Source organism: Dactylosporangium thailandense, from assembly GCF_059739745.1.
The window spans coordinates 10117892-10574380 of the sequence record NZ_AP029195.1 but is presented as its reverse complement, the minus strand read 5'-3'; the positions used below and the strand labels follow the sequence as shown (position 1 = coordinate 10574380).

413 protein-coding genes, 9 tRNA genes, 1 other RNA gene, 8 pseudogenes and 1 riboswitch (2 of these 432 only partly in view) are annotated in these 456489 nt (G+C 71.3%); of the genes and pseudogenes, 190 read left to right on the top strand and 241 right to left on the bottom strand.

Annotation, left to right across the window (positions count from 1 at the left end; translation table 11 throughout):
• Positions 1-378 carry the beginning of a hypothetical protein gene (locus tag AC6JBM_RS47210; protein ID WP_497980163.1) on the bottom strand. It extends 1824 nt beyond the left edge of the window, so 378 of the gene's 2202 nt are visible here — the first part of the coding sequence; it begins with the start codon at positions 376-378; its stop codon lies beyond the left edge, outside the window.
• Between the two features lie 128 nt (positions 379-506).
• A tRNA-Phe gene (locus AC6JBM_RS47205) sits at positions 507-600 on the bottom strand.
• A 242-nt stretch (positions 601-842) separates the two neighbouring features.
• On the opposite strand from AC6JBM_RS47205, the gene AC6JBM_RS47200 reads away from it, so the two are divergent.
• The 4 genes from AC6JBM_RS47200 to AC6JBM_RS47185 all read left to right on the top strand — a co-directional run bounded on the left by AC6JBM_RS47200 (position 843) and on the right by AC6JBM_RS47185 (position 3694).
• Positions 843-1723 (top strand): IS5 family transposase gene (locus AC6JBM_RS47200; RefSeq protein ID WP_497980162.1). Its coding sequence is split into 2 segments (ribosomal slippage): positions 843-1217 and positions 1220-1723, totalling 879 coding nucleotides; the frame shifts between segments, so codons are not numbered across the junction.
• 334 nt (positions 1724-2057) lie between these two features.
• A complete protein-coding gene (locus AC6JBM_RS47195) occupies positions 2058-2573 on the top strand; it encodes a Uma2 family endonuclease (RefSeq protein WP_497980161.1) in 516 nt (171 codons plus the stop codon).
• 69 nt (positions 2574-2642) lie between these two features.
• A complete protein-coding gene (locus AC6JBM_RS47190; protein ID WP_497980160.1) occupies positions 2643-3365 on the top strand; it encodes a hypothetical protein in 723 nt (240 codons plus the stop codon).
• A complete protein-coding gene (locus tag AC6JBM_RS47185; protein WP_497980159.1) occupies positions 3362-3694 on the top strand; it encodes a winged helix-turn-helix domain-containing protein in 333 nt (110 codons plus the stop codon). The genes AC6JBM_RS47190 and AC6JBM_RS47185 overlap by 4 nt, the downstream gene beginning before the upstream one ends.
• Before the next feature lie 7 nt (positions 3695-3701).
• On the opposite strand, the gene AC6JBM_RS47180 is transcribed toward AC6JBM_RS47185, so the two are convergent.
• Complete coding sequence (locus tag AC6JBM_RS47180; RefSeq protein ID WP_497980158.1) at positions 3702-5129, bottom strand: gamma-glutamyltransferase; 1428 nt, start codon at positions 5127-5129, stop codon at positions 3702-3704.
• On the opposite strand from AC6JBM_RS47180, the gene AC6JBM_RS47175 reads away from it, so the two are divergent.
• Positions 5128-6474: an MFS transporter gene (locus AC6JBM_RS47175; RefSeq protein ID WP_497980157.1), complete on the top strand. Its 1347-nt coding sequence runs from the start codon at positions 5128-5130 to the stop codon at positions 6472-6474. The two genes, AC6JBM_RS47180 and AC6JBM_RS47175, sit on opposite strands and share 2 nt — an antisense overlap.
• Positions 6416-7876 carry a pyridoxal phosphate-dependent decarboxylase family protein gene (locus tag AC6JBM_RS47170; protein WP_497980156.1) on the top strand — a complete coding sequence of 487 codons (1461 nt, stop codon included), beginning with the start codon at positions 6416-6418 and terminating at the stop codon, positions 7874-7876. Before AC6JBM_RS47175 ends, AC6JBM_RS47170 begins: the two co-directional genes overlap by 59 nt.
• Here the strand turns inward: AC6JBM_RS47170 and AC6JBM_RS47165 are convergent.
• From AC6JBM_RS47165 to proB, 4 genes are read right to left on the bottom strand one after another with little or no spacing between them, the layout of a single operon-like run.
• Positions 7842-8813 (bottom strand): complex I subunit 1/NuoH family protein, encoded by a 972-nt coding sequence (locus AC6JBM_RS47165; protein WP_497980155.1) that lies wholly within the window; start codon positions 8811-8813, stop codon positions 7842-7844. The two genes, AC6JBM_RS47170 and AC6JBM_RS47165, sit on opposite strands and share 35 nt — an antisense overlap.
• Entirely contained in the window at positions 8813-9331 is a 519-nt protein-coding gene (locus AC6JBM_RS47160) for an NADH-quinone oxidoreductase subunit C (protein WP_497980154.1), read from the bottom strand. The genes AC6JBM_RS47165 and AC6JBM_RS47160 overlap by 1 nt, the downstream gene beginning before the upstream one ends.
• Positions 9328-9837, bottom strand: a complete 510-nt coding sequence (locus AC6JBM_RS47155; RefSeq protein WP_497980153.1) for an NADH-quinone oxidoreductase subunit B — start codon at positions 9835-9837, stop codon at positions 9328-9330. Before AC6JBM_RS47155 ends, AC6JBM_RS47160 begins: the two co-directional genes overlap by 4 nt.
• A 22-nt stretch (positions 9838-9859) precedes the next feature.
• Positions 9860-10960 (bottom strand): glutamate 5-kinase, encoded by a 1101-nt coding sequence (gene proB, locus AC6JBM_RS47150; protein ID WP_497980152.1) that lies wholly within the window; start codon positions 10958-10960, stop codon positions 9860-9862.
• Positions 10961-11012: 52 nt separating this feature from the next.
• On the opposite strand from proB, the gene AC6JBM_RS47145 reads away from it, so the two are divergent.
• On the top strand, positions 11013-11312 hold the full coding sequence (locus AC6JBM_RS47145; protein WP_350619828.1) for an MGMT family protein: 300 nt from the start codon (positions 11013-11015) through the stop codon (positions 11310-11312).
• Positions 11313-11324: 12 nt separating this feature from the next.
• On the opposite strand, the gene AC6JBM_RS47140 is transcribed toward AC6JBM_RS47145, so the two are convergent.
• The gene (locus tag AC6JBM_RS47140; protein ID WP_497980151.1) at positions 11325-12080 is read right to left on the bottom strand and encodes an SDR family NAD(P)-dependent oxidoreductase; all 756 of its coding nucleotides are present in this window, start codon (positions 12078-12080) and stop codon (positions 11325-11327) included.
• 84 nt (positions 12081-12164) lie between these two features.
• Between AC6JBM_RS47140 and AC6JBM_RS47135 the strand changes: the two genes are divergently transcribed.
• Entirely contained in the window at positions 12165-12782 is a 618-nt protein-coding gene (locus tag AC6JBM_RS47135) for a TetR/AcrR family transcriptional regulator (RefSeq protein WP_497980150.1), read from the top strand.
• Here the strand turns inward: AC6JBM_RS47135 and AC6JBM_RS47130 are convergent.
• The 6 genes from AC6JBM_RS47130 to AC6JBM_RS47105 form a co-directional block, all read right to left on the bottom strand.
• A tRNA-Cys gene (locus tag AC6JBM_RS47130) sits at positions 12773-12844 on the bottom strand. The genes AC6JBM_RS47135 and AC6JBM_RS47130 overlap by 10 nt on opposite strands.
• A complete protein-coding gene (locus tag AC6JBM_RS47125; RefSeq protein ID WP_497980149.1) occupies positions 12834-13631 on the bottom strand; it encodes a prenyltransferase/squalene oxidase repeat-containing protein in 798 nt (265 codons plus the stop codon). The genes AC6JBM_RS47130 and AC6JBM_RS47125 overlap by 11 nt, the downstream gene beginning before the upstream one ends.
• A gap of 72 nt (positions 13632-13703) precedes the next feature.
• Positions 13704-14882, bottom strand: coding sequence for an adenylyltransferase/sulfurtransferase MoeZ (moeZ, locus tag AC6JBM_RS47120; RefSeq protein WP_497980148.1), 1179 nt, complete (start codon positions 14880-14882; stop codon positions 13704-13706).
• Between the two features lie 41 nt (positions 14883-14923).
• Positions 14924-15787: a DUF3152 domain-containing protein gene (locus AC6JBM_RS47115; protein WP_497980147.1), complete on the bottom strand. Its 864-nt coding sequence runs from the start codon at positions 15785-15787 to the stop codon at positions 14924-14926.
• Between the two features lie 6 nt (positions 15788-15793).
• A complete protein-coding gene (locus AC6JBM_RS47110; RefSeq protein ID WP_497980146.1) occupies positions 15794-16822 on the bottom strand; it encodes an alpha/beta fold hydrolase in 1029 nt (342 codons plus the stop codon).
• Positions 16823-16849: 27 nt separating this feature from the next.
• On the bottom strand, positions 16850-18952 hold the full coding sequence (locus tag AC6JBM_RS47105) for a hypothetical protein (protein WP_497980145.1): 2103 nt from the start codon (positions 18950-18952) through the stop codon (positions 16850-16852).
• Positions 18953-19041: 89 nt separating this feature from the next.
• Here AC6JBM_RS47105 and AC6JBM_RS47100 point away from each other — a divergent pair, with 89 nt between their 5' ends.
• The gene (locus AC6JBM_RS47100; protein ID WP_497980144.1) at positions 19042-19680 is read left to right on the top strand and encodes a TetR/AcrR family transcriptional regulator; all 639 of its coding nucleotides are present in this window, start codon (positions 19042-19044) and stop codon (positions 19678-19680) included.
• Positions 19681-19749: 69 nt separating this feature from the next.
• Positions 19750-19983, top strand: coding sequence for a DUF3107 domain-containing protein (locus AC6JBM_RS47095; protein WP_350619790.1), 234 nt, complete (start codon positions 19750-19752; stop codon positions 19981-19983).
• Positions 19984-20123: 140 nt separating this feature from the next.
• On the opposite strand, the gene AC6JBM_RS47090 is transcribed toward AC6JBM_RS47095, so the two are convergent.
• Positions 20124-20801: a ferritin-like fold-containing protein gene (locus AC6JBM_RS47090; protein ID WP_497980143.1), complete on the bottom strand. Its 678-nt coding sequence runs from the start codon at positions 20799-20801 to the stop codon at positions 20124-20126.
• A 235-nt stretch (positions 20802-21036) separates the two neighbouring features.
• On the opposite strand from AC6JBM_RS47090, the gene AC6JBM_RS47085 reads away from it, so the two are divergent.
• Positions 21037-22656, top strand: a complete 1620-nt coding sequence (locus AC6JBM_RS47085; RefSeq protein WP_497980142.1) for a DEAD/DEAH box helicase — start codon at positions 21037-21039, stop codon at positions 22654-22656.
• An 856-nt stretch (positions 22657-23512) separates the two neighbouring features.
• On the opposite strand, the gene AC6JBM_RS47080 is transcribed toward AC6JBM_RS47085, so the two are convergent.
• Both AC6JBM_RS47080 and AC6JBM_RS47075 read right to left on the bottom strand, forming a co-directional pair.
• On the bottom strand, positions 23513-25606 hold the full coding sequence (locus AC6JBM_RS47080; protein ID WP_497980141.1) for a RecQ family ATP-dependent DNA helicase: 2094 nt from the start codon (positions 25604-25606) through the stop codon (positions 23513-23515).
• A 42-nt stretch (positions 25607-25648) separates the two neighbouring features.
• Positions 25649-26584, bottom strand: a complete 936-nt coding sequence (locus tag AC6JBM_RS47075) for a C40 family peptidase (RefSeq protein WP_350619782.1) — start codon at positions 26582-26584, stop codon at positions 25649-25651.
• An 82-nt stretch (positions 26585-26666) separates the two neighbouring features.
• Here AC6JBM_RS47075 and AC6JBM_RS47070 point away from each other — a divergent pair, with 82 nt between their 5' ends.
• Entirely contained in the window at positions 26667-27530 is an 864-nt protein-coding gene (locus AC6JBM_RS47070; RefSeq protein ID WP_497980140.1) for a DUF8832 domain-containing protein, read from the top strand.
• Between the two features lie 296 nt (positions 27531-27826).
• The gene (locus tag AC6JBM_RS47065) at positions 27827-29041 is read left to right on the top strand and encodes an IS110 family RNA-guided transposase (RefSeq protein ID WP_497979323.1); all 1215 of its coding nucleotides are present in this window, start codon (positions 27827-27829) and stop codon (positions 29039-29041) included.
• Between the two features lie 117 nt (positions 29042-29158).
• Here the strand turns inward: AC6JBM_RS47065 and AC6JBM_RS47060 are convergent, their stop codons facing one another.
• From AC6JBM_RS47060 to AC6JBM_RS47045, 4 genes are all read right to left on the bottom strand, one after another.
• Positions 29159-30547 (bottom strand): FHA domain-containing protein, encoded by a 1389-nt coding sequence (locus tag AC6JBM_RS47060; protein WP_497980139.1) that lies wholly within the window; start codon positions 30545-30547, stop codon positions 29159-29161.
• Positions 30548-30686: 139 nt separating this feature from the next.
• Positions 30687-32171, bottom strand: coding sequence for a serine/threonine-protein kinase (locus tag AC6JBM_RS47055; RefSeq protein ID WP_497980138.1), 1485 nt, complete (start codon positions 32169-32171; stop codon positions 30687-30689).
• Complete coding sequence (cphA, locus tag AC6JBM_RS47050) at positions 32153-34816, bottom strand: cyanophycin synthetase (RefSeq protein ID WP_497980137.1); 2664 nt, start codon at positions 34814-34816, stop codon at positions 32153-32155. The genes AC6JBM_RS47055 and cphA overlap by 19 nt, the downstream gene beginning before the upstream one ends.
• Positions 34806-35630, bottom strand: a complete 825-nt coding sequence (locus tag AC6JBM_RS47045; RefSeq protein ID WP_350619771.1) for a cyanophycinase — start codon at positions 35628-35630, stop codon at positions 34806-34808. Before AC6JBM_RS47045 ends, cphA begins: the two co-directional genes overlap by 11 nt.
• 260 nt (positions 35631-35890) lie before the next feature.
• Between AC6JBM_RS47045 and AC6JBM_RS47040 the strand changes: the two genes are divergently transcribed.
• Both AC6JBM_RS47040 and AC6JBM_RS47035 read left to right on the top strand, forming a co-directional pair.
• A complete protein-coding gene (locus AC6JBM_RS47040) occupies positions 35891-39565 on the top strand; it encodes a family 78 glycoside hydrolase catalytic domain (RefSeq protein ID WP_497980136.1) in 3675 nt (1224 codons plus the stop codon).
• 28 nt (positions 39566-39593) lie between these two features.
• On the top strand, positions 39594-40607 hold the full coding sequence (locus tag AC6JBM_RS47035; protein WP_497980135.1) for an SMP-30/gluconolactonase/LRE family protein: 1014 nt from the start codon (positions 39594-39596) through the stop codon (positions 40605-40607).
• 8 nt (positions 40608-40615) lie between these two features.
• Here AC6JBM_RS47035 and AC6JBM_RS47030 read toward each other — a convergent pair whose 3' ends face one another.
• On the bottom strand, positions 40616-44653 hold the full coding sequence (locus AC6JBM_RS47030) for a PDDEXK-like endonuclease domain-containing protein (protein ID WP_497980134.1): 4038 nt from the start codon (positions 44651-44653) through the stop codon (positions 40616-40618).
• 118 nt (positions 44654-44771) lie between these two features.
• On the opposite strand from AC6JBM_RS47030, the gene AC6JBM_RS47025 reads away from it, so the two are divergent.
• The gene (locus tag AC6JBM_RS47025; protein ID WP_497980133.1) at positions 44772-46328 is read left to right on the top strand and encodes a cellulose binding domain-containing protein; all 1557 of its coding nucleotides are present in this window, start codon (positions 44772-44774) and stop codon (positions 46326-46328) included.
• A 33-nt stretch (positions 46329-46361) separates the two neighbouring features.
• Here AC6JBM_RS47025 and AC6JBM_RS47020 read toward each other — a convergent pair whose 3' ends face one another.
• Positions 46362-47324 (bottom strand): LysR family transcriptional regulator, encoded by a 963-nt coding sequence (locus tag AC6JBM_RS47020; RefSeq protein ID WP_350619761.1) that lies wholly within the window; start codon positions 47322-47324, stop codon positions 46362-46364.
• Between the two features lie 104 nt (positions 47325-47428).
• Here AC6JBM_RS47020 and AC6JBM_RS47015 point away from each other — a divergent pair, with 104 nt between their 5' ends.
• The 3 genes from AC6JBM_RS47015 to AC6JBM_RS47005 are packed head-to-tail and all read left to right on the top strand — an operon-like array spanning position 47429 to position 49267.
• A complete protein-coding gene (locus tag AC6JBM_RS47015; protein WP_497980132.1) occupies positions 47429-47869 on the top strand; it encodes a DUF4396 domain-containing protein in 441 nt (146 codons plus the stop codon).
• A 10-nt stretch (positions 47870-47879) separates the two neighbouring features.
• A complete protein-coding gene (locus AC6JBM_RS47010; protein WP_497980131.1) occupies positions 47880-48467 on the top strand; it encodes a DUF998 domain-containing protein in 588 nt (195 codons plus the stop codon).
• On the top strand, positions 48464-49267 hold the full coding sequence (locus tag AC6JBM_RS47005) for an SDR family NAD(P)-dependent oxidoreductase (RefSeq protein ID WP_497980130.1): 804 nt from the start codon (positions 48464-48466) through the stop codon (positions 49265-49267). Before AC6JBM_RS47010 ends, AC6JBM_RS47005 begins: the two co-directional genes overlap by 4 nt.
• Here AC6JBM_RS47005 and AC6JBM_RS47000 read toward each other — a convergent pair.
• The 4 genes from AC6JBM_RS47000 to AC6JBM_RS46985 form a co-directional block, all read right to left on the bottom strand.
• Complete coding sequence (locus AC6JBM_RS47000) at positions 49256-49954, bottom strand: NRDE family protein (protein WP_497980129.1); 699 nt, start codon at positions 49952-49954, stop codon at positions 49256-49258. The genes AC6JBM_RS47005 and AC6JBM_RS47000 overlap by 12 nt on opposite strands.
• A 38-nt stretch (positions 49955-49992) precedes the next feature.
• Entirely contained in the window at positions 49993-52473 is a 2481-nt protein-coding gene (locus tag AC6JBM_RS46995; RefSeq protein WP_497980128.1) for a putative bifunctional diguanylate cyclase/phosphodiesterase, read from the bottom strand.
• Positions 52474-52500: 27 nt separating this feature from the next.
• Positions 52501-54306, bottom strand: a complete 1806-nt coding sequence (locus AC6JBM_RS46990) for a S8 family serine peptidase (protein ID WP_497980127.1) — start codon at positions 54304-54306, stop codon at positions 52501-52503.
• A 112-nt stretch (positions 54307-54418) separates the two neighbouring features.
• Entirely contained in the window at positions 54419-54904 is a 486-nt protein-coding gene (locus AC6JBM_RS46985) for a winged helix-turn-helix transcriptional regulator (RefSeq protein ID WP_497980126.1), read from the bottom strand.
• Positions 54905-54970: 66 nt separating this feature from the next.
• On the opposite strand from AC6JBM_RS46985, the gene AC6JBM_RS46980 reads away from it, so the two are divergent.
• Positions 54971-55477 (top strand): PaaI family thioesterase, encoded by a 507-nt coding sequence (locus AC6JBM_RS46980; protein WP_497980125.1) that lies wholly within the window; start codon positions 54971-54973, stop codon positions 55475-55477.
• A gap of 78 nt (positions 55478-55555) precedes the next feature.
• Here the strand turns inward: AC6JBM_RS46980 and AC6JBM_RS46975 are convergent, their stop codons facing one another.
• The 3 genes from AC6JBM_RS46975 to AC6JBM_RS46965 all read right to left on the bottom strand — a co-directional run bounded on the left by AC6JBM_RS46975 (position 55556) and on the right by AC6JBM_RS46965 (position 58698).
• Positions 55556-56605 carry an ABC-2 transporter permease gene (locus tag AC6JBM_RS46975; protein WP_497980124.1) on the bottom strand — a complete coding sequence of 350 codons (1050 nt, stop codon included), beginning with the start codon at positions 56603-56605 and terminating at the stop codon, positions 55556-55558.
• A 112-nt stretch (positions 56606-56717) separates the two neighbouring features.
• Entirely contained in the window at positions 56718-57932 is a 1215-nt protein-coding gene (locus tag AC6JBM_RS46970) for a bifunctional glycosyltransferase family 2/GtrA family protein (protein WP_497980123.1), read from the bottom strand.
• A 73-nt stretch (positions 57933-58005) separates the two neighbouring features.
• Positions 58006-58698, bottom strand: coding sequence for an RluA family pseudouridine synthase (locus AC6JBM_RS46965; protein WP_497980122.1), 693 nt, complete (start codon positions 58696-58698; stop codon positions 58006-58008).
• Between the two features lie 36 nt (positions 58699-58734).
• Here AC6JBM_RS46965 and AC6JBM_RS46960 point away from each other — a divergent pair, with 36 nt between their 5' ends.
• The 3 genes from AC6JBM_RS46960 (at position 58735) to AC6JBM_RS46950 (ending at position 60600) form a co-directional block, all read left to right on the top strand.
• Positions 58735-59709, top strand: a complete 975-nt coding sequence (locus AC6JBM_RS46960) for a sigma-70 family RNA polymerase sigma factor (protein WP_497980121.1) — start codon at positions 58735-58737, stop codon at positions 59707-59709.
• 71 nt (positions 59710-59780) lie between these two features.
• Positions 59781-60380, top strand: a complete 600-nt coding sequence (locus AC6JBM_RS46955) for a DedA family protein (protein ID WP_497980120.1) — start codon at positions 59781-59783, stop codon at positions 60378-60380.
• A 25-nt stretch (positions 60381-60405) separates the two neighbouring features.
• Complete coding sequence (locus tag AC6JBM_RS46950; RefSeq protein ID WP_497980119.1) at positions 60406-60600, top strand: CsbD family protein; 195 nt, start codon at positions 60406-60408, stop codon at positions 60598-60600.
• Positions 60601-60655: 55 nt separating this feature from the next.
• Here AC6JBM_RS46950 and AC6JBM_RS46945 read toward each other — a convergent pair whose 3' ends face one another.
• The 3 genes from AC6JBM_RS46945 to AC6JBM_RS46935 are packed head-to-tail and all read right to left on the bottom strand — an operon-like array spanning position 60656 to position 63980.
• Positions 60656-61075, bottom strand: a complete 420-nt coding sequence (locus AC6JBM_RS46945; RefSeq protein WP_497980118.1) for an SPW repeat domain-containing protein — start codon at positions 61073-61075, stop codon at positions 60656-60658.
• Between the two features lie 36 nt (positions 61076-61111).
• Positions 61112-62722, bottom strand: coding sequence for a glycoside hydrolase family 10-like protein (locus AC6JBM_RS46940; RefSeq protein ID WP_497980117.1), 1611 nt, complete (start codon positions 62720-62722; stop codon positions 61112-61114).
• A gap of 58 nt (positions 62723-62780) precedes the next feature.
• Positions 62781-63980, bottom strand: a complete 1200-nt coding sequence (locus tag AC6JBM_RS46935) for a DUF4407 domain-containing protein (protein WP_497980116.1) — start codon at positions 63978-63980, stop codon at positions 62781-62783.
• Between the two features lie 173 nt (positions 63981-64153).
• Between AC6JBM_RS46935 and urtA the strand changes: the two genes are divergently transcribed.
• Genes urtA through urtE form a run of 5 tightly spaced genes read left to right on the top strand, consistent with a single transcriptional unit; the run spans position 64154 to position 68712 of the window.
• Entirely contained in the window at positions 64154-65371 is a 1218-nt protein-coding gene (urtA, locus tag AC6JBM_RS46930; protein ID WP_497980115.1) for an urea ABC transporter substrate-binding protein, read from the top strand.
• Positions 65372-65386: 15 nt separating this feature from the next.
• Positions 65387-66259: an urea ABC transporter permease subunit UrtB gene (urtB, locus tag AC6JBM_RS46925; protein ID WP_497980114.1), complete on the top strand. Its 873-nt coding sequence runs from the start codon at positions 65387-65389 to the stop codon at positions 66257-66259.
• Entirely contained in the window at positions 66256-67275 is a 1020-nt protein-coding gene (urtC, locus tag AC6JBM_RS46920; RefSeq protein WP_497980113.1) for an urea ABC transporter permease subunit UrtC, read from the top strand. Before urtB ends, urtC begins: the two co-directional genes overlap by 4 nt.
• Positions 67272-68030 (top strand): urea ABC transporter ATP-binding protein UrtD, encoded by a 759-nt coding sequence (urtD, locus tag AC6JBM_RS46915; RefSeq protein ID WP_497980112.1) that lies wholly within the window; start codon positions 67272-67274, stop codon positions 68028-68030. The genes urtC and urtD overlap by 4 nt, the downstream gene beginning before the upstream one ends.
• The gene (gene urtE / locus AC6JBM_RS46910) at positions 68017-68712 is read left to right on the top strand and encodes an urea ABC transporter ATP-binding subunit UrtE (protein WP_497980111.1); all 696 of its coding nucleotides are present in this window, start codon (positions 68017-68019) and stop codon (positions 68710-68712) included. The genes urtD and urtE overlap by 14 nt, the downstream gene beginning before the upstream one ends.
• On the opposite strand, the gene AC6JBM_RS46905 is transcribed toward urtE, so the two are convergent.
• Genes AC6JBM_RS46905 through AC6JBM_RS46895 form a run of 3 tightly spaced genes read right to left on the bottom strand, consistent with a single transcriptional unit; the run spans position 68694 to position 71640 of the window.
• Positions 68694-69215 carry a GNAT family N-acetyltransferase gene (locus AC6JBM_RS46905; RefSeq protein WP_497980110.1) on the bottom strand — a complete coding sequence of 174 codons (522 nt, stop codon included), beginning with the start codon at positions 69213-69215 and terminating at the stop codon, positions 68694-68696. The two genes, urtE and AC6JBM_RS46905, sit on opposite strands and share 19 nt — an antisense overlap.
• A gap of 41 nt (positions 69216-69256) precedes the next feature.
• The gene (locus AC6JBM_RS46900) at positions 69257-70489 is read right to left on the bottom strand and encodes a hypothetical protein (protein WP_497980109.1); all 1233 of its coding nucleotides are present in this window, start codon (positions 70487-70489) and stop codon (positions 69257-69259) included.
• 5 nt (positions 70490-70494) lie between these two features.
• Entirely contained in the window at positions 70495-71640 is a 1146-nt protein-coding gene (locus AC6JBM_RS46895) for a helix-turn-helix domain-containing protein (protein ID WP_497980108.1), read from the bottom strand.
• Between the two features lie 428 nt (positions 71641-72068).
• Between AC6JBM_RS46895 and AC6JBM_RS46890 the strand changes: the two genes are divergently transcribed.
• Positions 72069-73208, top strand: a complete 1140-nt coding sequence (locus AC6JBM_RS46890; protein ID WP_497980107.1) for a helix-turn-helix domain-containing protein — start codon at positions 72069-72071, stop codon at positions 73206-73208.
• Here the strand turns inward: AC6JBM_RS46890 and AC6JBM_RS46885 are convergent.
• On the bottom strand, positions 73096-73701 hold the full coding sequence (locus tag AC6JBM_RS46885; RefSeq protein WP_497986695.1) for a GNAT family N-acetyltransferase: 606 nt from the start codon (positions 73699-73701) through the stop codon (positions 73096-73098). The genes AC6JBM_RS46890 and AC6JBM_RS46885 overlap by 113 nt on opposite strands.
• Before the next feature lie 470 nt (positions 73702-74171).
• Between AC6JBM_RS46885 and AC6JBM_RS46880 the strand changes: the two genes are divergently transcribed.
• From AC6JBM_RS46880 to AC6JBM_RS46865, 4 genes are all read left to right on the top strand, one after another.
• Positions 74172-74498, top strand: coding sequence for a hypothetical protein (locus tag AC6JBM_RS46880; protein WP_497980106.1), 327 nt, complete (start codon positions 74172-74174; stop codon positions 74496-74498).
• A 486-nt stretch (positions 74499-74984) separates the two neighbouring features.
• A complete protein-coding gene (locus AC6JBM_RS46875; RefSeq protein WP_497980105.1) occupies positions 74985-76454 on the top strand; it encodes a glutamate-cysteine ligase family protein in 1470 nt (489 codons plus the stop codon).
• Positions 76448-77167, top strand: coding sequence for an enoyl-CoA hydratase/isomerase family protein (locus AC6JBM_RS46870; RefSeq protein ID WP_497980104.1), 720 nt, complete (start codon positions 76448-76450; stop codon positions 77165-77167). Before AC6JBM_RS46875 ends, AC6JBM_RS46870 begins: the two co-directional genes overlap by 7 nt.
• 63 nt (positions 77168-77230) lie before the next feature.
• On the top strand, positions 77231-79171 hold the full coding sequence (locus tag AC6JBM_RS46865) for a glycosyltransferase family 39 protein (protein ID WP_497980103.1): 1941 nt from the start codon (positions 77231-77233) through the stop codon (positions 79169-79171).
• A 54-nt stretch (positions 79172-79225) separates the two neighbouring features.
• Here the strand turns inward: AC6JBM_RS46865 and AC6JBM_RS46860 are convergent, their stop codons facing one another.
• A complete protein-coding gene (locus tag AC6JBM_RS46860) occupies positions 79226-79963 on the bottom strand; it encodes a CPBP family intramembrane glutamic endopeptidase (RefSeq protein ID WP_497980102.1) in 738 nt (245 codons plus the stop codon).
• Positions 79964-80034: 71 nt separating this feature from the next.
• Positions 80035-80373 carry a winged helix-turn-helix transcriptional regulator gene (locus AC6JBM_RS46855; protein ID WP_433080962.1) on the bottom strand — a complete coding sequence of 113 codons (339 nt, stop codon included), beginning with the start codon at positions 80371-80373 and terminating at the stop codon, positions 80035-80037.
• 48 nt (positions 80374-80421) lie between these two features.
• Between AC6JBM_RS46855 and AC6JBM_RS46850 the strand changes: the two genes are divergently transcribed.
• A complete protein-coding gene (locus tag AC6JBM_RS46850) occupies positions 80422-81234 on the top strand; it encodes an SDR family NAD(P)-dependent oxidoreductase (RefSeq protein WP_497980101.1) in 813 nt (270 codons plus the stop codon).
• A gap of 60 nt (positions 81235-81294) precedes the next feature.
• Positions 81295-83892: a lamin tail domain-containing protein gene (locus tag AC6JBM_RS46845; RefSeq protein WP_497980100.1), complete on the top strand. Its 2598-nt coding sequence runs from the start codon at positions 81295-81297 to the stop codon at positions 83890-83892.
• 661 nt (positions 83893-84553) lie between these two features.
• On the opposite strand, the gene AC6JBM_RS46840 is transcribed toward AC6JBM_RS46845, so the two are convergent.
• Positions 84554-84626, bottom strand: a tRNA-Arg gene (locus AC6JBM_RS46840).
• 98 nt (positions 84627-84724) lie between these two features.
• Between AC6JBM_RS46840 and AC6JBM_RS46835 the strand changes: the two genes are divergently transcribed.
• A complete protein-coding gene (locus tag AC6JBM_RS46835; RefSeq protein WP_497980099.1) occupies positions 84725-85408 on the top strand; it encodes a sigma-70 family RNA polymerase sigma factor in 684 nt (227 codons plus the stop codon).
• Positions 85405-85710, top strand: coding sequence for a hypothetical protein (locus AC6JBM_RS46830; RefSeq protein ID WP_497980098.1), 306 nt, complete (start codon positions 85405-85407; stop codon positions 85708-85710). The genes AC6JBM_RS46835 and AC6JBM_RS46830 overlap by 4 nt, the downstream gene beginning before the upstream one ends.
• Here the strand turns inward: AC6JBM_RS46830 and nhaA are convergent.
• The gene (gene nhaA, locus AC6JBM_RS46825) at positions 85664-87571 is read right to left on the bottom strand and encodes a Na+/H+ antiporter NhaA (RefSeq protein ID WP_497980097.1); all 1908 of its coding nucleotides are present in this window, start codon (positions 87569-87571) and stop codon (positions 85664-85666) included. The two genes, AC6JBM_RS46830 and nhaA, sit on opposite strands and share 47 nt — an antisense overlap.
• 26 nt (positions 87572-87597) lie before the next feature.
• Here nhaA and AC6JBM_RS46820 point away from each other — a divergent pair, with 26 nt between their 5' ends.
• The 9 genes from AC6JBM_RS46820 (at position 87598) to AC6JBM_RS46780 (ending at position 98859) form a co-directional block, all read left to right on the top strand.
• A complete protein-coding gene (locus tag AC6JBM_RS46820; protein WP_350619699.1) occupies positions 87598-88227 on the top strand; it encodes a response regulator in 630 nt (209 codons plus the stop codon).
• Positions 88224-89270, top strand: a complete 1047-nt coding sequence (locus AC6JBM_RS46815) for a sensor histidine kinase (RefSeq protein WP_497980096.1) — start codon at positions 88224-88226, stop codon at positions 89268-89270. Before AC6JBM_RS46820 ends, AC6JBM_RS46815 begins: the two co-directional genes overlap by 4 nt.
• Positions 89271-89274: 4 nt before the next feature.
• Entirely contained in the window at positions 89275-90135 is an 861-nt protein-coding gene (locus AC6JBM_RS46810) for an ABC transporter ATP-binding protein (RefSeq protein ID WP_497980095.1), read from the top strand.
• Positions 90132-91568, top strand: a complete 1437-nt coding sequence (locus tag AC6JBM_RS46805) for an ABC transporter permease (RefSeq protein WP_497980094.1) — start codon at positions 90132-90134, stop codon at positions 91566-91568. Before AC6JBM_RS46810 ends, AC6JBM_RS46805 begins: the two co-directional genes overlap by 4 nt.
• Positions 91569-91629: 61 nt before the next feature.
• Positions 91630-92118: a SigE family RNA polymerase sigma factor gene (locus AC6JBM_RS46800; protein WP_433090392.1), complete on the top strand. Its 489-nt coding sequence runs from the start codon at positions 91630-91632 to the stop codon at positions 92116-92118.
• On the top strand, positions 92115-93155 hold the full coding sequence (locus AC6JBM_RS46795) for a hypothetical protein (protein WP_497980093.1): 1041 nt from the start codon (positions 92115-92117) through the stop codon (positions 93153-93155). The genes AC6JBM_RS46800 and AC6JBM_RS46795 overlap by 4 nt, the downstream gene beginning before the upstream one ends.
• A gap of 49 nt (positions 93156-93204) precedes the next feature.
• Positions 93205-96504 (top strand): ATP-binding protein, encoded by a 3300-nt coding sequence (locus AC6JBM_RS46790; RefSeq protein WP_497980092.1) that lies wholly within the window; start codon positions 93205-93207, stop codon positions 96502-96504.
• A gap of 27 nt (positions 96505-96531) precedes the next feature.
• Entirely contained in the window at positions 96532-97881 is a 1350-nt protein-coding gene (locus AC6JBM_RS46785; protein ID WP_497980091.1) for an FAD-binding oxidoreductase, read from the top strand.
• A gap of 60 nt (positions 97882-97941) precedes the next feature.
• The gene (locus AC6JBM_RS46780) at positions 97942-98859 is read left to right on the top strand and encodes a diguanylate cyclase domain-containing protein (protein ID WP_497980090.1); all 918 of its coding nucleotides are present in this window, start codon (positions 97942-97944) and stop codon (positions 98857-98859) included.
• Here the strand turns inward: AC6JBM_RS46780 and AC6JBM_RS46775 are convergent.
• The gene (locus tag AC6JBM_RS46775; RefSeq protein ID WP_497980089.1) at positions 98856-99425 is read right to left on the bottom strand and encodes a permease; all 570 of its coding nucleotides are present in this window, start codon (positions 99423-99425) and stop codon (positions 98856-98858) included. The genes AC6JBM_RS46780 and AC6JBM_RS46775 overlap by 4 nt on opposite strands.
• Before the next feature lie 170 nt (positions 99426-99595).
• Here AC6JBM_RS46775 and AC6JBM_RS46770 point away from each other — a divergent pair, with 170 nt between their 5' ends.
• Positions 99596-100189 (top strand): TetR/AcrR family transcriptional regulator, encoded by a 594-nt coding sequence (locus AC6JBM_RS46770; RefSeq protein ID WP_497980088.1) that lies wholly within the window; start codon positions 99596-99598, stop codon positions 100187-100189.
• On the opposite strand, the gene AC6JBM_RS46765 is transcribed toward AC6JBM_RS46770, so the two are convergent.
• Both AC6JBM_RS46765 and AC6JBM_RS46760 read right to left on the bottom strand, forming a co-directional pair.
• The gene (locus AC6JBM_RS46765; protein WP_497980087.1) at positions 100175-100837 is read right to left on the bottom strand and encodes a response regulator transcription factor; all 663 of its coding nucleotides are present in this window, start codon (positions 100835-100837) and stop codon (positions 100175-100177) included. The two genes, AC6JBM_RS46770 and AC6JBM_RS46765, sit on opposite strands and share 15 nt — an antisense overlap.
• Before the next feature lie 8 nt (positions 100838-100845).
• Positions 100846-101892, bottom strand: a complete 1047-nt coding sequence (locus tag AC6JBM_RS46760) for a sensor histidine kinase (RefSeq protein ID WP_497980086.1) — start codon at positions 101890-101892, stop codon at positions 100846-100848.
• 89 nt (positions 101893-101981) lie between these two features.
• On the opposite strand from AC6JBM_RS46760, the gene AC6JBM_RS46755 reads away from it, so the two are divergent.
• The 4 genes from AC6JBM_RS46755 to AC6JBM_RS46740 all read left to right on the top strand — a co-directional run bounded on the left by AC6JBM_RS46755 (position 101982) and on the right by AC6JBM_RS46740 (position 105489).
• Positions 101982-102677 carry an ABC transporter ATP-binding protein gene (locus tag AC6JBM_RS46755; protein ID WP_497980085.1) on the top strand — a complete coding sequence of 232 codons (696 nt, stop codon included), beginning with the start codon at positions 101982-101984 and terminating at the stop codon, positions 102675-102677.
• Positions 102674-103423: an ABC transporter permease gene (locus AC6JBM_RS46750; protein ID WP_497980084.1), complete on the top strand. Its 750-nt coding sequence runs from the start codon at positions 102674-102676 to the stop codon at positions 103421-103423. Before AC6JBM_RS46755 ends, AC6JBM_RS46750 begins: the two co-directional genes overlap by 4 nt.
• A 71-nt stretch (positions 103424-103494) precedes the next feature.
• Entirely contained in the window at positions 103495-104976 is a 1482-nt protein-coding gene (locus AC6JBM_RS46745; RefSeq protein WP_497980083.1) for a DUF1996 domain-containing protein, read from the top strand.
• A gap of 150 nt (positions 104977-105126) precedes the next feature.
• A complete protein-coding gene (locus AC6JBM_RS46740; RefSeq protein ID WP_497980082.1) occupies positions 105127-105489 on the top strand; it encodes a response regulator in 363 nt (120 codons plus the stop codon).
• On the opposite strand, the gene AC6JBM_RS46735 is transcribed toward AC6JBM_RS46740, so the two are convergent.
• Positions 105449-106120, bottom strand: coding sequence for a response regulator transcription factor (locus AC6JBM_RS46735; protein ID WP_350619667.1), 672 nt, complete (start codon positions 106118-106120; stop codon positions 105449-105451). The two genes, AC6JBM_RS46740 and AC6JBM_RS46735, sit on opposite strands and share 41 nt — an antisense overlap.
• A gap of 42 nt (positions 106121-106162) precedes the next feature.
• On the opposite strand from AC6JBM_RS46735, the gene AC6JBM_RS46730 reads away from it, so the two are divergent.
• Together AC6JBM_RS46730 and AC6JBM_RS46725 are read left to right on the top strand one after the other, a co-directional pair.
• Positions 106163-108061: a CHASE3 domain-containing protein gene (locus AC6JBM_RS46730; protein ID WP_497980081.1), complete on the top strand. Its 1899-nt coding sequence runs from the start codon at positions 106163-106165 to the stop codon at positions 108059-108061.
• Positions 108062-108199: 138 nt separating this feature from the next.
• Positions 108200-108448 carry a hypothetical protein gene (locus AC6JBM_RS46725; RefSeq protein ID WP_497980080.1) on the top strand — a complete coding sequence of 83 codons (249 nt, stop codon included), beginning with the start codon at positions 108200-108202 and terminating at the stop codon, positions 108446-108448.
• A gap of 108 nt (positions 108449-108556) precedes the next feature.
• Here the strand turns inward: AC6JBM_RS46725 and AC6JBM_RS46720 are convergent, their stop codons facing one another.
• The 9 genes and pseudogenes from AC6JBM_RS46720 to AC6JBM_RS46680 form a co-directional block, all read right to left on the bottom strand.
• On the bottom strand, positions 108557-108973 hold the full coding sequence (locus AC6JBM_RS46720) for a MarR family winged helix-turn-helix transcriptional regulator (RefSeq protein WP_497980079.1): 417 nt from the start codon (positions 108971-108973) through the stop codon (positions 108557-108559).
• Positions 108966-110354 (bottom strand): MFS transporter, encoded by a 1389-nt coding sequence (locus AC6JBM_RS46715; RefSeq protein WP_497980078.1) that lies wholly within the window; start codon positions 110352-110354, stop codon positions 108966-108968. Before AC6JBM_RS46715 ends, AC6JBM_RS46720 begins: the two co-directional genes overlap by 8 nt.
• Before the next feature lie 68 nt (positions 110355-110422).
• Positions 110423-111142 (bottom strand): hypothetical protein, encoded by a 720-nt coding sequence (locus tag AC6JBM_RS46710; RefSeq protein WP_497980077.1) that lies wholly within the window; start codon positions 111140-111142, stop codon positions 110423-110425.
• Between the two features lie 109 nt (positions 111143-111251).
• A complete protein-coding gene (locus AC6JBM_RS46705) occupies positions 111252-112226 on the bottom strand; it encodes a hypothetical protein (RefSeq protein WP_497980076.1) in 975 nt (324 codons plus the stop codon).
• 85 nt (positions 112227-112311) lie between these two features.
• Positions 112312-112647: a sensor histidine kinase gene (locus AC6JBM_RS46700; protein WP_497986694.1), complete on the bottom strand. Its 336-nt coding sequence runs from the start codon at positions 112645-112647 to the stop codon at positions 112312-112314.
• Positions 112648-112897: 250 nt separating this feature from the next.
• A pseudogene (locus AC6JBM_RS46695) lies at positions 112898-113236 on the bottom strand (ATP-binding protein); the annotation flags it as partial.
• 1124 nt (positions 113237-114360) lie between these two features.
• Positions 114361-114726 carry a response regulator transcription factor gene (locus AC6JBM_RS46690; protein WP_497980075.1) on the bottom strand — a complete coding sequence of 122 codons (366 nt, stop codon included), beginning with the start codon at positions 114724-114726 and terminating at the stop codon, positions 114361-114363.
• A gap of 108 nt (positions 114727-114834) precedes the next feature.
• The gene (locus AC6JBM_RS46685) at positions 114835-116238 is read right to left on the bottom strand and encodes a hypothetical protein (RefSeq protein ID WP_497980074.1); all 1404 of its coding nucleotides are present in this window, start codon (positions 116236-116238) and stop codon (positions 114835-114837) included.
• On the bottom strand, positions 116235-116462 hold the full coding sequence (locus AC6JBM_RS46680; RefSeq protein WP_350619107.1) for a hypothetical protein: 228 nt from the start codon (positions 116460-116462) through the stop codon (positions 116235-116237). The genes AC6JBM_RS46685 and AC6JBM_RS46680 overlap by 4 nt, the downstream gene beginning before the upstream one ends.
• Positions 116463-116660: 198 nt before the next feature.
• Between AC6JBM_RS46680 and AC6JBM_RS46675 the strand changes: the two genes are divergently transcribed.
• Positions 116661-117668 carry a coiled-coil domain-containing protein gene (locus tag AC6JBM_RS46675; protein WP_497980073.1) on the top strand — a complete coding sequence of 336 codons (1008 nt, stop codon included), beginning with the start codon at positions 116661-116663 and terminating at the stop codon, positions 117666-117668.
• 86 nt (positions 117669-117754) lie between these two features.
• Here AC6JBM_RS46675 and AC6JBM_RS46670 read toward each other — a convergent pair whose 3' ends face one another.
• From AC6JBM_RS46670 to AC6JBM_RS46655, 4 genes are all read right to left on the bottom strand, one after another.
• Positions 117755-118840 (bottom strand): branched-chain amino acid aminotransferase, encoded by a 1086-nt coding sequence (locus AC6JBM_RS46670; RefSeq protein WP_497980072.1) that lies wholly within the window; start codon positions 118838-118840, stop codon positions 117755-117757.
• 68 nt (positions 118841-118908) lie between these two features.
• Complete coding sequence (locus AC6JBM_RS46665) at positions 118909-119760, bottom strand: spermidine synthase (RefSeq protein WP_497980071.1); 852 nt, start codon at positions 119758-119760, stop codon at positions 118909-118911.
• Positions 119761-119832: 72 nt separating this feature from the next.
• Entirely contained in the window at positions 119833-122376 is a 2544-nt protein-coding gene (locus AC6JBM_RS46660; RefSeq protein ID WP_497980070.1) for a glycoside hydrolase family 9 protein, read from the bottom strand.
• 80 nt (positions 122377-122456) lie between these two features.
• Positions 122457-122927, bottom strand: a complete 471-nt coding sequence (locus tag AC6JBM_RS46655; RefSeq protein ID WP_497980069.1) for a DUF6328 family protein — start codon at positions 122925-122927, stop codon at positions 122457-122459.
• A 126-nt stretch (positions 122928-123053) separates the two neighbouring features.
• Between AC6JBM_RS46655 and AC6JBM_RS46650 the strand changes: the two genes are divergently transcribed.
• Entirely contained in the window at positions 123054-123374 is a 321-nt protein-coding gene (locus tag AC6JBM_RS46650) for a DUF6401 family natural product biosynthesis protein (RefSeq protein WP_350619099.1), read from the top strand.
• A 37-nt stretch (positions 123375-123411) separates the two neighbouring features.
• Here the strand turns inward: AC6JBM_RS46650 and AC6JBM_RS46645 are convergent, their stop codons facing one another.
• The 3 genes from AC6JBM_RS46645 to AC6JBM_RS46635 all read right to left on the bottom strand — a co-directional run bounded on the left by AC6JBM_RS46645 (position 123412) and on the right by AC6JBM_RS46635 (position 125980).
• A complete protein-coding gene (locus tag AC6JBM_RS46645; protein ID WP_497980068.1) occupies positions 123412-124602 on the bottom strand; it encodes an esterase-like activity of phytase family protein in 1191 nt (396 codons plus the stop codon).
• Between the two features lie 35 nt (positions 124603-124637).
• The gene (locus tag AC6JBM_RS46640; protein ID WP_497980067.1) at positions 124638-125156 is read right to left on the bottom strand and encodes a hypothetical protein; all 519 of its coding nucleotides are present in this window, start codon (positions 125154-125156) and stop codon (positions 124638-124640) included.
• A 128-nt stretch (positions 125157-125284) separates the two neighbouring features.
• Positions 125285-125980, bottom strand: a complete 696-nt coding sequence (locus AC6JBM_RS46635; protein WP_497980066.1) for a CAP domain-containing protein — start codon at positions 125978-125980, stop codon at positions 125285-125287.
• Between the two features lie 228 nt (positions 125981-126208).
• Between AC6JBM_RS46635 and AC6JBM_RS46630 the strand changes: the two genes are divergently transcribed.
• Both AC6JBM_RS46630 and AC6JBM_RS46625 read left to right on the top strand, forming a co-directional pair.
• Positions 126209-126409 carry a PspC domain-containing protein gene (locus AC6JBM_RS46630; protein ID WP_350619091.1) on the top strand — a complete coding sequence of 67 codons (201 nt, stop codon included), beginning with the start codon at positions 126209-126211 and terminating at the stop codon, positions 126407-126409.
• A 312-nt stretch (positions 126410-126721) separates the two neighbouring features.
• Positions 126722-127108 carry a DUF6401 family natural product biosynthesis protein gene (locus tag AC6JBM_RS46625; RefSeq protein WP_350619089.1) on the top strand — a complete coding sequence of 129 codons (387 nt, stop codon included), beginning with the start codon at positions 126722-126724 and terminating at the stop codon, positions 127106-127108.
• On the opposite strand, the gene AC6JBM_RS46620 is transcribed toward AC6JBM_RS46625, so the two are convergent.
• The 13 genes from AC6JBM_RS46620 to pdxH form a co-directional block, all read right to left on the bottom strand.
• Entirely contained in the window at positions 127105-128574 is a 1470-nt protein-coding gene (locus AC6JBM_RS46620; RefSeq protein ID WP_497980065.1) for an MFS transporter, read from the bottom strand. The genes AC6JBM_RS46625 and AC6JBM_RS46620 overlap by 4 nt on opposite strands.
• A gap of 638 nt (positions 128575-129212) precedes the next feature.
• Positions 129213-129944, bottom strand: a complete 732-nt coding sequence (locus AC6JBM_RS46615; RefSeq protein ID WP_497980064.1) for an LppX_LprAFG lipoprotein — start codon at positions 129942-129944, stop codon at positions 129213-129215.
• 187 nt (positions 129945-130131) lie between these two features.
• Positions 130132-131610 carry a glycoside hydrolase family 3 protein gene (locus AC6JBM_RS46610; protein ID WP_497980063.1) on the bottom strand — a complete coding sequence of 493 codons (1479 nt, stop codon included), beginning with the start codon at positions 131608-131610 and terminating at the stop codon, positions 130132-130134.
• A 97-nt stretch (positions 131611-131707) separates the two neighbouring features.
• Positions 131708-132172, bottom strand: a complete 465-nt coding sequence (locus AC6JBM_RS46605) for a DUF4442 domain-containing protein (RefSeq protein WP_350619081.1) — start codon at positions 132170-132172, stop codon at positions 131708-131710.
• A 34-nt stretch (positions 132173-132206) separates the two neighbouring features.
• The gene (locus tag AC6JBM_RS46600; RefSeq protein WP_497980062.1) at positions 132207-133175 is read right to left on the bottom strand and encodes a hypothetical protein; all 969 of its coding nucleotides are present in this window, start codon (positions 133173-133175) and stop codon (positions 132207-132209) included.
• Between the two features lie 27 nt (positions 133176-133202).
• A complete protein-coding gene (locus tag AC6JBM_RS46595) occupies positions 133203-134525 on the bottom strand; it encodes an ABC transporter ATP-binding protein (protein ID WP_433081048.1) in 1323 nt (440 codons plus the stop codon).
• A 160-nt stretch (positions 134526-134685) separates the two neighbouring features.
• On the bottom strand, positions 134686-135474 hold the full coding sequence (locus AC6JBM_RS46590; RefSeq protein WP_497980061.1) for a DUF4230 domain-containing protein: 789 nt from the start codon (positions 135472-135474) through the stop codon (positions 134686-134688).
• 75 nt (positions 135475-135549) lie between these two features.
• Entirely contained in the window at positions 135550-136725 is a 1176-nt protein-coding gene (locus AC6JBM_RS46585; protein WP_497980060.1) for an acyl-CoA dehydrogenase family protein, read from the bottom strand.
• Between the two features lie 16 nt (positions 136726-136741).
• The gene (locus AC6JBM_RS46580; RefSeq protein ID WP_350619071.1) at positions 136742-137032 is read right to left on the bottom strand and encodes a type II toxin-antitoxin system VapB family antitoxin; all 291 of its coding nucleotides are present in this window, start codon (positions 137030-137032) and stop codon (positions 136742-136744) included.
• 57 nt (positions 137033-137089) lie between these two features.
• A complete protein-coding gene (locus AC6JBM_RS46575; protein WP_497980059.1) occupies positions 137090-137707 on the bottom strand; it encodes a nitroreductase family protein in 618 nt (205 codons plus the stop codon).
• 9 nt (positions 137708-137716) lie between these two features.
• Positions 137717-138652: an aldose 1-epimerase family protein gene (locus tag AC6JBM_RS46570; RefSeq protein WP_497980058.1), complete on the bottom strand. Its 936-nt coding sequence runs from the start codon at positions 138650-138652 to the stop codon at positions 137717-137719.
• A gap of 16 nt (positions 138653-138668) precedes the next feature.
• Positions 138669-139982, bottom strand: a complete 1314-nt coding sequence (locus AC6JBM_RS46565) for an MFS transporter (protein ID WP_497980057.1) — start codon at positions 139980-139982, stop codon at positions 138669-138671.
• Complete coding sequence (gene pdxH / locus AC6JBM_RS46560) at positions 139979-140596, bottom strand: pyridoxamine 5'-phosphate oxidase (RefSeq protein ID WP_497980056.1); 618 nt, start codon at positions 140594-140596, stop codon at positions 139979-139981. Before pdxH ends, AC6JBM_RS46565 begins: the two co-directional genes overlap by 4 nt.
• A gap of 180 nt (positions 140597-140776) precedes the next feature.
• On the opposite strand from pdxH, the gene AC6JBM_RS46555 reads away from it, so the two are divergent.
• The 4 genes from AC6JBM_RS46555 to AC6JBM_RS46540 all read left to right on the top strand — a co-directional run bounded on the left by AC6JBM_RS46555 (position 140777) and on the right by AC6JBM_RS46540 (position 145377).
• A complete protein-coding gene (locus AC6JBM_RS46555) occupies positions 140777-141883 on the top strand; it encodes a citrate synthase 2 (RefSeq protein WP_350619061.1) in 1107 nt (368 codons plus the stop codon).
• A 168-nt stretch (positions 141884-142051) separates the two neighbouring features.
• Entirely contained in the window at positions 142052-143170 is a 1119-nt protein-coding gene (gene serC / locus AC6JBM_RS46550; RefSeq protein WP_497980055.1) for a phosphoserine transaminase, read from the top strand.
• 117 nt (positions 143171-143287) lie between these two features.
• The gene (sepH, locus tag AC6JBM_RS46545; RefSeq protein ID WP_350619057.1) at positions 143288-144376 is read left to right on the top strand and encodes a septation protein SepH; all 1089 of its coding nucleotides are present in this window, start codon (positions 143288-143290) and stop codon (positions 144374-144376) included.
• 14 nt (positions 144377-144390) lie between these two features.
• Positions 144391-145377, top strand: coding sequence for an aldo/keto reductase (locus AC6JBM_RS46540; RefSeq protein ID WP_350619055.1), 987 nt, complete (start codon positions 144391-144393; stop codon positions 145375-145377).
• 94 nt (positions 145378-145471) lie between these two features.
• Here AC6JBM_RS46540 and thpR read toward each other — a convergent pair whose 3' ends face one another.
• The 5 genes from thpR to AC6JBM_RS46515 form a co-directional block, all read right to left on the bottom strand.
• Entirely contained in the window at positions 145472-146029 is a 558-nt protein-coding gene (gene thpR / locus AC6JBM_RS46535) for an RNA 2',3'-cyclic phosphodiesterase (RefSeq protein WP_497980054.1), read from the bottom strand.
• A 34-nt stretch (positions 146030-146063) separates the two neighbouring features.
• Positions 146064-146648: a hypothetical protein gene (locus AC6JBM_RS46530; protein ID WP_497980053.1), complete on the bottom strand. Its 585-nt coding sequence runs from the start codon at positions 146646-146648 to the stop codon at positions 146064-146066.
• 908 nt (positions 146649-147556) lie between these two features.
• Positions 147557-148414, bottom strand: a complete 858-nt coding sequence (locus tag AC6JBM_RS46525) for a maleylpyruvate isomerase N-terminal domain-containing protein (protein ID WP_497980052.1) — start codon at positions 148412-148414, stop codon at positions 147557-147559.
• Positions 148415-148522: 108 nt separating this feature from the next.
• Positions 148523-149830, bottom strand: a complete 1308-nt coding sequence (locus AC6JBM_RS46520) for an MFS transporter (RefSeq protein WP_497980051.1) — start codon at positions 149828-149830, stop codon at positions 148523-148525.
• Entirely contained in the window at positions 149827-150258 is a 432-nt protein-coding gene (locus AC6JBM_RS46515) for a MarR family winged helix-turn-helix transcriptional regulator (protein ID WP_350619045.1), read from the bottom strand. The genes AC6JBM_RS46520 and AC6JBM_RS46515 overlap by 4 nt, the downstream gene beginning before the upstream one ends.
• A 140-nt stretch (positions 150259-150398) precedes the next feature.
• Between AC6JBM_RS46515 and AC6JBM_RS46510 the strand changes: the two genes are divergently transcribed.
• Positions 150399-150641 (top strand): DUF2530 domain-containing protein, encoded by a 243-nt coding sequence (locus AC6JBM_RS46510; RefSeq protein ID WP_350619118.1) that lies wholly within the window; start codon positions 150399-150401, stop codon positions 150639-150641.
• A 9-nt stretch (positions 150642-150650) separates the two neighbouring features.
• A complete protein-coding gene (locus tag AC6JBM_RS46505; protein WP_497980050.1) occupies positions 150651-151034 on the top strand; it encodes a VOC family protein in 384 nt (127 codons plus the stop codon).
• A gap of 77 nt (positions 151035-151111) precedes the next feature.
• On the opposite strand, the gene AC6JBM_RS46500 is transcribed toward AC6JBM_RS46505, so the two are convergent.
• A complete protein-coding gene (locus AC6JBM_RS46500) occupies positions 151112-151822 on the bottom strand; it encodes a helix-turn-helix transcriptional regulator (RefSeq protein ID WP_497980049.1) in 711 nt (236 codons plus the stop codon).
• Positions 151809-152660 carry a DUF3027 domain-containing protein gene (locus tag AC6JBM_RS46495; protein ID WP_497980048.1) on the bottom strand — a complete coding sequence of 284 codons (852 nt, stop codon included), beginning with the start codon at positions 152658-152660 and terminating at the stop codon, positions 151809-151811. Before AC6JBM_RS46495 ends, AC6JBM_RS46500 begins: the two co-directional genes overlap by 14 nt.
• Positions 152661-152731: 71 nt before the next feature.
• On the opposite strand from AC6JBM_RS46495, the gene AC6JBM_RS46490 reads away from it, so the two are divergent.
• From AC6JBM_RS46490 to AC6JBM_RS46480, 3 genes are all read left to right on the top strand, one after another.
• Positions 152732-154423, top strand: a complete 1692-nt coding sequence (locus AC6JBM_RS46490) for an MFS transporter (RefSeq protein ID WP_497980047.1) — start codon at positions 152732-152734, stop codon at positions 154421-154423.
• Positions 154420-155100, top strand: a complete 681-nt coding sequence (locus tag AC6JBM_RS46485; RefSeq protein ID WP_497980046.1) for a futalosine hydrolase — start codon at positions 154420-154422, stop codon at positions 155098-155100. Before AC6JBM_RS46490 ends, AC6JBM_RS46485 begins: the two co-directional genes overlap by 4 nt.
• A gap of 106 nt (positions 155101-155206) precedes the next feature.
• On the top strand, positions 155207-156025 hold the full coding sequence (locus AC6JBM_RS46480; RefSeq protein ID WP_497980045.1) for a 1,4-dihydroxy-6-naphtoate synthase: 819 nt from the start codon (positions 155207-155209) through the stop codon (positions 156023-156025).
• Positions 156026-156061: 36 nt separating this feature from the next.
• Here the strand turns inward: AC6JBM_RS46480 and AC6JBM_RS46475 are convergent, their stop codons facing one another.
• Both AC6JBM_RS46475 and AC6JBM_RS46470 read right to left on the bottom strand, forming a co-directional pair.
• Positions 156062-156460, bottom strand: coding sequence for a cold-shock protein (locus tag AC6JBM_RS46475; protein ID WP_350619031.1), 399 nt, complete (start codon positions 156458-156460; stop codon positions 156062-156064).
• Positions 156461-156536: 76 nt separating this feature from the next.
• On the bottom strand, positions 156537-157175 hold the full coding sequence (locus AC6JBM_RS46470; protein ID WP_497986693.1) for an HAD family hydrolase: 639 nt from the start codon (positions 157173-157175) through the stop codon (positions 156537-156539).
• Between the two features lie 135 nt (positions 157176-157310).
• On the opposite strand from AC6JBM_RS46470, the gene AC6JBM_RS46465 reads away from it, so the two are divergent.
• Together AC6JBM_RS46465 and AC6JBM_RS46460 are read left to right on the top strand one after the other, a co-directional pair.
• Entirely contained in the window at positions 157311-158951 is a 1641-nt protein-coding gene (locus AC6JBM_RS46465; protein ID WP_497980044.1) for a glycosyl hydrolase family 18 protein, read from the top strand.
• Positions 158952-159029: 78 nt separating this feature from the next.
• Positions 159030-161399 (top strand): helicase-associated domain-containing protein, encoded by a 2370-nt coding sequence (locus tag AC6JBM_RS46460; RefSeq protein WP_497980043.1) that lies wholly within the window; start codon positions 159030-159032, stop codon positions 161397-161399.
• On the opposite strand, the gene AC6JBM_RS46455 is transcribed toward AC6JBM_RS46460, so the two are convergent.
• Together AC6JBM_RS46455 and AC6JBM_RS46450 are read right to left on the bottom strand one after the other, a co-directional pair.
• A complete protein-coding gene (locus AC6JBM_RS46455; RefSeq protein WP_497980042.1) occupies positions 161396-161575 on the bottom strand; it encodes a hypothetical protein in 180 nt (59 codons plus the stop codon). The two genes, AC6JBM_RS46460 and AC6JBM_RS46455, sit on opposite strands and share 4 nt — an antisense overlap.
• Positions 161572-161769, bottom strand: coding sequence for a hypothetical protein (locus tag AC6JBM_RS46450; RefSeq protein WP_497980041.1), 198 nt, complete (start codon positions 161767-161769; stop codon positions 161572-161574). The genes AC6JBM_RS46455 and AC6JBM_RS46450 overlap by 4 nt, the downstream gene beginning before the upstream one ends.
• Positions 161770-162011: 242 nt before the next feature.
• Between AC6JBM_RS46450 and AC6JBM_RS46445 the strand changes: the two genes are divergently transcribed.
• Complete coding sequence (locus AC6JBM_RS46445; protein ID WP_350619021.1) at positions 162012-163652, top strand: DNA repair helicase XPB; 1641 nt, start codon at positions 162012-162014, stop codon at positions 163650-163652.
• Between the two features lie 20 nt (positions 163653-163672).
• Here AC6JBM_RS46445 and AC6JBM_RS46440 read toward each other — a convergent pair whose 3' ends face one another.
• The 4 genes from AC6JBM_RS46440 to AC6JBM_RS46425 form a co-directional block, all read right to left on the bottom strand.
• A complete protein-coding gene (locus AC6JBM_RS46440) occupies positions 163673-164257 on the bottom strand; it encodes an acyl-CoA-like ligand-binding transcription factor (RefSeq protein WP_497980040.1) in 585 nt (194 codons plus the stop codon).
• Positions 164235-165749, bottom strand: coding sequence for an MFS transporter (locus AC6JBM_RS46435; protein ID WP_497980039.1), 1515 nt, complete (start codon positions 165747-165749; stop codon positions 164235-164237). Before AC6JBM_RS46435 ends, AC6JBM_RS46440 begins: the two co-directional genes overlap by 23 nt.
• 139 nt (positions 165750-165888) lie before the next feature.
• Positions 165889-166947, bottom strand: coding sequence for an aspartate-semialdehyde dehydrogenase (locus AC6JBM_RS46430; RefSeq protein WP_497980038.1), 1059 nt, complete (start codon positions 166945-166947; stop codon positions 165889-165891).
• 11 nt (positions 166948-166958) lie between these two features.
• Positions 166959-168224: an aspartate kinase gene (locus AC6JBM_RS46425; protein ID WP_433611260.1), complete on the bottom strand. Its 1266-nt coding sequence runs from the start codon at positions 168222-168224 to the stop codon at positions 166959-166961.
• 164 nt (positions 168225-168388) lie between these two features.
• On the opposite strand from AC6JBM_RS46425, the gene AC6JBM_RS46420 reads away from it, so the two are divergent.
• From AC6JBM_RS46420 to AC6JBM_RS46405, 4 genes are all read left to right on the top strand, one after another.
• Complete coding sequence (locus tag AC6JBM_RS46420) at positions 168389-169156, top strand: hypothetical protein (protein ID WP_497980037.1); 768 nt, start codon at positions 168389-168391, stop codon at positions 169154-169156.
• 158 nt (positions 169157-169314) lie between these two features.
• Entirely contained in the window at positions 169315-171021 is a 1707-nt protein-coding gene (leuA, locus tag AC6JBM_RS46415) for a 2-isopropylmalate synthase (RefSeq protein ID WP_497980036.1), read from the top strand.
• A gap of 84 nt (positions 171022-171105) precedes the next feature.
• Positions 171106-171795 (top strand): HNH endonuclease family protein, encoded by a 690-nt coding sequence (locus tag AC6JBM_RS46410; RefSeq protein WP_497980035.1) that lies wholly within the window; start codon positions 171106-171108, stop codon positions 171793-171795.
• A 218-nt stretch (positions 171796-172013) separates the two neighbouring features.
• The gene (locus AC6JBM_RS46405; RefSeq protein ID WP_497980034.1) at positions 172014-172220 is read left to right on the top strand and encodes a hypothetical protein; all 207 of its coding nucleotides are present in this window, start codon (positions 172014-172016) and stop codon (positions 172218-172220) included.
• On the opposite strand, the gene recR is transcribed toward AC6JBM_RS46405, so the two are convergent.
• Together recR and AC6JBM_RS46395 are read right to left on the bottom strand one after the other, a co-directional pair.
• The gene (gene recR / locus AC6JBM_RS46400) at positions 172217-172810 is read right to left on the bottom strand and encodes a recombination mediator RecR (RefSeq protein ID WP_497980033.1); all 594 of its coding nucleotides are present in this window, start codon (positions 172808-172810) and stop codon (positions 172217-172219) included. The two genes, AC6JBM_RS46405 and recR, sit on opposite strands and share 4 nt — an antisense overlap.
• Before the next feature lie 12 nt (positions 172811-172822).
• Positions 172823-173143, bottom strand: a complete 321-nt coding sequence (locus AC6JBM_RS46395) for a YbaB/EbfC family nucleoid-associated protein (RefSeq protein ID WP_350619114.1) — start codon at positions 173141-173143, stop codon at positions 172823-172825.
• A 290-nt stretch (positions 173144-173433) separates the two neighbouring features.
• Here AC6JBM_RS46395 and AC6JBM_RS46390 point away from each other — a divergent pair, with 290 nt between their 5' ends.
• Together AC6JBM_RS46390 and AC6JBM_RS46385 are read left to right on the top strand one after the other, a co-directional pair.
• On the top strand, positions 173434-173907 hold the full coding sequence (locus tag AC6JBM_RS46390) for a DUF6232 family protein (protein ID WP_497980032.1): 474 nt from the start codon (positions 173434-173436) through the stop codon (positions 173905-173907).
• A 170-nt stretch (positions 173908-174077) separates the two neighbouring features.
• On the top strand, positions 174078-174269 hold the full coding sequence (locus AC6JBM_RS46385; protein ID WP_497980031.1) for a DUF397 domain-containing protein: 192 nt from the start codon (positions 174078-174080) through the stop codon (positions 174267-174269).
• Here AC6JBM_RS46385 and AC6JBM_RS46380 read toward each other — a convergent pair.
• From AC6JBM_RS46380 to AC6JBM_RS46360, 5 genes are all read right to left on the bottom strand, one after another.
• Positions 174266-174448, bottom strand: a complete 183-nt coding sequence (locus tag AC6JBM_RS46380; protein ID WP_497980030.1) for a DUF397 domain-containing protein — start codon at positions 174446-174448, stop codon at positions 174266-174268. The genes AC6JBM_RS46385 and AC6JBM_RS46380 overlap by 4 nt on opposite strands.
• A gap of 70 nt (positions 174449-174518) precedes the next feature.
• Positions 174519-175430 (bottom strand): helix-turn-helix domain-containing protein, encoded by a 912-nt coding sequence (locus AC6JBM_RS46375; RefSeq protein ID WP_497980029.1) that lies wholly within the window; start codon positions 175428-175430, stop codon positions 174519-174521.
• Positions 175431-175679: 249 nt separating this feature from the next.
• Entirely contained in the window at positions 175680-175955 is a 276-nt protein-coding gene (locus tag AC6JBM_RS46370) for a hypothetical protein (RefSeq protein WP_497980028.1), read from the bottom strand.
• A gap of 276 nt (positions 175956-176231) precedes the next feature.
• Positions 176232-176504 carry a hypothetical protein gene (locus AC6JBM_RS46365; protein WP_497980027.1) on the bottom strand — a complete coding sequence of 91 codons (273 nt, stop codon included), beginning with the start codon at positions 176502-176504 and terminating at the stop codon, positions 176232-176234.
• A gap of 262 nt (positions 176505-176766) precedes the next feature.
• Positions 176767-176851 (bottom strand) — tRNA-Ser (locus tag AC6JBM_RS46360).
• A 54-nt stretch (positions 176852-176905) separates the two neighbouring features.
• Between AC6JBM_RS46360 and ffs the strand changes: the two genes are divergently transcribed.
• Both ffs and AC6JBM_RS46350 read left to right on the top strand, forming a co-directional pair.
• Positions 176906-176999: signal recognition particle sRNA small type (gene ffs / locus AC6JBM_RS46355), an RNA gene on the top strand.
• An 89-nt stretch (positions 177000-177088) separates the two neighbouring features.
• Positions 177089-179692 (top strand): DNA polymerase III subunit gamma and tau, encoded by a 2604-nt coding sequence (locus AC6JBM_RS46350; protein ID WP_497980026.1) that lies wholly within the window; start codon positions 177089-177091, stop codon positions 179690-179692.
• A 334-nt stretch (positions 179693-180026) separates the two neighbouring features.
• Here AC6JBM_RS46350 and AC6JBM_RS46345 read toward each other — a convergent pair whose 3' ends face one another.
• Positions 180027-181775, bottom strand: a complete 1749-nt coding sequence (locus tag AC6JBM_RS46345; protein WP_497980025.1) for an ATP-binding protein — start codon at positions 181773-181775, stop codon at positions 180027-180029.
• A 253-nt stretch (positions 181776-182028) separates the two neighbouring features.
• A tRNA-Ser gene (locus AC6JBM_RS46340) sits at positions 182029-182115 on the bottom strand.
• A 68-nt stretch (positions 182116-182183) separates the two neighbouring features.
• Here AC6JBM_RS46340 and deoD point away from each other — a divergent pair.
• On the top strand, positions 182184-182891 hold the full coding sequence (gene deoD, locus AC6JBM_RS46335; protein WP_350618988.1) for a purine-nucleoside phosphorylase: 708 nt from the start codon (positions 182184-182186) through the stop codon (positions 182889-182891).
• A 150-nt stretch (positions 182892-183041) separates the two neighbouring features.
• On the opposite strand, the gene AC6JBM_RS46330 is transcribed toward deoD, so the two are convergent.
• From AC6JBM_RS46330 to AC6JBM_RS46315, 4 genes are read right to left on the bottom strand one after another with little or no spacing between them, the layout of a single operon-like run.
• Positions 183042-184205, bottom strand: coding sequence for an ABC transporter permease (locus AC6JBM_RS46330; RefSeq protein ID WP_350618986.1), 1164 nt, complete (start codon positions 184203-184205; stop codon positions 183042-183044).
• Positions 184202-184852, bottom strand: coding sequence for an ABC transporter ATP-binding protein (locus AC6JBM_RS46325; protein ID WP_497980024.1), 651 nt, complete (start codon positions 184850-184852; stop codon positions 184202-184204). Before AC6JBM_RS46325 ends, AC6JBM_RS46330 begins: the two co-directional genes overlap by 4 nt.
• Entirely contained in the window at positions 184849-185877 is a 1029-nt protein-coding gene (locus AC6JBM_RS46320) for an efflux RND transporter periplasmic adaptor subunit (protein ID WP_497980023.1), read from the bottom strand. The genes AC6JBM_RS46325 and AC6JBM_RS46320 overlap by 4 nt, the downstream gene beginning before the upstream one ends.
• Positions 185874-186365 carry a hypothetical protein gene (locus AC6JBM_RS46315; protein WP_350618980.1) on the bottom strand — a complete coding sequence of 164 codons (492 nt, stop codon included), beginning with the start codon at positions 186363-186365 and terminating at the stop codon, positions 185874-185876. The genes AC6JBM_RS46320 and AC6JBM_RS46315 overlap by 4 nt, the downstream gene beginning before the upstream one ends.
• 88 nt (positions 186366-186453) lie before the next feature.
• Here AC6JBM_RS46315 and AC6JBM_RS46310 point away from each other — a divergent pair, with 88 nt between their 5' ends.
• Genes AC6JBM_RS46310 through AC6JBM_RS46295 form a run of 4 tightly spaced genes read left to right on the top strand, consistent with a single transcriptional unit; the run spans position 186454 to position 189385 of the window.
• Positions 186454-187110: a response regulator transcription factor gene (locus AC6JBM_RS46310; protein ID WP_497980022.1), complete on the top strand. Its 657-nt coding sequence runs from the start codon at positions 186454-186456 to the stop codon at positions 187108-187110.
• Positions 187107-188255, top strand: a complete 1149-nt coding sequence (locus AC6JBM_RS46305; protein WP_497980021.1) for a sensor histidine kinase — start codon at positions 187107-187109, stop codon at positions 188253-188255. Before AC6JBM_RS46310 ends, AC6JBM_RS46305 begins: the two co-directional genes overlap by 4 nt.
• Before the next feature lie 42 nt (positions 188256-188297).
• The gene (locus tag AC6JBM_RS46300; RefSeq protein ID WP_497980020.1) at positions 188298-188924 is read left to right on the top strand and encodes a TetR/AcrR family transcriptional regulator; all 627 of its coding nucleotides are present in this window, start codon (positions 188298-188300) and stop codon (positions 188922-188924) included.
• Positions 188924-189385 carry an acyl-CoA thioesterase gene (locus tag AC6JBM_RS46295; protein ID WP_497980019.1) on the top strand — a complete coding sequence of 154 codons (462 nt, stop codon included), beginning with the start codon at positions 188924-188926 and terminating at the stop codon, positions 189383-189385. Before AC6JBM_RS46300 ends, AC6JBM_RS46295 begins: the two co-directional genes overlap by 1 nt.
• On the opposite strand, the gene AC6JBM_RS46290 is transcribed toward AC6JBM_RS46295, so the two are convergent.
• From AC6JBM_RS46290 to AC6JBM_RS46270, 5 genes are all read right to left on the bottom strand, one after another.
• Positions 189341-189769, bottom strand: coding sequence for a nucleoside deaminase (locus AC6JBM_RS46290; RefSeq protein ID WP_350619112.1), 429 nt, complete (start codon positions 189767-189769; stop codon positions 189341-189343). The two genes, AC6JBM_RS46295 and AC6JBM_RS46290, sit on opposite strands and share 45 nt — an antisense overlap.
• Before the next feature lie 20 nt (positions 189770-189789).
• A complete protein-coding gene (locus AC6JBM_RS46285; protein ID WP_497980018.1) occupies positions 189790-190311 on the bottom strand; it encodes a tRNA adenosine deaminase-associated protein in 522 nt (173 codons plus the stop codon).
• 175 nt (positions 190312-190486) lie between these two features.
• The gene (locus AC6JBM_RS46280) at positions 190487-190654 is read right to left on the bottom strand and encodes a hypothetical protein (RefSeq protein WP_497980017.1); all 168 of its coding nucleotides are present in this window, start codon (positions 190652-190654) and stop codon (positions 190487-190489) included.
• Positions 190655-190701: 47 nt separating this feature from the next.
• Entirely contained in the window at positions 190702-191211 is a 510-nt protein-coding gene (locus AC6JBM_RS46275) for a hypothetical protein (protein WP_497980016.1), read from the bottom strand.
• Between the two features lie 23 nt (positions 191212-191234).
• A complete protein-coding gene (locus tag AC6JBM_RS46270; RefSeq protein ID WP_497980015.1) occupies positions 191235-192368 on the bottom strand; it encodes an NHL repeat-containing protein in 1134 nt (377 codons plus the stop codon).
• Between the two features lie 114 nt (positions 192369-192482).
• Between AC6JBM_RS46270 and AC6JBM_RS46265 the strand changes: the two genes are divergently transcribed.
• Positions 192483-193487, top strand: a complete 1005-nt coding sequence (locus AC6JBM_RS46265; protein WP_497980014.1) for a prephenate dehydrogenase — start codon at positions 192483-192485, stop codon at positions 193485-193487.
• On the opposite strand, the gene mtnA is transcribed toward AC6JBM_RS46265, so the two are convergent.
• Complete coding sequence (mtnA, locus tag AC6JBM_RS46260; protein WP_350618960.1) at positions 193446-194435, bottom strand: S-methyl-5-thioribose-1-phosphate isomerase; 990 nt, start codon at positions 194433-194435, stop codon at positions 193446-193448. The two genes, AC6JBM_RS46265 and mtnA, sit on opposite strands and share 42 nt — an antisense overlap.
• Positions 194436-194542: 107 nt before the next feature.
• Between mtnA and AC6JBM_RS46255 the strand changes: the two genes are divergently transcribed.
• The 4 genes from AC6JBM_RS46255 (at position 194543) to AC6JBM_RS46240 (ending at position 197379) form a co-directional block, all read left to right on the top strand.
• Entirely contained in the window at positions 194543-194986 is a 444-nt protein-coding gene (locus AC6JBM_RS46255; RefSeq protein WP_497980013.1) for a hypothetical protein, read from the top strand.
• Between the two features lie 44 nt (positions 194987-195030).
• The gene (locus AC6JBM_RS46250; protein WP_497980012.1) at positions 195031-195690 is read left to right on the top strand and encodes a VanZ family protein; all 660 of its coding nucleotides are present in this window, start codon (positions 195031-195033) and stop codon (positions 195688-195690) included.
• Between the two features lie 106 nt (positions 195691-195796).
• Positions 195797-196303 (top strand): SigE family RNA polymerase sigma factor, encoded by a 507-nt coding sequence (locus AC6JBM_RS46245; protein ID WP_497980011.1) that lies wholly within the window; start codon positions 195797-195799, stop codon positions 196301-196303.
• Positions 196300-197379, top strand: a complete 1080-nt coding sequence (locus tag AC6JBM_RS46240; protein ID WP_497980010.1) for a hypothetical protein — start codon at positions 196300-196302, stop codon at positions 197377-197379. Before AC6JBM_RS46245 ends, AC6JBM_RS46240 begins: the two co-directional genes overlap by 4 nt.
• On the opposite strand, the gene AC6JBM_RS46235 is transcribed toward AC6JBM_RS46240, so the two are convergent.
• Positions 197376-199046: a DUF885 domain-containing protein gene (locus AC6JBM_RS46235; protein ID WP_350618950.1), complete on the bottom strand. Its 1671-nt coding sequence runs from the start codon at positions 199044-199046 to the stop codon at positions 197376-197378. The genes AC6JBM_RS46240 and AC6JBM_RS46235 overlap by 4 nt on opposite strands.
• 80 nt (positions 199047-199126) lie before the next feature.
• On the opposite strand from AC6JBM_RS46235, the pseudogene AC6JBM_RS46230 reads away from it, so the two are divergent.
• A pseudogene (locus AC6JBM_RS46230) lies at positions 199127-199942 on the top strand (DMT family transporter); the annotation flags it as partial.
• Positions 199943-200014: 72 nt separating this feature from the next.
• Here the strand turns inward: AC6JBM_RS46230 and AC6JBM_RS46225 are convergent.
• Positions 200015-201058: a PHP domain-containing protein gene (locus tag AC6JBM_RS46225; RefSeq protein WP_497980009.1), complete on the bottom strand. Its 1044-nt coding sequence runs from the start codon at positions 201056-201058 to the stop codon at positions 200015-200017.
• A gap of 91 nt (positions 201059-201149) precedes the next feature.
• On the opposite strand from AC6JBM_RS46225, the gene AC6JBM_RS46220 reads away from it, so the two are divergent.
• Positions 201150-201533, top strand: coding sequence for a hypothetical protein (locus AC6JBM_RS46220; RefSeq protein WP_497980008.1), 384 nt, complete (start codon positions 201150-201152; stop codon positions 201531-201533).
• 61 nt (positions 201534-201594) lie between these two features.
• Here AC6JBM_RS46220 and AC6JBM_RS46215 read toward each other — a convergent pair whose 3' ends face one another.
• Together AC6JBM_RS46215 and AC6JBM_RS46210 are read right to left on the bottom strand one after the other, a co-directional pair.
• Positions 201595-203037, bottom strand: a complete 1443-nt coding sequence (locus AC6JBM_RS46215; protein WP_497980007.1) for a DUF6114 domain-containing protein — start codon at positions 203035-203037, stop codon at positions 201595-201597.
• Positions 203038-203100: 63 nt separating this feature from the next.
• A complete protein-coding gene (locus tag AC6JBM_RS46210; protein ID WP_497980006.1) occupies positions 203101-203745 on the bottom strand; it encodes a DUF6230 family protein in 645 nt (214 codons plus the stop codon).
• A 542-nt stretch (positions 203746-204287) separates the two neighbouring features.
• Between AC6JBM_RS46210 and AC6JBM_RS46205 the strand changes: the two genes are divergently transcribed.
• The 6 genes from AC6JBM_RS46205 to AC6JBM_RS46180 all read left to right on the top strand — a co-directional run bounded on the left by AC6JBM_RS46205 (position 204288) and on the right by AC6JBM_RS46180 (position 214803).
• Positions 204288-207101 (top strand): PQQ-dependent sugar dehydrogenase, encoded by a 2814-nt coding sequence (locus AC6JBM_RS46205; RefSeq protein ID WP_497980005.1) that lies wholly within the window; start codon positions 204288-204290, stop codon positions 207099-207101.
• Between the two features lie 122 nt (positions 207102-207223).
• A complete protein-coding gene (locus AC6JBM_RS46200) occupies positions 207224-209539 on the top strand; it encodes an AbfB domain-containing protein (protein ID WP_497980004.1) in 2316 nt (771 codons plus the stop codon).
• A 208-nt stretch (positions 209540-209747) separates the two neighbouring features.
• Positions 209748-211655 (top strand): IPT/TIG domain-containing protein, encoded by a 1908-nt coding sequence (locus AC6JBM_RS46195; protein WP_497980003.1) that lies wholly within the window; start codon positions 209748-209750, stop codon positions 211653-211655.
• A gap of 159 nt (positions 211656-211814) precedes the next feature.
• Positions 211815-212750: an efflux RND transporter periplasmic adaptor subunit gene (locus tag AC6JBM_RS46190; RefSeq protein ID WP_497980002.1), complete on the top strand. Its 936-nt coding sequence runs from the start codon at positions 211815-211817 to the stop codon at positions 212748-212750.
• Complete coding sequence (locus AC6JBM_RS46185) at positions 212747-213424, top strand: ABC transporter ATP-binding protein (RefSeq protein WP_350618932.1); 678 nt, start codon at positions 212747-212749, stop codon at positions 213422-213424. The genes AC6JBM_RS46190 and AC6JBM_RS46185 overlap by 4 nt, the downstream gene beginning before the upstream one ends.
• The gene (locus AC6JBM_RS46180) at positions 213421-214803 is read left to right on the top strand and encodes an ABC transporter permease (protein ID WP_497980001.1); all 1383 of its coding nucleotides are present in this window, start codon (positions 213421-213423) and stop codon (positions 214801-214803) included. The genes AC6JBM_RS46185 and AC6JBM_RS46180 overlap by 4 nt, the downstream gene beginning before the upstream one ends.
• Here the strand turns inward: AC6JBM_RS46180 and AC6JBM_RS46175 are convergent.
• Positions 214800-215186, bottom strand: a complete 387-nt coding sequence (locus AC6JBM_RS46175; protein WP_497980000.1) for a winged helix-turn-helix transcriptional regulator — start codon at positions 215184-215186, stop codon at positions 214800-214802. The genes AC6JBM_RS46180 and AC6JBM_RS46175 overlap by 4 nt on opposite strands.
• A gap of 58 nt (positions 215187-215244) precedes the next feature.
• On the opposite strand from AC6JBM_RS46175, the gene AC6JBM_RS46170 reads away from it, so the two are divergent.
• Positions 215245-216066, top strand: a complete 822-nt coding sequence (locus AC6JBM_RS46170) for an SDR family oxidoreductase (protein WP_497979999.1) — start codon at positions 215245-215247, stop codon at positions 216064-216066.
• Positions 216067-216072: 6 nt separating this feature from the next.
• On the opposite strand, the gene AC6JBM_RS46165 is transcribed toward AC6JBM_RS46170, so the two are convergent.
• The 9 genes from AC6JBM_RS46165 to AC6JBM_RS46125 all read right to left on the bottom strand — a co-directional run bounded on the left by AC6JBM_RS46165 (position 216073) and on the right by AC6JBM_RS46125 (position 227811).
• Entirely contained in the window at positions 216073-216753 is a 681-nt protein-coding gene (locus tag AC6JBM_RS46165; RefSeq protein WP_497979998.1) for a hypothetical protein, read from the bottom strand.
• Between the two features lie 87 nt (positions 216754-216840).
• Positions 216841-219621, bottom strand: coding sequence for a DUF5682 family protein (locus AC6JBM_RS46160; protein WP_497979997.1), 2781 nt, complete (start codon positions 219619-219621; stop codon positions 216841-216843).
• The gene (locus AC6JBM_RS46155; RefSeq protein WP_497979996.1) at positions 219618-220730 is read right to left on the bottom strand and encodes an ATP-binding protein; all 1113 of its coding nucleotides are present in this window, start codon (positions 220728-220730) and stop codon (positions 219618-219620) included. The genes AC6JBM_RS46160 and AC6JBM_RS46155 overlap by 4 nt, the downstream gene beginning before the upstream one ends.
• Positions 220731-220739: 9 nt before the next feature.
• Positions 220740-222050, bottom strand: a complete 1311-nt coding sequence (locus AC6JBM_RS46150) for a vWA domain-containing protein (protein ID WP_497979995.1) — start codon at positions 222048-222050, stop codon at positions 220740-220742.
• Entirely contained in the window at positions 222047-223393 is a 1347-nt protein-coding gene (locus tag AC6JBM_RS46145) for a hypothetical protein (RefSeq protein WP_497979994.1), read from the bottom strand. Before AC6JBM_RS46145 ends, AC6JBM_RS46150 begins: the two co-directional genes overlap by 4 nt.
• A complete protein-coding gene (locus tag AC6JBM_RS46140) occupies positions 223393-223884 on the bottom strand; it encodes a hypothetical protein (protein ID WP_497979993.1) in 492 nt (163 codons plus the stop codon). The genes AC6JBM_RS46145 and AC6JBM_RS46140 overlap by 1 nt, the downstream gene beginning before the upstream one ends.
• A gap of 68 nt (positions 223885-223952) precedes the next feature.
• Positions 223953-225137, bottom strand: coding sequence for a phosphotransferase family protein (locus AC6JBM_RS46135; RefSeq protein WP_497979992.1), 1185 nt, complete (start codon positions 225135-225137; stop codon positions 223953-223955).
• A 13-nt stretch (positions 225138-225150) separates the two neighbouring features.
• Positions 225151-226998 carry a molecular chaperone HtpG gene (gene htpG / locus AC6JBM_RS46130; protein ID WP_497979991.1) on the bottom strand — a complete coding sequence of 616 codons (1848 nt, stop codon included), beginning with the start codon at positions 226996-226998 and terminating at the stop codon, positions 225151-225153.
• A gap of 183 nt (positions 226999-227181) precedes the next feature.
• On the bottom strand, positions 227182-227811 hold the full coding sequence (locus AC6JBM_RS46125; RefSeq protein WP_497979990.1) for a TetR/AcrR family transcriptional regulator C-terminal domain-containing protein: 630 nt from the start codon (positions 227809-227811) through the stop codon (positions 227182-227184).
• Positions 227812-227900: 89 nt separating this feature from the next.
• Between AC6JBM_RS46125 and AC6JBM_RS46120 the strand changes: the two genes are divergently transcribed.
• The gene (locus AC6JBM_RS46120; RefSeq protein ID WP_497979989.1) at positions 227901-228323 is read left to right on the top strand and encodes an ester cyclase; all 423 of its coding nucleotides are present in this window, start codon (positions 227901-227903) and stop codon (positions 228321-228323) included.
• Positions 228324-228326: 3 nt separating this feature from the next.
• Here AC6JBM_RS46120 and AC6JBM_RS46115 read toward each other — a convergent pair whose 3' ends face one another.
• From AC6JBM_RS46115 to AC6JBM_RS46095, 5 genes are all read right to left on the bottom strand, one after another.
• Positions 228327-228653, bottom strand: coding sequence for a DUF5808 domain-containing protein (locus tag AC6JBM_RS46115; RefSeq protein WP_497979988.1), 327 nt, complete (start codon positions 228651-228653; stop codon positions 228327-228329).
• A 47-nt stretch (positions 228654-228700) separates the two neighbouring features.
• A complete protein-coding gene (locus AC6JBM_RS46110; protein ID WP_497979987.1) occupies positions 228701-229915 on the bottom strand; it encodes an RNA polymerase sigma factor in 1215 nt (404 codons plus the stop codon).
• On the bottom strand, positions 229909-230253 hold the full coding sequence (locus tag AC6JBM_RS46105; protein ID WP_350618900.1) for a YciI family protein: 345 nt from the start codon (positions 230251-230253) through the stop codon (positions 229909-229911). The genes AC6JBM_RS46110 and AC6JBM_RS46105 overlap by 7 nt, the downstream gene beginning before the upstream one ends.
• A gap of 67 nt (positions 230254-230320) precedes the next feature.
• Positions 230321-231346, bottom strand: a complete 1026-nt coding sequence (mgrA, locus tag AC6JBM_RS46100) for an L-glyceraldehyde 3-phosphate reductase (protein ID WP_497979986.1) — start codon at positions 231344-231346, stop codon at positions 230321-230323.
• 185 nt (positions 231347-231531) lie between these two features.
• Positions 231532-232575: a suppressor of fused domain protein gene (locus AC6JBM_RS46095; RefSeq protein WP_497979985.1), complete on the bottom strand. Its 1044-nt coding sequence runs from the start codon at positions 232573-232575 to the stop codon at positions 231532-231534.
• A gap of 117 nt (positions 232576-232692) precedes the next feature.
• On the opposite strand from AC6JBM_RS46095, the gene AC6JBM_RS46090 reads away from it, so the two are divergent.
• Positions 232693-234264: a methyl-accepting chemotaxis protein gene (locus tag AC6JBM_RS46090; protein WP_497979984.1), complete on the top strand. Its 1572-nt coding sequence runs from the start codon at positions 232693-232695 to the stop codon at positions 234262-234264.
• Between the two features lie 293 nt (positions 234265-234557).
• Here the strand turns inward: AC6JBM_RS46090 and AC6JBM_RS46085 are convergent, their stop codons facing one another.
• The 3 genes from AC6JBM_RS46085 to argS all read right to left on the bottom strand — a co-directional run bounded on the left by AC6JBM_RS46085 (position 234558) and on the right by argS (position 239443).
• Entirely contained in the window at positions 234558-237116 is a 2559-nt protein-coding gene (locus tag AC6JBM_RS46085; protein ID WP_497979983.1) for a helix-turn-helix domain-containing protein, read from the bottom strand.
• 97 nt (positions 237117-237213) lie between these two features.
• The gene (locus AC6JBM_RS46080; protein WP_497979982.1) at positions 237214-237720 is read right to left on the bottom strand and encodes a hypothetical protein; all 507 of its coding nucleotides are present in this window, start codon (positions 237718-237720) and stop codon (positions 237214-237216) included.
• 118 nt (positions 237721-237838) lie between these two features.
• Positions 237839-239443: an arginine--tRNA ligase gene (gene argS, locus AC6JBM_RS46075; protein ID WP_497979981.1), complete on the bottom strand. Its 1605-nt coding sequence runs from the start codon at positions 239441-239443 to the stop codon at positions 237839-237841.
• Positions 239444-239462: 19 nt separating this feature from the next.
• On the opposite strand from argS, the gene AC6JBM_RS46070 reads away from it, so the two are divergent.
• Complete coding sequence (locus tag AC6JBM_RS46070) at positions 239463-240143, top strand: class I SAM-dependent methyltransferase (protein ID WP_497979980.1); 681 nt, start codon at positions 239463-239465, stop codon at positions 240141-240143.
• On the opposite strand, the gene AC6JBM_RS46065 is transcribed toward AC6JBM_RS46070, so the two are convergent.
• Both AC6JBM_RS46065 and AC6JBM_RS46060 read right to left on the bottom strand, forming a co-directional pair.
• Positions 240063-240446: a hypothetical protein gene (locus AC6JBM_RS46065; protein ID WP_497979979.1), complete on the bottom strand. Its 384-nt coding sequence runs from the start codon at positions 240444-240446 to the stop codon at positions 240063-240065. The two genes, AC6JBM_RS46070 and AC6JBM_RS46065, sit on opposite strands and share 81 nt — an antisense overlap.
• Positions 240447-240616: 170 nt before the next feature.
• Complete coding sequence (locus AC6JBM_RS46060) at positions 240617-241132, bottom strand: very short patch repair endonuclease (RefSeq protein ID WP_497979978.1); 516 nt, start codon at positions 241130-241132, stop codon at positions 240617-240619.
• 101 nt (positions 241133-241233) lie between these two features.
• Between AC6JBM_RS46060 and AC6JBM_RS46055 the strand changes: the two genes are divergently transcribed.
• The 3 genes from AC6JBM_RS46055 (at position 241234) to AC6JBM_RS46045 (ending at position 244715) form a co-directional block, all read left to right on the top strand.
• Entirely contained in the window at positions 241234-242472 is a 1239-nt protein-coding gene (locus AC6JBM_RS46055) for a DNA cytosine methyltransferase (RefSeq protein ID WP_497979977.1), read from the top strand.
• Between the two features lie 224 nt (positions 242473-242696).
• Positions 242697-243710 carry a NaeI family type II restriction endonuclease gene (locus AC6JBM_RS46050; RefSeq protein WP_497979976.1) on the top strand — a complete coding sequence of 338 codons (1014 nt, stop codon included), beginning with the start codon at positions 242697-242699 and terminating at the stop codon, positions 243708-243710.
• 66 nt (positions 243711-243776) lie between these two features.
• Positions 243777-244715, top strand: a complete 939-nt coding sequence (locus tag AC6JBM_RS46045) for an STM4015 family protein (protein ID WP_497979975.1) — start codon at positions 243777-243779, stop codon at positions 244713-244715.
• Between the two features lie 3 nt (positions 244716-244718).
• On the opposite strand, the gene AC6JBM_RS46040 is transcribed toward AC6JBM_RS46045, so the two are convergent.
• Positions 244719-245180 carry a carboxymuconolactone decarboxylase family protein gene (locus tag AC6JBM_RS46040; RefSeq protein ID WP_497979974.1) on the bottom strand — a complete coding sequence of 154 codons (462 nt, stop codon included), beginning with the start codon at positions 245178-245180 and terminating at the stop codon, positions 244719-244721.
• 102 nt (positions 245181-245282) lie between these two features.
• On the opposite strand from AC6JBM_RS46040, the gene AC6JBM_RS46035 reads away from it, so the two are divergent.
• Positions 245283-246125 carry a sigma-70 family RNA polymerase sigma factor gene (locus AC6JBM_RS46035; RefSeq protein ID WP_497979973.1) on the top strand — a complete coding sequence of 281 codons (843 nt, stop codon included), beginning with the start codon at positions 245283-245285 and terminating at the stop codon, positions 246123-246125.
• Between the two features lie 248 nt (positions 246126-246373).
• Positions 246374-246532 (top strand): annotated as a pseudogene (locus AC6JBM_RS46030) (AbfB domain-containing protein); the annotation flags it as partial.
• Here AC6JBM_RS46030 and AC6JBM_RS46025 read toward each other — a convergent pair.
• From AC6JBM_RS46025 to AC6JBM_RS45985, 9 genes are all read right to left on the bottom strand, one after another.
• On the bottom strand, positions 246529-247308 hold the full coding sequence (locus tag AC6JBM_RS46025; protein ID WP_497979972.1) for a class I SAM-dependent methyltransferase: 780 nt from the start codon (positions 247306-247308) through the stop codon (positions 246529-246531). The pseudogene AC6JBM_RS46030 and the gene AC6JBM_RS46025 sit on opposite strands and share 4 nt — an antisense overlap.
• Positions 247309-247330: 22 nt before the next feature.
• Entirely contained in the window at positions 247331-248872 is a 1542-nt protein-coding gene (locus tag AC6JBM_RS46020; RefSeq protein WP_497986692.1) for a methyl-accepting chemotaxis protein, read from the bottom strand.
• Between the two features lie 51 nt (positions 248873-248923).
• Entirely contained in the window at positions 248924-249685 is a 762-nt protein-coding gene (locus AC6JBM_RS46015) for an SDR family NAD(P)-dependent oxidoreductase (RefSeq protein WP_497979971.1), read from the bottom strand.
• 36 nt (positions 249686-249721) lie between these two features.
• A complete protein-coding gene (locus tag AC6JBM_RS46010; RefSeq protein ID WP_497979970.1) occupies positions 249722-250927 on the bottom strand; it encodes a hypothetical protein in 1206 nt (401 codons plus the stop codon).
• Complete coding sequence (locus AC6JBM_RS46005; protein ID WP_497979969.1) at positions 250920-251435, bottom strand: SigE family RNA polymerase sigma factor; 516 nt, start codon at positions 251433-251435, stop codon at positions 250920-250922. The genes AC6JBM_RS46010 and AC6JBM_RS46005 overlap by 8 nt, the downstream gene beginning before the upstream one ends.
• A gap of 173 nt (positions 251436-251608) precedes the next feature.
• Positions 251609-253009, bottom strand: a complete 1401-nt coding sequence (locus AC6JBM_RS46000; RefSeq protein ID WP_497986691.1) for a GH1 family beta-glucosidase — start codon at positions 253007-253009, stop codon at positions 251609-251611.
• A gap of 37 nt (positions 253010-253046) precedes the next feature.
• A complete protein-coding gene (locus AC6JBM_RS45995; protein ID WP_497979968.1) occupies positions 253047-253835 on the bottom strand; it encodes an ABC transporter permease in 789 nt (262 codons plus the stop codon).
• Between the two features lie 3 nt (positions 253836-253838).
• The gene (locus tag AC6JBM_RS45990) at positions 253839-254624 is read right to left on the bottom strand and encodes an ABC transporter permease (RefSeq protein ID WP_497979967.1); all 786 of its coding nucleotides are present in this window, start codon (positions 254622-254624) and stop codon (positions 253839-253841) included.
• The gene (locus AC6JBM_RS45985) at positions 254621-255640 is read right to left on the bottom strand and encodes an ABC transporter ATP-binding protein (protein WP_497979966.1); all 1020 of its coding nucleotides are present in this window, start codon (positions 255638-255640) and stop codon (positions 254621-254623) included. Before AC6JBM_RS45985 ends, AC6JBM_RS45990 begins: the two co-directional genes overlap by 4 nt.
• An 826-nt stretch (positions 255641-256466) precedes the next feature.
• Between AC6JBM_RS45985 and AC6JBM_RS45980 the strand changes: the two genes are divergently transcribed.
• The 16 genes from AC6JBM_RS45980 to AC6JBM_RS45905 all read left to right on the top strand — a co-directional run bounded on the left by AC6JBM_RS45980 (position 256467) and on the right by AC6JBM_RS45905 (position 270657).
• Positions 256467-257207 carry a hypothetical protein gene (locus AC6JBM_RS45980; protein ID WP_497979965.1) on the top strand — a complete coding sequence of 247 codons (741 nt, stop codon included), beginning with the start codon at positions 256467-256469 and terminating at the stop codon, positions 257205-257207.
• The gene (locus tag AC6JBM_RS45975) at positions 257200-257943 is read left to right on the top strand and encodes an alpha-1,2-fucosyltransferase (protein WP_497979964.1); all 744 of its coding nucleotides are present in this window, start codon (positions 257200-257202) and stop codon (positions 257941-257943) included. The genes AC6JBM_RS45980 and AC6JBM_RS45975 overlap by 8 nt, the downstream gene beginning before the upstream one ends.
• A 67-nt stretch (positions 257944-258010) precedes the next feature.
• Entirely contained in the window at positions 258011-259000 is a 990-nt protein-coding gene (gene gmd, locus AC6JBM_RS45970) for a GDP-mannose 4,6-dehydratase (RefSeq protein ID WP_497979963.1), read from the top strand.
• A gap of 52 nt (positions 259001-259052) precedes the next feature.
• Positions 259053-259304: a phosphopantetheine-binding protein gene (locus tag AC6JBM_RS45965; protein WP_497979962.1), complete on the top strand. Its 252-nt coding sequence runs from the start codon at positions 259053-259055 to the stop codon at positions 259302-259304.
• Positions 259305-259341: 37 nt separating this feature from the next.
• On the top strand, positions 259342-259578 hold the full coding sequence (locus tag AC6JBM_RS45960) for an acyl carrier protein (RefSeq protein WP_497979961.1): 237 nt from the start codon (positions 259342-259344) through the stop codon (positions 259576-259578).
• Entirely contained in the window at positions 259575-260462 is an 888-nt protein-coding gene (locus AC6JBM_RS45955) for a class-II aminoacyl-tRNA synthetase family protein (protein ID WP_497979960.1), read from the top strand. Before AC6JBM_RS45960 ends, AC6JBM_RS45955 begins: the two co-directional genes overlap by 4 nt.
• A gap of 31 nt (positions 260463-260493) precedes the next feature.
• Positions 260494-261492, top strand: a complete 999-nt coding sequence (locus AC6JBM_RS45950) for a hypothetical protein (protein WP_497979959.1) — start codon at positions 260494-260496, stop codon at positions 261490-261492.
• Complete coding sequence (locus tag AC6JBM_RS45945; RefSeq protein WP_497979958.1) at positions 261489-262280, top strand: LLM class flavin-dependent oxidoreductase; 792 nt, start codon at positions 261489-261491, stop codon at positions 262278-262280. The genes AC6JBM_RS45950 and AC6JBM_RS45945 overlap by 4 nt, the downstream gene beginning before the upstream one ends.
• A 76-nt stretch (positions 262281-262356) precedes the next feature.
• Complete coding sequence (locus AC6JBM_RS45940; RefSeq protein WP_497979957.1) at positions 262357-263208, top strand: hypothetical protein; 852 nt, start codon at positions 262357-262359, stop codon at positions 263206-263208.
• 10 nt (positions 263209-263218) lie between these two features.
• On the top strand, positions 263219-264064 hold the full coding sequence (locus AC6JBM_RS45935) for a hypothetical protein (protein WP_497979956.1): 846 nt from the start codon (positions 263219-263221) through the stop codon (positions 264062-264064).
• Positions 264061-265248, top strand: coding sequence for a beta-ketoacyl synthase N-terminal-like domain-containing protein (locus AC6JBM_RS45930; RefSeq protein ID WP_497979955.1), 1188 nt, complete (start codon positions 264061-264063; stop codon positions 265246-265248). The genes AC6JBM_RS45935 and AC6JBM_RS45930 overlap by 4 nt, the downstream gene beginning before the upstream one ends.
• Positions 265245-266087: an enoyl-CoA hydratase/isomerase family protein gene (locus tag AC6JBM_RS45925; protein WP_497979954.1), complete on the top strand. Its 843-nt coding sequence runs from the start codon at positions 265245-265247 to the stop codon at positions 266085-266087. The genes AC6JBM_RS45930 and AC6JBM_RS45925 overlap by 4 nt, the downstream gene beginning before the upstream one ends.
• A 56-nt stretch (positions 266088-266143) precedes the next feature.
• Positions 266144-267106: an LLM class flavin-dependent oxidoreductase gene (locus AC6JBM_RS45920; RefSeq protein ID WP_497979953.1), complete on the top strand. Its 963-nt coding sequence runs from the start codon at positions 266144-266146 to the stop codon at positions 267104-267106.
• A complete protein-coding gene (locus tag AC6JBM_RS45915) occupies positions 267103-268524 on the top strand; it encodes a condensation domain-containing protein (protein WP_497979952.1) in 1422 nt (473 codons plus the stop codon). The genes AC6JBM_RS45920 and AC6JBM_RS45915 overlap by 4 nt, the downstream gene beginning before the upstream one ends.
• Before the next feature lie 11 nt (positions 268525-268535).
• Entirely contained in the window at positions 268536-269546 is a 1011-nt protein-coding gene (locus tag AC6JBM_RS45910) for a GDP-L-fucose synthase family protein (protein WP_497979951.1), read from the top strand.
• A complete protein-coding gene (locus tag AC6JBM_RS45905) occupies positions 269536-270657 on the top strand; it encodes a DegT/DnrJ/EryC1/StrS family aminotransferase (protein ID WP_497979950.1) in 1122 nt (373 codons plus the stop codon). The genes AC6JBM_RS45910 and AC6JBM_RS45905 overlap by 11 nt, the downstream gene beginning before the upstream one ends.
• 53 nt (positions 270658-270710) lie before the next feature.
• Here the strand turns inward: AC6JBM_RS45905 and AC6JBM_RS45900 are convergent, their stop codons facing one another.
• Positions 270711-271541, bottom strand: a complete 831-nt coding sequence (locus AC6JBM_RS45900; protein ID WP_497979949.1) for a hypothetical protein — start codon at positions 271539-271541, stop codon at positions 270711-270713.
• Positions 271542-272012: 471 nt separating this feature from the next.
• On the opposite strand from AC6JBM_RS45900, the gene AC6JBM_RS45895 reads away from it, so the two are divergent.
• Complete coding sequence (locus AC6JBM_RS45895) at positions 272013-272165, top strand: hypothetical protein (RefSeq protein ID WP_497979948.1); 153 nt, start codon at positions 272013-272015, stop codon at positions 272163-272165.
• 406 nt (positions 272166-272571) lie between these two features.
• On the opposite strand, the gene AC6JBM_RS45890 is transcribed toward AC6JBM_RS45895, so the two are convergent.
• The 4 genes from AC6JBM_RS45890 to AC6JBM_RS45875 all read right to left on the bottom strand — a co-directional run bounded on the left by AC6JBM_RS45890 (position 272572) and on the right by AC6JBM_RS45875 (position 275914).
• A complete protein-coding gene (locus tag AC6JBM_RS45890; protein ID WP_497979947.1) occupies positions 272572-273216 on the bottom strand; it encodes a hypothetical protein in 645 nt (214 codons plus the stop codon).
• Between the two features lie 5 nt (positions 273217-273221).
• Positions 273222-273734 (bottom strand): SigE family RNA polymerase sigma factor, encoded by a 513-nt coding sequence (locus AC6JBM_RS45885; RefSeq protein WP_497979946.1) that lies wholly within the window; start codon positions 273732-273734, stop codon positions 273222-273224.
• Between the two features lie 623 nt (positions 273735-274357).
• Positions 274358-274609: a hypothetical protein gene (locus tag AC6JBM_RS45880; RefSeq protein WP_497979945.1), complete on the bottom strand. Its 252-nt coding sequence runs from the start codon at positions 274607-274609 to the stop codon at positions 274358-274360.
• A gap of 162 nt (positions 274610-274771) precedes the next feature.
• Positions 274772-275914: a DUF5925 domain-containing protein gene (locus AC6JBM_RS45875; protein WP_497979944.1), complete on the bottom strand. Its 1143-nt coding sequence runs from the start codon at positions 275912-275914 to the stop codon at positions 274772-274774.
• 319 nt (positions 275915-276233) lie between these two features.
• On the opposite strand from AC6JBM_RS45875, the gene AC6JBM_RS45870 reads away from it, so the two are divergent.
• Both AC6JBM_RS45870 and AC6JBM_RS45865 read left to right on the top strand, forming a co-directional pair.
• Entirely contained in the window at positions 276234-276749 is a 516-nt protein-coding gene (locus AC6JBM_RS45870; RefSeq protein WP_497979943.1) for a SigE family RNA polymerase sigma factor, read from the top strand.
• On the top strand, positions 276746-277978 hold the full coding sequence (locus AC6JBM_RS45865) for a hypothetical protein (RefSeq protein WP_497979942.1): 1233 nt from the start codon (positions 276746-276748) through the stop codon (positions 277976-277978). The genes AC6JBM_RS45870 and AC6JBM_RS45865 overlap by 4 nt, the downstream gene beginning before the upstream one ends.
• 629 nt (positions 277979-278607) lie before the next feature.
• On the opposite strand, the gene AC6JBM_RS45860 is transcribed toward AC6JBM_RS45865, so the two are convergent.
• Entirely contained in the window at positions 278608-280248 is a 1641-nt protein-coding gene (locus AC6JBM_RS45860) for a GH25 family lysozyme (RefSeq protein ID WP_497979941.1), read from the bottom strand.
• Between the two features lie 751 nt (positions 280249-280999).
• Here AC6JBM_RS45860 and AC6JBM_RS45855 point away from each other — a divergent pair.
• Positions 281000-283129, top strand: a complete 2130-nt coding sequence (locus tag AC6JBM_RS45855; protein WP_497979940.1) for a DUF8189 domain-containing protein — start codon at positions 281000-281002, stop codon at positions 283127-283129.
• Between the two features lie 551 nt (positions 283130-283680).
• Here the strand turns inward: AC6JBM_RS45855 and AC6JBM_RS45850 are convergent.
• From AC6JBM_RS45850 to AC6JBM_RS45830, 5 genes are all read right to left on the bottom strand, one after another.
• Complete coding sequence (locus AC6JBM_RS45850) at positions 283681-284439, bottom strand: SDR family NAD(P)-dependent oxidoreductase (protein ID WP_497979939.1); 759 nt, start codon at positions 284437-284439, stop codon at positions 283681-283683.
• Between the two features lie 12 nt (positions 284440-284451).
• Positions 284452-285060 carry a class I SAM-dependent methyltransferase gene (locus AC6JBM_RS45845; RefSeq protein WP_497979938.1) on the bottom strand — a complete coding sequence of 203 codons (609 nt, stop codon included), beginning with the start codon at positions 285058-285060 and terminating at the stop codon, positions 284452-284454.
• On the bottom strand, positions 285057-286013 hold the full coding sequence (locus AC6JBM_RS45840; RefSeq protein ID WP_497979937.1) for an alpha/beta hydrolase: 957 nt from the start codon (positions 286011-286013) through the stop codon (positions 285057-285059). The genes AC6JBM_RS45845 and AC6JBM_RS45840 overlap by 4 nt, the downstream gene beginning before the upstream one ends.
• Positions 286010-286333: a putative quinol monooxygenase gene (locus tag AC6JBM_RS45835; protein WP_497979936.1), complete on the bottom strand. Its 324-nt coding sequence runs from the start codon at positions 286331-286333 to the stop codon at positions 286010-286012. The genes AC6JBM_RS45840 and AC6JBM_RS45835 overlap by 4 nt, the downstream gene beginning before the upstream one ends.
• A gap of 122 nt (positions 286334-286455) precedes the next feature.
• Entirely contained in the window at positions 286456-289200 is a 2745-nt protein-coding gene (locus tag AC6JBM_RS45830; protein WP_497979935.1) for an ATP-binding protein, read from the bottom strand.
• 113 nt (positions 289201-289313) lie between these two features.
• Between AC6JBM_RS45830 and AC6JBM_RS45825 the strand changes: the two genes are divergently transcribed.
• A complete protein-coding gene (locus AC6JBM_RS45825) occupies positions 289314-290183 on the top strand; it encodes an AraC family transcriptional regulator (RefSeq protein ID WP_497979934.1) in 870 nt (289 codons plus the stop codon).
• Positions 290184-290354: 171 nt separating this feature from the next.
• On the opposite strand, the gene AC6JBM_RS45820 is transcribed toward AC6JBM_RS45825, so the two are convergent.
• Positions 290355-290939 carry a hypothetical protein gene (locus tag AC6JBM_RS45820; protein ID WP_497979933.1) on the bottom strand — a complete coding sequence of 195 codons (585 nt, stop codon included), beginning with the start codon at positions 290937-290939 and terminating at the stop codon, positions 290355-290357.
• 200 nt (positions 290940-291139) lie between these two features.
• Between AC6JBM_RS45820 and AC6JBM_RS45815 the strand changes: the two genes are divergently transcribed.
• From AC6JBM_RS45815 to AC6JBM_RS45805, 3 genes are all read left to right on the top strand, one after another.
• A complete protein-coding gene (locus AC6JBM_RS45815; protein ID WP_497986690.1) occupies positions 291140-293959 on the top strand; it encodes an AfsR/SARP family transcriptional regulator in 2820 nt (939 codons plus the stop codon).
• 129 nt (positions 293960-294088) lie between these two features.
• Complete coding sequence (locus AC6JBM_RS45810; RefSeq protein ID WP_497979932.1) at positions 294089-294925, top strand: hypothetical protein; 837 nt, start codon at positions 294089-294091, stop codon at positions 294923-294925.
• A gap of 725 nt (positions 294926-295650) precedes the next feature.
• Positions 295651-296271, top strand: a complete 621-nt coding sequence (locus AC6JBM_RS45805; protein WP_497979931.1) for a hypothetical protein — start codon at positions 295651-295653, stop codon at positions 296269-296271.
• A 181-nt stretch (positions 296272-296452) separates the two neighbouring features.
• Here the strand turns inward: AC6JBM_RS45805 and AC6JBM_RS45800 are convergent, their stop codons facing one another.
• Positions 296453-298420, bottom strand: coding sequence for an Hsp70 family protein (locus AC6JBM_RS45800; protein ID WP_497979930.1), 1968 nt, complete (start codon positions 298418-298420; stop codon positions 296453-296455).
• Between the two features lie 223 nt (positions 298421-298643).
• Between AC6JBM_RS45800 and AC6JBM_RS45795 the strand changes: the two genes are divergently transcribed.
• A complete protein-coding gene (locus AC6JBM_RS45795) occupies positions 298644-298820 on the top strand; it encodes a hypothetical protein (protein WP_497979929.1) in 177 nt (58 codons plus the stop codon).
• Positions 298821-299251: 431 nt separating this feature from the next.
• Here AC6JBM_RS45795 and AC6JBM_RS45790 read toward each other — a convergent pair whose 3' ends face one another.
• The 4 genes from AC6JBM_RS45790 to AC6JBM_RS45775 all read right to left on the bottom strand — a co-directional run bounded on the left by AC6JBM_RS45790 (position 299252) and on the right by AC6JBM_RS45775 (position 303430).
• Positions 299252-299719 carry an NADPH-dependent FMN reductase gene (locus AC6JBM_RS45790; RefSeq protein ID WP_497979928.1) on the bottom strand — a complete coding sequence of 156 codons (468 nt, stop codon included), beginning with the start codon at positions 299717-299719 and terminating at the stop codon, positions 299252-299254.
• A 136-nt stretch (positions 299720-299855) separates the two neighbouring features.
• Complete coding sequence (locus AC6JBM_RS45785) at positions 299856-301376, bottom strand: FAD-dependent monooxygenase (RefSeq protein WP_497979927.1); 1521 nt, start codon at positions 301374-301376, stop codon at positions 299856-299858.
• Between the two features lie 53 nt (positions 301377-301429).
• A complete protein-coding gene (locus AC6JBM_RS45780; RefSeq protein WP_497979926.1) occupies positions 301430-302632 on the bottom strand; it encodes an SGNH/GDSL hydrolase family protein in 1203 nt (400 codons plus the stop codon).
• Between the two features lie 33 nt (positions 302633-302665).
• Positions 302666-303430 (bottom strand): DUF998 domain-containing protein, encoded by a 765-nt coding sequence (locus AC6JBM_RS45775; protein ID WP_497979925.1) that lies wholly within the window; start codon positions 303428-303430, stop codon positions 302666-302668.
• A 210-nt stretch (positions 303431-303640) separates the two neighbouring features.
• Here AC6JBM_RS45775 and AC6JBM_RS45770 point away from each other — a divergent pair, with 210 nt between their 5' ends.
• From AC6JBM_RS45770 to AC6JBM_RS45740, 7 genes are all read left to right on the top strand, one after another.
• Complete coding sequence (locus AC6JBM_RS45770) at positions 303641-304228, top strand: TetR/AcrR family transcriptional regulator (protein ID WP_497979924.1); 588 nt, start codon at positions 303641-303643, stop codon at positions 304226-304228.
• Between the two features lie 296 nt (positions 304229-304524).
• Complete coding sequence (locus tag AC6JBM_RS45765; RefSeq protein ID WP_497979923.1) at positions 304525-304713, top strand: helix-turn-helix domain-containing protein; 189 nt, start codon at positions 304525-304527, stop codon at positions 304711-304713.
• 86 nt (positions 304714-304799) lie between these two features.
• Positions 304800-305696: an ABC transporter ATP-binding protein gene (locus tag AC6JBM_RS45760; RefSeq protein ID WP_497979922.1), complete on the top strand. Its 897-nt coding sequence runs from the start codon at positions 304800-304802 to the stop codon at positions 305694-305696.
• The gene (locus tag AC6JBM_RS45755) at positions 305693-306442 is read left to right on the top strand and encodes an ABC transporter permease (RefSeq protein ID WP_497979921.1); all 750 of its coding nucleotides are present in this window, start codon (positions 305693-305695) and stop codon (positions 306440-306442) included. Before AC6JBM_RS45760 ends, AC6JBM_RS45755 begins: the two co-directional genes overlap by 4 nt.
• Before the next feature lie 39 nt (positions 306443-306481).
• Positions 306482-307636, top strand: coding sequence for a sensor histidine kinase (locus AC6JBM_RS45750; protein WP_497979920.1), 1155 nt, complete (start codon positions 306482-306484; stop codon positions 307634-307636).
• Positions 307633-308289 (top strand): response regulator, encoded by a 657-nt coding sequence (locus AC6JBM_RS45745; protein WP_497979919.1) that lies wholly within the window; start codon positions 307633-307635, stop codon positions 308287-308289. The genes AC6JBM_RS45750 and AC6JBM_RS45745 overlap by 4 nt, the downstream gene beginning before the upstream one ends.
• A gap of 162 nt (positions 308290-308451) precedes the next feature.
• The gene (locus tag AC6JBM_RS45740) at positions 308452-309012 is read left to right on the top strand and encodes a hypothetical protein (RefSeq protein WP_497979918.1); all 561 of its coding nucleotides are present in this window, start codon (positions 308452-308454) and stop codon (positions 309010-309012) included.
• A gap of 313 nt (positions 309013-309325) precedes the next feature.
• Here the strand turns inward: AC6JBM_RS45740 and AC6JBM_RS45735 are convergent, their stop codons facing one another.
• Positions 309326-310177 (bottom strand): hypothetical protein, encoded by an 852-nt coding sequence (locus AC6JBM_RS45735; protein WP_497979917.1) that lies wholly within the window; start codon positions 310175-310177, stop codon positions 309326-309328.
• A gap of 1034 nt (positions 310178-311211) precedes the next feature.
• Here AC6JBM_RS45735 and AC6JBM_RS45730 point away from each other — a divergent pair.
• Entirely contained in the window at positions 311212-311601 is a 390-nt protein-coding gene (locus tag AC6JBM_RS45730) for a hypothetical protein (RefSeq protein ID WP_497979916.1), read from the top strand.
• Between the two features lie 311 nt (positions 311602-311912).
• Here AC6JBM_RS45730 and AC6JBM_RS45725 read toward each other — a convergent pair whose 3' ends face one another.
• From AC6JBM_RS45725 to AC6JBM_RS45715, 3 genes are all read right to left on the bottom strand, one after another.
• On the bottom strand, positions 311913-312335 hold the full coding sequence (locus tag AC6JBM_RS45725) for a hypothetical protein (RefSeq protein WP_497979915.1): 423 nt from the start codon (positions 312333-312335) through the stop codon (positions 311913-311915).
• A 73-nt stretch (positions 312336-312408) separates the two neighbouring features.
• Positions 312409-313056 (bottom strand): SMI1/KNR4 family protein, encoded by a 648-nt coding sequence (locus AC6JBM_RS45720; protein ID WP_497979914.1) that lies wholly within the window; start codon positions 313054-313056, stop codon positions 312409-312411.
• A 112-nt stretch (positions 313057-313168) separates the two neighbouring features.
• Positions 313169-313594 (bottom strand): hypothetical protein, encoded by a 426-nt coding sequence (locus AC6JBM_RS45715; RefSeq protein ID WP_497979913.1) that lies wholly within the window; start codon positions 313592-313594, stop codon positions 313169-313171.
• Between the two features lie 234 nt (positions 313595-313828).
• Here AC6JBM_RS45715 and AC6JBM_RS45710 point away from each other — a divergent pair, with 234 nt between their 5' ends.
• Complete coding sequence (locus AC6JBM_RS45710) at positions 313829-314347, top strand: RNA polymerase sigma factor (protein ID WP_497979912.1); 519 nt, start codon at positions 313829-313831, stop codon at positions 314345-314347.
• Positions 314344-314808 (top strand): hypothetical protein, encoded by a 465-nt coding sequence (locus AC6JBM_RS45705; RefSeq protein WP_497979911.1) that lies wholly within the window; start codon positions 314344-314346, stop codon positions 314806-314808. The genes AC6JBM_RS45710 and AC6JBM_RS45705 overlap by 4 nt, the downstream gene beginning before the upstream one ends.
• A gap of 364 nt (positions 314809-315172) precedes the next feature.
• Here the strand turns inward: AC6JBM_RS45705 and AC6JBM_RS45700 are convergent, their stop codons facing one another.
• From AC6JBM_RS45700 to AC6JBM_RS45675, 6 genes and pseudogenes are all read right to left on the bottom strand, one after another.
• Positions 315173-315538 (bottom strand): hypothetical protein, encoded by a 366-nt coding sequence (locus AC6JBM_RS45700; RefSeq protein WP_497979910.1) that lies wholly within the window; start codon positions 315536-315538, stop codon positions 315173-315175.
• A gap of 64 nt (positions 315539-315602) precedes the next feature.
• Positions 315603-316076 (bottom strand): annotated as a pseudogene (locus AC6JBM_RS45695) (cold-shock protein); the annotation flags it as partial.
• A gap of 60 nt (positions 316077-316136) precedes the next feature.
• Positions 316137-316328, bottom strand: a pseudogene (locus AC6JBM_RS45690) (cold-shock protein); the annotation flags it as partial.
• A gap of 36 nt (positions 316329-316364) precedes the next feature.
• Positions 316365-316562: pseudogene (locus AC6JBM_RS45685) on the bottom strand (cold-shock protein); the annotation flags it as partial.
• A gap of 381 nt (positions 316563-316943) precedes the next feature.
• A tRNA-Arg gene (locus AC6JBM_RS45680) sits at positions 316944-317016 on the bottom strand.
• A gap of 44 nt (positions 317017-317060) precedes the next feature.
• A tRNA-Ser gene (locus tag AC6JBM_RS45675) sits at positions 317061-317151 on the bottom strand.
• A 122-nt stretch (positions 317152-317273) separates the two neighbouring features.
• Here AC6JBM_RS45675 and AC6JBM_RS45670 point away from each other — a divergent pair.
• Positions 317274-318380 carry an EcsC family protein gene (locus tag AC6JBM_RS45670; RefSeq protein WP_497979909.1) on the top strand — a complete coding sequence of 369 codons (1107 nt, stop codon included), beginning with the start codon at positions 317274-317276 and terminating at the stop codon, positions 318378-318380.
• A 400-nt stretch (positions 318381-318780) separates the two neighbouring features.
• A complete protein-coding gene (locus AC6JBM_RS45665) occupies positions 318781-319923 on the top strand; it encodes a mannosyltransferase family protein (protein ID WP_497979908.1) in 1143 nt (380 codons plus the stop codon).
• A 10-nt stretch (positions 319924-319933) separates the two neighbouring features.
• Here the strand turns inward: AC6JBM_RS45665 and AC6JBM_RS45660 are convergent, their stop codons facing one another.
• The 3 genes from AC6JBM_RS45660 to AC6JBM_RS45650 all read right to left on the bottom strand — a co-directional run bounded on the left by AC6JBM_RS45660 (position 319934) and on the right by AC6JBM_RS45650 (position 324798).
• Complete coding sequence (locus AC6JBM_RS45660) at positions 319934-322831, bottom strand: S8 family serine peptidase (RefSeq protein ID WP_497979907.1); 2898 nt, start codon at positions 322829-322831, stop codon at positions 319934-319936.
• 28 nt (positions 322832-322859) lie between these two features.
• Positions 322860-323621, bottom strand: a complete 762-nt coding sequence (locus AC6JBM_RS45655) for a CPBP family intramembrane glutamic endopeptidase (RefSeq protein ID WP_350620635.1) — start codon at positions 323619-323621, stop codon at positions 322860-322862.
• A gap of 64 nt (positions 323622-323685) precedes the next feature.
• A complete protein-coding gene (locus AC6JBM_RS45650) occupies positions 323686-324798 on the bottom strand; it encodes a globin domain-containing protein (protein WP_497979906.1) in 1113 nt (370 codons plus the stop codon).
• A 35-nt stretch (positions 324799-324833) separates the two neighbouring features.
• On the opposite strand from AC6JBM_RS45650, the gene AC6JBM_RS45645 reads away from it, so the two are divergent.
• Together AC6JBM_RS45645 and AC6JBM_RS45640 are read left to right on the top strand one after the other, a co-directional pair.
• Entirely contained in the window at positions 324834-325496 is a 663-nt protein-coding gene (locus AC6JBM_RS45645; RefSeq protein ID WP_497979905.1) for a pyridoxamine 5'-phosphate oxidase family protein, read from the top strand.
• 258 nt (positions 325497-325754) lie between these two features.
• Entirely contained in the window at positions 325755-326408 is a 654-nt protein-coding gene (locus tag AC6JBM_RS45640; protein ID WP_497979904.1) for a peptide deformylase, read from the top strand.
• 22 nt (positions 326409-326430) lie between these two features.
• On the opposite strand, the gene AC6JBM_RS45635 is transcribed toward AC6JBM_RS45640, so the two are convergent.
• The 3 genes and pseudogenes from AC6JBM_RS45635 to AC6JBM_RS45625 form a co-directional block, all read right to left on the bottom strand.
• Positions 326431-327144 carry an HAD family hydrolase gene (locus tag AC6JBM_RS45635; RefSeq protein ID WP_497979903.1) on the bottom strand — a complete coding sequence of 238 codons (714 nt, stop codon included), beginning with the start codon at positions 327142-327144 and terminating at the stop codon, positions 326431-326433.
• Positions 327145-327279: 135 nt separating this feature from the next.
• Positions 327280-329553, bottom strand: coding sequence for a hypothetical protein (locus AC6JBM_RS45630; protein ID WP_497979902.1), 2274 nt, complete (start codon positions 329551-329553; stop codon positions 327280-327282).
• Positions 329554-329809: 256 nt separating this feature from the next.
• Positions 329810-330763: pseudogene (locus AC6JBM_RS45625) on the bottom strand (helix-turn-helix domain-containing protein); the annotation flags it as partial.
• Between the two features lie 464 nt (positions 330764-331227).
• Between AC6JBM_RS45625 and AC6JBM_RS45620 the strand changes: the two are divergent.
• The 5 genes from AC6JBM_RS45620 to AC6JBM_RS45600 all read left to right on the top strand — a co-directional run bounded on the left by AC6JBM_RS45620 (position 331228) and on the right by AC6JBM_RS45600 (position 334556).
• Positions 331228-331899 (top strand): hypothetical protein, encoded by a 672-nt coding sequence (locus tag AC6JBM_RS45620; protein ID WP_497979901.1) that lies wholly within the window; start codon positions 331228-331230, stop codon positions 331897-331899.
• Between the two features lie 106 nt (positions 331900-332005).
• Positions 332006-332878: an MEDS domain-containing protein gene (locus AC6JBM_RS45615; protein WP_497979900.1), complete on the top strand. Its 873-nt coding sequence runs from the start codon at positions 332006-332008 to the stop codon at positions 332876-332878.
• Entirely contained in the window at positions 332875-333798 is a 924-nt protein-coding gene (locus AC6JBM_RS45610; protein WP_497979899.1) for an anti-sigma factor RsbA family regulatory protein, read from the top strand. The genes AC6JBM_RS45615 and AC6JBM_RS45610 overlap by 4 nt, the downstream gene beginning before the upstream one ends.
• A gap of 401 nt (positions 333799-334199) precedes the next feature.
• The gene (locus AC6JBM_RS45605) at positions 334200-334373 is read left to right on the top strand and encodes a hypothetical protein (RefSeq protein WP_497979898.1); all 174 of its coding nucleotides are present in this window, start codon (positions 334200-334202) and stop codon (positions 334371-334373) included.
• Positions 334374-334391: 18 nt separating this feature from the next.
• On the top strand, positions 334392-334556 hold the full coding sequence (locus AC6JBM_RS45600; RefSeq protein ID WP_350620617.1) for a hypothetical protein: 165 nt from the start codon (positions 334392-334394) through the stop codon (positions 334554-334556).
• A 52-nt stretch (positions 334557-334608) separates the two neighbouring features.
• Here the strand turns inward: AC6JBM_RS45600 and AC6JBM_RS45595 are convergent, their stop codons facing one another.
• The gene (locus tag AC6JBM_RS45595) at positions 334609-336471 is read right to left on the bottom strand and encodes a carboxypeptidase-like regulatory domain-containing protein (protein ID WP_497979897.1); all 1863 of its coding nucleotides are present in this window, start codon (positions 336469-336471) and stop codon (positions 334609-334611) included.
• Positions 336472-337070: 599 nt separating this feature from the next.
• On the opposite strand from AC6JBM_RS45595, the gene AC6JBM_RS45590 reads away from it, so the two are divergent.
• From AC6JBM_RS45590 to amcA, 5 genes are all read left to right on the top strand, one after another.
• Positions 337071-337424, top strand: coding sequence for a sterol carrier family protein (locus AC6JBM_RS45590; RefSeq protein ID WP_497979896.1), 354 nt, complete (start codon positions 337071-337073; stop codon positions 337422-337424).
• Positions 337425-337650: 226 nt separating this feature from the next.
• Positions 337651-339213: an amidophosphoribosyltransferase gene (gene purF / locus AC6JBM_RS45585; protein ID WP_497979895.1), complete on the top strand. Its 1563-nt coding sequence runs from the start codon at positions 337651-337653 to the stop codon at positions 339211-339213.
• Positions 339214-339260: 47 nt separating this feature from the next.
• Positions 339261-340415, top strand: a complete 1155-nt coding sequence (purM, locus tag AC6JBM_RS45580; RefSeq protein WP_350620611.1) for a phosphoribosylformylglycinamidine cyclo-ligase — start codon at positions 339261-339263, stop codon at positions 340413-340415.
• 218 nt (positions 340416-340633) lie between these two features.
• Positions 340634-341689 carry a cyclophane-forming radical SAM peptide maturase AmcB gene (gene amcB / locus AC6JBM_RS45575; RefSeq protein ID WP_497979894.1) on the top strand — a complete coding sequence of 352 codons (1056 nt, stop codon included), beginning with the start codon at positions 340634-340636 and terminating at the stop codon, positions 341687-341689.
• Positions 341673-341882, top strand: a complete 210-nt coding sequence (amcA, locus tag AC6JBM_RS45570) for a multiple cyclophane-containing RiPP AmcA (protein WP_350620609.1) — start codon at positions 341673-341675, stop codon at positions 341880-341882. Before amcB ends, amcA begins: the two co-directional genes overlap by 17 nt.
• A 305-nt stretch (positions 341883-342187) precedes the next feature.
• Here amcA and AC6JBM_RS45565 read toward each other — a convergent pair whose 3' ends face one another.
• On the bottom strand, positions 342188-342412 hold the full coding sequence (locus AC6JBM_RS45565; protein WP_350620607.1) for a DUF3073 domain-containing protein: 225 nt from the start codon (positions 342410-342412) through the stop codon (positions 342188-342190).
• Between the two features lie 230 nt (positions 342413-342642).
• Positions 342643-343701, bottom strand: a complete 1059-nt coding sequence (locus AC6JBM_RS45560) for a Glu/Leu/Phe/Val dehydrogenase dimerization domain-containing protein (protein WP_497979893.1) — start codon at positions 343699-343701, stop codon at positions 342643-342645.
• 146 nt (positions 343702-343847) lie between these two features.
• Here AC6JBM_RS45560 and AC6JBM_RS45555 point away from each other — a divergent pair, with 146 nt between their 5' ends.
• Entirely contained in the window at positions 343848-344687 is an 840-nt protein-coding gene (locus AC6JBM_RS45555; RefSeq protein ID WP_497979892.1) for a DUF8083 family protein, read from the top strand.
• Positions 344688-345366: 679 nt separating this feature from the next.
• Positions 345367-345576 (top strand): BldC family transcriptional regulator, encoded by a 210-nt coding sequence (locus AC6JBM_RS45550; protein WP_223099768.1) that lies wholly within the window; start codon positions 345367-345369, stop codon positions 345574-345576.
• A 109-nt stretch (positions 345577-345685) separates the two neighbouring features.
• Here AC6JBM_RS45550 and AC6JBM_RS45545 read toward each other — a convergent pair whose 3' ends face one another.
• Complete coding sequence (locus AC6JBM_RS45545) at positions 345686-346063, bottom strand: PPOX class F420-dependent oxidoreductase (RefSeq protein WP_350620601.1); 378 nt, start codon at positions 346061-346063, stop codon at positions 345686-345688.
• Positions 346064-346165: 102 nt separating this feature from the next.
• On the opposite strand from AC6JBM_RS45545, the gene AC6JBM_RS45540 reads away from it, so the two are divergent.
• Entirely contained in the window at positions 346166-346873 is a 708-nt protein-coding gene (locus AC6JBM_RS45540) for a glycosyltransferase family 2 protein (protein ID WP_350620599.1), read from the top strand.
• Positions 346870-347295 carry a redox-sensitive transcriptional activator SoxR gene (gene soxR, locus AC6JBM_RS45535; RefSeq protein ID WP_350620667.1) on the top strand — a complete coding sequence of 142 codons (426 nt, stop codon included), beginning with the start codon at positions 346870-346872 and terminating at the stop codon, positions 347293-347295. The genes AC6JBM_RS45540 and soxR overlap by 4 nt, the downstream gene beginning before the upstream one ends.
• Here soxR and AC6JBM_RS45530 read toward each other — a convergent pair.
• Together AC6JBM_RS45530 and AC6JBM_RS45525 are read right to left on the bottom strand one after the other, a co-directional pair.
• Positions 347292-348245 carry an NAD(P)H-quinone oxidoreductase gene (locus AC6JBM_RS45530; protein ID WP_497979891.1) on the bottom strand — a complete coding sequence of 318 codons (954 nt, stop codon included), beginning with the start codon at positions 348243-348245 and terminating at the stop codon, positions 347292-347294. The two genes, soxR and AC6JBM_RS45530, sit on opposite strands and share 4 nt — an antisense overlap.
• Before the next feature lie 7 nt (positions 348246-348252).
• A complete protein-coding gene (locus tag AC6JBM_RS45525; RefSeq protein WP_497979890.1) occupies positions 348253-348828 on the bottom strand; it encodes a hypothetical protein in 576 nt (191 codons plus the stop codon).
• A gap of 181 nt (positions 348829-349009) precedes the next feature.
• On the opposite strand from AC6JBM_RS45525, the gene AC6JBM_RS45520 reads away from it, so the two are divergent.
• Both AC6JBM_RS45520 and AC6JBM_RS45515 read left to right on the top strand, forming a co-directional pair.
• A tRNA-Ser gene (locus AC6JBM_RS45520) sits at positions 349010-349100 on the top strand.
• 857 nt (positions 349101-349957) lie between these two features.
• Positions 349958-350692: a hypothetical protein gene (locus tag AC6JBM_RS45515; RefSeq protein WP_497979889.1), complete on the top strand. Its 735-nt coding sequence runs from the start codon at positions 349958-349960 to the stop codon at positions 350690-350692.
• Here AC6JBM_RS45515 and AC6JBM_RS45510 read toward each other — a convergent pair.
• The 5 genes from AC6JBM_RS45510 to AC6JBM_RS45490 are packed head-to-tail and all read right to left on the bottom strand — an operon-like array spanning position 350689 to position 356672.
• Positions 350689-351090, bottom strand: a complete 402-nt coding sequence (locus tag AC6JBM_RS45510) for a GtrA family protein (RefSeq protein WP_350620589.1) — start codon at positions 351088-351090, stop codon at positions 350689-350691. The two genes, AC6JBM_RS45515 and AC6JBM_RS45510, sit on opposite strands and share 4 nt — an antisense overlap.
• Positions 351087-352271 carry a dTDP-4-amino-4,6-dideoxygalactose transaminase gene (gene rffA, locus AC6JBM_RS45505; protein ID WP_497979888.1) on the bottom strand — a complete coding sequence of 395 codons (1185 nt, stop codon included), beginning with the start codon at positions 352269-352271 and terminating at the stop codon, positions 351087-351089. The genes AC6JBM_RS45510 and rffA overlap by 4 nt, the downstream gene beginning before the upstream one ends.
• 15 nt (positions 352272-352286) lie before the next feature.
• Positions 352287-354503 (bottom strand): hypothetical protein, encoded by a 2217-nt coding sequence (locus AC6JBM_RS45500; RefSeq protein WP_497979887.1) that lies wholly within the window; start codon positions 354501-354503, stop codon positions 352287-352289.
• A 4-nt stretch (positions 354504-354507) separates the two neighbouring features.
• On the bottom strand, positions 354508-355359 hold the full coding sequence (locus tag AC6JBM_RS45495) for a MaoC family dehydratase (protein WP_497979886.1): 852 nt from the start codon (positions 355357-355359) through the stop codon (positions 354508-354510).
• Entirely contained in the window at positions 355359-356672 is a 1314-nt protein-coding gene (locus AC6JBM_RS45490) for a 3-oxoacyl-ACP reductase (protein ID WP_497979885.1), read from the bottom strand. Before AC6JBM_RS45490 ends, AC6JBM_RS45495 begins: the two co-directional genes overlap by 1 nt.
• 91 nt (positions 356673-356763) lie before the next feature.
• Here AC6JBM_RS45490 and AC6JBM_RS45485 point away from each other — a divergent pair, with 91 nt between their 5' ends.
• From AC6JBM_RS45485 to AC6JBM_RS45445, 9 genes and pseudogenes are all read left to right on the top strand, one after another.
• Complete coding sequence (locus AC6JBM_RS45485) at positions 356764-358062, top strand: acetyl-CoA C-acetyltransferase (protein WP_497979884.1); 1299 nt, start codon at positions 356764-356766, stop codon at positions 358060-358062.
• A gap of 29 nt (positions 358063-358091) precedes the next feature.
• Positions 358092-359663, top strand: a complete 1572-nt coding sequence (locus tag AC6JBM_RS45480; RefSeq protein ID WP_497979883.1) for a hypothetical protein — start codon at positions 358092-358094, stop codon at positions 359661-359663.
• Between the two features lie 13 nt (positions 359664-359676).
• Entirely contained in the window at positions 359677-361107 is a 1431-nt protein-coding gene (purB, locus tag AC6JBM_RS45475; RefSeq protein ID WP_497979882.1) for an adenylosuccinate lyase, read from the top strand.
• Positions 361108-361284: 177 nt separating this feature from the next.
• Positions 361285-361551, top strand: a complete 267-nt coding sequence (gene purS / locus AC6JBM_RS45470; protein ID WP_350620573.1) for a phosphoribosylformylglycinamidine synthase subunit PurS — start codon at positions 361285-361287, stop codon at positions 361549-361551.
• A complete protein-coding gene (gene purQ, locus AC6JBM_RS45465) occupies positions 361548-362228 on the top strand; it encodes a phosphoribosylformylglycinamidine synthase subunit PurQ (RefSeq protein ID WP_497979881.1) in 681 nt (226 codons plus the stop codon). Before purS ends, purQ begins: the two co-directional genes overlap by 4 nt.
• 14 nt (positions 362229-362242) lie before the next feature.
• Positions 362243-364603: pseudogene (purL, locus tag AC6JBM_RS45460) on the top strand (phosphoribosylformylglycinamidine synthase subunit PurL); the annotation flags it as partial.
• A gap of 6 nt (positions 364604-364609) precedes the next feature.
• A complete protein-coding gene (locus AC6JBM_RS45455) occupies positions 364610-365371 on the top strand; it encodes a 2-phosphosulfolactate phosphatase (RefSeq protein ID WP_497979880.1) in 762 nt (253 codons plus the stop codon).
• 515 nt (positions 365372-365886) lie between these two features.
• Positions 365887-366039, top strand: coding sequence for a hypothetical protein (locus AC6JBM_RS45450; RefSeq protein WP_497979879.1), 153 nt, complete (start codon positions 365887-365889; stop codon positions 366037-366039).
• On the top strand, positions 366036-366332 hold the full coding sequence (locus AC6JBM_RS45445; RefSeq protein WP_497979878.1) for a ribbon-helix-helix protein, CopG family: 297 nt from the start codon (positions 366036-366038) through the stop codon (positions 366330-366332). The genes AC6JBM_RS45450 and AC6JBM_RS45445 overlap by 4 nt, the downstream gene beginning before the upstream one ends.
• A gap of 40 nt (positions 366333-366372) precedes the next feature.
• Here the strand turns inward: AC6JBM_RS45445 and AC6JBM_RS45440 are convergent, their stop codons facing one another.
• From AC6JBM_RS45440 to AC6JBM_RS45410, 7 genes are all read right to left on the bottom strand, one after another.
• A complete protein-coding gene (locus tag AC6JBM_RS45440) occupies positions 366373-366600 on the bottom strand; it encodes a hypothetical protein (protein WP_497979877.1) in 228 nt (75 codons plus the stop codon).
• A 79-nt stretch (positions 366601-366679) separates the two neighbouring features.
• Positions 366680-367609, bottom strand: coding sequence for a glycosyltransferase family 2 protein (locus AC6JBM_RS45435; protein ID WP_497979876.1), 930 nt, complete (start codon positions 367607-367609; stop codon positions 366680-366682).
• Positions 367610-367624: 15 nt separating this feature from the next.
• A complete protein-coding gene (locus AC6JBM_RS45430; protein WP_497979875.1) occupies positions 367625-368845 on the bottom strand; it encodes an acyl-CoA reductase in 1221 nt (406 codons plus the stop codon).
• A gap of 11 nt (positions 368846-368856) precedes the next feature.
• Positions 368857-369906, bottom strand: coding sequence for a LuxE/PaaK family acyltransferase (locus tag AC6JBM_RS45425; RefSeq protein ID WP_497979874.1), 1050 nt, complete (start codon positions 369904-369906; stop codon positions 368857-368859).
• A complete protein-coding gene (locus AC6JBM_RS45420) occupies positions 369903-371255 on the bottom strand; it encodes an AMP-binding protein (protein WP_497979873.1) in 1353 nt (450 codons plus the stop codon). The genes AC6JBM_RS45425 and AC6JBM_RS45420 overlap by 4 nt, the downstream gene beginning before the upstream one ends.
• The gene (locus AC6JBM_RS45415) at positions 371252-371992 is read right to left on the bottom strand and encodes an SDR family NAD(P)-dependent oxidoreductase (RefSeq protein WP_497979872.1); all 741 of its coding nucleotides are present in this window, start codon (positions 371990-371992) and stop codon (positions 371252-371254) included. The genes AC6JBM_RS45420 and AC6JBM_RS45415 overlap by 4 nt, the downstream gene beginning before the upstream one ends.
• Positions 371976-372221: an acyl carrier protein gene (locus AC6JBM_RS45410; RefSeq protein ID WP_350620558.1), complete on the bottom strand. Its 246-nt coding sequence runs from the start codon at positions 372219-372221 to the stop codon at positions 371976-371978. The genes AC6JBM_RS45415 and AC6JBM_RS45410 overlap by 17 nt, the downstream gene beginning before the upstream one ends.
• 90 nt (positions 372222-372311) lie before the next feature.
• On the opposite strand from AC6JBM_RS45410, the gene AC6JBM_RS45405 reads away from it, so the two are divergent.
• From AC6JBM_RS45405 to AC6JBM_RS45395, 3 genes are read left to right on the top strand one after another with little or no spacing between them, the layout of a single operon-like run.
• Positions 372312-372812, top strand: coding sequence for a GNAT family N-acetyltransferase (locus AC6JBM_RS45405; protein ID WP_497979871.1), 501 nt, complete (start codon positions 372312-372314; stop codon positions 372810-372812).
• A 49-nt stretch (positions 372813-372861) separates the two neighbouring features.
• Entirely contained in the window at positions 372862-373356 is a 495-nt protein-coding gene (locus AC6JBM_RS45400) for a SigE family RNA polymerase sigma factor (RefSeq protein ID WP_497979870.1), read from the top strand.
• A gap of 1 nt (position 373357) precedes the next feature.
• A complete protein-coding gene (locus tag AC6JBM_RS45395; RefSeq protein WP_497979869.1) occupies positions 373358-374635 on the top strand; it encodes a hypothetical protein in 1278 nt (425 codons plus the stop codon).
• Here the strand turns inward: AC6JBM_RS45395 and AC6JBM_RS45390 are convergent.
• On the bottom strand, positions 374632-375858 hold the full coding sequence (locus AC6JBM_RS45390; RefSeq protein WP_497979868.1) for an FAD-binding oxidoreductase: 1227 nt from the start codon (positions 375856-375858) through the stop codon (positions 374632-374634). The genes AC6JBM_RS45395 and AC6JBM_RS45390 overlap by 4 nt on opposite strands.
• A 191-nt stretch (positions 375859-376049) precedes the next feature.
• The gene (locus tag AC6JBM_RS45385; protein ID WP_497979867.1) at positions 376050-376856 is read right to left on the bottom strand and encodes an alpha/beta hydrolase family protein; all 807 of its coding nucleotides are present in this window, start codon (positions 376854-376856) and stop codon (positions 376050-376052) included.
• A gap of 335 nt (positions 376857-377191) precedes the next feature.
• Between AC6JBM_RS45385 and AC6JBM_RS45380 the strand changes: the two genes are divergently transcribed.
• The gene (locus AC6JBM_RS45380; protein ID WP_497979866.1) at positions 377192-379270 is read left to right on the top strand and encodes a S9 family peptidase; all 2079 of its coding nucleotides are present in this window, start codon (positions 377192-377194) and stop codon (positions 379268-379270) included.
• Between the two features lie 146 nt (positions 379271-379416).
• On the opposite strand, the gene AC6JBM_RS45375 is transcribed toward AC6JBM_RS45380, so the two are convergent.
• From AC6JBM_RS45375 to AC6JBM_RS45340, 8 genes are all read right to left on the bottom strand, one after another.
• Positions 379417-380373, bottom strand: coding sequence for a threonine ammonia-lyase (locus tag AC6JBM_RS45375; protein ID WP_350620544.1), 957 nt, complete (start codon positions 380371-380373; stop codon positions 379417-379419).
• A gap of 79 nt (positions 380374-380452) precedes the next feature.
• Positions 380453-381424 (bottom strand): TAXI family TRAP transporter solute-binding subunit, encoded by a 972-nt coding sequence (locus AC6JBM_RS45370; protein ID WP_497979865.1) that lies wholly within the window; start codon positions 381422-381424, stop codon positions 380453-380455.
• 60 nt (positions 381425-381484) lie between these two features.
• The gene (locus tag AC6JBM_RS45365; RefSeq protein WP_350620541.1) at positions 381485-381898 is read right to left on the bottom strand and encodes a roadblock/LC7 domain-containing protein; all 414 of its coding nucleotides are present in this window, start codon (positions 381896-381898) and stop codon (positions 381485-381487) included.
• The gene (locus AC6JBM_RS45360; protein WP_497979864.1) at positions 381895-384624 is read right to left on the bottom strand and encodes a sensor histidine kinase; all 2730 of its coding nucleotides are present in this window, start codon (positions 384622-384624) and stop codon (positions 381895-381897) included. The genes AC6JBM_RS45365 and AC6JBM_RS45360 overlap by 4 nt, the downstream gene beginning before the upstream one ends.
• Positions 384625-384782: 158 nt before the next feature.
• On the bottom strand, positions 384783-385184 hold the full coding sequence (locus AC6JBM_RS45355; RefSeq protein WP_497979863.1) for a hypothetical protein: 402 nt from the start codon (positions 385182-385184) through the stop codon (positions 384783-384785).
• A gap of 68 nt (positions 385185-385252) precedes the next feature.
• Positions 385253-385480 carry a hypothetical protein gene (locus AC6JBM_RS45350; RefSeq protein WP_497979862.1) on the bottom strand — a complete coding sequence of 76 codons (228 nt, stop codon included), beginning with the start codon at positions 385478-385480 and terminating at the stop codon, positions 385253-385255.
• 29 nt (positions 385481-385509) lie between these two features.
• Positions 385510-391248 (bottom strand): pullulanase-type alpha-1,6-glucosidase, encoded by a 5739-nt coding sequence (pulA, locus tag AC6JBM_RS45345; protein ID WP_497979861.1) that lies wholly within the window; start codon positions 391246-391248, stop codon positions 385510-385512.
• Positions 391249-391316: 68 nt separating this feature from the next.
• Positions 391317-391766, bottom strand: coding sequence for a MarR family winged helix-turn-helix transcriptional regulator (locus tag AC6JBM_RS45340; RefSeq protein WP_350620536.1), 450 nt, complete (start codon positions 391764-391766; stop codon positions 391317-391319).
• 104 nt (positions 391767-391870) lie between these two features.
• Here AC6JBM_RS45340 and AC6JBM_RS45335 point away from each other — a divergent pair, with 104 nt between their 5' ends.
• Complete coding sequence (locus tag AC6JBM_RS45335; RefSeq protein WP_497979860.1) at positions 391871-392257, top strand: HAAS signaling domain-containing protein; 387 nt, start codon at positions 391871-391873, stop codon at positions 392255-392257.
• A gap of 53 nt (positions 392258-392310) precedes the next feature.
• Here AC6JBM_RS45335 and ggt read toward each other — a convergent pair whose 3' ends face one another.
• Positions 392311-394092, bottom strand: coding sequence for a gamma-glutamyltransferase (gene ggt / locus AC6JBM_RS45330; RefSeq protein ID WP_497979859.1), 1782 nt, complete (start codon positions 394090-394092; stop codon positions 392311-392313).
• A 42-nt stretch (positions 394093-394134) separates the two neighbouring features.
• On the bottom strand, positions 394135-395121 hold the full coding sequence (locus AC6JBM_RS45325; RefSeq protein ID WP_497979858.1) for a GlxA family transcriptional regulator: 987 nt from the start codon (positions 395119-395121) through the stop codon (positions 394135-394137).
• Between the two features lie 19 nt (positions 395122-395140).
• On the opposite strand from AC6JBM_RS45325, the gene AC6JBM_RS45320 reads away from it, so the two are divergent.
• On the top strand, positions 395141-396466 hold the full coding sequence (locus tag AC6JBM_RS45320) for an MFS transporter (RefSeq protein WP_497986689.1): 1326 nt from the start codon (positions 395141-395143) through the stop codon (positions 396464-396466).
• Positions 396467-396523: 57 nt separating this feature from the next.
• Here the strand turns inward: AC6JBM_RS45320 and AC6JBM_RS45315 are convergent, their stop codons facing one another.
• The 8 genes from AC6JBM_RS45315 to AC6JBM_RS45280 all read right to left on the bottom strand — a co-directional run bounded on the left by AC6JBM_RS45315 (position 396524) and on the right by AC6JBM_RS45280 (position 407924).
• Positions 396524-398842 (bottom strand): fibronectin type III domain-containing protein, encoded by a 2319-nt coding sequence (locus AC6JBM_RS45315; RefSeq protein ID WP_497979857.1) that lies wholly within the window; start codon positions 398840-398842, stop codon positions 396524-396526.
• 80 nt (positions 398843-398922) lie between these two features.
• Positions 398923-400482, bottom strand: a complete 1560-nt coding sequence (locus tag AC6JBM_RS45310; RefSeq protein WP_497979856.1) for an aldehyde dehydrogenase family protein — start codon at positions 400480-400482, stop codon at positions 398923-398925.
• A 75-nt stretch (positions 400483-400557) separates the two neighbouring features.
• Positions 400558-400992, bottom strand: coding sequence for a T3SS (YopN, CesT) and YbjN peptide-binding chaperone 1 (locus AC6JBM_RS45305; RefSeq protein WP_497979855.1), 435 nt, complete (start codon positions 400990-400992; stop codon positions 400558-400560).
• Between the two features lie 47 nt (positions 400993-401039).
• Positions 401040-401588: a hypothetical protein gene (locus tag AC6JBM_RS45300; protein WP_497979854.1), complete on the bottom strand. Its 549-nt coding sequence runs from the start codon at positions 401586-401588 to the stop codon at positions 401040-401042.
• A gap of 605 nt (positions 401589-402193) precedes the next feature.
• Positions 402194-404221, bottom strand: a complete 2028-nt coding sequence (locus AC6JBM_RS45295) for a glycosyl hydrolase family 28-related protein (RefSeq protein ID WP_497979853.1) — start codon at positions 404219-404221, stop codon at positions 402194-402196.
• Between the two features lie 226 nt (positions 404222-404447).
• Positions 404448-405719, bottom strand: coding sequence for an adenosylmethionine--8-amino-7-oxononanoate transaminase (locus AC6JBM_RS45290; RefSeq protein ID WP_497979852.1), 1272 nt, complete (start codon positions 405717-405719; stop codon positions 404448-404450).
• Positions 405720-405733: 14 nt separating this feature from the next.
• Complete coding sequence (locus AC6JBM_RS45285; RefSeq protein ID WP_497979851.1) at positions 405734-406147, bottom strand: VOC family protein; 414 nt, start codon at positions 406145-406147, stop codon at positions 405734-405736.
• Between the two features lie 502 nt (positions 406148-406649).
• A complete protein-coding gene (locus AC6JBM_RS45280; protein WP_497979850.1) occupies positions 406650-407924 on the bottom strand; it encodes a winged helix-turn-helix domain-containing protein in 1275 nt (424 codons plus the stop codon).
• 66 nt (positions 407925-407990) lie between these two features.
• On the opposite strand from AC6JBM_RS45280, the gene AC6JBM_RS45275 reads away from it, so the two are divergent.
• The 3 genes from AC6JBM_RS45275 (at position 407991) to AC6JBM_RS45265 (ending at position 411817) form a co-directional block, all read left to right on the top strand.
• Positions 407991-409463: an MFS transporter gene (locus AC6JBM_RS45275; protein WP_497979849.1), complete on the top strand. Its 1473-nt coding sequence runs from the start codon at positions 407991-407993 to the stop codon at positions 409461-409463.
• Between the two features lie 484 nt (positions 409464-409947).
• Complete coding sequence (locus tag AC6JBM_RS45270) at positions 409948-410592, top strand: LysE family translocator (RefSeq protein WP_497979848.1); 645 nt, start codon at positions 409948-409950, stop codon at positions 410590-410592.
• A gap of 10 nt (positions 410593-410602) precedes the next feature.
• Positions 410603-411817 (top strand): RNA polymerase sigma factor, encoded by a 1215-nt coding sequence (locus tag AC6JBM_RS45265; RefSeq protein ID WP_497979847.1) that lies wholly within the window; start codon positions 410603-410605, stop codon positions 411815-411817.
• 105 nt (positions 411818-411922) lie between these two features.
• Here the strand turns inward: AC6JBM_RS45265 and AC6JBM_RS45260 are convergent, their stop codons facing one another.
• From AC6JBM_RS45260 to AC6JBM_RS45190, 15 genes are all read right to left on the bottom strand, one after another.
• A complete protein-coding gene (locus AC6JBM_RS45260) occupies positions 411923-412138 on the bottom strand; it encodes a hypothetical protein (protein ID WP_433081438.1) in 216 nt (71 codons plus the stop codon).
• A gap of 354 nt (positions 412139-412492) precedes the next feature.
• Complete coding sequence (locus AC6JBM_RS45255; RefSeq protein ID WP_497979846.1) at positions 412493-413095, bottom strand: hypothetical protein; 603 nt, start codon at positions 413093-413095, stop codon at positions 412493-412495.
• Between the two features lie 120 nt (positions 413096-413215).
• Entirely contained in the window at positions 413216-414127 is a 912-nt protein-coding gene (locus AC6JBM_RS45250) for a DUF4142 domain-containing protein (protein WP_497979845.1), read from the bottom strand.
• Complete coding sequence (locus AC6JBM_RS45245; RefSeq protein WP_350620502.1) at positions 414127-414768, bottom strand: COG4315 family predicted lipoprotein; 642 nt, start codon at positions 414766-414768, stop codon at positions 414127-414129. The genes AC6JBM_RS45250 and AC6JBM_RS45245 overlap by 1 nt, the downstream gene beginning before the upstream one ends.
• Positions 414769-414966: 198 nt before the next feature.
• Positions 414967-415557, bottom strand: a complete 591-nt coding sequence (locus tag AC6JBM_RS45240) for a sigma-70 family RNA polymerase sigma factor (RefSeq protein WP_497979844.1) — start codon at positions 415555-415557, stop codon at positions 414967-414969.
• A gap of 4 nt (positions 415558-415561) precedes the next feature.
• Complete coding sequence (locus tag AC6JBM_RS45235) at positions 415562-417070, bottom strand: NADH-ubiquinone oxidoreductase-F iron-sulfur binding region domain-containing protein (RefSeq protein WP_497979843.1); 1509 nt, start codon at positions 417068-417070, stop codon at positions 415562-415564.
• The gene (locus AC6JBM_RS45230; protein WP_497979842.1) at positions 417067-418266 is read right to left on the bottom strand and encodes a hypothetical protein; all 1200 of its coding nucleotides are present in this window, start codon (positions 418264-418266) and stop codon (positions 417067-417069) included. The genes AC6JBM_RS45235 and AC6JBM_RS45230 overlap by 4 nt, the downstream gene beginning before the upstream one ends.
• A gap of 521 nt (positions 418267-418787) precedes the next feature.
• Positions 418788-421088 (bottom strand): hypothetical protein, encoded by a 2301-nt coding sequence (locus AC6JBM_RS45225; RefSeq protein WP_497979841.1) that lies wholly within the window; start codon positions 421086-421088, stop codon positions 418788-418790.
• Positions 421089-421118: 30 nt separating this feature from the next.
• Complete coding sequence (locus AC6JBM_RS45220; protein ID WP_497979840.1) at positions 421119-421571, bottom strand: MarR family winged helix-turn-helix transcriptional regulator; 453 nt, start codon at positions 421569-421571, stop codon at positions 421119-421121.
• Between the two features lie 9 nt (positions 421572-421580).
• Positions 421581-422486 carry an expansin EXLX1 family cellulose-binding protein gene (locus tag AC6JBM_RS45215; RefSeq protein WP_497986688.1) on the bottom strand — a complete coding sequence of 302 codons (906 nt, stop codon included), beginning with the start codon at positions 422484-422486 and terminating at the stop codon, positions 421581-421583.
• A gap of 61 nt (positions 422487-422547) precedes the next feature.
• Positions 422548-423615, bottom strand: coding sequence for a calcium/proton exchanger (gene cax, locus AC6JBM_RS45210; RefSeq protein WP_497979839.1), 1068 nt, complete (start codon positions 423613-423615; stop codon positions 422548-422550).
• Between the two features lie 21 nt (positions 423616-423636).
• Positions 423637-424770 carry a reverse transcriptase family protein gene (locus AC6JBM_RS45205; protein ID WP_497979838.1) on the bottom strand — a complete coding sequence of 378 codons (1134 nt, stop codon included), beginning with the start codon at positions 424768-424770 and terminating at the stop codon, positions 423637-423639.
• Positions 424771-425033: 263 nt separating this feature from the next.
• Complete coding sequence (locus AC6JBM_RS45200) at positions 425034-426356, bottom strand: NAD(P)/FAD-dependent oxidoreductase (protein WP_350620487.1); 1323 nt, start codon at positions 426354-426356, stop codon at positions 425034-425036.
• A 93-nt stretch (positions 426357-426449) separates the two neighbouring features.
• The gene (locus AC6JBM_RS45195) at positions 426450-426959 is read right to left on the bottom strand and encodes a mycothiol transferase (protein WP_497979837.1); all 510 of its coding nucleotides are present in this window, start codon (positions 426957-426959) and stop codon (positions 426450-426452) included.
• 139 nt (positions 426960-427098) lie between these two features.
• Positions 427099-428460, bottom strand: coding sequence for a S53 family peptidase (locus AC6JBM_RS45190; protein ID WP_497979836.1), 1362 nt, complete (start codon positions 428458-428460; stop codon positions 427099-427101).
• A gap of 349 nt (positions 428461-428809) precedes the next feature.
• On the opposite strand from AC6JBM_RS45190, the gene AC6JBM_RS45185 reads away from it, so the two are divergent.
• From AC6JBM_RS45185 to AC6JBM_RS45175, 3 genes are all read left to right on the top strand, one after another.
• The gene (locus AC6JBM_RS45185; protein ID WP_497979835.1) at positions 428810-429037 is read left to right on the top strand and encodes a hypothetical protein; all 228 of its coding nucleotides are present in this window, start codon (positions 428810-428812) and stop codon (positions 429035-429037) included.
• Between the two features lie 61 nt (positions 429038-429098).
• The gene (locus tag AC6JBM_RS45180) at positions 429099-429647 is read left to right on the top strand and encodes an RNA polymerase sigma factor (RefSeq protein WP_497979834.1); all 549 of its coding nucleotides are present in this window, start codon (positions 429099-429101) and stop codon (positions 429645-429647) included.
• On the top strand, positions 429631-430149 hold the full coding sequence (locus tag AC6JBM_RS45175) for a hypothetical protein (RefSeq protein WP_497979833.1): 519 nt from the start codon (positions 429631-429633) through the stop codon (positions 430147-430149). The genes AC6JBM_RS45180 and AC6JBM_RS45175 overlap by 17 nt, the downstream gene beginning before the upstream one ends.
• Before the next feature lie 14 nt (positions 430150-430163).
• Here AC6JBM_RS45175 and AC6JBM_RS45170 read toward each other — a convergent pair whose 3' ends face one another.
• Positions 430164-431654 carry an AfsR/SARP family transcriptional regulator gene (locus AC6JBM_RS45170; RefSeq protein ID WP_497979832.1) on the bottom strand — a complete coding sequence of 497 codons (1491 nt, stop codon included), beginning with the start codon at positions 431652-431654 and terminating at the stop codon, positions 430164-430166.
• Positions 431655-431904: 250 nt separating this feature from the next.
• Here AC6JBM_RS45170 and AC6JBM_RS45165 point away from each other — a divergent pair, with 250 nt between their 5' ends.
• Positions 431905-432675, top strand: a complete 771-nt coding sequence (locus AC6JBM_RS45165) for a hypothetical protein (protein WP_497979831.1) — start codon at positions 431905-431907, stop codon at positions 432673-432675.
• Between the two features lie 890 nt (positions 432676-433565).
• Here AC6JBM_RS45165 and AC6JBM_RS45160 read toward each other — a convergent pair.
• Together AC6JBM_RS45160 and AC6JBM_RS45155 are read right to left on the bottom strand one after the other, a co-directional pair.
• Positions 433566-433745 carry a hypothetical protein gene (locus AC6JBM_RS45160; RefSeq protein ID WP_497979830.1) on the bottom strand — a complete coding sequence of 60 codons (180 nt, stop codon included), beginning with the start codon at positions 433743-433745 and terminating at the stop codon, positions 433566-433568.
• A 770-nt stretch (positions 433746-434515) separates the two neighbouring features.
• Positions 434516-434587, bottom strand: a tRNA-Lys gene (locus AC6JBM_RS45155).
• A 612-nt stretch (positions 434588-435199) separates the two neighbouring features.
• Between AC6JBM_RS45155 and AC6JBM_RS45150 the strand changes: the two genes are divergently transcribed.
• From AC6JBM_RS45150 to AC6JBM_RS45130, 5 genes are read left to right on the top strand one after another with little or no spacing between them, the layout of a single operon-like run.
• Complete coding sequence (locus AC6JBM_RS45150; RefSeq protein ID WP_497979829.1) at positions 435200-435547, top strand: hypothetical protein; 348 nt, start codon at positions 435200-435202, stop codon at positions 435545-435547.
• A gap of 7 nt (positions 435548-435554) precedes the next feature.
• On the top strand, positions 435555-436079 hold the full coding sequence (locus AC6JBM_RS45145) for a hypothetical protein (protein WP_497979828.1): 525 nt from the start codon (positions 435555-435557) through the stop codon (positions 436077-436079).
• A gap of 16 nt (positions 436080-436095) precedes the next feature.
• Positions 436096-437166: a peptidoglycan-binding domain-containing protein gene (locus AC6JBM_RS45140; protein ID WP_497979827.1), complete on the top strand. Its 1071-nt coding sequence runs from the start codon at positions 436096-436098 to the stop codon at positions 437164-437166.
• A 2-nt stretch (positions 437167-437168) separates the two neighbouring features.
• Positions 437169-437822, top strand: coding sequence for an ABC transporter ATP-binding protein (locus AC6JBM_RS45135; RefSeq protein WP_497979826.1), 654 nt, complete (start codon positions 437169-437171; stop codon positions 437820-437822).
• Positions 437819-438949: an FtsX-like permease family protein gene (locus AC6JBM_RS45130; protein WP_497979825.1), complete on the top strand. Its 1131-nt coding sequence runs from the start codon at positions 437819-437821 to the stop codon at positions 438947-438949. Before AC6JBM_RS45135 ends, AC6JBM_RS45130 begins: the two co-directional genes overlap by 4 nt.
• Before the next feature lie 304 nt (positions 438950-439253).
• Here AC6JBM_RS45130 and AC6JBM_RS45125 read toward each other — a convergent pair whose 3' ends face one another.
• From AC6JBM_RS45125 to AC6JBM_RS45105, 5 genes are all read right to left on the bottom strand, one after another.
• Positions 439254-439994 carry an ABC transporter ATP-binding protein gene (locus AC6JBM_RS45125; RefSeq protein WP_497979824.1) on the bottom strand — a complete coding sequence of 247 codons (741 nt, stop codon included), beginning with the start codon at positions 439992-439994 and terminating at the stop codon, positions 439254-439256.
• 3 nt (positions 439995-439997) lie between these two features.
• Entirely contained in the window at positions 439998-442841 is a 2844-nt protein-coding gene (locus AC6JBM_RS45120) for an ABC transporter permease (RefSeq protein WP_497979823.1), read from the bottom strand.
• Positions 442842-442868: 27 nt separating this feature from the next.
• On the bottom strand, positions 442869-443150 hold the full coding sequence (locus AC6JBM_RS45115; RefSeq protein ID WP_497979822.1) for a hypothetical protein: 282 nt from the start codon (positions 443148-443150) through the stop codon (positions 442869-442871).
• Positions 443151-443455: 305 nt separating this feature from the next.
• Positions 443456-443965, bottom strand: a complete 510-nt coding sequence (locus AC6JBM_RS45110; protein WP_497979821.1) for a hypothetical protein — start codon at positions 443963-443965, stop codon at positions 443456-443458.
• Positions 443966-444878: 913 nt separating this feature from the next.
• Positions 444879-446900: a cytochrome D1 domain-containing protein gene (locus tag AC6JBM_RS45105; RefSeq protein ID WP_497979820.1), complete on the bottom strand. Its 2022-nt coding sequence runs from the start codon at positions 446898-446900 to the stop codon at positions 444879-444881.
• A 607-nt stretch (positions 446901-447507) separates the two neighbouring features.
• Here AC6JBM_RS45105 and AC6JBM_RS45100 point away from each other — a divergent pair.
• Complete coding sequence (locus tag AC6JBM_RS45100) at positions 447508-448071, top strand: 8-oxoguanine DNA glycosylase OGG fold protein (protein ID WP_497979819.1); 564 nt, start codon at positions 447508-447510, stop codon at positions 448069-448071.
• A 484-nt stretch (positions 448072-448555) separates the two neighbouring features.
• On the top strand, positions 448556-449842 hold the full coding sequence (locus AC6JBM_RS45095) for a lectin (protein WP_497979818.1): 1287 nt from the start codon (positions 448556-448558) through the stop codon (positions 449840-449842).
• Between the two features lie 166 nt (positions 449843-450008).
• Here the strand turns inward: AC6JBM_RS45095 and AC6JBM_RS45090 are convergent, their stop codons facing one another.
• The 4 genes from AC6JBM_RS45090 to AC6JBM_RS45075 form a co-directional block, all read right to left on the bottom strand.
• Positions 450009-450473, bottom strand: a complete 465-nt coding sequence (locus AC6JBM_RS45090) for a DUF488 family protein, N3 subclade (protein WP_497979817.1) — start codon at positions 450471-450473, stop codon at positions 450009-450011.
• A gap of 11 nt (positions 450474-450484) precedes the next feature.
• Positions 450485-450994 carry a DUF6036 family nucleotidyltransferase gene (locus tag AC6JBM_RS45085; RefSeq protein ID WP_497979816.1) on the bottom strand — a complete coding sequence of 170 codons (510 nt, stop codon included), beginning with the start codon at positions 450992-450994 and terminating at the stop codon, positions 450485-450487.
• A gap of 19 nt (positions 450995-451013) precedes the next feature.
• Positions 451014-451520 (bottom strand): helix-turn-helix domain-containing protein, encoded by a 507-nt coding sequence (locus AC6JBM_RS45080; protein WP_497979815.1) that lies wholly within the window; start codon positions 451518-451520, stop codon positions 451014-451016.
• Between the two features lie 733 nt (positions 451521-452253).
• Positions 452254-453369: a glycoside hydrolase family 19 protein gene (locus tag AC6JBM_RS45075; protein WP_497979814.1), complete on the bottom strand. Its 1116-nt coding sequence runs from the start codon at positions 453367-453369 to the stop codon at positions 452254-452256.
• Between the two features lie 248 nt (positions 453370-453617).
• Positions 453618-453765, top strand: a riboswitch (cyclic di-AMP (ydaO/yuaA leader).
• Between the two features lie 9 nt (positions 453766-453774).
• Here AC6JBM_RS45075 and AC6JBM_RS45070 point away from each other — a divergent pair.
• Both AC6JBM_RS45070 and AC6JBM_RS45065 read left to right on the top strand, forming a co-directional pair.
• Entirely contained in the window at positions 453775-454797 is a 1023-nt protein-coding gene (locus tag AC6JBM_RS45070; RefSeq protein WP_497979813.1) for a coiled-coil domain-containing protein, read from the top strand.
• A 72-nt stretch (positions 454798-454869) separates the two neighbouring features.
• Positions 454870-455832, top strand: a complete 963-nt coding sequence (locus AC6JBM_RS45065) for an exopolyphosphatase (protein WP_497979812.1) — start codon at positions 454870-454872, stop codon at positions 455830-455832.
• Here AC6JBM_RS45065 and AC6JBM_RS45060 read toward each other — a convergent pair.
• A protein-coding gene (locus AC6JBM_RS45060; protein ID WP_350614034.1) for an App1 family protein phosphatidate phosphatase crosses the window boundary here: on the bottom strand, positions 455829-456489 show its 3' portion. It continues 401 nt past the right edge of the window; 661 of the gene's 1062 nt are visible here — the last part of the coding sequence; its start codon lies off the right edge, out of view; it ends in the stop codon at positions 455829-455831. The two genes, AC6JBM_RS45065 and AC6JBM_RS45060, sit on opposite strands and share 4 nt — an antisense overlap.

Below are 456489 nucleotides of genomic sequence, written 5' to 3'. Positions count from 1 at the left end.
ATCACTTAGCGCTTCGGGTGAAAAGAGACTACTCTCGCGCAGCTTCTCCACTGCGTAAGAGTACGGGGAACGCAAATGTCGATAGTCGCTTTCGGCTATCGTTGTAAGCTGCTTCTCGATGCCAGCCCATGCCCGAAGAAACTGAAGTTCGATCGAGTCGCTCGATCCGACAAGCTGTCCAATGCGTGGCGCACTGACGTCAAGTAGTCCAGCCAGGTCTTTGTAGCTGTAACCGCGCGCGTACATCGCAGTAACCGCACGAGCGCGGATTTCTGCTATCTGGTCAATGTTGTCCTGCTGCTCGGCGATTGCGGCCGTGGCACGCCTGAATAGTTCGAGAGGGTCCTCGATAGTGTAGAGATCCTTAGGCGTGGTCATTGGTTCTCCTTGCCTACCCCGCCACGAACTGACACACTTAGTGTCCCGGGTCCAACGGGATGCATCGAGCCTAGCGGTTCGTGCTCCTAGGGGGAGCGCTGCACGCGCTCCCCCTAGGCGTGTTGGCGCGGAGGCTGTGGGATTCGAACCCACGGGATCCCGGGTCCAACGGAATCCACCGACTTTTCAGGGCGGCCCCTTCGGCCACTCGGGCAAGCCCCCCTTGGCGGTGCCAACTAGCGCGACTTTAGGCCCATCTAGGGGGGCTAGTCAAGGCGACCCGCCAGCGGCGCGAAGGAGTCAGGCTCAGCCGCGCTGACCGCGACCCCTGACAGCCTTGGGGAAGGCTGCAGCCACCGTCGGCACCATCCCGTTACCAGTTGCCGACTGTTCCAGCCCGACCGCCGTCGGATCGACTAGGGTCTGTCCTGCCGATCATGAAGTAGTTCATCGATGATGTGTCGGTGGTTCGCCGTGGTGAGCTGACTGACGCAGCGTGGGTTGTGATCGCGCCGTTGTTGCCCGAGGCCGGGTCGCGGTCTGGGCTGTGGCGTGATCACCGGCAGGTGATCAACGGGATTCTGTGGAAGCTGCGTACGGGTGCGCCGTGGCGCGATGTTCCGGAGCGGTACGGGCCGTGGAAGACGTGTCATGAGCGGTTGCGACGGTGGACCGCGGACGGGACGTGGGAGCGGATTCTCGCTGCGGCGCAGGTGCATGACGATGGTCAGCCAGTGGAGTGGACGGTCAGTGTGGACTCCTCGATCGTGCGGGCGCACCAGCATGCGGCTGGGGCCCGCAAAAAGGGGGATCCACAGGCGTCGGGCGTGGCGCCGGGCCGGCGGTGGGTGCGCAGATCGGTGAGGCGATCGGCCGGTCCCGCGGTGGGCTGAGCACCAAGATTCACCTGGCCGTCGACGGCCGGGGCCGGCCGTTGTCGATCATGCTCACCCCGGGCCAGGCCGGTGACAACCCGCAACTGCTGGCCTGGCTGGACCACATCCGGATCAACCCGCCCGGGCCCGGCGCGCCGCGCAAGCGACCGGACATGCTCATCGCCGACAAGGGCTATGCCCATGACTCGACGCGCCGCGCGCTACGGCAACGACGCATCCGCCATACCATTCCGGAGCGGTCGGACCAGGTCGCACGCCGTGCTGCGAAGGGCAGCCACGGCGGGCGACCACCGGCCTTCGACAAGGTCCTCTACAAACGCCGCAACGTCGTGGAACGGTGCTTCAACCGCTTCAAGCAATGGCGCGACCTGGCCACCCGCTACGCCAAACGCGCCACGATCTACCAAGCCAGCCTGGTCCTCATTGCCGCGATCATGTGGCTTCCATGATCGGCAGGACAGACCCTAGGCGCGCCCAACGTCACGGCTGCCGAAGGTCGGGCAGCGACGCCCCTTCGTTGTCGGGCGACAATGCAACGCCGACCGAAGGCCTACAACGGACGTTCGCGCTGCTCAGGACATGAGCGTGGGGCGGACTGTAAATCCGTCGCGAAAGCCACAGAGGCTGGACGGGGGCCTTCTTCATGTGTCCGGCCCCCCGAATCCGGCCGGCCACGGCTGGTCATAAACAAATCGCGGTCAGGTCGGTCCGTCCGCGCTGCGTGGAGCTGCGGCTTCGGTCATGAGAAGCCTGAGCCAGGTGTCGGCCGGGAGGCGGACCGAGATGAGCGTCGCCGTGCTGGAGCACGTCGGTCCGTGGAATGAGACGGATTACCTCGCGCTCGGCGAAACGGTGGACCGGATCGAGCTGCTCGATGGGAGCCTGCTGGTGAGCCCCGCCCGGACGAAGCGCCATCGGCGTCTGTCCCGGCGGATCGCCAACGCTCTCGACGAGCCCGCTTCGGAGGCCGGCCTGGAGGTCTGGGAGGCGGTCAACGTCCGGCTGCATGCCGGCCGAATCGTCATCCCCGATCTGGTCGTAGCAGACACCGACGATGACGGCGCGACGACCGAGGCGTCCGAGGTCGTCCTGGTCGACGAGGTCGCCTCGCCGGGCAACGCGTCGGCGGATCGCCTGCTGAAGATGCAGCTGTACGCGGCCGCGCAGATCGCGTGGTACTTGCTGGTCGAGCAGGATTCGGATGCGGTGCTGTTGCGGCTGTACCGCCTGGAAGGCACGCACTACGTCGAGCACGCGTCAGCTACGAGCGGTGCCGTGCTTGCCTCGGACCGGCGCTGACCTGATGCAGCCCAGCCGGATCCGTGTGCTCTGTTGCGCAGACTGGATCTGTAATGCAAAGCTATCTTCATGGAAGATAAGCCGGAAAGTCCTCGCGAGCTGCTGGCCGCCATGCGCGCCCTGACGCGCCGGGTCCGTGTCGCCCAGCGCGGCACCTGGTTCCCGCTGCTGGTCTTCGCCATGGTCACGCTGGTCGCGATCCCCGTCTACCGGTACGTCCCCTACGTCGACGTCTTCGGCACCTGCCGATCCGGCCCGCAGGACAAGGTCTGCATGGCGCCCAACCCGGTCGAGCTCGGGTACTGGGTGGTCGCGCTGCTGCTCGCCTACGCGGCGATCGCGGCCTTCTACGTCAGGAAGTCCCGGCAGCGCGGCGTGGGCACCCCCATCCGCCCCTACGTCGTCGCCGGCGTCGCGTTGGCCATCGCGATGACGGCCGTGTCGATCTGGCTCACGTTCCACCCGATCCTTCCCCCGCCCGCCGACCCGTCCTCCACCGAGCCGGTGCGGATCGAGGCCGGGCCGGCCGTCTGGCTCGTGAACGGGCTGGCCAGTCCCCTGGCGGCGATCGGGCTGGCGCTGCTGGTGCTCGCCTGGGTCGAACGCTACTGGGCGCTGCTGGCGTACACCGTCGCCTACCTGGCGATCGGCATGGTGCAGGGCAACCAGGCCATCCGCTCGTCGTCGCCGTGGTTCTTCCTGCCATACCTGCTCGTCCCGGCGGTGGTACTGCTCCTGGGCGCTGCCGCCTTCGCCGTGTTCCGGCCGAGGCCCGAGGTTCGCGCGGGATGACCGACCATCCCGCCAACGGCCTCGACGACGTCGTCCACCAGCGCGTCCGGCTCGGCATCATGGCCATCGCCCACCAGGCCCGCCAGGTCGAGTTCGGCTTCCTCCGGACCACCCTGCAGCTGACCGCCGGCAACCTCGGGCAGCACCTGACCGTGCTGGAGAAGGCCGAGCTGATCCAGATCGAGAAGGGCTACGAGGGCAAGCGCCCGCGCACCTGGGTCACCCTCACCGCCGCCGGTCAGGCCGCCCTGCGCGACGAGATCGCCCACCTGAAGCAACTCATCCAGCAGGTCGAACAGGCGGAAACGCCGCCGACCGGCGACGGGTGAGCAGCCGCTAGAGGAGGCGGCCGATGCCGCCTCGTCTCGGGTCGCCGGCCGCGCCCGCGATCCCCACCGCGCTCACCCCGCCGAAGTAGTGGTCCAGCCCGTCCCACCGCTGGACCTTGTACCCCGCCTCCTGCAGCGCGTCGAGCTCGTCCTCGGGGTACCCGGGCTCGGCGTGCACCAGGTCGGAGACGACATGGAAGCGCGGCCGGCCGATGGCGGTCAGGGTGTCGTCGCCGTCCACCACGGTGTTGATCAGGGCGTGCAGCAGCGCCGTGCGGATGCGCGTGGCGCCGGCCGAGCCGATGGCCAGCAGCAGCGGCCCGCCGGGGGCGGTGACGACGGCCGGGCACATGCACGACGCCATGCGCTCGCCCGGCAGGGTGCCCGGCCGGATCAGCTCGCCCTCGCCGAGCATCGAGTTCAGGTGGATCCCGAGGCCGTCGAGCCACACGCCCGACCCGATCCCCAGCGTCAGCGTCACCACGCAGGCGTTGCCGTCGCCGTCGACGACCGAGATGTTGGTCGTGTCCCCGAGGCGCTGGGTGCCATAGGCGCGCAGCGCGTCGGCCATTGCCACGGCGCGCGGCGCGCGGGGCATGTCGACCAGGCCGGGCAGCGACCCCAGGGTCACGATGAAGTCGTTCAGGTCGGGGCGGGCCGAGACGGTCAGGCCGGCCAGCGGTGCCGACGCCACCGGCTGCGCCAGGACCCGGTACGCCGCCAGATCCGTCGGCGTCAGGATGCCGCCGCCCGCGGCGACCGTCGCGACCATCTGCCGGCCCACCTCGCCGGTGTAGAACGCCGCCGGGCCCGAGTCGGCCAGGATGGCCAGGGCGCGGTCCAGGCCCGGGTGATACAGGAGGTCCCCGCCCGACAGGAGGCGGCCGGTGGGGGCGTACACCTGGGCGCCGAGGCCCGGCAGCATCGCCGGGGCCAGGGCCGCCAGCGTCGAGGCGTGCGTCTGGGGCAGCAGCGTGCCCGAGCGGGCCAGGGACAGTGCGGGGGCCACGACCCGGGGCCAGGGCAGGCGGCCCCAGCGCGAGTGGATGGCGCCGGCGCCCGCCGGGACGCCGGGCACGCCCACGCTCGAGGCGCCGATCTCGTACCGCTGCGGAACCCCGCCGAACGCGATGGCGATCGGCTCCATCGGCGCCGCGGCGCGCGTCGCGTCCAGGCCCGGCACCGAGCAGAAGAAGTCGAGGCAGGTGATGGTCCCGGTCGCGGCGTCGTAGAACGTCGCGAAGCCGCCGCCCGCGATGCCGGTCAGCACGCTCTCGGCCACGCAGCCGGCCAGCATCGCGGCCACGGCGGCGTCGGCGGCCGAGCCGCCGTCCTCCAGCACCCGCAGGCCGACCTCGGTTGTCGCCGGATGTCCGGCCGCAACCCCTGCGGGGGATTTCCATGAGGAATTCTCGCGGTAGCATCCGTGGACCATGAACCACCCGTCGGAGTCACTGCCCGGTCGCGTGCGGGCGGGATACGCACTCGGCTCGCTCGTCACGGGTGCCTTCGGCACCGTGCCCGGTCTACTGCTTCTGCCCTATCTCACCGACACCCTCGGCGTCGCAGCCGGGGTGGCCGGGCTGCTCGTGCTGGCGCCGAAGGCATGGGACGTGCTGATCAACCCGGTTGCCGGGAGGATCTCCGATCGTACCCGCACGCGCTGGGGGGCCCGCCGGCCTTTTCTGCTCGGCGCCGGCCTCGCCGTGGCCGTTCTTTTCGCGGCGATCTTCGCGGCTCCGGTCAAGAGCGGCGTGTACGTCGCGCTGACGTTCCTCGCCACGGCCACCGCCTACGCGTTCTATCAGGTGCCGTACGTCGCGATGCCCGCCGAGATGACCGACGACTACACCGAGCGGACCCGCCTGATGACCTGGCGCGTCGCCCTGCTCGCGGTCGCCATCCTCGCATCGGGCGCGCTGGCCCCGGTGGTGACCAAGCAGTTCGGCGACGGGATCCCGGGCCATCGCGCCATGGGCGTCTTCGTGGCCGTCCTCATCGTCATCGGTACCCTGGGCAGCTTCTTCGGCACCCGCAAGGCGCCGACCGGCCGCATCCTGCAGAGCGAGGGCTCGCTGCGGGCCCAGCTCGCCACGGCCAGGAACAACAAGGCGTTCACCCGGCTGCTCATCTGCTTCATCGTCCAGGCCGCCGGGATCGCCACCATGCTCGCCGGGGTCAGCTACTTCGCCACGCAGATCCTCGAGGACCCGGACACGGGCTCCACCGTGCTCTTCGCCTGCTTCGTCGGCCCGGCCCTGCTCGTGATGCCCCTCTGGTCGCGGGTCGGGGCGAGGATCGGCAAGCTGCGCGCGTACGTCCTGTCGTCGGTGATCTTCGCGGCCGCCGCGGCCCTCATCGCGCTGGCGCCGGTGCTGCCCAACGCCGTGGTGTACGTGGTCACCGGGCTCGTCGGCTGCGGCTACGCCGGCCAGCAGGTCTTCGGCCTGGCCATGCTCCCGGACTGCATCGCGTTCGACGCCGCGCGCACGGGCCGGCGCCAGGCCGGCGTGTTCACGGGGCTGTGGACGGCCGGCGAGACGTTCGGGCTGGCGCTCGGGCCCGGGATCTTCGCGCTGATCCTGGCGGCGTTCGGGTACGTCTCCAGCGACTCCGGCACCGCCGCGGCCCAGACGGACACCGCGAGGCTCGGGGTGCTGCTGGGCTTCACGGTCGTGCCGGCCATCGTCGTCGCATTGGCGTTGTTCACTCTGCGAGGCTATGACCTCGACGAAGAGCGACTGTCGCGGGAGGGTGAGGAACTTGAACGCACTGCCTGAGCGGGGCATCCCGGCCCGGGACGTGCTCGCGGAGCTCAAGGAGCTGCGCGAGCACGACCTGCCTACGCATGGCGGACGGCTGTTCGCCTACGTATACGACCCGGGGCTGGCCGGGCTCGACGACCTCGCGGCGGCCGCGCACGCGCTGGCCTCGCACGTCAACGGGCTCGACCCGACCGCGTTCCCCTCGCTGCTGGCGATGGAGAACGACCTGGTCGGGGCGGCCGCGCAGGTGCTCGGCGGCGACGAGCACACCGTCGGCAGCGTCACGTCCGGCGGCACCGAATCCCTGATTCTGGCCGTGAAGGCGGCCCGGGACGGGCGGCCCGAGATCGCGCGCCCGCGGCTGGTCATGCCGGCCACGGCCCACGCCGCGCTCGCCAAGGCCGCGTCCTACCTGCGCGTCGAGCTCGACACCGTGCCCGTCGACCCGGTGTCGCTGCGCGTGGACCCGGCGGCGGTCGCGGCCGCCATCACCCCGGAGACGGTGCTCGTGGCCTGCTCGGCGCCGTCGTACGCGCACGGGCTGATCGACCCCGTCGAGCCGATCGCGGCCGCCGCGCGGGCCGCCGGGGTGCGCTGCCACGTGGACGCGTGCTTCGGCGGCTGGACCCTGCCGTACCTGCGCCGGCTGGGCGAGCCCGTCCCGCCGTTCGACCTGTCGGTGCCGGGCGTCACCAGCATCTCCGTCGACCTGCACAAGTACGCCTACGCGCCCAAGGGCGTATCCGTCCTGCTGCACCGCGACGAGTCCCTACGCATGCCGCAGTACTTCGGGTACGCCGACTGGCCCGGGTACACCATGGTCAACCCGGTCATCTCCTCGACGCGCTCCGGCGGCCCGATCGCCGCGGCCTGGGCCACCCTGCGGCACATCGGCGACGACGGGTACCTGGCCCTGGCGGCGAAGACGCGGGACGCCACCCGGTCGATCGCGGACGCCATCGCCAGGATCGAGGACTTCTCCGTCGTACCGCGCGAGTCGACGGTCGTCGCCTTCATGTCCTCGGGCGTCGACCTGTTCGTGCTCGCCGACGAGCTCGCCGCGCGCGGCTGGCACACCCAGCCGCAGTTCCGGCACGGGGAGATGCCGGCGTCGGTGCACCTGACCGTCACCGCCGCCGTCGCGCCGCGGCTGGGCGAGTTCGAGGCCGACCTGGCCGCCGCGGTCGCCGCCGCCCGCGCGCACGGGCCGGTCGAGCTGCCCGACGGCGTGCTGGACCTGCTCGAGTCCGCCCCCGTCGAGCAGCTGGCCGCGGCCCTGGGGCTGGGCGAGGGCGGGGGCCTGCCGGAGCGCATGGCGGCCGTGAACTCGCTGCTGAACGCGGCGGCACCGGCAGTACGAGAGAAGCTGCTCGTCGCTTTTCTCAGTCTCCTGCAGCGACCTTCACGGCGGCCGTGAGCACGAGCTGGGCCAGCGCGGCGGGGACCAGCCCGAGCCAGCACAGGCGCTGGAGCTGGTCCTCGCGCAGCCGCGGGTAGGACACCCGCACCCAGATCACCACGAACGACACCGCGAACACCTTGATCAGCGTCCAGAGCCAGCCGAGCTCGGCGTCGAGGCCGAACGGGCCCCTCCAGCCGCCGAGGAACAGCACCGTGGTGAGGGCGGCGATGACGACGATCCCGACGTACTCGGCGAGCAGGAAGAAGGCGAACCGCAGGCCGGTGTACTCCGTCATGTAGCCGAACACCAGCTCGGAGTCGGCGATCGGCATGTCGAACGGCGGGCGGCGGATCTCGGCGAGCCCGGCGGTGAAGAAGACGAGCATCGCCGGCAGCTGCCACAGCAACCACCAGGGCCGCCAGGCCTCGACGATGCCGGACAGCGACAGGGTGCCCGCGGCCATGGCGACCGACAGCGCGCTCAGGATGAACGGCAGCTCGTACCCGAGCAGCTGGGCCGCGGCCCGGAGCCCGCCCAGCAGCGCATACTTGTTCGCCGACGACCACGCCGCCATGAGCACGGCGACCACGCCGACGCCGACCACCGCGAGCACGAAGAAGAGCCCGATGTCGAGCTTCTGCGCGACCAGCCCGTTCGGGCCGAGCGGGATGACGAGCAGGACGGCGAGGTACGGCAGCAGCGCGATCACCGGCGCGAGGCGGAACACCGCCCGGTCGGCCGCCCGCGGGGTGATGTCCTCCTTCTGCACGAACTTCACGCCGTCGGCGACGAGCTGCGCCCAGCCGTGGAACGCGCCCGCGTACATGGGCCCGAGCCGGCCCTGCATGTGCGCCATGACCTTGTGCTCGGCCTGGCCGACGATGAGCGGCAGGGTGAGGAACGCGATGACGACCCCGACAACGCGGATCGCGACATCCAGCCAGATCGGCATTATTTCGGCCACTCTTTGGGATCCGGGACCCCGGGCGGCCGCATCGGGGCGCGCTTGCTCACCGTGTGTTCGCTCTCGCCGGGCTCCTTGGCGCCGGGCCAGGGCTTGGCGACCCGGGAGGCGAGCACGAACTCCTTGCGCAGCGGGTGGCCCTCGAACTCGTCGGGCAGCAGCAGCGGCTTGAGCTCGCCGTGCCCGGTGAACCCGATCCCGAACATCTCGTGCGTCTCCCGCTCGTGCCAGGCCGCGCCCGGGTAGATGCCGACGATGCTGTCGATGGCCGGCGCCGAGCGGGGGATCTCGGCCCGGATCAGGACGCCCTGCTTCTGCGTGGTCGACCAGAGGTGCACGACGATCGTGAACCCGCCGGGCAGCTCGTCGACGGCCGAGAGCCAGTCGAAGAAGTCGAAGCCCTCGTCCCTGGCCGTCGCGATCGCCTCGGCCCAGGTGCCGGCGGGGACGTCGTAGGTCGGGCGGGCGAACCGGCCGCCGCCGCTCTCGGAGAGCTCGCCCTTCACGGCTTCACCGGCGGGGCCATGAGCGCCTTGACGTCCGGCCGCGGGGTGCCGCCGAGCCCGGCCTGCTCACCCGCGATCTTCTCCTGCAGGCGCATGATCCCGTGCAGGAGCGCCTCGGGCCGCGGCGGGCATCCCGGCACGTACACGTCCACGGGGATGATCTGGTCGACGCCCTTCGTCACCGAATACGAGTCCCAGTAGGGCCCGCCGCAGTTGGAGCAGGCGCCGAAGCTGATGACGTACTTCGGCTCGGGCATCTGGTCGTAGAGCCGCTTGACCGCGGGCGCCATCTTGTCGGTGACGGTGCCCGAGACGACCATGAGGTCGGCCTGCCGCGGCCCGTGGGCGAACGGGATCACGCCCAGCCGCATGAAGTCGTGCCGCCCCATGGAGGTGGCGATGAACTCGATGGCGCAGCAGGCGAGCCCGAAGTTGAACACCCACAGGGAGTATCGCCGCCCCCAGTTGAGCACGAACTTGATCGGCTCACCCAGCACTCCGGACATGGCGACAGCCTACTCGCGGGGGCTACAGCAGCACGAGGTCGTCGCGGTGGACGACCTCGCGCTCGTACGCCGGTCCCAGCTCCGCCGCCAGGTCCCCCGTCGAGCGCCCCAGCAGCGGCGGCAGCTCGGTCGCGTCGTAGTTCACCAGCCCGCGAGCCACGGGAATCCCCCCGCCGTCCACGAGGTCGACCGGATCACCCGCGGCGAACCGCCCGTCCACGGCGGTGATCCCGGCCGGCAGCAGGGACGCGTGCCCGCCCACGACCGCGCGCACGGCCCCCGCGTCGAGATGCAGCCGCCCCCGGGGGCTGGTCGCGTGCGCGAGCCAGAACAGCCGGGCCTGCGGCCGCTCCCGCTGCCGGTGGAACAGCGTCCCGACGGCCTGCCCGGTGAGCACGGCGGAGGCCTGCGGCGCCGACGCCAGCACGACGGGGATGCCGCTCGTGGTGGCGATCCGCGCGGCCTCGACCTTGGTGACCATCCCGCCCGTGCCGACGCCGGCCTTGCCCGGCCGGCGGACGTCCACGCCGTCCAGGTCGGCGAACGTGCGCACGTCCGTGATGGCCGCGGACGTGGGCAGCCGTGGGTCACCCGTGTACAGGCCGTCCACGTCGGACAGTAGGACGAGCAGATCGGCGTGGACCAGCGCGGCGACGAGCGCCGCGAGCCGGTCGTTGTCGCCGAAGCGGATCTCCTGGGTCGCGACCGTGTCGTTCTCGTTCACGATCGGGATCGCCTTCAGGTCCAGCAGGCGCCGCAAGGTGCGGTAGGCATTGCGGTAGTGGGCCCGGCGCGTCACGTCGTCGACGGTCAGCAGGACCTGCCCGACCACGCGCCCGTGCCGGGCGAAGGCGTCGTTGTACGCCCGCATGAGCAGCCCCTGCCCCACGCTGGCCGCGGCCTGCTGGGTCGCCAGGTCGCGCGGTCGCCGGGGGAGCCCCAGCGGGGCCAGCCCGGCCGCGATGGCGCCCGACGAGACGAGCACGACCTCGGCCGGAGTCGTGGCCAGCGCCTCGACCAGCGCGTCGACCCGCGCCTCGTCGAGCCCTCCGGCCGCGGTGGTCAACGACGACGACCCGACCTTGACGACGATCCGCCGAGCCTCGGTGACCTGTTCACGCACGCCGCTAATCTTGCCGCGTGCGTCCCGCCACGGCGCGGTAGGTTCCCATATCGTGGCGGACGAGGAGTACACCGAGCTGGTCCTGTCGCTCGTGGAGCGCATCCCGCCGGGGCGCGTCATGTCGTACGGCGCGATCGCCGAATACCTCGGCCAGGGCGGACCGCGCCAGGTCGGGAGCGTGATGTCCCACTACGGCGGCCCGGTGCCCTGGCACCGCGTCGTGGCCGCGAACGGCCGGCTGGTGCCCGGCCACGAGCAGGAGGCGCTGCGCCGGCACCGCAGCGAGGGCACACCGCTGCGCGGGGACAAGGTGGACATGCGCCGTGCCCCGTGGTGGCCCGACTCCGGCTGAGCCGCTCAGCGCTCAGGCCGCGCGGGCGGCGCCGTGGGCCGTGACCGCGGTCAGGCCGCCGTCCACCGCCAGGGTGGCACCGTGGATGTGTGCGGCCTCGTCCGAGGCCAGGAACACCGCGGCCGACGCGATCTCCGCCGGGCTGGACAGCCGCCGGCTCGGGACGGTGGCGACGATGCGCTCGAGGTGCGGCCGAATCGGCGTGGACCACTCCACATCCGTGGGGCCGGGGGCGATGGTGTTCACCCGGATGCCGTGCGGGCCGAACTCCGCCGCCCACGCGGCCGTGAGGGCGTGCAGGGCCGCCTTGCTCGCGCTGTAGAGGGCGCTGCCGGGCATGCCCGTGAGCGCGTTGATCGAGCCGATGTTCACGATCGCGCCCGAGCCGCGGGCCCGCATCTTCGGCACGAGGGCGGCGGTGAGCAGGTAGGGCGCCTTGACGTTCGTGGCCAGGGCCGCGTCCACCACGTCCTCGGGCGTGTCGGTGGTCGAGCGGCCGCCGACCAGGTAGGCGGCGTTGTTCACCAGGATGTCCACGTCGCCGGCCCGGGCCGCGAACTCCTCGATCGCCTCCCGGCCGGCGGCGAGGTCGACGGGCAGGAAGCGCGCGCGGCCGCCGATCGCCGCGGCCACCTCGGCGCCGAGGTCGGCCCGGCGGCCGCTGACGATGACATCGGCGCCCTCGGCCGCGAAACGCTCGGCGATCGCGCGGCCGATGCCGCTCGTCGAGCCGGTGATGAGGGCGGTGCGGTGGGCGAGTCGGCTCATGGCGTACAACTCCTGAATGGACTAGACGGTCCAGCCAATCTAGCAGCGTCTGGACCGATCGGTCCACAAGGCTAGGATGTGCTTGTGAGCACGTCGCTGACGCGGAAGGGGGCCGCGACCCGGGAGCGCATCGTGGCCGGCGCGGCGGCGCTCCTGCGCGAGCGCGGGGTCGACGAGGTGTCGCTCGACGACGTCCGGGCCGCGACCGCCACGAGCAAGAGCCAGCTCTTCCACTACTTCCCGGACGGGCGCGCCGGACTCCTGCTGGCCGTCGCGCAGCATGAGGCTTCGGCGGTACTGCGCGACCAGGAGCCCCACCTCACCTCCCTCGGCCCTCCGGAGTCCTGGGCGGCCTGGCGGGACGCGGTGATCGAGCGCTACGAGGCGCAGGGCACGCGGTGCCCCTTGGCGGCCCTGACGCGCCAGCTGGCCCCGACGAACCCCGAGGTGCGGCCGATCGTGTCGGACCTGCTCGAAACCTGGCGAACGCGACTCACCGAGGGCGCCCGCCGGGCCGGCGTCCCCGACCCGGAGCGGTCGGGGCTGGTCATCCTAGCGGCGGTCCAGGGTGGTGTCGGCATCCTGCTGGCGACCGGGGACTCGACGGCGCTGCGAGTGGCCCTGGACGCGGCCCTGGCCGAGGTCAGCAACGCAAAAGGGCCCGTCGATGACGGGCCCTTCAGACTTGCCGGTGGCGGGTAGAGGATTCGAACCTCTGTAGCTTTCGCGACGGATTTGCAGTCCGCTCCCCCGTCAGCGGAGGGCGCGGATGGCCTGCAGCGTGGTGTGGACGTTGAACTGGTCCCCGTCGTCGCTGGTCCAGGCGCCGTCGCTGCGCTGGGTCTCCAGCAGCCGCTTGCGCGCCGCGCCCAGCAGCCAGTCCTCCGTCGACAGCCCGATGCGCCGCAGCGACGAGAACAACCAGGCCGTGTCCGCGGCCGTCATGGTCGGGACGCGGTCGGCCAGAGCGACCTGGATCTGCGCCGACTCGTAGAACCAGCCGAGGTGGTACAGCACCGCGCACCCCAGCCAGCCGGTGACGAGGAACGAGGGCCAGGAGCCGTCGGGGCGCAGCGAGGCGCGGAAGGCCTCCGCGGCGCGGGCGATCCGGGCGGCGTGCTCGTCCTCGTCGCCGGGGGCGGGGCCGCCGATGACCAGCCAGTACGCGGAGCTGCAGGTGAGGAACAGGCGGGCCTCGTCGTCGCCCGGCTGGGCCCACGGAGGAGCGACGCCGGCCAGGGACTCGTCCTCTTCCCACATGCCGTCCGGGCGCTGGCTGTGCGCCAGCCAGGACAGGGCACGGCGGGCCGCGGGGCGGTTGATCGCGCCGAGGTCGTCGAGCTCGGCCAGGCGGAAGCAGGTGGCGTCGATCGAGGCCACGTGGGCGCCGAAGTACGCGGGCCAGCCGCCCGTCGACGCCTGGCCGGTCTCGGCCCGGTCCAGGACGTCCGCCGTCGGGGGCTGGCCGGTGCGCAGCCAGGCGAGGCGGGCTCGGTCCACGGCGTCGCCGTGGGCGACTACGTAGCCGATCGCGGCGTCAAGGTCCACCATGGCCGTAGGCTACCGCCCGCCCGGCTCGCCTTACACGGGTGAGCCGGGCGGGGAACATCACGACCTGGAGAACTAGTAGATCGGTAGCGACGGGTCGACGGTCTTCACCCAGGAGACCACCCCACCCTGCACGTGGACGGCGTCCTTGAAGCCCGCGGCCTTCACCGCGGCCAGGGCCTCGGCGGAGCGGACGCCGCTCTTGCAGTACAGGACGATCTGCTTGTCCTGAGGGAGGTCGGACAGGGCGTTGCCGTTGAGGATCTCGCCCTTGGGGACGAGCCGGGCGCCGGGGACTCGGACGATCTCCCACTCGGCCGGCTCACGCACGTCGATGAGGTCCATCGGCTTGCCGGAGTCCTGCCACTCCTTGAGCTCCGTCGCGGTGATCGTGGAGCCGAGGGTCGCGGCCTGGGCCTCGTCCGACACGGCGCCGCAGAAGTCGTCGTAGTCGATGAGGCCGGTCACGGTCGGGTTCTCGCCGCAGATCGCGCAGTTCGGGTCCTTGCGCAGCTTGATCTTGCGGTACGACATCTCGAGGGCGTCGTAGACCATCAGGCGGCCCAGCAGCGTGTCGCCGACGCCGGTGAGGAGCTTGATGGCCTCGGTCACCTGGATCGCGCCGATCGAGGCGCACAGGACGCCGAGGACGCCGCCCTCGGCGCACGACGGGACCATCCCGGGCGGGGGCGGCTCCGGGTAGAGGCAGCGGTAGCAGGGGCCGTGCTCGGCCCAGAAGACCGACGCCTGGCCGTCGAAGCGGTAGATCGAGCCCCACACGTAGGGCTTGCCGAGCAGCACCGCGGCGTCGTTGACCATGTACCGCGTCGCGAAGTTGTCGGTGCCGTCGATGATGAGGTCGTACTGCGCGAAGATCTCCATCACGTTGTCGTTGCTGAGCGCCTCGTTGTGCAGCACGACGTTGACGTACGGATTGATCTCCAGCACCGAGTCCCGCGCCGACTCGGCCTTGGGGCGGCCGATGTCGGACTGGCCGTGGATGATCTGGCGCTGCAGGTTCGACTCGTCGACCGTGTCGAACTCGACGATGCCGAGCGTGCCGACCCCGGCCGCCGCGAGGTACATGAGCGCCGGCGAGCCCAGGCCGCCCGCGCCCACACAGAGCACCTTCGCGTTCTTGAGTCGTTTCTGCCCGGCCACCCCGACGTCGGGAATGATCAGATGGCGTGAGTAGCGGCGGACCTCGTCCACCGACAGGTCGGTGGCGGGCTCGACCAGAGGAGGCAGCGACATGGTTCTCATTCTGCCCCGCGAGACCGCCGAACCCGAGTGAGCTACGGCACTTCAGGCCCTGTGTACAGCTGACCGTCCACGAAGGGCCACGAGTTGGCGACGCAGCCCTTGAGGCCGTACGTCTGCTGCATCATGACCGGCGCGGGCCTCCCGGCGGCCGGGCACGCCTCGTGCCCGTGGCCGAGCTCGTGCCCGGTCTCGTGGTTGACGACGTAGGTCCGGTAGTCCTCGACCGGCGCGCCGTAGTCCGGGATGGCCGTGTTCCAGCGGGCCAGGTTGATGATGACCTTGCCGGTGATGCGGCAGGAGCTGTACCCGTCCGTGTGCAGCCCCGCCGTGCCGCACATCGCCTCGGACGTGACCGGCGTGGCGAGGAACACGGTGAAGTCGGCGGCGCCCTCGCCCTTGACGCGCTGCAGCCGCAGCTGGCCGGTCGCGGTCCAGCCGCGCGGGTCGGCAAAGGTCTTCTCGACGGCCGCGGCGAAGTCGTCGGCCTTCAGCTCGGCGCCGTTCTCGACGGCGACGCGGTACTTCTTCACCGCCCCGCCCGCCCCCACCACGGCCCCGTCGGTCGTCGCGTAGGAGAAGGTGCCGTCGCCCTTGGCCGCGCCGGCCTCGGGCGGCGGGCTGGCCGGCTGCGAGGGCGGCGCCATCATCGGCGCCTCGTGACGCGAGGCCGTCTTCGGCGCGGGCTCGGGATCGTCGGCGAAGAACAACTGCCGGGTCAGGCCGAGCGCGGCGAGCACGCCGGCCCCGGCCATCAGCCCGGCGATCAGGTACCGCCGCCGGCGGGCCTCCATCCGGCGGCGATGGCGATGGGCGCGCACGACCTCGCGGGCGGCCGTCGGGTCGCTCGGCAGGGGAACCGGCTCCCGCCGGCGGTCAGAGAACAGCCGGCTCACCATCGATGCTCAGCTTGCCATGCGCACCCGGGTCACGCGCGCGCGGACCGCCTCCTGCACCCGTTCCGCAACCGGGTTCGCGACCTCGTCGACGAGGCCGAAAACAGCCCGGGCGACGGTGCGTGGAACTTCCATCTGGGCGACGTGCCCGACGCCCTCGAGCATCATCAGCCGGCTGTCCGGGATGAGCTGGGCCACCTGCGGAGCCGTGCGGATGTCCACCAGCTTGTCCTGGCGCCCGGCGATGACCAGGGTGGGCGCGGTGATCCTCGCGGCCGCGCGCCAGATGGATCCCTCTCCCGGCAGGTACGCCCGCAGGAAGCTGCTCACCAGGCCGCGCAGGCTGCCGACGTACGCCTCGGCGTACCACGGCACCTGATGGCGCAGGCGAGCCTCCTCGATGGCCTCCAGGCGGCGCTGCTCCGGATAGCGGGTCGGGTCGGCGTAGCAGGAGTCGATGACCATGTCCGCCAGCGCCTCGGGCTCCATGGACGCCATGTGGCGCGCGGCGAGCCGGGCCGCGTTGGGCAGCAGGAGCAGCGGCACCACGCGGCCCTGCAGGGAGCGGCGCGGGTCGAGGAACGGCATCGCCGGGGAGATCAGCGTGAGCGAGCGCACGAGTTCGGGGCGGCGCGCGGCGGCCTTGACGATGGCGGCGCCGCCCATCGAGTTGCCGAACAGGTGGACCGGGCCGCGGTCGCTGTGCTCGATCCAGCGGATGACGTGGTCCGCCATCGCGTCGAGGGTGTAGCTGCGGGCGCGGCCGCTGTACCCGAATCCGGGAAGGTCGATCGCCTGGCCGTCGAGCGCGGGGCCGTCCTCGCGGGCGGCCAGGATGCCGGCCAGGTCGGTCCAGTTGGTCGAGGAGCCGCCGAGGCCGTGCACGTAGACGGCGGGCTCCGCGGTCGCGCTCAGCGCCGGGGTGTCGCGGACATACGCCACCGATCCGTCGAGCTCGACCTCTCGTCCCGGCCACCGCTCCGGCAACCGCGCGGGTGACGGGACCGTGAACTCCGGGACAAGAGTGGCTCGCTTCATGACCCAAGTGTGCCCCGCATTCCCGGCCTACGGCAGCAGAGCCTCCAAACGCCGGTTCACGGCGGCCAATGTCGCGCGCACGACCGCCTGGCGGGAGTCGCCGTCCGCCGACACCACCGCCGAGCCCGTGAGCTGCTCCACAAAGCCGTCGTACATCAGCAGCAGCACGACGACCGCCACCTCGCACCCGCCGAGCGCGACGACCGCGGCGTGCTCGATGTAACAGCGCGCGCGGACGGAGGCGTCGGTGTCGATCAGCAACTGGTCGACGGCGGAGGCGGCGGCCAGGGCGGCCAGCTTCAGCATGTAGCCGTCGAAGTTCGGGCCGCTCGCCACGCCGACGGCCGGCTGGTTGTCGGCGGTCAGGCGCACCTCGACGGTCGCGTCGATGCCCTGCGTGTTGACGTCCACCGACTCGATGACGACCCGCGGCGAGACGATCGCGCCCGGGTTCGGCAGGAGCGCGGGCGCCTTCTTCTCGGCGCTCTCGACGGTCGCGGCGGGCTTGCGCCCCCCGCTGCTCACCGGCCGGCGACGGCGGGCCTCGCGGCCGTAGCCCGGCAGAGCGCTGTGTGGCGAGTTGCGCGCGACGGTCGCCGGCGGCCGTGGGGTGGGCACCGGCGCGGAGACGGGCGCCTCGGAGGCGAACGCGACCGGCTCCGGCATGCCGTCGGGCAGCAGCGGGTTCTGCTCGGCCGACAGGCCCATCGTGTCGTTGAGCATGCGCGCGACGATCCGGCTGACCTGCCCGGCATCGGCCTCGTCGGCGAGCTCCAGGCGCAGGGTGTGCAGGCCGTCGGCGTTCTTGCGCAGGCTGGCCCGGGACACGCCGGTGACCGTCTGCACGGCCCGCAGGACGCTCTGCACGTCGAAGCCGTCGGGGCGGGCGTCCGGGTCGCCGGGCTCGCCGTCCTCGTCCTCGCGCAGGTAGTTGGTGATCCGCGTGAGCTCGGGCGCGCCGACCGCGGCGGTCGGCGGCTCCCCGGCCGGCACCGGCGGGACGTCGGGCTCGGAGGGCACCCGCTGGGGCAGCTCCAGCGGCTCGTAGGCCGGCTGACGCATGTCGTCGGCGAACGTCGGCATCACCGGCTCGGCGGGCGCCATCGTGGTGGCCGAGCCGAGCAGGACGGGCGGCAGCGGCCCGACGAGCGGATCGTCCTCCGGGACGCGCTGGGTGGGCACCTGCTGGGGCTGAACGGGGGCCGGCGGCGGCGCCGACTCGGCCGGGGCGGGCGGGTGCTGGCTCGGGGCGGCCCAGTCGAACTCGGGCTGGGCGGGCTCGGGGGCCCAGTGGCGCTGCTCCTGGGGCTGATACTGCCCACCCTGGTAGCCCCAGTGGTCGTGGACCTGCGCCTGCGCCTGCTGCTCCGCGACGCGATCGAGCGCGGACTGCGGCTGCTCGTAGGTGGCGTTGTCGTAGGCCTGGGTCTCGTAGGCCTTGGTCTCGTAGGCCGCGGGCAGCTCACGGCTCGGCCGCTCGTACTCGTAGGGCTGCTGGCCGTAGGACGGCTGGGCGGAGATCGGTCGGCGCACCTCACCCGTGTGCTCCGTTGACAGGGCTCCGTAAACCGTGCCGGGCGCGGGCGGCGGCGGAACGCTCTTGGTCTCGCCGGTCGGGCTCGAGGTCGGCCAGCCCTGCCCGTCGGGGCCGTAGTGCCCGTAGTGCAGCGTCGAGGTGGGCGGCTGGACCGGCGGCGGGGCGGAGACCGGCGGGCTCATCGGGGCCAGCATGTCGGAATACGGACTGCGCACCTCGGCCCGGCCGCGCGGACCGGCGCCGTTGACCCCATTGGCCCCATTGGTGCCGTTTGCGCCATTCGTGCCGTGCCCATTCGGCGAGCCGTTCGCGCCATTGACGTTGACGCCGTTCGACCCGAGGCCATGACCGCCGTTGATGCCGGAAATGTTGAACGCGCCCGTCACCTGGGCCCGCCCGGCGATCGCGCCGGTGGCCGGCTCGCGCCACGCCGAGACGATCGCCTCGAGCGCGTCGTCGGTCGGCGTCTGGCCGTTGACCTGCCCGTTCGGGTATGCGGCACGATCACGACCCAGGCCCGGACTCGGGCCAAGGCTGCCACCAGGGTATGCACCGCCCGCGTCCGGGCTACCGGCTTGCCCCGTTTCGTCCACCGCACGCTCCTCCGTCGCCCCTAGGTGAGGCTACCGTGTGGGTTGAAAGGGGGTAAGTTGCAATCTCGACCCAAATCCGGATGGTGAACATGACCTCGGCGATGAGCGGCACGCAGTCGGCCGGTCGGCCCGTGCGGCTGCCCCGGTCGGCCCGGCGAAAGCAACTGCTCGCCGCGGCACAGCAGGTGTTCGTGGCCCAGGGATACCACGCCGCGGCGATGGACGACATCGCGGAGCGAGCGGGCGTTTCGAAGCCGGTCTTGTATCAACATTTCCCGGGCAAGTTGGAGCTGTACCTCGCCCTGCTCGACACCCACTGCGACGCGATGGTCTCGCGGGTGCGCTCGGCGATGGAGGCGACCACGGACAACAAGGACCGCGTGCGGGGCGCGATCCAGGCGTATTTCGACTTCATCGACCACGAGAGTGAAGCCTTTCGGCTGGTCTTCGAGTCCGACCTGCGCAACGACCCCGCCGTGCGCGAGCGCGTGGACCGCGTCGAGACCGGCTGCATCGCGGCCATCACCGACACGATCATGTCCGACACCGGAGTGAGCCGCGCCCGCGCCGAGCTCCTCGCGTCGGGGCTGGTCGGCGCGGCCGAGATCGCGGCGCGCTTCTGGCTGGCCGGCGGCCGCCAGGTGGAGAAGGCCGAGGCGGAGACCCTGCTGACCACATTGTCGTGGCGCGGCATCGCGAGCTTCCCCTTGCACGGCGAACACGCCTGATCGCGTTAATCTTCAACCACACTGGGTGCGCGGGCCTGAGCACGGTCGCGCCCGATCAAGGAGGAAGACGTGGAGGTCAAGATCGGCGTGCAGTACGCGCCTCGGGAGCTGGTGCTGGAAAGCACGCAGTCGCCGGCCGAGGTCGAGTCTGCAGTCACCGACGCGATCAACGGTGGCGATAAAGGTGTTCTGTCCCTGGTCGACGACAAGGGCCGCCGGGTGATCGTGCCTGTCGGCAAGCTGGCCTACGTGGAGATCGCCGAGTCGTCGCCGCGGCCGGTCGGGTTCTCGGCTGCGCGCTGAGAACCGGCGCTGAACGTTAGAGGGCTCCCGGGTTCGGGGGCCCTTTTTCGTTTGCCTTGGTTGGGCGAAATGTCGGGCGCTCCGCGCCGCGACATTTCGGACTTATACCCCGACGACCGACATATCGAGCCAACCGCCGGCTAGTTGTTCAGCCCCACGGCGCTCATGCGCGCGGTGTGAGCCGAGGTCAGGCGCTTCAGCAGGGCCGGAACATCGGTGCCGTGCACAGCCAGCAGCGTCCCGAGCGACGGCCGCTCGGCGGCCACCCGCAGCGACTGGGAGATCGCCTCACCGACCAGGCGGCGGGCCCACATCGAGAGGCGATTGGCCACCTTCGGGTCGATCGCGATCGCGGCCCGCAGCTCGTCGGCGGCGAAGTCGGCGTGGCGCGAGTCGTGCAGGACGTCGAGGATGAGGTCGCGGTCGGGGTCCTCGAGCACGGCGGCGACCTCGCGGGTGAAGTCGTCCGCGATGCCGTCGCCGACGTAGGCCTTGGTCAGGCCCTCGAGCCAGTCCTTGGGCTCGGTCTGCTCGTGGTAGTCCGACAGCGCGCGGACGTAGGGGGCCATCGCCGCCTCGGGGTCGGTGCCCAGCTCGGCGAGGCGGTCGGCCAGACGGCGGTAGTTGACGATCTCACGGGCCGCCATCTCGCTGAGCACGGCGCGACGGTGCAGGTCGGGGGCCAGGCGGGCGTCGGCGGCCATGCGGTCGAAGGCGACCAGCTCGCCGTACGCGAGCATGCCCAGCAGATCGACGACCGCCTCGGCCGCGGGGCCGGTTGCTTCGCCGGACCGGACGGCCGGGGTGACATCGGACACGTCGGCACAGTACCGCGCCGAAACGTCTGACGGGCGGCACGCAGTGTTGTGAGCGGATCCGTCATGGTGTCGGTACAATGGCGGAAATAGGCCCGGGCGGACCCTAGCCCAGGCAGACCGGCGCTTGTAGCCCGCGACCGCAGTCAAACGGTCGCGTGTGGCCCGCGCCCCACACAGATCGAGCGCACCCGGCAGTTCAGGGGCGCTCCCGCGAGAGAGACACCCCGAGCACAACATGACGATCGACAACACTGAGGCCGCCGAGACGGTGGCCCCCCGCGCGCCTGTGCGCGCCGACTCACCATCATTCGCCGACCTGGGCGCGCGGCCCGAGACCGTGGCCGCGCTCGAGGCGGTCGGCATCACCCGCGCCTTCGCGATCCAGGAATACGCCGTGCCCATCGCTTTGCGGGGCACCGACCTGATCGGGCAGGCGCCGACCGGCACCGGCAAGACCCTCGGGTTCGGCGTACCGCTGCTGGACCGCGTCACCGCCCCCGGCGAGGGCGCCGACGGGCTGCCCCAGGCGCTCGTCGTCGTGCCGACCCGCGAGCTGGGGCTCCAGGTCGCCCGCGACATCGCGGCGGCCGGCAAGACCCGCGGCGTGCGGGTGTTGCCGCTGTACGGCGGGGTGGCCTACGAGCCGCAGGTCGAGGCGCTGCGCAACGGCGTCGAGATCGTGGTCGGCACCCCCGGCCGCCTGCTCGACCTGGCCAAGGGCAAGCACCTGCGCCTGCACGCCGTGCGCGCGCTGGTGCTCGACGAGGCCGACCGCATGCTCGACCTCGGCTTCCTCGACGACGTCGAGCGCATCCTGACGCTGCTGCCGGAGGAGCGCCAGACGATGCTCTTCTCGGCCACGATGCCCGACCCGATCGTGACTCTGGCGCGGCGGTTCCTGCGCCAGCCGATGACGATCCACGCGCACCACGACGCGAACACCGGCCCGTCGCCGCTGACGAAGCAGTTCGTCTACCGCACGCACCCGCTCAACAAGATCGAGATCGTGGCACGGGTGCTGCAGGCGACCGACCGCGGGCTCACAATGATCTTCTGCCGCACCAAGCGGGCCGCCGACCGTGTCGCCGAGGACCTGGACTTCCGCGGCTTCGCGGCCGCGGCCGTGCACGGCGACCTGGGGCAGGGCGCCCGCGAACGGGCCCTGCGCGCGTTCCGGGCCGGCAAGATCGACGTCCTGGTCGCGACCGACGTGGCCGCCCGCGGCCTGGACGTCTCGGGCGTCACGCACGTGATCAACTACGACTGCCCGGAAGACCCGGACACGTACACCCACCGCATCGGCCGCACCGGCCGGGCCGGCGCGACCGGCGTCGCGGTGACGTTCGTGGACTGGGAGGACATGCCCCGCTGGCGGATCATCGACAAGAGCCTGGGCATGGAGCTGCCGGAGCCGCCGGAGACCTACCACACCTCGGCGCACCTGCTCAGCGACATCGGCATCCCCGAGGGCACCACCGGCTCCCTGCCGACGGCCGACCGCAAGCGGGCGGGCCTGTCGGCGGAGAAGCTGGAGGACATCGAGGGCAAGCCGCGCGGACGGGCCGCGCGGACGGGCCGCGGACGTTCGCGGTCGTCCGCTCCGGCCGCCACGGCCACCGAGACCGCCGACCCGACCGAGCCGCGCCGTCCGCGCCGCCGCCGGCGCCGGGGCGAGGTGGACGCGGCCGAGCACGCCGAGTCGTCGGCCGCGGTGGCCTCCGCCACCGCGACTGAGGACGGTTCGGCCGTGGCCGTGACCTCGGACGAGGGCGGAGCCGGGCGCGCTCGGCGCCGCCGGCGCCGGGGCGGTCGCGGGCGAGGCGGAAGCGGCGAGGGCGACAGCGCCGCGGAGTAGGAAAAGACGATCAAGAGGGCGGGTCCGTATGGGCCCGCCCTTTTGCATGGCTCGGGTCCGCGTCAGCGGCGAACCGCTGCTCCCGCCAGGAATCCCGGCCTTCGCGGTGGCAAGAGCCGGGCCGGCGCGCTCGTCGCCGACCTCCCCCGAACAGCGAGTCACTCGGCCCCGGCCACCCGACGCGCCGCCGTGAAGGATCGCGCGGCAGACATCGTCACAGCTCGCGTCGCCAGACTCCCCCTGAACACCGAGTCACTCAGGCACCGTCGCGGCCCGCGTCAGGGCGGGGTCCGCTCCGGATCGCGGCCCGCGTCGGGGCGAAAAGCCGTCCGGCGGAGTCCGCCCCGAGACCGTGGCCCGCGTCGGGGGGCGGCGTGGCCGTGCCCGGACCGCGCTCGGGAAACAGCGAACTGACGGCCAGCGGCCCCGCACGGCCCGGGTCGGACGGCGCTCGCGAAGCAGCGAAGCGGCGGGCCACCGTGGCCACGATCGGCACCCCGCCCGCGAAGCAGCGAAGCGAGGCCCACAGCCGAACGGCGCCCGCGAACCAGCGAACCGGCGGGCCGCATCGGGCGAAAAGCCGTCCCGCGGAGTCCGCCCCGAGACCGTGGCCCGCGACGGGGGCCAGCGTGGCGGTGCCTGGACCGCGCTCGGGAAACAGCGAACTGACGGCCCAGCGGCCCCGCACGACCCCGGGCCGGACGGCGCACGCGAAGCAGTGAACCGGCAGGTCGGCGTGGCCCCGCGGGGCTGTGGCCGGGCCGTGGTCGTGCGGTGGCGAACCGGCGCGGGGCGGCCGCGGCCTTGCGGGGGCTCAGCCGGGGCTGGACGCGACGTCGTGTTGGTGTGCGGAGGGTCAGGCGGTCAGGGCCAGGGCGAACGGCAGCACCGACCGGGCGCCGGCCAGGCGTAGGGAGCGCGTGGCCAGGGCCATGGTCCAGCCGCTGTCGACCAGGTCGTCGACCAGGAGGATTGGGCCGTCCGTTGCGCGCACCGCCTCGGCCAGCTGGGGCGGGATGTCGAAGACGCCGTGCAGGGCTCGCACGCGTTGGGCGCTGTTCGTCCGCGAGGCCGTGTCCGAGGACAGGGCGGCGGGGATGGTGCCGAGCAGGGGGAGGCGGCCGACCTCGGCGATTCGGGCGCCCAGGGACGAGACGAGGGCGGGGGCGTGCTGGGAGCCGAGCACCACGACGCCGGCCGGGCGTTGTTCCCACCTCGCGTCGCCCTTGGCCCACTCGGCGAGGGTGGCCACGACGCCGTTGAAGAGCTCGTCCGGCAGCGGGGCGTCGGGGCCGTTCAGGACGGTCCGCAGGCGTTCGCCCCAGCCGAGGTCGCTCAGGCGGCCGATCGCGCGGCCCGGCAGCGACTGCTCGGCGGGCGGGATCTTGCCGCTGAGCGGCACGCCCACGGCCGGCAGGCCCGTCGGCCACAGCTTGCGCGGCGCGATCTCGACGCCGACTCGGCCGAGGTGGGCCCGGGCGGCCTCCAGGGCCTCGGGGGAGACCGTCGTCGCATACCACGGGCCCGCGCACGTGTCGCACCGCCCGCACGGCGCGGCCTCCGGGTCGTCGAGCTGCCGGCGCAGGAACTCCAGGCGGCACGTCGTCAGCGCCGCGTATTGCCGCATCGCCTCCTGCTCCGCCTCCCGCGCCGCGGCGATGCGGGCATAGCGCTCGGTGTCGTGCCGCCAGGGCGCGCCCGTCGCCTCCCAGCCGCCGCCCCGCACGCGATGGACGGCGCCGTCGACGTCGAGGACCTTGAGCATCAGCTCGAGGCGGCCGCGGCGCAGCTCGACCCGCGGCTCCAGGGCCTGGATGGACAGCGGGCGCCCCGCGTCGGCGAGGACGTCGATGACCGCGCGGACCTGGTGCTCGGGCGGGAACGCGAGCGAGGCGAAGTATCGCCAGATGTCCCCGTCCTCCTTGCCGGGCAGCAGCAGCACGTCGGCCTTCTCGACGGCGCGACCGGCCCGGCCGACCTGCTGGTAATAGGCGATCGGCGACGAGGGCGCGCCCAGGTGCACCACGAACCCGAGATCCGGCTTGTCGAAGCCCATGCCGAGCGCCGAGGTGGCCACGAGCGCCTTGATGCGGTTGCCGAGCAGGTCGGCCTCGGCGTCGCGGCGGTCGGCGTCCTCGCTCTTGCCCGTGTAGGCGGCGACGTCGTAGCCCTGCGAGCGCAGGAACGCGGCCGTCTCGTGGGCCCCGGCGACGGTCAGCGTGTAGATGATCCCGGAGCCGGGCAGGTCGCGCAGGTGCTCGCCGAGCCAGGCGAGCCGGTGCGACGGGGAGGGCAGCGAGAGCGAGCCCATGCGCAGGGACTCGCGGTCGAGGGAGCCGCGCAGGACCAGCGCGTCGCCCAGCTGCTCGGCGACGTCCGCGGTGACGCGGGAGTTGGCGGTGGCCGTGGTCGCGAGCACCGGGGTGCCGGGGGCGAGGTCGAGCAGGAGCGTGCGCAGGCGCCGGTAGTCGGGGCGGAAGTCGTGGCCCCAGTCGGAGACGCAGTGCGCCTCGTCGACCACGAGCAGCCCGGCGGTCGCGGCCAGCTTGGGCAGCACGTCGTCGCGGAAGGCCGGGTTGTTGAGCCGCTCCGGGCTGACCAGCAGCACGTCGACCGAGCCGTCCGCGATCTCGGCGGTGATCGCGTCCCACTCCTCGAGGTTCGCGGAGTTGATGGTCCGGGCCGCGATCCCGGCCCGGGCGGCCGCGTCGACCTGGTTGCGCATCAGGGCCAGCAGCGGCGACACGATCACCGTGGGCCCGGCGCCGCGGGCCCGCAGCAGCGCGGTGGCCACGAAGTAGACGGCGGACTTGCCCCATCCGGTGCGCTGGACGCAGAGCACCCGGCGGTGCCCGGCGACCAGCGCCTCGATGGCTGTCCATTGATCTTCGCGCAGCTCAGCGCTGGGTCCGGCGAGCTTCTTGAGTGTTGCCGTGGCTTCCTGTCGCACGTTGCCGACGCTAGCCGAGGGGTCTGACAAAAACCGAGTCGATCACAGTGGCCGCCCGTACCCGACCACCGGAGCGTAGTCGATCAGTCGCATGGAGATACGTTCGCCGGCCCGGGGCGCCTCGATCACGCGCCCGTCGCCGATGTAGATCCCGACGTGGCTGACGTCCTTGTAGTAGAAGACCAGGTCACCGGGGCGCAGCTCGGCCCGCGTGATCGGCTTGACCGTCTGCTTCTGGCGGGCGGCGTTGTGCGGCAGTACGACTCCCGCCGTCTTCCACGCCGCCATCGTGAGCCCCGAGCAGTCGTAGCTGTTCGGCCCGTCGGCACCCCACTGGTAGACCTTGCCGAGCTGCGAGAACGCGAACTTGACCGCCTGCCCGGCCGCGTCGGCGGTGAAGACCGGCACGTACCCGTCGTGCAGCGCGCCCGACGGCGCCCTCGCCGTGCGCGAGCCCCCGAGCCGGCGCAGCTGCGCCTCGATCGCGGCCTTGCGCTGGCCCAGCTCGGCCGACTGCGCGCGCTGCCGTTGCTGCAGCGTCGTCAGCTCGGTGAGCTGCGCGTCGAGCTGGGCCTGGGCGTCCTTGAGCGCCTTGAGCGCACCCACGCGGCGGCGCGAGATCTGGTCCAGCATCGCGAGCTGGTCCATCCAGGCCTCGGGCGACTCCGCCGAGATCAGCACCGCGGTCGAGCCGACGGCACCGCTGCGGTACAGCGCGGCGGCCTGAGCGTCGGTCTCGCGCTGGGCGGCGTCGACCTGGGTGCGCAGCGGCCCCAGGCGCGAGTTCACCTGCTCCAGGCGTGCGTCGGTGGCTCGCAGGTCGTCGCGAACGGCGTTGTACCGTTCGATGACACCCTCGAGCTCCTGCCAGGCGTTGGCGAGCGACCGTTGCCGGTCCGCGGCGGGATCCGCGTTCCCGGTCCCGGGCGCCGCCAGGAGAATGAGTCCGGCAACGACCAGTGATGCGGCGCTGCGCAAGTTCTTGCGGCAAAACCCCACGTGTCACCAACGCCACAATTTGGACATAAGTGACGTAACTTCCCCCGGTAGGGTGGCGGGCATGATGCTCAAGGGACCGTTCGTGGCGGCCGGCCTGGTCGCGGCCCTGCTGCTGGGCTTCGGCATAGCCCGCGCGACCGCGCCGCAGTCGACGCCCGCGGCGACGTCCGACCCGACGACGATCCCGTCGCACTCGCACGGCGGCGCGGTCATCGGCGACCTGGGCGGCTTCTCCCTGAGCGCGGGCGGCTTCACGCTGATCCCGGCCGAGGCACCGACCTTCGCGGCGGGCGTCCAGCGGACCTTCGCCTTCAAGATCGTCGGCCAGGACGGGAAGCCGGTCACCAAGTTCGTCCCGAACCACGACAAGCTGCTGCACTTCATCGTGGCCCGGCACGACCTGTCGGGCTTCCAGCATCTGCACCCGGAGATGGCCGCCGACGGCACCTGGTCGGTCCCGCTGACGCTGCCCACGCCGGGCATCTGGCGCCTCTACGCCGACTTCGTGACCCTCGACCCGGCCGGCCAGCAGCTGCCGCTCACGCTGTCGACCGACGCGACGGTGCCCGGAAACTACACGCCGGCGCCGCTCCCCCCGGCCGCGCGCGAGGCCGACGCCGACACGTTCAAGGTCACCTACGAGGGCACGCCGCGGGCCAATGCCACCCAGCCGCTGACCTTCCGCGTCTTCGCCGGCGGGACGCCGGTGACGGACCTGGAGCGCTGGCTGGCCGCCTACGGCCACCTGGTCGTCATCCGCGAGGGCGACCTCGGATACCTGCACGTCCACCCCGACGACCAGCTCGTCGGCGGCGCGGTCAAGTTCTGGCTGTCCGCGCCGGGCCCGGGCCGATACCGCCTGTACTTCGAGTTCCAGAAGTCCGGCGCCGTCCACCGCGCGGAGTTCACGGTCGACGTGCGGTAAGAGCCAGAAGCAGATGGCTCGGGTCCGCGTCAGTAACTGACCGTCGCTCATTGGTAGAACTGGTGCTGCCCGGCTCTTGGTGGGGTTGGGTGGCACCTGGGCCGCTAGGTCACTGCCAACCGTTGCCGCCCCCGGTGTGAGGGCTTGCGGGAGTTTCTGCGGGGTTTGGCGGTCCGGGGCATCCCGACTGGCAACAGGGCTACTGCGCCGTGGAGAGCGCCCGTCAATGAGCGTCCGGCAGTGATGTCCCGAACCACCAGGTGCGCCTTCCACTGATCTGTGCAGCGGTTGGAGCGGTGTTGAGTGTGACAGGTGAGCGGTTCGCGGGTATCGACTGGGCTGAGGACTCCCACGCGATATGCGTGATCGACGGGGCTGGGGAGCCGGTCGAGCGGCTGGTCGTGGGCCATTCGAAGGCCGGGATCGGGAAAGCGGTGGCGGTCCTGGTCCGTCACGGGGTGGCCGGGGTCGGGATCGAACGGCCGGACGGGCCGCTGGTTGCGGGGTTGCTCGCGGCGGGCCTGGAGGTGTTCGTGGTGCCGCCGTCGCAGGTCAAGAGCTTGCGGGGCCGGTATGGGTCGGCGGGACACAAGGATGACCGGTTCGATGCCTATGTGCTGGCTGACACGGTGCGCACGGACCGGCGCCGGCTGACGCCGTTGCGGCCCGACACGGCCGCGACGACCAGCCTCCGCACGCTGGTGCGGGCCCGGGCGGACCTGGTCGGGCATCGGGTCGGCATGGTCAACCAGCTGCGGGCGCATCTGCTGAGCGTGCTGCCCGGGGCGGTCGGGTTGTTCTGTGAGCTGACCTCGCCGATCAGCCGGGCGTTCCTGACCGCGTTCGGCACCCAGGACGCGGTCGACGCGCTCACCCTGGACACGCTGACCGCCTGGCTGGCCGGGCAACGCTACCGCCGCATCAAACCCGGCGTTCTCCTCGCCCGGCTGCACGACGCCCCGGCCGGGGTGACCGGCCCCGCCGGGCAGGCCCTGGCCGGGGTCACCACCGCCTACCTCACCGCCGTGACCGCCCTGATCGACCAGATCACCGCACTCGAGGACCAGATCGCCGACGCCCTGGCCGCGCACCCGGACGGGCCGATCTTCACCTCACTGCCCCGGGCGGGGACGGTCCGCGCGGCACGGCTGCTCGCCGAGATCGGCGACGCCCGCGGGCGTTACCCAAACCCGGCAGCACTGGCCGGCCTGGCCGGCGTCACCCCATCAACCCGCCAATCCGGCAAGGTCACCATCATCGCGTTCCGGTGGGCTGTGAACAAACAACTCCGCGGCGCGGTCTGCGACTTCGCCGCCGACTCCCGCCACACCAACCCCTGGGCCGCCCACCTCTACCAGCAGGCACGAGCCCGCGGCCACCGCCACCCACACGCCGTCAGAATCCTCGCCCGCGCCTGGCTCGGCATCATCTGGAAATGCTGGACCACCAACACCCCCTACAACCCCGACCAGCACAACGCCCTGCAAAAAGTCCTCACCCAAACCCCTTGACCCCACAGGGCACTCCCGCCAGGAATCCCGACGTCCGTGGGGGGCAAGCACTTCGTACACATGTTCGTCCACAGCCTGTGGATAGAACATGTGTACGACGGTCGAGTGGGTGCGGGGTTAGTCGACCAGGCGCATGGCTACGGTGGGGGCGTCCAGGAGTACCGATGCCGGCTCCGAGCCGACCACGGTCTGCAGGCGGTGGTCGCCCACCACCAGTTCCACGCCGGTGTAGAGCTCGATCGAGTCCCAGCCGTCCAGCTGGTAGGACTTCTTGTAGATGCGCTCCGTCTCCTCCTTGATGTCGGGGGACGAGCGCTTCCAGATCACGGTGCCGTTCTCGCTGGTGTCGGTCACCTTCAGGTGGCCCGACTCCACCTCCAGTTTGACGTGCTCCTTGGCGATCCACGCCGCGGCCGCCTCGTGCAGCCAGGTCGCGACCGAGATGTCGTCGGGGTTCTTCGGGTCCTTGCCGACGCGCACCGGGTGATCCGTGGCCACCACGAAGCGGCGGCGGGCCAGGTCGTCCACGACCACGGCCACGGCGAACGCCGGTGGGCGCGGGCCGATGTCCTTCACGGGCTCGCCGTGGCGGGGGCAGGCGGGCATCCCGGCGCGCATTCTCGGGACCGGCTGGCCGATGCGGCGGGACTCGCCGAAGGCGGGGCACTCCGGCTCCTTGCAGCGCCACTCGCGGGCCATCAGCGACGCGCCGACGCCGCTGGGGTCGGCCCTGGTGAAGCGGCGGCGCACCACTCGGGTGCGGCCGAACCGCTGGGAGCCGCGGGCGGTGAAGGACTGCAGCCCGTCCGGGCGGCCGCCCTGCTGCTCCGCGGAAGTCGGAGCGGGAGTCGAAGCGGAAGTCGAAGCGGGAGTCGAAGCGGCGGGCGAAGCGGGAGTCGGATCAGTGGCGGGAGCCGGCTCGGCCATCTCCTTCTCCGTCGCGGGGTCGTCCGGGTCGGGCGGGACGATCGGCAGCGTCGCCTTGCCCACGACCACCAGGCGCTCCTTGCCGTCCTTCGGCGGCGTCGGCTCGCCGCCCGGCGTCAGCACCGCGCCGCCGGCCCGGGGGGTCAGGCGCAGCAGGCGCTCGGGACTGTCGGCGATCCACGGGAAGCGGGTCGCCTGCTGGGGCAGGTCGCGCACCACGATGAGCGGCAGACCGGTGAAGTCGGCGATCTCGGCGGGGCGGTCGGCCACCACCGGGGTGACCTCGATCAGGCCGTCGTCGGCCCAGCGACCCAGGACCATGCGCTCCTTCGACGTGAGCGCGGCCTCGGAGAGGACCTCGCGGCCGGCCACGGGGTAGAGCATCGCGCCGGCGTCGATCAGGTAGCGGCTCAGGGCGTCGACCACCATGCCGAGGCGCAGGAGATTGATGGGGCGGCCGCCGTCCAGCGCCACGAAACGGGCGACCTCCGCCAGGTCGACCACGGCCTGCGCCAAGGTCACGTCCGTGGTCAGCCGCTGCTCGATGGTGTCCATGACCCGGCTGATCTCGAACCGCACGGCGCCTCCTACCTTCGACCCCAACACCCTACGGCGAGGCGACCGCAAATCGATGGGACGCCACGAGGATCAGACTTGTGTACCAGTCAGGAAGGTTGCACGCCATAACTTACAAAACGACGATCAACTTACGAAAGGGTCAATCGTCCTCTCCCTTTCCCTTCTTCCCGTTGTCCTTCTTCGCCGGCTTCCCCGGGCCCTTCTCGACCGGCGGCTTCGGCGGGGCGGGGTTCGCGGCGGGGCCGCCGGTCGTCTTGGGGGGCGGGGCAACCGTGGTGACCACGACCTGCGCGGCCGGGGCGACGAGGACCGAACGGCAGGCGGCGCCGTTGAGCGCGAAGTCGCTCGGCAGCGCGGACGTGTCGCTGTAGGCACCCGCGACGGTGAAGTCGGCGCCGGCGGACAGGTCGGTGACCAGGTCTCCGCCGCCGAGCAGGACCGTTGCGCCGTCCTGGTGCCAGGTCGCCCCGTCGATCGCGCCGATCGCCTGGCCGTCGGGCAGGCGGAAGCTGAGGCTCCAGCCGCCGGTGCCGCCCGCGGCCTTGAGCCGCAGGTCGGCGTTGAAGCTGCCCGCGTGCTCGGTGCGGACCGAGTACTCCACGCTGCAGTCGACCGGCGCCGGAGCCGAGGACGAGGAGGGCTCGGGACCGGAGGCGGGCTGGGCCGACTCGGCCGCGCTGCCCGAGGTGGACAGGGCCAGCACCCCGACGGCCGCGGCCGCCACGACGCCGCCCACCAGCACGCGGCCGCGCACCTGCCGCGGGAAGAGCACGGGCCGGGTCTCCTCCAGCACCGGCGCGTCCGGCTCGGAGGCGACGGGGGCCTCCAGCGTCAGGAAGCCGGCCAGGACGCCGGCCATCTCGGCGGCGGACGGGCGGTTCTCGGGCGCCTTGGCCAGGCACCGGGTGATGGCCGCCGCGACCGGCGCGTCGACCAGGTCGTCGGGCAGCGGCGCCGGGCGCGTGCGGCGGTGCGCCTCCAGCACGCCGGTCGTGCTCGCGCCCTCGGGCCACGGGAAGTGGCCGGCGAGGGCGCGGTACAGCAGCAGCCCCAACGCGTAAACGTCGGTCGCCGCGGTGGTGGGCAGCCCGCGAATGCGCTCCGGGGCCAGGTAGGCGGGGGTGCCGAGGATCTGCCCGCCGATGTCGCTGTCGTCCCCCGCGACCGCGGAGATGCCGAAGTCGACGAGCTTGGCCCCGCCGTCGGTGAGCATCACGTTGGCCGGCTTGATGTCGCGGTGCACGAGCCCGCGCGCGTGCACCGCCGCGAGCGCCGCGGCCAGCTCGGCCCCGGTGCGCAGGACCGTCTCGGGCGCCAGCGGGCCGGCCTCCTCCAGCGAGCGGCCGGTGACCAGCTCCATCACGACGTAGGGCACGCCGTCGGGGCCGTGGCCGAAGTCGTACACCTGCGCGATGTGCGGGTGGCTGAGCAGCGCGGCGGCCCGCGCCTCGGCCTGGATGCGCCGGCGGGAGTCGGGATCGGCGAGCAGCTTCGAGGCCAGGAGCTTGACCGCCACGGGTCGCTCGAGCACCTCGTCGAAGGCGCGCCAGACAACGGACATACCGCCCGTGCCCAGGGGCTCGATCAGCCGGTAACGTGCTCCACTCAGGCGATTCCCGTCCACGCCATGGTCATGCCCAGATTCACCTCGGTCACACGGAAATCAGCCGCCGGGTGAGCGCCGTGGGCCTCGAGGAGGGCGAGGAGGGGCTCGATCTTCTCGTACAACAGCAGGACGACATCCCCGGGCCGCGCCATCGCCAGGGCCGCCGGCACCGCCTCGTCGACCGTGCGCACCTCGACGCAGGCGGTCTCGGGCGCGGCCCGCAGCAGCTCGTCGCGGACGATCCCGGGCACCTCGCCGGGGGCCCGGCCGCGGCGGTCGGCGTCCTCGTAGAGCACCACCCGCCCGAACCGCGACCCGACCACCCTCGCGGACTCGCGCAGCAGGTCGTCGCGGCGGTCGCCGGGGAGCGTGACCGCGGCGACCGCGCGCTCGCAGCCCCACACCCGCTCGACCAGGTCGCTGACGGCGGCGATGGCGGCCGGGTTGTGCGCGTAGTCCACCAGCACGTCGACGTCGCCGCAGCGCAGCAGCGTGCCGCGGCCCGGGTTGTCGGCCGGGTCGGTGCCGAAGCGGCGCAGCCGGTCGGCGACCTGGGCGGTGGTCACGCCGAGCACCCGGGCCGCGGCCGCGGCGGCGAGCGCGTTGGCGACCAGGTGCCGGGCGGCGCCGCCGAAGCCGCCGCCGAGCTCGTTCGCGGCGAGCAGCGGCACCCACCGGCGGCCGGCCAGCTCGACGAGCCAGCCGTCGGCGAGCAGGTACGCCCGCCCACCGGAGTCCCAGTGCCGGCGCACGAGCGGGTTGCGCGGGTCGAGCGAGCACCAGATGATCTCGCGACCGGGGAACTCCAGCTCGCGGCTCCTCGGGTCGTCGGCGTTGAGCACCACCGCGCCGCCCTCGCGCACCCGCTCCGCCACGACCGACTTGAGGTCGACGAGCTCCTCGACGCTCTCGATGCCGTCCTGGCCGAGGTGGTCCGAGGAGAGGTTGGTGATGATGCCGACGTCGCTCCAGTCGTACCCGAGCCCCTGGCGCAGCAGCCCGCCGCGCGCGGTCTCGAGCACGGCCGCGTCGACGGTCGGGTCGCCGAGCACCACGCGGGCCGAGCGGGGGCCGGTCGCGTCGGCGCGCTGGATCAGCCGCCCGCCCACCACCACGCCGTCGGTCGTGGTCAGCCCGACGCGCAGCCCGGCCCCGGCGAGCAGGTGCGCGGTCAGCCGGGCCACCGTGGTCTTGCCGTTGGTGCCGGTGATGGCCACGATCGGGATCCGCGACGGCGTCCCGGCCGGGTAGAGCGCGTCGACGATCGCGGCCCCGACGTCGTGCTGCTCCAGGTGCATGCGCAGCCCGGGAGCGGCGTTGACCTCGATCACCCCGCCCCGGCGCAGGGACAGCTCCTCGGCGATGTCGGGCAGCCGCAGGTCGATCCCGGCGATGTCCAGCCCGACGAGGCCGGCGACCCGGCGGCACAGGTCGGCGATCGAGGGGTGCACGAGTTTGGTCACGTCGACGCTGGTACCGCCGGTAGAAAGGTTGGCGTTGTCGCGCAGCCACACCGTCCGTCCCGCCTCGGGCACGTCCCCCACCTCGAGCTCCTGGCGGCGCAGGAGCGTGTGGGCGACCTCGTCGACCGCGAGCCGGGTGAGCGCGCGGGCGTGCCCGTCGCCGCGTCGGGGGTCCTCGTTCGCGCGGGCGATGAGCCCGGCGATGTCGGTGCGGCCGTCGCCGATGACGTGTGCGGCGACCCGCTCGGCGGCGGCGACGATCTCGCCCCCGACGGTGAGCACCCGGTAGTCGCGGCCGTCGACCTGGCGCTCGACGACGGCGTCGCCGCCGTCCGCGGTCGCGGCCTCGAAGGCGGCGCGCACGGCGTCGGGGGTGTCCACGCCGAGGTACACGTGCCGCCCCTGCCGCCCGCCGCGGGGCTTGACCACGACCGGCGCGCCGAGCTCCTCGAACAGCTTCAGCGCCTCGGCCACGTTGTCGGCCGGCCCGCCCGCCGCGACCGGGATGCCGGCGTCCTCAAGCAGGCGGCGGGTGAGCTCCTTGTCCCCGGCGATGTCGACGCCGATGGCCGAGGTCTGGTCGGTCAGCGCCGCCCAGACCAGCCGCCGGTGGCGCCCGTAGCCGAGCCGCAGCAGGCTCAGGTCGCCGATGCGCTCGACGGGGATGCCGCGGGCGCGGGCGGCCTGGGCGATCGACTCGGTCGACGGGCCCGGCTTCTCGCGCTCGTACCGCCGCTGCAACTCGGCCAGATCGAGCGCCGGGGGCGTCTCTCCGCGAGTCAGCGGGAGCACGAACTGTCGAATCGCCTTTTCAAGCAGTTTCTCGGAGATTTCGGACTCAAGCGGCTCGTCGACGGGGCACTCCATGATCACGTCGAACGCGGCCGGGTCCTCGGTGCCCACCGTGCGGCCGAAACTGACCTCGCGGCCCATGAGGTTGGACAGCTCGATCGCGATGTGCTCCGCGGTGTGGCCGAAGTAGGTGCCGCCGTGCAGCCGCGCGACGAACCCGCCGGGCGCCCCCGCCGCGCAGTGGTGCTCAGCCAGCCCCGGCAGCAGCTCCAGCAGCCGCTCCGGCAGCCCCGGGAAGTCGCAGGTCTCGCGGCCGGTGAGCCCGTCGAGCAGCACCCGGGTCACCTGGACCGGGCGGGCGAGGTACCGGTTGGGCCCCCGCAGGCGCCGGCTGCTTTCAATACGCATTGTCCTCTTCCGCTCTCCTCATCGGCGACCGCTCGGTCAGGTTGAACCGGTGTCCGGCCGGCAGGACGTGCAGTTGGGCGCCCCACAGCGCGATCGGGCCGCCGGCCTCTCCGGCGAACCCGACCGAGGGGCAGTGGATGTCGCGCGCCTGGCCGGCGTCGATCACGGTGACCGTGCCGTGGCCGAGGACCTCGAAGACCTCGCCGTCGACGAGGATGGCGGTGTTCTCGTCGATGCCGAGCCCGAGCTCGTGCGGGAACATGGCGATGGCGCTGAGCAGCCGGTTGAGCCGCCCGCGCTCGGCGAAGTGCATGTCGATGAGCACGCCGGGCAGGAACTCCATGCCGGGGCCGGTCCGCACGCTGGTCGTGCTCACCGAGGCGACGCTCCCGCCGAGGATCATGGTGCTGGACATCATGGCGGCGCCCGCGCTCGTGCCGGCCAGGATCATGCCCTCGGCCAGCCGCGCGTGCAGCGCCGAGTCGACCTTGGAGCCGCCGACCACGGTGGTGATGCGCAACTGGTCGCCGCCGGTGAAGAAGACCCCGGTGGCGCGCTCGATCGCGGCCACGGCCAGGTCGCCGTTGGCGTCCTCGCGCGACTCCAGCCGCAGCGCCGTGACGCGCGCGGCACCGAGCCGGTGGAAGACCTCGGCGTACTCCTTCTCCCGCTCCCCCGGACTCTCGCTCGCGGTGGCGATCACGACAAGGTGCGCGTCACCCCCGCCGGCGAGCAGCACGAAGCGCTCGAGGATCTCGTCATCGCCGGCGTCGTGACTCTCCGCGCCCCCGATGACGAGCAGTTTTCCCGCCATCCCACCTCCACTCCCCATCTTGGGGACCGGGGGTGCCGGGCGTCCGACGTTTGCCCGGATTGCTCACGCGGGCTCCCCGCCGGGCGATGCCGGCACCGACCAGAGCCATGCATCGGAAATCGAGGTTCGAAAATGTTCGGTTCCTGGTCGCCGGTTGTGCGGCGACGGCATTGCGTATCGACGATCGTCTCATTACAGTGGGCGCACTATGTGCATATGAAACGTTTTAATGAAACGTTTCACAACCGAGGGAGCCCGCCATGCCCCTGCACAAACGAACGCGCGCGGCCGCCACCGCGCTCGTGTCGCTCGCCGCGCTGATACTCGTGGCACCCCCGTCCCCGGCCGCCGCGGCCACACCGGTCGCCCTGTCCGGGGCGCACTGGATCTGGTACCCCGAGGGCGACCCGCACGTCAGCGTGCCCGCCGCGACCCGCTACTTCCGCAAGACCTTCACCGTCGCGGCCGGTGCCGTCAGCGACGCCCAGCTCGTCGTCACCGGTGACGACACGGTCGACGTCTGGCTCAACGGGCGCCCCCTCGCCGGCTCGCCGCGGGTCACCGACTCCTGGAAGAACGCCGTCTACGTCGACCTGCAGAGCGCGCTCACGAGCGGCACCAACACCCTGGCCATCGCCGCGCGCAACACCACCGCGGGGCCGGCCGGGGTGCTCGGGCACGTGCGCGTGGTGACCGCGGGCGGCCAGGCCGACCTGGTCACGGACGCGAGCTGGAAGACCGCGCAGAGCGCTCCGGCCGGCTGGGAGCAGCCCGGCTTCGGCGACGGCGGCTGGGCGGCCGCGACCGACCTGGGGCTCTACGGGTCCTCGCCGTGGAACTCGTCCGTCGTGCTGCCCGACCCGAACGCCGCCTCGCCGCTGAGCGTCGCGACCGCGACGGTCGAGCACAGGGTCAACCCGCTCGGCGTCGACGCCGCGCGGCCGCTGTTCGGGTGGAAGCTGAGCGCCGCCGCGGGGCAGCAGGAGCAGGGGGCGTACCAGATCCAGGTCTCCACCACCAGCGCGAACACCGCCGACGTGTGGGACAGCGGGCGGGTCGCCTCGAGCAACCAGGTCGACGTCGCGTACGCGGGTCCGGCCCTGGCGAGCATGCGCGGGTACTCCTGGCGCGTGCGGGCCTGGGACACGCAGGGCCGCGCGGGGGCCTGGTCCGCGACCCAGTCGTTCGAGACGGCGCTGCGCAGCCCGGCCTCCGAGTGGACCGCGGACTTCGTCGGGGCGCCCGCGACCGGCGCCGACGTCTCCGGGGCAACGTGGATCTGGTACCCCGAGGGCGACCCCGCCGCCGGCGTGCCCGCCGCGACCCGGTACTTCCGCCGCACCTTCACCCTGACCGGCGCCCCGTCGAGCGCGACGCTCGTGGTGACCGGCGACGACACGGCCGACGTGTGGGTCAACGGCGTGCAGGTCAGCTCCTCGCCGCGGGTCACCGACTCGTGGAAGCGGGCGGCGACGCTCGACCTGGCCGGGCGGCTCACCAGCGGTACGAACACCATCGCCATCTCGGCGCAGAACACCACGCAGTCGCCGGCCGGCGTGCTGGCCAAGCTGACCGTCGCTGGTGGGCCGACCATCACCAGCGACGCCGCGTGGAAGGCCAGCACCACGAACCCGAGCGGCTGGAACACGACCGGCTTCAACGACTCGGCCTGGCCCGCGGCCCAGGCGGTCGCGGCCTACGGCACCGGGCCCTGGGGCTCCAACGTGCTCGTGGTCAAGCCGACGCCGCTGGTGCGCAAGGGCTTCACGGTGAGCAAGGCGGTGGCGTCGGCGCGGCTGCTGACCACCGCGCTCGGCCTGCACGAGACGCGGCTCAACGGGGCCAAGGTCGGCGCCGACGTGCTCGCGCCGGGATGGACCGACTACAACAAGCGGCTGCAGTACAAGGAGTACGACGTCACCGGGCAGATCCGCCAGGGCGCCAACGCGCTCGGGGCCTACGTCGGCAACGGCTGGTACTCCGGCAACGTCGGCTTCGCGGGCAGCCAGCTCTACGGCACCCAGCCGTGGTACTCCGCCCAGCTGGTGATCACGTTCACCGACGGCACCACGCAGACCGTCAAGACCGACGGCACCTGGAAGGTCACCACGGGCCCGATCCGATCCGACGACTTGTACGGCGGCGAGACCTACGACAACCGCATGGCCATCGCGGGCTGGGACGGCGCCGGCTTCAACGACGCCGCGTGGTCCTCGGTCGCGGTGCGCGGCGGCACGAAGCCCAACCTCGTCGCGCAGGTCGACAACGGCGTCACCGTCCAGCAGGACTTCCGGCCGGTCGCGATCACCCAGCCGCAGCCCGGCGTGTGGGTGCTCGACCTCGGGCAGAACTTCACCGGCTGGGACCGGCTGACGATGAGCGCCCCGGCCGGCACGACGGTGCAGCTGCGCCACGCCGAGGTGCTCAACCCCGACGGGACCATCTACACGGCGAACCTGCGGGGGGCGGCGGCGACGGATCGGTACACCTTCAGCGGCTCCGGCACCGAGACCTATGAGCCCCGGTTCACCGTGCACGGGTACCGGTACGTCGAGCTCACCGGCCTGCCGTCGGGCTTCACCCCGACCGCGGACACGCTGACCGGCCGCGCGGCGTGGACGAGCGGCGCGCAGTCCGGCACGTTCACCACGTCCAACGCGATGCTCAACCAGCTGGCGAAGAACATCCTGTGGGGCGAGCGCGACAACATGCTCTCGATCCCGACCGATTGCCCGCAGCGCGACGAGCGGCTGGGCTGGACCGGCGACATCGCGGCGTTCGTGGCCACGTCCACGTTCAACCTCGACGTGCACGGCTTCCTCGACAAGTTCGCCGACGACCTCACCGACGCGCAGCACGCCGACGGGGCGTTCACCGACGTGGCTCCGGGCGTGTCCGCGGGGGCCGGCACCGCCGGGTGGGGCGATGCCGGGGTGATCGTGCCGTACACCCTCTGGCAGCGCTACGGCGACGTGCGCGTGGTCGACGAGCACTTCGCGGCCATGGCCAAGTGGGTCGACTACCTGCGGGCCACCTCGGGCAGCGACCTGATCCGCAACGTGTCGACCTACGGCGACTGGCTCAACGTCAACGACAACACCGCCCAGGACGTCATCTCGACCGCGTTCTTCGCGTGGTCGGCGCGGCTGGTCTCACGGATGGCCGCGGCGACCGGGCGCACCGCCGAGGCGACCTCGTACGGGCAGCTCGCCGACCAGGTCGCGGCCGCGTTCACGAACCGGTTCGTGGCGGCCGACGGCACGGTCAGCGGCAACACGCAGACCGGGTACGTCCTCGCGCTCGCCTTCGGCCTGCTGCCCGCCAACCGCGTGCAGGCCGCGGCGGACAAGCTCGCCGCGAAGGTCGCCACGACCGGCGGCCACCTCTCGGTCGGCTTCCTCGGCGTGGAGAACCTGCTGCCGGTGCTGGCGAACAACGGCCACGCCGACACCGCCTACCAGATCCTCACGCAGCCCGGCTTCCCCGGCTGGGGATACATGATCAACAAGGGCGCGACCACGATCTGGGAGCGCTGGGACGGCATCCGCACCGACGGCTCGTTCAACGACCCGGGCATGAACTCCTTCAACCACTACGGTCTCGGCTCCGTGGGCGACTTCCTGTACCGCCAGGTCGGCGGCGTCGCCCCCGCGTCCCCCGGCTACGGCGCGCTCACGATCGCGCCCCAGCCCGGCGGCGGCCTGACCTCGGCCAAGTCGTCGTACGACACCCCGTACGGCGGCGCGGTCAGCGATTGGTCCATCTCCGGCGGCACCCTGACCCTGCGGGTGACGATCCCGGCGGGCACGACGGCGACGGTCAAGGTCCCGACGTCGAACGCGGCCTCGATCAGCGCTCCGGCCCAGGCGGTCCCGACCGCCGCGGCGACCTACTACCTCCCGTCCGGCTCCTACACCTTCACGGCCGTCGCCTGACCGACCCCGGCGCGGGACACTCAGTCGCATGAGTGTCCCGCGCCCCTTCTTCATCGACGGTGCAACGCTCCCGGCGACGACGCCGCCGAAGCTGACCGGCCCGTGGTCGCCCGCCGACACCCGCATCGACCGGGCGGTGCTCGTCCCGCTCCCGTCCGGGCACGCCCCCGAGGACGTGGCGGTCGACCCGTCCGGAGCGGTCTTCACGGGCACCCACGAGGGCGCCGTCTGGCAGCTTCGCGATGGCGCGTTCGAGCGCCTGGCCGAGACCGGCGGGCGTCCCCTGGGCATCGAGCACGACCCGGGCGACGACTCCCTGATCGTCTGCGACGCGTACCGCGGCCTGCTCCGCCTCACCCGCGACGGCACCGTGCGGGATCTGACCCGCTCGGCGGCCGGCACCGAGATCCTGTTCTGCAACAACGCGGCGATCGCCCGGGACGGCACCGTCTTCTTCAGCGACTCCTCGAGCCGCTTCCCGCTGGCGCACTGGCGCCGCGATCTGCTGGAGCACCGCCCGAACGGCCGCGTGCTGGCCTACGACCCGGCCGCGCGCACCACGACGGTCGTGGCCTCCGGGCTGTACTTCCCCAACGGCGTGGCCCTGACCCCGGACGACTCGGCCCTGCTCGTGTGCGAGACGGTCGCGCACCGCCTCACGCGCGTCGACCTGCCGTCGGGCGCCGCCACCGTGCTCACCGACCTGCCCGCCTACCCCGACAACATGTCCCCGGTCGGCGACGGCACCTTCTGGATCGCCCTGGCCAGCCCGCGCGTCGCGATCGCGGAGCGGCTGCTGCCCTACCCCCGCGTGCGCAAGGCGGTCGCGGTCCTGCCCACGTGGTTGCAGCCCCGGCCGGGCAAGCACACGATCGCGGCCCTGGTGGATGCGGACGGCACGGTGCTGCGCACGCTGCACAGCCCGGCGGGCCACTACCCGATGCTGACCGGCGTCCGCCAGTCCGGCGACCGGCTCTGGTTCGGCAGCCTGACCGAGCGTTCCCTGGCCCACGTCGACCTCGACCAAGCGGCGACCTCGTAGGCCAGCGGTCAGTCGGTCTCGGGCTGCTGGACGGGCAGGACGCGCGTGCGGTCCTCGTCCGGCTCGTCCGGGGCCGGTGCCGGGTCGGGCGCGGACGAGGACTCGCCGCGGGCCTCTTCCAGGGCGGCCGTCAGGGCCGCGTTGATGCGCGAGCCGCCGCGCTTGAAGCCGAGCTGCCTGCGCGCCTCCTCCACGACCTGCTCCTCGGTGCGCAGCAGCGTGTCGGACTCGATCCAGCGGATCAGGTCCACGAGGAGGGCGTGGGGGTACTCGGCGATCGGGCGGCCCGGCTCGAACTCCGGGCGGGGCGAGGACGGGCGGTCCGGCGCCGGTTCGTCGAGGTGCAGGACCACCGTCGGCTCGTTCGTGCGGCGGGCCTCCACCGCGGCCACGGCCTCGTCGTAGGCGGCCCGGGCGCGCGCGGTCTCCGCCTGCGGGTCGGCGAACCAGTCCGTCGACCAGATGCGGTGGAAGCGCCAGCCCAGGCGCTCGAGCTGCTCCTGCCGCAGCCGGTCGCGGTCGCGGGCGGTGCTCGCGGCGTGGTAGGCCTCGCCGTCCGTCTCGATGGCCAGGACCATCTCGTTCGGGTTGGTGGGATGGGCGCAGGCGAAGTCGATGGCGAAGCCGGCCACGCCGAAGCGCGGGGTCACCGGGACGCCCGCGGCCGTGAGGCGGCGCTCGACGTCGGCCTCGAAGGCGCCCAGGGCGGGGCGCTCGGCGGCGGCGGGGCTCAGCGAGGTGCCGCCGGACTCGGTGTACTCCAGGTAGGAGCGCAGCAGCCGCACCCCGTCGCTGGTCGAGCGGGCCGGGTCCATGTCGGCGGCGGTGAACGAGCTCACCAGGGTCATCCGGCGCCGGGCGCGCGTCACGGCCACGTTCAGCCGGCGTTCTCCGCCCGGGAGCAGGAGCGGGCCGAAGCGGTACAGCAGGCGCCCCTGGGCGTTCTTGCCGTAGCCGATCGACAGGATGATCGCGTCCCGCTCGTCGCCCTGGACGCGCTCGAGGTTCTTGACGAAGAAGGGCTCCGCCGCCGTCTCGGCGAAGAAGGCGTGCAGTTCGGGGCGGGCCGCCAGCACCCGGCGCAGGGCCAGGTCGATGCGCTCCGCGTGGGTGATGCCCATGGTGATGACGCCCAGCGACTCGTTCGGGCGGACCTGGGCGTGCTGCAGGATCAGCTCCACCACGCGGTCGACCTCGGCGGTCACCGAGTCGGGGGCGGACTCGTCGGCCGCACCGGACACGTGGACGTGCGCGACGCTGCCCTCCCCCGCGACGCCCGGGAAGGTGACGAGGGAGCCCTCGTAGATGTGGGCGTTGGAGAACCCGATCAGCCGGTCGTCCTGGCTGCGGTAGTGCCAGCGCAGCAGGTACCCGGGCAGCAGGGCGCTCAGCACGTCGAGGATGGATTCGTATCCGGACGTGAGGGACAGGTCGATGGAGCCGTCCGCGTTGACCCCGAGCGGATCGGTGCCGCCGCTCTCCTCCGCGGCCGTGAAGAACGACGTCGGCGGGAGCTGGTGCTCGTCGCCGGCGACCACGACCTGCCGGCCGCGCAGCAGGGCGGGCACGGCATCGGCCGGCGTGACCTGGCTGGCCTCGTCGAACACGACCACGTCGAACAGGTCGGCCTGGGGCGGGAGCAGCTGGGAGACCACGAGCGGGCTCATCGCCCAGCAGGGCCGCAGCGCGGTGAGCATGTGCGGGGCGGCCGCGAAGAGCTGACGGATCGGCAGGTGGCGGCGCTTCAGGTTCGCCTGGTGCTCGACGAGGCGGCTCTCGTCCGGGTGCTCGTCGCGGACCTTGGTGATGTGCTCGGCCACGGCCCGCAGCACGCGGGTGGCGGTGGCGTCGATGTGGCGGTGGTCGGCGTCGCGGTACTCGGCGACGGTCCGCGCGTGCAGGGGCCCGTCGAACGCGCCCACCCGCGGGTCGGTGAAGTTCAGGTGCTGCAGGATCGAGGCGTGCCAGCAGGCGTCGAAGACCGCGGCGGCCTGGTCGGCATCGGCCCGGCGGGCCTGCAGGTCGTCCACCAGCTCGTGCAGGCCGGCCCGGGCGAACGCGTCGGCCAGCTCGTTGAGGCGGGGCACGCGGCGCAGGGTGCGCTCGTCGGCGGCCAGGGCCTGCGCGGTGCGGGCCAGGCGGTCGAGGTCCATGGTGAGCAGGGGGATGTGCACGCAGTACCGCTGCAGCTCCTGCACTTCCCGGTCGAGCGCGTCGAACGCGGCCCGGGCGCGGGGCAGCTCGTCGGGGAGGCGCGGCACGCCACCCCACTGCTCCCGCTGGCGGTGGGCCACGGCCAGGCCCTCGAAGAGCTGCTCGGCGCTCGGGGTCCCGCCGCCGCGCCAGAGCCCGGCGGCCTGCTTGCGCAGCTTGCGCCGGGCCCACCAGCCCAGGTCCGCGACCTGCAGGTATGGGCTCAGATCCGCCTGGTACACCTCCGGCCGGAAGACGCTGAGCGTGGCCGCGATCTGCTCGAGGAACGCGAACTGCGCCCGCCAGCCGGTCACGTTCGCCGGGCGGGGCAGGCCGGTCCGGGCCGCGACGTATTCCAGCGCGGGCCGCGCCTCGGGCAGCGTGCGCCCGGACAGGCGCTCGGCGAGCTCGAAGGCGGCCTGGGCCTCCTGCGGGGTGTGGACCTCGGCCCCGACCCAGCCGGACTGCTGCTCGGTCAGGGCGAACCCGCCGACCGTGGCGTAGTCGCGCAGCTGCTCGCGGATGCGCCGGGCGCCCGCCTCGTCGAGGCCGGCCAGGACGGGGCCGCGCAGCCGGACGGCGGTCATCGGGGTGACGAGCGCGTTGAGCCGGATCAGCTCGGTCTGGGCCTGGAACGCCGAGATCCCCCACGGGCCCCGGATCTGGTGCATGGCCTCGTCGTGGTCGTTGAGCGCGGCCCGCCGGGCGGTCAGCGTCTCGTGCAGCACCGCCAGGTCGGGCTGGGCGATGCGGGCCGCGGAGTCGAACGCGGCCTTGAGGTCGGCGGCGACCTTCCTTCTGGAGGTCGTACCGTCGTGCACGTCCATCACCAGGTTGCCCAGGCCGCGCCGGGTCAGCCGGTCGGTCACGGCGGTGATCGCCGCGCGCTTCTCGGCCACGAACAGCACCCGCTTGCCCTGGGCGACCAGCGACGCGATGAGGTTGGCGATGGTCTGGCTCTTGCCGGTGCCGGGCGGGCCCTTGATCACGCTGTGCTGGCCGGCGAGGACGGCGTTGATCGCGTAGTTCTGCGAGGAGTCGGCGTCGAGGACCAGGAACTCGTCCTCCGGCGGGATCCAGTCGGGGTCGCGCACGGCGATGCCCGACGCCGGGCGCAGCGCGGCCTGGGCGTCGCGGTCGCCGGCGATGGCCGCGATGACGTCGTGCTCGATCAGCGCCCGGGCGCCGACCCGCAGGTCGGTGACCATCGGCAGCTTGGCGTAGGAGAAGGTGCCGAGCACGAACCGGGGCGTGACGGCGAAGCCGCGGACCCGCCCGGCGGTCTCCTTGGCGAGCCGTTCGTACAGCGGCTGAGGATCGAATCCGGAGGCGTAGCTGACCAGCTCCTCGAGCTCGTCGGCGTCGACGCGGATGCCGAAGTCCTCCTCGAGCAGCTGCAGCAGCGTCGGGTTGAGCTCCAGGTCGCCCTGCAGGGTGAGGTCGAAGTCGTCCTCGGCCGCGCCGCGGGCGCGCAGCTGGGCCGAGCGCAGCAGCACCGGGGCGGCCGGCGCGGCACCGGCACCGGGGGCCGGGGTCCAGGTGGCGCTGCCGATCGCGGCGAAGCACGTCTCGATGCCCCGCTCCTCGGTGAGCTCGCGGGCCTTGTTGCGGATCGTGCGGGCCCGCTTGATCGCGGCGGCGTGGGCGTCCGGCTCCGGGAACAGCTGGCCGAGCGGCAGCGTGCGCCCGCCCAGCAGCGCCTGCTGGGCCACCGGATCGGCGCTCGTCAGGTCCAGGGTGCCCGCGCGCAGGTCGCGGTAGTACAGCAGCGTGTTGCGGCCGCCGAGGTCGATCAGCTGTGACCGCCAGCGACGGGCCGCCTCCTGAACGAGCGCGCCCCTTGCTTCCTCCACGAGCAGAGCGTATCCGTCCTGGCAAGTGATTGATCGGGACCTTTACTGTTAACAAACCTTCGCGTAATCTTCCCCGCCAAGGGCGCCCTAACCCCCTTCTACCCGAGGCAGGACCATCGTGCGGAGACTGCGAATCGGGGTGATCGCGGCTGTCCTGGCGACCGCCGCGGCCACCGTCATCTCACAAGCGCCGGCGTTCGCCGCGGCCGCCACCGCGACGTTCACGAAGACCTCAACCTGGGGCACCGGCTACGAGGCGAAGTACACGATCACCAACGGCACCGGGTCGACGATCAACGGCTGGACGGTCGCGTTCGACCTGCCCTCCGGCACCTCCATCAGCTCCTCGTGGGACAGCAACCGGACCGGCTCGACCGGGCACATCGTCGTCACCAACAGCTGGAACGGCACGATCGCCCCCGGCGGCACGGCCAGCTTCGGCTTCGTGGCCGCCGGCAGCGGCGACCCGGCCAACTGCACGCTGAACGGCGCCTCCTGCTCCGGGGGCACCACGACGCCGGGCGCCCCGGGCGCGCCGGGCAACCTGCGGGTCACGGCCACGACCAACACCAGCCTCGCGCTGGCCTGGAACGCCTCGACGGGGAGCCCGACCGGGTACCGCGTCTACGAGGGCACCACGGTGAAGGCCACGGTCACCGCGACCAGCACCACGATCTCCGGCCTGACCGCGGGCTCCACGCACACGTACACGGTCAAGGCGTACAACGCCCAGGGCGAGTCCGCGGCGTCGAACAGCATCACGGCCACCACGACCGGGGGCACCACCAACCCGCCGGCCGGCGGCGCGGCGGCCCCGTACCTGTACCAGTGGGGCGACCCGCCGAACCCGCAGACCGTGCAGTCGGCGACCGGCATCAAGTGGTTCACGCTCGCGTTCGTGCTCGCCAGCGGCGGCTGCAACCCGGCGTGGGACGGCAGCCGCCCGCTCACCGGCGGCGTGGACCAGACCGTCATCAACCAGGTGCGGGCCGGCGGCGGCGACGTGATCCCGTCCTTCGGCGGCTGGTCCGGCAACAAGCTCGGCCCGAACTGCTCCACCCCGCAGGCCCTGGCCGGCGCCTACCAGACGGTGATCAACGCCTACGGCCTCAAGGCGATCGACATCGACATCGAGAACACCGACGAGTTCGAGAACGACACCGTGCGCAACCGGATCGTCGACGCGCTCAAGATCGTCAAGCAGAACAACCCGAGCCTGAAGGTCATCGTCACCTTCGGCACGGCGACGACCGGCCCCGGCTACTACGCGCAGCAGCTCATCAGCCGCGCCGCCTCGACCGGTGCCGGGATCGACGTCTTCACCATCATGCCGTTCGACTTCGGCGGCGGCGCGAACATGTACCAGAGCACGGTGAGCGCTTCTGAGGGCCTCAAGACCATGCTCAAGTCCGCCTTCGGGTGGGACGACGCGACGGCCTACAAGCACATGGGCATCTCCGGCATGAACGGCCTGTCCGACCAGCAGGAGAACACCACCCCCGCGCAGTGGCAGCAGATCCGCGACTACGCGCAGAACAACCACCTGGCCCGCCTGGCCTTCTGGTCGGTCAACCGCGACCGCGGCTGCGCCGGCGGCGGTGTGGTGTCCAACTGCTCGGGCATCGCCCAGAACACCTGGCAGTTCACCCAGATCACGGCGACCTTCACGGGCTGACGGCTCGCCGCCGCGTTCCGCGACGCAGGGGGCTCACAGCGTGAGCCCCCTGCGGTCCGGATGCCGCCCCAGCCAGTTCGTGTAGCGCTCGTTGCGCCGCACGGCATCCGCGTAGGACTCGATCGCGTACGCCCACACCTGGCCCGCCAGATCCGCCGCGGGACCGTCGGGCAGCCAGCCCAGCATCTGCCGCCAGTGCAGCGGCGCGTCCGCGATCGGCACGGTGACCAGCCCCGCCATCGGCCGCAGCGTCGCCTGGCACAGGCCCACCGCGTCGCCGGACTCGATCAGGTCGATCGCCCCGCGCACCTCGGTCTCGAAGAGCACCTTCGGGGTGAACCCGGCCCGCGCGCAGGCCGCCGCGTGGCACGCCGAGAAGCACCCGTCCCCGGGCGCGGCCACCCACTGCGCCTCGGCCAGCTCCGACAGCTCCACCTCGTCCCGCCCCGCGAGCTCGTGCCCCTCGGGCAGCAGCAGGAAGACGGGATCGGCCGCGACCACGCGCCAGGCCAGCCCCCGGTCGGTCACCGGTGGCGCGTCCCCGCACGCGCCGACGAGCACGAAGTCCAGCTTCCCGGCCAGCACGAGATCCCCCAGCTCCGACGCCGACCAGGACGCGTGCGTGGTGATCTGGGCGGCCGGGTGGTTGCTGGTGATCCGGTGCACCAGACCACCCAGGATCGGGCCATTGACCGCCCCGATCCGGTACCGCCCCGCCGGCTCGGCCGCGCTGGCCAGGCGCGTCGCCTCGTCCTGCAGTCCCTTCACGGCCGGCAGCAGCACCCGGGCCCGGGCCAGCACCAGCTCCCCCAGCGGCGTTGCCCGCGCGCCGCGCCGGTCCCGCTCGAACAGCGCCCCGCCCAGCGCGCGCTCGATGCGCTGCAGCTGGGCCGTGAGCGCCGGTTGGGCGAGCCCGAGCACGGACGCGGCCTTGGTCACGCTGCCGGCGTCCGCGATCGCGCATACGACCCGCAGATGCCGCAGCTCCAGTTCCATACAGAGACGGTAGGGCCGTCGCGCCCCTGGCAGAAGGCCCTAAAACATCGAGACACACCGTTTTTACTTGGCACATACCCCTGGGGGGTATACAGTTCGGTGCCATGGAATCCCTGACGCGACAAGCTGTGACCGCGACGCTGCACTGCCTGACCGGCTGCGCGATCGGCGAGGTCCTGGGCATGGTCCTGGGCACGGCCCTGGGCTGGGGCAACACCGCGACGATCGTCGTGTCGATCGCCCTGGCCTTCGCCTTCGGCTACGCGCTGACCCTGCGCTCGGTCCTCTCGGCGGGCCTGACCCTGCGCGCGGCCCTGCCGGTGGTCCTGGCCGCGGACACGGCGTCGATCGCCACGATGGAGCTGGTCGACAACGGCGTGGTCCTGGCCATCCCCGGCGCCATGGACGCCGGCCTGGCCGACGCCCGGTTCTGGCTGAGCCTGCTGATCTCGCTGGTCCTGGCCTTCGCGGTGACGGTCCCGGTGAACCGCTTCCTGATCGCGCGTGGCCGCGGCCACGCGGTGGTCCACCAACATCACCATTAGTCTTGAGGCGATGATCCCCCGCTGGTCGGCAACGGCATCCGCGGCGACGGGCTGCACCGGCGCCGCGGGCCTCGCGGCCGCGGTGGCGACCTCCCCGCCGGCGACCTACGTGTCGGAGTCCGGCGTCCCGGGCGCCCCGCACGCGGGGCTGTACGCGGCGAGCATGCTGTTCCTGGCCCTGTCGCTGGCCCTGCTGGCGATCCCGGCGCGACGGTCCTGCTGGCTGATCGCCGCCTCCCTGGCCCTGGCCGCCCCGCTGGCCGCCGTGTCGAGCGCGGTGCACTGCAGCCCCGGCTGCCCGCTGCCGCCCTACGAGTCCCCCGCGCCCCGCGACCTGGTCCACGCCGCGGCCGCGATCGCCGCGCTGCTGCTGTGCGCCCTGGCCATCCTCCTCTATGCCCTGCGACCTGCGCCGGACCGCTGGACCGGCCGGCTGGGGATCGCGGTCGCCTACCCCCCGCTGCTGCTCTCGGCGGCCGGCATCCTCTTCGCCGGCCGCTCCCTGTTCACGGGCGTGATGGAGCGGGCGGCCCTGGTCGCGGTCTCGGCGTGGGTGGTCCTGACGGCGATACGCCACTCGAAGCGGCCGCGAGCATGACCCGGACGGTCGTGGTCACCGGGGCCAGCTCGGGCATCGGCCAGGCCGCGGCCCGCAGCTTCGCCGAGGCCGGCGATCGCCTGATCCTGCTCGGGCGCAACGAGTCCCGCCTGGCCGCGGCCGCCGCCCGGCTGCCCGGATCCGTCCCCGTGCGGGCCGACTTCGCCGACCTCGACCAGGTCCGGCGGGCCGCCGCGGAGGTCAGGTCGGCCTGCGACCGGATCGACGTCCTGGTCAACAACGCCGGCGGCCTGTACCGCGGCCCCCGCGCCCTGGTCGTGAACCACCTGGCGGGCTTCCTGCTGGCCCACGAGCTCCAGGGCCACCTGCGCGCGGCGGGCACCTCGCGGCTGATCACCACCGCGTCGCTGGCCGAGGCCTGGGGCGTCCTCGACGTCGACGACCCGCTCCGGGCCTCCCTCACGCACCGGGCGCGCTGGCTGGCGTACGGCTCGTCGAAGCAGGCCAACATCCTCTTCACCCGCGAGGCGGCACGCCGCTGGGCGCCCGGCGGCGTGCTGCCCACCGCGTTCTTCCCGGGCCTGGTGCGCAGCCGGTTCGCGTCGAGCAGCCCGCTGTTCATGCTGAGCAAGCTCGTCCCGGTGCTGTTCACCACGCCGGACCGGGCGGCCGACACGCTGCGGTGGCTGGCCGACGCTCCGGCGAGCGAACTCGTCCCCGGCGGGTACTACTTCCGCCGCGAGCGCTTCCCGGCCACCCCGCGCTCGACCAGCCGGGACCGCGCGGCCCGCCTGTGGCAGTCGTCGCTCGAGGCGGCCGGCCTGCCATCAGTTCGGTAGCGGAATCTCCGACCACGCCGCCTCCGGGCCGGGGTTCGCGGTGAAGTCGTAGCGCACGCCCGGCTCACCGATCGCGACCAGCGCCGCCGAACCCGAGCCGTAGAGCAGCCCCGCCACCTCCTTGCGGACCAGCAGCGGGCGCTCGGCCGCGCCCGTGAACTCGCCACCCGCCAGCAGGTCCAGCCAGTCTCCCCAGGCCTGCGCGGAGGGCAGGCCCGGCTTGGGGTCGACAGCGGAGGCCGTGGCCAGCGGGGCGAACGCGTTGACGTCGATGCCCTGGTTCACGATCACGTGGTTGCCCGGTTCGAGCAGGGTGTGGGTCACCCGCACGCCGTCCCACGACGTCACCGCGATCTCCGTCGGCTCGGCTCGCACCAGGTGGAAGGCGTCGAAGGAGCGCAGCACGTCGTCCTCCGGCGGGAAGTGGGCCAGCGGCAGCGAGCCCCGGGTCGGGCGGTCGCCGGCCGGCGGGAGCGGCGGGTAGCCGTTCAGCAGGGCCGTCACGCTCGGGCGGGCCGGGTCCACGGCCAGCCAGGTGCCGCCCGCGGTGCTGTCCCGGCCGCCGAAGCGGCCCGGCCAGTGTTCGGCCGGGGGCTCCCACGGGCGGGCCAGGTACTCGTCGCGGACCGCGGCCAGCAGAACCGGCCACGTGGCGTCGGGGTCGAACCGGAGGAGCACGGTGCACATGAACCGGAACGTTATGCCAAGTGCGGGAGTAGGAGAACTCAGGCGACCTCGACGCGCGCGCTCAGCCAGTTCGCGAACTCGTCCGCGGGCAGCGGCTTGGAGATGTAGAAGCCCTGCACCAGGTTGCAGCCCTCCTGCCGCAGATGGTGCAGTGTCTCCTCGTCCTCCACGCCCTCCGCCACCACCATCAGGTCGAGGGCGTGGCCGAGCTGCACCGCCGAGCGCACGACCGCCCGATCGCGATGGTCCACGGCGATGCGCTGCACGAAGGAGCGGTCGATCTTCATCTCGTGGATGGGCAGTTCCCGGAGGCGGCCCAGGGACGAGTAGCCGGTGCCGAAGTCGTCGATGGCGAGCTTCACCCCGAGGGCGTGCAGCCGGTCGAGGATCACGAGGGCGCCGGTCGGGTCGGCCATGATGCTGCTCTCGGTGATCTCCAGCGTGAGGGCACTGGCCGGGACGCCGGCCTGGCCGAGCAGGCGGGCCACGATGTCGGGCAGGTCCGACTCCTGCAGGGAGTTCGGCGAGAGGTTCACGGCGACGTGCATGTCGTGGCCCGCGCGCCGCCACGCCGCGCACCGGCGCAGGGAGACCTCGAGCACGTGCAGGGTCAGGGGGCGGATGAGGCCGGAGTGCTCCGCGAGGGGGATGAACTCGTCCGGCGGGACGAAGCCGTGCACGGGGTGGTGCCAGCGGGCCAGGGCCTCGGCGCCGACGACCGCGCCGGTCGCGGTGGACAGCTTGGGCTGGAAGACCACGACGAGGTCGTGGCGCTGGATGGCCTCGCGCAGGTCGGCGACCATGGCGAGCCGGCGCGGGCTGTTGCGGTCGTCGTCGCTGGTGTAGACGCGCACGCCGGTGTGGGTCGTCTTGGCCACGTACATCGCCACGTCCGCGCGCTGGATGAGCGTCTTGGCGTCGTGGCCGTGCTCGGGCGCGAGGGCGATGCCGATGCTGCAGCGCGCGTTGAGCCGCAGGTGCCCGATCGGGATCGGGTGCTCCATCGCGGCGCCGAGGTCGTCGCCGACGGCGATGGCGACCTCGCGCGTGCGGATGTTCGGCAGCAGTACCGCGAACTCGTCCCCGCCGAAGCGAGCCACCGTGCCGCGGTCGCCGAGCCGCTCCTGGAGGCGCTCGCCGACGAGCCGCAGGAGCTGGTCGCCGACGTCGTGGCCGAGGGCGTCGTTGACGTCCTTGAACCGGTCGAGGTCCATCAGGAGCACGGCGACCGGGGTGCCGGCGGAGCGCAGCCGGTCGGTGAGCGCCTGGAAGCGCTGGCGGTTGGGCAGGCCGGTGAGCGGGTCGTAGTTGGCCAGGTGCTCCTTCTCCGCGACCTCCCGGCGCAGGTCGTCGAGGAGCCGGGCCTTGGTCAGCGAGAGGCTCGCGTGGTTGGCCAGCGCCTGGAACAGCCGCACGTGCTGCTCCCCGAAGGTGGGGATGTCGGGCAGGCTGTCGGCCACGAGGAGCACGCCGGATTCGCCGTCGTTCAGCGGTACCGGCACGGCGATGCCGTCCTCGATGGACCCGATCACGCGGCTGCCCTTGGCCACGAGCACCGGCTCGCCGCCCCGGGCGGGCTGCCACCACGCGGTCTCGGGCAGGGCCTCGGCGGTGCCGATCTCGAAGATGTTCGCCCCGTGCATGCGCAGCCGCACGTGGGCGCCGTCGGCGTCGGGGATGATGAGCTCGGCCCGCTCCGCGCGCAGCTGGTCGCGGGCCTGCTCGAGCACGATCCGGGCCACGCCGCGGGTGTCGAGGGGGCCGTCGAGGGCGCGCGTGAACGCGTACAGCTCCTCCACCTGCTGGTGACCCTGGCTCTGGTGGACGAAGGCGCGGTAGGCGCGGTACGTGACGGCGGAGACGACGGCCAGCAGCGCGATGGCGCGGGCGTCGCGCTCGATGGCGAGGGCGCTGATGAGCCCGATGCTGGTCGTGATGGCCACGAGCGGGAGGCCCCGCAGGGCGCTGGGCAGCCGTCGCCACTCGCTGGGGTCGTCGTGCAGGGCGATCACGGCGGTGACGAGGACCGCGGCGATCACGTCGGAGAGCAGCATGGCGATCAGGACGTACAGCCACTCCCGGGGCCCGCTGGGCAGCACGGGTCCGGCGAGGGTGCGCAGCAGCACGGCCGCGGCGGTGGTCTGCACCCCGAGGAGCGCGATGTTGAAGCCGAGCTTGACGCCGCGCTGGCGGCGCAGGACGGACAGGCCCACGACGCCGCCGATGAGGCGCACGCACAGCAGCAGTGTCGGGTCGACCGACAGCAGCCCGAGCACCATCGGGATCTCGCTGAGGCTCATCGCGTGGCCGCCGCGGCGCACCCGGACGTGGATCGCGAAGCCCTCGGTCAGCGCGAACGCCACGAGCAGGATCGCGAGGGGCACCACATCGGGAGCGGCGGGGAGGCCGACGGTCCGGACACGCAGCGCGTGGGCCGCGACGGTCGCGGCGCCCAGCCAGAGACTGAGCGTCGCGACCCGCGCATCCGGGCGACCCCAACCGCGTACTTTCGTCATCATCGCCCTGTTTGTATGGTTAGTGCGGTGTTACTGCCAGATGGAGCTGGACCAGTAGCTCCCACTCCAAGTTCGGCCGCTCCAGGTGTTTCCTGACCAAGTTCGGCCGCTCCATGTGCGCCCGTCCCACGTAGCGCCGCTCCACGTGCGCCCACTCCAGGTCCGGCCGTCCCAGTTGGTGCCCGACCAGGTGACCGAGCTCCAGGTCTTGGCCGCCAGCAGGCCCGGGAACTGGCCGGTGCCCATCGACGTGCCGGTCCAGGCCGCGCCGTTCCACGTGCCGCCGTTCCACGCGGTGCCGGCCGTGGCGGCCTTGCCCCAGGTGGTGCCGTTCCACGCCTTGCCCATGATGTCCTTCTCGCCGGTCAGTTCGACGCCGCTCGTCGGGTCGGCCACGTGGGCGGTGCCGCGGGACGCCTCGAGCGAGCCGGCCCCGGTGGACGCCACCCAGGTCTGGGCGGCCGCGGCCGCGGACGGCGTCGGCGCGTCGATGGCCCGCTTGATGTTCAGCCCGCCCGCCCCGCTGCCGAGCTTCTCGGCCTGGGGCATGACGTCGGCGGTGCTCGTGAGCAGCTTCTTCACCTGGTCCGGGGTGAGCGACGGGCGTTGCTGCAGCAGCAGCGCGACCGCGCCGGAGGTGATGGCCGCGGCCTGGGAGCTGCCGCTGCCGCGGAAGTAGCGGCCCGTGGTGTCGCCGGGGACGAGCCCGGTCGGGTAGTTCACGTCGACGTACGAGCCGGGGTCGCGCAGGCCGACGATCGAGCGCCCGGGCGCGGTCAGGTCGACCGAGCGGGTGGCGTTGCCGCGGCTGCTGAAGTCGGCCACGACGTCGTCGGCGCGCGAGTCGGTGCCCTTGGAGTCGGCGGCGCCGACCGCGATGACGTACGGGTTCACCGCGGGCATCGACAGGTTGCTGCGGGTGGTGCCGTCGTTGCCGCCGGACACGACCACGGTGATGCCCTTCTTCCAGGCCGACTCCACCGCGTGGGAGAGCGGGTCGAGCTTCTCGTCCTGGTTGGAGTCGGTGCCGAAGGACAGGTTGAGGACCTTGATGTTCAGGCCCGGGTCGTTGCGGTGCTGCACGACCCAGTCGATGCCGGCGATCACCTGGGACACGTCGGTGGCCCCGTCGGCGGCGGCGACCTTGACGCTGATCAGCGTCGCGTTCGGGGCCATGCCGGTGAAGTTGCTCGGGTCGCTGACCGTCAGCAGGTTCGTGAGCGGGTCGCGCCCGGCGATGAGGCCGGCCATGTGGGTGCCGTGGCCGAACGTGTCGGTGTAGCGCAGGTTGGACGCCTGCGACTCGAACGACAGGTCGGGGCCGTTGATGATCCGGGTGGTGTCGTTGAGGCCCGTCACCGGCGAGACGCCGGAGTCGATGAGCGCCACGCCGACGCCCGTGCCGGTGATGTTCCGGCTGGTCGAGTCGAGCTTCTTCCACACGTCGAGGGCGCCGGTGGCGCGCACGACGCTGAACATCGAGTTGGAGTCGCCGTCGGCGCGCCATCGGGCGGCGGAGAGGGAGACCGTGCCGTCCACGGTCACCCCGCGCACGCCGGGCGCGGTCTTGAGTGCGGACAGTCGCTGGCTCGGTACCTCGGCCACGAAGCCGTTCACGACGGACAGCGGCCGCCCGACCTTGCCGCCGGCGCGGGAGACCGCGAGGGCGGCCGCGTCGGGATCGTCGTACTCGACGATGACGCGGGTCAGGCCGGCGGCGGTGGCCGTCGGGGTGGTGGCTGCGACCGCCGGCCCGCCCGGCGCGACCGCCCCGGCCGCGATCGCGATGATCGCGGCAGATGCGGCGCCCAGCGCGCTCCGGTATCTGCTCGGCATGCGGGCCCCTTCCATGGGTTCATGACTAGCCGTGATCCATGGTTGGGCAGCGCGTAGCGTTCCGTTGTCAACAGATCGGTCGTACTTCACGCACCGTGCGTGATGCCGAGCACTAGACCTCAGCCGGCGTACGCCGGATCGCCCCCGGTCCCGGCCGCGGGACGACGTCGCGGGGAGCGACCTCGTGGTGCCCGGCCTCGCAGACGAGCGTGGCGTGCACGTGGGCGCCGCAGTCGCGATGGACGGTCTCGAGGGGCGGGCCGCCCGGGTCGGCGAGGTAGCGGTCGCCCCATTCGCGGACGGCGACGAGCAGCGGGTAGAGGTCGAAGCCCTTCTCGGTGAGGCGGTACTCGTCGCGGGCCCGGGACCCGGGCTCGCGATAGGGCACCCGGCGCAGGATCCCGTTGTCCACGAGCACGCCGAGCCGGTTGGTGAGCACCTGCCGGGGCATGCCGGTGCGCTCCCGCATGTCGTCGAAGCGGAAGATGCCGTTGAAGACCTCCCGGAGCACGACGAGCGTCCACCGCTCCCCGAGGATCGCCATCGCGCGCCCGATCGTGCAGTTCTCGACGGACCACTCGAGTGCCCTAGGTCTCATGCTGTCAGGCTAACCCGGGGCTGAGTCCTGTTGACAGACCTAGCCTCGGGCCGCGACGCTGGCTCCATGACCCAGACCGAGGGCGACCTCCGCAGCCGCACGTTCTCGTGGTCCGACCCGATGCTCAACGCGAAGCAGCTGGGCCGGCGCAGCGGGCTGGAGCTGCTGCAGGCGATGCAGCGCGGCGAGCTGCCGGCCCCGCCGATCATGCACCTGCTCGGCACCGGGCGCCTCGACGCCGAGGAGGGGCGCGTCACGGTGACGCTGGAGCCGCAGGAGTACCACTACAACCCCCTCGGCACCGTGCACGGCGGGGTGCTGGCCACCCTGCTGGACACCGCCACGGGCTGCGCGGTCCACACGACCCTGCCGGCGGGCGTGGGGTACACGACGCTCGACCTCACCACCAAGTTCCTGCGTCCGGCCTCGATCGCCTCCGGCGTGCTGACGTGCGAGGGAACGGTGCTGTCGAAGGGGCGGCGCACGGCCCTGGCCCAGGCCCAGATCACCGACGGCCGCGGCGCGCTGATCGCGCACGCCACCTCGACGTGCATGCTGTTCGACATGCCGTGATGTGCGACAAGTCGGGCGCTCCGCGCCGGGGTTCGGGCATAAACAAAATGTTGCGGCGCGGAGCGCCCGACATTTCGGTCACGAACGGGACGACGGCACCGGGTCGCGGCGGCCGGCCGGGACCAGGCTCTGGCCGGGGGTGATCACGATCTGGCGGGGCTGGGCGATCTGGGCCACCAGCAGGGTGCCGACGAGGCCGAAGAGCGCATAGCCGCCGAGCACGATCGCCGCGCGCTGGACGCCGGCGCCGTCGAAGTACACGATGCCGCGGATCGCCTCGGTGCCCAGGCCCGGCGGCAGCCACTGGCCGATCGCCCGCCAGAACGGCGGGAGCAGCGGGGCCGGGTAGGCGCCGCCCGCGCTCGGGTTGCCGAGGACCACGAAGAGCAGGACCGTCAGGCCGGTACCGACGAAGCCGAACGCCGCCTGCAGCGCCATCGTGCAGCAGCCCGCGGCGAACACCAGCAGCGCGCCGAACCACCACAGCTGCGCGAAGTGGCCGTCCAGGGCCCCGAACAGCGAGCCCGCGACGAGCGCGCCGCCGACGCCGGACACGGCCGAGTAGGCCGCCAGGGACAGCAGCCGGACCAGGGCCCGGTGCGGGTTGGCGGGGCGGGCGCCCTTGCTCATGCTCACCGCGAGGGCGACCAGGTATCCGCCCACGACCCAGCCCAGCGCGAGATAGAAGCCCGAGAGGCCGCGCGCGTCGCCGAGCAGGGCCGGGTGCGCGTCCTCGGTCGTGAAGGCGCGCTCCTGGGCGTCCTCGAGCGGCGTGATGATCTGCTCGAGGACGGTGGCCACGCTCGCGCCCGCGGCACTCGCGACGATGAGCCGATCGGTGGCGTCGGTGTTGGAGACGACGAACGCCCCGTACACCTCGCGCTGGTCGATCATCCGGCGTGCGGCGTCCTCGCTGAACGCGGGTCGCGCGTCCAGCGGCTCGCCGGGCAGCCGGTCGAGCTTGCCGACCAGGTCGTCGAGCGCCTCCGGGGGCGCGGCGACGGCCACAGGAATCCGGTGCGGGGTCGGCTCGTGGAACGCCCCGATGTAGCTGGCGATGAACGCCATCTGCAGGGCCAGGACCGCGAGGACCAGCGCACCCGCGCGCGGCGTGACGCCGTCGCGCACTTCATGAAGAAATCCCGCTTTCACCACATTTGACGGTATCGTACGGGCGACTCCGGCGTGTCAGACTTGACCACTTTTGTCGGGAAGGGCCGTGGCCGGCAGGCGCGGTTCGTCAGGAAGCGCGGAAGACCCACACCCGCATCAGGATGAACCGCAGCAGCGTGGTGACCGCGTTCGCGACCAGGAGCACGGCGAGCTCGGCCGCGTGCGCGTGCGCCGGCGCGGCCATGTTCAGCGCGGCCAGCGCGGCCGCGTTGAGCGCCAGCCCGAGGGCGAAGAGCAGCAGGCCCTGGAGCTGGTGGCGGACCGCGCCCGCACTGCCGCGGATGGCGAACGTGAGCCGGCGGTTGAGCGCGGTGTTGGCGATCGCGGTGCTCAGCAGCGCCACGAAGTTCGCGGCCTGGGCCCCGAGCGCCGGGCGCAGGAGGGCGTAGAGGGCCAGGAACGCCACGGTGGAGAGCACGCCGATGCCGCCGAAGCGCAGCAGCTGCGGCAGCATCCCGGCGGGGACGCCCTCGACCAGCGGGGCCCGCCCGAGCCGGCTGCGCAGCGCGGCGACCGGCACCTTCCCGGCGACCAGCGCCCGGCCCAGCCGCGCGATGCCCTTGAGGTCGGCGACGGCGGTCGCGACGATGTCGACCCGGCTGTCGGGGTCGTCGATCCAGTCGACCGGCACCTCGTGGATGCGCAGGCCGGCGCGCTGGGCGAGCACGAGCAGCTCGGTGTCGAAGAACCAGCCGGTGTCCTCGACGAGCGGCAGGAGCTGCTCGGCGACCTCCCGGCGGATGGCCTTGAAGCCGCACTGCGCATCGGAGAAGCTGGCGCTCAGGGTGGTACGAAGGATGCGGTTGTAACTGCGGGAGATGAACTCGCGCTTGGGCCCCCGCACGACCCGCGACCCGCGCGCGAGGCGGGTGCCGATCGACACGTCGGAGTGGCCCGACAGCAGCGGCGCGACCAGCGGCAGCAGAGCGTTGAGGTCGGTGCTGAGGTCGACGTCCATGTAGGCGAGCACGGGCGCGTCGGAGGCGGACCAGGCCTGCTTCAGCGCGCGGCCGCGGCCCTTCTCGGCGAGCCGGAGCACCTCGACGCCGTCCAGCTCCACGCTGAGCGCCCGGGCGACGGCGGCCGTGGCGTCGGTGCTGGCGTTGTCGGCGACGGTGATGCGAAAGGCGTACGGGAAGCTGTCCGCCAGGTGCCGGTGCAGGCGGCGCACGCAGGGCCCGAGATCGGCCTCCTCGTTGTAGACCGGGATGACGACGTCGAGGACGGCGCCGGTGTTGCGGGCGCCCGCGCCGACCGCGCGAGGAAGCGTCACACTGCTCATGCCCCGAAGCCTCCGGTCCGCACCTTCCGGCAACGTCCGGCGAACCTGTGCCCCGGCTGTGAGTGTCCGGGCTCTACCCGCGCGTAGCCTGGGCGAACTCGTCCGGCATCGGGGCCTCCACGGTCACCCGCGCGCCGTTGTGGTCGAACGCCAGGCGCCACGAGTGCAGGAAGGTGCGGCCGGCCGGGTTCTTCTCGAACAGTGGGTCACCCACGATCGGGTGACCGATCCAGGCCAGGTGCACGCGGATCTGGTGGCGGCGGCCGGTGTGCGGATACGCCTCCAGCAGCGCGCGCTGCGGGGTCTGCTCGCGCACGGTGAAGGTCGTCGTCGACGGGTACGTCGGCACGGTGTCGAACACCGCCGACGCCGGCACGCTCCAGGTGCCGTCGGTGAGCACGATGCTCTCCCGGGGCGCCGCGATCCGGACCCGGTTCTTGCGCCCGACGCTCAGCGGGAGCTCGACGCGGCCGGACGGCGGCAGGTCGCCCGGGGCCGTCACCGCCAGATACGCCTTCTCCACCGTGCGCTTGTTGAACTGCCGCGTCAGGCCCCCGTGCGCGGCCAGGTCCTTCGCGAACAGGATCACGCCCGAGGTGACCTTGTCGATGCGGTGCACCGGAAACAGCTGCTCGCCAGCGTCCGCGGCCATGCGGACCAGGTCGGACTCGTGCCGCTCGCCCATCACGGAGACGCCCACCGGCTTGTCCAGCACCAGGATCGCGTCGTCCTCCAGCAGCACGCGCTCACGAAACTCGGCCCACATCGTCCTAATCTCGCACGGAGGGAAGAGGGGGCTCGCATGGACCTGAGCGAAATCGAGCCGCACCGGCGGGAGCTGGAGCTGCACTGCTACCGGATGCTCGGCTCCTATCACGAGGCCGAGGACCTGGTGCAGGAGACGTTCCTGCGCGCCTGGAAGGGCTGGGACGCGTTCCAGGGGCGCTCGTCGGTGCGGGCGTGGCTCTACCGCATCGCCACCAACGCCTGCCTCGACGTGCTCAAGAGCGCTCAGCGCCGCATCCTGCCGATGGACCTCGGCCCGCCGTCCGGCCCCGGCGACGACCGGCCCCCGCGCGCCGACGTCGCCTGGCTGGAGCCGCTGCCGGACCGGGTGCTCGACGCCGACCCGGAGACGCGCGCGGTCGCCCGGGAGACGGTGGAGCTCGCGTTCCTGGCCGCGTTGCAGCATCTGCCGCCGCGGCAGCGGGCCGTGCTCATCGCGCGGGACGTGCTCGGCTGGTCGGCGGCCGAGACCGCGCAACTGCTCGACATCACGGCCCCGGCGGCCAACAGTGCCCTGCAACGGGCCCGGGCGACCCTCCGCGAGCGACTGCCGGAGCGCGGCGACGACTGGACGCCCGACCGCGCGCCCGACCCGGACGAGCAGGAGGTGCTGCGGCGCTACGTCGACGCGTTCCAGCGCGCCGACGTGCGGGCCATGGCGCGGCTGCTCGCCGACGAGGCGCGCGCGGTGATGCCGCCGCTGCCGATGTGGTACCTCGGCCGGGACGCCATCGCCGCCACGCTCGCGCAGAGCGTCCCGCCCGGCTCGCCGTTCCACGTCGGTCGGGTCCGCGCCGAGCTCACCCGCGCCAACCGCGACCCGGCGATGGTCGTCTACCACACGCCGCCGGGGGAGACGGTGGAGCGCCCCTTCGCCGTCGGGGTCATCCGCGTCGAGGGCGGCCTGATCACGGAGCTGACCGCCTTCCACGACCCGCGCGTGTTCGAGTCCTTCGTGGCCATGGACGCACTGGGCCGTCCCCGGGGGTAGGGGAAACCCCCCTGCCGTTCGGCGGGTTGGCCCCGCTGATTTCGCGGCCCCCGAACGGCAGGGTTGGTGGCATGGAAGCGATGGCCGGCTGGGCTTACCTGGTGATCTTCGTGCTGCTGGTGCTGGACTGCCTGATCCCGGCGGTACCGGCGGAGACGAGCGTGATCGCGGGCGGGGCGCTCGCCGCGAGCGGGCACCTGCACCTGGCCGTCGTGCTGCTCTCCTCGATCACCGCGGTGTTCGTCGGCGACGTGCTCATGCACGAGGTGGCCCGGCGCGGCGGGCGGCGCCTGGTCGAGCGGCTCCTGCGCGGCGAGCGCTCCTGGAGGGCCGTCGGCTGGGTCTCGCGGCTGCTCGACCGGCACGGCGGCGCGATCGTCGCCGGTGGCCGGTTCGTGCCCCTCGGGCGCACCACGGTCGCCCTGGTGAGCGGCTACGCGCAGTTCCCGCGGCGGCGCCTGCTGCCCGCCCTGGCCGTCGGTGCGGTGCTGTGGAGCGTGTACATCGCCGGCCTGGGCTATCTCGGCGGGAACGTCTTCACCGGCAACCCGCTCGCGGCCGCGGGGCTGGGGATCGCGCTGTCGTTCACCGTGACGGGCGTGACGACTCTGGCGCGGCGACTGCGTTTGCGGGCGCGCCAAGGCGGGCAACCACTTATCAGCAAGGCGTGACCGGAAAACGTGGAAGGGATTTGTGATGAGTTTCACGGACAAGGTCGAGCACAAGGCCGAAGAGTTCAAGGGTGCCGCCAAGGAGAAGTACGGCGACATGACCGACAACGAGCGACTTCAGGCCGAGGGCGCCGCTGAGCGCGCCGCCGCGAAGGCCAAGCAGGCCGGTGACCACGTGAAGGACGCCGGGCGCAACGTGGCCGACGCGTTCGACCGCTGATCGCACTCGCGACGGAGGATGGGCCGCCCCGACTCGGGGCGGCCCGCCTGCGTTTTCAGGGCCGTTCCTCGGGGCCGAACGCGGAACACGTGAGGATGAGCAGGCCCACGGCGACGTCGTTGGCGGCGGAGGCCGACCAGCCGAACCGCAGCACCAGCGGCGCGGCGAGCACCCACCCGGCCAGCCCGCCGATGATCGGGGTGAACCCGGCCGCGCCCGGCTTGAGCAGCCGGATCAGGGTCGCGACGGCCAGCGCGATGCCGGTCACCGTGTCGCTCCAGAAGATGTCGTAGCGGCCCGCCCCGATGTAACCGAACGGCACCGCCGACACCACCAGCCACACCGCCGCCAGGAAGACGATGGTCAGGGGCAGGGTCCGCGTCGCGCGGGCGGCGGCGGGCCGCTCGGGCGGGATCGGATCCAGGCGGATGTGCGCCGGCGTCGTGAAGTCCTGTTCCGAGATGAAGCTGCTCATGGCCGACAGCCTTCGGGGCGGCCGGATGAGCGGTGATCACCCCGCCGGAGGGCTTTCGTTCCAGGAGCGGTCGAGCGCGGTGACGCAGTACGTGCCCTTGGGGCCGGTGAACTCCCCGTCGCCGCCGCGCCGGGTGGCGACCAGTTTGGCCGCGCCGCCGTCGACCCGGTAGACCGCCGCGGAGACGCCCTGGCCCTTCCAGGTCAGCTTCACGTTGTCGCCGTCGGCCGCGGTGGACAGGGCGGGTGCGGCCGGGGCCTTGTTCGGCAGCCACTTCATGAGCGGCGGCAGCGCGGGCGTGCTGTAGAAGTCGCCGGCGTACTTCGAGACGGAGCCGAGCGCGTCCGCCCGCAGGTTCTTGGCGCTGAAGTGGACGCTGCCGGTGACCTGGGCGTACTTGCGGTTCAGGGCGAGCTGGCGGTCGAGCTCGGCGGGGTCGGACCACGGGCCGGCCTGCCCGACGCGGTAGTCGGCCTGCCCGATGTACAGCTGCACCCTCGTGTCCTTGACGACGTCGACCCACCAGGGCACGAGCTTCGCGTAGTCGGCGACGTCGAAGCCGATGTTCCAGTACAGCTGCGGCACGATGTAGTCGAGCCACTGCTCGCGCACCCACTTGCGGGTGTCGGCGTAGATGTCGTCGTAGCTCTGCAGGCCGCGCGTCGGCGAACCGGCCGGGTCGGTGCCGTTGTTGCGCCAGATGCCGAAGGGGCTGATACCGAACTTCACCCACGGCTTGAGCTGCTTGATCCGCTGGCTCATCTCCTTGACCAGCAGGTTCACGTTCTCGCGGCGCCAGTCGGGCTTGCTCTTGCCGCCGCCGTACTGCCGGTACGCCGCGTCGTCCGGGTAGTCCTGCTTGCCGACCGGGTACTGGTAGAAGAAGTCGTCGAAGTGCACGCCGTCGACGTCGTACTTCTGCACCGCCTCCAGCATCGAGTCCTCGACGAACTTGCGCGCCTCGGGGATGCCCGGGTTGAAGTGCAGGCGGCTGCCGGTGGTGCCCACCGACGGGTAGACCACCGCCCACTCCGGGTGCTTGCGCAGCGGGTGGTCGGGGGCGAGCGCGTTGATGTCCGGGCCGGCTCCGGAGGGTGCGGGCTGGCTGCCCCGATACGGGTTGAACCAGGCGTGGAACTCCAGATCGCGCCGGTGCGTCTCGTCGATCATCCACTGCATCAGGTCGAAGCCGGGGCTCTGGCCGCGAACCCCGGTGATCCACTCCGACCAGGGCGCGAAGTCGGACGGCCACAGCGCGTCGCCGCTGGGCCGGACGTGCACGAAGACCGCGTTGAGGTTGCGCCGCTGGGCGAGGTCCAGCCAGCCGAGGTACTCCTGCTTGACCTGGTCCGCGGGCAGCCCCGGCCGGCTGGGCCAGTCGATGTTCTCGACGGTGGTGATCCAGACGCCGCGCAGCTCCCGGGGCGCGCTCAGCGGGACGCCGCCGCAGCGGGACGCGCGCGGGTCGGTGGCGCGGTCGGCCCGGTCCGCGGCGCGGTCGATCCGGTCCGTGGAGGGCGTGCCGGCCGAGGCGTTGATGGCGTCGTCCCAGACCATGCGGGCCAGCCCGACGCCGCCCAGGAGCACCAGGACGAGGCCGATGACGAGCGGCAGCACCGACGTGCGGGCAGGCAGGCGGTTCTGCACCGGCCCAGTCTGCCCGGAGGGCGGGGGCCGAAGGCAAGTCATCGGGGCAACTTCTGCCCTAACGGACCAGTCGGGACTGGTCCTCCAGTTCCGCCATCAACCGCTCGGTGGCCCGGCTCACGGCGGCGTCCATGAGCCGCCGCTCGGTCACCACGGTCTCGAGGCCTTCCCCGGCCAGGCCCTGCGCCCGGTCGGTGACCAGCAGCTCCTGCTCGTGGCGGCGGGTCTCGGAGAGCTCCTTGCGCCGCGCCTCGCGGGCCTCGGTGCGCTCGTAGCCGTTGCCGTGCGAGACGAGCTTGAGCCAGACTGCGGCGCAGTCCAGGCAGACCAGCAGCGCGGCGACGCCGAGATAGAAGAAGCCGAAGCCCCAGAAGTCGCTGGTCACCAGGTGCCACATCGCGGTCGTGCGGGCCCCGAAGCCGGCCCCGGCCTCGACCGAGGTCCGGTTCGCCGCGCGCTGCTCGGCGATCTGCGCGAGCAGCGACTTCACCTGGTCGGCCCGGGACTGCCGGCCCGGCTCCTGGCCGGCGCGCAGCGTCGCGGCCTCGCCGTCGAGGCGGGTGGCCTCGTCCATGAGCGTGCGGGACTGCCGCACGAGCGTGTCGCAGTAGCCGCCGGCCGGGCAGCCGGCCCGCCGGGTCACGCCGCCGGCGCGGGAGTCGGCCAGCGCCTGGTCGTAGATCGACGCGGACTCCTTGCGCTTGTCCGCGGCGAGCTGGTGCAGGTCGGCCACGGCCTTGTCGTCGGCGGCGTCCTGGGCCCGCAGCGCGTCGACCTGGCGCTGGAAGGTGGCGATGGCGCCGCTCTGCTCGAGCCGGGTGAGCTGCTGGTTGTGCACGGTGCCGAGGTACGCGTCGATCTCGCCCTTGTACCGGGCCAGCATGAGCGGCTCGGTGATCACCACCGCGAACAGCAGCGCGAGCAGGATGCGCCCGGCGTAGAGCCCGAACGTGCGCCGCCGCAGCAGCTGGTGCGGGTCGGCCGAGTCCAGCTGCTCGAAGTTCACCGCGACGCGCCCGACCACGGCCCGGTCGTAGGCGATGACCGCCAGCGCGACCGGCGGCCCGACCAGCCACTGCCACCACGGGTGCGCGTAGTTCGTGGACGCGTCGACGAAGCTCGCGGCGCCGACGATCGCGTACACGCCGTACAGCAGGATGAAGACCCCGATGGAGCTGTAGAGCGCCCGATCGGTGTGGGTCCGCACGCTCGCCGGGTTGACGTTCGCGACTCTCAGAAGCGCGGATCCCCCTGCCATGCTAGCGACGGTACGCGAGGATAAGTCGCATTTATGGGCGTTTGACGAAACGGCATCTGTCGACAATCGATTGTGAGCGGCAGGTAACGCACCAGCAATCGGAGCATCTAGATATAGGAAATGGTCTGTCCTTAGCGTTCGGTCCCCCACCTCCGAACAGGGAAGGACCGGATATGGCCCCACTCGCGCGACGCGGTCTCATAGCGCTGGCAAGTCTCACCCTGGTGGCCCTGGCGGGCTGCTCCGAGCCGGCATCCGGCGGCGGTTCCCCGAGCGGCGACACGATCAAGGTCGGCATCCTGCACTCGCTGAGCGGCACGATGTCGATCAGTGAGGTCACCGTGCAGAAGTCGGAACTCATGGCCATCGACGAGATCAACGCCGCCGGTGGAGTCCTCGGCAAGAAGCTCGAGCCCGTCGTCGAGGACGGCGCCTCGGACTGGCCCACCTTCGCCGAGAAGGCGCAGAAGCTCATCTCCAAGGACAAGGTCGCCACGGTGTTCGGCGGGTGGACCTCCGCCAGCCGCAAGGCGATGCTGCCGGTGTTCGAGCGCAACAAGGCGCTGCTGTGGTACCCGGTGCAGTACGAGGGCCTCGAGAGCTCGCCGTACATCTTCTACACCGGTGCGACGACGAACCAGCAGATCATCCCGGGACTGGACTACCTCAAGCAGCAGGGCAAGAAGAAGATCTTCCTGGTCGGCTCCGACTACGTCTTCCCGCGCACCGCGAACAAGGAGATCAAGGCCTACGCCCAGGCCAACGGCATGGAGATCGCCGGCGAGGAGTACACGCCGCTGGGCCACACCGAATACAGCACCCTGGTGAACAAGCTCGCCGCGGCCAAGCCCGACGCCGTGTTCAACACCCTCAACGGCGACTCGAACGTGGCCTTCTTCAAGGAGCTCAAGAACAAGGGCATCACCGCGGCCAGCATGCCGACCGTCTCCGTGAGCGTGGCGGAGGAGGAGGTCGTCGGCATCGGCAAGGAGAACATCGCCGGGCACCTCGTGGCGTGGAACTACTACCAGACCACGACGGGCGCGGCCAACGACAAGTTCGTCGCCGCGTTCAAGGCCAAGTACGGCGCCGACAAGGTCACCTCCGACCCGATGGAGGCCGGCTACAACGCGGTCTACCTGTGGGCCGAGGCGGTCAAGAAGGCCGGCAGCACCGACGTGGAGAAGGTCAAGGCCGCGGCCAAGGGCATCTCGCTCGACCTGCCCGAGGGCAAGGTGACCATCGACGGCGACAACCAGCACGTGTACAAGACCGCCCGCATCGGCATCATCCAGCCCGACGGGCAGATCAAGGAGGTGTGGAACTCCGGGCAGCCGATCAAGCCGGACCCGTACCTCAAGGGCTACGACTGGGCCAAGGGCCTGAGCTAGGAGGGGGCGCCGGCCATGATCGCGAACCAGTTCGTCACCGGCCTGAGCATCGGCGCCGTGCTGCTGCTCATCGCGCTCGGCCTGACCTTCACCTTCGGGCAGATGGGCGTCATCAACATGGCGCACGGCGAGTTCATCATGGCCGGCGCCTACACCACGTACATGGTCCAGTCCTTCGCCGGCGCCCAGGCCGTGCCCGTCGCGCTGCCGATCGCGTTCCTGGTCGCCGGCGCGATGGGGTTGGTGCTGGAGTGGCTGCTCATCCGGCGCTTCTACGGCCGCCCGCTCGACACCCTGCTGCTGACCTGGGGCGTGAGCCTCATCCTGCAGCAGCTGGCCATCGACCTCTTCGGCGCGCCGAACGTGCAGGTGCGCGCGCCCGGGTGGCTGACGGGCGGGTTCAAGGCGGCGGGGGTCGACATCCTCTACAACCGCCTGTTCATCATGGCCCTGGCGACCGCGGGCGTCGTGGGGATCTGGCTGTACCTCACCCGCCTGCCCGCCGGCCGCAAGATGCGCGCGGTGATGCAGAACCGCCAGCTCGCGGCGGTCAGCGGGGTCGCGACCGACCGGGTCGACCAGCTCACCTTCTTCATCGGCTCCGGGCTGGCCGGGCTGGCGGGCGTGGCGATCACGCTCATCGGCCCGGTCGGGCCCCAGATCGGCACCTACTACATCGTCGACGCGTTCCTGGTCGTCGTGGCCGGCGGGCTCGGCCAGCTGCGCGGGGCGGTCCTCGCCGCCGTCGCGCTCGGCCTGCTCAACGCCTACGTCGAGCTGTGGACCAACGCCAGCTTCGCCAAGGTGGTGGTGTTCGCCGTGATCGTCGCGTTCCTGCAGGCCCGGCCCCAGGGCCTCTTCGTCCTGCGCTCACGGGCGCTGCAATGAGACGGTATCTGGGCCCGGCCCTGTTCCTGGCCGCCTTCGCCGTGCTCGCGCTCGTCGCGCCGAACGTGCTCGGCCCCTTCCGGTTGCAGCTGCTCGGGAAGTACCTCTGCTTCGCCATCGTCGCCGTCGGCATCGCGATCGCGTGGGGCCGCGGCGGCATGCTCACGCTGGGCCAGGGCGTCTTCTTCGGCCTCGGCGCGTACGCCATGGGGATGCATTTGAAATTGCGGGAGGCCGGTTCCGCGGGCCTGCCCGACTTCATGGTGTGGAGCGGCGTCGACAAGTTGCCCGTGCTGTGGAAGCCGTTCGCCAACCCGGCCTTCGCGCTGGCCATGGTGGTCGTGCTGCCCGTGGTGGTGGCGGTGCTGCTGGGGCTGCTCGTCTTCCGGCAGCGGGTGCGGGGCGCCTACTTCGCGGTGCTGTCGCAGGCGCTGGCCGCCGCGTTCGTCATCCTGCTCGTCGGGCAGCAGGGGCTCACCGGCGGTACCAACGGCCTGACCAACATCCAGTTCTTCTTCGGGCTCGACCTCTACGACGAGGCGAACGCGCGGCTGGTCTACCTGATCGTGGTCGGGGCGCTCGCGGTGGTCTTCCTGGCCGCGTGGCAGCTCAAGGAGAGCCGGTTCGGCAAGCTGCTCGTCGCGATCCGCGACGGCGAGGACCGGGTGCGCTACCTCGGCTACGACCCCGCGATCGTGAAAACCGTGGCGTACGCCTTCTCGGCGGCCCTGGCCGGCATCGGGGGCGCCCTGTTCGTGCCGGTCGTCGGGATCATCTCGCCCGCGGACCTCGGCGTCGTGCCCTCGATCGCGATGGTGATCGCGGTCGCGATCGGCGGGCGCTACTCCATCGTCGGCGCCGTCGCCGGGGCGCTGCTCTACAACTACGCGGAGACGTCGCTGTCGGAGGCGTGGCCGTCGGGGTGGAAGTACCTCGTCGGCGCGCTCTTCATCGCCGTGATGGTCTGGGCCCCGCGCGGCCTGGCGGGTCTGCGGCTGAGGAGGCGGTCGGCATGAGTCCTCTTCTCGAGGTGCAAGGCCTGAACGTGGTCTTCGACGGCTTCCGGGCGATCACCGACCTGGACTTCGCGGTGGAGCCGGGCGAGCTGCGGTTCGTGATCGGCCCCAACGGCGCCGGCAAGACCACGCTCATCGACTGCGTCACGGGCCGCACCAGGCCGGCGTCGGGCCGGATCACCTTCGACGGCCGCGACCTGCTCGGGCAGCGCGAGCATCGCATCGTCCGATCGGGCATCGGGCGTACCTTCCAGACGTCGGTCGTGTTCGAGGAGCTCACGGTCGGCGAGAACCTCGACCTCGCGGCCACGTTCCGGCGCCCGATGCTCTCGCTGCTGCGCCGGCGCAGGGGCTACCCGGACGACGTCGCCCGGGTGCTGGAGACGACGGGCCTGGCCGAGCTGGTCGAGCGCAAGGCCGGCGTCCTCTCCCACGGCCAGCGTCAGTGGCTGGAGATCGGCATGCTCCTGGTCCAGCAGCCCCGCCTGCTCCTGCTCGACGAGCCGGTGGCGGGCATGAGCCGCGAGGAGCGCGAGCGGACCGGCCGGCTGCTGGTCGAGGTCGCGCAGACCCACACCGTCGTGGTCATCGAGCACGACATGGACTTCCTGCGCCGCTTCGCCTCGGTCGTGACGGTCCTGCACGAGGGCCGCCTGCTGCGCCAGGGCACGGTGGCGCAGGTGCAGTCCGATCCCCGGGTCCAGGAGGTCTACCTGGGCCGGGCCCGCCGGGAGGTTGTCGATGCTGAAAATTGAGTCGGTCGATGTCGCATACGGCCGCGCGCAGGTGCTCTTCGACCTGTCGCTGACCGTCCCGGCGGGCTCGCTGACCTGCGTGATGGGGCGCAACGGGGTCGGCAAGACCACGCTGCTCAAGGCCGTCATGGGCGTGCTGCCGGTCCGCACGGGCCGCATCACCTTCGAGGGCCGGGACATCACGCGCCTGAAGACGTACGACCGGGTGCGGCTCGGGCTCGGCTACGCGCCCCAGGGCCACGAGACCTTCCCCCAGCTGACGGTGTGGGAGAACCTGCGGGTGGTGCTGGAGGCCTCCCCGAAGGCGACGAAGTCCTCGCTGGACGAGGCCCTCGACGTGTTCCCGGCGCTGAAGTCGCTGCTGCGCAACAAGGCCGGGTTCCTGTCCGGGGGCCAGCAGCAGCAGCTGTCCATGGCCCGGACGCTGGTCACGCGCCCGTCGATGCTGCTGCTGGACGAGCCGACGGAGGGCATCCAGCCGTCGGTGATCCTGGAGATCGAGGACGCGATCGAGCGCCTGCACAAGGAGACCGGCGTGGCGGTGCTGCTGGTGGAGCAGTACCTGGACCTGGCCCTGCGCCTGGCCGACGCCTTCGTCATCCTCGACGCCGGGGAGGTGGTGCGCACGGGCACGCGCGAGGACCTCCAGGACCCGTCCGTGCGTCAGCTGCTCACGGTCTGAAGGTTCTTGATCATGATGAGGCAGGGTTCGGTACCGACACTGCGGACGCCCTCGTCGTCGTACTCGACGACGAGGGCGTTGATCCGGCCGCGGCCCCAGTCCGCGTAGCCCAGCCGCTCGTAGCGGCCGTAGGCGGCCCGGTCGCCGGGCCGGACGCCGAGCACGATCCGGTGCCGCTGACGGGCGCGGGCCTCGGCCTCGGCGGCCTGGATGATGGCGGTGCCCACGCCGTTGCCGCGGTAGTCCGGCGCAACCTCCACGTGCGAGAGCACGGGCACCTTGGGCAGCCACTCGCGCAGCTGCCACTCCTCGGCCGGGGCCAGGCGCAGGTAGGTGCTGGCGACTATGGCCTCTTCGGCGGTAACGGCTGCCAGGAGGATGCCAAGCTCAAACTGGCGGGCCAGGCATCGGGCGAAGTAGCGGCGCTGCTCGAAGGCGGCGACGCGCCTGGGCAGGTCTGCCTTGCGGGCCGGGCGGACAACGACCCCCGCGTTTGCCGGCACACTGCCCAACGCCGGACTCCAGACCTTTGGGAATCCTGGCCTCAGCGCCCGGTGACTGCCAGCCGGTGCTCACGGACGCTGTCACGCTGCCGGTCGGCGAAGTCGAGGTGCATACGTCGCTGACGCAGGCGAGGCTCGCGCGGTGCCGGCCCTCCGCGGTTGAGCCGGATATTGGCCGACCGATGAAGGCTGAAGTGGCCGACCGCGCCAAGGATTCCGAGGTCGGCGTTGATGTTCTCCATGGCCCGGCGCCAGGAGGCCTGGTCGCGTTCCCAGGCACGTAGGAAGCGGGCGCACGCATACGGCTCGATGAGGAACGAACGGCCGCGGGCGGCCTTGAGCGCCGTGATCAAATGGATCTGCCGCTCACCCGGCTCGGTCGCCTCGGCCCGGCGCAGCAGATCGGTGATGAGGCGGCGGCGGACCTGCAGGAAGTCGACCCAGTAGCCGGGCCGCAGCGCGTCTTCGAGCTTGCCGTGGCTCAGCGCGGCGAAGACCCCCTCGGCAAGGGTGTCGCCGAGCTCCTCGCCGCGCGCCCGGTCCGGGTTGACGAAGGGGTCATACCACTGCTGCAGCGCCAGGCCGGTTCGCGCGACCGAACGGATGCCGGCCTCGTCGAGCAGGAAGAACCAGTCCTCGTTGTAAACGTTGGGGAAGAACGCCCCGTCGATGCGGTCCACGGGCACGAGGAGTGCCCCGCCGCCGATGAATGTGCCCTGCCGGTCGCCGAGCTCGCGCCGGGCGTGACAGACCACCGAGTTGTCCCACATGCCGCCGATGTGCAGCCCGACGGCGGCGCGTGTGGGCAGCAGGGCGGCGGCCCGGCGTACGTCGAGCGCATCGGGCACAGTGATGTCGTCGTCGAGGAACATCACCTGCCGCCAGCCGATGGCCCGTGACAGCAACAGCGCGAGGTTGCGCTTCATGCTCACGTCGGTGCCCCTGCGGAACAGGGTGCGGTCGAGCAGGCCGGCCGTCTCCAGCGCCGGCATCCGCTTCGGCACGCTGTCGACGTCGATCGCCACGACGTCGGCGACGATGCCGTTGTCCTCGATCTCCCGGACGATCGCATCCGCGCGGGCCTGGCGGCTGGCCAGCACCAGCAGCGGAGCGTTGAGTTCCTCGGCCAGCCCTGCGGCGTGCACGATGGAGGAGGCCGGGCGACCGCTTGGCACTATGATCGCGTCAAGCCGCCGACCCACGAGGCCGAGGGTCTCGCCGGAGGACAGCAGGCACTCGTGGTCGAGGAGCTGCTGGTCGGCGATGGTGCTCATCCCGCTCACTCCGCGTCCGGCCACTCGTGGAACCGGTTACGCGCGACGGTCCAGTCTGGCGTCAAGGTTTCTCCCGCGAAGACGGTGACACGGAACAGGAGGCTGAAGCTGACGGCCTCGCCGAAGCGCTTGGTGAGGTAGTCCTCGTTGCGGTTGCGGAAGTTGCGGTCGGTCAACGCGCGGACCGCCCCGTAGGTGCCACGGCCGAACATGCCGTTGCACAAGGTCACGGTGCGCTTGACGTTTATGGGGCTCGGGCCGCGGAAGAAGTAGGCCACGTCCTCGAGCAGGGTGCGGGCGCCGGTCTCCTCGTCGACCTCGACGACGGGCGCGTAGCAGCGGCCGCCGACCTCGAAGTAGCCGTTGTCCTCCTCGGCGCTGCGGGCGTGCTGACGCACGGGCAGGTCGGCGAAGGCCTGGACGAGCTCGCGGGTGACCGGGTTGAAGTCGATGCCGCCGAGCAGGACCAGGTGGCTGTGGTAGTCGTCGGCGAGCAGCCGGTCGTGGGTACGGATGCGCACGTCGGCGGTGGGGTTGACGGCCCGGATGTGACCGAGGAGCTCGATCACCGAGTCGGCGTCGGCATACGTATAGGCGCGCACGTAGTCCGGGTCGCTCTTGTGCGCGTAAGGCATCCGCTCGCGCAGGTCCTCGGGCAGCCGCGCGCACACGATGACGATGCGCTTGGCGTCGGGGCCGAAGTACCAGGTCCCGCCGCCGATGGTGTCATCCGGGCCGAGCGGGATCTCGCCGCCGTCGCGGAGCACCGCCTGCGGGTTCGCCGCCGCGGACGCCCCGGTGTCGCTGGGTTCCGGGGTGCGCAGCCGCGCGAGCGCCGCGTGGATGGCGTCCTCGTTGCCGCGCTCCTCGTCGGTGAGCTCGTCCTCGTCGAGCAGCCGCGCGGGGTCGGAGTCGATCGAGCGGCGGGTGGCGAAGAAGCGCGCGTAGCCGGCGAGGCGACCCTCGGGCGGTGTGACCGGAGTGCGGTCGTGCTCCCACGAGGAGATGACGGACAGGCTCAGCGGCTTGACGCCGCCCAGGGCTTCAGCGATCTGGCGCTGGGTGACCTGAATTTGCGGCCAGTGACGCTTCCGAAGGTCACGAAGGTAGCGCGCCAGAGCGCGATTCGGTGGCGTCTCAGTCGGCTGCACCGGCTCACCTTCGTTCGCCGAACTTCGCCCAGTTTCGGTCAGTGCACGAAGACGACGTAGCGCTCGGGTCGCCATCGATGTCGGCGGCCTCGGACCGGCGGCCGACCTATTGTACATCGGGAATGCCTCTCGACAATCGGTTTCAAGATCGCCCCTGAGATCCGGTTGCCGGCGTGAGGAGACGAAGCTCGATGGAAGTGTTCGATTAGTTCCGGCTACTCGGCGGACGTCCCGCCTTGGTGGCTAGAGGCGTTCTCGCCGTCGCCGTGTTCCTGCCGCTGCTCGGTTCCGCGGTGGGCCGGATCGTCGGCTGTCGAACCGCGCGAGCCGGAACCGGTGGCCCGCGCGGCCATTGGCCATCTGCCGGCGGCCTGCTAGGCTGGCTTTCCGTTTCAACGGCCGACGCGTAGGTCGGTTGGCTTCCATTCGTGTTGGGGACCATCGTGGAGCCACAGCATCATCCAAAATTTGCGCTGGCCGAACGGCTCAAAGAACTCAGGCTCAAGGGCATCGGCGGGCTCGCTCCCATCACCCAGGCCGAGCTGTCGAAGGCGCTCGGAGTGACGTCGTCGCTTGTGTCTTCGTGGGAATCCTCGACGGCCCCGGCTCTGCCGCCGGTCGTCCGTATTCGCGACTACGCGGTCCTTTTCTGCACGGAAAATTCGGTCGAGGGAAAACGGCTCAGATTGCTTGATGCGCGCCTGCTCGACGAGGATGGCCGCCAGCGCTGTGCCGAATTGGAACAGGAGTTGCTGGGACTGCGGCAGGCGGCGGACAGCACGCGTGTCGGCGCTGTGTTTCCCCTGCCGGCGGCTGCGCTCGACGAGGACGTCCGTCGGCTGCGGCGGGGGCCCCTCCACTTCGCCGACGGTGGTCCGATCACCATCGTGTGCGCACGGCTGCCGGCCTCGATGCGGGAACGGATGCCGTTCACCAGGCCCGGCGAGCCGGACTTCAGTGAGTCGTACACGCTGGCCGATCTTGGCGCGCTCATAGAGCTGCACGGTCATATTCGCGCCTTGAACCCTTTGAGCGTGGTGAAAGTGCGAGCGGAAGATGTGCTCGAATCCGACGACATCGTTGCGCATGTTGTGCTGCTTGGAGGCGTCGACTGGAACCTCCTGACGCGCACGCTGCTGGTACGGCTCGATGTACCGGTGACGCAGATGCCGCGCGAGAGCGATGAGGTTGACGCGGCGTTTCAGGTCCGCCACAGCGGCGGACCGCAGCGCTATGCGCCGAAAATCATCCAGGGCCCTAACGGAGCCGAGCTTATCGAGGACGTCGCCCACTTCTTCCGCGCTCCGAATCCGTACAATCGGAAACACACGGTAACGATTTTCAACGGAATGTACGGTCGGGGGACCGAAGGTGCCGTGCGGTCATTGACCGACGAGCGATTCCGGGAACGCAATGGTGACTATGTCATCGAACGCCTGCAACGGCACGACACCCTCAGCCTCCTAACATCGGTCCAAATCGTCCGAGGGAAAGTCGTGACGCCGGACTGGACGGACAGTGCGGTGCGTCTGCATGAGTCGCCCGAACCCGGTGAGGAAGGGTTTTGAACAGGATGATGCAGTCCTCGAATTCCGGCCTGCAGCCCTCTGGCGCCGCGCGCGTGCTGACGATGCCGTAGTCCCACTCGCGGAAGCCCAGGCGAAGGTAGAGGCGCAGGGCGTCCTCGTTGTCGAGGCCCACACCCAGCGCCAGGGCCGTTCGGGCCCGTCTGGCCGCGGCCCGCTCAAGGTTCATGATCAGCTGGGTACCGATTCCTTGGTTCTGGTATGCCCTCGCGACGCGAAGCTGGCTCAAGACGGGGACGCCGGGCAGATGTTTACGGAGGGGCTCTTCCTCCGCTTCATCCAGTCGCAGGAACACCCGTCCCACCGGTCGCCGACGTCGCCAGGCCACGCGAAACAGTCCAGTCGCCGCCTCCTGGCTGGCGAGGTGCTCGTCGATCAGCTCAGGGTGCTCGTCCGGAAAAGCGGCCTTGAGGCTGTCAACATCTCGCCGCCGCGCGGTACGAATACGGATGCGTTCGAGCAGCACGCTGGCCATCATGGCCCATCCGGCCGGTTTCGTCGACGAAAAACCACTTCAGGTAGAGCAGTTTTTGTTCAGCTCGTGCCTGGAATATTCAGTCAAGTCGGCTGAATACCACTGACGGCTGGTCGTGATCGACGTACAGCCAGACCCGTCGGATGCTTTGCCGGTGCGTACGCGGGCCTGGAGCGGGTCGCCTCGGCCGTGCAAGTTCGGTATTGGCCGAGGCATGGCGGCCTGCAATTCCAGAGCTTGAGTGTCGCGCTCGATTCAGTGGAACGCACTGATCAAAACCGTTGGACGGTACAACCAACTTTCCTGGCGGTAACCAGCGTGATCATGCCTAATTGAAGCAGCTTCACCGGACGAGCTGCCTCGGGGGCAGTTCGACGGAAACATGATTACCCGAGGCCCGTGGCGCCCTCTCCCGGCAAGGACCAGGCACCACGGGCCGATTGGAACCGATTCCTGAGGAGGAATGGCCCATGTCAAACCTAGCCCGCCGCAGGCACCGAGTAAACAATCGCCGTGTTGCGATCGGGTTCTGGGCGTTCAACGCCGTACTGGCACTCGGCGGCTGCGCGAGCGACCCGGGAGTGAACGGCGCGGACGCCCCAATTTATCCCGCGCTCACCGTGGTTGCCTTCACGGCCGCGATCTACCTGCTCAAGAACTGGCTGAGCTCGACCCGCGAGGTGGCCCGCAGTGAATGGAACCTGGCCCTGGCCAAGGTGCGCGCGGCGGTGTGGTCGACCCTGCTCGGCGCGGTCCTGTTCGCCGGCATGATCTTCCTGTTCCTGAGCGCCCACTGAACTTCGCCGGAATCCAGGGCGGCCGGGCCCCGCGACGGCCGCCCCTCGCCGAAACCTCGGCAGCTACCTGCGGCGCCGTCGAGGCGACCCGGGCCGGGTGTTCGCCCTCAGCACCCGCTCGTCTCGGCCCCGGAGAAGCCTCTCGGCGCAACTCAGCCGACCGAGGCACACTTGGACCAAGGACGCCCGACTATCTGTTCGTCGCCCGGGCGGCCCGCGACGGGATCGAGGCTCGGCATCATGCAGCCCCTCACCGACGCCGAGCGCCGGGTGGCCAACTTCCGCCAGCTGGAGCGGCGCTGCCGCGGATCGCCGGTGTTCAGCCTGGTCTGCCGGGTGCCGATCGTGGCCGACGTGGTCACCTGCCCGACCTTGGTACGAGCGGATTCGGCTGCACGAGTGGCTCGAGCCGGACGGGCAGGAGTAAAAAAGCGCGCATCGTGGTATGCCAGAGGGCACGGCTTCCCCACGCGGAGGTGTACCCCCATGGGCAAGGACGTCGAGTCGACCGTGTTCAGCCGGGAAGACCGGATGCGGTACCGCGACAAGGTCCGCCGCTGCCTGGACGCGTTCGCCCGGATGCTCGCCGAGAACCCGTTCGAGGCCGGCGACGGCATGAGCGGCCTCGAGATCGAGCTCAACCTCGTCGACGAGCACTACGACCCCGCGCTGCGCAATCAGCGTGTGCTCGACACGCTCGCCGACCCGGCGTTCGTGACCGAGCTGGGCCAGTTCAACATCGAGATCAACGTGCCGCCGCAGAGGCTCGCCGGGGACGGGCTGGCTCGGTTCGAGGCTCAGGTGCGGGAGAGCCTCAACGCGGCCGAGGAGCACGCGGCCCAGGTCGACACCCGGCTCGCGATGATCGGGATCCTGCCGACGCTGCGCCGCGATCTGCTCACGCCCGACGTGCTGTCGGCCAATCCGCGGTACGCGCTGCTGAACGAGCAGATCTTCGCGGCCCGCGGCGAGGATCTCATGATCGCCATCGACGGGGTCGAGCGGCTGCACGTGCGGTGCGACTCGATCGCGCCCGAGGCGGCCTGCACCAGCGTGCAGTTCCATCTCCAGGTGACGCCGCAGCAGTTCGCGTCGTACTGGAACGCGGCCCAGGCCATCGCGGCCGTGCAGGTGGCGCTCGGGGCGAACGCGCCCTACCTGTTCGGCCAGGAGCTGTGGCGCGAGACCCGCATCCCGCTGTTCGAGCAGGCCACCGACACGCGCGCGGAGGAGCTCAAGAGCCAGGGCGTGCGGCCGCGGGTCTGGTTCGGGGAGCGCTGGGTCACCTCGATCTTCGATCTGTTCGAGGAGAACGTGCGGTACTTCCCCGCCCTCCTGCCCATCTGCGAGGAGGAGGACCCCCTCGACACCCTCGAGCGCGGCGAGGCGCCGCGCCTGGGCGAGCTCAAGCTGCACAACGGCACCATCTACCGCTGGAACCGGCCCATCTACGACGTCGTCGACGGCCGGCCCCACGTGCGGGTCGAGAACCGGGTGCTCCCGGCGGGCCCGACGGTCGTGGACAGCATGGCCAACGCCGCGTTCTACTTCGGCCTCGTGCACCGGCTCGCGAGCCAGGACCGGCCGGTGTGGACCCAGATGTCGTTCGGCGCGGCCGAGGAGAACTTCCACACCGCCGCGCGCCTGGGCATCGAGGCCTCGGTGTTCTGGCCGGGCCTGGGCTCGGTCCCGGTGACCGAACTCGTGCTGCGCCGGCTGCTGCCGCTGGCCTACGAGGGCCTCGACGACTGGGGCGTCGACCCGCACCACCGCGACCGGCTGCTCGGCATCATCGAGCACCGCTGCCTCGCCCAGCGCAACGGCGCCGCCTGGCTGGTCGAGGCCGCGCACGCGATCGAGGGCAGCGGCCCGGTGCAGCGGGACGACACCATGCGCAAGCTGCTCGCGGAGTACCTTCCGAGGATGCATTCGAACATCCCCGTGCACGAATGGTGACCGGCGAGCTCGTCCTGACGCAGGACGGACCGCTCGCCACCCTCGTGATCACCAACCCGGCCAAGCGCAACGCGATGAGCGCGGCGATGTGGACCGCCCTGCCCGAGATCCTCGACACGCTCGCCAAGGACGACTCGGTGCGCGTGCTGGTGCTGGCCGGGGCCGGGGGCACGTTCTGCGCGGGGGCCGATCTCACCGAGGCCGCGGCGATCGCCCGGGCCGGCGACGACAGCGTGGCGGTCGCGGCCGAGCGGGCCCTGGCGGACTTCCCGCGGCCGACGATCGCGCGCATCGACGGCTTCTGCGTCGGCGGGGGCTGCCAGCTGGCCGTCGCCTGCGATCTGCGGGTCGCGGGCGAGTCGGCGCGCTTCGGGGTCACGCCGGCCAAGCTCGGCATCGTGTACCCGCCGGTGCCGACCCGCCGCCTGGCCGCGCTCGTCGGCCCGGCCCGCGCGAAGCTGCTGCTCTACACCGCGGACCTGTTCGACGCGCGGGCCGCCGAGCGCTGGGGCCTGGCCGACCTCGTGGTCCCGGACGACGCCCTGGCGGCGACCGTCGACGACCTCGCCGCGACGATCGCGTCCCGCTCCCGGCTCACCCTGCGCGCCGCGAAGGCCGTCCTGGGCGGTCTGGCGGTTCCGGAGCAGGACGAGGCCGAGATGGCGGAGGGCATCGGCGCCTTCCGGGAACGCCGGGCGCCGAGCTGGACCTGACTCACAGCCGGCCCACAGCTTCTCCCCACGCCGCCGGAAGGGTCGAGCCGCAGCGTAAGGGGCATGACAACCACGCTGACCCCGCCGGCCGCGCCCCCGGCGCCCGCCGCGGCCCGGGCCGAGACGCGGGCCGGCGATCCCGTCTGGGTGCGGCCCGCGCTCGTGCTCCTGCTGCTCGCCACCGGCGGGCTGTACCTGTGGAACCTCAGCGCGTCCGGCTGGGGCAACGCGTTCTACGCGGCCGCGGCCCAGGCCGGCGGCGAGAGCTGGAAGGCGTGGTTCTTCGGATCCTCGGACGCCTCGAACTTCATCACGGTCGACAAGACGCCGGCCGCCCTCTGGGTCACCGGTCTCGCGGTGCGGATCTTCGGGCTCAGCTCGTGGAGCGTCCTCGCCCCCCAGGCGCTGATCGGGGTCGCGACCGTCTGGCTGCTGTACCTCACCGTGCGCCGCTGGCACGGCCCGGCCGCCGGCCTGCTCGCCGGGGCGGTGCTCGCGACCACGCCGGTCGCCACCCTGATGTTCCGGTTCAACAACCCGGACGCGCTGCTCATGCTGCTGCTGGTCGCGGGCGTCTACGGCATGCTGCGGGCGATCGAGCGCGGCAACACCTGGTGGCTGGTCTTCGCCGGCTCCGCGGTCGGCTTCGGGTTCCTGACGAAGATGCTGCAGGCGCTGCTCGTGGTGCCCGCGTTCGGCCTGGCCTACCTGCTCTTCGCCCCGACCGGGTGGGTGCGCCGGCTGGTGCAGCTGCTCGTGGCGGGCGCGGCGGTCATCGTCTCGGCGGGCTGGTGGGTGGCGGTCGTGTCGCTCACCCCGGCGTCGTGGCGGCCCTTCGTCGGCGGATCGCAGACCAACTCGATTCTGGAGCTCACCCTCGGGTACAACGGCTTCGGCCGGCTCACCGGCAACGAGACCGGCAGCGTCGGCGGTGGCGGCGGCGCGGGCGGCGGCTGGGGTGAGACCGGGTGGTCGCGCCTGCTCGACGGGCAGACCGGCGGCCAGGCGTCCTGGCTGCTCCCGGCGGCGCTGATCCTCACCGTCGCGGGCCTGGTCTGGTCGGCGCGCAAGGCCGCCTACGTGCTGTGGGGCGGCTGGCTGGTCACCACCGCGCTCGTGTTCAGCTACATGCAGGGCATCTTCCACGACTACTACACGGTGGCCCTGGCCCCGGCGATCGGCGCGCTGGCCGGCATGGGAGCGGCGACCCTGTGGCGGCGGCGCTCCGACCTGTACGCCCTGCTGGTGCTCGGCGCCTCCGTGGCGGTGACCGCCGTGTGGTCGTACATCCTGCTCAACCGCGCGACCGACTTCCACCCGTGGCTGCGCGTCGCCGTGCTCGCCACCGGGGCCCTGGGCGCGGCCGGCATCCTGCTCAGCCAGCAGCTCGGCCGCGGCCTGCGCCTGGCCGCCGCGGCCCTGGCCCTGTTCGCGGTCCTGGGCGGCCCGATCGCCTACTCGCTGAACACGGCCGCGACCGCGCACACCGGCTCGATCGTCACCGCCGGTCCGGCGGTCGCGGGCGGCAACGGCTTCGGCGGCGGGGGCCGCGGCTTCCCCGGCGGCGGGGGCGGCACCTTCAGAGGCGGCTTCACCGGCGGCGGCATGGGCGGCGGCGGCATGGGCGGGGGCGGCGGCATGGGCGGCCTGCTCAACGCCACGACCCCGAGCTCCGAGGTGGTCGCCGCGCTGCGGCAGGACAGCGCCAAGTACGCCTGGGTGGCCGCGGCGGTCGGCTCCAACAACGCCTCGGGCTACCAGCTGGCGACCGAGCTGCCGGTGATGGCGATCGGCGGGTTCAACGGCAGCGACCCGGCGCCGAGCCTCGCGCAGTTCCAGCAGTACGTGCGGGAAGGCAAGATCCACTACTTCATCGGCGGCTCGGGGCTCGGCGGGCGCAGCAACGGCGGGAGCAGCGTGAGCGCGGAGATCGCGGCCTGGGTCGAGGCCAACTACACCGCTACCACGATCGGCAACACCACCCTCTTCGACCTCACGAGCTGAACCCCTCTCCCAACCGCGAAGCCCCGCCGGAACCCTCGCCCGGCGGGGCTTCGCCTATCGGAGCACCGCGGCCAGCGCCAGCAGGATCGCGAGGCTGTTGGTGAGGCAGTGGGCGGCGATGCTGATCCGCACGCTGCGCACCCGCAGCATCACGGCGATGAGGAGGAGCTGGGCCGCGAAGACGAGGAGGAACCGCTCGGGCTGCCAGTAGTGCTGGGCCGCGAACAGGCCGGCCGAGGTGACGACCGCGAGGACGCCGCGCACGGGGAGCCGCGGCAGGAGGTACGCGCGGAAGTACAGCTCCTCCACCGCCGGGTTCACGAGCCCGTCGACGGCCAGGGCGAACAGCAGCGTGGCGACCATGGTCGAGGCCGGGAACGCGCCGGAGTCCGGGGGCGGCAGCCACGCGGCCGGGTAGACGTCGAGGATGCGGTGCTCCAGGGGCGCGAGCAGGACGACCAGGCCGAAGGCCATCGCGGTCAGGCAGGGCAGGATCGTGAGGTACAGCCGCAGCGGCAGCCTCCGCCGGAACGCCAGAATGCCGGGCAGTCCGCGCCAGGACCAGCCGGCCGCGCGCAGCAGCAGGCCGAGCTCGATCGGGGTCAGCACGAACGCGAAGGCCAGGGTGAGCGCGAACTGCGGCGGCAGGTGCCAGGCCCGTACGACCGGCCCGAGCGCGAGCGCGACCGCGAAGGTCACGGCCGCCGGGAGCAGGTGCAACGCGAGGACCGCGGGCCAACTCAGCCTGGTCCGGGGTGCGGCCCCGGCTCGGGTCAGGACGGTCGTCGTCATAGACGTGACGCTATGGAATCGCGTGCGGCCGGCCCATCCCGCTGGGCGTAGTCTTCGGGGTAGTGCAGGCCCTACCGTCCGCTGTTGGTGACCGCCCAGTCGATCAGGGGCGCCAGCGAGTCCATCAGCGCCGCGCCACTCGGGCTCAGCCGGTACTCCACCGAGGGCGGCACGGTCGGGAACACCGTCCGCTCGACCAGCCCGTCGGCCTCGAGCGTCCGCAGGGTGCGCGTGAGCATCCGCTGGCTGATGCCCTCGATCGCCCGGTGCAGCTCGTTGAAGCGGTAGGCCCGCCGCGCCAGCAACGAGAGCACCAGCAGCGTCCAGCGCTCCCCCATGCGGCGCACGATGCCGGTCACCGGGCAGGCGTCGTACTCGGCCACGGGCACACGGGTGTGCGTATCCAACATTGAAGTGCCTCCTTACGCGCCTGCCGCCAGCGTACTGAGATGGAGGGCATGAGCGGCATGAGTGGCATGAGCCCGAAGACGGTGGTGGTCGCCGGTGGGACCGACGGGATGGGGCGGGCGACCGCGCTCGCCCGGCACGAGCGCGGCGACCGTGTCCTCGTCATCGGCAGCAACGCGGAGAAGGGGCGAACGCTGCCCTCCGGCGTCGAGTTCCTGCCGGCCGACCTGAGCTCGGGCGCGGCCGTGCGGGAGGTGCTCGGCGAGCTGAACGCGAGGCTGACCGCGCTCGACGCGCTCGTGCTGTGCGCCAACCGGGTCAGTCCGGCGCGGCGGGAGACGGCGGAGGGGCTCGAGTACACCTTCGCCCTGTATTTCCTGGCCCGCCATCGCCTCGCCGAGGGCCTGCGCCCGGTGCTGGAGGCGGCGCCGCGGCCGGTCATCGTGAACGTCGGCGGGGTCGGCGTGACCAAGGGCGAGATCGCGTGGGACGACCTGCAGCTGCGGGCCGGCTACTCGATGGTGCGCGCCCAGCTGCAGGCGGGCCGGCTCAACGACCTGCTCGGCGCCGGGTACTCGGGCAAGGCGCGCTATGTGCTGTACCACCCGGGCTTCACCGACAGCGGGGACCGCACGCCGCTGAGCGCGCCGCTGCGGGTCGCGCTCGGCCTGCTCGCCCGCGTGGCCGCCCGCCCGGTCGCCGAGTCGGCCGCCCCGATCGTGGCGCTCGTCGACGACCCGCCCGCGGCCCAGCTCACGGCGCTGGACCGCGGCCGGACGCTGCCGCCGTCGCTGCCGACCCTCGACCCGGCCGCGGCCGCGCGCCTGCGGGCGGTGGTGGACGGCCTCCCCCGAACGGCCTGACCTCCGGGCCGTTCGCGCACCGTTCACGCGGGGTTAGCGCTGGTACCCGACGCTGCGCTCGTGCGCACCAAACTCCTCTTGCTCGCCGCGGCGCCGCTGCTGCTGATCGGGCTGAGCGTGTCCGCCGCCCAGGCCGCCGACGCGCCGACCGTCCACATCAACGAGGTCGAGTCCAGCGGCGGTACGCCGGGCGACTGGGTCGAGCTGGTCAACACCGGCCCCGCCGCCGTGGACCTGTCCGGCTGGATCGTCAAGGACAACGACGACACGCACGTCTTCACGATCGCCGCCGGGACCACGATCGGCCCGGGCGCCTTCCTGCCGGTCGACGTGGAGAGCTCGTTCGGGCTGGGGGCGGCCGACTCCGCGCGGCTGTACCTGCCGGACGGCACGACGCTCGTCGACTCCTACTCGTGGACCGCGCACGCGGCCACCACCTACGGCCGCTGCCCCGACGGGTCGGGCGCGTTCGTGACGACCGCCTCGTCGACGCGCGGCGCGGCCAACGACTGCCGCGAGCCCGGCACGGCGATCGTGCGCATCAACGAGGTCGAGTCCAACGGCGGCACCCCCGGCGACTGGATCGAGCTCACGAACACCGGCTCCGCCGCGGTGGACCTCTCCGGCTGGGTGCTCAAGGACAACGACGACACCCACGTCTTCACCATCGGGGCCGTGTCGATCCAGGGCGGCGCCTTCGTCGCGTTCGACGTCGAATCGGCCTTCGGGCTGGGCAGCGCCGACTCCGCGCGGCTGTTCACGGCGAGCGGGGCGCTGGTCGACTCCTACTCCTGGACGGCGCACGCGGCCACGACCTTCGGCCGCTGCCCCGACGGCACGGGCGACTTCGCCACCACGACGGCGAGCACGAAGGGCGCCGCCAACGCGTGCGCGGGCCAGACGCCGGCGCTGCCCTGGCCGGGCGGCTCCGCGGTGACGACGGTCGACGCCGCCAACGTCCTCGGCGGCAACATGAGCGGCCTGGCCTACGACGGTTCCTCGCTCTGGGCCGTCAAGAACGGACCGGGCACGTTGTACCGCCTGAGCTGGGACGGCACCCAGTGGAACCCGGCCGCGACCTACGTGCTGCACTACCCGAGCGGCACCGGCGACCCCGACGCCGAGGGCGTCACCCTCGCGAACGGGGCCGTCTACATCTCCACCGAGCGCGACAACAGCAACGGCGGCGTCAGCCGGCCCGCCGTCGAGCGCTTCGACCCGGCGACGGGCGCGATCACCCGGGAGTGGAACCTGACCGCGGACCTGCCGCCGGTCGCCGCGAACAGCGGCCTGGAGGGCATCACCTTCGTCCCGGATTCGTACCTGACCGCGAAGGGCTTCCGCGACGAGCACACGGGCGCGGCGTACAACCCCGCGACCTACCCGAACCACGGCGGCGGGCTGTTCCTCGTCGGGCTCGAGGCGAACGGGTCCATCTACGCGTACGCGCTGTCGGACGACGGGTCGTACACCCGGGTCGCCACGATCGCGAGCGGCTTCGTGAGCGTGATGGACCTGCAGTACGAGCCGGAGACGGGCCCGATCTGGGCCGTGTGCGACGACACCTGCGGCGGCCGCACGGCCACGCTCGACGTGGACGCCTCGGGCAAGCTCGCGGTCACGAAGGTCTACGAGCGCCCGGCGGGCATGCCGAACTACAACAACGAGGGCTTCCAGATCGCGCCGCAGTCGGAGTGCGTGGCCGGCCAGAAGCGCGTCTGGTGGTCGGACGACACCAACGACGAGGGCCACGCGCTGCGGGCCGGCACCATCGCCTGCACGGTGCTCGACCCCGACGCGGACGACGACGGCATCTACGACGCGGTCGACCCCCATCCGAACACCGCGGGCGACGACTTCACCGGCGGGCGCATCCTCGACCGGGCGGGCCGCACGGTCACGGTGTCGCCGGGCCTGACCTTCACGGTGGGCGCCGGCACCGCTGCGCTGCTCGTGCGCCTCGACGGCAGTTCCTCGACGATCGCCCTGGGCGCCGGCGTCTATGTGCTCGGTGCGGGCACCGTCTCCACACGCTCGGGCGAGCCGGCCGTCGTGACCGTCTCCGTCAAGTCGCAGCCGATCCTGCTCACGGTCGCGGCCGGGGGCTCGGTGACGTACGACGACACGCTCACCGGCATCTCCTCCACCGGCCCGGTCCAGGTCCGGGCCGCGAGCCAGCCGGCCTCGGCCTGCGCGGGGATCGCGGTGCAGAACGTCATCGTCGGTGCCACGGGCAACGACCGCCTGGCCGGCACCGCGGGCAACGACCTCATCCTGGGCCGCGGCGGCAACGACGTGGTCGAGGGCAACGGCGGGACGGACTGCATCACGACCGGCCCGGGCAACGACACCATCACCACGGCCGACGGCAACGACTGGATCGACGCCGGCGGCGGCAACAACGTGATCCGCGCCGGCGACGGCGACAACACGGTCCTGACCGAGTCCGGCAACGACACCATCACGACCGGCTCGGGCCGCGACACGATCGACGCCGGCAACGGCAACAACGTGATCTCCGCGGGCGCGGGCGACGACACGGTGACGTCGGGCAGCGGCAACGACACCGTGGACTGCGGGGCGGGCACGGACGCCGCCCACCCGGGCCGCGGCAACAACACCAATTCCGGCGCGCGCTGCGAGTCCTTCACCGGCTGAACGGCCGCGCGCGCCAGACATAGAGAAACGGCCTCCGACCGGGTGTCGGGGGCCGTTTCGTCACATCCCCCGATATGTCGGGCGCTCCGCGCCACGACATATCGCATTTTTCTCCTGACGGGGCATAAGTCCGAAAAGTCGTGGCATGGAGTGCCCGACTTTTCGATCATGACCGCAGCCAGCGCAACCACGCCGATCTCTGACGCCGCCCTTCGGCAGCACCGTAGAAGTCGAACGCCCCAACAGCGCCGCACCGATCGGACGCACCTCGCGCGGTCGGCGATCGCAGAGAACACGAGACCGCTCACCGTCGTCGGGCGCCCCACCGTCCGCAGCGCGAACGCCAGCCCGAGAGGTGCCGGTGGGCGAAGCCGCTACTCGGGAGCGAGCACCCCCGGGCACCACACCCCGCCCCGCGACGCAAGCGTCGGCCTCGGGAGGTCCGCGAGAGTGAACCCCCCGCTGAGGGGCGAGCGCGAAGCGAGCGCGAAAAACCCCCGAACCGTCCCCGGCGCGATCACCGCCAGCAACACGGACGCCAGCCCCCGGGGGGGTGCGGGTGGGCGGAGCCCCCCGCTGGGGAGCGAGCGAAGCGAGCGCGAAGACCCACCGAAGCCCCCGGCAAGCGGCCCCCGCCGCGAAGCAGGGGCCGCCGAAGAGGTGGCCCCGGCGCGAATCGAACGCGCGACACCCGCTTTAGGAGAGCGGTGCTCTATCCCCTGAGCTACGAGGCCGTTGTGCTGCTGCTCCGAGTCTAGGGGAACCATGGCATCGACCGAAATCGCGTATCCGTGCAACCTTGCCCCGGGCCCCGCTCGTTTCAGTCCGACCGATGCGAGACGAGTACGTCGAGTACGTCACGGGGCGGACCGCGCCGCTGCGGAGGCTTGCGTTCCTGCTGTGCGGCGACGAGCACCACGCCGACGACATCGTGCAGCTCACGATCGAGAAGCTCTACCGCCGCTGGGCGCGGGTCAGTGGGATGGAGCACATCGACCAGTACGTGCGGCAGATGCTCGTGCGCACGTTCCTCGACGAGCGGCGGCGGCCCTGGGCCCGGGTGCGGCTGTTCGACCGGACGCCCGAGCCGGCTCAGGCGCCGGTCGACGGCGAGTCCGAGACCGCGCTGGCCGTGCGGGCGGCGCTCGCTCGGGTGCCGAAGCGACAGCAGGCGGTGCTCGTCCTGCGGTACCTCTGCGACCTGCCCGTCGACGAGGTGGCCACGATCCTGAACTGCTCCCCCGGCACGGTGAAGAGCCAGTGCTCGCGGGCTGGCGGCCATGCGCCGGCTCGTCGGGGTGAGGCGCACCCGCTCGACCCGCGGGCCCTGTACGCGGCGGACGTCAACGCCAACGGGGCGGTGGTCGGCACCCGCTGGGCCGACGAGAACCAGAAGGACGGCGTCGCCTGGACCGAGCGAGACGGCCGGTTCCAGGAGCTGGCCGGGCGCACGCGACCGCGGCGGGCATCAACGACCGCGGTCAGATCGCCGGCACCGTCGCCGGCAAGCCGGTGACCTGGGCGAGCGCGGACTCCCCGCCGGTCGAGCTCGAGGTGCCGGCCCCCTACGACACGCCCGCGCGGGTGAACGGCATCGACGAGGACGGCACGGTGGCCGGCGGGCTGTTCCGGAACGGCTTCTACGTTCCGGTCGTGTGGGCCTCGGACGGGCGGTTCCAGGCGCTCACCGTGCCGCGGGGCGACGGGGTGTTCCCGAACCTGACCGCCGACGGCATCCGCAACGACGGGCGGACGATCGCGGGCGAGGTGCCTAACGATCAGAGCGGTTCGACGGCATACGTGTGGACGTGCCGATGAGGGCGCGGGCGCGGGCCACCTTCACCGCCTCGGTGAGGGTGGCCAGGTCGTAGGCGCCGTAGTGGCGCTGGCCGTTGATGAAGAACGTGGGCGTGCCGCCGACGCCGCTCAGGTCGGCGGACTCGACGTCCTGCGCGATCCGGGCCGTGTGCGCGTGACGGATGAGATCCTTGTGGAAGCGCTCGCGGTCCAGGCCGAGCTGCTCGGCGTACGCCACCAGCGCCATCGGCTTGAGCTCGTCCTGGTGGTCGAGCAGCAGGTCGTGCATGGGCCAGAAGGCGCCCTGCTCGGCCGCCGCCTCGGACGCCTCGGCCGCCAGCTGGGCCTGCGGGTGCACGTCGGTCAAGGGCAGGTGCCGCCACACGTACCGCAGGTCGGCGTCGGAGAGCAGTTCGCGCACCACGGGCTCGGCCTGGCCGCAGTACGGGCACTGGAAGTCGCCGTACTCCACGATCGTCACGGACGCGCCGGCCGCCCCGCGCACGTGGTCGACGCTCACGTCCACCGGCGGGATGAGGTCCACGAGCACCTCGGCCTCGCCCAGCAGTGCCCGGGCCCGGCGGTGCTTGGGCATGAGCGCCGTCACGCGGTACACCACCCAGGTGAGCAGCGACGCGAGCACCGCCGCCGCGAGCACGCCCAGCTTCGCCTCGGCGAGCGTGTCGCCCGTGAACGCCAGGCTGGCGATCAGCAGCGACACCGTGAAGCCGATGCCCGCGATCGTGCCGCTGCCGAGCACCGCCGCCCACCCGGCCCCGGGCCGCACCCGGCCGCCGGACAGGCGCGTGACCAGCCACGACGTGCTGACCACGGCAACCGGCTTGCCGAGCACATAGCCGGCGAGCACGCCGAGCGTCACCGGCGAGGTGAACGCCTTCGTCAGGAACGCCCCGTCGATCGGGATGCCGGCGTTGGCCAGGCCGAAGAGCGGGACGATCACGTAGCTGCTCCACGGGTGGTACATCCGCTGCAGGCGGTCGTTCGGCGACAGCGTGCGGGTCAGGCCCAGCGACGCCGAGCGGGCCAGCTCCGCCGTCGGCTGCTCGCGGAAGAGCTTGAACAGCCCGCTCGCCGCCTCCAGGGCGCCCCGGGCCGGGGTGTACGCGGTCGCGGTGAGGCCGATGGCCAGGCCGGCGACGACGGGGTCGACGCCGGAGCGCAGCAGGAAGTACCACAGCAGAATGCAGAACGGCGCGTAGACGGCCCCCGAACGCACCCCGAGGGCGCGCAGGCCGAGCAGCGCACCGAACACCGCCACGGCCATGAGCAGCGGCATCGCCGCGATGTGCTCGGAGTACGCCACGGCGATGACGATCAGCGCGACGAGGTCGTCGACGACGAACACGGTCAGCAGGAAGATCCGGGCCTGCTCGGGCACGCCCCGGCCGACGAGCGCCAGCAGGCCCAGCGCCAGCGCGGTGTCGGTCGACATCGCCACGCCCCAGCCGTGCGCGCCCGCGCCGCCGGCGTTGAACGCGAGGTAGATGCCGACCGGCAGCACCATGCCCGCGACCCCGGCCGCGAACGGCAGCAGGAACCGGCGCCGGTCGCGCAGGTCGCCCAGGTCCAGCTCGCGCCGCGCCTCCAGGCCGACGACGAGGAAGAACAGCGTCATGAGCCCGCTGTTGACCCAGGTCCGCAGATCGTGGGCGAGCTCCCAGCCGCCGACCTTGAGCGCGAGCTCGGTGCGCCAGAACCGCTCGTACCCCTCCGCGTCGACGTTGGCCCAGACCAGCGCGGCGACGATGGCGGCCACGAGCACTCCCGCGCTGCCGGACTCGGTCGCGATGAAGCTGCGCAGCGGTGCGGCGATGTCGCGGCGCCAGAGGGACTTGCCGCCTTCGGACGACGGGTCGGCCATATCGGCAAAGTCTAGGCTCAATGATCGTGGGCATACGGGTGGTGATCGCCGACGACCAGGCGATGGTGCGCGACGGGCTGCGGCGCATCCTCGGGGCCGCGGGCGACATCGAGGTCGTGGGCGAGGCCGCCGACGGGGTCGAGGCGCTGGAGCTGGTGCGCGCCGAGCGGCCCGACGTGGCGCTGGTCGACATCCGGATGCCCCGCATGGACGGGCTCACCCTCACCCGCGAGCTGGCCGGCGGCCCCACCCGGGTCGTGGTCGTGACGACGTTCGACCTCGACGAGTACGTGTACGCGGCCCTGCGCAACGGGGCGGCCGGCTTCCTGCTCAAGCGCTCCGGCCCGGCCCTGCTCACCGAGGCCGTCCGGGCCGCCGTCTCCGGCGAGAGCCTGATCAGCCCCGCGATCACGGTCAAGCTGCTGCGGCACCTGTCCGGCCCGCGCCCGGAGTCGCCGGAGCCGCTGACCGAGCGCGAGCTGGAGATCGCCGCGCACGTCGGGGCGGGCCGCACGAACGCCGAGATCGGCGCGGAGCTGTTCATCTCGGCCGGCACCGTGAAGACGCACGTCGCCGCGGTCCAGCGCAAGCTCGGGGTCCGCAACCGGGTGGGCATCGCGGTCTGGGCCTGGAACCACGGGGTCGTCGCGCCGTGAGGGCGCTCTGGCTGCTGCTGCTGATCGTCCCGGTGCTGTGCGGGCTGCCGTTCACCCGCGCCGACGGCGTGCTCGTGAGCGTCGCGGCCATGCTCGCCGTGGCGGCGGCCGTGCGCCCCTCCCTCGCGCTCTGGGCGGCCGCGGTCTCGGTCGCCGTGACCGTGATCTATCGGGGTCCGCCGCAGCCGCCGGGCCTCTGGTTCATCTTCGAGTTCACCCCGCTGCTCATCCTGCTGACGCGCACCGCCCGGGCGGGCCGGTGGGTCGCGGCCCTCGCCGCGCTCGCCGTCACCGTCCTGCCGCTGCGGGTCACCCTCCACCAGCCGAACCACCGGCTCGACGCGTCCGTGCTGGTGGTCGCCACCGCGTTCGCGTGCGCCGTGGCCGCCGCCGGGCTCGGGCTCTTCCTGCGGGCCGGGGACGCGCGGCGAGCCCGGGCCCTGGCCGCGGCCAAGCGCTCGCAGCGGCTGGAGCTGGCCCGGGACCTGCACGACCTCGTGGCGCACGAGGTCACCGGGATCGTGCTCGAGGCGCAGGCGGCCCGGGTCGCGCCCGCCGCGGACTCCTACGAGCGGATCGAGGCCTCGGGGCAGCGGGCGCTCGCGGCGATGGACGACATGGTGGCCGCCCTGCGCGACGACGCCGCGCCCGCGCGCCTGCCCGGCCTGGCCGACCTGCCCGGTGTCGTGTCGCGCTTCGGCCCGGCGGCGACGCTGTCGATAGCCCCGGGCGTCGAGCTGCCCGAGGCGGCGGGCAACGCGGCCTACCACGTGGTGATCGAGGCCCTGACGAACGCCCGCCGACACGCCAATGGCCAAGTGGCCATAGCACTGAGCGAGAACGCCCTGCTCACCGTGATTTCGGACATATCAGGAATATCGGGCACGCGGCCGAGCGGTGGCCACGGGCTCGACGGGCTGCGCGAGCGAGTCGAGGCCGTGGGCGGCACGTTCAGCGCGGGACCGCGAGACGGCAGGTGGGAAGTGCGCGCCGATCTCTCCCGTTCGGCAGATGTGCGGGAGCGGGAGCGCCAGCAGCCTTGAGGACATGCTCGAACTGCTCGACATCACGAAGGTCTACAAGGGACAGAAGCGCGCCGTCGACGGGCTCACGCTGCGGCTCGAGCCGGGCCTGATCGGGCTCCTCGGGCCGAACGGGGCCGGCAAGTCCTCGCTGCTGCGCATCGCCGCCACGGTCACCCGGCCCACCGGCGGGCAGGTGCGCTTCGAGGGGCAGGACGCGGTCGCCCGCCCCGACGGGCTGCGGCGCGCGCTCGGATACCTGCCGCAGGACTTCGGCGTGTACCCGAACCTGTCCGCGGTCGAGTTCCTCACCTACCTCGCCGCCGTCAAGGGCCTCTCCACACGCTCGGCGCGGGCCCGCGTCGACGAGCTGCTGGAGCTGGTGAACCTCACCCACGCGGCGAAGCGGGCCCTGGGCGGCTTCAGCGGGGGCATGCTGCGACGCGTCGGCATCGCGCAGACGCTGCTCGGGGACCCCCGCGTGCTCATCGTCGACGAGCCGACCGCCGGGCTCGACCCGGAGGAGCGGGTCCGGTTCCGCAACCTGCTCAGCGACCTCGCGGCCACCCGGGTGGTGCTGCTCTCCACGCACATCGTCGGCGACGTCGAGTCGGTCGCGGCCCGGATCGCGGTCGTGAAGGGCGGCCGGATCCGCCTCGACGGGGCGCCGGAGGACCTCCTGCGCAGCGTGGCCGGGCACGTGTGGGAGGCGACCGTCCCGCCCGCCGACGCCGCCGGGCTGCAGCAGCGGCTGCTCACGACCCGGGCGGTGCGCACGCCGCAGGGGGTGCGGCTGCGGATCCTCGCCGTGCACCGCCCGCTGCCCGAGGCCGTGCCGGTCGCCCCCGACCTCGAGGACGCCTACGTCGGGGCGGTGAACCGGTGATCTCGGCCGCGACGGCCGACTTCCGGGAGCGGGTCCGGCGGCCGGCGTACCTGCTGATGCTGATCTCCGCCATCGGGCTGGGGCTGCTCGCGGTGCCGGCCGTCGACGCGCACTGGTCGGTCCTCGTGATCGGGGGCTTCCGCGGGCGGTACACCAGCGGGTACGTCGGCCTGGTGACCGCGCTGACGAGCGCCCTCTGGCTCACGCTGGTCGGCTTCTACCTGGTGCGCGACGCCGTGGCCCGCGACGAGCGCACCGGCGTCGGGCAGCTGATCGCGGCCTCGCCGATGCGCACGCCGGCGTACCTCGCGGCGAAGCTGCTGAGCAACGTGGCCGTGCTCGCCTCGATGACCGCGGTGCTGGCCGCCACCGCGCTCGTCCTGCAGCTGCTGCGGGGCGAGTCCCGCGCCGTCGACCCGGTGGCCCTGCTGTTGCCGTTCGTGCTCATCGCGCTGCCCATGCTGCTGCTCACGAGCGCGCTGGCGCTGCTGTTCGAGGCGACGCCGGTGCTGCGCGGCGGGGTCGGCAACGTGCTGTGGGTCTTCGTGTGGATGGTCGGCGCGATCGCCGGGCAGTCCCCGCGGGCGCCCTTCGGCGGGATCGGGCTGCAGCCGGTGACCCTGCCCGCGGGGGCGTCGCAGGACGTCGGGCTGGGGCTCATGTACGTCGAGGAGCCGCTCGAGGTCTTCGACTGGCCCGGCCTGCGGCTCTCCCCCGCGTTCCTCGGCGGCCGCGTTGCCCTCGTGCTCGTGGCCCTCGCCATCGCGCTGCTGCCCGCGCTGTGGTTCCACCGCTTCGACCGCCCCGCGCGCCCGGGCCGCTCGTTCGGGCCCGAGCCGCGCACCGTCTACGCGGGACTGCCGCGGACCGCTCCCCGCTACGGCCTCACGTTCCCGCGCCTGCTGGCCGGCGAGGCGCGCATCCTGGTCGCGGGGGCGCCGCTGTGGTGGTGGCTGGGCGCGGGCGCACTGTTCGTGGCGGTCTTCGTGGTGCCGCGCGGGGCCGCGCTCGCGGTCGCGTGGGTGTGGCCGATCCTGCTGTGGTCGCGGCTGGGCACGCAGCCGGCGCTGTCGGGGGTCGCGGCGCTGCTGGGCGCCTTTCCGTCACCGCGACGGCGGGTGCTGGCCGAGTACGGCGCGGGCGTGCTGCTGACGCTCGTCCTCGGGCTCGGTGCGATCGCGCACCCGGCGACGATCGCCGGAGCGTTCTTCATCCCGGCGCTGGCGCTGGTGCTGGGCACGCTGACCGGGGCGCCGAGGGTCTTCCAGGCCGTCTACACGCTGCTGTGGTACCTGATGATCAACGACCTCGGCGCGCTGAACTTCATGGGCATCCTGCGCGGCGGCCCGGGCCCGCTGTTCTGGGCCGGTTGCGCGGGCGTCTTCGTCGCGGCCGCCCTCGCCTGGACGATGGTGCGGGAAGGTCGTCGCTAGCGGATGCAACAGCCCTCCGCGGCCGGAGCGTCGTGCCGGGTATGAGGGCGGTGACGCGGTGATCGGCTTCGAGGAGTACGTGCGGTTGCGGGGCGAGCGCCTGGTGCGCCTGGCCCGCCTGCTGGTGCGCGACCGCCACCTGGCCGAGGACCTGGTGCAAGAGGTCCTCGGCCGCGCGTACGTGCGCTGGGACCGGGTGAGCCGGGCCGACGACATCGACGTGTACGTGCGCCGCATGCTCGTCAACCGCCATATCTCCTGGCGCCGCCGCCGCTCCTCGGCCGAGGTGGCGACGGACGCGTTCGGCGACCTCGCGGCGGCCACGGACATCGGCGCGGAGGCCGCGGAGCGCTCGGCCGCCTGGGCGCTCATCGCCGACCTGCCGCCGAAGCAGCGCGCCACGATCGTGCTGCGCTACTACGAGGATCTCGACGACGCCACGATCGCCCGCATCCTGGGCTGCTCCCAGGCGACCGTGCGCTCCCAGTCCATGCGCGCGCTGGCGACCCTCCGCCGGCAGCTGGCCGACCGCGAGGAGGTCCTCCCGTGAACGACCTCGACCCCCGCCTCACCACGGCGCTGCACGCGCGCGCCGACGGCGAGGTGCACATCGAGTCGCTCCTGACCGCTTCGGTACGCCACGGCGTGCGCCACCGCCGCAACCGCCGCCTGCTCATCGGCGGCGCCGCGGCCGCGACGGTGGCCGCGATCCTGGCCACGACCGCCCTGCTGCCCCGGGCCACCCAGCCGCCCGCACCCGCCGGCACCCCGCCCCGGCCGTCCGCCTCCGCTTCCCCGGCCGTCGTCCTGCCCCGCCCGCCGGTGGCCGGATCGGGGCGCTCGCTGTCGGCAGGCGCCCCGGTGGGCGACGCCTTCCAGATCCACCTGGACGTGACGGACCCGGACGTCCTGCACCTCTCGTACTCCTCCGCGGCCGGCCTCGAGTCGCTGCGCGTGACCCGGGGCAGCACGTCACCGAACGGCTACGACACGTATCGGTTGACCCTGGGCGACTCCCCGGACCTCTGGACCGGCGACGGCGCCGTGGCGCCCCTGCCCGAGGCGGGCCGCAAGGGCGAGATGAAGACCGGCGACGGCTGGGCGGCGCTGCGCTGGCAACCGATCGACGGCATCTGGGCGACCGCCCGCCTCGAGTTCCGGCGAGAGGACCCGAAGCCGGCCCCGAACGCGCGCGGGGGCCTGCTGGAGATCGCGCGCTGGGTGCGCCTCGACCGCGTGCTGCGCTGCGCGGCCGACTTCCGCCTGGGCTGGGCCCCGGAGAACGCCCGGACGGTGGGCTGCGGACTGGACTGGTCCGGCCGGACCGGCTTCGTGGGCTTCGCGTTCGGCACCGCCGACGACGGTTCCCCCTTCTACCTCACCGAGATCGCCCCCGGCGACGTGCACCCCAACGCCTCCTACGGCGGCGTCCCGTTCCAGTCCGGCCGCGACGGCTCGACGATCGAGGTCGGCGGCCGGGCCTTCTCGATCGAGGCCGGAACGTCCGGGGTGCCGAAGGACGTCCTGCAGCACATGCTGACGAGCATCCAGCCGAGCCCGGGAACGGTGGACCCGTTGACGTGGTAAGTCCGAAAGACGATCTCCACGGGCCGCAGCCGCGGCTATGGTGGCGACCGTGCGGCTGGACTTGCGGATTCTGGGCCCGCTGGAGGCTCGGACTCCGGACGGCGACGCCCTCGACCTCGGCGCGCGCAAGCAGCGCGCCGTGCTCGCGATGCTGCTGCTCGAGCCCGGCCGGGTCGTGTCCGTGGACCGGATCGTCGACGGGCTGTGGGCGGGGGACGCGCCCGCCAGCGCGTACGGGACGCTCCAGGCGTACATCTCCCAGCTCCGCCGCGTGCTCGAGCCCGACCGGGCGCCGCGCACGCCGCCGGCGGTCCTGCTCACGCGGGAGCCCGGCTACCTGCTCGCCGTCGACGACGACCAGGTCGACGCCGCCCGCTTCGCCGCCGGGGTCGAGACCGCCCGGGCCCGGCTCGCGCAGGGCGATCTCGCCGCGGCCGAGCAGGAGCTGAACGCGGCGCTGCGGGAGTGGCGGGGCGCGCCGCTGGCCGACTTCGCCGACGAGGCGTTCGCCGCGGCCGCCGCGGCCCGCCTCGAGGAGCTGCGCGACGGCGCGCTGGAGGACCTGGCCGAGGTGCGGCTGGGCACCGGGCGCACGGCCGCGGCCATCGCCGACGCCCAGGCGCTGCTGGAGCGCCGGCCGTTCCGCGAGCGGTCCTGGGGTCAGCTCATGCTCGGCCTGTACCGCGAGGGCCGGCAGGCCGACGCCCTCGCCGCGTTCCGCCGCGCCCGGGCGGTGCTCGACGAGGAGCTGGGGCTGCCGCCGGGCCCGGAGCTGAGCGCGCTCGAGTCGGCGATCCTGCGCCAGGACCCGAAGCTGGCCCACCGCCCCGCGCCCCACCAGGAGCCGCGGCGGACCCGGCTCGTCGGGCGGGAGGCGGAGCAGCGGCGCATCGCCGCGCGCATCCAGCAGGCGCGCCAGGGCAACGGCGGGGTGCTCCTGGTCGTCGGCGAGGCCGGGCTGGGCAAGACCAGCCTCGCCGAGCGGGCCGTGGAGCTGGCCGGCGCCGACGTCACCACCGCGTGGAGCCGCTGCGTCGAGGCGAGCGCGACCCCCGCGTTCTGGCCCTGGCAGCAGGTGCTGCGCGCGCTGCAGGGCACCGCCGGCGTCCAGGACATGCTCGCCGGGAAGGCGACGACCCACGAGCGCGACCCGGCCACGGCCCTGTTCCACCTGCACGAGGCCGTGGGCGAGGCGCTGCGCTCCGCCCCCGGCCCGCTGCTCATCGTGATCGACGACCTGCACGTGGCCGATCCCTCGTCGCTGCAGCTGCTCGCGCACCTGGCGCCGGCGCTGCCCGGGCGGCCGATCCTGGTGCTGGCCACCCTGCGCCCCGAGACGACCGACGCCGGCCCGGCGCTGCGGGAGACCCTCGCGCTGCTGGCCAACGAGCGCGGCGCGGAGCGGCTGCGGCTGGCCGCGCTGACCGAGGGCGACGTCGCCGAGTTCGTCGAGCGCCCCGGCGCGGTCGCGCACGCGCTGCTGGAGCGGACCGGCGGCAACCCGTTCTACCTCCAGGAGCTGCTGCGACTGCTGGAGAGCGAGTACCCCGACGGCTGGGGCGACGCCCAGGCGGTCGCCGCGTCCGGGGTGCCCGAGAGCGTCCGCGACGTGATCACCCGGCGGCTGTCGCGGCTGCCGGAGCCCACCCGCGAGCTGCTGGAGACCGCCGCCGTCATCGGCCGCGACGTCGACCTGCTCCTGCTGGCGGCCGCGACCGACCGGCCGGACGAGGTGGTGATGGCCGGGCTCGAGCCGGCCGTCGGGGCGGGCGTGCTGCTCGAGCTGCCCGACGGCTGGGACTACCGGTTCTCGCACGCGCTCGTCCGGGACGCGGTCTACGGCGGGCTGAGCCGGCTGGAGCGGGCCCGCCTGCACCGCCGCGTCGGCGAGGCGCTCGAGGCGTTCGACCGGCCCGACGACCCGGACCTGCTCGGGCTCCTGGTGCACCACTTCACGATGGCCGCGCGGCTCGGGGTCGCCGACCGGGCGGTCCGCTACGCGACCCGGGCCGCCGAGCTGGCGATGGCGCAGCTGGCGTACGACGAGGCGGCGCGGTACCTCGAATCCGCCCTGGGAGCCCTGGACCCGAAGCGACCGGGCGCGGCCCGGGCCCGGTGCCGGCTGCTGGTCCAGCTGGGCACGGCCCGGCGAGCGGCCGGCGACGTCGACGGCACCCGGGCCGTGCTCGACGAGGCCCTGACCCTCGCCCGGCAGATCGGCGACGACGGGCTGGCGATGGACGCCGCGACGCTCTTCGGCGGGGCGACGCTGTGGACCTGGCGGCCGTACCTCACCGTCGACGAACGCATGATCGCCACCCTGCGCGACCAGCTGGACCGGCTCGGCCCGCACGACGTCGAGCGCCGGGCGGTGCTGCTCGGCACGCTCGCCGTCGAGCTGTACCACCACCCCGACCGCGATCTCGGCGAGGCCCACGCGGCCGAGGCGGTGCGGCTCGCCCGCGGCCTCGGCGACCCCGAGCTGCTGGCCCGCACGCTGAACAACCACATGTGCGCGACCCTGGTGCCGCAGCGGCTGGCCGAGCGCCGGGCGAGCGCCGACGAGCTGCTGACCCTCCCGGGCCTGCCGCGCACGGCCGAGATCATGGCCCGGCTGCAGCGGATGATGACCGAGGTCAGCGCGGGGGACGCGGCCGGCTTCGACGCCGACCTGGCCCGCTGCGTCCGGCTCGCCGAGGGGATCCGCGCCCCGGTGCTGGCCGCGCAGGTGCGCTACGCGCAGGCGGGCCGGGCGATGCTGGCCGGGGACTGGGTGGCCGGGGAACGGCTGGTCGGCGAGGCGTTCGCGCTCCAGGAGCACACGACCCTGTGGGGGACGCAGTGGATCCGGCTCGCGCTGCTGTACACCAGCCGCCGCTTCCAGGGCCGCCCCGGCGAGCTGGTCGACGAGCTCGTGTGCCGGGCGGACGAGCCGCACCTGCAGTTGCTGCGCCCGACCGCGGTGCTGGCCGCGTGCGAGTCGGGCGACGAGGCCCGCGCCCGCGCACTGGTCGAGCGGTGGGGCGCCGCCCGGGAGAAGCTCTGGTGCTGGGACTTCGTCGCGTTCCAGTGGGCGCTGGTCGCGGCCCGGCTGGGCACGCCCGACCCGCGCGAGCTCTACGCCGAGATCGAGCCCTGCGCCGATCGTTTTCCCCCGCTCGGCACCGGCGGCACCACCTGGGGCACGTTCGACTTCGCGCTGGCCGAGCTGGCCGCGGCGCTGGGCGAGCCCGAGCGCGCGCTCGGGCACGCGCGGGCCGCCCTGGAGGCCCACCGGCGCCTGGGGGCCGCCCATCTCATCGACATCTCCGCGGCTCAAGTCGCGGCCCTAGTCGTCACCAAGTCCTGACCAACCGGCCGGGCGCACCGTAGGCCCATGACCACTGCTCTGACTTCTCTCCCGGCGGTCGCCGGGCCCGTCTTTGTTCCCGGCGACGAAGGATACGAGGCCGAAAAGCAGGCCTGGAACGTCGCCACCGTCCACGAGCCGCTCGCCGTCGTCGGCGCCACCTGCGCCCAGGACGTGGCCGAGACGGTGCGCTGGGCCGGCACCCTCGGGCTGCCGGTCGCGGTGCAGTCCACCGGTCACGGCGCCGTCCGCCCGGTCCGCGGCGGGGTGCTCATCACCACGAACCGGATGACCGAGCTCACCATCGACCCGGTGACCCGGACGGCGCGGGCCGCCGCCGGGGTGCACTGCGTGGAGGTGAACGCGGCGGGCGCCCCGCACGGGCTGGGCATGCTCAACGGCTCGGCGACGCAGGTCGGCGTCGTCGGGTACACCCTCGGCGGCGGCGTCGGCCCGCTCGGCCGCCGCTTCGGCTTCGCCGCCGACCACGTGCGCTCGGTGGAGATCGTCACCGCCGACGGCGCGCTGCGGACCGTCGACGCCGACCACGAGGCCGACCTGTTCTGGGCGGTTCGCGGCGGAAAGGGCAACTTCGGCATCGTCACCGCGATCGAGTTCGGCCTGGTCGAGGTGGCCGGCTTCTACGGCGGCGGGATCTACTTCCCGATGGAGCACGCCGGCGAGGTGCTGCACGCGTACCGCGAGTGGTCGGCCGGCCTGCCGGAGGAGATGAGCACGTCGGTGGCCCTGCTGCGGCTGCCCGACCTGCCGGCCCTGCCCCCGCCGCTGCGCGGGGCGAACGTGGCCCACCTGCGCGTCTTCTTCCTGGGCGACGCCGAGGCGGGCGACGCGCTGCTGGCCCCGATGCGCGCGGCGGCCCCGGCGATCATCGACGACGTGGCGATGCTGCCGTACCCGGCGGTCGACGCCGTGCACCGCGACCCGGTCGAGCCGATGCCGACCCGCGAGCGCGGCGTGCTGCTCGCCGAGCTCACCGCGGAGACGGTCGAGCACGTGCTGGCGGCGGCCGGGGCGGGCCTGGACCTTCCGCTGCCGATGGTCGAGGTCCGCCAGCTCGGCGGGGCCCTGGGGCGCCCGCCGGCGGTGCCGAACGCGGTCAGCGGGCGCGGGGCGGCGTACTCGCTGTTCGTCATCGGCCTCGGCGTGCCCGGCCTGGAGGCGGCGGTGGACGCGGCCACCGACCGGGTGCTCGCGGTCGAGCGGTTCCCCGGCGGGTTGCTGAACTTCTCGGGCGGGGCGGACGCGGAGGCGATCCGGGCGAACTGGTCGGCCGCGGACCGGGACCGGCTGCTGCGGGTGAAGCACGCCTACGACCCGGCGAACGTGTTCTCCAGCGGGCAGCCGCTGGTGGGCTGAACTCCCGGCTTGCACCCGGTCCGCACTGTTGCGGGCCGGGTGCGGGCCGATGTCGGGAGCATGGCTCGACGGGACCCGATGTGGACGCTGGGGATCATGCTGGCCGTCGCGCTGCCCACGGTCGCGGCCGCCGCGTTCACCCCGATCCGGGTCGCCGGGTCGACGGCCGTGGTCGCGCTCCTCGGGATCGCCGCGCACGCGCTGCTGCGCCAGGCGCGGGACCGGCACCGGGCCCAGGCGGCCCTGTTGCACACGGTGCTGCGCCGGTTCCCCTCCCCCGTGCTGGTGACCGACCCGGACGGCAACGTGGTCCTGGCCAATCCCGCCGCGCAGGACCTGATCGGCGGCGAGCCGGCCCTCGAGACGTTCGACGGGCGCCCGGTCCGGCTGGCCGACCTGACGCGCGAGGGCCGGGACGCCTACGAGGCGCGGCTCACCCGCGCCGACGGCTCCACCAGCGACATCCTCATCGAGGCGCTGCCGGTCGAGGGCGGGGCCGGCACCGTGTGGGCGTTGCAGGACATCAGCGCCCGGCGGGTCTACGAGGAGTCGCTGCACCACGCGGCCTACCACGACGCCCTCACCGGCCTGCCCAACCGCGCCCTGCTCTGGCAGCACCTGACCTCGGCCGCCGCCGACGGGCGCCCCTACGCGGTGCTGGTGGTCGACGTCGACGACTTCCGGACCGTCAACGAGCTGCACGGCCGCGCGGTCGGGGACGAGGTGCTGACCGCGGTCGCGCACCGGCTCCGCGACGCCGCCTACGCGGGGACCCGCACGGCCCCGGCCCGCGCGGTGGTGGCCCGGCTCGGCGGCGACGAGTTCGCGGTGCTGCTGCCGGGCGCGGACGCGCGGGCGGCAAAGCGGCTCGCCCCCGAGCTGCGGGCCGCGTTCGACCGCCCGTTCCCGACCAGCGCGGGCCGCGTGACCGTCCGGGCCGCCATCGACGTGTCCACCACGATGCTGGCCGACGCCTAGATGCCCGCCAGATCCAGGGCCAGGGTGACCGCGCCGCACGCGACCAGCAGCCCGGTGACCAGGTTGACGCGGCCCTTCGAGCCCCCGGTCCGCCGCGCCGCGCGCCAGTAGAGGGCGGCCCCGACCACGACCAGCAGCGCCTCCACGACGGCGGTCAGGAGGTGGTACTGCCACAGCCCGAACCCCAGCCGGGGCAGGTCGCCCGCGTTGCCCGGCAGCAGCGGCATGTCGGCCCGGTGGACGAGCAGGTCGAGCAGCCAGTGCGAGAAGACCACGGCGCCGATGACCGTCCCGCCCCGCCGGCCCCACCAGCGGGCGGCGACCAGGCCGGTGAGCGCGGCGATGACCAGGGCGCCGACCAGCGAGTGGGTCCAGTCGGCGTGAATGATCCCGTCGCCGTAGCCGCCGTCCGTGCCCGGCACCGGGTCGATGCGCTCGGCGCCGGTGAGGTACAGCGGAAGAAACACCATGTCGAGCCAGACCGTCGCGAGCATGAGCGACCACAGCGGGACCGGCCGCTCGACCGACTTCACGGCCGCGGCCAGGCCGAAGTGCCCGGTGATCACCGCGTCGGCCGGTTCGGCCAGGGAAGCTTGGCGTCCAGCGCGCCGACGAGGCCGGCGAACAGGAGCACCCCCACGAAGTACGCCATCTCGGATGCCCTCCACTAAGTGAACTCAAGTTGCGTTAGCCTGAGCATGACAGGACCCGGCCCACTAACGCAACTGGAGTTGCATTGACGACGAGTCCCCGACCCGGCGGGCGCACGGCCCGGACCCGGGCCGCCGTGGCCGAGGCGGTGCAGGCCGAGCTGCTCGAGTTCGGGTACGCGGGCACCACCATGGAGCGCATCGCCCAGCGCGCGGGGGTGGCGAAGACCACGCTGTACCGCCGCTGGGGCTCCGTCGGCCAGCTCGTCGTCGACCTCTTCGGCGAGACGGCCGCGGCGCAGATCCCGCCGCCGGACACCGGCACGCTCGAGGGCGACCTGCGCGAGCTCGGCCGCGCGAGCATCGCGCTGCTGTCGGTGCCGCCGCTGCGGGCCGTGTTCGACGTCGTCGTGCGCGAGGCGGTGCACGACGCCGCGGCCCGGGCAGTGCTCACCGGCTTCTTCGCCACCCGGATCGCGCTCGCCGCGCCGCTGGTCGAGCGGGCGGTCGCGCGCGGGGAGGCCCCGGCCGGCACCGACGCGGCCGAGGTGATCCGGCTCGTGGGGGCGCCGTACTTCGCGCGGGCGTACATCACCGGCGACCCGCTCGACCCCGCCGTCGCCGACCGGACCGCCCGCATCCTGGCCCTGGCCGTGCGCGAGGGGCTACTCGCCGGCTGACGTGCGGAACAGCATCGCGGCCTGCACGCGGTTCGCGCAGTCGAGCTTGGTGAGCACGCGGCTGACGTACGTCTTCACGCTCGGCTCGCTCATCCGCAGCCGGGCGCCGATGTCGGCGTTGGAGAGCCCCTCCGCGACCAGCCGCAGCACGTCGGCCTCCCGCGGGTTGAGCCGGGCCAGGCGGTGCCCGGCGGCCCGGCGCCGCTCGGCCCCGGCCGCGCCCGCCGGCCCGATGAGGCCGATGACCTGGCGGGCGACCGGCGGCGAGAGGTACGCGTCCCCGGCGTGCGCGGCCCGCACCGCGCGCAGGAGCTCCTCCGGCGTGCAGGTCTTCAGCACGTAGCCGGACGCGCCCAGCCGCAGCGCCCGCAGCACGCTCGGCTCGTCCCCGAACGACGTCAGCATCACGATCGCCACCCCGGGCGCCGCGGCCCGGATCGCGTCCACGGCGTCGAGGCCTCCGAGCAGCGGCATCCGCACGTCGAGCAGCGCCACATCCACCGGGCCCCGCCCCGCCGCCGCCACGGCCGCGGCCCCGTCCTCGGCCACGGCGACGACCTCCAGGTCGGGCGCGGACTCGAGCACCGCCTGAATGCCCGCCAGCATCAGCGGCTCATCGTCGGCGACGAGCACGCGGATACGACTCATCCCGTGGCTCATCCCGCGACGCCGATGACCAGGCTGAGCGGCACGAGACCGAACATGAGGCCGGCGAGGGCCATCTCCAGCAGCGCGGGCGGGCGGCGCACCGGCTCGGCCGGGAAGACCGCCCAGAGCCGGAACTCGCCGCCGCCGACGCCGTGCCCGACCAGCCCGCCCGCGAGCTCGGCCCGCTCGGCCAGGCCCGCCAGGCCGCGCGCGGCGGCCGGCACGGTCCCGGGCGGCACCGGGTTGACGACCGAGAGCAGCAGCGCGTCGTCCTGCCACTCGGCCCGTACGGTGATCGGCGCGCCCGGGGCGTGCTTGCAGCCGTTGGTGAGCCCCTCCTGGACCAGCCGGAAGGCCTCCGGGGGCAGCTCCCGCTCGCGGCCGCCGCGCAGCAGCTCGACCGGCACGCCCGCCGCCCGGGCCCGGTCCACGAGCTCGTCCAGCCCGGCCTGCGCCGCCCGCAGCCCGCCGAGCACGTCGTGCAGGTCCCCGGCGGCCCCGCGGGCGGACTCGGCCAGCCGGCGCACCGCCTCCCGCTGCGCCGCGGGCAGCCCGCCCACCTCCAGCGCCGCGGCCTGCATCGACACGAGGCTGAGCCGGTGGCCGAGCGCGTCGTGCATGTCGCGGGCGATCCGCAGCCGCTCCTGCCGGGCGAGCGCGGCCGCGTGCCGCGCCTGCTGGGCCATGTGGGCGCCTACGAGCAGGGGCAGCAGCGCGAACACGACGGCCGCGACGACCGCAGGCGCGACCGCCGGCGCCCGCCACGACTCCACCACCACGAACCCGGCGACCGCGGTGGCCAGCCAGGGCGACGAGCGCTTCCCGGCCCCGTAGGCGGTGTAGGGCAGCAGCGCCCCGGCCCCGCCGGTGACCAGCGCCGGGCCGAGGGCGAGCAGGAACGCGAGGCCGGGGCGGCGGCGGGCCACGGCGAGGACGCCGGCCACGAGCAGGGCCCAGAGCGGCAGGAGCCACGGCCGGACGGCGCCGGGGTGCGCGTAGGTGAGCAGCACGCTGTCGGCGCAGACGATGCCCGCGGGCGCGAGATATCGGCGCATGCCAGCAGGCTACCGCCGACGTTCGTCGCGGCGGCGGGACGACTTTCGGCGACTGTGGCCGCGGCCGGGCCGCCCTAGCGTCCGGGGGCGTGATCGTTGTCGAAGAGCTGACCAAGCGCTACGGGCCGGCCGTCGCCGTCGACGGGCTGTCCTTCACCGTCCGGCCGGGGTGCGTGACGGGCTTTCTCGGGCCCAACGGGGCCGGGAAGTCCACCACCATGCGGATGATCCTCGGGCTCGACCGGCCCTCGAGCGGACGGGCGCTGGTCGACGGGCGGGCGTACGACACCCTGGACCGGCCGCTGCGCACCGTCGGGGCGATGCTGGAGGGGCGGTCCGCGCACCCGGGCCGGCGCGCGCGGCACCACCTGCGCTACCTGGCCCGCAGCAACGGCATCCCGGACGCGCGCGTCGAGGAGGTGCTGGAGCTCGTCGGGCTGGCCGGGGACGCGCGGCGGCGGGCCGGCGGGTTCTCGCTCGGGATGGCCCAGCGCCTCGCCCTGGCCGCGGCGCTGCTCGGCGATCCCCCGATCCTGCTGCTCGACGAGCCGGTCAACGGGCTCGATCCCGAGGGCGTGCACTGGCTGCGGCAGCTGCTGCGGGGGTACGCCGCCAAGGGCCGTACCGTGCTGATCTCGAGCCACCTGATGGCCGAGACCGCGCTCACCGCCGACCGGCTCGTGGTCGTCAACCGCGGCCGGCTCGTCGCGGACGCGACCGTGGCCGAGTTCGTCGCCGGCGCCCCCTCGCTGGAGGCGGCGTTCCTGCAGGCGGTGGCGCGATGAGCGCGTTCGCGGCCGAGTGGCTGAAGATCCGCACGCTGCGCTCGACCGCCTGGACGCCGGCGCTGACCGTCGTGGCCGGGGGCGGGCTCGCCTACCTCGTCGGGCGGAGCATGCGCGGGGCCGAGCCCGAGCACTTCGACGCGATGTTCGCCACCTTCTACTCGCTCAGCCTGGCCCAGCTCGCGCTCGTGGTGTTCGCGGTGCTGGCGGTCGGCGGGGAGTACGGCTCCGGCACCATCCGCCCGACGCTCGCCGCGGTGCCCCGGCGCGGGCGCTACTACCTGGCCAAGCTCGCCGCGGTCGCCGGGTGCGCGGCGGCCGTCTCGGTGCTGACCGTCGCCACCGCCTGGGTGGCCGGGCAGTCCGGGCTCGGGCCGCGGCACACCGCGCTGACCGCCGGCGGGGTGCCGGGCACGGTCGCCGCGGCGCTGCTCTACCTCGTGCTCATCGCCCTGTTCGCGGCGGGCGTCGCCCAACTGCTGCGTGGGTCGACGGCGGCCCTGGCCGTGCTGCTGCCGCTGCTGTTCCTCGGCTCGCAGGGGCTCGGCAACATCCCGGTACTGCGCAAGGTCACCCAGTTCCTGCCCGACCAGGCGGGCGCGGCGGCCCTGCACTTCTTCGGCAATCCGGACGGACCGGGCTACGACCGCGCGTTCGGCCCGTGGGGCGGCATCGCGATCATGGCGCTGTGGACGGCGGCCGCGCTGGCCGGCGGGTACGTCACCCTGCGGCGACGAGACGCATGATCGCCTTAGAGCCGGTTTAGTTTCGACTTAGGGAGCTTGAGAGAGCGCTCTCCCATGCATACGGTCTGGCCATGCCGCTCGACCCCCGGCTCAACCCGTACGTGGTGACGCCGAGCCGCCCGCCGAAACGGCGCCGGACCCTGCTCGCACTGCTGCTGGTGCCGATCGCGGGGGCCGTGGCGACCAGCCTCATCCTCACCACGACCGCCGGCGCCGAGCAGGTCGACACCGCGGGCATCGTGCAGGCCGAGGCGTGGAGCGCACAGAGCGGGGCCCGCACCGAGAACACCGGCGACCTCGGCGGCGGCAAGAACGTGGGCTGGCTCGCCGACGGGGACTGGATGCGGTACGACAACGTCGACCTCGGCGGCCCGGGCTCGCTCACCGCGAGCGTCCGGGTCGCCGCGGCGAGCCGCACGGGCGGGACGATCGAGCTGCGGGCCGGCACCCGCGACGGCGAGCTGCTGGCGAGCTACCCGGTCGGGTACACCGGCGGCTGGCAGACCTGGACCACGAAGACCGCGGTGAGCGCGACCGGGCGCACCGGCCGGCAGACCGTGTTCCTGCTGCTCAAGAGCCCGCAGGCCGGAGACTTCGTCAACATCAACTGGCTGCGGTTCAAGCGGACGCCGACGGCGACGATCCCGGGCTCGCCCTCCGCCTCGGCCCCGTCGTCCCCGTCGCAGAGCCCGACGGCGGTCCCGGGCTGGCCCAGCGTCGACCCGGCCAAGCAGAAGGCCGACACCGCTGCGTTCTTCGCCCGGCGGCCCGCGCCGATCACCAACAACCCGGTGAAGGTGCCCGAGTTCCACGCCACCTGCACGGTGAGCCACCACGCCCACGACGACCCGATCGTCTTCCCGGGGCTGGCCGGCGCCTCGCACGACCACACGTTCCTGGGCAACCGGTCGACGAACGCGAACTCCACGGCCGAGTCGTTGATCGCCGCGAGCACGAGCTGCACGCCGGCGCAGGATCACTCGGCGTACTGGATTCCCACGCTGTCGCAGAACGGCAAGGTCGTGGACCCGAAGGAGGTGACGGTCTACTACGGCTCCCGGCTCAAGGACCCGAGCAGGACCCAGCCGTTCCCGTTCGGGTTGCGGATGATCACCGGGGACGCCAAGAACCAGAGCGACACCCCCGACCACCAGGGCAACCACTTCTGGTGCGCGGGCGTCGGGGGCGAGGTCGGGCGCACCGCCAACGGCGAGTACCCGATCTGCGCCAAGACCGCCGAGCTGGTCCGGCAGATCACGTTCCCGGACTGCTGGGACGGCGTACACCTGGACAGCCCGGACCACAAGGCGCACATGGCCAACGGCGACCACACCGGCGCCTGCCCGGCCAGTCACCCGGTGCCGATCCCGTCGGTCTCCTTCGTCATCGCCTACCCGCTGAACACCGACACGAACGGCATCACGCTCTCGTCGGGCAACGGCTACTCGATGCACGCCGACTTCTTCAACGCCTGGGAGCCCGACGCCCTCGCCCAGCGGGTGCGGGACTGCCTCGACCAGGGCTACAAGTGCAACGCCCAAGGAACGTTCTAGCCAAGGAACGTTCTAGCCGAGGCACGTTCCAGCCGAGGAACGTTCCAGCCGCCGCCGAGAGCCGGAGGCCCACCCGCCGCCACGGGTGGGCCTCTTTTTTTCCCGTTAACATCAAGGCGGCCCCACCCGCATCGGTGGCATCATTGCCGCATGACGATCCGCTGCGTCATCGTCGACGACTCGGAGCGTTTCCGGGTGAGTGCCCGGAGGCTCCTGACGGCGCAGGGCATCGCGGTCGTCGCCACCGCTTCGGACACCCGGCAGGCGCTGCTCGCCGTCGAGGAGCAGGAGCCGGATGTCGTACTGGTGGACGTCGGCCTGGGCGCGGAGAGCGGCTTCGATCTGGCCCACCGCATCCGGCGCGGCTTCGTGATCATGGTGTCGAGCCTCGACCCGGACGACCTGGCCGAACTGCTCGCCGAGAGCCCGGCGATCGGCTACCTGCCCAAGGACCAGCTATCCGGCAGCGCGATCAGCTGCCTGTTGCAGAAGACGCCGCTTCGAGAAACGTGAGCACGGCGAGCACCCGCCGATGCGTCTCGTCCGTCTCGGGCAGGTCGAGCTTGGTCAGGATCGACCTGACGTGCTTCTCGATGGTGCCCTCGGTGACCCACAGCGCCTTGGCCACGCCCGCGTTCGAGCGCCCCTCGGCCATCAGGGCCAGAACCTCCCGCTCGCGCGGGCTGAGGCCGCCGAGCGGGTCGCGGCGGCGGTGCGCGGCCACCAGCTCCTGCACCACCGCTGGGTCGACGACGGTCCCGCCGTCGTGCACGCGGCGCAGGGTCTCCACGAACTCGTCGACGTCGGTGACGCGGCTCTTCAGCAGATAGCCGATGCGCTCCCCGCTGGCCAGCAGCTCGATCGCGTGCTCGACCTCCACGAAGGCGGACAGCACCAGGATCGCCACCGACGGGAAGCGGCGGCGGATCTCCCGGGCCGCGCCCAGCCCCTCCGTGGTGTGCGTGGGGGGCATGCGGATGTCGACCACTGCGATGTCGGGGGTCTTCTTCTCGACCAGCTCCAGCAGGTGCGGGCCGTCATCAGCCAGCCCGATGACGGCGAACCCCTGCCGATCGAGCAGGCTTGCGAGCCCCTCGCGCAGCAGCACGTCGTCGTCCGCGATCACAACCGACTCGAATGCCATTAACCCCAACATATCCCCGCGATCCGGGGTAGACACCTCCCCATGCACGGGGGGTTGACCGTCCGGCTCGCGGTGACCAGCGCGCTGTTCACCGTCCTGATCACGGCGGCGTTCGCGATGATCCTCGTGTCGGTCTACGAGCTGCGCTCCTCCGTCATGGTCGTCACCCGGGCCGAGCGAGCGGTCTCGGCCTGCAACACGCTGGAGCGGTTGGTGCTCGACGTGGAGGCGGGGCGGCGCGGCTACGCCCTCACCCACGACCGGACGCTGCTGGAGCCCTGGGTGGAGGCTCAGCAGCAGATCCCCCTGCGCCAGGAGGAGCTCGCCTCGTCGGTGTCGGGCAGCCCGGCCCAGGCCGCGCGGGTGGCCCGCCTGAACAGCGACGTCACGGCCTACCTCGAGAACTACGCCGACCCCGCGATCGCCAACGACCAGCAGGGCGAGCCGGCGAACATCGACACCAAGTCGATCATGGACGGCCAGAAACAGATCGCCGCCCTGCGCGCCGAGTTCGACGACTTCATCAACAACCAGCGGGTGAGCGTGGACCAGATGCACGCGGCCGCGAGCCGGGCCGGGCGGCAGGCGCTCATCGCCGGGCTCGCCGGGTTCGTGGTGGCCCTGATCGCGGTCGCGCTCCTCACCCGCTCGCTCGCGGTCATGGTCGTGCGGCCGCTGCACCGGATGGTCCTCGCGGCCGACCGGGTGGCGGGGGGCGACCTGGAGACACGGGTGCCGACCGACGCCCCCGTGGAGGTCGGAGCGTTGCAGCGGACCTTCAACGCGATGGTCGCCGCGCTCGACAGGAACCGCACGATGCTCGGCGCGGCCGCGGCCGAGCAGGCGGCGCTGCGCCGGGTGGCCACCGTCGCCGCGCGCGGCCGCCCGGCCGAGGACGTGTTCGCCGCGGTGACCGAGGAGGCCGGCAAGCTCTTCGACGCCGACGCGGCCGTGCTGCTGCGCTTCGAGCCCGACGGCAGCGGCACCGTGGTGGCCAGCTGGAGCCAGAACCCCACGCACCGCGTCGACCTGGGCCGCGTGCGCCTGAACGACGACGGGGTGGCGGGCCGGGTGCTGCGCTCCGGCCGCCCGGTCCGCCTCTCCGGCCAGCAGAGCGTCGACTTCCTGCAGCGCGAGTTCGGCGACCTGACGATCCGCTCGGCGATCGGCGCCCCCGTGCTCGTGGCCGGCCGCACCTGGGGCGTCCTGAAGGCCCTGTCCACGTGCGCGTCGCCGCTGCAGCAGCAGGACGCCGAGCGGGCCGCCGAGTTCACCGAGCTGGTGGCGAGCGCGATCGCCAACTCCCAGGCGCGCGCCGACCTGACCGCCTCCCGCGCCCGCGTAGTGGCCGCGACCGACGAGAGCCGCCGGCGCATCGAGCGCGACCTGCACGACGGCACCCAGCAGCGGCTGATCGCCCTGCTGCTGGCCCTGCGCGCGACGGAGACCGAGGTGGACGGCGGGCTGCAGAGCCGCCTGCACGGCATCGGCAGCGACCTGTCCGAGGCCATCGACGAGCTGCGCGAGCTGGCCCGCGGCATCCACCCGTCGATCCTGTCCGAGGGCGGCCTGAGCCCGGCGATCCGCTCGCTGGCCCGCCGCTCCCCGGTGCCGGTGGAGGTGCGGCTGGACCTGCCGGCCCGGCTCGACGCCTCGGTGGAGATCGGGGTGTACTACGTCGTCGCCGAGGCCCTCACCAACGCGATCCGCCACGCGCACGCCACGCTGATCTCGGTGTCGGCATCGGCCACGGACGCGTCGCTGTCGCTGTCCGTCGAGGACGACGGGGTGGGCGGCGCCGATCCCGGGACCGGCACCGGCCTGACCGGCCTCGGCGACCGCGTCGCGGCCCTGGGCGGCACCATGCAGATCGCCAGCCGCCCCGGCAGCGGCACCCGCCTCGCCATCATGATCCCCCTTCCGAAGGATGCGAGCGGCTGAGGCGCCTATAGCAGCCAGCAGGTATAGCGGGGTCGGAAAACCCAGACCCGAGAAGCCCCGCTGGCCACGACGCAACGGACAACCGTCCGGAGGCACGGTGGAACAGTCATTCACGCCCCCTTGAACAGGTGATCCACCATGACGATTCGTCCGGTCGACCCGGCACTGTGCATGGCACTGTTCGTGTCCGACACACCCTGCTACTCCCACCCCGACGCCGAGACGGTCCGCGAGACGGTGTCCTCGACCCTCAACCGCCTCGGCAAGGACGAGTGCTACGCGCAGGCCGCCGAGGTCTTCGGCGACCGCCCGGACGTGGCCCTGAGCCGCATCCAGTGGGCGCGCGAGCTCTGCGAGGAAGCCCTGACCCCCGCCGGGGCCTACTGACGCGCGGCTTCACTCAGGGCTGCGTGCCCTGATCGGAGATGCACCCGATATGTCGCGGCGCGACGCGTCCGGCATATCGGCGCCACCCGTCAGGAGTCGAGCTTCGCGTCAGGATTCGAGCTTCGCGATCAATCGCGCCAGTTCGTCCAGCTCCTCCGGCGGCAGCGACAGCATCTGCGGCGGCGGCTGAGTCAGGATCGCCTCGGCCCGAGCCGCCTCGCGACGGCCCAGGTCGGTCGTCGTCACAAGCTTGGCCCGCCGGTCCGACGGGTGCGGCTCCCGGCGCACGAGACCCCGCTTCTCCAGGTCGTCGACGACCAGCGTGGTGTACGGCGCATCCGTCTGCAGCCGCCCGGCGAGCTCCCGCAGGGTCATCGGCTCGCCCGCCAGACGCCGCAGGGCCTTGATCCGCACGAAGCTCAGGTCCAGCGCCTCGCAGACCTCCTTGCGCCGGTCGTGCCGCTCGTGCACCAGCGCGAGCATGGCACGCCAGACCTCACCGGCGCGTTCCTGCGAATCAGGCATCGACGAGCTCCGCATCAGGGGTTCGGCTTTTCGCCCACGTACCGGTGGTGAGCGTACCGATGACCAGGATCGCGGCGCCGCACCCGGCGACGATCCACCAGCCCGCGTGGCTCGCGGGGCTGAACCCGACGGGCATCGCGCGGCCGTGCAGCCCCGCGGTGACCACGGCGCCGAGGACCGCGATGCCCAGCACCGAGCCGAACTGGCGGCTGGTCGAGGCGAACGCCGCGGCCACTCCGGCCTGGGCCACCGGCAGACCCGAGACGGCGGTGACGGTGATCGGCGGGTTGACCATGGCGAAGCCGATGCCGAAGGCGACGTAGGCGGCCACGACCCACAGCAGCGGCGTGTGCGGGGTGAGCCCGGTGAGCAGCACCCCGCTGACCAGGATGCCGGCCCCGCCGACGAGCAGCGACGCGCGCGGCCCGCGGGCGCCGACCATGCGGCCGGAGACCGGGCCGAGCACCACCGTGATCGCGGCGATCGGCAGCGTGAGCAGGCCCGCGTGCAGCGGGGAGAGGCCGCGCACCTCCTGCAGGTAGAGCGTGTTGAGCAGCAGGAACCCGGCCAGCGCGCCGAACGCGGCGACGGCGATCGCGGTGGCGCCGGCGAACGGCGGGCTGCGGAAGAGCGTGATGTCGACCAGCGGCTCGGGGCGGCGCGGCTCGACCAGCAGCAGGGCCACCAGCGCGACCACGGCCACGGCCCCGGCGATCGGCTCGTGCTCGATGATGGCGAAGGTCGCGCTGGCGAGCAGGACGAGCACGATGATCTGGCCCGGGACGTCGACCCGGCGCGGCCGCGGCGCCCGCGACTCGGGCACGAAGAGCGCGGTGAGCACGACCGCGGCGATGCCGATCGGCACGTTGATCCAGAAGATCGTGCGCCAGCCGACGGTCTGCACCAGCAGGCCGCCGACGACCGGGCCGAGCGCCATGCTGATGCCGACGACGCCCGCCCACACGCCGATGGCCTGGGCGCGCTCGCGGCGGTCGGTGAAGACGTTGGTGATGATCGACATGGCGACCGGGTTGAGCATCGAGCCGCCGATCGCCTGGACCACGCGGAACGCGATCAGCCAGCCCAGCGTCGGGGCCAACCCGCACAGCAGCGAGCCGAGCGCGAAGACCACCAGCCCGGTCTGGAAGATGCGGCGCCGGCCGAGGCGGTCCGCGGTCGAGCCGCCCATGATCAGGAGGCTGGCCAGCACGAGGGTGTACGCGTCGATCGCCCACTGCAGGCCGGAGAGGGGCGCGTCCAGGTCGCGCCCGATCGCCGGCACCGCGATGTTCACGATCGTGTTGTCGAGTCCGACGATCAGCAGGCTCATGCAGCAGATGCCGAGGATGAGCAGGCGCCGGCCACGTGCTTGTACGGCCATAACTATTATGTTCGTACAAGCAATGGGCCGGCGCCAACCTTCTGCGGCTCAGATCACTGCCGAGGCCGCTAGTTGGTGCCGTCGCCCTGCGGCGGGTTGCCGCCCGGCATGCCACCGTTCTGCGGGATGCCGCCGTTCTGCTGGTTGCCGTTCTGCTGGTTGCCGGCGCCGGCCTGGTTCAGCGTCGCGTCGGTGATCGTCGTGGCCGTGGCGCTGGACCCGGCATCCGTGCCGTCCACGGTGCCGACGACGGTCACGGTGTCGCCGCTCTTGATGTCGGAGACCTGGTCGTTGCCGTTGTCGACGGTGGTGGAGGAGCCGATGACGAACGTCGTCGTGTGCCCGTCGGCGCTCTTGGCCGTGATCGAGGTGGAGCTGATCGCGGTGACCGTTCCGGTCTGGAGGCGCTTCGTGACGTACCCGCCATTGCCGTCGGAGGCCGTGAAGTCCCCGTAGAGCGCGCCGGAGAGGCCGTTCGCCCCGCCGCCGCCCATGCCCCCGAAGCCGCCCCCGCCGGGCCCGCCCTGCCCGTTGCCGCCCATGCCCCCGGGCCCGGCCTGCGCCGACGAGGACGAGGAGTCCCCGCTCGCGGCCTTGACGACGGCGAACCCGCCGCCGCCGATGACGAGGGCCGCGACCACTCCGACGACGATCGTCTTCACCTTCGAGGACTTCGCCGCGGGCGCCGGGGTCGCCGCCGGCGCGAGTCCGGCCGGCTCCTGAGGCTGGGCCGGGGTGGCCCAGACCGGGGCGGCGGCGGGCTGCTGGTCGGTGATCTGGCTGCTCATGGCGTGGCTCCCTGGGTCCGGCGGCCCGCTCCGGGGGAGCCGCTCACGAAGCAACCATCGCGGGAATCCCTGGCACGGAACCGTCCGGACCTTGGCAGCCACCTGTGAGTCAGGCCGAGACCAACGCCGCTTCCGCGTCCGCCTCCGGGGCCGGGGCGGGGCGACGGCGCAGCGCGGCGAGCCCGGCCAGCAGCAGGCCCGCGGCCGCCCACGCCACGAGCACGAGCACGTGCGGTCCGGCACCGGCCCCATCGAAGAAGGCGGTACTGCGCAGCAGCGACCCGGCCGCGCCCGGCGGCAGGTACTGCCCGAACGCACCCCACCCCGACGGCAGCATCTCCGGCGCGCTGGACAGGCCCGAGAGCGGGTTGCCGAGCAGCATCATGGTCGCCGCCCCGATCGCGAGCCCGGCGGTGCCGAGCAGCGCCTCCAGGCCGAGGATGGTCAGCGCCGTGGCGGCGATGGACAGCGCGACGACGCCGCTGTTGACCCAGTAGTCGCCGTTCAGGGAGCCCAGCCACTGCTGCAGGATCGCCACGAGCGCCAGCCCGCCGGTCACAGCGAAGGCGAGCGCGCCCGCGACCCGACGTCCGGTGCCCGCGATCAGGCTGGTGAGCAGCCCCGCGGCGGCGATCCCGCCGAGCACCAGCGGCAGCGCCCCGGCCGCGAGCCCGGCCCCGCGCGGGTCGTCGGCCGGCAGCGGCACGAGGTCCCGCACGACCGTCCCGTCCGCGGTCGGCGCGAGCGCCTGGGCGACCTGCTGCAGGGCCTGCGCGACCGCCGGGCCGGCGGCGGAGGCGACGATGAGCTCGGGGCGGCCGCTCGTGAGGTCGATGGCGCCGTAGACCTCACGGTCCTTGATCAGCCGCTCGGCCGCGGCGGTGTCGGGCACCGTGCGCAGGTCGAACGCGCCGGGCCGCTTCGCCTCGAGCTGCTGCACGACCTGCGCGGCCGCGGGCGCGGGCCCGGCGACGGCGAGCGGGATGTCGTGCACGCCGGCCCGGGTCGCGGGCCAGGCGAACGCGACCATGATGAGGCTGAGCAGGGCGGTGAGCAGCAGCACGACGCCCGCGACCTTTCGCATGACCATCTCCCCTTAAAAGAACGTTCGTTCGCTCTTTTTCAGGGTGTACCGCCCGTGCCCGCTCGTCAAGAACGAACGTTCGCTTTTACCGGGAGACGCCCGTCACGGCCTTGGTCGCGGGGATGTACGTGGACGCGGGCGGCAGCGTGAAGATGAACCGCGACCCGCCGCCCGGGTTGTCGTCGGCGCGGATCGTCCCGCCGTGCCGCTCCACGATGCGCTTGCAGATCGCGAGGCCGAGGCCCGTGCCCGCGTACCCGCTCGAGCGGTGCGCCCGGTGGAAGTTGGTGAAGATGGCGTCGTGCTGGCCGGGCGGGATGCCGATGCCGTTGTCCGCCAGCTCGACCCGCACCAGCCCGTCGCCGTCGAGCCCCGACGCGATGGCGATGCGGGGAGTCGTGCCCGGGGCCGTGTACTTCACCGCGTTGCCCACGAGGTTGTCCAGGAGCTGCCGCAGCAGCACGGGATCGGCGCGCACGTCGTCGAGGCGGCCCAGGGCGAACTCCCGGCCGCGGGGTGCCCGCGGCCGCGGCCAGGTCCGTGCGCGCGTTCGTCACCTCGGTCACCAGCTCGTCGAGCGCGACGTCGACGGGCGCGATGGCGGCGTTGCGGGCGGTGGTGTACGCCAGCAGGTCGTTGATCAGGTGGCGCATCCGGGCCGAGGCGCGCGTGATGCGCACCAGGCTGTCGCCGGCGTCGCCGACCGCGGGGTCGTCCGCGGGCATGGTGTGCAGCGTCTCGCCCAGGTTCTCGGCCCAGCCGTCGATGGTCGTGAGCGGGTTGAGCAGGTCGTGCGCGACCACGCCGGCGAAGGAGGACAGCTCGTCGCGGTGCCGGCGCTCGGCGGTCACGTCGTGGAAGACGACGACCGCGCCGCCCTCGTCGGTCTCGTCGGACGGCAGGCGGGTCGCGCTCACCTGCAGGATGCGGCCCTCGGGCACCCCGGCGTTGCGGATGAGCACCTCCTGGCCGCGCACGTCGTGGCCGCCCAGCGCCTGGATGTGGGCCATCTCCCCGGGCGGCAGCGGGGTGCCGTCGGGGTGGAAGAGGCCGTAGTGATCGGGCCGGGCCACGGTGCCGTCGCCGCTGGTCACGCCGCCCATGAGCGCCACGGCGGCCGGGTTGCGCATGATCCAGGAGTGATCGGGACGTACGACGGAAACGCCCTCGTTCATCGAGTTGACGATCGTGGTCAGCAGCCGCGCCTGGGCCTCGGTCTCGCGGCCGGCGGCCGTCAGCCGCCCCATGAGCTCGGCCCGCTCGTCCCGGCCGAGCGCGATGGACAGCCCGACGACCGCGATCATGCCGACGAACGCCTGCGCGACCAGCGCCCGGGTCGCGTGCGAGGGGATCGAGGCGAAGGGGCCGTTCCCGTGCAGCGTGAACAGCACCGCGAGGGCGCCCAGGCCGAGGTCGTGGAGCACGACGAACGTGGTGTGCAGGCGCAGCGCGGCCCACACGGTGACGGCGAGCAGCGGGAACGCCAGGGGCAGGTGGCTGACGCCGAACCCGACGCCGTAGGCGGTCAGCGAGCACACGACGAGCGCCGCGTACTCGGCCAGCCGCACCGCGCTCGGCCGCGTCCAGCGCCAGCCCCGCGCGCGCTGGTGGCCCAGGCGCAGCCCGACGGCGACGATGAGCAGGATGCTCACCCCGTTGCGCAGGAACCACACGACGCCGTCGGTCCACAGGAAGCGGTCGGTGGTGAGCCAGATGGCGGTCGGCCCGACGAGCGCGCCCGCGCCGGCCCCGGCGCACGTGGCGAGCAGCAGGCGCCACAGGTCGGCCGAGCGGGAGAGCTGCCCATCGCCGCCGGCGCCCCACAGGTGCGGGCTCAGGCGGTGCAGCATCCGCGTGAAGACCGCCACCTGGGCCAGGTTCGCGACCACGAACCAGAGCGCGAGCAGCGGGGTGGCGCCGGTGGCCAGGTTCACGACGAGCGTGATGACGGCCAGCGCCACGGGGTCGGCCCAGCGCACGCGGGCCTTGCGCTGGGCGGCGAACCACAGCACCGACACGCCCGCGGCCGGCCAGACCAGGCTCAGGCTGGAGCCGTCCATGATGGTCTTGCGGCCGGCGACGGTCGCCAGGAGGTACACCAGCGCCCACGCCGCGGTCCGCAGCAGCGAGGTGGTCATCCGGCGCCCCGCAGGGCCCGCTCCAGCCCGGCGCGCAGCGCGTCGGCGGTGAAGGGCTTGCGGACGTACTCCGCGCCGGTCTCCCGCGCCCGGGCGGCCACGGCGCCGTCCCACAGCGCCGTGAGGAACATCGCCGGCAGGTCGGCCCGGGCGGCCCGCAGCCGGTGCAGCAGCTCGATGCCGTCCATGCCGGGCAGGTCGACGTCGAGGATCGCGGCCTCGGGCAGCCCGTGCTCGGCCACGGCCGCGAGCGCGGCGGCCCCGCTCTCGGCGGCGAGGACGTCGTGGCCGTCGGCGGTCAGCCGCTTGACGATCAGATCGCGGACGTCCGGCTCGTCGTCCACCACGAGCAACCGGGCCATTCGGCACCCCCCGCCTCTCCACCACCCAGATCGGCAGCGGAGGGACGGGCCTTAAGGCGCCTGCCCGGACTCGCGCGGAGCGCGGCGGCGGGCCGGCGGTGCTGCGGGCTACCGGGGCGAGCCGGGCACGATCCCCTGCAGGTGCCGGCCGTTCACGGCGGCGCGCCGGCCCGCGTCGGCCTCGGCCTTCCAGGTGCGCACGTAGTTGGAGGCGGTCAGCCGCTCCACGTCGTCGAGGTCGAGCAGGTCGCCGACCATGGTCGTCAGGGCCACCACGTCCCGGCGGTCGTTGGGCGGCACGTTGTCGTGCAGGAGCTGGTGCACCTGGTTGCGCAGCGACCCCTCCCGCACCACCGTCGGCGGGGTGAAGGTCGGCTCCTCGGCGATGTCGAGCACCTCGCCGGCGTCGTGCGCCACCGGGGCGGTCCGGCTGCGGGTGCGGCGCGGCGCGGGCGCGGCCGGGAGGATGCCCTCCAGGTCGGCGCGCAGCCCGCCCAGCGGCGAGGTCGCGATCACCGGCGCGGTCGCGATCACCGGCTCGGGCCCGGGCTCCGGCTCGGCGGCCGCCTCCGCCGCCCTGGCCACGGCCTCCCGGGCCGCGCGGCGCTCGTCCTCCTCGCGGGCCGCCCGGGGCACCGGGATCGGCTGCGGCGCCGTCGGCAGGGCCTGCTGCTCCTGGGTGTCGATGACCGGCAGTGGCTCCGGCGCGGGGGCCGGTTCCGGCGCCGGCCGGGGCGCGCTCTCGGTCATCGCGGCGAGCCGGGCCGGGGCCAGGTCGGCGGCGATGAGCGCGGTCAGGCCGTCGTAGTCGGCGCCGTCGGCGAGGCGGACCGCGATCTCGTCGAGGTCGTAGACGGCCACCGCGATGTCGGCGGTGGTCGGGTCGACCGCGGCGCGGATCTTGCGGTGCAGCACCTTGGCGATCGCCGCGGTCCGCTGCTCCTTGCGCTTCTCCGCCTTCGCCGCCGCGATCGAGGAGTAGAGCCCGAGCCGGGTGTCGGCCTTCGCGAGGTTCTTGGCCCGCAGCGTCAGCCACGGGTGGCGGACCCAGTGCCCGACGACCTCGTAGGCGGGCGTGGTCGGGGGCAGGTCGCCCTTGGCCCGCAGCCGGTCGCGGCGCTGGTTCTCGGTGTGCATCAGCCACACCAGGTAACCCAGCGCGGACATCCCCGCGAAGAACCCGGCGAGCAGCTTGTTGTCGTGCGCCATCCAGTTGAACGCGACCGCGAACGCGGCGATGACGACGGACAGGATCCGCGAGGCCGTCGCCTTCTCGCCGAGCCGGCGGCGCACGTCGGCGTTGGCGAGCACGACGATGCCGCCGAGCTCCAACGCCCCGACCGCGGGGATCGCCCAGATCAGCGGAATGCCGAGCGCCTCCACCGCGCCGGACACCTGCCCGGCCAGGGCGACGAGCAGCACCACGACATAGAACAGCTGCCGCATGTACGACGTGCGCTTGACGGTCTTCTGCAGATCGGCGTCCAGCTGGTTGATGCCCGGCGTGCTCACCGGTTTCTCCCGTCGTTGTCGGGCTGGGGCAGCCGATAGCCCCGGGCCTCGAGGAATTCGGCCAGCGCGAGGTCCACCGAGCTCTGCACGGTGGTGTTGTGGTCGACGACGAACCGCTGCAGGGTCTGCTCGATCTCGACCCGCACCCGGGTGTTGAGCTGGACCCGGTCAAACCGCGGCCGCTGCGGCGGCATCGCCACCGTCTTCTCTGTCGCTTCCAACATCACTCCCGCTAGCCGTTTGCTAGCGCGCACGCTAGCAAAGCAACCGTCGATGACCGAATCCGACACGCCGCACAACTGTTCGAACCCGAAAGGTCCTTACGCTCGTCGCTCCGCGAAGGTTCAGCGTGACTTTCGGTGGTCATCCGGCCGCATTCTTGAGCCTGTGCGCGGCCTTTGCGGTTCGGTACGCTCACCCGCATGCGGCGCCGGGTACTCATGCTGATGCTCACGGCGCTCGTGCTGATCGGCGCCTGGGCCGTGCCCGCGGGCGCCGCGCCGGGCGATCCGACGGGCGCGCCGAACGAGGGCACCGACCTCACCCTCGGCGAGAAGCTGGACGCGGCCAACACGGAGTGGGTGCAGGCCCAGGCCGTGCTCGACGCGTCCAAGAAGCGCCAGGCCGAGCTGACCGCGCAGATGGACGCGATGCAGAAGGAGCTGGAGCCGGTCCGCGCGAGCGTGAACGTCATCGCGGCCGCGGCCTACCGCACCGGCGGCAACGTCCGGCTCACCGCCGCGCTGGTGAACACGGACTCGGTCGATCAGTTCATGGACCGCGTGCTGCTGGTGAACACGATCGCGCAGTACAACGACCGCCAGATCGGGCGGCTGACCAAGCTGGAGAAGGACCTCGCGGACGCCAAGAAGGCCGCCGACGACGAGGTGGCCAAGCAGCAGGCGCAGACCGCGATCCAGGCCAAGAAGAAGGCGGATGCCGAGGCGGCCCTGGCCAAGATGCGGGGCAGGGCGGACGGCTACGTCAGCGTGAACTCACCGCTGGCCACCCCGGCCCCGCGCAACGCCGACGGCTCCTGGCCGGCCGAGAACTGCATCATCGACGACCCGACGACGACGGGCTGCATCACCCCGCGCACGCTGCACGCGGCCCAGGAGGCGCGCAAGGCGGGCTTCACGCACTTCTACTCGTGCTTCCGCCCGTCCGGGCCCTACGAGCACCCGAAGGGCCGGGCCTGTGACTTCGCCGCGGCCTCGGACGGCTTCGGCGGCGTGGCCAGCGGGGCCGACAAGACCTATGGCACGAACCTGGCGGCCTACTTCGTCAAGAACGCCTCGGCGCTCGGCGTGCTCTACGTGATCTGGTTCCGACAGGTGTGGACGCCGGCGGCGGGCTGGCACGCCTACAGCGGGGGCAACGGCGACCCGTCCAGCGACCACACGAACCACGTGCACCTGTCCATGCTGTGACGCTCCCGGCCGGCCACGGGCGTGACTGGCCGCGGGCGTGCCTGGCTGCGGGCGTGCCTGACCGCGGCCGGCCGGGAGCGTTCGCGTCAGATGCGGACCGACCAGCCGAACGGGTCCTCGGCGCGGCCGCGCTGGATGCCGACGAGACGGTCGCGGATCTGGGCCGTGACCGGGCCCTCCGCGCCGCCGCCGATCGCGAACTCGCCGTCGTGCGAGCGGGCCCGGCCGATCGAGGTGATGACCACCCCGGTGCCGCACGCGAACGTCTCCAGCAGCGAGCCGTTCGAGGCGTCCGTGCGCCACTCGTCGACCGAGTACGGCCGCTCCCGCACGGCCCAGCCGCGGTGCCGGGCGAGCGTGAGGACCGAGTCGCGGGTCACGCCGGGCAGGATCGAGCCGTTCAGCGGCGGGGTCACCAGGACCGGGGCCTCGGCCGAGCCGTAGACGAAGAAGAGGTTCATGCTGCCCGACTCCTCGATCCAGCGGTGCTCGACCGCGTCGAGGAACACCGTCTGGTCGCAGCCCGCGTCCTGGGCCTGGGCCTGGGCGCGCAGGCTCACGGCGTAGTTGGCGGCGGCCTTCACGTGGCCCGTCCCGCCCGGCGCGGCCCGCGAGTAGTCCTGCGAGATCCAGACGGTGACGGGCTTGGCGCCGCCGGAGAAGTACGCGCCCGACGGGGAGGCGATCACCGCGAAGAGGTACTCCGACGACGGCCGGACCCCCAGGAACGGGTCCATGGCGATCATGAACGGGCGCAGGTAGAGGCTCTGCCCCTCGCCCGCCGGCACCCAGTCCCGGTCCGCCTCGACCAGGGTCCGGACCGCCTTGAGGAACAGCTCCTCCGGCAGCGCCGGCATCGCCAGGCGGTCGGCGGTCGCGTTCAGCCGGCGCGCGTTGGCCTCGGGGCGGAACAGCCCGATGCCGCCGTCCGGCAGCACGTACGCCTTCAGCCCCTCGAACAGCTCCTGGCCGTAGTGCAGCGCCGCGGTGGCCGGGCTGAGCGAGAGCGGCCCGAACGGGATCAGACGGGCGTCCCGCCACCCCTCGCCCTCGGCATACCGGATCGTGACCATGTGGTCGGTGAAGACACGGCCGAACCCGGGATCGGCGAGCAGGGCCGCGCGCTCGGCGGCCGGGCGGCGCTCGGCCGGGACGATGTCGAATTCGAACATTCCGGAACTGTATTCGGATCCTGAACGATCCCTAAGCTCCATCCCGGGGACTGGTCGGTAACAACCACTCAGAAGAGATTGGCCGGGGGCGGGGGCGAGGGGGTCGCGGTCGCGTCGGTCACCACGCGGGCGCCCGCGATCAGGTCGGTCAGGTCGTCGCCGGCCACGAGCCGGACCGGGAACGGGTCCGCCGCGCCGGCCCGGGCCAGCGTCGCCGCCGGGATGCGCCCGGGCGAGGCCGCGGCCGCCAGGATCACGTTGCCGAAGCGGCGCCCGCGCAGCACCGCCGGCTCGGCGAGCAGGAGCACCTCGCCGTACACCCGCCGCAGCGTGGCCGCCTGGCCGCGGGCGAAGGCGAGCCCGGAGCCGTCGGCCAGGTTGGCCACGTACACCCCGTCCGGGCGCAGCAGCCGCGCGGCCGCGGTCAGGAACTCCAGCGACGCCAGGTGCGCGGGCACCCGCGCCCCGCCGTAGACGTCGGCGATGACCAGGTCGAAGCGGCCCGGCGCGAGCGACTCGACCGCCTCCCGCGCGTCGGCCGCGCGGACCCGGATGTCGGCGCCGCGGGGCAGCGGCAGCTCGCGGCGGACGAAGTCGATGAGCGCCGCGTCGCGCTCGACCACGCGCTGGGCCGAGCCGGGCCGGGTCGCCGCCACGTACCGCGGCAGGGTCAGCGCCCCGCCGCCCAGGTGCAGCACCGACAGCCGGGCACCGGCCGGGGCCATCGCGTCGATGACGGAGGCGATCCGGCGCATGTACTCGAAATCGAGCCGCCGCGGATCCTCGAGATCCAGGGCGGACTGGGGGTAGCCGTCCAGCAGCAGCGTCCATCGCCCGGGGCGGCCGTCGTCGGGGCACAGCTCCGCGACGCCGCCGTCGACCTGCTCCACGATCCCCGTCTCGCGCTTCCGCCCGCCCACCCGGCAATCTTGCCTTGGCCCCCTGCCCGCCGCCCTTTCGGGACGCGGGCAGGGGGCCGTCGCCGGCGTCCGTCAGCAGCGGAATGTCGCCGGGGCCGCGTTCGGCCCCCACGGCACGGTCCCGACGAGCAGGACCGTGGTCTGCTGGCCCGGCTTCAGCCGCGAGTCCCGCGGCGCCAGCTCGACATCCGCGGCGGTCTGCTTCGCCGTGCCGTTCACGGCCAGCTCGACCTTCTGCGTGCCGGTGTAGGCGAAGCGCACCCGCACGTCGTTCAGCGTCTGCCGGCCGGTGTTGCTGATCGTGGCCTGCGCGATGTAGACGCCGCCGAGGTTCAGCACGGTGCTGTACCGCACCGAGCACCCCGACGCCGCCGGCGCGCCGCCCTCGCCCTGGTCGGCCATGAACGAGGCCACCCACGACAGCGTCGAGTTCCAGTTGATCGCGATCTCGTTGGTGGAGTACGAGTTGATGTCGTCGACGTAGCAGAACTGCGGCGCGCAGCCGGGCAGGAGCTTCTGCGCGAGCGGGTCCTGCAGGTTGGAGTTCGGGCCACCCGCGAGGGAGCCCGCCGGCGGGTGCGGCAGCGCCGCGTTGAGCTGGTGCGCGAAGATGCGCGTGTGCTGGTTCTGTGACGCGCGCTCGCCGTAGCCGGTGACGTAGGACTGGTTGAGCGCGTTGCGCCCGAGCAGGTAGTCCATGCCGGTCGCGACCCCGTCACGGAAGTCCGCCGACCCGGTCAGGTCGTAGGCGGTCGCGATGACGACGAGGTTGTTGAGCACGGCGCTGTTGGAGCCCCACTCGTACTTGCCGGAGCTCGGCGCGTACGCGATGCCGTACGGGTTGGCGCGCACGGTCGCGAGGTACCCCTTCGCGCCGTTCACCACGGACTGGCGCACCCGGTCGCGGTCCGGCAGCCCGTTGGGGACGGTCGCCAGGTCGAGCCGGCCCAGCGCCGCGGTGAAGCCCCAGCTGAAGCCCTCGGGCTTGAAGACGTCCGCGGTGTGCCACTTCGAGCTCGTGACCGCGTCGCGGTACACCTTCTCGCCCGTGCTGATGTAGAGCTCGGCGGCCGCCCAGTAGAACTCGTCGGTGACGTCGCTGTCGTCGTACGCGCCACCGCCGTTGCTGTCGCTGCCGGGCGCGTAGACGGCCGGATGGGCCACCGCCGCCGCGTACGCCGCCTTGGAGGCCGCGAGCAGCCTGGCCGCGAACGCCTTGTCGTACGGCGCGAAGAGCCGGGCGCCCTGCGCCGCCGTGGCCGCGAGGTTCAGCGTCGCCGCGGTCGACGGCGGGTGCAGCTCGCGCGGCTGCGGGTCGGCGGCCGGGTCGAGCGGCAGGCCGGTCCAGTTCTGGTCGTGCACCTTGTGGTGCACCATGCCGGCCAGCGGCTGACCCGCGGGCACCTGCATGCGGAGCAGGAACTCGAGCTCCCAGCGGGCCTCGTCGAGCACGTCGGGCACCTGGTTGCCGTGCTCCGGCAGGCGCAGCGAGCCGTCAGCGAGGTCCTGCGGCTTGGCGCTGGACGCGACCTTCGAGCGCTCGAAGGTGCTCATCAGCTGGTACACCGCGATGCCCCCGTTGACCACGTACTTGCCGTGGTCGCCGGCGTCGTACCAGCCGCCGCGCACGTCCAGCCGGTAGTCGCACACGCCCGTCTGGCACGGCACGTCGGTGTCGCCCTGGTTCGGCCCCACCCCGAGGTGCCCGGCCTTGCGGCCGTATCCGGGCGCGATCGCGTCGGAGATCTCGATGCCGCTGCGCTGCACGTAGAACCAGGACAGGGCGTCGGCGCGCAGCTGCTCGTAGGAGGCGTTCGCGCCGATGTCGAAGGGCACGCTGGTCTCGCCGTCGGCGGTGAGCGTGAATCCCTTCCCCTGGGTCTTGTACTGCGAGAAGTCGGCCGTCTGCACGTTCTGCCCGCTCGTGGCGTCGAGGCCGCGCGGGGTCGTGTTCCCGCTGGCGACGACGGTGCCGGCCGCGTTGCGCAGCTGCCAGGGCAGGGCCGCGGTGGCCTCGGTCACGACGGTGGCCTGCTTCGGGCCGTTGGCGAGATACCCGACCTGGTTGACCCGCACCCGCGGGCCGGTGTCCGGCACGTACACGGGCGGCGGTGCCCCTCCCTGCAGCGAGACGTTGTCGACGCAGAACTGGTAGGCCGACGCGCTGCCGCCGACCTGGAACGCGACCTGCCCGCCGGTGGTGTCGGCGGCCGCGGTGAAGGTGTAGCTGAAGTCCTGCGGCTGCGGTGTGAGCTGCGGGGCCTCGGAGATCTCCTGGGTGTACGGCGGGTCCGCGAGCTGCACGTTCGCGCGCACGGTGACGGGGACGGACGCGCTGGCCGAGAAGGCGAGCCGGTACGACTCGCCGGCCTGCAGGGTGATCGCGTTCTGCCCGATGATGGCGTCCCACGGGTTGGTGGTGCCCGCGGGAATGTTCGCGCAGAGTCGCCCGTCAATGACCGAGGCCGGCGAGTTGCCGGTCCACCACCACGGGTCGGTGCCGTTGTCGAAGGTTCCGTTGATGACCTGTTCCGCTGGATCGGCGTGGGCCACGGAGGCACTCAGCGGGACGACCAGCAAAGCCGCCGCAATGGCGATGGGTAATTTGCGCTGCACGGACACCCCTTTGGCGGAAAAGATGTGGGAGCGTTCCCAAGGTGTCGCAGCACGGCGGGGCTGTCAAGATGTGAAGCGCTTCAACGCTTCACAGTGGGCAGGATGTACCAGATCCCGATGAAAGCTGCAGCGAACGCGGCGCTCACGCCGACGGCCCAGGACATTCCGACGACCACCTGAAAGATCAGGAAAATCGCGCCGACGATCGAAAGCCACAGAAACAACAATCCGACGCCGGCGAGATTGCTGCTCGTCGCCACCAGTTGTCCCTTGCGGCCCCGGCGGAAGAGAATGCGATGGTGACTCACCGGCGCGATGAGGAACAGCGTGGCGAGGCCGGTGCACAGGATCGTGACGATGTAGGTGGCCTTCTGTCCCGGGGTCACCTCGGCGAATCGCTGGTTGAACGGCAGCGTCAGCAGGAACGCGAAGAGGATCTGCACGCCGGTCTGCGCGACGCGCAGCTCCTGGAGCAGTTCCGTCCAATTCCGGTCGAACCGCTCGTCCCGCGTCTCCCCGCGCCGGTCCCTCGGCTCCTCGCGATCGGCCATGCGGGTCCAATTACCCACCGGAACAACCGGACGAACCTGGCGGTTTGGCTCGTCCTGCGCCGGTGCCGCACGCGTGCGGCCATGTCGGGGCTGTGCAACCGCGCACGCTCGGCTTATCGTCGCGACGTGAGTGCCCCCTTCGATGAGCTGACCGCCGGACGCCGCGCGTGGATCGCGCGCGCCGGCCTCGCCGAGCTCGCCGCCACCATCGGCCGCCCCGGCCGGGCGGCGGTCACCGAGCGCCCCGACCTGCTCGCCCGGGTCGACCAGCACGCGGCCGCGATCCGCGACTCGCTCGGCGGGGCGCTGCTCGACCCGGTCGCGCTGGCCGGCTACTCGGCGGCGATCCGCGACGCGGCCCGGGATGCCGGAGACCCGCTCGAGGACTGGTCGCGCCCGTCGTGGGCGATGCTGCGCCTGCTCGCGGTGTGCAGCCTCGTTCCGTGACCTTCCCGGCCCGAGGCCGCACACCGCGGCGGTCGCGCTACTTGAGGATGCGCTTGTCGGCGTGCAGGTCGTCGGCCAGGCGGATGGTGATGAACTCGTCGTTGTCCGGCTGACCCGGGGTGCGGCCGCTGGAGAACGGGAAGTTGTTGTCGTTCACCACGCCCAGCGTGCGGTCATCGAGGATCACGACGTCCTCGATGGTCTGGAACGGGAAGGTGAACACGTCGGCCGGGCCGAACAGGTGGCGCGGGTCGGCGATGTTCATGAGGTCCGCGACCAGCTTCTTGTCCATCTTGCCGTCGCGGTTGCGGTCGCGCTTGTCGGCCAGGTAGATCCGCTTGAGCTTGGCCGTGGCGCCCTGGCCCTGGTCGCGCTCGATGATGAGGAACCGGTCGTCGTCGACGGCGATCGCGTCGCCGATCGAGTTGCTCGGGTCCTCCAGCTGGTAGGTCCAGACCTTGCCGGTGTACTTCTGCCGGGCCACGTCGAACTCGTTGAACCGCAGGCTGCCGGCCGGGTCGCCGGCGACCGTGCCCTCCAGCAGCGGGTAGAGCGTGCGCCCGTCCGGCGACAGCGCCATGCCCTCGAAGCCCTTGCTGCTGCCCAGGTTCGGGTTGCCCTCGGGGTTCTCCGGCGCGCGCACGCCCGGCAGCGAGATCGGGGCCTGCAGCAGGCGCCCGGCCCGGTCGAAGTGCAGCAGGTACGGGCCGAACTCGTCGCCGATCCAGTACGAGCCGTCCTTGACCCGCTGGATCGACTCGATGTCGAAGTCGGCGCCGGTGAGCACCCGGTCCTTGCGGGTCAGCGCGAAGGGCACGAAGTTGTTCGGGTCGGTCAGGTTGATGCCGCCGACCACGTCCACCGTCTTCTTGCCGTAGTCCGGCGCGACGCGGTGGATGCGCAGCACGAAGTCGCCGCTGTTGGCCTTGTTGCCGTAGCCGTTGTCGGAGATGACGTCGAACGTGCCGTCGCCGTTCTTGAGGATGCCGCTGAAGCCCTGAACGGGCTGGTCGTCGAAGGGCGGGGTGATGCCGTTGGACGGGGTGCCGCCCAGCAGCGCGCCGGACGGGTCGCTCGCGGAGACGAACGTCGCCGCCGGCAGCATCGCCCAGCCGGTGAGGGTGGCCCGGCCTTCATGACCTTCGTGAGCGGCGGCACTCGGCGCCGTCAGGGAAAGCGCCAGCACGCCGACGCCCACGCCGAGACCGACGCGTCGAAGATTCTTCATGCGCCCGGACGCTAAGCAGGCACGGTGAACCGCTCCTAGACTTTCTGTGTCATCTGCCCGAGCAGCGTATGTAGGCGGTCGACGATGCCCGGGCCATCGGTGATCTTGCCGCTGTCGACGTAGTAGACGAACGACGCGCGCAGCACCAGGTCGCCGTCGTACGTCTCGACGTACGCCTGGCTGTCATCGAAGAACGAGAACGTCGTCGCGTCCACGCCCTTGGCGTCCTTGGCGGCGGCCTTGTCGAAGTCGACCTGCTCGGCCGCGGCCATCGACGGGCGCATCACGCTCAGGAAGATGTAGAACGCACCGGACGAGCCGTCGACGGCACACGCCTTGAGGCTGTCGGTGTCGCGGCGCTCCTTGCCGGCGGGGCTCTCGCCGAGCGCGGCCTTGTACTGCTCATCGCCGGCGAGCGAGCACACGTCGATGTGGTCGTAGGCGCCCGCGTTGGACTTCGCCTCGGGCGGGGCGGCCGCCTTGTCCTCGCCGCAGCCGGCGAGCACCAGCATGGTGCCCGCCAGCAGCAGCGCTCTGCGAACGGTGAGGGTCACTCGTGCTTTCTACCCGCTCGGCGACCCCGGTTTCCAGGCTCGCGGGTTCGGCTGTTTCTCAGACTCGGCTTCTCGGACGCGGCTTCTCAGACGCGGCTTCTCAGACGCGGCTTCTCAGACGCGGCTTCTCAGACGCGGCCGAAGTCCTGCGTCCAGTACGGGGTGCCGTCGGTCTTGTAGGCCAGGCCGACGCCGACCGCGACGCTCTGGCAGTTGAGGATGTTGGCCCGGTGACCGGGGCTGTTGATCCAACCCGTGACCACGTCCTGGGCCGTGCGGTAGCCCCACGCGATGTTCTCGGCCGAGGCCCCGGTGGTGTAGCCGGCGGCCGCCTCACGCTGCACGAAGTTGCTGCCGTCCGAGCCGGTGTGGTCGAAGTAGTTCTTCGTCACCATGTCGGTGCTGTGCGCCCGCGCGGCCGTGACCAGGCGCGCGTCGATGCGCAGCGCCCCGCAGCCGTTGGCCTGGCGGTAGTTGTTCGTGAGCGTCACGACCTCGTTCTCCATCGCGGCGTACTGCCCCGTGGTCGGCGTGGTCGTCACCGGCGTGGCCGGCTTCGTCGGTGTGGTCGTCGGCGTCTTGGTGGGCGTCTTCTTCGCGGCCGACTTCTTCTTCTTTTTCTTCTTCGACGTGTAGGAGGTCTTGGCGGCCGCGTCGTCCGCGGCCTGCGCACCCACAGCCTCGACGACGTGCGCGACACCGGCCGAGACGGGCGCGCCGGCCGCGAGGGCCTGTGGTCCGGTGGTCGTGACGAGCGCGAAGCCGAGCGGCGCCGCGATGAGGGCGGCGGCGATGGTGGTGGCGCGGCGGGCGAACCGGGTCACTGTACGTAGGCCTTCCATTCGGGAACAGGTGAGGTCGGACGCACTGGGTATCGGGCCCGTCACACCCGGCCTGAGCTGGTCAACCGACAGGCAACGCGCGGCAACCGACCGGCTACCCGTGCGGAGCATTCCCTAGTGGGAGGGGCGCGCGATTTCGGTCAAAGGTTGGAGGGCGAGGTGGCCGGGCATTTCTACGGTTGAGGTACACATCGACGAAGGAGCGAGGTTATGTCCAGTCTCGTCAGGCCCCGTGACAACCGTTGGATCGCCGGCGTCTGCTCGGGCCTTGCCCGCCGCTTCGGCATCTCGCCCAACATCATGCGGCTGATCTTCGTCATCTCGTGCCTGCTGCCCGGCCCGCAGTTCGTGATCTACCTCGTGCTGTGGGTGCTGATGCCGGACGAGTCCAAGGCCCGCAGCTACAACTGAGCTCGCTCCTCTCCGCACCACAGGCGGGGTGGGGGTCCGGGGTGCGGCCCGGACCCCCACCCGTTCGCGCCCTTCTCTACCGCAGACGGGGCTCGCACGACTTATCGGATTTTTCGCCCGCCGGGGCATAGGTCCGAATATGACCTATCTTCGGGTTTGTCACCGCCCGTTCTCGGCGATGAGGGCGATTTGCGGTAATTCATCCTGCGCGGCAAACCGGCGTGTCGCGGCGTTTGGGAGCGGGCCGGGTCGCGCGGGGTGCGGGGCGGGTCCGGCGGTTCAGCCGGCTCCGCGACGGCCGAAGTCGGTGGCATGTCCAACGACACGAGCTACACCGCAGCCGGCCCGGACGCCTTCGGGGACTACGCCGAGGCCACCCGGCGCAGCGTCGCCCGCTCGACGCTCAACGGCCTCATGACCTGGCTCGGCGAGGCCGGCCTGGCCGCGGCGCGCGAGTCCGCGGGCCTGCAGGCGACGATCGACCAGCACGCCGCCGCCGTACGCGACGCCCTCGGCGACCCCGAGCACGGCCCCGGCGCCGTCCCGCTCGCGGGCTACGCCACCGGCGTGCGCGATGCCCTCATCGAGGCCCAGTGGCAGCTGCCGCCGACGAGCGAGCTCGACTGGTCGGCCCTGGAGTGGCCCGCCCTGCGCCTGCTCGCGATCTGCTCGCTCGCCCGCGCGGGCGGCTTCGTCTAGCTTTCGGCCGTCCGCTGGCTTTCGGCCGCCCGCGCGCGCCCCGGCAGCAGCAGCGCGCACAGGGCACCCAGGACGCAGATGACGGCGGTGGCGATGAAAATTTCGCGGTACTCCGTCCGAAGCGCCCCCTGCAACGCCTCCTTGTAGGCATCCAGCAGCCGACGCTGCTCGTCCGGCGACTTGCCGAACACCAGCGGAAAGTTCAGGTGCGCCGTGAGTTCGTGGAAGCGGTGCAGCCCCCAGGCAGTGAGCCCCGCGACGCCGATCAGCATGCCCATCATCCGCGCCACGACCACCGCCGACGACGCCACCCCGTGCTGCGCCGACGGCGTGGCGCGCAGCACCGCGGCCGACAGCGGGCCGATCACGAGGCCGAGCCCGAAGCCGGCGATCACGAGGTCGGTGTCGAGCCGGGGCAGCAGCCCGAGATATCGCACGTCGAGGATGTTCGCGGGCCAGCCGGCCACGAGCACGTACCCGGCCGCGGCCACCACCAGCCCCGCCACCGCGACGACCCGCTCGCCCGCGCGCGACACCAGCCATCCGCCCAGCACGGCGCCGACCGGCAGGGCGATCAGGAACCTGGTCAGCACCAGCGTCCCCTGCACCCCGCTCCGCCCGAGCAGCGTCTGCGCCACCAGCTCCACGTCGACCAGCGTCACCATCAGCGCCGCCCCCGCGCAGAAGCTGGCCCCCAGCGCCGCGAAGAACGGCCGCCGCAGCGCCCCGCGCAGGTCGACCAGGCGCGTGCGGGCCCGCGCCTCCCACGCCACGAACAGCAGCGCCCCGACCCCGGCGCCGGTCAGCGCCCACCCGCCCCAGGGCGGCAGCACCGCGCGCTCGGGATCCGGGTTGTAGAGGCCCACCACCGCGGCACCGAGCGTCAGGGCCAGCAGCAGTCCACCCACAACATCGGTTTTCCGCTTCGGTACCCCCTGAGCCCGCCCCGGCAGCGCCACCCACACGAGCGCGATCGCGACCGCCGCGAGCGGGAGGTTGAGCCAGAAGATCCCCCGCCACGACCCGAAGAGGGCGGCGACCCCGACCCCGTACAGCGGCCCGAGCACGCTCCCGAGCTCCTGAGCCGCCCCGACCGCCCCGAGCACACCGGCCCGGCGCCGTTCGGCCCAGAGGTCCCCGGCCAGCGCGAGGGTGACCGGCAGCAGCGCGCCGCCGGCCAGGCCCTGCACGGTGCGCCCGGCGGTGAGCAGCCAGATGGAGTCCCCGGAGGCCGCGGTGAGCACCGACCCGCCCGCGAACCCGGCCAGGCACCCGACGATCACCGCCCGCCGCCCGAGCCGATCCGAGAGCGACCCGAGCAGGGGCATCCCGGCGATGTACCCGAGCAGGAACCCGGTCACCACGGGCGTCACGCGTTCGAGCCGGTTGGTCGCGATGTGCAGCGCGTCGAGGATGTCGGTCAGCACCCCCACGACCACGTACGCGTCCAAGGCCGCGAGCAACACCGTCGCCCCGCCGACCCCGATCGCCAGCCCCCGCCGAACCCGAACCCCGCCACCGGCAGCCGCACCCACTCCACCGCCTGGAGCCGAGCCCACTCCGCCGCCAGAAGTCGCACCCACGCCACCACCTGCCGCGCCCACGCCGCCACCACCCGCCGCACTCACGCCACCACCTGCCGCGCCCACGCCGCCACCACCCGCCGCACCCACGCCGCCACCACCTGCCGCACTCACGCCACCACCTGCCGCACTCACGCCGCCACCAGTCGCATCTGCAAAGCCGTCAGTCGCATCCGCTCCGCCGCCGGTTGCGCTCACGCCGCCGCCAGAAGCCGCACCCCCGCTCCCGTCGGCCGCGCTCGCACTGTCGCCGCCACCGCCGACGGCGCCAACCGCGTCGACCGCCCGCTCCTCACCGGCCGCGGTCACGCCTCGCTCACCGCCGACCCCCAACGGAAGCGAACCGCGTCCCACCGCCGGCAAGCGAAGGCGCACGCCCCCGACCAGCGCGAAGTCCGGCTCGCACCGGCAATACGGAAATGTCGGATATGTCGTGGCGCGAAGCGCCCGACATATCCCCGCCGCACGAGTCGACGGTGAGCCGCGGCGCGGGGCGGTCGGCGAACGGCATCGGGCGCGGCCTACTTCGGCGGCGTGATCGTCACGGCGGCGTCGAACTCGGTGAAGGTCACCGTCACCGTGCCGCCCTTCGCGTCACCGACGGCCGGAAGATCGAACGCGGCCTTCAGCAGTCGCTTGTTGTCCTTGGCGATCCACACCCGGCCCGGCGCCGCGCCGGTCACGCCGGGCACGATCTTGGAGAGGTTCTCGGCCGGGAACTTGGCGCTCACGCGGTAGGTCGCCTGGCCGTCGACGTTCTCCGAGGCCTCCGTCTTGCCGTCGGTCGCGGTGCTCAGCACCTTGGCGATGCCGCGCTCAGGATCGAGGATCGCCGACGGGTCGTAGACGGACGCGGCCAGGGCGAGCGGGATCTGCTGGTAGTCGCCGGTCGGGCCCTTGAGGTACATCGTCTGGCCCACGATCGTGAAGTTCAGGTCGGTCGCCGCGCCCATCTGCTCGATCTGCGCGGTGCCCTGGGCGTTGCCCTCCTTGGTCAGCACGCCCTCGGCGCGCTTGAGGGCGATGCCCGCGATCGTGCCGTCGGCGGCGATGAGGAACTTGGCGCTCTTGATCGCGCCCATCGCGGTCGAGGAGTCCTTGAGCAGCCCGTCGGCCGCCGGCAGGTTCGGGTCGGCCGAGGGGGCCGAGCTCTTCTTGTCGTCGGAGGAGCAGCCGGAGAGCGCGACGAGCGTGGCCGTCAGCGCGGCGATGCCGGCAACGAGCAGACCGGGGCGGGACTGGGTGCGGGACATACCGGCATGCTAGACCGGCCCCGGTAACAACTCGGTGAGCGCCGCTGAGCGCCCTCTCAGGCCGGCCCGCGGTCCAGGTCACGAACCCGATGGCGCCGACGAAGACGCGACACCGTTGAAGCGCCGAGACCGCCGAAGAGCGCGAGGACGTGACGAGACCGCCGAAGAGCCGCGGCCGGCGCGGCGATCAGGGGCGGCCGGCGAGGAGCTCGGCCACGGCACGGCCGGCCGCGGCCGTCGCGCCGAAGGTCGCGATGTGCACGTCGCCCAGCGGCGAGGCCGGGACGCCCATCTCGACGACGACGGCGTCAGGACGTACCGATAACGCGCCCTTCAAGGATTCCGTCATCCACTCGTAGCGGTGCGGGTCCCGCGCGACCAGCACGAGCGGCCGCCCGCAGGACGCCTCGAGGGCGTCGGGCAGGCCCGCCGACGACGACAGCCGCGTGCCCGTCGTGGCCGGCACCAGCTCCGCCAGCGGCGCGAGCAGGCCCCAGGGCGTCTCGGGGGCGATGGCGAGGTTGAGCTGGGGCTGGAACTCGATGACGTACGGCGCGGCGGCGAGCGGGAACGTCGCCTCCGGGGCCGAGATGCGCAGCGCGCGCCGGGCCGCGGACAGGCCCACGGCGGCCGCGCGCGGGTCCGGGGCGACCTTCGGGACCGCGAGCGACCAGGCGGCCAGGCGGGCGACCCGCGCGGCGGCGTCGGCGAGTCGCTCCTCGGCGAGCTCGCCGGAGCGGACCGCGGCGACGATCGCGTCGCGCAGCATGGTCGCGGTCTCCTCGTCCGCGTGCTCCCCGCCGACGCAGATGGCGTCGGCGCCGGCCGCGAGCGCGAGCACGGTGGCGTTGGCCAGGCCGTACCGGTCGGAGATGGCGCGCATCTCGATGCCGTCGGTGACGATGAGGCCGTCGAAGCCGAGCTCGCCGCGGAGCAGGTCCGTCATGATCTTGCGGCTGAGGGTCGCCGGGAGGTCGGGATCCAGCGACGGTACTCGCAGATGCGCACTCATCACCGCCTGCACGCCCGCGGCGATGGCGGCGCGGAACGGAATCAGCTCGACGGCCTCGAGGTCGGCGCGGCCGGCCTTGATCAGCGGTACGTCCAGATGGGAGTCGACGTTGGTGTTCCCGTGGCCCGGAAAGTGCTTGGCACAGGCCGCGACGCCGGCCTCCTGCAACCCGGTGATCCAGGCCGCGGTGTGCCGGGCCACGCGCTCGGGCTCGGCGCCGAACGCGCGCGAGCCGATGACCGGGTTGTTCGGGTCGTTGTTGACGTCGGCGTCGGGCGCGTAGTCGAAGGTGATGCCGGCCGCGGCGAGATCGCGCCCGATGTGGCCGGCCACCTCGCGGGTCAGGGCCGGGTCGTCGATCGCGCCGAGCGCGAGGTTGCCGGGCCAGGGGCTGCCGGTGTGCGCATCGAGCCGGGTGACATCGCCGGCCTCCTCGTCGATGGCGACGATGACGTCCGGCTTCTCGGCACGCAGGGCCGCGGTCAGCTCGGCGACCTGGTCGCGGTCGACCACGTTGCGGGCGAACAGCGCGACGCCGCCCAGCCCTTCGGCGAGGCGGCGACGAAGCCACGGCGGCGGCTCTTTGCCGACGAACCCGGGCTGGAGCACGGCGTCCGCCATGCTTCCGAGTTCGACCCCCGTGCGTGCGTCCATGCGTGACCACCCTTTCGCTTGGCGAAAATGGTCACATCACGGCTCGGTAATAGTCAAGAAACCTTCCAGTAGTTAACAGGCTCTTCCCAGTCCGGAATCACCCGTGCGGGCGGATGGTCCAGACCACCGTCATGGTCGTCGTGACGGCGCCGTCAGCCCGGGTGACCTCGATGGAAACCGGGAACTCGGGGCGCCCGCCGGCCTGCAACTCATCGATGACCTCCGACACCGGGCGGCCCAGCGTGGCCGTGGCGGCGACCGGGCCGCGGGCCAGCTTCGCGTACGCGATGTCCGAGCGCACCGCCAGCGGCGTGCCCAGGTGCAGGTGCGGGCCGAACGCGGCCATCACCACGGCGCCCGAGGCCGTCTCCCCGAGCGCGAACAGGGCCCCGGCGTGCGGGCCGGCCACGTGGTTGTGCAGGCGCTCCTCGTCCGGGAGCGTCGCGACCGCCCGGACGACGTCACCCTCGGCATCCAGATCGGTGATCTCGATGCCGAGGGTGCGCGCGAACGGTACGGCCGCGATGAGGTTCTCGCCGAGCGTCTTCGAGTCCAGGGTCATGCCGCGATGTTACCGGCGGGTAGCAACAGCGGGATCAGGAGAACAGCCGACCGACGGCCCGCACGATCTCGACGTAGAAGTTGCCCTCGATCTGACGGAAGATCTGGAACGGCTCGTCCGGCGAGCCGAAGAACGGCCGCAGCGTCCAGGCCAGCTGCGTGCCCACGAAGCCGAACAGCAGGATCCACACGTTGAGCAGGGTCATGCTGGCCGGCCGCTCCCCCGGCGCCAGCTGCTCGACCGGTCGCGGTTGCGGAAGGTGATGGATCTGCCGCACGCCCGGCGCCAGCGGCAGGAGCTCGGGCGGCTCCACGATCGTCGCAACGAGACCATTGGGCTGAGGCTGGGGCTGAGGCTCGGGTGGCGCGGGAACGGCGGACACCGGGGTGACGACCTCGGCTTCGGCCTCCTCGGTCGAAGCCTCAGCCGGGGCGGCGAGCGCGGCCAGGGCGGCCTCTTCGCGCTCCTCCTCCCGGCGCCGGGCCTCGGCCAGGGCCGCGGTGTGCTCGTTGAGCGACCGCATGCCGCTGGTCAGGAACCGCAGGCCGACGAACGCGGTCATGGTGAGGATGCCGACGTTCAGGATCTTGTAGAAGTCGTAGCTGAACGCGGTGATGAGGAAGAACAGGCTGATCGGTGCGAATGCGAGCGAGAGCACCGACGTCACGGTGATCGTGACCATGACGAGCGACAATGCCTGCTTCACCTGGAGCCGGGCGCCGAAGACCAGGTTGAACAGGTACAGCGTGGGCAGGCAGATCGCCAGCGTCATGAGGAACAGCAGCGGCAGCTTCACCGCCGAGATCGCCGCCATCGCGACGCTGTGGGACGCCCCAAGCACGGCTCCGTAGCAGGCCAGGGCTACTACGGAGCTGTACAGCATCTGCCGGGTCAGCTTGCCGAGCTCGCGCTCCTCACCGATCTGCCGCCAGATGCCCTCGCGGTCGCGCAGGATGCGCTCGATGATGAGCAAGCCGGAACTGGATTCGCCATAGGCTGCCATCGGCGCAGGCTATGTGATGCCAGTCACTCAGCGCCACCCCACGTCGATGCGCTGTCCCCTTTCGTCGAAAAAGTGCAGAGCTTCCATGCGCACAGCGACGGTCAATGGATGACCGTGCGTCACATTCGGGTAGGGCGCCAGGCGCACGGCGAGCTCGGCCGGGCGCCGGTGGTGCCGGCCCGGGTCGCTCAGCACGCTCTCGCGGTTCTGCGGCCGGCGCTGGGTGCCGCCGCGGCCGTTGACGCCAGCCCCGACGAGCTCGTCCTCGCCGCCGCGCCCGGTGATCTTGCTGACGAACCGGCGCAGCCCGCCACCGTTGATCGGGATGTCGGTCGGCGGCTTGCCGATCTCGTCGACGATCACGGCGGTCGCGCCGATGTCGAGGAACGCCAGCGACTCGTGGCCGTGGTGCTCGAGATAGCGGATGCGGCCCCGCAGCACGTCACCCGTGGTCGAGTCCGGCACCGGGGTCAACGCCTCCGCCCGCACCCCGATGACGATGCGCTCGCCGTGGAAGTGCGCGACCTGGCGCGAGCGCAGGTCGTTCCACGGCAGGTGCAGCACCTGGTCGCCCATGTGCAGGGCGATGTGGCGGTCGAGGTGCACGTAGACCTCGGCCTCGAGCAGGTTCATGCGCGGGCTGCCGAGGAAGGCGGCCACGTAGAGGGTCGCCGGGCGGCCGTACACCTGCGTCGGGGTGCCCACGTCCTGCAGGACGCCCTTGCGCAGGATCGCCACCCGGTCGGCCATGGTCAGCGCCTCGGCCTGGTCGTGCGTGACGTAGATCGTCGTGACGCCGAGCTCCCGCACCAGACCCGAGATCTCGGCCCGCAGCTCGGCGCGCAGGCCGCTGTCCAGGTTCGACAGCGGCTCGTCCATGAGGAACAGCTTCGGCCGCCGCACGATGGCCCGCCCCATCGCGACCCGCTGCCGCTGACCACCGGAGAGCTGGCCGGGCTTGCGCGCGAGCACGTCGCCGATGCCCAGCGCGCTGGCCACCTCCGCGACCTGCTCCGCCCGCGGCTCGGGCTCGATGCCGGACAACCGCAGCGGGAAGCCGATGTTCTCGCCGACCGTCATGTGCGGGTAGAGGGCGAAGTCCTGGAAGACCATCGCGACCCCGCGCTCCCGCGGCGGCAGGTCGTTGGCCAGTTCCCCGTCCATGATGATCGCGCCGGAGGTGGGGTCCTCCAGCCCGGCCACCATGCGCAGCAGCGTCGACTTCCCGCAGCCGCTGGGACCGAGGAGCACCATGAACTCGCCCTGTCCCACGTCCAGGTTCACTCGGTCGACGGCAACCGTGCCGTCGGCGAAGACCTTCATAACATCTTTGAGTGCGACGGTAGCCACCGTCACCTCCACCCCAGGTCAGCAATTCGCGGTTCGGCCAGTTACCCCGAGTCAAATACTGTGATGAGGGGCACGCAAGTTGGTCCATCGGGTAAATGACCAGTGTTCAAGGCGTTACCGCGCAACTACTGTCGCGAAATTTTCCTGGTGGGTGCCGGGATCACCCCGCCGGGAAGTTCACCGTTACCGATGAGTATCCCAGGGCGCCCAGGAACTGCTGCAGCATCTTGCGCGTGTTGTCCTCGGCGCGTTTCTGCAGGCCAGCATCCTTGGCGGCGTCGCCGATCTTCTGCTCGGCGAGCTTGTAGACCTCCTGCAGACGGTTCGGGTCCGAACTGAAGGCGTCGCCGATGCGGTTGAAGACCCCGCGTTCCTCCTGGTAGACGTAGCTGTGGTCGTTGTCGATCCGGACCGGCCGCAGCTGCGGGGCGGGCAGGTTGATCTCGGCCGTGCGACGGTCCTCGGACTCCTTCACCGCGCCCTGGCCGATGCTGGAGAAGTCGACGTAGACCTCGACCGAGCCGGCCGCGACGAACAGAATGCGCTCGTTGAGCAGAAAGTCCGGGATGTACTTGCGGTCCTTCTGCACGTCGACGATGACCTGAAAGTTCCCCTCGGCCGCGACGAACTGGTTGAGGTCCTGCACGGACTTCAGCAGCGCGGGGCCGGAGCGGTCGGTCTGCTCCTGCGCGAAGGGGTTCTTCAGGCCGGGGAACAGCCCGATGGTCTTCGCGCCGAGCACGAGCGCGACGACGAGACCGATCGCGGCCACGAGCCAGAACAGCCCGCGCATCGCGCCGCCGCCCTGCTTGACGATCACCGGCTGGGGCGGGTCGGCGGGCCTGCGGTCGTCGCGCGGGTCGAGCCGGTCGCCGATCTCCAGACGGCTCCCGGGGCCCGATGCAACCTCGGGATATTCGGAGGTCTTCGACTCTTCGTTGTCGGCCATGCTGACGGCTCCCGGGTGCGGAGGATCTACCTACCGCTAACGGTAAGGGGATCGGTAAAGCGCCGCGAATCGATCTCAGGCGAACGCGGCGAGCCCGGTGAGGCGCTGCCCGATGACCAGCTGATGGATCTCCGAAGTTCCCTCGTACGTGAGCACCGTCTCCAGATTCGCGGCGTGGCGCATGATCGGGTACTCCGCGCTGATGCCGTTGGCGCCGAGGATCGTGCGGCACTGGCGGGCGATGCCGAGCGCCTCCCGCACGTTGTTCAGCTTGCCCACACTGACCTGCTCGGGCCGCAGCCGCCCGGCGTCGGCGAGCCGGCCGAGGTGCAGGGCGAGCAGGTACCCCTTCTGCAGTTCCACCGCCGCGTCGGCGAACTTGGCCTGGGTCAGCTGGAACCCGGCGATCGGCCGGCCGAACTGCTCGCGGGCGCCGGCGTAGTCCAGCGCGGTGTGCAGGCTGTCCCGCGCGGCCCCGAGCGCGCCCCACACAATGCCGTAGCGCGCCTCGGTCAGGCAGGACAGCGGCGCCTTCAGCCCGCGCGCGAGCGGCAGCTGGGCCGAGGCGGGCAGCCGGACCTCGTCGAGGAAGATCTGCCCGGTGCAGGAGGCCCGCAGCGAGAGCTTGTGGTGCACGACCCGCGCGCTGAATCCGGGGGTGTCCGTCGGTACCGCGAAGCCGCACACCCCGTCGTCGGTGCGCGCCCACACGACGGCCACGTCCGCGACAGGCGCGTTGGTGATCCACATCTTGCCGCCGCTGAGCACCCAGTCGTCGCCGTCGCGCCGGGCCCGGGTGGTCATCGAGGCCGGGTCGGAGCCGTGGTCGGGCTCGGTCAGCCCGAAGCACCCGATCGCGTCGCCGGCCGCCATCCGGGGCAGCCACTCGGACTTCTGCTCCTCGGACCCGTACTTCCAGATCGCGAACATCGCCAGCGACCCCTGCACCGACACGAGGCTGCGCACGCCCGAGTCGCCGGCCTCGAGCTCCAGGCACGCCAGCCCGTAGGCCACGGCGCTGGCACCGGCGCACCCGTAGCCCTCCAGGTGCATGCCGAGCAGCCCCACCCCGGCCAGCTCCTTGGCCAGGTCGCGGACGGGCACCTCGCCGCGCTCGTACCACTCGGCCGCGTTGGGCCGGACGTGATCGTCGACCACCCGGCGCACGAGCGCCCGGATCGCCAGCTCCTCCTCGGAGTGCAGTCCGTCGATGTCGAGCAGGTCGAGGGGGCGCGCCGGCGTCGTCGTCACGCCCCCAGAATATGCACTAAGCCTGCAAAACCCGTGCGTGGATCGATGTCCTCTGCTGCAAGGCGGCCCGCAGCGCGCGGTGCAGGCCGTCCTCCAGGTAGAGCGCGCCCTCCCACTGCACCACGTGCGGGAACAGGTCGCCGTAGAACGTCGAGTCCTCGGCGAGCAGGTGGTCGAGCGCCAGCTCCCGCTTGGTGGTGATGAGCTGGTCAAGCCGCACCGGGCGCGGCGGGATCTCGGACCACTGCTTCAGTGTGAGCCCATGCTCCGGATACGGCCGACCCTCACGGACCGCCTTGAAGATCATGAACGCGTCACCCCCCTGACCGTGCCAGGGTACCGACTGGGTGCGACAGAAACCGCGTCACGAGCCTGCCTGGTTACCCCAATTCCCGTGGTGCGTAACACTCGGTGACTCCCGCCGGCCCCGCTTGAGCGACGCCGAGCGCGTGTCGGGCGCGCGGTACCCGAGCGTCATGGCCCCGATCGGCGTGTATGCCTCCGGGACGCCGAACTCGGCCCGGAACTGCGGGATCCGATCCGGCGTGATGCCGAAGAAGCACGAGCCCAGCCCCTCGTCCACCGCGCCGAGCAGCACCAGCAGGCTCGCCATCCCGGTGTCGATGTGCCAGTACGGCACCGGCCACCGGGCCTCGTCCCGGTCCGTCCAGCCCTTGTCCGGCTGGGCGTAGCGGTCGAGGTAGGCGTCCCGGTGGCTCAGCGGCACGACGATGACGGGCGCCTTGGTCATGCCCTCCATCCAGCCCGTCGGCAGGTGCTCATCGGGCGTGGTGGCGGTCCAGAACCGCTCGACGTCCGCGGGGGTGTCGAGCAGCAGGAACTCCCAGCCCTGGGAGAAGCCCGCCGACGGGGCGTGCACCGCATACCCCAGCAGCCGCTCGACGATCTCCGCCGGGACCGGACGGTCGGGGTCGTAATTGCGCACCATCCGCCGCCGGCGGATCACCTCGGAGAGCTCCATGCCTGAAGCCTAGATCGCGCGGATCCCCCAGCTCCCACGCCAGGTCGAACCCGGCTCCAGCACGACGACGTCGCGGCCGGAGCGGAACGCGTCGGGCGGGCAGGTCATGGGCTCGATCGCCAGGGCCTTGCGCAGCCGGTCGGCGGGCAGCGTGTCGGAGGAGTACACCTGCCACCACGAGAAGGCGGCGTCGGCCCAGACGGTCACGCCGCGGCCGTCGGGCGCGGTGACGTCGACCTGCGAGCCGCCGTCGGCCGCCGCGTCCACGTCGCCGAAGGCCGTGTCGAGCACCGTGGCGCCGAGCCGGCGGCCGTCCACGAAGTCGTACTCGGTGCCCGCCACCCGGGCCGCGCCGATCGGCAGCAGCCGCGCGTCGACGAGCAGGCGGCTGCGGGCCGGCACGCGGAGGGTCAGCTCGTCCACGGGCACGCCCGGGACGAGGACGTACGGGTGCGTGGCGAGCCCGAACGGGGCCGCCCGGTCGCCGGTATTGGTGACCTCGTGCTCGGCGCGCAGCCCGCCCTCGCCGACCGACCAGGTGGTGCGCAGCCGAAGCGGCCATCCGTAGCCGGGCTGGGGCACCAGGTCGTGCTCGACGGTGATGCGGTCCTCGGCCACGTCCACGGCGGCCCAGCGGGCCCAGTTCACGAGGCCGTGGATGGCGTTGTGCCGCTCCGGCTCGGTCAGCGGCAGCTGCTGGTGCTCGCCCTCGAAGGCGAACTGCCCGTCGCGGATCCGGTTCGGCCAGGGGGCCAGCACCTGCCCGGCGGAGCCGACGGCGCGCTCGTGCTCCTCGTAGCCGGAGACGACCTCGCGCCCGTTCGAGGTGAAGGTGCGTACGCCACCGCCAACCTCGACGATGACGGCCTCCTGGCCGCCGGAGCGGATCGTCCACTGTGTACCCGAGGGGGCGTGCTGCAGCTGCGCTGCGGCGGCGGTTTCCATGAGCGTGACAATATCGTCACGAAGACGTGTCGGTGTAGCGGAGGAGCACCGGGAATGCCGCTCCGAGCAGCACCGCCACCACAGCGGCGGCGATCCCACCCGCGACCCACGAGAATGTCGCGCCCGTCACGTCGGCCACCGAGCCGGCCCGAAGGTCACCCAGACGTGGGCCTCCGGCGACCACGGCGAAGAAGACGCCCTGCAGCCGCCCGCGCATCGCGTCGGGCGCGCTGAGGAGCACGGTCTGGCGGTACACCCCGCTGATCATGTCCGCGGCACCGGCCAGCGCCATGAAAGCTACACACGCCCACAGCCACGGGACCGCGCCGGCCGCCGCGACCGCGAGCCCCCAGCCGACCACGGCCCCGACGAGCGCGATGCCGCGGCGGTGCACCCGGTTGATCCAGCCCGAGGTGAGCCCGGCCAGCACGGCGCCGATGGCGATCGAGGAGTACAGCCAGCCCAGGGACGATTCCCCGAAGCGCTGGTCGGCGACGACCGGGAACAGCGCCTTGGGCATGGCCAGCACCATCGCCGCGATGTCGATGGCGAAGGTGAGCAGGATCAGCCGGTGCCCGGCCAGGAAGCGCAGCCCGACCCCGATGTCCCGCAATCCGGCGGAGCCGCCGCGGGCCGACTGCGCCTCCACCGACGAGGCCTGTGTCGCCTGACTGTGTCGCTCGCCGGTCGGCGGGAGGGCGGGCAGGCGCAGGGCGGCCCACAGCACGACGGTGAACAGCACCGCGTCGACGGCGTAGGCGGCCGAGAAGTCGAACGCGGCGATCACCACCCCGGCGCCCACCGGGCCGCCGATCGCGGCCACGTTGGACACGGTGAAGCCCAGCGTGTTGGCCGAGGCCACCTCCTCCGGGCCGACCAGCGACGGGATGATGGCCTGGCGCACCGGGCTGTTGATGCCGAACGCGGCCGACTGGGCGGCGATGAGCCCGAGCATCAGCCACGCGTTGTCCAGGTGCAGCACGGCCTGGGCGAGCAGTCCGAGCGTCGTGAGCCACATCAGCACGGAGCTGGCCACCAGCACCTTGCGGCGGTCGTACGCGTCCGCGATGGCGCCGCCCCAGATCGAGAACACGATGAGCGGGACGAGGCCGACGAAGCTGGCCACGCCGACCCAGAGCGCGGACTTCGTGATGGCGTAGACCTGCACCGGCACGGCGACCGCGGTGAACTGCACGCCGAAGAAGCTGACCGCGTTGCCAACGAAGATGCGGCGGTACGGCCCGTGGCGCAGCGGCCGCACGTCGATCGCGTGCCGCCGCAGCCAGCCCTGCGGCTCCCCCTGCTGCTGCTCGTCCTCGACCGCGGTCACGGCGCGAGCCGCTCGACCTTGGTGGCACCCTCCGCGATGACGAACCGCAGCCGGTCGTGCAGCCGGCTGCCCCGGCCCTGCCAGAACTCGACCTCGTCCGGCGCGACCCGGAACCCGCCCCAGTGCGGCGGCGCCTCGATCGGCCCGTCGCCGAAGCGCTCCTGGGCCGCCGCGAGCCAGCGCTCGAGGTCGGCCCGGGCGCCGATGACCGTCGACTGCGGGCTCGCCCAGGCGCCGAGCTGGGCGCCGCGGGGGCGCACCGCGAAGTACTCCTCGGTCTCCTCGCGCGGCACCTTCGTCACCGTTCCGCTCACGATGACCTGCCGGTGGAGGTGGTACCACGGAAAGACGAGCGTGGCCCTCGGGTTCCCGGTGAGATCGTGCCCCTTGTGCGATTCGTAGTTCGTGAAGAACGTGAATCCGCGCCGGTCGTATCCCTTGAGCAGCACGGTGCGCGCGGACGGCCGGCCCTCGGCGGAGGCGGTGGCCAGCAGCATCGCGTTGGGCTCCGGAAGGCCGGCCTCGACGGCGTCGGCGAACCAGGTGGCGAACTGGTCGAACCAGGTCGCGGCGAGTGTCTCCTCATCCAGCTCGCCGGAGTACTCCGTGCGCATGCGCGACAAATCTTGCGGTGATGTGCTGGGTCTCACGCTCACATCCTTCCTCCGGAGATCGAATTTGCGTGAAGATGTGTCATGTAGGACACATCTGAGCCACCGTTCAGTCGGCAGCGACCGCGTTCCGGGGCGAAGATGGCTGGGAGTTGACACCCCGATTTCACGCAGGAGTGAGTCATGTCCGATTTCAAGCCGGGACTCGAGGGCGTGATCGCCTTCGAATCCGAAATTGCGGAGCCCGACAAGGAAGGCGGCGCCCTGCGCTATCGCGGGGTCGACATCGAGGATCTCATCGGCCAGGTGTCCTTCGGCAACGTTTGGGCATTGCTCGTCGACGGGAAGTTCGGGCCGGGCCTGCCGCCCGCCGAGCCGTTCCCGGTACCGGTGCACTCCGGTGACATCCGGGTCGACGTGCAGTCCGCGGTCGCCATGCTGGCGCCGTACTGGGGCCTCGGCCAGCTGCTCGACATCGAGACCCCGCAGGCCCGCGAGGACCTCGCCCGGGTCAGCGTCACCGCGCTGTCGTTCGTCGCGCAGGCCGCCCGCGGCCTCGGGCTGCCGGCCGTGCCGCAGAAGGAGATCGACAAGGCCGAGACCATCGTCGAGCGGTTCATGCGCCGCTGGCGCGGTGAACCCGACCCGCGGCACGTCAAGGCGGTCGACGCCTACTTCATCTCGGCCGCCGAGCACGGCATGAACGCCTCCACGTTCACCGCCCGCGTGGTCGCCTCCACCGGCGCCGACGCGGCCGCGTGCATCTCCTCCGGGATCGGCGCCCTGTCCGGCCCGCTGCACGGCGGCGCGCCGTCGCGGGTGCTCGGCATGATCGAGGCGGTCGAGCGCTCCGGGGACGCGGAGGGCTACGTCAAGGGCGTCCTGGACCGCGGCGAGCGCCTGATGGGCTTCGGCCACCGGGTGTACCGCGCCGAGGACCCCCGCGCCCGCGTGCTGCGCCGCACCGCCAAGGAGCTCAACGCCCCGCGCTTCGAGGTCGCCGAGGCCCTGGAGAAGGCGGCGCTGGAGGAGCTGCACGCCCGCCGCCCCGACCGCGTGCTCGCCACGAACGTGGAGTTCTGGTCGGCCGTCGTGCTCGACTTCGCCGAGGTGCCGGCGCACATGTTCACGTCGATGTTCACCTGCGCCCGCGTGGCCGGGTGGAGCGCCCACATCCTGGAGCAGAAGGAGCTCAACCGGCTGGTCCGGCCGTCGGCGAAGTACGTCGGCCCGGCCCCGCGCAAGCCGCAGGACGTCGAGGGCTGGGACCGTATCCCGCACGGCGTGTAGCGGTCCGGAGCGAAGCGGAGGAGCCGCTACACCATAAATGCAGCTCCCGCACGCCGCCGTAGCGAAGCGGAGGCGGCGTGTGACGCTCGTTATTTTTTTCGGGGGTGCGGCGGAAAAGTGGCAGGATCCGCGAGGTACCCGCTGCCGCCGCATCCCGGGAGAATCTCCATGGCCGAAATCCGCATTCCCGACGAGATCAAGCCCAAGGACGGGCGCTTCGGCGCCGGCCCGAGCAAGGTGCGGCCCGAGTCCGTGCAGGCTCTCGCGGGCGTCGCCTCGACGTGGATGGGGACGAGCCACCGCCAGAAGCCGGTCCGCGACCAGGTCGCCCGGCTGCGGCGCGGCCTCGCGGAGCTGTTCAGCCTGCCCGAGGGCTACGAGGTGGTGCTCGGCAACGGCGGCAGCACCGCGTTCTGGGATGTCGCGGTCTTCGGCCTGATCCGGGACCGGGCCCAGTTCGCCAGCTTCGGCGAGTTCGGCGCCAAGTTCGCCTCGGCCGCCAAGAAGGCCCCGTTCCTCGGCGAGCCCACCGTGATCAAGGCGGACCCGGGCACCGGCGCGTTCCTGCGCGCCGAGGAGGGCGTGGACGCGTACTGCTCGCCCCAAAACGAGACCTCGACCGGCGTCGCGGTGCCGGTGCAGCGGCTGCGCGGTACCGATGAAGGCTCTTTGCACCTGACCGACGCGACCTCGGGCGCCGGCGGGCTCGACGTGGACGTCAGCCAGACCGACGTGTACTACTTCGCGCCGCAGAAGGGCTTCGGCTCCGACGGCGGCCTGTGGATCGCGCTCATGTCGCCGGCCGCCATCGCCCGGGTCGCGGAGATCAAGGAGTCGGGCCGCTACATCCCCGACTTCTTCGACCTGCAGACGGCCATCGACAACTCGCGGCTCGAGCAGACCTACAACACCCCGGCCCTGGCCACCATCTTCATCGCCGCCGAGCAGGTCGACTGGATGCTGGCCGGCGGCGGGCTCTCCTTCGCGGCCAAGCGCAGCGAGGAGTCGGCGTCGCTGCTGTACGGCTGGGCCGAGCGCTCCAGCGTGGCGACCCCGTTCGTCACCGACCCGGCGGTGCGCTCCAACGTGGTCGGGACCATCGACTTCGCCGACTCGATCGACGCGGCGGCCATCTCGAAGGCGCTGCGGGCGAACGGGATCGTGGACACCGAGCCGTACCGCAAGCTGGGCCGCAACCAGCTGCGCATCGCGATGTTCCCGGGCGTCGACCCGGCCGACGTCGAGGCGCTGACCGTGTGCATCGACTACGTGATCGAACGGCTCTGATCTGCTGACTTCGGGGTTTCTCTCGGCGCGGCGGACGTCTTTCCAGCTAGGGTTGCCGTACTGTGACCAGCAGGCGCCGGCCGATGGCGCCTGAAGCGGGTGGGACGGAGGCACGCGATGCGGCCTGTGCGATTCGTCGCCCTCTCGGAGGACGGCCAAGCGTTCGTCCTGGCCGACGAGGTAGGGCGGCTGCTGGCGCTGCCCATCGATGAGCGTGTCCAGGGTGCCCTGCGCCCGGATCACGGCCACCATCCGGTCAGCGTCGCCGAGACCGGCTCGTCCCAGCTCGCGCCCCGCGACATCCAGGCCCGCATCCGCTCCGGCGAGTCGGCCGAGGAGGTCGCGCGGGTCGCCGGCGTGCCCGTGGACCGGGTCCTGCGCTACGCGGGCCCGGTGCTGCAGGAGCGCGCCATGCTCGCCCAGCACGCCCGGCGCACGCGGCTGAAGACGTCGGACCGAGGCTCGTCCCTGGCCGAGGTCGTCGACACGCGGCTCGGGCAGCACGGGATCGACACCGAGAAGATCTCCTGGGACGCGTACCGCCGCGAGGACGGCACGTGGCGGATCACCGCGACGTGGCCGAGCGGCAAGGCGACCGCCCAGGCCGTGTGGGAGCTCGACAAGGCCCGGCAGCTGGTCGCGCCGCACGACGACATGGCGCAGTACCTGTGCACCGAACGCGGCCCCGGCGTCCTCGGCCAGGAGCCGCCCGCGCCCGAGCGCGCGCTGCCCAGCCGCGGCGAGACCAGCCGCGGCGACCTCGGGCTGCGCCCCGACGCCGTGCGCAGCGGCGGCCACGAGCCGATCCGGCCGGCCGCGCCCGAGCGCCGCCCCGGCGGCCGCGGGCTGGGCAACGACCCGATCCGCGCCGGGCGCGACGCGCTGCTGGCCTCGCTGGACCGCCCGCTCGGCTCGCAGCCGGGCGAGGAGGCGGCGCCGGTCGTGACGCCGCCGGCCAAGCACGACAACCGGGCCCGCGGGGCGGCCGCGCTCATCGGGCGCTCGCCGTTCGACGAGGACACCGACCAGAGCAAGGAGGTGCCGGCGGTTCCCTCGCTGGCCGTCCTGCGCCCGCGGCGGAACACGACCTCGGCGGCCGGCCCGGTGGAGCAGCCCTCGGCGACGACGGAGAAGCCGCGCAAGCGTCTTCCGAGCTGGGACGACGTCCTGTTCGGCGGCGCCCCGGCCGCTCGGGAGACCTCCTGAGTAGGTTGGTGTGCATGGAGTACACCAACCTGGGCCGGACCGGCCTGTCCGTCAGCCGCCTCTGCCTGGGCACCATGAACTTCGGCCCGAAGACCACCGAGCCGGACAGCTTCGCGATCATGGACCGCGCGCTGGAGCACGGCATCAACTTCTTCGACACCGCCAACGTGTACGGCTGGAAGATCGGCGAGGGCATCACCGAGACGATCATCGGCAACTGGTTCGCCCAGGGCGGCGGCCGGCGCGAGAAGGTCGTGCTGGCCACCAAGGTCTACGGCAAGATGCAGGAGTGGCCGAACGGCCAGGGCCTCTCCGCGCGCCACATCATCGCCGAGGCCAACGCCTCCCTGCGGCGCCTGCAGACCGACTACATCGACCTGTACCAGATGCACCACATCTCCCGCAGCACGCCCTGGGAGGAGATCTGGCAGGCCATGGAGGTGCTCGTCGCGCAGGGCAAGGTGTTGTACGTCGGGTCGTCCAACTTCGCCGGCTGGCACATCGCGGCCGCGCAGGAGTCCGCGAAGTCCCGCCACTTCCTGGGCCTCGTCGCCGAGCAGTGCATCTACAACCTCATGGCCCGCACGGTCGAGCTCGAGGTGCTGCCGGCCGCCCGCCAGTACGGCCTCGGCGTCATCCCGTGGTCCCCGCTGCACGGCGGCCTGCTCAGCGGCGCCCTGGCCAAGCTGGCCGCGGGCTCGGCGGGCCGCAGCGGCGAGGGCCGCGCGGCCGAGGACCTGGAGAAGCACCGGCCGGCGATCGAGCAGTTCGAGAAGCTGGCCGCGGAGCTGGGCGCCGACCCGGCCAACCTGGCCCTGGCCTGGCTCCTGGCCCAGGACGGCGTGACGGCCCCGATCATCGGCCCGCGCACCCAGGAGCAGTTGGACAGCACGCTGGGCACGCTGGAGCTGAAGCTGGAGCAGTCCACGCTCGACCGCCTGGACGAGCTCTTCCCCCCGGTCGGCAAGGGCGGGCCCGGTCCCGAGGCCTGGGCCTGGTAGGTCTCTGCTCTCTGTTCTCTGCTCTTGGCCTCCTGGCGCTGCCGCGGCCGTCCGCCTGTCGCAGGTTTCCTTGCAGGCGGACGGCCGTTCTCCTTTATTGCAGGCGGACGGCCGCGAGCACGTCATATTCGGGTTGTGGCCCGAGATGGCTCCGCATCAGTCGTACCTCGTCCAGCCGCCATGCGGGCCCCCGGTACGCGGCGAGCACCTCGAGATCCACCGCGAGCTCCTCGGCCCCGACAACGGTCCCGGGCCTCGCGATCGTCACGTGCGGCTGCCAGTCCCGCCGGTCGAACGGCAGCCGGTGCCGCCGCAGCGCCTTGCGCACCGCGGCCCCGAGCCGCCGCAGCGCCACCCCGTCGTCCTCGGTCTCGATCTCGGCGACGAGATGCTTGAACTGCCTGCGCCCGAGCGTCCTGCCCCCCGCGATCCGGACGGTGGGCGCCGGGACGGTGACAAGCTCCTCCAGCGCCTCGGTAGCGGCGACCTCGTCGTCGACGTCCCCGATGAACGCGACGGTGAGATGCCACCGCTCGGGCGCGGCGAGCCGGACGGACCGCTTCCGGGGCCGGGCCACCGCCAGCCCGTCGACCACGCGCGCGAAGTGCTCGCGCACCTCAGCCGGCGGGTAGATCGCCATGAAGACCCTCAACCGCTCTCCGCTTCCAACTCGGACGGCCCCCGGTTCAGCGCGACTGCGCACTCGCATTGCGCAACACGAGCCCGGCCCGCTGCAGCTCCCCCTCGACCCGGAGCCGCTCGACCTCGAGGTCGATACCGGAGAGCTCGCCGAGGTGCTCCTCGACGTCGAGCTGGGCGCAGGCGACGTGCAGTCCCTCGTCGTACGCCTCCTGCACCGCCACGAACCACACCCTCGACCGCATCGCGACGCTCTCGCGGAGCCGGTTGAGCCGCCGCAGATCTCCGGCCACCTGCTCGATCGGCGGCCCGACGGCCCGCTCACCCCGATCGCGCGCGTCACCGGCTCCGCGACCGACCCGGTTGAGCCGCCGCCAGCCGACCCGCGCCCGCTCCGCCCCCGACTGCTCCGGCCGCGACTCGTTCCAGCGCCGGCGCGACTGCGCCTCGTACCGGCTCTGGGCGCGCTCGTCGAGGCGGTGCCGGAGTCGCTTGGGCAGCAGGCGGCGGATCAGCTCCCAGCCGCGGGCGAGCACTTCGTCGGCCGACATGAGCAGCGCGCAGATCAGGCACGGAGCAACGGCGATCAGCCCAATGACTCCGGCCACCAGCAGGCCGTGCAGCACGCCCACGAGATGAGACTAAGCTCACACGAGAACGATCGCCACCGATCCCAGGACTTCACCCGGGTCAACCTTCGGCCGATAAATACCGGGTTGGGCGGTTTCGGGGAGGGTGACCGCGACGCGAGGGGTCGCGGCCACGGCGCGGCGGAGGAGGATGAACCGGGGCGCCATGCGTCAGGCGGCGCGAGAGGTCGAGACCGCCGCGCGGCAGATGGGCGGGCGGCGGCAGGAGCCCCGGGGGCCGCGACGCGGGCGGAGGATGAGCCGCGGCACCGCGAGGTCGACGCCAACGCGCGGCAGATGAGCGGGCGGCGGCAGGAGCCCGCAGGAGGCACGACGCGGGCGCACGACGGTGGCCGGGCGGGTTCCAGTCGGAGCGGGTCACAAGCTGGCCGCCAGGGCCTCAAGCAGAGTCGGCGACTGTGGCCAGGGGCGCCGCGAGACAGGGCGGGACCGGCAGCCTTGAGGTTCCCGCGCACCCGGCCCGGTCAGGAGGCCCGGTTCCCGGCACCGAGCGCACCTGGACTCCGTCAGGCGGCCAATCCCCGGCACCGGCAGTTCCATGGACGCGGCCTGGGCAGGCGGCCAAGTGGGGTGGTCAGCCTCGCGGATAGCGAATTCGGGTCGAACAGGGCGGCGAGCCGGGAGCGGATGCCCGGCACGAAGGGAGTGCCCGGCGGGAGATCGGTGCCTGACGCGAAGTGGCTGCCGCGCGCAAAGCAGGTGCCCGGCGGGGAATCGGTGCCCGACGAGGAAGGGGCACCGCTCGCGAAGCTGGGGCCGGGCGCGGAATGCGGGCCGGGCGCGGAGCGGGGGCCGGGCGCGGAGTGGCTGGTGAGGCCGGGTCGGCGGCGCCCCCTCGTCGTCGCCTGCCCGGCCTCACTGCCAGGGTCCCGGGGTTCGCCGGGACTGGGTTACTGCGTGCCGGCCCGCAGCAGGGATCGGAGTTCTGCGATGGCCTCCTCGTCACCCTTCACCTCGATCGGGGAATGCGCATCGGTCGTTGGGGTCGATTCGCGTGCCCAAAGCCATCGCAGCAAGGGGACCGGAGAGGCCGTTACCGTCGCGGCCGGCGGAGGGTCGAGCGGCGAGCCGTCCAGCGGGGTCACCACGGCGCGGCCGTCGGTCGCGCGCACCAGCCAGGAGCGGGCGGGAACCGGGGCGGACGCGGAAGTGGCGGGCGACGCCGGGTCGCCGGAGGGCGAGGGTGAGGGTGAGGAGGCGAGCATGCGCACCTCCACCGCGTGGCCCTTGGCCTGCTCCATGACCTTCTCGAACTCCTCCGGCCAGGCGTCCGAGGCGTAGCCGACGAAGATCTCCAGGACCTCGGCCACGCCGTCGGCGGCCAGGTCCTCGGCGATGGGGGCCGGGTCGATGACCTTGTGGGCGAACTCGGCGTCGAGGCGGTGGATGACTGTTTCGAGGGCCATGCGGCGGATCCAGAACTTCACCGTCTGGTCGGGCGTGTAGAAGGTCGGCACGGCGTCGGCGTCGTGGCGGCGGGAGAACTCGTGGGTCAGGGCGCCGTAGGCCCGGTCGAGCAGGGCGATCGGGGGCTCGGTCAGGATGTCCTCCGGCGGCCAGGGCGTCGGCCAGTCGCCGGCTCGCATGAGCTCGGCCTTGTGCAGGTAAACCTGGCCGACGTGGCGCACGAGGTCTCCTACCGTCCAGGGCAGGCAGGTGGGGACCTTGGCGGTCAGCCCGGCCCCGGCCACCTCGCGCAGGCGCATGTAGTCGGCGGACAGGCACTGCAGCAGTCGCGATCGCTCCATGACCGTGACTCAACCACATGGGTACGACAAAAACCGTCGCAGCCGCATCGTGCCGGTGCCAACGCCGTGACCAAGTGCGCGTTCGGTGAAACGGACCGCAGGCCCGATCTAGCGCACGGCGGGACGAACCGCCGGCACGCCCGCGGCGCGCTCGTGGACGTGCAGGCTCGGGCGCGGGCGCCAGGCCAGGTGGATGCGGCCGCGGACCCGCCGGAGCTGGAGCACGCCCAGGATCACCGTCGCGACCAGTGAGATCAGGCCGCCCGTCCAGAGCCCCGAGCGCGGGCCGAAGCGCTCCGCGCACCAGCCGATGATCAGCGCGCCGATGGGGGTGGTGCCAAGGAAGACGAGCACGTACAGCGCCATCACCCGGCCGCGGAAAGCGGCGTCCACGCCGAGCTGGACGCGCTGGTTGGCGGCCTGGGCGAAGTAGATCATGAAGAAGCCGGTCGGCAGGAGCAGGGCCACCGCGATCACGAAGTTCGGGGCCAGCCCGACCAGCGACTCGAAGCCGGCGAAGAGGATGGCCGCGGCGAGCACGCGGTAGACCGACGGGCGGATCCGGCGCCGGGAGCTGGCCAGCGCGCCGGCCAGGGCGCCGATGGCCATCGCGGTCGTGAGCAGCCCGAAGTACTTCGCGTCTACGTGGAACTCGACGCGCGCGAGCACGGCGAGGGTCAGCTGGAAGTTGAACCCGAAGAGGCTCACGAGAAACACCAGCAGGATGGCGAGGCTCAGGTCGGGACGCTGCCGGACGTACCGCAGCCCGTCGATCGTCCGCGCCTCGCTCGCGGCCAGCGCGTCGCGCTCGACGCGGAACAGCTCCGCGGGGCTCATCCGGGCCAGCGAGACCAGCGGGGCCGTACACAGTACCGCGGTGAGCAGGAAGATCGGGCCGGTCTTGTCGTGCAGGGCCGCGATGATCATTCCGGCGACGGCCGGCCCGACGATGCGGGCGGTGTTGAACGTCGCCGACGACAGCGACAGCGCGTTGGGCAGCAGCTCCTTGCCGACCAGCTCGGAGACGAAGGACTGGCGCACCGGGGTCTCGATCGCGCTGATCGCCCCGAACAGCGCGGCGGTGGTGAACACCCACCACAGGTTCGCGATCCCGGTCACGACGAGCATGCCGAGCAGGGTGGCGACGATCGCGGAGCCGGCGTTGGCGAACAGGAGCAGGCGCCGCTTGTCGAAGCGGTCGGCGAGCTGGCCGCCGTACAGGGTGAGCAGGAGCACCGGCGTGAACTGCAGCGCGGTGACGACGCCGAGCGCGGATGCCGAGTTGTCGGACAGCTGCAGGACGAGCCAGTCCTGCGCGGTGAACAGCATCCAGGTGCCGAGAAGCTTGATGAGCTGGCCGATGGTGAACAGACGGTAGTTGCGGACCTGCAGTGAGCCGAACGTGGTCCCTCTCATGCGCTGCGCCCGATCCTCCCCAATATCTCGGCGGCCTTGGTGAGCACCTCGCGCTCCTCCGGGGTGAGGGCCATGAGCTGCTTGGCGAGCCACTCGTCGCGGGTGCGGCGGTGTTCGGCCACGACGGCGCGACCCGACTCGCTGGCGGCGAGGATGACCTGCCGCCCGTCGGTCGGGTGCGGCGAGCGCTGGACGAGACCGCGTTCCTCCAGCTTCGCTACGATCTTGGTGAGAGTGGGCGGCTGCACCCGCTCGTGCTCGGCCAGCTCCCGCGGCGTCAGCGCGCCGGCGAGTTCCAGGCTCGTGAGGGCCGACAGCTGCGTGATCGTGAGGTCGCCCATGGGGCGGGCCTGTCGCAGGCGGCGGTTGAGGCGGGTGATGCTGTCCCGAAGGGCCGCCGCGAGCTGGGCGGCGGCGAGTCTGGGCACGCGAACCATCACGATAGTTAGCTTACCTAATGAGCCTTGCTAACGACTTGTGCGTTGGATCACCGGTGGCCCTGCACGGGCGGGACTCGGACGGGTACCGTGTGCGCGTGACCACGCCGCCCAAGCCGCTCGACCCGCCGATGGTGCCCTTCGCCGTCGCGGGCATCGGACTGTGGATCGTCGCCGCGCTGATCATGCTGGCGTTCCGCGACGACCTGGCCGCGCACGGCCACGGCAACTGGCTCGGCATCGCCGTCGCCGGCGCGCTGTGGGGCATCCCGGGCCTGCTCACGATGGTCGTGCACGACCGGAACCGGCGCCGGCGACGGGCGGCCGCGGGCACGTCCGATTCCTTCAAGACGGACGCCTCCGCCGCCCCCTAGCTTGGGGCCATGAGACTGAACGTATTCGGCCTGGTCGTGGCCGACATGCCGCGCTCGCTCGCCTTCTACCGCCGGCTCGGGCTCGACGTGCCCGCGACCGAGGACGCCAGCCCGCACGTGGAGTACGTGCTCGACGGCGGGGTCAAGCTGACCTGGGACACCGTCGAAACCATCCGTTCGTTCGACCCCGAATGGACGACCCCGGTCGGCGGGAACCGCATGGGGCTCGCGTTCGAGTGCGAGTCGCCGGCCGAGGTCGACAAGGTGTACGCCGAACTGGTCGCGGCCGGCTACGCGGGGCACAAGGAGCCCTGGGACGCGTTCTGGGGAATGCGGTACGCCGTGGTGCACGATCCGGACGGCGTCGGCGTCGACCTGTACGCCGGGCTCTGAGGGCTCGGGACGCCCGTGGGCGAGCGCCGGTTCTTGCCACCGCGGAGGCCGGGATTCCTGGCGGGAGCGACGGTCAGTTACTGACGCGGACCCGAGCCATGCACCAGCTCTTGCATCGTCACCCCGGCGAGCGCCTTGACGTCGCGTGCGAGGTGGGCCTGGTCGGCGTATCCACTGCTCACGGCCACCGTGGCGAACGCCACCCCGCCCCGCGCCAGGTCCAGCGCGGCCCCGAGGCGCAGGATGCGGGCGAGCGTCTTGAGGCCGTACCCGTACAACTGCAGCCCCCGCCGATGCAGCTGCCGCTCGCTGAGCCCGACCTCCGCCGCGATCCCGGCCACCGTCCGCCCCGCGCGCAGGCGGGACAGCAGCCGCGGCGCCAGCGGATCGGGCGCACGATCCGCGGCGAGCAGCGCGGACTCGAGCACGGCCGCGGGGTCGGGCGCCTCGTCGAGCCGCTCGGTCAGGCGCCGCACGCGGTCGGAGGGCCAGAGGGCATCCAGCGGTACCCGCAGGTCACGCACCTCGTGCGCGGCGACCCCGAGCACCGCCGGGCCCTGGCCGGGCGCGAACCGCACCGCCACCGAGCGCGACCCGGCCGCAACGCCGGTCAGGTGCGCCACGGTGTCCGGTCCGGCGACGATCAACCCGCCCGGGCTGTGGATGACATCCATGCAGCCGTCGGGCAGGATCCGCTTCGAGCCGCCCTCCCGCGCGCGGTGGCGCCAGACGACCGCGCCGCGCAGCCGCGACGCTCGCTCCGCGTAACCGAACTCAGCCGTGTCCATAGGGCTCGGCCGGTTCGTCGCCGTCGACCGAGCCCGGGGCCCGGCTCACCGCGACCGCCTCGACCTCGCTGTCGTCGAAGACCGTCGGCAGCTCGTCGACCGCCTGGACCTGCTCGACGAGCACCTCGGAGTGCGCGCCGCAGCCGTGGTCGGCCGAGACCACCTGGGCGTCGTCCGGCGCGTACTCGTTGCCGCACACCCCGAACGCCAGCCGCAACGAGCCCGCGAGCTGCAGGTAGAAGCCGCACGAGCCGCACCGGGCCGCGGCCGGGGCCGCGACGGAGATGGGCGCGTTGGGGCCGCGGTCGCCGTCATACCACCGCTGGGCGGCGTCGAGGCGCCCGTCGCGGGACATCACCCGGGTCCGGCCGAGGCCGAGCTCCCAGTTGACCTCCTCGACCGCGGGGTCGTCGGACTCCACGTAGCCGGGCTGCAGGCGCGAGTCGTCGGCCGGGGTCGGCAGCAGGTCGCCGACGCCCAGGTCGCCGGGCTGGAGGCGCTCCTGCCACGGCACCCACTCGGGCGCGCGGAGCGCGTCGGGGCCGGGCAGCACCGTCGACTCGCAGATCGTGACCTGCTTGCTGCGCGGGATGCGGGTGACCGTGACGGCCCAGCGCCAGCCCCGGTATCCGGGCAGGCCACACTCGAAGAAGTGCGTGACCAGGCGTTCGCCTTCTGCGACAACGCCCAAATGGGCGCCGATGTGGTCGGGGTCGACGACGTCGAGCCCCTGCCGCGCGACCTCGACCGCGTCCGTCAGGACCTGGTCGGGCTTGGCGGCACGGCCGCTTCCTCGCGTGGGCGCAGTCGAGGCAGTCACAGCTCTATTCTTCCTCATCGCCACGCCCGGCGAGCACGGCGGCCCCGGCGCGCCCCGAAACTGTCGTACCCATGGTTCAGGATGGTGGCATGTCGGTGATTCGAGGAGTGGCCCAGACCGTGGTGACCACCGTGCGCGCGGCACGGGTCGCAACGGTCGGCACCACGCGCGCGGGCCGATACCTCGGACGCAACCTGCTCCGCGTGCGCGAGCGCGGGGCCGGCGGCGAGACCGGCATGCTGCGGCTGCTCGACCTGCACGCGGCCTCCTGCGCCGGCGACACCCTGGTCGCGCTGGGCCTGGCCGGCACGGTCTTCTTCTCGGTGCCGGCGGGCGAGGCCCGGGGCCGCGTCGCGCTCTACCTCCTCGTCACGATGCTGCCGTTCGCGCTGCTCGCCCCGGTGGTCGGGCCGGTGCTCGACCGGTTCCGCCACGGCCGCCGATACGCGCTCGCGGTCACCATGCTGGGCCGGGCCTTCCTCGCCTTCATGCTCGCCGACCACCTGACGAGCTGGCTGCTCTATCCCGCCGCGTTCGGCATGCTCGTGCTGTCCCGCGCCTACGGCGTGGCCCGCAGCGCCGCCGTGCCCCGGGTCCTGCCGCCGGGGCTCGGGCTGTCGGAGGCGGGCGCCCGCGCCTCGGTGTTCGGCACGTTCGCGGGCGCCATCGCGCTGCCGATCGGGCTCCTCGCCGGGCAGTTCGGGCCGCAGTGGCCGCTGCGGGTGTCGATCCTGGTCTTCATCTTCGGCATGGTCACCGCGCTGCGCCTGCCGCCCCGCGCCGACTCCGACCCGCCCGAGACGATGCCCAGGGTCCTGCGGCCGTCCGGGCGCGGGGTCAAGGTGCTCAGCGGGCGCGTGGTCGTCGCGGCGCTGGTCGGCAGCGCCACGCTGCGCGGGCTCTACGGCTTCCTGACGCTCTATCTCGCCTTCGCCATCAAGGAGGGCACGCTCCCGGTCAAGCTGCTGGCCTGGCAGCTCTCCGAGCAGGTGGCGGTCGTCGTGGTGGCGGGCGCGCTGGGCGTGGGCTCGTTCCTCGCCACCGCGATCGGCACCCGGCTGCGCATCCACCGGCCCGCGCTGCTGCAGGCCATCGGGATCGCGCTCACCGCCTTCGTGGCCATCCTCGCCGCCGACCGCGGCTCCCTCGGCACGGTGGCGCTGCTGTGCCTGTTCACGGCGATCGCCAGCGGCCTGGCCAAGCTCGCCGTGGACGCCTCGATCCAGGAGCGCATCGACGAGAACGTGCGGGCGAGCGCGTTCGCGCACTCCGAGACGCTGCTCATGATCGCGTGGGTGATCGGCGGCGCGATCGGACTCATCCCGTTCGGCGGGGCGTGGGGGCTGCTCGTGGCCGCCGCGTTCGTGATGCTGGGCGCGGTGCGGGCGCTGTGGGCCGCCGTGGTCCTGCGCAAGGAGAGGCTGCGCGGGGCGCCGCCGGACGTGCCCGACGCCACCGAGGCGCCCACGGTCCCGGCTCCGGCCGCACCGGCGGCGCCGGCCTCCAAGGCGACGACGGTGCCGCGCCCGGCGAGCGCACGCGACGATGACGGGGCGAAGCGGCGGTTCGGGTTCGGGAGGCGGCACGAGAGCCCCACCGCGCCGGCAGCGGCTCCCGCACCGACCGCGACCGAGACGAAAAAGATGCCGGCCGCGACCGAGACGAAGAAGATGCCGGCGGTGGACGTGGAGGACGGTTCGCCGCTCGCACCACCGGGGTACACGCTGTATCGGCCATCGGGGACGGACCCGACGGCCCGGCTGGAGGACGACGGGCGATGAGGGCGTTGCTGGGGTATTCGAGGGCGTTGGTCGTCACGGCGGTCGAGGCCGAGCGGGAGGCCGTGCTCGCCGGGCTCGGGCTGGGGTCTCAGGGCTCCGAGGCCCTGGAGGACGGCTCGCCGGTCGTCGTGGTCGCGGGCGGGGTGGGTCCGGCGGCGTCGGCGGCGGTCGCCTCGCAATACCTGACCACGGCCGCGCATGTGGGCCCGGCGTTCGACCTGGTGCTGTCGACCGGGATCGCCGGAGGGTTCGCCGGGCGGGTCGAGATCGGCGGGCTGGTGGTCGCGACCGAGTCGATCGCGGCGGATCTCGGGGCCGAGGGGCCGGACGGGTTCCTGAGCGTGGACGAGCTCGGGTTCGGGTCCTCTCGGATCGATGCGGACTCGCAGCTGCTGCGGTCGCTGCGGATGGCGTTGCCGGAGGCCGTCGGGGGGCCCGTCCTGACGGTGTCGACCGTCACCGGGGCGAGCTCCGACGGTCTGCTGAAGCGGTTCCCGGACGCGGTCGCCGAGGGGATGGAGGGGTTCGGGGTCGGCTCGGCCGCCAAGCTCTGGCCCGGGGCGGCGTTCGGGGAGATCCGGACGATCTCGAACGCGGTCGGGCCTCGGGATCGGGCGGCCTGGAAGATTCCGCAGGCCCTGGACCTGCTTCGTCAGGTGTTCGCCGTGATCCGCTGATCTTCGCCCGGGCCGCGCGGGGTCCGATCTGCTGTGTCGTAAGGGTCACAGGTGCTCTTTTGGTGCTTGGGGTGCGGTCCTGCGCGTTCGGTCTAGATTCGGGGTTGTGACGCTTTCGCTCGCTTTTTCGCCGTGTCCCAATGACACGTTCGTCTTCCACGCGCTCACGCACGGGCTCGTGCCCGGGGCGCCGGCGTTTGACGTGACCTTTGCCGATGTCGACGTCACCAACACCGCCGCGCTCTCGGGGCAGTTCGACCTGGTCAAGGTCAGCTATGCCGCGCTGCCGTGGCTGCTGGACAAGTACACGCTGCTGCCCTGCGGCGGGGCGCTCGGGCGCGGCTGCGGGCCCCTCGTGCTGGTCAAGGACTCCGGCATAGCCTCCCTGGCCGGCAGGACCGTCGCCGTCCCCGGGGACCGGACCACCGCCTACCTGCTCATGCGGCTCTGGTCGGCCGCCGAGCCGCCGGCCCGCATCGAGGTCGTGCCGTTCGCCGAGATCATGCCGGCCGTGGCGGCCGGGAAGTACGACGCCGGGCTCGTCATCCACGAGGCGCGGTTCACCTACCAGCGGTACGGGCTGCACGCCCTCGCCGACCTCGGCGAGTGGTGGGAGAACGACACCGGGCTCCCCATTCCGCTCGGGGCGATCCTCGCGCATCGGGACCGTGTCGACCCGGAGCAGGCGACGGCCTGGATCAAGGAGTCGGTGCGGCTGGCCTGGGAGAACCCCGCGGCCAGCCGGGAGTTTGTGCTCGCGCACGCGCAGGAGATGGAACAGAGCGTCGTCGACCAGCACATCGCGCTCTACGTCAACGAGTTCACCTCGTCGCTCGGGCCCGACGGGCACGCCGCCGTCGACGCGCTGCTCAACCGGGCCGCGGCCGAGGGGCTGGTGCCCGCCACGCCGCTGGTCGGCGCCTGACCGTCAGAGGGGGCCTGCGGCCCCCTCTGAGCGGCGTCAGACCTCGAGTTCCCGGGCCACCAGGTGCACGGCCTCGGCCACGGTTCGGGACGTCTTGCGGTCCGGGAAGCGGCCGCGCTGGAGGTCGGGCTGGATCTTGGCCTCCAGGACCTTGATCATGTCCTCGATCAGGCCGTGGAGCTCCTCCGGCGGGCGGCGGCTCGCGACCGCGCGGGCCTCGGCGACCGAGGGCGGCGCGTCCAGCAACTTGACCTGCAGCGCCTGGCTGCCCTTGCGGCTCTCCACCACCCCGAACTCGACCCGCTGACCGGTCTTCAGCTCACCCACGCCGGACGGCAGCGCCGCCTTGTGCACGAAGACGTCTCCACCGTCGTCGCTGGTGAGGAATCCGAAACCCTTCTCCTGGTCGTACCACTTCACTCGACCCGTCGGCACGCTGCCCTGCTCCCCAGTGTCGGACCCGTCCCGGCGACCTCGCATCACACGTGGCACCCGGGATTGCACACCAAGGCTAGTCATCGGAAACGGCACGGCCAACCGAGATCATGCCTTGGAGAAACGCCGGAAACGGGCGCAGATCGGGGAACACGGCCGTGGCCCCGGCGGCCCGGAGCTCGGCGGCCGAGCACGGGCCCGAGGTGACGCCGACGACCGGAATGCCGGCCAGGACGCCGGCCTGCATGTCGGCCACGTGGTCGCCGACGTAGAGGGCAGCGCCGATGTCGCGCAGAACCTCGGCCTTCTGGGCGTGGAAGACGTCGCCGTAGACGTGGTCGACCTCGATGCCGAGGTGCGCGAGGTGGAGTTCCGCGAGGCGGCCGAGCTTCGAGGTGATGACCGCGATCCGGGCGGGCACCGCGCGCACCGCCGCCAGCGCCTCCAACGCCCCCGGGAGGGCCATCGAGGGCGATATGGCGTGCTCCGGGTAGAGAGACCGATAGATCCGAATAGCCTCGTCGACGCTTTCCGCGGGGAACCACTCCGCCATTTCCTCGCGCAGCGGCGGGCCCAGCCGACTGATCGCGAGGTCGGCGTCGACATGGACGCCGGTCGTCGCGGTGAGCGCCCGCCACGTTGCGGCGATGCCGAGCCTGGTGTCGAGGAGCGTCATGTCAAGGTCAAAGCCAATGACAACCGGTTGTTGAGACACTTTTAAGGATGCCCAGGTCACAGTGGGTATGCCATCGAAACACGCGCTCGACTTCCTATTGACGAGTGAGATCCAGGCCACTACCGTCACCTTCACTTTTAGGAAAGTTTCCTAAGAGACCATCCAGGAGACGCGATGAAACGATCCGTCCGCAACGGCCTCATCGTCGCCGCCGCTTTGGCGGTCGCGGGGGCCGTCGTGCCAATCGTCACGACCACCGCCAATGCCGCCGGCAACCTCAGCGCGACGTTCACGGTCGACCAGGACTGGGGCTCCGGCTGGGGCGCCACCTACAAGATCACCAACGGGACCTCGAGCACGATCAACGGGTGGACGCTCGAGTTCGACCTGCCCGCGGGCGGTCAGATCACCAGCTTCTGGGACGCCGACGTGACCCGCACGGGTCAGCACTACGTCGCCACGAACAAGTCCTGGGCTTCGACCCTGGCCGCGGGCGCGACCTTCAGCTGGGGCATGAACGGCTCCGGCGCCAAGCCGCCGACCAACTGCAAGATCAACGGCGTGGCCTGTAGCGGGGGCTCGCCGACCACGGCGCCGCCGACCACCACCAAGCCGCCGACGACCCCGCCGGTGACCACCTCGCCGACGACCAAGCCGCCGACGACCCCGCCGCCCACCACGACCACGCCGCCGGCCGGCGGGAGCAAGAAGGTCGTCGGCTACTTCGCGGAGTGGGGCGTCTACGGCCGCAACTACCACGTGAAGAACATCGAGACGAGCGGCTCGGCCGCGAAGCTCACCCACATCCTGTACGCGTTCGGCAACACCACCGGCGGGCGCTGCTCGATCGGTGACAGCTACGCGGACTATGACAAGGCCTACACCGCGGCCGACTCGGTGGACGGCGTCGCCGACACCTGGGACCAGCCGCTGCGGGGCTCGTTCAACCAGCTGAAGAAGCTCAAGGCGATGCACCCGGGCCTCAAGGTCATCTGGTCGTTCGGCGGTTGGACCTGGTCGGCCGGCTTCACGCAGGCCGCGCAGAACCCGACCGCGTTCGCGGACTCCTGCTACAGCCTGATCAACGACTCCCGCTGGGCCGGCGTCTTCGACGGCATCGACATCGACTGGGAGTACCCGAACGCCTGTGGCCTGCAGTGTGACGGCTCCGGCCCGAACGCCTACAAGAGCGTGATCGCCGCGCTGCGCGCCAAGTTCGGCACGTCGAAGCTCGTCACCTCGGCCATCACCGCGGACGGCAGCAACGGCGGCAAGATCGACCTCACCGACTACGCCGGTGCGGCCGCGAACCTCGACTGGTTCATGCCGATGACCTACGACTACTTCGGCGCCTTCAACGCGCAGGGCCCGACCGCCCCGCACTCGCCGCTGAGCTGCTACTCGGGCATCCCGACAGCCGGCTTCTGCTCCGAGGCGGCGATCACCAAGCTCAAGAGCAAGGGCATCCCGTCCAACAAGCTGCTCCTGGGCGTCGGCTTCTACGGCCGCGGCTGGACCGGCGTGACCCAGGCCGGCCCCGGCGGCACGGCCACCGGCGCCGCTCCCGGCACCTACGAGGCGGGCATCGAGGACTACAAGGTCCTCAAGAACAGCTGCCCGGCGACCGGTACCGTCGGCGGCACCGCCTACGCCAAGTGCGGTAACAACTGGTGGAGCTACGACACGCCGTCCACCATCGCCGGCAAGATGACGTACGCGAAGAACCAGAGCCTCGGCGGTGCGTTCTTCTGGGAGCTCTCGGGTGACACGAGCAACGGTGAGCTCATCACCGCGGTCAGCAACGGCCTGAAGTAACTCCGAGCGAGCAATCGAGGGCGGGCCCACCGGGCCCGCCCTCTTTTGTCGTACGCGCCGGTTAGCGTATGAGGCGAGATGACGACGATTTCGCTGGCCGACCATTTGCGCGCCCTGCCCGACGACGAGCTGACGGCGCTCATCCGGCTGCGCCCCGACCTGGTCATCCCGCCGCCGTCGGACTTCTCGGCGCTCGCGCACCGGGCCCAGTCGCGGGTGGCGGTGGCCCGCGCGCTCGACGCGATCGACCAGTTCACGCTGGAGATCCTGGACGCTTTGCGGTACACCCGCGTCGGCCACGGCTCGTCGGCCGAGTCGGTGCTGGCGCTCACCGCCCAGTCCGGCGTCGACGCGGTGCGCGTGCGCGCGGCGATCGACCGGCTGCGAACCTTCGCGGTGGTCTACGGCCCCGACCCGGCGCTGCGGATCGTGGGCGCCGTCGACGAGGTGTGCTCGCCCTTCCCGGCCGGCCTGGGCCGCCCCGCCGAGGAGCTCGACCCGGTGGCCGGCGCGCTGGTCGCCGACGCCGCCGGGCTGCGCCGCACGCTGCTGGCCGCCTCCCCCGCCGCCCGGGCCGTGCTCGACCGCCTCGCCGCCGGCCCGCCCGTCGGCACCGTCGCCGCGACCGCCCTGCTGCCCGACTCCGACTCGCCGGTGCGCTGGCTGGTCGAACGGCACCTGCTCGTGCCCGTCGGGCGCGACGCCGTGGAGCTGCCGGTCGAGGTCGCGCTCCTGCTGCGCCGCGAGGCCGGGCCGCTCGGGCAGCTGCACCCCGAGCCGCCGCAGCTGCAGACGTCGCAGCGCGACCCCGCCCAGCTGGACCGGGCCGGGGCCGGGCAGGTGCTGGAGCTGGTCCGCAACGCCGAGGCGCTGATCGAGACGATCGGGCAGGAGCCGCCTGCCGTACTGCGCTCGGGCGGCCTGGGCATCCGGGAGCTGCGCCGCTACGCCAAGACCGTCGGCGTCGACGAGCAGCAGGCCGCGCTGCTGGTCGAGATCGTCACCGCCGCGGGGCTGATCGGCGAGGAGATCATCGACAACAAGCGGGTCGAGAGCGTCTTCCTGCCCACCGTCGCCTATGACGCCTGGCGCGCGTTCGGCATCGCGGCCCGCTGGCACCGGCTCGCGGTGGCCTGGCTGACCATGACCCGCGCGCCCGCGCTCGTCGGGCAGCGCGACGACCGTGACCGCCCGCTCAACGCGCTCGCGCCCGAGCTGTCCCGCCCCGGCGCCCCGGCCCAGCGCAAGTCCGCCCTGCAGGTGCTGGCCGACCTGGCCCCCGGGCAGACCGCGGTGCCGGCCGGCGTGGTGGAGACCCTCGCCTGGCGCACCCCGCGGCGGATCAACCGGGCCACGTCGGCGGCGATCGAGGCGAGCCTGGCCGAGGCCGCGTTCGTGGGGCTGACCGGGTTCGGCGGGCTGACCGGCTACGGGCGGCTGCTGCTGGCCGAGCTCGCCGCCGAGGCGCCCGACCCCGAGGACCCGCTGGGGATCGGCTCGCCCGAGGGCTACGCGCTGTCCGGATCGGCCGCGCTGCTGGACACGCTGCTGCCGGCCCCCGTCGACCACGTGCTGCTGCAGGCCGACCTGTCCGCGATCGTCCCGGGCCCGCCCGAGCCGACCCTCGCCGGGGAGCTGGAGCTGCTCGGGCTGCAGGAGAGCGCCAGCGTGTACCGCATCACGGCCGAGACGATCCGCCGGAGCCTCGACGCCGGCTACTCCGCGGCCGACCTGCACGCGCTGCTCGCCCGGCGCTCGCGCACGCCGGTGCCGCAGACGCTCACCTATCTCATCGACGACGTCGCCCGCCGCCACGGCGGCATGCGCATCGGATCGGCGAACTCCTACGTGCGCAGCGACGACGAGTCGATGATCGCCGAGGTGCTCGCCGACCGGCGGCTGCAGACGCTGGGGCTGCGCCGCCTGGCCCCGACGGTGCTGGCCTGCCGCCACACGCCGGCCCGGCTGCTGGAGGCGCTGCGGGAGGCCGGATACCCGCCGGTGCAGGAGGACTCGACCGGCGCCGCGGTGCTGAGCCGGCCGAAGCAGCGCCGGGGGGCTCCGCGCCCGTCGTGGGCCTCGCGCGGGGTGGAGGACCCCACGGCGGCGGTCCGGCTCTCGGGGCCCCGGCTCGCCGGCGTCATCGAGCAGATCCGGCGGGGCGACGCGGCGGCCCGGGTCGCGCGGCGGGCGCCCGTGACCGTGCGCGCCAACGGGGCATCCGGGGCCTCGCACACGGAGGCGCTCGAGGTGCTGCAGCAGGCGCTGCGGGACAAGACCCGGGTGTGGGTGGGATACGTCGACGCGCACGGGGCCACCGCGTCGCGGCTCGTGCGGCCGGTGTCGATGGGCTCGGGCTACCTGCGGGCCGAGGACGAGCGCACGGAGATGCTGCACACCTTCGCGCTGCACCGCATCACCGGCGCGGTCCCGGAGTCGGAAAGCTAGTTCTCGGCCCGGGCCATGCCGATCACGGACACGATCAGCATGACGGCGGCCAGGCTGCCCACCGTCTCGCCGATGGCGTCGGTCAGCGGGCTCTTGAGCACCAGCCAGGAGACGAAGAACCAGCTCAGGGTCGCGAGGGCGACAACGGTGACGCCGAGCTTCTCCAGGTTGCTCATTTGCGCTTCCCACCGCTGCGGCGGATCGAGCCGACGATCGAGCCCAGGAGCATGAGGACGAGGATCGCGCCGAGCGACTCGCTCACCGCGGTCTCGACGTCCGTGTGCGCGACCCGATGGGAGAGCAGGAACCAGCCGACCGCCACCGCGAGAGCGGCGAATCCGCCGAACGTCAAGGTCACCCTCGGACGCATGCCTCGATGCTAGGCGGCCGGCGCGGGCCTCGACTCCGGTGAATTACCCGATGTTCGCCGGTCGCGGGATCGGACGTACGCGCTCGCCCCCGAACTCCATTCGAGCGCGTGCGTCCGGCTCCGCGGCGACGGCCGGCGAAGCCGTCAAAGTCTTGAACGCACGAGACGGGCCGTTTCGTTGCACGGGCATCCATCGTTCCCACTATCCGGGAAGTGTCATACCCGCATGCGACACTGGTCCGGTGCCAGAAGGTCCACTGATCGTCCAGTCCGACAAGACGCTCCTGCTCGAGGTCGACCACCCCGACGCCCAGGCGTGCCGCATGGCCATCGCACCGTTCGCCGAGCTCGAGCGGTCGCCGGAGCACGTGCACACCTATCGCCTGACCCCGCTCGGCCTGTGGAACGCGCGCGCCGCGGGCCACGACGCCGAGGGCGTGGTCGACTCCCTGCTGCGCTACTCGCGCTATCCGGTGCCCCACGCGCTGCTGGTCGACATCGCCGAGACCATGGACCGCTACGGGCGGCTCCAGCTGCGCAACGACCCGGTCCACGGCCTCGTCCTGCACGCGTCCGACCGCGCGGTGCTCATCGAGGTCTCCAAGAGCAAGAAGCTCGCCGGGATGCTCGGCAGCCAGATCGACGCCGACACCGTCATCGTCCACGCGTCCGAGCGCGGACGGCTCAAGCAGGCCCTCCTGAAGCTGGGCTGGCCGGCCGAGGACCTGGCCGGCTACGTCGACGGCGAGGCCCACAAGATCGACCTGGCCGAGGACGGCTGGGTGCTGCGCTCCTACCAGCGGGAGGCGGTCGAGTCGTTCTGGGCCGGCGGCTCCGGCGTCGTGGTGCTGCCCTGCGGGGCCGGCAAGACGCTGGTCGGCGCCGCGGCGATGGCCCAGGCCAAGGCGACCACGCTGATCCTGGTCACCAACACGGTCGCGGGGCGGCAGTGGAAGCGCGAGCTGATCGCGCGCACGAGCCTGACCGACGAGGAGATCGGCGAATACTCCGGCGAGCGCAAGGAGATCCGCCCGGTCACGATCGCGACCTACCAGGTGCTGACGACCCGCCGCGGCGGCGCCTTCGCCCACCTCGACCTGTTCAACGCCCGCGACTGGGGCCTCGTGGTCTACGACGAGGTGCACCTGCTGCCGGCGCCGATCTTCCGGTTCACGGCCGACCTGCAGGCCCGGCGGCGGCTCGGCCTGACGGCGACGCTGGTGCGGGAGGACGGGCGCGAGGGGGACGTGTTCTCTCTCATCGGGCCCAAGCGGTATGACGCGCCCTGGAAGGACATCGAGGCGCAGGGGTGGATCGCGCCCGCGGAGTGCGTCGAGGTGCGGGTGACGCTGACCGACGAGGAGCGGATGGCCTACGCCGTCGCCGAGCCCGAGGAGCGCTACCGGGTGGCGGCCACGGCCCGGACGAAGCTGCCGGTGGTCCGGGCGTTGATCGATCGGCACAAGGACGATCAGGTCCTGGTCATCGGGGGCTACATCGACCAGCTGCACCAGCTCGGGGAGTTTCTGCAGGCGCCGATCATCCAGGGGGCCACGACCAACCGGGAGCGGGAGAAGCTGTTCGACTCGTTCCGCAGCGGGGAGCTCCGGACGCTGGTGATCTCCAAGGTCGGCAACTTCTCCATCGACCTGCCCGAGGCGGCGGTCGCCGTGCAGGTGTCGGGGACGTTCGGGTCCCGGCAGGAGGAGGCGCAGCGGCTGGGGCGGGTTCTCCGGCCCAAGGCGGACGGCCGGCAGGCGCACTTCTACACGGTGGTGGCCAGGGACACCATCGACACGGAGTATGCGGCGCACCGGCAGCGCTTCCTGGCCGAGCAGGGCTACGCCTACACGATCACCGACGCCGACGACGTCGTCGCCTGAGCGCCGCTGTCACCTGAGCGTTATGGGCCCTCGGCCACCACGTCGAGGGCCTGGTCGATCAGTTTCAGCGCCTCGTGCGCGTCGCCGCCGTCCCTGGCCCAGGTCAGGAGGGCGTTCATCATGGCTCCGACGCAGGCGCCGACGAAGGCCTGGCACCGGAAGTCGTCGGCCGGGCGGCCCAGGCGTTCGGCCAGGGGGGCCGCCAGGAACCTGATCGAGTCCTGCAGGTTGTCCAGGGCGCGCATCCTCAGCGCCGGGACGCCCAGCTGGAGCCTGGCCCGCTCCAGGGCCTGGTCCACCTCGTCCTGGGTGATCGCCTTGAAGGCGTCCACGAACGCATGCCGCACCACCTCCAGCGGGGTCAGGCCGGCCGGTGCCGATCGGATCTTCTCCGCCATCAGCTCGTCGTAGCGGTCCTGGATGACCACGTCTTCCTTGGTCTTGAAGTATCGGAAGAACGTGCTCGGGGAGATCTCCGCGGCCTCGGCGATCTGCTCGACCGTGGTCGCGTCGTAGCCCTGCTGGGCGAACAGGCGCACCGCGTGCTCCTGGATCGCCCAGCGGGTCTTCTGCTTCTTGCGTTCACGCAACCCTGGTGAGCTCATCCACCGATTCTTCCGCACCGGGACGCTTCTGGGCATTGGGCAGGAACAGGGCCGCCAGGACGGCCCCGATGACGCCGATGGCGGAGCAGACCAGCAGGACCGCGGCCATGGCGTCCACGAAGGCCGTCCTGGCGGCCAGGGCCAGGGCCGCGTCGCCGGTCCTCGCGGCCAGGGTCACGCCGGCGGCGACCGAGCGCCGGGCCGCCTCCGGGGCGTCGTCGAGGCGGCCGCGGTACACGGCGCTGGTCAGGCTGCCGAGCAACGCCACGCCCAGGGCGCCCGCCACCTGGCGGAAGGTCATCGTGATCGCGGTGCCCGAGCCGGCCTCGTCGCGCGGCAGGGCGCCGAGCACCGCGTCCATCGCGGGAGTGATCGCCAGGCCGATGCCCGCCCCGGCGATCGCCAGCCAGGTCGCCACGGTGCCGTAGCCGGTGCCGACCTCGGTCCGCGCGCCCAGCCCCAGGCCCAGCGCGCCGATCAGCAGGCCTCCCGCCACCGGGACCCGCGTGACGGTCAGGTGGGCGATCCGCTCGCCCAGGGGTGCCCCCACGAACAGGCCGGCGATCAGCGGGAGCAGGCGCAGTCCCACTCCCAGGGCGTCGTCGCCGCGAACCGCCTGCAGGTACTGGGGCAGGATGAACAGCACGCCGAAGAGGGCGAACGAGGACAGGGTTCCGGCGGCGGTACCCCAGGCGAAACGCGGCTTCCGGAAGAGCCTCAGGTCGATCATCGGGCTCTTCGTCCGGCGCTCCACCAGGACGAAGGCGGCCAGGAGCGCGGCACCGCCGACCAGGCCGGCGAGGACCCTCGCGTCGGTCCAGCCCCGGGTCGGGGCCTCGATCACGCCGTACACCAGGGCGACCAGGCCCACCGTCGACAGGCCGGCACCGACCAGGTCGACGCGCCGGGGCGTGGCCGCCCGCGACTCCGGGACGAGGAAGGCGACCGCCACCAGGGCGACCAGGGCCACGGGAACGTTGATCACGAAGATCGAGCCCCACCAGAAGTGCTCCAGCAGGTAGCCGCCGATGATCGGGCCCAGCGGCAGGCCGACGCCCATGCCCATGGTCAGCAGGGAGATGGCCCGGCCGCGCTCGCGTTCGTCGAAGAGCACGGGCAGGACGGCCATGGTCAGCGGGGTCAGGATGGCGCCGCCGATGCCCATCAGCGCCCTCGCGGCGATCACCTGGAGCGCGTCCGCGGCGAAGACGGCCACCAGCGACGAGCCGGCGAACAGGGCCAGGCCGATCATGAGCAGGCGTTTCCTGCCGTAGCGGTCGCCCATGGCGCCCATCGGGAGCAGGAGGCCGGCGAAGACCAGCACGTACGCGTTGACGATCCACTGCAGGTCGTCCGAGCCGGCGTCGAGCGCTGTGGCGAGCGTGGGCAGGGCGACGTTGAGGATCGTGGTGTCGAAGCCGACGGTGAGCACGCTGAGCACGATCGCGATGAGCGCCCACCAGCGCCGGGGGCTCGAAGTGACAGCATCCATTTTTTGAGAGTAACTGTCATTTGACTTCAGCCGTCAACTGAGGCTACTTCACAGCGAGTGAAAGGGATTTATGACCCGACAGGCGAAAAATACGAAAAGTCGTGGCGCGGAGCGTCCGACTTTTCGGGCCAAAAGCGGGTCAGGCGGTGAGTTCCTTCGAGAGGAGCTCGGCGATCTGGGCCGTGTTCAGCGCCGCGCCCTTGCGCAGGTTGTCGCCCGTCACGAAGAAGTCCAGCGCCCTCGGGTCGTCGACCGAGCGCCGGATGCGGCCGACCCACGAGGGGTCGGTGCCCACGGCGTCGATCGGCATCGGGAACTCGCCCGCGGCCGGGTCGTCGACCAGGATCACGCCCGGGGCGTGGCGCAGGACCTCGCGGGCGCCCTCCGCGTCGACCTCGGTGCCGAAGACCGCGTGGACGGCGACCGAGTGGCCGGTGACGACCGGGACGCGCACGCACGTGGCCGAGACCTTGAGGTCGGGCAGCCCGAGAATCTTGCGGGACTCGTTGCGCAGCTTGAGCTCCTCCGAGGACCATCCGGCCTCGCGGAGGGATCCTGCCCACGGTACGACATTCAACGCCAGCGGCGCGGGGAACGGACCGAGGTCGTCGCCCACGGCCCGGCGCACGTTGCCCGAGCGCGAGCCCAGGGTGCGATCGCCGCCGACGCGCTCGAGCTGGTCGAGCAGCGTGTCGACGCCGTCCTGGCCGGCGCCGGAGACGGCCTGGTAGGAGGCCAGGACGAGTTCCTTGAGCCCATATTCGCGGTGCAGCGGGGAGAGCGCCACGATCATCGTGAGCGTGGTGCAGTTCGCGTTGGCGATGATCCCCTTCGGGCGGTTGCGCACCTGCTCCGGGTTGATCTCGGGCACCACGAGCGGCACGTCCGGGTCCAGGCGGAAGGCGGCCGAGTTGTCCACCGCGATGGCGCCGCGCGCGACCGCGATCGGCGCCCACTCCGCGGCGACCTCGTCGGGCACGTCGAACATGGCCACGTCGACGCCGTCGAAGACCTCGGGCGTCAGCTCCTGGACGAGCAGTTCCTCGCCGCGCACGGTCAGCTTGCGGCCCGCCGAGCGCTTGGACGCGACCAGCCGGATCTCGCCCCACACGTTCTTGCGGGACGACAACAGCTCACACATCACGGAGCCGACGGCCCCGGTGGCCCCGACAACAGCCAGGCTCGGCAGACCGCCCATGAGGGACGAACCTACCTTCCTGTCCCCGCGTACACCACGGCTTCCTCGTCTCCGCCCAGCTCGAACGCGTCGTGAATCGCCCGGACGGCGACATCGAGGTCGGTGTCGCGGCACACGACCGAGACCCGGATCTCCGAGGTGGAGATCATCTCGATGTTCACGCCGGCCTCGGCCAGGGCCGCGAAGAGCTTGGCCGCGACGCCCGGGTTGGAGCGCATGCCGGCGCCGATGAGCGAGACCTTGCCGATGTGGTCGTCGAAGAGGACCGACTTGTAGTCCACGGTGGACTTGATCCGCTCGAGCGCGGCCTTGGCGGCGGCGCCGTCGGTCTTCGGCAGCGTGAAGGAGATGTCGGTGCGGCCGGTGCTCTCGGTCGACACGTTCTGCACGATCATGTCGATGTTGGTCTCCGCGGCCGCGACCGTCTGGAAGATCCGCGCGGCGACACCGGGCTGGTCGGGCACGCCGACGATGGTGATCTTCGCCTCGCTGCGATCGTGCGCGACGCCGGTGATGAGCGCTTGCTCCACGGAAAGGTCCTCCATCGATCCGGTGACCATGGTGCCGTTGGCGGTTGAGTACGAGGAACGCACGTGGATCGGCAGCGAGAACCGCCGCGCGTATTCCACGCTGCGCAGGTGCAGCACCTTGGCGCCGCACGCGGCCAGCTCGAGCATCTCCTCGTAGGTGATCTGCTTGATGTGCCGGGCGTTCTTGGCGACCCGCGGGTCGGCCGTGAAGATGCCGTCGACGTCGGTGTAGATCTCGCAGACGTCGGACTGCAGCGCGGCGGCGAGCGCCACCGCGGTGGTGTCGGAGCCGCCCCGGCCCAGCGTGGTGATGTCCTTGGTGTCCTGGGAGACGCCCTGGAAGCCGGCGACGATCGCGATCGCGCCCTCGTCCAGCGCGCTGCGCAGGCGGCCCGGGGTGACGTCGATGATGCGGGCCCGGCCGTGCGTCGACGTGGTGATCACGCCGGCCTGGCTGCCGGTGTAGGAGCGGGCCTCGTACCCCAGGTTGTTGATCGCCATCGCGAGCAGCGCCATGGAGATGCGCTCACCGGCGGTCAGCAGCATGTCGAGCTCGCGGCCGGCGGGGACCGGGCTCACCTGCGACGCGAGGTCGAGGAGCTCGTCGGTCGTGTCGCCCATGGCCGAGACGACCACGACGACCTCGTTGCCGGCCTTCCGCGTGTCGACGATGCGCTCGGCGACGCGCTTGATGCGCTCGGCGTTGGCGACGGAAGACCCGCCATACTTCTGCACAATCAGCGCCACCGCCGTCGAGCTCCTTTCCAGGGCAAGGTCAACACATGGTCAACGCAGCCGAGCGTACCGGGGTGGGATGCCCGCCGGGAGTGGCGTTCCACGATCCGGCCGCTCCGCCGGGCGAGAATACGCGGGTGCTTCCGCGACGGGTCGGCCATTATCCGATCACTGTGATGACCGGCACGGCGATGGCCGTGCTCACCGGCCTGCTCCTGTCGGGGTGCAGCTCCTCCGGCGGCCCGCCGTCGACCTCGACGACGACCCCGGCCGGCACCCCGCTGCCGGCCCAGCCGGACCCGCGCGGACTGCTCGCGGCGCGCGTGGCGGTGGCGAAGGACCAGCGGTACGTCGCCGCGTACACGCTCACCGTCCAGGGCAAGGCGCCCCGCTCGGTCCTGGTGTCGATCGCCTCCGACCGGACCTGGCGGGTCGACATCCAGGGCGGCGCGCTGGGCGGCACCGCGGACGTGGCCATCGCGAGCCGGCCCGAGGGGCAGTACCAGTGCCGGATCAACCCCGCCGGCAGCTGTGTGAAGGTCGCGGCGGCCGGCAAGAAGCTGTCCGCGGCGATCGATCCGCGGGTGCAGTACGTCTTCGTCAGCTGGCTCGACGTGCTGCTGGACCGGCAGATCCCGCTGTCGGTGGCGCCCGCCGAGCCGCTCGCGGGCACCTCGGCGCCGTGCTTCGCCGTCGAGCCGGGCGTGACCGCGATCGCACCCCCGATCGACCCCGGCACCTTCTGCTACAACGACAACGGCATCCTCACCGCGGCCAGGCTCCCGTTCGGCCAGTTGATGCTCACGGGCGAGGTGGTGGCCGCCCCGGCGACGATCTCGCTGCCCGGCCCGGTCGCCGACGGCGCGCCGCTGGGCACGTCGGCCCCGCCGCCCCCGCCCAGCGGCGTACCCAGTGGCGCGGCGTCGGCAAAGCCCGTAGGGTAGGCCTTGACATGTGGCAGACGCTTCTTCTTCGTCGCCGCGACGGGGCCCGACAGGCCGGCACCTCGTCGCGGGGATGACGCGCGCGTCCGCGCTCCTGCCGGTCTGACTTCCCAGACCTTTCCCGCGCATCGTGCGCGACGACCCAGGAGCATAGAAGCATGTCCGAGATCGCCCGTCAGACCACCAGCCGGATGCCCATCCACCGCTACCGGCCGTTCTCCGAACAGTTCCCGATCCCGCTGACCGACCGGCAATGGCCCGCGAACGAGGTCACGGTCGCGCCCCGGTGGTGTGCCGTGGACCTGCGCGACGGCAACCAGGCCCTGATCGACCCGATGTCGGTCGAGCGCAAGCGGCGCATGTTCAACCTGCTGGTCCGGATGGGGTACAAGGAGATCGAGGTCGGGTTCCCGGCCGCCTCGCAGACGGACTTCGACTTCGTACGCACGCTCATCGAGCAGGACCTGATCCCCGAGGACGTCACGATCCAGGTGCTGACCCAGTGCCGGGACAACCTGATCGAGCGCACCTTCCAGTCGCTGGTCGGCGCCCGCCGCGCGATCGTGCACTTCTACAACTCGACCTCGACGCTGCAGCGGCGGGTCGTGTTCGGCCTGGACCGGGCCGGGATCACCGACATCGCCACCACGGGCGCGCGGCTGTGCCAGAAGTACGCCGAGGCGATCACCCCGGACACCGAGATCTACTACGAGTACTCCCCCGAGTCCTACACCGGCACCGAGCTGGACTACGCGCTGGAGGTCTGCAGCGCGGTCATCGAGGTGCTGCAGCCGACGCCGGACCGCCCGCTGATCGTCAACCTGCCGGCGACGGTGGAGATGGCCACGCCCAACGTCTACGCCGACTCCATCGAGTGGATGTCGCGCAACCTGCCGCGCCGGGAGTCGGTCGTACTGTCCCTGCACCCGCACAACGACCGGGGCACCGCGGTCGCGGCCGCCGAGCTGGGCCTGCTGGCCGGCGCCGACCGGGTCGAGGGGTGCCTGTTCGGCAACGGCGAGCGGACGGGCAACGTCGACCTGGTGACGCTGGGGCTGAACCTGTTCTCGCAGGGCGTCGACCCGCAGGTGGACTTCTCGGACATCGACGAGATCAAGCGCACGGTGGAGTACTGCAACCAGCTGCCGGTCCACGAGCGCCACCCGTACGCGGGCGACCTGGTCTACACCGCATTCTCGGGCTCGCACCAGGACGCGATCAAGAAGGGCTTCGAGGCCCTCAACCGCGATGCGGCGGCCGCCGGGGTCGACGTCGACCAGTTCACGTGGGGCGTGCCCTACCTGCCGGTCGACCCGAAGGACCTGGGCCGCTCCTACGAGGCCGTCATCCGGGTCAACTCGCAGTCGGGCAAGGGCGGCGTCGCGTACGTCATGAAGTCCGAGCACCACCTGGACCTCCCGCGCCGGCTGCAGATCGAGTTCTCGGGCGTCGTACAGCGGCACACCGACGACGAGGGCGGCGAGGTCAACCCGCAGCAGATGTGGGACTTCTTCGCGGCCGAGTACTTCTCGGACCGGCGGTTCACGCTGACGTCGTACGAGGCCACCACCGTCGACGGCAAGGTCACCCTGGCGGCCGAGATCACCGTCGACGGGCAGACCCGCAGCGTGGAGGCGACCGGCAACGGGCCCATCGACGCGTTCGTGCACGCCCTGGGCGACGTCGGCGTCGACGTGCGGGTGCTGGACTACGCCGAGCACGCGCTGACGTCGGGCGAAGGGGCGCAGGCGGCGGCGTACGTCGAGTGCTCCGTCGACGGCCGGACGTACTGGGGCGTCGGCATCGACGCGAACATCGTGACGGCCTCGTTGCGCGCGGTGCTCAGCGCGGCCAACCGGGGCTGACAGTCGCCAATCGGACCCGCCCGTGGCGATCGACACGGGCGGGTCTCCAACACTTGTTCGCATTGATGCCGCACAGTAGGGGACGTGCGCCCCTCCACCAACGGCAAAGCCGTACTCATCGCTCTAGCGCTCGCCACGGTGCTCACCGGCGCCGGCAGCTGCGACGTCTCCTCCACCCCCGGCTCGGCCACGGGCTCCTCGGACACGGGCACGAACACCGGCACCGGCTCCGGCGGTGGTGGCGGGGGTGGCAACGCGAAGGCGTCGCTGGACGCGTTGACCGTCGCCACGGCCGCCTCGATGTCCGGCTACAGCCGCGAGAAGTTCACGCACTGGATCAGCCAGGGGAACGGCTGCGACACGCGCGACGTCGTACTGAAGCGTGACGGCAAGAACGTCAAGGCCACCGCCGACTGCAAGATCACGGCGGGCTCCTGGCACAGCCCGTACGACGAGAAGGACCTGACCGACCCGCAGGCCCTCGACATCGATCACATGGTGCCGCTCGCGGCCGCGTGGCGCTCCGGCGCCGCGAAGTGGACCGACGAGCAGCGCAAGGAATTCGCCAACGACCTGACCCGGCCGCAGCTGTTCGCGGTCAGTCTCCAGTCGAACCGGTCGAAGGGTGACCAGGACCCGTCGACGTGGAAGCCGCCGAACCACGCGTTCTGGTGCACGTACGCCACCGACTGGGTAACAGTGAAGACCTACTACAAGTTGTCCGTGACCACCGCGGAGAAGACCGCGCTCTCGGACATGCTGGCGACCTGCTGATGCGCTTTTGGAGGAACCGGATGTCGGAGACGACCCCACCCGCTTCGCCCCCGGCTGCCGACCCGGTTCCTCCACCGGCACAGGCCCCTGCGGATGCGCCGGCCGCCTCGGCTTCTCCGGAGGCGCCGGCTCCTTCGGACGCGCCGGCTGCCGCTCCGGAGGCGCCGGCCTCCTCGGATGCGCCGCGGACCGACATCATGGCCGGCCCGGGCGGGGTCATGACCGACGATGTCGGAGTCGTGACCGGGGAGCTGACCCTGCAGTCCGAGATCGGCGCCGACGGGGCCTTCGTCGTCAAGGTTCAATACAAAGACGCCGAGGAATGGTACTCAGTGACGGGCGCCAAGGGCACGCTGAAGGACCCGGCTGACTTGGCGGCCGTCCACGCCGTCGTCGCCGGGATCCTCAACCGCCCCGAGGGCTAGACGGCCCTCCGGCCCTCGAAGGCGCGGCCCAGGGTGATCTCGTCGGCGTACTCCAGGTCGCCGCCGACGGGCAGGCCGCTGGCCAGCCGGGTGACGTTGAGGCCCATCGGCTTGACCAGCAGAGCGAGGTACGTCGCCGTCGCCTCTCCCTCGGTGTTGGGGTCGGTCGCGAGGATGAGCTCCTTGCACGTGCCCTCGGCCAGGCGCGTCATCAGCTCGCGGATGCGCAGGTTGTCGGGGCCGACTCCCTCGAGCGGATTGATCGCCCCGCCGAGCACGTGGTAGCGCCCGCGGAACTCCCCCGTGCGCTCGATCGCCACGACGTCCTTGGGCTCCTCGACCACGCAGAAGACCTCGTCGCTGCGGCGCGGGTCGCGGCAGATCCGGCAGAGCTCGGCCTCGGCCACGTTGAAGCAGCGCGTGCAGAACCGCACGAGCTCCTTGACCCGCTGCAACGCCTGGGCGAGGCGCTTGACGTCCACGGGGTCGGCCGAGAGCACGTGGAACGCGATGCGCTGCGCGCTCTTCGGCCCGACCCCGGGCAGGCGACCGAGCTCGTCGATCAGATCCTGGATGGCGCCTTCGTACACGCCGGTCGCCCGTTAGAAGCCGGGCAGCCCGAGCCCGCCGCCCAGGCCCCCGAGCCCGGCGGTCAGCGGGCCCATCTTCTGCTCGGTCAGATCACGGGCGGCCTGGGCCGCGTTGTGCACCGCCGCGACGACGAGGTCCTCGAGGGTCTCGACGTCGTCCGGATCGACCGCCTTGGGGTCGATCTTCACGGACACGACCTCGCCGGTCCCCTTGACGGTCGCCGTGACGAGCCCGCCCCCGGCCGTCCCGGTGAGCTCGGCCTCGGCCAGCTCCGCCTGCGCGGCGACCATCTGCTGCTGCATCTTCTGGGCCTGCTTCATCATCTGCTGCAGGTTGGGCTGTCCACCGGGCCGCACAGAGCGCTCCTTCATGGTCGGATTCTTCAATCAAAGCTTAGGGCCTGCCGAGCGTCCGCTTCCGGGCCGACCCGCCAGCGGAAATTCCATTTGCCCACGTCGCTGGCCCCGGTCACGCTAGGTTGGTCTCCGCGAGCGAGGACACCCTGGGTGACAACAGTGGCACGGCGAGTGGCAGTTTCGCAGGTTGCGATATGGCACTTTGTGGTCTGGCGATCTGTGACGCAGCCGACTCATACTGTTTGACGAGGCTAAGGGGGGAACCGATGCCGACCGTCTTCTATCAAGGTCACGACATCGTCATCACTGATGATGTCTACGCGGTCTGGAAACCCGAGCCCCAGGTGTTCGACCTGGAGGCCCTCGAAGATCTGCGCGTCGAGCACGACGGTCATCCCGGACGAATGGTACTCCTCGTCGCGGGCGCACTGGTCACCGTGGGGGCGGCGGCCGCAATGACGCTCACTGACGGCGCCGGTCAATACGTCATCGCCGCGGCCGTCCTGTCCGTGCCTCCGCTCACGGGCCGCGCGATCCGCATTTTCACCCCGGTCGTGTGGTTCCTGCGCGCCAGCTACGCCGGGGCCGGCGTCACCCTGTTCACATCGAGCAATGCGATTACCTTGCTGCGCGTGCGACGAAGCCTGATGCGCGCCTTCGCGGCGAACGCGGCCAGCGTGGAGCGCCTCGACCGCACCGGCTACGCCGAGGCCTACAGGAGGCTGAACTCCCTGCTCTGACGGGCGGCCTCAGAACCTGCCCGCGGGACTCGTAGTCCCGCGGGCAACGCCCGTTGCCCGGTTTGCCGGATATATGCATTCATGGGCCAACCTCGCATACCGACGTGTCGTTGTGCAACGCGCTCCGTATGCTGAAGGTTCACGTCCTAGGGTTTGAGGAGGCCGACCCGATGGCCGAGAACAGTAATGCCCCCGAATGGCGCAGGTCCCGCTTCTGCGGCAACCAATCGTGCGTGGAAGTCGCATTCAGTGCTAATTCGGTTCTGATCCGGGATGGCAAGCATCCGGATGCGGCGCACCTGAAATTCAACCCCGACGACTGGCGGGCCTTCATCGCGATGCTGACGACCGGCAGGGCCTAGCCGCGGTCGAACTGGCCGGTCTTCACGCCGGCCACGAACGCCCGCCACGGGCCGGACTCGAAGGAGAGCACCGCCTCGCCGGGGTTCTTGCCGTCGCGAACGTGCACATCATTCGCGGTGGCGACCTCGACGCACGTCGTGTTGCCGCAGTAGGAGCTGCGGCGGAAGACGCGTGGCATGGCCGATTCGTGCATGGTTCACCTGGGTTTCTGACGGGGAGGCACTCGCCTCCGGTCGGGTCCTTCGGCGTCAGGCCGAAGATCCTTCATCGGCCGGCCAGAGGTCCGCGGTGGCGGGAGCTTTCGCGGCGGCGGCTATCCTGCGGGCCGATTCGACTTCCCCGATCGAGGCATCCCACATCCGATCCCAGCCCTCGCGGTGTCGCGCAATGCGGACGGAATCGTCGACGATTTCGTCGATGGTATAGCTCTCTCGGTACAACACAGCATGGCTGTTGTCCTCGCTCGACAAGTACAGCAGGTCGTATTGACCGAAAGGCGGATACGGACTCGAAAGCGGGTGGAGGCGCACGCTGAGCCAGCCTTCGGCAATGGCCGAACTGACCGCGGACAACGCCTCACCGAGCGCTTCGGCCCCGCCGTACCGGCGCAGCAGTACCGACTCGTCGAACAGTGCGAAAAGCTTGGGGCGCGGGGCGCGATCGCGCAGCGCCTTCCAACGCGCGGTCCGGATCTCGGCGCGCGTGCGAATCTCGTCATCGGTCAGGTCGCCCACGAAGCCGCTGGTCACGGCGAGGGCGTAGGCCTCGGTCTGCAGCCATCCGGGGATCGCCGCCGGCGCGAAGCTCCGTATCACGGTCGCCTCGGCCTCGAAGCTGATCAGTTGACGCAGGGCCGGCGTCAGCAGGTCCTGATAACGCCGGTCGTCCCACCACTGCCTCCGCTGCCGTTTGGACGACTTGGCGGCCTGGATCAGATCCTCGACGGTGTCGCGATCCTTGATGCCCAGATAGGACAGCAGCGGGCGAAGGTCGTTCGCGGAGATCGTGACCTCGCCGGACTCGATCCGCATCACCTTCGAGAGGGACCATTCCATGGCCTCGGCGACCTGAGATTGGGTGTCTCCCTTTTGGGAGCGGGCGTCCTTGATCGCCAGCCGAACCTTCCGGCGAGCAGCCGCGGGCGCGTCACCCGAACTCATCATGTCCCTCGTTGGACGTATGTCTACTAGCCATATCGCAAAGCGTGGTTCAGCCTACGCGCCTGGTCGAGGCGTATGGGTAAGACATGAAAAGAACCGAGTCGGCCATACCCCGCCTTGTCCGGAAATATGGTCGCTCGCTGGGATGACCTATCGGGCCGTGGCCTAGTGTAGGACCTGGCTGCCATACGGCAATCGGTGATATGGCAGATTCGCCGGATCGTTACCTACTGGACAGTTAGGTCACGGTCAGCTCACCGCACCGGTGCGGTCGCGCCATTCCAGCGCACGGATCAGGGCGCGGCGCACCTGGCCGAAGGTCTGCCGATCGGTGCTGTGGAACAGCCGCACGTCGTGCAGGCCGTAGCGGGCACGGATCTCCTGGGCCGGGCGGGAGCGGCCGGAGCGCGGGTGGTGCAGCACGTAGACGCCTTCGAGGAAGTCCAGGCGGTACTGCACGGGTGACGGGCGCAGGATCACGACGTGGTCGGTGGTCACGATCAGGTCGGGGCCTTGATAAAACATTCGCATTTCCCTTCCCCTCGGCCTTGCTCAAGGGGCCGGTCGTGCGGTATGGATGACATCAGGTATCGATGCTGCCGCTCCGCGTGACCGAAGTGGCGGCCGCAACGGAAAACAGCGCCCGGTGACCGCCGGGCGCTGTTGCGTTTTCCGCCACTCGCCCCCTCGTGGCTCTCCTTCGATGGTTGCATGGCTGCATACCTGTGCGCCAGCTCTCAATCTGCCATATCGCAGAGTGCCGAGAAGCCGGTTGCATAGCGCGCGCCCGGGTAGCCGGCGTCAGATCGGCAGCGGGTCGGTGCGGTACTCCAGGGCGCGGATCAGGGCCCTGCGCACGGCGCCGAATGTCGCCCGATCGGTGGTGTAGAAGAGGCGCACGTCGGTCGAGCCGAGGCGCGCGCGAATCTCGCGCCCCACCCGGAAGTCGGCCCCCCGACCGTGCTTCACGACATACGGCGCCACGATCCGTTCGAGCGGGAACCGCAGCTCCCGCGGGTGCAGGACGACCACGTGCGTGCTGGTGATCAGGATGTCCGAGCTCCGGTAGAACATCGCTGCCCCCTCCGACAGGTAATCAGATGGTCGCACGCGGTGTCACGCCGGAGAAGGCATCGACCTGCCACATCGCAGATGGCGACATGACGTTTGCCTGTCCGGCGGATGTCGTTCCGGGAGCCCGGCTTCGCCCGGTGACCGCACCAGGGCATGAGACGCTCGCCACACTCGGCTGTGCGCCATCTGCGGCCTTCGCGCCAGGAGCGACAACGCCAGGCCCCGATGAGCGGTAGCCCGGCGTTTCGCCTGGTAGAACCGGCGGAGGATACGAGATTCGAACTCGTGAGGGTTTTATCCCAACACGCTTTCCAAGCGTGCGCCCTAGGCCTCTAGGCGAATCCTCCGTGCGCCAGGATACCCATCGCTCGCCGGGTTCGCGCACCGGGTATTGTGGTCCGTAAGCCGCTCGTGCGGCGACACCTCATGAACCTCCCCAGGGCCGGAAGGCAGCAAGGATAAGTGAGCTCTGTCGGGTGCACGAGCGGTGTTTCATATCCGAGCCCGCCCGCGTGACGCCCCGCCGAAAGTGTCGGTGGTCGGGAGTACGGTGGTCCCGGCTCTAGTCGATCGGAGGACCGCTGGTGGCGCTCGCGCTCTACCGCAAGTACCGGCCTCGGACGTTCGCCGAGGTCATCGGCCAGGAGCACGTCACCGAGCCGCTGTCGCAGGCGCTGCGCTCCGGACGACTCAACCACGCCTACCTCTTCTCCGGCCCGCGCGGCTGCGGCAAGACGAGCAGCGCCCGCATCCTGGCCCGCTCCCTCAACTGCGAGCGCGGCCCGACCCCGGAGCCCTGCGGCGAGTGCCAGTCCTGCCGGGACCTCGCGCCCGACGGCTCCGGCTCGATCGACGTCATCGAGATCGACGCGGCCAGCCACGGCGGCGTCGACGACGCGCGCGACCTGCGCGAGCGGGCGTTCTTCGCCCCGGTGTCGAGCCGCTTCAAGGTCTACGTCATCGACGAGGCCCACATGGTGTCCTCGGCCGGCTTCAACGCGCTGCTCAAACTGGTCGAGGAGCCGCCGGACTACGTCAAGTTCGTCTTCGCGACCACCGAGCCGGAGAAGGTCCTCGGGACGATCAAGTCACGGACCCACCACTACCCCTTCCGGCTGATTCCCCCGGGCGTCCTGCGGCCCTACATCGAGCAGCTCACCGCCGCGGAGGGCGTGAAGGTCGAGCCCGCGGTCTTCCCGCTGGTCGTCCGCGCCGGCGCCGGCTCCGCCCGAGACACCCTGTCGGTGCTCGACCAGCTCATCGCGGGGGCGGGCGAGGACGGCGTCACCTACAACCGCGCGGTCGCCCTGCTCGGCGTCACCGACGTGGCCCTCATCGACGAGATGTGCGAGTCCCTGGCCGCCGACGACGGCCGCGGCGCCTACGGCGTCATCGACCGCGTGGTCGAGGCCGGCCACGACCCGCGCCGCTTCGCCTCCGACCTCCTCGAGCGCCTGCGCGACCTGATCGTCATGCAGCAGGTGCCCGACGCCGTCGACAAGGGCCTGCTGGACGCCCCGCACGACCAGCTCGACCGCATGGCCGCGCAGGCCTCCCAGCTCGGCCAGGCCACCCTCTCGCGCTTCGCCGACATCGTGCACAACGGCCTCACCGAGATGCGCGGCACCACGGCCCCGCGCCTGCTGCTCGAGCTCATCACCGCGCGCATGCTCCTGCCGGGCGCGGACGACTCGAGCTCGGCCCTCCTGCAGCGCCTGGAGCGCATGGAGCGCCGCCTCCAGGCCGGCGGTGTCCCCGCGGCTCCGGTCGCTCCCGCTCCCGCGCCCACCCCGGCCCCGGCCGATAGCGGGAACCGCGGCCTGGACTACATCCGCGACACTCGCTCGAACGCCGCCCCGCCCGCGGCGCCGACGCCACCCAGCACCTGGTCCGAGGCCGCACCCACGCCAGCGGCAGCACCAGCACCTTCACCCCCGGCCGCCGTTCCGCCCCCGCCCGCTCCGGCTGCTCCGGTGAACAGCGGCGGTGGAGGTATGGACGCCGAGGCGATCCGCCGAGTCTGGCCCGACCTGGTGGCCCTGGTGAACGACAAGAGCAAGAAGGCCGGCGCCATCATCCGCGAGGCAACGGTCCAGGACGTCGAGGGCACCACGCTGGTGCTCGGCTTCAAATACTCGACGCACGCCGACATGCTCAACGCCTCCCCGGACGTGTTGCTGAAGGCCCTGCAGGAGCTGCTCGGCGGCCGCTGGCAGGTGCGGTGCGAGGTGGGCGGCCAGCCGGGCGGCGGAGGCGGCGGCAACCGCCCCGCGCCCCCGAAGCCCACGCCCCAGCCCTCCGGCCCATCGGCCCCGACGTCCGGCCCGCCCTCGGGTCCGGCCGCCGGCCAGTCGTACGGCGCACCGCCCCAGCAGGCTCGGTCCCAGAGCGCCCCTCAGCCGGTCGGCGCCTCCCGTGCCGCGTCTCCCTCCGCTTCGGCCACTGCCTCTACCGCTACCGCCTCCTCGACCGCCTCCTCGACTGCCTCCTCGTCTGCGGACGAGGAGTGGCCGGTCGCCGCGGTCCCTGGCGGCGCGATGGCGAGCGCTCCCGCCCCGGCGGAGGACTGGCCGACTCCGGCGACCCCACCGGCGCCTATCACCGTCTCCCAGCCGCCGGCCGTCGCCGCTCGGCCGCCGAGCACCGCGCCAGCCCACTCTTCCGTGTCGGCACCCCCCGTGACCGCGGCCCCTCCCGTCATCGCGGCCCCTCCCATGGCGCCCGCCGCGTCCAGTTCGTCCGTATATGCCGGAAACGCCGCCCCAAATCCGGCCGCATCCGTCTCCAGCGGGCACACGGCGACGACGGGCGGCCCCAACACCGCCGCTCCCACCCGCCCGCGGCAGGGCGGCTCCAGCGCCCTGGAGAAGGCCCGCGAGGCCGCTAGCCGGGCCGCGGCGTCCGCGGCCGGCAGCACCCGACGCCCCAACGCCGGGCCAGCACCGGCGGCCGGCGGCCAGCCAGCGGGGCGCGGCGGCAACTCGGCCTGGGACGGCACGGCCGCGGACGAGCCTCCGTTCGATCCCGAGTACGACTCACCGGTTTCCGACCCGCGCTTCCCTGGCCTGGACCCGGGCGACGAACTGCTCGATGACGCGTCGGAGGTGCGGGAGACGAGCGAGGAGGCGGCTGTTCGGCTGCTGATGGAGACGTTCGGCGCCGAGAAGATCACCGAGGTCAGCAGCTAGCCGCACGCCGCTGAACCACACCCGCCGGGCCCGCTCGCGCAACTCGGCGACCGCAGGGCTTCGGCCGGACCTCGTGTCGTGCGACGTCCGAGCCTTGGCGGACTTCGGCTCAGGTCCGCGAGTCCACGCCACCGCTGCCGCGCGTCACGCTCACCAGTCCACTACGCCGGGCCGCGACGACTCGTCCTCGCCAGCTTCGCCGAAGTTCCACTTAACTGGGACATAAATTGCAAGTAAGCGTAGTGAAGCGCCGAGCCTCCTGCCGCTCTTCCGCTCGCAGCACCAGGCCGAGTTGCTGACCTGGTTGTATCTCCACCCGCCGACGAGTGCGACCTCAGGCTTCCGGATTCTGCGGTACCGGCCGATAGCGAGCGGTCCGCGATCGTGGCTGGCCAGTCATCTCCACCAGACCCCGGTCCCGGAGCACTTTCAAGGCGCGAAAGACCTGGTGCGGCTTCAAGCCGGTGCGCTCCTCGATCTCGCTCCGAGACGAACCCTCGGCGGAGAGCACGCCAATCACCCGAGCCGAGTGGCGGGTCAGGTCGTCGTCCGTCTTCGATGGCCCGCCAGGCTGGTCCGGCCGAAGCGGATCGTTCAACGGGAGGCGATACGTTGCCGTTCCCCGCGTTCCCTCCTGTTCGACCAGACCCCGTTCGACAAGGTCCCGCAGTTCGCGAGTGACCGTCCGGCTGTCCTGCATGCCAGTGGACGCTCGATAGGCGCTGTTCGTCATCACGACGCCGTTGCGCATCATCACCAAGGCGCTCATTTGCGACCTCGACAGCGGCCGGTTGTCGAGGGACTGCAGCCATTCGAGCGCTTCCTGGTCGAGCAGTGTGTGATTCGGGAACTCCGCGGTGAACGATGAGACCGAGTCGGTGAAATGCGGCGGCTCCATGCCGGCTTCGGTGAGCGCGATCCGGATCCGGGTGATTCCACTCCCGCGGTTCTCACACACCATATGACCATCGAAGTACGGCGTGTCTTCCAGGATCTTGAGCAGGGCCTTGTTCCGTGATGACGTGACGCCGGTAATGCCCAGCGCGCCGACGTCGACCGGCCCGTAGAGCCCGCCGGGGTTACGGATCACCAGCCGATCCGGGTACATCTCGACCTGGACCTGCATGCCGCGCGCGAAGTCTGAGTAGTCTCGGTGAACCAGCGCGTTGACCAATGCCTCGCGCAGGACCTCTTCTGGGTACTCCCACTCGTCGATGCGGAAGATGCCCGAAACGATGCTACGTCGCTTCATGTTGCGCTTCAGGATGCGCACGCACTCGTTCACGATGAACGGGATCGAACCATCCACGGACCGGTTCTCGGTGAACCGTTCACCGGCCGGGCCCAGCACGCCGGGTTCGCTGGTGGGGTAGGCAACGAAGGTGAGGTTGAGCTGCGGCTCGAAGGTCTGCGGATAGATGCCGAACGTCAGCAGGCCGGCCAGTGTCGGCACGAGCCTGTCCTCGTGGACGGTCAGGACGTTGAGCATCGCCAGGGCGTGTTCGTCGTCAATCTTTCGAAAGATCTCGCCTCTGGTCTCTCGAATCCGGTGGAGGAATCGACCGAGTGCCTCCTGGTCCAGGTCTGCAACGCTGGCATCGGGCATGGCCCGGACGTCGTGCTTCTGCTCGGTACGGTTTGCGAGCAGCACGGCAACCTCGTAGTCGGTGAGCCGCCGGTCTCCGTCGCCGACCCGAATCCGCGACCCGGCCCAGGGCCCAAGGCTTCTCTTGTGGCACGGGCGCTGATCGCGTGGTGTCGGTGGGACTGAGCAGGCAACGACGTTCTTGCCGTCGATGGCGACCGTGAAGATCTCTGCCCGGACGGCCGGCTCCATCTCCGCGCATACCGCGCCGATCTGGCTCTCCATCGCACCGGCATCAGTGACACCCACCGCGGCGAAGCCGGATCGTTCATCGACACCCAGCAGGATGCAGCCACCCTGGGCATTGGCGAACGCGCTGATCGTCTCCCAGAGCGTGGCCGGTAGCCCTCCCTGCGAGCGCTTGACCTCGCAGAGGAAGTGATCGTTGCCGAGCTGCTGCAACTCGGCGAGCAGGGCAGGAACATCCGCCGGGATCATGCGTGCTCCCTCTCGGGCCTGTGCGACATGCTGTAGTACAGGGCTGTGTTCTGTACTACAGCATGCCAGATTCCCTGTAGTACAGCGCGCTACTTGTAGTACAGCGCCTGTCGATCAAGGTGCAGGAGAGGGATCAGTGAGGCTGCCAGGGACGCGCAGACCACCCGCACGGCACCGAGACGAATTGCGACTGAAATGCCGAACGCCCGGTCCACTCCGAGAGGAGCGCCGGGCGTTCTCGCTGGCCATACTGCGGTGGCGCGGGGATTCGAACCCCGGGAGGGCTTGCACCCTCACACGCTTTCGAGGCGTGCTCCTTAGGCCACTCGGACACGCCACCGCCGATGAGGTTACCTGACTCCCCGGGGCCATCCGCGCGGGGGCTCGCCGTTTGGCAGGATCACCCCTATGAGCACGCATATCGGCGCCGAGCCGGGTCAGATTGCCGAGCGAGTCCTCATGCCTGGGGACCCGCTGCGAGCCAAGTGGATCGCCGAAACGTACCTCAAGGATGCCCGCTGCTACTCGACCGTGCGGAACATGCTCGGGTTCACCGGGACGTACGAGGGCGTCGAGGTCTCCGTGCAGGGGTCCGGCATGGGCATGCCTTCGGCGAGCATCTACGCGCATGAGCTGATCAACGACTACGGGGTCAAGGCGTTGATCCGGGTCGGCAGCTGCGGGGCGATCCGCGATGAGCTCAAGCTTCGCGACGTCGTGGCCGCCATCGGGTCCAGCACCGACTCCAACATGAACCGCGCGCGGTTCGACGGGCTCATCGACTATGCGCCCGTCGCCGACTTCGGGCTGTTGCGCACGGCCGTCGACGTCGCCGCGGAGCAGGGGGTCTCCATGCGCGTCGGGCCGATCCTCGCCGCCGACGCGTTCTACACCGATCGGCCCGACCTCTACGACCGCCTCGCCGACTACGGGGTGCTCGCGGTGGAGATGGAGTCCGCGGCGCTCTACACGATCGCGGCCCGCTACAACGCCCGCGCGCTCACGCTGCTCACGGTCTCGGATCACATCAAGACCGGGGAGCGCACCACGGCACAGGAGCGCGAGCAGACGTTCTCGCAGATGGTCGAGATCGCGCTCAAGACGATCATCCAGTAAAAGCGGGCATAATGTATAAATCCGATATGTCGCGGCGCGAAGCGCCCGACATATCGGATCTACACCAGGCCGCCGGGGAAGGGCACGCCAGGACCCGATCCGCGTCAAGCCGTCAGGCCGGCCGTCGTAGAAAGACAGGCGAGGGGCTTATCAGGCCGCCAGCGCCGCCGTCGGAGACAGGCGAGCGGCTCGCATCGCCGGATAGAGTCCCGCCACAGCCCCGATCACCAGCGTGGCCAGGAAGCCGCCGACCAACGACCAAAGCGGCAGCACCGCCGGCCACGAGCGCCACGCGGCGTACGACTCCGTCACCAGCAGGCCCAGCAGCACCCCGAAGAAGCCGCCCAGGCCGGCCAGGAGCAGGGACTCCGCCAGGAACTGGGCTCGAATGTCCCGCCGCCGGGCGCCCAGGGCGCGCCGCAGGCCGATCTCCGGCCGGCGTTCCAGCACCGAGATGACCATCGTGTTCGCGACCCCCACGCCGCCGACCAGCAGGGCCACCGCGCCCAGGCCCAGGAGGAGGCCGGTGTACGCCTGGTCCGTCGCGGCCTTCGCCGCCAGCGCGTCCGAGGGGCGGGAGACCTGCACCTCGTTCGGCGCCGCGGGGTTGGCGGTCGCGGCCAGCACGTCGGCCACGGACGATACGGCATCGTCGCGCGAGCGGCTGTAGATGGTCGTCGCGTAGCCGTCGAAGCCGAGCACCGACGTGGCCACGGGCCAGCCGACGAGGGCGGCGGAGTCCAGCTCGGGCGCCAGCGGTACCGGATCCAGGATGCCCACCACCGTGAACCAATGCCCGCCGAGCCAGACGTTCAGGCCCAGGCCGTCGGTCAGGCCCAGGATCTCGGCCGCCCGCGAGCCCAGGACCACGGTGGGGTAGGTCGGCGCCGCCAGCCAGGTGCCGGCGTGGACGGTCGCGCCGACCGTGCCCGGCAGCGTCGTGCGCGCCGCGAGGACCGCGATGCCGCCGGACTCCGCCGAGGGGATGCGGTCGGTGCGGTACACGTGCGCCGACGTGACCCGCCCGGTCGCCGACACCGTGGTGACGGGGCCGATGCGCGCGACCATGGCCTCGGCCTCCTCGGGCAGGTGGGAGGCGTCGCCGAAGAACGACTTGCCGGGGCCGACGGTGAGCAGGTTGGTGCCGAGCGCGGCCAGGCGGCGGTCGACCTCGGCGCGGCTGGAGGTCGAGATGCCCACGACCGCGACCATCGCGGCGATGCCGATCGCGATCCCGAGCGCGGAGAGCACGACCCGCAGCGGCCGCGTCCGCAGCCCCGCGGAGCCGAGGCGCAGAATGTCCGTAAATTTCATGACAGACGACCGTCCAGCAGCGAGATCTGCCGGGGCAGCGACGAAGCGATGTCACGGTCGTGCGTGATCACCACGACCGTCGTCCCCGATGCGCACAGCGAGCGCAGCAGGGCCATGACCTGGGCACCGGCCGCGCTGTCCAGGTTGCCCGTGGGCTCGTCGGCCAGCAGGAGCGGCGGCGAGCCGATCACCGCCCGCGCGATCGCCACCCGCTGCCGCTCGCCGCCCGAGAGCTCGTGCGGGCGGTGGGCGAGGCGGTGCCCGAGGCCCACGCGCTCCAGGGCCGCGGCCGCCCGGCGCCGGCGGGAGGGGAGGGCCACGCCGGCATAGAGCAGCCCGTCGGCCACGTTGTCCAGCGCCGACCTGCCCGGCGCGAGGTGGAACTGCTGGAAGACGAACCCGATGGTCGTGGCGCGCAGCCGGGACAGGCCGGCGTCGGAGAGCGCGGACACGTCCCGGCCGTCGATGCGCACGGTGCCGCTCGTCGGCACGTCCAGCGCGCCGATGAGGTGCAGCAGCGTCGACTTGCCCGAGCCCGACGGGCCGACGATGGCGACCAGCGCGCCCGCCTCGACGCGCAGCGAGACGTCGTCGAGGGCGACGACGCCGCCCGGATACACCTTCCGGACCGACTCGAGCGCGATCATCCGGCGACTCCGACCGTCAGGCCCGCGGTCAGGCCGGGGCCGGAGACCTCGACGCGCCCGGAGGCGAAGAGGCCGGTCCGCACCGCCACGATGCGAGTCGTACCGCCATCGACGACCTGCAGCCCGTAGCCGCCCTCGGCCAGCGCCACCAGCGCGCCGACCGGCACGATGAGGACGTCCGGGCGCTGCTGCGACACCAGGGTCACGGTCACCGGCGCCGCGTCGTAGGTGCCCAGTTTCTCCTGGTCGGCGACGGTCACGGTCACGTCCACGGTCATCTTGGTCTGGTTGTTCTGCACGGATGCCGTGGCCACCGCCCCGATCGCGGTGATCTTCCCCGGCACCTCGCGGTCGTCCGGCAGCTTCACCGTGGCGTCGGCCCCGACGGCCGCGAGGCGCTGCTCGGTCACGTCGAGCTGGACGATGACCAGCCGGGTCGAGCCCGTCCACTGCAGGATCGGGCCGGCCGCGTTGTCGCCGAGGTGCGCCTTGACCTCGCCCACGCGCACGGCGTCGGGCGCGACGACGATCCGGCCGAGCTCGACCGTCCCCGTCTCCGGCAGCCCGAGGTCCGACTGCCAGTCGCGCACGGCGTCGGCGGTGGCGCCGGTGAACGAGTCGTCGGCGGTGAAGCCCTTGTACCCGAGCGCGGCCAGGTTGGCCTCGAATGCGCGCACGTCCTCGCCCTCATCGCCCGGCTTCAGCGCGCGGTAGAAGGGCGCCGCGGCGTAGAACAGCACGACGGGGCGGCCGTCGGCGCGGTACAACACCTCGTTGCGCCGCACCGTGGACCCCTCGGCCGGCAGCCCCGTGACGATGCCGGGCAGGCGGCCGTTGACCGTCACCGGATCGCCGAAGCCGAGTGTGCCGTCCACGGTCTCGGTCGCGGTGAGCGTGCCCTTGGTGATGGTGGCGGTCTTCACGGCCGGCGCCGCGCTCGTCGCGGGAGCCGGACGGTTGAAGCCGACGTACGCCACCACCCCCGCCACGACGAGCACGGGCACGAGCCACACCAGACGTTTCACCGCCCCACCACCGACTTGCAGGCCTCGGCCGCGGCCTTGAAGGTGGGCGAGTTGAAGTCCAGGCCGCTGTTGAGGATCGCGGAGACGCCCGTGTTCGGGTCCGGGTCCGGCATGTCGACCCCGTGCTCGCGCATGCACTTGGCGAAGGCCCGCGCCTGCTCCAGCTGCTGCGGCGAGAGGTTCTCGAGGGTCCCGCCGTTGGGCAGGTACCGCTGGCAGGCCGAAGCCGCCGACACCGCCTTGTTCCGGTCGCCGCCGGTGGCGTTCGGGTCGAACTGGATGTTCCCGTCGGGGCCGGGATCGGGCACGTCGACCCCGTGCTCGCGCATGCACTTCGCGAACTGACGGTTGGCCTCGGCCTTGTCGACCGCGGCCGAGGCCGAGGGCTTCGCGGTGCCCTGGTCGGCCGAGGCCACCGACGGGCCGGACGGCTTCGACGAGCAGCCGAACAGCAGCAGGCAGGAGAGCAGAACCAGCAGCTTCTTCATGCGGCCCAGTCAAGGCGCGCGGCCGTAAGCGGGGCGTCAGCACCGGCGCTTATCCCCGCCTTACGGCCGCGGCGGGCACGATGAGGGCATGCGAGTGCTGGTGGTCGAGGACGAGCAGCTGCTGGCCGACGCCGTCGCCGAGGGCCTGCGCCGGGAGTCGTTCGCGGTCGACGTCGCCTACGACGGCTCGGGGGCCCTGGAACGGCTGGGCGTCAACGAGTACGACATCGTGGTCCTGGACCGGGACCTGCCCGGCGTCGACGGCGACGAGGTCTGCCGCCAGGTCAGCGCGCGGCTGCCCGACACCCGCATCCTCATGCTCACCGCGGCCTCGGCCGTGGCCGAGCGGGTCGCCGGGCTGTCCCTCGGCGCCGACGACTACCTGGGCAAGCCCTTCGCGTTCACCGAGCTGGTGGCCCGGGTCCGGGCCCTGAGCCGGCGCGCCCGCGCGGCCGCCCCGCCGGTGCTGGAGCGCGGCGACCTGCGCCTGGACCCGAACCGGCGCGAGGTGTTCCGCGACGGGCACTACGTGGGGCTGACCCGCAAGGAGTTCGCGGTGCTGGAGGAGCTGCTGCGGGCCGGGGGCGCCGTCGTCTCGGCCGAGCAGCTGCTGGAGCGGGCCTGGGACGAGCACATCGACCCGTTCACCAACGTGCTGCGGGTGACCGTGATGACGCTGCGCCGCAAGCTGGGCGATCCGCCCGTGATCGAGACCGTCGCCGGAGTGGGGTACCAGATCCCGTGAAGCACCTGCGCATCCGCGTCCGCCTGACCGCCCTGTTCGGCGCGCTGTTCCTGGCCGGGGGCGTGCTGCTGCTCGGCGTGACGTACCTGCTGGTCCAGCAGAACATCCACCAGCGCAACTCGAACGTCAAGCTCGACGACCTGCCGCCCGAGGTGCGCCAGACCCTCGGGGTCGACCAGCGGCGCTTCCTCGACCTCGTGCGGCAGCTGCAGGCCCGCCAGGACCAGGTCGAGCAGGCCACCCTCGACGCGCTCGTCACCCAGGGGTCGATCGCGCTCGGCCTGGTGACCGTGATCGGGGTCGGCTTCGGCTGGCTCGTCGCGGAGCGGGCGCTGCGGCCGGTCGAGCGGATCACCGAGACGGCCCGGCGGGTGGCCGGCGGCAACCTGCACGAGCGGATCGCGATGAGCGGGCCGCGGGACGAGATCAAGGAGCTCGCGGACACCGTCGACTCGATGCTGGAGCGGCTCGACCAGGCCTTCGACGGGCAGCGCCGGTTCGCCGCCAACGCCTCCCACGAGCTGCGCACGCCGATCGCCATCAACCGCACGCTCATCGAGGTGGCGCTCGGCCGGCCGGACCCGCCGCCGGAGGTGGTGCAGCTGGGCGAGACGCTGCTGGCCGTGAACGCGCGGCACGAGCGGCTCATCGACGGGCTGCTCACGCTCGTCGCGTCCGACCAGCCGCTGACCGTGCACGAGCGGGTCGACCTGGCCTCGGTGGCGCGGCACGTGGTTTCCGGCCAGGTGGTTTCGGGCCAGGTGGTTTCAGGCCAGGAGGTCTCGGCCGAGCTCGAGCCGGCGGTCGTCGTCGGCGATCCGGTGCTGCTGGAGCGGGTCGTACAGAACCTGGTGGACAACGCGCTGGCGTACAACGTGCCGGAAGGGAAGGTCTGGGTGACGACCACGCGGGCCGGGGACCGGGCGCGGCTCGTCGTGGAGAACACGGGGCCCGTCATCCCTCCGTACGAGATCCCGAGCCTCTTCGAGCCCTTCCGGAGACTGCGGTCGCGGACCGGCTCGGCCCGCGGCACCGGGCTGGGGCTGTCGATCGTCCGCTCGGTGGCGGTCGCGCACGGCGGGACGGCCGAGGCCGAGCCACGCGACGGCGGCGGGCTACGCGTGACGGTGACCCTGCCCACATAAAACAATCCGATCGGTCGCACTTTTTGTTGGTACCGTCTGAGCATGACTGACGGCCGACTGGCGCGCGGCGAGCGTTCCCGCACCGCCGCCCTCGACGCCGCGGTCGTGCTGGCCACCGAGTCCGGCCTCGAGGGGCTGTCGTTCAACCAGCTCGCCGAGCGCCTCGGGGTGAGCAAGTCCGGCCTCTTCGCGCACTGGCGCACCAAGGAGGAGCTGCAGCTCGCCGCGGTCGACCACGCCGAGGCGCGCTTCACCGAGCGCGTCGTGCGCCCGGCCCTGCACCGGCCGCGGGGCGTGCGCCGGCTGTGGGCGCTGCACGAGCACCGGCTCGCCGACATCTCCTCGGGCGACCTGCCCGGCGGGTGCTTCTTCGGCCTCGCCCAGTTCGAGTTCGTGGCGCGGCCCGGCCCCGTGCAGGCGCGGCTCGCCGCGGCCCTGGAGCGCTGGCACGCGCTGCTCGAGCGGCTCATCGCCGAGGCCGTCGAGCTGGGCGAGCTCGACCCCGGCACCGACCCGCAGCAGCTGTCCTTCGAGCTCAACGCGCACGGCACGGCGGCCGTGTACGAGTCACGGCTGCGGCCCGCGAGCAACGTCTACGAACACGCGCGCGCCGCCGCCCTCGACCGGCTGCGCGGCCTGAGCCCTCAACCTCACCTTCTGGAGGCGTGATGTCCGGTCATGTGTCTGGGCACGTGGAGCCGTTCACGGTGCACTTCGACGACCTCGACCCGATGGGGATCGTGCACAACGCGCGGTACGCGGTCTTCCTGGAGCGCGCGCTGTCGCAGTGGTGGGGCGAGCGCGGGGTCTCGTTCGCGGGCGGGCGGCCCTCGACCCCCGATGCCGTGCACGCCGTCGCCGAGTACTCGATCGCCTACCGGGCCCCGGTCCGCGGCACGGGCGAGATCGGCGTGCACTTCTGGATCGAGTCGCTCGGGGAGAGCAGCGCGGTGTACCGCTTCCGCATCCTCTCCGCCGACGGCGCCACGGTCCACGCGGAGGGCCGGCGGGTCAACGTGAAGCTCGACCCGGGCACGCTGCGCCCGGCCCCGTGGACCGAGGCGGCCCGGGCAGCGGCGCGGCCGCTACTCCAAGCGATGGTCCCTGAAGAACTCGCGCAGCAGCGCTGAGGCCTCCTCCGGCAGCACCCCGGCGATCACCTCGGGGCGGTGGGTGAGCCGCCGGTCGCGCATGACGTCCCACAGCGAGCCGACCGCGCCCGTCTTGGGCTCCCAGGCGCCGAACACGACCCGCCCGACGCGGGCGAGCACGATCGCGCCCGCGCACATCGTGCACGGCTCGACGGTGACGACGAGCGTGCAGTCCTCGAGCCGCCAGCCGTCGGCCTTGACCGACCGGCGCAGCACCAGCATCTCGGCGTGCGCGGTCGGGTCGCCGGTCAGCTCGCGCTCGTTGTGCGCGGCGGCGAGCTCGGCACCGTCCGGCCCGAGTAGCACCGCCCCGATGGGAACGTCGGCCCCCGCGCCGGCCGCGACCTCCAGCGCGCGACGCATGGCCGACTCCCACCGGCGGATCACGCCTCGCGCAGCTCCTCGATCTCGTCCCCGGCGCCGACGGCCTGGCAGATCTCCGCCGTGATGTCGGCCGGGAGCATGCCCTCCTGGGCGCACAGCTCCAGCAGCCGCCCGCCGGACACGCCGAGGTCGGCCAGGAGCTCGGGGTCGCCGACGGGCTCGACGTCGGGCTCGGCCGAGGGCCGGTCCTCGTCCTCGTCTTCGTCCTCGTCCGGCTCGTCGGCCTCGGCGATCTCGGGCAGCTGCTCCTCGATGTCGCCGAGCAGGATCGCGCCCAGCCGCGAATCCTCGGCGAACACCTGGTCGGAGCCGAAGACCCGCAGATCCTCACCCTCGTCGAGGCGCAGGATCGCAAGGTAGGCGTCGTCGGACTCGACGAACAGCAGCGAGACGGACGCCTCCGGATCGGCGTCACGCAGACGATCGGTGATCTCTTCGATGTCGGCGACGCCGCTGAGGTCGAGCTCGGCTGCGGCCCAGCCCTCAGCGCCTCGCGTGACAGCGGCAGCGAAGTGCGACACGGTCCCCCCGGTCGGTGCTCGTCGGTACGCGTGAACACTATTCGAGCGGGTTGCGCCTCGCTGGCAAAGGGCCCCCGAGTTCGTCTCGGCGAGTCGTCCTCTTCTTGCGCCCGAGCGGGTGAACGCGAACGGGTCCGAAGGGCCGAGCAAGCGCCCAGCGAGGACTCCGGAGGGCTCAGCCGGCGATGCGGCGCCGGTTGGCGATGAGCTCGCGCAGGCGGTCGGCGCGCATCCGGCGGGGAGGGAGCCGCTCGCGGAGCGCCTTGGCGTCCGCGAGCTCGACCAGCAGCGCGAGCCGCCGGCGTCGCCGCTCGGGGTCGAGCCGCTGCAGCCTCAAAGCCATGTCGCTGAGCGTGATCCTCGCCGGAACGCTCGTCAAGAGAGCGTTTTTCACCACAACAGCCAGTCGCCGCCCGCTAGACGGTAGGCGACGAGAATGCCCGCGATCGCCAGCGCGACACCGCTCGCGGCGGCCACCCCCACCGCCACGCCCCGGTCGCCGAAGCGGGCCAGAATCGCGGCCGCGCCCCAGGCGAGGAAGCCGGCGACGATGGACGTCCACACGTAGGCGCGGGCCGAGGAGTTCATGAGCAGCCCGAACAGCAGCATCCAGGCCGCGCCCGCGGCGCCGCCCAGCGCGACCATCTGGCCGCGGACCGGCAGCGGCTCCCGATAGCTCGGCCGGGGCTGGCTGACCCGGAACACGGGCGGCTTCAGCGCGCCCTGCCACGCCCCGTAGGCCGCGGCGGGGGTCGGGGGCCGGGAGGCGGGCGGCTGCGCGCTCAGGCGCGGCGGAGGCCCCACGACCGGCGGCCCCATGGCACCCGGCCAGGGGCCGGGCGGGGCGGTCGCCGCGGCGGGACCGCCCGGCTCCTTCCACTGCGACTCGCTCACTGCCACGTCTTGCAGCTTAGCCCGGTGCGTCAGCCGAAGACCGCGAGCCGTTTCCAGCTCGCCCCGGCCACCATCGTGAACTCGCCGCCGGCGACCACCTGGCGCAGCGGTTCGGCAGCGGTCAGCGCGCGCACCCCGACGACGCCGTTGGCCTGCGGCGCCCAGTCCAGCAGGCGGCCGGAGCCGTCGACCGCGGCGAGCTTGACCCGGCTGAGCGAGCCGTCGGTGCAGGCACCCTGGCTGCCGTTCCGGGCGGTCTTGCAGGCGCGGTCGAAGTGGCCGCCGACGTACGCCACGTCGCCGAGCGCCGCCACGGCCTGCACGTCGCCGTCGAAGACCCGCAGCCAGCGTTGTCGTCCGTCAGGCGCGTAGGCCGCGGCCCGGCCGCCCTGCCCGCCCATGCCGGCGTAGACGGTGCCGTCGGCGCCGACGGCCACGGAGTGCACGACGGCCTCGGGGCGCGGCTGGAAGCCCTTGTCGAGCGCGCCGGTCACGGGGTCGACGGCGGTGAGGCGCAGCGAGTTCGAGACGTTGCCGGTCTTGTGGAAGGAGCCGCCGAGGTACACCCGGCCCTTCCCGGCCGCGATCGACTCCACGGCGTCGTCGGTCGTGGGGGTCCACCTGGCGTCCAGCGCGCCCGTGGCCGTGTCGAACGCCGCGAGGTTGGCGCGCCGGGAGGAGTCGATCTGGGTGAAGCGGCCGCCGACGTACAGCCGGCTGCCCTGCACCGCGAGGGTCACCGGCGAACCGGCGATCGCGTGGCTGAACGCATCCACGGCGCCCGAGCTCGCGTCCAGCTTCGCGAGCGAGTCCCGCTTGGCGCCGGAGATGCGTGAGAAGTCGCCCGCCACGTACACAGCGTGACCATCGGTGGCCAGGGCGCGCACGGTGTCGTCCGCGTTCGGGGCCCAGTTCAGCAGCGCTCCGGTGCGCGCGTTGAAGGCCGCCAGGCGGGACCGGGCGACGCTGCGGCCGCCCACGATCGCGTTGCCGAAGGAGCCGCCCACGTAGACGGTTTCACCCAGGTAGGCGGTGGTGTAGACGGTGCCGTCGAACTGCGGGGAGACTCGCGGGCTCCGCTCGACCCCGGCCGCGCTCGCGATGCCGCCGGTGAGCACGGCGACGGCCGCGACGGCAGCCGCCACAAAAGGGATAAGTCGCATGGAAGCACGGTAACGGGATGTAATCGCGCAAACGTGAACGAATACGGCCGCATAAGGCGTTCGGCGGCCGTCCCGAGCCGAACGGGTGACCGGTGGGTGTGCGACAGTTCCGCAGTGCGTGTTGCGACGTTGAACGTGGCGGTGATCGGCCTCGGGCTGATCGGCGGGTCGGTCCTGCGGGCGCTCGCGGTGCACGGGCACCGGGTGAGCGGCTACGACGCGGACCCGGCGACCAGGGCGACCGCGCGCACGGCCGCGGCTCAGGCCCCGGCCAACGCGCGCTGGCACGTGACCGGCTCGATCGCCGATGCCGTGCGCGACGCCGAGCTGGCCGTCGTCGCGGTGCCGCTGCCGGCCGTGGGGGCGGTCTTCGACGAGCTCGCGTCGCTCGGATACGTCGGCGTCGTCACCGACGTCACCTCGGTGAAGGGCCCGGTGCGGGACCTGGCCGCCGACCGCCTGCGCACCGGCGGGCAGGCGCTGGCCACGTTCATCGGCGGGCACCCGATGGCCGGCCGCGAGACGTCCGGCTTCACCGCCGCCGATCCGCGCCTGTTCAACGGCTGCGCCTGGGTGCTGTGCCTGACCGAGGACGGCGCCGGCCTGCGCGACTGGGTCGACCTGGCCGCGCTCGTCACGGGCCTCGGGGCCCGGGTCGTGCCGGCCACCGCGGACGAGCACGACGCCGCCACGGCCGCGATCTCGCACGTGCCGCACCTCGTCGCGGCCGCGGTCGCCGCGCTCATCTCCAACGATCCGCTCGCCGGGACGCTCGGGGCGGGCTCCTTCCGCGACGGCACCCGCGTCGCCGCCTCCCGCCCGGAGCTCACCGCGGCGATGTGCGGGGGCAACGCGCCCGCCGTCGGCCGGACGCTCGACGCGGTGCTGGCCGACCTGGCCGCCGCCCGCGCCGCGCTGGACGGGTCCGACCCGATCGGCGCGCTGACCCCCTGGCTCACCCCCGGCCACACCGCGCGCGTGGCCTGGCCGCCGGAGCCGGGCGAGTCCGCCGACCTGCCCGCGCGCGCGGACGTGCTGCTGCGCCTGGGCCGGGTCGGTGGCTGGATCGAGTCCGTGTCAGCCGACCGCAAGACCGTCCGGGCCGTCCGCCCGGCCTGAGAACGTGCGGGCGTCGGTGACCACCGCGGTCACCAGCTCGGCCGGCGTCACGTCGAAGGCCGGGTTGAGCGCGTCGGTGCCCTCGGGCGCCGTGGACCCCGCGACCTCGGCCGCGCCCCGGTCCTCGATCTCCACGTCCGCCCCGGACGCGGTGCCCAGGTCCACCGTGGACTCCGGCGCCACGCAGATGAACGGGATGCCGGCGGCGCGGGCCCCGAGCGCGTGGGCGTACGACCCGATCTTGTTCACCACGTCCCCGTTCGCGCAGATCCGGTCCGCGCCGAGGATGACGGCGTCGACCTCGCCGCGCGCCATGAGGAACGGCCCGGCCGAGTCGACGGCGAGCCGGTGCGGCACCCCGGCGCGGCGCAGCTCCCACGTGGTGAGCCGCGCCCCCTGCAGCAACGGCCGGGTCTCGCTGGCGACCACCCCGCCGAGCCGCCCCCGCCGGTGCAGCTCGAAGACCACCGCGAGCGCGGTGCCGTCCACGACCGTGGCCAGCCCGCCCGTGTTGCAGTGGGTGAGCAGCCGCGCGCCGTCCCCGCAGAGCTTCTGCACGAGGTCGGCCCCGCGCTGCGCCATGCTCCGGGAACTGGCGATCTCCTCGTCCCGGATGCGCAGCGCCTCCGCCAGCACCGCGTCGAAGGACGGCAACAGCGCCGCCGCCCGTTGCGCCCCGCGCGCCAGGTTGACCGCCGTCGGCCGCGCCGTTCGCAGCAGGTGTACCGCCTGAGCCCGCTCCCGCTCCCCCTCGAACTGCTTCGCGGCGAGCGCGACCCCGAGCGCCCCCGCGACCCCGAGCGCCGGCGCTCCCCGCACCCGCAGCCGCTGGATCGCCTCGACGAGCGAGTCGACGGTCTCCAGCCGCAGCACGACGTGTTCGTGCGGCAGCCGGGTCTGATCCACCAGGACCACGGCCCCGTCATTCCAGTCAATTGTGAACTTCAATGCAACTACCTTCCGTCGCCCGTTGGAATTCGTCCGAACGGAGCTTCACCGCATCGGTTTCCCTAAACCCCCGACAGCGGAGGTCGACGCGCGTACATTCGGTTTTCATGAGCTCCGCACTGGTGCTCGCGGCGGTCCCGATCGTGCTGGCCGCGGGTCTGCTCGCGTTGATGAAGGTCCCGACGAATCTCCAGCTGACCGTGACCGACAGCGCCCTGGTCATCGAGCCGCAGGGCCTGGACCGTCTCTGGACCCGGCGCGACCGCGTCGAAGTCCCACTGACCGCCGTGGCCTCCATTCGCATCGCGCCGCGCTCCGAGGCCCCGCCGCTGCCGGAGCGCCGAAACCCCCTGCACCTGCCGGGAATCATTACAGCGGGCGCCCACGGCCGGACATTCTGGGACGTCCGGCGGGGCGACCAGCTTCTCATCATCCAATGCCACTCGAGCGCGGAGTTCGGCGCGCTGGTGCTGCAGTTCGCAAACCCTTTCGCGACGCTGACCCGCACGCGAACGGTACTCGCACCGCACCCCCACCGCTCCGCCGCCTGAAAACGCATACGCTGCCGCAACATCCGGCCGTCTTCAATGAGGGCATGAACTCCAGCACGACCCTGCCCGCCCGTCCCGGCCGCACGCGCCGGGTCGCGCTCCTCGGCCTGCCGATCCTCGCCCTGGCGCTGTTCGTGTTCGCCTTCCGGCGGATGTTGGTGATGTCCGCGCCGTCGTGCATGGCCGGGCGGTGGCACGGCTGCTTCGACACGGACAACGGCGTCGTGCTCATGACGCTGGTGCTGCTGCCGGTGGCGGGGTTGGTGGCGTGGGCGCTGGCGAGCGTCCGGCGGGCGGCCGGGATCGCGTCGGCGTGGCGGCTGTCGCTGGCCGAGGTGGCCATGGTCCACGGGACGGTGCCATGGATCTGGTTGACGATGATGCCCGGGCCCGGGGCCGGCATCGTGCCGGGGCGCCTGAGCCTGATACCGCTGCGGGACCTGGCCGAGATGGGGCCGCTCGGGATCGGCGGCAACCTGCTGGTGCTCGCGGCGCTGGGGTTCTTCGCGCCGATCCGGTTCGCGGCGCTCGCGTCGGTGCCGCGGGTCCTGGCGCTCGGGGCGGGGTGCTCGATCCTGATCGAGACGTTGCAGTACGTGCTGCAGCTGGACCGGGTCTCCTCCGTGGACGATGTGCTGCTCAACACCGCGGGCTGCGTGCTGGCCGGACTGGCCTCGCGCGGCTGGTGGCGCACGACGGACTGACCGCCCCGGGCACCGCGGAACTTTCTTCGGGGAACCGGCAACCGTCCGGGATCAAACCCGCGTCATGGTGTGCGTCCGCCCCATCGACCCCGAGGAAACCACCTCCATGGATGAGTTCGACTCGTTCGTGCGATCCCGCAGCGCCGCGCTGTTGCGTTCGGCGTATCTGCTCACCGGCGACCAGCACCTGGCCGAGGATCTCGTGCAGTCCGCCCTCGCGCGGACGCACCGGTCGTGGGGCCGGCTGCGCGACCGCGGGAACGCCGAGGCGTACACCCGCAAGGTCATGTACCACCTGCAGGTCTCCTGGTGGCGGCGCCGGGTCGCCGAGGCGATGCCCGGGGACCTGCCCGAGCCGAGGCAGGCCGGCGACCACGCCGATCAGACCACGATTCGCATGACGCTGCGGGCGGCGCTGCTGAGGCTCTCGGTCAAGCAGCGGGCCGTGCTGGTGCTGCGCTACTTCGAGGACTGCACCGAGGCCGAGGCCGCCGACCTGCTCGGCGTGACCGTCGGCACGATCAAGTCGCAGACGTCCAAGGCGCTGGCCAAGCTGCGCGTCGTGGCGCCCGAACTCGCCGAGCTCTACCTCCTGGAAGGGGTTGCCCGATGAACGACAGCCGTCTGCGCCTCGACCTGGCGGACCTGGCCGGTGAGGTGCGCAACGTCGACCTGCACGATCGCGCGCTGCGGACCTCGCGCCGGCTCGGCGTGCGGCGGGCCGTGACCGCCTCGGCCGCGGCCCTCGCCGTGCTCGCGGGAGCGGTCGGCGTCGCGTTCGCCCTCCAGCCCGACGGCACCGCCCCGGCGCCGATTCCCGCTGCCTCCTCCACCACGAGCGCCACCAGCCCGCCCGTGAAGGTGGAGTCCAGCGCTCCCCCGAGCGTCACCGAGACCGTGCTCAAGGGGACGCGGTGGTATCTCGCGAGCACGCCGGCCGAGTACGTCGTGCACGCCGTCACCGGGACCGACGACAAGGTCACGGCCCGCATCCCCGGCGACAGCAACGACGCCCACTGTGTCTCGCAGACCATCACCATCTCGCCCACCGGCAAGCGGCTGGCCTGGGTCGAGGGCAGCGACGACCTCAACGGCACGCTCAAGGTGGCCGACACCGACGGGAGCCACCAGCAGACGCTCGGCACCGGCGTGCTCTGCCTCGGCGCCGACACGCTCATCTGGAAGGGCGACGACCAGCTGGTGCTCACCAAGGGCAACCAGCAGCACCTGGTCGGCATCCCCACCAAGACCGACACCGCGCTGCCCACGGCCGAGCAGGTCGAGTCGTACTCCCCCGACGGCTCCAAGGTGGCCAAGACGGTCGGGCAGCAGCGGGTCGCGAACGGGAAGTCGTACAAGTACACGCCGCCGGCCGCGATGGCCGATCACTACGACGGCTGGTCGGCGCGCGGGTTGTCGGCGGACGGGCGCTACGTCGCCGCGGGCTGGAAGGGCACCGACCCGAGCCGCAGGCGCGACACCTTCACGATCGTGGACACGACCACCGGCAGGTCCGTCGCCCTGCCCGGCAGCGGCGAGCAGAACTACGTGGTGTTCACGGCCGGCGGCCTGGTGCTCGCGCACCAGGCCGGCCAGACCGTGATCTTCGACGCGGGGCTGCGGCACCAGGGCGAGATCCGGGACCCCGCCGGCCTGCAGAACGCGCTGCTACTGGGTTTCCGGCCCTAGATCCGGGCCAGGGCGGCGCGCAGGGGGTCCAGGCCCAGGGAGCCCAGGTTGAGCGCGTCGCGGTGGAAGGCCCGCAGGTCGAAGGCCGAGCCCTTGCGGGCCTGGGCGTCGGCCCGGGCCCCCAGCCAGGCGCGCTCGCCGAGCTTGTAGGAGGGGGCCTGCCCGGGCCAGCCGAGATACCGGTTGAGCTCGAAGCGCAGGCTCTTCTCCTCCACGCGGCAGTGCGCCCGCAGGAACTCCCAGCCGAGCTCCGGCGTCCAGCGCTCGCCCGGCGCGAAGCCGAACGGGTTGTCGCGCGGGATCTCGAGCTCGAGGTGCATGCCGATGTCGACGATCACGCGGGTCGCGCGGAAGGCCTGGCCGTCGAGCATGCCGAGCTTGTCGCCGGGGTCGGAGAGGTAGCCTAGCTCGTCCATGAGCCGCTCGGCGTAGAGGGCCCAGCCCTCGCCGTGGCCGGACGACCAGGCGAGCACGCGGCGCCAGCGGTTGAGCAGTTCGGCGCGCACGTACGTCTGGGCGATCTGCAGGTGATGGCCGGGCACGCCCTCGTGGTAGACGGTCGTCACCTCGCGCCAGGTCGAGAAGCTGTCGACGCCCTGGGGCACGGCCCACCACATGCGGCCCGGGCGCGTGAAGTCCTCGCTCGGGCCGGTGTAGTAGATGCCGCCGTCCGACGTCGGGGCGAGCATGCACTCGATCGGCCGCACCGGCTCCGGGATGTCGAAGTGGCGGCCGTTGAGCTCCTGCACCGTGGCGTCGGCGAGCTCCTGCATCCAGTCGCGGAACGCCTCCTTGCCCTGGATGACCCGGTTCGGGTCGGAGTCCAGCGCGGCGACCGCCTCGTCGATCGAGCCGCCCGGCACGATCTTGTCGGCCACCGCGCGCATCTCCGACTCGAGGCGCGCGAGCTCGTCGAAGCCCCACGCGTAGGCCTCGTCGAGGTCGACCGTCGCGCCGAGGAAGTAGCGGGAGGCCAGCTGATACCGCTCCCGGCCCGCGGCCTCCTTGGGCCGGCCGAGCGGCGCCAGCTCGCGGCGCAGGAACTCGCCGGTCTCCACGGTGGCGGCCCGCGCGGCCTCGGCCCGGGTCGCGAGCTCGCCGGCCAGCGCCGGGTTCTCGGCGCCGATGCGGGCGGCCAGGTCGGGGTAGAAGTTGTCGCCGTCGAGGTCGGCCCAGACCTCGCACTGCTTGGCGACCTCGACGATCTGCTTGGCCGGGGCGACGTTGCCGCGCTGGGCCTCGTGCATGAGCGTCTGGCGCCACTGCGCGAGGGCGCGCGGGACCTCACCCAGCCGGGCGACGATGTTGGCGACGGCCTCCTCGCCGCTCGTCGGCATCAGGTCGAACGAGCTCCGCACCCCGTGCAGGGGGCTGGAGATCACGTTGACGTCGCTGGCGAGGTCGCCGGCCTCGTAGCGCTCGAGGGCCAGCCCGAGCCGCTCCTGCATGGCCTCCTTGGCGACCCGCTCGGTCTCGTTCGCGGGCGTCTGCGCGTCCAGCGCGGTGAGCGCGGAGCGGTCGAGGTCGGCGAGCGCGGCGAAGCCGTCGGGCGACAGGTCGGTCAGCTCGTGGTCGTGACCGGCCACGCCGACGAAGGTCGCCCCGATCGGGTCGAGGGGCGCCCACTGCTCGACATACCGGTTGGCAATGTCATCGATTGAACCCACGGGCCGACCCTACAGGCCAATTCGCAACGCGTGGCTCAGCGCCGGCGACAGTCTTTCCGGATTGGTGCAGAGTAAGGCCTATGACGAGTCCCGCCCCTGACGCGAAGCGCTGGCTGCCCGCTTTCGCCGCCGTCGCCCTGATCTGGGGCACGAGCTTCATGTTCATCAAGGACGCGCTCACGGGTCTCGCACCGGTCTACATCGCGCTCTACCGCATCGCCCTGGGCGCCCTCGCCCTGCTGCTGTTCCTGGCGGTCCGCCGGCTGCCGCTGCCCCGCGGGGCCCGGCTGTGGGGCCATCTGTTCCTGTTTTCGGCATTTGCGGCGACGGTACCGTTCACCCTCTTCGGATACGCCGAGCAACGCGTGCCGTCGGTGCTCGCGGGCATCTGGAACGGCACCGCACCCCTCACCACCCTGCTGGTGACCCTGGTGGCGGTCCGGTCCCAGCGGCCCAGCCGGCGCCAGATCTGGGGCCTGCTGACCGGCTTCCTGGGTGTGCTCGTCGTGCTCGGCGTCTGGGAGGGCGTCGGCGGCAGCTCGCTCGCCGGGCAGCTCATGCTCCTGGGCGCGGTCGTCTGCTACGGGATCGCGTTCAACTACACCCGCTGGCTGATGCAGCACTTCGACATCTCGCCGTTCCAGCTCTCGGCCGGCCAGCTGATCATGTCCACGCTGCACCTGGTCATCGCCGCCCCGATCATCGCCGGCCTGCCCCCGTCGCCGCTCTCGCTGACCCCGCGGGTCTGGCTCGGCGTGCTCGCGCTGGGCGTCTTCGGCACCGGCATCGCCTTCGGCCTGAACTACTACGTCGTGCAGACCGCGGGCGTGACCACGGGCTCGATGGTCACCTACTTCCCGCCCTTCGTGGCCGCCCTCGCCGGCGTGCTCTTCCTCGGCGAGCACCTCACCTGGCACCAGCCGGTGGGCGGCCTGATCGTGCTGCTGGGCGTGGGCATCTCCCAGGGCCTACTGGTGCGACGCCGCCCACGCCAGCAGCTCGTCCGCGGGCAGGGTGTTGAGGATCCGGTCGGCGGGGACCCCGCAGGCGATGGCCCGGGAGCACCCGTTGGCGAGCCAGTCGAGCTGCCCGGGCGCGTGCGCGTCGGTGTCGATGGTGAAGCGGCAGCCGGCCTCCAGCGCCACCCGTAGCAGCCGCTTCGGCGGGTCGAGCCGCTCGGGCCGCGAGTTGATCTCGATCGCCTTGTCGTGCTCGACCGCGGCCGCGAACACGGCCTCGGCGTCGAACCGGCTCTCGGGCCGCGTGCCCCGCCCGCCGGTGATGAGCCGCCCGGTGCAGTGCCCGAGGATGTCCATCCGCGGGTTCGCCAGGGCTGCGACCATCCGCCGCGTCATGACCTCGGGCTCGTCCTTGAGGTTGCTGTGCACCGAGGCGACCACGACATCGAGCCGGTCGAGCAGCTCGTCGGTCTGATCGAGCGACCCGTCCGCGAGGATGTCGACCTCGATCCCCGTGAGCAGCCGGAACGACATGCCGAGGTTGCGGAACCCGGCATTGACGTCCGCGACCACGTCGAGCTGCTCGGCGAGCCGCTCCGCGCTGAGCCCCCGCGCGACCGTGAGCCGGGGCGAGTGGTCGGTGAGCACGAGGTACTCGTGCCCGAGCTGAGCCGCGGCCATCGCCATCTCGTCGATCGGCGAGCCCCCGTCGCTCCAGTCCGAGTGCGCGTGACAGTCCCCGCGCAGCGCCATGAGCAGCGCGGCGGTCTCGGCGTCGAGATCCTGCCCGGCGGTGGCCTCGAGCCGCCGGAGGTAGACGGGCTCCTCCCCGTTGAGCGACTCGGCCACGCACCGCGCGGTGACGTCGCCGATGCCCGCGATCTCGGTGAGCGTGCCCGCACTGACCCGCGCGGCGAGCTCCCCGTCGGGCAGCTTGCCCAGCTTGGCCGCGGCCCCGCGAAAGGCCCGGACCCGGTAGGTCTTCTCGTGGGCGCGCTCGAGCAGGAACGCGATGCGCCGCAGGTCGGCAATCGGATCACGCGCTGACGGCATGCGCTCCACGCTAACCGGTGGGGCCGGCCCCACCCGGTCCTGGGCCCAGACGGATACTCCCGCCCCGCGCGGATCCCTAGCGTTTCGAGTCATGACGACGACGCCGCTCCGCCTCCTGCAGCTGTTCACCGCCCTGTCCGCCGCGCTCCTCGGCGCGACCGCGATCCTGTCCCGCACCGACCCCGGCGTCGTGAACGGCGTCGTGTGGATCCGCGCCGCGGGCATCCTGCTGCTGTCACTGCTGAGCCTGCGCTGGGCCGCCCAGCTGTGCCAGGGCAGCCGCGGCGCCTACCGCCGCCTGCTGTGGGTGTCGATCGCCGGCTCCCTGGGCATCGCCGCCCTCGCCCTGCTGCCCGACAGCCCGTTTCCGCTGTGGTTCCGCATCGAGCAGGGGGTGCAGGGCCTGGTGCTGCTGGCCCTCGCGGTGGTCCTGCTCCGGCCCGCGACCCGGGCCGCTCTCCAGCCCACCCGGTGAGCCGTCCCGGACGCGGAAGAGCCCGGCGCCGAGGGGTGCCGGGCTCTTCGGGTGCGGTGGGTCAGTTCGCGTTGGCGATGCTCAGCGCCGGCGCCGTCAGCACGTTGGACCGGACGAACACGAGCTCGATGTCGCAGGCCGTGTAGAAGCCGGGCAGCGGGATCGGCGGCGGCGGGGAGGACGGGGTGAAGGTCATCGGGAGCAGTCCCAGCACGTTGGCGGTGAACCTCGTGGTGTAGAACTTCACGTCGCCCTCGACCGTCAGCTTCGAGCTCGTCGTGATCAGCTTTTTCGGGCCGCCCGGGGTGTCGAGCTCGAACGGCGTCGAAACCGAGTTCTTCATGCTGAAGGCGAGCACCTTCACCGTGCTGCCGTCCTTGCGCGGAAGGTCGGCCACGCCGTCGTAGGTCAGCGAGTCCATCGTCATCACGTCCGCCTTCAGGATCGAGGGCTGGGCGGCGACGAAGGGCTGACCGGCGGCCAGCTGGGCCTTCTTGTTGTTCGGGGTCGGGGACGCGCTCGCCGAGGCGCACGGCTGGGTCGACGTCGCAGGCTTGGCGGGCGCCTTGGTGGTGGCCGCGGGCGGAGGCGGCACGCTGGCCTCGGGCGCCTGCGAGGCCTCCGCGGTCGCCTGCCCCTCCTCCTTCTTGTCGCCGCCGGTGAACAGGTCGCCCAGCCAGCCCAGCAGGCCCTTCTTCTCCTCCGTCGGCGTGGGCGAAGGGGTCGGGCTGGCGGAGGGTGCGGGGGCGGCCGGCTGGGAGCCGGTGGCGGAGGGCTTCGTCTCGGTCGAGGCCGACGACGACGGGCAGGCGGCCGGGGCGGCGAACGCGGAGCCGCCCCGGTTGACCGTGCCCACCAGGGCCACCGTGACCGCCACGGCCATCAGGAGCGGGCCCAGGTAACGCCGCTTGGGCAGGTCACCTGGGCCGGCCGATGGGGGGAGCTGCTCATCGGCGCTGCCCGCACCGCCCCCTTCGTACCGGTCGTGCAGCGGGCTGAACTGGGCGGTCGGGATCTCGTCGCGCAGCACACCGGACGGTGGCCGGGCATAGGTGTCGTCCGGCTGCTCGGCCAGGATGTCCTCGAGGGGTGCGTCCTCGTAGGGCGACTCGACCGGGGGTGCCGGCTCGATCGGCGTTGCCGGCTCGGCCGCGGGCGCGGCCGACGGGCCCCAGGCGACCGCCAGGCCGCCGCCGACCAGGCCCAGCACCGTGCCGAGGAAGAAGCCGCCCAGGTTGAGGCCGATCAGCGAGTACAGCGCCGTGACCGTGCCCAGGATGCCGTAGAACAGGCGCTGCTGCGGGCTGAACCAGGTCAGCGCCCCGCAGAGGAGCATGATCAGCGGAATCACGTACGACAGGAAGCCGGTCGGTCCGAAGTGGACCTCCAGCGCCAGCTTGAGGTTTCCGCTGACGAAGAGCTCCACGCCCGACAGCAACAGGAACAGCCCGCCCCAGAACGGCCGCTGGGCACGCCAGCCGGCCGAAGCGTGCGAGGGGGTCACTCGGTCCTCCAAAAACAAACAGGGAGCCCGCGGGGCATCACCCCGCGGGCCCTGGTGGAGCTGCTAGAAGCACTCTTCGGCGTTGGCGCCCGTCGAGATGCCGAGGTCGAGGCCGCTCAGCTTGAACGTGCCGGCGGTGGTCGACCAGGCGACCTGCTTGAGGTTGGTGATGACGACGCCGTCGGCCTGCTGGGCGAAGCCGCCCTGGAGGCCCTTGGCGTTCGCGCCGCCCTTGGTGAGGTCGGAGGCGTCGATGCCGATCTGGATGTTGTCGAACGTGGCGTCACCCTTCAGCGACGTCAGGTCGATCAGCAGGTCGGTGGCCTCGGCCGGGTTGTTGGCGTCCCTGCCCGCGTGGATGACCATGGTCACCGGGAGGCCGGGCACCTTCACCGACTGGCAGAGGTTGTAGAGCTTGGCCTTCGCGATGCCGGAGACGGCGACGGGGTGGTTCTTCGGGTCGGCCGGATTCGAGGCGTTGCCGCCCTTCTCCGTGGCCATGCCGCCGTACTGCACGAAGCCGGTCCCCTCGAGCCGGTCGGCGGAGACCTTGAACTGACTGCCGGACACGTTGAACGACGCGGCGATGGCGCCGGTCGCCTGGCCGAACACGATGGCGCCGGCGATGAAGCTGGCCGGCACGACGACGGTCGCGAACCGCTTCCATCGCGTGCGGCCCGTCGCCGCGCTGCCCTGAGCTACGGACACGTAGGGCTCCTCTTGTCGCGGGGTGCTGGTGGTGCGGCGCTCCTGCTGTGCGGGCGCACGCATCGCGCCTTTCGGGGCCGGTCTCTGGACGCTGCCGGGCGGGGGTCCAGGGGCCGGGGTCGGGGCGTGCGGACGATGTTGCCGGGTCCCTCGCGCGGGTACAAGGGCGCTCGTTACCGGCGGGTAACCCAGAAATCCATAAATTCGTACGCTCCGTAGTCGATTACGGGCGTGTTTCCGCGGAACGGCGCGCGGCCTACGCCATCAAATCGGACAGAAGTCCACTGTGATCGCTACCACACGTGACCGATCTTGGCGATTGTCACGGTTTCATAACGACAAACCCGCGAGGTTCTTTTTTCAGAAGGTGCATCGAAATTGAGCATTGCCAGCGAGCTCGATCGATGGTTAGTTAGCACCCATAACGAACCCGTGTGACGCAAAGGGTCGGCGCCCCCGTCAGCGGCTCACAAGTGCGCAAGCGCGGTCGGCGCGCGTCTTGCCTGGCTGAATCCCACAGCTCAGGAAGGACACCCCCGCACATGGCACCATCCCCGCGCCACTGGCGGCGGCTGCTCACCGCGGCGTCGCTCGCCCTCGGCGGATCCGTGGTGGCCGCCGTGGCCGATGCCCCGGCCGCCGCCGCGATCCCCATCCCCGCCTCCGACTACCAGCACGTCCAGCTCGCCCTCGGCGCCGCCGAGCTCGGCGAGGCGATGTCCCTGGCGGTGCTGCCCGACCGCTCGGTCGTCCACACCGCCCGTGACGGCACGGTCCGCGTCACCGACGCCGCGGGCAACACCAAGGTCGCCGGCAAGCTCGCCGTCTACACCCACGACGAGGAGGGCCTGCAGGGCGTCGCCGCGGACCCGGGCTTCGCCTCGAACCGGTGGATCTGGCTGTACTACTCCCCGGCCCTGTCGACCCCCTCCGGCGACGCGCCCGCCTCCGGTACCGCCGCCGACTTCAACGCGTGGAAGGGCCACCTGAACCTGTCCCGGTTCACGCTCAGGGCCGACAACACGCTGGACCTCGCGAGCGAGAAGGTCGTGCTCACCGTCGACAACGACCGCGGCCTGTGCTGTCACGTCGGCGGGGACATCGACTTCGACGCGCAGGGGAACCTCTACCTCACCACCGGCGACGACACCAACCCGTTCGAGTCCGGCTCCTACGCCCCGATCGACGAGCGGACCAACCGCAACCCGCAGTACGACGCCCAGCGCTCCTCCGCCAACTCGAACGATCTGCGCGGCAAGGTGCTGCGCATCCACCCCAACACCGACGGGACCTACGCGATCCCGTCCGGCAACATGTTCGCGCCGGGCACCGCCAGGACCCGGCCCGAGATCTACGCGATGGGCTTCCGCAACCCGTTCCGGATGAGCGTGGACAAGCCGACCGGGGTCGTCTACCTCGGCGACTACGGACCCGACGCGGGCACGAGCGACCCGAACCGGGGCCCCGGCGGGCAGGTCGAGTTCGACCGCGTCACCGGACCCGGTTTCTACGGCTGGCCCTACTGCACCGGCACCAACACCACCGCGGAGACCTACAACGAGTGGGACTTCGCGGCGAACGTGACGGGCCCGAAGTACAACTGCGGCGGCGCCACCAACAACTCCTTCCGCAACACGGGCCTGGCCACCCTCCCCGCGGCCAAGCCCAGCTGGATCCGGTACGGCGGCGACGCCGGCACCCCGCCCGAGTTCGGCACGAGCGGGTCGGAGTCGCCGATGGGCGGCCCCGTCTACCGCTACAACGCCGGGCTCAACTCCGCCGTCAAGTTCCCGCCGAGCCTCGACGGGATGTTCTTCGCCGGGGAGTACGGCCGCAAATGGATCAAGCCCGTGAAGGTCGGCGCGGACGGCTCGCCCGGCGAGATCTCCACCTTCCCGTGGGCCGGCACACAGGTCATGGACATGGCGTTCGGCCCGGACGGCGCGCTCTACGTGCTCGACTACGGCACCGGGTCGGGCAACCAGGCGCTGTACCGCGTCGAGTACGTCGGCGGCGCCAACCGCGCCCCGATCGCGAAGATCACCGTGGACCGGACCTCCGGGCCGAGCCCGCTCACGGTGGCCTTCTCCTCGGCCGGCTCGTCCGACCCCGAGGGCGGGGCGCTCACCTACGCGTGGGACTTCGACGGCAACGGCACGACGGACTCCACGGCGGCCAACCCGACCTTCACGTACACCACGAACGGCACGAAGACGCCGACGCTCACGGTGCGGGACCCGCAGGGCCTGACCGGCACCGCGAGCACCGTCGTCACGGTGGGCAACACCGCCCCGACGGTGAAGCTGAACCTGCCGGGCAACGGGCAGCTGTTCGCCTTCGGTGACACGGTGCCGTTCTCGGTGACGGTGAGCGACCCCGAGGACGGCGCGATCGACTGCTCGAAGGTGACGGTGACGTACCTCCTCGGCCACGACAGCCACTCTCACCAGATCACCTCGGGGACCGGCTGCACCGGCTCGATCGCGGTGCCGGTGGACGGCGAGCACGACGCGGCGGCCAACGTCTACGGGGTCTTCGACGCCTCCTACACCGACAAGGGCGGCCTGACCGGGCACGGCGTCGCGACGCTGCAGCCGCGGCACCGCCAGGGCGAGCACTTCGGCGCCCAGTCGGGGGTGCAGCTCGCGAGCCACGCCGCGGCCGAGGGCGGCGCGACGGCCGGGTTCATCGAGAACGGCGACTGGGTCTCGTTCCAGCCGTACCTGCTGGCGGGCGTCACCCAGTTCACCGCGCGCGTGTCGTCGGCCGGCGCCGGCGGGACCATCGAGGTGCGGGCCGGCTCGGCGACGGGCACGCTGCTCGGCACGGCCACCGTGGCCCCGACGGGCGGCTGGGAGACGTTCGCCAACGTGACCGCGGCGATCTCGGGCGCGCCGAGCACCGCGACGACGCTGTACCTCGTGTTCAAGGGCGGGGCCGGATACCTGTTCGACCTCGACGCGTTCACGTTCGGCAGCTCCGGCACCGCCTTCAAGTCGGTGACCAACAATCTCTACGTATCCGCACAGAACACCACAACGCCCCTCATCGCCAACTCCGCCACCCCACAGCTGTTCGACCTGGTCGACCTGGGCGGCGGCAAGGTGGCGCTGAAGGCCCGCTCGACCGGGCTCTACGTGTGCGCGGAGAACAGCGGGGCTGAGCCGTTGCTGGCCAACCGCGCGAGCGTGGGCAGCTGGGAAACCTTCACGCTGGTGCGTAACGCCGACGGGACGGTGAGCCTGCTGGCCCAGGCCAACGCCAAGTACGTCACCGCCGAGAACGCGGGCGCGCAGCCGCTGATCGCCAATCGGACGGCGATCGGACCGTGGGAGAAATTCACGCTCGTCCAGTAGTACGTGCAACTGTATGTTGACACTTCTCGTTGGAATATGAGTGGATGTGTTGGTCCGTGAGGGTCTACGAGAGCCCTCACGGACCGGCTACGGCCGCCACCGTTGCCTCGAGGAGTGTTCCCATGAAGCTCTCCAGACGGGTCGCGCTCGCGCTCGCCCCGCTCGTCGCCACCGCGGGCCTGCTGGTCGCATCCGCGCAGCCGGCCAGCGCCTGGACCCCCAAGACCCCGCCCATGACGACGCCGTGGACCAACTCGGTGTCGATGACGAACCCGCTGCCCGACTACCCGCGGCCGCAGATGACCCGGGCGAACTGGCAGAACCTGAACGGCATCTGGGACTTCGCCGTCACCGGCAGCGGGCAGACGACCCCGCCGGGCACGTTCGGCGAGCAGATCCGGGTCCCGTTCCCGGTCGAGTCGGCACTGTCCGGCATCCAGCGCAAGATCACCGAGAACGACCGGATGTGGTACCGCCGCACCTTCACCGTCCCCGCGGGCTGGTCCGGCCAGCGGGTCCAGCTCAACTTCGGCGCCGTGGACTTCCAGACCACGGTGTGGGTCAACGGCACCCAGGCGGGCGCGGTCCACAGCGGCGGCTACGACGCCTTCACCTACGACATCACCCCGCTGCTGGGCGGCGGGACGAACACGATCGTCGTCGGGGTGTACGACCCCACGGACGCCGGCAGCCAGGCCGTCGGCAAGCAGCGGCGCAACGACGTCCTGCCGCACGCGGGCGGCGGCATCTTCTACACCGGCGCCTCGGGCATCTGGCAGACCGTGTGGCTGGAGCCGACGCCGACGGCCCGCATCACCCGGGTCGACCTGGTGCCGAACCTGAGCAACAACACGCTCTCGGTGACCGCGCTCGGCGCGGGCCTGTCCGGGCAGACGGTGACCGCCACCGTGTCGTCGGGCGGCACGACGGTCGGCACCGCGAACGGCAGCGCCGGCGCGGCGTTCAGCGTCCCGGTCCCGAACGCGCACCGGTGGACCCCGAACGACCCGTTCCTGTACGACGTGAAGGTCGAGCTCAAGAGCGGCGCGACGGTCGTCGACTCGGTCGGCAGCTACGCGGGCATGCGCTCGATCTCGATCGGGAACGTCAACGGCAAGCTGCGCATCCTGCTCAACGGCCAGTTCGTCTTCCAGAGCGGCACCCTCGACCAGGGCTACTGGCCGGACGGCATCTACACCGCGCCGACCGACGCCGCGCTGCGCTCGGACCTGCAGGCGCACAAGGACCTGGGCTTCAACATGGTCCGCAAGCACATCAAGGTGGAGCCGCAGCGCTGGTTCTACGCCGCCGACCAGCTCGGCCTGCTCGTGTGGCAGGACATGCCCGCCATGCCGACCGGCAAGAACCCGGACACGGCGGCGCGCACCCAGTGGGAGGCCGAGTACCACCGCATCATCGACCAGCACCGCAGCTCCCCCTCGCTGGTCATGTGGGTCGACGAGAACGAGGGGTGGGGGCAGTACGACCAGGCCCGCATCGCCAACGACGTCAAGGCCTACGACCCGTCGCGCCTGGTCGACAACATGAGCGGCATCAACTGCTGCGGCTCGGTCGACGGCGGCAACGGTGACGTGCTCGACAACCACATCTACGTCGGCCCGGGCGCGACCCGCCCGTCCGGCACCCGCGCCGCAGTCCTCGGCGAGTTCGGCGGCCTGGGCCTGCGGGTCTCGGGCCACGAGTGGTCGCCCGGCAACGGCTTCTCCTACGAGGACCAGCCCAGCGCGGCCCGGCTCAACGACCGGCTCAACGGGCTCTACGAGCAGATCCGCACCGGCGGCATGCCGCAGGGGCTCTCCGCCTCCGTGTACACCGAGATCACCGACGTGGAGAACGAGAGCAACGGCCTGCTCACCTACGACCGGCAGGTGGTGAAGGTGGACGCGGCCCGGCTGCGGGCCAGCAACCAGGCGCTCATCAACGCCTCGTCCAGCCCCGTCGGCTCGGCCACGCTGCAGACGGGCGTCTACAAGTCGCTGCGCGCGACGACGGCCTGCTGCACGAACCGGTACGTGCGGCACCGCGACAGCCTCGGCTACACCGACGTGGTCGACGCCAACAGCACGGCGCTGCTCAAGCAGGACGCGACCTGGCGCGTGGTGCCCGGCCTCGCGGACTCGTCGTGCTACTCGTTCGAGTCGCGCAACTACCCGGGGCAGTACCTGCGGCACCAGGCGTTCCGGGTGCGCAAGGACGCCAACGACAACTCGGCGCTGTTCAAGGCCGACGCGACGTTCTGCGCGCAGCAGGGCAACGGGGGCGTCCGGCTGACGGCCTGGAACTTCCCGGGGCAGTACCTGCGGCACTACAACGCGGAGCTGTGGCTGGCCACGCCGGGCGGGCCGAACCCGTACGACGGGGCTGGGCTGTTCGTCGAGGACACCACCTGGTCCGTCGACGCGCCCTGGGCACCGTGAACCTGGTTTGAGGACGGCCGGCTCCATCGGAGCCGGCCGTTTTCGCACCACGGACGTCGGGATTTCTGGCGGGAGCGACGGTCAGCCAGTCACGCGGACCCGAGCAAAACTCTTCTGCACCCTGATGCATCCCTCCTGGAACGAAGGGCGGCCGCGCGCGCGCCGATCTACGGCGTATCGCGGTCACGATCCCCCGTTAGGAGCACGGATGCGCCTTCTCACCTCGGCCCTGGGCCTCGCGCTGGCGGCGGGCGGCTCGCTCTTCGCCGCCGCGTCGCCCGCGCTGGCCGACACGACCGCGCTGCCCCATACCGTCGGCGGCTTCGCGGCCCCCACGACCCGGGTCAACGCAAGCGTCCCCGCCTTCCGCGCGCAGGACGCGCTGCCGGACAGCGCCTCCCTCGTCGCCAACCTTCCCCCCGTCGGCGACCAGGGCCAGATCTCCTCGTGCGTCGCGTGGACGATCGCCCACTCGATCATGGGGTACTACGCCAACCGCGACGGCGGCACGGGCGCCCCCTACGCCCCGCTGTACCTCTACATGCGCTCGGTCACCAAGGGCGGCGCCCCCAACGCCGGCCTCAACCCCGACAAGGCCCTCCAGGAGGCGGCCACGTACGGCGTCGACACCCAGGACGACTACGTCCAGGGCGTCTACGGCTACCAGACGGCCCCGACCGCGGCCGAGATCGCCAACGCCGCCAACTACAAGCTCTCCGGCTGGAACGCGCTGTGGGCCGGTGACAAGCAGGGCGACAAGGCCAAGACCGCGATCAAGACGGCCATCGCCGCGGGCTCGCCGGTCGCCATCGGCATGCCGGTCTTCAAGGACTTCATGTACCTCAAGGGCAACGCCCTCTACAACACGCTCACCGGCACCAGCCTCGGCGGGCACATGATCACGGCGTACGCGTACGACGCCGACGGCGTGTGGATCCGCAACCAGTGGGGCACCAACTGGGGCGCGAGTGGCGACGCGCACCTCTCGTGGTCGTTCGTCACCACCGACGTGCAGGCGGCGTACACCGTCAGCGGCCTGCGCTCCCCGGAGAAGGCGGTCGTCCCGGCCCCGGCGGTCACCTCGCTGTCCGTGGTCCGCGGCCCGGTCGCCGGCGGCACCAAGGTCGTCGTCAGCGGCGCCAACCTCGCGGCCGCGACGGCGGTGAAGTTCGGCGGCGTCAACGCGGCCTTCACCAAGGCCGAGGCGAACGGCATCACCACGCTCGTCGCGACCACCCCGGCGCACGCCAAGGGCAGCGTCGACGTGACCGTGACCAACCCGACCGGCACCAGCGCGCTCAACGCCCTGGCGAAGTACACGTACCTCCCGCCGGCGCCGGCCGTCACCAAGCTCTCGGCGGCCTCGGCCTCGACCGTGGGCGGCGACGTCATCACCGTCACCGGCACGGACCTCTCCGAGGCCACCGGGGTCAAGCTCGGCACCGCCGCGGTCGCCGGCTTCAAGGTCACCGCGCCGACCACGCTGACGTTCCCGGTCCCGGCCGGGCTCGCGGCGGGCGGCTACGACGTCACCGTCGCCACGCCCTACGGCGTCAGCACGGTCGTCCCGGCCGGCCGGCTCACGCTGGTCGCCCCGCCGGCCCCGACCGTGGCCGCGCTGAGCACCAGCACCGGCCCGACCTACGCGACCACGCCCGTCACGATCACCGGCACCGGCTTCGGCTCGCTCAAGTCCGTCACCGCGGGCGGGGTGAACCTCGCCTTCACCAAGGTCTCGGACACCCAGATCAAGGTGACGATGCCGATCCACGCGGCCGGCAAGGTCACCCTGAAGCTCACCAACGCGGGCGGCAGCTACGAGGCGACGGCCCTGCCGTTCACCTACGTGGCCCCGGCCGCGCCGTCCGTCGCCTCGCTCCTGCCGAGCTCGGGCGGCACCAAGGTCTCGACCACCGTCACGCTCACCGGCGCCAACCTCGGCGGCGCGACCAAGGTGACCGTCAACGGCGCCACGGTCGGCTTCACCAAGGTCTCCGACACCCAGCTGCGCATCGTCCTGCCGCCGCACGCGGCCGGCGCGACGACCGTGCAGGTGACGACGCCGGGCGGCACCAGCGCCGCCGCGCCGGGCGCGATCTTCACCTACAAGGTCTGATCCCCGCTCCCCCGGCCCCATCCCCCGATTCGGGGGATGGGGCCGGTTTCCGTGCATCCCCCGAATGGGGCAACGGCGTCATACCAATGGCGGTTAGCCTGTGCCCTACTTCGATGAGCCGGGGGTTGCCGGATGCGAGGGTTTCTACCTGTACTAGCGGTGCTCGGCCTGTTGGCCGGGTGCACCGCGTCCGGGGCGAGCGAGTCGCCGCCCCCGGGCCTGGCCGATCGCGGCACCGCGGTGACCACCGCGAAGCCGACCCGCCAGGACCTCACGAACAAGGTGAGCCTCGGGGGGAAGGTCACGCTCAACCCGACCTTCGGGCTCGTCGCGCCGATCGACGGCGAGGTGCGGTTCCTCGACGTGAAGGCGTCGACCGGCACGCCCACCAAGCCGACCAAGGTCGCCAACATCTGGGCCGGCGGGAAGGCGACCGCGGTCGAGGTCCCGGCCGGCGCGGCGTTCGCCGGACGGCTCGTCGACGACCGGGCCAAGGTGACGGCGGGCATGCCGATCGTCTCGGCGCGCCAGGCCGGCTACGGGATCGTCGCCGACATCGACGGCGCCCAGGCCTACCAGGTGACGGACTCGCTGCAGTCCGTCACCGCGCAGATCAAGAGCGGCCCCGGCCCGTTCCCGTGCGCCGTGCTCGGCACGCTCGCCGCGCTGCCGGGCGGGACGATCCCCGAGCCCAAGGCGCCCGCGGCCAACCCGAACCCGAGCGCGGCCCCCGTCGTCCAGCAGACCCAGGGGCAGACGCAGGAGCCGTCGGAGGCGACCGGGATGCGGCTGGTGTGCACCGGCCCGGCCGACGTGAAGCTCATCAACGGCGCGGCCGCCACCGTGGAGATCGTCACCGCGAAGGCGTCCGGCGTGCTGGTGCTGCCGGTGGAGGCGGTCGCCGGGTCGCAGGGCAAGGGCAAGGTCGAGGTGGTCAAGGCCGACCAGTCGCGCGAGATCCGCGAGGTGACGCTCGGGCTCACGGACGGCAAGGTCATCGAGATCAAGACCGGGATCACCGAGGACGAGACCGTCGCGGTGCCCGGCCCGAGCATCCCCGACGCCAAGAGCGGCGGCCAGGGGGCCGGGAAGTGATCATCGAGCTCTCCGGCATCACCAAGACGCTCAAGGGCCAGTCGCAGCCGCGCACCATCCTCGACGGGGTCGATCTCACCGTGGACGAGGGCGAGAGCGTGGCGATCCTCGGGCGCTCGGGCTCGGGCAAGAGCACGCTGCTGAGCCTCATCGGGCTCTTCGACCGGCCCGACTCGGGTAGCTACCTGATGGGCGGCCGCGACCTGGCCCGCATCTCCGAGCGCCGGGCGGCCGCGCTGCGCAGCGCCGAATTCGGCTTCGTGTTCCAGCGTTTCTTCCTGCTCAAGCACCTCACCGCGGCGCAGAACGTGGCCATGGCGCTGGTGAACGGCCAGGGCTGGCTGCCGCGGCGCAAGCGGCGCGCCCGCACCATGGAGGCGCTCGAGCTGGTCGGCATCGCGCACCTGGCCAAGAACCGGCCCGCGCGCCTCTCCGGCGGCGAGCAGCAGCGGGTCGCGATCGCGCGGGCGCTGGTCCGCCGGCCGCGGCTGCTCCTGGCCGACGAGCCCACGGGCGCGCTGGACACCGAGACCGGCAACCTCGTGATCGAGGTGATGCGCGCGGCCACCGATCGCGGCTGCGGGCTGATCCTGGTCACCCACGACCAGGCCCACGCGGCGAAGATGCAGCGGGTCCTGCGCCTGTCCGACGGCGTGCTCGGGGCCGTCGCATGATGCGGCTCTCGGGACGGTTCCGGTCCGCGCTCATCATCGGGTTCCAGGGCATCCGGGCGCGCAAGATGCGCACGTTCCTGTCGATGATCTCGCTCTTCCTCGGGGTGCTCGCGGTCGTCACGGTGCAGGCGGGGGCGGAGACCGTGCGCACCCTGCAGCTCGCCGACGTGGAGCTGCAGCAGGGCCGGGACGGCACCCGGGTCATGTACGTCCAGCCGTTCGGCGACGCCACGAGGGTCACCAAGGAGACGATCGCGGGCCGCCCCGGCGCCGCGGCGAGCTACGGCCTGCAGGCCATCATCGGCGAGCCCCGGGTCCGCCCGATCAACCCTGGCGCGATGCCGTTCGAGCACCTGGACCAGATGGGCGGCGGCGAGGTGTACGGCCCGGAGACCAGGTTCGAGATGCAGTGCGACGACGCGGGCAACTGCCGCCCGGTCCCCGTGAACGCCTCGGCCCCCCTGCCGAAGGGCGCCGCGATCGAGGTGCAGCTCTTCGCGCTGGTCAACGACGTCCGCCAGTTCCGCCCCTTCCGCCCGGTGAAGGGAACGTTCCTCGACTTCTCGGGCGAGCCCTCCTACTCGCCCCGCCTCGTGATCAACAAGGCGGCCGCGGTCGGCTTCGCGAAGTACACGATCCCGGCGGAGATGCGCCTCGACGGCGCCACCGCCAACCCGACCCCGCGCATCATCGGCGTGATCGACGACGGCAGCCCCCAGCCGACCGCGTACGCGCGGGCCGACGAGATCGACAACTGGCTGCCCGCCGCCACGTCCGCCGCCGCCTCGCCCGCCGCCGCCGCGGACCCCAAGGCCGCGATGATGATGTCGGGCCCGGGGCTGGAGGTGAGCTTCGCGCCCGGCAACGGCGAGCTGGAGGCGCTGCTGACCCGCAAGCTGATCGCCGCCGGCGTGCCCCGCGAGTCCCTCAGCGTCAGCGAGCGCAACGCCCGCAAGGACTTCGAGCAGGAGCTGGCCATCCTCAACGCCATCTTCCTGGGGATGGCGGGCCTGGTGCTGCTGATCGGCGTGGCCGGCATCCTGAACGTGGGCCTGGCGACGGTGGGCGAGCGGGTGGAGGAGTTCGCCCTGCGCCGAGCGGTCGGCACCCCGCGCATCCTTCTGGCCGGCATCGTCCTGGCCGAGACGCTCCTGACCGGGTTGCTGACGGCGGGCGCGGCGATCGGCACGGCCGCGGCGGGCGTCAGCGTGGCCACGCAGGTGCTGGGCGACCGGATCCCTCAGCTGCGGGACGTCTCCTTCCCCTGGCAGGCCGGGGTGGCGGGCGTGATCGCGGGCCTGATCGCCGGCATCCTGGGCGGCTCGATCCCGGCCCTGCGAGCGGCCCGCATCCCCATCGCGACGGTGATGCGCGCCTAGTCCTGAGCCGGATCTTCACCGGCGTCGTAGCGCTCCTGGGCGAGGCTGATCCGCGGCATCTCGGCCTCGACCAGCTCGATGAGCTCGGTGAGCTTGGCGGCGATCCTCGTCCCGGAGTCGGTCAGGCTGTACTCGACCCGGGGCGGGATCGCGCTGTGCACCTGCCGCACCACCAGCCCGTCGCGCACCAGCGCGTGCAGGGTCTGCGACAGCATCTTCTCGCTCACCCCGTCGACCCGCCGGCGCAGCTCGTTGAAGCGGTGGGTGCCCTCGTGCAGTGCGGCGAGGGTCAGGATTCCCCAGCGGCCGGCGACGGTCTCCATGACGGGTCGCGACGTGCAGTTGCGCGCGAAGACGTCGAACACCAAGGGGTCGAGGGACATGTCACTACGATAACCGAACGGGTTGCACTTTCGAAAAGTTAGTGCCTACGATTTGGAAATGACCATCACCGTAACCGGCGCGACCGGGCACCTGGGACAGCTGATCCTGAGCGAGCTGAAGGGGTACGACGTCCGGGCCGTCGCCCGCCGCCCGGAGGCGATCGAGGGTGTCGAGGCCCGCTTCGGCGACTACGACCGCCCGGAGACCCTGGCGAGCGCGTTCGCCGGCACCGACACGCTCGTCTTCATCTCCGCGAGCGAGGTCGGCCGGCGCGAGCCCCAGCACCGCGCCATCATCGAGGCGGCCGTCGAGGCCAAGGTCGGACGGATCGTCTACACGAGCATCACGCTCGCCGACACCAGCCCGATCCCGATCGCGCCCGAGCACAAGACGACGGAGGCGCTCCTCAAGGCCACCGGCATCCCGTACACGTTCCTGCGCAACAACTGGTACTTCGAGAACTACACCGGCAACCTGGCCGGCACCGTCGAGCACGGCGTGGTCCTCGGCTCCGCGGGCAACGGCCGCATCGCCGCCGCGACCAGGGCCGACTACGCCGCGGCGGCCGCCGTGGTCGCGCGCACCGACGGTCACGAGAACAAGATCTACGAGCTCGGCGGCGACCAGGCGTTCACGATGAGCGAATACGCCGAGACGGTCGCGCAGCGCTTCGGCAAGCCCGTCGCGTACCACGACCTGCCCGTCGCGGAGTACGCCAAGGCGCTCGAGGGCTTCGGCTTGCCCAGCGCGTTCGCCAACGTGCTCGCGCACTCGGACGCGGCCATCGCGAAGGGCGCGCTCGACGTGGTGACCGGCGAGCTCAGCCGGCTCATCGGCCGGCCCACGACCACGCTGGCCGAGTTCCTGCGGCAGCTGTAAGACGAACTACCGCGGCGCCTCGATGAGATCGGCGACGCGCACGAGCGGCCCGAACCGGGCGGGTATCCCGTCCGGTTCGCCCAGCCGCCCGCTCTGCACGACCATGAGCTCGTCGCCGGACAGGCTCCAGTCCGGCAGCCACCCCGACAGCTGCTCGGCGACCAGGTCCCGGCCGAACAGGTCCCGCACCATCTCGGGCCGGTCCGCCGAGATCCGGAACGCGCTGTCGAACGGCTCGTAGCCGAGCGCCGTCGAACGGTCCCCGAACAGCGACCGCCCGAACCGGGACATCGCCCCGCGACGGTGCACCGAGACCGCCGGCCACGATCCCCGCACGCGCACCACCCAGACCACGAAGTGATGCGTCTGGCTGCTGGTCGACGTCGTCCCGTCGGCGCCCGAGGTCGTGCTCGTCGTGGTGTACGAGTACTCGCCCACCGAGACCGGCCGTCCCCCGACCGTGCCGCTGAGCGCCAGCGAGACGCCGCGCGGGTTGCGCCCCGGCAGCCGGCGCCACCATTCCGCCGGCGGCCGCGGCACGTACTGCCAGCGGTTGCGCACGGCCCAGACCTCGAGCAGCTCGCGCCGCTGCCGCTCCCGCCGCCGTGAGACGACGACCGCGACGACCATCAGCGTGAACGCCAGCGCGACGCACACGCCTCCGGCGACGAACAGGGACGCGTCCATGTCTTCACGCTAGGAGCACCCGGCAAGGGACCGGGCCCCCGACGACCGTGCGGTCATCGAGGGCCCGGCGCGCCGCCCCGGTACGGCCTAGACCGGAGCGGCGAGCAGAGCGGCCAACGCGCCGGCCGTCGCGGGATGCTCGGACAGCAGCGCCAGCGGCCCGTCGCCACCGGCGGCCGCCGCCGCGACGGGCTGCCAGGTTACCGGTAGCCCGAGGGCCGAGGCCAGCGCGTCCGTCGTGGCCGGGTGCGCGGCCAGGAACCCCGCGACCGGCCCGGTCGCGGGGGCCGCGGCCGCCACCGGGGCCGGGCCTCGCGTGGCCCGCCACGGCGGCACGAACGCGTCCACCGCCGCGAGACCGGCCGGGAACGTCCGTCCCGCCTCGCGGATGAGCACCGGCACGAGCTCGCCCGCCTGGTCGCGCAGCGTGGTGATGAGCGTCGGCAGCCACGGCAGCAGCACCGGGTCGGGCAGCCTCGCGAACGCGTTCGACATGAACTCGACCACGAACGGCGTCAGCTTCGGCGCCGGGTCCAGCGCCTGGATGAAGCCGCTCAGGTATTGCGGCACCGACGGCACCACCAGCGGGTTGGCCAGCAGCTCGGCCCCGCGCGCCCGCAGGTCGGCCAGCGGCAGCAGGCCCAGCTGGTGGTGGGCCGACCACAGCAGCGCCACCTTCGCCGGGCTCTCCGGGTGCGACTGCCGCACGGCGATCTCCAGCTGCGCCCGGTCGCACCCGAGCGCCAGGGCCAGGCTCTCCATGGTGAACAGGAACCCGAGCATCGCCGCGACCTGCCGGACCCCGGTCTCGTCGTCGACGAACGCGGTCGGCAGAAGCGTGCAGTAGTGCGCATAGCCGGCGGTGACGAACGACTCCGCCCAGGCCGGCAGCGCCGGCTCGGTCGCGCGGTAGTGGGCCAGCAGCCGCCGGATGCGCTTGAGCACCTCCGGGGCCTCGTCCACGGTGCGCTCGGCGGCGAGCAGCTCCACCGCCCGGGCGCCGAGCTCGTCGGTGAAGCGGCGGCTGCCGAGGAACAGGATCGAGTCCTCGACGGCCCGCAGCGCCACCGCCGCCGTGGCGTCGGGCGCCCACACCGACCGGCGCAGCCGCTGCTCGACCACCTGCTCGACGGTCACGCCCTCGTAGCCCAGCTCGATGATGTACCGCTGGTGCTTGCCGATCGCGAGGTCCCAGCTCTCCTGGATCGACTTCTCGCCGAGGCGGCGGGTGCCCATGATCGGCCGGACGGCGCCCTCCGGGAGGAGATACCGCAGCATCCACAACAGATGCGACGCGGGCCCCAGCTCGGGCCGCCCGGCCAGGTCGAGCAGCGCCCGCTGGACCGTCGAGCGGGTCAGGTCCAGCCCGATCGGGGCGAGCCGGTCGTAGACGTCCTGGGCCAGCGGCGGCAGCGCCTCGTAGCCGACCTGCCCGACCCGGTCGCCGCCGAGCAGGATCTCGCAGAGCCGCCGCACGTCGCGCCGCCCCGGCACCACGTCCTTCTCGATGCACGTGACCGCGGCGTCCTGGAAGTCGTACGGCGTCGGCCGCGCCCGGTTGCGCATGCCCGCCAGCAGGATCGACGTCTCGAACACGGCGATCGCGTCGGCGGTGCTGGACAGGTAGCCGTTGCGGCGCGCGAGCCGCACGATGTCGACGCACCAGCCGAGCAGCTCCTCCTCGTCGAGCGCGTCGAGCGTCGGCGGGCTGGCGAGGAACCCGGTGAGCCGGTCGGCCACCGGCTCGTCGGCCGCCGCGGTGCCGGCCGCGACCGCCTTGCGCTTGCGGCTGCCCTTCTGGCCCTCGAGCTGAAACGGCGTGAGCCGGGCCCGCGTGATCGACTTCTGCCAGGTGGCCGCGGCGATGGAGACCGAGCCCGATGCGAGCCCGAACTGCGCCTCGATCGCCGAATGGCTCGACGGGATCAGCCCGTAGAGCCACTTCGTGGCCGTGCGCGGACTGATGTCGAAGTCGGGCACCCCCTCGGCGGTGCCGAACTCCTCGACCCGGCTGGCCGCGTGGAAGGCGCCGCAGACGTACAGGCAGTCGGCCCGGTCGACGCCGGTGCGCGCCAGGTGCTCGCGCATGCGCTTCCACATGTACCGCTCCCGGTCCTCGTCGACCTTGACCCGCCCCGGGTCCGGCGGGGAGAGCCGCCGGAACAGGCTGCCGATGAGCACCATGACCTGCCGGTAGGTGGCGTAGTCGGCCCCGGCCAGCGGCTGCTCGACGTATTGGTCCCACCACTCCGACCAGTGCCGCACCTTGCCGTGGTGCAGCAGGTGCCGCTCCAGCTCGGCGAAGCGCGGCCGCAGGTCGCCGATCTCGATGCCGACCGCGTCGCCGTGCAGGTCGGTGTCCTCGGCCTCCTCGCCGCCCTCGGCCGGCGGCGTGTCGTGCTCCTCGCGCGGCTGCCACTGGAAGACGTGGTCGGTGGAGCGGTCGACGAGCACCAGCTCGACGCCGGGCGTCTCCAGCGCGTAGGCGATCGCCTGATACTCCGCCGACGCCTCGGTGATCGGCGCGACGATGCTCAGCGGCCCCCACTCCTGTGGGAACCCGTCCAGCTGCGACGCGAACGCCTGCAGCGCCACCGGCAGCCGGCAGTTGCGCAGCTCGCTCAGCAGCGGGCCCAGGTCCTCGCACAGCTCGAGGTAGATGACCTTGGGCTGCTTCTCGCGCAGCCGCCGGACCATCGCCAGCCCGGATGCCGGCGAGTGGTGGCAGACCGGGAAGATCTCCAGCTCCTCGCGCAGTGCCCGGTCGACGTCGTCGACGATCCCGGCCAGGATCTCGGGCACCGCGCCGCGGTCGGCCAGCGCCGTGGCGGCGCCGACCAACTGCGTCCGCAGGTCGTCGAAGATCATGACAGGGTGGCGATCGCCTGACGGCCGCCCTCGAGGAACGCCGGCCACTCCCCGCCGTCCTCCTTGCTGCGCGGCTCGACGACCCCGTGCCAGTACTTGTTCAGGATCGCCAGGTCCTCGGGGCTGCGCCGGGCCAGCGAGCCGACCAGCGACCCGGCCAGCGTCTCGGCCCGCAGGCTGCGGTCGCCGAAGAACGTGCTGTGCAGGATCGCGTCCTCCAGCACGCCGATCTGCTCGGCGGTCGACAGCGCCGACTCGAGCTTCTCGTCGTCGCTCGTCGCCGAGGCGGCCGCGGCCCGCAGGTCGGCGAAGCTCTGCAGCAGGATGTCGAGCAGGTTGGGCGGCACGTCGAGCTCGATCTCGTGCCGGCGCAGCAGCTCGGTGGTGCGGAAGCGCACGATCTCCGCCTCGCTCTTCTTGTTCGTCACCACCGGGATGCGCACGAAGTTGAACCGCCGCTTGAGCGCCGAGGACAGGTCGTTGACGCCCCGGTCGCGGCTGTTGGCGGTGGCGATGATGGAGAAGCCGGGCTGGGCGAAGACGATGTTGTCGTCCTCGAGCTCCGGAATCGAGACGTACTTCTCGGACAGGATCGAGATCAGCGCGTCCTGCACATCGCTCGTCGAGCGGGTCAGCTCCTCGAACCGCCCGATGACGCCCTTCTCCATCGCGGTCATGATCGGCGACGGGATCATCGAGGCCCGCGACTGCCCCTTGGCGATGACCATCGAGACGTTCCAGGAGTATTTGATGTGGTCCTCGGTCGTGCCCGCCGTGCCCTGCACCACCAGCGTCGAGTTGCGCGAGATCGCCGCCGCGAGCAGCTCGGCGAGCCAGCTCTTGCCGGTGCCCGGGTCGCCGATGAGCAACAGGCCGCGGTCGGAGGCCAGGGTCACGATGCTGCGCTCGACGAAGCTGCGGTCGCCGAACCACTTCTGGGAGATCTCGCGGTCGAGCCCGTCGGCGCGTTCGGAGCCCAGGACGAACAGCCGGACCATGCGCGGGCTGAGCCGCCACGAGAAGGGCTTGGGGCCGTCGTCGACCGACTCGAGCCAGTCGAGCTCTTCGGCGTATTTGACCTCGGCGGGGGCGCGAAGCATGTCAGTCATGAGGGTCTCCTAGGCCAGGAAGCTCTTGAGTTCGGAAATGAGCTTGCGGACGTGCCCGGACAGCACGGGGGTGCCGAGGTCCTTGAAGCGCTGGCGGAACCAGGGGTTGACGCTCTGCTCGCCGCCGCTGCTCACGGAGCCGATCGGGATGAACTTGACGCCCGAGCGGTGCACCGCCTGGATCATGTCGAACAGCGGCTGGGACCGGTCGAACTCGTAGAAGTCCGAGATCCAGACCATCACCGTGTTGCGCGGATCGCTGATCTTCGGCTGGGCCATCGCCATCGCGACCGGCCCGTCGTTGCCGCCGCCGAGCTTGGTGCGCAGCAGCACCTCGAACGGGTCGTGCACCCACGGCGTGAGGTCCAGCGCCCGGGTGTCGTAGGCGATGAGGTGCACGTCCACCTTCGGCAGGCCCGCGAAGATCGAGGCGAGGATGGTGCAGTTGACCATCGCGTTGACCATCGAGCCGGACTGGTCGACGACCACGATCAGCCGCGCCGGGGTGGTGCGCTTGGCGGTCTGCTTGTAGAAGAGCTTGTCGACGTAGAGCCGCTCGTCCTCGGGGCTCCAGTTCGTCAGGTTCTTCCAGATCGTGCGCTCGATGTCGAGGTTGCGGTAGACCCGCTTGGGCGGCACCGACCGGTCGATCTCGCCGACGCTGCTCTGCTGCACCTGGGTGCGCAGCACCGCGGCCACCTCGTCGACGAACCGGCGGATCAGCGCCTTGGCGTTGGCCAGCGCGACCCCCGACAGGTTGCTCTTGTCCCGCAGCAGCTGCTCGATGAGCGACATGCTCGGGGTCAGCTGCTTGGCCAGGGCCGGGTTGGCGAGCACCTCCCGCAGGTGCATCCGCTTGACCAGGTCGCCCTCGATGCCGCCGAGCACGCCCGCGAGGCCGCCGGCGCTGGGCCGCCCGCGCAGCTCGCCCGGGTCCATGCCGAGCGCCTTCTCGAACCACCCGGCGTCGGCCTGCCAGTTGCTCAGCTGGCCCGCGCTGACGTTGCCGTGCCCGGTGTTGAAGACGTTGATGAGCAGCTTGGACACCAGCGCCGCCCGGCGCACCGCGGCCCCGTCGCCCTCCTGGTCGCCGCCGGGCGCCGGGGCCATCAGGCCCTCGAACTCGGCGGCCAGCTCCGGGTGGCGCTGGACGAGGTTGTCGACGGTGACGCCCGGGTCGAGCAGCGCCGGCGGGAGGCCGATGTCGTCGACGATCGCGACGCTTGCGGACTCCAGGGACATCTGCTCGTCGGCCTCGAAGAGCCGGCCGAGCATGCGCCAGTAGAGGACCTGGCGCCGGTTCTCGTCGGCGGTCGTCATTTGCGCAGCAACCTTCCGGCCCGCTCGCGCAGCACCTCGACCGCCTCGCCGGCCGACTTGGCCGCCTTCGCGTCCGCCGGGCCGAGCGCCCAGTCGCCGGTGTGCACGCCGACCTGCTTCTTCTTCACCGTGGCCTGCACGCCGAGCGGCTGCACCGTCCAGGCGCCGTCGTCCCAGCGCAGCAGCCCGATGGCCGCGGTCGCGGCGGAGACGACCTCCGGGGTCAGCGGCCCGCAGGCCGGCAGCCGGGTCGTGTCGAGGGTGACGGCGGCGAGGTCCTCGACGAGCACCGGCTCGGCGATGCGGACCGGGTGCCGCTCCAGCGGCGGGGTGGCCGGGGCGAGCGCGGCGCCGAGGTGCACCCGGGCGGTGGTGAAGGGGTCGGCCGGGTCGCCGGGCCGGGCCTGCGCGTCACGCCAGATCAGGTCGCCGCCGGCCAGCAGCGGCATGTCGGTGAGGTCGAGCGCGCGGTGCTCGGCGAGCGCGGTGAGCAGCATCGGGTGGCCGGCCAGCAGGCGCCAGATCGCCGGGCCGACGATCGTGTCGACCTTCGCCGCGGACACGCTCGCGCGCACCAGCCGGTTGGGTGCGCCGGCGACCTCCAGCACGCCGTGCACCTGCACCTGGACCGCGGTCGGGTGCTCGTGGACGTCGGTGCCGAGGACGTAGAGCCGTCCGGTCACCGTCTCGGCCGGCGCGGCCCGCCGCGACTCGCGGGCCAGCAGCAGCGCGCGGCTCCACAGGTCGGCCCAGCGCCGCACGGGCACCGGGTCCATCGTCGCGATCGGGCTGCCGGCCCGCAGCTCCGCCGCGAGCCCGTCGAGCAGCACCGCGAGGCGGCGCAGCTGCGGGTCGCCGAGCGCGGCTTCGATCGCCTGTCCGGCCGCGGCCACGAGGTCGTGGTCGACGCCCCGCCAGCCGGTGATCGCGAGCTCGCGCAGCCAGGACCGGGCGCCGCTGAGCAGGTGGGTGGCGGCCGCGGCCGGTCGATCGTCGTCCTGGGGCTCGCCGGGCCAGTCGGCCCGCGAGCGCCCCAGCGCCGCGTCGGCCCGGGCGAGCAGGGCGTCGTGGACCGAGCCGAAGAGCGCGATCCGCGCGGCGGCGAGGGCGAAGAGGTGGTCGTCGGCGACCGAGCCGGCCGCGATCTTGTCGACGGCCTCGGCGACCGCCTCGCGCAGCGGGCTGCCGGAGAACGCCCCGGCCAGCGCGGCCAGCGCCGCGGCCCGGTCCTCGTCGATGCGGGCGAAGCCGTGCAGCAGGCCGTCGTCGACCGCGCCGGCGGTCTCGAGCGCCGCGGCGATCTCGGTGTCCGGCCCGGCGTCGGCGAACAGTGTGGACAGCATCAGCGCTCCCCGGCCGGGGCGACGGACGGGAACCAGTGCAGCTCCGGGATGGGCTCGTCGCTGCCGGGCAGCTCCAGATAGGCCAGGTGCCGCAGGAAGCCGCTGAACACGGTCGCGGCCGGGGTCGGCTCGTGGCGCGCCTTGAGCCCGCGGACCAGCGGGGTGCTGTCGTCGACCTCGATGCGCAGGTAGCGCGCGACGCGCTCGCGGCCGTATTGCAGCTGGGCTTCGTCGAGCAGGGCGACCAGGTGCTTGCACGGGCTGGCGCCGCGCAGGCCGCCGCAGGGCCGGTTGTTGTTGGTGCTGCAGCTCAGCCCGTGGGAGCCGGCGCCGATCGAGGAGACGTAGACCCGCTCGATGTCCGATCCGCTCGACACCACGCCCTGCAGGCGGCCGTCGGCGAGTTCGACGAACGGCACCTTGGCCAGTTTGCGGGGCTGCACGGGCGGTATGACCACCGCCGTCGAGCGCGTTTCGACGCTCAAGACCATCTACCTCCAGCGTTTGGGGGTGATCCCTGACGCCAGAAGTTGTATCGCATGGGTACGACAAAAACGCGTCAGGCCAGCTCGACGGCCCTTCGCAGGCAGTCGGGGACGTCGTCGGAGTGGTACGGCCATTCACTTGGCTCGATGTTCTGGACGAACGTCCCGTAGACGACGGCGCCGAGGAGCGCGGCCACCGGCTCCAGCAGGCGGGCCGCCCGGGCCGGGTCGCTGCCCGGCACGACCTTCCGCCAGAGCCCGGCCCAGTGCTCGACCAGCGCGTCCGCCTCCGAGGGCGCCAGCCCCTCGCGCAGCCTGAGCAGGTCGAACGCCGGATGGCCGAGGAACGCGTCGCCCCAGTCCAGGACGGCCGGCGGTACCAATGCCGCAAAACGAACGTTGCCCGGGTGGAAGTCCCCGTGCACGAGGGTCTCGGGCAGGCCGCACGCCTCCACCGCGGCGAACCGGTCCGACAGGCCGTCCAGCAGCGCGCCGAGCCCGAGGATCTCGGCCAGCCAGGGCTCCGCGACCGCCTCGATCTGCTCCCACAGCAGCGATCCGCGGCGGTCCCGCACGCCCCGCTCGGACAGCGCCTCGACGTCGTCGAGCGCCCGCCGCTGCAGGCCGTGCAGCAGGTCGGCCATCGTGACGCGGGCCGCGAACGGGGCGCCGAAACCGTCCTCGCCCGGCAGGTGCCCGAGCAGCTCGCGGCCGGTCCCGTCGGCGGCGATCAGCGGCGGCGCGACCCCGGGCGCGACCGCGCCGAGCCACGCCAGCACCTCGTGCTCGGTCCGCAGGAACGGCGGCAGGTGCTTGAGCCAGACCGTTCCCCACGCCGTCTCCAGCTGCCACAGCGCCGAGAGGTTCCAGGTCTTTCGCTGCCGGATTTCTTCAGGGGTACCGTACCCAGCCGCCTCGAGCGCGTCCCGCGCCCAGGCGATCGACGCCGCCGGCCCTCCCACCTCCGCGAAGGGCGCCCGGCGTTCGTGCGGCCGCGGGCGCCACGACGTCGGCTCGAGCTCGGGAGTCCCGCGTTCGAGCTGCGCGAGGTACGTGACGACACCCCCGGGCGGGTGGGGCCGGTCGGCGTGCAGCAGCCGCAGCACGCTGATCTCGGCCCCGTGCCGCCGCGCCCCGTCGACCAGCTCCTCGACCTCGGGCCAGAACGGGATCCGCACGTCGAACGCCGGTAGCTCGCCGAGCACGGCGCCGCCCTCGTCGACGAGGACGAGGACGACGGTCCGTGTGGGCAGGCTCATCGCGATGTCGCCGCTACAGGGAGCGGGCCAGGCGGTCGGCCAGCAGGCGGGTGAAGCGCGACGGGTCGGCCAGCTCGCCGCCCTCGGCCAGCAGCGCCATGCCGTAGAGCAGCTCCGCGGTCTCGCCCAGCGCCGGCGCCGCCGCGTCGGCCGTGAACGCGTCGCGGAGCCCGGACACGAGCGCGTGGTCGGGATTGAGCTCCAGAATGCGCTTGGTGTGCGGCATTTCCTGACCCATCGCGCGGTACATCTTCTCGAGCGTCGGCGTGATGTCGTGCTCGTCGCCGACGATGCAGGCCGCCGACGTCGTCAGGCGCGTGGACAGGCGCACCTCCTTGACGTCCGCCTCGAGCTTCTCGCCGAGCCACTGCAGCAGCGGCGCGAAGCCCTCGCTGCGCTCCGCGGGAATCTCCTCGCTGCCGAGGTCGACCTGGCCCTTGGCCACGGACTGCAGCTGCTTGCCGTCGTACTGCGGGACCTGCTCGACCCACACCTCGTCGACCGGGTCGGTGAGGATGAGCACCTCGTACCCCTTGGCGAGAAACGCCTCGAGATGCGGCGAGTTCTCGACCATCGCGCGGGTCTCGCCGGTCATGTAGTAGATGTCGCTCTGGCCCTCCTTCATGCGCTCCACGTATTCGCGCAGCGAGGTGGGCTCGTCCTTGGCGTGCGTCGAGGGCAGGCGCAGCAGGTCCAGCAGGGTGTCGCGGTTCTCGGTGTCGTCGAGCAGGCCTTCCTTGAGCGCGCGGCCGAACTCGTTCCAGAACGTCGCGTACCGTTCCGCGGGCAGGTCCTTGAGGGTGGAGAGGACCTTTTTCACGAGGCGGCGCCGGACGGCCTGGATCTGGCGGTCCTGCTGCAGGATCTCGCGGGAGATGTTGAGCGAGAGATCGTGCGCGTCGACGACGCCCTTCACGAATCGGAGGTACCGCGGGGTGAGCGCCTCGCAGTCGTCCATGATGAACACGCGCTTGACGTACAACTGCACGCCGCGGTGCCCGTCGCGCATGAAGAGGTCGAACGGGGCGCGGGCCGGGATGAAGAGCAGTGCCTCGTATTCGAAGGTGCCCTCGCCCCGCATGTGAATGGTCTCGAGCGGGTCGGTCCAGTCGTGGCTGACGTGCTTGTAAAACTCGTTGTACTCCTCGGCCGCCACCTCGCTGCGCGGGCGGGCCCAGAGCGCCTTCATCGAGTTCATCGGCGCGTCGGACTCGGCCCCGGCCAGGCGGATCGGCCAGGCGATGAAGTCCGAGTACTTCTTGACGATCTCGCGGATCTTCCATTCCGCGGTGTAGTCGAAGAGCTGGTCCTCGCTGTCCTCGGGCTTGAGGTGCAGCGTGACGCTGGTGCCCTGGGGCGCGTCCTCGAGGGCCTCGATCTCGTAGGTGCCCTCGCCCGCCGACTCCCACCGCGTGCCCTGGCTCTCGCCGGCCTTGCGGGTCACGAGCGTCACCCTGTCGGCGACCATGAACGTCGAATAGAAACCGACGCCGAACTGGCCGATGAGCTCCGCCCGCTGCTGCTGCTCGGGCGATTCGCGCAGCCGCTTGAGCAGTTCCGCGGTGCCGGACTTGGCGATGGTGCCGATGAGCGAGACGACATCCTCGTGGGACATCCCGATGCCGTTGTCCCGCACGGTCAGCGTCCGCTGGTCCTTGTCGATCTCGAGCTGAATGTGCAGGTCGCTGGTGTCGACCTCCAGCTCCTTGTTCACCAGGGATTCCAGGCGCAGTTTGTCCAATGCGTCCGAGGCGTTCGAGATCAACTCGCGCAGGAAGATGTCCTTGTTCGAGTAGATCGAATGGACCATCAACTGCAGCAGCTGTCGCGTCTCGGCCTGGAACTCCAGCGTCTCGCTCACTCTGGCTCCCTCTCGAAGGCTGTGGCCGCCGAAAAGAATACTCACTCCCGGCCGTGCCGCAGGACGGCCAGGTTCCGATACTCCCGCCGGTGTGAGTCCGACCGTCCCGCGGGTCCTCCCCCGCCGGTGTTCGGCCCGCCGGTCCGTTCGGTGCTCGTGTTCTTATCGGATCGGGTCTTCTTGTCAGAGCGGGTCTTCTTGTCGGAGCGCGTCGAACCCGGCCAGCAGTGCGTCCACCGCGAACGTGAACCGGGCGGCGTCGTCGATGCCGGCGCCGCTCTCGACGGCCTCGACCAGCAGCGGGTGGCGCTCGGTGTCGACGGGCAGCGGGCCGTCGGGCCCGATCGCGACCTCGGCCGCGGTGTGCCCGAGCACGAACAGCGTCAGCGCGTTCAGCGCGTCCAGTGCGTCGCCGACCGAGAAGCCGGCACCGGTCAGCGTGCGCAGGCCCGCCTCGGCCGCGTCCAGGGCCGCCGGGGTGACCGCGGGCCGGTTCACCGCGGGCAGCACGCCCGGGTGGCGCAGGAGCGCGGCCCGCAGGTCGTGCGCGTAGCCGCGCAGGTGTGCCTGCCAGTCGTCGCCCGCCCCGGCCGGGTAGGCGGCGGTGAACAGGCGCTCGACCATGCCGTCGATCAGCGCTTCCTTGTTCGGGACGTAGTGGTAGAGGGTCATCGCCTCGACCCCTAGCTCGGCGCCCAGCGCGCGCATGGTGAGCCCGTTGAGCCCGACCCGGTCGACGAGCGCCAGGGCCGCGTCGAGCACCTGTTCGCGGGTCAGGCCCGCGCGTTCGCCGCGCTGACGCTTCGCTGCCACGGGCGGATCTCCTCGGGGTTGCGGATTCTTACGGCGTAAGTCTACACTCGGCCGCAGCAAACTTACGACGTAAGAATGGAGCGGGCGGGATGGACGCGAACAAGCAGGTGGTAGCGGACTTTTTTCAGGCCGTGAGCGAGCGGCGGGTCGCCGACTGGGGGCGATACATGGCGGCCGACGTCATCGACCACAACAAGGTGATCTTCGGCGAGGAGGACGTGCCCGGGGCCGCGTTCGAGGGGTTCCGGCAGCAGCTGGACGCGTTCGGCGAGGGCGGGATGTATCCACAGCAGCTCGTCGCCGAGGGTGACACGGTGGTGGCCCGGCTGGTTGTGCGCGGCACGCACACGGGATTTCACCCACGGATGCCGGAGCCGACGGGGCGCTCGTGCGAGGTGGAACAGATCTGGATCATGACCATGCGGGATGGCCGGATCGCCGAAATCCGGGCGGTCAGCGACCGGCTGGGCATGTTCCTGCAGCTGGGGTGGGACTGGCCCACCGTGGACTGATCGTCAGCGGCCCTGGTGGCCGGCGACGGTGCCGATGACGATGCTCACCGCGATGAAGGCGAGCAGCCCGAAGACGGCCTGCCAGGCGCGGCGGTGGCCGAAGTTGATCGTCCAGCCCAGGCCGAGCCGCTTGGGGACGACCAGGTTCGGGTCGTCGGGGTTGGCGTAGATGAAGCCATACCAGCCGCGCTCATCGTCGCGACGGCCCGTCCGGGTGCGAGCGCTGATCGGGGCGCCCCGGCGGTTGATCGGGATGACGACGACGGCCAGCGCACAGATCGCGACGATCAACGCGACCGCGAGCAACTGGGCGAGCACCGGATGGGTCATCTTTCGAGCATCCCACTCGTCGGCAAGATGGTCGAGCGCAGACGCGGTCAGCCGGTAGCAGAAGGGAGGTTCGAGCGTTGCGTCATCAGAAAATCACGCTCCGCGGTGTTGCCCGCCAGCCCGGCCGCCTTCTCGTAGGCCTTCTGCGCCTCGGACGAACGACCGGCCCGCCGCAGCAGGTCGGCCCGCACCGCGTGGAACACGTGGTAGCCGGCCAGGTCGAGACCCTCGATCAGCCCCAGGCCGGCGTCGGGGCCCTCCACCTCGGCCACCGCGACGGCGCGGTTGAGCGCGACGACCGGCGACGGCGCGACCGCCAGGAGCTGGTCGTAGAGCTGGACGATCTGGCCCCAGTCGGTCGCCTCGGCATCGGACGCGTCGGTGTGCACCGCGTTGATCGCCGCCTGGAGCTGATAGGGCCCCGGCCGATCGCGCCGCAGGCACTCCCGCACCAGGCGATGCCCCTCGGCGATCGCCGCCCGGTCCCACCGCGAGCGGTCCTGGCGCGGCAGCGGCACCAGGGCGCCGGCCTCGTCGACGCGCGCCGGGCGCCGGGCCGCGGCCAGGATCATGAGCGCCAGCAGCCCGGCGACCTCGGGCTCGTCCGGCATCAGCCGGCGCAGCATCCGCCCGAGCCGGATTGCCTCGGCACACAGGTCGTCGCGGACGAGCCCGTCGCCCGAGCTGGCCGCATAGCCCTCGTTGAAAATCAGGTAGATCACCGCGAGGACCGCGGCCAGCCGGTCGGGCAGATCGGCGGCGCGCGGCACCCGATAGGGGATGCCGGCGTCGCGGATCTTGTTCTTGGCGCGCACGATGCGCTGGGCCAGGGTCGCCTCCGGCACCAGCAGCGCCCGGGCGATCTCGGGCGTGGTGAGGCCGCCGAGCAGACGCAGCGTGAGCGCCACCTGCGCGTGCCGGGCCAGCGCCGGGTGGCAGCAGGTGAAGACGAGCCGGAGGCGGTCGTCGGGCTCGTCCGGCGGGAGGTTGTAGATCAAGTCGGCCTCGGCATGCTTCTCGGCGCGTCGCGCCTCGCGGCGGAGCCGGTCGATCGCGTGGTTGCGCGCGGTCGTGATGATCCAGCCGGCCGGACTCGGGGGCACCCCCTCCGACCAGCGCTGTACCGCCGCCGCGAAGGCCTCCTGGACCGCCTCCTCGGCGAGGTCGATGTCGCCGAAGCTGCGGACCAGCACCGACACGGCACGGCCGTATTCCTCCCGGAAGACCCGCTCGATGGTCGTCGGGGGTGCCCCGCTCACCATCGGAAGGGCCGCACCTCGATCGGGAGCGTGGTGGCCTCGGCGCAGCGGCGCCCCCACTCGAGGGCCGCGTCCAGGTCCTCGCACTGCACGATCGTGAAGCCGCCGAGGTGCTCCTTGCCCTCGACGAAGGGGCCGTCGGTGACGAGCACGTCGTCGCCCTTGGGCCGCAGCGTGGTCGCGCTCGACGGCGGGTGCAGACCACCGCTGAACACCCAGACCCCGGCCTCCTTGGCGCTGCGCTCGAACTCGGCGACCCGCTCCATGATCTTCTGCATCTCCGCGGGCGCCGGGGGCTCGCCGACGCTCGGCTCGATGACGGCCAGCAGGTACTGCTTCATGGTCTCCTCCAGACGGAACGAAGCGACTTCCACCGGCTGTACGAATCGGGCCGGCCCGGAATCGACATCAGTGGGCGCTGGATTTCGCCCAGAGGTTGATGCCCGACTCGGTGGCGTGCTGGTCGATCGCGGAGAGCTCCTCGGCGGAGAAGTCGAGGTTGGCCAGCGCCGCGACGTTGTCCTCCAGCTGGGCGATGCTGCTCACGCCGATGAGCGTCGAGGTGACCCGCGGGTCACGCAGCGTCCAGGCGAGCGCCATCTGGGCCAGGCTCTGGCCGCGCGCCGCCGCGATGTCGTGCAGGGCCCGGATCTTGGCCAGGTTCTCCTCGGTGAGGAAGTCGGTCGACAGCGAGCTGTTCTCGCTCGCCCGGGAGCCCGCCGGCACGCCGTTGAGGTAGCGGTCGGTGAGCATGCCCTGGGCCAGCGGGGAGAAGGTGATGCAGCCCATGCCCTCGCGGTCGAGCACGTCGAGCAGGCCGTCCTCGATCCAGCGGTTGAGCATCGAGTAGGACGGCTGGTGGATGAGGGCCGGGGTGCCGAGCCCGCGCAGGATCTCCGCCGCCTGCGCCGTCTTCTCCGGGGAGTAGGAGGAGACGCCGACGTAGAGCGCCTTGCCGGCGCGCACCGCGGCGTCGAGCGCGCCCATGGTCTCTTCCAGCGGCGTCTCGGGGTCGAAGCGGTGGGAGTAGAAGATGTCGACGTAGTCCAGGCCCAGCCGCTTGAGGCTCTGGTCGAGGCTCGCGGTCAGATACTTGCGGGAGCCCCAGTTGCCGTAGGGGCCCGGCCACATGTCGTAGCCGGCCTTCGAGGAGATGACGAGCTCGTCGCGGTAGGGGCGCAGGTCGGTGGCCATGATCCGGCCGAAGTTCTCCTCAGCCGAGCCGTAGGGCGGGCCGTAGTTGTTGGCCAGGTCGAAGTGGGTGATGCCGAGGTCGAAGGCGCGCCGGGCCAGCGCCCGGTGCCCGTCGAGCGGCCGGTCGTGGCCGAAGTTGTGCCAGAGCCCGAGCGAGACGGCCGGCAGCCTCAGCCCGCTGCGGCCGGTCCGGCGGTATTGCATCTGCTCGTAGCGCGAACCATCTGCGGTATACGTCACGAGCTTCACACTAGGGCTGTATCGAGGTGGGGGCGGAGCGAGGCGAGGCTCAGGCGTCGGCTGGGGCCGCGCCGGGCGCGCCTCGATACCGGGGTTGTATCGAGTGTGACCGGCCTGGTTCCAGGCGGCGTCTGAGTTCGCCGCAGCCCGGCCATTCACCTCGATACAGCCCCTTGGGGACCGGGCTAGCCGATCGTCCGGACGATGTTGCCCTCCGGGTCGCGAATCTCCGAGGGCACGATCTCGACGACCAGCGGCTCCGCGCCGGGGGCCGCGCGGACGCCGGCCACGGGCACCAGCACCTGCAGCAGCCCGTCGAGCGCCTCGCCGGTGAGCACGACCTCGAGTTGGTCCTCGGTGCCGGGCGCGGTGCCGACGAAGAAGCTGCCGGAGGCGAACTCGGCGCTGCTCTCGGGCCCGTCCACGCGCAGCGTGCGGCCGAACGGAAGGCGGCCGAGCAGCGTGTCGGCGACCACCGGGGCCACGTGCGCGCCCAGGACCAGGCGGATCAGGTCGCCGTCGGGGCGCCAGCCGAACTCGGCGAGCGCGAGGGTCGCGGTGGCGGAGCCGTCGAGGCGGCGACCCTCCTCGACCGTCTCGGCCACCTCCGGGTCGGCGGCCACGGACGGCCGGGCGAGGTCGGTGATCAGCAACGGGATGCGCCGGGCGAGCAGGTCGAGGAAGTCGAGCACGCTCCAGGCCTGGATCGCGGCGTATTCGTCGGCGGTGATCCCCACGACCTGCAGGAACTGCACGGCGCCGTTGGGCGAGTCGATCGCGCCCAGCTCCGGGTCCTCGGTGAACACGACGGCGCGGATGAGCGTCTCGCGGTCCAGCGCGATGGGGCCGTTGAGGTCCATGTGGTCGTTGGGCTCGAACCAGTTGCCGGTCCGGAAGACGTAACGGGCCAGGTTCTGCAGGAAGTTCGCGGCCCAGATCGGCGGCTCGGTCTCGTCCCGGTCGCGGGCGATGCGGAAGGTGAACTCGAAGCCCCAGCCGGACTCGTCGGGGTTGTCGGACTGCTTGCCGTAGAGCTCGCTCATCCCGTAGGAGACCGCGTGCCAGTGGGGCACCGGATCGAGCCGGGGATAGAAGCTGATGCCGTCGAGCGGATCCGGGCCGCCGCGCGCCCACTTGCGGACCGTGCCGAGGTGGCGGGGTTCGACGCCGGGGTAGATCCGCTCCAGCGCCGCGTCGATCGCGTCCCAGCCGGGCGTTTCGGAGGTCATGCGGTGATTAAACCCGTTCGATGGCCGTCCGGCATGCCCCGCGAAAATCCTTCACCTCCGCGCCATCGGGTCGATCAGGATCCGGGGGAGGCTGATCCCGTCGGAAGGGCACCGTGGATGAGCTGGTTCGCCGATCGGCCGGTAGCCGTGAAGATCTTCATGATCAGCGGTCTGTTCACCGTAGCCGCGATCGTCGCCGGCTTCGTGGGCGTCGCCAGCCTCAGCGCGGTCTACACGCACGGTGAGGCGATCGAGCGCGAGAACCTGCAACGGTCGCTACAGCTGGCCGAGCTGCGCGCGCAGGCGCTCACGGCCCGCATCGCCATCCGCGACGTGGCCCTGTCGCTGGACAAGTCGGCCGCGACGACCAAGCTGGCGGCGGCGGACGCGGCCGTCGACGACGGGATCGCCGCCTATGCCACCGCGGCCGTCGATCAGGATGCGATCCAGGCGTTCCGGGCGGACTGGACGGAGTACAAGCAGATTCGCGACGGCGAGCAGCTGCCGGCCGCGCAGAGCGGTGACGTGGCGAAGTTCGAGCAGATCGCCACCGACAAGGCCAACCCGCTGATCAACAAGGCGATGGCGGCGCTGGACAAGGCCGCGAACAGCGAGGCGAGCCAGGCCAAGTATCGGGCCGCGATCGCCCGGACGGACTACCACCGGGCCCGCATCCTGCTGATCGGGGTGCTGAGCGCGGGCGTGCTGCTCGGCGGCGCGGTGGCGCTCTACACCGTCCGGCGGATCGTCGGTCCGCTGCGGCGGGTCGGCGCCGTGCTGGCCGGGATGGCCGAGGGCGACCTGACCGGGGTGGCGGGCTCGGACAGCCGCGACGAGATCGGGCGCATGTCGGCCGCGCTCGACTCGGCCACGGCCCGCACGCGGGAGACGGTCCGCGAAGTCGCCAACACCGCGACCGGGGTCGCCGGCGCGGCCGGGCGGCTCGCCTCGAACAGCGAGGAGATCGCCCGCACCGCGGAATCGGCGTCGACCCGCTCCGGCTCGGTGGCGTCGGCGGCCACGCATGTCGCGGGCAACGTGCACAGCGTGGTGACCGGGGCCGAGGAGATGTCGGCGTCGATCCGCGAGATCGCCCAGTCGGCGTCGCAGGCGGCCGGGGTGGCCGCGGCCGCGGTGCGGGCCGCCGGCGCCGCGTCCAGCACGGTCGCCAAGCTCGACACCTCCTCGACCGAGATCGGCAACGTCCTGAAGCTCATCACCTCGATCGCCGAGCAGACGAACCTCCTCGCGCTCAACGCCACCATCGAGGCGGCCCGCGCCGGCGAGGCGGGCAAGGGCTTCGCGGTCGTCGCCAGCGAGGTCAAGGACCTCGCCCAGGAGACGGCGAAGGCGACCGAGGACATCGCGGGCCGCGTGGGCGCGATCCAGGGCGACGCCCGGGCCGCGGCGGCCTCGATCGGCGAGATCAGCTCGGTAATCTCGGAGATCAGCCAGTATCAGACCACGATCGCCGCGGCGGTGGAGGAGCAGACGGCGACGACGGGCGAGATCAGCCGCAACGTGACGCAGGCGGCGGCCGGGACCGACGAGATCGCGTCGACCATCTCGGGGGTGGCGGACGCCTCGCGCGCGACGAGCGCGGGCATGGGCGAGTCACGCACGGCCTCGGCGGAGCTGGCGACGATGGCGGACCGCTTGCAGCAGCTCGTGGGGCGCTTCCGCTACTGAACCGGGCCGCTTCGCCGCTGAGCGTGAGCACCGCACGAACCGCTGGCGCACGTCGGCCGCACGAACCGCTGGCGCACGTCGGCCGCACGGGCCGCCAGGGCACCTCCGCCTCGCGCACCGCCTAGGCACCTCCGCCTCGCACGCTGCCGGGGTCGGGTGCCCATGCGAACCGGCGGCGGCCTTTCGGATGGGCTTGGTGCTGTGGCGGGGCCGTTGCGCATCTTGTGCGGGGTGGGTGTCGCACCGTGCGTCCTGCCGACGGGCCGTTGGGCGTCCGGCAGAGCGCAGCGGGGCTAGATGCCCAGGCGGGCGGCCACCGTCTCGGCGGACGGGTGGCCCAGGCGCTCGTAGATGGCGTGGGCCCGTCGCCACAGGCCGATTGCCGGGGCGCCGTCCAAGGCGTCGCCCAGGCGGGTCGCGGTGTCGGCCTCGTCCAGGCGGTCGCCCAGCTCCGTGTAGCGGTCCAACGCCGCTCGCAGGTGTTCCAGGGAGCGGTCGCGTTCGCCCAGGGCCGCGTGTACCCGGCCCAGGTGAGCCAGGGCCGCCGCCACCTCGTGCGGGTCGTCCAGGTCGGCGCGCAGCGACAGGGCCGCCTCGCCGTGGGCCACCGCCTCGTTGGCGCGGCCGGCCTGGGCGTAGTGCCAGGCCGCGGCGGCGTGGGCGGCGGCCTGGCCGTGGCGGTCGGCGGCTCGGCGGAAGAGGGCCAGCGCCAGTTCGTCGTGGACGATGGCCTCGGCGAAGCGGGCCATCGACTCCAGGAGGGCCGCGAGGTCCTGGCGGCAGCGGGCGGCGGCGGCCGGTTCGCCCTGGGCCAGGAAGCAGTCGGCGGCCTCGCGCAGGCGGCGGAGGGCGGACTCGTGCTGGCCGGTACGCAGGTACGCGGCGGACTGGGCGCGCTGAGCCCTCGCGAGCAGAGCCGGGTCGCCCAGGCGCTCGGCCGCGCGGATGGCGATCGCCTGGGCGGCGATCCGGTCGTCCCAGCGGCCCGCGGCGTCCAGGTCGGCGTCGACGGCGTCGGCGATGCGCCAGGCATCCCGGTACCGGCCGCGGCGCATGGCCAGGCTCAGGACCGCGAACTCGGCGCCGTGCTCGACGAGCCGGTCCTGCATCGCGCCGCGCTCGGCGTCGGAGGTGCGGGCGGCCGCGTGCTCGCGGAGCAGGGCGTGCATCGCGTATCGGCCGGGGCGCACCTCGGTGATGAGCTGCGCCCGCGCCAACTCGGCGAGCGCATCCGCCGCGATCCGTCCACTGAGGACACTCGCGGAAGACTTGGACGACGTGGACGCGGAGGACGTGGAAACGGCGGAGACGGGGGCGGGAGACGTGGACGCGGAGGACATGGAAACGGCGGAGACGGGGGCGGAAGAGGTGGACGCGGCTGAGTCGGGAACGGGAGACGTGGACGCGGCTGAGTCGGGAACGGGAGACGTGGACGCGGCTGAGGCGGGAGCGGTCGCGATCAGGACGGCGGCGTCGGCGGGTGCGAGGTCCGGGCCCGGGTGGGCGCCGAAGCCGCGGAAGAGGCGGCGGGCATCCGGGGTCAACCGGTCGTAGGCCCACGAGAACGCCGTCGCCTCGGCCAGGGCGTCGGCCACCGCGGTCAGCCGAAGCTCCGGGTGCAGCGCCACGCGTGCCGAGACCACCGACAGGGACATGGGCAGCCGGCCGCACGACGTGATGATGCGGTCCACCGCGTCCGGCTCCGCCGCGACCCGGTCGGCGCCGATGCGCGCCGCCAGCATGGCCCGCGCCTCGGTGCGGTCGATGGCGTCCAGCACCACCGTGGCCGCACCGTCCATTTTGGACAGCTTGGCCAGGCCTCCACCGGCGCTGCCGACGACATCGTCCTCGCCTGCGGCGGGGCACCCGGGCCACGCCTCAACCGCGCTCGCGATGGGGCTTCCGGGCCGCGCCTCAATCGCGCTCGCGATGGGGCTTCCGGGCCGCGCCGGAGTCGCGTCGAGATCGCCCTCGCCCGCGGCGGGACGCTGGGGCCGCGCCTGAACCGCGTCGACATCGTCCTCGCCCGCGGCGGAGCGGTCGGGCCGTGTCGGAGTCGCGTCGAGGCCGAACAGTCCGCCGCGGCCGGTGATGATGGCGACGCTGTCGCCCGCGGCGGGAAGAAGCGGGCGCACCTGGGCCGCGTCGGCGGCGTCGTCGAGCACGAAGAGCACGCCACGGCGGGCGGTCAGGCTGCGGAACAGGCCCGTGCGGGCGGCCACCCCGAGCGGCAGATCGGCCGGGGCCACGCCGAGCGCGTCGAGCAGGATGCGCAGCGCCTCGGCCGGCGGGAGGGGCGGGCCGGACGGGTCGGAGCCGCGCAGGTCCAGGAACACGGCGCCGGCTGGGAAGCGGTCGGCGATTCGGTGTCCATAGTGGACGGCCAGGGCGGTCTTGCCGACACCGGCCGCGCCGCCGATGACCACGGCTCGCGCGCCGGGCAGGAGGCGGTCCAGGCGCGCGACGACACCGGCTCGCCCGGCGAAACCGGGCGGCGCCGGCGGGAGTGCCCGCGCACCGGGGCCGGGGGCCGAGCCCCCGAGCGTCGACGAGCCGCCGGCGGCCGGGGAACCGGGCAGGACCGTCTCGATGCGGGAGCGGGCCGACGCGAAGGCGAAGCACTCGGCCGGCGAGGCGCCGAGCAGGCGGAGCAGCGCCTCCAGGCGCTCGGCGGGCGGCAGGGCGCGGCCGTCGAAGTACGCGCCGATGACGGCGTGCGGCCAGCCCGTGCGCGCGGCCATCTCGCCGAAGGTCAACGGGGACGACCGGACCCGCCGCGCCTGCCTTCGCCGCAGGTCACGCAGGAGCCCGGAGAGCTCGTCCAGGGTGGAGACACCCGACGGATCTACCACGTCGGGAAGCCTGCCACAGCGGTACAACTTCGGCTTGAGAAAAACGGCGATGCCCCGCCCCGTGATGACACAGAGCGGGGCACCACCACACGCAGCGTCAGGCGCAGATCGCCTCGAGGTCCTTGCCGGCGGCGTCGATGTCGTTCGTCAGCTTGTCCATGTCACCGAGCGAGTTGATCTTCGCCAGGTACTCGGGCGAGCCGAACAGCTTGAGGCCGTCGGCGCCCTTGTCCAGCGCCGCCTGCAGCTTCGGGTCCAGGGCCTCGGTCTTGAGGGCGCGCAGCTTCTCGGCCAGCGCGTCGGCGAGCTCCTTGGCCTTGGCCGCCGCGGCGGTCTCGGCCTGCTTGTTCTTCGAGCCCTTCGCCGCGATCATGATGCCGATCTGCTCACCGATGGGCTTGATGTTTTCCTCGGTGATGAGGGCCTCGGCCTTGGTGCAGACCTGCTTCGTGTTCGCCTTCACGTCGGGCGTGGGACTCGACGTGGCGGCGGCGGTGGCGCCGGTGGAGGACGAGGCCGAGGTGCCGCTCTCGGAGGTGTCACCGCAGGCGGCGGCGGTGCCGACGAGCGCGGTGAGGATGGCTACGGTCAAAAGCCGTCGCACGTGGGAGTCTCCTCAATCTGTGGGTTGCGTCACGCCTTGGCGTAGCTCCGGGCATTCCGGGGCCCTGGGGAGCAGGCGGACGCCGGAGCGTAGCAGCCGGGGATGGCGTCGCGCTGTCTCACATCTTGCTCGGCGCCGCCATGCCGAGCAGGTCGAACCCGGCGCGGAGGGTGCGCGCGGTCAACGCGCACAGGGCCAGCCGGCTCGCGCGCACCGGCTCCGGCGCCTCCAGCACCCGACACTGCTCGAAGAACGCGCTGAAGCTCACGGCGACCGCGTGCAGGTGCGTGGTGAGCTTGTGGAACTCGAGCGTCTCGCCGGCCCGGGTCACGACGCCGGGGAACTCGAGCAGCTCCAGCGCGAGCGCGCGTTCGGCCGGATGCGTGATCGTGAAGTCGTTGCCGACCGCGTCGACGTCACCCCGGCGGAAGATCGAACAGACCCGGACGTGGGCGTACTGCAGATACGGCCCGGTGTCCCCGGTGGTCGCGAGCATCCGATCGAAGTCGAACGTGTAGTCCTTGACCCGGTCGCTGGACAGGTCCGCGTACTTCAACGCGTCGATCCCGATCGCCCCGGCGCGCGCGTCCGCCTCGTCGAGCAGCTCCGTGAGCTTGATCGCGGCGCCCAGCCGGCTGCGCAGCATCTTGCCGTCGGTACCGAGGACGGAACCGAACGCGATGTGCTCGGCGCGAACCGTGGCGGGGAGCCAGCCCGCGGCCCGGGCGAGCGCGAAGACCATCTCGAGGTGCTGCCGCTGCGGCGCGCCGACGACATACAGCAGGCGCGTCGCCTTCAGGACGTCGACGCGGTACCGCACCGCGGCGAGATCGGTCGCGGCGTACCCGTAGCCGCCGTCCCGCTTGCGAACGATCAGCGGGGCGTTGAAGCCGTCCAGAAACGCGCACAGCGCACCGTCGCTCTCGCGCAGCAGGCCCTTCGCCAGCAGGTCGTCGACCACACCGTCGAGTGCCGCGTTGTACCGGCTCTCCCCGGCGAAGTCGCTCTCCCGCAGGCGTACGCCGAGGCGGTCGTAGACGCTCTGGAGGTACACCTGCGATGTCGAAACGATCGTGCGCCACTGCGCGATCGTGTCCGGGTCACCGGCCTGCAGCTGCACGACCCGCCGGCGCGAGCGCTCCTGGAAGTCCGGGTCCGCCTCGAACCGGCGCCGGGCGGCGGCATAGAACGCGCTCATGTCGGCGGGGTCGAGCTCGGCCCCGCCGGCCTGGTGCTCGACCAGCATCCCGAAGTTGGTGCCCCAGTCGCCGAGGTGGTTCTGCCTGATCACGGTGTGCCCGAGGTGCTCGAGCACCCGCACCGCCGCGTCCCCGATGACCGTCGAGCGCAGGTGCCCGACGTGCATCTCCTTGGCGGCGTTCGGCCCCGAGTAGTCCACCACGACGGTCTCGGGCTCCACAGTGGACACTCCGAGACGCGGGTCGGCCGCGGCGTCGGCGAGCCGGTCGGCCAGTGCGCGTTCGGACAGCGTGAGGTTGACGAATCCGGGCCCGGCGACGCTCACGTCGGAACACAGATCGTCGAGCTCGACCGCCGCGACGACCGCCGCCGCGACCGCCCGCCCGTCGGGCCGGCCCACGGCCCCGTCCGCCTGAAAGTCACCGAACCGGGATCGGCGCAGGGCGGGGTCGACGGTCGATCCGGTCACGGTCTCGAACGCGGCCGCGAGTCTGTCCCGCAGCACCTTGCCGATGTCAGCCATGCTCCTGAAGGCTAACGAGGTGCCCGAAATTACGCGCCTGGATTTTGAGCCGGCGACCGCCCGCTCCTACGACGCGCTCTCCGCCAACCATCTGGACATCATCAGCTCGGACCCGTCCGATCGCGCGCACTTGGAGCTGTTCGCGGCGGCGGTACTGCACGAGCCCGGCCCGGTCGCCGACATCGGCTGCGGCGCGGGCCGCCTCACCGGGGTCCTCGCCGAGCTGGGGCTGGACGCGTTCGGCGTGGACCTGTCCCCCGCCCTGATCGCGATCGCCCGCGCGGCCCATCCGCACCTGCGCTTCGAGGTCGGCTCGATGCTCGACCTGGACATCCCCGACGGCTCCCTCGCGGGCCTGCTCGCCTGCTACTCGATCATCCACGTGCCGTGGGAGCTGCGCCCGGCCGTGTTCGCGGAGTTCCATCGCGTCCTGCGCCCCGGTGGCGTGCTGATGCTGGCGTACCAGGTCGGCTCCGACGCCAAGCACCGCGACTCCCACGACGGGCTCGAGCTCGACGTGACCTGGTACCGCCAGCAGCCCGGCGAGCTCGCCGGGCTGCTGCGGGAAGCCGGATTCGAGGTGTCCCACGAGGCCGTGCGCCCCGCGCGGGAGGGCGAGCTAACGCCCCAGGGCCACCTGCTCGCGACGGCCGGCGGGCGCCCACAGGAACACGATCGCGGCGACCTCGCAGACGAGTGACAGCGCCTGGAGCGTGACGATCGGCACCGCGTAGCCGGGCATCTGCGCGAGCACGCCCGGCAGCGCGGCGTGGGCGAGAATCTGGATGCCGAGCACGAGCGTGAGCACGCGGCGCGCCTTGGGCCGCCCGCCGCGCAGCTTGTACGCGCGCAGCGGCAGCAGCACGGCGAGCACGAGGTGCGGCACGACGGCCCCGATCCCGGCGGACCCGAGCGCCACGAGCGTCACCCCGATCGCGAGCACGTGCAGCGCGGCGATGGCGAGGACGGCGGCGAGGGTGCGGTTCATGTTCTTCTCGGTCATGTCCACGACGGTATGAGCGAGCGGGCCCCCGCACTCCTGCCCGCCGTCATCGCCGCACCATGACGGATGTCATCTCCACATCCATGACAACGCAGCATCGCCATACTTGAATATCGATGTCTGGATCCGTCGAGCACGAGCAGGCGATACTACGCACAGCATGTCGGTAATTACGTACCGGAATCGGATTCAGGGTTCTCTGGCGTAGAACTCCTGTTCGATGCTAATGTGACCGCATCAATCACCAGCTCAACCGCAGTCTCGACAGTTTCGTGTTCCCAGATACGGACCACGGTCCAGCCAGCACTCGAAAGCGATTCATTTACGGTCCGATCGCGCTCAACATTCCGTATGAGCTTCGGACTCCAATACCAGTCATTGACCGCAGGTTTCCGGCCATGCACGGGACAAAAATGCCAGAAGCAACCGTCGACAAAGACAGCAACCCTACGCGCGGTGAAGACAATGTCCGGCCGGACCTTCACACCGTCCGGCAGGCGCAGCAAGAGATCCTTGCGGTACCGGTAGCCAAGCCGGTGCAGGCTGCTACGGAGCACCACCTCGGGCTTCGTGTTCGACCGCCGGTTGGCTTGCATGTTCCGCGAGCGGCCCTCATTGAGCGGCACGGGGTAGAGGCCCGCCGCGTGCGCACGCTTCCGCGCCTCGCTCCGGTCGCCAGTCGGCACGAAGCTCTCCTCGAAGCCGGGTCCCAGCCTGCACCGGGATTTGATGGCAAGATACCCGCGTGCACTCGTGCTCGCCGCACCAGCCCTGGAGGAGTCCAGCGATGACCTTTGAAGCTGTCGAGATTTGCGCTGGCGCTGGCGGGCAGGCACTCGGCCTCGAAAGGGCGGGCTTCGAGCATGCTCTTGCCGTCGAACTCGACCCGAACGCGTGCAACACGCTACGTCACAACCGGGCCGACTGGAAGGTCAGCGAAGGCGACGTGGCCGACCGGAACGTGTGGGATCCGGCCGACTACAAAGGCATCGGATTACTGGCTGGCGGCGTTCCGTGCCCGCCATTCACCATTGCCGGAAAGCAACTCGGGGCGACCGACGAACGCGACCTCTTTGCCTGGGCGATCGAACTCGTGTCCGTCGTGCAGCCCCAGGCACTCCTGCTGGAGAACGTTCGCGGCCTGAGCATGCCGCGCTTCGCCGGCTACCGGCAGCACGTGCTGGACCGCCTCATCGACCTCGGCTACGTCGCCGAGTGGCGCCTGCTGCAAGCATCAGACTTCGGCGTTCCCCAGCTTCGCCCGCGCTTCGTACTTGTCGCGCTGCGCCCGGAGCACGCGGAGTACTTCACCTGGCCCGAGCCGCTGGGCACGCCGCCCACGGTGGGCACGACACTGCTCGACCTGATGGCGTCGAATGGCTGGGAGGACGCCGAGACCTGGTCGAGGAAGGCCAGCAAGATCGCGCCCACCATCGTCGGTGGATCAAAGAAGCACGGGGGCGCCGACCTCGGCCCAACCCGCGCTAAACGCGCATGGGCCGAGATGGGCGTCGACGCCCTGGGTGTCGCGGACGCACCGCCGAAGCGTGGAGACAAATTCGAGGTCGGCCCGAAGCTGACGACCGACATGGTTGCCCGCATCCAGGGATGGTCCGGCGCCTATCCGTGGGAGTTCACCGGCCGGAAGACCACCAGGTACCGGCAGATCGGCAACGCATTCCCGCCACCCGTGGCCCACGCCGTCGGCACCGCCATCTACAACGCCCTCGAGAAGAAGGGCGAACGGATCGAACGGGTGCTGCCGGAGCATGACCCGATCTACAAGATTCTGCGCGACAGCCCAGACTTCATGACACCAGCGCAAATCAGCCGCTCGCTCGGCCAGGCCCTGGAAGCGGCAGACCTGGAGCACCGCATCAGCCTGCTAAGCCGCGATTTTGACGTCGAGATGCAAACCACGTCCACCGCAACCGCCTACAAGCTGGGCAAGTTCAAGGCATTTGTTGGCCAGCAGGACCACGTCCGCAACGACCTGTTCCTCAAGCACCGCGCCAAGATTAGTTAGGCGGCAGGACGCGACCCGCCCTGCCGCTCGGTTCTGCCTGTGGCCCGGGAGGAAGCGTCGTGCCGTAGGAGCTGGCTCAGCCAGTGACACCTGCACGGAGTTCCTCGCGCGGCACCGGTGAGCCGGCTGCCGCCCGAAGCGAGGCGCGACATACTCACCGAGATTGACCGATCGCGGCCGAGCCGAGGGACGCCCTCCGATTATCCGGGCGGTAGTCTCGGCGGGTGAGTGCCGAAGAGCTCGCTCTCGACCTGGGGATTCTGCCAGTCAGCTCGGCGCGCCGCCGGGTAGTGCGGCAAACTCCCGCGCCCGGCTCGCTGTGCAGCAACGACCGCGGTGAGACGCACGAGTTGCTTGCGCCAGCCGCCGATCCTGAGCTGCGTACGGTCTGGTCCTGGCTGACCCAGCGAACCGGACTTGTGCAAGAGATGGGCGATGCGGTCGAAGATGCCATCTACTACGTGCTCGACGGCGCGCGCACGCACCGGTTCGACCTCCGTGACGACCGGGTGGACAGCGACGAACGGCGGGCGGTCGGCACGAAGCTTCAGTACCACGTACTCGAGAACCTGAAGCTGCCTAAGCTACGCCATCCCGACACGGAGATTGAGGGAGTCGGGGTAGAGATCAAGGGAACAATCGCCACCAACTGGGCCATCCCGACGGAAGGCCAATGCGGCGTCACACTGCTGATCCAGCTCGACATCAACGCGGACCAGCACACCGCCCGGCTGATGCGAACGCATCGCGCTTGGCTGCGTGAGGGAGCAAACCACGACGGCAAGCGTGGCGTGACTGCCGAGGCGCTGCGTGAATACTCTGTGCCGCTCTATCCGAAGACCCAGCTGCGGCCCAATCCGCTCAAGATGCTCACGGACGCGCAGCGGGAGGACGTGTTCGGCAAACAGGGTCAGGAGATCCGCCTTGCGCATCTCTTCCGTGCGCTGCCCGGCGTCGTCATTCCTCGCGCGGTCATCCTGACCGTCTGCGCACGCAACCAAGACCCTCTCCGGCGAGCACGGGCCACACGGTCACGCGTCCGGCCCGAACTCGAGCTGCTGTGCGGCAAGTGGGCCGGTCAGCGCGAGCTCGCGGCGCACCTCGGCTACGACCTGACCGGCGCCGCTTGGGTGGCCGTGCCGGCCGCCGACATCCAGGGGTATGGCCGCCTGACCGAGCGAGCCATCGCGGAGATCGACCAGCGGCCAGGCTCAGACGACGCCGACGACGAACGCTGACCGACGCTTCAGCCGAGGCTGCGAGAGAGCCGAAACACCAGCGGTGGTGGCGGTATGGTTCGGGCCGTGACGTTTCACGCGAGTACCGAGACGTTTGCCGGGCGTCCCGTGGTGGACGTGGAGCCGGGCGAGCCGCTGCCCGATGTCGACGGGCCGGCCGCCTGGCGGTTCGGGTTCTTCGAGGAGGACACCGACGACGTCGAGGGGCCGAACCCGGCCTACAACGCGGCGTTCGACGAGCTGCTCGACGGGATCGACACCGAGGCGGTGCACGCGCTGGTGCTCGGCTCGTGGGGATACGCCGCGTTCGCCGACGCGCCCATCGACAAGCTCGTCGAGGTCGCGCACCGGCTGCCGCATCTCGAGGCGCTCTTCCTCGGCGACATCACCGGCGACGAGTGCGAGGTGTCGTGGATTCGGCAGGGGGACCTCGACCCGCTGCTGGCGGCGTACCCGAAGCTGCGCGTCCTGCGCGTGCGCGGCTCCGCGAACCTCCGGCTGTCCCCGCTGCACCACCCGCACCTCGAGGAGCTCGTGTTCGAGTCCGGCGGGCTGCCCGCCGAGGTCGTCACCGCCGTGCTCGACAGCGAGCTGCCGGCGCTCGAACACCTGGAGTTCTGGCTGGGGGTGCGCAACTACGGCGGCAGCGTGGCCGTGCGGCACCTCGAGCCGCTGCTCGGCGGCGGGCGGTTCCCGGCGCTGCGCCGCCTGGGGCTGCGCAACGCCGAGATCGCCGACCGGATCGCGGCCGCGCTCGCCGGGGCCCCGGTCGTCGGGCGCCTCGAGGAGCTGGACCTCTCGATGGGGGTGCTCGACGACGCGGGGGCCGAGGCGCTGCTGGCCGGGCAGCCGCTCACCCACCTGCGCCGGCTCGACCTGCACCACAACTTCCTGTCGCCCGGGTTCGCCGCGCGGATCGTGGCGGAGCTGCCGGGCGTGGACGTGGACGTGACCGATCAGCAGGTCGAGGGGCGCTGGGGGCGGTACACCGCGGTCTCCGAGTGAGACTCAGCCCCAGATCTGCGGCGCCTGGGTGCGGGTCGCCGCGTTGATGCGGTTGAAGAAGTTCGTGGTCGCGATCCACAGCACGATCGCGCCCAGCTCCTCGTCCTTGAAGTGCTCCGCGGCCGCGTTCCACACCGGGTCGGGCACCGCGTCGCCCTTGTCGGCGAGGCGGGTGGCGTGCTCGGCCAGGTCCAGGGCGGCGCGCTCGGCGTCGGTGAAGTACGGCGTCTCGCGCCAGGCCGCGACCGAGAACAGCCGCTCGTCGGTCTCGCCGGCCTTGCGCATGGACCGCGCCCCCGAGTCCACGCACGGGCTGCAGCCGTTGATCTGGCTCGCTCGCAGGTGCACGAGCTCCAGCGTGCTCTGCGGCACGCCGGCCGAGTGCGCGGCCTTGTACAGCAGGTTGATGGCCTTGACCACGTCCGGGCTGGCCGTGGTGGTCGTGTCGATTCGAGCCTTCGACATCGTCGTCTCCTGTCACATCGCGGCGGTTTGCTTCGTCGCCCGGTTGACGACCGCACTCGGGATAACGTGACAAATGTGGCGCAGGCCACAAAAGGGGTGGACATGACCGGCGACGAGGGCCTGGCCCGGCAGTTCGAGGAGCTCCGGCCGCGGCTGCGGGCGGTGGCGCAGCGCATGCTCGGCTCGGCGAGCGAGGCCGACGACGCGGTGCAGGAGGCCTGGCTGCGGCTGGCCCGGGACGACCAGGACAAGCACAACCTGGCCGCCTGGCTGACCACCGTGGTGGGCCGCATCTGCCTCGACATGCTGCGGGCTCGCACCAACCGCCGCGAGGACCCGCTGCCGGTGGCCGAGCGGCTCGAGGCCGCGGACGTGGACCCCGAGCAGGAGGCGGTGCTCGCCGACTCCGTGGGGCTGGCACTGCTCGTGGTGCTGGAGACGCTCAGCCCGACCGAGCGGCTCGCGTTCGTCCTGCACGACATGTTCGCGGTGTCGTTCGACGACATCGCCGTCGTGGTCGGCAAGAGCCCGGCCGCCGCCCGCCAGCTCGCGAGCCGGGCGCGGCGCCGCGTCCAGGCCGGGCCGTCCGACCCCGGCGAGAGCGGCCGGAAACAGGAGGTCGTGGCCGCGTTCCTGGCCGCGTCCCGGGGCGGCGACCTCGGCACCCTCCTGACGCTGCTCGACCCCGACGTGGTCATGCGCGCCGACGAGACCGCGGCGCGGATGGGCGGCCACGGCGAGACGCGCGGCGCGGAGGTCGTCGCGGCCTTCTTCAACGGCCGCGCGACGGGCGCCCGCCTGGCCGACATCGAGGGCCTGCCGGGTGCGTTCGTCGCCGCCGTGAACCTGGCCCTGGCATTCACGGTCATCAACGGAAAGATCACCGCGATCGAGGCCGTCGCCAACCCCGAGGACCTGGACGAGATGGCCATCCAACTCATCTAGCTGGTGAAAGCTTCATTTCGAAAAACGATGGATTTGATTATGTAAGTACTACAGCCTCGCGGCTGTGAGAAAAAGCTAGTTGTGGCACTCGCCGCCGCCTTGGTTCTGCTGCCCCAGTTCGCGGCCGAGGCGGCCACCGGCCGCAACGTGTCCGCCGACGCGGCGATGTATCCGCGCGCGATCCGCCTCGCGCACTCCGGCTCGGCCAACGGGCGCGTGATCGCGACGATGACGGGCACCGGAACTACGCGCTGCGACTGGACGCCGCGGACGGGTCGGCACTGTTCAACGCCGATGCGACCTTCTGCCCGGAGACGGTCGCGAACGGGGTCAAGCTGCGGTCGTACAACTTTGCGGACCGGTACGTGCGGCACTACAACGCGACCGGGTACATCGCCTCGCCCTAGGGCTTCGTGCCCCAGGCGGAGATCATCGGGGACGTCGACACGTCCAGCGCACCGGCGTCGAGGTTGGCGAGGTGCTCGTCGATCTCGGCGGCGATGGCCAGGCCCGCGTCCAGCAGCCGGCCGCGGATCTGCTCCACCGTGGCCCGCTCCAGCCGGGCGCACGCGGGGCCGGTGACCGGGAAGTACGCGTCCGCGGCGACCTCGGTCAGGCCGGCCTCGCGCAGGAGCCGGGGCAGGGTGCGCCCGTAGGCGAGGTCGACCGCCCGGCCGGCCATCAGGGTGCGGAAGTCGCGCTTGAGCTTGTTGGCCAGCGCCTGGGCCGGCCCGGACTCGTCGAGACAGGCCAGCGGCTGCAGCGCCGGGTCGGCCTCCTCCAGCAGCAGCCGCCCGCCCGGGCGCAGGGCCGCGACCATGGCCCTCAGCGCCTCGGCGCGGTTGGGCACATGCACCAGGAGCAGCCGCGCGTGTACGACATCAAAGCCCTCGCCGGGCGGAGGCTCCACGCCCACGTCGTGCCGGCGCACCTCGAACCCGGCCCCGGCCGGCAGCCAGGAGACGTCGAGGTCGGTGGCGAGCACGTGCCCGTCCGGCCCGACGCGCGCGGCGAGCCAGGCCGGCACCGTCGCCCCGCCCGCGCCCACCTCCCAGACCCGCTGCCCCGGCCCGATCCCGAGCGCGTCGAGGTGCCGGAAGGTGGAGGCGTCGAACAGCTCCGCGAGCGCCCCGAAGCGGGCGCCGGCCTCGGGCTGGGCATTGTCGAGCAGGTACCGACCCATGCCCGTCACCGTATCGCCGCGGTCAGACCTGGTACGCGGCGACGGTCGAGCGCAGCTCGGCGGCCATCCGGGCCAGCTCGGCCGCGGTCGCCTGGGTCTCGGTGGCGCTACTGGAGACCGTGGCCGCGCTGCTCGCCACGTGGGTGATCGTGCCCGCGATGCCCGACGAGCCGTCCGCGGCCTGGGCCACGCGGCGGGCGATCTCGGCGGTGACCGCGGTCTGCTCCTCGACCGCGGACGCGATGGTCGCCGCGTAGTCGTTGATGGTGCCGATCACGGTCCCGACCTCGCCGATGGCCGCGATCGTCCCGCTCGTCTCGTGCTGCATCGAGCCGACCTGGGCCGCGATCTGCTCGGTCGCCTCCGCGGTCTGCCGGGCCAGGTCCTTGACCTCGCCGGCGACGATCGCGAAGCCCTTGCCGGCCTCGCCCGCGCGGGCGGCCTCGATGGTGGCGTTGAGCGCGAGCAGGTTGGTCTGCTCGGCGATCGCGGTGATGAGCGCGACGACGGTGGTGATCTGCGCCGACGCGTCGCCGAGGCGACCCACGCTCGAGCTCGTCTGGGCGGCGGTGTGGGCCGCGGACTGGGCGACGCCCGCGGCCTCGGCGGCGTTGCCCGCGATCTCGCGGATCGCCTGGGTCATCTCGTCGGTGGCCGCGGCGACCGCCTGCACGTGGTGGGAGACGTCGTCGGCGCCGGTGGAGACGTCGCCGACCTGGGCCGTGGTGCCCTCCGCGGCCCGGGCGAGCTGGTCGGAGACGGCCGAGAGCTCACCCGAGGCCATGGCGACCTGGTCGGAGGCCTGGCCGATGCGGCGCACCATGGACGCGACCGATTCGGCCGTGGTGTTCAGGGCCGTCGCCACCTGGCCGATCTCGTCGCGGTGCTGCGGCGGGACGCGCGCGGTGAGGTCGCCGGCGCCGATGCGGTCCAGGGCCCCGACGCACGCCCGCAGCGGCCGCGTGATCATCCGGCTGATGACGAGCGCGATCGCCACACCCAGCACGAAGCTGACCGCGAGCATGATGGCGACGGTCCGGCGGGTGTCGTGGAACAGGCGCTCGGCGGTGTCGTCCTCGCGGGTCGAACGCGCGACGGTCGCGGTCTCCAGTGCGCTGAGCGCGGCTCGCACGTCGGGCACCGCGGCCTCGCGCGCCTGGCTGTCGCCGATGCTGCCGAGGTACCGCTGCCAGGTCTTCTGAAACGCGTCGAGCGCGCTGCTCTGATCGCCGTCCAGCCCGAGCGCCCGGCAGGCCTCGACGGCCGCGGTGACCTGGCGTTCGAGGCCGTCGAGGGCCTGCGTGGCGGAGGCGCGCCCGGGCGCGTCGGTCGCGAGCGCGTAGTCGTCCGCGGCGACGATGGCCTGCCCGGCGAGATCGCGGAGGGTGCCCGTGACCTGGAGCTGACGGTTGTACCCCGCCATGGAGCCGACCTGGTCGTTGATCGAGCCGAGACTCTCCAGCCCGACAATGCCGTCACCGATGCTGAACAGCGCCACGACGAGCACCGCGAGCAGGATCTTCGTGCCGACCGACCGGTCCGCGACGACGCCGGAAACACGCATCAGCACCGGCCTTCCGCAAACTGCACATAAGGGGCTGATACGACAGTACGGCTAATTCTGCTGCTGCGTGGGCCGGACCAGCATCTCGTTCACGGCCACGTGCCGGGGCCGGGTGACGATATAGGCGATGGTGTCCGCGATATCCGGGGCCTGGAGCCGCTCGACGCCCTCGAACCGCTGCTCGATCGTCGAGCGGATCTCCGGCCGGTTGTGCCCGGCCAGCTCGGTGGCGACGGCGCCGGGCTCGACCAGCGAGATGCGCACGAACCGCCCGGTGACCTCCTGGCGCAGGGCCTCGCTGAACGCACCGACCGCGTGCTTGGTGGCGTTGTAGACGCCGCTGCCGTTGCGCGCGACGCGTCCGGCGACCGAGCTGACGTTGACCATGTCGGCCACCCGGCGCGGCTCCTGCCCGGCGCTGTCGAGCAGGTGGGGCAGGGCGGCGCGGGCGCAGTACAGCAGCCCCATCACGTTGATGGAGATCATCCGCTCCCACTCCTCGACCGGCGCGTCGACCACGGGCCCGAGCAGCATCACGCCGGCGTTGTTGACGAGCGTGTCGAGCCGCCCGAGCTCGTCGACGGTGCGCCGCACGGCCGCCTCGGCCTGCTCCCGCTCGGTGATGTCGGCCTCGATGACCAGCGCCCGGCCGCCGTTGCCGTCGATCTGCGCGGCGAGCGCGGCGAGCCGATCCCCCCGCCGCGCCGCGAGCGCCACCGCGGCTCCCCGCTCGGCCAGCGCCAGCGCGGCGGCCTCACCGATCCCGCTGGAGGCCCCGGTGACGAGCGCGACAGTTCCGTCCAAAGTTCCCATGCCCGGGAAGCTACCCCGGGCATGGGAACCGAAGCGTCAGCCCTGGACGATCTGAAACTTCGCCGTAGTGGTGGTCCGCTTGTCCGGGAACGTGGCGCCCTTGTCGTCCTGCGCGCCGACCCAGAGTTCGCCCTGGGACTGGTTCGACTCGATCGGCGCGATCACCTTGACGGTGTAGACCTTGGTGCCGCCCGCCGGGATGCTGCCGCCCAGGCAGGGCACCGGCATCGCGTCGGGCTTGATGGTGCAGCCCGAGATCGCCTGGATCGTCCACGAGTCGGGGAGCCCGACCGTGACCCGCAGCTTGCCGGGCGTGGCGAACTGCGAGTTGTTGTGGACGGTCACCTTGAGCGTGCCTTCGCGGGTGTCGGTGCCGGCCGCGGTCATCGTGAGCTTGTCGACGGTGACGGACAGGTCGACGGCGTTCGGGTTCGGGCCGAACACCGTCGGGCCGAGGGTCTGGGTGAACGCGGTGCCGTTCCAGCCGTAGGTACGCCACTGGTGCTGTGATGCCTGCGCCATGTCGCAGCAGGGCCGGAACTCGCCGACGTCGACCCTGACCTGCCCGTCGTCGCCGGCCTGGACCGCCCAGATCGTCTCGATGTCGGCGCCCTGCTTGCCCTCGCTGCCGGCGCTGCCGACCACCTGCCCCAGGGTGACGATCCTGCCGGTGGCGTCGCGGTCGAAGGCGAGCACCTTGTAGTCCGACCCCTGCGGGCTGCAGGACAGGAGCATGATCGTCTCCTGCGCCCCGTCGTGGTCGACGTCGACGTACGCCGGATCGCCCTCCAGCTTCAGGGGCGGGTGGGCGCCGCCGTTGCCGCCGCTGAACTTCACCGCTCCCGTGCCGCAGCCCTCGTCGAAGCCCTTGGGCCAGGCGGGAATGGTGAGGGTGGCGTTGCCGAGGTCGGTCTTGCCGATCCGCCCGTCCGGCGCGGTGGCGGTGGCGCTCGGCTCCGTCGAGGGCGCGGCCGGCGACGTCGTCGTCTCGCGCGGGCTGACGGAGACGCCCGGCGTCGCCGGTGGACCATTGGAGTCGGTACCGAGGGCCGCGTACGCCGCCACCGGCGTCACGATCGCGATGGCGGCGATGGCCCCCGCGGCGATGGTCCGCACCTTGTGCCGGTGCCGCACCGTGGCGCGTGTCGCGGCCGTACCGGCGGGCTTGACGTAGGCCGACACCTCGCTGTTGAAATCGGCGAAGGCGCTGGTGAGCAGGGCGTCGTTGTCGAACTCAGGCACGGCGGGACTCCTTGTCGGCGAGCTGGGCGGCGAGCGCGGCGCGGCCGCGGTGGAGCCAGGACTTGACGGTGCCTTCGGCAACGCCTTCCTGGCGGGCGATGCCGGCGATGGGCAGGTCCGCGAGGTAGTGCAGGATCACCGCGCGGCGCTGCTGCTCCGGCAGGGTCGCCAGCGCCTGGGCGAGCGCGACCCGGTCGGGGCTGGGCGCCGCCACGTGCTCCTCGCGGTGCCGGCGGGCGAAGGCCATCGCCGTGCGGGCGCGCCGCCAACGGCTGGTGGCCAGGTTCCAGGCGACGCGGCGGACCCAGCCGGCGGGATCATCCATCTCGGCGACGCGCTTCCACCGTGTCAGCGCGCGGCAGAACGCCTCCTGCACCACGTCCTGGGCCGCGGCCATGTCGCCGGTGTAGGCGAAGAGCTGGACGGTGAGCAGCCGGAAGCAGGCCGCGTAGAACTCGTCGAATCCTGTGGCGCCGTCGGGCGGTCCGCTGTCGGACGGACTTTCCACTCTGCCCCCGTCAAGCAAGGTACTCACACTGCCCTTCCTCCCCCTCGACGACCGGCTCTCCGGTCTCACGGCGACAACACGCCGCAGCGGGAAAAGTGGTTGCAGTCGATCCTCTGTCATCCAGCCGACAGATAGCGGGAGGCGGTCACACGTCTGCTACCTGCGGGACCTCTTTACCGCGCACGGATCCGGCGGATGGTGTCGCGGAACCACAGTGCGCTCATCTTCGGTGTCCGCGCCTGGGTTTCGTAGTCGACCCGGACGATGCCGAACCGCTGGGTGTAGCCGTACCCCCACTCGAAGTTGTCCATCAGGGACCAGGCGAAGAACCCGCGGATGTCGGCGCCCTGTTGCCGGGCGAGCGCCACGGCGCCGATGTGCTCGGCCAGGTACTCGGTGCGCCCCTCGTCGCGGACGAACCCGGTGCTGTCCGCGGTGTCGTCGAATGCCGCACCGTTCTCGGTGATGACGATCGGCAGGTCCGGATAGTCCTGGCTGAGTCGCAGCAGCAGCTCGGTGAAACGGTCCGGGGTGATCGGCCAGCCCATCGCGGTGTGCGGCACGTCCTGCGGCACGTCGCGGACCACCGGCATGCCGTCCGGCCCTGTGGTGTTGCCGGCCTCATCGGTACCGGAGAAGAGCTGTCCGAAGTAGAAGTTCACGCCGAGCACGTCGATCGGGGCGGCAATGGTTTCCAGGTCGCCGTCGTGCACCGGGATGGTGACGTCGCGATCGGCGAGATCGGCGAGCACGTCGTCCGGATAGCGGCCGTAGCGCAACGCGTCGAGATAGATCCGTACGCTGAAACCGTCCGCCCGCCGCGCCGCCGCCCGATCGAGATCGGTGTCGGTGGCCGGGCGTGCCGCGGCCAGGTTCAGCGCGATACCGAACTTCAGGTCACGGGTGGCGGCCGCGCGCATCCGCCGGGTGGCGAGCCCATGCCCGAGCAACAGGTGGTGCTTCGCGGCCATGCCCGCCGCGAAGTCCTTGCGGCCCGGCGCGTGGTCGCCCGACACGTAGCCCAGCCAGGCGGAGCACCACGGCTCGTTGAGCGTGAACCAGGTGTCCACCCGGTCGCTCAGCGCGTCGAACACCATCATCGAGTAGTCGGCGAACCGGTAGGCGGTGTCGCGCACCGGCCAGCCGCCGGCGTCCTCCAGTTCCTGCGGGAGGTCCCAGTGGTACAGCGTCACCCACGGGTCGATGCCGGAGGCGAGCAGTTCGTCCACGAGCCTGTCGTAGAACGCCATGCCTCGCGGGTTCACCGGGCCGCGACCGTGTGGCTGCACCCGCGGCCACGCCACCGAGAACCGGTAGGTGTCCACTCCGAGGTCCTTGATGAGCGCCACATCCTGCGGCATCCGGTGGTAGTGGTCGCAGGCCACGTCTGCGTGGTCGCCGTCCGCCACCGCGCCGGGCACCCGGCAGAAGGTGTCCCAGATGGACGGCGTGCGCCCGTCCTCGGCGACCGCGCCCTCGATCTGGTACGCCGAGGTGGCGACTCCCCAACGGAAGGTGGGCGGCAGGCTGAGGATCGGGCCGGACAGCCCGGGCACGGCGGCGGTGGGATGCATCATTCTCCTGACTGGGGCTGGTGAGCAGGTGCTCGATCTAGTTGCCCGCGCTCTCGTACCGCAGCAGCCCCCGCTTGAAGATGACCGTCGCCGCCGCGGCGCAGTACGCGGCCACGAGCGGCGTCAGCAGCCCGATCCAGGGCATCGCCCCGGTCCCGCGCAGGAACGCGATCGGGAAGAAGGTCACGAAGGCGAAGGGCAGCAGGACGCCCAGCGCCGCCTTGATCACGAACGGGTAGATCGACAGGGGGAAGCGGGCCAGGTCGCCGATCTGGTGCACGGAGAGGGCGAGCAGCGGTGTGGGGCTGGACAGCCAGAACGACGCCGCGTTGGTGGCCAGGTTGATGGACACCTTGATGACAACGGCGCTGAGCAGCATCACGACGGCGAGCGGCACCGTCCACGGTGACCACGGGATGTCGACATGGGCGACGGCGGTGCCGATCATGATGCCGCCGACGACCATGTTGCTCAGGCCGTTGACGCCGACTTGCGCGCTGCTCGACTGCAGCACCACCGGATAGGGGCGGACCAGGAAGTAGTCGAGTTCGCCCATGTTGATCTGCTCGGCCAGCCGCCACGTGCCCTCGAAGAAGAACGAGCCGACGCCCTCGGCGAGGGCCACCACGCCGAACATCAGCAACATGTCCCAGAAGGTCCAGCCGTTGAGCGCGGGCACCTTCGCGAACAGCGCGGTCAGGAAGACGATGTTGACGACCTGCGTGAGCACCGTCGCCACCGCCATGATCCAGAAGTCGGCCTCGTGCTCCAGCAGCGCGCGCAGGTGCGCGCCCAGCAGCCGGACATAGAGCCTCGTCGTCCGCACGGCTCAGCCTCCGTTCACGGTCAGCTGACGGATGGCGGCACGCCAGATCAGCCGGGCGCCGAACCACAGCACAACCACCCACGCCAGCTGCACGGCGACCAGCACGAGCCCGCGTCCAGGGTCGACGCGCCCGATGAAGATCAGCGCGGGGGTGGAGGTCAGCCCGGCGAACGGTGACCACTGCGCGAAGGTGGCCAGCCAGCCCGGCAGGAAGGCCAGCGGGATCAGCGCACCCGACAGCAGGTTGATGATGACGAATCGGGCCATCTGCACACCGACGTAGCTCTGCGTCCAGAAGCAGGCCAGCGCGCTCACGTAGACGATCAGGAACTTGAGCGGAATGACCAGCAGCATGCTGCACAGGAACAGGCCGAGCATGGCCGGGGACGGGGTGGCCACGCCGCCGGTGAGGGTGAGCGTGGCGCCGCCGACCACGGCCACCACCAGCACCTCGATCCACGCGCCGCCGAGGATCTCGGCGAAGCGGGCACGCTGGTAGTCCAGCGGCTTGACCAGGTCCAGGGCCACCAGCCCCATCTGGATCCGAAACGCCATCCGGAAGTCACTCATCATCGACACCAGGGTCCCGGAGGCGAACGCGACCAGCAGGTACCCCTGCATCTGCGGCCACGTGAACCCCTGGACCGGCGACTGCGCCAGCAGCACCCGCCACACCGCCAGGAGCGCTACCAGCTGGAAAAGTACGGCGCCGAGCCCGAGCAGGAAGTTGGTCCGGTACGTCACGGCGCTCAGCGCCACCGCCCGGCCGAGCGCGTAGTAGGCCCTCATGCGGACGACCCCGCCTGGCCCAGCACCAGGTCACCGGAGTACACCCGGCGGATGACGTCCTCGATGCCCGGCTCGTCGACGCGGAGGTCGACCAGGTTGACCAGTCCGGACAGGCCGGCGACAACGTGCCCGGCGGTCATGTCGAAGCGGTCGAAGCGCACGGAGAACTGCACGGGCGTCTCCCCGGCGGCGACCTCGGCACCGGCCAGCGCGGCCCGCACGGCGTCGAGCGGCACGGTCCGCTCGGTCTCGACGTGCAGGATCCGCTCCCGGGCGAATTGGTCCTTCACCGCCTGCAGATCGCCGTCGAAGACGATCCGGCCCTCGTCGATGATGACCAGCCGGCGGCAGAATCCCTCGATGTCGGCCAGGTCGTGGCTGGTGAGCATGACCGTCGTGCCCGCGTCCCGCAGCGTCCGGAAAAGCTCGCGGACCCGGTCCTTGACCGCCAGGTCGAGCCCGATCGTCGGTTCGTCGAGGTAGACGATCTCGGGCCCGTGCAGAATGGCGGCGGCGAGGTCGGCACGCATCCGCTGCCCCAGCGACAGGCGACGCCCGAGCATCGGCAGGATCTCACCGAGCTCGAGGACGTCGTCGAATTGCCGCAGCCGGCGGCGGTACGTCGCCGGGTCGATCCCGTAGATGTCGCGCAGCACCGCGAACGACTCGGCCACCGGCAGGTCCCACCAGAGCTGCGTGCGCTGGCCGAACAGCACGCCGATGCGGTGGGCGATCGCGATGCGGTCCCGCTGGGGGTGCAGGCCGTCGATGCGGACGCTGCCGGACGTGGGCACGAGGATGCCGGTGAGCAGCTTCACCGTGGTGGACTTGCCGGCTCCGTTCGGCCCGACGTAGGCAACCGCCTCACCCGCCTCGATGGCCAGGTCGACGTGGTCGACCGCAACCTTGTCGGTGTACCGCCGCGTGAACAGGTGCTTCACCGCCCCGGCGAGGCCCGGGTCCTTGTCCGGCCGGCGGAACACCTTCGTCAGACCCCGTGCTTCGACAATCGGCATCCGCCGGTCACCCCATCCCTCGTCATGCTGGTTTCTCGGTGCGGGCCCGGTCGGCCGGCGAGAGGTCTCCCGCGGGCCGCGTCGCGGCGCAGGTGGCCGAGGATGAATGACCCGCCGAACCGGCGGCGAACGTGACGAATTCCTGCCCATATGCCGGCGGCATCGGCAACGCATCGTCCTGCACGGCGACGTGGCGAGTGGCGGCGAAATCGACGGCGGGCCAGGCGGTCAGGGCAGCGGCAGGGGGGCCCGAGGCCGGCATCCGCCACCACGCGCATTCCCTCGAATTCGGCCGCCAATTGGCGTGTCGCATAACTCGCGCGCGGTATTACCCATTATTGCGACGGACAGAACCGTCGGACGTGTCGCTGACACAATACGTCGCCCCCGTGGCTGACAGCATCGACGAGCGCTGATCCTGGCACGATGCGGGTTGCCGCGTCAAGGGCCGAGCGGGTGCGAGACTCGCACTTTATCTAAGTCGCTAACTAAGCGTAGTGCCTCCACGTTGCGTAGTCGCCGCTCAACGGCTGCCGCGGCACGCGGCGAAGCAGGGACGATGAGCAGGCCAAAGCCGCCGGACGGGTCGCGCGAGCACGATCACCGAAAGTAGCGGACGATCCCACTTCGGAGCCCGCCCCTCTCCAAAGAATCAACCACGCACATAGTCAGGTTCCACGCCTCCGGGCGCACCGGATGGCCCCAGTCGGCCTTGACAAGCCGACTCACGGGCGTCGATTATTCACGCCACGGGGTTCGCAGGCTGCCTCGCGCCGGGCCATGACTGGGTCGAAGCGACACATGAGACACTGCGAAGGAAGGCAATATGTGGGTCAATGCACTCCAGGAACAAGTAGAAACGGTCCAGGCGGCCGTTCTGAATGCAGTTGACAGCGCGGATCACATCGAAGCTAATCAGAAGGTTTCCGACTTTCTGATGCGCGCCTGCCCACCCGGCGGGCCGCCGAATAGAGCCGGCCGGACGCCCTGGCATCTCGGATCCTCGGCGGTGCATGACGACACCGGATCCGCTGTCGGCTACACCACCTGCCTTGCCTGGACGACGGCCGGCGTCGTGACCAGTGCCGCGGTGTACGTCTCGACTACCGGATCGATTCACAGCACGACGCTCGGCGCGCGATCCGTGCCGCGACATGAGGTGACGGGCTCGGACACCCCGCAAGACGCATCAGTGCTGAGCGTGGGCTGGTCCGTGCCTGCCGAGGACCGACTGGACGCGTTCGAGAAAGCGCTCTCCGAATCCGGCTACCACACAGTGCCGGTCGGATCGGAAACGCTCGCCCTGCTCGACGTGGCCGAGGGCCGCGCGGCGTGTTTCGTCGGTCGGGTGGCCGATCCGGCGACGCGGCTTGCCACCTCGCTGCTGATCTCCGAAGCGCACGGCCAGGTCAGCGACTGGTCGGGCGGATATCCGGGGCTGGACGACGATTCGGTCATCGCCGGATCTCACTTCACGCACTATCAGCGTCTCGCCCGGCTTCTGGGCGCCACACATCGGGCCGCGGCATCGGCGATCAATCCGCAGGAGGTGTCGCACAGTGCGTGAGCGTGCGGTCACGTTCTCCACCCTCGGGCTCGAGGGTCGGCTCGGTAACCAGCTGTGGCAGATCGCCGCGGTGATTGGCCGCTCGCTGGAGCACGGCCTGCCGATCCGGCTGCCGGCCTGGATCTACGCCGACGCGTTCAATCTGCCGCGCTCGTGGTTCGCACTTCCCGACGAGAACGACATCCAGGTGTCGGATCTGGTCGACTACCTCACGCCGGTGGACAGGTTCGTACTCCAGGACATCCGGCTGTGGTGGCCGTATGAGCAGCAGGTCAGGGAGTACCTGACACCGGCAAGGCATGTCCTCGACGAAGTCGACGCGCTCTACGGCGACGTGCTCGAGCGCGGGGATGTGACCGGCGTCCATGTTCGACGCGGCGACTACCTGCTCTACCCGGACAAATATCCGTTGCCGACGGTGAGCTACTACCGCAACGCGATCGAACGCTTCTCGGCGAGAAATGTCATCGTCTTCACCGACGATCCGCAATGGGTCACGGACAACATGCCGTTTCTCGATGGGGCTCGGATGACGTGCCAGCCGTTCGGTTTCCTCGACCTCGCATGCATGTCACGATGCAGCCGGCTCGTCATAGCCAATTCGTCCTTCTCCTGGTGGGGGGCCTTCCTCTCCGGTTCGGCCGAGATCGTCCACCCGCGCCATTGGTACACGCCGGACCATCGCGACGTCGTGTCGGAGTGGATAACCCCCGCGCATTGGACAGCGGGCGACTGAGAAGATCGCCTTCCCCCGCCGCCGCCGACAGCTGCTGGAATTCTATTTAACGGGGAATAGCAAGGATATGACCAAAAAGGCATTCATTACCGGTCTGACCGGCCAGGACGGCTCATATCTGGCGGAACTGCTGCTGGACAAAGGATACGAGGTTCACGGGGTCGTCCGACGCGCGTCCACACCCAACGTCGAGCGCCTGGCACATCTGAGCACCGCGTTGCACACCGCGGGGTCCGGGCTGCATCTGCACTACGGGGATCTCACCGAGGGCTCGCGTTTGATGGGCCTCCTCCAGCAGATCCAGCCCGACGAGGTGTATCACCTCGCCGCCCAGACCGACGTTCGGGCCAGCTTCGACCAGCCCGAGTTCACCGGTGACATCACCGGCATGGGGACGACCCGGATCCTGGAAGCGATCAGGCTGATCGATCTCGAATGCCGCTTTTACCAGGCGTCCAGTTCCGAGATGTTCGGCGCCTCGCCGCCACCGCAGAACGAGGACACCGCATTCTGGCCGCGGAGTCCCTACGGCGCGGCCAAGACCTACGCATATTGGGTGGCCCGGAACTACCGGGAGGCACACGGCATGTTCGTCGCGAACGGCATCATGTTCAACCACGAGTCGCCGCGACGGGGCAAGGCGTTCGTCACACGCAAGATCACGCATGCGGTCGCGCGGATCAAAGCCGGCTACGACACGGAGCTCCACCTGGGCAACCTGGAGGCCGTGCGGGACTGGGGATACGCCAAGGAGTACGTCGAGGCGATGTGGCTCATGCTGCAGGCCGACGAACCGAGCGATTACGTCATCGCCACCGGGACCGCATACACGGTCAGGGATTTCGCGGAGCAGGCCTTCGGTCACGTCGGGCTGGACTGGCAACGGTACGTCAGGTTCGACGAGCGTTACCTGCGCCCGACGGAGGTGGACTCGCTGATCGGCGACGCCTCGAAGGCCGCCGTCGAACTCGGCTGGAAACCCAAGACGCTGGTGCCGGAGCTCGCTTCGCTGATGGTCGAAGAAGACCTCAAATTGGTGCTCGCGCAACGTTCGTGATCACACGAGCGCCGCCGCCTGACTCTCGACTCCCCGATGGGCGAGGTACATCATGAGTACGGAAACGATAGACGCACAGCTGGAAGAAATTGTCCGTGAATACTGCCCGGATCTCGAACCCCGCGCTCCTCTCGGCACGGATGACAATCTGACGGACCTCGGCCTGAACTCGGTGGGCACGATCGGAATCGTCGTGGCGGTTGAGCAGGTTTTCAACGTCACGTTGTCCGACGAGGACCTGTCCTTCGAGACCTTCAAGAGCATTCGCAGCCTACGGCTCACCGTGCTGAAGTACCTTGCGTAGTCCCACACCATCTGGAGGAAAAGAGGGCAGAGCGACAATGTTGGATGTTCGGTTCGAAGCCATATTGCGATCCGTCGCGGAGCTTCCGGACGATCTGCCGATCACCGGCGAGCAGAACCTGCGGAGTGAGTTGGGCATCGACTCGCTGGTGCTCCTGGATCTCATCGTGAACCTGGAGGCCGAATACGGCGTCGAGTTGCGCGACGAGCTTTCGGCGGACGTGGGAACGGTCGAGGAGCTTTGGCTCGAGGTCAGCCGGGCGGTGGCGCCATGAACGGCAAGCAGCAGCTGTCCCCGGTGCGCGGCAGTGTGATGCTCGACGAGTTGCGGGCCAACCGGTCGCTCTCATCGGTGACGAACGCGACCGGGCTCATCGGCTACCGCTTCCATGGCCGGCTCTTCGACGCCTTCGAGGCGCTGGACCGCGCGCTGGTCCGCTTCTTCGAGCAGCGCTTCCCGCTCACCTCCCATTCCTGCACGACACTGTTGCAGCGGGACGTGCTCGAGACGATCGACTTCTTCGACAAGCTCCCCTGTATTCCCATGAGCGCGGTGCCCCACGAGGCCGCTTCGGCCGACATCTCGAAGCACGACGAGTGGGTACTCAGTCCGTCCACCTGCTACCACACCTTCGCCCACCTGGCGGACATCGACGAGCGCTGGGACCTGCGCTGCTTCACGGCGCGCGGGACCTGCCATCGCTTCGAGCCGTCGGCCGAGGTCTTCCGGCTGGCGAGTTTCACGATGCGCGAGTTCGTCTTCATCGGCGACGAGGACTCGGTGGTGAGCCAGGGCGAGTCGGCGTTCAATGCGGCCGTCGACCTGGTCAGGAACCTCCACGGCGAGGTCTCCGTCAAGACTGCGAATGACGTCTTCTACGGCGACCGCGCGGAGGTGACGCGCAGGGTGCAGTTGGCGCGTGGCGTCAAGCGGGAGATATCGGTTCCCTGGGACGACGGGAGCGAGGTCGCCATCGGCTCTCGCAACCTGCACCGGGATCTGTTCACCACGTCGTTCCGGATCGGCGTGGCGGCGGAGGGCCCGGCCATGCACTCCATGTGCATCGCCTTCGGCATCGAGCGGATGTTGCTGGCACTTCTGGCGCGCACCGAGAACCACGACCCGGAACGTCTCATCGCCGCGCTCGGCGAGCTGTAAGCGCCTGTCCGTGGGATCTCACACAGACCACATGAAGGCGGGCCAGGTCGAGCAGTTCCCCGTGGCGGCACACAACTGCTTCTCGGGGAGTTTCGAGCAGCTGGCAGTCCTGCTTGGTCAGGAGGTCGAGGAGCCGGCGATCATGGAAGCGGGAGACGGCTACCTTCTGCGGGCCGGGCTGGACGAACGGTCGTGCCCGGAGCTTGTGTTCGGAGTCGAGGCCGTCGTGCTGTCCGGCTTGACCGCGCTGGGGTACGAGCCTCGAGCCCTGGCAATCAGGCCGGACGGGTGGCGCGAGCAACTCCGTGACCTGCTGGCCGAGCATGCCGGTGTCGTCGTCTGGGTCAACTCCGCGCACCTGGACTATTCCGATGTCTACTCGTCCCATCCCGGCTTCATGCACGCCGTCCTGATCCTGGAGCTGTCCCCGGATCTGCGGCGGATCAAGGTTTTCGACTCGCTCGTCGACGACCGCAACCGCTATTCCTGTGTTGTCTGGATGACGGACAGCGCGCTGGAAGGCGCGATCCTCGACCGCTTACGCTCGAAGTCCCTCGATCACATGGGACGTTTTCACACGTTGGTCGCGGCACACCCGCATCCGGCCGACAGCACGCGCATCGCAGCGGCGGGCCTGCTGCGACAGGCGAAGGCGTACCGCGGAAACTCCTGCTACTTCAACGCTGTCCACGAATACCGGCTGCTGTGCGCGGAAGCCCTGGCCGGCCCCGCGGACACCGCCAAGCATGCGGCACGGCGTCTCTTCGACCATGTGAACGTTCTCTACGTTCTTCCGAGTCTGAGACTGCTCGAACGATCATTGCGCCGGGCCGAGGTGCCCGACTACGTCGCCGATCTGTGCCGGTCGCTCATGGATGAGTGGCGAGTACTCGGCCTGCAGTCGCTGAAGTTCGCAGCGACGTCCTCCAGTTCGATCGCGAGCCGCATCGATGAACGGTTCGAACGATTGAGCACGGCCACCACGCACCTGTGGGACGTTCTTCTCGTGGAGACGGAGAGTGGGAGATGACGATTTCGCGTCTCTGCGGACTGTCGGTGGTCATCGGCTCAGGAAAGGATTGGGAGACCGAGGGCTGGTGTGCGGTGGTGGAAGCCGCGCGAATCGCGGAGTCCTGTGGCTTCCACTCGATATGGCTGACCGACGGCAGACACGACGCCGACGAGGCTCGGCACAATCCTGCTCTCGTGGCCGCGGCCGTGTCGGTCAACACCCGGCGTATCCGGGTGCGGGTCGAGGTGGCGGAGCCGCCGGCATCCGATCCTCTGCGAGTGGCGGAGGACTGGTCAGTTGTGGACAACCTCTCGGACGCGCGCGTCGAACTGCTCTCGAGGCTCAGGGGAGACCGCGCCGGTGCGCGGATCCTCTCCATCCGTGAGCTCTGGAGCGGAAAACACGTGCTCCGGGCCGGGCCGGGCGACGAGGAGTACAGCGTCCGCACATACCCCGCTCCGCGGCGGCCGGATCCGACGTTCTGGTTCGCGGACCACGGCGACGGGCCCGTACCCGGAATTCCCCCGGAGCTGAATGCCGGCGTCCTCATCGCCGGCGAGCTCGCCGTCGACCAGATCGCGCAGCGGGCCGGGCTTGTGCGAGAACAGTTCCAGGCGACGCATGGGAGGCCGGCACGACTGGCCGTCGCGGTGGGCACGGCCCTGCGGCCCGAGGAGATCCAGGAGATCTCTGCGCTGGGCGTCGAGGAACTCGTCTATTCGGTCGACATCGAAGCTACGCGCGACCATCTTGCCGAGGCCGTTACAGAGCTGGCGCGCGCCAAGGGCCTGACCGACATTGCGTAAACAGGTTGATCCGCAGGAGCTCGAGCGGGCTTTGGGTCGTGCGCTGGTGAAGCCAGAGTGGTCCAGGTCTTACAGCGTGTCGCGCGCGCAGGCACATGCGGTCTACGGCGTCGACAGCGAATTCGTCGACATCCTTGTCGATATGGGCTTCCCCTGCGAGATCCGGCACGGTCACGTCGCCTTCGATCCGCTGGACCTGGAGAATCTGGGGCTGGATCTGGGGCTTCCGTCGGCGAGCCGTGCCGCCATGTCGCTCTGGACCCGATCGTTCAAGGACCCCGCCCGCCTGGCCACGGCTCGCTGCACCGTACAGATCGCATGGTCCTGCCCGGTCCCAGGGCATGCGGCTGGGTGCGACCACGATGGTGACTTCACCGTGAGCTCGCAGATCGAGCGCCGGTCGGTGGGCCCGGTGGTCCATGACCGGACCGGCTGGAAAACCGAGCTGGACGTGCGGCTGCTGAACGACGACCACGTTTTCCGGAACGGTTTCTCGGCTCTCGTCCGGGAGGCTGGAAAGCTCCACTTCCACCGGCTCATTCCCGAGCTGGCCCAAGATATGGAGTTTCTCCGCACGCATCGCATCGCCGACTGCAGATCGGCGAACATCCACCTCGCCGGGGTGGCCGCCGAAGCCGACCTGGTGGTTCGCCAGGCATCGGGATACTTCGTGGGCTCCCCCTTTCTCGTGCCCCACATGTGGCTCGAGGTCGACGTGAACGGGCGCTGGGTCGCCGCGGATCCGTTCTTTCTGGACACGCTCGCGCGCTGGGGCGTCGTCGACGCGGACGACTGGCCGCCCACGAGATCTCCCCGCAATGTTCTCTGGCGGATTCGCGGGGACCACGAGGAAGAGCCGTTGATCAGGCACGGTGCGGTGGGCGTACCCGTGAAGCTCGTAGCCCGCATGAGTTACGAAGGCCGCTGAAGGTGAATTCGTGTTCCAGTTCAGTTTTGGCGAGGTTGACCTCGTTGCGCTCGACATACCAGGGGACTCCTCCGAACCTTCGGCTCCGCCCGGAGATCTCTACGACGTCATCGGCTCTGAGGGTGACCGCTATCGCGACTGGTTCACCCGCACCTGCCTCTATGTAGTGGGCAAGTCACTCGACCCGTCCGAATCGACTGCGAACCAGATCGTTGTCATCGGCACCGAGTACGGAAACACTCCTGCGCTGCTGGGGCTGCAACGTGCGGCCCAGTCGCAGGGGCGGCGGCTGTCCCCGCAGTACTTCCCGGGTGCGACCTCGAGCTCCGCTGCGGCGTTTCTCAGCATGCGTATCGGAGCGACCGGCGGAAACTACACGATCAACGCCGGCATCCTCACGCCGATCATGGCGTTCTGGCAGGCGCTGTGTGGCCTGGGCTATCCGCAGAGCGCCGGGAGCAGGCTGCTGGTGGGCGACGTCTATTGCGTGGAAGCCCGTGAGGACGCCGCGAAGGAAGCGCCGGAACTCGCGTGTGAGTCCGGGCTCGTACACACCTGCCTCACGGCGGGGTCCGAGTTCGAGGCGCGCTTCGAGTTCGCCGAGCCACCCGGAGAAGACGAGGCCGGTGGGTCGAGGCTGCCCCGGACATCGCTGCGTGGGCCGGTCGCGGCTCCGCGCGATGACTACGGCCGCAACGGCGCCTTCGCGCTGACGGATCTTTTCCGGACCGCCCGCCGGATGGAGATCGGCGAGGTCGTCAGCATGGAATGTCTCGGCTCCGGAGGGCCTCGCGGGAAGGTGATGATCACCCGCTTGTCAGCGCCGGGTGCAGGCGCGCAACGGAGCACCCGATGACGACCGCCGCGCCAAGGGTGTTTGTGACGGGTGTCGGAATCATCTCGCCGGCGGGAGCCGGCAGGCACGCCTACTGGGACGGCCTCTGCTCGACCGCACCCCTCTTCGGCGACCTGCCGCCCCTCTACGAGGGCATGAAGGCCGGCGCGATCGGGGCGTGGGTACCTGAGTCGGCTCGCGAGGCCGCCATGGCCGCGAACAGGATCCCGGCGGGTACGAGACCTCGGATGGCGGAGGTCTACGCCGCGTACGCCGCGACGGAGGCCATCGCAGACGCCGGCCTGTGCGTCGCAGACCCCTCCCTGTCGCGCGCTGTGGTGTGCGTCGGCACCAGTGACGGCCAGGGCGACGTGCTCGAGGCGGTCTACGCGGGCGTCGGTGACGGGTCCGGACGCTTCTCGAGTGCCGGCATCGGGTCATCAGTCGCTCGGGTCGTAGGCAGTGCGGGGCCGGCCTTCGTGGTTCAGGCGACCTGCGCGTCGACGAATGCCGCACTCTCCTGTGCGCGGGACGCACTCAGGTCGGGTCTTGCCGAGACCGCGGTGGTGGTGGGCTGCGATGCCTACTCACAGAAGAACATCATCGGTTTCAGCAGCCTGCAGGCCATCGGACCGACGGCGTGCCGGCCGTTCTCGCGAGTTCGACGCTTCGTGACGCCCGCCGAGGGCGCCGGGGCGTTGGTCCTGCAGACCGAACGCGCTCTGCGTCCGGACCAGGTGCCTTATGCGGAACTGGTCGCGGCGTCGATCAGCAACGACGCCAGCCACCCGACGGCCCCTGATCCTGTGGGGGTCAGGTCGTGCCATCGCCGTGCCCTCGAAGAAGCCGGCCTGGAGGCGTCCGCCATCGATGTGATCTATGCCCACGGCACCGGCAGCCGGATCAACGACGCGATCGAGGGCAGCATCTTCGTCGAAGACTTTCCTCACGCCGCGGTGACGGCCGTCAAGGGCACGATCGGCCACATGATGGGCGCCGCGGGCGCGGCCGGCGCCGTTGCGGCCTGCCTGACGCTGAGGCATCGCCTGGTGCCGCCGACCGCGATCGACGCAAGCGAGATCGAGCTCGACCTGGATCTCGTCACGGGAGCGGCCCGCCCGGTCCCGGACGTCCGTCACGTTCAGAACAACGCATTCGGGTTCGGCGGAAACAATGCCATCAGCATCTTCCGGCGGCCATCGTGAGCGGCTCGGTTCCCGGGTCCGATGAGGGCGGCACCGCGACGCGCGCGGTCCCGAACGATCTCCATGGCCGGCTGCGGCTGGCGATGGACGGCCCGCTTGCGGTGGTCACCGTGAACAATCCGCCGCACAACCTCTTCGACGAGGACATGTGGCAGGCGTGGTTCGCAGTCGTCGACTGGTTGGAACACCATGCGCCGCGAGCCCTGCTGATCAGAGCGGCGGGGCGGGTCGTCAGCGCGGGAGTCGACGTCCGAATCTTCCGCGACACCCCCGCCGACCAGGTGGAGCGGTACTGGCGCCGCAATCTGCGTATCGTCCAGGCGTTGGAGCGGCTGCCGTGTCCCACCGTGTTCGCGGCCCACTCACTCACGCTCACCGCCGCCTTCGAGATCGCGCTCGCCTGCGACTTCATCGTCGCCGTGGGCAGTGCGCGGTTCGGATTGGTCGAGCGCAGAGTCGCGTTCACACCGGCGATGGGCGGCACGCAACGCCTGGCGGAGCGGGCCGGCGTTTCACGAGCGCGGGAGCTCGTGATGACGGGCAGCCTGTACCGGGCGTCGACGCTTGCGGACTGGGGGGTCGTCAACGCCCTGTTCGAGCCTGCGACGTTTGCCGATGCGGCACGCGAATTCGCGCTGGGCCTCGCCAAGGGGCCCACCCGGGCGCATGCGGCGACGAAGCAGGTCATCAGGGAGTACAGCCGTGGCGGTGTGGTTGCGGCCGATGCCGTCCTGCCGGCCGTGGCGCACCGCGTCTCGGGTACAGCGGATCACCAGCGAGCGGTGGCGGGGTTCCTGGCTCACGGGCCCGATCACAGCACCGAATACCTCGGCCGGTAGCCGGTCCGGGGAACCTGCCCCAGGAGTCGGCCGTGCCGGAGAAAGGAAGTCCGATCGTGGATCTCAGCCTGTTCTACTTCGCGGATGATTCGACCCGGCAAGCCGCGCGACGGTACGACCTTCTGCTGCACGGCGCGCGGTTCGCCGATACTCACGGTTTTGCCGCCGTGTGGACGCCCGAGCGCCACTTCCATCGCTTCGGCGGAAACTATCCGAATCCCGCGGTCACCGGAGCGGCCGTTGCGGCTGTGACGGAGAGGGTCGCGGTGCGCGCCGGAAGTGTCGTCGCGCCGCTGCACAACCCGGAGCAGATTGCGCAGGATTGGCGGCTGATCAACACGTCCTCGAACGGGCGGGCCGGCGTGTCGCTCGCCTCGGGATGGAATCGCGGCGATTTCGTCCTGAACTCGACCGGCTTCGAGGACCGCGTTCGGTTGACCACCGAGGCCGTGCATGCCCTGCGGGAGACGGGGATTCCGCTCTGGCTCACGTCGGGAGGCAGCCCCGAAACATTCGTCGCGGCCGGACGCCTAGGGGTCGGTGTGCTGACCCATCTGGCCTCACAGACTCCCGCGGTGCTGGCCCAACGCATCCAGGAATATCGCGCGGCTTTTCGCGACGGTGGACACCCCGGCTCGGGACATGTCGCGCTCATGCTCCACGCCTACGTCGGGCCCACGGAACGCGAGGTCGAACAGGAGGTCCGCGGCCCGTTGGAGGACTACCTCATGAGCGCGATGAACCTGATGCGGCCCGGGGACGACTCCCACCCGAATGCCCAGAGCAGGCTGAAGCTCGCTCGCCTCGCCGTTCAGCCGGCGTATGAGAAATACCTGCACGGCGGCAGTCTCATCGGCACGGTCGATCAGGCCCTTCCCGTCGCCGAGGAGTTCGGCCGGATGGGCGTCGATGAGATCGCCTGCCTCATTGACTTCGGCCTTCCGATGGAGGTCGTCCTGGGCGGCTTGGAGAATCTGGACACCTTGCTGCAGACAATACGTGGAAGGGCCCTGTCGTGAAGATTCTGAAGCAGCACAGCGTGCGCTACTCGGACTGCAACGCAGGCGTCTACGAGCTCGGCTGGGCGCAGGGCGAGATGCTTGGCTACATACGTTCGCGCGGCCCCGGGAATCTCGTGTACGTCACCAAATTCGGCACGCTGGACGGCGGCCCCGTCGTCCTCGAAAGCGTGCTCGAGGCGATTCGCATGACCTGCGAGGCACATGAGGCTCTTCGAACGCGCTACCTCCAGAGGGACGGCCGATGGCTTCAAGAAATACTGGGCGCCGGTGAAATCTCCGTGACCGAGCTGTCCGCCACGTCGCCCCGGCTCGACGCGGCGGAGGTTGTCGCGCTGCTCGGCCCCTTGTCGCCCGAGCCCGACGAGGTTCCGGTGCGAGTCGCGGTGGTCACTTTCGATGGCCGGCCGGTCTACGTCTACTTGGCCATACATCACGCTTCCGCAGACAACATGGGCGCGGAGATCGCGTGTCAGGAGATCTGCCGGCGGAGTCTCAGCCTGACCGTCCTGACGTCTTCCGCATGGCAGCCGCACCAGATAGTCGAGTTCGAAGCAAGCCCGGCCGGGCAAGCATTGGCGGAGAGGTCCGCCAGACACCATTGCGCCATATTCCGCGATTTGGCCGATGTTGACGAACCTCTGATGGACCGTTCGGTGACACCGCTGCGGGAGTTCCAGCTCACGTCACCGGCCGTGGTGGTAGCGGCACAGCAGATCGCCCAGCGACTGAACGTGAGCGCTTTGAGTGTCGCCTTGGCGGCGTACTGCGCCGCACTCTCCGCCAAGGTGTCGAAGGACAGATTTCCCCTGGCGTTGACGAGCGGGAACAGATTCAACCCGAACCTTCAGATGGCGGTCGCCAAAATCGCCCAGTCCACGGGTCTTTCGGTCGACGTCGCGGTGCCGACGTTCGAGGAATTCTGCCGCCAGACAGGCAACGCCACACTCCTGGCCTACCGCTACGGGATCTACGATCCCGAGCTCATGAAGAAATCTTACGACGAGATGAAGGCGGAGCACGGGAAAGAGGTGTTCTTCCCGTATCTGGTCAACTGGAATTTGACGACACCCATCCAGGGCCTTGGCGCGGAATTGCGCGGCGACGAGCTGCGTCGGATCGAGGGACAGCTCGGCGTTTCGCGCGAGGAGCTGAGGCAACTGCCGGATCGCGGCGTCTGCGTTGCCAGAAACCCCGAGGACGGGGTGCGCTTCACCGACCTCGCCCTGGACATCTACGAATTCTCCGACCGGGCGGACATGAGACTGCGCACCGACCTGAAGTTCTTTTCGGACGCCGATCTCCAGTGCCTGCTGCGCTCGACCGAACGTCTCCTGGTCGATATCGCCTGCGGCGCCGAAGAGATCGACATGCGGCACCTTCTCAACACCTTGTGCCACGACAGTCACAGCAGCTGAAAGGGGACCTGATGCTTGCCGAACCAGGTGTTCGAGCCGCTCCCGCGAGCGAGGTGATATTTCCGCTCGCCGGCCGCCGTGTGTGGGTTGCCGGGCACAAGGGGATGGTGGGTTCGGCACTCGTCAAGCGCCTTGCGGCGAGCGATGTCGAGCTGGTTACCGTCGGCCGTGACGAGCTCGACCTGCGCGACAGCGATGCGACGTTGCGGTGGGTCAGGGACGTCGCGCCTGAGATGATCTTCATTGCGGCCGGCCGGGTCGGCGGGATAGCCGCGAACGCCAGTTTCCCGGCTGACTTCATCGCCGACAACCTGGCGATCAACATGTCGGTCATCTCCGCCGCGGTCCGTACCGACGTGCCGAAGCTGATGGTGCTCGGCTCCTCCTGCATCTACCCGAAGCACGCGGAGCAGCCGATGCGTGAGAGCTCGCTGCTCACCGGCGCGATCGAGCCGACGAATGTGTGGTACGCGATCGCGAAGATCTCGGCTCTGAAGCTGGCCGAGGCATATCGCATCCAGTACGGCCACGACTTCATCTCCGCCATGCCGACGAGCCTGTTCGGGCCGAACGACAACTTCGACGAAGGTCGCGGGCACGTCATCCCGGCGCTGATGTCAAAGGCTCGACACGCCGTGGAGACGAAGGCCGGCGTGCTCGAGGTCTGGGGTTCGGGTGCTCCCAAGCGCGAGTTCCTTCACGTGAGCGACTGCGCCGATGCGCTGGTCTACCTTGCGGAGCGCCACTCGGCCCCCGAGACGGTGAACGTCGGGAGCGGGTCCGAGTGCTCGATCCGGGAGATCGCCGAGAAGATCTGCGCGATCGCCGGATTCGACGGTGAGCTCCGCTTCGACCCTTCGCGTCCGGACGGCGCGCCGCGCAAGTGGGTCGAGTCCAGCCGGATCAGGGAAATGGGCTGGGCCCCCCGCGTCTCGTTCGACGACGGGCTCCGCAACACCTACGAGTGGTACCTCGCCGCGCGCGCGAAGGCGCTGAAGGGATCGATCGATCATGTCGGGTGACGGCTGGATTCGACAGGTGTCGCCGTACATCGGCCAAGAGGAGGCTGATGCGGTACGCCGGGTCGTGGAGTCGGGCTGGATCACCGAGGGCCCGGAGTCCGCGGCATTCGTCGAGGAGTTGAAGGAGTACGTCGGCGCCCGGTACGCCGTCCTCGCGCCGAACGGCACACTGGCACTGGCGCTGGGCCTTCTGGCGCTCGGCATCGGCTCGGGCGACGAAGTACTCGTACCGGACACGACCTTCGTCGGCTCCGCGTCGGCGGTACTGCTGACCGGAGCCCGGCCGGTGTTCGTCGATGTCGAGCCGACCACGTTCCAGATCGACCTGGCGGATGCCGAACGGCGGACAACGTCGGCTACGAGGGCTGTCATGCCTGTGCACCTCTACGGGACGGCGTGTGACATGGCCGCCGTGTCGGCGTTCGCCGACCGGAAGGGGATACAGGTCATCGAGGACGCCGCCCAGGGCATGGGGGTGCGTTTCGGGGACCAGCACGTCGGCACGTTCGGCGACGTGGGCTGCTTCTCCTTCTTCGCCGACAAGACGATCACGACCGGCGAAGGCGGGCTCGTCACCTGCCGGGACGAGAAGACCTACGAGCGGCTGCGCCTGCTTCGGAATCAGGGACGTATGAACAGCGGCACGTTCATCCATCCCAGCGTGGGATTCAATCTTCGCATCACCGACATGCAGGCCGCTCTGGGGCGCGTGCAACTGCGCAAGCTGAGCACGATTGTCGGGAGGAAGCAGGAACTCCACGCCGCATACCGCGAGGCGTTGAGCGGAATTCGCGGCCTCCGCATCCTGGGTGCTGCCGAGGGCGCCAACCTGGTCCCCTTCCGCTGCGTGATTCTCGTGGATGACGCAGAGGCGCTCATGAAGCACCTTACGTCGTGTCAGATCGAGCCGAGATCATTCTTCTACCCGCTCCATCTCCAACCCGCGTTCGCGTCGTTGCGCGATCCGGATGCCTCCGACCGCGACTTTCCAAATGCCGTGGCCGGATACGAGGGCGGTATCTGCCTCCCCATCCACAATTCGCTGACGGTCGACGACGTGTCGCGGATCGCGGGAGTCATTCGCGAACACCAGGAGCTGAGCCGCGCGTAGACCGACGCCCCGCTCAGCATTTTGCTGGCGGGGCGTCGACGCAGGCATTGGGCCTAGGCGGGGTGATCGGGCAGGCAGAGGACCGCGGTGGCGTCATCGCTGGCCTTGTAGCGCGGCCAGCGTTTTCCATCGGGATCCGAATCCTCGGCTTCGCGCACCTGCTGAATCAGGTGGCTGGGGCCGCGGGTGTCGAGGACGTCGAGCAGTCCGGCCCAGTCGGAAAGGTGGTAGTCCTCGACGAGGCACGAGGCCCCGTCACTGAGCAGAGCGGCGCGACTGAGGTGGGCGCGGTCGATGGTGCCGGTCAGGGCGTGATAGGCGACATCGGGGTTGGAGCCGGCGACCCAGTAGCCGCCGGGCGTGTTGCGGTGCGGGCGCTGGGCGGCCACCAGACGGCTGACGGCCTGCCGGTGCTCTGGGGTGCCGATCTGATAACGCAGGGTCTCTTTGTGCTCGGCCTGGGCGTAGTCGTCGGCACGCAGGTCGGAGATCTTCTTGATGCCGTCAGGGCCGTCGAGGACTATGACGGAGTCGGCCAGCGAGAGATATTCGAACCCGGTCTTATTTTCGCGCAGCATGGCAATGGAGCTGCTGGGCGTGCCGGTGTGAGCCAGATCGCAGGTGTCGGCGTGGGATTCGGCGACGCGGGCAAGGGCAACGGCCGCGCATTCGGTCAATGGCTTGTCGGGGCAGCGAGTGCTTTGCTCGATCAGGGCCGCCGAAAGACGGGTGACGAACCAGCTCGTGCCGTGAATGCAGCCGGTGCCCAGATCGGCCGGGGAGGTGAGTCCGTCGAGGACGACGGCGACATGCGGGGTGGCGCCGACGATGTCTTCATTCGATTTGAGTGGGGATCCGGGAGCCGAGGCGAAGCTGACGCGCACAGGTGATTTCCCCCATGAGACGGAAGTGGACAGCGCATTCGCTGGCGCCCTCACACGGGTCGCCATTGACGAATACTGATAACGACAGACTCCAATAAGTATAGGTGGCGCGGGATTCTTTAGCGACCCCGTGAGGTGCTCTCATGGGATTGCGGTGGGCGCGGTATTCGAAATGGATGGGGTGCCGGGCCGCGACGGGTCGGTGGCGCGCTGCCAGAGCCGATCCGGCGCCACGGCCGCGTCTTGCATCGGTCCGCCCGCGGCGCCTTGGACCCGGGCCGGCGCCCAGCGGATGCGAGCGTGTGGTCCGGCCCTGGTAGTCGATCACGGCGCAGAAGGACGGCGCTCCGCACGAGATCTGGACCGGGTCACCCACGGTGGCCAGCCGGGTGGGCGCGGTCCAGCCGGCGCCGTTGAACGCGAGCACCGAACCGCCGGTGTCCGTGTAGTTCGACGTCCTGATCCTGGGCGATGGTGTTCGCGGCGCTCCGCCGCGTCCCGTCGAAGTACATCGCCGACTGGTATCCGACCGCGACGCAGAAGTTCGCCGCCGGGCACGAGATGGAGGTGATCGCCGCCGGTGGCGTGGGCGTCACGGTCCAGGTGGTCCCGTTCCAGACGTAGGCCGCCGGGTAGCTGCTGCCCCGGCGCAGAACGAGGCGGAGACGCAGGAGATCACCGGTCCGTCCGTCCGGCTGTCCCCGGTATCGCCCTGGCCGCTCGACCAGTACGTCCCGTTGAACGTGGCGGCGCCGCCGAGCATGTCGGTCATGGCGCAGAACGTGGCCGAGACGCAGGACACCGAGGTCCGGCGCCAGAGGCTGCTCCGGACACGTCCCAGACACGCCGATTGCGGCAGACGTCCCATGTCTCACCCCTCAGAGCCGTGGCCGCAACGCCCCGCCGACCCCGCGCCCCGCAAAGACAGCGGCATAGAGCGCGCACCGTGGAAGCGCGCTTGTTGGGTGGTGTTGTGCCGTCCTGCGAACCCAGGTGGGCGGAGGCGAGCCAGCGGCGATGAGGGTCACGGTCAGCTCGCCCTTGGCGTCTGAGTTATCGGCGCGACCGCCGGAGCCGTGACATCGACGGTAATCACCGCTAGGGGCTTGGTTCGCGGCCCGCACTCGGCGGTTCCGGTGCAGTCGAGGTACAGGTCGATGCGGGTCCGGCCGGTGTGGCCATGCGACACGACCAGGCCGATACCGTCGGTGAAGCCCCAGTCCCCGGACGGCCCCGGCCCTTGCAGGAAGATCCCATCGGGGTGGAAACGCAGCTGGGCCACGCAGGGCCCCTGACCCTGCAGCAATATCATCGAGTTCCCGGGCATGGTGACGAGGTTCCCGCTGCTGCCGGGCCGGATGTGCGCGAGCGGCGTGGTGGGGCCGCCGGCGGTGGTGGGAGGCCTGAGCGCGGTGACCGACAGCCCGGCGCAGGAGCCGTTCGTGACCAGCGCGACGGGCCCGGTCGGATCGGACGTAGCGGTTGCGGCCGGATCGCCGAGCTCACGGTTCGTGATGCCACCCACGACGAGCACGACAGCGACCCCGAGCACGGCGGCCAACCGGCGCCGTCGGGAACGGCGTGACGCTCGCCTACGGACGGCGGGCAACAGCGTCGTGTCGTCGGGCGCCTGATCGCCCTGCTCCGCGAGGGCCTGCCGGACGATCTCCTCCAACCGACTCACTGCCTGTCCTCCCGCCGTGCCGTCGTGCGTTCGATCTCGTCGGCCAACTCCGGGTGGCTTCGTAGCGTGCTGAATGCCCGGGCGGCGAGGCTGCGCACGGTGCCCTCAGCACATCCCAGCAGCGCCGCGATCTCCCGATCGGGAAGTCCCTCGTAGTACCGAAGGACCAGAACCGCCCTTTGCCTTCGCGGCAGATGCGACAGCACACGCCGTACCCGAGCCCGTTCCGTCACGCCCTCGGCGTGATCACCGTCGGATTGATCGGGAACCGGCCCGACGACCTCCCGGCTGGATCGCCTCCGCCACCAGCTCACAAACTCGTTGACGATGATCTGCCGCGCGTACGCTTCCGGCCGCTCGATTGCTGCCCGTCCGTCCCAGCGCAGGTACACCTTGACCAGGGCATTCTGAACGAGATCCTCAGCCATGCCGCGATCGCCGGTCAGCACATAGGCGAAGCGCAACAAGACCGAGCCGCGCGCCCGCACAAACTCATCGAATGCCGTCATGCGTCCCAACCGGATGCCTCCTCAACCTGACTGGACGCGATGACTCGCACGATCCGCTGCAAGCAACTGCAACATCGGCATCGCCGCCCCCCAGTCCTGACACAGACGCTCGCGCAAGCGGGTCGGACAGATGAACGGCGATGGAGCCAACAGCCCGGACGGCCGGCGCTGCCGCTGACGCCCGCACCGCGATGCGACGCCGGCGCCGGCCTGGATCACGATCCGGGGACCCTGTTTGATTTTGGCTGACGCCATGACGCCCAGTCCAAGATCCAGACCAACCGGCACGAACGGATCCCCGCCAGCACGCCCCAACCTGGACCGTTGCGAAACAGCGGATCCCTTTTCGGAACACAACAGGTCCACAGTGGACGAAACGCGAGAGGCGGCTGATCTGCGTTTCCACAGGTCAACCGCCTCTTGATGTTGCGCGCCCGAAGGGACTCGAACCCCTAACCTTCTGATCCGCAGTCCCTCACGACGGGGCCTCTGGCCAGAGCCTTGATCAGCACCTGCTCGACCGCCCGATTACGACCCAATTCAGCTGTCCATCCACTGTGGACAAGGCCGCTCCAGACGGTCCAAGACACGCCTTGCCGGTCACGCGGGGCCGGGCGATGCCGTCAACAGCGGTGCGGATGCCGTAAACCCGGTGATGACTGGTCCACCCGTTGACCTTGCCGCGATTTGTTGCCGATCTGTGCGCGGCTGGCGGGCGTGTCGATCGCGGACACCAGGTGCAGGTAGGTGGTCCCGGCAACTCTGGCCAGCACGATGTCGCCGGGCTCCACCCGCGCGGGGTCCACCGGCGCCACCGTGACCAGCGTGCCCGCCGACCATGCCGTAGACCACTGGATTTCGTCGTCGTAGTTCACCGGCACGACCTCGACGGCGCGTACCCGATCATGGTTGTGCCAGCCTGGTGTGGCTGTGCTGTAGTGCCGTCGTGCGAAGGCCGCAGCGCCGGGGAGATGTCCAGGACGGGCCGGGGCGGACCCCACCGCCCACGTCCTCATCCGGAACGTCGTCCAACGCGTTTACAGGTACTGGCCGCTGAGGACCGGCTCGCGCTCGACCGTCGTGTCGAAGTCGTCACGCAGTGCGTACAACTCGGCGAGGGTCGCGCCGTCGGGTGGGATGCCGGCCGACGTGCCCAACCAGGCCGCCGCCTCGCCGAACGGCAACGCAGGTACCTCGATCCGGGCCAGGCAGCGGCCCGGCCGAACGACAGCCGGGTGCAGCCGGGCGAGATCCTCGTTGGTGGTGATCGCCACCAGGACCTTACGACCTTGGCCGAGTAGACCGTCGGTCAGGTTGAGCAGCCGGGACAGTGCCTGCCCGGCGTGCTGCTTGGCCTCGCCGCGGATCAGCTCGTCGCAGTCTTCGAGTAGGAGCAACCGCCACTTCTCGTGCTTCTTGTCCGGGCACGAACAGTCGCCGGCCCGGTTGAGCGCGACCTCCATCAGGTAGGCCGGGCTACTGAACAGCGAGTCCGGGTCGAGCACGCAGTCGAACTGGCACCAGTCCCGCCACTCGTGGGCCAACGCGCGCAGCACTGTGGTCTTGCCCGTGCCCGGCGGCCCGTGCAGCAGCAGGAGCCGGCCCCGCACCGAGGTACGGTCGATCCCGACCAGCCGGTCGAACTGCGTCGTGGCGCTGCGGGCATAGTTGTTCCGGATGTCGGACCACGGACCGGCGGTAATGGGCCGCGGGTTGCGTTGCGGGCCGTTCGCCGAGGCATACCAGAAGCCCATCGAGACGGCCTTCTCCAGCGGCGGCGGCTCTTCGGTCATCCCGTCGATCGCCGACGCAATGATCTCGTCGCTGAGCTCCGCGCTGGTCGCGGTGACCGACACCGTGGCGGTCTTGTTGCGCGGCCAGTGCACCGCGCGCAGGGTCCAGCCATCGCCGGCGGCCAGGCTGGCGCGCTCGGTCTCGTTGATGGTCGTGCGCAGCACGAGCACTCCTGGCGGAAGGAGGGTCGCGTCGTCGCGGACGTTGTTGAGGTCTTTGGTGGCCGCGTGCGGCTGGGTGCCGGTGACGAACGAGGTCAGCGCAAGGGCGTCGATGACGTCGCGCGGGGAGTCGGCGTCGTCGACCGTGACGACGATGGGCAGCAGCGCCTCCGGCGCGGTGCCGGGGGCGCCGAGCTGCAGCGGGAACTGGCGTGGACTACGCACGGATCAATGATCGCCACTGAACCTGTTGCGGTACACCGATTTTCGAGGCCCTGGCCGGACGCGGCGGCCCCACCGTCGAGCATCTGGATGGCGCCTTCGTCGCGCCGGCCTGGTACCGAGGCTGCGCCGGTCCGCCGCGGCGTCGCGGCCGGTCGCCGTACTCCCGTGGCGAGAGATGGTCGTAGCCGAGCGCTTCCAGGTGCTGTGCCCGCTCGGGGGTCTGCTGTCACGGGTTGGTCAGAAGCGTCGGGGCAACCTTTTGAGGGACGTCGCGGGTAGGGAGAGTGACAAGAGTTCGGCGGCCGACCGGGGGTTGCGGGTGGATCGTGACAGCGAGGTCGACTTCCGCGACTTCGTGCTGGCCGGCTATCAGCGCCTTACGCGTACCGCGTATCTGCTGTGCGGCGACCGGCACGAGGCCGAGGATCTCGTCCAGACCGCGCTCGCCCGCGCTGCGCTGGCCTGGCATCGGCTCGACGCGGCGCCGGATGCGTACGTGCGCAAGATCCTGGTCAACGTGTTCCGTAGCAGCCGGAGGCGCCGCTGGCGGCAGGAGATCCCGGTCGACGCGGTTCCCGACTGCGGCCTGGCAGACTCGGCGTCCACAATGGACGAGCGCGACCTGCTGCGCCGGGCCCTCGCCGCGCTGCCGCCCCGGCAGCGCGCGGCCGTGGTGCTGCGGTTTTACGAGGACCTGTCCGAGCACCAGGCCGCTGCCGTGCTCGGCTGCTCGCTCGGCACCGTCAAGAGCCTGACCTCGCGCGGGCTGCAGCGGCTGCGCCGCGACCTGCCCGTCGAGGAGACCCATAGGCAGCCCGCGGAGGTGGACCGGTGAACGGCGGCAACGACCTGTTGCAGCGGCGGCTGTACGACCTGGCTGGCGAACTCGGCCCGCTGTCGGTGCCGTATGAGGAGATCCGCCGCCGCACCCGCCGGCTCCGCCGGCGCCGTGCGCGCGGCCTGGCCGCCGCCGTCGCGGTTGCGGTCGTGACCATCGGCGTCGCGCTGGCGGCGCGGCCGGCGCCGATGCCCATCACCGCCCCGGACGGGCCGTTCCTCGGCTGGCCGGTCACCGGCAACGCCACGGGCACCGGTCTGCTGGCCGAGGCGGTACGCGTCTGGGACGACACCCGCGCCTCGGGCCCGCACACCGACGTACATCCGCTGCTGGTGGACCGCGATCCAGCGGTCCTCGGCCCGGTCGTGGTCCTCGAGGGCCGCGACGCGCAGGGCGAGCCTCGGCTGGCTATCTTGACCGGCAGCGCCGAGGACCGCGACAGGCTGCGTCTGCGCGTGGACCGGCCGGCGCCGGACGCCGTCACGACCCGGGTGGTGAGCATGGTGAGCGGACGATTGGGTACCGCGACGGGCGCCGAGCCGCCTGGCTCCCGCCCCTCCGCCTGGCTGCTCGCGCTCGGCGCGCCCGGGGTGACCGGCTTCGGCTACCACTCGACGGCGGTGGACCAGGAGCTGGTCGAGGGCGGCGGCCCGGACCTGGGTCGGTGGCTGCTCGTGTCGCTGCCGCCCGGCGGTACGCCGATCAACACCACCGTCATCGCAAGGCACGCCGGCACCGTAGTCTTCCGCGGCCCGGCTGACGGCGGCGCCGTCGGCGACGCGGTCGCCGTTCCGGTCACGGTCGTCGCCCAATCGCCCGACCACGCCCGGATCCAGGGCTCGCCGCGGGCCCTCCTCCCGGGCCGACTGGTCGCGACGCCGGACGGGCTGCTCGGCCGGATCACCGCGGCGAGCGGCGGGGAGGCCGAGGTGGAGCTGGTGACTGCGGCCTCGTTCGGCATCGACGCGCTGACCGACATCACCTACCGGCCGCTCCGTGTGGTCGGCGCCGGCGGCAGCGCCCGGCTGGACCAGGTGCCCACGGACGCGAACGTGGTCGCCACGAACCGGATCGTGGCGGTCGACCCGGCCCAGCACTCCGACCGGTTGGGCACGCTGACGGTCGGCCGCGTCGGCACCGCCGGTTACAACCTGGTCCCGGCAACGAAGACGAGCGACCTTTCCCGGGTGTACGTCATGGTGGAGTATGAGGCAGCGCCGCGGTAAGCCGATGAGTTACGGGTTCCATGCCGCCCCGGACAAGGGCGTCGCGCTGCTGCCTTCACCGACCAGAAGACCGACGGCGAGCGTTGAGGCACTTCCGCCTTGAGGATCGCCGGGTGGCATTACTGTCTGTCCCGCCCCGGCCGGGGTCGCGCCGTCCATGCCGGTTCACGCCGAGCCGCCCGCGCCGGCGTACGGTCCGGAGCTGGCTGGCTGGCCGCTCCCGCCCGAGCCGGCCTGGGCGACCCCGACGTCTCGGCCCGGACCCGGCGCCCAGCCATGACCCTCACGGCGGACCCGACCTGGCTGGCCGGCAGTACCGACCACAGGCCCGGAACGGAACGCACCAAAGTCGACCTCGATCTGCAGGCGCTCACGGTCACTGGCTCGCACGCCGAGCCGGTGTCGCCGGTTCCGCGCTGGGAACGACGTCCTGGCGCGGGTCTCGAGCCGACTGGAATGGGACCGGCCGCCCTCGCCCTGCGGCCCCAAGCCTCCTTCGAACTGCTGAACATGGGCCTTCTCCATGTCGCCATCGAGCCGGGAGCGCCGGCTTGGCATGAGCACGCCGAACACGCGGAAGCGCAGGCGGCGAAAGGGGGCCGCGAAGCCCCCTTTCGCCGAGCGGGACATCAGCCGATCTTGGTGAACTTCTCCCAGTCGCCGATCGCGGTGCGGTTCGCGGTGAGCTTGCCGGCGTTGTTCATGTCCGCCGTGACGTACGTGCCGTTGGCGCCGGCCAGGATGCTCGTGCTGCCGTCGGGGTTGGTGACCAGCTTGAACCGCTCCCACGCGCCGGCCACGGCGCGGTTCGCGACGAGCAGGCCGCCCTTGGTCAGGTCGGCCGTCACGTACGCCGAGTTCGCGTGCGCGCGCAGCGCCACGTCGCCGTCGCCGAGGTCGATGACGTCGTACTGCTCCCACGCCCCGACCGCGTCCCGATTCGCGGTCATCGTGGCCTTGTTGTTGAGGTCCGCGGTCACGACCCGGCTGTTGACGTTCGCGCGGAGGCTCAGCAGCGTCGGCAGCGGCACCTTGGTGAACTTCTCCCACGCCCCGACCGCGGCCCGGTTGGCTACGAGCTGGCCGCCGTTGTTCATATCGGCGGTCACGTACCTGCCGTTGGCCCCCGCGAACAGGCTGATCGTGCCGTCGGCGTTGTCGCCGACCGTGAACTTCTCCCAAGCGCCCACCGAGCTGCGGTTGGCGACCAGGCGGCCCCCGTTGTTGAGGTCCGCGGTCACGTACAGCCCGTTGGAGCGCGAGCGCAACGCGATGTCACCGTTGCCGGCGCTCAGGACGTCGTACCGTTCCCAAAGCCCGATCGCGTCGCGGCTGGCGGCCAGCGTGCCCGAGCGGGTGAGGTCGGTACTGACGTACCGGCCGTTCGCGTTCGCCCGCAGCTCCACCGGCGGGCCTTCCGCCGGCACGTCCCCGGCCAGCCGGGTCAGGGCCGCATAGTCGCCGTTGACCACGTTGCGGTCATAGGTCCCGGCCGAGTTGTTACCGCCCGCGTACTGCCAGATCGCGTACGTCGACCAGCCGCTGGGCATGACCCGCGGGCCGGTCGTGGAGCCGAAGTCGGCCACATCGAGGGGGTTGGCGCCGAACGCCGTCGAGCTGCCCGTGCACGGGTTCCACCAGTTCGGATTCGTGTAGATCATCATGTCCCGGCCGATGCGGGCCTTCACCCGGTCGGTGAAGCCGCGAATCCACGCGACCATCGCCTCCGGCGTCAGGTTCCAGCAGTCCGGAAGCTTGAGCGACGGATACGGCCACTCCAGGTCCAGGAACGGCACCAGCGTCTGGGAGTTGTTGACCCACTCCGCACGGTCGAGGAAATAGTTCGCCTGCCCCACCGGATCGCCCAGATCCGGACGGGCGAACGCGTAGGCGCCGGTCAGAATGCCAGCCCCCTTCGCGGACGTGTAATCGGCATGAAAGTACGGATTCGTGTAATACGCCCCCTCGGTCGCCTTCACATAGGCGAACCGGACACCGCCCGCCGCCACCCCGGGCCAGTCGATCTGATGCACGGAATGGTCATGACTGGAAACGTCGATACCCAACTGCGAATAGCCCGCCGGCACCGTGACCGCGGCCGCGCCGGTCACGGCGTTCGCATGCACACCCGGCGGACTACCGGCGTGAGCGTATCCGCCACCGTCATCCGGGGACTGCGCCGACGCGCCCACCAACCCCAGCGGCAGCAAGCCGCAGGCGACGAGAAACGTGGCAGCGGCCAGCCTGGACACCGGGAACCGTAACGACATGCCCGAGAATGTACGCACGAACACGAAACCGCGTCACCCCGGACAACCGAACACCATCGATTTCGAACGCCGACCGCCGGGACACACGAGGCGGGAATGGCCGAAAGAACGACGACAGGATGAGCGCATCGGACGAACGATGTCATCCAATGCGCCAAGGACTCGCCGCCACTGCCAGAAAAATCCCACCGCGGCACGGGTGACCCAGCCCGCCCGCAAACCTCGTGATGGACCTCGTCCAGGTCCTGCGAGGGCACGCCCGCCGGCAGCGTCTCGAACGGCTCGCCGCCCGGCCGGAGGTGCCACCTCGCCGGCCCGCAACCGGCCTCAGCGACGTTGCCGTACCTGCCGAGGGCCAGGTCGAGAACGCCGGACAGCAGTACGAGGCCGGCAGCCACAAACGTCGTCGTAAGGCCGGCCACGATTCGAATGCGCACGGCGCGCACTACTGTATGCGCGACGCGCAGGACTCATCGCAGCTTCGTGAACTCCTCCCAGGCCCGGTGAACGCCCGCTCCACGCGTGAGCGGCTCACTGCTCGATGCTCAGTCGGCCGTCGGGTTCAACGCCAAACCGAACCGTGACGAGAGCCCGTGCGTGTTGCCGACACGCGGCTCACTACAGCCGGCCCGCGCTGCTCCCGCCGGAATCCGGTCAGGCGTCGGGGCAGGCGTTTCGGGTGCAAATCCGGCGGAGGATCACAAAAGATATTCACGTTTGATCTACGTTCAGGGAGAACGAGCGACACCAGGTGCCGCTCCAACACCTGTACGGGGGGAAAGTGTTCGCAACGACGAACATCCGCAGGGGACCGGCATCCCGCGGACGAACCTGGGCCGGCACGGCGCTGGCCCTCGCCCTCACCGCGGCGACTGTCGCGGTGGCAACGCCGGCATACGCAGTACCAGTACCGACAGTAACGGATGTGTCACCAACAGCCGGCCCGCTGACCGGCGGTACCGAGGTGACCATCACCGGCACCGACCTGACCGGCGCCACCGCGGTCACCTTCGACGGCACGCCCGGGACCGGCCTCACGGCGGTCACCGCCACCAGCCTCAAGGTGACCACTCCGGCGAACAGCGCTGGCAACGCCGCGATCGAGGTGACAACGCCGGGCGGCACGTCCGACGGCACAGTGGAGTACACCTATGTGGCCGCGCCGACGGTGACGGACGTGTCACCGCCGACCGGTCCGGCGGCCGGCGGTACCGAGGTGACCATCACCGGCACCGACCTGACCGGCGCCACCAAGGTCACCTTCGACGGCACGGCCGGCACCGGCCTGACGCCGATCGGCGCCACCAGCCTCAAGGTGACCACCCCGGCGCACGCCGCCGGCGACGCCGCGATCGTGGTCACCACGCCGGGTGGCATGTCCAACAACAACACCGTGTTCTCCTACACGGCGGCGCCGGTGGTGACAACGCAGCCGCTCGCGCAGTCGCGCAGCGCGGGCGGCACGGCCACGTTCACGGCGGCGGCCTCGGGCAACCCGACACCGACGGTCAAGTGGCAGGAGAAGCTCCCGAACGGCAGCTGGACCGACATCAGCAGCCAGACGAATACGACGCTGACGTTCACCACGAATGAACAGCAGAACGGCGCGCAGTACCGTGCAGTGTTCCAGAACTCGCTCGGCAGCGCGACCACCGGCGCGGCGACGCTGACGGTGACCCCCGCGCCGGGGAACGCCCCGGACGCACCGGCGGCACCGACGGCGACGGCCGGCGTGTCGTCGATCGAGGTTACGTGGACGGCACCGACCGAGAACGGCTCGCCGGTCACCGGGTACACGGTGACGGCGAACCCGGGCCCGGCCACCTGCTCCACAAAGTCCAAGACCGAGACCAGTTGTGTTCTCGGCGCGAACGCGGGCGTGTCCTACACCGTCACGGTCGTGGCCCAATCGGCCGCCGGTAACTCGGCGGCGAGCGCGGCGTCCAACTCCGTCACGCCGACGGCACCGACGACGCCGTCAACGGCACCGACGGCGGACGCGTCGCTCACCACCGACGTCGGCCCGATCAACGCCGCAGAGCCGGGGCAGCAGATCACGATCAAGGGGGCCGGCTACGCGCCGTACTCCACGGTGATCATCGCGATGTACTCGAACCCGGTCCAACTGGGCAGCGTCATCACCGATGCCAACGGTGACTTCACCCAGACGATCGCCATCCCGAGCGACCTCGACGCGACAAGCCACGCGCTGGTCGCAGCGGGTGTGGACCCGGACGGCGCCGCCCGGAACCTGCGCCTCGACCTCTACGTGGCGCCGGGCGCGACGATGAAGATCTCGGGTCCGATCGTGCGCAACAGCGACGGCCGTCCGCAGATGTTCGCGCGCGGCTCGAACAACAACCTGTACACCAGCGTCCAGGCCGTCGACGGCACCTGGGGCGCCTGGACGAACCTGGGCGGACTCATCTACAGCGAGCCGGTCGCCGTGCTGGACAACAACGGCCGGCTGCAGGTGTTCGCCGTCGGCGGTGACCACTCGATCTGGCACCGCCTGCAGAACAGCGACGGCTCGTTCGCCTGGTGGGTCCCGGTGGGCTCGCCGAAGTACCTGCACTCGCTGGCGCTGACCCAGAACGACGACGGCACGGTCGTCATCATGGGCCGCGGCCAGGACGACAACCTGTGGTCGATCAAGCAAGCCTCGACATCCGACCCAGGCTCGTGGACCGCATGGGAGAACCTGAGCGGTCTCATCTACAGCAACCCGACGCTCTTCAAGCGCGAGGACGGTCTGATCGAGGTCTTTGCCATCGGTGGCGACGGCCAGATCTGGCACCGAGTCCAGACCACCAAGAACACGAACAACTTCGCATGGTGGTCCCGTGTCGCGATGTCGATGAGCAACCACGTCGGCCTGTGACCGTACCGGCTTGAACACCACAGCACGCAGCGGGCGCCCCGGCAACCTCCCGGGGCGCCCGCCTTCATCAGCCCGACCTGGTCGAGGCAACGAACCTGAGCTGACCAAGCGGGTGCTTGAGTCGGCGCTTGACGGCGACTTGAGCAGGAACTCGACCAGCTCGTCGCCCTTGCCGGGCTGGGCGGTCATGGTGGCGTGGAAACCGTGGCCGATGGTCATGGGGCATCTCCTCGTTCGCGGGGGTCGCCACCGGGCGTCGGTGGCGACTCCACTCTGCGTCACATCCGTTTGATCGTCACGAGTCGTATGACTTCGAAGCTGCAGGGCCGACGGCGACCGATGACCTAGGTGCTGTCGACGCCGTAGCCCGCCGATGGGAGGGTGGCCAGGGAGCGTTCGGCGGATGGGGCCGCCACGCCCGGTCGACGATGGGTGCGTCGTACCGTTGTGGCGGGCGGCCGGATGCCTGCGCGGACGACGACACCCGTAACAACGGCGTCGTCCAGGATGCTCCTCCGGCATAATCGTCCATCGCCCACCAGGCGGCCGGCTTAGAGGTTGTACCCGCCGGAGACCTCGATGTCCTGGGCGGTGATCCAGCGGCAGTCGTCGGAGAGCAATGCGGTGACGACCAGGCCGATGTCGTCGGGCTCGCCGATCCGGCCCAGGGCGGTCCGCGCGGCCAGACCCGGGATCACGTCCGGGTAGCGCTCGAAGGCGTTGTCCGAGATACGCGTGCGGGTTGAGCCGGGCGAGATCGAGTTGACCCGGATGCCGCGCGGGCTGAGCTCCTTGGCCAGGTAGCGCGTCAGCACCACCAGGCCGCCCTTCATGGTGCCGTAGGCGGAGTAGCCGGGCTCCAGGCCGGAGCTGCGCGCCGAGTTGCTCGTAATGTTCACGATCGCGCCACCGTCGGCCAGCAGCGGCAGGAACGTCTGGGTCAGGAAGTAGGGGCCTTTGAGCAGCACCCGCATCAGCTCGTCGAACATGTCCTCGGTGGTGGCGGCGAACATCGCCATCCGGCCGAAGCCGGCGTTGTTGACGAGGTAGTCGAACGTGGTGGCGCCCCAAGTGTCGCGCAGCGTTGCCGCCACGGTCTCACGGAAGGCGGGGAATGCCGCGGCGTCGCCGACATCCAGCGGGAGGGCGACGGCCGTCCCGCCGACCTTGTCGATCATCGAGACGGTCTCCTGCGCCCCGGTCTGGTTGCCGTTGTACGTCAGGATGACTCCGGCCCCGCGCCGGGCGAGCTGGACCGCGGCGCTCTGCCCGATGCCCGAACTGGCGCCGGTGACGATGGCGATCGGCATGACGGTGGTCTCCTATCGGGGTCGGCGGCAGTAGTAGACGAAGGCCGGCGGCACGTTGGCCCACACCGTCCGGCCGAGGACGACCTCCTCGAACCGGTCCCGCAGCAGGCGCCGCAGCCGCAGCGCCGGAGGAGCCCAGCGGGTGTGCGTGTAGGCGAAGGTGGTGAACGCGCCGTGCGGGGCCAGGCCGCCGCTCACCGCGTCGAGCAGGTCGTCCTGCAGGCCCGGCGCGAACGCCGCCCACGGCAGCCCGCTCACGATGACGTCGGCCCGCTGGTGGCCGCGCTCGGCCAGCATGGCGTGCAGGTCGCGGGCGTCGCCGACGGCAAGGTCGACGCCGGGGAAGCGCGCCGCGAGGCGCTCGGCGAAGCGGGCGTTGATCTCGACGGCGAGGTGCCGCCCGCGGCCGGCGAGCCGCTGCTGGATGGCCGCCGTGAATGCGCCCGTGCCGGGGCCGAGCTCCGCCACCAGCGGCTCGCCGGCGTGCGGAACTGTCGAGGTGACCGCCTCCGACAGGGAGCGGCCGCTGGGCGTGACGGCGGCGACGGTGAACGGGTCGCGGACGAACTCGCGCAGGAACGCGGCGCGGTCGTCGGGGCGCAGCGCGGTGAAGGTGGTCATGACGCCAGCACCCGGGCGAGCCAGTTGTTGCGGGTGCGGCGAGCTGCGGCGGAGACGCGGGCGTGCGGGAACAGGGCGTCGAAGCCGTGCACGCCGCCGGCCCACACGTGCAGCTCGGCCTGGCCGCCGGCGGCCCAGATGCGGGTGGCGTAGGCGACGTCCTCGTCGCGGAACACCTCCGCGGTGCCCGCGTCGATGTAGGTGTCGGGCAGGCCGGACAGGTCGCCGGCGGTGGCGGGCGAGACGTAGCCGGGGACGTCGGCGTCGGGCAGGTCGCCGAGGACCGACCGCCAGCCGAACTCGTTCATCTCCCGGGTCCAGACGCCGGGCTCGCCGGAGTACTGCTGGCTGGAGGTGGTGGCGTTGCGGTGGTCGAGCATCGGGCAGATGAGCACCTGGGCCGCGATCGGCGGGGTGCCGCGGTCGCGGGCCAGCAGCGTGACCCCGGCGGCGAGGCCGCCGCCGGCGCTGATCCCCGCGACGATGATGCGGCCGGGGTCGACGCCGAGCTTTCCGGCGTGCTCGGCGGTCCAGAGCAGGCCGTGGTAGGCGTCCTCGACCAGGGTCGTGCCGCCGGCCTCGGGCGCCAGCCGGTAGTCCGCGGTGACCACGACCGCGCCGAACCGCTCGAGCCACTCGAGGGGGATGTCGATCTGCGAGAAGCGGTCGCCCATGACCATGCCCCCGCCGTGCAGCCAGTAGACGCACGGCGCCGTAGTGGTGCGGGCGGCCCTCTGCGGGCTGAAGACGGTCAGCGGGACCTGCGCGCCGTCCGGACGGGCGACGGCCACGTCGTGGCGCTCGATGGCGCGCCCGTCGATGATGGCCTCGACCGGCGGCACCGGCGTCTGGCGGATCTGCGCGAGCAGTTCCGGGCTCAGCTCGCCGGACAGCGGGAAGCCGGCGAGCAGCGAGCGCAGCTCGGGATCGATGTCGGGCCGGGTCGTGGTCATGCCGCGCCCGCTTCGGTAAACGCGGGCTTGCCGCCGACCGGGATCGCGTCGCTGTACTGCGACTCGCCCGCCAGCAGCGGCTGGAGTTTCGCGACGAACGCCTGCGCCGGCTCGCTGGCGAAGAACGCGGCATGAGCCTCCCGGCTGGTCCACCCCTCGGCGACGGAGACGACGTCGGGGTCGGCGGCGGAGCGGCTCACCAGGAAGACGCGGCAGTCGTCGCTCGGCAGAGAGGGGGCGTCCAGCAGCAGCGCGACGAGCTCGTCGCCGTGCCCGGGCCGGGCGTTCATGACGGCGTGGAAGCCGTGGTTGATGGCCATGGCCCAACTGTCGGACGCGGCCCGGCCCCGATCATCAGTCATCTGTCTTCGACTTGAAGCGCCCGCGCGGCCGGTGACTTAGTGCTCCGGCGCGGTTAGGTCGTTTGATAGATGTGCGGTGCTCAGCCCTGGTCGAAGATCGACAGAGCGTCGCGGAGCCCGGCGCGGGAGGCGACGCCGAGCTTGGGGAAGATACGGTAAAGATGAGCGCCCACGGTGCGGTGCGAAAGGAACAGGCGCTCGGCGATCTGCTTGTTGGTCAGGCCGCCGGCCGCCAGCTGGGCGATCTGGACCTCCTGCGCGGTCAACGACGACGGGCCTTCCGACGGTACGTCGAGCCGGTACTTGGTCGCCCGCAGCTCGGCGTGCGTGCGCTCCAGCCAGGGCACCGCGGCCATGGCGGCGAACCCGTCGCGCGCGGCGAGCAGGTGGCGCCGGGCGCCCGCCGCCGACCTGGTCCGGCGCAGCCGTTCGCCGAGGGCCAGCCGGAGCCGCGACGCCTCGAACAGCCACCGCTGCGCCTCCGGGGCGTCGAGCAGCGTCTCCAGGCGTACCACAGCCTCTTCTTGCTCTTCCTGCACGATGACGTCGGCCCCCGCCTGCAGCAGTGCCATCCGGCTCGACAGGGTGGCGACGCCGGCGGACCGCATCGCCTCGGCGTGCGCCCGGGCCTCGGCGATGCGGCCGGTGCGCGCTGCCGCCTCGACGAGGTCGAACATCACCCAGGTGCAGTGTGGCGCGTGCGAGGCGAGGACGCCGGGCCTGCTCATTGCGGCGGCGTGGCGGAACGCGGCGTCCCAGTCGCCGCGGCCTACGGCGGCCAGCGTTCGCGGGTGGTGGGCGAACAGGGAGGCCGCGGCCACGCCGCGGGGAAGCGCCCAGTGGGTCATCTCGTCGGCCAGGGCGCAGGCCTCGTCGAAGCGGCCCCGGCCGGCGGCGACGAGGGCCCGGTTGTAGCGGAAGTACCAGGCGAAGAACGAGAAGCCGCCCGCGGCGCAGATCTCCTGCCCCTCCAACGCGAGCTCCTCGGCCTCGTCCCAGCGGCCGGCGAGGTAGTCGTCGAGGCACAGGTGCATCAGGGCGCCGAGGTGGCGCCGGGGCGGGCCGCCGTCGCGCCCTTGCTGTACGAGCCGCCAGGAGGACTCGCGGCAGTCGCCGAGGCGGTCCAGGTAGACCGAGGCAGTGCCGATCCGCACAATCCGGGCCGGCTCGGACTCGCCGGGCAGCGACCCGAGGATCGGGTCGATGAGCGGCAGCGCCGACGCGCCGGTCCGCACCGGATCGGGGAAGGTCCGGCTCGCCAGCGCCAGGACGTCCGGCGGCTCGGGCCGCATCCGGGCCAGCGCCTCGTAGAACGGCCGCCAGTGCTCGGGGGTGCCGCCGTACCAGCACAGCAGCAGCAGCGTGTGCATCGCCTCGACCAGTGCTGGATCGTCGGCCCGGTAGCCGTGCCCGCCGGTCTGGATGGCGCCGGCGAGCAGCCGGTGCGCGGTGCTCAGGTCGCCGTCGCCGTTGATGATCAGGAAGGCGGCGGCGTTGGCGGCGTGCAGCGAGCCGGCGCTGTCCGGCACCGCCCGGCGGGCATCGGTCAGCAGCGTCTGCGCGTCGTCGGTGGAGCCGCTGGCCTCGGCGCCGATGTACGCCGCCTCGGCCAGCCGCCGTCCCCGGCCGGAGCTCGTCACGCTCAGCTCGGCGGCCCGGATGAGCGCGGCGACGGCGGCGTAGGCATCGCCGCGCAGCATCACGCGGTGCGCCACCTCCTCGAGCAGCTCGGCCACCGCCTCGTCCGGCCCGGTCGCGGCGGCCGCCAGATGCCAGGCCCGGCGCTCCCGGTCGCCGTGCAGCGCCTCGGCGAGCGCGAGGTGCGCGTCGCGGCGCTCCTCGTGCGCGGACATCGCCACGATCGCCGAGCGGATCAGCGGGTGCCGGAACACGATCCGGGCGGTGGCGTCGTCCACCCGCACCAGCTGCTCCCGCTCCGCCGGGGCGAGGCCGGCGAGGCCGTCCGAGCCGGCCGCCCGGCGCAGCGCGCCGAGATCGCCGCCGCCCTCGAACGCGGCGAGCAGCAGCAGGCGGCGGGCCGGCGCCGGCAACTCGGCGATCCGGGCGGCGAACATCGCCTGCAGCCGGTCGCTGAGCGGCACCACCTCCGGCTGCATCGCCGCCGGACCGGTGGGCCCCGCCAGCGTCGAGGGCAGCTCCATCAGCGCCAGCGGGTTGCCCTGGGCCAGATCCAGCAGCCGGTGCCGGACCCCGGGCGCCAGCCGCGGGAAGGCAGCGTCGACCAGCCGCCCGGCCGCCTCGTCGTCCAGCGGCGGCACGACGACCTCGGCCAGCCCGCGCGGGTCCAGCAGGCTTCCAGTCCCGGTCCGGGCCGACGCCAGCAGGCCGGCCCGGCAGCCGTCCAGCCGGCGGGCGATGAAACCGAGCACCACGGCGGTGGCCCGGTCAATCCACTGCAGGTCGTCGACGAGCAGCACCACCGGCGCCTCGGCGGCGACCGCCCGGACCAGCAGCAGCGCGGCGTTGCACACCAGCAGCGCGTCCGGCGCCGGGCCTGCCCCGAATCCCAGCGCCACCGCCAGGGCCTCGCGCGGGCCCGCGGGCAGCCGCTCGAGGTCGGCCAGGACCGGCAGCAGCAGCTGGTTGAGGCACGAGTAACCGACGCCGGCCTCGAACTCCGACCCGGACGCGCGCAACAGCCGCATCCCCGCCTCGACCGCCAGCTCCGCCGCGGCGACGAGCAGGGCGGACTTGCCCACGCCGGGCTCGCCCCAGACCAGCAGGACGTCGCCGCGCTCGCCCGCGCGGCGCACGAAGCCGGCCAGCCGCTCGAGCTCGGGCCGGCGGCCGAAGAGTTCGGTCACGCTGCTCCTCAAGGTCACAGGAACCCCATGTAACCAGTCCGGAACCCGCAGATCGTTGCCCAGAAGTCGCGACCTCTGGCCGGATCCTGCCCCGATCGCCTTTAATCCCTCGCATGGCCCTCGACGAGCTCCGCGACCTGCTGGCCCGCCACGCCCTCGCCGACCTGCGGACCGCGATCGACGACGTGCTGATCTTCCGGGCCGACCGGCCGTACCCGCCGGCGCCCGCCATCTACGGCCGGGTCCTCGCCGTCGTGGCCCAGGGCGTCAAGCGGGTGGCCCTGGGCGACCGGGTCTACGAGTACGGCGCCGGCGACTACCTCGTCGCCTCCGTGGACCTACCCGTGAGCGGCAACTTCATCGAGGCCGGCCCGGACCGCCCGGGGCTCGGGGTGGGCCTGAACCTCGAGCCGGCCGCCGTGGCCGACGTACTCCTGCAGGCGCCGCCGTGTGACCGGCCAGACGACCACGTGCCGGCCGGCCTGGCCGTGGGCGCCGCCCCCGCCGAGCTCCTCGACGCCGTCGTCCGCCTCGTGCGCCTGCTGGACCACCCGCGCGACATCCCGATGCTCGCGCCGCTCGTCAAGCGTGAGATCCTCTGGCGGCTCATCACCGGCGAGCAGGGCCCGATGGTCCGCCAGCTCGGCCTGCCCAACAGCGGCCTGAGCCACATCGCCCGGGCGGTGCGCTGGATCCGCGACAACTACGCGCGCGCCTTCCTCGTCGAGGAAGTGGCGCAGCAGGCCGGCATGAGCGTCTCGGCTTTCCACCGCAACTTCCAGGCCGTCACGGCGATGAGCCCGATCCAGTTCCAAAAGCAGATCCGGCTGCAGCAGGCCCGGCTCCAGCTCGCCGCCGACCCGGGCGACATCGCGGCCGTGAGCCGCCGCGTGGGCTACGGCAGCCTGTCGCAGTTCAGCCGGGAATACCGCCGGCAGTTCGGCGTCCCGCCGAGCCAGCACGCGGCCCGGTTCCAGAGCTAAGGGCGCGGCGCTTCGGCCTATCATCCAGAGCATCCAGGCGCGGGCGGTCCGGTTGGAGGTGCCACCGCAGTTGGACCGGCGCGGTGTCGTCGCGATCACCTCGGCGGCATCCCCCACGAATACGAACATGCCGCCTGAACTGCCCGGATGACATTCTCGGCAAGCGCAGCGTCAGCTCTCCAGGACCTGCCACACCTTGGGGACCCAGACCCAGCGCCCGTTGACGTTGACCAGGCCCTCGAAGGCGAGCCCGAGGTCGTCGCCCGGCTCGGTGTACTTCCAGCGGTACACGGTGAGGCCGGGCTTCAGGTGCGGGCCGATCTGCTGGTAGCCGCCGGGAAAGTTCGCCGCGACGGCTGATGACCAGGACCGGATCTCCTCGGTTGTGGCCTTGAAGACCTTCAGGTCGGTCTGTTCCGGTTTCGCGGCGATCTTGACCTCGCTGCCGTTCCACAGCTTCGCCTTGTAGTACTGCTCGGCCTTGGCCGCGACGTCGCCCTCGAACACGGCTTGGTAGTCCGCGGTCGTCGGCTTCAACTGCTGTACGAGCGTGGGGTCGTTGCCTGTCCCCAGCGCCTGCATCAGGGCTTTGGCGCCTTCGTCAGTGTTCGGGTACGTGCTGCCGGCCGCGTTCTGCGCGGTCGCGGGGGTGCCCGGTGTGTCCTCCGCGCCTGCCCCGCAGCCGGTAAGGGTGGCGCCCAGGAGCGCGGCCAGCAGGGTCCAATGTGTCAAGCGCTTCGCACTTGCGGGGCGCATGCTCGTCCTCCGATCACGAAATCTGGCCCACGAAGCGCGGGCCAGGCGAACCGGCCCGGTCCGGGCCATTCCGATCAAGGATGGGCAGACGGGTTCAGAACGACATCAGCGTCAGTTCAAAGCCGCGACGGCGTCCGGGTTGTGAGGGCGAGCTAGCGTCGAGCGGCGGCAGCCAACCTCACGACGCGGGACGGGTGATCATGCGTTCGCGGCCCACCGAACCACCGCTCGTACCGGTGCGGGTGTGTCTGCTCGGTGCCGTGTCGGCGCACACACCGCAGGGGCCACTGCACCTCGGGCCTCGCCAGCAGCGGCTACTGCTGGCGATCCTGGCTCTGGAGGCGAACCGGCACGTTTCGGTCGATCGGATCGTCGACCTGATGTGGCCGGCGGCGCCTCCGCGTACCGCCCGGCACGCGGTGCGGGTGTGCGCGTCGGGGCTGCGCGCCGCGTTCGCACCCGTGAGCGCCGCCGACGCCGCGATCGTCGCCGTCGGCGGCGGCTATGCGCTGCGGATCGACCCGATGGCGGTCGACGCGCAACACTTCCGCACGCTGCTCGGCGAGGCCGACACCGAAACCTCGGACCAACGCCGCCTGACCTTGCTGGACCAGTCCCTCGCGCTGTGGCGCGGCACCACGCCGCTGGCCGACGCCGCACAACCCGACGTACGCGACCGGCTCGGCGCGGGCCTCACCGAGGCCCGCCTCCGAGCTGTGGAGGACCGCTTCGACATTCGGCTGCGGTTGGGACAGCACGCCCGGCTGCTGGACGAGCTCGCCGATGCGTGCGCGGCGCACCCGGCACGCGAGCGGCTCGCCGGACAGCTCATGCTGGCGCTGTACCGGTGCGGGCGCGGCGCCGAGGGGCTTGCCGTCTACCACCGGCTGCGCGACCACCTCGCCGAACAGTTCGGCCTGGACCCGGGGCCGGCGCTGCGCGGGCTCGAGCGGCAGATCCTCCAGCAGGACCCGGCGCTGGAGCGGCACCCGGCTCCTCGTCGCCCGCCCGTGCCGGCGCAGTTGCCGGCGATGGCAGGTCTCGTCGGACGAGAACCCGAGCTGGCCCAGCTCGACGCGCTCGCACGCAACACGGAACAGGATGCTGCGGGCACCTCGATCGCGGTGATCACCGGCACCGCCGGCGTGGGGAAGACCGCCCTGGCCGTACGGTGGGGACATACCGCCGCTGCGCGTTTCCCGGACGGGCAGCTCCATGTCAACCTGCGCGGCTTCGACCCGTCGGGGCCCGCGCTCGATCCGGCTGCGGTGCTGCGCGCGTTCCTCAACACGCTCGGCGTTCCGGCGCAGCAGATCCCCTCCGACCCCGATGAACGCGCCGCCGTGTACCGCAGCACCATCGCCGGCCGCCGGCTGCTGATCGTGCTGGACAACGCCCGCCACGCGGAACAGGTGCGGCCGCTGCTGCCCGGCGCGGCGAGCTGCCTGACCGTGGTGACCAGCCGGGATCCGTTGCGGTCACTGGTCGCGATCGAGGGCGCCACCCCGCTGGTCCTGGGCCTGCTGACCGTCGAGCAGTCCCGGGACCTGCTGACGAGCCGCATCGGCGGCCCGCCGCATGCCGCGGAACCCCTGATCGACGAAATCGTCGAGCGTTGTGCCCGGCTACCGCTGGCATTGGCGGTGGCGGCCGCCCGGATCACCACGCGCCGGCATCTGCCGCTTGCAGAGGCCACGGCGGAACTGCGTGACGCGTCCACGGTGCTCGACGCCCTCGACGGCGGCGATCCCGTCACCGACCTGCGGGCCGTGCTGTCGTGGTCCTACCTGGCCCTCGGCCGGGACGCCGCCCGGCTGTTGCGCCTGCTCGGAACGCATCCGGGCGCCGACATCGGGGAGCTGGCGGCCGCCAGCCTGGCCGGCCTGCCGACGGTGTACACCCGCTCGCTGCTGGCCGAGCTGGTCTCGGCGCATCTCGTCAGCGAGCACACCGCCAAAAGGTACGTGCTTCATGACCTGCTCAAGGCATACGCTGCCGAGCAGTCGCAGGCGACCGACAGCGCGGAGGAACGCCGAGCGGCGATGCTTCGGCTGGCCGATCACTACCTGCACACCGCGCACCCCGCCGCACGCCTGCTCGACCCGCTCCAGGTGCCCATCACGCTGACCGCACGGCGGGACGATGTCGTGGCCGAGCCGCCGGGTCACGCCGACGCCGCGCTCGCATGGTTCCGCACCGAACACGAGTCGATGGCCGCCACCGCCGCCCGAGCGGCAGCACTCGGTCTTGACGAGCACGCATGGCGGCTCGTGTGGACCCTGACGTCGTACCTGCTGCGACAGGGCCACTGGCAGGCACAGCGCGCCGCCGGTCAGGTCGCCGCGGACGCGGCCCGGCGACTGGGCGACCGCGGGGCACTGGCCCACTCGCTGCACGGCATGGGCATGGCCCACGCACGGTCCGGGCAGCACGACGAAGCCGCGCCACTGCTGCGGCAGGCGCTCGACCTGTTCACCTCGGACGGCGACGTCCCCGGGCAGACCATCGTGCTGGAGGACATGGCCTGGGGAGCGGAGGCCGAAGGTGACGCGCAGCGCGGCCTCGCCCTCGTCGAACGGGCCCTCGTGATCGCGGAGACCGCCGGCCACACCACCGGCCTGGCCCGGCTGCACAACGCCATCGGCTGGTTCCACACCCTCCTCGGGCGCCACACCGACGCCGTCAACCATTGCGAGCAGGCACTGGCGATGTTCCAGCAAGTCGACGACCCCCCAGCGGTCGCGGCCACGTGGGACACGCTCGGCCACGCACACCGCCACCTCGGCGACCACGAGCGGGCCACCCGCTGCTACCGCAACGCCATCGGTTTCTACCAGACCCTCGGCGACCTCTACAACGAGGCGGCGACGCTTGTCGAACTCGGTCACGTGCTGCACGAATCCGGCCAGCCCGACCACGCCCGACAGGCGTGGTGGGAGGCGTACGAACGCTACGAGCAACTCGGCCATCCCGACGCGCGGCAGATCGCGGACCTGCTACAACCAGCCGCCGGACGCTGACGGGGACCTCCCCCGTGCCGGACTGTTGCGCACCAACGGCCTGGCCTCGACCAACGATCCGCGCGGGCGTGAACCGACGCGAGGAGACGGCGCGGACGTTTCGTTCACCGACTGGAGGACGTGGGGACGATGAGTGAACGAGCGACAGTCAGGAAGCTGGTCACCGAAGCTCAGGTTCTGCTGCGCCTGGACACGGATCGCGTGCGCGTACTCGAACTCGTGACGGTCGCGGACGCGATGCTCGCCGATATGGACGCCGACGCGGAGGCGCGCGCCGACAGCTATGCGTCTGTGTCGGCGCTGTGGCTGGATCTCGGCGACGAGCAGCGCAGCGAGCAACGGATCGTCCAGGCGATCGAAGCGGAAACACAGGTCACGCCGGCTCGGCCGGTGATCCTGGGCACGCGCAGGCTGTTCTACGCGAAGCTGCTCCACGCGCAGCGGCGGTTCGCCGATGCAGCGCGACACGCGAGCGAGGGGCTCGCGATCTACGCGCAGGGCGTAGCGCCGGATCACCCCGAGCTCGCGCGCCTGAAGGTCTATTTCGCGCCGATCCTGAAGGACGCGCCCGAGAGGCCGTCCGTTGTCGGTGCGCTGCGCGCGATGGGCGAACGCCTGTGCGCGGTGGCGACCGGCAGCGAGGCCGAGATCCGCAGCGCGCTCGGCATCCCGACGACCCCACCGCCGTTGGGTGCGAGCGAATGCCTGGTTACGGCCGGCGAGCTCTCGCGTGCGAGCGTGGAGCTACGATTCGCGGTCGGCACGCTGACACGGCGCGAACTCGACGAGACGTTCGGACCGGCAAACGTGCTGCCGCGCACCGGGCCGTTCGCGTCGCACACGCTCGGTTACGCGATACTGGTCCCCGGCAGGCCGGCTCGCATCAGCCTGTACGCGCTCTTCGCCACGACGCCCGAGACCGAAACCAGCGCGAAGAGCGTGCTGCTGCGGATCGATCCCGCGTGAGTGTCGCGGTGTCGACACCCTCTCCACCATCGGCTCGACACCGGCCTCGAACACGACGTCCGAATCCGGCACCCGCGGCCACGGCGTCATCGATCTCCTCCACAATCGCTATCCGCATCGTCGGCTCGTGGCGTTCTCCGAAGGTGCCGACGGCTTCTGGTCGTCGCTCGGTTGGCGGCGACACCTTCACAAAGATCCCGAAACGGCGTGGCGCGCACGTCCTCTCTTCATCCAGCCATGATTCGTGACGTCGGGTGACATTGTCGGTTGCGAGTGCTTCACTTCCTCTCCGCGCTCAGCGGCGGCCCCACCCCGGCCGCTGTGCTCGTCGCCTGCGGCGCCGCGGGCGGATCCCTCAAGCTGTTCCACGCCATCATCGGCAAGTGAATGCCGATGCGGCGCTCACTGATGGCGGCGACGGGGGTCGGCCTGTGGCCGGCCTCGTCGGCATTCGAGACGTGCCACTTCGTAGTCAGCGCTTGCTCGTCACTCGGCTGTCAGCAGATATGCCATTCGTGTCAGCCATGATCGATAGCCGGAAACAGCGATTGTGGTGTTGGGTGCCGACACCGCACCGGGCTCAGTTCGGATGGTTCGTGGCGGGGCTGCGGCCGTCGCCCCCGGGCACCGAGACCGCCGCACCCGTCCGGAACTCCACGCCACCCGGCGATGCCGGCAGCGCCACGGACGACTGGACGCAAGTGGGCGCATCGCTCAAGGTGCGCGTGCGTGGCCAGGAGCCGGGCGCCTGGTGGGTACTGGCCCTGGCCGGACCGCTGCCCGCCGCGGGCCAGGCCGTCGGCAGCACCTGCTCCGACGCCTACTACTGGACGCTGGAGCACGGCGGCGCACGAACCGCCGACTTCGCCCTGGTCCTCGAGGTCAGGGCGCTGGCCGACACCGACGTCCGGATCGAGCGGATCGCCGGCCGGCTCACCGGACATCCCGCGGAGACCGGCATGATGTACGCGGACTGCGGCACTGCCAACACCGAGACGCCGCCCGGGTCGACCGGCGACGAGCTGTGGCTCTCGACCGACCCGAAGCGCGCCGACGCGGCCCTCGGCCCGGACGAGGGACTCACCGCCCCGCTCGGCGCCGGTGAGGTTCACCGCAGGACGCTGCAGGTCATGTCGGCCGGCGGACCCGAGGACAATCTGTTCGTGCTCGACATCGGCCTCGTGATCGCCGGGCGGCCGTACCAGATCACCCTGGACGACCACGGCAAGCCCTTCCTGCTGCGCAAGGTCGCCGGCGGGATCGGCTTCGTCCCGGCCGCCTACCACTGGCAACCGGCACCAACCCCCAGGTTCTCACTGGAGCCCTCGTACACGAGACCGAACTGAACGGGGGTCGCCGCAACTTCGCCGCCCTGCGCCGCGGTGCGCGGCGCGTCCGCATGAGCCCGCTGGCTGCTACCGCGCCTGCGATCGTTTGGTGATGGACATCGTGGAGCCGGTGGCAACGCCTCAGGAGCGCCGACCCCGACGTCGCTCTCAGAGCTGACGAAACGGCACCGGCTACGGTTCAGGTGAGTTGATCGTGGACTTCGCGGTGGGCAGCGGCGATCCATGCGGCATCCGGGCGCAGGGCGAGCGCCGTGTCGACGTCGGCGAGGGCTTGCTCCCGGTGGCCGAGGTCGTAGTGGACTCGAGCCCTAGCCTCGAACACCCACGCCTGGTCCGGGGACAGCAGGATCGCGGTGTCGAGGTCGGCGAGGGCGGCGGTGAGGTTGCCGCGGCGGTGGTGGACCTGACCGCGGGCACCGGCGATCCAGCCAACATCCGGACTCAGCGTCACGGCCACGTTGTAGTCGACCAGGGCGGCGTCGAGGTCGCCGAGGTCACGGTGGATCGCGGCGCGTTCGGCGAGCATCCACGCCAGGTTCCCCTGCGGATCCATCTGCAGCGCCCGGTTGACGTCCCCCAGCGCTTCGGCCAGTTGACCGAGGCGCTGCCGTGCAACACCCCGGTCCGCGTACATCCACGCCTGCCCCGGGTCGAGTGCGATAGCCCGTTCGATGTCGACGAGCCCGCCCCGCGGGTCGCCAGCGCGAACCCTCGTCGCGCCGAGATCACCACGGAACGTCGCGTTGTCCGGGGCAAGGCGGACGGCCTCGCCGAGGTCGGCGAGCGCCGGTTCGTAGCGTTCCAGTTCGCGGTGGACGAGCCCGCGCTGCGCCCAGCTCCGTGCGTCGGATGAGTCTAGTTCCAGTGCCCGGTCGAGATCCGTCAACGCCGCGTCGAGTTTGCCTAGTCTGCGGTGCGTCTCGGCCCGCAACTGCAGGCCGATCACGTCGTCGGGAGCTCGGGACACGACCCGGTCGAGGACGGTGAGCGCCTCGGTGTAGCGGCCGTCGCGAACATGCGCGTCGGCGACGTCGACGTCCCGTTGCGGTGTGTCCACCGGTGCCGAGGCCTCCGAAGGGGCGGCACCGGCGAGAAGGCTGCCGGCCGCGACTGCCAGCTCCGGTTGCTCGATGACGACCGGTGCCCGTTTGAGGGCGCGGTGCAGCAGGGTCGCGACCAGTGGCATCCGGCTTGAGCCGCCGACGAGGAACACCCCGGCGATACGGTTCTCGGCGATATTGGAAAACCGCAGTACGCCCTGGGTGATGCGAACCGTCTGCTCCACGATGGACCTGGCGAGGACATCGAGCTCGTCGCGGGTCAGGTGAGCGCCGGCGGCCAGGGATGGCACGACGAGGTCGGCCGTCGGCAGCCGCGACAGGCGTTCCTTTGCCTCCCGTACGTCGTGCCACAGCTGCCCGTGCGCCCGCCGTTCCTCAACGGTCGACGGTTCCCGCAAACGCCGCCACACGTCCGGGTCGCCAGTCGTGCGCAGGTGTTCTACGACGCTATTGTCAATGTCGAGCCCACCGAGGTCGTCGCGGCCCTCCACAACGAGAATTTCGAACCCGGCACCCGTTCGGGCCACAACACTCGCGTCGAAGGTTCCCGCGCCGAAGTCGTAGACCACAACGACAGACCCGACCGGCACTTTGTGATCGAGGACGCCGGTGAAGTACGCAGCGGCCGCGACCGGTTCGGCGACGAGTTGGACGCGGCCGAGCCCGGCGGCCGCGGCGGCATCGGCGAGAACCAGTTGCCGGGTGGCGCCCCACGACGCGGGGCAAGTCAGCACAACGTCGAGCCTGTCGCCGCTGGCTCCTCCAGTGACACGGCGGCACTCGTCACTGACCCTGGACAACACGGCGGCTATCAGGTCGGTGACGGGGATCTCACGGTCGCCGAGCAGGACGACAGAGTCGTCGACGCGGCGTTTTGGGTTCGGTTCGAACCGCGCCGGGTCGACGCGGGAGCTCTGCAGCGCGTCACGGCCGGTGACGATTGCCCCGGCCGCGTCGACATAGACCGACGACGGTAGCAGCGGCGAACCGTCGAACAACAGCGGACTCGTCCGGCCGTCCTTGGTCCGGACGACGGCGGCAGTGTTGAATGTGCCGAAGTCGATGCCGAGTCCGACGGTGCCCATGCGCTCAAGTCTATTGCGCTGGGCGGGGCTCCCTGGGGCCGCGGCGCCCGTGAACACTGTCGGTTACCGATTTCCGGGGAGACCGTTTGTTGGCGGTGATCCAGTATGTCGGCATCTCGACCTCACCGCCAATCTCTCCCGGCACGCCACCGTCCTCGGCCCACTGTCCTCGACGCGACCCGGCCCACCGACGCCCAGCTGCGGTACGCCACCGGCAACAGGCTTGACCAGCCGCCGCTACGACCAGCCGGAGCCGACAGGCACGGAGGATCTGGAACGTCAGTTGGCGGACAGGATGCCCCCTCTGCGCGAGTGGATTGCGACGTTCGACGCGACCGACTTGTTGGCACCCGACGAGCTGCAGGTGGTCAAAGGGCTGCTCACCGCTGCTGCTCCGTAGGCAGCGCACGGCATACAAGAAGGTTCCGCCACCCAGCGGACCGTGCGATCGCTACTGGCCAGCAGCAGGCGCATTTAGTACAAAGATCGGATGCTCGCACATCGGCTCCGTGCACCGGCTCCGCAGCAGGACACCGGGCGGCCCGATTACACCGGAAATCCAGTGGATTGTCCGTCCACTGTGGAGCTGTTCGCGATCGCATCCGGCGACTGGACGTCTCAGGTCGATCGGAGCGCGGATGGACACGTGCGGCGTGGCTGCCGGGATGCGCTCCGCCGGGCGACCAAGCACCTGCGGTTGCCGAGTCCGCCACACGTCGCCGGCCCAGCATGCGTCGACTCTGCGGACTCGACACAACGCCACGGCACCCCAGGCGCGGGCGGTCCGGTTGGAGGTGCCACCGCAGTTGGACCAGCGCGGTGTCGTCGCGATCACCTCGGCGGCATCCCCCACGAATACGAATATGCCGCCTGCCGGAGATCGTCCGCTGGTACTTCAAGCCCTTGACGCGCTTTGGCAGGCCGGGTGTCTGCACTCCCGGGGTCGAGGATCAGGTTGCAGGGGTCGGTGGCTGGAGTTCGTGGATGAATGCGACCGATAGAACCTCGAAGTTCTCGCCCTTGACGGCCAGGTACTCGGCCATAGTCGCTTTCGCCGTGGACGTCAGTGGCCTCCATGCTCGTCCAGTGCTCCAGCAGGTTGTACTCACCGGTCACCACCAGATAGGCGTCCGCGTCCTGGACGGCCCGGTTCCACGCCTTGACGAGCGGCTGGGAGTAGGTGGGGTCGTTGATATCGCCCACCGTGCCGAAGTGCTCGGCGAAGAACGGCAGCGGCCAGTCCCGCAGGTCCAGCACTTCCACCTCGAATGCCCCGTGCGCGGCGGCTGCGGCTTCCACCCAGGGCACCACCGGTCAGCGCTCCGGCTCGGGCGGGTCGTCCCCACGATGATCTTCAACTTGGACATGCGTACCTCCGTACAGCTTCAACAATCTCCAGCGACCCGCTGGTAGGGGTGCCGGCACCACGGCGACTTCAGGAGCGACCGAACCAGCGGGCGAGTGAGTGTCCAAGCGCATCGCCGACCGGTGCCGCAGGGGTGCAGGCCCAGGCGACGATGCCGTCGGGGCGGGTGAGGAGGGCCTCGAAGCCCAGGTCGTTTCTGGGGCGGCCGGTGACGTAGCGCACGCGGTTCTTCCATGGCGCGGCCTGCTCGCTCAGGCGTTGTTGGGGACTGAAGTCGAGTAGGACGCCGCGTCCGTCCTGGAGGAGGTCGCCCAGGCTGATGTCGTCGGTGAGGCGGAAGTCGGGGGCGGTGCAGCCGATGAGTGGCTGCTCGCTGCCCAGGTCGTAGCGATGGAACAGCCCGGAGGTCCTGCGGTAGACGTGGGCGGTTCCGTCGGGGGTGCCCATCAGGTCGCGGACCAGCTGCTGCAGTGCCGGGGCGTTGGAGCCGGGGTTCATGGTCGCGACCTGGGCGCGCGACCAGTCCAGGACGGCGGCGCCGACGGGGTGGCGTTCGACGGTGTAGGTGTCGAGCAGGTCGTCGGGAGCGTCGCCGCGTACGGTCGCTGCCAGCTTCCATCCGAGGTTCATCGCATCGCCGATGCCGAGGTTGAGCCCCTGGCCGCCGAGCGGCGAGTGGATGTGGGCGGCGTCGCCCGCGAGCAGGACGCGGCCGTTGCGGTAGGTCGTGGCCTGCATCGCGCGGTCGGTGAAGCTGGAGGCGAGATGGACCTCCTCCAGTGTTGCCTCGGTGCCGGAGACGCGCCGTAGGACCGTCTGGAGGTGTTCGCGGGTCAGCTGCTGGGTGCGGTCGAAGGTGCCGCCGTCGAAGTCCATCATGCCCAGGTGACCGGCAAGGGGTGTCCGCAGATACATGCCGGTCGGCGTCAGCTGGAACCCGAGAGGCAGCTCGTGGGGGTCGGTGAAGGTGACCTTAGCGACATAGCCGGTGAACAGTGGTTCGGTGCCGACGAAGGAGAAATCCGCGAGCGCGCGGACCGTGCTGCGTCCGCCGTCGCATCCCACCAGCCACCGGGCCGAGTAGTCCTGGTCGGCGGCCGTCACCGTCACCGTCTCCTCATCCTGGGCCACGGCGGTGACGGGGGCATCGCGCACGATCGACACGCCGAGCGTCGCGGCGCGTTCGGCCAGGACGTCGGTGACCGCCTCCAGGCTCGTCATGAAGCCATCCATCGCCGGGCCGGGCAGCCGGTAGAACAGAGCGGCCGGGTCGATGTCGGTGGCATCCAGGGTGATGCCCGCGAAGTGGCTCAAACTCCGGGGAGTCGGGGCCTGGTCGGCTTCGGGGTCGGCGCCGACGTTCGCGGCGTCGGCGCCGGATGCCTCCAACAGCGGCTGGAGCATGCCGCGGCGGTAGAACGTCTCGACCGAGCCCGCGTTCAGGCCACGCAACCCCAGCGGGAGCGCTTTGAGCGGCGGGCGCGCGTCAGCGTCCCGCTCCAGGACCAAAACAGAGCACCCAGCCAGAGCGAGTTCGCTCGCCAGGAACAGGCCCACCGGGCCCGCGCCAGCAATCACCACGTCGTGCATCGGCAATTCCTTTCGTCACAGGGCCGCAGGACCGGCTCACGCCGGCCGGCGGTTCAGTCGAAGAGCGACAGATCGACGGATCGGGCCAGCGCGTCGTAGCCGGCGTCGTTGCCGTGCAGGTGGTCACCCATGTGCAGATCACCGCGGATGCGGGAGGGGTCAGCCGGGTCGCGCCAGACGGCGTCGAAGTCCAGGACACCGTCGAAGACGCCACTGGTGCGAATCCACGCGTTGATGTGCTCGCGTGCCTTGTCTCCCTCGGCCGTGTACATCTCCGAACCGCCGTAAGGAGCGACGGTGGCGGCATGTACCTTCGCACCCCGTGCATGAGCCCGGGCGGCCACCTGGAGGTGGGCGGCGATGATCTCTTCGACGGTGACGGGCTCACCGCCGAACATGGCTAGGAATCCAGCGGTCTCCTCGGTGTCGGGGGCAAAAGAGAAGACCAGGTCGTTGCCTACCGCGATCACCACGTGGCCCAGACCCGGCGTGGCGAGGATGTCCCGGTCGAAGCGGGCCAGGCCAGCGGTGCCGATCCCGTCGGTGAGCAACCGGTTACCGCCGATACCCTGGTTGATCACGTATCGCGTCGCCCCGGCGTGTCCGGCCAGGCGTTCAGCGAGCACGTCGGTCCAGCGCCGGTCGGCGCCCAGCGTGGAACCGATCCCGTCGACGCGGGAGTCGCCGAGGACGGCGATCGCGTTCGACGGCCGGTCAGGCAGCACTTCCACGGCGGAGATCAGTGCCTGAGCGGGCAACGGGGCGGCGTCGGCGGGTAGCGAGACGAGGGCGGTCGCGTCGCCCGGGATGATCCAGCCGAGCGCGTGGAAGGTGCCGTGACACGTGGCGGCCTCGACGCGGCCGGGCAAGTAGAGACTGATCGTCAGCCGCGACAGTGCGGGCGTTGGCAGGTCGATGGGGTCGCTGAGGATGGGCGACCCGGCGGGGATCGTGGCGATCGGCCGGCCACTGAAGGTTACCGCCTGGCCGCTGCCGTCCCGGATCAGGTTGTCGGAGCCGGTCATGCCGACGCATGCGGCGCCGATCGTAACGGGCACGGTTCCGTATTCGTTGCTGAGACGGATCCGGACACGGTCCCCGCCACCGCTCACGCGCACGATTTGCCGCAGCGTCGCGTTCTCGACGGGTCCGATGCTGGTAACGGAGTCGTCTGGCGCCTGGGGTGAGGCGCCCCAGGTACGCACCCAGCCCACCGCGTCCACGCCTGCCGTAGGGGTGTCGAAGCTGTCGGTCATGCTCGTCATCCTTTGCTTCCGCGACGGGGTACGTCAGGAAAGGCGGTTGCTGGAAAGCTGCGTGTGCGCTGCCGTGCGGCCCGGTGCCGCGTTCGCGGCCCGCCGCTTACTGATCGCTGCTCCGGCGCAGATGAGTCCGATCAGGAACGGATGGACGGCGCCGCGTTCGACCAGACCGATGATGCCGATGGGGCTGTCGCCCGCGCTCACGATCAGCGCGAGGTAGGCGATCATCGACAGCAGGCCGATCACACCCACCACGTTGAGCGCTCGTCCCATGCGCTGGGAGACGCCGATGCGCTGCCAACGGCGCCCAAGCACGATGGCCAATACATTGCCGCCGATGAAACCGCAGAACGCGCCCGTGCTGTGGTACTCACCGGTGCCGTTGTCGAGTGCCTCGCCGGATCCGGGATACAGGGCAAGCAGGACGCCACCGACGGCCAGCATCGCTGCCGGGACGAGCGTGGCCCAGCGGCGCCGCCCCGACAAATCCCGTAGCGCGACGGTCCCGGCCAGGATTGTGAGGCCGAACAAGAAGAAGCCGGTGTTCATCACCCACGCCAACGGTGAGTACATGTACTGCCCGAACAGCGTCGAGGGCCCATGAACACCGAGGTTGCTGATGAAGTGGTGGGTGTAGCTGTAGGCGGGATCCGTCCACGCCATAGCGGCAACGAACTCCGCGAGCAGGAAGATCACCGGTCCGGCGATCAGCAGCGCTCCTGCGCTCGGACGCTGCTCAGGCGAGTGCCCGCCGGTGCCGGGGCTCCGCGGCGGTTCCTTTTCTTCAGTCATGCCTCTCTGCCTTTCTGCTGTGCGACGTGAGCTTGGCGTGACAAGACCGCCGGAGGTCGGCCACCTCCGCCGTGTCCGCGGCAGCGTTCCCGCGCGGACGGTGAGGATCAGTGGCGCCCCACACGAGACTCGTTGGCTACATCAGGACTCTTAATATACCGGGTGTACTTATACTGTCAATGTAGTTATCGCTCCGGTTACAGTCTGAGCATGGTGAACGATGCGCCCGTGGGGCGACGCGAGCGCAAGAAGACGGCGACACGGACGGCGATCCTGGAGGCGGCGACCGCGCTGTTCCTCGAGCACGGCTTCGACGCCGTGACGGTGCGCGAGATCGCGGACAAGGCCGATGTGACGCCCAAGACCGTCTTCGCCCATTTCCCTCGCAAGGAGACGCTGGTCTTCAGCGATGAGAGCGAGCGGCATGACCGGCTCGTCGCGGCGGTGCGCGGCCGCGCACCGGGGACATCGATCTCCGACGCGTTGAAGGCGCACTACCTCGCCGAGATCGCCGCACTGAACACCGAGCCCATGAATCGGATCCTCGTCCTCATGGAAGGCACCCCAGCCCTGGTCGAATACGCCGAGAAGATGTGGCTGCACCATGAGGACGCGCTCGTCGCAACGCTCACCGACGAATTCGGACTCGCCGAGCCAAGTGAGGAGATCCGCTTCTACGCGCGTTTCGCGCTCCAGATCCCGCTCATGGCCCGCCAGGCCGATCCGAAGTCAGCCATCGACGCCGGATTCCGGCTGCTCGACGAGGGCTGGGCCAGCTACGACCGCAACCGGCGATAGCATGCCGGCGCTGCAATCGTTGCCGCCTGCGTCCCCTGAGGTCGAGTAGCCGGGAGGAGTCTCACCTCCCGGCCGGGTAGCGACGGCGCATTGCTGCGCCGCCGCCCCCAGAGGGTGAAGTAGGCACCCACCTCGTCCACGGCGAGTGGCTGCGCCGGGAGGGCCGCCGCCACAATGCCCGCGACCAGCTCCGCACCGCTCACGAGCTCCTGACCGACACCGGCGCGGAAGCGTTCGCCGCGCGCGCCGCCCTGGAGTTGCGAGCGACCGGCGACCACCCCCGCAAACGGGCTGCCGTGCCGACCGACGAGCTCACCGCGCACGAGTTGCACATCGCGCGGCCGGTGGCCACGGGGGCGACCTCCCGGGATGTGGGCGCGCAACTGTTCCTGAGCCCACGGACCATCGAGGCCCACCTGCGGAAGATCTTCCGGAAGCTCGGCATCACCTCCCGCCGGCAGCTCAGGGAACTACCCCTTCGCTGAGAGTGGTACCTGAGTACCACCGGCGGACCGGAAGAGCCCACCGCGGTACCAGGATCGGGCCGGTGCCCGGACCTAGCGTGGTGAGCATGATTCAAGTACGCGAAGTAACCAAGCGGTACGGCGCGAAGACGGTCGTCGACCGCCTGTCGTTCACCGCGAAGCCCGGACAGGTCACCGGCTTCCTCGGCCCCAACGGCGCCGGCAAGTCGACGACCATGCGGATGATCGTCGGCCTCGACGCGCCGAACTCGGGCGACGTGCTGGTCAACGGCAAGGCGTACGTGTCGTCGAAAGCCCCGTTGCGTGAGATCGGCGTGCTGATCGAGGCCAAGGCCGTGCACCCCGGGCGTACGGCGGTCAGCCACCTTCTCGCCCTGGCCCGCACGCACGGCATCCCGCGCTCGCGCGTCGACGAGGTGCTCCACCTGGCCGGTCTGTCGGCCGTCGCCCACAAGCGGGTCGGCGCCTTCTCCCTCGGCATGGGCCAGCGGCTCGGCATCGCCGCCGCGCTGCTCGGCGACCCCGCCGTGGTGATGCTCGACGAGCCGGTCAACGGACTCGACCCCGAGGGTGTCCTCTGGGTGCGCAACCTGCTCACCGGCCTCGCGGCGGAGGGCCGTACCGTGATGCTCTCCTCGCACCTGATGAGCGAGGTCTCGCTGATCGCGGACCACCTCGTCATCGTCGGCCGGGGCCGGCTGCTGGCCGACACCACCGTGGCCGACTTCGTGACCGCCGAGGGCGTCCGGGTCGTCACCGCCGCCCCCGACGCGTTACGCGCGGTGATCGCCGGCCCCGGCATCACGGTCACCTCGACCGGAGCCGAGGAGCTGTTCGTCGCGGGCGCCTCCGCCCGCCAGATCGGGCTGGCCGCCTCCACCCGTGGCATCCCGCTGTTCGAGCTCACCCCGCAGAACTCCTCACTGGAAGAGGCGTTCATGGACCTGACCCGCGACGCTGTCGAATACGAGGCCTCCCGATGAAAATCACCGCCGGCGGCGTCGTCGCCGCTGAATGGACCAAGTTCTCCTCGCTGCGCTCCACCTGGATCACGACCGGCATCTCGGTCCTGCTCCTGATCGCCTTCGGCATGATCGCCTCGGCCTCCTTCACGGGCGACAACATGACCTCGGTCGATCTGGCCCTGTCCGGCAGCATCCTGGCCGCCCTGTCCGTCGGCGTGCTCGGCGCGTTGCTGGGGGCAAGCGAGTACACCACCGGCATGATCCGAGCGACTCTCGCCGCGGTGCCGCGCCGGTTGCCGGTGTTGTGGTCGAAGAGCCTCGTGGCCGGGGCAGCCGCCTTCGTCACGATGACCATCGGCGCCTTCGCCGCTTTCGCGGTGGGGTCGGCCATGCTCAACGAGAAGGTCGGCGGGCTGGGCCTCGGCGACGAGGGTGTGCTGCGGGCCCTGCTCGGCGCCGGCCTCTATCTCGGTCTGGTCGCGGTGCTCGGCGTCGCGCTCGGCATGCTCGTCAGGTCCAGCGCCGGCTCCACTGCGATCCTGGCCGGCGCGCTGCTGGTCGTGCCCGTTCTGGCCCCGCTGCTGCCGGACTCGCTCGCCGATGCCGTCACCCCGTACCTGCCCAGCAACGCGGGCAGCGCCGTGATGGCGCTGAACCCCGCGGACGGCACGCTGGCGCCGTGGGCCGGTCTCGCGGTCTTCGCCGGATATGTGGTCGTGACGCTCGCCGCGGCCGCGTACCGGCTCAAGAAGACCGACGCGTAAGAAGCCTCGACAAGACCGGCGCGTAGGGAGAATCGGGTGATGAGCACTCAGGGATGGCTCGTGGACCGGCAAGCCCGGCTGCGGGCGTTCGACCGGCGCCGCCCGTGGGTCATGGACACGCTGGCGGCCGTTCCGATCGTGCTCTTCAGCATCCCGAACGTGATCGAGAAGCCGCTGCCGGCCACCATCGCGACCCTGGTGCAGCTGCCGCCGCTCTACTGGCGGCGACGGTTCCCGTTCCCCGCGTTCCTGGTCACCGCGGCCATCGACATGATCCTGGGCTGGCTGGACGTCAGCGTCGGCGCCGGGGTGATCCTGCTGGTGATGTACTTCGGAGTTGCTTCCCGCGGTGCGTGGCGGTCGCTGGCCTGGGCCTCCGGGATCACGGTGGCGCTGCTGCTGGCTGAGATCTACGTTTTCGGGCCGGTGGCGCAGAACCGCACCCTCACGTCGTTGCTGGCGCTCGGCATGGCGATGGCCGCGCTCGCGTCCGGGGTCGCGGTGCGCACCCGCCGGGCGTACCTCATCGCACTGGAGGACCGCGCCGCCCGCATGGAGATCGAGCGGGATCAGCAGGCCCGGCTCGCCGTCGCCGACGAACGGGCCCGGGTGGCCCGCGAGATGCACGACATCGTCGGCCACCATGTGTCGGTGATCGTCGGCCTCGCCGACGGCGGCGCCACACTCGCGCGATCGCGGCAGGAACAGACCGCCGAGCCGCTCCGGCTGATCGGCGAGACCGGCCGCCAGGCGCTCGCGGAGCTGCGCCGGGTGCTGGCGGTGCTGCGCGGGGAAAACGCCGATCCGCAACTGAGGCCGCAGCCCGGCATCGACGACCTCGACCGGTTGCTGCCGAGCGTACGGGCGGCCGGGCTGCCGGTGACCTACTCGACCTCGGGCGAACTGCGCACCCTCGGCAAAGGGCTGCAGCTCGCGGTCTACCGCATCGTCCAGGAAGCGCTCACCAACATTCTCAAACATGCCGGACCCGGCGCGGTTGCGGACATCAGTCTCGCTTCGTCTGGCGGAGAGGTACGGGTCCGCGTCCGCGACAACGGCCGTGGCGCACCCGCCGCCCCTAGCCACGGCCTGCTCGGCATGCGCGAACGCGCCGCCATGTACGGCGGGGTGGTGACCGCCGGCCCGGCCGAGCAAGGCTGGGTCGTCGACGTCGTCCTCAAGGAGCCCGCATGACAACCGTGCTGATCGCCGACGACCAGCCGTTGCAGCGCATGGGCTTCAAAATGCTGCTCGACGGCACCCCCGGGATGACCGTGGTCGGCGAAGCCTCGGGCGGCGCCGAAGCGGTGCGGCTGGGCGAGCAGACCCGCCCCGACGTGGTGCTGATGGACGTACGCATGCCCGGCATGGACGGCATCGAGGCGACCCGCCGGATAACCGCGGCCGGCTCGCGCACCCGCGTCCTGATTCTGACCACGTTCGATCTGGACGAATACGTCTACGCCGGGCTGCGGGCCGGGGCGAGCGGCTTCCTGCTCAAGGACGTACGCCCGGAGGAGCTGATCGCCGGAATCCGGGCCGTGGCCGGTGGCGACTCGGTGGTGGCGCCCAGTCTGACCCGCAAGCTGATGGACGCCTTTCTCCAGGACACGGCGCCGGCCACGTCAGTGGATCCCCGGCTGGGCACGCTGAGCGAGCGCGAGCGAGAGGTGCTGGAGGCGATCGGCCAGGGCGCCACCAACACCGAGATCGCCGAACGCTTCACGCTGACCGAGTCGACGGTGAAGAAGCACGTCGGACGCGTCCTGTCCAAGATCGGCGCCCGCGACCGGATCCAGGCGGTGATCTTCGCGTACGACAACGGCCTGGTCCGCCCCCGCATTTGACCCGGTGCCGGGAACACGGTCTTTCATGGGCCTCTCCTACGGGCAAGGGGCTCAGTTCAGCCGTGTACAGAAAGATCAACTGTCGGACGACCGGGCCGTGGTGGTGCGCGGGGAGGCCGGCATCGGCAAGACCGCGCTACTGGAGCGCGGTCCCGGCCCCTCTTGACGACGGAGCACGCGAACGCATCGTCGCCGAAGCGCGAGGAAACCCTCTGGCAGGCGGTGCTGGGCCCCGATGAGGAGGTCGCGGCAGGGTTGGAGCGGTCGGCCGGCCGGGCGCGCGCTCGTGGCGGGTCGGCCGCCGCGGCGGCGTTCCTGCAGCACGCGGTCGAGCTGATTCCCGAGCCGGCCGACCAGGCCCGGCGAGCGCTGGAGTCCGCGGACGCCAAGCACGAGGCCGGCGCGTCCGAGGCGGCCTTGGAGCTGATGGCGGTGGCGGCGGTCGGCCCGTCGGACGCTCGGCAACGCGCCCGGCTCCAACTCTCGCGCGCCCGGATCGCCTTCTACCTGACCCGAGGCAGAGATGTGCCGGGGATGCGCTGGAGGCCAGGACGCTCGGCCCGCTGGACGCCGCGCTCGCCCGCGAGGCCTACCTGCACGCGTTCGATGCGGAGATCATCACCGGCGAGGTCGGCCACGAACGCGGCGTGCTTACCCACATCTGATCGCAACGCTGCCGATCCGCGCCGCCGCACACCAACGGCGGCATGTGCGGAAACCTGATCAAAGCTGCGAGCGTGCCCGTCGCGGCATGGCGCGGGCCGGACCGACGCACCTGGTCGTCTTCAGCGGGGCGGGTGGTCCGCTGCTTCGAGGGCGTCGATCGCGCTGGCCCATGGACGCTCCGTCGCTGGACGAACCTCCTGGTTGAGGTTGCGGTGCATCCCGGCCTGCTTTCTTCGACGGAACCGTCCCGCACTTGACGTCAGCGCAGCGCGAGACCTTGGCCGATCTCCTCGCCGCGCGCACCCGGAACATCCCTGGCTCACGGATCTGTCACCGCACATCGCCGCCATCGCCGCCCTGACCGTGGCCGTCAACGCGGCGCTGGTGGTGGCGTTCGGTGCGCTGGTCGGCCGTGCCGCTCCAGCAGCTCGGTGAAGTTGAGGTACCCCCAGATCCGTTCATGGGCGGCGAACGCGCGCAGGACCTCGGGCGTCGGGCCCTGCGCGTCGAGCAGCGCAGCGGCCAGCCCAATCGCGCTGACGGCGGGGATCTTCGCGAACTCCTCGGGCGTCGGAACCGCCCCGAGGCGGGCGAGCGCCGCCCGCGCCTCACCCGTGGGGTCGTACCCGATCCAGAACGACTCCCTACACTCCTCGGGCACGTCGGTGAGGATCGCGGCGCCGGCCGGGTCGCCGAGCCGGGCCAGCGCGAGCGCGGCACAGAACCGCTGCCGCCGGTCCGTGGCTTCGAGCTGCCCATACAGCCAGCCCACCGCCGCCTCAGTCGGCGGCCAGATCGACAGGCCCAGGGTCAGCTCGGCCTGGGCCAAGCCGGTGGCCCGCTGGGCCGATGCGAGGGTGTCGCCGCCGGCGGCCGACAGCAGCCGCGCTGCCCACGGGTTGCCGGCCTCGGCCAGCGCCCGCCAGTGTTCCCGCTGGGCGGCGACGGCCGGCCGGATCGGACTGTCCTGGGCGGCGGCGGCGAGATAGCCGCCACCGGTGAGCATCTCCCACAACAGCTCGATGACGCGGTCGCGCCGCTCACCGGGCAGCTCGACGGCCGCCGCCACCAGCGCCGGCGCGACAGACTCCGCGGCGGGCGCGACGGTCCCCTGCACGAACAGCGCGTGCCGCAGGTTCCTCAGCGCCTGGTCGAACGCGCTTTCATCCCTGAGCCCGTCGAGATGCCCCGGCAGGTCGGACAGCTCCCCATTGAAGACCATGCCCTGATGATATTGAGCGCGCCACGTCCTGGCTTCGGTCCGGACGGACCGGACCCGGCCGCCAGGAACGACACCCAACATGGGCCGGCAGCACGAACAGTAGGTTCTCCTGACGGCTGCTCCTGGTAAGCGCTGCGACGATCGCCCATCGGCATCCGGATGCGTATCGGCTGCGGTGGGGTGCCTGCGGTGGTGCAGTCAGATGGTTGGCGGCCGGCTGCGGTGAGCGGCCCGGACGGGGTCGGCTTGGCGGTGTGCCTCAGCCAGGGGTGCGGGGACTGGGGTTGCGGCCGACGCGATGGAGCCAACAGCCCGGACGGCCGGCGCTGTCGCGGACGTCCGCACGGCGATGCGACCCGGGCAGATGATCTTCACTGAAGACGGTCGGCGCCGGCCTGGACCACGATCCGGGGACCCTGCTTGATCATGGCTGACGCCATGGCACCCAGTCCAAGATCCAGACCAGCCGGCACGAACGGATCCCCACCAGCACGCCCCGACGGTGGGCCGTTGCGAAACAGCGGATCCCTTTCGGAACACAACAGGTCCACAGTGGACGAAACGCGAGAGGCGGTTGATCCGCGTTGCCGCAGGTCAACCGCCTCTTGATGGTGCGCGCCCGAAGGGACTCGAACCCCTAACCTTCTGATCCGTAGTCCTCCATCAGTCAGACGCAGCTCGCAGCCTTGATCGGCACTTCCCCCACTGCCCGATTATGACGCATTTCGTGGATTCGTCCATCCACTTTGGACGGCAGCGCTCAAGACACGTCACGCGCCGGCCAAACGGCCCAGACATCCTACGTCTCAAGCTACCCACATCTGATCGCAACGCTGCCGATCCGCGCCCCCGCACACCAACGGCGGCAGAAGCGGAAGCCAAGATTGGTTTCGGTCGCATCGTTGCCACGATCGCACCTGTCCGGTCGGCCATCCGCCCAATGCCATCCGTTATGAAGATGAAGCCGTGCTACCGGGCTCGAGTTGCGGCGAAGTCCGGCCTGAAGCTTGTAGGTGTCACGAGAGGGCAGCGACATGGCCTATGAAATGAAGTGTTACTGCCGACGGGCCGGCGATGCGTCCGCGGTCGCGGCAGTGGTGCAAGGTGGCATCCTGGCGCGCTATCCGGGCGCGGGCTTCCGCCAGTACCCGTCCCAGCCCGACATTCGGGAGTTCGACATCGAGGCGTCCACCGGGGCGTCGTTGTACATGCTCGTTGACGCCGATGCAGCACGGGTCGCCGCGGCCGTTACCGCCATGCCTGATGCTCCGGCCGGGTTGTCGGCCACGAAGTCGATCGCGACGGTTATCACATCAGGCGCCGCTGACCCCGCGCTGCTGATGGCGTGCGCCACGACGTTCGTGGCTGATCTCGACGGAGTGTTATGGGACGAGATGGACGGGTTCGACGTCGCACTCCCCTGACGAGGTCGTTCTGCACTGATCTTTGATGGGCGTCCGCTCATTGGCACTCCGGCGAGGCGGCGACACTCGCCGAGGCCCGTCAACGCCGATGACGAACTCCGGCTGCCATCGCGCACCAACGGCGGCAGAGCGGAAACGTGATGGAGCACGGTCGTATCCGTCCTGTGCCACGGGTCGGGGAGGGCACACCGGTAGGACCTCGCGGCGGGGTCGACGATTTGCCGGGTCATTTCAGTACATCGGCCATCCAAGGAACTCGTGATCGCCGCGGGGCGGAGGCAGCGCTCTCGAGTGCGCCGCCCTCGACGTTCCTACGAATCCAGCTGCGTCTGCACTCCGGTCGCGTCCAGGCGTTTGGCGAGCAGGAGCACTTCGGCTCGGGTACCGATCACGCCTGGGCCGGTCAGGCGGGCGTACGTGTCGCTCGCCTCTGTGAGCGTCGCGCCGTAGCGTCGCAGCACCCGCAGGATCGCCAATCGCAACGGGCGGCCGCTGCCGGGATCGACCCCGAGCCGGCCGACGCCGTCGCGGTCGAGCAACAGCCGGCGGTAGTCGTCGGGCAGCGTGCCCCAGTCACAGCTTTCGAGCCGGTCGCCACATCCGTCACACAGCCAAGAGGTCGACCAGACCAGCCGGTCCCCGTCGACCGCCTCGCTGAGCTCACCACGCAACAGCGCACCGCATCGTGGGCACGGTGTGACCAACTCGTGCCCGACGATCAGCTCCTCGCTCACGGACGCCATCGTAGGCACCGGCCGTACGCAGTCCCGCGACAGAGCGCGGATCGCGGCAGAAGCGCGAACGTGATCAAGGACTAGCTGGGAGGTCCTCAAGCGTTTGGAACCAATCGTGGTACCACTGGGCGAAGGTGACTCGTCGGTGATGGGGAAGCCAGGCTGGCGTCAGGCCGCGACCGTCGGCGCGGTGATCGAGCCGCATGTTCCCGCGTTCCGGACCAGTCACGACAAGCCACTGGCGCAGCGCGCAGCCGTCGTCGCAGATTGGGACCGCACCGTAGGTTCGCCGGGGATCGAACACGACATCATCGTGCCGTTGCCACCAGGCCTCCACCGCGGCGTCGTAGTTGCCCTGCCGGGCAAACGTGAACCAGGCGGGATAGTCGGCGCTGAGCTCGTCCTCAAGCCGCCAGTCTGAACGGCGCAACGGGAACGGCTCGGCCAGGTGGTCAGGGTCGAACTCGTATGCGTCGCCGTGCCACTTCCATCGGCCACCCGTGTGGCGTACGGGAGTGACACCGTAGCCCGGGCCCGGCCCACCGCGTCCCACGTGCAGTAGAAACTGCTGATAGTCGGCCGGCAGCGCCACGCCGATCTGTCGCTGCAGGTCATGGAGGTCGGCTTGGGTCAGCACGGGCTCCGGATCGCGCCAGCCATACGGCCGCGTCGTGCGCCGCAGGAGCGCTTCCCGGAGTTGCCGCCATGCGATCGGCTGCATTGCCCGCAGCGTACGTCCACACATGTTGACGACGAACTCGACACCGCAGCGCAGTTCTGGCGATCACAACCAAGAGGTAGCGAGCACACGGCGACATGAGGGCGCGGCGCGGCTAATCGTTGGTTGTCGGCGGTCGGTTCCGCCCGCCGGGAACCTCGGCGCCGATTTCGTCGGAGACTGTGGCGAAGCATGAAGTGGCCCACACCGTCAGCCGACCGGGCTCGTGGAGCGTCTCGAACGGATGGCCGCTCCAGGTTCCGTAGGAGGTGACCGTGACGATCTCGCCGGGCAGCAGCCAGTAGTCCTGACCGATAGGCTCAAGCCACAGCTCCAGAATCGTCTCCCCACGATTGGTCACGAGAAGCGGCACGGCGTTGCCCATTGCCTTGATCGCCTCGAAGCTGAAGTCTCCGGCGTTGGCCATGTTGGACCTCAGGGTTGCGGTGATCTGCTCGATGGAGAAGCCCGGAGGCGGAGTCGGCGACCTATCGGACACCGCGGCCGGCTTTGAACTGGCCCGCTTCCGTCTGCCCAGCATGACCAGAATTCTGCCCGGAGGGACAGTCAAGCACCATCCGCCCATCGGCACGACAGGAAGCCCGGCCCTGCCAAAGCCGCTTACGGTCGGTGACGACCTTGCGGCGGTTGCCGAGCGCCCGCCGCGGCATGAGCGGGCACGGCTGCAAGAACCCGGATAGCGGCCTGTGATCGCCGTTTGAACAAAATGAACCTGCCAGGCCCGTGCGCCGACTGAATAGGCGAAGGAGGCTCGATGAGCGATGAGTTGCTGGTGGTCCGCTGCCAGTTGGGTGAAAGGAATGCCTTCACTGAGCTGGTGCAGGGCTGGCACCCGACGGTCGAACGGTACGTCGGACGGATGCTCGGCGGCCCTGACGACGACGTCGTGCAGGAGATCTGGCTGGCCGTCGTCAAGGGGTTACCACGGCTGAAGCGGCCGGACCGTTTCACTCCGTGGCTTTTCACCGTTGCGCGTCGGGCGGTGATGAACCGGTTGCGGGAGGCGTACTCGCGCCCAGAACCCGAATCGATCGATGATGTGCGGGGGGAGGACGAGGCGGAAGGTGTCGTCAACCGGGAGACACTCGCCGACGCCCTGGCCGAGCTTCCGGCCCGGGAACGGGAGGTACTGCTGCTGTTCTATCTCGAGGATCTGTCCCTGGAGACGTGCGCGCAGATCTGCGCCGTACCCGTCGGCACGGTCAAGTCGCGGCTCAATCGGGCCCGCAGGTTGTTACGCCAGGAACTGGTGCGGAAGGGGTACGAGGCATGACTCCGGAAGAGGTGCTGGCGCGTCTCGAGGCGCCGTTGTCCCTGCGCAAGCGGGTCGGCTACGTGATTGTGGCCCTGGCCGGTCTCACTGGGAGCGCTCTGATCGGCCTTCTCTGGGCGACAGAACCCGGATTGCCGCCGCGCACGAAGGTGGCCTTCGCGGTCTTGGTGACGATCGGTTTGTGCTGGGCGACGTTCGGCGGCTGGGCGGTGACCCGCCGGATGCCGCTGCTTGCCCAGGACCGGGTGACCGCCGGCTGGCTTGGCGTCGGCGCCTGGCTGGTCTTCACCCTTGGTGCGTTGATCATCACTATCCTGCGGCACAAGCTCGAGCCGTCGCTGCTGGGCATCGTGTTCACCTTGGGCGTCCTGGCGGCCGCGAACCTGCGGGCGGCCCGCCGGACGAGGGCGGCGCTGGTGCGCCGCAAGGCCGAGCTGACCGGACGTAACAGCGATCAGTGAGTGGCGGTGCGATCAACGTCGCTGATGAACACTGACGTTGATCGCTTCGTCGTGCTCACTCACCAGCCGCTGTGCTGCACGGCATCCTTATCTCGGCAAATCCGGTAACCAAGATCGGCGAGCCGTCGCGACTGACGTGTCAGCGCGAGGATGCACGCCGCACGGCTGGACCGAGCGCCCGTGCCCGGGCCGGCATGAGCCGACGCGGGAAGGGCGCCCACGCGGTGGCCGCTGGCATTGGCGTGGCGAGCGGCCCCTGTGGCGTTCCGTCAGCGAACGTGCCGTAGAGATCTCCACCGGAGGCGGTGCCCCCAGTCCGGCCGATGCCAACCGGCAGGTACCCGCTGGCGTGCTTGCTGCTCAGTCAGATCCAGTCCTCGTCCGAGGAGGTCTCGTCGGTGAATCCGTACGGCGCCCCGCCAGCGGTATAGCCGACGACGAAGAACGACCTGCCGTCAACGACGATCCACGAGTCGTCGTCGGGGACGATCCCGTAACCGACCCGACGCGTGGACCGCAGCCGCGGCGACGACGGCGGACGCTGCGCCCACTGCTGCGCGAAGGCCGGCAGAGGGACACCGAGCGCGGCAAGATCGTCGAACGCGGTGTACCGGTCCACGCCATACCGCTTCGCGTACGCCTTGACAGAGACCGCGGCACCGGAGGCGATCCAGGCCCGGGCCGAATCCCGGCGTGATCGTTGACGCATCCGGTGCCAACGCGGCTGCATACCGCCGGATGCTACCGGCCCGCCGAGGCACCCCCGGGCACCATCAAGTGAGAGTAGGAGCGCCTCAAAGGCGCTCTACGCGGTCGGCCTGCGGGCCCCGGTCGCTCTGACGCACCGTGTACCGGACCCGGTCGCCCTGCTGCAGCGGTTCCGACCCCGCGACCACGGACACGTGGACGAACAGGTCGTCACCTCCGGCGTCCGGGGTGATGAACCCAAACCCGCGGTCGCCGTCGTAACGCGCGACGACGCCCTCGCCCGCGCGTGCGGGCACGCCCCGTGACGGCGGCTCCCTCCTGGCGGGTGCCGGCCCGACCGGCGCCGGCCGTCGCGGTGGCGGTACGGGCTCGACCCCTCGGACCAACTGCACATCGCGGGCCTGCGGGCCCTTGTCGCCGCTGACGACCTCGTACGCCACGCGATCGCCCTCGGCCAGCCAGGTGAGGCCCTCGGCCAGGGACCGGGCGTGGACGAAGACGTCCCCGCCGCCGGAGTCGGGAGCGATAAAGCCGAAGCCCTTGTCCTCGTCGTACCAGGAGACGGTTCCGTCCGCCCCGTCGGCACCGCCGGCCCCGGCGGACAGGCCAGCCCCGGGACCGAGCGGGACCACGTGCGCGGCCTGCGGGCCGCGCTCGCCCTCGACGACGACGAAGGCCACCCGCTGCCCGTCGCTGACCACACCGCCGGTCACGATGGCCGAGCTGTGCACGAAGATGTCGGCGCCGCCGCCGTCCGGCGAGGCGAACCCGTACCCCTTGGCCGGCTCGTACCAGTTGACCGTGCCGAGCAGGCCCACGGCGCCGCCGGCGGCCTGCTCAGCGGTGACGCGGACGCGCAGCGCCTGGGGACCGCGGTCGTTCTCGCCGGGCTCGAACTCGACGGCCTGGCCCTCGCGGAGCACCTTCGGGCCGCCTTCACCCACGATCTCGGAGGCGTGCACGAACACGTCTGGCGAGCCGTCCTCAGGCGCGAGGAAGCCGAACCCCCGTTGGGCGTCGAACCAGCGGACGATCCCCTGCGGCATAGGAAAGCTCCAGGTCGTAATAGCGGCATTGCTCTCAGTCTCGCTCACGGCGTCGCGCCTGGGACCACCGGGACCGGCCACCGGCCCCCAGCCTCACGCAGGCCCGGCCCCCAAGATCGAACCTCGTCCGCCGCCCCACCCGGATGGATCTTCAACAGCTTCGAAATCCGCAACCGGTCAGATGCCGCGCACCGGCCGTCACCCGTCGGATCCCTTTTCGGAACGGTGGACCAGGCGGCACAGACCCGCGCCGACCAGCACGGACCGGTCTGGACCGTTCCGAAACAGCCGATCACTTTCGGAACACAACAGGTCCACAGTGGACAAACGAAGAGAGGCGGTTGATCTACGTTTCCGCAGCTCAACCGCCTCTTGATCTTGCGCGCCCGAAGGGACTCGAACCCCTAACCTTCTGATCCGTAGTCAGATGCTCTATCCGTTGAGCTACGGGCGCTTGTTGCTCGCCTAGCATACACACCGTGCAAACCAGGTTTTGCGCGGAGGCTCCGGGATTCGAACCCGGGATGGGCTTTAAGACCCAAACCGCATTAGCAGTGCGGCGCCATAGACCGAACTAGGCGAAGCCTCCAGCCGTCCCCGTCACCGGAGACTGCCGTCCGAGGATACAGTCCCCCATCCTAGCCGGGCAAAGCGGGTACGCCCTGAGCGCAGAACGGGTGCTCAGGGCGGTTGGCCATTACGCTCTTGCAGATGGGAGAGGACTCGAAGGTACCGCCGAAAAAGCTCGGGGACACGGCGCTGCGGTTCGAGCCGCCCCCGGCGGACGCGCCCGGCGACGACACGCCCAAGGCGCCGCCGAGACCGCGCACGCCCGCGGCGACGACGCCCTTCGCGCCGGCGGCCCCGACCGTGGAGTCCACCCCGCTTCGAGCCACCCCGCCCAAGCAGGCCGTCCCGCCGAAGCGGGCGACCTCACCCATGCAGGTCACGCCGCCCGTGGACGAGCCCGAGACCGAGCCCGCGCCGGTCAAAAAGGCCGCGGCCAAGAAGGCGCCCGCCAAGAAAGCGCCCGCCAAGAAGGCACCGGCCGCGAAGAAGGCGCCCGCCAAGAAGGCGGCAGTGACGAAAGCCACAAAAGCCGCCGCGACCGCGCCGGAGCCCGAGCCGATCATCGAGACCCCACGCCCGGTGATCGAGGAGTCGCGGCCCGTCGAACCGCCGCAACCCGTTTCAGTTGCTGAACAAACTCACGAAACGGACGGATTCCACCCCGCCTACATCCCCGAGAGTCTCGCCCTCGCGGCCGTCGAGCGGCTCGGGGCCGGCGCCCGCCGTCGCATCGCCTGGTATCAGCTCACCTACCCCGACGCCGACGGTGACGCCCTCTCGCGCGCCATCACCCACGAGTTCGTCCGCCGGGCCCGCCGGCAGGGCTTCGCGGCCGGGCTCGTCGGCCCCACCGGCCTGGTCGTCGAGGCGGCCGGCGTCGCCTGGCTGCAGGCCAAGCTCGTGCTGCACCTGGCCGCCGCCTACGGCCACGACCCCGAGGACCGCCGCCGCGCCGCCGAGCTGCTGGTGCTGCAACGGGTGCACGGGTCCGTCGAGACCGCCGAGGCCGCGGTGCGGGCCGCCGAGCGGCCGGCCTCCCGGCGGGCGAACCGGCGCGTCGCGGCCGAGCGCCTCTCCGGCCCGCTGGCCCGGATGGTCGGGGCGGGCCTCCTGCGCGCCGCCGCGACCCGGATCGCGGGGCGCTTCGTGCCCGGCGCCGGGCTCGTCGTGGGATCCGTCACAGCGGCCCGCAGCACCGAACGTCTGGCCGCCCGCGCGGTGCGCTACTACCGCGGCTTCCAATCCTGAAACGCCTGGACTCCGGCTGGCGCGAGCGGGGTAGAACTGGGTGTACGGGGAGTGAGGAGCGCCGTCGTCGTGGATTCGAATATCGCCGTGGACAGCAACCCGAAACGAAGCGGCAACGTCTTGGTCACTGTGCAGACCAATCGCGGCCGATCCGGGGGCGGGCAACGTGAACAGCGCTTATGTATAGTCATGCCCCGTGTCGCTCCCCTCTGGCGCTATCGAATCTGACGCTGCCGACGTGAACGATATCGACATCGATGCATTGCACGGTGAGCGAGATTCACCGGCGAGGACCATCGACGAGACCACCCCCAGAGCATCGACAGACCTCGAAGTCACGGACGCTCCGGCCGCCGCCCCCACATGGCGGACACGGATGCGGTCGAAGGTTCGCCCGTGGATGGTGCCGTGGCTCGCCTCGCTGAAGGTCGCGGGCGTGGTGTGGCTGGCCGCCGGGGCCGCCTACCTGATGGTCAACATCTACGCCTACCGGCTGACGCCCTGGCAGACGCCGGGGGTCAGCGACCTCATCGGGTCCTGGTACCGCTTCGACACCATCTTCTACATCCGCATCGCCGAGGACGGGTACCTCTTCTACGACTACGCCCCGGCGTTCTATCCGCTCTACCCCGGCCTCATCAAGCTCCTGAACCCGGTCTTCCCGGGCGGAGCCCTGCCCGCGGCGCTGGCCATCAGCATCTTCTTCGCCCTGGTCACGCTGGTGATGCTGCACCGGCTCGTGGACGAGGAGTTCGGCGACAAGATCGCCAGCCGGACGACGTTCTACCTGGCCGCGTTCCCGGCGGGCTTCTTCCTCTTCGCGGCCTACAACGAGTCGCTCTACATCGCGCTGGTGCTCATCGCCCTCTACGCCGCGCGCAAGGGCCACTTCTGGGTCGCCAACGCCGCGGCCGCGCTCGCCGGCTCGACACGCCTCTTCGGCCTGCTCCTGGCCGCCCCGATCGCCTACGAGTACATGCGGCAACGCGGCTGGAGCTTCCGCAAGATCCGCTGGGACGCGCTCGGGTTCCTGGCCATCCCGTCCGGCGTCGTCGCCTTCTCGATCTTCCTGCACAGCATCACCGGCGACTGGCTGGCGTTCAGCCACGCCCAGGACGGCTGGCACCGCAAGTACGGCTGGCCCGGCGAGCCGGTCTGGAAGACCATCAAGCTGCTCAACGACAAGCCCTACCTGCAGGACTGGCGCCTGCTCGGGCTGTTCAACCTCATCTCGGTGGTCGGCGCCATCGCGCTGCTGCTGTTCGCCCTGCGCCGCAAGAGCCGGTTCGGGTTCCGCCCCGACCAGAACTACCTGCTGGTCTACGCGGCCGTGCCGATCCTGGTCTACCTGTGCACCGAGGCCGGCTGGCCCAACTACCTGATGTCAGCGCCGCGCATCGCGATGGAGTGGTTCCCCGCCTTCATCATCCTGGGCATGCTGGGCCGGAGCCGGACCTTCGAGCGCTTCTACCTGTTCATGGCGCTCATGGCCCAGGCCCTGTTCCTGGCCCAGATGCTGCTCAAGATCCAGTTCGTCGCGTAGCCCGCGGGGCTCACGGAATCGTCGGAGGCTGCGGGCCGACCGCCACGGTGGTCCAGGCCCGCGCCGCCGTCCCGTCCCCGAACTCGATCATCCCGAGGTACCGCTTGTCGGGCGCCAGCCCCTGCCAGTTCACGTCGTAGTGCAGGGTGTCGCCGGGCGCCACCGGACGGGTCTTCGGCGACACCGTGAGGTTGCCGGTGACCGGGGCGCCGACGGCGAACACGTGCGCCTTCGCCACCTGCTCGGTCAGCGTCGGGGGCAGCGCGAACTGCACGACGTACACCTGATAGGTCCCGGATCCGCCGGTCAGCGGCACCTCCTCGTCGGATGTGGTGCCGTCGCTGCGCCCGACGAGCTCGCCGTCCTGGTAGACGTACAGGTCGAGATCGGTGCCCGGCGCCACGTCGGCGTCGTAGGTCGCGAGCCGGGCGAGCTTGACCGCCGGCGGCAGCGTGAACTCGAAGCTGAAGATGGCCGGGGACAGACCCGGCGACGAGGGTATGAACGCGGCGGTGCTGCCGACCAGCTTCTGCGCGTGCTCGTTCGACACCGCGAGGCCGTAGGGGTGGGCGGTGACGGTGCCGCCGAAGCCCGCCGTCAGGTCGATGGTCGCGTGGCCGGAGGCGCCGGTGCCGGTGATCTCGCCCGGGCCGGTCAGGGCGACGGGCCGCACCGCGATCGGGCTGCGCACCGCGTGCCCGCGCAGGTCCGTCCAGGTCAGCGCGCCGAAGGTGTACTCGCGGTACGCCGCGTCGGTCCGCGTCACCTTGATCGTGAACTTCGCGGTGCCGTTCGCGGGCACGGTCATGGTCGACGGGCTGACCTCGACCGCGGTGCCGGGCGGGGGCGTCACCGCGGCGACGTACACGCTGGGCAGGTCCGTCACGTTGGTGACGGTGCGCGTGACGGTCTGGGTGCCGGGCAGCGAGCCGATCGCGATCGACGGATAGTTCAGGTCGCTCGGGTCGATGGTGCCCACGCCCGGGCACCAGTCGCTCGCGATCTGCATCTGGCCGATCCCGCAGGCGTACCGCGCCCAGTCCTGCGCCCCCGAGTCGTAGACGAGCCCGGGGTCGAACGCGCGGGCCGGACGGACCTGGCCGGAGCCGTCGTCGAACGGGTTGGCCACCCGGTCGCCCCGCTGGATCGAGGCGCCCGTGTTGTCGAGGTTCCCGGCCGTCGTCATCAGCGCGGACTTGAGCTCGGCGGGCGTCCACCGCGGGTGCCGGGCGCGCAGCAGCGCGGCGATGCCGGCGATGTGCGGGCTCGACATCGAGGTGCCGCTCTCGCCGTCGAAGAGGTTGCCGTGGTGCCCGGCCGGGGAGACGCCGGCGACGATGTCGACCCCCGGCGCGGCGAGGTCGGGCTTGATGAGGTCCCCGTCGCCGGCGTCGGCCGGGCCCGCCGAGGAGAACGCGGCCATGGCCGGCGCGCGGGCGACGGTGGCCGTGGTCGCGGAGAGCGTCGCGTGCGGGTTGGTTCCGCCGGCGTACTGCTTGATCGCCGCCCCGGCCTTGTCGTCCACGTGCACTGTCGGGATGACGTGGTAGTCGGCGTTGAGGGAGTTCTCGGTGGGGTTGTAGAGCACCATCCCGACCCCGCCGGCGTCACGCACGGCGACGCTCTTGTCGGTGCGCGGGTTCACGCCCCGCTTGCACAGCACGATCTTCCCCTTGACCTTCGCGGGGTCGAGGGCGCCGGGGTAGCACAGCTCGACCCGGTCCGCCGGGGCGCTCGCCAGCCCGGCCTTCACCGAGTCGACCAGCGGCGCGTCCGGCACCGCGTCGCCCTGCCCGACACCCTGGTACGTCTTGCCGTCGCCGAGCGTCACGCTCTTGTCCGAGCCGCGGTCGTGCGAGCTGGCGGCGACCGTCGTGATCCAGGGCGCGTTGTGGGCGACGGTGGACGCGTCCGGGCCGTCGTTCCCGGCCGCCGCGGCGACGAAGACGCCGGCCGCGGCCGCGTTGTAGAAGGCGAGGCTGACCGGGTCGACGACCAGGCTGCTGGAGCCGGACACCGAGTAGTTGATGACGTCGGCGCCGTCGGCGACCGCGTCGTCGATGGCGGCCAGCAGGTCGACGGTGCCGCCCGAGCCCTCGCCGTCCTCCTGGCGCCAGAGCGCCTTGTATACCGCGATCCGGGCGGCCGGGGCCATGCCCGAGACGCTCCCGACCGGCTTGCCGTTGATGGTCGCCGGCACGCTGTAGTTGCCGGCGGCCGTGGTGGCGGTGTGGGTACCGTGGCCGTCGTAATCGCGCGGAGACCGGAACTCGCCGCTCCAGTCGCCGAAGCCGCTGCTGTCGTAGAAGCGGGCGCCGATCACCTTGTTGTTGCAGGTGACCTTCTGCTGCGCCGTGCCCGTGCCCTCGACGCACGCGCCCTTCCACTTGCCGTCGATGGCGGCCTGGTCGGGGCGCGGCTCGGGCAGCGCGGCGAGGCTGGGGCTCTCGGGCCAGAACCCGGTGTCGATGTCCGCGATGATCATGCCCTCGCCGGCGTGCGCGGGGTCGCCGAACTCCTTCGCCCACACGCCGGCCGGGCCGTCCAGCCCGAGGAACGCGGGCGTGGAGATGGTCTGCGTGGTGCGCCGCTCGTTCTTCCAGAGCCGTAGCACGCCGGGGGTGCGCTGGACCCGCTCGCGCTGCTGGGGCGTGAGGGCCGCGGCGAAGCCGTTGAAGACGGTCTCGTAGTCCACGACCGTGGTGGCGATGCCGGACCGGCGCAGCACCGACTCCCGGTTCGCGCGCACGGCGGCGCGGGCGCTCTCGGTGCGCAGGGCCGGGTCCCCGGCCAGCTGCACGATGTAGAGCGTCGTCTCCGCCTTGGCGGAGCTGGCAGACCCGGCCGACGAGGGCAAGGCGAACGCGGTGGTCAGCACCAGGGTGATGACGAGAAGGATTCGGCCCACGCAGCCAGACTAATTGTCCCGATTTGCCCTAACTCAGGAAACCGAGATGATCCTTGAGCAGCGCGTACCCGACGAACGACACGATGTCGAGAATCGAGTGGGCGACGATCAGCGGCATCACGCGCTGGGTGCGCCGGAAGAAGTAGCCGAACACCAGCCCCATCACCAGGTTGCCGACGAACCCGCCGAAGCCCTGGTAGAGGTGGTAGGAGCCGCGGATCACGGCGCTGACGACGATCGCGGTCCACCAGCCCAGCCGCAGGTCGCGCAGGCGCGTGAGGAGGTACGCGATCATCACGACCTCCTCGAGCACCCCGTTCTCGACGGCCGAGAGGATCAGCACCGGCACCGACCACCAGTGGTCGCCGAGCGCCTCGGGCACGATCTGGGCGCTGACGCCGAGCTGCCGGGCCGCCCAGACCAGCCCCAGGCCGGGCAGCCCGATGAGCGCGGCCAGGCCGACCCCCAGCACCGCGTCGCCGCCGGGCCGGCTCGCGTCCAGGCCGACCTCCAGCGGGTCGTGCGCCCGGCGCAGCATGTGCACGGCGAGGAGGGCGGGCACCACGCCAAGCAGAATGCCGGCGAGCTGATAGAGCAGGTCGAGCCAGGGCCGGTCCGCGACCACCGTGGGATTCAGGGTCGCGGTCTGCTGCGACAGGGGCTTGACGTAGGTCAGCCGGTTGACGATGTTGAGGATCGCGTAGATCGCCGAACTGCCCAGCGAGACGCCGAGCACGAGCAGGATCTCGGACCGGACGCCTCGCTGTTCCAGCCGATCACTCTCGATCACGGCGCAACTGTACTGGTCTCAACGCCGGCGGGCGGTCACCGCACTATCGGCCGCCCGCCGGCGTTCAGACATCACCGAAGGCGTCGTACTTGATCCGGATGGCCGGCACCTGCATCTCGGCCAGGGTTCGCAGGGTGGCCCGCACCATCGTCGGCGAGCCGGAGACGAAGAAGTCGTGGTCCTGCCACGGCCCGTAGCGGGCGACGATGTCGGACACGTTGCCGTGCTCGCCCGGGAAGTCGGGGTCGTCGCTCGTCGCCGCTACCACCGACAGCCACGGGTAGCGGGCCGCCAGCCGGTTGAGGCAGGCGAGGTCGTAGAGGTCCTCGCGGTCCCGGGCACCGAAGAACACGTGCACCCAGCGGGTCCGGTTGGCGCGGGTCATCTCCTCGATGAGTGCCTTGACCGGGGCGAGCCCGGTGCCCCCGGCGACGCACACGATGTCGCGGGTCGAGCGGCGGTCCAGCGTCATCTGGCCCATCGGGGCGCCCAGGCGGATCATGTCGCCGGGCTGCACCCGCCGGACCAGGGCGGACGACACCCAGCCGGCCCCCACCGCGCGGACGTGGAAGTCGAGCGAGCCGTCCTTGCGGGGCGCGTTCGCGACGGAGTACACCCGCCACAGCCGCGGCTGGTACTTCGTCTCGATGCTGACGTACTGCCCGGCGCGGTACTCCAGCGGCTGCATCGGGCGGCAGGTCAGCACCGCGATGTCGCGGCTGCGGCGCTCGTGGTGGAGCACCTCGGCGTGCCAGTAGGGCGGGTTGCCGGAGTCGGCCTCGGCCCCGGCCATCATGACCTCCGCGATCTTCGCGTAGGCGTCCCGCCAGGCCTGCTCGAACTCGATGTTCCACTGCTCGCCGGCGTAGGTGCGCAGGGCCTCGACCAGCGCCTCGCCGACGATCTCGTAATGCTCCGGTTGCACGTGAAACTTCCGGTGGTCCCGGCCGAGCGACCGGAGGTACTCCTCGAAGTGATCCGGGTCATCGACGGTCTGGATGGCCGAGACGATGGCACCCAGCAGCCGGGAGCGCTGGACGTCCATGTGCACGGGGAACAGGTCCCGCAGTTGCGGGTTGTTGAGGAACATGCGCGCGTAGAAGTAGCTCGCGAGCTTGTCCTGCTGCTCCTCGACGAGTGTCCAACTCTCCTTCAGTAATCGCGACAGATTGCTCATCGGTGCCCTTCGCGGTCAAACGACGGTGCCGTGGTGTGAATCAGCGTCACTACCTGCGAAGACCACGCATCGCACTGACTGTGCGACGAGACGTGCTCGGCACCGGATTTCCCCGTGACGCGCCGGTCCAGGGCACTGGACAGGCGCGCCGCATCAACCGAACGGCGGGATCGCACCGGCTGTCCGGCTGGTTTCGCGCGCCGGTGCCACCGTGGCTACAGGCGATCGCAACCCCGGAGGTGTCCGTGCCCACCCTTTCCGACCACGAGGTGCTAACCGCTTTGGACGAACGGATGCAGAGCTTCGTCCGTCGCCAGGAGATGATGTTCGTCGCTACCGGTGAGCCGGAGGACGGCCACGACTGCACGTTCGTCACCGGCGGCGCGGGCTTCGTTCGCGTACTGAGCGTGAATCGTCTCGCGTGGCCCGAGTTCGACGACACGAACCTTTCCACGGCGGTCGCCGACATTCAGCGCGATCCGCGCATCAGCCTGTTGTTCGTCGACTTCGCCCGCGGCGCGATCGGGCTGCACGTCACCGGCCTGGCGAAGGTCCTGGACGACGACGCGATGCGGCGGGCGTACCGCTCGCTGAACCTCGACCCCTCCCTCCACCTGGTCGCCGATCGCCGTCCGGCCCGCTGGATCACCGTTTACGTAGCGGAGGCGTTCCTGTCGGCGGCCGGCGAACTCCACTGAGCACCGTCGCCACTAAACGTTACCTAAGCGCATAAGAATCGCACGCATTCATTCACGTTCAACGAGACCTAAAGGGGTTCACACCCGGCTCACCGCCGCTCACACTGGGTGGATGGCGCTGAGCCGGGCCGTCGCATTTCCGCACTCGTACCCGTACGATTCTTCGCGCCGCGGCCCCGCCAGGCCGCGGCGTTTTGCGCAACTGGCTCGCGCCCATTCACGTGGCGATTGCAGTAACCGCCCCTTGAAGGAGCAGCGATGACCAGCGACGTGGCAGACGACCGCAAGACCGCCCTGGCCCCCGCGCCTCGCCGGCCCGGCAGCGCACCCGGCTCGGACGGTGGCCTCCGGCCCAACGACGCCCTCGCCCCCGACACCCGGCGGCCGAGCGAGGTGATGGCGTCGCTCGGCATCGTGCAGCTGGGCGACCCGATGCTCACGGCCAAGACCCGCCCCTTCGACCTGCCCCGGGAGCGCGACGAGGTGCTGCGCATCCTCGACCGGCTGACCGCGACCGCCGACGCGGTCATGCGGGTGCACGACTTCAGCACGGGCGCGATGGGGCTGGCCGCCCCGCAGATCGGCGAGCCGCGCTCGATCGCGATCTTCCGCGCCGCGGGCGCCCCGCAGCTCGCGCTGATCAACCCCCAGGTCATCGAGGTCGGCCCGGACACCCGCGCGGACTGGGAGGAGGCGACGGAGGGCTGCCTGAGCTTCTTCGACTTCCGCTGCACCCTGCGCCGCCCGCGGACCGCCGTGATCAGCTACCGCACCATCGCGGGCGACGAGGCGATCGCCACCTTCGACCGGGGCCGCCTGGCCCGCGACGTCCTGCACGAGGTCGACCACCTGGGCGGCATCCTGAACGTGGACCACGTGGAGCCGGGCGCGCTGACCGTCTCGATGGCCTGACCACCCGGGGGGCGCCCGGCGGTCAGCGCGCGATCGCCGGGCTGGGCGCGATGCCCAGCGGGAACGGCCCGGTCAGCGCGGCCCGGGCGCCCAGGGCGGCCCGCAGCTCCGCGACGCCGACGCACCCGAGCGACGGCGCCCAGGTGTGCGCGAGGTCGGAGCGCATCATCGGCGCGACGTTGAGCACCGCGCACCCGGCCACGTGCGCGCTCGCGACGCCGACGGCCGAGTCCTCCACGGCGACGCAGTCCGCCGCGGCGACCCCGAGGGCGTCCATCGCGGCGAGGTAGGGCGCCGGGTCGGGCTTGGGCCGGTGCCCGTCGTCGCCGCAGACGACCGCGTCGAAGGTGCCCGGGCCGGCCTCGCGCAGCACGTACCGCACGAGCTCCCGGTAGGTCGACGTGACCAGCGCCACCCGCAGCCCCGCGGCGCGCACGGAGGCGAGCAGCGCGCGGGCGCCGGGCAGCCAGTGGACGCCCCGGGCGTACGACTCGTGGACCATCCGCTGCACGAACGCCACGTCGGCGTGCACGTCGAGGCCGGTCCAGCCGTAGTGCCCGTGGATGCGCCGCATCGCCACCGTCGCATCGAGCCCGCTCAGGCCGCGCAGCAGCTCATCGGTCACCTCGGCGCGGCGGGAGCGCACCAGGGCGGTGTTCGCGGAGGCCCAGATGGGCTCGCTGTCGATGAGCGTGCCGTCGAGGTCGAATAAGACCGCTTCCGCCACGCGCGTCATCGTAGCGACGCTCTTGACTGAGTCTCACGCGGAGTACACCTTTTTCACGCCAGCGGTGTACACACCGTAGCCATCCCCTCCGCGCTGCGTTTCGCGGGCGCCCGCCCGGCCGTGGGGCCGGGCGGGCGTCGGCGGTCAGGACGTGGGTTGGCTGTGGGCGAAGGTGTAGGTGGCGTCGGCGGAGCCGACCTCGACGAGCACCGTGACGGGCCCGTCCGGCAGGCCGCTGCAGGTGGTCGGGGCGGACTCCACGCCGTAGCGCGGGCCGCAGTAGCGCAGGCCGGTCGCGTCGAACACGGACAGCGTCGCCGTGCCGCTGCCCGACGTGCGCTGCACCGTGAACGTCTCCTGCGCGCCGTGCTGGTCGGCCGGGATGGTGTAGCAGGCGACGAAGTGGCTCGCGCCCGTCGTCGCCGTGGCGGCGGGGCCGCGCGGCAGGGCCGGGCAGGCCGGCGGGCCGTCGACGCGGGCCAGGGCGATCGAGAACGGGCCGGGGGCGGCGCCGGGGCGAGCGCTCAGGACCAGGTAGTTGGCCGTGGTGTCGGTGAGCTCGCAGCTGCTGCCGCGCAGGGACCACGAGTCGTCGCAGACGTGGTTGCCGGTGGAGTCGGCCACGAACATCGTCGGGTTGGCGGCGCCGGTGGCGTCGGTCGGCTGCAGTTCGACGATGCGGCCGCCCGCCCCGCCGGTCACCTGCCGGCACAGGACCTGGCCGGGCGCGGTGAACGCCGAGGTCAGGTTGGGCCCGCCGTAGCCGTCGACGCCCATCGTCGGGCAGGACGCCGGCTGGAACGGCAGCAGGCTGGTCGTGTAGACGAAGTCGTTGTCGAGAACGGAGTTCGGGTCGCGGCTGTTGAGCACCATCGTGTACCTCCCGGCGGTACCGATCGGGCAGTAGGTGCTGTCGTCGCACACCCGGTGGCCGGTGGAGTCGTAGACGGAGCCGTAGGTCTGGTAGTTCTGCGCGTCGAAGGCGGCGCCGATGTACACCCCGGGGGTCTTGATGTCGAGGGTCCGGCACCGGATCGGACCGGCGGCCCCGGCGGGCGCGGCGTTGTAGGCGCCGACCTTCACGACCGGGCAGCCGGCCGCCTGGTTGAGCCGCCGCGGCTGCACCTTGTAGGTCTGGTCGGTGGCGCCGGCGTTCCACGGGGCGATGTAGGAGACGATGCGGTACTGCCCGGTGGCCGGCAGCGCGCAGCCGTCCTCGTTGCTGTAGTCGGTGCACAGCGGCTGGCCACCGGCGTCGGTGATCCAGGTGGCGAGGCCGTTGTACTCCGTCGGCGCCCGGAAGACCTGGACCCGGTCGCCGGCGTTGGCGGTGAACGTCTGGCAGTTGGTCTGCACCGCCGACGTCTGGTGGACCAGGATCGCGTCGGGCGCGAACGACAGCCCGCCGGCGGGGGTGCAGCCGGCGCCGCGGAACAGGGCCGGCGCAGCGATCTGGTAGCTGCCCGGCGCGTTGTAGCCGCTGCCCGAGGTGATGACGCTGTAGTCGCCGGCCGCGCCGACGTGGCAGGAGCGCTGGCTGTAGCCCTGGCACACGACCGCGCCGGCGTCGTCGTAGACGTTCCAGGAGACGTTCTGCGCGTCGGAGAGGCGGACCCCGAAGGCGCCGGCCGCCGGCATGCGCACGCGGTGGCAGCCGATCGCGTCGATCTCGGACAGGGTGCCGGTCCCGGCTGCGGTGCCGGGGTCGCCGAACGCCGCGAGCGCCAGGGCGCCGCAGCCGGCCGGGTGCGAGAGCCGGGTGATGTGCAGCCGGTAGGTGGCCGCGTTGCCGTAGTCCTCGTACGTGAACAGGGTGTAGGGCCCGGTGCCGGTGAGGTTGCAGGTGCCGGACTGGTACGGGCACACCGCCTGCAGGCCGGCGTCGTAGACGATGCCGCGCATGGAGGCGGGGTAGCCGTTGGGCGACCACACCCGCAGCACGCTGCCGGCGGCCTGGTTGAACTTGAAGCAGTTGCCGGCCGACCCGGCGGCCACGCTCTCGGTGGCACCGGTGGAGGCGAAGGAGAAGAACGCGTTGGGCAGGGTCGTGCAGCCCACCGGGGTCAGCATCGACTGCACCGACACACGGAAGCTCGCCTGGCCGCTGTACTGCAGCGACACCGTGATCGTGTAGGTGCCGGCCGCGCCGAGCCGGCACTGCGACGGGTAGACACTGAGGTAGCAGAGGTGGACGCCCGCGGCATCGGTGACGTCGGGGATGACCGGGGTGCCGGTCGAGGTGAACGACGCCTGGAGCTGATCGCCGTCCCTGGTGGTGGTGACGGTGTAGACGTCCTTCTTGGGATACGTGATCGACGAGCAGGTGGCGATCTCGCCGAAGGCGAGCTTCCCGTGACACTTGTCGGCGGCGGCGGCCTGGGCGGCGACCGCGGGCGCGACGACGGTCGCGGCGCACACGACGGCCAGTGTGGCGATGAGATGGCGGATGGTTCTACCGATGGTCCTACGGACGGACCGAGATCCAGACATGTCGACTCCCCGTTGGGGCCCACGAGATGCGGGTCCGGCCGCATCGTTGCACGCCGATGTCGGCCGCATGGTCCCCCAGGGACAGATCGGGCGTACCGCCGCCCGCGACGGCTCAGGCGGAGAGCTGGTGCGCGGACGGCGGGACGAACGGCGGGTCCGGCCAGTCGTCGGTGTCCTCCACGGCGCCCTCGGGCCGGCTGCCCCGGAAGCGCCACTCGAGCCGGTAGTAGTCGTGCAGCGTGGCCGCCTCCGTGTGCCAGGAGAAGACCGCGCGCCCGTCCTCCGAGAGCTCCTGCGTGATCGGCGTGCGCAGCGGCACCTCCTCGGCCGACAGCGACGTCTGCACGCCCCACACCACCGGCCGCATGCGGGCCGGGAACTCGACCTCGACCGTGAGGTGGCGGGTGGGCAGGCGGATGGCCCGCTCGAACCAGTTGCCCCACTTGTCGATGCCGATGTGCCACGAGTACGCGATGGTGGTGCGCTGCCCGGGGTACAGCGGGAAACGCCCCTGCGCGTTCTCGAAGAGCAGCCACAGCTCCTTGAGGGTGTCGCGGTCGGTCTTGGCCCGCCACTCCATGGGCTCCCCGGCGCACGAGGCGACCAGCGAGAGCTCGTCGAGGGAGAGCGGGTGATCGTGATGGTGGCGGTTGGAGCGGGCCGGGTCGTCCGGGTAGCGGTCGACCGAGATCCGCACGAGGTACCGCGTGATCGGCTCCGTGCCGGCGTTGTACAGCGCGCGGCGGACCGTGCAGCGGTACTTCCCGTCGACGTACGACAGCCGCGCCGTCTCGCGCTCGACCACGAGACCGGTGCCCGGCGGCAGCCACTGGTCCGGCACCGGCGGGTCGCGCCCGGGCACGCCCACGCGGCTGCGCGCGGTCGCCCGCAGTTCGTCGTACTCCTTGTACCGCTGCCAGACCGAGCCGCCGCTCTGCAGGATCGCCTCGGCGCGCCGGGCGAAGTCCTCGGTGGGGCGGTGCCGGGCGGCCTCCACGTGGCTGACGTAGGAGGCGTCGAAGCCCATGGCCGCGGCGAGCTGCTTCTTGGACATGCCGCGCTCGACGCGCCACCGCGCGAACTCTGCGACGAACGCCTCCGCCGCCCGCTGCACGGGAGAAGGGTCGCTCGTGGTCATGTCCGGTCCAGCCCTACAGGGAGACGGCCCCTGTCCGGTTAGTGTCCACGAGTCCGGCTGTTGACCAGGTCAGCCGGACAGATTCCTGACAAAATGGTTGACACCACCGCTCGATCGGTCTTGATCAACCAATTTTCGTCACCACCCGCCGTCATCCCAGTGACGCAACGTTACGACATGCCGGTTGCCGCAACGCGACAGGATGAGGCTGGTTAGCCTTACCTAATAGCTGTATCGTGGGCGCTTGGCATGCACTTCTGGGGGTACGCAACGGTGGTGAGCACCATCCGCACGCACACGACGGACGCCGCGCCGCGGTGCCCGCGCGTCGTGCCCCCGGCCGAGTTCGGCGACCGAACGTGACCGCGCTCATCAGTCGCGAGGGGGTCGAACCCCTCCGGCCGGTCGTCGCAACGCTCGCCGCGCTGCGGAATCGGCACGGTAAAGATTCACTCCAGGGGCTGGTGCCCGATCTCGTCGGCGTCCAGGGCCCGCAGTGGGGCCCCGCGGCCGAGATCGACGTGAGCGACCTGCTCGACACCGCGGCCCGCCGCTGGAGCGCCCAGCCGCACGCGGCCGCCGCGCTCGCGTGGAAGTGCTACTCCTACTGGTGCGCGCTGCCCGCCGTGCTCGGCTTCGCCGCCTCGCGCCGGGTCCCGCTCATGACGCCGGATCACGTGCTGGTGCGGTACAGCGAACCCAGGCCCTTCCTGACCCTCGCCCTGCGCTCCCCGGTGACGGCGGTCCTGGCCACCGACCCGATCGTGGCCACCGACGCGCCCGGGCTGCTCATCGTCGAGGACGAGGACGAGCTGCTGGGGGTGCTGCGGCGCTCGCTGGTCGACGCGCATCTCGAGCCGTTGCTGGAGGAGTTCCGCAAGCGGGTCCGGATCGGGCGGCGGACGCTGTGGGGTTCTGTCGCGTCGGGCGTGGCCTATGGCCTGTCCCGGGCCGCCGACTCACTGCCGGGGCCCACGCTGGACATCGCGCACCGAATCCTCGGGGTGCTGGACGCCGACGACCTGGTCGAGCTGACGCCGCGAGCCGGCGGCGGGCTCGACATCCAGCGCAAAACCTGCTGCCTCGCCTTCACGCTGCCCACTCCGAAGGTCTGCACCACCTGTTGCATCCGATAAATCGGGTTCAGTTCACGCACGGTCCTGGCCATGAGGGGCTCCGCCCCCCAAACCCCCGGCAGGTAGCAAGTTTCGCTGACCACGCCATCTGGGTAGACCGCGTAGGTTGAAACACATCAGCGAACCGATCAGCACCCACGCCGGGCGAGTCCGCCCGGGCGATCATCTGTGCCTGCCCTTCGCCAGCGATGCCGAGCAGCGCGAGGTGGTCTCCGCGTTCATCGCCGACGGACTGCGGCGGGGTGAGCGCGTCCTGTACTTCTCGGATCGCACCCACCCCGAGGTGCTCGACGACTGGCTCGGCCCCCGCGGCGTCGACGGCGCGCTCGCGATCGCCCGCGGCCAGCTCGAGGTCCGCGCCGCCGACGGGCACGACGGGTTCGACCCGGCCGAGGTCGTCGGGGGCATCCGGCACGCGGTGCGCGACGCGCGCGCGGCCGGCTTCCAGGGGCTGTGGCTCACCGGCGAGATGAGCTGGGCGCTGCGCGGGGTGCCGGGGACCACGCGGCTGCACGAGTACGAGACCGGGGTCTCCGAGACCGTCGTGGACTCGGGCGATCTGGCGGCTGTGTGCCAGTACGACGAACGGCTCTTCGAGCGGGCGGACCTGAGCGGCCTCGTGTCCGTGCACCACGGCGTGGTCTGCATCGACCCGCTGCACGACGACCGGCGGCTGCGGATCGTCCCGACCTACTCGCCGCGCGGGCTGCGCATCATCGGCGTCGTCGACGACTCCACCGCGGCGCCGCTCGCCGACGCGCTCACGCACGCGGCGGACTGGCCCACCGGGGAGCCGCTGATCGTGCTCGACCTCGCCGAGCTCACCTTCATCGACGTGGCGGGGATCCGGGCGCTGGTGCGCTTCGCCGAGTCGGTCGCGCCCGAGCGCCGGGTGCTGGTGCGTCACATGCCCGGCTCGATGCGCAAGGTCCTGCGCATCGCGCGCTGGACGCTCCAAGAAGCGGACGAGCAGTTGTGAACCTCATCCACCAGGCCCTCGTCTTCGACTCGCCCGCGGTCTTCCTCGCGGCGGCCGTGCCGTTCGTGACCGAGGGGCTGCACCGGGGGGACTCGGTGCTCGCGGTCACCTCGGACGAGAACGAGACCCTGCTGCGCGAGCAGATCGGCGGCGACGCGGGCCGGGTCACCTTCCTGCCGGCCGCGGGCTGGTTCGACTCCCCCGGCCGCACGCTCGACGCCCACCACCGGCGCATCGACGCGCTGCCCGGGCCGACGGGCATCCTGCGGGTGCTCGGCGAGCCGGTCTGGGCCGGGCTGGACCCGCTCGAGACGTCGGAGTGGGGCCGGTACGAGTCCGTCATGAACGTCGCCCTCGCCGACTCGCGGGCGTGGCTGATGTGCGGGTACGACACCCGGACCCTGCCGGCCGCAATCGTCGACGACGCCCGGCGCACCCACCCGGCGCTCGCGATCGGCGGGCAGAGCGAGGTCAGCGCCACCTTCGCCGACCCGGCCTCCTATTACGCCGAGCGCAACGCCGCGCTGCTGCCGCGCCCCGATCGGGACGTCGAATGGCTCCCCGACTTCACGGAGATGGCATCGGTACGGCAGTTCATCGCCGACCACGCGGTGCGTCTCGGCGTGCCGGCCGAACGCCTCGACGACTTCACGCTCGCGGTCAACGAGGTCGCCACGAACGCGGTCCGCCACGGCGCCGGCCGGGGCGAGGTGCGCCTGTGGGCGACCGATCGCCGGGTCATCTGCGAGATCGTCGACCAGGGCCGGGCGCTGGACAATTTCCTCGGATTCCTGCGCTCCGATCCGCAGGCCGGCCAGGGCCACGGCCTCTGGATCGCGCGCCAGATCTGCGATCTGCTCGAAATGCGCACCGGCGGCCCGGGAACGACGGTCCGCCTGCACATGCGCCGTGTCTCCTGAAGTCTCCTGAACTCGCCGAATCGGTGAATGAATGGGCGGCGGCACCCCGCGCGGACACCGCCGCCCACCCATTCCTCTCGTGGGCCACCCCCAGCACACGAGATGTGAACCGCTATCCGCACCAACCCCTTTCGGCTGACCATTTCGGTATTGCCCTCACCTTTGCACCGGCCCGGACGCGGACACCATCACCGGACCTGCTCGCTTCGGGCGGGCGTACGGCGTACCCCATTGGATTGACGCCGGTGCCGCTTGAGTAATCGAGATCGTCGCGCTGAGCGAGGCCTACTCAGCCCGCCGAGAACAGGTACTCACCTACTTCCAGGGGAATCCGGACGGTCGCCGTCTCCGGACTGTTCGTGGTCTAACGAACTCGTGTCCGTCCCCGCACACTCAGGAGCGTGAGTTTTCAACGAAGCGGCATCGGCCACGTTGCACGGCACCGGGCCGCCGGCCCGGCGACCCGGATGCTGCGCAAGGTGCGCTGGCTCCGGGTGACGCACCCGCGGCATTCGGCGCCGTTGAGCCTGGAGCTCGACGCCGCCTGCCGCGCCGCCACACCCACCGTCACATAGCCACGGGGATACCTGCACATGATGCGACGCCACACGAAGGTTCTGCGCCGCCCGGACGAGGACGAGTACGTTCCGCGGCACGCCGTGGATCTGCGCAACACGCGCAACGACCTCGACCTGCGGGACCGCGTTGACGCCGAGCCGGCCACCGACGGCGACGGCGACTCCGCCGAGGATGCCTGAGACAGCAAGAGGGGCGGCCACCCGGGCCGCCCCTCTTCACTGATTCCGCCGGCTAGTCGTCGAGCCAGTCCAGCGAGCGGCGATTGCCGCCGTTGTTGTTGTTCGGGCCGTAGCCGCCGCGCTGGTCGTACTCGCCGCCGCCACCGCCACCGCCGCCGTTCGGGCCGTAGCCGTTGCCGGCCCGCGGGGGCTCCGGCACCCGCTCGTAGCCGTCGCGCTCGTAGCCCGAGGCCGGCTCGTAGCCGCCGCGGTCGCTGGGGCCGTAGCCGCCGCGGCCCGCGTAGGGCTGGTCCTCGTAGCCGCCGCCACCGCCGCCGTTCGGGCCGTAGCCGCCGCGGTCGCCGCCGGGGTTGTAGCCGCCGCCGGCCGACGGGCCGTCGTAACCACCGCGGTCGTCGTACCCGCCGCCGGCACCGCCGTTGCCGGAGCCGTAGCCGCCGCGGTCGTCGTAGCCGTTGTTTCCACCGCCGCCGCCACCGTTCGGGCCGTAGCCGCCGCGGTCGCCGCCCGGGTTGTAGCCGCCACCCGCCGACGGGCCGTCGTAACCACCGCGGTCGCCGCCGCCGGGGCCGTAGCCGCCGCGGTCGTCGTACCCGCCGCCACCGCCGCCGTTGTTGCCCGGGCCGTAGCCGCCGCGATCCCCGCCGGGGCCGTAGCCGCCGCCGGCCGCCGGGCCGTCGTAACCGCCGTGGTCGCCGCCGCCGAAGCCGCCGATGGTCGTGGGCGGGCCCTCGTAGCCGCCGCGGTCGCGCTGGCCGCCGCCGTAGCCGCCGCCCTGCGCCCCGCCGTCGTAGCCGTTGTTCCCGCCGTAGCCGCCCTGGCCGCCCTGGCCGCCGCCGTAGTTGTTGCCGCCGGTCGCCGGGTTGTTGTTGTAACCGTTGTTCCCGCCGCCGTAGCCGTTGCCGCCGGGCTCGTAGCGCTGGGTCGAGTCCGCGTAGCCGCCGCCCCCGCCGCCGTTGTAGTCCGGCGCGTACGGGTCGACCGCCGGGCCCGGTGCGGGGCGCGCCTGCTGCCCGCCGTAGCCGTTGGCCCCGCCGCCGTTGTATCCGCCGCTGGCGAAGCCGGCGCGGTCGTCGTAGCCGCCCGCGGACGGGTAGCCGCCCGGGCCGGGCATCGGCGCGCCGTAGGGGTCCGGGGGAACGTCGTCGAAGACCCGGCCAGGCCGCACGATCGCGGTGGCGTCGTTGTTGCCGCCCCGGTTGATCATCGTCGGGGCCGGGCCCATCGCGCCGACCATCGTCGGGTCGGCCTGCGGGCCGCCGTAGCCGGGGCGCACGCCGGGCGCGCCGCGGCGCGGCGCGGGCTCGTCCTCGGGCTCGTCGTCGTCATCGCCGCGACGGCGCAGGAGCAGCACGATCGCCACGATGCCGAAGCCGACCAGCAGCACCCCGAGCGCGATCAGGATCCAGGAGACCCCGCCGCCGCTGTTGTTGGAGGCGTTGTTGGTGGCCGTGTTCTGCGGCACGACGCCGCCGGCCGACTGACCGTCGGCGAACGCGTTGTCGTTCGCGCTCGGCAGCGGGGCCGCCGAGGCGGTGTCGGCGAGCACCACGAGCCCGATCTTGACCCCGGTCGTGGCCTTGCCGGCCGTGCCGGTGACCGACTTGGGGCTGGAGTTCTCGTAGCCGCCCGCGCCGACCGTGATCGTCATCGCCCCGGGCGCGATCGGCTTGGCCTCGCTGCCGGTGAACTTGAAGGAGCCGCTGGAGCCCGACGTGATCTGGGTTTCCTTGCCGCTGCCGTCGGCGAGGACCACGGTGGCGCCGCTGATGCCCTTGCCGGTCTGCGAGTCGGTGATGGTGCCGGAGACCTCGGTGACCGTGGTCGGCGCGGCCTGCGTCGTCGGCGCGGCGGCCTGGGCATTGAGGGTGGCGCTGAAGCCCTTGGTGTCGGAGCCGCCGTCGGTGATGATCACCTGGCCGCTGCCCTTTTTACTCTGCCCGGCCGGGATCGAGCTCTGCGCCGGCGGGGCGATGCCGACCGGCAGGTTCTTGGTCGCGTCTTTCCCGAGGGGCCCGTCGATCGTGCAGGTGAGGTGGGTGCCGCTGCCGTCGCAGCCGCCGGGCTTGCTCGAGATCGTGAGGCCGAGGTCGCTGGGAATGTCGATGGTGAGCTTGACCGGCGTCAGCTGAGGCGTATCGCCGGTGTTCTTGATCTGGACATTGACGGTCTGCGCTCCGCCGCCTACGGTCAGTGTCACATCTGGGGCGCCACTGATCACTACGGTGGCGTCGGCATACGCCGGTGCCGCCATGCCGATCAGAGCGCCTGCAGCCAGAACAGCCACCGTCCCCGCTCTGAGGAGCAGGGTTCGTCGGTGCGCGGTCACGTCCACACCCCTCCGGATCTTGACTTTCACCCGAGCGTCGCTGCCGAGCATGTCTGTCTATGGTCCAACATGCGAGCGAGACTCGCCTTGCATGGTGCGCCGCAGCAAACTATGCCCTGTCCGCAGGGGTCGGCGAAACCCGCGTCGTGTTGCCAGCTCGATACAAGCGGTCGTATCGTCCGGCTATGTCCACTCCGCACCGATATTCCGACACGGTGCAATCCGTCCTTGATGCCCTGAACGACGGAGCCGCTCCGGACCGGATCGCGGTTCGTGACGCCGTCCGGGAACTCCTCGCCAACCTGCGGACACGAGCACCCGGACGTTCGGTGGAGGTGCGCGTTCCCCCGTACGGCGCGATTCAGTGCATCGAGGGGCCGAGACATACGAGAGGTACGCCACCCAACGTCGTCGAGACCGACCCGGTCACGTGGATCGAGATCGCCACGGGTCGGAAATCGTGGCATGAAGCCGTCACGGCCGGGAAGATTCGCGCGAGCGGGGTTCGGGCGGATTTATCCGCCTATCTGCCCTTGTAACCCGGCGAATCGGCACACGGTCGAGTCACCGAAGGGCTTCGATTCGTCGCTCTGCGTCATGCCCGAAACCTCGCGTACACTGGCCTTCGCGACGGCGACCCAGCGTGTGGCGTCGACCAGCCCGCGGTCGGATGGCTGATGTCAACCAGATAGCCATCTCGCCGACACCCACCCACCGTCCTCACTTCAGCCACCCCCATGGCAACTGCGACGACAGGAGCGGCAAGTGCCCCGAGGCGATGGCCGGTTGAGCCACGAGCTCGACCCCCAGCGTCCAGGTCCCCAGGACAAGTGCGGTGTGTTCGGCGTCTGGGCGCCGGGCGAAGAGGTCGCCAAGATGACCTACTACGGGCTGTATGCACTGCAGCACCGTGGCCAGGAGGCGGCCGGCATCGCGGTGTCCGACGGATCCGGTGTGGTGGTCTACAAGGATCTCGGCCTGGTGTCGCAGGTCTTCGACGAGCCGACCCTGGCGAGCCTGCGCGGCCACATCGCGATCGGCCACGCGCGCTACTCGACCACCGGCGGTTCCACGTGGGAGAACGCGCAGCCGACGCTGCGCTCGACCCGCGCCGGCGACGACCGGGCGGGCACCACCATCGCGCTGGCCCACAACGGCAACCTCGTCAACACCGCGGAGCTCGCCCGCCGGGTGGCCGAGCTGCCCGACATGGAGCCGGACGCGATCAACGCGACGAACGACACCGCCCTGGTGACGGCGCTGCTGGCCGCGCGGCCCGACCTCTCCGTCGAGGCCGCCGCCATGGAGGTGCTGCCGACGCTGCGCGGCGCGTTCAGCTTCGTCTTCATGGATGAGGACACCCTCTACGCCGCGCGCGACGTCAACGGCGTGCGCCCGCTCGTGCTCGGCCGCCTCGAGCGCGGCTGGGTCGTGGCGAGCGAGACCGCCGCCCTGGACATCTGCGGCGCCAGCATCGTGCGCGAGATCGAGCCGGGCGAGCTCATCGCGATCGACGAGCACGGGCTGCGCTCGAGCCGCTTCGGCACGCCCGATCCCAAGGGGTGCCTGTTCGAATACGTCTACCTCGCCCGCCCCGACACCAACATCTCGGGCCGCAACCTGCACGCGGCCCGGGTCGCGATCGGGCGCACCCTGGCGCGCGAGCACCACGTCGAGGCCGACATGGTCATTCCGGTGCCCGAGTCCGGCACGCCGGCCGCGATCGGCTACGCCCAGGAGTCCGGCATCCCGTTCGGCCACGGCCTGGTCAAGAACGCCTACGTCGGCCGGACCTTCATCCAGCCGTCCCAGACCATCCGCCAGCTGGGCATCCGGCTCAAGCTCAACCCGCTGCGCGACAACGTGCGGGGCAAGCGCCTCGTCGTCGTCGACGACTCGATCGTGCGCGGCAACACCCAGCGCGCGATCGTGCGCATGCTGCGCGAGGCCGGCGCCATCGAGGTGCACGTGCGGATCTCCTCGCCGCCCGTGAAGTGGCCCTGCTTCTACGGCATCGACTTCGCCACCCGCGCGGAGCTGCTGGCCAACGGGCTCGACCTGGAGGGCATCCGGCGCTCGATCGGCGCGGACTCCCTCGGCTACGTGTCGCTGCCGGGCCTGATCGCCGCCACCGAGCAGCCCGCCAGCCGGCTCTGCGCCGCCTGCTTCGACGGGCAGTATCCGATCGAGCTTCCGGCCGACAATGTGATCGGCAAGCACGTCCTGGAAGGTGTCGCGCGCGCTGCGGGGGCCGCGCCGACCACCGCTGACGGTGTCCCGAGTGTCGCCGCCAGCGTCGGAGGTTCCGGCGCACTGCTGCGCCCGTGACCGCCCACCCATCAAAGCCGCCCGCAGAGGCAATCAAAGGGGAGAAAGTGACGCACGTGGACGAGCGCGCCGACGAGACCGGCAAGTCCGGTCAGGGCAGCACCCCCGAGCGGCAACTGTGGACCGCCGGCAACGGCCGGAGCCGCCGCAAGACCGTGACCTACGCGGACGCGGGTGTGTCGATCCACGCCGGGGAAAAGGCCGTCGAGCTGCTGCGCACGAAGGTGCACCGCACGCACCGGCCCGAGGTGATGGGCGACATCGGCGGGTTCGCCGGGCTGTTCCGGCTCGACCTCAAGAAGTACAAGAGCCCGATCCTCGCCTCCTCGACCGACGGCGTCGGCACCAAGCTGGCGATCGCCCAGGCCATGGGCATCCACGACACGGTCGGCATCGACCTCGTCGCCATGGTCGTGGACGACCTCGTCGCGTGCGGGGCCGAGCCGCTGTTCCTGCTCGACTACATCGCCTGCGGCGAGGTCGTGCCGGACCGGGTGGCGGAGATCGGCGCCGGCATCGCCGACGGGTGCCGCTACGCCGGCTGCGCGCTGCTGGGCGGCGAGACCGCCGAGCACCCGGGCGTGATGCGGCCGGACGAGTACGACATCTCCGGCACCGGCGTCGGCGTCGTGGAGGAGGACGCGATCCTCGGCCGCGACCGGGTCGAGGTCGGCGACGCCGTCATCGCGCTGCGCTCGACGGGCCTGCACTCCAACGGGTACTCCCTGGTCCGCCACGTGCTGCTCGGCGCCGGCCGGATGCGCCTGGACAGCGTGATCGACGAGTTCGGCCAGCAGCGCACGCTCGGCGAGGAGCTGCTCACCCCGACCCGCATCTACGCGAAGGACTGCCTCGACCTCATCAAGGAGGCCGACATCCACGCGTACGCGCACGTGACCGGCGGCGGCATCCCGGGCAACCTGGTCCGGGTCCTGCCCGAGCACGTCGACGCCGTCGTGGACCGCTCGACGTGGCGCCCGCAGCCGATCTTCGAGCTGGTGCACACGAAGGGCCGCATCGACGACACCGAGATGGAGAGCACCTTCAACATGGGCATCGGCATGATGGCCGTGGTCTCCGCCGAGGACGCCGACCGCACCCTGGCCTTCCTGGCCGGCCGCGGCCTCGACGCCTGGCAGGTCGGCGAGGTCATCGAGGGCACCGGCACCGTGCAGATGGTCGGCTCGCACACTCGCGGCTGACCCGGTCTTTCGTGCGGGGGTGGTGCAACCGGCACCGCCCCCGTCCGCGTTTCTGTATGTGTCGGAATGTGCGAACTCGCGTAGTCGATCAACTGGGGCTTACCGCGGCGCCGCGATAGACCTAGGCTGAAGCGACACGTCCCTACGCCCAAAAGGAGGAGGGGGCGGTGTCGTGGAGCGGCATGCAGGGCATCTCGCCGATCCCTGGGTATGTCGTCATGCAGCCGACGACCCTGTGCAATCTCGACTGCACGTACTGCTACCTGCCATTCCGCGCGCGTAACGAGCGGATGAGCCCGGCCGTGGCCGCCGCGGTCGCCGCCTCCGTGAACCCCTGGGCGGCCGCCGACCGGCGCTTCTCCGTGGTCTGGCACGCGGGCGAGCCCCTCGCGGCCGGCCGGGACGCGCTCGCCGGGCTCATGGCCCCGTTCGCCGGGGTCGAGCACCACGTGCAGACCAACGCCACGCTCATCGACGACGCCTGGTGCGAGTTCTTCGCCGAGCACGACATGCGGGTGAGCGTCAGCGTCGACGGGCCCGAGGGCCGCAACGGGCAGCGGGTGAACCGTGGGGGCATTCCGGCGTACCGCGCGATCCAGCACGGCATCGAGGCGCTGCGCCGCCACGGGCTGCCCTTCTCGGCGCTCTGCGTGGTCAGTGAGCCCCGGCCCGGGCTGGCCGCGGAGCTCTACGAGTACTTCCTGGACCTCGGCTGCGAGGTGCTGGGCATCAACATCGAGGAGCAGGAGGGCGTCAACGCCCGGGCGAACGCGTTCGCCGACGAGGCCGTGCGCTCCTTCTGGGCCGAGCTCGTGGCCGCATGGCGCCGCGATCCGCGCATCCACGTCCGCGAGATCGAGTGGACGCTGCGGTACGCCGGCGCCGTGCTCGACCACCGCGCGGACGGGCTGCTGCCGGGTGCCCTCGACCCGATCCCGACCATCGCCGCGGACGGGCGCGTCTTCCTGCTCTCGCCCGAGCTGGCCGGCTTCACCGACCCGCGGTACGGCGACTTCTCCTCGGGCAGTGTGCTGACGACCCCGCTGGCGGAGATCCTGGCCGGCGCGGCGGGCTCGGCCCCGTGGATCGGCGAGTACCTCAACGGCGTCGAGGCCTGCCGCCGCAGCTGCCCCTACTTCGGGTTCTGCGGCGGCGCCCACGCGGCCAACCGCTACTTCGAGCACGGCAGATTCGACGGTACCGAGACGAATCACTGCCGAAACAGCAAGATTCGCCTTCTGGAGGGAGTGCTGGACCATGCCGGAGCACGCTGACCCAGCCGTCGACACCGTCGCCGAGCGCGTTCACCGGGCCGCCGACGGCCTGAGAACCCTGCTGGACGAGGCCGCCGCCGCGCGGGCCGCCCGTGCCGAGACCACGGACCCGGAGGGCACCAGCGCCGTGTGCGCGTGGAACCACTTCGAGAACATCCCGACGTTCTACAACTGGAACAACCGTCCCAGGTAGCCGTATGCGGGCAGGCGACATCGACGCACGGTGCCGGATGTAAGGACCACGGCCCCGACGCAGGGTCCACCCACACTGGAGGCGGTGCACCGCTGCACCGCCTCCGGTTGCCGCGAGCGGGTGGGAACTCACTCGGGCGATGGCTACGCCGAGACACCCGCATGGCGGGCCGTCGAGAGAACGACCGCCGTGCGGGTGCTGTGGACACGACTCGGGCACGTGGTTGTCCACGTGCCCGTGAGCCGGGTTACGCCCGGTCTGAGTCGACGCGCAGAGTCGTTCGAGCCAGACTGGGCGCGCGATGGTCAACGACCCCGTGAGCGCCAATCACCGTCGCTGGGGGAGTCGTCGTAGTCGTCCTCGTCGTCAGCCTCTTCGTCGACCCCGTCATACTCGGCGTAGTCGTCGCTTGACTTAGGGCTGCCCGCCGCGAGCTCTCGTTGCAACGCTTCGAGGTCGGTGTTAGGCGAGTGATATTTCAACTCCCTGGCCACCCTAGTCTGCTTGGCCTTCGCACGGCCGCGCCCCATGGCTCGACCCCCTCGCACAGAATTACGGGGCAGCCATTACCGGCAGGCCCCGACAACGTCAGGCATCTCTCGTGGCTCTTACGGTACATGTCGAGGGCACCTTTCGGCATCTCGCCCCTGCCGACCATTTCGGTGGCGTTGCTTACCCGACCGGACCGGTCGGGTACCCGCCGGGTAAGCACCACCGCGGTCGACGGGTCGTCACGCCCGCCGCGAGCTCCCGCACATGGCTACACCAGGATGGTACGGAGCCTTCCGACCTCGGCCATCCGCCGTTCGGCGAGCCGGTCGGCGGCATGCGCCGGGGGCACGCCCTCGACGGAGGCGAGCTCCAGGATCTGCTTCGTGGTGTCGTAGATCCGTCCGGCACGTTCCTTCGCCCGGGCGAAGTTGAAGCCCTCGATCTCGTCGGCCACCTGGATGACCCCGCCCGAGTTCACCACGTAGTCGGGGACGTAGAGCACGTCGCGCTCGGCGAGGAGCTTCTCGACCCCGGGGTGGGCCAGCTGGTTGTTGGCCGCGCCGGCGACGATCTTGGCGCGCAGGAGCGGGACGGAGTCGTCGTTGAGCGCGCCGCCGAGCGCGCACGGGGCGTAGACGTCGATCGGGGCGGCGATCAGGTCGTCGTTGCCGTCGACCAGGTCGACCTGGGGATAGGTCTCCCGGGCCCAGTCCCGGGCCCGCTCGGACACGTCGGTGGCGACCACCGAGGCGCCGTCGTCCAGCAGGTGCTTGGTGAGGTGCTTGCCGACCTTGCCCAGGCCCGCGATCCCGACCCGGCGGCCGGCCAGCGTCGGCGCGCCCCAGCGGTGCTCGGCCGCGGCCCGCATGCCCTGGAAGACGCCGTAGGCGGTGAGCACCGAGGAGTCGCCCGCGCCGCCGTGGGACTCCGAGCGGCCGGTGACGAAGCGGGTCTCCTTCGCCACGACGTCCATGTCCCGCACGTAGGTGCCCACGTCGCAGGCGGTGTAGTACCGCCCGCCGAGGGACTGCACGAAGCGGCCGTAGGCGCGCAGGAGCGGCTCGCTCTTGTCCTTGTCCGGGTCGCCCCAGATGACGGCCTTGCCGCCGCCGAGGTCCAGGCCGGCGAGCGCGTTCTTGTAGGCCATGCCCCGCGAGAGCTCCAGCACGTCGTGCAGGGCCTCGTCCTCGGACGCGTAGGGGTAGAAGCGGGTGCCGCCGAGCGCCGGTCCCAGCGCGGTGGAGTAGACGGCGATGATGGCCCGCAGGCCGGACTGCTGGTCGTGACAGAACACGACCTGTTCGTGGTTGGTCTGGAAGACGCCCATGGATGCTCCCGGAGGCAAATCGCGGCCCGTCCTCGTGAGACGGGGCCGTTCACGACTGTGCGGTGACTCGACCCTAACGCCGACACCTGGCCGCTGGTTCGAGGGCACCTTCGCGTCTTTCGGCCGTTTCGTGCGACGATCGGCCCGTGCCGTCGCTCTTCGCGTCATACCTGCGGGTGTATGAGCCGCTGGCTGCCTTCGACCGCGACCACCAGCTGTACTGGCGTCGCTACGTCAAGGAAGGCCGCGCCGTCGCACTGTCCGACGGCCCGGTCCGCCAGCGCACCACGGTCCTGGAGGCGCTGGGCGCCGGGTGGACCCGCCTGCCGGCCCTGCCCGAGGAGGCCTACGTCCTCGAGGCCGACGACACGCTGCTCGTCTGCCCCTGGAACCTGCGCATCCGGGTCGCCGAGGCGGCGCTGACGGCGCGCGACGGCGTGCCGAGCGTCATCGCGGACGCGTTCGTACCGCCCGTGCTGGCCGGCCTCGCCCAGACGATCGTGGACGACTGGCGCAGCGGCGACCACGTCCTCGAGCGCGGCCTGCCGCGGGTCCACGAGCAGGTGGCCACCTGGGGGGTGCCGCTGCGCTGGTTCGTCTTCGTCGACCTGGAGGAGCGCGAGCTGTCCCTGCGCCCCGGCCGCCGGGTCCTGCGCTACCGCACCGAGATCTCGAAGGCCCGCCGCCGCGCGCATCGCGCCTACGCGGTGCTGCGGCGCGCGATGGGCGACGCCCCGATCACGGTCGCCGTCGAGGAGACGGCCCGCTGGCTGGAGGAGTTCCACTCGCGCTCGATCGTGGAGCTGGACTACGGCGGCCTGGTCAACCTCATGTCGGACGACGCGCTGGCGGCCGACGACTCGCCGGGGCTGGTGTCGGCCGGCCTGTCGAACGTGGCGCGCGGCGACGCCGACGAGGCGACCGAGGTTTACGAGAAGCTCGTCGAGCGCTGGCGCTCCGTGCAGCTGCTGGAGCGCTGCAACTAGGCTTTCCGGTCCATGGCTCGGGTCCGCCGGGGTGCGGACCGTTGCTCCCGCCAGACACCGCTCGGCGCTGGCGCGCCATCGCTGCCAGGTCCGCCGCTGGTTGCGCTCAACCCTCGATCCGAGGGGCTCCTCGTTCCCGCCACCGCGGAACACCGCTCGCTGCCACCTCCGCGGCTGGTCGCGCTCAGCCGTCCGTCCGACCCGCTCCTCGTTCTTGCCACCGCGGACCTGGCTGGGCGGCCCCCTCCGGCCGAAGGCCCTCGGGGCCGCCCTTTGTCTGGCGGGAGCGACGGTCTGCGACTGACGCGGACCCGAGCCATGGATGTTGACGACGCTAAATGTCCGCTTCGTCCACCACCCGATCGGGTGTCACCCTTCGCAACCGAATCGCACCACGTCCGTGTCCGTTATGCCTACTACAAGGGTGTTTGTGAGCTACCATCACCCCGGAGAGTGAGCTAGATTCGTGGTGGATCGCTCACCCTCCGTCAAAATGAGTCCGAATTTATCCGGTTTTGCGGTGTCAAAATCGGAAAATTCACTTATTCATCATCCGTCCATACAGGGACCTTCAGCCGTTCGGCCCATGTCGGACATCGGGGACTAGCCGGACCATAGGAAACGCGTCGACCGGCGGGACCCCGGCCGGCGTTCCTGGGTACCTGTGGAGGAGTGACCGATGCCATCTCGTACGCATGAACCTGAGCCGTTGCTCACGCCGGCTGAGGTCGCGTCGATGTTCCGCGTCGACCCGAAGACCGTCACCCGGTGGGCGAAGGCGGGCAAGCTGAGCGCGATTCGAACGCTTGGTGGCCACCGTCGCTACCGGGAGTCCGAGGTGCGGGCCCTGCTCCAGGGCCAAATTCCCACGCAACGCACGGGCGACTGACGCAGACAGTACCTCGCGTCGTCCTCCTGCGCCAAACAACACGGCTTATTACCGCAACGCGCTCGGATCGTCACCCCCCGGTGATCCGAGCGCGTTGCTTTTTCAGCCTTCAGGACAGTGTTATCCGCACCCCGACGGTGGCATCGGCGCCCCGGCGGCGGATGCTCGCCCATACGAACAGCCGACCCTTCAGGCCGTACTTGCGCTTGATGAGCTCGCGCGCGGCCGCGCCGCCCTCCGGGCCGAGCAGCGTCGCGTGCGCCGGGACCGCCGGGCCGGTCGCCTTGCCCCGCACCGTGCACGGCGCGACGGTGACCGTGCCGTCGCGGCGGATGCGCTTGACCTTGCCGGAGTCGTTCACGGTCCACACCATGAGGGCGTCCCCGTCGCGCGCGGCCCACACCGGGGTCGGCACTGGTGTACCGTCCCGGCGGAACGTCGTCACCAGGAGATACTGTTCCTCGCCCAACCGTTCCACCGTCGTCATAAGCACCAAGGTACGAGCGGGCCCTCCTCCGCGGGAGGGTCACACGCCCGGGTGACGGGCCGCTAGTCTGATGGTCCAGCCAAAGTGCCCCCGGAGTTCGTGATGAAGCTGTCGATCCTGATGCCCGTCTACAACGAGGAAGTCCGCGTTGCCGACGCAGTGAAGCAGGCCCTCGACGTCGACTACCCGACCGAGATCGAGCTGGTGATCGTCGACGACGGCAGCCGTGACCGGACGGCCGAGATCCTCCACGGGCTCACCGACGAGCGGCTCCGCGTCGTCGTGCACCCGCGCAACCGGGGCAAGGGCGCGGCGATCAAGACCGCGGTCGAGAACGCGACCGGCGACTACATGGTCATCCTGGACGCCGACCTCGAATACGACCCGCAGGACATCCCGAAGCTGCTCGAGCCGGTGCTCGACGGGCGCGCTACCGTCGTCTACGGCAACCGGACCTTCGGCTCGCACAGCTCCTTCTCGTTCTGGTATGTGATGGGCAACAAGGCCGTCACGACCGCCGCGAACATGCTCTACAACTGCTACCTCGGCGACCTGGAGACGTGCTTCAAGCTGATGCCCGTCTCGCTGTACCGCTCGCTCCAGGTGCGCTCGGCCGGCTTCGGCATGGAGGCCGAGGTGACCGGCAAGCTGCTGCGCAACCGGCACCGGCCCTACGAGGTGCCGATCAGCTACCGCGCCCGCACCCGCGAAGAGGGCAAGAAGATCACCTGGAAGGACGGGGTCGAGGCACTGTGGATCCTGTCCCGCGAACGCATGCGCAAGCCGTCCCGGACCATCGGGACCTCCTGAGCATCGGCGAGCTCTCCGCACGCAGCGGCGTGGCCCCGTCCGCGCTGCGGTTCTACGAGAAGCTCGGCCTCATCCACGCCACTCGCACCGGCGGCAACCAGCGCCGGTACGAGCGCTCCCAGCTGCGCCGCGTCTCCTTCATCCGCATCTCCGCCCAGGTCGGCGTGCCGCTGGAGACGATCAAGGAGGCGCTCGCCTCGCTGCCGGCCAACCGCACGCCCACCAAGGCCGACTGGGCCCGGCTCTCCGCCGGGTGGCGCTCCCACCTCGACGAGCAGATCCAGCTGCTCGAGCGGCTGCGGGACACGCTCACCGGGTGCATCGGCTGCGGCTGCCTGTCGCTGAAGACGTGCGCGCTGGTCAACACCGAGGACCGCCTGGCGGCGAAGGGCACGGGCCCGGTCGTGCTCATCCGCCCCTAGTTCGTCAGCAGAATCTTCCCGACGTGCTCGTTGGACTCGAGCAGCCGATGGGCCGCGGCCGCCTCGGTCATCGGGAACCGCCGGTGGATCACCGGCCGGATCATGCCCTCGTCCACCAGCGGCCAGACCTCCTCGCGCACCCCGCGGACGATCCCGGCCTTCTCGGCGGCCGACCGCGCGCGCAGCGTCGTCCCGGCGACCAGTGCCCGCTTCGTGAGCAGCTGCCCCATGTCGAGCTCCCCGCGGCGCCCGCCCTGCAGCCCGATCACCACGAGCCGCCCGCCGACCTTGAGGGCGTCGACGTTCGGCTTCAGGTATGAGCCGCCCATGATGTCGAGCACCACGTCGGCCTGGACCTCCTTGGAGAAGTCGGCCGCCTGGTAGTCGATCACGCGGTCCGCGCCGAGCTCGAGCAGCCGCTCCCGCTTCGCCGCCCGCGCCGTCGCCACGACCTCGGCGCCGAGCGCCTTGCCCAGCTGGATCGCGAACGTCCCGATCCCGCTCCCGCCGCCGTGCACGAGCAGCGTCTCCCCCGGCTTGAGCCGGGCCAGGTCGACCACGTTGGAGAAGACGGTAGCGGCCACCTCGGGCAGCCCAGCCGCGTCGACCAGGTCCACGCCGTTGGGCACCGGCAGCACCTGAGCCGCGGGGACGGCCACGAGCTGCGCGTAGCCGCCACCCCCGAGCAGCGCGCACACCTCCTGCCCGGCGTGCCACCCGTGCACCCCGTCGCCGACCGCCTTGATGCGCCCCGAGACCTCGAGCCCCGGGTAAGGAGGAGCGTCCTTGGGTGGCGGATAGTTCCCCTGCCGCTGCAGCGCGTCGGCGCGGTTGACGCCGGCGGCCGCCACCTCGATCAGTACCTCGCCGGCGGCCGCGGCCGGATCGGGAACCTCGCTCCAGCGCAGCGCCTCGGGTCCACCGGGCCGCTCGATCGTGATCGCATGCACGCTTCCATCATCGTTGCTCCCACCACGGCCGCCACCGGTGGCCGTCACCCCATTGATGCCAGCGGTGCCGCCCCTGATGCTCGTCGACGTCGACCGGCTCCTCGGTGGGCTCGTCGGCCGGCTCGGGCTCCTCGACAACGGGCGCCTCGGTCACGACCACCACCGGCGGGGGCGCCGGAGCCGCCGCCGTCGTAGCCGGTGCCTTAGGCCGCGGCGTGGTCCGCTCGACCCGCACGACGGCCTTCTTCTCACCCGGCGTCTGCACCGGCGCCGGAGCCGCGGGGCTGGGCGTGACCCCGAGGTCGAGAATCGGAACAGGGGCGGCGGGAACGGTACTCATCCCCAGCGGCCCACTCGCGTTGGCCCCGCGCGCACTGCCGGTCGCGGCCGGCACGGCGAACCCCCCACCCTCGGCCCGGGCCGGCCCGCCACTCCCCTCGGTGTCGTACCCGGCCGACCCGATGATGACCCCGAGCGCGGCAACCCCAACTCCCCCGACAACGAGCGCGGCGAGCGAGGGCCGGACGATGCGGCGGTGCCGAGTGACGTACCCGTCCCGCGGATCGTTGAAGAAGAGGTGCACGGTCCCATCCCCCCGTCGCAGCAACCTGCCTTTCGAGTCTGCGCAGCTCAAGCCCACTTCGACGGCATTTGCCCGGCCGTGTTCGGGGGTTCACCGCCACGCGTTCGCCCGAACGACGTCCCTCACGTGGGTGACGTGCCACGCGCGGGCGGGGATCTGGCACACTTAGCGTCGTTCCGCTGGAGGGCTCGCCTAGTGGCCGATGGCGCCGGTCTTGAAAACCGGTGAGGCGTTCCGCGTCTCCGTGGGTTCGAATCCCACGCCCTCCGCCAAAGCTCAGCAGCTGGACCGGACGCCGCCGCGAGGCGCGAGCACCCACCGCCGAGCTGCGAACTGGTCTCCGCCGTGGGCATCACTTGGCCCGGATTGCCGTGGCTGGTCGTACATCTTCGCTGCCTGGACGGGCTCGCCTGCTGTCTGGTCGGCCTCGGCACCCGCCGTGTTCAGGTGAGCAAAGATCACGTCGCTCGTCAATATCCTGGAAGGGCCGATTTCGCATTCCGAGGTGGGGACCTTGCCGGACTACGAAGCACTCACATTCGGGTCCGTGGATCCGTCGCGAGCGGCTGCGACGAAGCCGGGGCGCCTTTTTCGCCGGACTCACCGCCGGTGTTGCCGGACTGACCGTCTCTTGCATGCTTTCCATCGGCGGACCTGCGGGCCCGGAGCACTCCCCCCGACGGGCCTCTCCTCGGCCCCCACCCCCGCCAGTCCCTCGGCCTTCCCTACCGTCGGCCAGGGCGGTTCGGTAGCGGCTACCTGTTTCACTGGTCGCCCCACCAAGCGATGATCGGAATTTCCGAGTCAGCGTGAAAATCGTGAGCAGACAGCCAGCAACTGTAGGCGTCGGAGTCGGTCAACCGGCGAGGGCGATCTCGACAGTTTGAACATCTACGCCGGCGAGACCTCGCTCCTCCTCCAACCCCGTGCGCCCCAAAATCTCCGCCGGCCGGCCGAGGTTCGAGTGGAGTTGTGGCCGCCCAACAAGATCGGCCAAGATGGCGCAAGGGTCTTGAGCGACGCCGTTTGCGGGGTAATTCAGTAGAACGCATGCTGCGTTTCTGCGGAGTTATCCACAGGCGCGAATCGGCCCTTGTCCGTCGCCTCGGCGTGGCGAAGCCTGGACGCCATGACACGGGGGCGTTTCGGGGCCGCGATGGTGGCCGTCGCACTGCTGATCGGTGGTGCGGTCTGGTTCTGGTGGTCCCGCTCGGCGACGGCCGCCGGCTGTTCGGCCTCGGCCCCGAGGGACGCCGACGCGCCGGGGTCGAACTCGTTGGTCGTGGCGGAGCAGGGGCTGAGCAAGGTCGGCCCGTGGACGTTCAGCGTCGGCGCGATCGTGGCGAACCGTGCCCCCGGGCCGGCCGCGTATCGGGCAACGGTGACCTTCAGGCTGATCGACGCCGGTGGTCGGGAGGTGGCCGCCCTCGCGCCGCGGTTGCTGCCCGTGGTGTTGCCCGGGGCTGGGCTGCCCGTAGGAGCAGCGATCGATGTGCGGCCGGAGCAGGGCGTCGCCGTCTCGCGCGTCGATGCCGTGGTGCGAAGTGGGCGTTGGGTGAAGGTCGAGCGGTACAACCCCTTGTTCCACCGGTATGACGTGCTCGCCGAGGACGACGGGCCGAGTCCGCCCGACTTTCTGCTTCCCGCGAACCTCGCGACGGCGCCGTGTCGTGGGCTTTCCGCCGCCGGTGGCGCGATCGTGTACCGCGATGCCGGCGGGGCGATCGTCGGGGGCGAGGCCGTTGCCTACGACGGTGAGTACTGCGCCGGCACCCACGCCGGGGATCGGGTCGCGGGGCGGCACGTGCCGGACGGGATCGAGGCGCGCCGGACGCAGATCGCGGTCTACTGCGACGTCGGCTAGCGGCGGAAGGCCCACCACTTGCTCAGCTGGTAGTTGATCAGGGGGGCCGTCACGATCAGGATGGCCTGCGCCGCCAGGACGGGGATGTGGGCCAGCTCCACCAGCAACGGCAGGCCCGCGTACGTGAAGAGCAGCGCCCACAGGCAGATCACGTAGAACTTCAGGAAGCCCGAGACCACCGGGCCCTTCGACTGGAAGACCCAGCGGCGCTGCAGCGGATAGGTCGCCAGGGCGCAGCCGAAGTTGGCCAGGACCGGGATGGCCAAGTAGTGCAGGTGGTCGCGAGTGGTCAGGTAGATCGCGGTGAACAGGGCGTAGTACACCGCCGACGAGACGGCGCCGACCGCCACGTATCGCACGCGGCGGTCGGTCAGGACTCGTTCTACCGTCGTGGTCACTTGGGGCAGGCCGCGGCCGGGTGCGGGGTTCGGCGCACCGGGCGGTACGACTCCACCGCCCTGATGACGAGGTCGATGTCGTCGTCGTCCATGCCGGCGTAGAGCGGCAGGCGCAGCAGGCGATCCGCCACGTCCTCCGTCACCGGGCAGCCGTCGGTGCGGCCGTACTTCCGGCCGGCGGGCGCCAGATGCAGGGGCTGGTAGTGGAAGGTGCCCAGCACGCCCTGCTCGAGCAGGTGGCCCAGCATCGCCGAGCGGCTCTGCAGGTCCGGGAGCAGCAGGTAGTACAGATGCGCGGGGTGGGTTCTGTCGGACGGGACCGTCGGCTGGATCACGCCGTGCTCCACGGCCCACGTGGCCAGGCGATTGTGGTAGCTGTTCCACACGTGCATGCGGCGGCGCTGGATCTCCGTGAAGTGCTCCAGCTGGGCCGTCAGGAACGCGGCCAGCAGGTCCGAGGGGAGGTACGAGCTCCCGAGGTCCATCCAGCGGTACTTGTCCACCATGCCCCGGAAGAACTGGCCGCGGTTGGTGCCCTTCTCCCTGATGATCTCGGCGCGGTCGTAGAAGCGCTCGTCGTTCAGGATCAGGGCGCCGCCCTCGCCGCAGTGGACGTTCTTGGTCTCGTGGAAGCTCTGCGTGGCCAGCTCGCCGATCGAGCCCAGGTTCCGGCCGCGGTAGGTGCCGCCGAGGCCGTGCGCGTTGTCCTCGATGACCACCAGATCGTGGCGGCGGGCCAGGGCCATGATGGCGTCCATCTCCACCGCCACGCCCGCGTAGTGCACGACGACGATCGCGCGCGTGCGGTCCGTGATGGCCGCCTCGATCAGGCGCTCGTCGATGTTCAGGGTGTCGGCCCGGCAGTCGACGAAGACCGGGCGGGCGCCGCGCAGGGCGTACGCGTTCGCGGTCGAGCAGAAGGTGAACGACGGCAGGATGACCTCGTCGCCGGGGCCGAGGTCGAGCAGCAGCGCGGTCATGTCCAGGGCGTGCGTACACGAGGTCGTCAGCAGGGTGTGCCGGGCGCCGATGATCTGGTTCAGCAGCTGGTTCGCGCGCTTGGTGAAGGGGCCGTCGCCCGTCATCGGGCCGTTCGCCATCGCCTGCTGGAGGTACGCGGGCTCGGCTCCGGTCAGGTACCCCTTGTTGAACGGGACGGCGAGTTGCTTCGTTGCCTTCAAAGCGCCTACCTAACGTCAGGAACGGGGCAGCTCGTACACCACGCAGACCCCGGACCGGAAGCGGAACTTCGCAAAGGTCGCAAGTCGCGGCGAAACGCTGCTCTGCGTTTCATCAACGAACAGCCACCGGACTCGGTAGCGATTGCGAAGAACGTCCACATTTTCGGGGCTCGGATCCGCGAACACGGCGTCGTTGGCGGCGAGCACCTCGGGCTTCCAGTACGGCACCGCTCCGGACCACATGCCGAGCTCGTCGGCGCGCTCGTGCGCGGTGGTGGAGAAGCCCCAGCCCTCGACGAGCATCCTCCGTTCGGAGTACGCCGTCATCGAGAAGTGGAGATTGCTGCACCGGCCGTCGAACGGCAGGCAGTGCGCGTTGGTCGCGACCAGATCCGCGGGGCTGGAGTGGTCCCGCAGCCAGCGACCCGCTTCCAAAGTGCCTTGGCTGATGTACCGCGGGCTGCGCACCACATCCCGCAGGCCGCTCTGCCGCGACTCCGCCGCGATGAGCACGAAGTGTTGCACGCTGGTATTCACCCCGAACCCCAGCAGCAACCCCAATATTATGAAATGTCCGAAATGTCCGTCGCGGAGCGGCGGACATTTCGTCACCCCGTACGCAAGCCCGAGCACCAGCGCCAGGGCCGCATACGGCAGCACCAGATCCCAGACCGAGCCGTTGCGAGGAATGCTGTCCCGCCCGAGCGACTGCACGACCTGGATGATGATCACCCCGGCCACGGCCGAGACCGTCAGCACCCGCCAGCGGGAGAGGCCCGCCACCGCGGCGACGCACAGGTACGGGCGCGCCGACTCGAGGAAGTAGCGCTGCGAGTCGCCGTCCTGGCCCAGCAGCATCGTCGCGGCCGCGCCCGCGATGCCGATGCCGAGCATCACGATCAGGGCCGGCGACGGGCGCCGCAGCCGGCCGATGCCCGCCCACATCGCGGCCCAGCACAGCACCGTCAGGCCGGCGAGCACCAGGAGCTTCCACGGCACCCGGTCGGTGCTGAAGCCCGTCGTCACCCCGATGCCCCCGGTGGCCACGTCGGTCAGCGGCGCCAGCCGCGTGCCCTGGCTGCTGGAGCCGAACAGCAGCACCTGGGCGGCCACGATCGCGGCGACGGTGACGCCGAGCGCGACCAGCGCGGCGCGGTGACGGAACCGTTTGACCAGCACGAGCAGGGCGAGGCCGGCGGCGAGCAGGGGCAGGTAGGTCGCCTTGCCGCCGGTCACGCCCGCGAGCAGCACGGCGAAGAGCACCCACTGCCGCCGCCCGCCCGCGCCCTGGAGCAGATCGGCGAGCACGAGCAGCACCGGGACGAACAGCAGCGCGCCGAAGGTCTGGGTCGGGCCCGTCCACGCGGTCTGGCGCAGGTAGGCGCCGTCGTCGAAGCCGCTGAAGGCGAGGTCGCGGTAGAAGGCGTTGAGCTGCCACTGGTACGGGTTGGGGGCGAGCACGAGCAGCGTCATGGCGCTCGCGGCGACGCCGGGCCACCAGCCGCCGATGACCCGGCGGGCGAGCAGCGCGACGAGCACCGGGAACGCCATGAGCATGGGCAGCATCGACAGGCGCAGCAGCAGCACGTTGGGCTCGATGCCGGTCACCCAGCTCGTCGCGGCCATCTCGGGGTAGACGAACCAGTGGTACAGCAGCGGCTCACCCTGAATCCACGGGATCGTCATCGGCATGTGGTGCTTGGCCTCGCCCACCAGCGCGAGGTGGAACGGGCTGTCGGTGTCGGGCGAGGCGTTGGCGGGGTAGCTCAGGCCGTACACCCGGAAGAACTTGACGCTCCAGACCAGCGTGATCCCCGAGAGCGCGGTCATCGCCCACACCCAGAGGGCGGGCGGGCGCTCGGCGTGCGGGTCGCGGCGCAGGTGCCGCCGCAGGCCCGGCGCGGCGGCGAAGAGCGCGACGGTGCCGAGCGGGAAGACCAGCACCAGGAGCGGGGCCCCGATGAGCCGGGCGAGGACATAGCAGAAGACCTCGCCGATGTACCCCACGACAAGCCCCGCGGCCACGTCCCCGCCGAACCAGGACGGCCCGCCGCGCAGCAGCCGCCACCAGAGGGTTCCCGGGAGCGCGATGCCGAGCGCGACGTACAGCCCGAACAGCGCGGTGCTCAGGGGCGGGACGCGGTAGAACCACAGCACCGCGACCGCGGCCGCGAGCAGCAGGGCCGGACCCGCGAGCCGCCCGGAGAGCGCACCCTTGGGCGCCGCGCTCACGGGCTCAGCGGGCGCCCTCGTCAGCGTCTGCACAGCGGGGTTCAACGATCGTCCCGGTGAGGTGCGGCGCCCCTGTCCCCCGATCGTGTACGGCGATGTGCCCGTCACGCGCCGAGAACGCCACGGTCGCGGGCAGCAGGATCGGGCGCTTGAACTGGACCGACACCGTGTACCGCTCCGGCAGGCGGCCCTCGAGGGCGGCCAGGCACCGGGCCTTCGTCCACATCCCGTGCGCGATGGTGGAGCGGAAGCCCAACGCGCGGGCGAGGATTCGGCTCGTGTGGATCGGGTTGCGGTCCCCGGACGCGGCCGCGTAGTCGGTCCCCGTCCGCCTCGGCACGCGCCAGACCGCGGTGGGCCGCGGGGGTTCGGCCGACGGTGTTGACGATTTGTCGGACTTCTTCAAAATGCGCAGATACGTCGAGCGCCCGTGCCAGACGGGCTCGTCGGCGATCGAGGCGGTCGCGACCACGTCGAACTGCGTGCCGCGCTCGTGGGGGCGGAGGTCCTCGGCGCGTACCGACAAGGAGAACGCGTCCGAGGACGTCAGCGGGCGGAGGACCTCGATCGCGTTGGCCACGTGCACCACGCCGAGCACCGGGAACGGGAAGTCCGCGGCCGTCATGAGCGCGAGGGCGAGCGGGAACGCGAGCACGTGCGGGTAGGTCGCCGGCAGCTCGTCGCGCAGCCGGAACCCGCACACCCGGTCGTACTCCGCGAGGTGCGCGAGGTCGACGCGCACCTCGTCGAGGCGCAGCTCCCGCTCGGGAAGCCTGCTGCCGTTGGGCCGGCGCAGGGCGGCGGCTCGGTAGAGCGGGCCGAGCCGGGGCGGCGCCGCGAGGACGGTGGTCTCCATCAGGCCCCCAGGAGGCTCTGCCCGCACACCCGCACGACGTTGCCGTTGAGCCCGCCGGACGCCGGGTGGGCCAGCCAGGCGATCGTCTCGGCCACGTCGACCGGCAGCCCGCCCTGGGACATGCTGTTGAGCCGCCGGCCGCCCTCGCGCACGAACATCGGCATGGCCGCGGTCATCCTGGTCTCGATGAAGCCGGGCGCGACCGCGTTGATCGTGAGCCCGCGCTCGGCGACCGCGCCCACGCTGGCCTGCACCAGCCCGATCACGCCGGCCTTCGAGGTGGCGTAGTTGGTCTGGCCGCGGTTGCCGGCGATCCCCGAGACCGAGGACACCGAGACGATCCGGCCGTTGCCGCCGAGCAGGTTCTCGGCGAGCAGCACGTCGTTGATGCGCTCCTGGCCGGCGAGGTTCACGTCGATCACCGAGGCCCACTGCCCCTCGTCCATGCGCCCGAGGGTCTTGTCCCGGGTGATCCCGGCGTTGTGCACGAAGATGTCCGCGTGCACGTGCCGGGTGGCGATGAAGTCGGCGAGCCGGCGCGGGGCGTCCCCGGCGGTCAGGTCCAGCTGCAGCGCGGTGCCCTTCAGCTCGTTGGCGACCCGCGACAGCTCCTCGCCGGCCGCGGGCACGTCGAGGCAGACCACGTGCGCGCCCTCGCGGGTGAGCACCTCGGCGATGGCCGCGCCGATGCCGCGGGCGGCCCCGGTGACCACGGCGGTGCGGCCCACGAGCGGCTGGTCCCAGTCGTCGGGCACGTCCACGGTGGCGGGGCCGATGCGGATGACCTGGCCGGAGACGTACGCCGAGCGCCCCGACAGCAGGAAGCGCAGGGTGGACTCGGTCGCCTCCTCGGCGCCCGGCGCCACGTAGACGAGCTGGGCCGTCGACCCGCGGCCGATCTCCTTGCCGACCGAGCGCACGAACCCCTCGAGCGCCCGTTGCGCGGTGGCCTCCCGGGCGCTCGTGCACAGCTCGGGCGGGCTGCCCAGCACGATCACCCGGCCCGACGGGCGCAGCGAGCGGATCACCGGGTGGAAGAATTCGTAGAGCGCGCGCAGGCCGGCGCTGTCGGTGATGCCCGTGGCGTCGAAGATGAGCGCGGCGGGCCGCTCGCCGTCGCCGAGGACGGTCGGCAGCTTGTCGAGGATGTGCCGGGTCGGCTCGGCCAGGCGCCCGTCGCCCCCGAGGGTGACCGGCCCGAATCCCTCGCCGGCCCGGAACCGGCGAAGCGGCGGCGGATCCGGCAGGCCGAGGCGTCTGACCAGGAACCTCCCGGCGCCCGAGTGGGCGAAGGTCGCGTAGCGATCGGTCATTGCGTGCCTCCCCAGTCACAACTCCGCGCGCTAACCTACTCATGAGTAGGGTAGCGCCAGAATGCCCTGCCCCGTCGAGAAGGAGACTCCGATGGCCCCCTCGAATGCCCCCTCGGAACCCCCCGTCCGGGTCGCGGTCGTCGGCGGCAACCGCATCCCCTTCGCCCGCTCGGGCAGCGCCTACGCCACTGCATCAAACCAGGACATGCTGACCGCCGCCATAGACGGGCTCGTGGCCCGCTTCGGCCTCGCGGGTGAGCGGCTGGGCGAGGTCGCGGCCGGTGCGGTGCTCAAGCACAGCCGCGATTTCAATCTGACACGGGAATCGGTGCTCGGCTCGCGGCTCGACCCGCGGACCCCGGCGTACGACGTGCAGCAGGCCTGCGGCACCGGGCTCGAGGCGGCGATCCTGGTCGCCAACAAAATCGCCCTCGGCCAGATCGAGGTGGGCATCGCCGGCGGCGTCGACACCACCTCGGACGCGCCGCTCGGCGTCAACGAGGACGCCCGGCGGATCATGATGGAGCTCAACCGGTCCCGCTCGCTCGGCGCCCGGCTGCGCGCGGTGAGCCGGTTCCGCCCGGCGCAGCTCAAACCGGACATCCCGCGCAACGCCGAGGCGCGCACCGGGCTGTCGATGGGCGAGCACGCGGCGCTGACCGCGGCCGAGTTCGGCATCGGCCGCGAGGAGCAGGACGAGCTGGCGCTGGCCTCGCACCAGCGGCTCGCCGCCGCCTACGAGCGCGGGTTCTTCGACGACCTCGTCACGCCCTACCTCGGCCTCGCCCGCGACCAGAACCTGCGCCCGGACACGTCGCCGGCGAAGCTGGCCGGGCTCAAGCCGGTCTACGGGCGCGGCCCCACCGCGACCATGACGGCCGGCAACTCCACCCCGCTCACCGACGGCGCCGCCGTGGTACTGCTGGCCTCGGAGGCTTGGGCGAAGGCGCGCAAACTGCCGGTGCTGGCGTACTTCGAGGCCACCGAGACGGCCGCCGTGGACTTCGTGAGCGGGCAGGACGGGCTGCTCATGGCCCCGGCGTACGCGGTGCCCCGGCTCCTGGCCCGCTCCGGCCTGAAGCTGCGGGACTTCGACTACTACGAGATCCACGAGGCCTTCGCCTCGCAGGTGCTGGCCACCCTCAAGGCCTGGGAGGACCCGCGCTTCTGCGAGGAGCGCCTCGGCCTCGACGAGCCGCTGGGCGCGATCGACCGCGCGAAGCTCAACGTGAACGGCTCGTCCCTGGCCGCCGGGCACCCCTTCGCCGCGACCGGCGGCCGGCTCGTGGCCACCCTCGCGAAACTGCTCGCCGAACGGGGCTCCGGACGCGGCCTGATCTCCATCTGCGCGGCGGGCGGCCAGGGGGTCACGGCCATCTTGACGCGCTGAAAGTGCGCCGGGCCCATAGCATCGACGGCATGACCGTCCAGCCGACGATGCTGCGCCCGGCCACCCCCCGACCCGCCTGGCAGGTGGTCGTCGGCCTCGTACTGGTGCTCCCGGCGCTGGTGCTGCTCATCACCTCCTACGTCGAGCCCGTGTTCTGGACCTTCAAGAGCTCGTTCAACCGGCTCAGCGGCCTGCGCACGTTCTCCGGCGCCGCGACGGGCGAATCCGTCGGGTTCGACAACTACCGCAAGGCGTTCGAGAACGGGCTGGGCGGCGCGATCGGCACCACGCTGCTGCTCGCGCTCCTGCCGCTGCTCGCCGTGGTCGTGGTCGCCCCGGCCGTGGCCTGGGCCGCCGAGACCACCGGTCGCACGGGCCGCTGGGTCGCCCGCGGCCTGCTGACCTTTCCGCTGGTCGCGTTCACGCCGTTCGGCATCGCGGTCGCGCACTTCGCCGACGGGCACTCCCAGCTCTCGGCCTTCTGGCTGGGCACCTTCGGCGTCGTCACGGCGGCCGCCGCCCTGCTCTACCTGGCCGCCTTCCGCAGCGGCCGCAGCCCGTGGCCCGGGGTGGTCCTCGGCGGGCTGCTGGCCGTGCTGACCGTCATCGGCCTGGCCCTGCAGGAGTTCGCGTTCGCGCAGGTCTTCCAGGAGGCCACGCCGGTGCTGCAGATGACGCGGTACGGCTTCGTCAACTTCAACTTCGGCGTCGCCACCGCGATCTCGTCGGTCCTGCTGGTGCCCCTGATGCTGCTCGGCGCCGCCGCGACCGTCCTGATCATCGTGACCAACCTGCGCTTCCAAGTCACCAGCGCAGTCACCGGCGTCGTCCGCGAGGGGCGCGCCTGGGGCCGGGGCCCGCTGGGCGGCCTGCTGCTCATCGTGCTCGTCGTCACCCTGATCGGGATCTGGCCCTGGCTGAGCCGCATCACCGACGACAACGACAAGCTCCCGGCGACCTTCGCCAACACGTGGCTGCCGCCCCTGATCTCCACGCTCATCGGGGTGACCGTGGCCGGGCTGGCCGCGTTCGGCATCAGCGGCCTGCGCCCCCTCGGCCGCTACAGCGAGCTGCTCCTGCTCCCGTTCGGCCTGTTCCTGTTCGTCGGGGTCGGGCCGCTCGTGCTGCGCGAGTACGCCGCGGGGGCGACCGCCGGCCGGCTCAACACGTTCCTCGCCCTCGTCCCGCCGTCGCGGGTGACCATCCCGGCGCTCATCCTGCTGGCGATGCTGTTCCGCGGCCAGGCGCTGCGGCGCGAGGTGCTGCACCAGGAGGGGCGGCCGGCCTCCTGGTGGTCGGTGATCTGGCCCGGGCTGCCGATGCTCGGGATCGCCTACCTGGCCACCTGGTTCGTGCAGGCGCAGGACGCGCTGTGGCCCTTCGTCAACGGCACCAACACCCATCCGACCGGGACCTACGCGGTGATGATCACGATGCAGCAGTACGGCCGCCACCTGGACGAGCTACCGCTGGCCCGGCTCCTGCCGCTGCCCATGTTGCTGCTGTTCCTGGTGCTCGGGATCGCGGCCCAGCTGCTGTACGCCGACCGTGTCGCCCTGCACTACGGCCAGCCCGAGCGTGATCACCCGCCCCGGACGTAGTCACAATGGAGGCGTGAACAAAGCGCGGATTCCCGATGTGCTCGCCGCCCGTTACGCCTCGCCCGAGCTGGTCGAGGTGTGGTCGCCCGAGGAGAAGGTCCGGCTCGAGCGCCGGCTCTGGCTCGCCGTGCTCAAGGGCCAGCGCGACCTCGGCGTGGCGGTGCCGGACGGGGTCGTCGAGGCCTACGAGCGGGTCCTCGACGACGTCGACCTGGTCTCGATCGCCGAGCGCGAGCGGGTCACCCGGCACGACGTGAAGGCCCGCATCGAGGAGTTCTCCGAGCTGGCCGGGCACGAGCACATCCACAAGGGGATGACCTCCCGCGACCTCACCGAGAACGTCGAGCAGCTGCAGATCCGGATCTCCCTCGAGCTGGTCCGGGACCGGATGGTGGCGACGCTGGCCCGGCTCGCGGCGCGGGCGAAGCAGTACGACGAGCTGGTCATGGTCGGCCGCTCGCACAACGTGCCCGCGCAGGCCACGACGCTCGGCAAGCGCTTCGCCTCCGCGGCCGAGGAGCTGCTCATCGCGTACCGCCGCCTGGACGAGCTGATCGAGCGCTATCCGCTGCGCGGCATCAAGGGCCCGGTCGGCACCGCGGCCGACCAGCTCGACCTCTTCGGGGGCGACGCGGGGAAGGTCGCCGAGCTGGAGCGCAAGGTGGCCGAGCACCTCGGCTTCCGCAGCGTGCTGACCAGCGTCGGCCAGGTGTACCCGCGCTCGCTGGACTTCGACGTGGTGTCCGCGCTGGCCCAGGCCGTCGCCGGCCCGTCGAGCCTGGCCACCACGATCCGCCTGATGGCCGGCTACGAGCTGGTCACCGAGGGCTTCAAGGCGGGCCAGGTCGGCTCGTCGGCGATGCCGCACAAGATGAACACGCGCTCCTGCGAGCGGGTCAACGGGCTCGCCGTGATCGTGCGCGGCTACCTGTCGATGGTCGGCGAGCTGGCCGGCGACCAGTGGAACGAGGGCGACGTGTCGTGCTCGGTCGTGCGGCGGGTGGCGTTGCCTGACGCGTTCTTCGCGGTCGACGGGTTGTTTGCGACGTTTTTGACGGTACTGGACGAGTTCGGCGCATATCCGGCGGTCGTGGCGCGGGAGCTGGATCGGTACCTGCCCTTCCTGGCCACCACCCGGGTCCTCGTCGCGGCCGTCGGGCGCGGCGTCGGCCGTGAGGATGCTCACGAAGCCATCAAGGAGCACGCCGTCGCCGTGGCGCTCGCCATGCGCGAAAAGGGCATCCAGGACAACGACCTCCTTACCCGGCTGGCCGGCGACGAGCGGCTGCGGCTGTCCACGGGCGACGTGCAGGCCCTCGTGGCCGACCCGTCAGCGTTCGTCGGAGCGGCATCGGCCCAGGTGGCGGCCATCGTCGAGCAGGTCTCGGCGGTCGTGGCGGCCCACCCTTCGGCGGGTGCTTACGTGCCACCTCCCATCCTCTGAGCGTCGATCTTGGGCTTCTCGGCGGATCGGTAAGATGCGAGTCGGGCGATGTTCTCTAGGGCTTCGCCGCGTGGTCGTCCGAACCGTGTGACACGGGCGGTGATCTGCGGCGGAGCCCCGCCCGGTAGGCTCGTGTCGCTCGCCCTCGAGCGCCCGACTCAACGTCAGGAGTGCCCCGTGGCCCGCGTCGTGGTGGACGTCATGCTCAAACCGGAGATCCTCGACCCGCAGGGTCAGGCCGTCGCGAACGCGCTTCCGCGTCTCGGCGTGGACGATGTCGCCTCCGTGCGCATCGGCAAGCGGATCGAGATCGAGTTCGCGGGCTCCGCGGACCTCGACCGCGCCCGTGAGATCGCCGACAAGCTGCTCGCCAACCCCGTGATCGAGGACTTCACCCTGCGGGTCGAGGAGCAGCCGGAGCCGGCGGAGGTCGAGGAGCAGTGACCGCCCGCATTGGGGTCGTCACGTTCCCCGGTTCGCTCGACGACCGCGACGCCGCCCGTGCCGTGCACCTCGCCGGGGCCGCGGCCATCCCGCTGTGGCACGCCGACGGCGACCTCTACGGGGTGGACGCCGTCATCCTGCCAGGCGGCTTCTCCTACGGGGACTACCTGCGCGCCGGCGCCATCGCCCGGTTCTCCGCGGTCATGGACTCGATCGTGAAGGCGGCCGGCGAAGGGCTGCCCGTGCTCGGCATCTGCAACGGCTTCCAGGTGCTCTGCGAGGCCCACCTGCTGCCGGGCGCGCTCACGCGCAACCAGCACCTGCACTTCCGCAACCGCGACCAGGGCCTGCGGATCGAGAACAACACGACCGCGTGGACGGTCGGCTTCCAGCCGCGCCAGGAGATCGTCATCCCGGTCAAGAACGGCGAGGGCTGCTACATGGCCGATTCGCGGACCCTGGACGAGCTCGAGGCGGAGGGGCGGGTCGTCGCGCGGTACATCCGCGGAAACCCCAACGGTTCGCTGCACGACATCGCGGCGATCAGCAACGCAGCCGGCAACGTCGTCGGGATCATGCCCCACCCGGAGCACGCGGTGGAGGTGCTGACCGGTCCCTCGATCGACGGGCTGGGCATCTTCACGTCCGTGCTCGCTCACCTTGGAGCCCGTGTATGACCGCGGAAACGTTCGACACCGTCGATGAGGCCGCCAAGACTCCGGACGACGAGCAGCCTTACGAGGAGCTGGGTCTGCGGGAGGACGAGTACCAGCGCATCCGCTCGATCCTGAGCCGCCGCCCGACCACGTCGGAGCTGGCGATGTACTCGATCATGTGGAGTGAGCACTGCTCGTACAAGAGCAGCAAGGTCCACCTGCGCCAGTTCAGCGAGAAGGCCCCCAAGTCCGACCTGATGCTCGCGGGCATCGGCGAGAACGCGGGCGTGATCCGCATCTCCGACGAGATCGCGGTCACCTTCAAGGTCGAGTCGCACAACCACCCGAGCTTCGTCGAGCCGTATCAGGGCGCGGCCACGGGCGTGGGCGGCATCGTCCGCGACATCCTCGCCATGGGCGCCCGGCCGGTCGCGGTGATGGACCCGCTGCGCTTCGGCGCCGCCGACCACGAGGACACCAAGCGCGTCCTGCCCGGGATCGTCGCCGGCGTCGGGGGCTACGGCAACTGCCTCGGCCTGCCGAACATCGGCGGCGAGGTCGTCTTCGACCCGTGCTACCAGGGCAACCCGCTGGTCAACGCGCTCTGCGTGGGCGTGCTGCCGGTCAACCGCCTGCAGAACAAGGAGGCGCACGGCCCCGGCAACATCGTCGTGCTCCTGGGCGCGAAGACCGGGCGCGACGGCATCGGCGGCGTGTCGGTGCTGGCCAGCGCGACCTTCAACGCCGACGGCCCGGCCCGCCGCCCCTCGGTGCAGGTCGGCGACCCGTTCATCGAGAAGCTGCTCATCGAGAGCTGCCTGGAGCTGTACGAGCGCGACCTGATCGTCGGCGTCCAGGACCTCGGCGGCGCGGGTCTGACCTGCGCCCTGACCGAGACCAGCGCCTCCGCCGGCACCGGCATGGACATCAACCTGGACACGGTGCCGCTGCGCGAGGCCTCGATGGACCCGCAGGAGGTGCTGGCCAGCGAGTCGCAGGAGCGCATGCTGCTCATCGTCGACCCGGCCAAGCTCGAGGAGGTGCTGCGCGTCGCCGAGCGCTGGGGCGTCATCGCCACCGCGATCGGGACCGTCACCGAAACCGGCCGGCTGGTCATCACCTGGAAGGGTGAGACCGTCGTCGACGTGCCGCCGGGGTCGCTGGTCGACGACGGCCCGGTGTACGCCCGGCCGATGCGCGAGCCCGCGGACCTCATCCTGCTGCAGGCCGACCGCGCCGAGACGCTGCCCCGCCCGCGCACCGGCGTCGAGCTGCGGGAGACCCTCCTGCGGCTGGCCGCCAGCCCCAACCTGTGCGACAAGAGCTGGGTGACGGAGCAGTACGACCGGTACGTGCAGGGCAACACGATCCTCGCCCAGCCCGAGAACGCCGGCGTGATCCGCATCGACGAGCAGAGCGGCCTCGGCGTCGCCCTGTCGGTGGACGGCAACGCGCGCTTCGCCCGCCTCGACCCCTACAACGGGGCCAAGCTGGCGCTCGCCGAGGCCTACCGCAACGTGGCCGCGTCCGGCGCCACCCCGCTCGCCGTGACCAACTGCCTCAACTTCGGCTCGCCGGAGGACCCGCAGGTCATGTGGCAGTTCGCCGAGGCCGTCCGCGGCCTGGCCGACGGCTGCGCGGAGCTGGGCATCCCGGTCACCGGCGGCAACGTCTCCTTCTACAATTCCACCGGCACGCAGGCCATCCACCCGACCCCGGTCGTGGGCGTCCTGGGCATCATGGGCAACGTCGGCAGCCGCGTCCCGATGGGCTTCGGCGGCGACAGCGACCTGATCGTGCTGCTGGGCGAGACCACGGAGGAGCTCTCGGGCTCCGAGTGGGCCTGGGTGACCCACCAGCACCTGGGCGGCCTGCCCCCGCGCGTGAACCTGACCCGGGAGCGCATCCTGGCCTCGGTCCTGACCGAGGCGGGCGAGCGCGGCCACCTGTCCAGCGCGCACGACCTCTCGGACGGCGGCCTGGCCCAGGCTCTGGTCGAGGCCACCCTGCGCTACGACTGCGGCGCGAACATCAACCTGCCGGAGGGCCTGAACCCGTTCGTCGCCCTCTTCTCCGAGTCGACGGCCCGGGCCCTGGTGTCCGTCCCGCGCGGCCACGAGAAGGCGTTCACCGCCCTGTGCGCCCAGCACGGCCTCCCGGCCACGGTGATCGGCTCGGTCGACGGCCGCAGCCGCACGCTGGACATCCGCGGCCAGTTCACGATCGCCCTGGACGAGCTGCGGTCCGCCTGGATGGGCACCCTGCCGGCCCTGTTCGGCGAGGTGTCGACGGAGGCCCCGGCCTACCGCGCCCCTTCGCCGGAGTTCGACAGCGTCTTCGAGAACGTCGAGGCCCCCGAGGTGCCGCACGCCCCGCTAGACACCGACGAGACCTGACCTCGAATGGCTGAGGGCGTCTACAGCCAGCCCGGCTCGGGCGCCCGTTTCGACTGGGGCCCAGCGGGCGCGGCCGAACTGGCCCGCGTCTGCTCGGTCCTGGTGGTGGTGGACGTGCTGTCCTTCTCGACCGCGGTGGACGTCGCGGTGAGTCGGGGCATCCGCGTCCACCCGTTCCCCTGGAGCGACCAGGCCCACGCGTACGCGACCCGCTTGGGCGCGGCCGTGGCGGTCGGCCGCCGGCAGACCACCGCCGAGCACCCCTGGAGCCTGTCCCCGGCCGCCCTGCAGTCGGCCCCGCTGGTCGACCAGCTGGTCCTGCCCTCCCCGAACGGCGCCACGATCTGCTCGGCCGCGGCATCGACGGGCGTCCCGGTGGTGGCCGCGTGCCTGCGCAACGCCCCGGCGGTGGCCCGCTGGCTGCACGCCCACGGCCACGGCACCCCGACGAGCGCGGTGGGGGTGATCGCGGCGGGCGAGCTCTGGCCGGACGGCACCCTCCGCCCATGCGTCGAAGACCTCCTCGGCGCGGCCGCGGTGCTGGACGGACTCTCGATGCTGGGCTCACCGTTGTCGGTGGAGGCCGCGGTCTCGCTGGCCGCCTTGGCCGCGGTGCGCAACGTGGGGGCGGCGGTGCGGCGGTGCGTGAGCGGGCAGGAGCTGATCCAGCGGGGCTTCTCGGAGGACGTGCGCCTGGCCGCCCAGTCGGGCGCCTCCCACACGGTGCCGATCATGACCGACGGGGAGTCGTTCGCCTCGGCCGCCTAGCCGCCGTCGCGGTAGAGCGATTGGTGAAGATCGCATCCGCAGTGTTCGGGACCGCTGCTTCCAGGTGAGGCGCGTCGCGGCACAACGGGGCCGAAAGGCCTGTGAAGCGTCGAACCTTTGAAGCCATGGAGACGCGGAGTCCTCACCGGCTTTCAACACTTGCGCACGCAGCGCGTCTGAGCTGCCCTGATAGCCATCACGGGAGCATCGATGACACTCCTCAGGCACAGATGTTGTCCCCCGCACAGTCGCCATTCTCAGCTGCTCGACCTAAACGGCCCAGGTACAGCATGTTCGGCGGCCACCCCGCCGCCGGGCAGACGGTGTGAATCTCACCGGTCATATGGCCATCGGGGTATTACCGGTAATACGGTGCTCCCGTCAGCGAGTTGCAGTGGCGGATGCCGCAGCCGGATGAAGTCCGCAGGCGACCTTGAGGGATGGGCTGACCGTGGCCGACGTCGCCGAGGCCCTACCGCGACGAGCGGCTGCAGCTCCGGGCGCACAGCGACCTCTTGCTGCTCGTGGTGGCCGAGACGGACGCCCTTGTGCTCGTTCGGGTGTTGCTGGTGCGCAACGACGACTCGTTCGTCTGGCGGGTGCACAACGCGCGCCTGGCCAGCGCTGCCGATGGTGAGCAGTGGAAGCAGAGGGGAGATCAGCGATGACCGGGACGCCGGATTTCGAGCGGATGAGCAGGGACGAGATCGCAAACTGGCTGCTGGAGGCCGACGACATCACTCCGTGGCGCGAGTGGGCGAAGCCGTCGAGCCTGTCCGGGCCTTTCGTCCAGGTCGACCCGGCCGGCGAGGCTGTGGAGCGGGTCGTGACGGTGAAGATGTCCAGCGACATGGTCGCGCGGCTGGACAGCGCCGCCGGCCGCGATCGAGCCGGCCGATCCGGCATCATCCGGGCCGCAGTCGAGGAGTACCTGGAACGGCACCAGGGGGAAGCCGCATAAGCCAAGCGATTGCACTAGCCGCCGGCGAGGGGCATTAGGGCTACTCGCAGCCGTCGTCGAACTCGCTGAGCCGGTCCGGGGGCACCATCCGCAGGTCGCCGACGTCGAGCCCGTGGGCGTGCAGGAGTCGCTGCAAGCCGGCGAGGGTCACGAAGGACCGGGCGCCCAGCGGGGAGACCGCCTCGAACCAGGTGCGGCGGCCGCTGTCGTCGAAGTCGCCGACGGTCTCCTCGACCCGCCAGCCGTTCGCGTGGAGCACGACACCCATGCAGCCATGATCGCTCGGCGTTTTCCCTGGTCAAGGGGGCTGCCGGAACTACAGTGGTGGCATTTGAGCCGGTGGCGGCTCAGCCCTCGCTCTTGAGGAAGTGTTCGCGGACCACGTATGTCGGGCGGCCCATGCCGTGGGCGTGTACGCGCCCGAGGTACTCCCCCAGCACCCCGATCCCGATCATCTGCGCCGACGAGAAGATCGTGATCAGTGAGGCGAGCGTCGTGAACCCGGCTACCTTGGTGTCGCCGGTGAAGTAGAGCCACACCAGGCGCAGGGTGAGCAGCACCCCGCAGACGCCGATGAGGAAGCCCAGGTACGTCACGAGCCGCAGCGGCTTCGTGGAGTAGCCGAGGATCATGTTGATCGCGTGCTTCATGAGCGACCGGAACGTGAAGCCCGACCGCCCCTCGGTGCGCTGGTCCATGCGTACGACGACCGAACCGACTCGGGTGGTGGTCCAGGACAGCACGATGTCCACGGACACGTGCGGGCCGCTCACCTGGTCGAAGCCGGAGCGCAGGAAGGTGCGGAAGATGCGCAGCGCGCCGAGGACGTCCGCGTTCGGGATGCCCATGGTGCGGCCCATCACCAGGTTCTTGGCGCCCCACGAGCTCAGGTTGCGCAGCAGGCCGTGCTCCTCGGCCTCGGAGACGGCGTAGACCACGTCCAGGTCGTCGGTGAGCGCGGCGACGAGCTTGGGCAGTTCCTCCGGCGGGTGCTGCAGGTCGTCGTCCATGGTGATGATCCGCTCGCAGGACGCGGCCCGGATGCCGGCGATGAGCGCGTTGTGCTGGCCGTAGTTGCGGGCCATCCGGATCGCCTGCACGTGGGGGTGCTCGGCGGCCAGGTCGCGGGCGACGTCCCAGGTGGCGTCGGTGCTGTCGACCACGAGGACGATCTCGTGCACCGGGTCGATCGCCGGCAGGACCGCGCCCAGCCGCTGGACCAGCCGCGGCAGGATGCTCGCCGAGCGGTAGCAGGGGACGACGACGGAGACTGACACGCGAAGCTCCAAAAATTACGCGACCGTGATGATGCGGGTGAACTCGTGCAGCAGGTCGAGGCCGTCCCAGACGCCGGCGAAGGTCAGCGCCTGCCCGAACGGCACGATCCGGTCCAGGCCGCGCCCGGCCACGAGGGTGACGAAGTCGTCGAGCTCGGCGAGCGTGAAGCCGAAGTGCGCGAGGGTCTGGTCCTTGCGCCGGATCGCCGGGGCGAGCTCGGCGAGCGAGCCGACGGTGACGTGGCAGACGGTGCCGGCGCCGAGCCAGCCGCGCTGCAGCTCCTCGAGGCCGGCCAGCTCCACCTCGGCCAGCGCGTTGCCGGCGAACGTGACCCGGGTCGCGGCGCCCTCGGCGGCCAGCCCGTAGGTGGCCACGTACTTCTCCACCGCCATGGCCGGGTCGACCGTCCAGCCGCGCAGCGAGATCTCCTCGGCCAGCAGGCCCGTGAACTCGGCGCGGGCGTGTTCGGCGTCCGCCGGGTCGCCCACCCAGCACAGGTCCCGCGGCGAGGAGCACGCGGCCTGGTCGAACCAGTAGAGGTCGTTGGCGAAGCCGGCGACCGCCGCGCGCCGCTGCCGCGCCGGGGCCGAGCGCCAGCCGGCGACCGAGATCGCCGCGAACGAGCTGCGGTCCGGGAAGGCCAGCTCGCGCGCCAGCGGGCGGATCGGGTGGCGGCGCAGCGCGGTCACCGAGGCGTCCCCGCCCCAGAGCACCCGCAGGTCACACGCCGCGCTGAGGGCCGCGGTCAGCGTGTCGTCGCGGTCGTACGTCACCATCCGCTGCGTCCGCGCCACGGCCGGATCGGCCTCGGCGAGCACGTCGTTGAGCGCCTCCAGCACCGCGTCGGCCGCGCCGGCGGAGCGGGAGGAGATGCGCACCACGTTGTGGTTGCCGGCCAGCGCCGAGAGCGCCCAGCTGTACACGAAGATCGTGTCCACGTTCGCCGGCGGGAAGTGCAGCACGAGGCCGCGGGGGGCCCGGCGCTGACCGGCCACGCCGTCGCCGAGGCGGGCCACCGCCCGCGCCAGCTCGCCCTTGCGCAGGAAGAAGCCGAGCGAGCCCAGCTCCGGGTGGCGTCGCGCCACGTCGGGGCGCAGCAGGCGGCGGGAGAACGCGACCAGGAAGTCGCGGATGCGCTCGTCGCCGACGACCAGGCGCCCGCCCGGCGGCTCGGCGTTGACCTCGGCCAGGAGGGTGTCCAGGCCGACACCGGCCGAAAAATGCGGAAATTTCATGATGAACTGGCTCAAACGACTGCCCCCGCGAACGTGTCGCTGCAGCCCCGCGCCTCGGCCCGCGGCAGGCGGCCCAGGATCGAGAACCGCTTCCCGGGCCAGGCCCCGTCGTCGACGCCGTGCACCACGCCGAGGTCCTCGGTGAGCAGGACGTGGCCGGGGTACGACTCCGGCAGCGTCGACAGCACCTCGACCAGCCCCGGGCGGCCGGGCGGCAGCGGCTCCCAGGTGTCGGGGTCGCGGATCACGACGTCGGCGAAGTCGGGGCAGTACAGCGAGTCGCCGTCGGGCCCCTCGAGGTAGACGACCCCGATCTGCTCCACCATCCCGTAGAAGTTGTGGATGCGCGTCAGGCCCGTGTCGGTGCGGAAGGCGCGGCGGAACTCGGCGTTGCCCACCCGGCGATCGGCGAGCTTCTTCCAGCCGCCCGAGTGCACGAGGATCCCGTTGGCCAGGTCCAGCCGGTGGTCTCGGGCGAGCTCGTAGAGGTACTGCCACACCATGAAGGTGAAGCCGAACACCAGGAACGGCTTGTCCCCGTGCGCGGCCAGGAAGCCGCGGACCGCCTCGGCGTCGGGGCGCCCGGCCTCGTCCAGGGCCCAGACGTGATCCCGGCCGAACGTGGCCATGCCCAGCACGCCCGCGCCCCGGGCGCTGAACGAGCGCCGGTCCTTGATCACCGACTTGGTGTCGACCACGAGCATCGGCAGCCGGCGCGGGCCCAGCACGGTCTGCAGGGTCTCGCCGAGCATCCTGGTCTGCGCGGCCGCGGCCGCCTTGTCGAGGTAGATCCGGCTCACGTCGCCGGTGGTCCCGCTGGAGGTGAGGACCTTGAACACCTCGTCGTCGGGGATGCTCTTGAGCGCGTGGGTCTTGAACAGCCGCACCGGCAGCCAGGGCAGCTCGGCGGTGTCGCGGTAGACGCGGCCGGTGGGGTGCCCGGTCGCGGCGAGGATGTTGGCGTACGCCGAGCCCCGCGCCCGGTGCCGCTCGGTCAGCTCGATGAGCCGCGGCAGCAGCCGCGCCTCCTTCTCCAGCTCCGGCAGCGTGAAGACGGTCATCGCAGACCCTCCAGCGCGCGGTAGTCGACCTTGCCGTTGCTCAGCAGCGGCAGCGCCTCGATCGCGCGCACGTCGAATCCGGTCCAGTGCAGCTTGAGCCGGTCGGCCAGGGTCCGGCGCAGGTGCGGCGGCTCCCCGTCGGTGACGAAGACGATCAGCTTGTCGTCGCCGGAGACGGCCGCGGCCGGCACGGGCAGCATCCGCTCGACGTCGTCGAGGTTGAGCCGCACCCCGAAGACCTTGCCGAAGCGCTTGCGGCGCCCGTCGATCCAGAGGTACCCGTCCGCGTCGAGCCGCCCCAGGTCACCGGTCACGAGCAGGCCGCCGTGGTCGTCGCCGCGCGCGAGGTCGGCCGCGGTCTCGGCGTAGCCGAGCATGACGTTGGGGCCGCGGTAGAGCACCTCGCCGCGCACGTCCGGCGCGGTGGTCTCGGTGCCGTCCTCGAGCCGGATGCTCAGCCGCCCGCCGGGGACCGCGGGGCCGACCGAGCCGAGCTTCTCGCCGAGCCGGCCGGCCGGCAGGGTGGTGAGGCGCGGGGCGGCCTCCGTCTGGCCGTACATGACGAACAGCCGCCCGCCGACCGACGTCATCCGCTCGTGGAAGTCGCGCACCAGCTCCGGACGCAGCCGGCCGCCGGCCTGGGTGAGCGTGCGCAGCGCCGGGTGCCGGGCGGGGTCGAAGCGCAGGCGGACCAGCATCTCGTACTGCGACGGCACCAACGCCAGCGAGGTCACCCCGAGGCGGTCGATCGCGGGCCAGAACCCGCGGCCGAGCAGCCCCTCGGGCTCGACGACCAGCGTGGCCCCGGCGGCCAGGTGGGTGTTGAGCACGGACATGCCGTAGCTGTAGTAGAACGGCAGCGCGCTGATCGCGACCTCGGCCCCGGTGATCCCGAGCGCCTCGATGATCGAGTCGGCGTTGGCCAGGACCGCGCGGCGGGACAGCCGCACCAGCTTCGGGTCGCCCGTGGAGCCGGACGTGGCCAGCAGCACCGCGAGGTCCGGGTGGGGCGCGGTCTCCGGCGGCGTCTCGCGCACCCAGCCGTCGGCGACGGCCTGGTACGACTTCGGCAGCTCCTCGGGAACGGGCCCGAGGACGGCGGCGGGCTCGAAGCGGTCGACGAACTCCAGCAGGGTCTCGTCCGGCAGCCCGGGGTCGAGCAGCGCGACGGGGCGCCCGGTCTCGAACGCGGTCACGTACCGGACCACGGCCTCCACCGTGGTCGGCATGCGCAGGAGCACGACGCCGGGCGGGACGCCGTCGAAGAGCCCCGGGCGCACCAGGTCCCGCACCACGTCCCCGGTCGCCGCGTCGATGATCCGCGCGTTCGGATGCCGCAGGGTCGTCATACGACCACCCCTCCGTCGACGCCGATGACCTGGCCGGTGACGAACCGGGCCTTCGGCGAGAGCAGGAACGCGACCACGTCGGCGACCTCCTCGGGCCGGCCCAGGCGGCGCAGCGAGGTCGCCGCGATCCGCTCGGCCCGCCCGGCCTCGTCCAGCGAGGCGAGCATGTCGGTCTCGACGAACCCGGGCGCGACCGCGTTGACCCGGATGCCCGCGGGCCCGAGCTCCTTGGCCGCGGCCCGCGCGAGCCCGGCGACGGCGGCCTTCGAGGCGCCGTAGACCGCCTGGCCCGCGGCGCCGGACGTGCCCATGACGGAGGCGAGGAGCACGACGGCGGGAGTCGTACCGCGCCGCAGCAGCTTCACCGCCGCCTGCAGCGTGTGCGCGGCGCCGGCCGCGTTCACGGCGAAGAGCCGGTCGACGGCCTCGGCGCCCATCATCCCGAGCAGCCCGGCCTCGTGCACGCCCGCGTTGACGACCAGCGCGTCGAGGCGGCGGTGGCGCTCGAAGACGGCGCGGACCATGTCGGCGACGTCCTCGGGGCGGCTCACGTCGCCGTGCACGAGCAGGTGCTCGCCCGGGATCGCCTCGGCCGCGGCCTTGGCCGAGCCCTCCTCGCGCCCGTGCAGCACGAGCTGGTAGCCCTCGGCGGCCAGGGCCGCGGCGATCGCCCGGCCGATCCCACGGGACGAGCCGGTGACCAGGGCGACCCGCGTGTGCTCAGCCGGCGAGCGCAACGTCGTGCTTCCCCAGGATCTCGACGGCCTTGTCGAAGGAGCTCAGGTCGATGACCTCGTCGGTGTCGATCATGACGTCGAAGGCGTCCTCGATCTCGGCGATCAGCGTCAGGTGCGCCAGCGAGTCCCACTGCTCGATGCCGCGGTACTCCAGCCGGTCGACGTCGAGGTCCTCCGGCAGGCCCAGCGCCGTGCGGAACGCGGCGCGGAGACGGTCGAGGTTGCTCATCGGCGGTCCTTCGGGGTCGGCGCATCCCTGAGGGTGGTGCGCGAGTTGTACGGATCGTCATGCGGTTCAACGACCCAGGAGGTCCCGAAGGTGCTGCGCGAGGCCCGCGAGTCCGACGTGGAGACGATCCGGAGCTGGCGAAACCACCCGAAGACCAGGGGTGCGAGCATCTACACGGCGTTCATCACGCCCGAGGGGCACGCGCAGTGGTGGGGCACCGTGTGCTCGGACCCGGCCCGGCGGGTGCTGATCTTCTCCTATCGGGGGCGGGACTGCGGCGTCGTGACCTTCAACGATCACGATCCGGCCGCCGGTACCGCCGAATGGGGCTTCTTCCTCGACGTCGACGGCCTCGAGGCGCGCGCCGAGCTGCTGCCGGCCTGGATGGAGCTGGAGAAGGCGGCGGTCGCCTACGCGTTCGGGGAGATGGACCTGCGCGCGTTCGGCGGCCGGACGCTCGCGTGGAACAAGCCGGTCATCGCGCTGCACAAGCGCTTCGGCTTCGTGGAGGTGCCGTCGCGGCGGTACACCACCGAGATCGACGGCACCGAGCAGCTCGTCGTGTGGACGGAGAAGTCGCGTACAACCTGAGCCTCCGCCGCACCCGTCTCAGGGAAGACGATTTCCCGGGAGGTAGCGGATGGACGACTACATCGAGTACGTCACGGCGCGGCTACCGGCGCTGCACCGCCTCGCCTACGTGCTCAGCGGCGACGTGCACCGCGCCGACGACCTGGTCCAGCAGACCATCACCACCCTCTACGTGAAGTGGTCGAAGGTCCGGCGGGCGGAGTATCTGGACCGGTACGTCCGCAGCATGCTCGTCAACACGTTCATCGACGAGCGTCGGCTCGCCTGGGCGCGGGTGCGGCTGTTCGCCGAACCGCCCGAGCGCATCGCACCGGAATCCGACCAGGACGAGCGGACGGCCGTGCGCCAGGCACTCGCCCGCGTGCCCCGCCGCCAGCAGGCGGTGCTGGTGCTGCGGTTCTTCTACGACCTGCCGGTCGCCGAGGTGGCCGAGATCCTCGGGGTGGCCGAGGGCACGGTCAAGAGCCAGACCGCCCACGGACTGGCGGCCCTGCGCCGGCTGCTCGGCGAGCAGACCGTCGCCGCCCTGACCAAGGAGCGCTGAGATGGTGGACCTGAACGAGCACAACGCCCGCGACCTGCTCCGGGCCGGCCTGTCCGCCGAGGTGCCCCGGCCGCCCCGCGTCGACGTCGCCGCCGCCGTGCGCGACGGCCGCCGCCGGCGCTCGGCCCGCCGCGCCGCGCTCGCGAGCGGGATCGCCGTCGCCGTCGCGGTGGTGGTCGCGGTGCCGGCCGCGCTGGCCCTGACCCGCGACGAGTCCGCGCCCCCCGGCCAGGATCCGCCGACGCCCGCGACCCCCTACCCGGTCAACCCGAACACCGGCACGCCGGGCCCGACGCCCGGCCGCTCGCTGGGCGGGCTGCCCGTCGCCAAGCCGCCGTCGAGCTGCGATGTCCACGAGCTGCCGGCCCCGTCGGCGGCCGGGGTCAAGACGCTGGTGACCGCGGCCTCGCCCGACGGCCGAGTGCACTTCGGCCAGGTGTATCTCGCGGACAACGCCAAGCAGGTGGTGCGCTGGCGCGCCGGCCGGCCCGCCATCGTGTCCGTCGAGGGCGACGAGCCGCAGGTCCGGGACGTCAACGGCTTCGGCGACGCGGTCGGCGACTCGACGGTCGACGGCAAGCCGGCCGCCTGGCTGCTGCGCGACGCCGACGACACGGTCGTATGGCTGCCCGGGGGCGAGAACGCGAGCGCCTCCGCCGTCAACGACCTCGGCGAGGTGGCCGGGGATCGGGGCGGCCACCCGATCGTGTGGCACGACATCGGCGCCCCGCCGGTCGAGCTGCCGCTGCCGGCCGGTGCGACCAGCGGCGAGGTGCGGGCCGTCGACGGCTCGGGCACCGTGTTCGGCTCGGTCACGGTCGGCGCGCAGCAGCGGGCCTACGCCTGGGCGAAGGACGGCACCGGGCGTCAGCTACCCCTGCCGCCGGGCACGCCGTCCTCCCCCAACGGCGGGACGCGGCCCGGCCCGAGCTCGCTCGTCTACGACGCCCGCGCCGGCTGGGCGACCGGCGTCGCGGGGCTCTACTCATCGGCCCCCAGGCCGGTCCGCTGGAACCTCAATACGAACACGGTGGAGGTGCTGACCGGCATCGACCGCGTCGTGGCGGTCAACGGCTCGGGCTTCATGATCGCGGCGACCGCCGACGGCCGGGCCGTGCTGCTGGCCGAGGACCAGCGCATCGTCCTGCCGGCGATCTTCAGCCCGACCAAGGACCGCGCGAACGACCCGCTGACCATCAGCGACGACGGGCTGACCATCGCCGGCCAGGCCTGGAAGACCGGCAGCATCTTCCAGGCCGTGGTCTGGACCTGCCACTAGGACAGATCGGGAATGCGGCCCGGCGCCAGCCGGTCCTCGGGGTCGAGGGCCAGCTTGAGCCGGGCCGCCGTGCCCGGCAAGGGCTCGGGGCCGTAGCTCTCCACCAGCTCGCGGAGGTCGAGCGGGGCCCGCAGCAGGGTGCAGCCGCCGCCCCCGCGGGCCAGCAGCACGGTGCGGGCGGCGGTCAGCATGCCGTCCAGCCGCTCCGGGGTGACGGTGTCGGGCAGCGCCACGTGCGCGACGCCCAGGCCCACCGACCCGCGCACGGGCACCGGGACGCCGGCCGCGTCCCGCAGCGCGTACACGACGGCGAAGAGCTCGCTCGAGCGCCCCCAGATCTTGAGGCCGACGTCCTCGGCCGCGAACGGGTAGCGGCCCCACCACGCGGGCGGGAGCGGCTCGACGCTCGCCCCGCCGCCGAGGAGCTTCGCGGCCGACTCGGCCCGGTGCGCGACGAACGCCTCGTCGCCCTCGAAGAGCGCGGCGAGCTCGGCCGGGCGGACCCCGGCGCCGCCGGGCAGGTCGGCCTCGATCGCGGCCGGCTCCAGCGGCGAGGCGGCCAGGCCCTCGGTGAGCTGCTGGACCTCCCGTGGAGTCGACACCGGGCGAACGACCCAGGCGCGGGCGGCCGGGATCGGCTCCAGCCGCACGGTCGCCTCGGTGATCACGCCGAGGGTGCCGTAGGAGCCGCAGACGTACGGCGTCAGATCCCGCCCGTCGACCGAGCGTTCGAGGCTGCCCTCGTCGAGCGCGACCCGCACGCCGGACACGAGATCGCGCGGGGCGCCGAAGCGGTGCCGCAGCGGCCCGGCCTCGTTGGTGGCCAGCACCCCGCCGAGGGTCGCGCCCGGGGAGCCGACGTCGAGCGGCAGGCGGCGCCCCTCCTTGAGCAGGATCGCGCGCAGCGCCCGCAGCGGCGTCCCGGCCGCGACGGTCGCGGCGGTCCGGTCGGGCGCGAGGTCCAGCACGCCGGTCAGGCGCCCGACGTCGAGCAGCACGTCGGCGTGGCTCGGCGGGGCGCCCCAGTCGAGCTTCGATCCCGCGCCGGACGCGACGACGGACAGGCCCTCGGTCGCCGTGAAGCGCAGCACCGCCGCCACCCCGGCGGCGTCCCCGGGCTCGGCCACCCAGCCGACGGGCACGCCGTCGATGGTGTCGCCCGGCCCCGCCTCCCACGCGTGGTCCGGCCCACAGGCCTCGGCCAACGCCTCGATCACCGTCACCGCAAACTCCCGCTTCCCTGGTGTCACCCGCCGTGGACGTGGGGAAGATCGGTCGCTGGGATTCGCGGTAGCCCGGAGAAGAACATGATCCAGGCATTCCCAATGACACGCTCGACTACATCCGGACGCCGATGGGATGCACATGGTGCACCAACCGACACCGAACATACGTTCGAAAGCGTATGGGGTCGCTACGACAGCCGCAAGACCTGCTTGAGGAAGGCCGCCCGATCGGTGGCGGCCGCGGCGAACCCGGCCAGGTCATGACCGGTGTCGTAGTCCTTGCGCTGCTTGGCGCCGGCGACCGCGGCGGCGAGCTCGGCCCGCTCGGCCTCGGGCACGACGGTGTCCTGGGTGCCGAACTGCAGCAGGACGGAGCGCTTGCCCCCGGCGGCGACGTAGGGGCCGGCGTCGAAGCGGGCCAGGGAGTCGAGGTAGGCGTGCCAGTCGGCCGGCACCTTCTGCTTCACCATCCAGCGGGAGAAGCGGCCGGTCCCGCTGGCGAGCACGGCGCCGTTGATGCGGGACTCCAGGCCGAGCAGCACCGCGCCGAGGGCGGCGCCCGAGTGGTGCCCGGCGTAGCCGACCCGCGAGCCGTCGCAGTCGCTGCGCCGGATGAGCAGGTCGAAGGCGCGGCGCTGGGCGACCACGGCGGCGGCGACCATCTTCGCGTCGGTGGCCGGGTCGCCGGTCGGCTTGATCGGCAGGCTGGTGATCATGACCAGCGCCTTCATCTTGGCGATGGCGGTGGCCTCGGCCAGGAGCTTGTCCCGGTCCCCGTCGGGGCCGGTGCCGAAGACGATGGCGGGCATCCGCAGGGTGTCGCCGGGGATGTCGGCGCTCACGACGTACGCGGGGATCTCGTCGTTGCCGCGCGTGTCGGAGTACGTGATGTCCTCGAGGATGACCCCGTCGCCGGAGCGCCTGTCGGTGAGCTGCGCGTTGAGCGTCGAGCCCTTGTCATAGTTGTAGAGCTTCTTGAGCTCCGCGATCGCCACCGCGGGTGGGACGTACCCCGAGGGATCGAACGTCGACGCGGCCTGGGACGCGGCGCTCGGCGAGGCGGAACCGCCTGCCGGGGACCCGCTCCCCGTCCCCGGTGTCGACGACGAACCCTCGGAGCACGCTTGGACCAGCATTGCTGCCAGTCCGGTCACCCCGATGTGCAACACCCCACGACGCCGCACCGTCAACCCTCCGTGGTCTCGCCCGAACTACGAGACCTTGACGGTACCGGCGTCGCTCTCTCCTGATGGACAGACCGCCCAACGACGCGCTCGGTTGCATATCCGCGCGCGGGTTTTGCCGGGGCCAGGGGGTAACGTTTGGCCGTGTGACGACGACCGAGCAGCCGCCCGCCGCGAAGCGGGTCCCGCACGAGCGGGTCCACCACGGCGACACCGTGGTCGACGAGTATTTCTGGCTCCAGAACCGCGACGACCCCGACACGGTCGCCTACCTGGAGGCCGAGAACGCGTTCACCACCGCGGCGACGGCCCATCTCGAGCCGCTGCGCGAGACGCTGTTCAACGAGATCAAGTCGCGTACCAAGGAGACCGACCTCTCGGTGCCGACCCGCAAGGGCGGGTACTGGTACTACACCCGCACCGAGGAGGGCAAGCAGTACGGCATCCACTGCCGGGTGCCCGCGGCGGAGGGTCGCGACGCGCCGCCCGAGATCGGCGACGGCACCCCGCTGCCCGGCGAGGAGGTGCTCCTCGACGGCAACGCGCTCGCGGGCGACTCCGAATACTTCGCCCTCGGCACGTTCGACCTGAGCGTGGACGGGCAGCTGCTGGCGTACAGCACCGACTTCTCCGGCGACGAGCGCTTCACGCTGCGGGTGAAGGACCTGCGCACGCGCGAGGACCGGCCGGACGTCATCGAGAACGCGTTCTACGGCTCGGCGTGGTCCGCCGACGGCTCGACGCTGTTCTACCTGACCGTCGACGAGGCCTGGCGCCCCAACCGCGTGTGGCGCCACGCGATGGGCACGACCGGCGAGGACGCGATCGTCTTCGAGGAGCCCGACGAGCGCTTCTGGGTCGGCATCGAGCTCACGCGTTCGGAGCGGTTCCTGCTCATCGACATCAACAGCAAGGTCACCAGCGAGGTGCTGGTGATCCCGGCCGACGCGCCGCTGACCCCGCCGCGCTCGATCGCGCCCCGGCGGCAGGGCGTGGAGTACTCGGTCGAGCACCACGGCCACCGCTTCCTGATCCTGCACAACGACGGCGCCGAGGACTTCGCGCTCGCCTACACCTCGGTGGACAACCCGGGCGACTGGACCACGCTCATCGAGCACGAGCCCGGCACCCGGCTGCTGCAGGTCGACGCGTTCTCCGGGCACCTGGTGGTCTCGCTGCGCCGCGACGGGCTGACCGGCATCCGGGTGGTGCCGCTGCAGGGGGCCGCGCACTACGACATCGCCTTCCCCGAGCCGCTGTACTCGGTCGGCCCGGAGGCGAACCTGGAGTACGACACCACCTCGTTTCGCCTGCACTACGTGTCGATGGTGACCCCGGACTCGGTGTTCGACTGCAACCTGGACAGCGGCGAGCTGACCCTGCGCAAGCAGAAGCCGGTGCTCGGCGACTTCGACGCGTCCCGCTACGAGCAGCACCGCGAGTGGGCGATCGCCGGCGACGGCACGCGGGTGCCGATCTCCATCGTGGCCCGCAAGGGCACCCCGCGGGACGGCTCGGCGCCGGCGGTGATCTACGGCTACGGCTCCTACGAGTCCTCGATGGACCCGTGGTTCTCGATCCCCCGCCTGTCGCTGCTCGACCGCGGGGTCGTCTTCGCCGTCGCGCACATCCGCGGCGGCGGGGAGATGGGCCGGCGCTGGTACGACGAGGGCAAGATGCTGGCCAAGATGAACACGTTCACGGACTTCATCGCCTGCGCCGAGCACCTGGTCAAGGCCGGCTGGACGGCGCCGGACCGGCTCATCGCCCGCGGCGGCTCGGCCGGCGGCCTGCTCATGGGCGCGGTGGCCAACCTGGCGCCCGGGGCCTTCGGCGGGATCGTGGCGCAGGTGCCGTTCGTCGACGCGCTCAACACGATCCTGGACCCGTCGCTGCCGCTCACCGTCACGGAGTGGGAGGAGTGGGGCAATCCGCTGGAGGATCCGGAGGTGTACGCGTACATGAAGTCGTACACCCCCTACGAGAATCTCGCGGCGGTGCCGTACCCGGCGATCCTGGCGGTCACCAGCCTCAACGACACTCGGGTGCTCTTCCACGAGCCGGCCAAGTGGGTGGCCCGGCTGCGGGTGACGTCCCCGTCGACCCATGTGCTGCTCAAGACCGAGATGGGCGCGGGGCACGGCGGGCCGAGCGGACGCTATGACGCGTGGCGCGAGGAGGCCTTCGTCGTGGCCTGGCTCCTCGATCGGGTCGGGCTGGCCTAGCGCTGGGGCGGGTTGTCCACAGGCTGTGGACAACAACCTGTGGACAACCCGCCGCTAGCCTGTGGAAAACTCGGGTGGAACGAGTGCCCGAGCGCGGCGTGACTGTGCGGATCCCCACAGGCATTACCCACAGCCTGTGGACAACCTTAAGCGAAGAGCTTCGCCGCCAGCTCGGGCGCGATGTTGCCGCCGCTGATCACCGCGACCGTCCGGCCCGCCGGCAGCTCGTCGCGCCGGTGCAGCACCGCGGCCGTCGCCACCGCGCCGCTGGGCTCGACGATCAGCCGGGCCTTGCGCGCGAGCGTGCGGACGGTGTCGAGGATCTCCTCCTCGCTGACGGTCACGATCGCGTCGAGGTAGGTCGACAGGTGGGCCAGCGTCAGCTCGGACAGCGGCGTGCGCAGCCCGTCGGCGACGGTGGCGAGCATCCGCTCGACCGGCCAGACCCGGACCATGCCCGCGGCCAGGCTCTCGGCGGCGTCGGCCGCGATCGCGGGCTCCACGCCGATGACCGCCACGTGCGGGGCGAGCGACTTGACCGCGGTCGCGACCCCGGAGGAGAGCCCCCCGCCGCCGACCGGCACCACGACCACGTCGACGTTGGAGAGGTCCTCGAAGATCTCCAGCCCGATGGTGCCCTGGCCGGCGATGATGTCGGGGTGGTCGTACGGCGGGATCAGCGTCAGCCCCCGCTCCTCGACCAGCCGCTTGGCCTCGATCTCGCGCTGCGACTGCGGGACCAGGATGACCTCGGCGCCGTAGCCGCGGGTCGCCTCGATCTTCAGCGGGGTCGAGACGTCGGGCATGACGACCGTGACCGGCACCCCGAGCGCGCGGCCCGCGTAGGCGAGGGCCTGCCCGTGGTTGCCGGAGGAGTGCGTGACCACGCCGGTGCGCCGGCGCTCGAGGTCCAGACGGTGCAGCGCGTTGGTGGCGCCGCGGAGTTTGAACGCGCCGATGGGCTGCAGGCTCTCGGGTTTGAGCCACAGCTCCTCGGCCCAGGGGCTGGGCAGCAGCGGGGTGCGCACCACGAGCCCGGACACCCGCGCGGCCGCGTCGCGGATGTCGTCCAGGTGAACGAGGTTTTGCTGGAGGGCGGTCACGGCGCCAATCCTGACATCACCTGGCCCGGAGCGCCCTCGTCCCTTGTGCCGAATGAGAGATCCATAACGTCGTGCACACCTACCCGGAGCTGTAGAAGCGCGCGGCGCCCGGATGCAGTGGGATGGGCTCGGTCTGCGGGGCGGTGCCCTTGTCGAAGTTGCCGCCCTCGGGGTGCACCCGGCTCAGCTCCTGCTGATACTCGAACAGCACCTTGGCGAGGTCGTGCGCAAGCTGTTCGGGCATGTCCGGCGAGACGACGATGAAGTTGCCCACGACGATCGTGTCGATGTCGGCGACGGTGTTGTACGCCGCCTTGGGAATCTTCGCGCCGCCGTAGACCGCCCCGTACTTCTGCGTCATCGGCTGCAGCAGCTCGCCGAGCGGGATGATCGCGAACGAGTTCGGCTGGGTGTTGAGCAGGTCGGCGATGCCCGGCGTGGGCAGGCCGCCGGTGAAGAACAGCGCGTCGGTGGTGCCCGCCAGCATGCCCTTCGTGGTCTCCGGCAGCGACAGGCGCTGGCGCACCACGTCGGCGTCGGGGTTGAGCCCGCCGGCGGCGAGGATGCGCCCGGCCAGCACGTCCGCGCCCGAGCCCTGCGAGCCGGTCGAGACCCGCTTGCCGCGCAGGTCCGAGAACTTCGTGATGCCCGCGGCCCGGCGCACCACCAGGTGCTCGTAGCTCTTGTAGATCCGGGCCAGGGCCACGACCTTCTGCGGCTTGCCGTCGAAGGCGCCCTTGCCCGCGTAGGCGTCGGCGGCGGTGTCGGCCAGCGTCAGCGCGATGTCCATGTCGCCGCTCGCGACCCGCTGGATGTTCTCGCCGGACGCGCCGGTCGCCTCCGCACGGGCCTCGTAGCCCTTCACGTGCTTGGTGATCAGGTCGGCGTAGCCGCCGCCGAGCGAGTAGAACACACCGGTCGTGTTGCCGGTGGCGATGAACAGGCGCCCGCCGTGCCACAGCCCGGCGCCGGGGCGCTCGGACGTGCTCGAGCAGCCGGCGACGGCGAGGATCGCCGCCGCCAGCACGAACGCCAGATGCCGTCGTTTCAAGGACGACGCCTTGAGCGACGGCTGAGCACCGTTGGACTTCAAGCGGACCTTCTCACCGGCTCAGCGGGACAGGGCGTCGCGGGGCAGGGGGTCGAGGGCGTCGGCGACGCGGTGGACCAGCATCGCGGTCTCGTAGCCGACCTGGCCGAGGTCGCAGCCCGGCGCCGCGAGGACGCCGAGCAGCGCGCGGTCGCCGACGGCCATCACGATCATGACGCCGCCGTCCATGTCGACGATGGTCTGGCGCACGTTGCCGGCCTGCATGACCCGGGCGGCCCCGAACACGAGGCTGGCCAGCCCGCTGATCACGGCCGCGAGGTGATCGGCCTGATCGATCGGGAGGTCGGCCGAGGCGGCCAGGCGCAGCCCGTCGCCGGACACGGTGATGGCGTGAGCCACGTCCGGCACCTGGCGCGCGAAGCTCACCATCAGCCAGTCGAGCTGTCCGGCGCCGTGGGTTTGCTGAGGCATCATGACGAGTCCTTTATTCCTGGGGCTGTGCTGTTGGTGCGACGTGCGGCGGCCGAGACGCCCTCCGCGAACGCGGACAGCCGGGAGCGGATCTGCTCCGGGTCGACCGCCGCGGCGCTGCGGCTCTCGGCAGGTGGTTCGACGGATCCCGGCACCAGCTGGGCGCCGGGACGGCGGCGGGGAAGATTGTCCTGATCCTGCTCCGGCATCGAGCCACCTCCGGCACTGGACGGGCTCCCCGGACGTGGCGGCCAAGTGCCGGGGGATCCCCAGGTGGTTTGTGCGGTGTACTGCGGCGGCCGGACCGGCTGGGTGGCCGGGGACGGGGTGACGGCCACCTGGGCCACGCCGCGCGGCGGGGTATGTCCGCCCGGCTGGACCCGCGGCGGCGCCGGCGGCGGGGTCGCGGACCCGCCGGCACCGGAGTTGCCACTGCTCAGGTAGGGACGGAACCAGGGCGCCGCCCCGCCCGGACCGGCACCGGCGCCGGCGGGAGCGGGAGCTGGGGCCTGTGGGGCGGAGGGCTCGGGCCGGCGCTGCTGCGGGATGTGCGGGGCCGCGGCGGCGACCGCCGGCTCGGGGCGGCCGAGCGGGGCGCCGACCGTCGAGGGCACCTGCACCGGCCGGGCCGCGGGCGGCTGGACCGCCGGGATCGTCTCGGTCGGCGCGCCCCGGCCGACCGGCAGGGCCGCGACCTGCTCAAGCAGCCGGTGCGGCAGCTCGACGTAGGCGACCGTGCCGGAGCCGTTGCCGGTGGCGTAGAGCTGGACGCGGATGCCGTGGCGGGCCGCGAGGTGGGAGACCACGTGCAGGCCCATGGTGCCGGCGGCGGCACTGCTCAGGACGCTCGGCACGGCCAGCCGGGAGTTGATCTCGGCGAGGCGGGCCGGGAGGATGCCGATGCCCTGGTCGTGCACGCGGAGCATGGCACCGTTGCCCGTGGCGCGCGCGTCGACGGTGACCGGCTCGGTCGGCGGCGAGAAGGCGGTCGCGTTCTCGAGCAGCTCGGCCAGCAGGTGCACGAGGTCACCGACGACCGGGCCGGCGATGGCCAGGTCGGCCGGCTGGAACTCGACCCGCGCGAAATCCTCGATCTCGGACGCGGCGGCGGTGATGACCGCGCCGAGCCCGACGGCCGCGGTCTGCGGGCGGCCGGGCTCGCCGCCGGAGAGGACCAGCAGGTTCTCCCCGTTGCGGCGCAGGCGGGCGGCGAGGTGGTCGAGGGCGAAGAGCCGGGCCAGCATGTCCGGGTCGGTCTCGTCGCGCTCGAACTCGTCGAGCAGCCGCAGCTGGCGGGTGATGAGGGTCCGGATGCGCCGGGCCAGCACCTCGGCCATGCGGGCGACGTCGACCCGCAGCTCGGCCTGCTCGCCGGCGAGGCGCAGGGCGGTGCGGTGCACGGTGCCGAACGCCTCGGCCACCTGGCCGACCTCGTCGTTGAGGGCGGCGATGCCGCGCGTGACCTCGGCCGCGGTCTGTCCGCTCTCCATGAGCGACGGGGCCGGGGCCGCGGTGCCGGCGGAGACCGAGTTGATCGCGTCGGGCAGGTCGCGGCGGGCCACCTGCAGCGCCGCGCCCCGCAGCTGGTTGAGCCGGCGGGCGGTGCGGATGGCCAGCACGATCGCGATGGCCAGGGCGCCGAGGGCCAGCAGGGCGGTCAGCAGGCCGGTCGCCCAGGCCCGGCGGGAGGCGCTGAGCGCGATCTGCTCGGCGCGCGCGTCGAGCCGGTCGGCGATCTCGACGGAGACGATGCTGACGCGCCGGATCACGCCGCTCTGCGCGACGAACCAGGCGTCGGCGTCGACCTTGAGCCCGGCCGGGTCCCGCTCGGCGTCGCGCACCTTGGCGCTCATGCCGTCGGCGTTGTCCACGTCGGTGCCGCGGACCTGGCTGGTGTAGAGGGCCAGCTCGTCGCCGGTGGCGACCCGGCGGAACTCGGCCTCGCGCTGCCCGCGCGCGCCCTCGACCAGCGCCAGGTTGCCCAGGTCGCCGGGCTGGAGGTTGGCGCGGCTGAAGATGGTGCGCAGCAGGTCGCGCTTGACGGCGGCGTAGTGCTCGACGAAGGCGCTGGCGGCCAGGGCGCGGGCGGCGTTGGAGAGCTCGATGTCCTCGATCTGGCCGGGGACGGCGTCGGCGACGGCCAGCAGCGCGTCGGCCAGACCGCCGTAGACGACGTCGGTGACCAGCACCATCGTGGCCGTACCGTTGTCGATCGCGGCCCGGGTGAAGCCCAGCTGGCCGTAGTTCTCGCCGGCCACCCGCACCCGGTCGAACAGGGCGGGCACGGCGTCGACGGCCTTGGCGGCGTCGGCGAAGAATCGCGAGGCGGCCTGGTCGGTGCGCGCCCGCTGGGCGGTGACCAGGGTGGCGCCGGCCTGCCCGCCGCGCTGGCGGAGGGCGGCGGTCTCGGCGAGCTCGCGCTCGATCTCGTGGACGAAGAGCACGGCGCTGGTGGCCGTGATGCTCAGCGTCCGGGCGTTGCCGGCGTCGCGGGCCGAGTTGACCGCGTTGGTGACCTGGATGCTGCCCAGGGCGATGAGGCCGACCATCGCGACCACGATCGGCGCGAGGAGCTGGGCGCGGACGGACTGGAGCAGGCCCGCGCGGGGACCGCCGCCCCGCCGGTGCCCGGCCACCGAGGTGTCCGTGCCCGCCGTGCGGCGGGTCGGTCCGCCAGAGGTGACGCCGTGACGCGGCACCGGGGCGCGCGAGGAGCCGCTGCCTGCCACCGCCTGGCCTCCTAAAAGTAGCGGCTCCATAACGGAGCGTGCCGGGGAGAGCGCTCCAACGCATCGGCGTCAAAGTGGGATCCACTACGGAACACGATCAGGCACGCTACTGGAAGAGGTCGGATCCCTAAAGAGTCCTTAGCCGAACGGCCGAGTCGTTATGACTGTGCGTGACGACGACGTCGCACAAAGAGCCAGGTGACGGCCGCGGCGAGCGCCAGAACGATCCCGAGGACGATCCACCGTCCGGAGCCGGTCGATGACACTTGCACGGACGCGGGGCTCGGCGAGGCCGCGCCGGCGCTCGGCGCGACGGTCGCGGCGGGCGCGCCGGCGGAGGTCGCCGCCGAGGACGCGGGCGGGCGGCCGGAGGGCACCTGAGGGGTCGCGACCGGCGAAAGTGTGCCCGGCTCGGTGGGCAGCGCGGTGAGGCCGGGCAGGGTCGCCGAGGGGCCGACGGGCTCCAGGATCGGCGGCGGACCGGGCAGCGGCGGACCGGGCGGCGGGGTCGGCCCGAGGGCCGCGCCGCCGATCAGCACCGCGGCCACGAGCGACTTCACGACCGTCCCAACGGCATCGGCGGGACGGGGTTGAGCCTTTTGCGCGGATTAAGCGAAGCTTTACGAGATCAGCGGCGCCGGTCGTTACCGCGGACGCGCGCCGGGACCGGTTCGTCATCCCGCAGGTTCTGCATGAACTTGTAGAACAGCGCGGCGGACAGGACCACGCAGACGGCCAGGACCGTCGCCGCGGTCAGGGCGGCGCGCGAGGTCGCCACCCAGCCGGCGTCGGCGAGCAGGACGAGCAGCCACATTGCGGCCGTCGCCTTCATGACGCGGTTGCGGTATCGACTCATGCGGAGATGGATACCCTCCCGCGCGGATCTCATTCCTCCACGAACACCGCCACTGTGCGTGCCGAGACGGTGAACGATCCGTGTGCACCGTCGAATGTGGACTGCCGGACCACCGGATCGGCCGAGGCGGCCTGGACCGGGTGCAGCGAGACGTGCGCGTTGCGGTAGCCCGGCACGGTCTGGGTCGTGGCCGTGGCGCCGGCGTTGAAGACGACCACGATGGACTTCCAGTGCCCGTCCAGCCCGCGGGCGTCGAGCACCATGGTGATCACGCCCGGGGTGGCCTGCGCGCCCGAGAGCGGGAAGCTCAGCCGCTGCTGGACCTGCGCCGCGGTGCCGAGGGAGAACACCGGCGAGCCGGCCCGGATGCGCTGCAGCTCCTGGAAGCCCGCCGAGGCCAGGTCGACCGCGGCACAGTCCGGCACCAGCGCCGGGTTCGCCAGCAGCGGCCGCGCGTACGGCCACTTGTCCTGGTTGTCCGCGGCCGGCGGGAGCCCGGCCCCGAAGCCGTTGCCGTCGGCGCAGTCCCAGCGGATCTGGTTGAACCAGTCGCCGGAGTTGAACGAGTTGCGGTCCAGGGACTTGGAGCGCAGCCGGTCCGAGCCGGCCGTGACGAAGCCGGTGCCCTGGCCGAGGACCGTCGTGGCCAGCGCGAGCACCTGCAGCCGGGCGCGCTGCTCGGCGGTCGTGCCGGTGGGCAGCTTGAAGGCCATCGCGTCGTAGAGGATCTCGTTGTCGTGCGCGTCGACGTACGTCACCGCCTCGCTCGGCGAACGCGTGTACCCGGCCGGCGAGCCGTTGTAGTCGACCTGCGCGCCGGTGACCCGGTGCCCGGTCGAGTCGGTGAACTCGTAGGCCGCCAGGTTCCCGGTCAGCCCCACCTGGATCAGGTCCTGGTAGTGCAGCAGCCGCGCCTTCTGCTCCGCGGCGGTGCCGTTGACCGGGTCGCCGTTGGGGTCCGTGTACAGCCCGGTGGCGAAGCCCTGCACCCGCGGGTTGCCGTCGAACGGGCCGCCGCCGCGCACCGCGTCGCGGAGCCGGTCGTTGAAGGTCCCAACGCCCGTGCCCGCCATGTTGGCCTGGGTGGCCTGCACGAACCTCGCGTCGCCGGCGACCTCGCCGAAGTTCCAGCCCTCGCCGTACAGCAGGATCTTCTTGCCGTCGACCCCGTCCTTGGCCACCGTCAGCTGGTCGAGCGCGGCGCGGACGGCGAGGATGTTCGCCTTCGGGTGGTGCCCCATCAGGTCGAAGCGGAAGCCGTCGACCTTGTACTGCTTGGCCCACTGCACGATCGAGTCGACCACGAGCTTGCCCATCATCGCGTTCTCGGGCGCGGTGTTGGCGCAGCAGGTGGAGTTCGCGACGGTGCCGTCGTCGAGCAGCCGCTGGTAGTACCCCGGCACGATCTGGTCGAGCACCGAGTACTGGTCGGTGCCGGCCGCGGTGGTGTGGTTGTAGACGACGTCCATGACCACGCGCAGGCCCGCGGTGTTCAGCCCGGCGACCATCTGGCGGAACTGCGTGATCCGCGGGGTGCCCTGCGGGTCGGTCGCGTAGGAGCCCTCGGGCGCGTTGTAGTGGAACGGGTCGTAGCCCCAGTTGTAGCCGTCCCGGTCGGCCACCTGCGCGACGCACGCCTGCTGCTGCGAGGAGTCCGGCGGCAGCGCGGCGAGGTCGCACGGCGGCTGGGCCTGGTCGGCCCGCACCTCGGGGATCGTGGAGATGTCGAAGACCGGCAGCAGGTGCACGTACGACGTGCCGGCCTGGGCCAGCTCCCGCAGGTGCCGCATGCCGGCCGACTGCGGCTGGGCGAAGGCGAGGTAGGTCCCGCGCTGCGCGGCCGGCACCGTGGTGTCGGCGATGGAGAAGTCGCGCACCGACAGCTCGGTGATCTGCGGGCGCGCCGGGGCCGGTGGCTTGCGCAGGTCGTTCCAGCCGGCCGGGCGCAGGGTCGCGTCCGTCAGGTCGGTGAGCTGGCTGTGGGTGCCGTTGGCGGACAGCGACACCGAGTACGGGTCGGTGACGCTCGCCGTGGTGACCGCGTGGATCGCCGGCTGGTAGGCCGTGACCCGGAACTTGTAGTAGACGTTCTTCCAGCTCTTGTCGCCGCTCGCGGACCACACGCCGGTGCGCTCGTCGCGGCGCATGGGCACGACCTGCGGCGCCTTGGTGAGGTCGGCGTACAGCTCCAGCGACACGGTCTGCGCGGTCGGCGCCCAGACGCTCACGCCCGGCCGCCCGCCGTCGAACGCCGGGCCGAGCCGGGCGCTGAGGGCGGCGCCGTAGAGGTCGTCCAGCGCCCCGGCCAGCTGCACCCCGGTCGCCTCGGTGACCTGGCCGGACGCGTCGCGCTCGACGGCCACGACCTGCCCGCGCAGGGCGGCCGTGAACGCGTTGCGGTCGCCGTCGAGGTGGAAGGCCTGGTACGCCCACAGGTGCGGGAACTTCGCCCGCTGGGTCTCGGTGAGGTTGCCCGGCACGGCGCTCATCGCCAGCCTGGTGCCGTTGCCGATGACCTGCCCGTCGACGACCTTGAGCCCGCCGGCCGGCGCCGACCACAGCTCGTAGCTGTGCCCGTCGGTCGGCCCGGCCCGCCACGCGACCGTGCTCCGGTCGATCCAGACGGCCTTGGCCTTGGTGACGTCGGTGTCGGGCGTGCCCTGGGCCGGGATCGGCAGCAGGTACCGCTGCTGCCCCGACAGGATCCACACCTCGTGCCCGACGGTGACGAGGTCCAGCGCCTGGTCGGTGGGCAGGTCCTTGGTGTCGCCCTTGTGCACGATGTAGTTGAGCAGCGGCGCGTTGTCGGCCAGCGGCACGGTGAACGTCACGCCGAAGGCGTCGGTGCCGGACGGCGGCAGGGGGCTGCCCCAGTCGGTGCCGGTCGCCGCGCCCGTCCACACGTGCAGGCCCCAGCCGTCGTAGTCGCCGGCCGGGCGGCGGTAGTGCAGCACCGCCGTGTGCTCGGCCGCGGCGCGGGTCGGGTGCACGGTCGCCTCCCCCGAGCGCACCCAGGCCTCACCCTGGGCGCTGGGCAGCACGGACTGGTCCGGGCCCGGGTCCTTGGTGTCGCCCTTGTGCACGATGAAGTTCACCGGCTTGCTCGCGTCGGCGACCGGCACGTGCCAGTAGGCGCCGAACGCGTCCACGCCGTCGGGAGTGCGCGGGCTCGCCCAGTCGGTCGCGGTGCCGGCGGTGAGGCCGTCGCCCCACAGGTGCAGACCCCAGCCGGTGTAGTCGCCGTCCGCGCGCCCGTAGTGGATCGAAACGCTGCCGGTGGCCGCCGCCTCGGAGGTGTAGATGGTCGCATCTCCCTGCTTGAGCCAGATCTCCGGATGTTTCGTGGGATCGAGCGATCGGTCGGTCTCGACGTCCTTCACGCCGTTGTGGTCGACGACCAGGAAGCCCATGGTGGATGCCCCCGGCTTCAGCTTGACCCATGCGAAGCGTCCGTACGAGTCCTCTCCCGCAAATGGGGCACCGGCCGGCCAGGTCATCGGATCCTGGATGTCGCCCCAGGCGTACAGGCTCCAGTCGTCGTAGCCGCCCGCCGGTCGCTGGTAGTGCACGACGGCGTAGTCGGGCGTCGCGGCGCTCGGCGGCGTGCCGACCTTGGTGGTGATCTTCGATTCGGCGGTACGGCCGGAGCCGTCGCGAACCACCGCCTTGTACTCGAGCTTCGTGCCCGCCGCGAGCCCGTCGAGGTCGTGGTACGCCGAGTACGGGCCGGCCTGGTCGGTGCCGAGCAGCTGCCAGGCGCCGTCGCCGACCCGGGCCGCGAACGTGACGCTCGCCAGCGGGTCGCCGGTGACGCTCGCCCTGACCTGCGCGACGCCGGCCGGCGCGGGGTCCACGGCGAGCGTGACCTGCGGCTTGGCGGCCGGCTTCGCGAGCCGGCCGCGGGCCTTGAACACCAGCGTGGTCAGCGGCGGAATGCTCACCTGCAGGGCGCCGTTGCCCGCGGTCGCGGCGATCGGGCCGGCGCTCGGGTAGATCTGGTCGAACGTGGTGCTCGCCATGTACGTCGGGATCGTGACCGTCTTCGTGCCCGCCCCGTTGTTGCTCGCCACCACGTACTCGACCCGCTGATCCGGGTCGATGCGGGAGAAGGCGAAGACGTTCTGGTCGGCGTACCGCGTCACCTGCGCGCCCTGGCGCAGCCCCGGGTTGCGCTCCCGCAGGTCGGCCAGGCTCGCGATGGTCCGGTAGATCGGGTGGCCGGTGTCGTAGTGCGACACGGCGTGGGTGGTGTCGGTGCCGAGCAGGTCGTCGTCGAGGTAGTCCGCGGTCTTCGTGGCGAACATGTCCTGCCGCGCGTCCTTGTCCCCGCCGGCGCCGGTGAAGCCCTGCTCGTCGCCGGAGTAGACGACCGGCTGGCCGCGCGTGAGGAACATCAGCTCGTGCCCGAGCTCGTCGCGGCGCAGGTGCGTGGCCGGGTCGGTGCCGCCGGTCGCGACGAAGTACCCGATGCGGCCCATGTCGTGGTTGCCGAGGAAGGTCGGCAGGTACTGCGCGCTCGTGCCGGCCGACGTGTACATGTCGTCCTGGGCGTACATGTCGGCGAGCTCCTGGCCCGAGCCGCCCTTGGCCACGAAGTCGGCCGCGGCCTGCTGGAACGGGAAGTCCAGCGTCGCCGGCAGCCGGCCCTTGCGCACGTACTGCGAGTCGAACGCCGGATTCGCGTCGTACACCTCGCCGAACATGAAGAAGTCCGGCTTCCCGGCCTTGTCGGCCGCGGCGTCGACCCCCTGGACGAACTGCGGCCAGAACTGCATGTCGACGTGCTTGGCGGTGTCGATGCGGTAGCCGTCGATGCCGCTGTCCTTGACCCAGTCCGAGTAGATCTTCGTCATGCCCTTGACGACCTCGGGCCGCTCGGTCCACAGGTCGTCGAGGCCGAAGAAGTCGCCGTACTCCGCGTTCTCCCCGCTGAACGTCGAGTCGCCGCGGTTGTGGTACATCGTCGGGTCGTTGAGCCACGCCGGCTTCTTCGCGCTCTGGTCGGCCGCGCTCGGGAACACCGGCGTGTACGGGAACGACTGCGCGTTGACCGGCGGGAACCCGTGCGTGCCGTCGGCGTAGTTGCGATCGTCGAACTTGTTGCCGGCGGCGTCCTTGTACGGGTAGTCGGTCTTGTCGCGGTACGTGGTCTGGTTCTGCGCGTAGCGGATGACGTCGGCCGTGTGGTTGGTGATGACGTCGAGATAGATCTTGATCCCGCGGTCGTGCGCCTTCTTCGTCAGGACCTTCAGGTCGTCCTTCGTGCCGAAGTGCGGGTCGATCGCGGTGAAGTCGGTGATCCAGTAGCCGTGGTATCCGGCCGAGACGTCCGCCCCGCTGCCCTGCACCGGACGGTTCTTGAACACCGGCGCGAGCCAGATCGCGGTGGTGCCGAGGCCCTGGATGTAGTCGAGCTTGTCGATGACGCCCTTGAGGTCGCCGCCGTGGTAGAAGCCCTTGTCGGTGGGGTCGTAGCCGGTGCTGAGCCGGTCGCCCGTGAGCCCGCCGGTGTTGTTGCGCGGGTCGCCGTCGGCGAAGCGGTCGGCGAGCACGAAGTAGAACTGCTCGGCGCGCTTGGCCGGGGTCTTCCCGGTGCTGTCGAGCAGGCTCGCGATCGAGGGCTCGCTCGACCACTCCGGCACGCCCTCGGCCGTGTAGCTCGTCGGGTGCTGCGCGACGTCCGGGGTGCGCGGGTTGTCACCGGGCAGCGCGGCCAGCACGGCGAGGGTCGTCAGGATCCCTAAGGAGAGTTGCTTGGCGGACGGCATGGCGGGCCTACCTCTCTGGCGAGGTGGGCACCGTATCGATCGATGGAGATCCTTACAAGCCTTGACAATCAGGCTTTGAGCGTCCCGTTGATCGCCTCGCTGATCTGCCTCAGCTGCTCGATCTGCTGCGGGGTGAGCGGGTCGAAGAGGTGGGTCCGGACCGTCTCGACGTGCCCGGGCGCGGCGCTCACCAGCGCGGCGAAGCCCTCGTCGGTGAGGTCGGCGAACTGGCCCCGCTTGTCGTCGTCGCAGTCGCGGCGCTTGACCCAGCCGCGGGACTCGAGCTTGGTGACGGCGTGCGAGAGGCGGCTGCGCGACGAGCGCGTCTTGACCGCCAGCTCGCTCATCCGCAGCGAACGGTCCGGGGACTCGGAGAGCACGACGAGGATCTCGTAGTAGGCGTGCGGCATGCCGGCGTCGTGCTGCAGCTCGCGGTCGAGCCGGTCGATCAGCAGCGTGGTCGCGCTGTAGAAGGCGCGCCAGGCGGCCTGCTCATCCTCGTCGAGCCAGCGGGTCATGCTTCATTTTTGCACGGGCAGAAAGTTCTTTGCGGCTCACCGCAAGTGGGGGAGGCTGGACCCCGATGCTCACCAGTTGACCGGATTCTCGCAACGAGGGCCGCATGAACACCTACGATGACGTGGTCAACGACTATCTCCGCGCCGTCGAGCAGGCCTTGAACGGCGTTCCCGCGAACCGGCGCGCCGAGCTGCTCGCCGGCCTTTCCCAGCACATCTCGGCCAAGCGCGCCGAGATCCGCCCGGGCCAGGAGACCGAGGTCGAGGTGCGTTCGATCCTCGACCTGCTCGGCGACCCCGAAGAGGTGGCCGAGCGGGCCCGGCTCGACGATTCGCTCGACGATCCCGACGACGAACCGATCCTGATCGAGCCGAAGAAGAAGTCGGCCGCGCTCATCTGGGTCCTCATCACCATCGCCGCGGTGGCCTCGCTGTGCGTGCTCGGCGGCCTCGCCATCGGCTTCCTGGCGCTGGTCGCCGGCCACCGCTGATCTTGTGATGCCCCCGGCCGCCTCCGGGAAGAGGCGGCCGGGAAGCATTGCGGCTACCGCACGGTGCCGGCGGATCCGCTTCCGCGTCTCACCGGTTCGGCGCAGGCCAGGAGCTTGCCGTGGGGCAGGAACTCGATGGCCGTGGCCGCGCCGATCTCGGCCATCGGCGTGTACGTGTGGCCGAGCGCGCCCAGCGCCGTGCCCTCGGCCGAGCCGATGAACGCCGGCTCCGCGGTGACGGCCGCGGTGTTGCGCTGCGACGCGCGCGGGGCCGCGACCGCCTGCGGCAGCGTCATGCCGAGGTCGAGGCGGTTGACGAGGATCTGCAGCACGGTCGTGATGATCGTCGAGCCGCCCGGCGAGCCGACCGCGAGGAACGGCTTGCCGTGCTGCAGGACGATCGTCGGGGCCATGGAGCTGCGCGGCCGCTTGCCGGGGCCGGGCAGGTTCGGGTCCTGCGCCGGGGCCTGCGTGTTGGTGAAGTTGAAGTCGGTCAGCTCGTTGTTGAGCAGGAAGCCGCGGCCCGGCACGACGATCGCGTTGCCGCCGATCTGCTCGATGGTCAGCGTGTACTCCACGACGTTGCCCCACTTGTCGGCGACGGTGAGGTTGGTCGTCGACAGGCCCTTGTCCGGGCTCGCCCCGCCGGTGGTCGTGGTGCAGCGCCGGTCGTAACGCCCGTCGGGGTCGCCCGGCGGGACCGGCTTCGCGAGCGCCTTCGCGGGATCGATCCGGCACGCGCGCTCACCCGCGAAGCCGTCGGTCAGCAGCGCGTCGAGCAGCGGCCGGGGCGTGTAGTCGCCGACGTAGCGGTTGCGGTCGGCGAAGGCCAGGGCGCTTGCCTCGAGGTACCGGTGCAGCGCCTGGCTCTTGTCGAGTTTCGACAGGTCGGAGCGCTCGAGGATGTTCAGCGCCTCGCCGACGGTGGAGCCGCCGGACGACGGCGTGGCCATGCCGTAGACGTCGTAGCCGCGGTAGGAGACTTTCGTCGGCGCCGGGTTGCGCACGTCGTAGGCCCGCAGGTCGTTCAGCGTCATGCCGCCGGGGCGGATCGGGTACTGCCATGGCTGGCCCGGGTTCGCGGCCACCGGCGGGTGCTGCACGGTGGAGACGATGTCCCGGCCGACCTCGCCGGTGTAGAAGACGCCGGTGCCGCGCCGCGCGACGAGGTCGTAGGTCGCGGCCAGGTCCGGGTTGCGCAGCGTGGTGCCGACGGCCGGCGGGGCGCCGCCGGGCAGGAACAGCTTCGCCGTCGGCTCGAACTGCGCGAACGCGGCGGCGTTGTCCTTGACCTGCTGGTTGAAGGTCGCGTCGACGAGGAAGCCGTCGCGGGCGACCTGGGCCGCGGGGCGCAGCGCGGACGAGAGCGGGCGGGTGCCCCAGCGCCGGGCCGCCTCCTGCCAGGTCGCGAGGGATCCCGGTACACCCGCCGAAAGACCGCTGACGCGCGCCTCCTGGAACGCCATGGGCTGGCCGGTGGCCGGGTCGACGAAGGCGTTCTCGCCCATCGAGCGCGGCGCGGTCTCCCGGCCGTCGAGGGTCGAGACGCGGCCGGTACGGGCGTCGTAGTACACGAAGAATCCGCCGCCACCGATGCCCGACGAGAACGGCTCGGTCACGCCCAGCGTGGCCGCGACCGCGAGCGCCGCGTCGACCGCGTTGCCGCCGTCGCGCAGGACCCGGAGGCCGGCCGCGGTGGCGGTGGGGTCGACCGACGCGACCGCGCCGCCGTACCCGGTCGCCGTGGGGCCGTTCGTTCTCTCCGCGGACGCGGATGCGGGCGCGGCCGGGATGAGCAGAAGGGGGATGAGCAGCAGGGGGATGAGCCTTCGCACGGTTGCCTCCCATAGAGATCGACGGCGATCGCTCATACCTGCCTACCCGCCGCTGACCCCGGGCACAACCCGGAACGTGCGGCGGTAGGCACTGGGGGCGACCCCGATCGTGTTCTGCAGGTGCTGGCGCAGCCCCGCGGCCGTGCCCAGGCCGGAGCGGCGGGCCACCACCTCGACCGGCAGGTCGGTGCTCTCCAGCAGGGCGCGGGCGTGGTCGACGCGCCGCTGCAGCAGCCAGCGCGCCGGGCTCACCCCGGTCTCCTCGCGGAAGCGGCGGGTGAACGTGCGCACGCTCATGTTGGCGTGCGCGGCCAGGTCGTGCAGGGACAACGGCGCATCCAGCCGCTCGGCCGCCCACGATCGGGTGGCGGCCAGGGTGGCGTCGGCCGGGCGGGGCAGGGGGCGCTCGATGTACTGGGCCTGCCCGCCGTCCCGCCACGGGGGCACCACGCTGCGCCGGGCCGCGCGGTTGGCGACCTCGCTGCCGAAGTCGGTGCGCACGACGTGCAGGCACAGGTCGATCCCGGCCCCGACGCCGGCGCTGGTCAGCACGTCGCCGTCGTCCACGAACAGCACGTCGGCGTCGAGCTTGACCTGCGGAAAGAACTCCCGGAACCGCTCGGCCCACCACCAGTGCGTGGTCGCGGGCCGCTCGTCCAGCAGCCCCGCCGCGGCGAGCACGAACGCTCCCGTGCAGATGGACATGACGCGCTTCCCGGCCTTGTGCGCCTCTTGCAGGGCGTCCCTGACCCGTGGGTCGACCGTGCCGCGCTCGACCGGATCGCCGCTGTGAATTCCGGCCACGACCACGGTGTCGGCCGCCCGCAGCAGTTCGAGCCCGTGGTCCGGCATGACCTTGAAGCCCGCGGACGCCTCGACCGGGCGCGCGTCGGGACTGCAGACGAGGATTTTGTACTTCCGATGCCCGGTCTCGTCCCGTGCGGTCCCGAAGATCTGGGTCGGTGTGCCCAGGTCGAACGGCACCAGGCCGTCCATGACGACGATGGCCACGAGGTGCTGTTCGGTCATGGCTCAATTCTTGCGCATGATGGCTCTCGGGCCACTCGTCTTTCCGTCTCGAGCGGGCTGCAATGATCCGGTGAAGAGACTGCACCCGGCCTGGCTCGTCGCCGCCGTCGCGTTCGTCGCCCTCGTCGGCGCCGCGGGCTTCCGCGCGACACCGGGCGTGCTCATCCACCCACTGCACGACGAGTTCGGCTGGTCGCTGGGGACCATCTCCCTCGCGGTGTCGATCAACCTGCTGCTCTTCGGCCTGACCGCCCCGTTCGCCGCCGCGCTGATGGAGCGCTTCGGCATCCGGCGCGTGGTCGCGTACGCGCTGCTGCTCGTCTCGGCCGGCAGCGGCCTGACGGTGTTCATGAAGCACAGCTGGGAGCTCATCGCGCTGTGGGGCGTGCTCGTCGGCCTGGGCACCGGCTCGATGGCGCTGGCCTTCGTGGCGACCGTCACCGGCCGCTGGTTCGTCAAGCGCCGCGGCCTGGTCACCGGCGTGCTGACCGCGGGCGGCGCGGCCGGCCAGCTCGTCTTCCTGCCGCTGCTCGCGCTGCTGACCGAGGCGCACGGGTGGCGCTCGGCCGCCCTGACGGTCGCGGGCGCGGCCCTGGCCGTGGTGCCGCTGGTCATGTGGCGCCTGCGGGACCACCCCGCCGACCTGAACGTGGCCCCGTACGGCTCGGCCGACGTCGTGCCGCCGCCCGTCGCGACCGGCGGCGCGGCCCGGCGCGCGCTCGGCGCCCTGCGGACGGCCTCCGGAAAGCCCGCGTTCTGGCTGCTGGCGGGCGGCTTCGCGATCTGCGGCGCGACCACGAACGGGCTCATCGGCACGCACTTCATCCCCGCCGCGCACGACCACGGCATGGCCGAGCCGACCGCGGCATCGCTGCTGGCCCTCATCGGCCTGTTCGACATCGCCGGGACGATCGCCTCGGGCTGGCTGACCGACCGCATGGACAGCCGGGTGCTCCTGGGCTGGTACTACGCTCTGCGCGGCCTGTCGCTGCTCGTGCTGCCCATGCTGTTCGCGGCCACGGTGCGCCCCAGCATGCTCGTGTTCATCCTGTTCTACGGCCTGGACTGGGTGGCGACGGTACCGCCGACCGTGGCCCTCTGCCGCGAGTACTTCGGCGCGAGCGGCCCGGTGGTCTTCGGCTGGGTCTTCGCGTCCCACCAGTTCGGCGCGGCGATCGCGGCGACGGCGACGGGCCTCCTGCGCGACCGCCTGGGCAACTACGACCTCGCCTGGTACATCGCCGGTGGCCTGTCGATCGGCGCCGCGGCGCTGTCGCTGCTGCTGTTCAAGACCCGCCGGTCCGCTCCGGCCCTCACTCCCGCTCCGGCCGCCGTCCCCGCCTGACGCATACGGCAGCGGCCGGCCCCTTCCGGGACCGGCCGCTTCGCGTTCTTGCCGCGGCTACGCGAGCCGGCGGCGGCGGTTACGGCTCGCGAACAGCAGCGCCCCACCGCCGCACATGGTCGCCAGCCCCAGCTGCAGCATCGCCGCGATCGGCGCGCCGGTCACCGCGAGCCCGCCACCGGCCGCCCGCACGGTGATCGCCATCTTCAGGCTGTGCGGCTGCCCGTTCGGCCCGATCCCGGCGGCCACGAGCTGGTGCCCGCCGACCGCGAGATCCGGCGGCACCCGCACCGGCTTGCTGAAGTTGCCCTGCCCGTCGGTGACGACGGTGCCGAGCTCGATCGGCGTGGAGTAGACGACGATGGTCGCGGTCGAGTACGCCATGAACCCGGTCCCGATCACCACGATGTCCTGCCCCGGCTCCGCGGTGGTGATGAGCCCCTTGTCGGTCGTGAGCGTGAGGTCGGTGTCGGGCGGCGTGGCCGGAATCGTGGGCGCGGTCGGCGTGGCCTGGTTCGACGGCCCCGCGGCCGCCGAGTCCCCGAGCGCGTTGTTGGCCACGACGGTGACCGTGTAGTTCACGCCCGCCGTGCCGCCCATCACGCACGACGTCGCCGCCGCCGAGCTGGTCGAACACGTGGCCGGCCCCGGATTCGCGTACGCCGTGTAGCCCGTCACCCCCGTCACGTCCCCCGGCGCGGCCCAGCTGACCGCGAGCGACGAGACGCCCCCGGTGGCCGTGACCGCGGTGGGAGCCGGCGTCGGCGCACCGACCGTGAACGTCTGCGACACCTGCTCCGCCGCGTCCCACGTGGTGTTCCCGGCCTGGTCCGCGAGGATGGTGCACGACCCGGGCGCGACCAGCGTGGCCGTGCTCCCGGAGACGGTGCACACCGCCGGCGTCGAGCTCGTGAACGCGACGGCGAGCCCCGACTCGGCCGTGGCCACGAGCGGCACGGTGTGCTTCGACACCGACCAGTCGGCCGGGGCCGCGAAGCTGATCGTCTGCGGCTTGAGGTTCACCTGCAGCGAGGGCCGGCACCCTCCCTCGGCCCGCTTGCCCGCACCCGACGCGCCGCGGCTCGACTTGGCCCGCGTGCGCTCGGCACAACCGCCCGTCATCGCGGCCTGCACCCCGACCGGGTCGGCCACGGACGTGTCATCGAAGTCGTACGTGCCGCCGATCGAGCTCGTGATCGGCACCGAGACCACGCAGTCGGCCGGGAAGCCGGTGAGCGACGCCCCGGCGAGCGTGAAGTATCCCGCCCCGCTCGCGGCCGTGACCGTGCCCCCGCACGTGTTCGCCGGAGTGCCGCTGCCGATCGTCACGCCGCTCGGCAGGTTGAGCCGGAACCCGAGCCCGCTGGAGACCGCCGCGGCCCGCTGATCGGTCCGGCTCATGCTCACCTGCAGCGTGCTGCTCTCCATGACCGTGATCTGCGACGGCGAGAGGTTGGCCCCGACGCGCGGCTTGGCGGTGGTCACGGTCAGCGTCTGCGCGGTCTGGTCGACCGTCAGCCCCGTGACGCTGGTGAACTGCGCCGCCGCCACCGTGTAGCTTCCGGACGAGTCCGCCAGGACGGGGAACCGGATCGTGCAGTCCGTCATCCCGTCGGCCATCTGGACGCTGGAAGCGGTGAGCACCGGATCGCCGACATCGGTGGTGAAGGCGGCGTTGGTGCAGGTCGAGACGTCGCTGCCCATGGACCGCCAGAGCGTCCCCGCGCCCGGCAGCGTGATCGTGAACCCCAGCCCCGTGGCCGCCATACACCCGTCGGGCCGGCTGATCGCGACGACGAGCTGCGTCTGCTGATGGTCGTCGACCGTGGCATCGGCCCAGGTCGCCCCGACCGTGATGGCGCTGGCCTCGGCACAGGCGAACACCTGCGCCCCGGTCCCCTTCGCGCCACTCTGGCCGGCCGCGTCGCTCTTGCTGGCCTGGCCGCCCTTGCTGGCCTGGTCGGTCTTGCTGGTCTGGCCGGTCTTGTTGGTCTGATCGGTTTTGTTGGTCTGATCGGTCTTGTTGGTCTGGCTGCCCTTCCCAGCGTGGTCGCTCTTGCCGGTCCGGTCTCCCTTCCCAACCTGGTCGTTTTTGTCAGCGCCGGCCTTGGTCGCCTGGTCGCTCTTACCGGCCCCGCCAAGACCGGCCGCATGATCGCTCTTGCGGCCCTTGTCGAGGCCGGCCGCCCGGTCCGTGTGATCCGCACGGTCGGCGAGCCCAGGCCGGGCACCGCCCGCCACCCCGGCCTCCCCGGCCGGCCCGGCCGGCCCGGCCGCCGCCGCGAAGCCCGACTGCGGCACGGCCAGCGCGCCGCACGTGGCGAGCACCGCCACCGCGGCCCAGCGCGTCGACCGTGCCCCCTTCTGCCGAAACATCATTGCTCCCCCCGTCCGGGGCGCCCGCGCGGAATCGAGCGCGAGCCACCCCGAGGGGCAATTTACGGCAAATATCCGATTTACTCCGGGCTGAGCCGATAATCCAGGTCCGGCGAAATCGTCAGCGTGTCCATCTGCGCGCGCTGGAGCCGGCCCGAGTAGTCCCAGTTCATCGACTGCCAGCGCGTGAACTGGTCGAGCACCCACACCCCCGACTGCCGGCTGCCGTTGCCCGAGCGCCCGTTGCCCCCGAAGGGCAGGTGTGCCTCCGCCCCCGACGTCGAGTTGTTGATACTGACCATGCCCGCCCGGGTGCCTCGGCGGAACGTGAACGCCTTGCGCGGGTCGGTGGTGTAGATCGCGGCCGACAACCCGTAGCCGGGCGCGTCCGCGAGCTCGATCGCCTCCTCCAGCGCCGAATACCGCACCACGCCCACCAGCGGCCCGAACGTCTCCTGCTGGAAGACCTTGTCCTCGGGCCGCACCCCGTGCACGAGCACCGGGTGGTAGAACAGCCCGGCCGCCGGATCGCCGACGAACCCGGCCCGCGGATTGTCGGCCGTGATCCGCCCGACCCCGGACGAGCCCGAGACCCGGTGATGATCCTCGATCCACTCGAGATAGCCCTCATACCGCTCCGCGAACCGCTCGCTCATCAGCGGCCCGTAGAGCACCGAGGGGTCCGCGGGGTCGCCGACGGTCGCGCCCCGCACCGCGTCCTCGAGCCGCCGCGTGAACTCGTACAGCACGCTGTCGTGGACGATCAGCGTCCCCAGCGAGGTGCAGCGTTGCCCCGCGGTGCCGAAGCCGGCGAAGAGCGCCCCGTGCACCGCCAGGTCGAGGTCGGCGTCCTCGGTGATGACCATCGGGTTCTTCCCGCCGAGCTCGAGGCAGGCGCTCTGCAGGTGCCGCCCGGCCAGCTCGCCGATGCGCGCCCCGACCTCGGACGAGCCCGTGAACCCGATCTTGTCGATCAGCTGCTCGCGCAGCCCGGCCTCGAGTCCGGCATAGGTCGTGGGCCCGTCCGAATACACCACCTCGAACACGCCCTCGGGCACCCCCGCCCGCCGGATCAGCTCGGCGAACGCCTCGGCGCACGCGGCCGCGTATTCGGCCGGTTTCCACACGACGGCGTTGCCGCACAGGAGGGCCGGCACGAGATACCAGCTCGGGACCGCCACCGGGAAGTTGCCCGCCGTCACGATCGCCGCCACACCCACCGGCACCCGGAACGTGAACAGTTGCTTGTCGGGCATCTCGCTCGGCACCGTCTGCCCGTAGAGCCGCCGCCCCTCGCCGAGGAAGAAGTCGCAGGTGTCGACGATCTCCTGCACCTCGCCGCGGGCCTCGGCCAGAGTCTTGCCAACCTCGCGCGTGACCAGCGCGGCGAGGGCCTCGAAGTTGGCCTCGACCAGGCGGCCGAGGTTGGCCACGACCCGGCCGCGCACCGGCGCCGGCACGTCGGCCCAGGCCTTCTGCGCGCGACGGGCGGAGCGGCACGCGGCGACGAAGGTGTCGGCGTCGGCGAGCGCGACCTCGGCCACGACATCGTCCAGCCGGGAGGGGTTCAAGGAGGGGACGCGGTGCTCGGTGGCGGTGACGGGTTGGCCGCCGACGGTCGAGACGATGAGGCGCTTCATGGGTCTCATCTTGGACCTGGGGTGTGACAGTTTCGCCAGAGGTCCTCGGGAGTGATTACTCCGGGTTCAGTACCGCTAACTATTTGCATCCGGCGGGTCGAACGCCAACTGCCCGCCGAACTGGTCGCGAAGCCGCTCGTCGTAGTAGTCCGCCGCGTCGGCCACCCAGTCGCAGGCGTTGCTGAGCTCGATCGGGTCCAGCGTGGACGCCAGCATCTCGACCGCCGCGAGCACGCTCCCGTCGCGCCAGAACAGCCGGATGAAGTTGAGCCGCCCGTTGAGCTCGTTGAGCTCGGTCAGCAGCTCCGGCGAGCACTCCAGCCGCCGCAGCAACGGCGAGAACACGCGCACGAACGGCGGCTCGCTGGCGATCAGGCGCAAGTACACGACCGCGGTCCCGGACCGGATCGCGACCGGCTTGGCGACGAGGTCCGCCGGGATGTCCTGTCCCCCGAGATACTCGGTGACGAGCCCGTGCACCCTCGCCCGCAAGGCGCCGTCAATCGACACGCGTTCACGATACAAGTGACGCGCACGCGACCCCTGCCACGGTGGCGTCAGCCGCTTTTGCCCGGGCGCCCCGGCGGCAGGAACCCGCGCCGGCGGGCCTCCTTCACCCAGCGGTGCGCGGTGCTCACGGGCACGCCGTGCCGATCGGCCAGATCGCAGGCGGGGCGGGGCGATGCCGCGGCGTACTCGAGGTACACGTCCGCGACCTCCCGATAGAAGATGTCGGGCCGTCCGCGCGGGCGCACGGACTCGGCCGGGGCCGCACGCACGACGGCGAGCGAGGGTTCGACCATCTCCCACCCGATGTCCTCGGCCACCGGAGCGACGGTCGGCCGGGCCCGAAGACTCAACACAGGAGTCGTACTCCCAGCCGCCCCCTCGGCCGCCAACTGCGCATTGGCCGCCGCCTCGATGCGCCCGACCGGGATGGCGCGCAGCAGCTCCGCGCTCGGCGTCCCGTCGATGCGCAGGCCGGTCAGCACCAGCCGCCCGCCCTCGCCGACGCCGACGCGCACCAGCACGGTCCCGGCCAGCGGCGGCTCGTCCTGGCGCCATTCGTACCAGCCATCGACGACTGGAAAGAGGCGGCCCCGCACGCCGCAAGGCTAATCCACAATTCCGCAAATCAACAATTGCGCTCACCTAGACGTCTAGATACGCTTATCCGGACCCACCAGCCACAAGGCGTTCGGGACCGGGGGGCGGTCGCGTGCTTGGCACCAGCTGAGTTCGCAACTGGATAGGCCGGTGGCTCGTCCGCATCGAGAACACGGGGGAACGGGGCGATGCGGACGGTGACCGCCGAGCGGACCGCGTACAGGCGCGTTCCGCTCGGCGGTGTCGGCACAGAGCCGCGGTCGCGGGGTCTCGCCGGGCCCCGCGACCGCTTCGCCCGTCTCGGTCGGACCTGCGCCGATCCGTGACCACGGGGCACGACGTGAGATCTCTCCGGCCAATCGACGCGGGGCCGGCGAAGGGTGCTTTGCCGGGTCGAGGGAGTGGCCGGGCGGCCGCCGACAGTGGGGTGCGGCGGCCGTCCGGCCCCTTCGCGCGTTCCGGGGGTCAGTGGTGGGCGTTGCGCCCCGAGCCGAACGGCGACGCTCTGGAACGCCCGGGCCGCGGCTGAAGCGGCGGCGCCACCACAAAGGCGAGTGCCCCCGCGATCCCGGAAGATCGGCGGGGGCACTCGTTCACGCGGTGGTCACCAGGGCTGCGGAGCCGGCGGAACCACGACCGGCGGGCGGTCGTCGCACGTGATGGTGTTCGGCAGCTCCCACGACGCCAGCCACGGGCCCGTGGTGCCGCCGCCGTCGTTGCCGCCCAGGTCGGTCAGGGAGAACTCCGAGCCGGCCGGGGTGAAGTGGAACGAGCCGCAGTTGTTCACGCCGACCGCGCCGACGTTGCGGGCGTCGACGTTCTCGAAGGTCGCCGAGCCGGCCACGCGGGCCGAGACGACCGAGGTGCCGGTGCCGTCCACCTTGATGTCCTTGAAGTGGACGTTCGTGATCGAGTACTGGTCCTTCACCGGGAAGTCGACGACCAGCATGATCGCGTTGTACGTGCTGTCGAGGAAGTTGTCCCCGGTGACCTGGACGTTCGCGTCCATGTTGCGCTCGAGCGCGTACAGCCAGATCGCACCCAGGCCGATGTTCCAGTTGAGCTCGTAGGTCCCGGCCCGGACCGTGGTGTTGTCCTTGACGTTGATCGTGCCGGCGAACGGCTGGGCGCCGAAGCGTGTGCCCAGGTGCAGCGCGCTGCCCTCGCGGATCGGGTCCGCGACCAGGTTGCCGGAGACGGTGATGTCCTTGCCGCCGTAGATCGCGATGCCGTTGGCCAGCGTCGGGGTCTGGACGGTGTTGTGGTCGAACGTGTTGTTCGCGTTCGTGGTCGTCTCCGCCCACATTGCGAGCGCGTCGTCGCCGGTGTTGCGGAAGAAGCTGTTCGACACCGTCGAGTTGGTGACGCCGGTGTGGAAGTTGAGACCGTCGGCGATCTGGTCGACGACCGTGGTGTTGGTGACCTTGGTGTTGTTCATCGGGCCGTCGAACCAGAGCCCGACCTTGGTGTGCTGGATGTAGAGCCCGTCGATGGTCGAATCCGACATGGCGCCGCCGATGCCGTTGACCTGGTCAGTGTCGATGCGCTCGCGCACGTCACCGATGATCGAGAAGCCCGACAGGTGCACGTTGCGGCTGCCGCCGTCCTGCGAGTACCTGCCGTAGAAGCCGACCCCCGTGTGCGTCGACTTGTCGGGCGCGGGCACGCTGAGCGCGACCTCGTGACCCTTGATGATCGTGTACCACGAGCCGGCGCCCTCGATCGTGACGTTGTCGACGATGATGTGCCGGTTCACCTGGTACGTGCCCGGCGGCACGTACACCTTCAGGTGCGTCCACTTGGCGAACGCGATCGCCATGTCGAACGCGTCCGCGGAGTCGCGCTTGCCGGTCGGGTCCGCGCCGAAGAACAGCACGTTCGACGCGATCAGGTTGACCTTCGGGGCGGCCACGAGCTGCGAGTCGAGCAGGTCGATGGCGGTCCAGGCGGCGTTGCTGCCGGCCGGGACGGTGAGCCGGACCTTGTCGCCCGCCTTGTACGTCTTGCCGAGCAGCAGCCGCTGCTCGTCGTAGAAGTGGAACGGCCGGAACGGCTTCGTGATCTGCGGCGCCGGCGTGGTGGCGGCCGGCACGCACGCGCACTCGGTGATCCACCAGTCGTTGTGCAGCAGGTCCGCGTTGGGGTCGTTGGTGAACGGGTACTGGTTGTACAAGTAGGAGTACTGCGAGGTCAGCGTCATCGTCTGCTTGGACTTGCCGTTGACCGTCACGTCCAGCGGCGCGGTGATGCCGCCGCCGTTCGGGGCGTCCGGAATGCTGTAACGGACGTTGATCGCGTTGGCCGAGCTGGGCAGCGTGAACTCGATGTACTGCCCGGGCGTGAGCTTGACCGCCGACCGGCCCGACGCCTCCGCCGGCAGCGTGTACGCCGTGCGGTCCGGTCCGATGACCACCCCGTTGGTCTTGGCGTTCTCCGCCTCCTGCTCGGCGAAGCCGACGTTGGCGCCCCGGCCCGCGACGAGCGCGGGGTTCAGGCCCGCCCGCGTCACCGCCGGCGCGTCCGAGGCGGCGTAGGCGGTGGTGCCACCGGCGACGATGAGCCCGAGGCCGACGGCGGCCGCGGTCGCCGCCGCAGACCACCGCGGTGGTGCTCCAGTGGTGCTCCGTGACATCGATTGACTCGTTTCTCTTGGGTAGGCGGCGCACCCAGATGCATCGAGATGGCGGGACGTCGAGCGGGGTGATGGGGTGTGCACCTCGGACGCTCGAGGCGTTGTGGGGGCGGACGCCGTGAGTGAGGTGACATTAGGGCGGCCGCACCCCCTTGCACAAGGTCTTGCGACATAATTGCGTAACACTGCCGCCTTCTTGCACGGCGCGTTGTCCCAAATGGACGAACTAGGCGACTTCCGCCGCAGCGACGACGGCCGCGCAGATGCTTTCGAGGTCGGTGTCGCCGGTGACGTACGGCGGCATCGTGTAGATCAGATCGCGGAACGGCCGCAGCCAGACTCCGTGCCCGACCGCGGCCGCGGTGGCGGCGGCCATGTCCACGTCGTGGTCGAGCTGCACGACCCCGATCGCGCCCAGCACGCGCACTTCACGCACGCCGGGCCGGGCGCGGGCCGGTTCCAGCCCCGCCCGCAGTCCGGCCTCGATGCGGCGGACGTTCGCGGCCCAGTCGCCGGCAAGCAGCAGGTCGATCGAGGCGTTGGCCACGGCCGAGGCGAGCGGGTTGCCCATGAACGTCGGACCGTGGGCGAGCACCGGGGTCTCGCCGCGGCTGATGCCCTCGGCGACGCGCGGGACGCAGAGCGTGGCCCCCATCGAGAGGTACCCGCCGGTCATCGCCTTGCCCACGCACATCACGTCGGGCGCGACGCCGGCCAGGTCGGCCGCGAACAGCGCGCCGGTGCGGCCGAAGCCGGTCGCGATCTCGTCGAACACGAGCAGGACGTCGTGCTCGTCGGCGAGCTCGCGCAGGTCCCTGAGGTAGCGCGGGCTGTGGAAGCGCATCCCGCCGGCGCCCTGCACCACGGGCTCGACGATGATGCCGGCGATCTCGTCGCGGTGCTCCCGCAGCGTCGCCGCGACGAGGCCGACGTAGTCCGGGTCGTACTCGACCGGCGGCATCGGCACGAAGACCTGCTCGGGGAGCACGCCGCGCCACAGGCTGTGCATGCCGCCGTCGGGGTCGGTGACCGACATGGGGTGGAACGTGTCGCCGTGGTAGCCGCCCCGCCACGTGAGCATCCGGCGCTTGCCGCCGCGGCCGAGCGAGCGGTGGTACTGCAGGCACATCTTCACCGCGACCTCGACGGCCACCGAGCCGGAGTCGCACAGGAACACGTGCCGCAGCGGCTCCGGCGTGATGTCCACCAGCGTCTTGGCCAGCCGGATCGCGGGCTCGTGGGTCAGGCCGCCGAACATCACGTGGCTCATGCGGCCGAGCTGGTCGCGCACCGCGGCGTCCAGGGCCGGGTGGCGGTACCCGTGGATCGCCGCCCACCACGAGGACATCCCGTCGATCAGCTCACGGCCGTCGGCGAGGGTGAGCCGCACGCCCGATGCAGACGACACCACCAGCGGCGGCTGGGTCGCCGGCATCGGCGCATACGGGTGCCAGACGTGCTCGCGATCGAGTGCGGTGAGGTCGTCCTCGGTGGGCATGACCCAGACGATAGTCAGCCCTGCGGCTGGCCGATGTTGACCATCCACTGGATGCCGAACCGGTCGACGCAGGAGCCGTACTCGTCGCCCCACATCTGCTTCTCCAGCGGCATGGACACCTTGCCGCTGGCGCTGAGCTTCTCCCAGTAGCCGCGCAGCGCCACGGCGTCGTCGCCGCTCAGGCTGATCGAGATGTGGTCGCCGGGGGTGAGCGTCATGTTCGGCGGCGTATCCGACCCCATGATCGTGTATCCGCTCGGGCTCTCGAGCTGCGCGTGCATGATCTGGTCGGCGATGGCCGCGTCGTCCGAGCCGAACTCGCCGAACGTGTTCATGCGCAGCTCCCCGCCGAACACGTTCTGGTAGAACTCCATCGCCTGTCGGGCGTTGCCCCGGAAATTGATGTACGGGTTGAGCCTCGAAGCCACAGCAAACTCCCTTGGTCGTGTGACGTGCGCGATTACCCGCAGCCTAGTTCCGCCGGGCCGCGCGGTGTCCCGATGCGACGAAGGTTCACGCCCCGAGCGCCGCCCCTTCGCACGGCCATCGCCCGAGGCCGCCTACCACGCGCGCCATCGCCCAAAGTCGCCTCCCACGTGCGCCTACCGCTTCAGGAGCCGCGGCCCTGGGCCGAGCCTGAAGCGCCCACCCCGTGCGCCTACCGCGTCATCAGCCGCCGGCGCCCTGAGCTGCGCCCGAAGCCGCCTACCGGGTGCGCCCCGCGTCACGAGCGACTGTTGGCGGGTCGAAGCGAGCGGCGTCGCGGCCGCCCCTGAGCTGCGCCCGAGGCCGCCTACCGGGTGCGCCCCGCGTCACGAGCGACTGGCGGCGGAGTCGAAGCCGGCGGCGTCGCGGCCGCCCCTGAGCTGCGCCAAAGGCGGTGCAGGGCGAGGTCGGTGTCGTAGCCGCCGACCAGGTGCGCCTACCGCGTCACGAGCCGTCGGCGCCCTGGGCCGCGAGGGCGTCGCCGAGCGGCGTGCGCCGGTAGAGCACCGACCGCCCGGCCCGCGCCGAGCGCACCAGCCCGCTGCGCCGCAGGATCGCCAGGTGGTCCCCGACCGCGCCGACCGCGAGCCCCAGCCGCGCGGCGAGCTGCGTGGTGCTCGCGGGCTCCTCCAGCGCCAGCAGCACCCGGGCCCGCGACTGCCCGACGAGCTCCCCCAGCGCTCCGCCGCCCTCCGGCGCGCCCTCCCACAGCGCGGCGACTCCCCGCGCGGGATAGACGAGCGCCCGCCGCCACGGCGGATCCGTGTACGCCCCCACGCCCGGCCAGATCAGCACCGACGGCACCAGCAGCAGCCCGGCCCCGTCCGAGGCCACGGTGCGAACGGCCGCACCGCGCCCATCGAGCAACCCGGGCGAGGCCGACGCGGCAGGCGTGAGCGACTCCGCAGACGAGGCCGCCTCAGCGGGCGTAAGCGATTCCGCAGGCAAGGCCCACCCAGCGGGCGTGAGCGGCTCCGCTGGCGAAGCCGGCCCAGCAGGCGTAAGCGATTCCGCAGGCAAGGCCGGCCCAGCAGGCGTGAGCGGCTCCGCTGGCGAAGCCGGCTCAGCGAGTGCGGGCGACTCCGCAGGCGAGGGCGGCTGCGCAGGCCGAGCGCGGCGGCTGCGGCGGGAGGTCGGTGGGGTGGTCTTGCCCGTGAGCTCCACGGCCCCGTCGTGCCACCGCACCCGCCGGTGCAGCCCCGCGAACGCCGCCGCCCATCCCCCCTCGCCCAGCCGCCCCGCCCGGTGGACCACATCGCTCTCGCAGATCGCCCGCAGCTGCGGCCAGTCCGGCGCCAGCAGTGTCAGCCAGGCCGCCTCCAGCGCCGTGGCCAGGCGCGCCACCGCGTCGTCCGAGCGCAGCACCGCCAGGGTCGCGTCGCCGATCCGCGGCCCCTCGCCCAGCGCCCGCGCGATCTCCCGGCGCGCCACCGGCAGCGGCGTCGCCCGCACCGCGGCGAGGTCGTCCTGCCAGGTCTGCTGCATCCCGGCGGGCGGCGGCCCCACGAAGTCGGCCCCATATTCCGCGGTGTGCAGCGCCACCACCGCGTCGAGGTCGGTCTCGGCGCGCAGCCGCTCGAACGCGGGCCGCAGCCGCGCGAACGGGCCCAGCGGCGCCAGCCCGCTCAGCCGCCGCAGCAGCCCGCCGAGCTCGAACAACGGCGACACCGCGAACCGGGTGTGCAGCAGGTCCTCGGCGGCGACCTCGAGGCGGAGCATGCCTCGACCTTACGTCCAGGGACGAATGAGTCCGCGGAAGCGGCGCGCCCCGCGAGGCTGAATCCCATGACCACGTACACGGCCGTGCTGCGCGACGGGACGTTCCGGGTGCTGTTCGGCACCCGGACGCTGAGCATCCTCGCGGACACCCTGCGCATCGTCGCGCTCTCGCTGCTCGTCTACGCCGCGACCGACTCCCCGGCGCTGGCCGCGCTCGCCTACGGCATCGGCTTCCTGCCGCAGCTGATCGGGGCGAGCGTCCTCGGCGCCCTCGCCGACCGCATCCGGCCGCGGCGGCTCATCGTGCTCGGGTACCTCGCCGAGGCCGCCGTCGCCGCCGTGCTGGCCGCCGTCGCGCTGCCGGTCTGGGCCTCGCTGGCCCTGGTCGCCGCCGCGGCCCTGCTCACCCCGGTGTTCATGGGCGCCCAGAACGCGCTGATCGCCGAGGCCCTGACCGGCGACGCGTACGTGCTGGGCCGCTCCCTGTCGAATGTCGCCTCGTCGCTGGCCCAGCTCGTCGGCATGGCCGGCGCGGGCGTCGCGGTCGCGACCCTGGGCGGCCGCAACGCGATGCTCATGGCCGCCATCGGCCACGTCATCGCCGCCGTCTGGACCCGCCTGGCCCTGGCCGACCACCCCGCCCCGAGCAGTGCGACGGAGAACAGCGCGACGGAGAACAGCGAAACGACGAAAGCCGAGCTGGCGAGCGACGAGCCGAAAAGCAACGAGACCGCGAGCGACGGGACGGCTGGCAACGGGACCGCGAGCGGCGGATCGGCGAGAGCTGGAGAGGCCAGGGCCGGAAAGGCGGGGCTCGGCAAGGCGGGGCTCGGCAAGGCGGGGCTCGGCAAGGCGAACGGTCTCGCCGCGGCCAGCTGGCGCGGCAACGCGGCCCTGCTGCGCGACCGCACGATCCGCCGCCTGCTGCTCGTGCAGTGGCTCCCGCCCGCGTTCATCACCGGCGCCGAGGCGCTCATGGTCCCGTACGCGGCCGGGCGCGGCTTCCCCGCCGGCGTTGCCGGTTGGCTGCTGGCCGCGATCCCGGTCGGCATGGTCGCCGGGAACCTGGTCATCGGCCGGCTGCTCGCCCCCGCCCGGCGCGAGCGGCTCGTCCCGGCGCTCATCGCGCTCATGGGCCTGCCCTGCCTGGCCTTCGCCGTCCCGCCCGGCGCCGCGGGCGGTCATCCGACCTGGCCGCTGCTCGCCGCGGCGCTCGTGGTCGTCGGGGTCGGCTCCGCGTTCGGGCTCGGCGTGCAGGCCGCGTTCCGCGACGCGCTGCCCGCCGACGGCCGCGGGCAGGCGTTCGGGCTGCTCAGCACCGGTCTGATGACCGCGCAGGGGCTCCTACCGGCGCTGGCCGGCCTGCTCGCCGAGGCGCTGCGTCCCGGCCTGGTCGTCGGCCTGCTGGGCGCGGCGACGCTGCTCATCGCGGCGGGTGCGGCCCCAGGGCTTGTACGTCGACAGGATCGTCGAGAACAGCAGCAGCGAGCTGGACACGGCGGGCGCGATGACGAGGTTGAGGCGCTCCTGCGCCGGTAGCGCGGCGCCGAGGTGGGAGGCGTCGGCCAGGTTCGGGTACAGCGCGAACGTGACCAGCCCCAGCATCACCGTCACGATGCCGAGCTTCACCGCGACCCACCACCACTTGATCAGTCCCCAGGGGGTGCCGACCGCGTTGACCACGCCGACCAGCCAGACCAGGAAGGTCAGCGGCACGAACAGCACGGTGCCGATCAACCCCATCGCCGGGTAGACGACCGCCCGGTCGGTGGCCCCGCTCAGCCCGGCGATGCCGAGCGTGAGCAGCACCACGTCGGTGCCGAGCCACCCGACCGCGGTGACCACGTGCAGCGTCAGGATCGCCTTGCGCCATCTCGGTGTGAATCGCACGCCTTCAGCCTGGCAAAGTCGCGGGCTCCGGTCGTGGCCCGAGGGGCGTAACCGCGCCTACTCCCGGCGGCGTACGCCAGTCTCCGCGGATTGGCTGTTCTCCGTGGCCGGGCGGACGGGCAGGGTGGGGCTCATGATCTCTGTCGGTGCGGTGGCGGGCGTCGCGCTCGTGGCGCTCGGGATGGTGCTCACGCCGGGCCCGAACATGATGTACCTCGTCTCGCGCAGCATCACCCAGGGCCGCCGCGCCGGTCTGACCTCGCTCGGCGGCGTCGCGGTCGGCTTCCTCGCCTACCTGGCCCTCGCCGCGACCGGGCTCTCGGTGGTCTTCGCGGCCGTCCCCGCCCTCTATACGACGGTCAAGCTCGCCGGCGCCGCCTACCTGGCCTACCTCGCGTGGCAGGCAGTCCGCCCCGGCGGCACCTCGGTGTTCGCCCCGGTCGAGCTGCCCCCGGACTCGAACCGGCGGCTGTTCACGATGGGCCTGATGACCAACCTGCTCAACCCGAAGGCGGCGATCATGTACGCCTCACTGATCCCCCAGTTCGTCGACGTCCACGCCGGCCATCTCGTCGCGCAGGCCTTCCTGCTCGGCGGCGTGCAGATCGCCGTCAGCATGCTGGTCAACACCGGGATCGTGTGCGCGGCCGGCGCCATCGCGGCGTTCCTCGGGCGGCGCCCGACGTGGCTGCGCGTCCAGCGGTACGTCACCGGCTCGCTCCTCGGGCTCATCGCCGTGAAGCTGGCAACTGACAAGGCCCGGCCCGTGGTGGTGTAGAGATGATGCTGTGACGGTCGAGGAGGAGCTGCGCACGCTCGCCCCGCAGGTGCTCGGCATCCTGATCCGGCGATACGGCCAGTTCGACGCCTGCGAGGACGCCGTGCAGGAGGCCCTGCTCGCGGCGGCCCTGCAGTGGCCCGCCGAGGGCACCCCGGCCAACCCGCGCGGCTGGCTCATCACGGTCGCCGTGCGCCGCCTGACCGACCAGTTCCGCTCCGACGACGCCCGCCGCCGGCGCGAGCAGGCCGTCGCCGCCCTCGAGCCGGAGCCCTCCGACGCCGTCCCCGATCGCGACGACACCCTCACCCTGCTCTTCCTGTGCTGCCACCCAGCCCTGTCGCCGGCGTCGCAGCTCGCGCTGACCCTGCGCGCGGTCGGCGGCCTCACCACCGCCGAGATCGCCAGCGCCTTCTTCGTCCCCGAGGCCACCATGGCCCAGCGCATCAGCCGCGCCAAGGCCAAGATCAAGTCCGCGGGCGCCCGGTTCGCCCCGCCGCCGCCCGAGGAGCGCCCGGCCCGCCTGGAGGTCGTGCTCCAGGTCCTGTACCTCATCTTCAACGAGGGCTACACCGCCAGCTCCGGCGCCGACCTGCACCGCGGCGACCTGACCGCCGAGGCCATCCGGCTCACCCGAGAGGTCCACCGCCTGCTCCCGGCCGACGGCGAGGTCGCCGGCCTGCTGGCCCTGATGCTGCTCACCGACGCCCGCCGCCCGGCCCGCACGCTGCCCGACGGCACGCTGGTGCCCCTGGCCGAGCAGGACCGCTCGCGCTGGCTGCGCCCGATGATCGACGAGGGCACCGAGCTCATCACGCGCACGCTGCCGCAGGGGTCGGCCGGCCCCTACCAGCTGCAGGCCGCCGTCGCCGCGGTCCACGACGAGGCCGCCGACGCCGCGGCGACCGACTGGCCGCAGATCGTCGCCCTGTACCAGCTCCTGACCCGCGTCGCCCCGAACCCGATGGTCACCCTGAGCCACGCCGCCGCGCTGGCCATGGCGAAGGGCCCGCAGGCCGGGCTGGAGCTGCTGGCGACCCTCGACGCGGACGAGCGGATGGCCTCCCACCACCGCCTCGCCGCGGTGCGCGCGCACCTGCTGGAGATGGCCGGCTCTCCCGCCGAGGCACGCGAGTGGTATGCCCTCGCCGCCAAGCGCACCACCAGTCTTCCCGAGCAGCGATACCTCGAGCAGAAGGCTGCCGCTCTCCCTCTGGAGTTGTGAAGCAACGCGTTCTGGGGATGAGGCTAGCGGCGGGGTACGACGCTTTTCCGAACAGCGAACCGCCGGGGTGCGGACGAACCACACCCCGGCGGAAGAGCGAGAAACCTAGCGGCCGCGAGCCACGTTGACGATGCCCCGGACGAGCTGGACGACGCCCCAGATGACCGGGCCCCACGCGACGAGATACACCGAGGAACCGGACATGTAGGTGCACACCGTGATACCGACGCCGGCCGCGATCAGGATCAGGCCGAAGATGATCTCCCGCTTCCCCTTCGAGGACACCGCGCTCTGAGCGGCCGGCGACTGCTGCACCTGCATGTAATGCGGCGGAGGCGGCTGCTGCCCATAGGGCGCCGCCGGCTGCCCATAACCAGGCTGCCCATAAGCCGGCTGCCCGTAAGCCGGCGGCTGTCCGTAAGCCGGCGGCTGCCCGGAAACCGGCGGCTGCCCGGAAACCGGCGGCTGCCCGTAAGCCGGCTGCCCGGAAACCGGCGGCTGCCCATAACCAGGCTGTCCAGAAACAGGCGGCTGCCCATAAGCCGGCGGCGCGCTCTGCTGAAAAGGCGGAGCCGAATAGGGCTGAGGCGCCTGAGGCTGCCCGTACGGCTGAGGCTGCCCGTACTGCGGATCAGAGGGCGGCGGATATCCAGGTTGCATGAGAGATGGTTCCTGTCAGGTGATGGGCCGGCCGTGGCGGGTCAGCGCCGCCATGAGGTGGTCGAGAAACTCGTCCCGCCCGTTGACGATGTTGATCGGGATCATGATGGGCTCGCTCCCCTGAACGAGCAGGTTGTAGTGACTGAGCTTTCCGGCCGCATCGCCGCGCTTGCCGAGCACCGACTGCAGTCCGGTGGTCTCAGGCCACGAGAACGCCTGGACCTTCCCGTTGTGTCGGTAGACGAAGCCCTCGCTGTAGACAAAGTAAGCGCGATTACCCACGACCAGCGTCCGGATGGCGCTCACGATCGCGAACACCATGCCGAAACAGAAGAACAGGCCGATGAACCGGACGACCGAGTACAGAGCGTCGAAAACGCTCAGCCGGCTGCCGAGCGCGCCGGTCCCGATCAGCAGGCCGAGACACCCGGCCGCGATCGCCAGCCACAGCAGGAACCGGTTGCGGGCCCGGGCCAGTTGCCGCTCGCTCAACAGCGGGCCGAACCCGCGAGCCTGAGCGGCCTCGCCCACTTCCACCGGCACCTCGCCGGCGGGCATGGCACTACCCCCGTAGGTCACCGCGTCCTCCCCGTGCGCGTCGGCAACCGCCCCGCTCACGCGGGCCTAGCGCACGATAACAGTCGATGACGTGCGGCAAAAGCGGCACCCGACTCGGCGCCGCCGAGGCCTTCCTTGCACTCGACGGCGCCGAGGACTATGCGTCCACAGTGGACGGGTTCAGTACGCGGTTCGATGCCGGGAACGCCGGGAACCGCGGAAGATGCGGAACGCGGCGAAGGCCCCGATCGCGACGGCCAGGCCCGCGACCGCCCAGACGGCGTTCGGCTGGAAGGCCACGGCGGGCGCGCTGTTGCTCTTGTTCGCGGGCGCCGCCCCGCTGACCGGCTCGGGCAGCGCACCGAAGTCGACGTTGCCGATGCTCTCCAGCAGCGTCATGTGCTTCATCACGACGTTGACCGCGGTCTGGGCGAAGGTTCGGACGAGCTCGTTGCGCGTGTTCGAGCGGATCTGCGAGACGAGCGCGAAGACCTTGCCGTGCGCGGCGCGCAGGCGGTTGGCGAAGACGTCGTCGAACTGCGAGCCCGTCTGGGCCGCGGTCATCTCGTTGAGCCAGCCCTGCTGCTCGTCGCTCGGCTTGTCCGGCAGCGGTACCCCGAGCTGCGCGGACACCTGCCGCACCTGCTGGTCGAGGCCCTTGTGGTCGATGGCGAGCTGCTTGCCGACCTCCTTGACCCGATCGTCGCCGGCCTTGGTCTGCGCCATGTTGCCGGCCGGACCCTCCCAGAGCCCGGCCTGGCGCACCTTGGTCAGGAACTCGCGGTCGACCGGGCCGAGCGGGCCGGAGCTGGTCATCGTGTAGCCCGCGGGCAGAGCCCCGGCCGCCTGCGTGCCGGTGGCGGCGACCTGCACCGGGTTCTGGGCGGCCTGGGAGGCGCCGGCGGGGTAGCCCGCCGCCGGCGCCGTCTGCTGCGGGTTCGCCGAGCCCGCCTGACCACCGGTCAGGGCGGCGCGCCACGAGGGCACGCCCAGGATGACGCCCACGGCCGCGGCGATCAGCACCCACCAGGGCCAGGTGCGGCGGCGCGGCCACGGCCGGGAGCCGGCGCCGTCGGGCTCGACGGAGTACATCAGTAGCCGCCGGTCCCGCCGTCACCGGTCGGCGCGGCCGAGGCCCCCGGAGGCTCCACCGCGGTGGGCGCGGGCGTGGGGAGGCAGGTGAGGTTCTTCTTGCCGTCGGGCGCCACGACGAACCAGACGCCGCCGACGTTCTGCCCCTTCCACGCGCCCGGCTTCGGGTCGCCGATGTAGCGGTACACGGGCCAGCCGGCCAGCGTGATCTGGCGGGCTCCGTCGGCGCGGGTCACGGTGCCGACGACGGCCGGGTCGACGCCGGAGAGGTCAGGGTTGCCGTCGGTGATCGCGGGCGGCCACACCTGCGCGCACTTGTCGACACAGTTGGACTTCGGCGGCTTGGCGGTGTCCTTGTCGAATCGGTACAGGACGAAGCCGTCCTGGTCGGTGACGACCTTGCCCATCTTGGGAATCGACGCCGCCTTGAGCGCGGTGGTCTGCGAGCCGACGGGCGCGACGACCGGCACCGCGCTCTCCCCGGCCACGTCGTTGAGCGCGGGCACCTGGGCCTGGGCCTGAGCGGCATCGGCAGTGTTGTCGACGTTGGCCCCGGGGGGCGCGCACGCGGTCAGGGCGGCCAGCGCGGCCGCCGCCGCGGCACATCCCGCCACGGTGGCGGTGAGCCTGGTTGCTGCCACTGGATCCTCCTCGGTTGGCGTTTCTCGCGTTCCGCCAAGTGGTACGGGCGGCGAGGAGGACCGAGACTGAAAGATCCACAGTGGACAAATTCACAAAGATTGCTGGGAGCTTCCTCGAACTATCGCGGGCCGCGGTCCGTAGAACCAGTGCGGGCGTCGAGCACGGCACGAACGGACCGCACCGCACCGCACCGCGAACTATCGCGGGCCGCGGTCCGGAGAACCGTTGCGGGCGTCGAGCGCGGCGCGAAGGGAGCGCAGCGCGTAGTACACCCGCGACTTCGCCGTGCCCAGCGGGAGCCCCAGCCGCTCGGCGACCTCGTTGACGGTCCGATCCCGCAGGTAGGTCTCCACGAGGATCTCGCGATGCGCCCGGCTGAGGCTGCGCAGCGCGTCCATCACGACCATGTTGGCCAGCACGCGCTCGGTCTCGTCGGACTGCGTGAGGTCGGCCAGCCACAGCTCGTCGAGGTCCTGGCCGTAGGTCTCCCCGGCCCGGGCGCTCGCGCTGCGGTGCTCGTCGATGGCGATGCGCCGCGCGACCGTGAACAGCCACGGGCGCAGCGAGCCGACCGCGTTGTGGTCGAAGCGGTCCGCGTTGCGCCAGGCGCGCAGCAGGGTCTCCTGCACGATGTCCTCGGCCCGCTGCCGGTCGCCGCCGGTCAGGCGGGCGACGAAGCGCAGCAGGGCGTCGGCGTGCTCGCGGTACAGGGCGACGAGCAGCTCGTCGTCCGCGTCCCGGGGGCCGGGCGCGGGCCGGTGGGTTCGGTTGCCGTAGGCCTCGATCATCGCGTCACCGTTTCGGGGCAGCCATACGCAGCGCGAGTGCCGGGCACATCGCCACCGCCTGCGCGGCGACGGGTTCGAGCCGCACCGGCACCGGTGCGTCCATGAAGGCCGGATAGCCGTTGCCGTCCAGCCGGATCAGGTCGGGAGCCACGTCCGCGCACAGGCCGTGGCCGTCGCAGCGGGACCAGTCGACGTGCAGCCGCCGCGTGCCGCCCTCGTCGCGGGCGGTGGGCACCGGCAGCACCCCGGCGACCGAACGTCCGCAGTCGCCGGCTCGGGCGTGGCGGGCCAGGTCGTCGGCGAAGACTTCCAGGGCGGACGTGGCGAATCCCGCCGTACCGTCCGGATGACTGCAAGCCCCCCGCCCCTTGACCGCGGCCGCGGCCGCACGCACGACGGCCGGATCCCCGGCCCCCGACGTGAGCCCGTCCACGGCCCGGGCCAGGTCGGGCAGGCCCAGCCGGCACGGACCGCACTGGCCCGCCGACTCGGCCGCCAGATACCGCACCACCCGCGCCACCTCGCCGACCGGGCACGTCTCCGGCCCGATGGGCAGGATGATCCCGGCGCCGAGCGCCCCGCCGACGGCCTTGAGGCCGCGGCGCGAGACGGCGGCGCGGGACGCCAGCGCCATGTCCAGCCAGCGGCCGTGGAAGCCGCCGGTGAGCACGGCCGGCCCGGCCGGGACGGCGCACAGGTCGAGCACCTCCTCCAGCGGCGTGCCGGTCGGGCACTCGACCACGGCCGGGTGTCGCGCGCTGCCGGTGACGCTGAGCAGGACCGTGCCCGGCTCCTTGTTCTCCGCGTCGCCGACCTCGCAGTAGCGCCGGGGCCCGATCCGGGCCGCGATCGCCAGCTGCGCGAACGTCTCCGCATTGGACAGCAGCGTCGGCTGGCCCTCCACGCCGGCCTCGGCCGCGCGGCGCTTGATGCCCGGCGGGATGTGCGGGAAGCCGTTGATGCCCTGCACCAGGGCGCCGCCCTCGCCGGAGATGAACCGGTGCGGCACCCGCACGACGCGGGACGTCACCGGCATGTCCCGCTCGGCCAGGGCGTTGAGCAGCGAGCGCTCCCCCACCCCGTCGTCGGCCACGCACAGCACGATCTCCACCGCCCGCAGCGCCCACGCGACGAGCGCGGCGCCGTCGAGGATGAGGTGCGGCGCGCGGGTCAGCAGGACCTTGTCCTTCCACGCGGCCGGCTCGCCCTCGGTCGCGTTGACCACCACGAAGGGCGCGAGCATGCGCCGCTCGACGACGTCGACGACGGCCTTGACCTTCTTGTGGAACGGGAAGCCGGCGCCGCCGCGGCCGGTGAGCTGGATGTCCTCGGCGAGCTCGAGCAGGCCGCGCATCGACAGCGGGCCGATCGGGCCGTGCACCTGCTGGTGCGCGCGCAGGTCCAGCCGCTCGGCCCGGTCGAGCCCGGCGGTGAGCCGGGCCGGGCCGATCGACAGCACCGTCGGCACCGGCGGTGCGGCGGTGGCGGCCGAGCCGCGACTGCGTGAGCTCATCGGGCCTCGCCCCGGATGCGGTTCCAGAAGTCCAGGTCGTCGTCGCCGTCGGCGCGGTGCCGCCGGCCGCGGCTCGCCTCGCGCTCCTGGCGGCGCAGCTCGCGCCGGGTGTCGAGGTTGACCAGCGTGGGCGTGTCGTCGTCGGCGTAGCGGTCCTGCTCGGCCTCCGCGGCGGCCGCGGCCGAACGCCGCGCGGCGAACCGGTCCCGCAGCGTCATGCCGGCGGTGTCGTCCACTGTGGACGTCTCGGGCGAGTAGGCGGCGTAGGGGTCGTAGTCGTCGTAGACCGGCGTCGCGACGCCGCGGAAGGTCTGCTCGAAGACCGGCTCGACGAAGCTGTCGTCGTAGGAGGGAATGGCGGTGACCGGCTCGACGAAGCTCTCGCTGTAGGAGGGAATGGCGGTGACCGGCCCGGCGACGGGCTCGCGACGGTAGTCGGCGCGCAGGTCGGGGGCATTGTCCTGGGTGGACCAGAGCTGGTCGGCCGGCGGCGCGTCCCACTGGAAGCGGCCGGCCGAGCGCGAGCGGGTGGCGCGGCGCTCGTACGAGACCGGCTCCGGCCGCCCCACGGGCGCGATGAGGGTGGTGGTGCGGTCGGCGGCGAGCTGCTGGCGGCGCCGGTTGCGCTCGACGGACAGCCGCAGGCCGAGCGCGACGAAGGTGAGGAAGGCCAGCAGCAGGTAGCTCGCGGTCACCCAGACGGCCGGCGGGCGCCCGGCGTTGAGGCCGTGCCAGAGGGCGACGGGCCAGCAGAGGTACGCCGTCGCGTGCAGCGGCCGCCACATCCACGGCTTGCCGGTCTGCGCGAAGCGGGCGCGGACCATGCCGGTCCACATCACCAGGACCATCAGGTACGCCGCGATCGTGCCCGCGCCGATGGTGAACGGCGCCGTGGTGAACGGGATCAGCGCGCCGAACACGCTGACCCGCGCGGTCATCAGCTCGGTGCCGATATGCAGGCCGAGCATGGCGATCGCGACGATGCCGAGGGTGCGGTGGACCGACTGGACCCAGACCCGGTGCCGGGCCACGAGCATGATGCGGTCGGTGGCGACGAGGCCGACGATGACCGTCAGCGTCAGCGACACGAGCGTGAAGACGCCGCAGTAGAAGACCAGGAAACTGAAGAGCTGGGTCATCGTCTCGCGCCCGCCGCCGGTCGCCACGCCGAGCAGCAGCAGCCCGGCGAGGGCCACGAGCCCGACGTTGACCGCGGACGGCGGACCGCCCCGTGTGGATCGACCGCGTGGTGGCTGGGCCCCGCCGGAGACCGACGGGTGCGGCTGAACCATTGCAGTTCCTCTATCCTGTCGGGCTGGTTTCCGGCGGTTTCCACCAACCGGCGAAACCAACCTAGGCAGGGGTCGAGGAGGGGGTCAATTTAAGTTTCATCGTGCACTTCCACGCCTGCGGAACATGATCCACAGGCCCAATTTCAAGGTCTGTTAATCCTCTTTATTGTTCGTCTAAGGATCGCCAGGCATCACTGTGGAGCGCTCTCACCGCGAATCACGGGCGAATCACGGGGGGATTTGCCCGATTTGTCGATCATCTCCCGCACATGGCGCACACGGCGAGGGAATCCGTCATCGATCCACTTCGAGGCGTAATCGCACGGGCTCCGTGAACCGTTGCTTAAGTGCCCGTTAGGGCTTCTTTCGGAAACTCTTGAGCCGGGCAATGATCACGTCGTTCGGACCCGCACAAGTGGTGCGCTTCAGTCGAGCCGGTAGACGGCGCAGGCTCCGGAGCGGAACATCAGCGTCGCGTAGCGTGACAGCTCCGGCGAGGGCGGCATGATGTCGTCCTCGGTGAAGAGCCAGCGGACGTGGTACCGGTCGCGGAGCACGCCGATCGTGTCCCGGGACGGGTTGGCGAAGGCGGCGTCGTTGTCGGCCAGGATCCGCGGATCCCAGTAGGCGGTGTGCTCCTGCGGTACACCCTGGATCGCCTCCTGGTCGTGGGCCTCGGCGGTGTAGGCCCACGACTCGACCAGGACCCGGCGCTCGCTGTAGGCGGCGATGCCGAAGTGCCGGCGGTCGCACGCGGAGCGGCCCCGGCGGCCCTCGTAGGCGCAGTGCATGTTCGTGGCCACGAGGTCGTTCGGCGACGAATGGTCGCGGAGCCAGCGGCCCGCCTCGAGGGTGCCCTGGGTGACGATCGGCCAGAGGTCGGCGCGCTCGGACCAGCCGTTCTCGCGGCCGTCCTGGACCGCGTAGGTGAGCTGGCGGACGGCGGTCGGGGCGGTGCAGCCGAGCAGGAAGACCGCCACGAGGCCGTAGACGGCCGGGCGCCGGCGGGCCGCCAGGAGCCCGGCCACCGCGAGCACGCCGATCACGGCCCACGGCCAGACGAGGTCCACGGTCACGGCGGCGGCGCGGCGCTCGGGGCCGATGACGGGGACGGTCGAGCCGTCGAGCAGGCGCAGGGCGTAGACGAGCCCCACGCCGGCCCCGAACGCGTAGAGCGCGCGGGCCGAGGTGACCAGGGACAGCAGGCCCCAGGTCGCCAGGGCCGCGAGATAGGGCCGGGCGCCCTGCAGGAAGAAGCCCTCCGCCTGGCCGCCCGAGTGGCCGAACAGGACCAGGATCGAGAAGCCGGCCAGGCCCAGGCCGAGCAGCAGCACGGCGTCCGGGCCCAGGAGCCGCCGGCGCAGGCCCAGCGCGCCGCCCCAGATCGCCAGCCAGCCGAGCGCCGTCAGGGCCAGCAGGACGATCAGGCGGTACGAGCGCGGGTCCTCGGTGTAGTGGGTGGTCACGCCCGCCGGGTTGCGGCGCAGGGCGTCCAGGGGGCCCAGGCCCAGGCCCTGGCTCTCGCCGCCGAAGAGGACCAGCTGGGCGAAGACCAGCCAGCCGAGGACGACGGCCAGGGCGGCGGCCGCGACCCGGTGGATGCGGCGGTGCACGAGCAGGTGGACGGCCAGCACCAGCAGCAGGCCGCAGAAGAGGGTCGGCAGGAAGCTGGCCTTGGCGCCCATCACCGCGGCCGGGAGCAGCAGGAACGCCAGGCGGCGCCGCCGGTCCGCGCCGTGTTCGCGCAGCAGGTCGAGCAGGACCAGCATCAGCGGTACGAACAGCAGCGCCCCGAACGTCTGGGTCGGGCTCGTCCACAGGGTGAGCCGGATGTTGGAGCCGTCATCCGTCGCGTTGAAGCCGTAGTCGCGGTAGAACAGGTCCTGCACCCAGCCGTAGGGGTCCGGGGAGAGCGCGAAGAACGCGGCCAGGGCCGTGACGGCCCCCGCCGTCCACGAGCCGCCGACGCGCCGGCCGACGGCCGCGACCGCGACCACGAGCGCGAAGATGACCGGGAGCATGGACAGGCGGGTCACCAGGACGTACGGCTCGATGCCGGTCGCCCAGCTGGCCGCGGCCATGTCGGCGTAGGCGAACCAGTGGTAGTAGATCGGCTCGCTGGTCACCCACGGCGTGACCAGGTCCATGTGGTGCTTGAGCTCGCCGACCAGCGCCAGGTGGAACGGCAGGTCGATGTCGGGCTTGCCGTAGCTCGGCCAGCCGAAGCCGTGGTGGCGGTAGTAGAGCGTGCTCCAGAACAGCAGGACCAGCGCGATTGCGGCGAGGGTCCACGAGTGCGCGACCGGGGCGCGGCCGGCCGGACCGCTGCCGCGCCAGTACCGCCGCAGCCGTTTGATCCCGGCGAATGTCCCGAGGACACCGGCCGGCGCCAGCAGGGCGGCGAGCGGGACGCCGAGCGCGCGGGCGGGCACGTAGGCGAGCACCTCGACGCCGTAGCCGACGGCCGTGCCCACCGCGAGGTCCTCGCCCAGCCCGCGGGAGCCGCGGTGGATGAGCCGCCACAGCAGCATCCCGGGCAGGGTCACGGCGAGGCCGACGTACGCGGCGAACATGAGGTATGCCGGGAGCGAGACGCCGTACGCGTGCAGCACGGCCCCGGTCGCGACGAAGACCAGCCCGGCCGGCCACCACCCCGACCGCCACGACACCCGGGATGTCCGCCGGGCTTGCGTTTCCGACTTGTCGCGCTCAGCGAGCAGGGCCATGACCCGCTTTCCTACCCGAGCGCGCGGCGCTCAGCCGGGAAACGGCGGCGAATTCACCCGCTGGCGGGCCGCGATGCGGATCAGCACGGTCTTGAACGCGGCGTACGCGTCCGCGCCGACGTCCGCCGCGTGCCGGGCCTCGATGTCGGCGAGGATGGCCCGCGATTTGCGCCCCTGGTCCAGGCCCAGCTCGGTGGGGACGACCAGCTTCGCGCGGCGGTCCTGGGGGTCGGGGCGGCGCCGGACGTACCCCAGCTCCTCCAGCTCGTCCACCAGCGTCCCGATGACCTGCTTGTGCTGGCCCGACTGGGCCGCGAGCTCGGTGGCGCGGCTCCCCTCGGGGTCGAGGTAGGCCAGCACGGCCCCGTGGCGCGGGCGCAGCCGCGGGTGCCCCTGCTCGGCCAGGCGCCCGAACAGCTCCTTCTGCAGCGCGAAGAGCACCTGCGCGGAGAGGACGCCGAGATCGGTGGGTGTAGTAGTCACTGAAGATGACTATATGCGGCAGGGATGGAGGTCGCCGGGGCTGCTCAGGACCTTTCCCGGGCTCGCGTCCGGCGTCGGCTCGCTCGAGGCGGACGACGGCGCGACGACGGCGAGCTCGGTGGGTGCCGCGGACCCGGTGACCGGGGGGCGGCTCGGCTTCGGCGCGGACGGCGAGGTCGTGGCGGCCTGCGCGCCGGGCTTCTGCACGGTGCCGACGCTGAGCGCGACCCCGTTGAGCGTGGTGCGCCGGCCCGCGGTGTCGGTGACCCGCACGGTGAACGGCCCGTTGCCGGCGCCGCTCTCGGCGATCCAGTAGTTGTAGTCGGTGCGGGCGAGCGCCTTGAAGGATCCGCCGACCTGGATCTCGGCGCCGGCCAGGGGGTTCCCGGTGTTGTCGAAGCGCAGGGCGAGCCAGTACTGCGACGAGCCCTCCTTGACGCGAACCGTCATCGCGCCGGGCACGCCGGGGTTGGTCACCTGGCTGTAGGAGACCTTGATGACCCCGTCGTCGATCGCCCCGATCTTGGCGAACGCCTGGCGGCTGAGGTCGATGTGCCCCGCGGCGCACTCGGGGCAGCGATCCGTGATCTTCACGCGGACGCTGCCCTTGGGCCCCTTGACGTCGAGGTACCCGCCGCAGGCCGCCCCCTTCTGGTACTCCGCGTTGCCGAGCGCGACGACGAGCGGCTCCGCCACCTTGTCGAACGAGCAGTTCCCGCCGCCGTCGGCCGCGTAGTAGGTGGCCTGCCCGTTGCCGGACCCGACGGTGGCCGCGCAGGCGGAGCCGGACGCCTGGGCCACGAGCGCCACGGTGGCGACCCCGGCCACGACGACGCCGGCCCCGGCCACGATGAGCGCGCGGCGGCCGCGCCACCAGGGCGCGGCCCGATGCCCGCGCGGTCCGTCCAGCTCCATCACGGCCGCAGCGTACCGAGCCGCCGAGGCCGAAACCGCAGACGAAAGCGAAGCTTAAAACTCAGCCCCACCAGAACACGGCGCCGATGATGCAGTAGAGCGCGACGAGGGTCGCCCCCTCCAGCCAGGTCGACTCGCCGTCGAAGACGATGAAGGCCACGGCGATCACCGTGATCGCCACGGCCATGATGAGCATCGGGGCGAAGACCAGCGTCAGGGTCGTCGCCGTGAGCAGGCTGAGCAGCACCAGGGCCGGGGCCAGGACCAGGGCGATCTGCAGCGGGCTGTTGATGATCACGCTCAGCGCGTAGTCCGACTGGTTCTTGTACGCCAGCTTGATGCCGATCACGTTCTCGATGGCGTTGCCGGCGATGGCCACGATCACCAGGCCCGCGAACGCCTGCGAGATGCCCAGCGCGTCGATCGCCGGCTCCAGCGCGTAGACGAACCAGTCCGACACGAGCGCCGCGCACCCGCTCGCGACCGCCAGCAGGGCCACGGCCAGCCAGACCGGCCAGCGCGGCGGCTCCATGTGCACGTCCGCGCCCGCCGCCGCGCCGCGCTTCAGGCTCGCCGGCAGCGACAGGGCGAAGACGAGCAGCAGGATGATCGCGACGAAGATCGACAGCGTCTTCTCGTGCGGCTCGGCCGGGGTGTGCACGTAGGAGGCGAGGCTCGGCAGGACCAGGGCGCCCGTCGCCAGCACCATGAGCACCATCGTGGTCCGCGCGCGCTCGGAGTTGAACTTCTGCGTGCCGTGTTTCAGGCCGCCGGCCACGAACGACAGGCCCAGGACCAGCAGGATGTTCGACAGGATCGAGCCGATGATGGCCGACTGGACCACCGAGACCAGGCCGGCCTTGAGCGCGAAGAAGCCGATGAACAGCTCCGGCAGGTTGCCCAGCGCGCCCTGCAGCACGCCCGTCGCGCCCGGGCCGAAGCGGTCGCCGAGCTGCTCGACGCTGCGGCCGACCAGCGAGGCCAGGGCGGCCACGGCGGCGCCCGCGACGACGAAGGCGAGCACGGAGGAGACGGCGGTGTAGCGGGTCACCGCCGCGAGCCCCACGGCCACGGCGCAGATGCCGAAAATGGTGAAGTCGGAGCGAACGAAAACCCGTTCCACGGTCACGCCGTTGAATATGACACTCGATCACAAGTCTGTCGCGAGGGCCGCCCTGTACAGTTCCCGCAGTTTCGCGGCCCGGGCCGGGCGGCCGGCGGCGACCCAGGCGATCCGGCCCGCGAGGTGCGCCGCGAAGTCCGGGTGGCCGTCGCGGTTGGCGGCGTCGAGGCCGTCGCGGGCGGCGCCGTGCAGGATCGCGCGCAGCCGGTCGTACTCGTCCCGCGCCGCCGCCGGCGAGTCGTTCACCACGAGCCCGGCCAGCCGCTGCCGGTCCCCGCGCCCGCGCACCCGCGTCTTGGCCGGGTGCACGCGGAAACCCTCGTCCGCCACCACCTCCGACACCGCGTCGACCAGCGACGACGGCGGGAACGCGCCCGAGAACGCGAGGTCGTCGGCGTAGCGGGTGTACCGCGCCCCGAACGCCGCGGCGAGCCCGCTCAGCCGCCGGTCGAGCCGGTAGGCGCACAGGTTCGCCAGCGCCGGCGAGGTCGGCGCGCCCTGCGGCAGGTGCGGGGCGCGCAGCAGCGGCACCAGCGAGCCGTGCCCGCGCATGACCGCGAACGGCGTGCTCGTCGTGCACAGCGCGGCCAGCGTGTGCGCGACCGGCTCCGGGTAGCCGATCGCGCGGAACAGCCCGTACACCCGTTGCACCGAAACGCTCGAGAAGAACGCGACGAGATCGATCCGGACGACCACGGCCCGCCCGGCGTGCGGCGCGGCGAACGTGTGCACGCCGCGGCCCGGCACGAAGCCGTGCGCGGCGGGGTGCACCGGCACGCGCCCGAGGACCTCGTCCAGCAGCCGCCGCTGCAGGGTGCGCAGGCGCGGCTTGGGGGCCTCGATCAAACGCTGACCCATCCAGGTGTACCGGTAGTGCCGGAGCGATTCCACCGTGCTGCCGCGGTTCAGCTCCCGCCGGTCCGCGAACCAGTCGAGCCGGTCGCCGTCCAGCTCCAGGAACTCGGCCAGGGCGGCGAGGTCGCCGAGCGGCGGCGTGTCCCACCGCATGCGCACGACCCGCGTCGGCACCGCCCGGCGCACCACGATCCGCACCGGCACCCGGCCCGGCAGGTGGGCCGCGAGGAACCCGGCGAGCTCCCGCGGGCGGTCGGCGGGGCCTTCGCGGTACCCCCGCAGCATCGCCGAGACCAGGGGACCCATCCATCGCGGGCGGCGCCCGACGGCCTCGAATCCGGCCTCGAGCAGGACCGGCCGCGACCAGTCGGCCGCGGCCAGAAAGGCGTGCGCGAGGGCATGGGCGGCAGCGCGCCCCGACGTAGCCCGGTCGTGCCTGCCCAGACTCGCGCGAAGCGCGGCAGCGGGCCGGCGATGTGCTGCGGTGCTCAAGGTTGCGCCCCCGGGGTTGCCCCGGAGCGATCACGGCGAGCCGCGATCAGCTCGGGACGCGCTGCCACACGACAACCCTACGGCAAGCGGTCCTGGTACTCCTGCATCGCTCGCCGCGCGAAGACCTGCTGGAACGTGGCCACCCGCTCGGAGCGGCCGCGGCCGATGAAGCTCACGAACCAGTGCAGCACCGCGGTCACCCGGTTCTTGAACCCGACCAGGTAGAGCAGGTGCACCACGAGCCAGAGCAGCCAGCCGAGCAGCCCCGCGAAGTGGAACTTGCCGACGCTGGCCACGGCCGAGAAGCGCGAGATGGTGGCGAGGCTGCCCTTGTCGAAGTACTTGAACGGCTGCCCGGTCGGCTCGCCCGCGAGGCGCTTGCGGATCTGCCCCGCCGCGTGCCGGCCGCTCTGGATGGCCACCTGCGCCACCCCGGGCAGCTGCTCGAGCGACATCATGTCGCCGACCGCGTAGATCTCCGGGTGCCCGGGCACCGTCGTGTCGGGGTTGACCTTGAGCCGGCCGGCCCGGTCGGTCTCCGCCCCGGTCGCCTCGGCGATCTGCGTCGACAGGGCCGGCGCGGACACCCCGGCGGCCCAGATCTTCGTCGCCGACTCGATGCGCCGCCGCCCGTTGGTGGTCTCGACCTCGATGCCGGTCTCGTCCACGTCGACGACCTTGGTGCTCAGCTCCACCTCGACGCCGAGCTTGTGCAGCTGCCGCAGCGCCTGGGTCGAGAGGTGGTCGCCGAACGTGGACAGGACGGTCGGCAGCGCGTCGACGAGGATGATGCGCGCCTGCCGCGGGTCGATGTTGTGGTACTGCCCCGGCAGGTGCCGGTGCGCGAGCTCGGCGATCTGCCCGGCCATCTCCACGCCGGTCGGGCCGGCCCCGACGACCACGAACGTGAGCAGCCGCTCGATCACGGCCGGGTCGGTCTCGATCTCGGCCAGCTCGAACGCGCCGAAGATCCGCCCGCGCAGCTCCAGCGCGTCGTCGATGCTCTTCATGCCGGGGGCGAACTCGGCGAACCGGTTATTGCCGAAGTAGGACTGCGAGGCGCCGGCGGCCACGATGAGCGAGTCGTACTCGACGCTGTAGGCGACCCCGGGCGCGACCACGTCGACGCGCCGGGCCGCGGGGTCGACGTGGGTCGCGGTGCCGAGCAGCGTCTTGACGTTGTTCTGCCGCTTGAGGATCTCGCGGATCGGCGGCGCGATCTCGCCCTCGGACAGGATGCCGGTCGCCACCTGGTACAGCAGCGGCTGGAACAGGTGGTAGGCGGTGCCGTTGATCAGGGTGATGTCGACCGGGGCGCCCTTGAGCGCCTTGGTCGCGAAGAGCCCCCCGAACCCGGCCCCGATGATGACCACCCGATGCCGCTGCGAACGCTCGTCCATGTGCATCTCCCGATGGGGCAGTGGACCCTGCTATTCAAGTACACCACCGTTGCCGCCCCGCTGCGGTGTGTCCTGCACTACCTCGCGAAAGCCCTATTGCGGCAGGAGTCCGCGCACGTAGGCGGCCTGGCCGGCGTGCTGGACGGCGTCGTCGAGGATGCTCACGAGCCGCACCGCGAGCGACACCGGCGGGTCCCAGCGCTCGTCGACGATCTTGTCGAGCTCGTCCTCGGTGAGCCGCGCCACGAAGGTGCGGGTGCGGGCGAAAACCGCGTCGAAGTACTCCAGCAGCGCCTCCGGCGACTCCGGCCGCACCGCCTCGACCTCGTCCGGCGTGTGCCCGTAGCCGGTGTCGTGCGCGCGCGCCTCGAGCCCGAACCGCTTCGCGTGGTCCCCGGTGACCCAGAGTTGCTCGGCCCCGTCCAGCAGGTCCGTGACGTGGTCGTCCTGCACCCGGGTGAGATGCCAGACGAGCCAGCCGATCGAGTTCGCCCCGGGCCGCGGTGCCCAGTGCAGCTGCTCGGCGCTCAGCCCCTCCACGGCCCCGCGCACCAGGTCGGGCAGGCGCCCGTAGCCCTCGGTCAGCAGTTCGTTCACGCGCATCGCTCAGCACTCCTTCCGCGCTCGGTCACCCCGCATCCTTACCCATCCCGGCCCCGGAGATGCCTCGCCGGACATGCCAGTGGCCTCCCGCGACGTGCCAGTGGCCCCCGGCGAGCCGGGGGCCACTGGAGAAACCGCACTACAGGAGGGCCAGCGCCGGCACGAACTTGTTCGCGTCGATGGTGCCCCAGCCCGAGCTCAGGTCGTAGCCGGGCGTCGCCGGGAAGCCGGTCACACCCTCGAAGCTGTTGTCGCCCGAGGTCACGTCCACCAGGCCGGTCGGCAGGTGGGTGTGGGTGCTGCCCGCGCCCAGCAGGTACAGGGCCGCGTTGATGTCGCCCAGGCGGCGGCCCGCCTGCTGGTCGGCGAGGGCCACGATGCCCGCGAAGATCGGGGTGGCCTCGCTGGTGCCGCCGAAGATGTGCCACGGCGAGTCGGCGCCGACGAAGGTGTAGTACACCCACGCCCCGCCGTCGACCGCGGCGCTCATCGAGATGTCCGGCGTGCCGCGGTGGTTGCCCACCACGTTCTTCACGCCGGCCTGGAAGAGCGGGCGCGGGAAGACGTGCGAGAGCCCGCCGCCGCCGGCCCCGTAGCCGTCGTTCCACACGACGTCGTTCGAGACGCGCTTGCCGCTGTTGTCGAGGTTGAGCTGCGTACCGCCGATCGAGGTCACCAGCGGGTCCGACGACGGCCAGGAGTTGACCGGGTAGGTGTAGAGGTCCTCACCGTTCGCCTGGTAGTCGGTGGCCCCGGCGTCGCCCGAGGCGGCCAGCACCGTCACGCCGTGCAGCGCCGCGTCGGTGTACGCGTACCGCAGCTTCTGGATGCTGCTGAAGTCGCCCTTGTCGAAGCCGGGGAACGTGTTCTCGGTCGCGCCGAAGCTCTGCGAGATCACGTCACCGACGCCCTTGTCGATGAGCGCCTTCTCGGCGTCCATCATCTCGGGCAGGCCGGTGACGCCCTCGGTCTCGGCGACCGGCGTCTCCACGAGCACGATCTTGGCGTCGGGCGCCATGGCGTGCGCGTACTCGACGTCGAGCGTGGTCTCCTGGGCCCAGCCGACGTGATCGGCGTTGGCCGGGTCGAACGGGGGCACGTTGCCGGCCTTGACGATCTGGACGTTCGTGTTCGGCAGGCCGAACTGCGCGTCGAAGACCTCGAGGTCGTGCTGGATCGTCGGCGAGCCGAACGAGTCGACGATGACGATCGTGCGGCCCTTGCCCGTGATGCCGCGGGAGTACAGCGGGTTGAGGTTGTACGCCGTGCGGTACTGCAGCGGCGAGTAGCAGTGGATGCCGATCTGCGCGATGCAGTCGGACGTGGACAGCGGGGCGGTCCGGGAGACCTTTTCGACATGCCCGGTGATCGCCGGACGGAGCTTGAACGCGGGCACCGCGGCCGAGGCCGCCGCCGGCAGGGTCACCGCCGCGAAGCCGGCCACTGTGGTGGTCACGACCGTCGCTACGGCGGCCCGGGACACGATCGAGATGAGCTTCATCGACACCTCTCGAGCAAGGCCAAATTGGACCCGCCCATCGGACCCCGCTACGAGGCTGCCGCGCCATCGGCCGAACCCTATTCGTTACCCTTTCTCAACCTCTCGCCCCTTCCAAAAGGGACATCTTCCCGGAATAATCCCGCCACCATCACGTAACGATGTCTGGTCGCTCCCAGTCAACTTCCAGCTACCCAGCAGGTAGGCCCTAGGCGGGCGTTCCGTCCTCGGCCGAGGCCCGGTCCACGATGTCGAGCCACTCGCCGCCGGGCAGACGCACGAGCCGCGCGCCGAGGAACCCGGCCCGGTCGGCCTCGAAGTCGGAGCACGAGCTTGCCCTAGACTCCGCCGCATGTCGGACAGTTTCCTGGTGGCGGCCCGCCTGTCCGTCGGCCCGGACGGCGCGCGTTTCGTCAGCCGGGCCGGCCTCGACCTCACCCGGACGGTGGCCGGGCTGCGCGCGGTGGAGAGCGAGTTCTTCGAGCTGGCCGAGCGCGTCGGCGAGGACGAGGAGAACTGGGACCCCGCCGCGCAGCCGGCCTTCCGCACCGAGGTCCCGCGGGAGTACGTCTCGCTCTGATGTAACACCGTGGTCGCGGTGGCCCAAGTACGCAGTGGAAGCCGAGTACTTGGGAGGTGCAGTGGAGCATTTCGCACGAAGTCCGGAGGCGTTCGAGGCGTTCTACCGGCAACACGTCGAGGACGTCCAGCGCTTCATCGCCAGGCGGGTCGACGATCCGTACACCGCCGCCGATCTGACCGCGGACGTGTTCGTGGCGGTGGTCGACTCCGCGCACACGTACCGCCCGGAGCGCGGCACCCCGCTCGCCTGGGTCTACGGCGTGGCGCACAACGTGGTGGCCGCCGAACGCCGGCGCCGCCGCCGCGAGTCCACGGCGGGGCGCCGCATCGCCGGCCGGCGCCTGCTGGAACCGGCCGACATCGCGCGCATCGAGGAGCGCATCGACGCCGAGAGCGCGGCCCGCCGCGTGTACCGCGCGCTCGACGGCGTGCCCGAGTCCACCCGCCGCATCATCGAGCTCGTGGCCGTGGACGGCCTGTCCACCGCCGAGGCCGCCGCCGCGCTGGGCGTGTCCCCGATCGCGGCCCGGGTCCGGCTCCACCGCGCCCGCCGCCACCTGCAGGAAGCCCTGTCCGTAGGAGGAAACGCTCATGGCTACGCTTTTTGAGGACCGGCTGCTGGACGAGCTGAAGATCGTGGTGGCCGAGCGTCGCCCGGCCCGGCGCCGCTGGCCTCTGGTCGTCGCGGCGGCGGCAGCGGCGGCCGTGGGCACGGCGGTCGTGGTGCAGCTGAACCAGCCCGCCTACGCCGTGGAACGCGACCCCGACGGCTCGGTGCGAGTCTCGATCTTCGACTACCGCGACCCGGACGGCCTGCGCGACCGGTTGGCCGCGTTCGGCATCCGCGCGGTCGTGGACTTCCTGCCCTACGACCGGACCTGCCGTGAGCCGCGGGCCGACTACGTGCCGCCTTCGCAGATGCCGCTCGGCCTCGCGGAGTGGCCGGCGACGGGGAGCAACGACAGCTACTTCCGGCTGCACCCGCAGTACATCGGCGAGAACCAGACCCTCGTCTACACCGTGCGCGTGGATCGCCACGCGCACGAGCAGCGCTTCGTCATCCACCTCGCGAACGGCCCGGTCGCCCCCTGCGAGCAGATCCCGGCCTGACCTCTCGGCCCGGGTCAGCTGGGCGGCACCGCCACCAGGGTCTCGCTCAGCCCCCGGGCCACCGACCAGTGCACGAGGTTCCGGGTGATCATCTCGTCGACCGAGGCCAGCGGGCCGCGCATGTGCCGGTCGGCGATGATCCGCCGGGCGTCGTCCGGCCCGATCCCGTGCAGCGACCCGATGATGGTCTCCGGAGCGCTGTTGATGTCGACGAGGCCGCCGTCGTCGAACGTGCGCGGCAGGTCGGGCCGCCCGATGCGCAGCTCACGTGCGATCGACGGGTGGTGGTTGACGAGCTGGCGCGCCTGCTCCCGCAGTACCCTCCGGGCCAGCTCGGCCTCGGCGGACGGCTTCGGAATGCGGCCGGGAGGGCGGATGGTGATGAGCGCGCCGGCGACCGAGCCACCCAGGGTCGCCACGAGGAGGGCGACCACCCCGACGCCCGCCCAGCTCCCGGCCTCGTCCTGCGGCCCGTCCAGCTCCATGGCCACGAAGAAGAACACGAGGAGCCCGAGGAACGCCGCCGCGACGAGGCCCAGCATCCGGCTGCGGTGGAGGACGGCGAGGACGCCGACGACCGCCCAGCTCGTCACCCCGCATGTCGCCAGCGGTATGACGGCGACGATGACGCAGATCAGCCAGACCGGCATGCGATCGGACCGTGGTGCGGGGGGCGGCGGCATGGCGGGCAGCAGCACGGCGGTCGGCGGGCGTGCGGCGGGCGGTTGGTGCCGGTGGGCGCCGACCGCCGGACGGGGCGGTTCGGGCGCGGCCAGCGAGGGCTCCGCGCGCAGGATCCCGCGGTGCAGCTCCTGCAGCCGCTCGCTGGGTTCGACGCCGAACTCGTCGGCGAGCAGCTGGCGGACGTCGCGGAACGCGGCCAGCGCCTCCGGCTGCCGGCCGCACCGGTAGAGGGCCAGCATCGAGAGGTACCGCAGCTCCTCGCGCAAAGGAAACTCGGCGACCAGCTCGGCGAGCCGCGGTAGGAGCCGGGCATGGTGGCCGCGCTCCATCTCCAGCGCCGCCCAGGACTCCAGAGCGGTCGCCCGGCTCTCGGCGAGCCGGTCCCGGACCGCGTCGAACGGCGCGCCGGACAACCCGGCGAGCGCGCTGCCCCGCCAGAGTCCCAGCGCACGCTGCAGCAGCCCGCTGGCGTCGGCCAGCCGGCCCTGAGCTCGCGCGGCTTGCGCCTCCCGCACATAGCCGTGGAAGACGTCGGCATCCAGCCGCTCCGGGCCGACCGAGAGCTGGTATCCGGCGTCGGTGAGCACGAGCAGGCTGCCGGGGCTGCGTGGCGACCGGTCGGGCTCCAGCACCCGCCGCAGCCCGGCCACGTATTTCTGCACCACGTTCGCGCCGTTCTCCGGCGGCTCCGCCTGCCACACCGTGTCCACGATCTGCGCCGTCGAGACCGGCCGGTTCGCGTTGATCAGGAGCGCGGTCAGCACCGCCCGCTGCTTCGCCGGCCCGAGGTCGAGTTCCTCCCCGCCCCGCCAGGCGCGCACCGGCCCGAGAATCTCAAAACGGGGCAACTCTTGCCCATCCGGCGTGCTGGCCACCCCGACCTCCCCGTGCCGCCGGACAGTCTACGGCCGGCACGGCAGCGCGGCGGCCCCCCTCCGACCATGGACAACACGCCGACCGCAGTGCGATCGCAGCGCCCCGCAGTGCGACGGCAGTCGGTCGACAGCGGGCTCCTCGACGATGTGCCGGCGGCCGAAGGTCGCCTGTGAGAACGATTCATGAGAGGGACGAATGCTGTCCAGATTCATCGTCGGTTCGCTGCTCGGCACCGCCCTGGTCGTCACGCTGGCCGGCTGCGGGGCCGCCGATACGGCCGGCGGGTCGGCGGCCCCGCCCGCCTCGTCCGCGGCGTCTCCGGCGCCGGAACCCGCGACGGTGCTGGCCGCCGCGGTCGCCAAGACCACCGGGATCAACCTGAAGGCGGTCCTCGCCGCCAGCGACAAGGCGGAAGAGAACGTGATGTGCGCCTACGACGCGCAGCACAAGATCGGGTCGATCACCCAGACGTCGGGCACCGATCGCATGACGATCATCGCCACCGCCGACGACCTGTACCTCTCCGGCCTGAGCGACCTCGGCGGCAAGACCATGCGCATGAAGATCGCGAAGATCGACGCGAAGAGCCCGTTCGCCATGTTCACCGACGTCCTGACGCCACTGACGCTGCTGACCGGCGTCAAGAACGTCAGCTCGACCGCGCCGGGCTCGTTCACCGGCACCCTCGACCTGACGAAGGCGCAGGGCGCCACGGCCGGCTCGCGGAAGTTCCTCGAGTACGTGCTGGCGGTCGCGACCGACCGGGCCGGCGCGGTGAAGTTCACCGCATCGGTCAACGAGCAGGGCTACCTGGCCGAGTTCAAGGCCACGCTGCCCCACATCGACGACGGCAAGGATGGCGAGTACGACCTGAAGCTCTCGGACTTCGGCTCGCCGATCACCATCACGAAGCCGACCGGCTCGAAGGTGGTCGAGGCGCCTGCCGCCATGTACAGCCAGCAGTGAGCCGCGTGCGCATCGGCGCCACGGGGGCACCGATGCGCACGCTCAGCCACCTCAGCGGCCGGCGGCAGGGCAAGATGGCGGGATGGAGCAGGCGGTTGTCGATGCCATCCGGGACGGCGACGTGGGGGCCGAGCGCTGGCCGGCGAGGTGGCCCGGTCGGGCGGCCCCGGGTTCGCGCAGCTGCTCTACGGGTCCGGCGAGGCCCTGCCGTCCGGCCCCTGGGCCGAGATCGACCCGCTGGTGTGGGCGGCCGACCACGAGGCCAGCGATCTGGTGAAGCACCTGCTGCAACGCCACCCGGCACCGGAGGCAACGCGTCGCCGCCGGGCCGGTTTGGCCGACGGCGACGCGTTCACGGTGGCACGGGACCTCATCACGATCGACGAGCACGAAGCCCGGGCGCGGCGGATTCGCCTGAGCGCCGCCGACGGCCGGTGGGCTCGCAGCGCGCCATCAGGGTGCGCTTCCCGGCGGAGGGGACCTTCCGGTGGGCGGCCACACGATCGCAGCAAGCGTCGACATGAGACCGCCCGCCGACCCCGAGGCCGAGGCCGAGTCGACCAGAGCACGCGCCGCGATGGACGCCAGCATCACGGGATCCACGGTCTCATCCTCGACTCTCGACTAACGCATCTGCCCGCATCGGCAAAGGTGGAACCGGAGCTTGTGACGCCTAACGACGCGGCCCAGCAGCGTGCACGGTCGTCAAACTCAACCACCGGCGACGGACGCTATGCATCGGCCGCGTGTTCGATGCGTTCCAGGTGCGGAGGCGCCGGCGCGCCAGATCGACAGCAGTGTTACGAGGAACTGCGGCCCCGGGCGATGGCACATCCGCCGGGCCGGTGGCGGCGGACGGCCTCAAGCAGGAGCAGACCGCCGGGCAGGCGTCATGAGATCTGCTCGACGGTCAGGCACGAGCGGCTGCGTGGCCGGGTCGTGACGCGGCTGCCGCACAGCCAGAGGTGCGCGGCGGTGGTGTAGGGAATGACCGCCAGGCGCCGACGTTCCTCATCGTCGAGGGCGCCGATCAGCTCCTCGATGCGCCAGAAGTCGAACCCCGCCGGCATTGGCCCACTATGGCACCCGCGCCCCCGTTACCCGCATCGCCGACCGCGGCGAACGCGGCGCGCAGACGCGGCGAACGCGGCGCGCAGACGCGGCGAACGCGGCGCGCAGACGCGGCGAACGCGGCGCGCAGACGCGGCGAACGCGGCGCGCAGACGCGGCGAACGCGGCGCGCAGACGCGGCGAACGCGGCGCGCAGACGCGGCGAACGCGGCGCGCAGACGCGGCGAACGCGGCGCGCAGACGCGGCGAACGCGGCGCGCAGACGCGGCGAACGCGGCGCGCAGACGCGGCGAACGCGGCGCGCAGACGCGGCGAACGCGGCGCGCAGACGCGGCGAACGCGGCGCGCAGACGCGGCGAACGCGGCGCGCAGACGCGGCGAACGCGGCGCGCAGACGCGGCGAACGCGGCGCGCAGACGCGGCGAACGCGGCGCGCAGACGCGGCGAACGCGGCGCGCAGACGCGGCGGTGGTTGATAACGGGTTTCTCCGTCGACCTCGAGGGATCGAACAACGCAGGTGGCAACGACCAGCCAACAAGTCCACGGCTACCGCCCGGGGGTCGGGTGGAGCGGAGTACCTCCGTGCGTGCGGGGACGACTCGGCGCCGGTGGCGCTGATACCGGCGAGCATGGGAGCGCCGGCAGTCTGGCCCTACGCGTCCCTCGGGCCGGGTGATCTGGCGGCGCGAACGCGCTCGCCAGTGGCCGCGCCTCGGCCATGGGGGTGCGGGTGGGAACCCCCGCCGCGCCGAAGGCGCAGAAATACAGTGGGCCGCCAGGGACTCGAACCCTGAACCTACGGATTAAAAGTCCGCAGCTCTGCCATTGAGCTAGCAGCCCGCGCACACAGGGTACCCCGTCCGCCCACCACGGCTCATATCCGTTTCCGTCCTGACGCGTATTGCCTGGTCCGGGCGCCGCCGGGCCACGTTGTGGGACGCGGCAGTGTGCCTTCAGCCGTCAAAATCCGGGTGGGTGCGAGCTGGTCCGCCCACGGTCTTGAACATCCGAGCACCCACGGAGCACCCACAGCGATCACCGTCCCGCGTATCGGCGTGCACGCGGGGATTGGCCGTGGCGTCGGGGAGAGCGCGGCGAATAGCACCGCGCTCGACCACCATAGGGGTCGTCAAGCGTCAATCTATCGTGTAGTTTAGCGGCACACACGTTCAGCCACGGGGGCGATGAATTTGTAGATTCGTAGCACTGCGCGCTTAAGCGCAGATTGCCAGGCCCGCGACGGGCCAATCTTCACGGATTCGATGGTCGGATGCGATCGTCTTCCATTCCGCGCCGCCATGCATCGACTCACTTGGCGGTCGAACTGCCGGCTGGGACGGAATTTCACGTCGCGTGACGCGCGACGAGAGCCAACATTCTGCTTTAGCGTGGCCCGACTCAAGGGTGAGTTGTTGGCTGCTGCCCAATTTCGAACCACGGAAGGTGACCGGAGTGAGCGACATCAAGAATGGTCCGAAAAAGTCAGTACGACGGGCGGTAATCGTGTCCGCCGCCGCGATGGGCATCATTGCCACGACGGCTGCGCCGAGCTTCGCCAACGGCGTCTCCGGGTACAACAAGTCCTGCCCGTCCGGCCGCATCATCGTCACGCACAGCTATGCGCAGCAGAACGTGACCCATCAGGTGACACTGTCGGGAACGCTCAAGTCCCGGTCATTTACGCACACCGGATGGTCGTACTACGATGACTACTTCTACACGGGCTGGCAGAACGCCGACTCTTGGGCTGTCGTCTCGAACGCGGACGTCAGCGCAGGCTCCGCCGACTGCGTCTCCTAAGGAAACGATGATCATCAAGCGTATCTGCTTGATCGTCGGCGTCGCGGCTGTGGCCGCGACGCTGGCGGCATGCGGCAGCAACGGGCAAGGCAATCCGCAGGCACAATCCAGCCCGACCAAAGGCAGCCTTTATGCGGCCGCGGAACAGATGGCTGGCTGCATGCGGGGGCTGGGCTGGGAAATCACGATCGATCCAAACGGTGGCTGGGGCCCCACCGACGGTATCCCGGTCGCCCAGAAGGATCAGTACGAGAAGGACTCCGCGAGTTGCGAGGCGAAATTCGGATACGATAAACCCGGGCCACCCATAACTCGGGAACAGGCGGAGGCCCATTACGACGCCCTAGTCGCGGCTGGCAACTGTATTAAGAGCCTCGGCTACGACGCGCCACAGCCACCGAGTAAGCAGAAGTCGGTGGAATCCATGCTCAGCAACGGGAATCCTCTGTGGAATCCGTATCAGAACGTGGTCGGCGCCGCCACCTCGAAGGCCGAGCTGGACAAAGTGTATACCAAATGCCCACAGCCCTAGAGGACGCTCGGTAACCATGGCAAAGTTCTTCGGTCGTGGTCGGCCAGCGATGGTGGGCATGGCGCTGATACTGCTGGGATTGGGGACGGCCGGCGGCTGGGCGTTACACACGTTGTTCGGCCCGCCGCCCTCCGTGCTCGAGTCTCCGGACTACACCCTGGTCACCGCGGCGCAGGGCGAGGTCGAGCAGGCGATCCGGCTCAATGCCTCCGCGCATTGGTCGCCGACTGCGATCCTGCCGAACGCGGCGGCCGGTACGGTGACGACCGTCGCTCTCTCCCCTGGTGCGCCGGCCGGCGTAGGGGCGATCCTCTACACGGTCGATCTGCGGCCAGTAGTGGTCGCCACCGGCTCGGTGCCGGCATTCCGAGATCTGCACTCGGGCGACAGCGGAGCGGACGTCGTGCAGTTGCAGCAGATGCTCAATCATCTGGGCTTCCCGGCCGGGACCGCCGATGGCAAATTCGACGCTACGGTTACGGCGGCAGTGAAGAAGTGGCAGCGCAAGGTCGGTATCACGCCCGATGGCTCGGTTCGGCACGGCGACGTGATCTATGTCCAGCAGCTTCCGGCTCGATTGGCGCTGGACTCCAAGCTGGTCGTCGGTGCGCACGTCGCGGGCGGTGAGCCAACGTTGGAGGTACTGGCTCCGACGCCAGCATTCAAGATTGACCTGCCGGAGAATCAGTCGCGGCTGGTTTCCGCAGGCATGGCAGTCGAGATCCAGGCCGGCTCCCGCCAATGGAAAGCCAAGATCGCTGAGGTTGCGGCGGATGACAAGGGAGCGAGGTCCGCGCAACTGACCTCAGCCGACGGAGGAGCCATCTGCCAGGCCGACTGCACCTCGGTCAAGATCGGTGGAGAGACGCTGCTTCCGAGCCGGATCTGGATCGTGCCACCGACGTCCGGGGTCACAGTGCCCTCCGTCGCCCTGGTCACCGACGCATCAGGCAGCGTCGGTGTCGTGCTGGAATCCGGCGTAGTCCACGCCGTGACCGTCGTGGTCAATGCCAACGGCACCGCCGTGGTGCAAGGACTCGACGCCGGTGAGGTCGTTCGCGCACCCGGCAAGCCGTCAGCCCGGTAGCCATGACCAACACCGATGAGCCCCTACTGTCCGCGGTCGACCTGACGTTCTCCTACATACCCGGGCAGCCCGTCATCTCGAAACTGAACGCTCGCTTCCAGCGCGGCACGGTAACCGCACTCACCGGTCCGTCTGGGCGGGGGAAGTCGACCCTGCTGTACATCCTCGGTCTCATCCTCCATGCCGACGAAGGGCTGGTGTGCTACGAAGGGACGCCAGTCAACACGCTCAGCGACGGAAGACGAGCCCAGCTACGTGCCCAATCGTTCGGCTTCGTGTTCCAGGACGCCGCCCTGGACGCGACCAGAACCGTACTGGACAACGTCGTCGAGACTGCGCTGTACCGCGGGCAGCCGCGCCGCCATGCCATTGATCAGGCCCACCTCCTGCTCGAGCGGTTCGGTGTCGAATTGCGCGCCACACACAAGCCGGGCCAGATTTCCGGTGGACAGGCCCAGCGGATCGCGCTGTGCCGGGCCTTGTTGGCCAATCCGCCGATCGTCTTGGCCGACGAACCGACCGGCAACCTCGACCCGGTTACGACCGGACTTGTCATCGACGCTCTCAAGCAGCACGCCTCGGACGGAGCCTGCGTGATCATCGCAACCCATGACCCCGCGATCGCCGCCGGCTGCACCCAGCACATCGCGCTATGACCTCCACGCCGGTCAAAACGTCCGCTCTCATCTACGAGGCAACCGCAAGCGCTCGCAGCCAACCCGTGGCCAGCTTGCTCACGCTCGCGATGGTCGCCGGCATGTGCGTGGCGGTGCTGCTCACCACGGGGCGCACGGCAGCGACCCAGGACGCGGTCATGGCGAGTATCGACTCCATGGACACCCGCAGCATCGTTGTCCGGGCAGACGCCACCGCCATGATCACGCCGGACCTTATCGACAGATTGCACACCGTGCTCAGCGTTGCGGCTGTCGCTGGGCTCGGGCCCCCCGTCGACGCGCGTAACGCACGCGTCCCGGACGGCACCAAGGTTCCCGTCCGGCGACTATATGGCGACCTGATTGCCACGGACGACCTTTGGTCACGCCAAGGCACGCCCGCAAGCGTCGCAATCGCATCGACGACTGCAACACGCGAGCTGGGCCTGGTCGACGGCCAGGGTGGCCTCATTACCGACGACGGCGACAGCCTGGCTGTCGTTGCCGGACTCCAGGTTCCCAGTTATCTCAGCTTCCTCGAGCCGCTCGTGATCATGCCGCCGCCCGCCGCGCGGGCTGACACCGCCGGCGACGAGGCCGCCGTCCTGACCGTCGTCGTAATTGTCGTGCGTTTTCCACGAGACGTTGCTGCGGTCAGCACGGTGGTCGACGGCATGCTCGCTGGGATCGACCCGTCCAAAGTCAACGTTCAGACATCGTCGCAGCTTGCCGCAATCCGCTCGATGGTCAGCGGGGAACTTGACGCCTACGGCCACCGCACCGTGCTCGGCATTCTGCTCACCTCAGTCGCACTCACCATGATCAACTTGTTGGCGCTCGTCACCATGCGCAGACGAGACTTCGGGCGTCGACGAGCGTTGGGCGCAACACGGCCGCTCATCGTGGGCCTCCTGCTCACCCAGGTCGGCATTCTCGCAACTCTTGGAGTGGTCGTCGGCACAGCCATCTCAGCTGCACTGCTGCTCGCCGGCGGCAATGCCCTCCCGCCAGCCACCTTCATCGCAGCCGTCGGGATCACCGCGCTGCTCGCCGCGGTCATTGCCGCACTCCCGCCAGCGCTCCTCGCCGCCCGCCGCGACCCTCTCTACGAACTGCGCGTGCCATAACCGTCTTCACCAGGGCCAGTTGCGAGCCCTGGTGGGGTCACCGACCTCCGCTGGCCACCGAGGCGTCAGAATCCTCGAGCTACGTGCGTTGCGCGCACTGGCGCATCGTTCTGCGTTCGAGCACATCAGAGCCGGTCCGATGCAGCGACGTCAGAAGGGCGCGCACCTACTGATCGCTAACTACGTCCGCGCCGAGCGCTAAGCCGGCGCCACGACCGCGGCGCGCCGTGCACCACCGGCGGCCCGGCGCGGGCAGGACGCTGCCCTGACGGCGGTGCAGACAGGACCATGATCTCAGGCGGTACTATCGGGATTCACTCGATGCGATTCGCGTCATTTCGCTGCCGACGGTCGCGTGCTGGACCATTTCCCCGTCACGGAGCTCGATGATGGCGTCGCATCGTTCGGCAATGGCCTGTTCGTGTGTCGCGAGAAGGACGGTCATGCCATGTCGGTCCCGCAGCTTCATGATGAGGTCGACAATCTCGGCCGAGGTCGTTGAATCCAGGCTGCCGGTGGGCTCGTCGGCAAGCAATAGTCGGGGTGTGACGGCCAGTGCCCGCGCGATGGCGACGCGTTGTTGTTGACCGCCGGATAGTTGGCTTGGCTGTGACCGTTCACGGTCTCCGAGTCCGACGGCCTCAAGAGCTTGGCGGGCGCGGGTGACCTTGTCGAAGCGGGCGCGCTGCGGAAGTAGCGGCACGAGGACGTTGTCGAGCGCCGTGAGCGCGCCAAGGAGATGAAAGCCCTGGAAGACGAATCCAACGGTGCGGCGGTATTGGGCGAGCGCCGTCCCGCGCAACGCCGTGATTTCGCTCTCCCCGACGACGATACTCCCGGAGTCGGGGGCCTCGATTCCTCCGATGAGCCGCAGCAGTGTCGACTTGCCGGATCCACTACGGCCGACAATTGCCACCGCCGAGCCGGCCGCAACGTCCATGTCGACCTGGTCGACAGCCGTCACGGAGGTCGATCCCGACCGGAAGCGCTTGCTCAAACCTCGGATCTTGATGTCGGCGCCGCCCGGAAAATGCAGGTCGCTCATGGCTCACTCCTCTGCCTGAAGGGCCGCCGGGGACAGGCGGCCGAGCAACGTGACGGGCACCAACGCAGCGATGACGGTGAGCAGGACGCCGCCGGTCGCAGTGGCGGCCGCGACCCCGACCAACGTGGCCGTGACCTCGCCGACGAACCACGCCATGGTGGCGACACCGATGACTAGGCCGAGGGCAGCGCCCAAGGCGCCGGTGACGACACCCTCGCGGAGCACCAGCCCGCGCAATTCTCGTTCGGACCAGCCGATCGCGCGGAGCGTGCCGATGTCCCCCGCACGTTCCCGGATGCTGAGATAGAGCGTGTCGGCCACGGCGGCGACTCCGAGGACGAGAATCGCCGAAATTGCAGCGATGTCGGTCGAGCGCACATGGACCGACACGGCATCGCCGAGCACGGTGCCTACCACCGACTGCTGATAAGCAGTCAGGACTCCGGTGAGCCACACGACGGCGGCGACGCCGATAGCGAGGCTTGCGGCTGCCATGAAAGTCCGCCCAGGGGTGCGGATGACGTTGATGCACGCCAGATGCAGCCGACCGCGAGGCGGCCGCCCTCGCCGCGCGCGGGCGACGGCAGGTGCGAGCCCTGGTGCAGGGTGAGTGCCGGCCGCCCTGATCGACGGCACGAGACCGGCCAGGGTCGTCAAGCAGAGCGCAAGCGGCACCGCCATCAAGGCTCTCGGCCAGGAAATATCAATGCCACCGAGTCGGGCCAGCGGCACCGAGAAAACCACCCCCACCACGCCGGCCATCAGCCCGACCGAGGCAACCTCCAGCAGGATGAGACCTGCTCGCTGTCGTGCGGTCCAGCCCACACATGAGAGCAGGGACAGCTCGCGTTGTCGGCCGTGCACCGATGCCGATACCGCGTTGAACAGCAGGAGGGTGCAAACCACGAGAATCATGATCATGAGCAGGAGGCTTTTGCGGTCGGTGGCGCGCACGATCGAAAGCGCAACACCCTTCTTGGACCAGCCTTCGTGCACGGAAAGCGCTGGGCGGCCGTAGCTACCGGCAGGCAACTGAACCGTCAGTGGTCGAATCGAGGAGCCGATCGTCACGTCGACATCGAGTCCCGTGGCGGCCGCGATCGTCTCGGCGACCAGGCGGACTCGCTCGTTGGACGCGGGATCAGCCCCCGTCACGTATGCGACACGGACTCGAACAGCGCTGATCAAGTCGTCGCGGTCCAGCAAGCGGCTGGCTACCTGCAGGGTTGTGATCATGGCTGGCGGCGCTACGAGATAGCCCGCCGGGTTATTGGTTGGCGACAGTGACGTATCGCCGAGGGCACGCCGTGATTCGGCGTCGGCTCCTGTCACCTCAGGGGCGTAGTACGTCTCCATGGGCACCGAAGCAAGCGCGCTCTCCCCTTTCGTGAGGGCCGGGTCGAACTCCCCCGTCTTGACCACGTGCGGGGCGTCGAGCAGATCTCCCTCGATTTTGCGTACGGCTGTCGGTCCGAGCGGGCGGAAACTGAGATCGGTGGCGAGCGTCGGCTGCAGGGCCGCAGCACCGCGGGCTACTTCACCGTATTCGCTGACCTCGGTCTGCCACGCGGACGAATCGGTCGGACGGGTCTGCGCGGACAGCGAGTCGGGTCCTGTCACCGTGTAGGAAGGCGAGCCGGACTCCAGGGTGACGTCGAGTCGCGCGGCGGCGTCCAACGTGTTCAGGACGCTGCGATACTCATCCGCTGCGGTGAACTCTTGGCGGACCTGCGTGGTGGCGCCGGCCGAGCTGAGGCGTTGCAGCAATTGCGCAGGTGCGGCGCCCGCCACGGCATCACCCGGAAGCCGATCGGTGACGGCGGACAACGATTCAGTTGTCGCGGTCCGGCTCGCGGCGATGATCGGGACGGTACGAAGCCGGCCATCGCTTCGTGCTGGAACGTCGGCGGGAAGATATGCACCCGACACGATCGCCCGGTCGAGGCCGGCAAGTTTCGCTTCGGCCGCGGGGTCCACCGCAGCAATCGGAAACCACAGGGGCCAGCGGAGGTCGAAGACCACACGGTCTGTGTGAACGGGCTTCGTCCGGTCTCCGCGGTCCGTCTTCGCCAGTGCGGGACTGACAACTCGCCGGAAATCCAGAAAACTGCCGTCGTCAAGGGCTTGGTACACCGCGAATTCGGCCTGGTTCAGGTCGAGCATGGAGGTCGTGTCGTTCAGGCTGAGAAACCAGGTGCCGCAGACCGGTACCCAGGTGCCCGCTTCGCTGAGTTCCAGCAGCGGATACGGGACCGCGCAGCCGAGGGACGCGAGCCTGTCGGCGCTCACCACGGAATTGTCAGGGGCCAACAGACCGCTGCCGTCCGGTCCTGGCTCAGGGACGGCCAGCGGGCGACGAGTGATGTAGACGAACCGCGCGACATCCTCAGTCGCGCGGCTGAGTCCGTTGTCGCCGATCCAGGTCGGCCGGATACGTACGACCTGACGGGTGAGCGATCGATCGAGCTGAGCGGTCACGTCGACCTGGGCGGTGGCCAGCACCGACGTGTAGCCGATGGTGGCGACCGGAGCGGCCACATCGACGCCCGGAGTGCGCTCGATCGCCCGCCACTGGTCCTCGGTGATGCCGCCGTACTGGCTGTTGAGATGGTTCGGTCGAACAAGCCCGCTGTCCGTCTCGAGGGGCTCGCGGGAACCGCGTGGCCGCACCAGAATGTCGTACGTTCCCCGCGCATTTGCCTCGACGAACTGCGTCATGGCGAGTCGGGCGGTGTTCGTGGTGCCGGTGAGGACAGTGAATCCACTGGTCGCCACGACAATAGCGCAAAGCAATGCGGCGGTACGACCCAGTCTTGAACGCGCCGAGCGCAACAACAGGCGCAGCATAGTTTCCCCCGTGGTAAGGCGACCGACCTACTCGGCTATGCTCATGGTCCAGACGGTCCGTCCGTCGTCAGGTTTGATGGTTACCTTGACCGGCCCGGAATTCGTAATCTCGATTTGATTGCCATAGGGCACGATCTCAGTGTCGGAACACGTGAACGGTAATGCCGCAATCTGCTCGATATCGACGACAAGCTTGCCGCCCAGGCAATAGAACAGCACGTAAAGCTTGCCGGGCTCGGCGGTGACCTGCGTACTGTATGCGCCGGAGCGCGGCTGCACGGTGGCCAAAGCCTTCAGATTTCCCGGCACTGGCGGGGGTGTGGTCAACGACGGCGGTGAAGCGGAGGCGCGGGAGGCCGATGCATTGGCGTGTGCTCCACTGGGCGCTGACGCTGATGCACCCGGAGGATTCTGCTCGGAAGTGCATCCGCCGAGCATCACACAGGCCGCGACGCCGCCGGTGACAATGAATGCAAGCTTAGATGTCAACTACATCCCCTTGATTTAGCGCGTCTGCGCTCGCGTGCCGTCGGGAAACGACCGTGCCGACCCGGCCCGGCGCAGGCGCGCCGAGCCGCTGCACCAGGTGCAGGCCAGTCACCACGCGAAGGTGGTCACGGGCTGGTCGAGATGGTGTACCCGGTGTACCAAGGAGCGTAGACGTTGATGACCGTCGTGTTCGACGAGCAGTTCGGAAGCGTAATGCCGTAGCTGCCTGTGGTCCAGTTACGCATGATGCCGTAGTGTGCGTAGCGGATCGAGTTCGCCGGCACGGTGACGTTAGCGGTAACCGACACGTTGGTCGTCAGGGAAGCAGTGACGCTGATTCCGAGAGTGATGGTGACGCCCTCGATGATGACGCTCTGCTTCCAGGACACGGACCCGTTTACCGTCATGCTAGCGGTTCCGCTGACACTGTGGGTCACGGAGAAGGTGTTCTGCTCCGGAGTGTCGTTGCGCACTCCATATGTCGGCCCGAGCTGAAAGAGCACTCCGCCGTGGTTGCTAGTCGGCGAGTACCAATCATCGGGCGGGCAGGACTGGCCGCTCCCGGGGGCCGCCAGAGCCGCGGAAGGATTGGCGAAGGAAAGCAGTCCAACCATCGCAACGATTGCGGCCGCCATGGTCCTGATTCTTCGCCACATGCCAGCCTCGGGCCGTCTGGGTGACTTCATGTTCCTCCCTTGAAGAAACGGGCGCACCGCAGCCTCGAGTCAGGGGAGAGAGTAGAATTTGGCGCGATCCTAGTTGTCACCGATCCCCCGTGATCGTGTGCCAGTGCTTCGACGATGGCGAATCTATCGATCCTTCTGGGTAATACGCAAGACATCGCCGTCGGTAAATTTTCTTCCCCCAGGAGCTCCGGGCGTCATGTAGTATCCCGAGCCGGAAGATGGTTTTCGGGGACCGGTGGTGCTCGTAGCCGGCCAGGCCGGGCCAGGTACGCGGTGTCGAGGTGGGTCGGCTCGGCAAGAGGAACGAAGCCCGGAGCGACAGCGGGCACACCTATTTGTTCGGGGTGCAGCCGGACAGGTGCGGACAAAGGGCCACCTGAACAGCCGAGCAACCTTGGAGCAATCCAAATCCACAATGGACAGCCAGATCACACGTTTACGCAGGCAAGTCGCGGTGCGCTACGGCGCGCGGGTACGACTCCCGACGATTAAAAGTCCACTGCTCTGCCATTGAGCTAGGAGCCCGAGGCTTACAGCGCACCGGGCCGTCCGATGATGGCTGCAACGACTTTCCGGCCATCTACGTTTGCCCAGCTCAAAGGCGATTTTGCCAGATGACATCACTCACGTTTGGACACGTAAGGTGCCGATCGTGTGACGGGTTGTGGTGTAGGCGCTCAACTGTCGAGCAACCCTCGAGCAACCAGGCTGCCGACGCGTCCGCGGCCGCGGACGGCCCCGACGCCGGGCCTGCCGGCAGGGCCGGATGCACACCTAGGCTTCTGGTGGACCGGTCCTGTGGCGGGACGCCGACCTATCGACGAGGTCGGCGCCAGGAGCGGGCCCCTGGCGCCGACCGTGATCAAGCGAGGTAGCTGAACTTCTCCCAGTCGCCGGGTGCCGCACGGTTGGCGATGAGCGGGCGATTGCCGCCGCCCTCCGCGGTCACGTAGCGGCCGTTCGCGTTCGCCTGGATCGTCAGCGCGCCCTCGAAGGCGCCCGCGTGGAACTTCTCCCACGGGCCGACCACGGTGCGGTTGGCGATCAGCGGCTGGGCGCCGCCGGCCTCCGCGGTGACGAAGCGGCCGTTGGCCCGGGAGAACAACGCGAAGTCGTTGCCGTGGTCGCCGAGGTAAATCCAGTCGACCCGCTCCCACGGGCCGGGGCTGGTGCGGTTGGCGATGAGCGGCTGGCTGCCGCCTGCCTCCGCGGTGACGTAACGGTTGTTGATGTAGGCGTAGAGGGAGCCCGTCCAGAGGGTCTCGTAGAACTGCTCCCACTGGCCGATCGCGGTCCGATCCGCGGTCAGCGGGCCGGCGCCGTTGTTGCTGCTCACGTACTTGCCGGTGGCCCGGACGATGAAGCTGAACAGGCCGTCGGGGCCCTCGACCACACCGAAGCGGGTCGCGCCGACGACGGTGCCGGCGTTCGCCGTCAGGCGACCGGCCGCGTCGACCGTGAGGTAGCGGCCGTTGGCCTCGGATCGCAGCACGTAGTCGCCGTTGCCCGCGTCGAACTGGTCGATGTACTCCCACTGGCCGGGCGCGGTGCGGTTGGCGACGAGCGGCTGGCTGCCGCCGGCCTCCGCGGTGACGTAACGCAGGGTGTCCCGGGAGAGCAGGGCGAACCGGCGGACCATCGGGCTGACGGTGATCTGCTTGCTCACGCTGCTGCTGCCGGTGCCGCCGTAGCCGAACACCGTCAGCGTCACCGTGTAGGTGCCGCCCCGGGTGTAGGTGTGGAAGCCCGCCCGCTCGGTGGTAGAGGTGGCGGTGCCGTCGCCGAAGTTCAGGGTGTACACGCTGATGTGGCTGAACCCCCTGATGGACCCGGCGGCGCTCCAGGCGATCTGCCCGTCCTCGCCGTTGAGGTTGAGCTCGAGGCCCGCCGCCGGGGGCATCGGCTGCACAGTCGCGAACGCGATGCCGAGCGGCCGACCAGCGGTCGGCTCGGTGCCGACCACCGTGTTGGTGGCGGCGTCGATCACCGAGATGGTGCCGTCTTCCGTGTTGCCGGTGTACACCTTCTTGCCGTCGGGCGAGACGCCTACGTCTTGCGGATCGCGGCCCACCGTGACGGTCTTGGTGACCGTGTTCGTCGCCAGGTCGATGACCTTCACGGTGTCGGTGGCCCAGCCGGTGACGTAGGCCTGCCTGCCGTCCGGCGCGACGGCGATGCCGACCGGGTTCGCGTCGACCGGGACGGTCGCGGTGACCACCTTGGTCGTGAGGTCGATCACCGAAACGGTGCCGGCCCCGCCGTTCGTGGTGTAGGCGTGCTTGCTGTCCGGCGCCACCGCGATCTGCACCGGCGCGTCACCGACGGCGATTGTCCCCGTCGCCTTGTCGGTGGTGGTGTCGATCACCACCACCTCGTCGTCGACGACGTCGGTGACATAGACGTGATTGCCGTCCGGGGCCACCGCGATGTCCTGGGCGCCGCCGTTGCCGCCGAGCTGGGCGACGACCTTGCCGGTGGCGGTGTCGATCATGTTGACCAGACCGCCCCCGGTGGCGTAGACCCGCTTGCCGTCCGGCGAGATCGCGATGCTGCCGGGCGAGACACCGACCGGCACGGTGGCGACGATCGAGCCTGTGGAAGTGTTGATCTTAGATACCGTGCCGGCGTCGCTGTTGGTCGCGTAGACCCACTGACCGTCCGGCGACGTCACGACCGAGGTCGGGCCGGCGCCGGTGCCGAAGCATGTCAGCAGATCGTTGGTGGTGCCGTCGAAGACGTCCAGGCAGTTGCTATTGCGGTCGGCCACGAAGACGACCGGTCGCGCCGAGGCCGGGCCGGCGGCGGCGGGGTGGGCGGCGGCCACGAGGGCCACCGCCGCACCGGCCGCCGCCGCCGTCATTCCGGATAAGAGGGGCTTGTGCACCGACGCATTATGCGCCGCGAGAGTCGATCACCGCAGACCCGAAAAGACCGCCCAGGGCCCGGCAGCCGTGCGGTTGGCCCATCGGTCCGAATGCGACCCACCTCGAACAGATGAGCAACCGCGAGCAATCCGGTTCCACACTGGACACAGTGACTCGCTATCTCCGCAGCGCATCAGGGTTCTCGATATCCCCGACGATTAAAAGTCCACTGCTCTGCCATTGAGCTAGCAGCCCGCGTTGTGCAGGGTACCGGTCCGGTCGCGGATGCCTGCAACGACTTTCCGTCAAGCGATGTTTGAGCAGCTCAGAGCATTTGTGGTACCCCTGTCCTCGGTTCTCACGACCGTCAGGTCGTTGCGCCGGCCGTTTAGGTTGCTCGAGCTGTCGAACTCTCGAGCAACCGGCGAGCTACCAGGTGTGGGGGTCGGTGTGCTGCACGACCGGGTGGTGACGCCCGCCCAGCACGGTCACGTAAGGCGCTCGAAGAGCTGATTGCGGCTGGCTCTCTCGCCATCGAGACTTGACGGCCTGGCAGAACCGAGTTGGACGGCCATGTTGACGGCTGTGGTCCAGGACCGAGCAGCCAGTCGAGTTCCGGATCCGGCGATGCCGACCGCCATCCTGCGTCTGCTCCACGACGAGCTGGGTGCCGCGGATGGTCAGCGCGTCCGTTGGAATGCGGCGGCCTGGCAAAGCGGGTTGGCCGGAACCGCGTTGGCGTCGCCCGTTGACGCGGTCGCTAGCGGATTGCCACACGGCAACGGATACGTGTCGATTTCGCGGGCGGATGTGTTCGCATTTGCGCAGCGGCCCTACGAGTCGTTCGTCGCAGCGATGGCCTGGGGTTTCGGGCCGAGTGGCTACGGTTGGTACCGCACCCGATCGATCCTCGAAGCTGCCGAACCGGATCGGATCCCGCAACTCATCACCGCGCTGCGAGCGGTGGCCGATTCTGCAGTACAGACTTGGGCCTCGCTCGAAGGCACCGCAGGGTTGCGAGGCTTGGGGCCGGCGTTCGGCACGAAGGTCGCCTATTTCGCCGGCTACGACCGTGTCCACCGATGTGGGCCGTTGATCACCGACCGGTGGACCGCGTGGGCGCATTGGGCGCTCACTGGGGAGACGGACAGGTACTCCATCACTGGTGGAACGGCAGCTGGGGACGGTTGAATCGCCGCGACGTCTACGTCCGCTCCGACGGCGACCAGTTCGAACTGGAGCTGCGGCTCGGCGGCTCCGAGGGCCGGCAATGGCGACGGACCTACGACACGTATCAGAACCCCGTGCCGTTCCGAGGAGGAGCCTCACCATGTCCCGTTCGCGACCGTTGCGAACGAGGCGAGCAATGTCCGGCTTCACGTGTACTGCGCTCGCCGTTTAGTGCCTTCCTGTCCTGATTTTGGTCCGGCCCAGCGACCCAAGTCCAGGGCGACGGGGTGGCGTCCACGAACAGCGGAGCACACGTCGAGCCCGACCGATTCCACAATGGATGGCGGAGCTTGGCCTCCAGCTTGGCGCGGCCGAATCCATCGACGATCTTACGGCGCTCGGACATAAGTAAACACTCTTTACAGTTAGTCGAGGTTGCGATAGAAAGACGCCCTAGAACCGGGTACCTGCCTTGGCCCGTCTTCCCTTTCCCAGGAGCGCCCCAATGGACAGATCGAGATCGGCGCGTTTGCGTCGGGTGCTCGTCGCGGCAGCCTCTCTCGTGCTCGGCGCCGTCGCCTTCATCCCGTTCAGCCCCGGCACGGCGGCCGCCGCGGGCACGGGTGCCATCTCCGGATACGGCGGCAAGTGCGTCGACGTCGCCGGCGCCAACACCGCAAACGGCACCCAGATCCAGCTGTGGACCTGCAACGGTACGAACGCCCAGAACTGGACCGTGGGCAGCGACGGTACGATCCGCGCCCTCGGCAAATGCCTCGACGTGTCCGGCGGCTCCACCGCCGACGGAGCCAAGGTCCAACTGTGGGACTGCAACGGCACCGGCGCCCAGCAGTGGGCCGTCAGCGGCGCCAACGACATCGTCAACCCCCAGGCCAACAAGTGCCTCGACGCGTCCGGCTGGGGTACGGCCGACGGCACCCCGCTGCTGATCTGGTCCTGCCACGGCGGCGCCAACCAGAAGTGGACGGTCCCGGGCGGCGGCACAGGCTCGTGCAACTACCCGAACTGGGTCGCCGGACAGTCCTACGCCACCGGTGCGATCGTGCGGTACACCAACGGACAGCTCTACCAGGCCACCCACGACAACCCCGGCTACGACCCGACCATCAGCACCTGGTTCTGGTCGCCCTACTCCTGCGGCGGTACGAGCACGAGCGGCTTCGTGGTGAGCGAGGCCCAGTTCAACCAGATGTTCCCGAGCCGCAACGGGTTCTACACGTACGCCGGGCTGGTCGACGCCATGAAGAAGTACCCGGCGTTCGCCACGACCGGCAGCGACACCGTCAAGCGCCAGGAGGCCGCCGCGTTCCTGGCCAACGTCAGCCACGAGACCGGCGGGCTGGTCTACATCGACGAGATCAACACCGCCAACTGGCCGCACTACTGCGACACCAGCCAGCCCTACGGCTGCCCGGCCGGCCAGTCCGCCTACCACGGCCGCGGCCCGATCCAGCTGAGCTGGAACTTCAACTACAAGGCGGCCGGCGACGCGCTCGGCGTCGACCTGCTCAACAACCCCAACCTGGTCGCCACGAACTCGTCGATCTCGTGGCAGACCGGCCTGTGGTACTGGATGACCGGCACCGGCAACGCGGGCACCACGTCGCACAACGCGATGGTGAACGGGCAGGGCTTCGGCACCACGATCCGGGCCATCAACAGCATCGAGTGCAACGGCGGCAACCCCGCCCAGGTCCAGAGCCGGATCAACTCCTACAACCAGTTCGTCGGCATCCTCGGCGTCCCCGCGGGCGGCAACCTTTCCTGCTGAACCACCGAGCGCTGGCATCATCGGCTGGTCACGCCACCGGCGTGACCAGCCGTTTGCTTTCGCCGCCCGAGCCGGGCCCTGCGGCTGTGATGTGTGCGCGCTGACGCGCAGCAGCGACTCGACTTGTGTGAGCGCTTCTTCCGCCAGGCCGAACGGGTGAACGTCTTCAGCGTGCTGGGCGTGTATTACCCGAAGCGTTGGACCGGCGGCGCTCCACCTCGCGGAGGACCACGTCGCGGTGGCAGCGGCTCTGGTCGGCTTCGAAGCACAGCACGGCGACCCGCTCCCGCCGGCTCGCCTCCGCCAACGCGTCGAGCGCATCGGCGGCATCCTCGACCTCCAGCAGGCCGGCGAAGATCGCCTTCGCATCCTGGCGCTCCTCGGGCGAGCCTCCGAAACCCGCCCGGTTCGACTTCGGGTTGCCCAGCTCGCGTCGATGCTCGTACCGAATGCCAGCCTCTGCCAAAGCGGCCCCGAGCGCCGTCTTGCTCAGCCCGCGCTTCCGGGAGATCGGCGTCATCCGGACGTCCACGAGCCGCAAAACGCCCGCGGCGACGAGCCGCTCGACGAGTTCGTCGAGCGTCTGACCTTCGTACCCGACGCCCACGATGCCAGGCGACACGATCCGCACCTCCGATTCCTTTACCTTGCCGAGGCTACCCAGCTCAGCATGCGCTGACGCAGTACCGCGGAGATGTCCATCGCCTTGATGCGGTCGGCGAGAATGCGGGCGTCGATCAGGCGCGCCTCGAGCAGCGCAGAGACGAAGACAAGGTCCTTCTCGCGGCCGGCGGCGAGCTTGGATGCCGCGCAGTCGTGCGGCTCCAGGCAGCGGGCCTGCGCGGTACCGGTGTTGGCGTTGGCGACCACGACGAGCCTGTCCCGCCAGCCGTCGGGCAGGACCGCCGTTGAGGTGTCCACGCCCTGGGCGTAGTACCCGTAGGTGCTGTCGAACGGAGACATCTCGCCGATGCCGCCGTCGACGAGATCGGCCTTGCGCCCGTCCGGGTCGTCGAAGAACGCGATGTCGACCTCGGTCGAGCGGGTGACGACCGGCGGCAGGAGATGTTCCGGTATCGCGCCGAGGATCGACTGGCTGCCGATGACCAGGACATCGGGGTCGTCCACGATCGCGGACACGGCACGCAGCACGTGTTCAAGCTGCGCGCGTTCATGCGGACCTCGCCGCCCGGGGATGGGTGGCGTCGAACGCCGCCAGCACCTTCAGGCGCTCCCGATCGGTCAGCAGCCCGGCGAACGGCGTGTTCTGCCGGAACTCCGCCGCCAACTCCGTGCGCGCCGTGATCATGTCGACGACCGCGTCAACGCCCTCGTCGAGCAGCCGCTCCCAGGCGTCGAACCAGGTGTCGGCACTGCCGTCCGAGTGGACCTCCCGGCGGTGAGCCAGATTGCGGTACGCCAGCGCCATCCCGCGCACCGGATGAGCGACGAGCTTGCCGGCCACGGCGCGGTGCAGCCACAGGGACTTCTCGACCTCACGCCGGAATGGCGGCCGCAGGAGCCGCTCGACGTCGTCTCGCCGGATCCGCCGATGCGTGCCGGCCCGCACGAACGGCAGCGTCCCGCTGTCGCAGAGGTCGACGACGTGCTGCCGCGAGCAGTGCAGCAACACGGCGGCCTGGGTGGTCGTCAACAGGGCGGACGGCGTGGAACTCACGTCACCATCGTAGCCCTAAACGCCAAAAACGCTACGAACCCCTCCTTGAAGGGTGCTCGACGCGCTGACGACTTGACCTCCATACGAAGGCGAGCGTTGATCGACCTCCCCGTCCGATTATCTCCCCCGAGCGTGGATGGCGAAGGGCTGGCAGTGGATGCCGTGTGTCCGCCGCCGCGGATGCCTTCGTAGAGGGCTTGGTCAGGCGGTCGCTAAGGAGTGCAGGTAACGGTCGACGTCGAAGTGATGGTCGGTGAGCCGTCGGCGGGCGGCGGCGCGTTCGTCGTCGGTGAACAGGGCGCTGTTGCATTGAGCGATCGTGTTGATCGAGCATGGGATTCTTCGCCGCGAGGTCCGCCTGGAGGCTGGCGGTCGCCGGGTAGCACCCCTGCAGCTGTCCGTTATGCGCCGTTTTGTTATCGCGACGACCAGCATCAAGGAACACGAGCGTGGACCCCTACCGAAGTTCTTGCGGCAGGGGATCTTGACGATGGCTCAATGCAACAGCGCCCGCAGGTAAATCCCGGTGCGATACGGCCTGCAGTTACCGCTACCGATGATTAAAAGTCCGCAGCTCTGCCATTGAGCTAGCAGCCCGCGCCCAACAGGGCACCCTGCCCGCCCCCTCGACTTCGCGCGCGTTTCCCGAGCAGCGCGCCCGGGGGCGGAAACGCCCGGCGGCGGCCTCCCACACCCCATGGGAGGGCCGCCGCCGGGTTCGGAGGGAGAAAGGTCAGCAGGACAGCGAGCCGGCCCCCGTGCCCGTGCCCAGGATCGACACGAAGCGCTGGTACGCCGCCACGCGGCTCTGGACCTGCGCCGGGTTGCGGCCGCCGCACTCCAGGCTGCCGTTGATGCTCCGGATCGTCTCGCCGAAGCCGGCGCCGTTGACCATCGCGTTGTGCGGGGTCATGGTGCCGGGGCCGCTCTGGGTGTTCCAGTACCAGAGGGCGGTCTTCCAGGCGACGGCGGAGTCGGTCTGCACGAGGTTCGGGTTGTGCAGCAGGTCGATGCCCAGCGCGTCGCCCGCGGCCTTGTAGTTGAAGTTCCACGACAGCTGGATCGGGCCGCGGCCGTAGTACGCCGACTGGCCGGCCGGGCAGCCGTAGGACTGGCTCGTGTCGCAGTAGTGCGAGTAGTTCGCGGTGTTCTGCTCCACGACGTACACCAGGCCGCCGGTCTCGTGGTTCACGTTGGCCAGGAACGCGGCCGCCTCCTGCTTGCGCACGGCATCCGAGCCGGTCTTCGCGAAGCCGGGATATGCCGACAGCGCCGCCACCAGGCCCGAGTAGGTGTAGAAGGAGTTCCGGCCCGGGAACATCTGGTTGAACTGGGCCTCGCTGACCACGAAGGAGCCGTTGGAGGGGGGCGGGGTCGTGCCGCCGCCACCGCCGCCGGTGCCCGAGCAGGTGTACGGGTCCCAGAACCAGGTGCTGATCACGGGGCTGTAGCCGGGGTTGTCGTGCTCGGCGATGTAGAACTTGCCGTCCGTGAACTTCACGATGTCGCCGGTCACGTAGTTGCGGCCCTGCACCCAGGCCGGGAAGCTGCAGCCGCCGGCCGAGCCGGTCTGGGGCGGGTTGGTCGTCGGCGTGCCGCCGCCGGCGCCGCACGAGCCCTGGTCCTGCCACACCCCGGTGGTCCCGGGTGGCGCCTCGTTCTGCGTCCACCACTTGGCGAGGTAGTTGTGGCCGTTGCGGGAGACCGTCGCGCCTCCGGTGTAGACCGCCGAGGACTGCCACGCGGGGCTGCACGACGCGGCCGAGGCGGGCAGCATGTTGAACACCGCGACCACCCCGCCCGCGATGGTCACCGCGGCGAGCATCGCCAGCAGGCGCACTCTCGACACCGTTGATCACTCCTTCTGAACCAGCCGATTGACCAGCCCATATGACCAGGCACTTCGGCTCGAAGGAGCGAACGTCATCTTTTTATGAAGAATATTTACGGTTGCCTTGAGGCCCGGCCGCGGCGAGTGATCTGCGTCACTTATCGCTGGTCATAAAGATCTCCGCACAAACGGTGCGGTGCGCAAAAGAAGCGCCCTGGGTACAGTGACCCACGGTCACGTCCAGCAGGCGCCGCCCCCGGCGCCGGGCGGGGCTGCCGCCCAATCGCCGCACGTGGCGAGCCGGGGACCCACCGTTACGTTGGGGTGAGTCCGCCCTTCCGATCGGAGGGGCGGTAGGGATCGTTCCGTCCCGAACCCGTCAGCTAACTCGGTCGGCGGCCGACGGAAGGAACAACGAACCAGATGTCATCGCGACATCCCTACCGGCGCATGATCGTCGCGCTGCTGGCGGCTCTGGTAGTCGGGGGGCTCGCCGCCACGCCCGCCGCGGCCGAGCCCGGCGGCGACACCGGCGACGAGGGGTCCAGCGCGAACCCGACCCTCGGGTCCGTGCTCGAGGACAGCACCCGCGCCTGGTCCGAGGCGAAGGAGAAGTTCGACGCCTCCGTCAAGCGGCAGGGCGAGCTCACCGCGCAGCTGCAGGCGACCGAGGCCCAGCTGGCCACGGTCCAGGAGCAGGTGGCCGCGATCGCCGTCGCGGCCTACCGCACCGGCCCGCTGACGACGTTCGCCGCGCTGATGGACGCCGGCACCCCGGACAGCTTCGCCGAGCGGGCCGACACCATCAACCAGATCGCCCACCACAACGACAACCTGCTGCACCAGCTCAAGGGGCTCAAGGAGAGCCAGGCCGCGCAGAAGAAGGCGCTCGAGGACGAGGTCGCCGCGCAGCAGCAGCAGGTGCAGACGATGGAGCAGAAGAAGAAGGACGCGGAGACCGCCCTGAAGCTGGCCGGCGGGCCGAGCAAGGGCTTCGTCACCGCGAACCTGCCGAGCGCCGACCCGGTGCCGCGCACGTCCAGCGGCGCGCTGCCGAAGGAGTCGTGCAGCGTCAATGACCCCACGACCACCGGCTGCATCACCCCGCGCATGCTCCACGCGATGCAGGAGGCGCAGAAGGACGGCTTCAAGCGGTTCGTCGCGTGCTTCCGCCCGAGCGGACCCTACGAGCACCCCAAGGGCCGGGCCTGCGACTTCTCGGTCCAGACGAAGAACGGATTCGGTGGCGTGGCCTCCGGTGACGACTACGTCTACGGCAGCACGCTGGCCGCGTACTTCGTGAAGAACGCGAACCAGCTCGGCGTCATGTACGTCATCTGGTTCAAGGAGATCTGGACCCCGGCCGTGGGCTGGCACCATTACAGCGGCGTCGCCGGCGATCCCTCCAGTGACCACACGAATCACGTGCACCTGTCGATCCTGTAATCCTCAGACGCGCGACCGGCCGGCCGATGGGGCAACCGTCGACCGGCCGTTTCCGTCGCAGGGGGAATAGCAGTGAAGTACCGTCTCGTGACCCGCAGCGACTTCGACGGACTGGTCTGCGCGGTCCTGCTGCGGCACCTCGACCTCATCGGCGACATCACGTTCGTGCACCCGAAGGACGTGCAGGACGGCGCGGTGGAGGTCGGGCCGACGGACATCCTCACCAACCTGCCGTACGCCCCCGGCGCCCACCTGGTCTTCGACCACCATCACTCCGAGACCCTGCGCGCCGCCAAACTCCACCATGGGCAGGCGACCAACCACATCATCGACGCGGATGCCCCGTCGGCGGCCCGGGTGATCTACGACCACTACGGCGGCGCCGAGCGCTTCCCGCACGTCTCCGACGAGCTCATGGTCGCCGTGGACCGGGCGGACTCCGCGCAGTACGACATCACCGAAATCCTGCAGCCGACCGGCTGGACGCTGCTGAACTTCCTGATGGACAGCCGCACCGGGCTGGGCCGCTTCCGCCAGTTCCGGATCTCCAACTACCAGCTCATGATGCAGCTCATCGACGCGTGCATCGACCACCAGGACGTCGAGGAGATCCTGGCCCTGCCGGACGTGGCCGAGCGGGCCGAGCTGTTCCGGGAGCAGCAGGACCTCTTCGTGGACCAGCTGCGCCGGGTGTCGCACGTGCACGGCGACGTGGTCGTGGTCGACCTGCGCGACGAGGAGACGATCTACGCCGGGAACCGCTTCATGGTGTACGCGCTGTTCCCCGTGGCCCGCGTCTCGATCCACGTCATCTGGGGCAAGCAGAAGCTCAACACGGTCTTCGCGGTCGGCAAGTCGATCCTGGACCGCACGTCCCCGACGGACATCGGGTCGGTCATGCTGCGGTACGGCGGCGGCGGCCACCTCGCCGCGGGCACCTGCCAGGTCCCGCACGACCAGTCCGAGCAGGTGCTGCACGACCTGATCGAGAAGGTCGGCGCGCCGATGAGCTCAACGGCGGCGAGAAAGCACTAGAGGATCTCGGTGTCCCGCAGCAGGCGCCACAGGCCGGCACCGTCCGGGGCGCTCAGCCAGCGCCGGTCGTTGGGCGGGAAGCGCCGCGGGCTGCCGGCCACGCCCGGGAACGCGCCGGCCAGCACCGCCTGCGTGGGCGAGAGGTGCCGGATCGCGACCGCGGCGATGCTGTCCGGGTGCTCCGCGGCGAACTCGGCGTAGATCTCCGGGTCGTGCTGGCCGTCGTCGCCGACGAGCAGCCACTGGATGTCGGGGAACTCCTGGGCGAGCCGCGACAGCGTGGCCTGCTTGTGCGCCTGGCCGCTGCGGAAGAACCGGTCCGGCTGGGGCCCCCAGTCGGTGAGCAGCAGCGGCCCGGCCGGGTAGAGGTGCCGGGACAGGAACCGCGTGAGGGTCGCCGCCACGTTCCAGGCGCCGGTGGACAGGTAGAAGACCGGCGCGCCCGGGTTGGCGTTGACCAGCCGCTCGTACAGCACCGCCATCCCCGGTACCGATGCCCGGGCGTGCTCATCGAGCACGAAGGTGTTCCACGCGGCCAGCAGCGGCCGCGGCAGCGTGGTGATCATGACCGTGTCGTCCACGTCGGAGACGATCCCGAAGCGGGTGGCGACGGGGTCGATGATCCGGATCGGCGCCTCGACGGGGGCGCTGTCCTCA

Coding starts and splice junctions, on each gene's coding strand:
- AC6JBM_RS46310 (WP_497980022.1), top strand. CDS start 186,454: ATGCGAGTGCTGGTGGTCGAGGACGAGCAGCTGCTGGCCGACGCCGTC.
- AC6JBM_RS46785 (WP_497980091.1), top strand. CDS start 96,532: ATGACCACTGCTCTGACTTCTCTCCCGGCGGTCGCCGGGCCCGTCTTT.
- AC6JBM_RS46065 (WP_497979979.1), bottom strand. CDS start 240,446: ATGACCGAGAAGAACATGAACCGCACCCTCGCCGCCGTCCTCGCCATC.
- AC6JBM_RS45145 (WP_497979828.1), top strand. CDS start 435,555: ATGATCATCAAGCGTATCTGCTTGATCGTCGGCGTCGCGGCTGTGGCC.
- AC6JBM_RS45735 (WP_497979917.1), bottom strand. CDS start 310,177: ATGGTCTTCAATGGGGAGCTGTCCGACCTGCCGGGGCATCTCGACGGG.
- AC6JBM_RS46455 (WP_497980042.1), bottom strand. CDS start 161,575: ATGAGCAACCTGGAGAAGCTCGGCGTCACCGTTGTCGCCCTCGCGACC.
- pdxH (WP_497980056.1), bottom strand. CDS start 140,596: ATGCGCACGGAGTACTCCGGCGAGCTGGATGAGGAGACACTCGCCGCG.
- sepH (WP_350619057.1), top strand. CDS start 143,288: ATGCGGCCTGTGCGATTCGTCGCCCTCTCGGAGGACGGCCAAGCGTTC.
- AC6JBM_RS46255 (WP_497980013.1), top strand. CDS start 194,543: ATGAGCTCCGCACTGGTGCTCGCGGCGGTCCCGATCGTGCTGGCCGCG.
- AC6JBM_RS46990 (WP_497980127.1), bottom strand. CDS start 54,306: ATGCCGAGCAGATACCGGAGCGCGCTGGGCGCCGCATCTGCCGCGATC.
- AC6JBM_RS45110 (WP_497979821.1), bottom strand. CDS start 443,965: ATGGCGGCCGCAATCGTTGCGATGGTTGGACTGCTTTCCTTCGCCAAT.
- AC6JBM_RS47110 (WP_497980146.1), bottom strand. CDS start 16,822: ATGAAGCGAGCCACTCTTGTCCCGGAGTTCACGGTCCCGTCACCCGCG.
- AC6JBM_RS46495 (WP_497980048.1), bottom strand. CDS start 152,660: ATGAGGAAGAATAGAGCTGTGACTGCCTCGACTGCGCCCACGCGAGGA.
- AC6JBM_RS45650 (WP_497979906.1), bottom strand. CDS start 324,798: ATGAGCAATCTGTCGCGATTACTGAAGGAGAGTTGGACACTCGTCGAG.
- AC6JBM_RS46095 (WP_497979985.1), bottom strand. CDS start 232,575: ATGACCTCCGAAACGCCCGGCTGGGACGCGATCGACGCGGCGCTGGAG.
- AC6JBM_RS46195 (WP_497980003.1), top strand. CDS start 209,748: ATGCGCCTTCTCACCTCGGCCCTGGGCCTCGCGCTGGCGGCGGGCGGC.
- nhaA (WP_497980097.1), bottom strand. CDS start 87,571: ATGGCCGACCCGTCGTCCGAAGGCGGCAAGTCCCTCTGGCGCCGCGAC.
- AC6JBM_RS46505 (WP_497980050.1), top strand. CDS start 150,651: ATGAGACTGAACGTATTCGGCCTGGTCGTGGCCGACATGCCGCGCTCG.
- AC6JBM_RS46270 (WP_497980015.1), bottom strand. CDS start 192,368: ATGCGACTTATCCCTTTTGTGGCGGCTGCCGTCGCGGCCGTCGCCGTG.
- AC6JBM_RS45840 (WP_497979937.1), bottom strand. CDS start 286,013: ATGACCACGACCCGGCCCGACATCGATCCCGAGCTGCGCTCGCTGCTC.
- AC6JBM_RS45930 (WP_497979955.1), top strand. CDS start 264,061: ATGACGACCGCCGCGCCAAGGGTGTTTGTGACGGGTGTCGGAATCATC.
- AC6JBM_RS46730 (WP_497980081.1), top strand. CDS start 106,163: ATGCACGGGGGGTTGACCGTCCGGCTCGCGGTGACCAGCGCGCTGTTC.
- AC6JBM_RS45715 (WP_497979913.1), bottom strand. CDS start 313,594: ATGCTGGGCAGACGGAAGCGGGCCAGTTCAAAGCCGGCCGCGGTGTCC.
- AC6JBM_RS46675 (WP_497980073.1), top strand. CDS start 116,661: ATGCGGCGCCGGGTACTCATGCTGATGCTCACGGCGCTCGTGCTGATC.
- AC6JBM_RS46245 (WP_497980011.1), top strand. CDS start 195,797: ATGGATGAGTTCGACTCGTTCGTGCGATCCCGCAGCGCCGCGCTGTTG.
- AC6JBM_RS46885 (WP_497986695.1), bottom strand. CDS start 73,701: ATGGCCAGCGTGCTGCTCGAACGCATCCGTATTCGTACCGCGCGGCGG.
- AC6JBM_RS45955 (WP_497979960.1), top strand. CDS start 259,575: ATGAACGGCAAGCAGCAGCTGTCCCCGGTGCGCGGCAGTGTGATGCTC.
- AC6JBM_RS46370 (WP_497980028.1), bottom strand. CDS start 175,955: ATGTTTTATCAAGGCCCCGACCTGATCGTGACCACCGACCACGTCGTG.
- AC6JBM_RS45160 (WP_497979830.1), bottom strand. CDS start 433,745: ATGCCGGCGGGGTTCGACTTCTGGCGCATCGAGGAGCTGATCGGCGCC.
- AC6JBM_RS46965 (WP_497980122.1), bottom strand. CDS start 58,698: ATGTGGGCCGAGTTTCGTGAGCGCGTGCTGCTGGAGGACGACGCGATC.
- AC6JBM_RS45445 (WP_497979878.1), top strand. CDS start 366,036: ATGACCGGGACGCCGGATTTCGAGCGGATGAGCAGGGACGAGATCGCA.
- amcB (WP_497979894.1), top strand. CDS start 340,634: ATGCAGCCGACGACCCTGTGCAATCTCGACTGCACGTACTGCTACCTG.
- AC6JBM_RS45705 (WP_497979911.1), top strand. CDS start 314,344: ATGACTCCGGAAGAGGTGCTGGCGCGTCTCGAGGCGCCGTTGTCCCTG.
- AC6JBM_RS46055 (WP_497979977.1), top strand. CDS start 241,234: ATGACCTTTGAAGCTGTCGAGATTTGCGCTGGCGCTGGCGGGCAGGCA.
- AC6JBM_RS45185 (WP_497979835.1), top strand. CDS start 428,810: ATGTCGGACAGTTTCCTGGTGGCGGCCCGCCTGTCCGTCGGCCCGGAC.
- AC6JBM_RS45425 (WP_497979874.1), bottom strand. CDS start 369,906: ATGACCGTCTTCACGCTGCCGGAGCTGGAGAAGGAGGCGCGGCTGCTG.
- AC6JBM_RS46680 (WP_350619107.1), bottom strand. CDS start 116,462: ATGTTGGAAGCGACAGAGAAGACGGTGGCGATGCCGCCGCAGCGGCCG.
- AC6JBM_RS45990 (WP_497979967.1), bottom strand. CDS start 254,624: ATGAGGGCCTACTACGCGCTCGGCCGGGCGGTGGCGCTGAGCGCCGTG.
- gmd (WP_497979963.1), top strand. CDS start 258,011: ATGACCAAAAAGGCATTCATTACCGGTCTGACCGGCCAGGACGGCTCA.
- AC6JBM_RS45125 (WP_497979824.1), bottom strand. CDS start 439,994: ATGAGCGACCTGCATTTTCCGGGCGGCGCCGACATCAAGATCCGAGGT.
- AC6JBM_RS46365 (WP_497980027.1), bottom strand. CDS start 176,504: ATGTTCTACCGGAGCTCGGACATCCTGATCACCAGCACGCACGTGGTC.
- AC6JBM_RS45420 (WP_497979873.1), bottom strand. CDS start 371,255: ATGACGACCCTGCGGCATCCGAACGCGCGGATCATCGACGCGGCGACC.
- AC6JBM_RS46725 (WP_497980080.1), top strand. CDS start 108,200: ATGACGATTCGTCCGGTCGACCCGGCACTGTGCATGGCACTGTTCGTG.
- AC6JBM_RS45885 (WP_497979946.1), bottom strand. CDS start 273,734: ATGACGGCATTCGATGAGTTTGTGCGGGCGCGCGGCTCGGTCTTGTTG.
- AC6JBM_RS45195 (WP_497979837.1), bottom strand. CDS start 426,959: ATGCGCGTGAACGAACTGCTGACCGAGGGCTACGGGCGCCTGCCCGAC.
- AC6JBM_RS46405 (WP_497980034.1), top strand. CDS start 172,014: ATGACCGACGATGTCGGAGTCGTGACCGGGGAGCTGACCCTGCAGTCC.
- AC6JBM_RS45235 (WP_497979843.1), bottom strand. CDS start 417,070: ATGAGCTCACGCAGTCGCGGCTCGGCCGCCACCGCCGCACCGCCGGTG.
- AC6JBM_RS45550 (WP_223099768.1), top strand. CDS start 345,367: ATGCCATCTCGTACGCATGAACCTGAGCCGTTGCTCACGCCGGCTGAG.
- AC6JBM_RS45590 (WP_497979896.1), top strand. CDS start 337,071: ATGTCCACTCCGCACCGATATTCCGACACGGTGCAATCCGTCCTTGAT.
- AC6JBM_RS46690 (WP_497980075.1), bottom strand. CDS start 114,726: ATGGCCCGGTTGCTCGTGGTGGACGACGAGCCGGACGTCCGCGATCTG.
- AC6JBM_RS46040 (WP_497979974.1), bottom strand. CDS start 245,180: ATGTCGAAGGCTCGAATCGACACGACCACCACGGCCAGCCCGGACGTG.
- AC6JBM_RS46500 (WP_497980049.1), bottom strand. CDS start 151,822: ATGGACACGGCTGAGTTCGGTTACGCGGAGCGAGCGTCGCGGCTGCGC.
- AC6JBM_RS46250 (WP_497980012.1), top strand. CDS start 195,031: ATGAACTCCAGCACGACCCTGCCCGCCCGTCCCGGCCGCACGCGCCGG.
- cphA (WP_497980137.1), bottom strand. CDS start 34,816: ATGCGTATTGAAAGCAGCCGGCGCCTGCGGGGGCCCAACCGGTACCTC.
- AC6JBM_RS46760 (WP_497980086.1), bottom strand. CDS start 101,892: ATGCGCCGATATCTCGCGCCCGCGGGCATCGTCTGCGCCGACAGCGTG.
- AC6JBM_RS46645 (WP_497980068.1), bottom strand. CDS start 124,602: ATGAAGAATCTTCGACGCGTCGGTCTCGGCGTGGGCGTCGGCGTGCTG.
- AC6JBM_RS47000 (WP_497980129.1), bottom strand. CDS start 49,954: ATGTGCACCGTGCTCCTCCGGTTCGACCCCGACGCCACGTGGCCGGTT.
- AC6JBM_RS46150 (WP_497979995.1), bottom strand. CDS start 222,050: ATGACGACCGCCGACGAGAACCGGCGCCAGGTCCTCTACTGGCGCATG.
- AC6JBM_RS46420 (WP_497980037.1), top strand. CDS start 168,389: ATGACCGGCACGGCGATGGCCGTGCTCACCGGCCTGCTCCTGTCGGGG.
- AC6JBM_RS45945 (WP_497979958.1), top strand. CDS start 261,489: ATGACGATTTCGCGTCTCTGCGGACTGTCGGTGGTCATCGGCTCAGGA.
- serC (WP_497980055.1), top strand. CDS start 142,052: ATGGCCGAAATCCGCATTCCCGACGAGATCAAGCCCAAGGACGGGCGC.
- AC6JBM_RS46170 (WP_497979999.1), top strand. CDS start 215,245: ATGACCATCACCGTAACCGGCGCGACCGGGCACCTGGGACAGCTGATC.
- AC6JBM_RS45325 (WP_497979858.1), bottom strand. CDS start 395,121: ATGACCGAACAGCACCTCGTGGCCATCGTCGTCATGGACGGCCTGGTG.
- AC6JBM_RS45860 (WP_497979941.1), bottom strand. CDS start 280,248: ATGTCGTTACGGTTCCCGGTGTCCAGGCTGGCCGCTGCCACGTTTCTC.
- AC6JBM_RS46435 (WP_497980039.1), bottom strand. CDS start 165,749: ATGGATGCTGTCACTTCGAGCCCCCGGCGCTGGTGGGCGCTCATCGCG.
- AC6JBM_RS46300 (WP_497980020.1), top strand. CDS start 188,298: ATGACTGACGGCCGACTGGCGCGCGGCGAGCGTTCCCGCACCGCCGCC.
- AC6JBM_RS47035 (WP_497980135.1), top strand. CDS start 39,594: ATGAGTGTCCCGCGCCCCTTCTTCATCGACGGTGCAACGCTCCCGGCG.
- AC6JBM_RS45640 (WP_497979904.1), top strand. CDS start 325,755: ATGACCAGCGACGTGGCAGACGACCGCAAGACCGCCCTGGCCCCCGCG.
- AC6JBM_RS46615 (WP_497980064.1), bottom strand. CDS start 129,944: ATGTCCCGCACCCAGTCCCGCCCCGGTCTGCTCGTTGCCGGCATCGCC.
- AC6JBM_RS46145 (WP_497979994.1), bottom strand. CDS start 223,393: ATGCTGTCCACACTGTTCGCCGACGCCGGGCCGGACACCGAGATCGCC.
- AC6JBM_RS45430 (WP_497979875.1), bottom strand. CDS start 368,845: ATGAAATTTCCGCATTTTTCGGCCGGTGTCGGCCTGGACACCCTCCTG.
- AC6JBM_RS46390 (WP_497980032.1), top strand. CDS start 173,434: ATGCCGACCGTCTTCTATCAAGGTCACGACATCGTCATCACTGATGAT.
- AC6JBM_RS45775 (WP_497979925.1), bottom strand. CDS start 303,430: ATGACTGAAGAAAAGGAACCGCCGCGGAGCCCCGGCACCGGCGGGCAC.
- AC6JBM_RS45835 (WP_497979936.1), bottom strand. CDS start 286,333: ATGGCCATCAACCACGGCTTCCACGCCGTCATGAACGCCCGGCCCGGG.
- AC6JBM_RS46745 (WP_497980083.1), top strand. CDS start 103,495: ATGCCGCTCGACCCCCGGCTCAACCCGTACGTGGTGACGCCGAGCCGC.
- AC6JBM_RS46140 (WP_497979993.1), bottom strand. CDS start 223,884: ATGGTCTTGAGCGTCGAAACGCGCTCGACGGCGGTGGTCATACCGCCC.
- AC6JBM_RS46165 (WP_497979998.1), bottom strand. CDS start 216,753: ATGGACGCGTCCCTGTTCGTCGCCGGAGGCGTGTGCGTCGCGCTGGCG.
- AC6JBM_RS46330 (WP_350618986.1), bottom strand. CDS start 184,205: ATGAAATTTACGGACATTCTGCGCCTCGGCTCCGCGGGGCTGCGGACG.
- AC6JBM_RS45275 (WP_497979849.1), top strand. CDS start 407,991: ATGACCACGTACACGGCCGTGCTGCGCGACGGGACGTTCCGGGTGCTG.
- AC6JBM_RS46715 (WP_497980078.1), bottom strand. CDS start 110,354: ATGGCCGTACAAGCACGTGGCCGGCGCCTGCTCATCCTCGGCATCTGC.
- AC6JBM_RS46740 (WP_497980082.1), top strand. CDS start 105,127: ATGACGATCCGCTGCGTCATCGTCGACGACTCGGAGCGTTTCCGGGTG.
- urtC (WP_497980113.1), top strand. CDS start 66,256: ATGAGACGGTATCTGGGCCCGGCCCTGTTCCTGGCCGCCTTCGCCGTG.
- leuA (WP_497980036.1), top strand. CDS start 169,315: ATGTCCGAGATCGCCCGTCAGACCACCAGCCGGATGCCCATCCACCGC.
- AC6JBM_RS46175 (WP_497980000.1), bottom strand. CDS start 215,186: ATGTCCCTCGACCCCTTGGTGTTCGACGTCTTCGCGCGCAACTGCACG.
- AC6JBM_RS47040 (WP_497980136.1), top strand. CDS start 35,891: ATGCCCCTGCACAAACGAACGCGCGCGGCCGCCACCGCGCTCGTGTCG.
- AC6JBM_RS46430 (WP_497980038.1), bottom strand. CDS start 166,947: ATGGGCGGTCTGCCGAGCCTGGCTGTTGTCGGGGCCACCGGGGCCGTC.
- AC6JBM_RS47015 (WP_497980132.1), top strand. CDS start 47,429: ATGGAATCCCTGACGCGACAAGCTGTGACCGCGACGCTGCACTGCCTG.
- AC6JBM_RS46020 (WP_497986692.1), bottom strand. CDS start 248,872: ATGCGTGTTTCCGGCGTCGTCGCGGACCGGTCGGTCGGCACGAAGATC.
- AC6JBM_RS46205 (WP_497980005.1), top strand. CDS start 204,288: ATGGCACCATCCCCGCGCCACTGGCGGCGGCTGCTCACCGCGGCGTCG.
- AC6JBM_RS46280 (WP_497980017.1), bottom strand. CDS start 190,654: ATGGCTTTGAGGCTGCAGCGGCTCGACCCCGAGCGGCGACGCCGGCGG.
- AC6JBM_RS45845 (WP_497979938.1), bottom strand. CDS start 285,060: ATGACCACCTTCACCGCGCTGCGCCCCGACGACCGCGCCGCGTTCCTG.
- AC6JBM_RS46525 (WP_497980052.1), bottom strand. CDS start 148,414: ATGGAGCGATCGCGACTGCTGCAGTGCCTGTCCGCCGACTACATGCGC.
- AC6JBM_RS47175 (WP_497980157.1), top strand. CDS start 5,128: ATGAACCACCCGTCGGAGTCACTGCCCGGTCGCGTGCGGGCGGGATAC.
- AC6JBM_RS46200 (WP_497980004.1), top strand. CDS start 207,224: ATGAAGCTCTCCAGACGGGTCGCGCTCGCGCTCGCCCCGCTCGTCGCC.
- AC6JBM_RS46000 (WP_497986691.1), bottom strand. CDS start 253,009: ATGCATCCCACCGCCGCCGTGCCCGGGCTGTCCGGCCCGATCCTCAGC.
- AC6JBM_RS45515 (WP_497979889.1), top strand. CDS start 349,958: ATGACACGGGGGCGTTTCGGGGCCGCGATGGTGGCCGTCGCACTGCTG.
- AC6JBM_RS46710 (WP_497980077.1), bottom strand. CDS start 111,142: ATGAGCAGCCAGATCACCGACCAGCAGCCCGCCGCCGCCCCGGTCTGG.
- AC6JBM_RS45440 (WP_497979877.1), bottom strand. CDS start 366,600: ATGGGTGTCGTGCTCCACGCGAACGGCTGGCGGGTCGAGGAGACCGTC.
- AC6JBM_RS46960 (WP_497980121.1), top strand. CDS start 58,735: ATGGACCTGAGCGAAATCGAGCCGCACCGGCGGGAGCTGGAGCTGCAC.
- AC6JBM_RS46465 (WP_497980044.1), top strand. CDS start 157,311: ATGAAACGATCCGTCCGCAACGGCCTCATCGTCGCCGCCGCTTTGGCG.
- AC6JBM_RS45120 (WP_497979823.1), bottom strand. CDS start 442,841: ATGCTGCGCCTGTTGTTGCGCTCGGCGCGTTCAAGACTGGGTCGTACC.
- AC6JBM_RS47005 (WP_497980130.1), top strand. CDS start 48,464: ATGACCCGGACGGTCGTGGTCACCGGGGCCAGCTCGGGCATCGGCCAG.
- AC6JBM_RS46180 (WP_497980001.1), top strand. CDS start 213,421: ATGATGCGGCTCTCGGGACGGTTCCGGTCCGCGCTCATCATCGGGTTC.
- AC6JBM_RS45350 (WP_497979862.1), bottom strand. CDS start 385,480: ATGAGTCGATACCGCAACCGCGTCATGAAGGCGACGGCCGCAATGTGG.
- AC6JBM_RS46375 (WP_497980029.1), bottom strand. CDS start 175,430: ATGAGTTCGGGTGACGCGCCCGCGGCTGCTCGCCGGAAGGTTCGGCTG.
- AC6JBM_RS45130 (WP_497979825.1), top strand. CDS start 437,819: ATGACCTCCACGCCGGTCAAAACGTCCGCTCTCATCTACGAGGCAACC.
- AC6JBM_RS46900 (WP_497980109.1), bottom strand. CDS start 70,489: ATGAGCACCATCGCCGACCAGCAGCTCCTCGACCACGAGTGCCTGCTG.
- AC6JBM_RS45815 (WP_497986690.1), top strand. CDS start 291,140: ATGCGTTCGCGGCCCACCGAACCACCGCTCGTACCGGTGCGGGTGTGT.
- AC6JBM_RS46780 (WP_497980090.1), top strand. CDS start 97,942: ATGGCTCGACGGGACCCGATGTGGACGCTGGGGATCATGCTGGCCGTC.
- AC6JBM_RS46155 (WP_497979996.1), bottom strand. CDS start 220,730: ATGACTGACATGCTTCGCGCCCCCGCCGAGGTCAAATACGCCGAAGAG.
- AC6JBM_RS45745 (WP_497979919.1), top strand. CDS start 307,633: ATGACAACCGTGCTGATCGCCGACGACCAGCCGTTGCAGCGCATGGGC.
- AC6JBM_RS46035 (WP_497979973.1), top strand. CDS start 245,283: ATGACCGGCGACGAGGGCCTGGCCCGGCAGTTCGAGGAGCTCCGGCCG.
- AC6JBM_RS45545 (WP_350620601.1), bottom strand. CDS start 346,063: ATGACGACGGTGGAACGGTTGGGCGAGGAACAGTATCTCCTGGTGACG.
- AC6JBM_RS46955 (WP_497980120.1), top strand. CDS start 59,781: ATGGAAGCGATGGCCGGCTGGGCTTACCTGGTGATCTTCGTGCTGCTG.
- moeZ (WP_497980148.1), bottom strand. CDS start 14,882: ATGTCGCTGCCTCCTCTGGTCGAGCCCGCCACCGACCTGTCGGTGGAC.
- AC6JBM_RS46290 (WP_350619112.1), bottom strand. CDS start 189,769: ATGCGTCGCGCGCTGGAGGTCGCGGCCGGCGCGGGGGCCGACGTTCCC.
- AC6JBM_RS45400 (WP_497979870.1), top strand. CDS start 372,862: ATGGACGACTACATCGAGTACGTCACGGCGCGGCTACCGGCGCTGCAC.
- AC6JBM_RS46870 (WP_497980104.1), top strand. CDS start 76,448: ATGGTGACCGGCGAGCTCGTCCTGACGCAGGACGGACCGCTCGCCACC.
- AC6JBM_RS45190 (WP_497979836.1), bottom strand. CDS start 428,460: ATGAAGCTCATCTCGATCGTGTCCCGGGCCGCCGTAGCGACGGTCGTG.
- AC6JBM_RS46115 (WP_497979988.1), bottom strand. CDS start 228,653: ATGACCCATCCGGTGCTCGCCCAGTTGCTCGCGGTCGCGTTGATCGTC.
- AC6JBM_RS45410 (WP_350620558.1), bottom strand. CDS start 372,221: ATGAGCAACCTCGACCGTCTCCGCGCCGCGTTCCGCACGGCGCTGGGC.
- AC6JBM_RS46735 (WP_350619667.1), bottom strand. CDS start 106,120: ATGGCATTCGAGTCGGTTGTGATCGCGGACGACGACGTGCTGCTGCGC.
- AC6JBM_RS46520 (WP_497980051.1), bottom strand. CDS start 149,830: ATGAGAGGGACCACGTTCGGCTCACTGCAGGTCCGCAACTACCGTCTG.
- AC6JBM_RS46765 (WP_497980087.1), bottom strand. CDS start 100,837: ATGAGTCGTATCCGCGTGCTCGTCGCCGACGATGAGCCGCTGATGCTG.
- AC6JBM_RS45340 (WP_350620536.1), bottom strand. CDS start 391,766: ATGACCCGCTGGCTCGACGAGGATGAGCAGGCCGCCTGGCGCGCCTTC.
- AC6JBM_RS45635 (WP_497979903.1), bottom strand. CDS start 327,144: ATGACGCGCGTGGCGGAAGCGGTCTTATTCGACCTCGACGGCACGCTC.
- AC6JBM_RS45850 (WP_497979939.1), bottom strand. CDS start 284,439: ATGCCGATCGCCATCGTCACCGGCGCCAGTTCGGGCATCGGGCAGAGC.
- AC6JBM_RS47115 (WP_497980147.1), bottom strand. CDS start 15,787: ATGGTGAGCCGGCTGTTCTCTGACCGCCGGCGGGAGCCGGTTCCCCTG.
- AC6JBM_RS45070 (WP_497979813.1), top strand. CDS start 453,775: ATGTCATCGCGACATCCCTACCGGCGCATGATCGTCGCGCTGCTGGCG.
- AC6JBM_RS45315 (WP_497979857.1), bottom strand. CDS start 398,842: ATGTTTCGGCAGAAGGGGGCACGGTCGACGCGCTGGGCCGCGGTGGCG.
- AC6JBM_RS46575 (WP_497980059.1), bottom strand. CDS start 137,707: ATGGAGCTCTCCGAGGTGATCCGCCGGCGGCGGATGGTGCGCAATTAC.
- AC6JBM_RS47045 (WP_350619771.1), bottom strand. CDS start 35,630: ATGGCGGGAAAACTGCTCGTCATCGGGGGCGCGGAGAGTCACGACGCC.
- AC6JBM_RS46875 (WP_497980105.1), top strand. CDS start 74,985: ATGGGCAAGGACGTCGAGTCGACCGTGTTCAGCCGGGAAGACCGGATG.
- AC6JBM_RS45225 (WP_497979841.1), bottom strand. CDS start 421,088: ATGGCCCTGCTCGCTGAGCGCGACAAGTCGGAAACGCAAGCCCGGCGG.
- AC6JBM_RS46970 (WP_497980123.1), bottom strand. CDS start 57,932: ATGAGCAGTGTGACGCTTCCTCGCGCGGTCGGCGCGGGCGCCCGCAAC.
- AC6JBM_RS45455 (WP_497979880.1), top strand. CDS start 364,610: ATGGCTGAGGGCGTCTACAGCCAGCCCGGCTCGGGCGCCCGTTTCGAC.
- AC6JBM_RS46605 (WP_350619081.1), bottom strand. CDS start 132,172: ATGACCCTGGACTCGAAGACGCTCGGCGAGAACCTCATCGCGGCCGTA.
- AC6JBM_RS46460 (WP_497980043.1), top strand. CDS start 159,030: ATGACGACGATTTCGCTGGCCGACCATTTGCGCGCCCTGCCCGACGAC.
- AC6JBM_RS45095 (WP_497979818.1), top strand. CDS start 448,556: ATGGACAGATCGAGATCGGCGCGTTTGCGTCGGGTGCTCGTCGCGGCA.
- AC6JBM_RS45260 (WP_433081438.1), bottom strand. CDS start 412,138: ATGCAGGTGCAGCAGTCGCCGGCCGCTCAGAGCGCGGTGTCCTCGAAG.
- AC6JBM_RS45320 (WP_497986689.1), top strand. CDS start 395,141: ATGGCTCTCGGGCCACTCGTCTTTCCGTCTCGAGCGGGCTGCAATGAT.
- AC6JBM_RS47185 (WP_497980159.1), top strand. CDS start 3,362: ATGACCGACCATCCCGCCAACGGCCTCGACGACGTCGTCCACCAGCGC.
- AC6JBM_RS47070 (WP_497980140.1), top strand. CDS start 26,667: ATGATGCTCAAGGGACCGTTCGTGGCGGCCGGCCTGGTCGCGGCCCTG.
- AC6JBM_RS45140 (WP_497979827.1), top strand. CDS start 436,096: ATGGCAAAGTTCTTCGGTCGTGGTCGGCCAGCGATGGTGGGCATGGCG.
- AC6JBM_RS45730 (WP_497979916.1), top strand. CDS start 311,212: ATGGCCTATGAAATGAAGTGTTACTGCCGACGGGCCGGCGATGCGTCC.
- AC6JBM_RS46110 (WP_497979987.1), bottom strand. CDS start 229,915: ATGGTGAGCGGGGCACCCCCGACGACCATCGAGCGGGTCTTCCGGGAG.
- AC6JBM_RS45175 (WP_497979833.1), top strand. CDS start 429,631: ATGGCTACGCTTTTTGAGGACCGGCTGCTGGACGAGCTGAAGATCGTG.
- AC6JBM_RS47195 (WP_497980161.1), top strand. CDS start 2,058: ATGAGCGTCGCCGTGCTGGAGCACGTCGGTCCGTGGAATGAGACGGAT.
- AC6JBM_RS46325 (WP_497980024.1), bottom strand. CDS start 184,852: ATGATCGCGCTCGAGTCGGTCCGGAAGGTGTATCCGGGCGGCGTCGTC.
- AC6JBM_RS46810 (WP_497980095.1), top strand. CDS start 89,275: ATGCTCGAACTGCTCGACATCACGAAGGTCTACAAGGGACAGAAGCGC.
- AC6JBM_RS46450 (WP_497980041.1), bottom strand. CDS start 161,769: ATGCGTCCGAGGGTGACCTTGACGTTCGGCGGATTCGCCGCTCTCGCG.
- AC6JBM_RS45495 (WP_497979886.1), bottom strand. CDS start 355,359: ATGGAGACCACCGTCCTCGCGGCGCCGCCCCGGCTCGGCCCGCTCTAC.
- urtA (WP_497980115.1), top strand. CDS start 64,154: ATGGCCCCACTCGCGCGACGCGGTCTCATAGCGCTGGCAAGTCTCACC.
- AC6JBM_RS46995 (WP_497980128.1), bottom strand. CDS start 52,473: ATGATGACGAAAGTACGCGGTTGGGGTCGCCCGGATGCGCGGGTCGCG.
- AC6JBM_RS46380 (WP_497980030.1), bottom strand. CDS start 174,448: ATGCCACGCGTCTTCCGCCGCAGCTCCTACTGCGGCAACACGACGTGC.
- AC6JBM_RS45240 (WP_497979844.1), bottom strand. CDS start 415,557: ATGATCGAGGCCTACGGCAACCGAACCCACCGGCCCGCGCCCGGCCCC.
- AC6JBM_RS45960 (WP_497979961.1), top strand. CDS start 259,342: ATGTTGGATGTTCGGTTCGAAGCCATATTGCGATCCGTCGCGGAGCTT.
- AC6JBM_RS45965 (WP_497979962.1), top strand. CDS start 259,053: ATGAGTACGGAAACGATAGACGCACAGCTGGAAGAAATTGTCCGTGAA.
- AC6JBM_RS47085 (WP_497980142.1), top strand. CDS start 21,037: ATGACGATCGACAACACTGAGGCCGCCGAGACGGTGGCCCCCCGCGCG.
- AC6JBM_RS45215 (WP_497986688.1), bottom strand. CDS start 422,486: ATGGAGCTGGACGGACCGCGCGGGCATCGGGCCGCGCCCTGGTGGCGC.
- AC6JBM_RS46670 (WP_497980072.1), bottom strand. CDS start 118,840: ATGTTCGAATTCGACATCGTCCCGGCCGAGCGCCGCCCGGCCGCCGAG.
- AC6JBM_RS46510 (WP_350619118.1), top strand. CDS start 150,399: ATGGTGCCCTTCGCCGTCGCGGGCATCGGACTGTGGATCGTCGCCGCG.
- AC6JBM_RS46540 (WP_350619055.1), top strand. CDS start 144,391: ATGGAGTACACCAACCTGGGCCGGACCGGCCTGTCCGTCAGCCGCCTC.
- urtE (WP_497980111.1), top strand. CDS start 68,017: ATGCTGAAAATTGAGTCGGTCGATGTCGCATACGGCCGCGCGCAGGTG.
- AC6JBM_RS45480 (WP_497979883.1), top strand. CDS start 358,092: ATGACCGTCCAGCCGACGATGCTGCGCCCGGCCACCCCCCGACCCGCC.
- AC6JBM_RS46855 (WP_433080962.1), bottom strand. CDS start 80,373: ATGTTGGATACGCACACCCGTGTGCCCGTGGCCGAGTACGACGCCTGC.
- AC6JBM_RS47140 (WP_497980151.1), bottom strand. CDS start 12,080: ATGAGCCGACTCGCCCACCGCACCGCCCTCATCACCGGCTCGACGAGC.
- AC6JBM_RS46835 (WP_497980099.1), top strand. CDS start 84,725: ATGCGAGACGAGTACGTCGAGTACGTCACGGGGCGGACCGCGCCGCTG.
- AC6JBM_RS46750 (WP_497980084.1), top strand. CDS start 102,674: ATGAGCGCGTTCGCGGCCGAGTGGCTGAAGATCCGCACGCTGCGCTCG.
- AC6JBM_RS46555 (WP_350619061.1), top strand. CDS start 140,777: ATGTCCGATTTCAAGCCGGGACTCGAGGGCGTGATCGCCTTCGAATCC.
- AC6JBM_RS46105 (WP_350618900.1), bottom strand. CDS start 230,253: ATGAAGCAGTACCTGCTGGCCGTCATCGAGCCGAGCGTCGGCGAGCCC.
- AC6JBM_RS45785 (WP_497979927.1), bottom strand. CDS start 301,376: ATGCACGACGTGGTGATTGCTGGCGCGGGCCCGGTGGGCCTGTTCCTG.
- AC6JBM_RS45820 (WP_497979933.1), bottom strand. CDS start 290,939: ATGCGCCCCGCAAGTGCGAAGCGCTTGACACATTGGACCCTGCTGGCC.
- AC6JBM_RS45365 (WP_350620541.1), bottom strand. CDS start 381,898: ATGATGCCTCAGCAAACCCACGGCGCCGGACAGCTCGACTGGCTGATG.
- AC6JBM_RS46485 (WP_497980046.1), top strand. CDS start 154,420: ATGAGGGCGTTGCTGGGGTATTCGAGGGCGTTGGTCGTCACGGCGGTC.
- AC6JBM_RS45665 (WP_497979908.1), top strand. CDS start 318,781: ATGGTGCCGTGGCTCGCCTCGCTGAAGGTCGCGGGCGTGGTGTGGCTG.
- AC6JBM_RS47180 (WP_497980158.1), bottom strand. CDS start 5,129: ATGGTCCACGGATGCTACCGCGAGAATTCCTCATGGAAATCCCCCGCA.
- AC6JBM_RS45980 (WP_497979965.1), top strand. CDS start 256,467: ATGTGGGTCAATGCACTCCAGGAACAAGTAGAAACGGTCCAGGCGGCC.
- AC6JBM_RS45670 (WP_497979909.1), top strand. CDS start 317,274: ATGGGAGAGGACTCGAAGGTACCGCCGAAAAAGCTCGGGGACACGGCG.
- AC6JBM_RS47190 (WP_497980160.1), top strand. CDS start 2,643: ATGGAAGATAAGCCGGAAAGTCCTCGCGAGCTGCTGGCCGCCATGCGC.
- AC6JBM_RS47170 (WP_497980156.1), top strand. CDS start 6,416: ATGACCTCGACGAAGAGCGACTGTCGCGGGAGGGTGAGGAACTTGAAC.
- AC6JBM_RS45755 (WP_497979921.1), top strand. CDS start 305,693: ATGAAAATCACCGCCGGCGGCGTCGTCGCCGCTGAATGGACCAAGTTC.
- AC6JBM_RS45910 (WP_497979951.1), top strand. CDS start 268,536: ATGCTTGCCGAACCAGGTGTTCGAGCCGCTCCCGCGAGCGAGGTGATA.
- AC6JBM_RS46850 (WP_497980101.1), top strand. CDS start 80,422: ATGAGCGGCATGAGTGGCATGAGCCCGAAGACGGTGGTGGTCGCCGGT.
- AC6JBM_RS46860 (WP_497980102.1), bottom strand. CDS start 79,963: ATGACGACGACCGTCCTGACCCGAGCCGGGGCCGCACCCCGGACCAGG.
- AC6JBM_RS46570 (WP_497980058.1), bottom strand. CDS start 138,652: ATGGAAACCGCCGCCGCAGCGCAGCTGCAGCACGCCCCCTCGGGTACA.
- AC6JBM_RS46090 (WP_497979984.1), top strand. CDS start 232,693: ATGAGCTGGTTCGCCGATCGGCCGGTAGCCGTGAAGATCTTCATGATC.
- AC6JBM_RS46225 (WP_497980009.1), bottom strand. CDS start 201,058: ATGCCGTCAGCGCGTGATCCGATTGCCGACCTGCGGCGCATCGCGTTC.
- urtD (WP_497980112.1), top strand. CDS start 67,272: ATGAGTCCTCTTCTCGAGGTGCAAGGCCTGAACGTGGTCTTCGACGGC.
- AC6JBM_RS46865 (WP_497980103.1), top strand. CDS start 77,231: ATGACAACCACGCTGACCCCGCCGGCCGCGCCCCCGGCGCCCGCCGCG.
- argS (WP_497979981.1), bottom strand. CDS start 239,443: ATGGCTGACATCGGCAAGGTGCTGCGGGACAGACTCGCGGCCGCGTTC.
- AC6JBM_RS46580 (WP_350619071.1), bottom strand. CDS start 137,032: ATGATCTTCAAGGCGGTCCGTGAGGGTCGGCCGTATCCGGAGCATGGG.
- AC6JBM_RS46220 (WP_497980008.1), top strand. CDS start 201,150: ATGACGACGACGCCGCTCCGCCTCCTGCAGCTGTTCACCGCCCTGTCC.
- AC6JBM_RS46440 (WP_497980040.1), bottom strand. CDS start 164,257: ATGAGCTCACCAGGGTTGCGTGAACGCAAGAAGCAGAAGACCCGCTGG.
- AC6JBM_RS45710 (WP_497979912.1), top strand. CDS start 313,829: ATGAGCGATGAGTTGCTGGTGGTCCGCTGCCAGTTGGGTGAAAGGAAT.
- AC6JBM_RS46945 (WP_497980118.1), bottom strand. CDS start 61,075: ATGAGCAGCTTCATCTCGGAACAGGACTTCACGACGCCGGCGCACATC.
- AC6JBM_RS45135 (WP_497979826.1), top strand. CDS start 437,169: ATGACCAACACCGATGAGCCCCTACTGTCCGCGGTCGACCTGACGTTC.
- AC6JBM_RS46720 (WP_497980079.1), bottom strand. CDS start 108,973: ATGCCTGATTCGCAGGAACGCGCCGGTGAGGTCTGGCGTGCCATGCTC.
- AC6JBM_RS46950 (WP_497980119.1), top strand. CDS start 60,406: ATGAGTTTCACGGACAAGGTCGAGCACAAGGCCGAAGAGTTCAAGGGT.
- AC6JBM_RS46490 (WP_497980047.1), top strand. CDS start 152,732: ATGTCGGTGATTCGAGGAGTGGCCCAGACCGTGGTGACCACCGTGCGC.
- AC6JBM_RS45335 (WP_497979860.1), top strand. CDS start 391,871: ATGAACACCTACGATGACGTGGTCAACGACTATCTCCGCGCCGTCGAG.
- AC6JBM_RS45600 (WP_350620617.1), top strand. CDS start 334,392: ATGATGCGACGCCACACGAAGGTTCTGCGCCGCCCGGACGAGGACGAG.
- AC6JBM_RS46315 (WP_350618980.1), bottom strand. CDS start 186,365: ATGAAGAAGCTGCTGGTTCTGCTCTCCTGCCTGCTGCTGTTCGGCTGC.
- AC6JBM_RS46385 (WP_497980031.1), top strand. CDS start 174,078: ATGGCCGAGAACAGTAATGCCCCCGAATGGCGCAGGTCCCGCTTCTGC.
- AC6JBM_RS45560 (WP_497979893.1), bottom strand. CDS start 343,701: ATGGGCGTCTTCCAGACCAACCACGAACAGGTCGTGTTCTGTCACGAC.
- AC6JBM_RS45810 (WP_497979932.1), top strand. CDS start 294,089: ATGAGTGAACGAGCGACAGTCAGGAAGCTGGTCACCGAAGCTCAGGTT.
- AC6JBM_RS45485 (WP_497979884.1), top strand. CDS start 356,764: ATGGCCCCCTCGAATGCCCCCTCGGAACCCCCCGTCCGGGTCGCGGTC.
- AC6JBM_RS47165 (WP_497980155.1), bottom strand. CDS start 8,813: ATGCCGATCTGGCTGGATGTCGCGATCCGCGTTGTCGGGGTCGTCATC.
- deoD (WP_350618988.1), top strand. CDS start 182,184: ATGAGCACGCATATCGGCGCCGAGCCGGGTCAGATTGCCGAGCGAGTC.
- AC6JBM_RS45295 (WP_497979853.1), bottom strand. CDS start 404,221: ATGTCACGGAGCACCACTGGAGCACCACCGCGGTGGTCTGCGGCGGCG.
- AC6JBM_RS46015 (WP_497979971.1), bottom strand. CDS start 249,685: ATGGGAACTTTGGACGGAACTGTCGCGCTCGTCACCGGGGCCTCCAGC.
- AC6JBM_RS45985 (WP_497979966.1), bottom strand. CDS start 255,640: ATGCCGATTGTCGAAGCACGGGGTCTGACGAAGGTGTTCCGCCGGCCG.
- AC6JBM_RS47020 (WP_350619761.1), bottom strand. CDS start 47,324: ATGGAACTGGAGCTGCGGCATCTGCGGGTCGTATGCGCGATCGCGGAC.
- AC6JBM_RS46630 (WP_350619091.1), top strand. CDS start 126,209: ATGTCCAGTCTCGTCAGGCCCCGTGACAACCGTTGGATCGCCGGCGTC.
- AC6JBM_RS46345 (WP_497980025.1), bottom strand. CDS start 181,775: ATGATCCCGGCGGATGTTCCTGCCCTGCTCGCCGAGTTGCAGCAGCTC.
- AC6JBM_RS45950 (WP_497979959.1), top strand. CDS start 260,494: ATGAAGGCGGGCCAGGTCGAGCAGTTCCCCGTGGCGGCACACAACTGC.
- amcA (WP_350620609.1), top strand. CDS start 341,673: ATGCCGGAGCACGCTGACCCAGCCGTCGACACCGTCGCCGAGCGCGTT.
- AC6JBM_RS45895 (WP_497979948.1), top strand. CDS start 272,013: ATGGTGTTCGCGGCGCTCCGCCGCGTCCCGTCGAAGTACATCGCCGAC.
- AC6JBM_RS47155 (WP_497980153.1), bottom strand. CDS start 9,837: ATGTCCGGAGTGCTGGGTGAGCCGATCAAGTTCGTGCTCAACTGGGGG.
- AC6JBM_RS45905 (WP_497979950.1), top strand. CDS start 269,536: ATGTCGGGTGACGGCTGGATTCGACAGGTGTCGCCGTACATCGGCCAA.
- AC6JBM_RS45290 (WP_497979852.1), bottom strand. CDS start 405,719: ATGCCCACCGAGGACGACCTCACCGCACTCGATCGCGAGCACGTCTGG.
- AC6JBM_RS46600 (WP_497980062.1), bottom strand. CDS start 133,175: ATGGCAGCCTATGGCGAATCCAGTTCCGGCTTGCTCATCATCGAGCGC.
- AC6JBM_RS45825 (WP_497979934.1), top strand. CDS start 289,314: ATGGCCCTCGACGAGCTCCGCGACCTGCTGGCCCGCCACGCCCTCGCC.
- AC6JBM_RS46980 (WP_497980125.1), top strand. CDS start 54,971: ATGACCCAGACCGAGGGCGACCTCCGCAGCCGCACGTTCTCGTGGTCC.
- AC6JBM_RS45700 (WP_497979910.1), bottom strand. CDS start 315,538: ATGCAGCCGCGTTGGCACCGGATGCGTCAACGATCACGCCGGGATTCG.
- AC6JBM_RS45780 (WP_497979926.1), bottom strand. CDS start 302,632: ATGACCGACAGCTTCGACACCCCTACGGCAGGCGTGGACGCGGTGGGC.
- AC6JBM_RS45100 (WP_497979819.1), top strand. CDS start 447,508: ATGCCGACCGCCATCCTGCGTCTGCTCCACGACGAGCTGGGTGCCGCG.
- AC6JBM_RS45205 (WP_497979838.1), bottom strand. CDS start 424,770: ATGGGTCCCCTGGTCTCGGCGATGCTGCGGGGGTACCGCGAAGGCCCC.
- AC6JBM_RS45540 (WP_350620599.1), top strand. CDS start 346,166: ATGAAGCTGTCGATCCTGATGCCCGTCTACAACGAGGAAGTCCGCGTT.
- AC6JBM_RS46880 (WP_497980106.1), top strand. CDS start 74,172: ATGTCAAACCTAGCCCGCCGCAGGCACCGAGTAAACAATCGCCGTGTT.
- AC6JBM_RS46295 (WP_497980019.1), top strand. CDS start 188,924: ATGTCCGGTCATGTGTCTGGGCACGTGGAGCCGTTCACGGTGCACTTC.
- AC6JBM_RS46240 (WP_497980010.1), top strand. CDS start 196,300: ATGAACGACAGCCGTCTGCGCCTCGACCTGGCGGACCTGGCCGGTGAG.
- AC6JBM_RS45760 (WP_497979922.1), top strand. CDS start 304,800: ATGATTCAAGTACGCGAAGTAACCAAGCGGTACGGCGCGAAGACGGTC.
- urtB (WP_497980114.1), top strand. CDS start 65,387: ATGATCGCGAACCAGTTCGTCACCGGCCTGAGCATCGGCGCCGTGCTG.
- AC6JBM_RS45200 (WP_350620487.1), bottom strand. CDS start 426,356: ATGGACGAGCGTTCGCAGCGGCATCGGGTGGTCATCATCGGGGCCGGG.
- pulA (WP_497979861.1), bottom strand. CDS start 391,248: ATGCCGTCCGCCAAGCAACTCTCCTTAGGGATCCTGACGACCCTCGCC.
- AC6JBM_RS45720 (WP_497979914.1), bottom strand. CDS start 313,056: ATGCAGCCGATCGCATGGCGGCAACTCCGGGAAGCGCTCCTGCGGCGC.
- AC6JBM_RS46705 (WP_497980076.1), bottom strand. CDS start 112,226: ATGCGAAAGGTCGCGGGCGTCGTGCTGCTGCTCACCGCCCTGCTCAGC.
- AC6JBM_RS45270 (WP_497979848.1), top strand. CDS start 409,948: ATGATCTCTGTCGGTGCGGTGGCGGGCGTCGCGCTCGTGGCGCTCGGG.
- AC6JBM_RS46625 (WP_350619089.1), top strand. CDS start 126,722: ATGTCCAACGACACGAGCTACACCGCAGCCGGCCCGGACGCCTTCGGG.
- AC6JBM_RS46590 (WP_497980061.1), bottom strand. CDS start 135,474: ATGGCCGACAACGAAGAGTCGAAGACCTCCGAATATCCCGAGGTTGCA.
- AC6JBM_RS45750 (WP_497979920.1), top strand. CDS start 306,482: ATGAGCACTCAGGGATGGCTCGTGGACCGGCAAGCCCGGCTGCGGGCG.
- AC6JBM_RS45565 (WP_350620607.1), bottom strand. CDS start 342,412: ATGGGGCGCGGCCGTGCGAAGGCCAAGCAGACTAGGGTGGCCAGGGAG.
- AC6JBM_RS45310 (WP_497979856.1), bottom strand. CDS start 400,482: ATGAAGCGCCTCATCGTCTCGACCGTCGGCGGCCAACCCGTCACCGCC.
- AC6JBM_RS45165 (WP_497979831.1), top strand. CDS start 431,905: ATGCTGTCCAGATTCATCGTCGGTTCGCTGCTCGGCACCGCCCTGGTC.
- AC6JBM_RS47100 (WP_497980144.1), top strand. CDS start 19,042: ATGACCTCGGCGATGAGCGGCACGCAGTCGGCCGGTCGGCCCGTGCGG.
- AC6JBM_RS45395 (WP_497979869.1), top strand. CDS start 373,358: ATGGTGGACCTGAACGAGCACAACGCCCGCGACCTGCTCCGGGCCGGC.
- AC6JBM_RS46160 (WP_497979997.1), bottom strand. CDS start 219,621: ATGATCTTCGACGACCTGCGGACGCAGTTGGTCGGCGCCGCCACGGCG.
- AC6JBM_RS45770 (WP_497979924.1), top strand. CDS start 303,641: ATGGTGAACGATGCGCCCGTGGGGCGACGCGAGCGCAAGAAGACGGCG.
- AC6JBM_RS47125 (WP_497980149.1), bottom strand. CDS start 13,631: ATGGTGGACCTTGACGCCGCGATCGGCTACGTAGTCGCCCACGGCGAC.
- AC6JBM_RS45490 (WP_497979885.1), bottom strand. CDS start 356,672: ATGACCGATCGCTACGCGACCTTCGCCCACTCGGGCGCCGGGAGGTTC.
- AC6JBM_RS45250 (WP_497979845.1), bottom strand. CDS start 414,127: ATGTACTCCGTCGAGCCCGACGGCGCCGGCTCCCGGCCGTGGCCGCGC.
- AC6JBM_RS45280 (WP_497979850.1), bottom strand. CDS start 407,924: ATGCTCCGCCTCGAGGTCGCCGCCGAGGACCTGCTGCACACCCGGTTC.
- AC6JBM_RS46135 (WP_497979992.1), bottom strand. CDS start 225,137: ATGAGCCTGCCCACACGGACCGTCGTCCTCGTCCTCGTCGACGAGGGC.
- AC6JBM_RS47010 (WP_497980131.1), top strand. CDS start 47,880: ATGATCCCCCGCTGGTCGGCAACGGCATCCGCGGCGACGGGCTGCACC.
- AC6JBM_RS46025 (WP_497979972.1), bottom strand. CDS start 247,308: ATGGGTCGGTACCTGCTCGACAATGCCCAGCCCGAGGCCGGCGCCCGC.
- AC6JBM_RS46120 (WP_497979989.1), top strand. CDS start 227,901: ATGGACGCGAACAAGCAGGTGGTAGCGGACTTTTTTCAGGCCGTGAGC.
- AC6JBM_RS46935 (WP_497980116.1), bottom strand. CDS start 63,980: ATGGCAGGGGGATCCGCGCTTCTGAGAGTCGCGAACGTCAACCCGGCG.
- AC6JBM_RS46985 (WP_497980126.1), bottom strand. CDS start 54,904: ATGAGACCTAGGGCACTCGAGTGGTCCGTCGAGAACTGCACGATCGGG.
- AC6JBM_RS46610 (WP_497980063.1), bottom strand. CDS start 131,610: ATGGACGCACGCACGGGGGTCGAACTCGGAAGCATGGCGGACGCCGTG.
- AC6JBM_RS46655 (WP_497980069.1), bottom strand. CDS start 122,927: ATGGCCGATCGCGAGGAGCCGAGGGACCGGCGCGGGGAGACGCGGGAC.
- AC6JBM_RS45800 (WP_497979930.1), bottom strand. CDS start 298,420: ATGGGCACCGTCGGACTCGGCATCGACTTCGGCACATTCAACACTGCC.